The following is a 461,373-nucleotide window of genomic DNA, read 5'->3' on the forward strand; positions in this document are numbered from 1 at the left end:
AAATAAACTTGGTTTCAATCAACCAACTAATAATTCAATAGATACAGTATCAGATAGAGATTTTGTATTGGATTTCCTTTATTGCGTATCTGTTTGTTCGATGCATATTTCAAGAATTGCAGAAGAATTAATCATTTGGAACTCAGATGGTTTAAATTTAATTCACCTATCAGACAAAGTTGTAACTGGGTCTTCTATAATGCCACAAAAAAAGAACCCTGATCTGCTTGAATATTTAAGAGGTAAATCTGGAATTTCATTTGGAAATTTATTTTCGATGTTAACAATACTTAAGGGTTTGCCCTTATCTTACTTTAAGGATATGCAAGATGATAAGGAAATAGTTTTTAAATCGTACGATACATTAATCAATTGTTTAATGATATTTGATGAAATTTTAAAAAATATCACTCCCAATAAAAAGAAAATGCTAGAATTAGCTAATTCAGGTTTTATTACAGCCACTGATCTGGCTGATTATTTAGTAAAAAATCATACAATGTCTTTTAGAAAAGCATACCAAAAAACTGCAGAGATTGTGAATTATGCAGAAAAGAAGAAGAAAAAGTTAAATGATTTAAAAATTGAAGAATTAAAAAAAATTGAACCAAAATTAACAAGTGAAGTTTTAAAAGTTTTTGACTTAAGAAATTCAATAAATTCAAAAAAATCTTATGGAGGAACATCTTTTGAAAACATAAAAAGAATGATAATGAAATACAAAAAGGATAAATGATAAAAAAAATTTATATATTGCTGTTTATCTCTATTCTAATTTGCTCTTGTGGTAAAAAAGGAGACCCAGTTTACAAAGATGATAATCAAAATGTAGAGAAGAAAAGTATCCAAATAACTACATTTTCATGATTTATAAAAAAAATAAACTTACTATAGACCGTTTGGATATAGGCAATATTGCAAAAAAATTTAAAACACCTATTTATTGTTATTCTCTAAAAACAATTGAAGCTAATATTCAAAATATTAAATCACATTTCAAAAGTATAAACCCTCTAATATGTTATGCAGTAAAAGCTAATTCTAATTTAGGAATTTTAAGAGAAATAAAAAAAAATAACCTTGGTGCAGACGTTGTATCAGTTGGTGAGTTAATGAAAGCTCTTAAAGCAGGAATCAGCCCTAAAAAGATTGTATTTTCTGGAGTTGGAAAAACTTATGAAGAAATTGAATATGCAATAAATAGAAACATACTTTTGATAAATACAGAGTCTAAAAGTGAAATATTGCAAATAGAAAAAATTGCTAAAAAGAAAAAAAAAATTGTTAATATAGGGATCAGACTTAATCCAAATACAGATGCTAAAACTTTAAGCCAAATATCAACAGGTAAAAAAGAAAATAAGTTTGGTGTAGCTCAAAAAACATTTCTACAATTAGTCAATATGGCAAAGAAATCTAAAAGTCTTAATTTGAAGTGTTTAAGCGTACACATTGGTAGCCAGATTCTTAGTCATAAACCCTATCAAAAAATGCTTGGTGTAGTAAGCAAAGTAATAAAGCTGTCAAATTATAAGTTTGAATATGTTGATTTAGGAGGAGGAATGGGAATTGATTATAATCATGATCATTCTAAATTAGATTTAAAAAAATACTCCACAGAAATAAAAAAATTTTTAAAGACTAATAAATGTAAAATTATATTTGAACCTGGAAGATCTATAGTTGGAAATTCTAGTATTTTAATAACTAAGATTATTTATATCAAAGAGGGATTTAAAAAAGATTTTATAATTTTAGATGCTGCCATGAATGATTTGATGAGACCTGCTTTGTATGGTGCAAAACATAAAATTATTCCTCTAAACAAAATTAAAAAAATATCAAAAAAAAGTTATGAATTTGTTGGCCCTGTATGTGAAAGCACTGACACTTTTTCAACAATCAAAAGATATCAAAAATTGAACGAAAAAGATTATCTGGCCATTTGTGATGTTGGTGCTTATGGAATGTCTTTAGCTTCGAATTATAACCTTAGACCAAAACCATTGGAAATTTTAATCAAAAATTCAAAAGTTCAGATCTTAAATAAGAGACAAAAAATATCTGATTTAATATAATATTCAAAATAATGTTAAGAAATATTATATTTTCTATAATTTTTTTTTCAGGAATTATTTTTATATCAATTGTATTCCTACCAGCATTAATTTTACCTCAAAAAATAGTTTTAATTGGGGGTAAATTAATGGGTTATTGGACGGGTTTTTGTCTCAAAAATATTTTATCAGTGAAAATAAAAATCCTAGGCTCAGAAAATATTATTGAAAATGAAAAATTTTTTATTGCAGCTTCTCATCAATCAATGTTTGAAACATTTTACTTACAAACAATTTTTAATTCACCTGTATTTATTTTAAAAAGAGAGCTTATTTTAATCCCTATTTTTGGATGGTATCTAAAAAAGATAGGATCAATTTCTATAAAAAGAAATAAGGTTACAAAAGATAATTTAAGTTTTTTTGAAGATGTATCAAAAATAATAAATAAAAGTGAAAGACCTTTAATAATTTTTCCGCAAGGAACTAGGGTTAACCCAGAGGAAAGACCAGCTTTTAAAAAAGGTGTAGGCAGGATCTATGATGAGTTGAAAATTTCTTGTCAACCAGTAGCAATAAACTCTGGTTATGTTTGGCCCAAAAAAGGTCTAAAACAATCAAAAAAAGATATTACAATATCTATATTACCTAAAATAACACTAGGAATGGATAAAAATGAATTTACGAGAGAATTAGAAAAAAAAATTTACAATGAATTAGATAGGGTTAATTAACCCTTCATAGGCATAACAACATAAATACTATCAAAATCTGAAGGATCTTTAATTAAAGCTGGTGATCCAGTATCATTGAAATAAATCTCAATTTTTTCGCCATCTAATTGGGAGGCAACGTCAATTAGATATCGTGAATTAAAACTTATCTCTAAATCATGGTCAAATTTTACACTAAGTGTTTCATTACCATTCCCACTGTTAGTGTTATTTACTGAAAGATTTAATGCATCTTTTGTTAAGTTAAATTTAACACCATCTTTTTTATCTAAAGACACCGAAGCTACACGATCAACTGAACCTAAAAATGATTTTAAATCTATTTCAAGTTTTTTTTGATTATTCTTAGGAATTACTTGAATATAATTTGGAAATTTTCCATCAATTAATTTTGAAATCAAAATACTATTATCTAGCTCAAATTTAATTTTAGATTTTACATTAGATATTTTAACATCACCATCATAGTTATCTAAAAGAGAAACCAGCTGAAATATTGTTTTCTTTGGCAAAATAATTGGCTCAAAGTTAATTTTTTCATGGAGTCGTATCTTTGAAATAGACATTCTATGACTGTCTGTAGCAACTGATGTTAAGTAATTTTTATCTTCTACTTCAGTTTGATGAAAATATATCCCACTCAAATAATGTCTAGTTTCATCATTAGAAACTGAAAATTTACATTTATTAAGAAGTTTTAATAAACTTTTTGAATTAATTGAAAACTCATTTTCATTAAAATTTTCATCAGTAAGTGGAAATTCAGAGTGACTTATACAATTTAAATTAAAAATTGATTTTTCAGACTCTAATTGCAATTTACTTGTGTCTGACAATGATAAATTAATTTTTTTCCCCGAGGAAAATTTTCTCACAATATCATACATAATTGATGATGTAGTTGTTGTCTTACCTTCTTCAACTACTTCAATATTTTTAATTTGATGAATAAAAATTAAATCTAAGTCAGTTGCTGTAATAGTTAACTTCGAACTACTTGCATCAAGTAAAACATTTGAAAGAATTGGAAGAGTGCTTCTTTTTTCTATGACACCTTGGCAATAACTTAGTGCTTGTTGTAGATCTTGCTGGTTTACGTTAAATTTCATTATCTTTATTATTATATAATATCTGATTTTTTAACTTATTTATATTTTCTACCATCTCCGGATCTTTTTCTTTAAGCTTTTCTATCGTTTTAACAGAATGAATAATTGTTGTATGATCTCTGTTCGAAAACTCTCTTCCAATTTCAGGTAATGATTTCGAGGTTAAAATTTTAGTCAAATATATCGCTGTTTGTCTTGGTCTCACAAGATATCTTGATCTTCTAGAAGACAACATTTCATTTTTACTTATTTTGAAAAACCTGCATACAAGTGTTTGTATTAAATCAATCGTCACCTTGTTTTCAGATATATTTAAAAGGTCTTTTAGAACAACTTTTGTCTCAGCTAAATTTGGTGCTTTATTATAAATTCTAGAAAATGAAATTATTCTATTTATTGCTCCAACAAGCTCTCTAATACTGGTAGTGATTTCAGTGCTTATATATTCTTGAATTTCTTTTGAAATATTAATCTGATCTGAATATAATTTATTGAGTTCTTCTGTTTTTTGGATAACTATTTTTTTTCTTAATTCGTAATCTGGTTTTTGTATATCAACCACCAAACCTCCAGAGAATCTTGATTTTATTCTCTCTTGAATTCTAGATAATTTGTTAGGCGCCCTGTCTGCAGAAACAATTATCTGTGATCCTTTATCAAGCAAAGCGTTAAAGGTATGAAAGAATTCTTCCTGCATTGCTTCTTTGCCATTCATAAATTGAATATCATCAATCAACAAAATATCAGTATTTCTGAAGTATTCTTTAAATTTTACCATGTCATTTGTTTTTATAGATTTAACAAATTGATACATAAATCTTTCAGCAGAAATAAACATTACCTTGTTATTTTTTTTTAATTCTAAACCAATTGAATTCAACAAATGAGTTTTTCCCATTCCTACACCGCCGTAAATATATAACGGATTATAATGAGATATATTTTCAGAAACTTTTATAGAGGCCTCATATGCTAATTTGTTGCTTGAACCAGTAAGAAAATTGTCAAATCTTTTATTTGGATCTATTCTATTATATTGAAGATACGAGTCTTTGATAAAAGAAACATTTTTATCATTAATTGTGTCTTTGGTGATCTCCTCGCCAACATCTTTCTTGCTTGATTTTAATTCTGCAATTTTAAATTCTATTCTAATTATATCTTTTTTATGGGCTTTAATAATCTGTAATATTTGATCTAAATACCTTGATGTAATCCAATCTCTAATAAATCTTGTTGGAACTGTTAACAGAATGTAATTATTAAACTCTTCAACAAAATTAATTTTTTTAAGCCAACTTTCATAAATCTCAACACCAAGTTTATTTTTCATTTGAGACTGAATTAAACTCCAGTCCAAATTATTTTGATTTAATGTTTCTATATTTTTATTTGTAGTTGTGTTGTTCATTTCTTTTTTGGAAGAGGCTCCACTTAGACCTATCTAAAAATATTTTCAAGATATAAATTTTAAAATTAAAAAATAAATTAAATCTGAAAGTGTAGAGATTTTTGTCACATAAAAAAAAATTCTTTTGACAATAATATTTTTATTATTCTAGTGGAAATAAAACTTCAGGTTGGATTTAAACTATTAATTTATTTACCAAATCTAAATATTGATTAAATGCTTCCATTCAATCTACATTAAGCGTGTTGTTAAAGTTGAATCAACTTCAAGTTATAAACTTATAGCGAGGATATTTTTTTAGTAATTCTAGAAACGTTTCTAGAGGCGTTTTGTTTTTTTATAATCCCAGATTTTGCAATTTTCATAAGCTCAGAATTCAATTTAGGCAAGAATTTAAGAGCCTCATCTTTTTTCTTATCTACAATCAGAAGGTTCATTTTCTTTAGAGCATTTCTATATCTGCTTTTTCTAGCTTTATTAACTGCAGTTTGTTTGGAAATTCTTCTAATTCTTTTAATTGCTGATTTTGTGTTAGCCATATGCGCAGGGGTATAGCTTGAGAATTTATATCGGTCAATCAAATAATTATTTAAATTTGACAGTAATTACAAAAAAAAGTTGATCTGTTAGCGATTACTTTTTTTATTATTATTCCATCGCAATTAAATCTTTTACAACACTCTCCTTCTCTTTGATAAACTTTAAAACTATCTTGAAAACCTCCTTTACTACCATCTGTGTTTTTAAAATCTCTAATGCTAGAACCACCTTTATTAATTGCATTCAAAAGAACTTTTTTAGAGTTAGATATTATTTGACTACATTCTTTTTTGTTAAGAGATTTAATCTTTTTACTAGGGTTAACTCTACTTAAAAATAAAATCTCACTTGCATAAATATTACCAATTCCTGAAACAAATTTTTGATCAATTAATAAATCTTTAATGGTTTTTAATTTATTTTGAATAAATTTTTTAAAATATTTTAAATTAAATTTGTTATCAAATGGTTCTGGTCCTAGATGAATAAATCTTTTTTTTAAATCTCTATTGTTTTCAATTATTTGAAAAAAACCAAATCTTCTTGGATCATTATAAATAACTTTGAAATTATCAAAAATAATTTCTACATGATTATGTTTTTTTGGTAAAAATGGTGAATTGTAAAAACTTAAGTTAGTAACATCTTTTTTATCCTTAAAATCAATTAAATGAATTGTACCTGACATCCCAAGATGAACTACACAAAATTGATTATTTGAGAGATAAATAATTAAATATTTTGAAAACCTTGAAACTTTAACAATAGTTTTATTTTCCAAAAATTTCTCAAAACCTCTAGGGATTTTAAATCTTAAACTTCTATTTCTTATAATTACTTTTTTTACCTTTTTTTTTTGAATCTTTTTATCTAGAGATTGTCTTACTATTTCTACTTCTGGTAATTCTGGCATTTAATACTATATTGATTGTATAAAATATTTTATGCAACAATATCTCCAAAATAAAAAAGGGCTAGTCCAAAGTGTCTTTGACAAAGTGTATGATAAATATGATCTAATGAATGACTTTATGTCATTAGGCGTTCATAGAGTGTGGAAAAAGAATTTGATTAATATGATGAATCCTTCTTTTAATAGCACCTTGATTGATGTTGCTTGTGGTACTGGTGATATTGGAAAATTATTTCTAGATAATACTAAATCTGACAATTTAATTTACTGTGTAGATCCTAATAAAGGCATGATTGCTAAGGGAAAAGAAAAATTAAAGAGTTATAAAAACATTAAATGGGTAATTGCTCCAGCAGAAGATATACCTGCTCAAAAAAATTGTTTTGATTTTTATACTATTAGTTTTGGCTTAAGAAACACAAAAAATATTAACAAGGCCCTTGCAGAAGCTCATAGGGTTTTAAAACCTGGTGGTAGATTTTTATGTTTAGAATTTTCAAAGATATTAAACTCTAATTTAGATTTTTTTTACAAAAATTATTCAAAACTTATTCCATTAGTGGGTGGTCTAGTCGTTGGTGAAAAAGAACCTTATGAATATTTAGTAAAAAGTATTGAAAATTTTGTTAATCAAGAAGAATTAATTGCATTAATGGAACAAAATGATTTTAAAAAGTGCTCATACCGTAATTTATCTGGAGGGATTGTTTCAATTCATAGTGGCTGGAAATACTAATGATAAAAAAATTAATCATACTTTTCAAACTTGGAAGAAAAGTTGCTAAATCAGATATTCTTAAAATTACATCAAAATTTAAAGAACCTCCCTTAGCAGTAAAAGTTTTATTTAAAATTTTAGCATTTTCTTTTTCAGAAAAAAAACATTTAAATATAGACCAAGATGAGGGTCAAAGATTATCAAGCTCATTAGAATCAATGGGCACAACTTTTATTAAACTTGGGCAATTTTTAGCAACTAGACCTGATATAATTGGTGAAGAACTATCAAAAAAATTAGAAAATTTACAAGATAGACTTCCTCCATTTTCAATCTATCAAGCTAAAGAAATTATAAAAAAAGATCTTGGTGAAGAAACCTATAATTCTATAATTAATTTAAGTGAGCCTGTAGCAGCAGCATCTATTGCACAAGTACACAAAGCACAAATAGATGACAATGGAACTATTAAAGACGTTGCAATTAAAATCTTAAGACCGGATATTAAGAAAATCTTTAATGAAGAGATTGATGCAATGATGCTCTTTGCTTTTTTAATTGAATCTATTGTAAAAAAAACCCAAAGGTTAAAGTTAGTTGAAGTTGTTTTTTTATTAAAGGAAATCACTAATTTAGAAATGGATCTTAGATTTGAAGCCGCAGCTGCGAATGAATATGCAGAAAATACAAAAAATGATGCTGGTTTTAGAGTACCTCAAATCTATTGGAATTTCACAAGTGAAAATGTAATGACATTAGATTGGATTGATGGTGTTTCAATCAGAGAGACTGATGAACTTAAAAAACAAAATATCGATACAAATAAAATTGCTGAAGATATAATTCAACATTTTTTAAGACATGCCGTAAGAGATGGTTTTTTTCATGCAGATATGCATCAGGGAAATATATTTGTAGATACTAACGGTCAAATTGTGCCTATTGATTTTGGAATAATGGGTCGTTTGGATAAAATGAGTAAAAGATTTTTGGCTGAAATCTTATTTGGTTTTATTCAGAGAGATTATAAAAAAGTTGCTGAAGTTCATTTAATTGCAGGCTTGGTACCTAAAGAAGTACCAATAGATGATCTGGCTCAGGCTTTAAGATCAATTGGAGAGCCAATTTTTGGTCAGGCTGTTAAAGACATTTCAGGTGGTAAACTTCTTAAACAGTTGTTTGATGTTACTGAAAAATTTAATATGCAAACTCAACCGCAGTTATTAATGTTACAAAAGACAATGGTTGTAGTTGAGGGGGTTGCAAGGAAACTAAACCCGGAAACAAATATTTGGACAACCTCTAAACCAGTTTTAGAAAGCTGGTTAAGAGAAACAAAAGATCCTTTGAATACAATTAATGAAACTCTTCAAAATACCTCTGAAGTAATTAAAAGATTGCCAGACTTTCCAGAAATCATGGATAAGGCAAATCAAGCTCTAACGTATTTAGCAAGTGGACAAATACCTCAAAACTCAAATTCTTTTACGGCTTTAAATAATAAGAAGTCTGAAATGATTGCATTTAGAAATCAATCTATTATTGGAATTTTAGCAGTTGTAATTATTGGTTTATTAGTATTTTAATTCCTTCGATGAAAAATCTAAAAGATAAAAAAATATTATTAATCATTTGTGGTGGAATTTCAGCTTATAAAAGTCTTGAAACAATAAGAATTCTTAAAAGAAATGGTTGTGAAATTAAAACAATACTGACTAAAAGTGCTAAAGAATTTGTAACACCGTTATCAGTAGCCTCATTATCTCAGGGAAAAGTTTATGAAGATTTGTTTAATGTAGAAAATGAAGCAGAAATGGATCACATTGCATTATCTAGATGGGCTGATCTAATTCTAGTAGAGCCTGCTACAGCAAATACAATTTCGAAACTTGCAAAAGGTGCATCTGAAGACTTGGCATCAACAGTAATTTTAGCCTCAAATAAACCAATTTTTTTATGCCCAGCAATGAATGTGAGAATGTGGGAACATCCTTCATTAAAAGAAAACTTGGAAATTCTAAAGTCATATACCTACAAAATAATTGGGCCTCAGATTGGAGAAATGGCCTGTGGAGAATACGGTGAAGGCAAAATGACTGAGCCAATAGACATTGTTAATAAAATTAATGATTATTTGTATTTCATTAATAAGAATAAAAAACTTAAAGCATTAGTTACTGCAGGACCAACTCGTGAATATATAGATCCGGTAAGATTTATCACTAATAAATCAAGTGGCAAACAAGGTTATGAGTTAGCAAAATCATTATCTAGAAATGGATATCAAACAACTTTAATCTCAGGACCAACTAATCTTGAAATTGAGAGTGAAGTAAAAGTTATAAAAGTAGAGACTGCTGAAGAGATGTTTAAAGAAACTCAAAAAAACTTGCCAGTTGATGTAGCTATTTTTTCTGCTGCTGTAGCTGATTTTAAAGTCCATGAAAAAAGTAATTTGAAAATTAAAAAAAGTGATGAACTTACAATTAAATTAGAAAAAAATGTTGATATTTTGAATTATATTTCAAATCACAATTCAATGCGTCCTAAATTAGTGGTTGGCTTTGCTGCAGAAACTAACGATTTAGAAAAAAATGCAATACAAAAACTAAAAAATAAAAATTGTGATATTATTATTGGCAATGACGTTTCTAACAAGAAAATAGGTTTTGATTCTAATTTAAATGAAGTAACAATCTTTTACAAAAATAATAAACAGGAAAAATTATTTGCTAAAAGCAAAACCTTAATATCTGAAGAAATAGTTGAAAGAATTAATAATCAATTAAATTAATGGTAAAAGTTTTAATTAAAAAACTCTCATCAGATGTAGAGCTGCCTTCATATAAAACTTCTGGTGCATCAGGTATGGATTTGATGGCTCACATCAAATCACCTATAATTATTAAACCAAAAACATCGGAATTAATTCCAACTGGTTTATCAGTGGCGTTTTCTGAAGAATACGAAATACAAATAAGACCAAGATCCGGATTGGCGGCTAAAAACAATATAAGTGTGCTAAATACCCCCGGCACAATTGACAGCGATTATCGTGGAGAATTAAAGATTATTATTTACAATCATGGAAACGAAGATTTTACAGTTAACAACAGTGATCGTATTGCTCAAATGATTTTAACACCTGTAGTAAAAATGGAGCTTCAGGAAACAGATGAACTACCTGAGACTTTAAGAGGTGAGGGCGGTTTTGGCTCAACAGGAAAATGAAAAAATCACTTAACAAAAGTGAAATTGAGAGATTTTCAAGACAAATAATACTCAAAGATATTGGTTCAAAAGGCCAAGAAAAAATAAAAGAAGCAAAAGTTTTTATTGTTGGTGCTGGTGGCTTAGGTTGCCCAGTAGCTGAATTTCTTACTAGAGCTGGTGTAGGAAAAATTGGAATTATTGATGATGATGTTGTTGATATTTCTAACATCCATCGTCAAAGCCTTTATGACATTAAGGATCTTAAAAATTCGAAAGTTAAATCTATTAAGGAAAAATTAAAAAAAATTAATCCTAATACGATTGTTAAAACTTTTAATTCAAAACTTAATGAAAAAAATGCTTTAAAAATAGTCAAAGATTATGAATATGTTGTTGATGGAAGTGATAATTTTAAAACTAAATTTTTAGTTAATGATACTGCTTTAAAACTTAAAAAACACTTAGTAGTTGGCGCAATAAGTAAATTTGATGGGCATTTGTTTACTTATGATTTTAAAACTAAAAAAACACCGTGCTTAAGATGTTTCTTTCAAGAAGATAAAATTTCTGATGATATCTTAAACTGTGAATATGAAGGTGTGCTTGGAACTGTTGCTGGAATTTTGGGTACATTGCAAGCTAATGAAGTTTTAAAACAAATATTGAGTATTGGACAAAATCTTAATGGAAAAATACTAATATTAGACTTATTAAATCTTAGCTTCAGAAAAGCAAAAATTTTAAAACAAAAAAAATGTATATGTTAAAAAATAATTTCATTATTTTATTAATAACATTTATTTTTTTTCAAATTTCTAACTTAGCAAGTGAAGAAAAATTTTTATCTTTAAAAAAGAGCAAAGTTAATGTTAGATATGGACCTAGTTTTGAATCTCCCATAAAATTTATATATAAAAAAATTAATCTCCCCATCAAACAAATTGATGAAAAAGAAAATTTCAGAAGAATAATAGATTACAAAAAAAATAGTGGGTGGATACACGTATCTCAGTTAAAAAAAATCAATTCAGTAATTACAACTAATGACAAAATATTATTTAAAAAACCTACAATTTTTTCAGAACCTATTGCTAATATAAAACAAGGTAGATTATTAATTGTTCAAAAATGTAAGGATGAGTGGTGTAATGTAAAAACTGATGATTTTAAAGGATGGATTGATAAAAAAAATCTATGGGGCTCTACTAACTAAAGTCTGCAGATAAAGATTTTATTGTAACATCTGCTAATTTAGTTGTGTGTGAGTATTCGGCATGATCAATTCCCACTTCAATTTCTGAGCTGTTTTTAAATTTTACAATCTGCTCATCAGTAAATTTAAAATGAATAAACTGAACTGAAGAAGCTTTACCTTCAGCAGAAGTTCTATCAACATCTTCTTCTGGAACTGCTTTTATTTTTTCACCTTCCACTTTCATAAAAACTTTTTCTTCTATTCCACCAACTTTTCCAAGAAAAGCTGCCCTTGAAACTGGATTATCTATTTCAAACATTAAAGTTGCTGTTAGCTCTTTTCCATTTGGAACTAAAGGATTATATGCAGCAAGCTCATCTTTTAATTGCTCTTCACCACCTTTTTCTATGTAAAGCATTTCTTGAACTTGCGCTAACATTGTTTCATAACTTTCAAAATAAAATGTTGCATATGGTCCAAGTGCAACTCTTCTATCTTTTTTAAAATCAACAATATTTTTTCTTAGCTCTCTTCTGTTTTTTGTATAAACATCTAAGGGCATTATATCCTCTTTTGAAATTTCTCTTTTTTCTTTTGACATGATCATAATCTATAACTTTTTGCTACTAATTCGATAGGATGTAGTGCCTCATCATTTGCGATATTTGTATCAGCTTCAAGTTGTTTTAAATGTTTACCAGCCAACGGACAATCTGACGCCATATATTTATTATTTTTAGTTTTGATTTGTCTTGCAGTTGGTCTGCCTACTTTTCTGGCAAGATCATGTGTATCTTTCATAACTCCAAAAGTTCCTCCATGACCAGCACATCTTTCTACTACATCAATTTTAATGTTTGGTATTAATTTAAGCATGTCTCTAGCTTTAATACCCATATTCTGAGCTCTTGCATGGCATGCATGATGGACTGTTACGCCCCCATCAATTTCTTGAAGGCCATCAGCTAGACCCTCGTTATTTGCAATATCAACTACATATTCATCAATATCCATAACATTTTGAGATAATTTTTTAACCTTCTCATCATTTGGTAATAATAATGGCCATTCAAATTTTAACATCAAACCGCAACTGGCAGTTAAGGTTATCACCTTATACCCCTTATCAATCCAATGGATTAGATCATTAGAAACTTTTTTTGCTTGCTCAACAACTTTTGGTAAATCTGCTTGCTCTAAAAAAGGCATTCCACAGCAACCCGGGTAAGCTTCCTGAACCTCTACATCATTTTTTTTAAGTACTTTTAATGCTGCAACACCAGTATCTTTTTTATTAAAATTTACAAAACAAGTTGAATAAATAACAACTTTTCTATCTTTTGATGAAGTTTCATAAGTAATTTTATCTTTATTTTTTTTGAAAAAATTTGAAAACGTTTCTGAGTTATATTTTGGCAACTGAACTCTTTTATCTATTCCTGAAATTATTTCTAAAATTTTTCTAATAAATGTATTTTTAACATCAGATGCCCAGTTAATTATTTTTGAAAATAAAACCCCAAATTTAGCATTTCTATCTATTTTAGCTAACTGTGCAGGCACTGCTGGAAGCTTTCCAAGTTTTTTTTGTGCTGTTCTATATCTCAACATCAAATGTGGAAAATCTAAATCAAATTGATGTGGAGGCACGTATGGGCACTTTGTCATAAAACACATGTCACACAAAGTACATGCATCTACTACTGGAGCAAATTGATCACTAGATAGACTATCTACATCCTCATTTTCTGACTCATCAATCATGTCAAATAACTTTGGAAAAGAATCACATAAGTTGAAACATCTTCTGCATCCATGGCAAATGTCAAAAGCTCTTCTCATTTCAGCATCTAGTTTTTCTGGGTTTAGAAAATCTGGATGCTCAAAATCTATTGGATGCCTTATTGGTGCTTCTGTGCTTCCTTCTTTGCTCATATAATTAAATTACCTACTATTAATAATGATAAAGAAACAATTAATACTGGTTCGTTTAACCAATCTTTTAAAGTTTGTATAATTTGCTCTACCATTTTTATAAATTATTAAGAATTTTGAAAATTTATTTAGCGGGCAAGTAAATATGCCCGCTAAAAAGAATTAATTAGCTAATAGACTCTAAAGTTTTTTGGAATTTACCAGCATGAGATTTTTCAGCTTTTGCTAAAGTTTCAAACCAATCAGCAATTTCTTCAAAACCCTCTTCTCTAGCAGTTTTAGCCATACCTGGGTACATGTCAGTGTACTCATGAGTTTCACCAGCTACTGCAGATTCTAAGTTTGCTTTAGTTTCACCAATTGGTTTACCAGTTGCTGGGTCACCAACTTGCTCTAAATACTCAAGGTGTCCGTGTGCGTGACCAGTTTCACCTTCTGCAGTTGATCTAAATACTGAAGCAACATCATTGTATCCTTCGATGTCAGCTTTTTGTGCGAAATAAAGATATCTTCTGTTAGCTTGACTTTCACCAGCAAAAGCTTCTTTTAAGTTTTCTTCTGTTTTAGTTCCTTTTAATGACATTTTATTCTCCTTAATTTAATGTGTAGGACATATAGTTGTTAAAACCATAATGTCAACAGTTTAGAATAATTATAATGTAGATTTTAAGTAATTGATTTTATTGAATTATTTTTGATTTTGATAATCACTCGCAACTTTAACCAAAACTTCAACTGAGTTTATTTTTTTTCCCGTAATATTATTTTTAATATTTACAGAATCAATGTCATCTTCACCACAATCAATTAATTCATTTGTATCTTCATCAAAAAAATGATGGTGAACAGAAGTGTTTGTATCAAAATAACTCTTATCACTATTGATTGAAATTTCTTTTAAATAGCCCTTTTTCTTAAAAGCATGGACAGTGTTATAGACTGTAGCAAGAGAAATTTTCTCATTAAGCTTCTCTTCAATTGTTTTTGCAAGGTCATTAATTGTAAAATGAAAAGTTCCATTTCTTTCAAACAGCACTTTGCAAATTTTTATCCTTTGCTTAGTAGGTCTAAGGCCAGAAGATCTCAATTTATCAATAAAATTACTGTTATTTATCATTATTGTTTATAATAGTTCTAAACTATATCTATATTATATTGCTTAAAAATCAAGTATTAAGGGTGTTCAATTTTATGAAAAAAAACTCCTTTGACTACAAAGAGCTAATAAGTTGTGGAAATGGTGAACTTTTTGGGCCTGGAAATGCAAAATTACCACTTCCTCCTATGCTCATGTTTGATAGAATTACTGAAATTAATGACAATAATGGTGCCTTTAAAAAAGGCTCAATAAAAGCTGAATTAGATATCAAGAATGATCTGTGGTTTTTTGATTGTCATTTTAAAGGTGATCCGGTTATGCCAGGTTGTCTAGGTCTAGATGCAATGTGGCAGTTGGTTGGATTTTATCTTGGTTGGCTTGGAAACCCTGGAAAAGGTAGGGCCCTAGGAGTTGGGACAGTAAAATTTACAGGTGAAGTTTTACAGAATGTAAAATTAGTTAAATATGTTATCGATATGAAAAAAATTATGTCACCAGGAGGAACAACTGTTGGACTTGCAAATGGTGTAGTTTTAGCTGATGATAAGAAAATTTATTCTGCAGAAAGTTTAAAAGTGGGGTTATTTAAATAATGAAAAGAGTTGTAATAACAGGTCTTGGTGTTGTTTCATGTTTAGGAAATAACCAAGAAGAGGTTTATCAATCTTTACTAAATTCTAAATCAGGTATTTCTTTTGCTGAAGAGTATAAAGAGCATAATCTTAAAAGTAATATTCATGGCAAACCAAATATTAATTTGGCAGATCATGTGGATAGAAAAACAATCAGATTTATGGGATCTGGATCAGCCTATAATTATATAGCAATGAAAGAAGCTATCACAGACTCTGGTCTTGAGGATAAGGATATTAGTAATTTTAAGACTGGAATAGTTATGGGGTCTGGTGGACCATCAATTGAAAATGTTGTTTTATCAGTCGACAAAACAAGAGCAAAAACACCAAAGCTTATGGGTCCATTTGTAGTTCCTAGAACTATGGCAAGTACTGCTTCGGCAACTCTTGCTGTGCCTTTTAAAATAAAAGGAGTGAACTATACAATGAGTTCTGCATGTGCCACTAGTGGACACTGCATAGGCCATGCAAGTGAATTAATTCAAATGGGTAAACAAGACATTGTTTTTGCTGGTGGTAGTGAAGAATTACATTGGGCTATGACTGCAATGTTTGATGCAATGACCGCTCTATCTTCAAAATACAATGATACACCTGAAAAAGCATCTAGAGCATATGATAAAACTAGAGATGGTTTTGTGATCGCTGGAGGTGGAGGTGTTTTAGTTCTTGAGGAATATGAACACGCAAAAGCACGAGGTGCAAAAATTTATGCTGAATTAACTGGATATGGGGCTACTTCTGATGGATATGATATGGTTGCACCATCTGGTGAAGGTGCTGTTAGATGTATGAAAATGGCACTATCAACAACTAAAAATAAAATTGATTATATTAATACTCATGGAACTTCTACTCCTGTAGGAGATATTACTGAGCTTAATGCAATTAAAGAAACATTTGGATCAAATATTCCAAAAATTAGTTCAACAAAACCTTTGTCTGGTCATCCTTTGGGTGCAGCTTCTGTCCATGAAGCAATTTATTGTTTAATCATGATGAAGAATAATTTTATTACTGGTTCAGCAAACATTACTGATATGGATGAAGATGCAAAGAATTTTCCAATTGTTACTAAAAATGAAAATGGCGCAACGCTAAATACTGTTATGTCTAATAGCTTTGGTTTTGGTGGAACCAATGCTGCTTTAATTTTTGAAAAGGTTTAATTATGAATTTAATGAAAGGTAAAAAGGGATTAATCATGGGAGTTGCCAATGAAAGATCGATTGCCTGGGGAATTTCTCAAAAATTAGCTGAAGCAGGAGCTGAACTTGCTTTCACATATCTTGGTGATGCTTTAAAAAAAAGAGTTGTGCCTTTAGCAGAAAAATTGAATTCAAAAGTAACATTTAGTTGTGATGTTGAAAAAAAAGAAGATGTGGTAAAATTATTTGAAGACGTAAAATCTGAGTGGGGTGAAATTGATTTTATAGTTCATGCAATCGCATTTTCAGATAAGTCAGAATTATCAGGCGAATACCTAAATACAACAAGAGAAAATTTCCAAAGGAGTATGTTAATCTCATGTTTCTCATTTACAGAAGTTGCGAAAGAAGCTTCTAAAGTAATGAAAAATGGTGGAAGTTTAATAACTTTAAGTTACGAAGCTAACAAAGCAATTCCAAATTATAATGTAATGGGTGTATGTAAAGCTGCATTAGAAGCTAGTGTTAAATATCTTGCTAGAGATTTAGGTGCCAAAGGCATTCGAGTAAATGCAATAAGTGCAGGACCAATTAAAACATTGGCAGCTTCTGCAATAGGAGATGCAAAATTTTTATACAAGTGGAATGAAGATCACTCACTATTAAAGAGAAATGTAGATATTCATGATGTTGGAAATTCAGCACTGTATCTACTAAGTGACCTTGCAAACGGTGTTACTGGTGAAATTCACTATGTAGATGCTGGATATAACAAGGTTGGGATGCCAGATCCTAAGAATATTACTTAAATATAGTTAAATTTAGTTAAAAATATTAGGTGCGTTCTGCCAGGTGCCCCATGAAAAACCCCCAGAAATTTCATTCCAGAGGTTTAAAATTTTAATTTAAAATATTATTCAGCAGCTTGTTTCATAGAAAGTTTAACTTTACCTCTATCAAAACCAATCACTTTAACTTTTACTTCGTCACCTTCTTTGACAACGTCAGTTACTTTAGCAACTCTTTTGTCTGCAAGTTCTGAAATATGAACAAGTCCATCTTGCTTCCCAAGGAAATTTACAAACGCACCGAACTCCATAATTTTCATAACTTTACCTGAATAGATTTTATTCAATTCAGCTTTTGCAGTGATGTCTTTGATCATTTGAAGTGCAATGTTTCTAGACTCCTCATCTGGAGCAGCAACTGTAACGATACCTTCATCGTTTACATCAACTTTTGCTCCTGACTTCTCAACAATTTCTCTAATTGTTGCACCACCTTTTCCAATTACAGCAGCAATGTCTTTTTTATCTACATTTACTTGTTCCATTTTTGGAGTGTGTTTTCCAACATCAGATCTTGATGCTGATAAAGCTTTATTCATTTCACCTAAAATATGAATTCTTCCATCTTTTGCCTGACTTAAAGCTTGCTCCATAATTTCAAATGTAATACCTGTAATTTTGATATCCATTTGAAGTGAAGTAATTCCATCTTTGGTACCAGCAACTTTAAAGTCCATATCCCCTAAATGATCTTCATCACCTAAAATATCTGATAAGACACTAAAATCGTCACCCTCTTTAATAAGTCCCATAGCAATACCTGCAACTGGCTCTTTAATTGGAACCCCAGCATCCATTAGTGCTAATGATGATCCACAAACAGTAGCCATTGAAGAAGATCCGTTAGATTCTGTGATCTCTGATACTATTCTAAATGTATATGGAAATGCTTCTTTAGAAGGCAACGATGAGTTAATTGCTCTCCAAGCTAACTTACCGTGACCTATTTCACGTCTTCCAGTTCCAATTCTTCCAGTTTCACCGACTGAAAAAGGTGGAAAGTTGTAATGAAGCATAAATCGCTCTCTTTGAAGACCATCTAAACTTTCAATTCTTTGTTCATCATCAGAAGTACCTAAAGTAGTCACAACAATTGCTTGTGTTTCTCCTCTAGTAAACAAGGCTGATCCATGTGCTCTTGGCAATATTCCCACTTCACAAGAGATGGGTCTAACATCAGATAGTCCTCTACCATCAATTCTATTTTTGTTTTTAAGAATATCAGTTCTAACGATTTTCTTCTCTAGATTTTTAAGCTCTGAGTTAACATCAAGATCAGAATAATTCTCATTTTCTTCAAAAAGCTTTTTGGCTTTATCAGTAATTTCTGAAATTTGATTAGATCTGTCTTGTTTGTCTCTAGTTGCAAAAGCTTTTTTGAGGTCTTCAGTAAAAGTGTCCTCTAAAATTTTCTTTACTTCTGACAAATCTTTTTTCTCAACAATCCATTCAGGTTTTCTACATTCTTTTGCAAGTTCTTCGATCATTTCGATCACTGGAACAAAACCCTCATGACCAAATTTAACTGCATTAAGCATTTCTTCTTCGGTTAAACCATTTGCTTCAGACTCGACCATTAGTACAGCATCTTTTGTACCTGCAACAACAAGATCTAAACTTGATTTTTCAAGCTCTGTCTTAGAAGGGTTAAGAATATACTTTCCATCAATAAAACCTACTCTAGAAGCTCCTACAGGGCCCATAAAAGGCATTCCTGAGATAGCTAGTGCTGCTGAAGAAGCAGTAATTGCTAATATATCTGGTTGGTTTTCTTTGTCGTATGAAATTACAGTTGGTAATAATTGAACTTCATTTTTGAATGCATCTGGAAACAAAGGTCTGATTGGTCTATCAATTAATCTTGAAATTAATGTTTCGCTTTCAGTTGGTCTTGCCTCTCTTTTAAAATATCCGCCAGGTATTTTTCCACCTGCATAATATTTTTCTTGGTAATTTACAGATAGTGGAAAATAATCCATGTCTGGATTAACTTTTTTTGCTCCTACTACTGTTGCTAAAATAACTGTTTCACCGCATGAAGCGATGATTGCTCCGTCTGCTTGTCTTGCTACTTTACCTGTTTCTAAACTTATTTTCTTTCCTGCTACTTCTATTTCCTTCTTATATACTTTAAACATTTCATTTCCATTTCGTTTCGTTCGTTTCGTTCCATTCCGTTCTATCTATCTTGATCTTATTATTTTCTTAAATTCAATTTCGACAGTACATTTTTGTAAGAGTCCATTTTGTTTTTCTTTAGGTACTCTAACAATTTCTTTCTTCTATTTACCGCTCTCAACAATCCTACTGAAGAATGCTTATCTTTTTTAAATTGTTTTATGTGTTTTGAGAGAGTTTCTATCTTCTCAGTTAGCAATGCGATCTGGATCTCTGAAGATCCTGTATCTTTATCATGAATTGCTAATTCTTTTGCCTTACTGTTCATGCTTTCTTTTCCTTATTTGTTTGTTTGTTTTATTAAGTTTTCTATTTTTTCCGCATACTCAAAAGATTCGTCTTTTCTAAAGAGTAGTTTTGGTAAAAATTTCATAAATACTTTTTTAGACAATATTTTTCTGATTAAAAAAGAATATTCTTTAAGTAGTTTAACTACCTCGTCTGCATTTTTTCCACCTAATGGCATCACATATGCTTTTGCTATTTTTAAATCTTGGCTCATTTGAACTTCTGTAACTGTAATAGTGTTAGTTTCTAAATTTGGTACTTTCGCCTCATTTTTTATAAATATCATACTCAAAGATTGTTTTATCATCTCACCAACCCTCAATTGTCTTTGGGAAATTGGTTTTCCAATTCTATCAGCCATTATATTGTTCTCTCTGTTGAAGTAACATTAAATGCCTCTATTGTGTCTCCTTTTTGAAAATCCATATAATCTTTTATCGTAATTCCACACTCCTGGCCATTGCTTACCTGTTTCACTTGATTTTTTTCTCTAAATAAAGTGCCGACTTTTCCGGTATAAATAATAGCTCCATCTCTAATTAATCTCACATCTGATGTGCCTGTGATTTCACCTTCTGTAATTTTGCAACCAGCAACTTTACCAGCTCCTGAAACTTTGAAAATTTCTAAAATTTGCGCAGTACCGGCTACTGTCTCTTGAACGTCTGGTGTTAATAGACCTGACATTTTTTGTTTTATAAAATCTAAAACTTCATAAATAATATTATAAGAAGAAATTTTGATATTTTCATTTTCAGCTAATTTTTTTGCTTCCTTACTTGGTTTAACATTAAATGCTATTAGTACTGCGTTTGAAGCTTTAGCTAAAGTCACATCTGTTTCTGTAACCATACCAATATCAGATAAAATAATTTTTGGTTTTACTTCATCGTGTTTAATTTGACTGATTGCATTTTTAATAGCTTCTGAAGACCCATGAACATCTGACTTAATAATCAAATTTAATTCTTCTGCAGATTTATCTGAAAAAGCTGAGTCTTGAGTGGCAAATGATAATGGGTTTTTTCCATCTTTTGCTTCTTCTGCTCTATTTTCACTTAAAGTTTTTGCTTCTTTTTCATTATCCAGAACAATAAAATCATCACCTGCTTTTGCAGCACCATTTATACCTAAAATTTCTACTGGTGTTGATGGAGAAGCTTCATTTATATTTTTTCCTTTATCATTAATGATTGCTCTAACTTTTCCCCACTTCAATCCACTAACAAAAAAATCACCTTTTTTAAGCGTTCCTGTTGTAACAATTATTGTTGCAACAGGTCCTCTACCAACGTCAATTTTAGACTCTAAAACAACACCTGTTGCCTTTGACTCAAAGTCAGTTTTTAAATCTAAAATTTCAGCTTGTAATATTATTGCTTCAACTAATTTATCTAAATTCAATTTAGTTTTAGCAGAAATTTCAACCATTAATGTGTCACCCGATAAATCTTCTGCAATTAATTCATATTCTAATAATTGATTTTTGATTTTTTGAGGATCAGCTTCAGGGAGATCACATTTGTTTATTGCTACTACTATAGGAACATTTGCTGCTTTAGCATGTTTAATAGACTCAACAGTTTGAGGTTTTACACCATCATCTGCTGCAACTACTAATACTACAACATCAGTTAATTTAGATCCCCTAGCTCTCATCTCTGTGAAAGCAGCGTGACCAGGGGTATCAATAAAAGTTAATTTGTTAGACTGACTTTCTATTTGATAAGCTCCAATATGTTGAGTAATACCTCCAAATTCGCCTGAGACTACATTTGCGCTTCTAAGCACATCAAGCACAGAGGTTTTTCCGTGATCAACATGGCCCATTACAGTTACAATTGGTGGCCTATTTTTTAAATTTTCAACTCTGGTTGCTTTTATTTTTTGAATTATTTCTTCAGCTTTTTCTTCACGGATTGGGTTGTGCCCAAACTCTTTAACTAAAAACTCTGCTGTATCAGCAGCTAATGTTTGATTTATTGTAACTGTAACACCCATTCCAAAAAGATATTTAATTACATTGCTAGATTGCTCAGCCATTCTATTAGCGAGCTCCCTAACGGTTATAGCCTCTGGAATATTTACATCTCTTTTAATAGGTTTAGGATTTTCTTTGTTATCATCTTTGTTTAAATTTTTTTGCTCTTTTTCTCTGGCTCTTTTAACAGATGCCAAACTTCTCTCTCTTGCCTCAATCTCATCACTAAGTGCTCTTGAAACAGTAAGTTTAGTTTCTCTTTTTTTTGTACCTAGCTTGAGTTTTTTATTATCACTATCACCCTTTAATCTTTTTGTAGCTCTTTGTTCTGCAAGCTTTCTTCTTTCAAAATCATTTGTAATTGGTGGTGTTTTTAACCCTAAAGATGGCTTAAAGGGTGCTCCACGAGAAAAAGATGAAGCTGGTTTTGTACCAGTGCTAGAGCCTGCTGATCTAAATGAACTACCTCTTTTTACGAAACTATTTTTTGGTTTTTCGATTACAACTGAATTTTTTCCTTGAGTTTTAGCAACCTCAATATTTTTGATCGATTTTTTGGCTGTGCCTGAAATTGTTAATTTTGTTTTTTTGTTTTCCATAACTCATCACTCAATCTTTATAAACAATATTTCTTGCAGACATGATCAATTCATCTGCTTCTTCTTTTGATAGTGCAAAATCTTCTAAATAACCTTGAATTTTTACTCTCTCACCTTTTACTACATCATATCCACCTGTTAATTCGTCAGATGCAAGATCTGCAAAATCTTCTAGAGTTAAAATTTTTTGCTCACCCAACGTAACCAACATTCCAGGTGTCAAACCTTTCAAATTAATTAATGCTTCTTCAAGACCTAAATCTTTTATTCTTTGAGAAATATCTTCTTGATCTTTTTCATGAAACTCTTTGGCTCTTTCAATTAATGCTTTTGCTGTATCCTCTTCAATACCCTCTATCTTTATTAAATCTTCTGCACTGCTATCTTTAATATCGTCTATTGTTGAAAAACCCTCGGCAACTAATAATTGGCCTAATGTTTCATCTAATTCTAAGTTTTTAACAAAATTATCTGTCTTTTCTTTGAATTCAAGTTGTCTTCTTTCGGAGTCTTCAGCATCAGTCATTATGTTTATCTCATAATTTAATAACTTAGTTGCCAACCTAACATTTTGACCTCTTCTACCAATTGCTTTACTTAAATTTTCCTCAGTAAGTATTACGTCTAGTTTTTTTCTTTCTGCATCAACATTAACTCTCTGTACTTCAGCTGGTGATAATGCATTAGAAACTAATATTGCAGGGTCTTCAGACCAGTTAACAATGTCAATTTTTTCTCCTTGAAGTTCATTGACTACAGCTTGAACTCTTGATCCTCTCATACCTACACAAGCTCCGACTGGATCTAATGATGTGTCCACTGCTTTAACGCAAATTTTTGCTCTACTACCTGGATCTCTTGATGAAGATTTAATTTCAATTAAACCATCATAAATTTCTGGAACCTCCTGAACAAATAATTTTTCCATAAATTTAGGATGAGCTCTAGACAAAAAGATTTGTTGGCCTCTTGGTTCTCTTCTAACATCATAACAATATGCTTTAACTCTATCTCCTGCTTTGATGTTTTCTCTAGGTATCATTTCATTTTTTTGTATAATTGCTTCCGTTCTTCCAAGATCAACAATCACATTGCCAAATTCTAACCTCTTTACAATTCCACTCAAAATTGAGTCTTTTTTATCTATAAAATCATTAAATTGTCTTTCTCTCTCAGCCTCTCTCACATTTGTACTGATTACTTGTTTTGCAGTTTGTGCAGCTATTCTTCCAAAATCAAAAGATGGCAATGGTTGTAAAACCTCGTCTCCAACTTTTTTTTCCTTATTAATTTCATTCAAAGATATAGCATCCTCAAGTTTGATTTCTGTATTAGCGTTTTCAGGATTTTCTGAAATTATTAGTTTCCTAAAAAGTTCGATATCACCATTTTCTCTATTAATTAAAACTTTGATTTCATTGTCTTGACCAAATTTTGATTTTGCTGCTTTAGCAATTCCAGTTTCCATAGAACTAATTATCAACTCTTTATCAATTGATTTTTCTAATGCTACAGCTTCAGCAATTCTTAGTAATTCTAGTTTATCTGCTCTTTTATTTAACATTTTTTTGTTTGCTCCAAAAAAAAATGGGCTAAAGCCCATTTTGTAAATTCAATAATGTAAAGGCAATATATAAAAGTTTTTTTTTAATTCAATAAAAACTATTTTGAAAAAACGTTTATTTTATCGGTTTTTTCCCAAGAAAATGCACCATCATTTTCAGGGGATCTTCCAAAATGACCGTAAGCTGCTGTTTTTTCATAAATTGGTTTATTGAGATTTAGCATTTCTCTTATTCCTCTAGGACTCAAATCAAAATTTTCTTTAATTTTTTCTTCTACAAATTTGTTTTTTTCTAAATCACCATCAAACAAATCTACATAAATGGAAAGGGGTTTTGAAACACCAATTGCATAAGCTAGTTGTATCAAACATTTATCTGCAATTTTCGAGGCAACTACATTTTTAGCTATATATCTTGATGCATACGCAGCAGATCTATCAACTTTAGTTGGATCTTTTCCTGAAAATGCTCCACCACCATGTGGTGCTGCACCACCATAAGTATCAACAATAATTTTTCTTCCTGTTAAACCACAATCTCCATCTGGGCCACCTATAACAAAATTACCTGTTGGGTTTACATAAAACTCCTCTTCATTAAATCCTTCTAAAAAATTTTTAGGTATAGAATTTAGTAAATAAGGCCTTAATAACTCTCTTACTTTTGCTTGGTCAACATCAGCTGAATGTTGAGAAGATATAACGACTGATTTGACTTTAATTGGTTTTCCATTTTCATATTCAAATGTAACTTGGCTTTTAGAATCTGGTTCGATATTTTCTAATTTTCCAGATTTTCTATCAGCTGCCATTAATCTCAAAATTTTATGTGAATAATAAATTGGAGCAGGCATTAATTCGTCAGTCTCGTTGCAAGCATATCCAAACATAATTCCTTGATCACCTGCGCCCTCATCTTTATTACCTGATGAGTCTACACCCATTGCAATATCTGCTGATTGTGAGTGTAAGTGACTTTCTATTTTAGTTGCCTCTCTCCATGTAAAACCATCTTGATCATAACCAATATCTTTGATGCAATCTCTAACTTTTTGAATTAACTCATCTTTTTTAATTTCAGGACCTCTAACTTCACCTGCTAAAACTACCTTATTGGTAGTTGTTAAGGTTTCACAAGCAACTCTTGAAAAAGGATCATTTGATAAATAGCTATCAACAACCATATCTGAAATTCTATCTGAAACTTTATCGGGATGACCTTCAGAAACAGACTCACTTGTAAATAAATAGTTTTTTAAATTACTCATTAACGAATTCTATTAAATGAAAATATTAAAAAAATATATAACAAAATTATAATTAAAAACATTTTATTCCCATATTTTGAAAAAACTGTTTCTTTAAAGATTTTTTTATCTTTAAAATCTATGTATCCAATTTGATCAAATTCAATTTTTTTTTCAATTTTACCAACAGGATTTATTATTGCTGAAATTCCATTATTTGCTGATCTTAATAAGTATTTTCCACTTTCAATTGCCCTAAATATACTGTGTGCAAAATGTTGATAAGGCCCAATAGAGTTACCAAACCAACCATCCTCAGAAATATTTACAATATAATCAAAATCAGAATTTGTAAAAATATTACCTGAATAAATTATCTCATAACAAATCAATGGTAAAATTTTTAAATCAAAATTATTTTCATCGACTAATAGTATTTCTCTATGATCACCGCTACTAAAAGATTGGTAGTTGTTAGTTAAAGATTTAAGACCCAGTTTTTTTAAGATTTTTTCAAAAGGTAAAAACTCACCAAATGGAACTAATTTCACTTTTTTATAATCATTAACAAGGTTTAACTTATGATCATAAAAAGAAAGTGTATTATAATAATAATTCTTTGTGTCAGTTTGTTCATAACTATTAATTCCAATCGCCAATAGATGATTTTCATTGAATTTTTCACTAAATAAAAATTCAAATTCTTTTAATTGTTTTTGATTTACATTAGGTATAATCCCCTCAGGCCATAAAAAAACTGTCTTAGTATTTTTGTCAGGCTGGCTAATTTGAATCAACTCATTAATTACTTCTTCTGTGTCTGAGTTACCATAAAATCTATCAAGATTTATTTTTGTTCCAATTGTTCTAATCACATATTCGTTTTTAACACTTTTAGATAATTCAAAAGAACTAATGTTATTAGATCCAAGTTTAAAAAAGAAAATAGGTGATAATAAAAAAATTATACAAACTAAAATTTCTTTTTTATTTTGTCTTAAAATAAATATTGCAGGACTTGCAAAAAAAGAAATGCAAAGCATATTGAGACCATATGTTCCTATAAAAGATAATACTTGCAATATCTCTAGGTTTTCTGAAAAGCTAAATACAATTAAATTCCAAGGAAAACCTGTAAATATATTTCCCCTGATAAATTCAATTAAGCCAAACAAAAGTGAGAATAAAAATAAGCTACTTATTGAGTTTTTTAGATCTATTTTAAAAAAAATATAAGTTGCAAGGCCATAAAAGATTCCAAGAAATAATGGAATTAAAATCAAAGCAAAGGGAATTAAAAAACTAAAATTCTCATCAAAAGTTAATGATATTGAGATCCAATATAAATTTGTTAAAAAATAACCAAATCCAAAAAGCCATCCATACAAAAAAGTATGTTTTTTTACATTCAATTTTTTTTTTTGAAAGATGTAGATGAAAAATAAACTAATAGTTAAAAAGTTGATAAGTAAATAATTGTAGGGTGGTAAGCTTAGAGATGTGAATGCACCAAGTGCTATTAAAAGAATAAATTCTAAATATTTTTTATTTTCCAAATTAATTAATTTTTTTAATTACTGACTGATAAATATTTTGCTCTTCTTTAAGCATTTTTCTATAATCCTTAAGTTTAATGTGGTCAAAACCTAATAAATGTAAAAATCCATGAATAAATGTTTTGACAACTTTTTCTTTGAATAAACTTAAATTTTGACTTTTAGGTTTGTCCATAAAATCATAACTAATCACAATATCACCCAAATATAATTTTTTTATATTCTTTATTTTATTATCAAATGGAAAAGACAATATATCTGTTGGTTTATTTTTATTTCTAAATTTTCTATTTAAAATTTTTATATTTTTATTATTAGATAATAATAATGTTAAAGAAAATTTTTTATTTAAAAAGCGATATTTTTTTGGGAAAAATTTACAAATACTTTGAAAAAAAAAATCTATTTTCTTAATCTTTTTTGACCACTTTTTTTCTTCTGATACGACCTCAATCTTAATCATTATGATTGCTATAAGCCTTAACAATCTTTGAGACTAATGGATGCCTTACTACATCTGAATGATCAAAATCTATTACTGAAATCTCATTTAAATGAGCAAGTAGTTTTTTAGATCTATCAAGACCAGACATATTTTTATTTGGTAAATCTATTTGAGTAGGATCCCCATTTACAACTATCTTAGAATTTTCTCCAATTCTCGTTAAAAACATTTTTATTTGAGTGTCTGTTGCATTTTGAGCTTCATCTAAAATAGCAAATGAATTTTTTAAAGTTCTACCTCGCATAAATGCCAATGGTGCAATTTCAATGTCTCCAATTTCAATCATTCTCTGAATTTTTTCAAAATCAAATAAATCGTATAAAGAGTCGTATAAAGGTCTTAAGTAAGGGTCAACTTTCTCTTTCATATCACCAGGTAAAAAACCCAATCTCTCACCAGCTTCAACTGCAGGCCTTGATAAAATTATTCTTTCAATTTTTTTTTCAAGCAACATTGTTAAGCCTACCGCTACAGCAAGAAAAGTTTTTCCTGTTCCTGCTGGTCCAGCAGAAATTACTATATCACTCTGTCTTAATGCCCTAACATATCCTTTTTGTTTTTCTGATCTTGGTATTATTGATTTTTTTGGAGTTTTAATGATATCTGTAACATTTTGATTTTTAACTTTTTCATTAATCATAAATTTATCAATTGATGATAATATATCTTTATTTTCTATGCTTCCATTATTGATAAATTGATTTGCTAAAAATTGTATTGCATTTTTAACAATCTCATTTTTTTCAGAAGTTGATTTGATTAAAATAGAGTTTCCTCTTGAATATAAATTTGACTGAGTGATTTTTTCTAATTCTTTAAGGTTTTTATTAAATTCACCAACAACGCCCATCAACAGATCATTATCATGAAAAATAACACTTAGGGTATTGTTATCGGAATAAACAAACTTTAAATTTTTATCAAAATTTTTCTTTGTGGTGATATTCAAATTTTAGGCTACTTTCTGACTTGATTGATCAACTACTTCACCAAATAAAGTATTTTGATTGCTTTTTTTAATTTTAACTTTCACAGTTTTTCCAATTAAGTCATCACTACCACTAAATAGCACAGAAGTCATGTATTCAGATCTGGCAAAAAGTTTAGATTTGTCATCCGTTCTATTTTCAACAAGTACATTTATTTGTTTACCTTCTAATTTTTTATTCATATTTATTTGATTACTAAATAGTTTTTGCTGAACAATTTCCAATCGTTCCATAGATTTTTTTTTGTCTATTAAAGGTAGATCTGCAGCAACTGTCCCTGGTCTTGGACTAAAAATAAATGAAAAAGAATTAATAAATTTAATTTCATCAATAAGTTTGATGGTATCTTCAAAATCACTTTCTTCCTCACCTGGATAAGCAATTATAAAATCACTTGAAAATTCAATATTTGGTTTAATTTTTTTCAACTTATAAAAAATCTCTAAATAACTTTTTAATGTATGTTTTCTATTCATTAAACCTAAAATTTTATCTGAACCACTTTGAACTGGTAAATGAACCAGTGGCATCAATTTTTTTGAGTTTTTATAAGTATCAATTAAATCTGTTGTCATGTCTTTTGGATGAGAAGTTGTGTAACGAATACGCTCAATACCTGAAAGTTTTTCAAGTTCTAAAATTAAATTTGATAATCGATAATTTTCAAAATTATATGCATTAACATTCTGTCCCAATAATATAATTTCTTTTGAGCCATTATCGGCTAGTTGTTTAGCTTCATCCACAATCTGACTAAAAGGTCTCGAGTATTCAGGTCCTCTAGTATAAGGCACCACGCAGAAATGACAAAACTTATCACAGCCTTCTTGAATAGTTAAAAATGAAGAGATTTTTGATTCTTGATTTTTAATTTTACTCAAATACTCAAACTTTGTTATTGCATCAAATTCAGTTTCTTCATGCTTACTTTTTTTTGATTGGTGATTAAGAATTGTGTCGTTGATTTTATGATAAGCCTGAGGTCCAAGAACTAAATCAATATAAGGTTCTCTTTTTAACATTTCTTCATGTTCTGCTTGAGCAACACAACCCGCAACAATTACTAATGGCTTAGTTTTTGATCTAAATATTTTTTTAACCCTTCCAATTTCATGATACACTTTTTCTTTTGCTTTATCTCTTATGTGGCAAGTGTTTAGCAAATAGCAATCAGCTTCTTCATATTTTTCAGTTTTAACAAAATCAATTTTTTTTACAGTGTCATATATTCGATTAGAGTCATACTCATTCATCTGACAACCAAAAGTTTTTATAAAAATTTTCTGTGTCATTATTATTTCTTAGACTTTTTTTTCACTCCATATAATTCAAGCTTATGATCCACTAAAGTATATCCATATTTTTCTGCAACTTTTTTTTGAAGTTTTTCTATCTCTTCATCAACAAATTCAATTATCTCTCCTGATTTGACATCTATTAAATGATCGTGATGCCCCTCATTTAATTCTTCATATCTTGCTTTGCCACCTTTGAACTCATGTTTGGTTAGAATGCCAGACTCCTCAAATAATTTTACTGTTCTATAAACAGTTGCAATGCTTATCTTTGAATCAATTTTTGAAACACGGTTATAAAGCTCATCGACATCTGGATGGTCAGTTGACTCAGACATTACTTTTGCAATAATCCTTCTCTGATCTGTTAATTTTACTCCTTTAGATAAACATTTAGACTCTATGGTTTCAGACATATTTAATTTTAACTTATATAAATTGGATTAATCAAATTTTTTTTAACATTAAATTTTTCACACAAACTTGGCACATTTTCATATTTACAATCATTAAAATCACCAAAATCATTAAAACTAAAACAATAATAATCAATCTTTTTTGCAACAAATATAGCTTTAACTACAGATAGAGAGTTTCTTATACCTGCAAAACTTCCTGGTCCTCGGTTAACATATAATTTTAAAATTTCATCAATTTTTAAATCATGTTGATTAATAAATTCATTTATTAATATTGTTAATTTTTCATAATTAGTTTTACTATTTTCATAACTAATACTATAAATATTTTTATCCTTAATGAGTGATAAACATATTTTTTTATTTGCTGCATCAATTATTAAATTATTCATAATTCTATTTTTATTAATCACAAATTCTAAAGCAGAAGATAATAATATCAAACAATATTCAAATGATGAGGGTGTTTTATCAATTATGTATCATCGATTTGATGAAAATAAATATCCTTCAACAAATATTCAGATGGAAGTTTTTTTAAAACAAATTCAATTAATTAAAGATCTAAATTATAGTTTTATTCATCCTGAGGATTTTGAAAATAATTTTAATATACCAAAAAAACAAAAAAAAATTCTGATAACTGTTGATGATGCATTTCAATCTTTCTATGAAGTTGCATGGCCATTTTTAAAGGAAAATAAAATTCCTTTTATTTTATTTGTTTCAACAGAGCCTGTTGGAAATAGTGGATATATGACATGGGAACAAATTAGAGAAGTAGAAAAAGAAAAATTTGCTGTTATTGGGCATCACTCACACTCACACGAATATCTAATAGATAAAAGTAATAAAGCTTTTAAAGAAGATATTGAAACTGCAAATAAAATTTTCAATGAAAAAATTGGATATGTTCCAAGTTTGTTTTCTTATCCCTTCGGTGAATATTCAGAATTTATGAGAGATTATATTTCAAAAAAATTTGCATATGCTTTTGGTCAACACTCAGGGGTTATTGATGTTAATAAAGAAAAATTTCAACTACCAAGATTTCCAATTAATGAAAATTATGGAGAACTAAAAAGATTTAAATCAATTATAAAAACCTACCCACTAGAGTATAAAGAATTATTACCAGTAGAAAAAAAACTAAATAAATCGAATAATCCGCCATCATTTTCTGTTGAATTTTTTAAAGATCAAAAGAATGTTAAAAATATAAATTGTTATTCAAACGAAGGAGATCAGTGGGAAAAATCAAACATTAAATTTAATGACACTATTTTAAATATTAATTTTAGAGAGGCTTTTCTTCCAAGAAGAGGTCGAGTTAATTGCTCATTAAATGATGATGGCAAATGGAGATGGTTTGGAACTCAATTTATTGTTAAAGATGATTAAATTAAACTCTCTAATTCTAAGCTTGAAGGCAAAAGTTTTGCTTTATCAAAATCTTTAAGGTTATTTTGTTCAATAATCTTTCTTAAAATTCTAACATACTCTTTACCAGTTTCTGCATACTTGTCTAAATACTGAGATAGTATAATGCTATCTAACTCTTTACCCTCGTCCCTTAATTGAGCTCTAGCTAGCCTAAATTCTTTATATGTTTTATGGGTATTCAAATTTCTTTGATATGCTCTAACTGAAGCTTGTAAAATATTAAACTTCATTACTTTGTGACCCTCGCCTTCCTCGGCTTCTTTTGGCTTTAAACCTTCTCCAGACCATGTCCACTGACCAAAAAGAGCGTTACCTTCTTGGGCAAACCTTGAGGTCCCCCAACCAGTTTCTTTTGCCGCTTGTGCAAGAGCTAATGATACTGGAACTTCATCCATTCTTATTTTGAGAATTGAAAGATCTTTTGATGGAATGCCATATTGTTTGAATTTCTTATTAAGCCATTTTTTTTCAAGCTCTGTGTTATTACTTTTATTAATTATACTAAAAAGTCTTTTTCTATCTAATTTAATATTATTATTTTCCTGAAGAACTAAAGGTAAAACAATCTGTAAAAATAATTCTTTTCTTTTTTTTGTGTTTTCAATCATCTTAATTTCCTGAGGAAAAGAATCTAAAGCTACAGGTTTTACTAATTTGTTAACTCTAACATCGTCTAATTTATAACCCGTGTCTTCGAAAAGTTGTTTTATTGTTGAAGCATTTAATCTTACAGCATCAGTTTCCTTGTCATTTAAGTTATAGATATCTGCTAGAAGATCTCTTTCATCAAATGATTCATTTTCATCTTGTGTACCATTTATTTTTTTGTCAAGCGTATATACTAAAACTTGTTTGGAATTATTTCTAAACTCTTTAGTATTCAAAATATTGTCGTTAGCAAAATTGATCATTAATGGTAAAGAATAAAATATAAAAATAACTACCAAACTTCCCAATAGAGTTCTTGCTAAAGAACCTAAATTATTATTATCGATAGTTTCTAAAATTTTATTTTTTCTTTTTTTTTGGATTTTTTTCATTATTAAACAGCTACAACTTCTTTAACTTCTGGTAAATAATGACACAAAAGATTTTGAACTCCTTGTTTCAATGTCATTGTTGAACTAGGACACCCCGAACAACTACCTTGTAATTGAACTTTAACTATTCCATCCTTAAACTCTTTAAATCGTATATCTCCACCATCTTTAGCAACAGCGGGCCTTATCTTTTGATCTAAAATCTTAACAATTTTTTTTTCAATTTCCCCAAGATTTTCATCAATCTCAAAAGGACTTTTATCCACTACAAACTCTTTACCTGTTGAATAAAAATCATTTATTAAAGAAATTACTATATGTTTTATTTCATCCCATGAGGTTTCGTCATATTTATTGATTGAAATAAAATCTCTGCTTAAAAAAATTCCCTCAACGCCATTTACTGACATTAAATTTCGTATTAATTCATTTTTAACTTCATCCTTTTTTGTAATTTCAAAAGATCCACTATTTGAAACTGTTTTGCCTGGCAAAAACTTCAATGAATTAGGATTTGGTGTTGTTTCAGTTTGAACGAACATAGATCTTATATAGTCAATAATTCTGAAAATGGAACTTGTTTAAGAATTTTTACAAAAAACCTACAATTTCATGTATCTTTTTTAATTTATTTGATGCGTATTCATTGGCTTTTTTTTGACCATCAAATAAAATTTGATCTAAATACTCGCTATCATTGTTAAGTTTTTTGATTTCATTCGCTATAGGATTAATTTTTTCAACTAAAACTTGAGAAAGTTTTTCCTTAAATTCTGAGAAATTTTTTCCACTAAATTCATTAATTGTTTGATCCAATGTAATATTATTTAAACTAGAATATATTCCTAACAGATTTTTTGCTTCAGGCCTTGTCTCTAATTCTTTTAAATCCGATGGCAATGGTAATGGATCAGTTTTTGCCTTCTTTATTTTATTAACAATTAAATCTTCACTGTCTGTTAAATTTATTCTACTTAAATCAGACAATTCTGATTTACTCATTTTTTTTGTCCCATCCTTTAAACTCATTATTCTTGAAAATTCTTTTTGTATTAATGGATCTGGTACTTTCAAAAAATCTTCAACACCGTAATCATTGTTAAATTTTTGAGCAATATCTCTACAAAGCTCAAGATGTTGCTTTTGGTCTTCACCTACCGGTACATGAGTAGCATCATATAAAAGAATATCAGCTGCCATTAGTACTGGATAAGAATAAAGACCTATACTTGCTTTCTCTTTATCTTTACCTGCTTTTTCTTTGAACTGTGTCATTCTATTCAACCATCCCATTCGAGCAACACAACTTAATATCCAAGCTGCTTCAGAATGTGCTGGAACGGCTGATTGGTTAAAAATAATACTTTTTTCAGGGTTTATTCCGCATGCCACAAAAGTTGCTACTGTCTCTCTAATATTATCCCTAAGTTCTTTTGGGTCTTGCTTTACTGTAATCGCATGTAGATCCACCACACAAAATACACAGTTATTATTTTCATCCTTATTAAGTTCAACAAAGTTTTTAATTGCTCCTAAATAATTTCCTAAATGTAGGTTTCCTGTTGGTTGAACTCCTGAAAATATTTTTTTATTCATTATCAATACTTTAATTTAATATCTTCTAATTGGAAAGCTTTCATCAAGTAAGATACAAATATATAGAAACAAGTTGCTATCACTACTGATAAAATTAAATAAAAAGATTTAAAAGTTTGATCAAAAGCTAATTCATACTGAAACAGTATTAATAAATAATAAAATAAAGCACCCATAAATATTGAAGATAAAATAATTTTAAAAAAACGATTAATAAAAATACTATTAAAATTAAACAAACTTCTTTTTTTTAAAATTAAAAACAAAATAATTGTATTAAACCATGAGGAAATGCTTGTAGCTATTGGGATTATTATAAAACCAATTGATCTAAAAAAATAAACACTTATTAAAATATTTAATAAAACGGATGCTAATGAAATATAAAATGGTGTTTTAGTATCTTGGTTGGCAAAAAAGAAATTTGAAAAAACTTTTATAAATGCAAAAGCTGGTAGCCCTAAAGCAAAATAAAATAATGCATTGGCAGAATTTGAGACCGATGACTCATTAAACTGCCCATAACCAAATAATGCTGAAATAATATCATTAGAACCTACCAACAAGGCGATAGTTGCGGGCAGACTTAAAAACAAACTCAATTCCAATGCTTTGTTTTGAATTAAATCAATTTTTTTTTTATTTTTTTTAATAATATGTTTTGAAAGTTGAGGAAGTATTACAACTCCAATGGCAATTCCAGCTATTGCTAGATTAATTTGATATATCCTATCAGCATAATAAAGATATGAAACTGCACTAGCTTGAAACGAAGCAATTATTGTTCCAACCAAAATATTTATTTGGGTTACACCTGAAGAAAAAATACTTGGAACTAATTTTTTAAAAAAAATTTTTATATTTTTTGAAATTTTAAAACTTAAATTGAAAGTTAAACTAAAGAATTTTCGTACAAAAAAATATAAAAATACAAACTGCAACAAACCTGCGAAGGTTACAGCGTATGATAGATAATAAACTAAATCATCATTTAGTGATTTACTAAATGATAGGACTATTATTAAAGTAAGGTTTAATATTATTGGTGCCGCAGCTGCTTCAGCAAATCTATTATATGAATTTAATATTCCAGAAAAAAAAGATGCCAATGAAATTAACAATAAAAATGGAAAAGTTATCCTTGTAAGATTAATTGCTAATTGCATTTTTTCATTATCCTCTAAAAAACCTGGTGCAATTAAAGATACAAATGCTGGCATAAATATTTGAACCGATAAGACTAGAATTAATAAAATTAAAAAGAGTAAGTTAAATACTTCACTTGCAAATTTATTTGATTTAGCTTTTCCTTTTAGTATTTCTGAAGAATAGCTTGGAACAAATGCTGCATTGAAGGTTCCTTCTGCAAATAATCTTCTAAAAGTATTAGGTATTCTAAAGGCAACAAAAAAAGCATCAGCTAAGAAACTGGTTCCAAGAAAAATTGCTATTAAGATATCTCTTAAATAACCAAGTATTCTGCTAATTATTGTAAAAAAACTGAAGGCGCCAGTTGACTTAATTAAGTTCATAAATCATATTAGTCTTAATTTTACCCTATTTGTACATCTAATTACCAAAAATGAAAAAAACAAAAACTGATCATTATACTGAAAAAGAAGCATTAGATTTTCACTCCAATAAAAAACCTGGAAAGATAGAAATTGTGGCGTCAAAAAATATGACGACCAAAAGAGATCTCGCACTTGCTTATTCTCCAGGTGTTGCGGCTCCTGTAAAAGCAATCAGTGAAAATCCTGAGACTGCTTATGACTATACGGCAAAAGGAAATTTGGTTGCAGTAATTAGTAATGGTTCAGCAATTCTAGGAATGGGAAATTTAGGAGCCATTGCTTCTAAACCTGTTATGGAAGGAAAGGCAGTTTTGTTTAAAAGATTTGCTGATATCGACTCCATAGATCTTGAAATAGATTGTAGCGATGCAAATGAAATTATAAATTCAATTAAAAATTTTGCCCCTAGTTTTGGAGGAATAAATTTAGAAGATATTGCTGCTCCAGATTGTTTTGTCATCGAAGAAAAATTAAAGGAAATTTTAGACATACCAGTTTTCCATGATGATCAGCATGGTACTGCAATTATAACTACAGCAGCATTGATTAACGCATTACACATTAATGGTAAATCTATAAAGGATATAAAGGTTGTCGTTAATGGAGCAGGAGCTTCTGCAATTGCTTGTACTGAACTATTTAAAAATTCGGGTGTTCCAAATGAAAATGTAATCATGCTTGATCGAAAAGGTGTGATTTATAAAGGCAGAACTGAAGGGATGGATCAATGGAAATCGAGGCATGCAGTTGAAACAAAGTTACGAACCCTAGAAGATGCTATAGATGGTGCAGATGTATTTTTAGGTTTATCTGCAAAAGGGGCATTAAAAAAAGAGTTTGTAAAAAAAATGGCAAAAAATCCAATAATTTTTGCATGTGCAAACCCTGATCCAGAAATTCTACCTGAAGAAATTCAAGAAGTTAGAGATGATGCGATCATTGCAACTGGAAGATCTGATTATCCCAATCAGGTTAATAATCTCATAGGTTTTCCATACATATTTAGAGGTGCATTAGATGTTAGATCTAAGATAATTAACGAAGAAATGAAAGTTGCAGCTGCAAAAGCTATTGCAGAACTTGCAAGGGAGGATGTTCCTGATGAAGTGGTTGCAGCAATGGGAGGACAAAGACCAAAATATGGAAAAGAATATATTATTCCATCAACATTTGATCCAAGATTAATCAGTGTCATTCCTGCAGCAGTGGCAAAAGCTGCTATGGACAGTGGTGTTGCAAGAAAATCTATTGATGATTTTGAAATTTATAAAGATCAACTTAAACAAAGACTAGATCCAACGGTAACCATCATGCAAGGTATTAATAACCATATCAAAAAAAATCAAAAAAAGATTGTGTTTGCAGATGGAGAAGATGAAAACAATCTTAAAGCAGCAATTGCTTTTAAGAATTCAAAACTTGGAATTCCAATTCTAGTAGGGAAAGAAGACAAGATTAAAGAACAGGTAAAAAAAATTGGTTACAATGAAAATTTTGATATTGAAATTATAAACTCAAAAGATACTGAAAAAAGAGAGAGATATGTTCAACATCTTTTCAAAAAGCTTCAAAGAGAAAAAGGTTTGTTAGAATGGGATTGTGATAGATTGGTTAGAAATGATCGTGTAATTTGGGCTGCTTGCATGGTTGCATGTGGAGATGCTGATGGTGCGGTAACTGGGAACACTAGAAGATTTGGAGCATCTTTTGAAAAAATTACTCAAGTAGTTGGTGCTAGAAATAACGAAATAATGTTTGGATTAAATATGGTTGTCCACAAAGGTAAGACTATATTCGTTGCAGATACTAGTGTTCATGAATATCCAACATCAGAAGAGATGTCTGAAATAGCAATTTCAACTGCTAGGGTTGTTCGCTTGTTTGGTATTGATCCAAAAGTTGCATTTGTATCTCATTCAACATTTGGTCAACCTCTAACAAGTAGAACTAAACATATTAAAAAAGCTGTTGAAATTCTAAAAGAAAAAAACGTAGATTTTAAATTCGATGGAGACATGCAGCCTGATGTGGCTTTAAATGATCAGTATAAAAATTTATATCCTTTTTCTGATATAGTTGGTAATGCAAATATTCTAATTATGCCAGGGCAGCATAGTGCTGCTATTTCTTATAAAATGATGAAAACATTAAGTGATGCAAAAGTAATAGGACCCCTTTTGATTGGTCTTGGTCTTCCTATTGAAATTGCACCTCTTAGATCTTCAACATCAGAAATAATCAATCTTGCATCAATTGCGGCTTATTCAGCAGATAAAATTGATTACAAAAAGTAATTAATCTTTTTGAATTCTCAAATCATCAACGAGAATGATACTGGCTATAACATCTTCTACATCTAAAATTTCTTTAGCCTCTTTAATGACTAAATCTTTTTCCTCTGAAGTTAAAGCAATACCATAAACATAGATTTTTTTCTTATAGGTATCAATTTGATAATTTGTTGCTTTAATTTCTTTATTAAAGATCATTGCTGATCTTAATTGAGATGTAATTAAAATATCTTTAGCAGATTGTTGAAAATTGAATTCTTCTTTTATTTTAATATCATTCCTAACAGACCTAACACCATTAGTTTCCCAGGCCAACTTTGTAAGTTTGAGCTTCTCTTCAGGGCTATCTACTTTTCCTGTTAAAAATATTCTACCATCTAAGACCTTTGTTTTTACTGACAATATATGTTTTTTATCCATTAAAAGAATTCTACCTGCTAAATTCTTTTGCATGATAGAGTCATCAACTTGGGTTCCTACTGTTCTCGGGTCTAATGCCACGCTAACACCTGTACCAAAAATTCCTTTTGAAGCAACTCCAACACAACCTGAAAAAACTAAACTAATAAAAAGTAGTAATAAAATTTTATTTCTCATTTTTTAATTTAATACAATACTCATAAATTTCTTTTTTTGGCGCATTACTATAGTTAGCAATAATATTTGTAATTTCTTTTGTGCTTAATTTTTTAAGCATAATATTTATGCTATTCTTATCTGATTCACTGATCTTTTGTGAAGTATTTTTATTGATTTGTTTTTCTGAAATAATGATTGTTAATTCACCTTTAGGTTCATTTTCAAATAATTTTAAATTTGCAATATCTGATCTTAAATACTCTTCATAATATTTTGAAATTTCTCTACAAATTAATATTTTCCTGTTTTTAAAATAAGTTTTTAAATAAGGTATAATTTTATTAATTTTCTTAGGTGAAATAAAAAAAACCATACAAAAATTTAAATTTGAATAATTTTCTAGCTCTTCTACTATCAGTTTCTCCTTTTCGGGAAAAAAACCATAAAATAAATATTTCTCATTAAAACCGCTAGCTGAAACTGCGGTAGTTACTGCCGATGGACCTGGGAGGGGAATTACATTAATATTTTGTTTAACACATTCATTAATTAAAACTGCACCTGGATCTGAAATACCAGGAGTTCCAGCATCTGAAATTAAAGACACAAGTTTGCCATCTTTTAGAATATTTAAAACTTTTGTTAAATTTTTCGTTTCATTAAATTTATGGTTAGAAATTAAACTTGTCTTAATCTCAAATTTTTCTAATAATTTTTTTGATACCCTGGTGTCTTCACAAAGTATAAAGTCTGATTTTTTTAGTATTTCTATTGCTCTAATAGTAATATCACCTAAATTTCCTATAGGTGTAGGCACTATATAAAGGCCTTTTCTTAACTCATTTTTATGCAATATAGTACTTACCATAATTTAAACAGTATTAGATTAACAATAACATTAAATGAACAAAACTTTCATAATTCTTTTTTTATTTATCTATAATTTGTTTTTATTTATCAGCCCTGGCTTTTCAGAAGGTAATAAAATTAGGTTAGGGCTACTTGTGCCACTAACTGGTGAAAATGCTGAAATTGGAAAAGAGATTATTAAAGCAACACGATTAGCTCTAAATGATATTGGCTCCAATAAGATTGAAATCTTTCCAAAAGATACAAATTCAGATCCAAATAAAACTTTGAAATCTGCAATTGAACTAAGTCAAATGGATGTAAGTTTAATTATTGGACCTGTGTTTTATGAAAACTTAATTTATCTTGATGAAGTAAAAGACACTATATTTTTATCTTTTACAAATAAGACTTTAGATCTGCCAAAAAATGTAATTAGCACTGGGATAAACTCAATATCTCAACTTAATACCATTAATAAATTTCTTAACGAAAATGGAATAAATAAAACAATATTATTAATACCTAATTTAGATTACGACCAAGAAATTGAAAATGGAGTCAAAAAATCTAAAATTAAAAATCTTAAGCGATATTTTTATAATATTAAGCCAACAGAACTTACAAAGCAAATTGAAGAAATTACAAATTATGAAACTCGTAAACAAAATTTATTTGATGAAATTACTAGACTAGAAAATTCAGATGATCCAAATAAGGAAGATAAAATAAAAAATCTTGAAAAAAGATATACAATAGGAAATGTAAATTTTGATGCAGTCATAATTAGCGATTTTGATGAAAGTTTAAAAAGTGTAATAACGTCATTACTTTATACAGACGTATCTCCAAAAGAAAAATATTTCATAACTTTAAATCAATGGTTTGATAAAAGTTTGTTAACTGAAACAGCTTCTCAACCAATATACTATCCATCTATAAATAAAAAAAACATGGAACAGTTTGAAAAAAAATTTGCTGCTGAATTTAATGAAAATCCCAATCATATATCTTTACTAAGTTATGATTTAGTTGGTTTAATTTATTATCTTTCATTAAAAAATAATCTATCTGAAATAGATAAGGCTTTTAAGAAAAAAAATTCTTTTAAAGGAAAAATTGGAATTTTTGATATTGAGGATAACAAGATTAATCACAGATTAAATTTCTATAAAATTGAAGAAGGAATACTTAAAGAAATCTTTTGATTTTTTTAAAAGCGTTAAATCGATGATCCATTTTATATTTTATCTTTGAAGAAATTTCTCCAAAGGTAAATTTTTTTCCATTGGGAATAAAAATAGGATCATAACCAAAACCATTTTCACCTTTTGGCTCATGCGAAATAAATCCTTCCACTTTTCCTTTCACACAAGCTATTTTTTTTTCTAAAAAACAGATCGATAAACAACAAATGAACCGTGCCTTAATTTTTTTTCTTTTCCAATTTTTATCTTTTTTATTAAGCTCTCTATAAACCCTTTTAATTGCTTTTTTAAAATCTGAGTTTTTACCACCCCATCTTGCAGAATAAATACCTGGTGCTTTACCTAAAAAATCTATTTCTAAACCCGAGTCATCAGCAAGACATGGCAAATTTGTTTTTTTAGAAAAGTATTTTGATTTTATAAGTGAGTTATCTTCAAATGTTTTTCCATTTTCTATTGGACTTTTGATTTTGAAGTTTAGATTAGAGTAAACCTTTATACGCTTTGGTAATAATGCCTTAATTTCCTTAATTTTTCCTTTGTTATTAGTGCCTATGAACAGCTCAAAAATTTTTTTCATTAAAGTCTAGCAATTTTCAAATTTCTTACCATATATGCGCACATGGATAAAGAACAACAGCAAAAACCTTTAGATGAACAAACTGCAACTAGCAATGCAGAAGAAAAAAATAAAGTGGATACCCAAACTAATGACCAAGCTAAAGCTGAAGAAAGAAATAAAGAGAAAGAAATTTCCCCAGAAGAAAAAATTAGTGAATTAGAAGATAAGTTAGCAAGAACTTTTGCAGAAATGGAAAATCAAAGAAGAAGATTTGAAAAAGAAAAAGAAGATGCATTTGAATATGGAGGGTCATCATTTGCAAAAGAAGCTTTAAATTTAATTGATAACTTAGAAAGATCGAAACAAGTCTTAGAAAATGATGAAAAATTAAAAGACACTGATGCTTTAAAAAAAATATTAGAGCATCTGGAAATAATCAATAAAGATTTGTTATCAATTTTTACTAAAAATAACATTAAACCAATTGACTGTTTGAACAAAAAACTTGATCCAAATTTTCATCAAGCAATGATGGAAATCGAAGATGATCAAAAAGAACCTGGAACTATAGTTCAAGAAATTCAAAAAGGTTTTATGATTAAAGACAGATTATTAAGACCGTCTTTAGTTGGTGTTTCAAAAAAAACTGAGACTAAAAATGAAGATCCGTCTGAAAACAAGGAAAATAAAGAGGATAATTAGTGTTTAGATCAGCTTGTAGAAATAGATTTAACCCCTATATGAAGAAAGAGAGAAAATAATATTATGAGCAAAATAATTGGAATAGATCTTGGAACAACAAATTCGTGTGTTGCTATCATGGAAGGTAGCCAGCCAAAAGTTTTAGAAAATGCCGAAGGAGCAAGAACCACACCTTCAGTTGTTGCATTTACTGATGATAGTGAAAAGCTAATTGGTCAACCAGCTAAAAGACAAGCTGTAACAAATCCTGAAAATACAATCTTTGCAGTTAAAAGATTAATTGGAAGAAATTTTGACGATCCAACTGTGAAAAAAGATGTTGAAGCTGCTCCATTTAAAATTGTTAATTCTGAAAAAGGAGATGCCTGGATTGAAGCGAAAGGAGAAAAATATTCTCCATCACAAATCTCTGCTTTTATTCTTCAAAAAATGAAGGAAACTGCAGAAAAATATTTAGGTCAAACTGTTTCAAAAGCAGTAATAACTGTACCAGCATATTTTAATGATGCACAAAGACAAGCAACAAAAGATGCTGGTAAGATTGCTGGTTTAGAAGTTTTAAGAATAATAAACGAACCAACTGCAGCTTCTTTGGCATATGGTTTGGATAAAAAACAAAATAAAAAAATTGCAGTATATGACCTGGGTGGTGGTACGTTTGATGTATCAATACTAGAACTAGGTGACGGTGTATTTGAAGTTAAATCAACTAATGGGGATACTTTCCTAGGCGGTGAAGATTTTGATAATGCAATTGTTGAATATCTAATTTCAGAATTTAAAAAAGATAATGGAATAGATTTAAAATCAGATAAATTAGCTCTTCAGAGACTTAAGGAAGCTGCTGAGAAAGCTAAGATAGAACTATCATCAGCAGAACAAACTGATATAAATTTACCTTTCATCACAGCTGATAAAACTGGTCCAAAACATATCAACATAAAAATGACTAGAGCAAAACTTGAAGCTTTAGTGGAAGACCTAATAGCTAGAACTATGCCTCCATGCAAAACAGCCCTAAAAGATGCTGGCATTACTGCAAGTGAAATTGACGAAATAGTTATGGTTGGTGGTATGACGAGGATGCCAAAAGTAGTTGAGGAAGTTAAAAATTTCTTTGGAAAAGAACCTAACAAAAGTGTTAACCCTGATGAAGTTGTTGCAATGGGTGCTGCAATTCAAGCAGGTGTATTACAAGGAGATGTAAAAGATGTTCTTCTTCTGGATGTTACCCCTTTATCATTAGGTATTGAGACTCTTGGTGGAGTTTCTACAAAATTAATTGAAAAAAACACAACAATACCTACAAAGAAAAGTCAGGTTTTCTCTACAGCTGAAGACAATCAACCAGCCGTTTCAATAAGAGTTCTTCAGGGTGAAAGGGAGATGGCAGCTGACAATAAAATATTAGGTAATTTTGAATTAGTTGGAATAGCTCCAGCACCAAGAGGTGTACCACAAATTGAAGTAACTTTTGATATCGATGCTAATGGAATTGTTAACGTTTCAGCAAAAGACAAAGGTACTGGAAAAGAGCAAAAAATACAAATTCAAGCTTCAGGCGGCCTTAGTGATGAAGAGATTGAAAAAATGGTTAAAGATGCTGAAGCCAACAAGGAAGCTGACAAAAAGAAGAGAGAGTCTGTTGATGTAAGAAATCAAGCTGACACTTTAATACACTCTACAGAAAAAAATCTTAAAGAGCACGGTTCAAAAGTCTCGGATGCAGAGAAAAAAGCTATCGAAGATGCTTCAAGCTCTCTTAAAGAAAGCTTAAAAAGTGAAGACATTGAAGATATTAAAAAGAAGACAGAGGCATTAGTTCAAGCTTCAATGAAACTTGGTGAGGCAATTTACAAAGCCCAACAAAGTGCAAGTCCTGAAGCTGGAAAAGATACAGGTAAAGAAAATAAAGATAAAAAAGATGATAATGTTGTAGATGCTGATTTTGAGGAAGTAAAAGAAGAAAATAAAGAAGACAATCAAGAAAAAAGCGCTTAAATAACATCTAGTCGTCTGGATTAAACTAATGGCTAAACGAGATTACTATGATGTTCTTGGAATAAACAAAAGTGCTAGTCCTGAAGATATAAAATCAGCTTATAGAAAACTAGCTGTTAAATATCACCCCGATAAAAATCCTGGAGACAAGGCTGCTGAAGATAAGTTTAAAGAGGCAAGCGAAGCTTATGGTATTCTATCAGATAAAAGTAAAAAAGAGAATTATGACAATTTTGGTCATGCAGCATTTGAAAATGGTGGTGGTGGCCAAGGAGGTTTTGGTGGGTTTGGAGGATTTGGTGGATCTGATTTTTCAGATATATTTGAAGACTTTTTTGGAGACTTTGGTGGTGGAGGAAGAAGGAATAATAGACGTAGCTCAAATAACAGAGGTTCGGATCTAAGATATGATCTATCCATAACACTTGAAGAAGCTTACTCGGGTAAAAAACAAGACATACAATTTTCTTCATCTGATAAGTGTGTAACATGTAAAGGAAATGGTTCAAAACCTGGCTTTTCAGCTGATAGATGTACATATTGTGGCGGAAATGGAAAAGTAAGATCTAATCAAGGTTTTTTTACAGTTCAACAAACTTGCCCTCAATGCTCTGGTAGTGGTGAGGAAATTACAAATCCATGCTCTGATTGTGGTGGAAGTGGAAACAAACAAACCTCTAAAAAAATTAATGTAACAATACCAAAAGGTGTTGATGATGGAACTAGAATTAGATTGGCTGGCAAAGGTGAGGCTGGCTCTAGGGGTGGAGCTAATGGAGATTTGTATCTATTCATAAATGTTAAATCTCATGAATTATTTAAAAGATCAGATGAAAATTTATTTTTTGAATTTCCTATTTCAATTGCAGATGCTGCGCTTGGTACAACAATTGAAATTCCAACAATAGATGGTGGAAGAGCTAAAATAAAAATACCAGAAGGCACACAGTCAGGTAAACAATTTAGATTAAGGAATAAAGGAATGCCTTATATGAGAGGAAATGGTAATGGTGATTTATATGTTCAAATTAATACAGAAGTCCCAATATCACTAAATAGAGAGCAAAAAGAATTATTGGAAAAATTCAGAAATATTGAAAATGAAAAGTCTAATCCGAGCATAAAACAATTCTTTAAAAAAGCTAAAAGTTTTTGGAAGAATTAATTTACTTCTTGAAAAAATGACCACCTAGTTTAATTAGTAAACATGATAATTTGGATAGCCTCATACCCAAAAAGTGGAAATACCTGGGTAAGATCGTTCCTCACTGCTTATTATTTTTGTGAAGATGGGATTTTCGACATCAAAAAACTTAGTATTATTCAAGATTATCCAAATAAACAATTTTTTAATGATGAAGTGAAAGAGGGAGAAATTTACAAACATTGGGAAGAGTCACAAGAAAAGATACGTGATAATAAAAAAATTAAGTTTCTCAAAACTCACAACTCTTTAATTACAGCTTTTGGTAAAAATTTTACAAGTCCAAAATATTCTCTTGGAGTTATCTATATTGTGCGAGACCCACGAAATGTCATTACATCAATTAAAAATCATAACGATTTTAAAACATATGATGATGCACTGGAATTTATCCAAAATGATAATGCTATTTTAAATGATTATAAACATTTAAAAAACTTTGCAAAAACAAATATAATAAATTCTTGGAGAATAAATTATCAATCATGGCTTGGAAATAATTTTTTTAGAAGGCTAACATTAAGATACGAAGACATGCTTTCTGATCCAGAAAGAACTTTTAGAGATTTGGTAATATTCGTTAATACTATATGTAGGTTTAATGACAATTTTGACGAAAAAAAATTCAAAAATGCATTGAATTCAACGAAATTTAAAAATCTAAAAGATTTAGAAGAAAAAGGTCAATTTTCAGAAAATGTATATTCAGTTCATGATAAAAGAAAAATAAAATTTTTTTTTCAAGGGCCAGAAAATGATTGGAAAAAAAATTTAGACAGTGGTTTAATAAAAAAGATGAATGAATATTACAAAGAAGATTTAATCAAGTTTAAATATAAAATTTAAATTGAAAATATGAAAAAAATTAATTTAGCGATTTCTGGTTGTTTGGGTAGGATGGGCCAGCAATTAATTAAGTCCTCAAAAAAAAATAAAAATTTTAAACTAGTTACGCTTACTGAAAATAGATTAATAAATAAAAAGTTTAGTGGAATTAAACCTGAATTAAATTCAGATAAAGCCTTTAAAAAAACTGATGTAATTATTGATTTCACAGTACCAAATTGTACGCTTGAAATACTTAAAATAGCATCAAAACTTAAAAAAAAAGTAGTAATCGGTACTACAGGCTTTACCAGGAGCCAAGAAAATCAAATTAAAAAGTATGCAAATAAGATACCTATTTTAAAAGCTGGTAATATGAGCTTGGGTGTAAATTTATTAATGTATTTAACTGAAATAGCTTCAAAATCATTGAATGATGAATACTTAAGCAAAATTTTTGAAGTACATCACAAACATAAAAAAGACTATCCATCTGGTACTGCTTTAATGCTGGGTAAAGGAATTGCTGAAGGAAAAAATAAAAATTTATATAGTTTAATTGGTAAAAAATACTTAAATAGAAAATCTTTTCCTTATGGAAGAAAAATTAATTTTAATTCAATTAGAAAAGGTGAAATTATTGGTGAACACGAAGTAAAATTCTCGAGTGGAAAAGAGATAATTACATTAAACCATGAGGCTTTTGATAGAGCACTTTACTCAGATGGAGCTTTAACTGCTTCTAAATGGTTGATGAGAAAAAAGCCAGGTTTATATTCTATGAGAGATTTGCTTAACTTTTCGTAATGAATGAAAAAGAAAAAGCAAAGATTATTATTAAAACTCTAAATAAAATTTATCCAAAAGTGCCTGTTCCTCTAAAAAGTAAAAATATTTTTACGTTATTAATATCTGTTCTACTTTCAGCACAGTGTACTGATGTAAATGTAAACAATGTAACAAAAGATATATATCCAAAGTACTACAAACCAGAGCACTTCGTAAAATTAGGAAGAAAAAAAATTGAAAAATTAATAAAAAAAATTGGTATTTTTAGAGTTAAAGCTAAAAGTATTTATTTAATGTCGAAACAAGTTTTAGAAAAACACAATGGAAAAGTGCCTAAAACTTTTAATGAACTAGAAAAACTACCTGGTGTAGGCCATAAAACTGCAAGTGTAGTAATGTCTCAAGGTTTTGGATATCCTGCTTTCGCTGTTGATACTCATATTCATAGACTTGCCCAAAGATGGGGATTAACAAATGGAAAAAATGTAGTTCAAACTGAAAAAGATCTAAAACGAATATTTCCTAAAAAAACTTGGTCTAAACTTCATCTACAAATAATTTTTTATGGTAGAGAATATTGTAAAGCAAGAGATTGTTATGGTTTGGTATGCAAAATATGCACCTCTTGCTATCCAAACAGGAAAAAACCTGTTATTACCCGAAAAGCATAATATGAAAATTTTAGGTATAGGAAATGCAATAGTCGATGTCATTTGTAAAGTAGACGACAGCTTTATTGATGAGAATAATCTCACAAAAAGTACTATGAAATTATTTTTTGATAAAAATGAGTTTGAACAATTATTAATTGATCTTAAAATCGAAAAAACCGTCTCAGGAGGTTCTGTAGCAAATTCTATAGTAGGTTTGTCTCAACTAGGAGATAAGGTTGGATTTATTGGAAAAGTTTCTGACGATGACTTTGGCAAAAAATATGAACAAGGTCTAAAAAAAGAAAATGTTGAATATTTTTATTCAAAAAAGGAGGAGGAATTACCGACGGGTACTTGTTTGATCTTAGTTACTCCAGACTCTGAAAGAACAATGTGCACATTCTTAGGAACAGCAGGAAAAATTAATGAAAAAGATATTAGTTCTAATGCAATTAAAAATAGTGAGATAATATTTTTAGAGGGTTATTTATGGGATGAGGGGGAACCGAAGAAAGCATTCGATAAAGCCATAAATAATGCAAATAAAGTAGCAATGTCACTCTCTGATCAATTTTGCGTAAATAGGCATAAACTTCAGTTTTTAAACCTAGTAAAAAATAAATTAGATATAATTTTTGCCAACGAACAAGAAATAATATCATTAATTGAAGCAAAAAATTTTAATGAGGTTATAAATTTTTCAAAACAACTTAATAAATTAATGATTATCACTAGAGGAGAAAAAGGTGCGATTGCAGTTAAAAGTGATGAAATTTTTGAAAGTGGCATACAAAAAAATCTAAAAATTGTTGACCTTACTGGTGCAGGAGATCTTTTTGCTGCTGGTTTTTTACACGGGCATATTAATAAATTATCTATAAAAGAATGCCTTGAAAAAGGCACTGAAATGTCAGCTAAAGTAATACAGCAAATTGGTGCAAGGCTTTAAATTTACTTTTTGTTAATTAATTTGATAGCCATTTGTTTTGCTAATTATGAAATCGTTATCATTGAACATATTTAAAATTTTTTTTCTTAATCGATAAATATGCGTTTCAACAGTGTGAGTTTCTAAATCAGATTGATAACTCCAAACTTTTTTTTGTAATTCATCAATGCTAACTGAATTTTCTGATTTAAATAAATAAATAATCGTATTCATTTCTTTTTCGGTCAACTTAAGCTTTTTATTATTTTTTAATATCTCTCTAGAATTGAGATTAACAATATAATCACTTACTTTCACTTCAGATTGATAATTGAATTGTACTTTTAAAAATTCAATATTAATTTTTTCAATTAATCTAAAGATATTAATTGGTGTATTGCTTAGAATAAATTGATTATCAACGTCTAGGTATTTTCTATTTGATATAATTAAATAATTTTTAATTTTTTTTAATTTTTCATTTAATGTTTCTTGATTGTCAAAAAAAGTAATCTCATAATTAAAATTTAAATCAAGTTCTATTAAAATTTGATATAGTCTGTTAAATTTATATATTATTAAATTTTGAGTAATCATAAAAAAATAATATGACAATTTTTGTTAAAGATAAAGATACTCTTCAGATAGATGATTTTAAATTTAAATGCTGTATTGGTAAAAAAGGTTCAGCAAATAATAAAAATGAAGGAGACAAGAAAACACCAAAAGGATATTTTGGGATTGGAAACTTATATTACAGAAAAGACCGAATAAATAAACCTTCAACCTTATTGAAATGTATAGAAATAAAAAAGGGAATGGGCTGGTGTAATGATATTCGATTTCCTGAAAAATATAACAGACTTACTAAAATAAAAAAAGGCATTAACCATGAAAGATTAAAAAGGAAAGATAATAAATATGATTTACTGATTCCAATTAAATATAATTTTAAAAAAACTGTTACTGGAAAAGGGAGTTGTATTTTTATTCATCTAACAAAAGACTATAAACCCACAGCTGGCTGTGTTGCTCTAAAGAAAAAAGATTTTTTAATCTTACTTAAATTGATTAAAAAAAATTCAAAGATAAATATTGTTTAAGATCTTTTGCCAAAAATCTTAGAACCGACTCTAACGTATGTAGAAGAATATTTAACAGCTAAAAGAAAATCTGAGGACATTCCCATGCTTAATTCACTAAAACCTAAAAATCTATTTAGTTTTTTCATCTCTTCAAAATACTTTTCAGAGTCTGTATTTAAAGGAGGAATGCACATTAAACCAATTATATCTAAATTCATTTTTTTACAATAAGAAACCAGTTCTTCAATTGCATTCTTATTAATTCCAGATTTTTGATTTTCATCACCTATATTAATTTGTAAAAATATTTTTATTTTTTTCTTTATTCTATTTTGTTCATCTGCAATTTTTTTAGCAAGTTTTGTGCTATCAACTGAATGAATATAATCAAATAATTGTACTGCAAATTTCACCTTATTAGTTTGGAGCCTTCCGATCATGTGTAGCTTTATCTTTGAATTTTTTTTTTTTAATTCTGTCCATTTTTCCATTGCTTCCTGCACTTTGTTTTCACCATAATCAAAATGACCATGTTGTATAAGAGGCATAATTTCATCAATTTTAAAAGTCTTGGAAACTGCTACAATTTTAGGAATATTTTTAATATTTAATTTATTGAGATAAATTTTAATATCATTCTCAATATCTAATAAATTTTTTACAGTATAATGCATAAAAATAAGATGAATAAATATTACTTTATTAACAAATTTGATACAAATAATATCGATAAACAAGACAAGCAGACTGTAATTATTTATAGAAATTATTCAGAAAAAAAAATTGATGAAAAGCTAATTTTAAAAATTAAAAGATACTGTAAAAAAAAATCTATTAGATTTTATCTATCAAATAATTTTAAATTAGCAATTAAACTAAATTTAGATGGTGTTTATATTCCAGCTTTTAATAAGAGTTTTAAACATTTATCATACTCTTATAAAACAAACTTTAGTATTGTTGGTTCAGCCCATAATATAATAGAAATAAGGTTAAAAGAAATTCAAAAGGTTGAGAAAGTTTTTTTATCATCTTTATTTAAAAAGAATAAAAATTATTTAGGTATTAATAAATTTAGAATAGTTTCTAAACTTACTAAGAAAAAAATTGTGGCGTTAGGTGGAATTTCAAAGCTTAACAGAAAAAAAATGACTTTACTAAATCTAAGTAACTTTGCTGGAATATCTTATTTTGAATAAAAAAAAGGCCCCTTTAAAGGGGCCTTTTTATAAATTGTATCTAAGCTATATTAGAATGCAAAAGAAACATTAAGCAATGTTGCTTCTACATCTGAACCAGCTGTACCACCTGCACTATCAACTTGGTTGAATGCACCACCTATAGAGACTGAACCCATAGTGTATGACGCTTGAATACCAGTGTTGATTTCATCATCAACAGCGTTATCAATTTCAACAACTTGTCTACCAGCAGATACTGATAAATTTTCGTTTACAGCCAATGAGATACCGTAGTGTTGAGCATCTTGGTCAGCTGTAGTTGTTGCATCGTAGTTAACTTTAGTGATTTGGTAAGCAGCAGTTACGTTACCCATAGTGTATTTTAAACCATAAGTATCGTTTTCAGCCATATCACCGTCATCCATTCTACCTACTACAGCAGTTAATCCATCAACTGGTGTTGTATAAGTTATACCAATTGAAGTCTCTGAATCTGCGTGAGCAGTACTATTTTTTGGATTGTAGCCTAAAGAAACCGCTAAAGGACCTACTGAGTTAGCATAACCTAACATACCAGTTTGGTTTCTACCTGATGTAGTTGCTAAACCGTTATCTGTAGAATTAGTTTCTTCATACACCGGCGTATATGCAGCAGGAACGATATCTTTAACTGCATCAACACCACCAGCGTTCATTGAATCACCAGAGAACGTAAATGTTCCATTACTACCACCTAAATCTAGAGTTAGATTGTAATCATCCATGATGTCATCATCTAATTCGTAGTAGACAGCAACTGACATTCCATTGTCTAGATCTCCGCCACCGTTAAACTTAACGCTGTTACCCATTGAGAATGGATTAGCATCAGAAGCTGAGCTAATTCCACTGTAAGTTATACCAGCTGAACCGCTAACACTTAGCTCACCAGCATAAGCTGAAGATGCAACAAGTGTAGTAGCAAGAGCTGTTAAACCAACTTTTTTTAGTTTGTTCATAAATTACTCCTATTAGTTTTTATAATTAATTATAAACGAGAAATTTATAGTCTATAAAAACCAAGGAATGTTAAGCATTTGCATAAATTAATTGTTTTTATTGATTAATGTATCATTTTTGCAACACTATTATGCATTTTTTCATAAAAATTTTCTAATTTTTCGAAAATCTAGTATGCTTGTCCAATTCTATTTTAATTAAATATTTTTCTGCTAATTAAATAACATTATTACCTATTTTTTTATGAAATTTAAAACAATTTTAACTTTACTGATAGTTTTATTATTAATCTCAGGTTGTGGTGGAGATACTTTTAAGTTTCGTAAGGTAGATGCAAGAGAGTTTCCTCCCGATCCAAAAGAAAGAATTAAAAAAAATATGGAAGAAGGTAGGGGATTTAGGCTTTCAAATGTTGGGAAAGGAAATACTAACTATGATTTTGCCAATTCTAACCCATTATGGAGAGCAACTCTAGATACTTTAGATTTCATGCCCTTGGTCTCAGCAAACTATAGTGGTGGGGTTGTGATCACAGATTGGTATTCTGAAAACAATTCACCTGATGAGGCTATAAAAATTTCAGTTAGGTTTTTAACAAATGAGATTAGATCAGATGCATTAAATGTAAACATCTTTATAAAAGAGTGTGAAATCAATTCTTCAAATTGTAAAATTAACAAGAGTGAAAATGAATTATCATCAGAGCTAACTTTAAGTATTTTGAAAAAAGCTGCTTCATATGAAAAAGAGCGAATTGAAAAGTACAAAAAAGAAAACCCTTACACCATCTCAACACCCACCAAAGAAAAAGATAAAAAAAAATAAATTATAAATTTAGATAAATTTAAAAGTGGAAAGATATAATTTTAAATTAATCGAAAATAAATGGCAAAAATTTTGGCAAACTAATCAATCTTTTAAATCCTTAGTGGATCCAAAAAAAGAAAAATTTTATTGTTTAGAGATGTTTCCTTACCCTTCGGGAAAAATACATATGGGTCATGTGAGAAACTATACTATAGGAGATGTCCTTTCTAGATATAAATCCATATGTGGATACAATGTTTTGCATCCAATGGGTTGGGACTCATTTGGAATGCCAGCAGAAAATGCAGCTAAACAAAATAATCTTGATCCGAAAGAATGGACTGAAAATAATATAGATACAATGAAAGTTCAATTGAAACAACTTGGACTATCAATTGATTGGGATAGAGAGATTTCAACTTGTTCCCCAGATTATTACAAACATCAACAGGAGCTATTTTTAGATCTTTTAGATAAAGATTTAGTTTATAGAAAAGAAAGCTATGTAAATTGGGATCCTGTAGATAAAACTGTTTTGGCAAATGAACAGGTTATAGATGGCAAAGGTTGGAGATCTGGAGCATTAGTTGAGAGAAAAAAACTAAATCAATGGTTTTTTAAAATATCTGTATTTTCTGAAGAGCTTTTAAATGATTTAGAGCTGCTAGATGAATGGCCTGAAAAAGTCAAAACAATGCAAAAAAATTGGATAGGAAAATCATTCGGTTGCGAGGTAGATTTTAAAATAGAGGGAAGTAAAGAAATTGAAAAAATAAGATGTTACACAACTAGGCCTGATACTTTATTTGGATTGTCCTTTTTAGCTGTTTCAGTTGATCACCCAATTTCAAAATATTTTGAAAAAAGTGATGAATTTAAGATATTTAAAAACGAGTGTTCGAAAACTGGGACTACAGAAGAGTCTATAGCTCAAGCAACAAAAATTGGATTTAAAACGAACTTATTAGCAATAAACCCACTAGATAAAACTAAAAAAGTCCCAGTGTTTTTTGCTAATTTTGTTTTAATGGATTATGGTCTTGGAGCTGTCTTTGGTTGTCCTGCACATGATCAAAGAGATTTTGATTTTGCAAAAAAATACAATCTAGAAATTAAAACTGTTGTCAAACCTAATGATGCAAGTGATGAGTTTTTAGTAGAGAATGAGTCCTATTCGGGTTCAGGAACTTTAATAAATTCAAAATTTTTTAATGGTTTAAAAGTTCCCGATGAATCCGTTAATGAAGCTATAAAATTTTTAGAAAAAGAGAAACTAGGAAATAAAAAAATAAACTACCGATTAAAAGACTGGGGTATTTCAAGACAAAGATATTGGGGCTGTCCAATACCCATCGCTTATGATGAAAATAACAATATAAAAAAAATACCAAAATCTGATCTCCCAGTTAAACTTCCCGAAAATATTGACATAAATACAAACGGCAACCCTTTGGATAATCAAATAGAGTGGAAAAATGTTGTAATAGATGGACACAAATGTGTTAGAGAGACTGATACATTAGACACATTCGTGGACTCTTCTTGGTATTTTTTAAGATTTTGTTCTTCTAAAAATTTGGAGTCTCCTTTTGATAATTCTGAAATTAAATATTGGATGCCAGTTGATCAATATATAGGAGGTGTCGAACATGCAATCCTACACCTTCTCTATTCAAGATTTTTTATGAGAGCAATCAATTTAAATCAATCAGATATTAAAATTAAAGAACCTTTTAAAGGTCTCTTTACGCAAGGTATGGTTTGTCACGAAACCTATAAAGATGAAGAAGGTAAATGGCATAGTCCAGATGAAATCTTTTCTAATGATGGAAAAAACTATTTTTTAAAAGAGAATACCTCGAAAAAAATTACGATTGGGCCTTCAGAATCAATGTCAAAATCAAAAAAAAATACTATTGATCCTCAAAATATCATCAACAAATATGGAGCTGATGCCGTCAGATTTTTCATTTTAGCTGATAGTCCTCCAGAAAGAGATGTACAATGGTCTGAGGAGGGCATGCAATCATCTTACAAATTTATACAAAAATTTTGGGTTTTAAGTGAAGAAATTTTAAAAATTACAAATCAGAATTTAGATAAAGAAAATGATGATTTAAAAAAATTTACAAATGAAATAATAAATAAAATTAATATTGCTCTGGAGAAATTTAGATACAACGTCATAATTGCAAGTTTTCATGAAGCATATTCTTTTTATAAAAAAATAATCAGTGATAAAGTAAACTTTGCCAACCTAAAAAGTGATTTCCAAAAATTACTCATAATGATGCAGCCATTTATTCCTCACATAACAAATGAATGCTATGAAAAATTCAAATTTGAAGATCAATTAAAATGGCCACAAGTCAACAAAGATTATTTATCTGATGACAACTCAAAAATAATTATTCAAGTAAATGGTAAAAAAAGATCGCTGATTTCAACTAAAAAAGATTTAGAGGAAAATGAAATTATTAATGAAATTAATGAAAAAGGTTTAATAAAAAAATATTTAGATAATGGAAAACTTGTTAAAACAATTTATATTAAGAATAGAATTATCAATTTTATAATAAAATGATAAAAAAATATTTATATTTAGTTTTACTAATAATTTATGGATGTGGGTTTAATCCAATTTACATAAATCAGAATGAGAACAATTTTGAATTCAGTGAAATAATTTTAAAAGGTGATAATGCCTTAAATGATAGACTTATAAAATCTATTGATTTAAAAGAGGATAAACTAAATCCGATCCTAAATAAAATAATTATTGATTCAGTGTATTCAATAAGTCAAACTTCAAAAGACTCTACTGGGAAAGTAACATCTTATAGATCAAACTTAGAATTTAATATTGAAATTCAAAATAGTAATAACAAGATTAAGTCAAAGAAATTTATTAAAAATTTTTCATATAGAACAAAAGATAACCAATTTGAATTGGTTAAATATCAGGAACAAATAAAGAATAATTTGTTTGATGAAATTACTTCAGAAATAATTCTTTTTTTGAATATTGATGATAGTTAAACAATTTGACCTAAAAAATAAGGTCGATAATAAAATAAAATATTATCTTTTATACGGTGCAAATAGAGGCCTGATTGAAGAAACGGTCATTACTATTTTTCAAAAAAAATTTAGTGGGAATAGTGAAGTTTATGATGAAATAGAAATATTGAAAAATACTGAAAATTTTCAAGAAAACATTTTCAATAAATCTTTTTTTGATGATGGTAAAATCATTATTGTTAAAAGAGCAACTGATAAAATTTTTTTTCTTATTAAAGAAATTATAGAAAAGGATCCTGGCGACATTTACTTAATTATAAATTCTTCAATATTAGATAAAAAATCGAAATTAAGGAATTTTTTTGAAAAACAAAGCAATACAATTGCTTCAGCCTTTTATGAGGAAAATTATCAATCTCTTATAAATTTTTCTCAAAATTTTTTAAGAGATAAAAATATTAAGATCTCATTAGAAATTTTAAATTTAATTATAGAACGATCAAAAGGAGACAGAATAAATTTAAAAAATGAATTAGAAAAGATAACGTCTTTTTCAATTAACAATCGTACAATTAATGTTGATGAAATTAAAAAGCTCACAAATTTAGCTGAAAATTATGACCTTTCAGAACTGGTGGATAATTATCTTGCTAAAAATCAAAGAAAAACATTAAAAATATTAAATGAGAATAATCTCAACGATGAAGATATTATAAAAATCGTAAGATTACTTATTCAGAAACTCAAAAGATTAAAGAGTCTTAAAATGATATTAGAAAAAAATAATGACCTAGATCAAACATTGGCTTCTTTTAAACCACCAATTTTTTGGAAAGATAAAGAAATTATAAAACATCAGTTGAAAAATTTAACATTAGAAAATATCAAATTTTTAATAGTCAAAATTAATTCTTTGGAACTAAATTTAAAAAAAAACTCACCTGTGTCCCAAAAGTTATTGAATAATTTTATTTTAGAAAGGTTTAGATTGTCTAGTAATTTGATTTAATAATTTCTATAATCTTATTCAATTGATCTACTTCTTTATAAAAAAAAGTAATTGTACCCTTATTATTTTTGTTATTCTTAATAAATACTTTAACACCTATTTTTTCAGCTATAGAATTTTCTAAATCCTTAATATTAATATCCTTAACTGAGATTTTTTTAGTTTTCTTTTTAAAAATTTTAACAAAACTTTCGGCTTGTCTTACAGAAAGTTTTTTCTCTATAATTTTTTTAGCTACGAAACTTGCATTTTCTAAGCCAACTAAAATTTTAGCATGTCCTGACGTCAATTTTTGACTCTCTATCAATGAGATAACTTCTGAAGGCAAACTTAGTAGCCTTAAAGAATTACTTATGTAACTTCTACTTTTTCCAATAAATTTTGCCACCTTGTCTTGGTCATATTTAAATTCATCAATTAAACGTTTATAACCCTGAGCTTCCTCAAGAGGATTTAGATCATGTCTTTGTACATTTTCAACAATTGCAAACTCTAAGGATTTTAAGTCATCAGCTTCTGTGATTACGACAGGAACGTCATGAAGACCAGCTCTTTGTGCTGCAAGCCACCTTCTCTCTCCTGCTATAATTTCAAATTTTCCTTCATTATCATTAGACTTTCTAACTATGATTGGTTGTATCACTCCTCTTTCTTTAATAGAATTAGTTAGATCTTCTAGACTACTTTCATTAAAAACTTTTCTTGGTTGATATTTATTTGGAACAAGATCACTAATTTGTAATTGATTTTTTTTTTGCTCAATTTTAACTTCACCTATCAATGAGGATAGGCCTCTTCCTAAACCTTTTTTAATTTTTTCCATTATGCTGCGCTCCCTACTCTTGGTTCTTGATTTATAAATTCGTCAGTAAAGCTAAAATACGACTTACTGCCTGGGCATGATTTATCATACATTAAAACAGGCATACCGTGAGATGGCGCTTCTGATAATCTAACATTTCTTGGTATTACTGTTGTGTAAACTTTTTCACTAAAATAGTCTCTAGCTTCTTTCTCAACTTGTGAAGATAACTTATTTCTTTTGTCATACATCGTTAAAAGGATACCTCTAATTTTTAATTCTGGATTTAAACTCACTTTTATTCGTTCGATTGTCTTCATAAGTTGAGTCAAACCTTCGAGGGCAAAAAACTCTGTCTGCAAAGGGACTAGGAGCGATCCTGAACATACAAGGGCCATGACAGTCAACAAGCTAAGCGAAGGTGGGCAATCAACAAGTATATAATCATAGGACACTCTAGAATCATTTAAATAAGCGGCTAATTTGCGCTTCAGAATAAAAGCTCTATTTGTATCATCTGCTGTTTCAACCTCTAGGCCTGATAAGTCAACATTAGAAGTTATCAAATCCAAATTTTTAAATTGGGTTTTCTTGATTACCTGATAAATTTCTTTAGTTCCATTCAAGACTCCGTAAATTGTATCATCTGAGTTATTCATATTTGATAATCCAAGACCTGTAGTTGCATTCCCTTGTGGATCTAGATCAATAACTAAAATTTTTTTATTATGTTTTGATAATCCAGCTGCAAGATTTATTACAGTTGTAGTTTTTCCTACTCCACCCTTTTGATTGATTACAGAAATAATTTGCATTTAATTTTATTCCAAATTTTTTTAAATTTTTTTTTTTAATTTTTTTATATTTATTAAAAATGAGTCTTCATTAGTTAAACTTTTTTTTTCTATATACTCTAACTTCCATTTCTTTTTAGAATTTTCAAAAACTTTTTTTCCACTCTTCCCCATAAAGAAAATTAAATTTTTATATTTCGAAAAATTTTTATAAACTAAATCTAAAACAACAGGCATAGGTTTAAACGCTCTCGACATAATTGTTCCTGTCTCTAAATTTTTTATCTCAAAAATATTTTTTTGAAAAACTTTTGTATTTAAATTTAATTTTTCTGAAACTTCTTTTAAAAAATGGCTTTTATGGTAGCTTTTTTCATACAGATGCACATTCATTTTATTTTTCATGTTTTTTAGTATAATTGCCACTATAATGCCTGGAAAACCAGCTCCAGATCCTAAATCTGTAGTTGTATTGCAATTTAAATTAACAAAATCAATAATTTGTGCTGAATCTATAATATGACGCTCAATTATTGCGTTTTTTGATGCTGTATTTTGACTAATTATGTTAATTTTTTTATTTTTTTCTAGAATCAAAGATACATAGTTTTCAAAGTCTAAAAATGTTTCACGTGAAACATTTAAATCATTAAGTCTAGAGTAAGAATTTGAAATTTCTTGATCCATTAAGCTATATGCTTAATAGACCTTCTTTTAACATGTGACAACAAAATATATACTGCAGCTGGGGTTATTCCATCAATTCTAAGAGCTTGACCCATAGTTTTAGGCTTTATTTTCTTAAATTTAGCTTTAACCTCATTAGATAAACCTGAAAGCACATCATAATTAATTTTATCAGGAATAATTAAGTTCTCATCCCTCTTAAATGCTAAAATATCTGCTTTTTGCTTTTTTAAATACCCCCTGTAATGAGCATTAATTTCTACTTGTTCATCAATTTCTTTACTAAAATAGGGTATATCAGGCCATATTTCTCTAATTTTACTCATATTTACTTCTTTTTGAGTTAACACCTCATTTGAAGACCTTAATATTCCATCTTTCGCTATTTTAATTCCAAATTTTTCTGCTTTAGATGGTGAAATGCTGGATTTAATCATTTTTAAATTAATTTTTTCGATTTTGTCGAATTTGTCTAAATATAAATCTTTTCTTTCTGTTCCAATTAAACCAATTTCTATTCCCTTAGCTGTTAATCTTTGATCTGCATTATCCGCTCTCAAACTTAACCGATATTCTGCTCTTGATGTAAACATACGATATGGCTCCGCCACACCTTTAGTAACCAAATCATCAATCATCACTCCAATGTAAGCATCGGATCTATCAAGGATAAAAGGTTCAGAATTTTTAACAGATAAAGCTGCATTTATACCGGCTATAAGTCCTTGTGCAGCTGCTTCTTCATATCCCGTAGTTCCATTGATCTGTCCAGCAAGATAAAGGTTGCTTATCTTCTTAGTTTCAAGGGTCAAGAATAGTTCACGTGGATCTATATAGTCATATTCTATAGCGTATCCTGGTCTTATAATTTTAACATTTTCTAAACCATTGATATTATTACATATTTCTTCCTGAACTTCAGCTGGAAGCGATGTAGAGATGCCATTTGGATAAATTGTGTGGTCAGTAAGCCCTTCTGGCTCTAAAAAAACCTGATGACGAATTTTATCAGCGAATTTTACTATCTTATCTTCTATAGATGGACAATATCTTGGTCCTACTCCTTTTATGCTACCAGAGTACATTGCACTTTTAGATAAATTTTTTTCTATAATTTTATGAACCTTCTCATTTGTATAAGTCATTCGACATGACACTTGTTTGTTTAAATTTTTTTTAGTTAAGAAAGAAAAAAAATAAGGATCATCATCTGCAAATTGCTCTTCAAGACTTTCAAAATTTATCGTTCTAGCATCTAACCTTGGTGGTGTTCCAGTTTTTAATCTTCCAATTTTAAAATCATATTTTGCTAACTGTTCACTTAAACCTGTTGAAGGTTTTTCATCATACCTACCTGCTGGTGTTCTTTCATCACCTATATGTATCAAACCATTTAAAAAAGTTCCTGTTGTTAGTATTAACTTGTTGCATAATACCTTTTTGCCTTCTTTAGTTTCAAAACCACTTATAGTATTTTTATTAAAAATAAACTTAATTACGGGATCTGAAAAAATGCTTAAATTACAGTAGTTTAACAGTTTTTCTTGCATAAATTTACGGTAAAGCGCTCTATCTGATTGAGTTCTTGGTCCACGTACTGCTGGACCTCTACTTCTATTTAATAATCTAAATTGTATGCCTGATTTATCAGCAACATCTCCCATAACACCATCAAGAGCATCTATTTCTCGAACTAAATGACCTTTACCCAAACCACCAATTGCAGGATTACATGACATCTCGCCAATAGTTTCTATTTTATGGGTGAATAAGGCAGTGTTAACTCCTAGTCGAGCAGAAGCAGCAGCTGCCTCGCACCCTGCATGACCTCCACCAATAACAACTACATCAAATGACAAATCATTTTTCATGGGTTGAATTTATATCTGAATACATAATTTACAAGACAGGCTTAATTTTTTGTAAATAAGCGTTAATTATCAATAGTTTTGGATAAAAAATGTCCAAAAAATGAGGAAAATAGGGGATTATTTACCGATGCAAAAATCGTTGAAAATACTACCTAATATTTCCTCTACATCGACTTTTCCAACGATCATACCCAAATGTCTAGTAGCTAATCTTAAATCTTCTGCTGCTTTATCAAAATCTTCTATTTCTTTTTTTTGATTAAAATTGTTCAAATGGTCTAAACACTGTTTCAAATGTTGTCTATGTCTTTCTCTAGTAATTAAAATATCATCACTAGTTATAAATTTATTTTTTAAATTATTTTTTATTTTTGAAATTAGTTCATCAATATTTTTATTATCTTTGATTGAGATTAAAACATGATTTATATTTTTAATTTTTGAATCAATTTCTTTTTTTAATAGATCAGACTTATTTAAAACTAAAATTGCATTTTCATCTAATAAACCCTTCAAAACATCAGTAAAACCAGGGTTTTTTGCATCTACCACTACAATCTTCAAATCTGCTTCTTCGGCTCTGTTTAAAGATAATTTAATGCCTCTTTTTTCTATCTCATCTTTAGATTCTCTTATTCCTGCGGTATCAGATATTATTACAGGATAACCATCTATGCTAAGATGAGTTTCTATAACATCTCTTGTAGTACCAGCTATTTCAGATACAATTGCAACATCTCTATTTGATAAATGATTTATTAAACTAGATTTCCCTGCGTTAGTAGGTCCAATAATTGCAATCTTAAAACCTTCTCTAATTCTTTCTCCAACTTTTTGATCATTTAAAATCTTTTCAATTTTTTGAACAACATCATTTGAATCATTTTTGATTTGATCCAAAATATTGCTTGGCAAATCTTCATCTGGGAAATCAATTTTAGCTTCAACATGAGACAAAATTTTTAAAAGTTTTTCTCTTAAAAAATTGAATTGATCTGCAGATTTACCATTCATAATTTTAATTGCTTGTTGTCTTTGAATTTCTGTTTCAGATGAAATTAGATCAGCTATACTTTCTGCTTCTAATAAGTTTATTTTTCCATTTTGAAATGCAAGCCTAGTAAATTCACCCGGCTCTGCTAATCTACAATTTTCAATCAAAGCAATAGAAGAGTGGAGGGCTTCTACCACAGCTTTACTACCATGAACTTGTATCTCTGCCATATCCTCACCAGTGTAGCTCTCAGGCCCAGGAAACCACAATATTAAACCTTCATCAATTAACTCAGAAGTGTTGATTTTAAATATTTTTTTTAAAGTTGCTACTCTTGGGGGAGGCAAGTTTTTCTTGGTTAGTTTTATAATAACATTCGCTGTTTCTTTTCCAGAAATTCTAATTACAGCAATTCCTGATATGCCTGGACCTGTCGAAAGTGCAAAAATTGTCATTTTTTATTATAGTTTTTTTAAAATTTTAATGACATATTTTTTTTATGATTATTTGGTTGGCATCTTTTCCAAAAAGTGGAAATACTTGGTTAAGGTCAATAATTTCATCATTAGTGTACAGTCAAGATGGAATGTTTAATTTTAATCTAAATAAAAAAATTAAACAATTTCCATCTAAACAATATTTTAGTGAATTTACAAAAGATTTTCATAATATTCATGAAATAAAGAAATATTGGATACTAGCTCAAGATAAAATAAACTTGGACAATCAAATAAAGTTTTTTAAAACTCACCATATTAATTGTACAATTGATGGTCATTCATTTACTAATAAAGAAAATACGGCGGCTACAATCTATATTGTAAGAGATCCAAGAAATTTGGTTAATTCTATTTCTAATCATTTCTCAAAAACTATTCATGAAGCAAAAGAATTTTTATTCAGAACAAATATTTTGGGTGCAAATAAACAGAGTGCTCTTGATAGTGATTTTGCAACTTTAATAGGATCATGGAAAGAACACTACCAATATTGGACAAAAAAGAATGATGATCTGCTATTGTTAAAATATGAGGATATTTTATCTAATCCTGGAGAGGAATTAAAAAAAATTATAAAATTTTTAAATAAGTTTATAAAACTACAAACAAATAAAGATAAAGAGAAAAATATAATAAACACCACATCATTTCAATCTCTAAAAAAAATGGAAGAGGAAGGATATTTTACTGAAAATGTTTTTCATAAAATCTCAAATAAAAAAATAAAATTTTTTAATCAAGGACCAGATAACAACTGGCAAAATAATTTAAACTCAAAAATCAAAATAGAAATTGAAAAAAATCTTGAAACAGAAATGAGAGAACTTTTTTATATATAGATAAATTTAGATAATAAAAATAAAGACAATAAGTTGAAAATATGACGTCTATTCAAAATATTCTTGAAGATTTTAAAGCAAAAAATTTCAATCAAGCACTAATAGGTATTGACAAATTACTTGCTAAAAACCCGAACCATGAAAAAAACATAAATTTTAAAGGTATAATTTTAAACAACCTTAATCAAACAAATGAAGCAAGAAAATGTTGGCTAGAGGCTTTTCAGATTAATAATTTATATGTTGAGCCAGTTTATAATTTAGCCGAGTCTTTCCTCATTAAAAAAGATTATAATGAAGCTATAAAATATTTTAAAAAGTCACTAACTTTGAATAATAAATTTTCTGATACCTATTTTAATCTTGCTGTTGTTTATAATTTATTAAATAAAAAAGAAAAATCTATTTTATGCTTTCAATCAGTTATCAAACTTAATCCAAACGACGTTGAGGCTTACTATAATTTAGCCATCAGTTATAGAGAGACAGGTGATTTGCAGATGGCTGAAAAAGTCTTTGAAATAGCTCTAAAAATAAATCCAAATTATCCATATTTAAAAGGTCAATTAAGATTTACAAAAAATCATTTGTGCAATTGGGATAATTTTAGTGAAGATAAAGCTCAGATAGAAGACAATATAAAAGAAAACAAAAAGGTTATAAGGCCTTGGCAAAGCTTGACCATGCTTGATTCTGCTGAACTATTGTTAAAAAACTCTTTATTATTTAATAAAGAAAAAAACTTTCGCAGCAATTTTGCTTTACATGAAAATAAAAAAATTATTTTAGGTTATTTTTCCCCAGATTTTTGTGACCATGCTGTTTCTAATCAATTAAAAAAAAAATTAGAATTACACAATAGAAAAAAATTTGAAATAATTGGTTTCTATTTTAATACAAAAAAAGATAAACAGCACAATGAAATTAAAAATTATTTCGATAAATTTTTTTATGTAAATCAAGAAAGTAACGAAAACATTATTAGGCTAGCTAAAAATTTAAAAATAGATATAGCGATTGACTTGTGTGGATTTACTAATTTAAATAGGTATCAAATATTTAGCCAAAGATGTGCCCCTATTCAAGTTTCCTACTTAGGTTATGCGGGTTCTACAGGATTAAAAAATATTGATTATCTGATCGCAGACAAAACTGTTATACCGACTTCATCTCGTAAATTTTATTCTGAAAAAATTATATATATGCCAAAAACTTTTATGCCAGGAGATGACACTCAAAAATTTTTGAAAAATAATTACAAAAAAATAAATTTTGATATTACAAACGAAAATATTGTTTATTGTTGCTTTAACAGTAGCTACAAAATTTTACCAAACATTTTTGACTGTTGGGTAGAAATTTTAAAAAAAGTTAAAAACAGTATCCTTTGGTTAAATATTTCAAACAAAATTGCAAAAAAAAATATTATAAATTACGCAGAAAAGAATAATTTAGACTCTCAAAGAATTTTTTTCACTGATAAAACAAATAATTATCATGATTATTTATCAAAACAGAGTTTAGCAGATATTTTTTTGGATACCTGCCCTTACTCAGCGCATTCTACGGGTTATGCTTCATTAATATCGGGTGTTCCTATAGTAACCTGTAAATCTGAAACTTTTGCAAATAATGTCTGTTCTAGTTTACTTGTTGAGGCTGATTTAAGTGAATTAATAGCTTCAAACTTATCTGACTATAAAAAAATAGCAATTAATTTAGGCCAAGATAGGTCTAAGTTAAATGATATAAAAAAAAAATTAAAGAATAATATTGAAAAAAAAAAAATGTTTAATAATTCAGACTATATTGATGCTTTAGAGAATGCTTATCAAAAAATTTATGAATTAAAAAAAAATAACATCTTTAAAGACATTCTTTTAAATTAAATATATTTAAGCAGGTTTATTCATTGAATTAAAAAACTCTGCATTATTTTTTGTATCTTTTAATTTCGAGCTTATAAATTCAATAGCATCCATTGTGCCCATTGGGGCAATAATCCTTCTTAACACGTTCATTTTTTGTAAATCATTCTTATCAAATAACAGTTCTTCTCTTCTGGTCCCTGATTTAGTTATATCAATTGCAGGATAAATTCTTTTATCTGCAATCTTTCTATCTAATACCGTTTCACTGTTACCAGTACCTTTAAATTCCTCAAAAATAACTTCATCCATTCTGCTTCCCGTATCGATTAAAGCTGTAGATATAATTGTTAAAGATCCTCCTTCTTCAATATTTCTTGCTGCACCAAAAAATCTTTTTGGTCTTTGCAAAGCATTAGCATCTACACCACCAGTTAAGACTTTACCTGAGCTTGGTATAACGGCATTATAAGCTCTTCCAAGTCTAGTGATTGAGTCTAATAGTATAACAACATCTTTTTTATGTTCTGTTAATCTTTTTGCTTTCTCTATAACCATCTCTGCAACAGCAACGTGTCTTTGTGCTGGTTCATCAAATGTAGAGCTTATAACTTCTCCTTTTACGGTTCTTTGCATGTCTGTAACCTCTTCAGGTCTTTCGTCTATGAGTAAAACAATTAAGTAACATTCAGGATAATTTTTTGCTATTGAATTTGCGATACTTTGTAAAATCATGGTCTTACCAGCTTTTGGTGGTGAAATTATTATCGAACGCTGGCCTTTACCAATTGGACTTACCAAATCAATTAATCTTGGAGTTAAATCAGGTTTTTTATCTATTTTTGATGTTTCAATTTCCATAACCAATTGTTTGTCTGGATATAATGGAGTTAAATTATCAAATGCTATTTTGTGTCTAGATTTTTCCGGCTCTTCAAAATTAATTTTACTTACTTGTAATAATGCAAAATATCTTTCACCTTCTTTTGGTGCTCTTACAGGTCCCTCTACAGTATCTCCTGTTCTTAAACCAAACTTTCTAATTTGACTAGGGCTTACATAAATATCATCTGGTCCTGGTAAATAGTTTGACTCCATTGCTCTTAAAAAACCAAAACCATCTTGAAGTAATTGTAAAACTCCAGCTCCAGTTATTTCTTCTTTCTCAGCGACTTTTTTTAAAATTGCAAAAAGTATTTCCTGTTTCCTAAGGGTGCTAGCATTCTCAATTCCAAGCTCTTCAGCTTGTGAAATAAGTTGTTCAGAGGTTTTTAATTTTAGTTCTTGGATATTCATAAATTTAGGGGATTTAGAAAAAAATTAATTAGATGAAACTAATATAGTTTATTTTAATAAAATTTCAACTCTAGATAGGTTTAAAAATAACAATAAAGACAATAATAATTAATAATAATGTTGGAAATTCATTTAACCATCTAAAAAATTTTGAGGATTTTGTATTATTATTTTCATTAAAACTCTTCAAAAGTGATCCTAAATAAAAGTGATAAATCGACAATAAAATAACTAAAACTAATTTAATTTGTAACCATGTGGCGCTTAGTGTTTCAAATCCAATATATGATATTAAAATCAATCCAAACAACCAGCTTAACATCATGGCTGGCATCATAATATAGTTGTAGAGTTTTCTCTCCATTGTTTTAAAAACAGTACAGATTTCTTCCTTATTCATATTTTCAGAATGATAAACAAATATTCTAGGTAAGTACAAAAGTCCTGCCATCCAAGAGATAACAGCTATCAAATGTAAAGATTTAAAAAGAAAATAAAAATTCATTGATTAAATATTTTTTCTAATTAAAGAATTTATCATTAAAATATGATCATCGTTATCATTTAGACACGGAACCATGTCAAAATTTTCACCACCAGAATTAATAAAGCTTTCTTTGCCTTGAATTAATATCTCCTCAAGTGTTTCTACACAATCAGACGAAAATCCAGGGGATATTAAAAGTACATTTTTTTTTCCTTCTTTTGGTAAGCTTTCTAAAGTCTTATCAGTGTATGGCTTTAGCCATTCTTGAGGACCAAATCTTGATTGAAAAGTTGTCTTAATTTCAATTGATCTAAATTTCTCTGAGATTAACCTTGTAGTTTTATGACAGTAACAATGGTAGGGATCACCTTTATCAAAATATTTTTTTGGTATCCCATGATAAGATGCGATTATTAAGTCTGGTTTCCAATTTATTTCCTCTATTTTTTTATTTATAGAATTTACTAATGCATCTATATATAAAGGTTCAGACTCATAATGAGGAATAATTTTTAATGAGGGTTGCCATCTCATTTTCATTAAAGTTCTATAAACTTCGTCACAAACTGTTGCGGTAGTAGCAGCTGCATATTGAGGATATAAAGGTAAGATAACTAAATTTTCACAACCTTGCTGGTGTAAATTTAAAATTTTACTTTTAATACTTGGGTTTCCATACCGCATTGCAAAATCAATTATCAAATTTTCATTAGATAAAATTTTAGATACTTTTTTAGTTTGTTGTTGTGTGTAATAAAGTAGAGGAGATATATTTTGTTCTTTCAACCAAATCTCTTTATATGCTTTAGCTGTTTTTGAAGGTCTAAAAGTTAAAATGAATAAATTTAAAATAACTTGCCAAAGCAAAGGGTTAACTTCTATCACTCTCTTATCCGATAAAAATTCTTTTAAGTATTTTCTTATGTCTAGCCACTTAGTGGAATCGGGTGTTCCTAAGTTAACCAATAAAACACCTGTTTTTCCATAATTAACTTTTGGATGATTTAAATTCGATTTCATTTAAACTCTTTTACTGTATTAACTAAATATTCCATCATATTAGGATCAGTTTCTGGTAAGACCCCATGGCCTAAATTAAATATATAAGGATGATCTTTAAATATTTCTAAATATTTTGTTGCTTGTTTTTTTAAATTTTCTTTGTCGGTTAATAGTGTTTTAGGATCTAATCCACCTTGTACTGGTATATCAATTTCCTTAATAATTTTTTTTGGATCTATATCATAATCAATTCCAATTACGTCTGGTTTTACTATTTCACAATAATTTTTATAATTAGATATCCCTCGTGGAAAACATATCACTGGAATATTTAAAGATTTAACGAAATCAACTAAACTTAATGTTGGAATATAAACATAATTTGGTAAATCTTTTTCCTCTAATAAACCGGCCCAACTATCAAAAATTTGAATAATATTAGCACCGTTTTCAATTTGATTTTTAATGTGAATCTTTAAAAACTTATCTAGTAAATCTAGAATTCTATTTATTAAAAATTGGTCTTTAAAAAAATTATCTTTTATTTTTTTTTTAGGAGATTGTTTATTTAAAATATAAACCAATAAAGTCCAAGGAGCACCAATAAACCCAATTGTATTCTTTTCTTTCAATAAATCATTATTAGATACTTTTTTTATTGCCTTATAGACTGGAAATATCTTTCTAATAAAATCAATTTCATCGTATTTTGAAGCTGTAGAAATATCTAAATCTCCCAAAATCGGACCAAAGTTTTTTTTAAATTCTACTTTTTGATTAAGTGCATATGGTACCATTAAAATATCTGAAAAAATAATAGCTGCATCCAAACTAAATCTTTTTAATGGTTGTAAAGTTATTTCAGATGATAAATTTTCATCTAAACACAATTTGATAAAGTCCTTATTTTTTGATCTTATTTCCCTAAATTCAGGTAAATACCTACCTGCTTGCCTCATTATCCATATAGGATTAACATTAGTATTTTTATTAAGTATTATTTTGTTTATAGGAGTCATATAAATAATAATATATTAGATTGTATTAGTATTATATCCTGTGGATTACGATAATTAATTTTTACGCACTGTTTTTATACAGTTTATAAAATAACTATCTTTCAAAAATTGACAATTAATAAGGAAAATTTGAGAATTAATTAATTATTATTAACAATGTATAAGTTTATTCACATGTTTATAATTGTTAATAATTAATATTATTTACAAAAAATTTTTACATATTTTAAAATGATAAAAAACGAGAAAATTATACAAATTTATTAACGTTTTATACATGAGTAATACTTATCAAATATATTTAATTTCAGATTCAACTGGTGAAACTTTAGATAGAATTTTTTTAGCTTTAAAAGCACAATTTAATAACATTGAGTATAAAGTTCATTCATATTCATTTACACGAACCCAAAATCAAATTTCAAAAATTTTAGAAAGTGCAAAACAAAATACCAATTCAATAATTTTGTATACGATTGTAGATAACAACCTTGCTAAATTTTTAGCAAATCAAAGTGAAGATAAAGGTTTGCCCTGTTTTGGTGTTTTAGGAAATTTAATATTAAGTTTCTCTAAACTATTGAATCAAAAGGCATCACACGAACCAAGTGGTCAACATGTACTCAATGAAGAATATTATCAACGAATAGAAGCAATACAATTTACAATGAGTCATGACGATGGAAATTTAGTTAATGAAGTAGGAAAATCTGATATAATCTTATTAGGTGTTAGTAGAACAAGTAAAACACCCACATCAATTTATTTAGCCAATAAAGGATATAAAACTTCAAATATTCCATTAGTAAATGAAAATTCTATACCTAAGATTTTGAAAGATAATCCAAAACTTAGCTGTGTTATTGGTTTGAACACAGAAGCGGATAGACTTGTTGATATAAGAAAAAACAGAATGAATTCATTAAAAGAAACGGACAACAAAAAATATACAAATCTAGACAATATTCAAAAAGAAGTAGATGAAGCAAAAAAAACATTTAAAAAATATGGATGGCCAAGCATAGATGTAACAAGAAAATCTGTTGAAGAAACAGCTGCATCCATTATCAAGATCTACGAAATTTATAGCAAAAATAATGCCTAATATAATCTTAGCTTCTAAAAGCAAAGTTAGAAAAGATATTTTAAAAAATTATGGTATAGAATGTGATGTTTTCCCATCAAATGTAGATGAAGATATTGTTAAAATTTCATTAATAAAAGAGAAAGCGTCCCCAGAAATAATATCCAAAAATTTAGCTGAATTAAAAGCCAATAAAGTTAGCAATAAATTTCCTAACGAACTTGTTTTAGGAGCAGATAGTGTGATTGATTTAGACGGAAAAGTAATTTCTAAACCAGTGAATAGAAGTCAAGCTCTTGATATTCTGAAATCTTTAAATGGCAAAACACATAGTTTGATAAGTTCAGTCTGCATCTCAATGGGTGGAAGTATGATTTGGAATTTTACTGATAAAGCAGAACTTGTTATGAAAAAATTTAGCATAACTGAATTAGAAGAATATCTATCTAAAATTAGTGATGAGGCGCTATATGCTTATAATGTTTATCAAATTGAAGGTCTTGGAAAATCTTTGTTTTTGAAAATTAATGGAGACAGCGATACAATCATGGGTCTTCCAGTTAAAAAAATAAAAGAATATTTAAAAAATTTTGAATAATGAAAAAACATCTAATTATAGGAAATCCAATATCTCACTCTTTATCACCAAGAATTCATAATTATTGGTTTCAAAAAAATAATGTTGATGGTGAATATGATAAAGTCTTACTTAGGGAAGATGAAATTGAAGCAATAACCAAAAAAATAAAGACAAACGAAATTCACGGCATAAATGTAACCGTGCCATACAAGCAAACTGTAATATCTTGTATAGAAACCTTATCAGAGAATGCAAAAATAACTAATTCTGTTAATACAATTTTTAATAAAAGTGGCAAAATTCATGGTGATAATACTGATATTTATGGATTTGAAAAATCTCTACTAAAAAAAAAAATAGAATTAGAAAATAAAGAAGCATTCATTTTTGGTGCTGGTGGAGTCGTGCCATCAATTATTCTTGCCCTTTCTAAGTTAAAAGTTAAAAAAATTTATGTTTCAAATAGAACTTTAAAAAATGCAAATTTAATTAAAGAAAAATTTGATTTTATAGAAGTTGTTGAATGGGGAAAAATTATAGATTGCGATTTATTCATAAACTCAACCAGCGTTGGTTTGAAAGATGGTGAAAGTCTTGATCTAAATTTTGATAATTTGAAAGGAAAGAAATTTTTTTATGATGTTATTTACAACCCACCAAAAACAAATTTTTTACTTAACGCCGAAAAAAAAGGTCATGGAATAATTAATGGAAGAGATATGTTTTTATACCAGGCTCAAAAAGCCTTTAATTTATGGCACAATATAACGCCTAAGATCGATGAAAAATTAATTAGATATTTATACAATGATTAGAATAGCTATTGTTGGCGGTATAGGATCTGGAAAAACATATATTTCAAATTTATTTGGATACCCAGTTTTCAATGCTGATAAAATAGTAAACAGAATTTATTCCTCTAATGATAAAATTTTTTATAAACTTAAAAAAAAATTACCTAAATTCTTTTTAACCCCACCTATACAAAAAGAAGAACTTATAGGAGCTATTTTAAAAAATAAAAATAATATAAAGATTATCTCAAAAATTGTTCATCCAGAAGTTAGAAAAGAACTTAAAAAATTTCAAAAAAAACATAATAATAAAAAGGCAATAGTATTGGATATACCATTATTGTTAGAAAATAATTTAAATAAAAAAAAAGATGTAATTGTTTTCATTCATTCTTCTCAAAAAGAGAGGTTAAAAAGAATAAAACGTAGAAAAAATTTTAATAACTCCGTTTTTCAAAAATTAAAAAAAATTCAATTACCACTAGATTTTAAAAAAAACAGATCAGATTATGTTATTAAAAATAATTTTAAAAAAGACTCTGCTCGTAAAAATGTTAAACATATATTAACTAAAATTTTATAATGAAAGAAATTGTACTAGATACAGAAACAACCGGTATATCTGTTAAGGATGGTCATAGAATAGTTGAAATTGGCTGTATCGAACTAGATAACTTAATACCAACAAAAAATAAATTTCATTGTTATCTAAATCCTGAAAGAAAAGTTTCCGAAAAAGCTTTTGAAGTGCATGGGTATTCTGATGATTTCTTATCTAATCAAAAAAAATTCAATGAAGTTGTAGATGATTTTTTAAAATTTATTGATGGTAAAAAATTAATAATACATAATGCTGAGTTTGATATTGCGCATTTAAATCACGAACTTAAATTGTTAGGTAAAAATGAGATTAATAATGAAGTAGTTGATACTTTATCTTTAGCTAGAGATAAATTTCCAGGTTCTTCTATAAGTCTTGATGCTTTATGTAAGAGATATCGTATAGATAACTCTAAGAGAGTTCAGCACACAGCTTTAATTGACTGCGATTTACTTGCAAAAGTTTACATTAATCTTATTGATCAAAAAGAACCTACTTTAGACTTTCAACTTCAGGATAAAAACATTCATACATTGAATAAAGGTAACATTTTATATTTTAAAAAAGTTGTTAAACCAACACCTGAAGAACTGCAAAAGCATAAGGAGTTTTTAAAGAAAGATTTAAAGAAAAATTTTTTTAATTAAATCTTTCGTTATATAATTTATTAAAATCAATCTTTTTTTCTAATTTTATTGTTGGATGCCCAGAGTTATGAATTAGATTTAGGAATGCATTTTCTAGGTCAGGATAAATTTTTGTAGGCACATCACATAAAATTATTCTTTCCAAATCTTTCTTTTCCTTAACATCATCATCAACTTTTATTATAGATGCATAGACTATTTCAAAGTATGATTTCTTTTCATTAGCCTCTTTATCTTCAAACTTTAATGTTGTGTTAACTTCTATGAACTTATTTTTTAAGGCTTTAGATGTGATATCAATATTTAGCTGGTATTTTGAAATATTATCTTTGACAAATAAAAATGTTTCTATATCAGGCGTCTCACTTGATAAATCTTTGATATATTTTGCTAAGATTTTAAATTTTTCTGTCATTGTCGTCCTCTATATCTTCGTATTCACCGTCAATAAAATTATTTTTCGGCTCATTCTTTTTAAACTTATTAGAAATATTTCCAAAAATTAATTTTCTTGTTAATGGAAAGATTAATAAAAATCCTAAAAAATCAGTGGCAAATCCTGGAAGAATAAGAAGGATAGCAGCAAAAGCTATTGCAGCACCTGATATAATTTCATAAGCAGGTGTTTGATTTTTAACAATTTGTAAAAATCCAGACCTAATTGTGTTTAATCCCTCATACTTTGCGTAATAAATTCCAATGAATGCGGTAATGAATATTAATAAAATAGTATTAAAAGCGCCAATTTGAGACCCTATTTTAATAAATAAGTATATTTCTAAAATTGGAATTAAAATTATTGATAATAAAACTGGGTTCATTTGTCTTTAATGTAATTGTTAGTTGAAATTAATCAACTTAGTAATTACATTCTCTCCATGAATTATAGTTTTGAGTACATCGATATAATACTTCTTGCAATGATTGCTGGTTTTATCTTTTTAAGATTAAGAGGAATTTTAGGTAAAAGAACTGGATTTGAGGGAAAAGCACCATCTCAGTATGAAAAAGTATTAAATAATATTCAAACAGAAAAAAAAGCTACTATTAAAGATACCTTTGATGAAGAGTCTCAAAGAGAATTTTTAAAAGGTGCAAAAATTGCTTATGAAACAATTATAACTGATTTTAGTGATAATGATAATAAGCTTATTGCAAGTAAACCTTTGTTAAGTAAAAAAATTCACGACCAATTTGAAGAAGCTTTAAAAGAAAGAAGTAAAAGAGGTCATTTTGCTGAAATAACATTTATCGGTGTAAATTCAGCAAAAATTAAAGAACATAAAAAAATAGACAAAATTTTAAATGTAACAGTTGATTTTGTGAGCGAGGTAATAACTTGTATTAAAGATAAAAATAAAAAAGTTATTTCAGGAGATCCTGAAAAAATTAAAAAAATATATGATACATGGGTATTTTCAAGAGATACAACATCAAGAAATCCAAACTGGCAATTAGTTGATACATTAACTTAATTGAACAACAATATTTCAGATAAAGATAAGAAAGATTGGGAGGAGTTTTTATCTAGTGATGAAAAATTACCAAATAAAGATCTTAAATTTAGTAAGAAAAAAACATTAAAGACTAAACATATAGATCTTCATGGTTTTACTTTAGAACAAGCTAATATTACCATCACAAATTTTATTGAAAATTGTTATCAAAATAGTGTTTCAAAAATTATAGTCGTTACAGGAAAAGGACTTCATTCAAATGTCGAAAAAGATCCATATGTTTCTAAAGATCTTAGTATCTTAAAATATTCTGTTCCAGAATATATTGAAAATAATGAAGAATTAATGAAAAAAATTATTGAAATAAAGGATGCAAAGATTGAGGACGGTGGTGCAGGGGCTTTTTATATTCTTTTAAGAAAAAAATTATAAAATAAATTTCGAAAGATCTGTGTCTTTCACTAAGTTATCTAAATTTTTATTTATATATTCTTTATTGATAATAATTTTTTCTCCAGCTCTATCAGTTGCAGTAAAACTAATATCGTCTAATATTTTTTCAATGATGGTATGAAGTCTACGTGCTCCTATATTTTCAACTGTTGCATTGACCTCAGAAGCTATTTTCGCAATTGTATCTATTCCATCATCTGAAAATTCTAAATCGACATTTTCTGTTTTCAATAGTGCTACATATTGCTTGATCAAACTAAAGTCAGGCTCTTTTAAAATTCTTTTAAAATCTTCACTCGTTAAAGCTTCCAACTCTACTCTGATAGGTAGTCGTCCTTGAAGCTCCGGTAGTAAATCTGAGGGTTTTGCAAGCTGAAAGGCACCTGAAGCTATAAATAATATATGATCAGTTTTAATTGGACCATGTTTAGTATTTACAGTTGTCCCTTCAATTAAAGGCAATAAATCTCTTTGCACACCTTCCCTTGATACATCACCTCCAACCCTGTCTGTTCTTGCAGATATCTTGTCTATTTCATCAAGAAAAACAATTCCATTATTTTCTGTGGATAATTTTGCTGCTTTTACAATTTTGTCCTGCTCAATCAATTTGTCAGACTCATCATTGATTAAAATTTCATGAGACTCTTTTACAGTCATTTTCTTTTTCTTCTCTTTTGCACCCATAGATTTACCCATGATTTCACCAATGTTTATCATTCCAACATTTGCACCAGGCATTCCGGGAATTTCAAATGAAGTACCACCAGATCCAGTATCACTAACAGCAATTTCTATCTCGTTATCATCTAAATCACCATTTCTCAGTCTTGTTCTAAAACTCTCTCTAGTAGCTAAGCTTGCTTTTTTACCAACTAGGGCATCTAAAACTTTTTCCTCAGCCGCCTTTTGTGCTTGAGCAAAAACTTCTTTTCTTCTTTTAACTTTTTCCATTGAGATTGCTATCTCAATTAAATCTCTTACTATTTGCTCAACATCTCTTCCAACATAACCAACCTCAGTAAATCTTGTTGCCTCAACTTTAACAAATGGTGCTTCCGCAAGTTTAGATAGTCGTCTTGAAATCTCAGTTTTTCCAACTCCAGTTGGACCAATCATTAAAATATTTTTTGGTAAAACTTCATTTTTCATTTCACCTTCAAGAGCTTGTCTTCTCCATCTATTTCTTAAAGCAACAGAAACAGCTTTTTTTGCTTTATTTTGACCAACAACAAATCTATCTAACTCTGAAACAATTTCCCTAGGAGACAAAGAACTTACAAGTGAACTTTGTTCTTTTTTTTCTTTTGGAATTAAAGGGGTTACGTTTGATTTTTCCATTATATTTTTAAAACCTTAACATTATCATTGGTGAAAACACATATTTCAGAAGCAACTTTAATTGCTTTTTTTGCAATTTCTTCTGCACTCATGTCAGTTTCAAGTAAAACTTTTCCAGCCGCCAAAGCATAATTACCGCCAGAACCAATTCCAATAATATCTCCTTCAGGCTCCAAAACATCCCCTGTACCTGAAATAATATAACTATTTTCCTTATCGCCAATTGCCATTAAAGCTTCTAATCTTCTTAAATATTTATCTGTTCGCCAATCTTTTGCTAACTCAACAGCAGCTCTTGATAAATTCCCCGCATGCTTTTCTATTTTAGCTTCTAATCTTTCAAATAAAGTTAAAGCGTCAGCAGTTGAACCTGCAAACCCCGCAACCACATCTCTTTTTTCAATTTTTCTAACTTTTGAAGCTGTGCTTTTAACAACAGTATTACCCATACTTACTTGCCCGTCACCGGCAACTACTACTTCATTATTTTTTCTTACTAATACTATCGTAGTCATTAATGTTAGATGGTTACTAATTAATATTCTTCAAGTGTAGATACTAATATTGATATACTGAGATTATCTATGTATACCTTTAAAATATATGGCTAGAAAAGGAAAAGTATCCAGAAAAACTAAAGAAACCAGCATTAGTGTTGAAGTTAATATTGATGGAAAAGGTCAATATAAAATTGATACAGGCATTGGTTTTTTAGATCACATGCTTGAGCAATTATCAAAGCATTCATTAATTGATCTTAAAGTTAAAGCAAAAGGAGATACACATATCGATCTTCATCACACAACAGAAGATACAGGGATCGCAATTGGAGAGGCTCTTAAAAAAGCTGCTAAAAAATTTGTTGGGATAAAAAGGTATGCACATGCAATGATACCAATGGATGAAACCTTAACTCGTGTTGCAGTTGATGTATCAAACAGACCTTATTTAATTTGGAAAGTAAAAGTCAAAGTAGAAAAACTTGGCGAAATGGACACGGAACTGTTCAAAGAATGGTTTCAAGCTTTTTCTCAATCAGCTGGAATTACATTGCACGTAGAAAATATATATGGAGATAATAGTCATCATATCATTGAGTCCTGCTACAAAGGTTTAGCAAGATCTTTAAGGTCAGCTCTAGAGATGGATCCACGAAATAAAAAAAGTATTCCATCTACCAAAGGCTCATTATAAGTTTAATGAATGTCACAATTGTTGATTATAATTCAGGCAATATAAGCTCAGTAATCAATTCTTTTAAAGAAGTTGCTAAAGAAAAAATTCATATAGAAGTAACCCCAAGCCTTGATAAAATTAAATCTTCTGACAAAATAGTTCTACCAGGGCAGGGCTCTTTTAAAAGCTGTGTTGATGCACTTAATAATATTAATGGATTAGTTGATGCTTTGAATGAATTTACAACAATAACTAAAAAACCCTTGCTTGGAATTTGTGTTGGTCTTCAAATGTTTGCTGACGTTGGATATGAGGAAACAGAGACTAAAGGTTTAGGTTGGATTTCAGGAAAGGTATCAAAAATTGATAATCAAAATGGAAAATTTAAACTTCCTCATATTGGTTGGAATGAATTAAATATAGTCAAAGACAGTAGGATTTTTAAAGATATTAAAGATAAATCTCACATGTACTTTGTTCATAGTTATGAATTTATTCCTAAAGATAAGGATGTAATTTCATCAACAACTAACTATTCATCAAATATTGTTTGTTCTATTGAAAAGGAAAATATATTTGGAACACAGTTTCATCCAGAGAAGAGTGATAAACTAGGATTAAAAATAATTGAAAATTTTTTAAATTTATAAAATGAAAATATTTCCTGCGATAGATATTAAAGACAAAAAATGTGTAAGGCTAGTCAAAGGAGATTTTGATAATAAAACTGAATATAAAATGTCTCCAGTTGATCAAGCTGGCAAATATAAAGACCATGGTTTTAAAAATTTACACATAATTGATTTAGACGGAGCCCTAACAGGGGAAACAGTTAATTTAGATATCATTGAGAAAATTGTAAGTGAATTTAATATCAAAATTGAAATTGGTGGCGGGGTAAGAAGTTTTGAAAGTATTCAGAGATATGCAGATGTTGGTGTTGAAAAAGTTATTTTAGGCAGTGCTGCTATAAAAGATAGAAATTTTTTAAAAGAAGCTTGTGAAAAATTTCCTAGTAAAATTGCTTTAGGTTTAGATGCAAAAGATGGATATTTATCAGTGTCTGGATGGAAAGAAAATTCTAATAAATTAACTTTAGATTATTTAAGAGAAGTAAACGAATATGGCGCTAGCAGGCTGATTTATACTGATATTAACAGAGATGGAATGAAACAAAGCCCTAACTTTGAAGAGACTATAGAGGTTGCAAGTACATCTAATTGTCCTGTAATTATATCAGGTGGAGTTTCATCAATAGATGACATTAAGAAAGCCAAAGAATTGAATAATCAAAATATTGAGGGAATTATAGTTGGAAAAGCTATTTATGATGGCGACATTAAATTAGACGAATTAGCAAAAGAATTAGATGCTTAAAAATAGAATAATACCTTGTTTAGATGTTAAAAATGGTCGTGTTGTAAAAGGAATTAATTTTGTGGATTTGAAAGATGCAGGTGACCCTGTTGAACAAGCTAGAATTTATTCAGACGGTGGAGCTGATGAAATTTGTTTTTTAGACATCACAGCCTCAAATGAAAATAGAGATACTATTTTTGATGTTGTAGAAAGAACTTCAAAAAAATGTTTTGTACCTTTAACCGTCGGTGGTGGAGTTAGAAATGTTGAGGATATCAATAAGCTATTAAATTGTGGTGCTGACAAAGTTTCAATTAACACTGCTGCAGTGGAAAATCCAAAAGTAATCGAAGAAAGTTCTAAAAAATTTGGCTCACAATGTATTGTAGTTGCAATTGATGCAAAAAAGAAAAATGATAAATGGGAAATTTTTACCCATGGTGGAAGAAATTATACAGGAATTGATGCATTAGAATTTGCGAAAAAAATGGAAAATAGTGGAGCAGGAGAGCTTTTAGTAACTTCTATGGATAGAGATGGAACACAAGTTGGTTATGATAATGAATTAATGTCAAACATTACCTCACTAGTAAATATTCCTGTAATAGCCTCTGGAGGAGTAGGAAATTTAGATCATTTAGTTGATGGTATTAAATTAGGTAATGCAAGTGCAGTTTTAGCAGCATCTATATTTCACTATGGCAAACACTCAGTTAAAGAAGCCAAGCAATATTTGGATTCAAAAGGAATACCTGTTAGAATTTAAAATGCTTAACACTTTAGAAAATCTAATTAAACTTGCAAGAGATAGAAAATCATCTCCTGTTGAAGGCTCTTATACAAACAAACTACTTTCTGAGAAATCTCTAAGTAAAGCAAAAGTTTTGGAGGAAGTTAATGAGTTAATCGAAGCTGTTGAAGAGAATACAAATAAGATACATGAAGCAGCAGATGTTTTTTATCATTTGCTAATGTATTTAGAAGCTAATGATATAAAAATTGAAGATGTAATGTCAGAATTAGAAAAAAGAAAAAAATGAGTTACGACGATAATAATATTTTTGCTAAAATTTTACGTGAGGAAATACCTTGTAATAAGATTTACGAAGATAAATTTGTTTTGTCATTCCATGATATCAACCCTCAAAAAAAAATTCATGCGCTTGTAATACCGAAAGGTAAATATACTGATTTAGATGATTTTAGTTTAAACGCCTCCTCCGAGGAAATGGTTGGATTATTAAAAGGAATAAACATTGTTGCCAAAAAATTAGGCATTTCAAAAGAAGTTGGCAAGGGTTATAGAGCATTGGCGAATATAAGCGAGGATGGCGGTCAGGAAGTTCCTCATTTACATTTCCATTTATTTGGAGGTGAAAAAGTTGGAAAAATGGTTGAGTGACACAAATCGTTGAAAGAAATTTTTTAGAAATTAAATCGATTGAAGCGTTAATTGAGAGTAAAGTTCCTCAAATCAACCATTCTATTGAGTTGGTAGAACCCGTTGATTTCCAACTAAATAAATTTTTCTATAAGAATGTTGGAAACAAGCATAGATGGACAGACCGTCTTATTTGGTCAGAAAACGAATGGATTAGATATGTCTCAAGTGCAAATATTGAAACATACATTTTGAAAATTGAAAATGATCTTGCAGGATATTTTGAGTTAATAAACCACTTAAATCTTAAAGAAATCGAAATAGCTTATTTTGGTCTCCTTGAAGAATATCATAATAAAAAGCTAGGCGGATATCTTCTTTCTGAAGCGATAAAAAAGTCTTTCTTAAAAAAAAATATTGAGAGAGTTTGGGTTCACACATGCACTTTAGATCACAAAAATGCTTTGAAAAATTATATGGCTAGAGGAATGAAGATTTATAAAAAGGAAACTATTAAAGTTTAATTAGAATCTGGTAATTCAAAGATATTACTTTTTAATTGTTGATTAGTTTTAAGAGAAGAGATGTAAGTAATACTTAAGTTTTGATATATATCTAATGTTTGCCAACCTACAAGATTATAGTTGGTATTATTAAAAAAAATATTTATTTCGTTATCTTCTTTTAAAATTTTAAAATTTATAAATTCATTATCAATAATTCTTTCTTCAAGGTTTTGAATTTCATTAATTAAAAAATTTTTATCAAGAATGTAATTTAATGGTGTTTTTTTAAGAGAATATCTATAGTAGCTACCACTTTTAGTTTTAATCACAAGAGATCTACCATTTGAAACTAAAATCTTATTATTTGTATTATCATAGTTACAAAATATTTTTTTCGGATACTCAATTATACAATTTCCCTTTTCTATTTTGCCATTTATATTTTGTTCAAAGTTGAAACTTAAATTATCAATATTCTGTAAGTTATTTATTATATTTTCTTTTATTGATCCGAAACTAAGATTATTAAAATTTATAATAAAAAAAATTAACAAAATTTTTTTCATTAAAGAACGTCTCTTTTACCAACATGATTTGCTTTACTAACAATTCCATCTTCTTCCATCATGTCAATAATTCTAGCAGCTCTGTTGTATCCGATTTGAAGTTTTCTCTGCAAAAATGATGTTGAAGCTTTTCCCTCAGATTTAATAATTTCCAAAGCAGTTTGGTATAGTTCGTCTTTCTCACCACTACTTTTAGAGCCATCACCAATTTCTTTTTCATCAGCAAAGTTTAAGATTTCATCAACATAATCTGGCTCTGCTTGAGATCTTAAAAAATTGTTAATTTTCTCTATTTCATTGTCAGACACAAAAGGAGCGTGAATTCTAAGAATTCTATTGGCTGAGGACATATAAAGCATATCACCCTTACCAAGAAGTTGCTCAGCTCCTTGTTCTCCTAATATTGTTCTACTATCTATTTTTGAAGTTACTTGAAATGATATTCTTGTAGGAAAATTAGCTTTAATTGTACCAGTAATTACATCTACACTTGGTCTTTGTGTGGCCATAATAATATGAATTCCAGCTGCCCTTGCCATTTGTGATAATTTTTGAATGTAATTTTCTATTTCTTTACCCGCAACCAGCATTAAATCTGACATTTCATCTACCACAACTACAATATATGGCATTGGTAATTTATGTTTTGCATTATAGCCATCTATGTTTCTAACACCTTCTTTTGTCATTAATCGGTATCTGCTTTCCATTTCTTTAACAACCCAGCCAAGAACTGAAGCAGCTTTTTTGGCTTCAGTGATTACAGGGCACAACAAATGTGGAATTCCTTCATAAGTAGATAATTCTAACATTTTAGGATCTATTAAAATAAATTTACATTTTTCTGGGGTATGTCTGTAAAGAAGAGATAAAATTATAGTGTTGATACATACCGATTTTCCAGAACCAGTTGTTCCTGCTATAAGTAAGTGGGGCATTGAAGCCAGATCACCAACAATAGGTGTACCTGAAATATTTTTCCCGAGAGCTATTGGAAGCTTAATTTCTTTTTTTTTAAAATCAGATTTATCTAAAATTTCGCTTAAATAAACATTTTCTCTAGAAGAATTTGGAAGCTCGATACCAACAGTATTACTTCCAGGTATTGTAGCAATTCTTGCAGACTCTGAGCTTGTATTTCTTGCTATGTCATCAGATAAATTAATTATCTTCGATACTTTAACCCCTGCAGCTGGTTCAAATTCATTTAAAGTAACAACAGGTCCATGGCTTACTTTTTTAATGTTGCCATTCACACCAAAATCTAACAAAATTTTTTCAAGAAAAGCTGGATCACTGGCTTCTTCTTTATTTGAATTTTCTCTTTCTTGTTTAGTTGGTTTTTTTAATAAATCTAATACAGGCAATTTAAATTTAGTTTTTTCATTTTCTTTTATCTTTTCAGCTTTTATGAATGGAAGATCTTCTTGAATTAAATTTTTAATCTCTTCTTGAGGAATATATTCGCTAATAACTTCACTTCTATCAGTATAAGGTTTGCTTTCATCTTTTTTGATAAATTTGATAATCTTTTTTATAAAATTCCAAAATCCTCTTAGGCTAAAATTGATGCTTATTAAAAAAAAAGCCAAAATTAGAAGTAAAAGAATGAAATATGATAATGAAGTTTGGATATTTATAAGATTTAAAAGAAAGGTTTGACCTAAGTATTGACCTATAAATCCTCCGTTGCCATTAATATATAGTTCAAATGTATTTTGATAAAAAAAATTAAAAAATAAAGATCCAAAAACACAGTAAAAAATAGAAAAAAAAATATTTTCTATAATTAAAAACACATCTTTACTATTAAAAATATTTACTCCAGTTATCAGTAATGTAATCGAAATCAAATAAGATATTGCTCCAATTGACTGAAAAAATAAATCGGAAATGTAGCTTCCTTTAAAGCCTAAAATATTTTGAATTTCAGTGTTTTCTGGAAATATAAAATTAGGATCACTTGGAGAGTATGAAATTAGCGCTAAGAAAAGCAAAACTCCAATTAAAGAAATAGATATACCTACAATTTCAATTATTCTATTAATTATAAAACGAAGAGTGTCGTTAGCTATTTTTTTTATATTCATTTTGATGAATCAAATATAACGCTTTGTATCATCTAATTTTTATTGTTAAAATTAATTTGTTATGAAAGTTTGTGTAATAGGCAATGGTTTGGTCAGTTTAACTCTTGCAAATGTTTTAACTCAAAAAGACTTATTTGTAGATATTTACGCTATAAAAAAAAATGATTTAAAAGATCAATCTCGGACATTAGGGATATCCAAATCTAATGTAGATTATTTCAATAATGAAATTTTGGATATTAAAGAAATTTTGTGGGAAATTAAAAACATAAAAATTTATACTGAAAAAAATAGTAAAGAAGAACTGCTGAAATTTAATAATAAAGATAATCAAATTTTCTCAATAATTCGAAACAATGAACTACATAAATTATTATTTAATAAATTAAAAAAAAGTAAATTTGTAAGATTTAAAGAAAGTTATGATGTAGATAAAAGCAAATATAAATTAGTTTTTAATTCTGATCCAACTCATCCCATTATTAAGAAGTTTTTTTCATCTAAGATTGAAAAAAAATATAATAGCTGTGCTTATACAACTACAATAATTCATAAAAAAATTAAGAATAATACTGCCTATCAAAATTTTACAAAAATTGGCCCAATAGCTTTTCTTCCGATTTCAGATACAGAAACCTCAATTGTATATTCTTTAAAATCATTTAAAAAAAAAAGTGATTTAGAAATGAATGATTTAGTTAAAAAATATAATCCCATCTATTCTATTAAAAAAATTAATGTTTGGAAAAATTTTCAATTAAAGTCCTCAAGTTTAAGAAATTATTATAAAGGCAATGTTTTAGCTTTTGGGGATTTACTTCACAAAATACATCCACTAGCAGGACAGGGATTTAATATGTCTTTGCGTGATATTAAATTTCTATCTAGTTTAATTGATGAAAGGATTAATTTAGGATTGGATTTAGATGAATCTATTTGCCAGGAATTTCAAAAAAATTCGCAGAGCCAAAATTTTATTTTTTCATCAGGTATAGATTGGGTTTATGAATTATTTAATTTAGAAAGTAAGATTAATTCTGATTTATTAAAAAAGTCAATAAGTGCTATTGGAAGTAATAAAGTGGTAAATCAATTTCTTCAAAAATTTGCAGATAGCGGTATTCGTTATTAAGTATTATTGCAGAGTTGTATTATTATATTCATCAAAAGTGTAAGTTGACAATATTTCTGCAATTTTATTTTTTCTTAAATTTAAGTTAACTGCTTCTAATAAAACTTGTTTTTCTTCTAAACTAAATGGAGAAGCCATTGCTAATGCATTAATTGTTTCATCTAAACTTTGTTTTTCTAATGCTTTCCAATTAATTATAAAACCTCTTTTTTCAAATAATTGTTTTAAATCTTTAAAAATTAACTCCAAATCAGAAAATTTTAGATCTTCTTTTTTTTCACTAAGATCATTTAAATAATCATCAAAATTTACTTCACAATTTCTATAAGGTTTATTAGCTTGTATTTCTTTTAAAATTTTAAATCTGATTATTCCTTTTAGATCAATTAAATATCTACCATCATCTGTTTCTTTAAAACTTGTAATTTTACCCAAGCAGCCAATTTTATGTAGAGATGGGTTAATTGATTTCCCATCACTAGTAGATTTTGGCTGTATCATGCCAATAAATTTATTTGTCTTCATGCTATCGTTAATCATCTCAATATATCTTGGCTCGAAAATATTAAGAGGCACAGTAGTTTTTGGAAATATTATAAAATTGCTCAAAGGGAATACGGGAATTGTATTTGGTAATTCTTCTTTTTTCATTTTAATGTAATATCACATTTATTATTGCTTGAATTAAAAAAATTAGCTAACTATACTCCTTTTTAAATGCGGGCATAGCTCAGTGGTAGAGCGTCTCGTTGCCAACGAGAAGGTCGAGGGTTCGACCCCCTTTGTTTTATTCACTTTCTGATATTTATAAGTTGTTTTGACACACTGATGACACAGAAGGAGATAAACAATGGCTACATTAAGAAGAAGAAAGAATAATTGGCAAGCAATTATAAGACTAAAAAATTATCCAAATATATATAAAAGTTTCAAACATTTAAAGGATGCAAAACGATGGGCATCCGAAACTGAGATAAATATCCAGCGGGAAGATGCTGGTATTTTTTATCATCAATATCCCAGCTTTAAATTTATTTTGAATAAGTATTTGAATGAAGTTTCTGTAAAAAAAAAGACTTATAGAGATGAAAGATACACAATCATAAACTTATTAAAAGAACCTTGGATAAACTATTCAATTAATAGAATTAGTCCCAAGATAATAGCTGAGTATAGAGATTTTTCCCTTAGAAATGTTTCAGGAAATACAGTTAATAGAAGATTAGATGTTATATCTTCTATTTTTACTACTTGTAAAAAGGAGTGGGGTTATCCAGTTTTGAATCCATTAAGCTCTATAAAACGACCTAAACGTGGAGAACCAAGAAATCGAGTATTAAATAAGAATGAAATAGAAAAGATATTATCTGACAATACTCTGGATACAAATTTTAGAAATATCATTTTAATAGCCCTAGAGACAGGCATGAGAAAATCAGAAATACTATCAATTAAAGAAGAACATATGGATGGTGATTTATTAAAGATTCCAGTTGCCAAAGTCAGAGGCAGAATAATTCCACTAACAAAAAAAGCTAAGAGCGTATTACTAATGTCTGAACTTCCTTTTAAAATCAATAAATACACACTTGGTAATAAATGGAGGAAATTAATGAGAAAACATCAAATAAAAGGCGTATGTTTTCATGATTTAAGACACACAGCTCTTACTAATTTATTTTTGAACAAATCTTTGAGTGTGCCTGAGGTTATGCTTATCTCAGGTCATTCAGACCCTAGGATTTTATTAAGAACATACACTAATTTAAAAGCTCAAGATTTAGCAGATAAGATAGGATAGTTTTAATTACATAAAACTAAACATTAGGACACTTTAGATAAATAAGTGCCACTTTAGGGAAAGGTACCCATTTTATAAGAAAAAAAAAATTTATATTTATTCGTCTCATTATCTGTTTTTTTACTCTTGTTACTCGTTTCCGGTAATGGAGGAGAATTAAAAGAAAGAACTAGTGATATTTGCTCCAAGAGGACAAGTACTTCTCATGAATTGAATTACTTGTGTCAATTAGAAGTTCCCAAGTATCTTTACCAGCTATTATATTATGCTTTTTACTTTCACTTAAAACATCAATATTTTTATTAAAATGTTCAGGAAGTAGGGGGCCTGTAGCTTTTACATTAATATTTGCTTTTACAATCTTCTTAAATGAACTTTTCATTTGTGCTTTTAGACTTAGCTCATAACCATAGCGAACTATGAAGCTGTCATGAATAGGCAGTACAACAACACCTTCTCTTAATAAACTAAGCATAACATCTTCTGCTATAACAGAGTCTAAATACATAAGTTCTAAACCTATACCAGTTCCAAAATACTTTGATATTTTGCTGTGGGTTTTATTTACAGCCTCTGTAAGTTGTTGATGTGACATGTTTAAAACCTTTAAGTCATCTTTGGATAACCTGAACCTATTATTTTCATCATTAATAATAGCGTTGACATAGGTTTTAACTAAATCTCTTTGTTGTTTAGAATGCTGATGTCCTAAATTATAAAGGTCAACATCGTCATCAATAATTATATTTTCCTTAGCATACAACAACCTTAGAGACATTGTTGAATAATCACATTCAGAGGTTTTATAACCATCAATAGTTATGTGTGGTCTATACTTACCAGGTAAACTTTGCCACCATCCACCATAGAATCTTCCATGAAGTCTCAAGTTATTTTTAGAGAATATTCTTTTTAGAGTTACATGAGAAAAATTAAGAGAATGATGAACTTGTTCTTTCCAAAAATATTTAGATTTTTCTTTATAGTAACCCTTCTTTAATTCTTCCTCCAAAACTAATAAATCATTGTCTTTAATATCAATGCACACACAATGCTTAAGTAAGCTTTGATTAATCTTATTTAAATTGTCTTGATACTTTTTTACTAACGAATTGTTTGGTGTCTTAACTGTTATCTTTTTATATTTATTATTTATTTTAATTTTATCTCTTAAAATTATTCCATTCTGTTTATCATTTTCATACTTCCTCCACACTAAACCTATACTTTTAAATTTTATTATGAGTTTTTTAGAAGGAAAAATACGTGTTGATTTTCTTTTAATTTCAGTACCTAACTTGACTTTTATATAATCATTTAAATTTAAATAATCGAATATTCTCTTGAAAACTCTATAGCTACTCTTACCAGTGAATGATTTTGCTCTTAAAGAAAAATAAACCCATGATTTTGGTAAAGAATAATAACTTTGATAAAGTGAGTTTATAAGTTGTCCTAAAACCTTTTTTTCAGCTTTAATTGCTGATGGAGTTATTCCTTTTTTACTTTTTCTGTCACTATCAAAATTTTTATAAATTGAAAAAATAATTTCATCTAAAATATTATCTTTAGACTGAAGGAATAAACTTAGGTTTTTATCAAACATAGATTTAACAGAGTAATTTCTCCTCTGTTGTGACAGAGTTGTGACAAGCGAGGTTGTGTGAATGATTTCACAAAGTAAACCAAAGGGTTTCTGTAGGTTTAACACAGGCTCATAAGCCCGAGGTCAGTGGTTCGATTCCACTTCCCGCTACCAAAACCTTTGGTTCCTCAATAAAACAAACCTGTCAGTTCTGTCGGTTCGAACCTAAAGTAGAACATATCATTACTATCATCAATCTATTTGTGACCCTGGTGTGACACATATTTTCTATTTGAAGTGGTAAGGGGGAAATTATTTTGGGTGACTATATGATTGGCCTAAGAGATTTTTGTGTTAAGATGTTTTATGAAAAAAAATTTTTTTTTAATAATTACAATACTTTTAATAAATTTAGATTTTAGTTTTGCTAGCAATCATTATCCTATAACAACAGAGTCTAAAATGATGATTAAAAGAGGTAAAATTTTATATGAACAGAATTGTGCTTCATGTCATATGATTAACTTATCTGGAGCAAAGAATTGGAAAGGTGTAGATGAGGATGGTCACAGAAAAGCACCTCCTTTAAATGGAACTGGACACACATGGCATCATGATGACAAAACTCTACATGCTATTATAAAATATGGTCTTGCAAAATTAGTAAAAAATTATGAAGGAAAAATGATGGGCTTTGGTGACAAATTGTCTGATAAAGAAATTGATAGTGTTTTGGCTTATATCAAATCTTTTTGGTCAAAAGAGAACTATGAATACCAATTAAAACTGAATTAACATATTGAAGTTTTATATAAATTACCTATATCAAATACATGATTAAACACTTATTTATTACTACAATTTCTATAATTCTATCAATCTCAACTGCTTTTGCTGATAAGAGTATGATGATAGGTAAAAAAGGTAAACAAGAGGATGTTACAAGAGTTATCAAAGTATTGATGTATGATAATTACTTTGAACCAAGTTCTTTTCAAGTTCAATCAGGTGAAACTATAAAGTTCGAAGTAGAAAATGTTGGTGAACTAGTTCATGAATTTAACATTGCAAACCCAAAAATGCATATTCAACATCAATCTGAAATGCAAAAAATGGTTGAAATGGAAATTTTATTTGCTGATAGCATTGATAAAGATAAAATGAAAAAAATGTCAAAGATGGACAAATCAATGGCACATAGTCATGCCAATAGTGTTTTATTGGAACCTAAAGGTAGTAAAGATTTGATATGGAAATTTGAAAATGCTTCCAATGTAGAAATTGCCTGCAATGTACCGGGTCATTATGATGTCGGTATGATAGCTAAGGTAGCTATAAATTAAAATTTAAAGTTGGAAAAAACTATATCATTTAATTGGTCTTGTAATCACGCTTGGAAACGAAGCGCTAAGAACACCGCTTGGTGTTTGTTAGGTTGTGCAATTGGAGACTTTGGAACTATTTTATATTTTCAAATAACAGGTATTCCATGGCCAGTTTTAGCTATTATGACTTTAGCAATTATTAATGGTTTAATTACAAGTATTATTTTAGAAACTATAATTTTAATCAAACAAAATTTTAAATTTAAAGATGCTTTAAAAACTGCCTTAGGAATGAGTTTTATCTCAATGGTTAGTATGGAAGTTGCAATGAATTTGACAGATTATCTTTTAACAGGTGGCGCTATGTTAACTTGGTGGGTGGTACCAATAATGCTGACAGTGGGTTTTTTAACTCCATGGCCTTATAATTATTGGAGATTAAAAAAATTTGGAATTGCTTGTCATTAAATATAATAATGAAAAATACTTCAAAAGACAAAAAACCTGTAAGAAGAGATTTTCTATTCACTGCCTCTTACGCTGTTGGAGCAGTTGGAGTTGGAGCTGTAGTTTGGCCTTTAATTGACCAAATGAATCCAGACGCTTCAGTTAAAGCATTAGCGAGTACAGAAGTTGATGTAAGCGCTTTAAAACCTGGTAACACAATTACAGTTTTATGGAGAGGTAAACCAGTTTTTATCAGAAGAAGAACTAAAATAGATATTGAGAGCGCAAGAAAAGTAAATTTAAACGAGCTTAAACACCCAGAAAAAGATGAAGATAGAGTAAAAAAAGATGAATGGCTTGTAATGATTGGAATTTGCACTCACCTTGGTTGTGTTCCTTTAGGTGACAAAGGTGAATATGGAGGATGGTTTTGTCCATGCCATGGTTCACATTATGATACATCAGGAAGAATCAGAAAAGGGCCAGCTCCTACAAACTTAGAAATACCAAAATACGAATTTGTTGGAAATAATATAATTAAAATTGGATAGCGACATAATTAAAGTTTAAATATTAATAACTAAAAGGAAATAAGACCATGAGTGTAAAAAGAAATATTTTTATTATTTTATTCATTTTTTTAATCACAATTTCAGTAAAAGCAGAAAATCACATAAAAAAAATATTTGAAGGTTATGTTGATGCGCCAATTAAAATTTTAGCCTTTGAATCTTTAACCTGTCCAGCATGTGCAAACTTCCATAAAAATATATACCCTGAATTAAAAAAAGATTTTATTGATACAGGGCTAATTAAAATAGAATTTAGAAATTTTCCATTAGATATTATGGCTTTAAATGCTGCAAAAATTGTTCATTGTAAAAATGATGGTGACTCAAAAATAATACATTTTTTATATAAAAATCAAACTTTATGGGCCAAAGAAAATACTGTTGAAAAAGCAAATTCTAATTTAAAAAAACTTTTATCAAACAATGGTTATTCCTTAAATTTTGATGAGTGTATTAATAATAAAGAAATAGAAAACCATATATTAGAAGATCGTATAGAAGGTACCAAAAAATATAAAGTTAATGCAACACCAACTTTAATCATTAATGAGAAAAAATTTGACAAAAGCCTAAACTATAAAAATTTAAAAAAGATAATTGAAAAAAATCTATAAATTAATTTATTTAAATTACCTTAGAAAAATATGAAAATAGAAAAAACACACTATCGACTAAATTTTGGATGGAAGACGCGCCACATTATAGTGTTACTGATCGTCATTATAGGGACCTACGCATTTATAGAATCACGCTCCCAATGGTCTGAAATGCATCGCTGGAACAGAGCGGTGGGTGATATGAGTTTTGTATTAATTGCCTTATCCATGATGATTGGTCCACTGTCCCGTTTATCAAAAATAGCCCGGTCAGCTATTCCTTGGAGGAGAGAACTGGGTATTCACGGAGTGTTGCTTGCTGTCACTCATACTATCATTATTCTTGTTGGTTGGGTTGAGTGGGATTTGATCCGACTGTTCGGTTATGTAATGCACCCCCAAACTAAGCTTTATGTAATGTTGTTACATGGTTTCGGCCTATCTAACATAATTGGGATTATTGCTCTCGTTTATGGAATTGTCCTAGCGCTTTCATCAAGCGATTGGGTTCAGAAAGTATTAGGAGGCTCCGTCTGGAAGTTTTTGCAACAGAGTTCCTATGTTTTATGGATGTTGATTATTGTTCACACTGCATATTTTCTATATCTTCACTTTCAAGATTTCCACAAGCAAGTTCCTGATCCTAATTGGGCTCAGATTCCATTTGCAGCAACTATTGTAGTTGTTACCTTACTACAATTAGCGGCCTTTCTAAAAACATGGAAAATAAAAAAAAATACACAGTAATAATGTCAGTCTAAAATTAAGAACTAAAGTGTAGTATAGTAAATCTAATCTATGGATTTATTCAAAAGCTTGAGTAGTGTCTGGCTTCTCAACTATTCTCTTCTCATTTCGTTTTGTAATATTGGGATCTTTGATCCAAAATCTAGTCTTTGAGTCTGTGTGTGTTTTAACTAAATTAATTAAATATTCATCACATTCTCTAACACCGAAACGCTGATTGTATTGACCGATGCTGTGTTTATCTGCTTTCCCATTAAACCAATATTGAACATAGAAAACTTTCTTTGTCTCTTTTTCGCCAGGAGCTCCTTTGTAGATCCGTAATTTTAATCCTTTAAGATGACTATCTTTGGAGACCTCAAACGGAATATATAAGTTTGGTCGCTTGCCAAATACATAGTTTTCTTTTCTAACTTTATTGATTGCATTCTCTGTAAATCTGATCGGCTCAACCGATGATCTAGTTTGCTTTATCTCAACTTGTTCTAGTTTGGTATCTAGTTTCTCATCACTCATAATCCACCTCTACAATAGTTATTTCTTTCTAACTAATCTTTTAGGTTGGATCTAGTGTAAGGTAGTGCGAGCTAGTGTGAGCTAGTGTGTACTGCTAACTCCCCAAATAAAGTCCAGCTTCCTGAATAATTTTCCACAGTTTGCGAGAGTTTTCTGGGTTCATGTATTAATTTATAAAAATATAATATATTTTATATTTAGTTTTAAAAAATGTTTATTAATAATTTTGACCCAGTTGCTTTTCATATTTTTTCATTAGAAATTAGATGGTATTCGTTGGCTTATATTGTTGGAATTATATTGGGGTGGACATACTGTAAAAAAAAATTAATTAAAGACAAGCACATATTAGATCTATTTGACGACTTTATTACATATCTAATTATAGGTGTAATTTTAGGTGGAAGAATTGGTTATGCACTATTTTATAATTTAGAATATTACTTAGAAAACCCTTTTGAGATTCTAATGGTGTGGAATGGAGGAATGTCCTTTCATGGAGGCTTAATAGGGGTTATTGTTGCATCTCAACTATTTTCAAGCAAACATAAAGTTAATCAATTTATATTCTTAGATTTGGTAGCGCTATCAGCACCTATTGGAATTTTTTTTGGAAGAATTGCAAATTTTATAAATTCAGAACTTATTGGAAGAGCAACTGACTTACCTTGGTCTGTTCAATTTGTATTGATAGACAATATTAAAAGACACCCTTCACAGTTATATGAGGCTTTTTTTGAAGGGATTATTTTGTTTCTTGTGCTTGGTTATTTCTTCAAGAAAAATTATTTACAAAGTCCAGGAAAAATATCAGCTTTATTTTTAATTTTTTATTCTTTATTTAGATTTCTTATAGAATTTTTTAGATCTCCCGACCCTCAAATTGGTTATTTAATTTTAAACTTAACGCTAGGTCAGTTAATAAGTATCCTTTTTTTAGTAGCTGGCACATTCTTATTTTATTTAAAAAATAATGAAAAATAAAAACAGTGATTTATTTACCTTAGATAAATTTATAGAGGAATCTCTCTATAATAAAAAATATGGCTAAAAATTAAATTATAAGTTGGCTTAATATTAATGTGGCAACTTGTTATACTTAACAAAGTTGATTATTTTTTTTTACTAATTATGTGTATAATAATAATTTATTAACTCATATACGAAGAAAGTTAAATTAACCATGATAAAAAAAATAGCCACCCTAGTTACAACTTTGTTTTCAGTAATTTTTTTAAACACCGCTTCCCTTGCAGCCGATGCAACAGTAGAAATGTTAAATAAACAAGAAAAAGAAATCATGGTTTTTTCTCAAAAAATTGTAAAAATAAATGTTGGAGATAAAGTTTTTTGGAAAGCTACCAATAAAGGACATAATGTAGAGTTTATTAAAGGTGGCGTTCCTGAAGGTGTTGAAAAATTTAAATCTAAATATAGTCAAGATGTAGAATTTAAATTTGATACCCCGGGTATTTATGCTTATTGGTGTACTCCACATAAAAGCGTTGGAATGATTGGCTTTATAATTGTCGGTGACGATAAGTCTAATCTAGATGCTATTAAAGCAATTAGATATTCTGGTAAATCTAAAAAAATAGCGCCTGATCTAATTAATTCATTATAAGAAAAATGTTCTGTATGGTCACCCTATGAGATTTAGTATTTATTTATGCAAAAATATAACTTGAATTAATTATAAAGCTTCAACCAATTAATAAATTCCTTATCATTAAAATCGATAGGACCTATAATTCTTGCAAATTCTTTGCCTTCTTTATTAAATAAAATACTTGTTGGAATTCCTCTTAAAGAAAATTTTTTTGCCAATGTTATGGGTGCATCAAAGTAAATATCTAAATTTTTAATATTCAACTCCTTAAAAAAAGATTCTGCTTTTGGCAGACTTTCTTGACTTATATTTATTGGAAAGATTTTTAGGTTATTTAAACTAATGTTTGCTTGTAAATTATCCAATGATGGCATCTCTTCTTTACACGGAAGACACCAGGTAGCCCAAAAATTAAGTATTATTAATTTCCCTTTATAATTGGCTAAATCAATATTTTTTTGATTTTTGTCTTTAAAAATTACCTCTTCATAAGTTTTTAGATTTTTTGTTAATATTAAATTTTTGATATCTGGTTTTTCTATAGCGTAACCAACAGTGGTAGTTATTATGTAAATAAATATTATTATAAATTTCATTACCTTTAGCCTACTTCACAGTTAAAGTGTTCTCGAGTATCATCAATACTTTTCTTAATAACCTTTATTTTGCAACCTAGTAGTAACAAAATTTTTATTTGACTCTCTCGTAGGTGGAAGGTTTATATTAAAAATTAAAATGAACAGAATTAAAAAAATATTGTGAATTTAAAATCTAAATTTTCTATATCAGTTATATTAGTAGTTTTATTAATATCATCTGTTTATATTTTTAACTTTGTCACTAATAAACAAGATGCTTTTCCCGTTGCAAAAACTAGCAAATATACTGTCGAGGTTTTTAAAACTCCAACTTGTGGATGCTGTAATGGATACGTTTCATTTCTTGAAGGAGAACAGTTTAAGGTAAAAAAAACAAATATGACAAGTCTCGACTTGATTAAAAAAAAACATAATATTCCAGGAGAAATGCAATCTTGTCATACTAGTGTTGTGGGTAAATATTTTATAGAAGGTCATGTGCCTATTGAAGCGATAAATAAATTACTAAAAGATCAACCTGATATTGACGGCATAGCTTTGCCTGGAATGCCAATTGGGACACCTGGTATGCCAGGAAATAAAGAAGCACCTTATGTTATTTACCAGCTTATTGATGCGGAATATTCTGTATTCATGACCATATAAATTAATCTTCATGAATTAATAAAAGCTTTCAAACAATAATTACGCGTTCGTCTAAAACTATAATTTAATTTATTAATGTTAAATTATCTAAAATAGAGCAATTTGAATTTTTATCACCTTTGCATTGTTTGGATATTTTTTGTAAATTTTTCTTTAACATATTTAAGGATTTAATTTTGTTTTCAATATCGTTTATTTTTAGTACAGCAATTTCCTTAACATCCTTGCTATATCTACTTTTGTTTTCAAATAATTTTATTAACGTTGAACACTCTTTTATAGAAAAACCAAAAGATCTTGATTTTACTATTAATTGAAGTTTTATTAAGTCATTTTCTGTAAAATCCCTATAGCCATTATTAACTCTACTGGGTCTAATAAGTCCAATATCAGAGTAATATCTTATTTTTTTAATTGGAACTTTGATTCTATTTGCGGCTTCACTAATTTTCATTTGATTCTCTACTTTGTGTAAATTTTGTAATTCTTTTACTTTAAACTTTATTTTAAAGAATAAAAACTAATATTTCTAAACGATTATGCTAAGCAATATTATAAATTTAAACCCTTAATATTAACTTGACTCTCTTGTAGGTGGAGAGTTTATAAAATCTTTTTTTAACCATAAATTTTGTTTTAAAGAATAAAATTTATTAACAATTAAGGAGTAAGCAAAAATATATTATGAATTTAAAATCTATATTTTCTATATCAATTTTATTAGCAGCTTTATCAACATCATTGGCTCATGCAGCGGGAGAGCATTCTGGTGGTCACGCAGGAGAACCTGGAAAAGCTAGCGATGTTAGTAGAACCATTGAAGTGACAATGTTTGATAATTATTATGAACCTGAAAATTTTTCCATAATACCTGGTGAAACCGTTCGTTTTATTATTAAAAATAAAGGAGAATTAGTTCATGAATTTAATATTGGTACAGCTGAAATGCACATAAAACACCAAGAAGAAATGATAATGATGGTTGAGCATGGTGCTTTAGAAGCAGACCGTATTAATCAAGAAGCTATGAAAATGGATATGGGAGATGGCCCAATGACTCATGATGACCCTAACAGTATTTTATTAGAACCTAGTACGCAAGGTGAAATTATTTGGAAATTTAAAGATAAAGTAGCATTAGAAATTGCCTGTAATGTTCCCGGTCATTATGATGCTGGAATGGTTGCTATGGTTAAATTTAATTAATAAAATTTATGAAAATAATAGCATCATTTATATTTTTAATATTTTTTAGCCTATCTGCTATGGCTGAAACTTATAATCTTAGCGTTGATAAAGTTACATTAGATACGGGCAAGTTTAAACGCCAAGCTATTGGTTATAACGGAGCAACACCTGGGCCCACATTGCGTTTTAAAGAAGGGGAAGATGTTACTATTAATGTAACTAATAATTTAGATGTAACGACCTCTATTCATTGGCATGGATTAATTTTACCCTATACGCAAGATGGGGTACCAAATATTAGTTATGCAGGTATAAAGCCAGGTGAAACATTCACTTATAATTTTCCAATTGTTCAATCGGGAACTTATTGGTTTCACAGCCATAGTGGTTTTCAAGAACCAGATGGAGCTTATGGATCGATTGTTATTGAATCTAAGGGACGTGAACCTTTTAAGTATGACCGTGATTATGTTATTCAGTTAACGGATGCACATCCGCATTCTGGAGACAGAATTATGCGTAATCTTAAAATGATGCCAGATTATTATAATCGCCAGCAAGAAACATTAATAGATTTTTTCAAAGATTCTAAAAAAAATGGTTTATCTGAAACCATGGATGATCGTAAGGCTTGGGGTAGTATGAGAATGATGAAAACAGATATTGAAGATGTCCAAGGCTTCATTCCTTTAATAAATGGAAAAACAGCCAGTGATAATTGGACGGGCTTATTTAAAAAAGGTGAAAAAATTCGTTTAAGATTTATTAATTCATCGGCAATGACTTATTTTGATATTAAAATTCCTGGGCTTAAAATGACTGTAGTTGCAGCTGACGGTAACAATGTACAACCCGTTCGTGTTGATGAATTTAGAATTGCTGTTGCAGAAACTTATGATGTAATTGTAAAGCCAGAAGAAGATATCGCTTATAGTATTTTTGCAGCTTCTATGGCCAAATCAGCTTTTGGCAGAGCAACGCTTGCACCACGTGAAGGTATGCAAGCCAACATTCCTACTATGGGAGATAAACCATCCTTAACTATGGCTGATATGGGTATGGATCATGGAAACATGGATATGCCTATGAAAGGTATGGACCATAGTAAAATGAAAATGGTTGATGGTAAAATGGACCATAGTAAAATGAAAATGGTTGATGGTAAAATGGATCATAGTAAAATGAAAATGGGCAACTCAAAGGTTGATCCATTTTATGCTGTAGGGAGTGGTCTCACTCCTAAAGCCGATAATGAGGGTAAGTTTCTATCTTATTCAGATCTTAAAACACAAAAAATATTATACAAAGATAGGGATGCTACTCGTGAAATTGAAATTCGATTAACAGGAAATATGGATCGTTATATTTGGTCTATAAATGGAAAAAAATACGAAGATGCAGATCCTATTAAACTTCAATATGGTGAACGTGTTCGTTTTAAATTTGTTAATGAAACAATGATGTCACATCCTATGCATCTTCATGGAATGTGGAGTATATTGGATACAGGCGCTGGTAAATGGAACCCAATTAAGCACACTGTTAGCGTTGCACCCGGTACCACACTTTATACAGAAACAGAAGTTGATGTGATAGGGGAATGGGCTTTCCATTGTCATTTATCTTATCATGCGGATACTGGTATGTTTAGAAAAATAGTGGTTGAAGGTATTCCCAATCAACAAGCATCCTTGACGTCAAATGTTCAGTAACAGAAATAGCACTACATGAAAAATATTTCAAAAAATAAACACTTTTGTGTAACATTATTTATTGCTGCAATTATTTTTTCACTGCCATCTTATGCGAAGGAATCTAAAGTTTATTACGGTTCAAGTTTAGAACAATTTGAATATCGTTTTAGTGATAAAAGTGGAGAATCTTTTAACTGGGGTGGCAGTGCATTTATTGGTACCGACGAAATTAATTTGAACTGGTATGGAAGTGGTGAAATCAACACAAAATCAGGAGATAATGAGGAATTAGAAAATAGATTAATGCTTTCAAAGCCTCTATCAACTTTCTTTGATGTTAAAGCTGGTGTTAGACTTGATACACCAACTAAAGAGGAAGATCGTTTTTATGGTGTTATTGGTATAACTGGCCTTGCTCCACAATGGATAGAAGTAGATGCGGACATTTTTCTTAGCGAAAAAGGAAATACGTCTGCAAGACTTGATGCAGAATACGAACTTCTTATCACAAACTATTTAATTCTTCGGCCTTCTGTTGAAATGGATTTTGCTTTTTCCGATGATAAGGAAATAGGTGTTGGGTCTGGCCTTAATTCTATCGAAACAAGTTTACGCTTAAGTTATGATTTTTTTGACCGAACTCTCTCTCCTTACATTGGTATATCGCGAGGAAAAAAATTTGGTGAAACTGCTGACTTAGCTAGAGATGAAGGTGAAGACTTAAATAATTTAAGCTTTGTTATTGGTTCACGTTTTATGTTTTAAATTATTATTTCTATTTAATAAGCATGAATCGGTAATAAATACTTATTATACTTAAGGAATTAGAAAATATTGAAATAACTTGCTATGCTCCGGGTTATTACTTACGATGTAAACATGATTGTTGAAGTTTAGATCAACTAATAAATGATAGAAAAAAACATTACATCTGAAGATTTTAATTGGTCGTGTAAACACACGTGGAGAAAAAGTGCTAAAAATACTATGTGGTGTGTTATCGGGTGTGTAATTGGTGATTTTGGAACCATACTATATTTTCAACTAACTCAAACCCCATTTCCTGTTCTTGGTATAATGATCTTAGCAATCATTAATGGTATATTAACCAGCATTATGCTTGAAACCTTTATTTTAATGAGACAAGATTTTAAATTTGTTAAAGCATTAAAAACAGCTTGTGGGATGAGTTTCATTTCAATGGTGGCTATGGAAACCACGATGAATGCAACAGATTATTATTTAACAGGTGGAGCTCAACTTACGTGGTGGGTAGTACCGATTATGTTAATGGTGGGATTTTTAACACCATGGCCTTACAATTATTGGAGACTTAAAAAATTCAATCAAGCTTGTCATTAAATATAATAATGAAAAATACTTCAAAAGACAAAAAACCTGTAAGAAGAGATTTTCTATTCACTGCCTCTTACGCTGTTGGAGCAGTTGGAGTTGGAGCTGTAGTTTGGCCTTTAATTGACCAAATGAATCCAGACGCTTCAGTTAAAGCATTAGCGAGTACAGAAGTTGATGTAAGCGCTTTAAAACCTGGTAACACAATTACAGTTTTATGGAGAGGTAAACCAGTTTTTATCAGAAGAAGAACTAAAATAGATATTGAGAGCGCAAGAAAAGTAAATTTAAACGAGCTTAAACACCCAGAAAAAGATGAAGATAGAGTAAAAAAAGATGAATGGCTTGTAATGATTGGAATTTGCACTCACCTTGGTTGTGTTCCTTTAGGTGACAAAGGTGAATATGGAGGATGGTTTTGTCCATGCCATGGTTCACATTATGATACATCAGGAAGAATCAGAAAAGGGCCAGCTCCTACAAACTTAGAAATACCAAAATACGAATTTGTTGGAACTAATGTAATTAGAATTGGTTAAAAATAATTTAACACAAAAATCTCTCAAGGTAATTGTATAGTCATAATAAATATTTTCCCCCTAAGTCATATAATTAAAAATTTGAATGACACACTCTTGGCACAAGAAATAAATATTTTGATGGATTTTGTCTAAAAAGTATGGTTTTCTAATATTGTAAAAGTTAAATAACTTAATAATATCGAGTAAATTTAACAAGCGGGCATAGCTCAGTGGTAGAGCGTCTCGTTGCCAACGAGAAGGTCGAGGGTTCGACCCCCTTTGCCCGCTCCAAAACCATGACAGATCTTATTCATAAAAAATGTGTTCCATGTGAAGGAGGTGTAATACCTTTTGATATTTCTGAGATACACAAATATCAAAAGAAAGTTGATGGCTGGGATATTATAAAAAATAGTAAAGATATTTATTTTCTAGAAAAAAATTTTAAATTTGAAAACTTTAAAAAAAGTCAAAATTTTATTAATGAAGTTGGAAAAATCTCAGAAATAGAAGGACATCATCCAGACATTAATTTTGGATGGGGTTATGCAAAAATTAGTATAACAACTCACGCAATCGAGGGTTTATCTGAAAATGACTTCATTTTAGCTGCTAAAATTGACCAAATTATTAATGACGAAAATGTCTAGTCTTTGAAAAAATTAAAACAGTATTAGTTTCATTTGCGAATTTTATAATTTCTTTATCATTAATAGAGCCAGAAGGTTGGATGACAGCTTTTACCCCTGATTGAATTAATTTTTCAATACCATCAACAAATGGGAAAAAGGCATCTGAAGCTGCAACAATATCATTAGAAGGATTTGTAAATTTTTTCATTTTATCAATTGCAATTTGACAACTATCCAATCTACTTGGTTGACCTGAGCCAATTCCAATAGTTGTTTTATTTGATGATAAAACAATTGCATTAGATTTAACAAATCTACAAACATTGAGTGCAAATATTAGATCTTCAAATTGAGATTTTGTAGGTTTTTTCCTTGAAACTACAGTGAAATCTTTTTTTGAAAAAATTTTACTGTCTTCTGATTGTATTAATATATTTTGATTAGCAGATATAAATTTTAAAATTTCGCTAGGATGGAAATTAGAAGCATCAATTAATCGTAAATTTTTCTTTTTCTTCAAAATTCTTAAAGCTTCAGCATCAAAATTATCTCCAATTATCACTTCAAGAAATAATTTTTGAAGTTCAAGTGCTAACTTTTTATTAATTTTGAAATTACATGAAACAATACCACCAAAAGCACTTACAGGATCACAAGCTAGAGCTGATTTATAACATTCAACAGGATCTTTAAGAGCAGATACACCACAAGGATTAGCATGTTTAATTATAACTACCCCAGTATGTTTTGGTAAAGATTTTGAGATGGTTAACGCTGCAAAAATATCATTATAATTATTATAACTTAATTGTTTACCGTGTAATTGTGTAATGTCTAAAGATTTTGTTTTAGAATAAATAGCACTTTCTTGATGAGGATTTTCTCCATATCTTAGTTTCTCAACTAAATTACCAGAAATAATTTTTTTTTCTGGAAAGTGATTATTTGTAATTTTATTAAAGTAATTTGATATTAAAGCATCATAATAGGCTGTTTCTGTAAATGCTGTACGAGACATTTTTTGTCTAAATTCTAATGATGTTGAACCATTTAATCTTGTTAATTCATTAATCAGCTCCTCATATTGAGAATTTGAAGTAATAACCGTAACATCATTATAATTTTTTGCTGCAGCTCTAACCATAGTTGGTCCACCCACATCTATATTTTCAATAATTTTTTTATGATTTGATGTATTTTCTAAAGTCTGTTCAAAAGGATAAAAATTAACAATAACTAAATCTATATTATCGAAATTATTATCAATTAAATCTTGATGATGAGATTTATTATTTCTCTTATTCAATATACCAGCGTGAATTTTAGGATGTAATGTTTTTACTCTTCCACCCAAAATTTCAGGTGATCCAGTGTAATCTGAAACCTCCGTACATGCATATCTTAGTTTTTTAATTTCTTTATATGTTCCGCCGGAACTAATAATTTCAACTTTAAATTTTTTTAATACCCTTAATAAGGGTTTAAGATCTTTTTTGTCTGATACTGAAATTAAAGCTCTTTTAATTTTTTTCATTAAATTTTATTTAATTGCCAAACAATATTCTCACTATTGTTGTTTATTATGCCTGAAATAAAAATATTTTGATTTTGGCTGTATGAATTTTTATTACCAAAATATAAGCCATTATCAATGTCAATGTTGAAGTTATTACATGTAAACTTCCATCCTTCATCCTCAAGTTCTATAAAAACTGCATTTTTGTCTTGGGTTTTCATTAATTTAACATTTGGCTCTAAATGAAAACGTATATCAAATTTTAAATTCATATTAGTTTTTTTAATCGTAACTTTATCAGTGCCAATAAATTTAAATTGCTCTGGATAGTATTCAATATCTCTCTCATGAATTGCACTATATTTTTTGTTATATCCATCATGGGAAGCACTTATCTTCCAGTAATTTTTTTCAAAAACTATGTTTTTCTTTAATACTTTTAATCCATCCTTTAATAAGAAATTTTTGTTGGTTTTTTTAAACTTACAAGAAGAATTGTCATCAAGAATTAATGTATTATGTGTTGCTGTTGATTTAGACAATTCTTTAAGCTTTTCATTATCACCTGTATAATACCCACAATTACTTATTAGTTTTTTTCCATCTGAAATTATCTCAAAAGATAATGATCCTGATTGATATTCATTAGAAGAGTTTATTGATGGAGGCTCACCAACATCCATTACCAGAGCTATTTTTTTGTCATGTAAAATAGCATATCCACCAAACTCTTTATTTTCATTTTTAAATTTATAAGTAAATCTCTTTAAATAATGATCAAAATCTAAATTATTTGAGATATTGTTCCCATTCATTAGAATGTCAGATTTAATGTTTTGCCAAGTAAAAGCATAGCCTTGTCCTAAATAAAATATAGTTTCATTGATTAAATCTGGTACTTCAACCTGAGCTTCTTTAAACCATTCTCGAATTAAGATAAAATATTTAAGATAAAAAATTAACTGTTTAATACTTCTAGATTTTGTAAATCCATAATTATCAAATTCTGAATTACAGATTTTTTTTAGTAAACTAAGTCCATATGAAAGATATTTTTTTTCATCCTTATAACTTAGTCCAACCAAAATAATTGCAGCACATGCTATTATTTTATCATTTGTGTTTTTTGAATGGTTTATTTCACCAATTAAATGATTGGTTTGTTTTTGAATCATTCCGTTAAATATTTCTAGATAACTTTTGTCTGCCTGTTCAAGTGTCAAACTATGATTAGATAACCAAGCTATTATTCTTTTAGAAGTAAGATCAAATTCCCAACTTTTTGAATTATACTTATAATTTTTTTCTATCCAGTCAGATATAATTTTTTGTGTATTTTTTTTTGAAGATTTTAAATCAAGGGTAAAAAACCAGTAGAAATTGTTTAATCTTTTAAAATTATTATTATCAATTTTTTCATTATCCCATAAATTCTCTGTAGAAATATTATCTACATTTATCTTTGGTGTTTGATAATTTATTAGTGAAGATAGAAGATGTGGACTTGGCTTATAAACAAATTCTTCATTATAAATTTTAGAAATTTTTTTGTCATAAAAATTTGAATTTAAATAAATTTTTCGAAACTGTTGATCTAAATTTTCTAGAAATTGAATAATGAAATTTAAGAAGTTTCTTAAAATCATTTATTTATTTTGATTTTAATAAATCTATGTTCTTTTTAATGTCACCGTTATTACTTTTAAAAATAGTAGTTCCAGAAACTAAAATATTAGCGCCTGCCTCAATTGCTATCTTTGAGTTTTCAAAATTAATTCCACCATCTATTTCAATGTCAAAATCAGTATTTTTTTCCTTTTGAATATTTTTTAGCTCTTTAATTTTTTCTAAAACTTCTGGCATAAACTTTTGACCACCAAATCCTGGATTAACGCTCATTATCAATACTAAATCAATTTGATCTAAGTAATCCTTAATTACATTTACTTTTGTTTCAGGATTTAGAGACACTCCAACTTTTTTACTCAAATCTTTAATTTTCTTAATCGAAGCTGATAAATCATCCGTTGCTTCTGGATGGAATGTAATAATATCAGCACCTGCATCAGCATAGGCATCTATATATTTATGTACTGGTGAGATCATTAAATGTACATCAAATTTTATAGAACAATTCTTTTTTAAAGCTTTAATTACAGGAGGCCCAATTGTTAAATTTGGTACAAAGTGGCCATCCATCACATCAACATGGATTAAATCAGCACCTCCTTCTTCCAGCCTTTTAATCTCGTTACCTAATTGGCTAAAATCAGCTGATAATATTGAGGGTGAGATTTGTATTTTTTTCATTTGATACTAAATTAATTAGTATCAACTTTTAAAATTTTATTGAATTAAAAAATTGATAAATCTGTCTAGATATTTCGCTTTCAAGAGGAAATGATAGCATCCCCATAACTGAATAGCCTAATAGATATGGCATTAAGTAAAATCTAATCATAAAAAAGAACCAAGCCACATAAAGAGGCACAAGTGGTTGAATAATAAATTTAGGTGTAACAGGTTTAAATATTGTTAATAGTGGATTTGTAAACTTTACAAAGGCTTTCATGAAGAAGAATTGAGAGTCTTCTCTTTGAAATATATTCATTGCAACTCTTCCAACTAAGGTCCACATGATAATTCCAAGTATATAGTCAATTAAATAGACTAGAGGATGAAAGTTAGCAGACATTTAAGAAATTTATATTGGATAATGAAATGAAATAAAAGGGGCGAAATTAATCGCCCCTTTAATAAGATTATTTATTTTTGGCCGCCGATTACAGCGTTACCCGCAGGTACCCTTGACTCGTCAACCATTTTCTGAGTAGCAGCACTTGGCTCTGAAGTCATAAGACTTACAACAATCATTGCTACTAAACTAACAGTAGATCCGAAGATACCAAATGTTAACTGAGTAATTCCTAAGAATCCACTTCCACCATTACGTACCCAAATTAAATACGCAAATCCAGAAATTAATCCTAAAGCCATACCAGCTATAGCACCTTCTTTGTTAGCTCTCTTCCACCATACACCAAGTACAAGTGGCCAGAACAATCCAGACATCGCAAAGTCAAAAGCCCAGATGACTGAACCTAAGATCCCTTGGATCTCCATGGCTGCAATAGTTGCACCAGCGAAACCAATTACTACAAGTAATACCCTTGCAACAACTAGTCGTTTTGCAGTCTCTGCTTTCGGGTCTACCATTTTGTAGTAAACGTCGTGTGAGATTGCATTTGCAATCGCTAGAATTAAACCATCCGCAGTTGACATCGCAGCTGCTAATCCTCCAGCAGCAACTAGACCTGAGATTACATACGGTAATCCTGCTATTTCTGGTGTTGCTAATACAACGGCTTTACCACCCATGAAGAACTCGTTTAATTCAACAGTTCCATTTCCGTTAAAGTCGCTGACAAACATCAGATTTGCCTGGTTCCAGTTTTGATACCAATCGATCGCTTGAACTTCTGCAATTGATTTACCGATAATACCTGTTGGTAAGTTCGGGTCAATTAGAGCAAGTTTTGAAAGCGTCGCTAACATTGGCGCAGAAGAATATAGTAGGAAGATAAAGAATACTGACCAACCTACTGATTTTCTAGCTGCTTTTACGCTTGGAGTTGTAAAGAACCTCATCATTACGTGTGGTAATGAAGCTGTTCCCATCATCATCGCTAATGCTAATGAGATGAAAGCCCAAGGTGTTGCGTTAACTTCAGAGTGAGCCTTTGTAATACCAGCTAACCCTTTAGGTACTGTAGCTAAATCAGCAGCAGAATTTTTAACAAACCCAAACTGTTGTTCTAACTCACCAATTCTAGCAACTTCATCAGCTAACATAAAGTGAGGGAAGAAACCCGCACCGATGTTGTTACTGATCCAGAATACTGGAAGTAGGTAAGCTATAATTAGTACAATGTATTGTGCAACTTGTGTCCAAGTTACCCCTCTCATACCACCAAGCATTGAACATAATAAAATACTTACTAGTCCAACGTATACTGCGTATTGGAACGGGATATCTAGAGCAACAGCTGCAATAGTACCAGTAGCGTTAATTTGAGCAGTCACATAGGTAAATGAAGCAACCGTTAAAACGATTACCGCAAGTAGTCTAGCTGCATTACCACCGTATCTTGTACCTACGAAATCTGGAACTGTATAACAGCCAAATTTTCTTAGGTATGGTGCTAATAAAGTTGCAACCAAAACATAACCACCTGTCCAACCAACAAGCAATGCCATATATCCGTAACCTTTGAAGTAAATACCACCTGCCATCGCAACGAATGAAGCACCAGACATCCAGTCGGCTGCTGTTGCCATTCCGTTGAATACAGTTGGAACTTGTCTTCCAGCTACATAATAGTTACTCGCTTGAGCTGTTCTAGATAGCCAACCAATTGCTGCGTAGATGAAAATGGTAAAACCTACAAAGCAAATACCTATTGCTTTTGCAGACATACCCATCGACTCACCAATTGCCATCAGTAATATGAAAGCTATAAAACCACCTGTATAGATTCCATAAACCTTAGGCAAATTGTCTATAAAATTACCTTTTATCATTAGTCGTCTCCTTTTTCACTAAAGCCGAATTCTTCATCAATTTTTTCTTGTCTACCTGCAAACCAGAAAATCAGGATTACAAATATTGCAAGAGAACCTTGACAAGTGAACCAATAAGTTAACGGATATCCAAAAGGTCCCGTCATCTCATTTAATTCAGCTCCAAAAAGGAAGATACCCATTGAGAAAATAGCCCAGATTACTAATGTAACAATTAGCAAACCCTTGGTTTTTTCCCAGTGTTGTGCATTTTTTGCCATTTATACCTCTCTCTTTTAGTTATAACTGTGAAAACCATACCCATTATGAAACAGATTAAAAGTGCTAAAAATGCTCACATTAGGTTCATTTTTGGCTTAAATTCTAATTAAAATGGAAAAATATGAAAAATTTTAAACTTACCTGGAGAGATTTATCACTAAATGATTTTAAAGTTTATTTTTTTTCATTGTTCAAAGCTTTTATTCCTAAATCAAAAATTCAAAACTTAGATCAATTAGAGGAATTTATTCAAACAAAGTCAGCTTGGGTTTCTCAAGTTACACTTTACAGTTATCTTAAAACAAGAATGGGAACCAGATATGTTCTTCATTTTGATAATGATGAGTTCATGAAATCTGTAAATGAAGCAAAATGGAATATCTATGCTGTAGCTCTCCAAGATTTAACTTTTTTCACATTTTCTTATTTAAAAGTTAATTTTAACTTTCAAGACATAAGTAAATCAAAAGAGATTTTTTTAAAAATTTTAGATGATGAAACTACCAATAATATGCCGTTAGATATTATTGAAAAAACAAAAAAAAGTTTTGAAGAAAGGTTTCAAACAATTAATTGGGACAAGTATTATTCAAACCTTCCCTTTAATCCTAGTGCTTTATCGTTGTATGAATGGGCACCAATAGCTGAAGAATTAAAAACTCTTGATCGTAAGATTGTTCTAAATTCTGTTATTTTGAAATGGGATATTATAAAAAAAGAGTTTAAGGATAGAATTCAGTTTTAAATATTTTTTCTATTATCCACTAAACTTTGCACAACACTTGGATCTGCTAAAGTTGTGGTATCACCAAGTTGACCATGTTCATTAGCAGCAATTTTTCTTAAAATTCTTCTCATAATTTTTCCAGATCTTGTTTTTGGAAGTCCCGGGGTAAAGTGAATTAAATCAGGTGTAGCTAAAGGCCCAATCTGTTTTCTAACCCAAAGTTTTAAATCTCTTTCTAACTCTCCAGTTTCTTGTTCGCCAGCATTTAAAGTTACATAACAATACAAACCATTACCTTTAATATCATGCGGGTAACCAACTACAGCTGCTTCAGCAACTTTTGGATGCGCAACAAAAGCACTTTCTATTTCTGCGGTACCAAGATTGTGTCCCGAAACTATGATTACGTCATCAACTCTTCCTGTGATCCAATAATAACCATCCTCATCTCTTCTGCAGCCATCACCTGTGAAGTATTTTCCATCAAATTGAGAAAAATAAGTATCAATAAATCTTTGATGATCTCCATAAACGGTTCTCATTTGGCCTGGCCAAGATTGTGCAATACAAAGTCTTCCTTCACCAGCGCCTTTTATCTCTTTTCCGTCTTTATCAAGTAAAACAGGTTTAATTCCATAAAAAGGCTTAGTTGCAGAACCAGGTTTTAGAGGAATTGCACCTGTTTGAGGTGCTATCATTATTCCACCTGTTTCTGTTTGCCACCATGTATCGACTATTGGACACTTAGAGTTTCCAACAGTTTTATAGTACCACATCCAAGCCTCAGGATTTATTGGCTCTCCAACAGTTCCCAGAAGTTTTAAAGATTTTCTAGAGGTTTTATTTACTGGTCCATCACCTTCTCTCATTAGAGCTCGTATTGCAGTTGGTGCAGTATAAAAAGTATTAACCTTGTATTTATCAATTATTTGCCACCAACGAGAACTATCTGGATAATTCGGTATTCCTTCAAACATTATAGTTGTTGCTCCATTTGCGAGTGGACCATAAATAATATAGCTATGACCTGTTACCCAGCCAATGTCAGCAGTACACCAATAAATATCTTTTTGTTTATAGTTAAAAATATATTGATGTGTCATTGATGCATAAACCATGTAGCCACCGGTAGTATGAAGAACGCCTTTAGGTTTTCCAGTTGATCCTGATGTGTAAAGAATAAATAAAGGATCTTCTGCATTCATCTCTTCAGGCTCACAGTGAGATGAAACATCTTTTATTAAATCATGATACCAAACATCCCTATTATCATTCCAACCAATTTCATTTCCTGTTCTTTTTACAACAATACATTTTTTAACATTGGGACAACTTAATAATGCTTCGTCAGTTGTCGCTTTAAGAGGAATAGTTTTTCCACCTCTAACACCTTCGTCTGCAGTTATGATATATTCAGATTCACAATCATTAACACGACCAGAAATAGAGTCTGCAGAAAATCCTCCAAAAATAATAGAGTGAACAGCACCAATTCTTGCACAAGCCAACATTAAAATTGCAAGCTCAGGTATCATGGTTAAATATATTGTAACTCTATCCCCTTTTTGAATACCAAGTTTTTTTAAACCATTAGCGGCTTTAGAAACTTTTTGATGCAATTGTTTATAAGAAATTTTTTGACTATCTTTTGGATCATCACCAACCCAAATAATTGCAGTTTTATCTTTTTTATCTTTTAAATGTCTATCGATACAATTTGCTGAAGCATTTAAAGTTCCATCTTGATACCAATTAATCTTAACTTCTTTTGTGCTATATTTTACATCTTTAATTTTTTTATAAGGTTTAATCCAAGTTATTCTTTTTCCCTCTTTTTTCCAAAATTCATTATTATTTTTAATAGAGTCGCTATATTTTTTTTGGTATGTAGCCTTATTTGCTAAACTAGCTTTAATCCATTCAGGTCTAGTTTTAATTATTAATTCAGATTGCTCTTTTGATTTAATTTTTTTACTTTTTTTCTTTGAAACTTTTTTTACTTTCTTCTTAGTAACTTTTTTAGAAACTTTTTTCTTTTTTTTTGGCATGTTGAATTTTTTTTTTTTAAACTTTACTCATCTTATTTAAAATTTTCCAGCTTTTAGAATCTACAGGCATTACTGACAGTCTACTTTGTTTTATTAGAGATAAATGGCTCAATTCCTTAACTTTTTTGATATCTTCGAGTGTAACTGGTCTATCAAGTTTTTTCAGAAATTTAACCGTTACCGCAACAAATTTACCTGTTTTGTCAGTTTTATCTAAATAAGCCTCTTTAATAACCTCAACAATTCCAACAATTTCTTTTCCAATATTTGAATGATAAAAAAAACATTGGTCTCCTTTTTTCATAGATTTTAAATTTTTTGCTGCTTGATAATTCCTTACACCATCCCAGGGCGCACCTTTTAAACCAGCTTTTATTTGTTGATCAATAGACCAAACATCAGGCTCTGATTTCATTAACCAATATTGCATTATAGTTTTACTCCAGCACCTTTTAAAAAAGCTGCACTTTCATCTAGGGGCCATCTCGGTTTAGCAGGAAAATCTAAATCATTAAATTGTTTTAATTTAAATTTTTCTAAACCAACCATTGCTATCATTGCAGCATTATCCCCACATAAGTTTATTGGAGGAAATATACTCTTATAATTATTTTCTTCACAAAGATTAATTAGCATAGTTCTAATTTTTTTATTAGCTGCAACACCACCCGCAACAACAAACGTTTTGTTATTTAAATTATTTTTTTCATATTCAGTAAAAGCAATTTTTGTTTTTTTATACATGATTTCCAAAATTGTTTTTTGAAATGATGCAGCAATATCAAATTTATCTTGTTCACTTTTAATATTTTTACTTACTTTTAATATTGCAGTTTTTAAACCAGCAAAGGAAAGATTACAGCCACCTTTGTGGAATATAGGTTTTGGTAATTGATATTTATCTGGATCTCCTTTTTCAGCCAATATTTCAATTTGTGGTCCACCAGGAAATTCTATCCCAAGAAGTTTTGCCGTTTTATCAAAAGCTTCGCCAAGCGCATCATCAATTGTGGTGCCTAATCTTTTATAATTTCCAATTCCTTCAACTGATAAATATTGAGAATGACCTCCTGAAATTAACAATAATAAATATGGATAATTAAGTACTGAATTTAATTTAGGACTTAAAGCATGACCTTCCAAGTGATTAACAGAAATAAAAGGAATATTCATTGCCGAGGCAAATGATTTTCCAAAACTAAGACCAACAGACAAACAAACAATTAAACCCGGACCAGCAGTAGACGCTACAGCATCAATATTTTCTATTTTAATTTTACTTTCATCAATTGCTTTTTGAACAATCCAGTCAATTTTTTCTATATGAGCTCTAGCTGCAAGTTCTGGCACTACACCACCAAATTCTTTATGAACCTCAACTTGACTGGAAACAATATTTGATAAAATTATTGGTATTCCTTGCTCATTTTCAGTTATTACTGAGGCTGCTGTTTCATCACAGCTTGATTCAATCCCAAGAATTATTGGCTTTTTGCTCATTCAAATAGGTTCTATTAATAGTACAATCTCATTACAAGTATGAAAAAAGAAAAAATTATAATTGGTTCAAGAGGAAGTAAATTAGCGCTTATTTATGCTCAAAAAGTAAAAAATAAAATTTTAGAAAATTCCCAATTTCATGAAGATGAAATTGTAATAAAAGAAATAATCACAAAAGGTGATCAAGTTCAGGATAAAAGATTGTCAGAAGTAGGGGGCAAGGGATTATTTTCAAAAAATATTGAAAAAGAACTTTTAGAAGACAATATAGATATAGCTGTTCACGCACTTAAAGATATGCCAGCCATAGAGACAAAAGGTTTGTTATCAAATTTTTTTTTAAAACGAAATGATCCTAGGGAAATTTTAATTAGCAGAGATGGTGCTAAACTTGAAGAACTTGAAGATCAATCAATAATAGGCACTTCATCTTTTAGAAGAGAGTTTCAAATTAAAAGATTGAAAGAGAATGTTTCTTGTAAATTGATAAGGGGCAATGTTGATACAAGACTTAGAAAACTGCAAGAGGGTTTGTATGATGCAATAATTTTATCGTTAGCAGGCATCAAATCTTTAAAGTTAGAAACAGAAATAACCCAAATATTTTTAACTAATGAAATTATTCCAAGTGCAGGGCAAGGTATAATATGTGCTCAATGCAAGGAAAATAATTTTTCAATAATTGATTTATTAAACAAAATAAATGATCCAGATACTTACAAATGTGCAATAGCTGAAAGAGATATATTAAAAATTTTAGAAGGAGATTGTGAAACAGCAGTAGGAGCTCATGCTATTTTAAAAAATAACGAAATTACTCTTGAAGCAGAATTATTTTCTTTAGACGGCAAAAAAAGGTATTTTGAAAAAGAAAAAAGAAGCATTAATGAATTTGATAAAATAGGCTTAGAAATAGGCAAAATTCTAAAAGACAAGTCTAATGGAGACTATAAAAAATAAAATGCATATACTCTTAACAAGACAACTTGAAGATTGTTCAGATTTAATTTTACGATTTAAGCAACTTGGGCATATAGTTTCTCACTTACCTTTGTTGGTCATAGAAAAAGTTAACTATGATCAAAAAAAATTAAATGATTGTAAAAGTATTATTTTTACAAGTGCAAATGCGATTAAATTTTTAGAAACAAAAGATATTAATAAAAATATTAAATGTTTTTGTGTTGGATTAGCGACTGAAAAAAAAGCTAAAAGTGTCGGCTTTCAAAATATAATTGCTGCAGAGGGAAATGTAAGAAATCTTAAGGAATTAATATTGCAAAATTTTGATCCATCTGATGGTGAAATAATTTATGTAAGTGGTGAAATCATTTCATCAGATTTGGACCAACAACTAATCAAAGATGGGTACTCAGTCAAAAGACTAATTAATTATAAGACTAATCATAATAAGATTTACGATGATAATTTTGTTGAAAAATTAAAGGTTAATATTCCCAATATTGTTTATATATATTCATATAACAGCGCTTTAAGTTTTTTAAATTTTATTAAAAATGAAAATTTACAAAGCTTTTGGATGGATACAAACTTGATGTGCATGGGTGAAAAAACCTCATCAATATTGAATGAAATTAAATGGAAAAAAATTTTTCTTTTTAATCCTGGAGAAGAAGAGTTTTTGTTATATAAAATTTGATAATGGAATTATTAAATAATTTTTCTGAAATATTTTTGTCAGTTTGGGACAAAGGAATACTTGGGGTTGATATATTTCAGATTTTAATTGGTATAGGAATTTTTTTAGTTTTTTTAATTTTCAGAGGACTAATTAGTAAATTGATTATTAAAAAGCTAGAATTAATCTCTAAAAAAACCACAAATAAATTAGACGATACTTTTGTGAGCTCTCTAGTTGGTCCTGCAAGATTTTTCCCAATCGTAATTGGTTTTTTTATTGCTAGCTATTACATGTCATTTTCGTCAGAAGGCAGAGAAATAGTCGACACAATCAATAGAACTTTAATAACAATTTTAATCTTTTGGATTATTCATCAAATAATTGAACCTATCTCATATATTTTAAGTGGCTTAGATCAATTACTTACACGAGAGCTAATTGGTTGGATCATAAAATCATTAAAAATTTTAATCTTTATTCTGGGTCTTGCAGCTGTTCTCGAACTTTGGGGGATCAAAATAGGACCAATTATTGCAGGGCTTGGATTGTTTGGTGTTGCTGTTGCTTTAGGTGCTCAGGATTTATTTAAAAATTTAATTTCGGGAATTTTAGTTTTAGTTGAAAAAAGATTTAAGATTGGAGATTGGATATCTGTTGATGGTGTCATAGAGGGGATAGTTGAAAAAATTGGTTTTAGATCAACATCAATAAGAAAATTTGATAAATCCTTAGCAATTATTCCAAATTTTCAATTTGCAGAAAATGCTGTAACTAATGTTAGTGAAACTTCTAATTGGAGAATAAGATGGGCTATCACCCTTCAATACAATACTACGATAGATCAATTAAAAAAGATAAGAGATGAGATCGAGGCATATATTAATAAAAGTGAAGATTTTAATCAAAGCGCAGGAGTAGCTGTAAGAATTGAAAAATTTTCAGATAGCTCAATAGATCTATTGGTGAGATGTTTTACAAAATCAAATAGCTGGAACGATTGGTTGGAAGTAAAGGAAAGACTTGCAATAGAAATAAAGCAGATAGTTGAAAGTAACAAAGCATCATTTGCTTTTCCAAGTCAGTCAATTTATATCGAAAAAAAATGATTGCTATTTTTTATCTGATATTACAGATATTAAAACTTTATTCTTACGTTGTTATAGCCAATGTAATTATAAGTTGGTTAATTGCCTTTAACATTTTAAATACACATAATAGATTTGTGTATTCGATATTAGAACTAACCTATAAGCTTACAGAACCTTTTTTAAAAAGAATAAGAAGATTTTTACCTAATTTAGGATCTTTGGATATTTCACCAATTATTCTTCTTTTACTAATTTGGTTCATTGAAATCTGTATGAAACTCTATATTGCTCCTTTGATATTTTAAATATTATGATTTTAATTGATGGTAAAAAAGCTGCCGCAGAGCTAAGAGAAGATCTCAAAAAAGAAGTTACCTCTTTAAAAGAGAAACACAATAAAGTTCCAGGGTTAACAGTAATTTTAATAGGTGATTTAACACCAAGTCAAATTTATGTGAGAAATAAAGAAAAGTCTGCAAATGAAGTTGGTTTAAAATCTGAAGTAATTAAATATCCTGATACAGTTGAAGAAAAAGTTGTGTTAGAAAAAATCCAAGAACTAAACAAAGATAACTCAGTTTCTGGAATTTTAGTTCAGTTACCATTACCAAAACATATTGAGAAACAAAAAATTATTGAAACTATTGATCCATCAAAAGATGTAGATGGTTTTCATCCAATGAATGTTGGCAACTTGTCATCTGGTTATGAAAGTTCAATACCATGTACTCCACTTGGATGTTATTTGCTAATAAAAAAGATTGAACCCAATTTAAGTGGAAAAAAAGCAGTTGTTATTGGAAGATCCAATTTAAATGGTAAGCCAATGACACAATTACTATTAAAAGAAAATTGCACTGTAACTATTACCCATTCAAAAACAAAAGATTTGAAGGCAGAATGTTTAGAGGCTGACATTATTGTTGCAGCGGTTGGTATCCCAGAACTTGTTAAAGGAGATTGGGTTAAAGAGGGTACAATCGTAATTGATGTTGGAATAAATAAAACAGAAAAAGGGATTGTTGGAGATGTAAATTTTGATGAAGTGTCAAAAGTTGCAAAAGCTTTAACACCAGTTCCAGGTGGTGTAGGTCCAATGACGATTGCATGTTTGTTAAAAAATACAATTGATTGTTTCAAAAGATCACAAAACTAAAGACTTTTAATACAAGTTTTTTTGTCTCAAATTAAAATTAAAAAATTAATTTTACTTTATTTTTGATAGTCTCACTTTGTGAAGAGACCAAAATATCCTTATAGAATTGCAATTATTATGCTTCTTTTAACAGCTGTTCCAATTGGTGCTACTCAATTAGGATGGCACTTGTATGGAAAACAAGTTGGCTTTGATTATGGAATGATAGCGGGTACATTTGCTGTTATATTGGCAGGATATTTAATGTATGAAAAAGGATGGAGAAACGAAGACGAGGATGAAGATTAACTTATGGAAAAATTAATTTTTTTTATACTGGCTGTACCAATATTAATTTTTGTTTTTTACCTAGGTGGATCAGCAATTATGACAGGCTTTAAAGCAAAGGTAGATAATGCACCCAATAAAGAAAATGAAACAAATTCTGACAATAGTAATAATGATTTAGAAAATAATTCAAATTTAAGTGCTGAAATCACCAAGTTAAATGAGCTTTTAAAGTCAGGAGTTTTAACGCAAGAAGAATTTGATAAAGCAAAAAAGAAATTATTGGATAACTAAATTCATTGGATAAAAAACCATATCATCATCTGCCAGATGGAACGTTTAGAAATCCTGAGGGCTCTCCAGTTCATACAAGTAAAGTAAATTTTTCATATAGATTTTTTAAAAAAAAAACTAATGAAATAGATAGAAATGTTCCATCTGATTTTATTGTTGATAAGCAAACTGTTTTAGAAGATCTCAATAAACATAAATCTGAGGATTATATCGTTTGGATTGGCCATGCAACATATTTAATCAAATTAGGTAAGACAACTATTATTACAGATCCTGTATTCTCAAAAAATGCAGGACCTTTAATTTTTGGTCCTAAAAGGTTTACTAAGCCAGCATTGAACTTAGATGAACTACCAAAAATAGATTTATTTTTACTAACCCATAATCACTATGATCATCAAGATATGAAAACGATTAAAAAGTTTCCTTATAAAAATACCAAAGTTTTGGTTCCTCTAAATCTGGGAAAATATTTTACAAAAAATAATTATAACGATGTAAATGAATTAGATTGGTATGATTGTGTTGTTATAAATGAAAATTTAAAAGTTACTTTTTTACCAGCTGTTCATTGGTCTAAAAGAAGTTTAACAGACACTAATAAAACTTTGTGGGGTAATTTTTTGATAGAATATAAAAATAAAAAAATATTATTTGCTTGCGATACTGGATATGGAAATATCTATAAAGAACTTGGAGAAAAATTTGGTCCGATAGATCTAACTATGATTAATATAGGTGCGTATGATTTTAAACCAATGTTTGACAAAAGTATTTATCATACAACTCCTGAAGAGGCTCTTAATGTTGCAAAAGATTTAAAAAGTAAAAAAGTATTGGGCATGCATTGGGGAACTTTTGTGCTTTCATTTGAACCTATCATGGAGCCACCGAAAAGATTTAAGGAGAATGCGGAAAATTATGGTTTTAGAAAGAATGAGGTATTTACTTTTAAAATAGGTGAAGTTTCTTCGCTAAAAAAATTGTTATCGTATAGTTAATTAATTTTTTTCCATAAGCCACAAGCTATCACTTGCTAAAAAATAAATTTTTCCATTCGTAGGATGAATTTGAATATCTCTAATTCTTCCAATCTTATCTTTGAAAATTATTTCCTCTTTAACATTATTATGATCATTAAAATCCAAAGTTCTAAGAGACTGATCTTTTAAGGATGTAATAAGAGCTTTTCCATTCCATTCACTAAATTCTTTTCCATCATAGATAGTAATTGCGCTAGCAGCAATTGATGGTACCCAATATTGAATTGCTTTTGTGAAACCTGGTTTCCACTTTGGTCCAATCGGTATACCAGAGTAATTTTTTCCACCCCAACCTAATATTTTCCATCCATAGTTTTCACCTTTTTTTATTTCACCAAACCAATCACCACCTCTAGCTCCATGGTTGCTTGCATAAATTTTATCATCAAATTTAGAATAAGTTAGACCTTGAGGATTACGAACTCCTATTTGATATATTTCTGGAAGCCAATTGTCCTGACCTTGAAATTTAGGATTATCAATTGGAACTGATCCATCTAGATTTATTCTTATTATGCTGCCTGTATGATTAGTTGGATCTTGTGCTATCATTCCACCACCTCTCTCCCCAATAGATGCATAAATTTGTTTATCTTTAATGGCTAAACGTGAACCATAGTGATAGCCAGAATTAATATCAGGACTTGCCTGAAAAATATTTTTAAAATTAATATTTTTGTTATTAAATTCGCCTCTTGCTATAGAGGTATTTGATTTACCTGATCCTCTATCTTCAGAATATGAAACCCACACATATTGATCTTGATAAATTACATCCAATAAACCACCCTGACCATCAACAAGAAAATTTATATTGTGGTTAATTTCATTAACTTTACCAGTTTCAATATCAACTAATTTAATTTTTCCAATTTTTTCAGTAATAATTAACTCTTTGTTATTAACAAAAGTTGACCCCCAAGGGTCTTCAAGATTTGTAATTTTGCTTATCTGAATAGTGTTTGCAAAACAAATTTGATTAAAAAAATAAACTAGAAAAAAAAATATTACTTTTTTCACTTTATGATAATTTTGATCTCCCGCCATCAACTGCAATTATCTGTCCAGTAATCCAAGAGCTTTCCTCGCTAATTAAAAATTTTGCCATTGAGGCTGAGTCTTTTCCTTCTCCCAATCTTTTTAAAGGATGCGCTTTAGCTATTCCTTCAGCAAGGACTTTATTTTTAAGCATTGGCTCAGCTATTTTGGAATTTGTTAAGCTTGGAGCAATACAATTAACTCTAATATTTGGAGCAAATTCAGCAGCAAGTGAAACTGTCAAACCTTCAACTGCCGCTTTGGCTGAAGCTATAATTGCATGGTTAGTAAATCCTCTTTGAGCAGCAACTGTAGAAAAAAGAACTATAGAGCCTTTATTTTTTTTTAAACTTTCTTGATAGCCTTTAATTATTTCAACAGCTGAATATAAATTTAATTTCATGCATTTATTAAAATCTTCTTCCTTTACCATCCGTAATGGTTTTAAATCAATTGAACCAACACAATAAGCAATTCCTTTTACTTCAGATACATCTGCCTTTACTTTTTCAATGAAATTATCTTCTAAAACATCAGCCACAGTAAAAGAACAACCCAGCTTATTAGCTATTGTACTTACCATCTCTTCATTTCTTGCTACTAAATGGATATCATGACCCGAACTTTTTAATTGTTCAGCTAAATTAGATCCAATAGATCCTGTTGCACCAAAAATGAGATATTTTTCTGACATAAAAAATTTTATTAGTTATATTCAACTATGAAGTTATTTTTTATACTTGGCAATCAATTATTTCCAACAAAATACATCGACCGCTTCAAAAAAGACCACACCTTCTTTATGGCTGAAGATAAAGGTCTCTGTACATATGAGAAGCATCATAAGCAAAAAATTCTATTATTTTTATCTTCGATGAGGTCTTATGCAGATGAATTAAAGAAAAATAAATTTAAATTAGATTATCTTAAAATTGAAGATAAGGATTTTAGTGAAGATTATTTAAAAAAATTAAAAAAAGTAATTACAGAAAAAAAAATTAAACAAGTATCTAGTTTTGAAATAGAAGATAAATCTTTTGAAAACAAAATTTTTCTTTTTTTAAAAAAAGAAAAAATTGAATGGAATATTATTCAATCACCAATGTTTTTAAATTCTAGAGAAGAATTTAAAACTTATTTAGCAAAATCAAAAAAGCCTTTTATGGCAACTTTTTATAAAGAAGTTAGAAAAAAATCAGGAATTTTAATGGGCTCTGATGGAAATCCAATAGGTGGCAAGTGGAGTTTTGATGAGGAAAATAGAAATAAATTACCAAAGAACATATCTATACCTAAGTTTCCAAAAATTAATGAAACTAGCCATACAAAAAAATTAAAACCATTAATTGAGAAATTATTTAAAAATCACCCAGGAAAAACAGAAAATTTTTGGTTAGCAACTGAACATAATGATGTCGTTAAACTTCTAAATTTTTTTATTAAAGAAAAAGCAAATTTATTTGGTGACTATGAGGATGCAGTAGATCAAAAAGATAATATTCTTTTTCATAGTGCTTTAAGCCCTTACATAAATTTGGGATTGATAACTCCTGAATTTATAATTCAAAAAATTCTAGATTTTCACAAAAAAAATAAAATCAGAATGAATTCACTGGAAGGTTATATTCGTCAGGTGATTGGCTGGAGAGAATTTATGCGAGGCATATATCAGAGTTACTCTAAAGAAATGGAAACAAGAAACTTTTTTAAACAAAATAGAAAAATGAAAAACTCTTGGTATGAAGGCAATACAGGTTTGCCACCACTAGACCATGCAATTAAAAATGTTGTTAATTATGGATGGTCTCATCACATAGAGAGATTAATGATTTTATCAAATATTATGAACTTATGTGAGATCAAACCTACAATTGTTTATAAATGGTTTATGGAAATGTTTGTAGATTCATCGGATTGGGTAATGGTTCCGAATGTATATGGTATGGGATTATTTAGCGATGGAGGAATTTTTGCAACAAAACCTTATATCTGTGGCTCTGCATATTTTATGAAAATGATGGATTTCAAAAAAGGTGAATGGTGCAATGTAATGGATGGGCTTTATTGGAGATTTATAGATCGAAACAGAAAGTTTTTTTTAACCAATCCAAGATTATCAATGATGGTAAGAATTTTTGATAAAATGAAAAATGAGAGAAAAAAACTGATTCTCTCAGAGGCAGATAAGTTTATAAAAAAAAATACTATTTAAATGTTAAGAAGTTTATTCATAATATTTTTTTTTCAGCTTTTAGGTGAAGCAATTCAGAAATTTTTTGAAATTAATATCCCGGGACCAGTAATAGGTTTAGTGATACTCTTGTTAGTATTCATATTTTTTTTAAAATCTTCTTCCCAGTTTAAGAAAATAAAAAAAGATATTTCTCATACTAGTCATCAAATTATAAATTATTTATCACTATTATTTGTTCCAATTGGCGTTGGTGTAGTTATGCATATTAATTATCTTGGAGATAATTTATTTAAGATATTAGCAATTATTATAATAGGAACTTTAGCCACATTAGTTTTCACAGCATTTGTTATGGAAAAAATAATCAATTCAGAGAAAAAAAATGTCAAAAGAAGATAAGCTCTATAAAATTTGGGTCTATTTACAGGCAGAGCCTTTATTTTGGATTACACTTACACTTGGTGCTTTTTTAGTTGGGGATTACTTATATAAAAAATCGAAGCTTAATCCTTTAGTAAATCCAGTTGCAATAAGCATCTTAATTGTTTCAACTGTTTTACTTACTCTGGACGTGTCATATGACAGGTATTTCAACGGAGCAAAATTTATTCATTTCATGCTTGGACCTGCAACAGTTGCTTTAGCAATACCTATTTATGAAAAAAAAGATTTAATTTTTAAAGAAATAAAACCAATTATATTTTCTATTTTGTTTGCAATCCCTTTTGCAATTTTAATCACTTATTATTTAGCAAGTTTTTTTAATCTGGATGAAGAAATAATCTTAACAATGATACCAAGAAATGTAACCGCCCCAATTGCAATGGGTATTGCAGAATTAATAGGTGGAATACCATCACTTACGGCAATAATTACTATTATAACTGGCATAGTGGGAGCATCTCTTGGAACTTTTGCTTTAAATATTTTTAAGATAAGTGACATGAGCGCCAGAGGCTTCGGTTTTGGAGTAGCAAGTCACGGAATAGGAACAGCAAGAGCAATGAGTAAAAATAAAACAGCAGGCGTGTTTGCTGCACTTGCTATGGGTTTAAGTGGGATAGCCACATCTATTTTTGTAATAATAATTTTAAAAATAATAATTTAAAAATGTATATTTCGATTACAGGTATAAAATACAAAGGTTTTTATAAAACTTTAAGATTTTGGTATTATACTATTCCAAGTTTTGTTTCTGCTAGAAAAGCTAAAGGCAATATCTTTTGTGACCAAAAAAAAATAGGAGAATATCATCATACTTTAACTGCCTGGGAAAATAAGGAAATGATGATGAATTATATTAAAAGTAAATTTCACTTAAAGGCTATGAAAAATTTTCAATCAATTGGCACTGGCTCAACATTTGGATTTGAAGGAAATGAAATTCCAAATTGGAATGAGGCTTTAAAAATTTGGAAAGATAATTTTAAAGAAATTTAATTTGAAAAAACAATATTTACCCTCAAAAATTTGTCCAACTTGCAAACGACCTTTTGTATGGCGTAAAAAATGGAGATTAAACTGGGAAAAAGTAAAATACTGTTCCAAGAAATGTTCTGGTAAATGATTATATTATAATGACTTAATAGTCTTAATTTATAGATGAAATAATTTTCGGAATATAATTTTTAAAATTAAAAAACCCTTTATTACAATATTGCCACGCCAATTGATCTAACTTTCTATAAAAAAATGGAATTTTTAGATTGTTTAAATTTAGATAGTCTAAGTTTTCTCCAACATTAGGATATAATGCAAAGCAATTATTAATATTTTTGACTTCAGTTATATCGATAATTTCACAGTTAATTGATTTATCCTTTAATCTTCTTCTTTGATCTTCTATTAGGCCAGATTTAAACTTTAAGAGTTTATCACTTAATTTTATAGATCTACGTTCATTTTTGTTAAAGACTAAATAAATTTTTTCAATGTTATCTTTGTTAATGTCACTAATTTCATAAGATAAATTGTTCTCAAATATTAAAAGATTTTTTTCTTCAATATTTGTTGGATTATTAAATTCTTTTTTAATTAATGGATATAATTTTTCAGAAACTTTAGGTGGTGCATTTTCATTTAGTTTGATGTTTTCGAACCTATTATTTGTAAATTTTTTGATGTTCCATTCACTTGCAAGATAATGTTTACCTTGTGTTTGAATACCAGCTACCCACCTCCAGCCAAGAGTGTTTGATGCAGAGTCCCCATCATAAAGATGTTTCATAAAAAATTCTGCACCTAATTGCCAAGGTAAATCTAGCGTAAATATCCAAATACTTGCAAACCACATTCTAGTATGATTATGAAGGTAATTATTTTCTTTTAGTTCAATTACCCATTGGTCAAAGCAATCAATATTAGTTTTACCATCAATAGCATTTAAATAAGTTTTATTTTCCTTGTAATCATTTTTAATTTTTTTTACTTCTACCAAGTAATCTGTCCAAACATTCGGTCTTAGCTCTAGCCAACCTTTCCAATAAACTCGCCAAAGAACTTCTTGAATAAATTTTTCTATTTTAGAAAAAGGAAATTTTTTTAATGATTTTTCAATTACCTCTAATTCATTAATCACTCCATGAGTGATATAAGGAGATAAGCAAGAAATATTTGATCTGTTAGAAGGCCCAAAATCAAAATTTCTTAATTTTGAGTATTCAGCAAGATTATTTTCAATAAAATTATCAAGATGGTTAAGCGCTTCAACTCGAGAAGGATTAAAATTCATTAATGAATTATTTTAACTTTTTTTTATGAAAATTAATAAATTTTTCTACGTTTGCTTTATTGAAAGTTTTATTTTCTTCAAAAGAAACTTTTTTCATAGAATATGCATTGCTTTTTGTAATTCTTGAATGAATAATTATATTTCCTTTGTAAAGTTTTAATTTAACAGAGCCGTTGACCTTATTTCTTTTAAGATCTACTATTTTTTGCAACCTAAACCTTTCTTTGGAAAACCAATAACCATTGTAAATTAACTCCGCATATCTAGGCATAACACTATCTTTTTTATGCATTGTTTCTTTATCAAGCGTTACAGATTCTATTGCGCGGTGTGCATGAATTAAAAGGGTTCCTCCGGGTGTTTCATAAACTCCTCTAGATTTTATTCCAATAAATCTATTTTCAACCAGATCCACTCTGCCAATTCCATTTTTCCCGGCTAGTCCATTAAGTTTTTCTAAAAGTTTAGATGGAGTAATTTTTTTTCCATTTATTCCTACAGGTTCACCATTTTTAAAATTTATAGTTACAAAACTCGGTTTGTTTGGAGCTTTTTCAGGCGAGGTTGTTCTCTGAAAAATAAATTCTGGAGCTGAGTTTTTTGGGTTTTCTAAAACCTTCCCTTCTGTTGAGGTGTGAAACAAATTATCATCAACAGAAAAAGGTGGTGCTCCTTTTTTATCTTTAGGAATTTCTATCCCATGTTTTTTTGCATAATTTATCAAATCTGTTCTAGATTTTAATTTCCAAATTCGCCAAGGAGCAATGACTTTGATTTTTGGCCCAAAGTAATGGTATCCTAATTCAAATCTTACTTGATCATTTCCTTTACCAGTCGCCCCATGAGATACAGCAAATGCTTTAAATTTTTTTGCAACTCGAATTTGATCTTTTGCAATGAGTGGTCGAGCTATAGAAGTACCAAGTAAATATACGCCCTCATAAATTGCATGACCTCTAATCATTGGATAAACATAATTTTTAACAAACTCATCTTTTAAATCTTGAATGATAATATTTTTTACACCAAATTTTTTAGCGTTACGGAATATTTTTTTTCTATCAATTTCCTGACCAACGTCTGCAGTATAACAAATGACTTCAGCTTGGTAATTTTCTTGAAGCCATTTCAAAATAATAGATGTGTCTAAGCCACCCGAGTAAGCTAAAACAATTTTTTTTTTGGATTTCATTAATTAACTGCAGGCAGTTTTTGCAGCATTATAAGCTTTGGTAAAGCCAAGTAGAGAATAGTGATCAATAGTTTGGGATCCTTTTTGATTGTAACCTGTAATCATAATTCTAGATCCTTTTTTCATCACACTAACCATTTTTTTTTCAATTTTATTATCTGCAATCCAAGCAAAACCTTGTTGAACGATATCAAATTTAATTTTGTTTTTTCCTGAAGTTGCTGTTACTGAGTTATTTTGATTAAATTCATAACCTGGACTAGCACTTATTTCATCAGTAATTTTTTCACTCGGTCTAAAAGTTACAAATAGTCTCGCATCTCTTTTATTAGATTTTGGTGCTTGCAAAACGGGTGATGATTGAGCAAAACAAACGGTTCCAGTTGGCTCCACTAAAACCATAGTTTGCCAATCCTTGTATTTTCCTATTTCTTTTAATTCTTCAGCATTTACAGCCGTAAAGCTAAACAATAATAACAACGATATAGAAGTTAATATTTTTTTAATCATGGACATGGATTTGGATAAATTTTTTGAATTTCATTAATTTCATCAATGACTTCATCGGATAAATTAATATTTACACTTTCTATATTAGTTTTCAACTGCTCCATTGTTGTTGCTCCAATAATTACACTTGTCATGAATGGTTGAATTTCACAAAACTTCAATGACATTTGGGCAAAATCAAGATTATGTTTTTTTGATATTTCATAATATGCATCAACTGCCCTAGTCGTGTTGGGCTTATTATAACGAGTCCAAAAATCTTTATATATTTCAATTCTTGAATTTTTCGGAAGTTGATTATTTCGATATTTTCCAGTTAGATAACCACTTGCAAGTGGAGAATAAGCTAACAATCCAATTTCATCTCTTATTGAAATTTCTGCTAAACCCACTTCATAAGATCTGTTTAATAAGTTATATGGATTTTGAATAGACATCATTCTTGGAAGATCTTGCTCTTTCGCTAAATTTAGACATTTAGATACTCCCCAAGGGGTTTCGTTTGATAATCCAATATCTCTAATTTTACCCTCCTTAACAAATTTACCTAAATGATCCAAAACATCTTCAAATTTATTCCAATCTTCATTTTCATTGTGCGTGTAGCCTAATCTTCCGAACATGTTGGTACTTCTCTCTGGCCAGTGAAGCTGATATAAATCTATATAATCAGTTTTTAATCTTTTGAGACTATCATTTAAAGCTTCAGTCATTCTTTCAAGTGTATAATTATTTCCACCTCCACGAATATACTCTCTAGCTGGACCAGCAACCTTCGTTGCTAAAATTACTTTGTCTCTTTTTTTTGTTTTTTCAAACCAATTACCAATAATTATTTCTGTATGACCAAAAGTTTCTTGTTTTGGTGGAACAGCATACAACTCAGCTGTATCCCAAAAATTAACACCCTGATCTAACGCAAAATCCATCTGCTCAAATCCTTCTTCTTGAGTATTTTGCTCACCCCAAGTCATTGTGCCGAGACAAATAGTGCTAACTTTTAAGTCAGTATTGCCTAGTTTTTTGTAATTCATCAGAATTAACTCTTTTAAGGCATCTTGAATAATTAGTAAAAGACTATTATATCTAACTCATTATGGAATTTGACAAACAAGGTATCTTAAATAGAGAAAAAGCAGCCCAACAAACAGCAGCAGTAATGGATGAAGGCCTAAGAGCCTACATGCTTAAAGTTTATAACTATATGGCAACTGGTGTTCTATTAACTGGAATCATTGCATTATTATCATTTAAAATGTCTGTTGTAACAGATGCTAATGGAGCAATTGTATCTCTAACACAATTTGGAAGTGCGATTTACATGTCTGGCTTAAAATGGATTGTAATGTTAGCGCCATTAGGAATAGTTTTTTATATGAGTTTTGGAATTAATAAAATGAGTGCTTCAAAAGCTCAAACTACATTCTGGGTGTTTGCAGCTTTAATGGGTTTATCATTATCATCGATTTTATTGGTTTACACAGGTTTAAGTGTAACAAGAGTGTTCTTTATATCTTCAGCAACCTTTGGTGCGATGAGTATTTATGGCTACACTACTAAAAGAGATTTAACTAAGTTTGGTTCATTTTTAATGATGGGATTGATTGGAATAATCATCGCTTCATTAGTTAACATATTCTTAAAATCTTCAATGATGTATTTTGCAATATCAATAATTGGAGTGTTAATTTTCGTTGGTCTTACAGCATATGATACACAAAAAATTAAGAACATGTATGTTGCAAGCGACTCTGGTGAATTAGTTGGAAAAAAAGCGGTGATGGGCGCTCTAACTCTTTACCTAGACTTCATCAACTTGTTTATCATGTTGCTAAGATTATTTGGTCAAAGAAGATAAAATTCTAAAGTTTTTTCCAGTTAGTATTTTTAAGTAAACTCTTAAGTTCAAAAGAGTTCTTTAAAATCTTACCATTAGTATCAGTGATTAGATATTTTAAGTTTTTATTCTTAGGTTTAAAATTTTTGCATATTTTATAGAGAGCATTTTCTGCTGCATTTTTAAAAACGCTAAAGCTTACCTGTTTACTTGAAATACTAAGTCCATAATCTCTCCAAGAGCCTTCCGAGACCATTTTTGCGTATAAATCTAGAATTATTTGTAATTCATCTTTTTCAAAAAAGTGTTTCTCCTCAATTTTTTTGTGTGAGTTGTTTACTACGAGTCTTAAATTGTTATTCATTTATTTTATATTTATTAATTAAACCAATTTGAAATCCTGTAAAAATAACTGTTATTGGCAGCATACCCCAAACTTTAAAGTTAACCCAAAACTCTTCAGACTGTGTTCTCCAAATAAATTCATTTAATAGAGCAAGACCAAAGAAGAAATACATCCATCTTTTATTTAGAATTTCCCAACCAATATCACTTAAAGGTATAGATTTTCCCATTATCTTTTTTAAGATTGGTTCATTTGTAAAATATTTGCCAAAAAATAATGCTAAAGCAAACATAATATTAATTATAGTTGGCTTAACATAAATAAATATAGGGTCATTAAAATAAATAGTAAGTCCACCAAAAAAAGTAATTAAAATTCCACTGACCAAAGGCATTGGAGGAATTTTTTTTTCAAATACCCAGACTACAATTAGCGCGACTATTGTCGCAATAATTAATGGAGGAATTGCTACAGATAAATTTTTGTCATTACTGTAATAATAGAAAAAAAATATCGCTAAAGGCCCAAAATCTGTGAGAAATTTTAAAAAAGATTTGTTCACTGAAAAGATATTAACATAATTAGTTGTGTCATAAAAACTTTATCTTTTTTCTTATTGATTTTTTATTCTAAATCTCCATATTAAACTCAATGGCAATACAAAAAGCTAAGTTTTCAATCGGCGACATTGTAAAACATAAACACTTTGAATTTAGAGGTGTGATATATGATGTTGATTTTGAATTTAATAACTCTGAAGAATGGTATCAATCTATTCCAAAAAATGTGAGACCAAGAAAAGATCAACCTTTTTATCATTTACTTGCTGAAAATGATGAGATTACATATGAAGCTTATGTGTCAGAACAGAATCTTCTAATGGATGACTCTGACGAACCTATTAAACATCCATTAATTGAGGAAATTTTTTCTGGTAAAAAAGGGTCTAGTTATTTTAAGCCATCAAACTAAAAAATCACTATTTCAACACATTTGGTTCAAATCTTGGTCATAGAGATTAGTTAGAAATTCATTAATATCTGGTCAAGGGTGTGAATTTTACCCTTATCATTATCTCCCTCTACATTCTTGATCAGATATATCTTTCATACTAAAACCATCATAACTTAATTTATGTTTAAAATTTTTGAACCAAATAAAATATTTTTAATTACTTCAAAAGCGCCAAAATATGTAATGGCACTTTTTATAGCGGTAATTTCAATTGGTTTAATAGAAGCTCTAATTTTATCTCCAGAGGACTATAAGCAAAGTCATTCTGTGAGGATTATGTATGTGCATGTTCCTGCAGCCTGGATTTCACTAGGAATTTTTTCTTCTATTACATTATTATCTCTAAGTGGATATATTTTTAAAAATAAGAATTTCTTTTTAATTGCAAAAAGTTTAGCGCCTTCAGGTTTGGTTTTTAATATTATTGCATTGGTTACTGGTTCTATTTGGGGAAAACCTACGTGGGGCACATGGTGGGCATGGGATGCAAGAATTACATCAATGTTAATATTAGCTATTTTTTATTTATTATATTTAATTGCTTGGAGAATTTATGAGGACAAAGAAAAAGTTCTCAAAATAACAACTTTGATAACCATCTTTGGAATAATAAACATACCAATTATTAAATATTCTGTTGATTGGTGGAATACACTTCATCAGCCAGCCTCCATTAACATCATGTCTAAATCTGCCATTCACTCATCAATGCTTCTTCCGCTGATGATCATGACTGCGGCATTTGCCCTATTTTCTCTGCTAATTTTTTTAATGAAATATAATACAGAATTGATAAAGTTAAAAAATAAAGGATTAGATAGATTATGATTAATGAATTATTAAATATGAATGGGTACGGACTTTATGTTTGGTCTGCATTTTCATTTACACTTTTAAGTTTTGCAACTTTGTATTCAGTAACGAAGGTTCAATACATTAGAGAGAAAAATAAATTCATAGCTAAGTATGGTGAGCTTGATGCTCAAAAAGCTAAAATAGCAAGAACTCAAACTATCAACCAAGAAATTTTATCTGGCAGCCAAAGTATTTAACTTTTGAGCCATGTATGGTCGAAAAGTTAAACTAAGATTTTTTTTCATAATTTTAATTATATCAGTTTTAGTTTTATCAGTTTTTTTAGTACTTAAATCTTTAGAAGAGAACGTAGTTTATTTTAAATCTCCATCAGAGATTAAATCAGTTGGCGAACTTGATACTAAAAAAATTAGAATTGGAGGAATGGTAAAAAAAGGTTCAATAAATATGTCAACTGATGAAGTTAATTTTACAATAACAGATTTTAAAAATGAGATTAATGTTACATATTCAGGACTTGTTCCAAATTTATTTTCTGAAGGTAAAGGTGTTGTTGCAGAAGGATTCTTAAAAGATAGGAATTTTTTTGAAGCGTCAAAAATTCTTGCAAAGCATGATGAGAATTATATGCCTCCAGAAGTTAAGGCAGCCTTAGAAGAAAAATAATGATCTATAGTACAATTGGATATTACTCTTTAATTTTTGGTCTTGTTGTATCTTTACTTATATTTTTTTTTTCAATAAAAAATTTCAAAAATGAGGGTATCTTTGATAGTAAAATTATTGGTTTTTCATTTATCCAATTATTATTAGTTATAACTAGTTTTTTAGGTTTAATAATCTCTTTTATAATTTCTGACTTTAGCAATGAAACTGTTTATAATAATTCTCATACAACAAAACCTTTGTTTTATAAAATCTCTGGTACCTGGGGTAACCATGAAGGAAGTTTATTATTATGGCTTCTAGTTCTAACTCTTTTTATATTTATTTTTTTACTTAGATCTAAAAAATTATTAAAAAATTATAGAATTTTAACAGTTTTATTTCAGCAAATAATAATCATTGGGTTTTTTATTTTTCTAATCGATTCTTCAAATCCTTTTAATCATATTTTTCCAACTCCAACAGAAGGGTTGGGTCTTAATCCTATATTACAAGATCCTGCATTAGCAATTCATCCACCAATGCTTTATTTAGGCTATGTTGGATCTTCCATAATCTTTTCGAGTGTACTAGCTGCAACTAGTTTGAATTATATTTCAAAGTTATGGGCCACTCATATTAAACAGTGGGTATTAATATCTTGGTTATTCTTAACACTAGGAATCTTGCTAGGATCGATTTGGGCTTACTATGAATTGGGATGGGGAGGGTTTTGGTTTTGGGATCCAGTAGAAAATGTTTCACTAATGCCATGGTTAGCATTAACAACATTATTACATTGTGTTTTAGTTTTAGAGAAAAGATCTACTCTTAGATCATGGGTAATAATATTATCTATAACAACATTCACATTAAGTATGTGTGGAACTTTTTTGGTACGATCTGGAATTTTAAACTCTGTACACACATTTGCAAATGATCCAGAAAGAGGTCTATTTATTTTATCTTTTTTATTTGTACTTATTTTTGTTTCACTATTTGTTTTTTTTGTTTTTCATAAATCAGACAAAGAAGAGGTAATTTCATTTACATTATTTAGCAAAGAGACATCAATATTAATTAATAACTGGTTAATGATGTACTTTTTGTCAGTGGTTTTAATTGGAACAGTTTATCCAATTTTTTTAGATGTTATTTCATCTGAACAAATATCTGTTGGACCTCCTTTTTATCATAAATTAATAATTCCTTTTTTAATTCCTTTTTTGATATTCATGGCATTAGGTCCTCAGTTAAAATGGATTAAATCTTCTTCACTAGAAGGAAAAAAGTACTTAGCATTTCTTTTAATTATTTCTTTTGTGATATCTTTTGTGATTGTAAAAAACTTTGGAAATAATTTATTAATCAACACTATTTTAATTGGAAGCGCCCTTTATTTATTCTTTATTACAGTTAGAGATTTTTTCAGAGAAAAGACTCAAAATTTTTCTCAAAACTTAGCACATTTCGGTTTTAGTTTACTGATTTTAAGTATTTTATTTAACAATATTTTTTCAAGCGAAGTGATAACAAATTTAAAAGTTGGTGAAACTTTTAAAAATGAAAAATTTAAAATTGAATTTAATGATCTTAAAAAATTTGAAGAGAAAAATTTCTTATCATTTAAAGGTTATTTTTTAATAGAAGACAACAATTCTAAAGAAAAATTAGAGCCTGAATTGAGAGTTTATAACCAACCAAATATTATTACTAGTGAAGCTGATATTAAAATTACATTTTTATCGGATAAATTTATTACGATGAATACAGTTCAAAATGAAGAATATTTTAATATTCGATATCAGGTAAAACCATTTATGTTATGGATCTGGATATCAGTATTATTAATTTCTTTAGGTGGATCAATTAGTTTTTTTAAACGGAAAAGTTTATGAAAAGAAGAATAATTTCTTTTTTGATAATAATTTCTTTTATATTTGCATTTGTAATTTTTTATAAAGGTTTAAATAAATCAAGTTTTTATGAACCTAAGAGTGAAATAAAAGAAATTCCTAAATTTATATCAAAATCATTTTTTTCAAAAGAGGAAATAGAATCTCAAAAACTTTTTGATGAGAATAAATTTTATCTGTTTAACATATGGGCTTCTTGGTGTGTACCTTGTAGAGATGAACATCCAATTTTAGTTGCTTTAAGTAAAAATAAAAATTTAAACCTTATAGGTTTAAATTACAAAGATAAGATCTCAAACGCTGAGAAATTTTTAAATGAATTAGGTAATCCATACAAAGAAATTTTAATAGATCAGGACGGTACGAGAGCAATTGAGTGGGGGGCTTTTGGAGTGCCTGAGACTTTCATAATATATAATAATAAAATTGTTAAAAAATTTATCGGTCCACTTAATGAAAATTCGATTAAAGAAATTGAGCAAATAATTCAATGAAGATACACAAATTTATTTTTTTATTCTTAACTTTTTTTTCCTTTAATTTATTAAATGCTAGCGAGAATGAACTAAAAAAAGAGATAACTAAAAATTTGAGATGTTTAGTTTGTCAAGGACAATCAGTTTATGATTCTGACTCAGAATTTGCAGTGAGCCTAAAATTGGTAGTTGAGAATAAAATTCAACAAGGGTTAACAGAAGACCAAATCTATAAATTTTTAACTGATAAATATGGAGACTGGATTTTATATGATCCAAAATTTAATAAAAATACCTATTTATTATGGTTTTTACCTCTATTGATCTTATTTTTAGGTGGTGCGATAATAGCAAAAAAACTTATAAAATTTAAAAAATAATCTGCTAAATAAAGTCAATGATTTTAAAACGTTTAATTATTATTTTATTATTAATTTTTTCTTCATCTAGTTTTGCTTTTGGAGAAGAGGTTAACAATAATGAACATCAAATAAACTTCTTTACAGGTAACTTTGATTTTAGTGATGATAAGCAAAAAGCAATTCTAGTTGGTTTTCAACATCAAAATGAGAATTTAAATAGAGATACATTCCTAGGAAACGTATCTCCAATTACAGGTGGTTTTGTTACGGAAAATTCTGCTGCATATATTTATACCGGAATAGAATGGAACGTGGATATGGGAGGATTGACTTTTACACCTAGTTTTGCTCCAGGACTATATCATGAGGGAGATGGAAAAGATCTAGGTCATGTATTGGAATTCAAATCTGAAGTTCAATTATCTTATGCTGCATCGGATAAAACAAGTTTTGGTGTTTCATATAATCACGTATCAAATGCAAGTTTAGGAGATAAAAATCCTGGTGCAAATAGTTACATGTTTAATTTTATTCGAAATTTTTAATAAAAATTATGAATTTAAAAGATTGTCACAATTTTAGTGACTTTAGAAAACTTGCAAAAAAAAATCTTCCTTCACCTATATTCCATTACATTGATGGTGGTGCAGATGATGAAATAACTTTAAAACGAAATACGGATGCATTCAGCGATTGTGATTTAGTACCCAATGTTCTTGCAAGTGTAGGAAAGCCAGATTTGTCAACAACGGTGTTTGGCAAAAAAATAGACATGCCAATATTCTTAGCACCTACTGCTATGCAAAGACTCTATCATCATGAAGGAGATAAAGCTTCTGCAAGAGCAGCAGAGAAATTTGGAACTTTTTATAGCATGTCAACAATGGCAAACACTACTATTGAAGAAATATCAAATGTTTCAAGTGGTCCTAAATTGTTTCAACTCTATGTTCATAAAGATCAAGGTATTACCGATGATTTAATTGAAAGGTGTAAAAGAGCAAATTTTGATGGGATGTGTTTAACAGTTGATACATTGGTTGCTGGAAATAGAGAAAGAGATCACCGAACAGGATTTACAACACCACCAAAATTAACTCTTCAAAGTTTAATGAGTTTTGCAATGCATCCAAAATGGGTTTTTAATTATTTTACCCATGAAAAATTTCAATTGGCTAATGTTGCAACAAAAACTGATAAGGGAACTAACATTGCAAAATCTGTAATTGAGTACATTAATGAACAATACGATCCCGCAATGAATTGGAAAGATGCTGAATATTGTGTAAAAAAATGGGGAAAGCCTTTTGCTCTAAAAGGAGTGATGTCTGTTGAAGATGCAAAAAGAGCAATAGATATTGGTTGCACTGCAATAATGATTTCAAATCATGGAGGACGACAGTTGGATGGTTCTAGATCTCCATTTGATCAAGTAAAAGAAATATCTGATGCAGTTGGAGATAAATTAGAAATTATTTTAGATGGAGGAGTAAGAAGAGGAACCCATGTTTTAAAAGCTTTAGCAGCTGGAGCAAAAGCTTGTAGTTTTGGAAAAATGTTTTTATTTGCATTAGGTGCTGGAGGTCAACCAGGTGTTGAACGTCTATTGCAAAATATGCATGATGAAATTAACAGAAACATGGTACTAATGGGTTGTAAAAACATTAGTGAATTAAATAGAACTAAAATTATTTACAGAAAATAAAATGAAATTAGCAAAGAGTCTTGAAAGATTAGGCACTGAATCTGCATTTAGTGTTTTGGCTGAAGCAAAAAAATTAGAAGCTCAAGGCAAACCTATGATCCATTTAGGTTTAGGTCAGCCTGATTTTAAAACACCAAAACATATAGTTGATGCTGCAAAAAAAGCTTTAGATGATGGTCATCATGGATATGTATTAGCAAATGGTCTTTTAGAATGTAGGCAATCTGTATCAAGAAAAATTAAAAAACTTTATAATAAAGATGTAGATCCAGAGAGAATTTTAATTATGCCAGGCGGTAAGCCTACTATGTATTTTGCAATTCAATGTTTGGGTGAGCCTGGAACCGAAATCATTCACCCTACACCTGGTTTTCCAATTTATGAGTCGATGATTAATTATTCTGGTGCAAAAGCGGTTCCATACGACCTAACAGATGATAAAGACTTAAAATTTGATCCTGAGAAAATCTTATCTTTAATTACTGATAAAACTAGAATGTTAATTTTGATTAATCCAAATAATCCAACAGGCAGTTTTGTTGAAAAATCTACAGTCGATGTTTTGGCTGAAGGTTTAAAAAAACATCCGCATGTAACAATTTTAAGTGATGAAATTTATAGTAGACAAATTTTTGATGGTAAAGAAATGCCAACTTTTTTTAACTATCCTGACTTACAAGATCGATTAATTGTTTTGGATGGTTGGAGTAAAGCGTATGCCATGACAGGATGGAGAATGGGCTGGAGTGTTTGGCCCGAAGAGTTAATTCCACATGTTACAAAATTAATAATTAATAGTTTTTCATGTGTGAATGTACCATCGCAATTTGGAGGAATAGCTGCACTGGATGGTCCTGATGATCCAATACATGAAATGATGAAAAAATTTGATGAGAGAAGAAAGTTAATTCATGAAGGTTTAAATAATTTACCAGGTGTCGAATGTAGTATGCCAGGTGGAGCATTTTATGCCTTTCCAAATGTAAGCGGAACAGGAATGAATGGATCTGAGTTTTGCAAAAAAGCAATGCATGAAGCAGGTGTTGCAATTGTTCCTGGAACAGCATTTGGAAAAACCTCAATAGATTACGTAAGATTTAGTTACGCCGCATCAAAAGACAACATTTCTAACGCATTGGAAAACATCAAAAAAATGCTAGGTTAAAGCTATGACTGAATTGGCTTTACCAAAAATAGATAAATCAATAGTTTCAAGAAAAGATGAAATTGTAAAAAATCTTTTAAGATTAACAAATTCAGAAAATGTTCTAAGTCACGCAGATGAAATCAAGCCCTATGAAACAGATGCTTTAGCAGTTTATACTCAAACACCATTAGCTGTTGTATTACCTGAGAATACAAATGAGGTGAGTGAAATTTTAAAATATTGTTATCAGGAAAATATAAAAGTTATTCCAAGAGGTGCTGGAACAGGATTGTCAGGTGGTGCACTACCTTTACAAGATGCAATTGTTTTAGGTTTAGGAAAGTTTAATAAAATTTTAAAAATTGATTTTGAAAATAGATGTGTAGTTACTCAACCAGGTGTAACTAATTTAGGTATTACCCATGCAGTTCAGCACAAAGGGTTTTACTATGCTCCAGATCCATCAAGTCAATTAGCATGTTCAATTGGTGGAAATGTTGCAGAAAACTCAGGTGGTGTTCATTCTTTAAAATACGGAACAACCACGAATAATATCCTAGGTGTCGAAATGGTTATGATGGATGGAACTATAACTAGAATTGGTGGAAAATCATTTGACCAAGAGGGTTATGATTTGATGGGATTAATTTGTGGATCTGAAGGGTTGTTAGGAGTTGTAACAGAAGTAACAGTTAAAATTTTAAAAAAACCAGAGGTAGTTAAAGCAGCTTTGATAGGATTTCCTTCAATCCAAGAAGGAGGAGATGCAGCATCTGAAATTATATCAAGCGGGATAGTTCCAGCCGGTATGGAAATTATGGACAAAGCATTAATTGAAGCAACAGACAATTTTAGTAAAGCAGGATATCCAAGAGATGCAGAATTATTAGTAATTGTTGAACTTGATGGAACTGAGTCAGAGGTAAACGAATTACTAAAAAAAGTTAGTGAAATTGCAAAGAAGAATAATTGCTCAAGCTTAAAGTTAAGCAAAAATGAAAAAGAAAGATTATCGTTTTGGGCAGGACGTAAAGCTGCATTCCCAGCATGTGGGGCAATGGCACCAGACTACTATTGTATGGATGGTGTTATACCTAGAGGGAAACTTTCACAAACATTACTTGAAATACAAAAATTATCTAAGAAATATAATTTACCTGTTGCAAATTGTTTTCATGCAGGTGATGGAAATTTACATCCACTAATTATGTTCGATGGAAGTGATAAAGAACAATTACGTAAAACAGAGGAGTTTGGTGCTGAGATTTTAAAAACATGTGTCAGACTTGGAGGTGTAATATCTGGAGAGCACGGTATTGGAATTGAAAAAAGAGAATTAATGTGTGAAATGTTCAATGATCACGACATTCAACAGCAATTAGATATTAAAAAATCTTTAGATGAGAAAAACTTATTAAATCCAGGTAAAGTTTATCCAATTTTAAAGAAGTGTGTTGAGGAAGGAAGGGTACATGTCCACAAAACAGAAAACAAATTCCCAGATCTTCCAAGATTCTAACGATATTTTTTATCCTAAAGATGAACTTGAGGTTTCAGATTTAGTTAAGGATTTTTATAAAAAAAATTCATCTATAGAGTTAACAGGATCTAATTCTAAAAATTTTATTGGTAATAAAACTCAAGCTGCGAATAAAGTTTCATTATCAAAACTATCAGGAATTATAGAATATTATCCTGAGGAACTTTATATCAAAGTTAAAGCTTGTACACCTTTGCAAGAAATAGAGGATGCTTTAGAAAAAAATGATCAAGAGTTAGCATTTGAACCATTAGATTTTGGTTACATAAAAAATGGTAAAGCAAATAAGGGAACAATTGGTGGATATTTGTCTTGTAATTATGCGGGTTCAAGAAGATTTAAAGTCGGAAGTGTCAGAGACCATGTGCTAGGATTTAGAGGAGTAAATGGTAAAGGCGATATCATAAAATCTGGTGGTACTGTTGTTAAAAATGTAACTGGCTATGATCTTTCAAAACTCATATCTGGAGCTTTCGGAACACTAGTAGCTTTAACAGAAATAACTCTAAAGGTTTTACCTAAAAAACAATTAACAAATACTATTGTTATTAAGGTGGATGATAGGAAAAAAATTTATGATTTGTTTGATAAAATTGCTTCATCGAGCAGTGAAATAACTGGAGCAGTTTTTTTACCAGATGAACCAGACGACAGTATGTTTATTAGAAATAAAGAAACTATTTTTAAATTCAATGATTTAGATTTTACAGGACCTTACCTAGCTCTTAGACTTGAAGGTGATAAAGTTTCAATTAATGAAAAAACAAAAAAAATTACAAAAGAACTAGATTTAAAAAAATTCAAAATAGCTACACTCGATAATTATCAATCATCTCCTTTTTGGAAAAAAATAAATAATTTGGAATTGTTTCAAAATACGCAAAACAACTTACTTAGAATTGTAATTGAACCTGCAAATGGTTCTGAAATGATGAGCTATCTAGGAAATAAATTTAAATATTATATTGATTGGTGTGGGTCATTATTTTGGGTCGAAGTTCCTCCTAAAAAGAATAATAAAGTTGGTGAAATTAAAAAGAAATCTATTGAACTTGGTGGATACATGACAATTATTAAAACTTCTGAGGAGTATGATTATGAGGAAACAATATTTACAGTAGACCCTGTACGATTAATGATTTCAGAAAAAATTAAAAAAAGTTTTGACCCAAAAAGAATATTTAACCCTGGTAAAATGTATAGGGGAATTTAATGCAAACTCATTTTTCAGATAAACAATTAGAAAATAGTGATAACAAAGCGACTGAAAAAATTTTTAAAAAATGTGTTCACTGTGGAATGTGTAATGCCACATGCCCAACACACCAAATTCTAGGTGATGAACTTGATGGGCCAAGAGGTAGAATTTATTTGATTAAAGATATGTTGGAAAATAATAAAAAACCAACAGAAAAAGTAGTTAAACATATTGATCGATGCTTATCTTGTTACAGCTGTATGACCACATGCCCATCAGGTGTAAATTATATGCACATCATTGACCACGGAAAAAAATATATCGAAAAAAATTATGAGAGAGGTTTTTTTGATAAACTAATAAGATATTTTTTATCAATTACTCTTCCTAACCCAAAAGTTTTTAAATTTTCAAGTTGGCTTGTAAAATTAGCAAAACCAATAAAATTTTTAATGCCATCAAAAGTAAAAGATATGATGGACCTAATGCCGACTAGTTTTCCAAAAAAATCTTTACCCATTAAAGAGATATATAAAGTAACTGGTAAAAAGAAAATCGCACGAGTGGCACTGTTAACTGGGTGTGTGCAAAAAGAAATTTCACCTCAAATTAATGAAGCAACTATTCGATTGTTGAATAGACATGGTGTTGAAGTAGTTGTGCCAAAAAAAATTAGATGTTGTGGTTCTCTTAATCATCATCTTGGTAAAGAAGAGGATGCACATCAAGACTTTAAAAATAATATCAATGTTTGGTATGAAGAACATAAAAAAGGAAATTTAGATGCCATTTTATCTAACACATCTGGTTGTGGAACAACTATGAAAGATTATGGTTTTATATTTAGAGATGATAAGGAACTTAGCAAGAAAGCAAAAGTAATCTCTGAATTAACTAAGGATATTTCAGAATATATATTTGAAAGTTTAAAATTAAATATTAAATCTAAGAATAAAAAATATAAAGTTGCTTATCATTCAGCTTGTTCTATGCAGCATGGTCAAAAAGTTCACAACCAGCCTATCTCATTGCTTGAAAAAACAAAAAATGAAATTTTAGAAATACCAGAAGGCCATATATGCTGTGGCTCTGCTGGAACTTATAATATTCTTCAGTCTAAAATTGCAAAGCAACTTTTAACAAAAAAAGTAAATAATATTGAGAGTTTAGAACCAGATTTTATTTCAACAGGAAATATTGGTTGTATTACCCAAATTTCTCATGGTACTAAGGTGCCGATACTTCATACGATCGAAGTATTAGATTGGTATACAGGTGGACCTAAACCAACTGCGTTAACTTAAAAATTTATGAAAAAAATTTTAATTACTAGAAGATTATTAAAAGAGAGTGAAGACAAAGCCTCTAAAATGTTTGATGCTAATTTAAATTCAAATGATGAGTTGTATTCTCAATCAAAACTCATTGAATTAACGCAAGGATGTGATGCAGTATTAACTTCTCTTACTGATAAAATGGATGAGGAAACTATTAATAAATTACCCGACAGTATCAAAGTAATTTCAAATTTTGCAGTTGGGTTTGGTAATATTGATCTTGAGGCTGCAAAAAAAAGAGGAATAGCAGTCACAAATACTCCAGAAGTATTATCTGATGCAACAGCAGAGATTGGAATTTTATTAATATTAGGTGCTTGTAGAAGAGCTTCAGAAGGAATTGAAGCTGCAAGAGAAAGTAATTGGAAATGGTCTGCTGATTATTTAATTGGTAAACAATTAACAGGAACAAGACTTGGAATTTTAGGGATGGGTCGAATAGGTCAAAAAATTGCTAATATAGCAAGGTCACTTGGGATGATAATTCATTATCATAATCGATCAAAACTTTCTGAAGATAAAGAACAAGGTGCTATTTATCATTACAGTTTAAAAAGTCTTTTTTCAGTTTCAGATGTTTTATCCATTTGTTGTCCTGCAACAAAAGAAACTGAGAACATGATTAATAAAGAAACAGTTGAATATTTTCCAAAAGGAGCAGTAATTACAAATGTTGCAAGAGGAGATATTGTTGACGATGAAGCTTTAATTGATGCTTTAAATAGAAGAAAGATTTATGCAGCAGGATTAGATGTCTATAAAAATGAACCTAATTTAAATCCCGGATATTTAAAAAATAAATCGGTTTTTATTTTACCTCATCTTGGTAGTGCAACTAAGGATACCAGAATTGCTATGGCTAACTTAGCGATAGATAATATCAATGAGTTTTTTGAAACTGGTAACTGCAAAAATAAAGTAAATTAATTTTTACAAAAATCTTAATGAACAAACCCATTTTAGCACAATCAAAAGCTGTAAGTATTTTTCTTATTTTTGCTTTAGGTTATTTTATTTCAACATTATTAAGAGCTATTAACGCAACTATATCTCCAGAATTAGTTTCAGAATTTGATCTAAGTGCTGCAGAACTTGGTCTGCTGGGAGGAGGATATTTTTTAGGTTTTGCAACTGTTCAAATTCCCCTTGGATATTTGCTAGACTCTAAAGGACCAAGAAAAATAGTTTCATATTTTTTATCAATAACAATAGTTGGATTAATTTTATTTGCTTACGCACAAAATTTTATAATGCTTTTAGTTTCAAGAATATTAATTGGTATTGGAGTTGGTGCCTGTTTAATGGGTCCATTAACAGCTTATAGAGTCTGGTATCTAGATGAAACTCAACAAAGAGCAAATTCGTGGATGCTTATGGTTGGTGCAATAGGAATGCTGTCTTCTAGTTTACCAGTACAATATTTTATTCCCACTATTGGATGGAGAGGAGTTTTTATTTTTTTAACTGTACTTACATTGATTTGTATAATTTTAATTATTCTTTTTATTCCTAAATGGCAAACTGAAGAAAAATTAAATAAAATAGAATATGCTGAACTGAAAAATGTTTGGCAAAATTCATTTTTTAGAAGCCTAGTGCCTGTGGGCTTTTTTAATTATGGTGGCCTTTTTGCTATCCAAACACTTTGGGCAGGTCCATGGATGACTAGAGTGTCCGGTTATACTGCGGAAGAAAGTGCGAAAGGATTGTTTTTAATTTATTTTTGTTTGCTTTTTTCTTTTTTGTTATGGGGATATTTTGTTCCGAAATTTTCTAAAAATATTAAAGATGCAGTCAAACTATTAAGGTGGGGTGCTCCTTTAAATTTAATAGTGTTACTTTTAATTATTTATTTAGGCTCTAGCGCGGGCGCATCTTACTGGGCCTTATTTGCAGTAAGTTCAATTTATTTATCATTAACTCAGCCCGCTGTGGGAATGGCTTTCTCTACTTCAAATGCTGGTAAAGCACTAACATCTTTTAATTTATTATTATTTGTTGGTGCATTTTTTATCCAATGGATAATTGGTATAATTATTGATTTTGGAATTAATCTTGGAATGAATGAAATTAATTCATTTAGATTATCGATGTCTTTTGTATTTTTAACATCACTATTTTCTTATTTTTATTTTTTGAAAAAAAGTAATAGTTTTAATTATTAATGTGTTTGTAGATTGTTGTTCTGGATATTCCGAGTTTTCTAGCAGTTGCTGCGATATTTTTTGTTTTTAAAAAAGTCGCTCTAATTAAAGTACATCTCTGTTTTTTTATTTTAGTATCTTTGCAATTATTACATGCATAAGACTTATCTAAATTTAAAAAATCTTTATTTTGATTGAAATTTTTATTTTGAGTTAAGAAAACTGATGAACCCAAATAATCACTAATTTTAATTACCTTCCCATTAAGTAAATCTTGAACAATTAATGAAAATGAATTCGTAAATATGTTGTTAAAATTTTGATTTTTTAAATCTACTAAACCATGCAGCATAATTTTTGCATTAGAGTTAGAGCCCACAATATTTCCATCACCATTGATAGCTAACAAGCCTACACTTGTTGTCGATAAATATTCTTGTCTTGGATGAAAAGATAATATTAATTCATTCGAGAATTGATTAATAAATAGTTTAGTTTCTATACTTCTTGTAGCTAAATTTACTAAAGCAAGGGTGTGTTGTTCTCGAGATCTTGCATCTGTTGATGCATCTATTATTCCAACTGTATTTCCATCGTAATCAATAATTGGGCTTGCAAAACAAGATAATTTTTCATGATTTACAAAAAAATGTTCTTTGCCTGAAACAATAGTTGATTTCTTTAATTTCGTAGCTAACCCTAGACCATTAGTTCCACAAATCTTTTCAGACCAAATAGATCCGGGTATTACAGATTTACCAACATCTTCTTTTAAACAAGACTTATCAAAAATAGTATCCAGCACTAATCCTTCCTCATTAGAAAAAGCTACCATAAAATTAGTACCAGCAACCTGTGAATATAAAAGTTCAAGTTCAGGAATAATTATTCTTCTTAAAGCCTCTTTTTTCTGTCTTGCTTCTTTTAATTCTTGAGATGAGATGACAATTTTTTTTGGATTAGAAAAAGGATTAAGACCAGAGGAGACACATCTTGCCCAACTGTCAGAGACTTCATCACTCATTTTCTCTGATAGCATATCTCTTTTTTTGAGAATAAATTTAATCTCATTATTTAAGTTTAGAGGAGTGCTCATAAGAAATTATATTAATTATATAGATATGTGATGACAACCAACCTCAGGTTGAATATGTAAATAAACTGGACAGTTTTGATTTCAAAAGACTCCCAACAAAACTTAGTTTTTAATAAGCTAATTTAATAATTAATGGGAGAGAAATAAATGAAAGCACAAGTTTTACATAAATATGATCCTGAAATGAAAGAAAAAGTATGGGTCACAGGCGAAGAGATGCCAAATCCAAAATTAGAAAAATCATCAGATGTAATAGTTAAGATCGGAGCAGCGGGTGTTTGCAGAACTGACCTTCATATCATTGAAGGTGTTTGGAAACATATTCAAGATCCAGATGGAAAGTTATTACCATGTGTTATGGGACATGAAAATGCAGGATGGGTTGAGGAAGTTGGAAAAGATGTAACAACTTTTAAAAAAGGTGATCCTGTAATCTTACACCCTTTAATCTCAGGAACAGATGGAACATGTTTAGATTGTAGAAGGGGAAATGATATGCATGCTGAGGCAGGTGCTTTTCCAGGGCTAAGTATTAAAGAAGGTGGGTATGCAGAGTTATTAAAAACAAGTGTTAGAAATTTAATTAAATTACCAACGGTACTTACACCTAAAGATGTTGCACCGTTCTCAGACGCAGGACTTACAGCTTATAGAGTTGTAAAAAAAGCATCTAGGCATTTATTACCTGGACAAAATTGTGTGATAATTGGCGCTGGAGGTTTGGGTCATATTGCAATTCAATGTTTAAGAGCAATGTGTGCAGCAAATATTATTATTGTTGAAAAATCCAAAACAGCTTTAGATCATGCTATGCCACTTGGTGGTGATGAGGGTGTTCTGATTGATGGTAATGAAGTTGAAAGAGTACTGGAGCTAACAAAAGGTAAAGGTGCTGAGGCTGTAATAGATTTTGTTGGAGAAAAAGGATCAACATCAATGGGATTAAAAATGACTGGAGGCGGAGGAAGTTATTACATCGTCGGTTATGGTGAAGAAATAAAAAGCCTTGCAGTTGATTTAATCATTGCTGAAAAAAGTATAATTGGAAATTTAGTGGGAACGTGGTCTGAACTATATGAGTTAATGGAATTGGCTAACAAAGGTTTAGTCAAATTATCCATGCAAGAATATAAATTAGACGATGCTAATAAAGCACTCCATGATCTTAACGAGGGTAAAGTTAAGGGCCGGGCTGTTTTAGTTCCATAATTAAAAAGAGGAGAGGAAAAAATGCAAATAATAAAAACTTGCTTAACGGCCGTAATATCAAGCATGATGATATTTAGCCCGATGGCATATGCAGATAAGTGGAGTGATCAATTCCCGCATATCAAAGCAACAGGAGATATTCCAGGTGATTGTTCTTATGAAGAAATGTCTAAGAAAAATTATAAAGGAAAAACTCTAAAAATAAATACTCATGCAATTCCAGTAATGGGAGAGCCAACAGCTCTTCATGCTGAACAGTTTGAAAAATTAACTGGAGCTAAAGTTGAAGTAACACATACACCAGCAGGTGATTTGTATTCTAAAGCGATGGTTCCTTTCCAAGCTGGACAAGCACCTTACGATATTGTGTTTGGATTTTCTAACTTTATCAATGACTGGAAAAGATATTTAGCACCAGTTCCTAAGAAGTATATGAATTCAACAGAGATGAAAGACGTAACTAAATCTCATATGGGCGTATCTTCATGGGATGGAACTATGTACCAGTACCCAGTTGATGGTGATAGACATTATCTAAAATATAGAAAAGACGTCATTGATAATCCTGAAATGCAAAAAAAATATAAAGCAGAGACAGGAAAAGATCTAAAAGTTCCAACAACTTGGAAAGAGTATGCTGAAATGGCTAAATTCTTTAATGGTTGGGACTGGGATGGAGACGGTGAGTTAGAATATGGTTCAGCTGAAGTTATGAAAAAAGACGACCTAATGTTCGCAGCTTTTTTCAGCAGATCAGTTGCATATGCTAAAAATCCAAGAACTCCAGGTGGTTTCTTTTTTGATTTAGAAACTATGAAACCAAACATTAATAATCCAGGTTTCGTTGAAGCTTTAACTGATTGGGTTGAGGCTACTAAATATGTTCCTCCAGGAGGAATTAACTTTGGTCTAGGTGATGAAATTGGATCTTTTGGTGGTGGACAAACTTTATTTAGTTTTTCATGGGATGATGCATTTATTGCTGCGATGCAAGATGATAGTCCTATTAAAAACAAAGTAGGTACAGCTCCACTTCCAGGTGCTAATAGAGTTTGGAACAGAGTTACAAATAGCTGGGAAAACCAATACAACCAAGCTCCTTACATTGTTTGGGGTTGGGCAGTTGGTGTTGCTAAGAAAAGTAAAGTAAAAGATATGGCGTTTGATTATCTTTGCTTCTTCTCAAACGGAGCAAACCACCAAGCTGACTTAGCAATAGGTAGATTTGGTGTAAACCCATTCAAAAACTCTGACTTCGACCCTAATATTTATATTAATAGTATGGGTTGGGATCCAGAGATCGCTAACAGTTATACACAAACACTTTTAGATATGGAGAAAAGTCAAAACAGAGTTTTCCCACTAAGAGTTCCAGGTGTATTTGAGTTTACAAGTGCTGTCGCTACAGGAACTTCTAAAGCTTTAGCAGGACAATTATCTCCTCAGGAAGCACTAGATGAAGTTGCTAAAGAGTGGGAAGCAATTGTAAGCAGAGTAGGTAAAAAAGCAGTAAGAGATGCCTACGCTGTTGGTGTCAAAATGGAAGACAACCAACTATAATAATACTTAATTTATGTGGCCATTTATTAAAATGGCCACATATAAAAAAAATAATATAATCCAATTTATAAATGAACTTTAAGCATAAATATTTCTTTTTGTTTCCAGGTCTATTTGTGCTTATTGGAATTTTAATCTTTCCAATTATTTTTGTGGTAAGGTTAAGTTTATCTGGATGGAATAGTTATAATCCGGGCTTAGATTTTATAGGTATAGAAAACTATATACGTCTTTTTACTGATGACCCAAGATTTTGGGAATCTTTTTTTAGATTAAGTTTTTTGTCAGTTACAACAGTAATTCTACAGTATGTGATTGGATTTGCTCTCGCACACATGGTTTGGAAAGACATCAAATTTAAAAGATTTTTTAGAGTTTTGTTTTTAGTACCTATGATGACAACACCAGTTATCATGACGGTTATTTGGCGTACATTTTTTCATGAGTCTTTAGGACCTGTAAATGATATTTTATCTAATTTTGGTTTATCTCCCAAATGGTTAACCGACCCAGCTCTTGCAAAATTTACAGTTATTATAGTCGAGGTTTGGCAGTGGACACCTTTTATGTTTCTACTTTTATTAGCGGGATTATTATCATTACCTAAAGAACCATTTTTGGCAGCTGCAATTGATGGAGCTAGTCCTGTTAGAAAATTTATTTATGTAACTTTTCCACTTATGGCTCCCATATCAATTGGGGCAATAATTATAAGATTAATTGAGGCATCTAAAATTATGGATACGGTGTATGTTTTAACCTCAGGTGGTCCTGGAACTGCAACTGAAACATCAAGTTTTTATATTTTTATTAAAGGATTAAGAGAGTTTCAAATGGGATATGCGGCCTCGATGTCTTTTACTTACTTAATTATCATGATCATAAGTTTAACAATTATTGCAAAAGTTTTAACTAAATTACTTTTAAAAGAATAAATTATGAGCAAACTTTATACATTTTTAAAATATTTTTTTATTATTTTTTGGGCAGTATTTGTTGTTGCTCCTTTTCTTTGGGCTCTAACTACGTCATTTAAAGATTTTCAATCTGTAAATGGAGGGGTTACTTACCTACCATGGGTAGACTTTGAGCCTAATTTAGAAGGCTGGAAAGTTTTGATAAAATCTCCTGCTCAAGGTGGAGTTGATATTGTAGAACCTTATTTCAATAGTTTATTTGTTACGTGCACAGCGAGTTTAATCAGTATAATTCTTGGTACACTGTCAGCTTATGCGTTATCCAGATATACATTTAAAGCAGGTTTCGTAAAAAATAATGACATTACATTTTTCTTTATTTCTCAAAGAATTATGCCACCAATTGTTTTATCAATTCCGTTTTTCTTATTTTTAAGTTCAATTAATCTATTGGATAGTCTTTTAGGGTTAATTGTAGTTTATATTGTTTTACTGATGCCTATTGCCGTTTGGATTATGGTTGATTTCTTTAACAAAGTTCCAAGAGAAATTGATGAGACAGCCTTGATTGATGGATGTAATCCTTATCAAGCTTTCTTAAAAGTAGTGCTACCAAATTCTATACCAGGATTAATTGTTGCTGGTATGTTTTGTATTATTTTTGGATGGATAGATTTTTTCTTTGCGTTCATTTTAACTTTTACAGAAGTGCAGTTATTACCAGTTAAAATAGTTGCGCTGAATTCATCAGTTACTCCATGGTGGAGTTTGTCAGCGTCTGCATTAGTTTCAGTTGCACCTTTAATTATAGTAGCGTTCATAGTTGAGAGATATCTATCTAAAGGAAATCTGTCAGGAGCAATTAAATAATGAATTTAATTGCTAACAACTTAACTTTTAAGCCAAGTGAAGAGTATCACTTAAACGAAGTATCATTTAATTTTAAAGAGGGGAATTTGTATACGATCCTTGGACGAACTTTATCAGGCAAAACAACTTTATTAAAAACTATAGCTGGTCTTTTAACACCAGATAGTGGTGCTATTGAATTTGATGGTAAAGATTTTTTAAAAGTCCCAGTTTGGCAAAGAAATGTAGCTATGGTGTATCAACAATTTATTAATTATCCTCACTTAAATGTATTTGAAAATATTGCGTTTCCTTTGAGACAAAGGAAAATTGATAATGAGGAAATCAAAAATAAAGTATTGGATTCTTTAAAATCAGTTGGGTTAGTTGGTTATGAAAACAGAAAAATCCAAGAATTATCTGGTGGCCAACAACAACGTGTTTCTCTAGCAAGATCATTAGTAAAAAATGCTAAAATATTACTGTTAGATGAACCTTTAGTTAATTTAGATTACAAATTAAGAGAACAGCTTAGGGAGGAATTTAAGAGTTTATTTTCAAGGGGTTTGGCTGATGAAACTATTTTAATTTATTCTACTACAGATCCAAGAGAAACCATGGAATTAAATGGAGAAGTAATTGTGTTAGATGAAGGTAAAGTACTACAAGTAGGTCCAGCAAAAGAAATATTTGAGAATCCAAACTCTTTAAAAGTTGCTGAAATTTCTAATGATCCACCAATGAATATCATTGAAGCAGATGTATCTAATAATAAAATTAGATTTGAAGGTATTGAAATAAAAGCACCTAGCCATCTATTAAATCTAAAAGATAGTGGATTAAAGGTTGGTTTAAGATCATCAGATATTGAGCTTAATGAAAATGGCTATGAATTTGAAGTTGAGCTTGCTGAAATTAGTGGTTCTGAAACTTTACTCCATTTAAAAAGAGGAAGTATAAAAATTATTATTTCTATAGAAGAGGTTTTGAATTTTAAAATTCATGACAAGATTAAAATAGATTTTAAAATAGATAAAGCATATGCATTTGGTGCAGATGGCAAATTAGTATCCTCACCATTTGGAGGGAATAATGGCTAAAATTGATTTAAGCAACATCTCACATTCTTATAACCCTAATGATACAAATCCAGTTTATGCATTAAATCCATTTTCGATGACTTGGGAGAATGGAAATAGATATGCAATCTTAGGTCCCTCTGGATGTGGAAAAACGACAATGTTAAATATTGTATCTGGATTAGTAAGGCCATCAGCTGGAAAAATATTGTTTGATGACAAGGATGTTACAGACTTAAAAACAGAAGAAAGAAATATCGCTCAAGTTTTTCAATTTCCAGTAATTTATAACACCATGACAGTTTTTGAAAATCTTGCTTTTCCATTAAAGTGTAGAGATTTTTCAAACGCAAAAATTGATGAAAGAGTCAACTCTGTTGCAGAAACCTTAAATTTAAAGTCTTTTTTAAATTCTCCTGCAAGAAAATTAACAGCAGATCAAAAACAATTAATATCTTTAGGAAGAGGTTTAGTTAGAGAAGATGTTGCAGCAGTTTTAATGGATGAGCCATTGACAGTTATCGATCCTGATTTGAAATTTAGATTAAGAAGAAATCTGAAAGAAATTAATGAACAATATAAAACAACTTTGGTTTATGTAACGCATGATCAAAATGAAGCCATGACATTTGCAGATAATATAATTGTGATGAGTGAAGGGGAAGTTGTACAGACAGGTTCGCCCAAAGAATTATTTGAAAGACCAAATACGACGTTTGTTGGATATTTTATTGGTTCACCAGCTATGAATTTATTTGAAAGTGAAGTGACCTCTGAAAATAGTGTTAAGATAAATAACTTAACAATTAAGACGAATACAGATTTATCTAATTTAAAAAATAAGAATATTAAATTAGGCATTAGATCTGAATTTATTAAAATTGCAAATGACCAGAAAGAAAATCTTGTTGAAGTAAATGTTCAAAAAGTTGAGGATTTTGGTAATTATAAGTTGATTACTGCTAGTATGGATAATTTTGAAATTAAATCTAAAGTTAATAGAGAAATTGAAATTCCTGGTGAAAAAATCAAACTTCATATACCAGCTGAAAAATGCTGTATTTATGAAAATGACAAGTTGATTTAGTTTATAATTTTTTTTGTTTTTTATACTTATTAAAAAAATTAGATAATTCTTTCTATAAACCAATATAAACCAACACAAGCTATGACAAGTGAAATAGGTTTTGTTATTCTTGCATCATACCATTTTTGTTTACCAAAAGGCAATGCTAGCATTAGATAAGCAATTAGAATTACTCCAATTTGTCCAAGCTCTACACCAACATTAAATGAAACAAGACTTGTTATAAATAATTCATCCGGGATACCAATCTCGGTTAGAACCCCCGCAAAGCCTAATCCATGAAGAAGACCAAATATAAATATTACAAATGGCCTTGCTTTATTAAGCTTATTTGTGAATAAATTTTCAAAAGCCACATAAGCAATTGAAATAGCAATTATAGGTTCAACAATGTTTGGCGAAATATTTACAATATTTAATACACCTAGAAACAATGTAATTGAGTGAGCGATTGTAAAATAGGTAACCTGAAAGAATAATGGTTTAAATTTTATAGATAATAAAAACAAAGCTAATACAAAAAGTATATGGTCTAGACCTTTTGGTAAAATGTGCTCAAATCCAATAACAATATAGTCAGTTATCGTTTTGAATATATTTGATTGATCTTCATTAATATTAAAAGCTGTTGACAGACTTTCTTTTGTAATTATTTCAGTATGAAGTTCATTTTGATCATTTGAATTAACACGTAATATTACTGATCCAAAGTTTTCATCCCAATAAAATTGGTAAGTGTCCTCTTGTAAATTTTTAAAGCTTAATTCAATGGAACTATCTCGTATAACCTCTATATCTCCGATTTCAGGAATTGTAATTTGTTCTATAGTCCCGAAATATTTATTCGAAGAATTAGTTAGATAAATTTTGTCATCTAAACTATTAAATTTTTCATAAAACTTTTTCAATAACTTATCAGGGCTTAGTTTTCTATATTCATCATACAAATCAGACTGATCAGACTCTTTAGTATTTGAGTGATTAGGATCAATTCCTACAATGATTGCTTCTAGATTGATTTTTAAATCAAGTTTCGCATCAGTTGTTTTTTCATTTTTTGTTATATCTAAATTTGCTATGTTTGGTCTAAGTTCATGTGCAAAAATAAGACTTACAAAAGATAAATAAATGATGATTGCTTTAAAAAATATATTTTTGAAAAACCACATAGTATTTTTTTTCTTACTTTTTTTTTTAAATAAAGGTGTATTAGCACATGAATTGTGGCTCGAAAAGAATTCAAATGTAGAAGATAAAACATTGATAGACATTATGATAGGTCAAAACTTTAAGGGCACCCCCTTTGGCTTTTCCAATGATGAAAAAGAAAAATTATTTTTAGATAATAATAATATTACAAAAGATATTGAACAACGAGATGGAAATTTCCCAGCGATACAGATAAAACTTAATAATAACTACTTTAATGTAATTAATTATGAGTCAAAATATAGTTTCTTAGAATATGATGACATAAAAACATTTGAAGATTTTGTTAAAGAACAAAACTTTTTAGATATTTTATTAAGTTACAAACCAAACAAGTTACCAACTGAAAATTATAAAAGATTTTCAAAAATTTTAATTTCAAATTCTGATGATTTTTTTCAACAACAATCAAAATTAAATTTTGAGTTTATCGCTTTGAATTCACCCTTTGATAAAAGAAATGAGTTTTTTGAATTTAGATTGATGGATAAAGGAAAGCCACTTGGTAATTTTCAGGTGACAATTTTTAGTAAAACTGAAGAAAATTTTACTAAAGAAATTATTGAAACAAAGCCAAATGGAGAGGGAAAAATAAGGGTTTTTGATGATAGAGTTTATTTATTGAGTGCTGTTAAAATTTTTAAACCAAATTTTATCCAAAATTTAAAATCAAAATCTGATTGGATAAGTCATTGGGCTAGTATGACTTTTTAATTTTATTACAATTAATAGTTGTACGTTTATTCATAAAATTAAAGTATTTATGTGACTTTTTTCTTTCGTATTACTTTAGACTCTTAGGTCTGTTTATGATTATATGCCCGCTGGTTAATTAACTAAATATAAATAGGAGAAATAATGATTAAAGAAAAAAAATCATTGAAGAATACAACTTCTTCAAGACGTAAGTTCTTTAAGACTGCTGCTAAAGCTGGTGCTGTAGCTGCAGCTACAGTTGCAATGCCAAACATCGCAACTGCAGGTTCTCATGCTAAAGTATTAAAGATGCAAGCAGCTTGGCCAAGTGGAGCTAACATCTTTTTTGAAATGGCTGGGGACTACTGCAAAATGGTAGAGGAAATGTCTGGTGGTTCACTTAAGATTGACCTTCAACCAGTTGGTGCAGTTGTAAAAACTTCAGAAATCGGACAAGCGGTAAGTTCTGGTGTAGTAGATATGGGTCACTGGGTGACTGCATATTGGTATGGTAAAAACCCTGCTGCATCTTTATTTGGAACTGGTCCTTCATACGGTATGTCATCTCAAGAAGTTATGGGATGGATGGAATACGGCGGAGGTAGAGAACTATATGACGAAACTCTTGCAAAAGTTGGTTTTGATTACATTGGTTTCTTCCATATGCCTATGCCTGCACAGCCTTTTGGTTGGTTCAAAAAGAACGTAACTAAAGTATCTGATGTAAAAGGCATGAAGTACAGAACAGTTGGTCTTGCAACTAACGTTCTTACTGCAATGGGAATGGTCGTTAGACAATTACCGGGTGGTGAAATTCAACCAGCTATGAAAACTGGTTTGATTGAAGCTGCTGAGTTTAACAACCCAACTTCAGACTCTCAGTTTGGTATGCAAGATGTTTCTAAGCATTATCACTTAGGAAGTTTCCACCAATCTCAAGAGATGTTTGAGATTCCAGTTAACAAAAAAACATACAATAGCTTATCACCAGCGCATCAAGCAATTTTGAAAAATGCTGCTTATGCTGCAAACAGTGATAACTACTTTAAAGCTCTAGTAAGATACTCAAACGATCTTGCGAAGTTAATGAATGAGCATAAAGTAAATGTATACCAAACTTCAGACGCGATCCTAGCTGAGCAACTAAAAGGTTGGGATAAAGTGATCGGTGACTTCACTAAGAAAGATGCTTTCTTTAAGAAGATCGTAGACTCACAAAAAGCGTATGCTAAGAAAGTAATGAAGTACTTGCTGATGAATCAGCCGAATTACAAATTAGCTTATGAAAATGAGTTTGGACCTATTGGAAAAGTAAAAATCTAATAGATTTTAACGTTTTTTGAAAGGGGGCTTCGGCCCCCTTTTAGTTTGAATATTTTAAGCAATCCACTATTAATTAGAGCCTATGATGAGATCCTTTATTAAATTTGCTGATAATCTCAGTACGTCAATGGGAAAAGCCTTTTCATGGTGCATCGTAATTTTAATGGGTGGAACTTGTTATGAAGTTTTTATGGCTTACGCCCTAAATGCTCCAACACTATGGAATTTTGATTTTAGTTTGCAGATGTATGGAGCTATTTTTATGATGGCTGGTGCATACACTTTATCGACAGAAGCGCATGTTAGAGGAGATGTAATTTACAGATTGTTCAAACCAAGAACACAAGGTTGGATTGATTTAGTATTATATTTTATTTTCTTTTTCCCAGGTGTATTAGCTTTAGCATTTTATGGTTGGGATTATGCAGCTCTAGCGTGGAAGATTAAAGAGACTAGCTGGAACAGCCCAGCGCAAATTCAAATTTATATGGCAAAATCATTAATACCCTTGTCAGGTATTTTATTAACTATCCAGGGTATAAGCGAAGTATTTAGATCAATAATATGTATTCAAACTGGTCAATGGCCAGCGAGAATGGTTGTAGCAGAAGAAACTGAAAAAATTTTAATGAGAGCAGCAGAAGAGGGAGGAGAAACAAAAGATGTTATTTAGTTTAACTAATCCTGAAATAGCCATTTTGATGATGGGTTTATTTTTATTTGCTGTTCTTTTAGGTTTTCCGATTGCATTTACATTGATGGCAATGGGCTTAGGCTTTGGTTACTATGCTTATTTTGATCCAACAAAAATGGAACACCTATTTGATAATAGGATTTTCCAGCTTTTTGTTCAAAACACTTATACGGTAATGGATAATAACGTTCTTACCGCCGTCCCACTCTTTTTATTTATGGGTTATCTAGTTGAGAGAGCAGGAATAGTAGCTAAATTATTTTTTGCTATAAGATTAGCATCTCACAAATTACCAGCATCAATGGCAGTTGCTGCTTTAATTACATGCACATTATTTTCTACAGCAACAGGAATTATTGGTGCAGTTGTAACTCTAATGGGTCTTCTAGCTTGGCCAGCAATGGTTAAGGCTGGATACGACAAAAAGTTTGCATCTGGAATTATTTGTGCAGGTGGATGTTTAGGTATTTTAATTCCACCAAGTATTATGTTAATTGTATATTCGGTCATCGCACAACTTTCACCATTAAGGTTATTTGCAGCTGCAATATTTCCCGGATTAATGTTGGCTAGTTTATATATTGGATACGCAATTTTTAGAGCATGGTTAAATCCATCAATTGCTCCAAAACCAAGGGCAGAAGAAATTCCACCAACAGCTGTAATTATGAAAGAAGTGCTAATTTCGTTTTTACCATTGTTCTCACTTATAATACTTGTACTTGGAACAATTTTAGCTGGTATCGCAACTCCTGCGGAAGCTGCTGCAGTGGGTGCTTTTGGAGCACTGGTACTATCTTATTTTTATAAAACATTAAAATGGAAGAATTTTAAAGAATCTGTTTTCTTAACTGCAAAGACAACAGCGATGATAATGTGGTTATTCATCGGCTCATGGACATTTGCATCAGTATTCTCATATCTTGGAGGTCATGAAGTTTTTGAACATTTCTTTAAGTCACTAGATCTAGAGCCTTGGCAGTTTCTAATTATTACTCAAATAATTATATTTTTACTTGGATGGCCTTTAGAGTGGACGGAGATACTTATTATTTTTGTTCCTATATTTTTACCTTTAGTTGAATTTTTTGGAGTAAATCCATATTTCTTTGCAATGTTAATTGCATTAAATTTACAAACTTCTTTTTTAACTCCACCAATGGCAATGTCTGCCTATTATTTAAAAGGTGTTCAATCTAAAAATGTTGAACTAATGGAGATTTTTAAAGGAATTATGCCATTCTTAGGAATAGTCATATTAGCGATGGTATTAATGTATTTATTCCCTGGAATAGCTTTATGGTTACCAGAGACATTATTCGCAAATTAAATTTATTTATTAAATGAGTGATATCTTTTCTTTAAGTGTTGAGGAATTAGCCACAAAAATAAAAGATGCACAAATTACATCAGTTGAGGTTTGTGAACAGTACATAGATAGAATTAAAAAGTTTGATAAAGATATAAAAGCTTGGGCTCACTTTGATAAAAAACTTTTATTAGAAAAAGCAGTAGAGGCCGACAATCATAGAAGAGCTGGAAAATCTTTAGGACCGTTACATGGAATTCCGGTTGCTGTGAAAGATATCGTTGGAACAATAGATATGCCAACTGAATGTGGAACTACAATTAGAAAAGGTAAATCATACTCTCAAAATGCGGAGATTGTTGATTTATTACACTCAGCTGGTGCTATCGTGATGGGTAAAACCACTACTTCAGAACTTGCTTTTTTAGGTCCTTCAAAAACGACTAATCCACATGATAACTCTAGAACCCCTGGTGGATCTTCAAGTGGTTCAGCTGCGGCTGTTGCTTCTTTTATGGCTCCAGTTTCAATTGGATCTCAAACTGGAGGCTCAGTAATTAGACCAGCTTCTTATTGTGGGGTAGTTGGCTACAAACCTTCTTATGGATTAATTTCAAGAAATGGCGTTCTTAAAACTTCTTATCTTTTAGATCACATGGGCGTGTTTGGAAGAAAAGTAGAAGATGTTGCATTATTAGCAAAAGTTTTAATCAAAAAAGATCCTTACGATCCCGCGACCATATATTATTCTGCTGAAAACATCTTATCTGAAACAAAAAAAGGACCATTGTTTGAACCAAAGTTCATCTTTTATAAAACTGATCATTGGAAAATGATTGAAAAAAAATCAAGAGAGGCTTTTGAATATTTTATTAAATCTTTTAAAAATATTGAAACATTTGATACCCCATCTTATTTTAAGGATATTCATAAATACCATCAAATCATCCATGAGACAGACTTAGCAAATAATTTTTCTGTCTATTATAAAAAGTATAAAAAAAAATTATCGAGCTATATGCAAAAAGCCATTGCAAATGGAAATAAATATTCAGCAAAAGAATATGCAGAGGCAATAGATTTTATGAAAAGAAGCTATGAATCTTATCAAGAGGTATTTGAGGATTATCATGGTGTTTTATCTCCATCTAGTCCTGGTGTTGCTCCTAAAGGGCTGAAGAGCACGGGAACAGCAGAATTCAATAAAGTGTGGTCTTATCTTGGAACCCCTTGTATTTCTCTGCCTTTACTTGAAGGTGAAAATAAATTACCATTAGGGGTACAACTAATTGGAGATCGTTATGACGATCACAGATTTTTAGGTGTAGCAAGATGGCTAGAAAAGGAGTGTGAAGAATAGATGAATAAAATTACAACAATAATAGGTTTATCTTTTGCAATATTTTTTCTTGTTGGGTTAGCTACAACTTTAACAAAATCTATGATGATTGGATTTCTTGATGTATTACCTGTTTATTTATTAATGGGTATAGCAATCATCATGATGGTTTATGAAGCTTTTTTCGATAAAAGCTAAATCTTCTAAAATTGATCGATTATAAAAAAAACTCCTGGTCTTTTTTATTATTATTTATTCAGCCAATTTTTATGGCTAGCAATCTAGTTGTTGCAAGAGGTGGTGTAGAATTTGTTCCTCCGATATCTTTAGCATTCTGGAGATGGACAATTGTGTTTATTATTTTGCTTCCGTTTACATACTTTTCGTTAAAAAAAAATTTTAAAATTATTCAAAAAGAATATAAAAAATTATTTTTCTTAGGGGCAATGGGGTGTGGAGTTTGTGGAGCTTTCCCTTTTTTAGCTGGACAAACAACAACAGTTGCTAACATGGGTATAATTTATACTTCTTCGCCAATATTTATTATTTTAATTTCCGCTTTATTTTTTAGTGAAAAAATAACTCTAACTAAAGTAATTGGATTAATTGCTTGCTTGATAGGAGTTTTTGCAATTATTATTAAAGGAGATTTGGAACTGTTGATCAATCTGAGATTTACTATAGGTGATTTATGGATGCTTGCAGCTGCAATAGGGTGGGCTTTATATTCTATTTATTTATTTTATTGGAAAACAGAATTAGAAATATTCCAAAGATTTACTCTGATCGCTCTCTTTGGAGCGATAAGTTTATTGCCATTTTATATTGCTGAAGAATTATATTTTCAAAAAACAGTATTTAATAATGAGTTTCTCTTTTGGACAGTATTCGCTGCTATTTCACCAGGAATAATTGCATTTACTTTATATACATTAGCTCAAAAACAATTAGGTGCATCATTGACTGGATTTACACTTTATATTTTCACAGTTTATGCAGCAATTTATGGTTATATACTCTTTGATGAACAACTAGAGAGTTATCATTATCTGGGAACAGTACTTGTATTTTTTGGAGTGTATTTAGCCAAAAAAAAAGATGATAAAAAAACTTAAAAAAAATATCTTGCAGTTATTAATAGCAATAGCACTAGTTTATTTAGCAGTAGTAATTTCAATTTACTTTTATCAAAGAAAACTTTTGTATCATCCAAATGAAAATAATTATTTTGGAGATAAATTAACAGTTGATGTTGAAAATGTTAAAATACAAACCTTAGATGGTTTGAGTTTAAATGGATGGTTTCATGAAAAAGACTTACAAAATTTAAAAACTTTAGTTTTTTTTCATGGAAATGCAGGAACATTAGATAACAGAATATACAAGCTCAATCATTTCAAAGATATTGATATTAATTTTCTAATAATTGCTTGGCGAGGTTTCTCTGGAAATGAAGGTAAACCCACAGAAGAAGGCCTTTATATTGATGGTCGGAGTGTAGTTAACTGGATTATTAATAAAGGAGTAAAAGAAGAAAATATAATATTATATGGAGAGTCTTTGGGCACAGGTATTGCAACTGAAATTGCACAAAATAAAAAATATGGTGGATTAATTTTAGAAACACCGTTTACTTCAATGGTAGCTGCTGCAAAAAATTTTTATCCATACTTGCCGGTAAGTATTTTGTTAAAAGATAGATATGAAAATGATAAAAAAATAGAAAATATAAATATGCCAACAATGGTTTTGCATGGAAAAAAAGATACAATTGTTCCATTTGCAATGGGCCAAAAAATTTTTGAAATATCCAAAGAACCTAAATATTCCTATTTTACAGAATATGACAATCATATGATGGAATATGATGAACAGCTAATAACTGCTTTAAAAAGATTTTTTACAAGTTTAAATTAAGCCACAATCTAAACAAATATAATTCTAAATTTCATTTTATATTTTTAAAATGAAAAAATTTTTTATTTTAACCATTTTAATATTGAATTCTTTTAACGTTGTATTTGCGAAAGATTATGAATTTAAAGCTGAAGATTTATTTTATTTAGATCAAATGAATTCACACAATCAAGATTTTGCATTGTATTTTAAATCTAGAGAAAAATCAGTTTTAGCAAGAGGTGAAACTGCTAATTATATTAATGATTATCCTAAAGATCTTTATATTTATGATTATAAATCAAAAAAATCATCTCCTCTAATTTCCTATGAATGGTTTCCTGCTCAGGCAAGATATTATTTAGAAGAGTACGATTTTCCAGTTTTTCCAGATGATTTTGCTTATTATTTACTTAAAGATAATCAAACTCTAATAATGATAAGTGCTGTTAAAAGTTTAAAAGCAAATTTTAAATTTGATATAAATAAAAAAAAATTAGAGCTTTATCCATCTAATGGAAAATTTGACTTTATCATTTCTTCGTTTGCAAAAAATTGTGGTCACTCAAATTTAGAGGATAACTATAAGTGCAGTCTACACAAGCCACTAATTTCTAGTAATTTAATTAACTAGTTTGAATAAAAGTATTCGCAAATATTTCAGCATTAAATATTTGTAGGTCATCCTCTTTTTCACCTAAACCAAGGGCAACAATTGGAAGTTTATATTTTTTCGCAACAGCTAATAAAATTCCACCTTTTGCAGTGCCATCTAATTTGGTCATAACAATCCCAGTAATTGGAATAATTTTATTAAACTCTTCTACTTGATTGATTACATTTTGACCTGAAGTTGCATCTAAAACTAAAATAACATCATGAGGAGCCTCAGGATCAATTTTTTTTGTAACATTTGCGATTTTTTTATACTCTTCCATTAAATTTTTTTTGTTTTGTAATCTTCCAGCAGTATCAATTAAAACTTGGTCAAAATTATTTTTTAAAGCCTCATCAATTGCTTTGTAGGCAACAGAAGCTGGATCAGAACCTTGAGAAGATTTTGTAATATTAACATCAATTTTTTTTGCCCACATTTCTAATTGTTCAATTGCTGCTGCCCTAAATGTATCTGAGGCAGCAAGCATAATTTTGTTACCATTTGATTTTAAAATTTTACTTATTTTTCCAATAGTTGTTGTTTTGCCAACTCCATTAACACCAGAAACCAAAGTTGCATTCAATTTATCTTTTTTATTAAAAAAATTTTCATTTTCTAATGGTTTCATTAATGTCACAATATATTCTTTAAGTATTAAATTTATTTCATCTTTTAAATCTTTGCTGGGGTCAATTTTTTTTTCAGAAATTATAGATTTTATTTCTGCTGAAGCTGCAACACCTACATCTGACTGAATTAGAAAATCTTCAATATCATTTAGACTTTTGTCATCTAGTTCTTTTTTGACAATTATTTCTTTTAGACCACTTGTAAAAGCAGCTGCACTTTTTTGAAAACCAATTTTAAACTTATCAAATATTCCCATTACAATTTAATATCTATTTTTTTTATATCAGAGACAGGGCCTTTCATTTTAATAAAATTATTTTGATCTATTGAAATAGATAAATTTCCTGTTTTAAATTCTATATCAACTTGGTTAGATGAAAGGTTATGTATTAATCCTGCAAATGCAGTAGCACAAGCAGCTGTTCCACATGCCTTAGTTAATCCAGCGCCACGCTCCCATACTTTAACTTTTATTAATTTTTCATTTATTAACTGTGCAATAGTTACATTGCATCTTTCAGGAAATAATTCATGCTTTTCTATAATTGGTCCAATTTTTTCAATATTAAAATTTTCTAAATTATTTACAAAAAAAACTACATGCGGATTGCCAACACTGATTGCTGTTCCACCGATATGTGATTTGTTATCATTATCAAGAATTTCAATTTGTAAATTTCTTGTATCTACATTTTTTGAAAGTGGTATTTCATTCCAGTTAGTTTTTCCAAATCCAATACCAGTTTCAACTAGATTTTTCCCTAATATATCTGATTTAAGTTCTCCAGCAGATGTAACTAAAGAAATATTATTTTTACCATTTTCTTTTGATAAAAGATCAGCAACACATCTTGTGCCATTTCCACATGCACCAGATGCACTTCCATCTGAATTAAAAAAATTTATTTTTGCATCAGACTTGTCATCATTATTTATAATGATGAGCTGATCGCATCCTATGAATTTTCTGTCACAAATTTTTAAAATTTGCTCTTTGTTTAGATTAATTGGATTTGATCTATTATCTATGATTACAAAATCATTACCTAAACCATCCATTTTGTATGCACTAAATTCCATATTTAGTTATTTAACTTATTTATTGACTTTTTGTAGCTCTATTATAGTTTGCAGCAGTTTCCGCAAAAACATTAAATTTGCGGTGTCTTTGGAAACAAAGAGATCGACACTAGTCAGCGAGGGTTCGCCCACTAGTGCGATTACTGCTGTGTGTAATAAATATGTTTGAAAATTTAACAAATAAATTTGAAGAAATATTTTCTTCTTTAAAAAAGGCTCCATCTCTTGATGAAAAACAAGTTGATGAAGGTTTAAGAGGAATTAGACAAGCTTTATTAGAGGCAGATGTTTCTCTTGATGTAGCCAAAGCATTTATTGAGAAAGTAAAACCAAAAGCCTTAGGTCAAGAAATCATAAGATCTACTTCACCTGGTGATATGGTTGTTAAAATTGTTTATGATGAGCTTGTAAGCTTACTAGGCGATAGTAATGCAGATATAAATTTAAATGCAGTTCCGCCAGTTCCAATGATGCTTGTTGGACTTCAAGGATCTGGAAAAACCACAACTACAGCAAAATTAGCTAAATTTTTAGAGTCTAATAAAAAGAAAAAGGTGATGATGGTAAGTTTGGACATTTATAGACCAGCAGCACAAGAACAATTAAGATCTTTAGGTGAACAAAACAATATTTTAACACTACCCATCATAGAAGGCCAACAGCCTGCAGATATTTGTCAAAGAGCTATTAGTGCTGCAAGCCTTAATGGAGCAGATGTAATTCTATTTGATACTGCTGGAAGAACTCAAATTGACTTACAAATGATGAGTGAAATCAAACAAATTGAAAAAATAATTAATCCTGCTGAAACAATTTTAGTCGCTGACTCACTAACAGGTCAAGTCGCAGCCTCTGTTGCAAAAGAATTTAAAAATACAGTCAACCTATCAGGAATTATCCTAACTAGAGCAGACGGTGATGCAAGAGGTGGTGCTGCGGTTAGTATGAAATATATATCTGAAGTACCAATAAAGTTTTTAGGAATTGGTGAAAAAATCGATAATTTTGAAGTGTTTCATCCAGAGAGGATTGCTAACAGAATTCTTGGAATGGGAGATATAGTTTCTCTTGTAGAAAAAGCTGCTCAAGACTTAGGAGAAGAAAAAATTAAACAAGCAGAGGAAAACCTTAAAAAAGGTCAATTCTCTATGGAAGATTATTTAACTCAATTAAGACAGATGAAAAAAATGGGAGGCATTGAGGGAATAATGTCTTTTATGCCTGGTGTATCAAAAATAAAATCTCAAATGGATTCAGCTGGAATTGATGAAAGCATCATTACAAAAAATGAAGCTATAATTTTATCAATGACAAAAAAAGAAAGAGAGAACCCAAAGATAATTGATGGTTCGAGAAAAAAAAGAATTGCTAATGGCTCTGGTACAGATCCAGCCACTATCAATAAATTGTTAAAGCAATTTAAAATGATGTCTGAAATGATGAAAAAGATGTCTAAAGGAAATCTGAAAGGTATGTCTGACAAAGGAATACCACCAGAGCTATTTAATCAATTAAAATAAGGAGAGACAATGTTAAAACTAAGACTATCAAGAGGAGGAACTAAAAAAAGACCAGTCTATAAAGTAGTTGTTGCAGATAGTAGATTTGCAAGAGACGGAAGATTTATTGAAAAGGTTGGTTTTTTTAATCCTTTATTACCTAAAGAAAAAAAAGAAAGAGTTGGACTTGAGGCTGAAAGAATTAAGTATTGGTTAGGCCAAGGCGCACAACCTACAACAAGAGTTGCAAGAATTTTAGGTGAAAATGATTTAATCCCTATGCCTGCTAATGGAAATAATCCTAAAAAAGCTGTTCCAAAAAAAGATAGAAAAAAAGAAGGTGAAGAAGCAGCACCAGCAGCAGAGGCTCCTAAAGCAGAGGCAGCACCAGCAGCAGAAGCTCCTAAAGAGGAAGCTCCTAAAGCAGAGGCAGCACCAGCAGCAGAAGCTCCTAAAGAGGAAGCTCCTAAAGCAGAGGCAGCACCAGCAGCAGAAGCTCCTAAAGAAGAGGGAAAATAGTTTTATAATTTGTCATGTGGCAATCTCAAATTTTTACACTTTATCCTGAATTTTTTCCGGGCCCCTTAAACAAAGGTTTATATGGCAAGGCTCTAGAAAAAAAAATATGGAGTATAAAAGTTAATAACATTCGAGATGCTGCAAACGATAAACATAAAACTGTAGATGATACTCCATACGGAGGAGGTTCTGGTATGGTTTTAAAACCAGATGTTCTGGCAAATTCTTTAGATTTAAACAAAGTAGAAGGTGAAAGAGTTTTTTATTTGTCTCCAAGAGGAAGAAAATTTGATCAAGCTTTTGCACAAGAGTTATCTAAAGAAAAATCAATAGCATTAATTTGTGGTCATTTTGAAGGTGTAGATGAAAGAATTCTTTCTACTAGAAATATAGAAGAGATAAGCATCGGTGATTACGTATTATCTGGAGGAGAGACAGCTGCATTTGTTGTGTTGGATAGTATTCTAAGACTGTTGCCTGGAGTATTAGGGAATGAAAAATCTGTAGATGACGAAAGCTTTCAAAATGGATTATTGGAATATCCTCAGTACACAAAACCTCAAATTTGGGAGGAAAAATCAGTGCCAGACGTGCTTTTATCCGGTGATCACAACAAAATTAAAGACTGGCGTTTATCACAATCTGAGGCTATAACACGCGTCCGAAGACCAGATTTATGGCAAAAATATAAGAACAATTAATTGATAAATATTAAAATGAAAACGATTGAAGAGATAAATAAACATAACGTAACAAAGATTTTATCTGAAAAGAAAATCCCACAATTTTACCCAGGTGATGTTGTTAAGGTTGGAGTAAGAATTACAGAGGGAAAAAAAGAGAGAATTCAGTATTTCGAAGGAGTTTGTATTGCAAAAAAAAATAGAGATATAAATTCTTCTTTTACTGTAAGAAAAATTTCATTTGGTGAAGGTGTTGAGAGAACATTCCCTTTATATGGTCCAGTAATTGACTCAATTAAAGTTATAAGATCTGGAAAAGTAAGAAGAGCTAAACTTTACTACTTAAGAGACAGAACTGGTAAATCAGCAAGAATTGCAGAGAAAATTAGAAAAAAAATTGGAATTGATGTTGATGTGAAACCGGAAACAGTAACAGAGGAAAATGTTGCTCCAGCAACTGAGGCTCCAAAAGAAGAAGCTCCTAAAGCAGAGGCAGCATCAGCAGCTGAAGCTCCAAAAGAGGAAGCTGTTAAAACTGAGCAAACTAAAGAAAGTACTCCAGAAAAAAAATAATTTTTTTTTCAATGCCTACAACTCTTTACGATAAAATTTGGAACGATCATCTAGTTGATCAACAAGATGATGGCACTTCGTTATTATTTGTTGATAGGCATTTAGTTCATGAAGTAACTAGTCCCCAAGCATTTGAAGGTTTAAGAAATTCTAAAAGAAAAGTAAGACATCCAGAACTAACATTAGCTGTAGCAGATCATAATGTACCAACAACAGATCGTTCAAAAGGAATTGCAGATGAAGAATCAAAAATTCAAGTAGATACGTTAGAGGCGAATTGTAAGGAATTTGGAGTTCAACTATTTGGTATGGACGATAAAAGACAGGGTATTGTTCATATAATAGGTCCTGAGCAAGGTTTTACTCAACCTGGCACAGTAATAGTTTGTGGAGATAGTCATACGGCAACACACGGCGCTTTTGGCTCCCTTGCATTTGGAATTGGAACATCAGAAGTAGAGCACGTTCTCGCCACTCAAACACTAGTTCAAAAAAAAGCAAAAAATTTTAGAATTAATGTGAATGGAAAACTACCTATAGGAGTAACATCAAAAGATGTCATTTTACAAATAATCGGAAAAATAGGTACTGCTGGTGGAACTGGATGTGTTATCGAGTATGCTGGCGATCTAATAACATCTTTGAGTGTTGAACAAAGAATGACTATTTGCAATATGACTATTGAAGGCGGTGCTAGAGCGGGACTTATAGCACCAGATCAAAAAATTTTTGATTACTTAAAAGGAAAACCAATGTCACCTAAAGGTGATAAATGGGATAAAGCAGTAGAATATTGGAAAACATTAAAAACTGATGAAGGAGCAGTTTTTGATAAAGAAATTAATCTTGATGCAAGCGAAATATCTCCAATGATTACATGGGGAACATCACCACAAGATGTAATAACTATAGATGAAAAAGTTCCAAATCCAGATAATGAAAAGGATGAAGATAGAAAGAATTCGATTGAGAGATCATTAAATTATATGGGATTAAAGCCTAATATGTCTGCCAAGGATATTAAAATTGATAAAGTTTTTATAGGAAGTTGTACAAACGGAAGAATAGAGGATCTAAGAGAAGCTGCAAAGATTCTTAAAGATAAAAAAATATCATCAAATGTGCATGCAATGGTAGTACCTGGTTCAGGTCTTGTAAAAGAACAAGCAGAACAAGAAGGTTTAGATAAAATTTTTGTTGAGTCAGGCTTTGAATGGAGAGAGCCTGGTTGTTCAATGTGTCTTGCAATGAATGCAGATAAATTAAAGCCAGAAGAAAGATGCGCTTCGACTTCAAATAGAAATTTTGAAGGTAGACAAGGTAGAGGTGGCAGAACGCATTTAGTAAGTCCAGGAATGGCTGCAGCTGCAGCAATATCTGGAAGTTTAGATGATGTTAGAAAGTATCAAAATTAAATGCAAAAATTTACAACATTAAAAAGTATACCAGCATATCTTCCTATAGTTAATATAGACACTGATATGATCATCCCAAAACAGTTTCTGAAAACAATTAAAAGAACAGGTTTAGGAAAAAATTTATTTTTTGAAATGAGGTATGATGATCAAGGAAAAGTTATTGATAATTTTGTCTTAAATCAAGAACCTTTTAATCAATCTAAGATTTTAATTGCAGGAAAAAATTTTGGATGCGGATCTTCAAGAGAGCACGCTCCATGGGCATTACTAGATTTTGGTATTACCTGTGTGATTAGTTCAAGTTTTGCCGATATTTTTTATAGCAACTGTTTCAAAAATGGAATTTTACCAATCATTCTTCCTGAAGATAAAATTAAAGAAATCTCTGAGTATGCAAATAGAAAAGAAGAAATTTCTATAGATCTAAATGATGAAAAAATTATTTATGGAAATAATGAGGTTCAATTTAAAATAGATTCATTTAAAAAGAAATGTTTATTAGAGGGTTTAGATGACATCGCTTTATCATTAAAAAAATCTGATAAAATTGAAAGTTTTGAGAAAAACTTGAAAGAAAAAAAACCCTGGATTTTTAATGATTAAAGTTAGAAAAAGAAAAATCCTTTTACTACCAGGTGATGGTATTGGCCCAGAAGTAATTGGAGAAGTAAAAAAAATCATTAAATGGTTTAATGAAAAAAAATCTTTAGACTTTGAAATTGATGAAGATTTAGCAGGTGGATGCTCTTACGATAAGCATGGAACGCCAATTACTGATGAAGTTTTTTATAAAGCATTGGAAAGCGCGGTTGTTATGCTTGGTGCGGTTGGTGGTCCAAAATGGGATGATGTTGAATTCTCAAAAAAACCTGAAAGAGCTTTGTTAAAATTAAGAAAAGAGTTAAAGCTTTTCGCAAACTTAAGACCAGCAATTTGTTTTGAACAATTGGTTGATGCATCTACTCTTAAGCCAGAAGTAGTCTCTGGTCTTGATATTATGATCGTAAGAGAGCTTACAGGTGGAATTTATTTTGGAGAACCAAGAGGTATAAAACCAATTGAAAATGGTGAAAGAAAAGGAATTAATACACATACATACACAACAAGTGAAATCACAAGAGTTGCAAGAGTAGCTTTTGATCTTGCAAAAAAAAGATCAAACAAAGTTACTTCTTGTGAAAAATCTAATGTAATGGAAGCAGGACTATTGTGGAAAGAAGAAGTTCAGGCACTACATGATAGTGAATATAAAGATGTGGAGTTAAGCCATATGTTAGCTGACAATTGTGCAATGCAACTTTTAAGAAATCCAAAACAATTTGATGTAATAGTCACAGACAATTTGTTTGGTGACATGTTGTCAGACCAAGCTTCAATGTTAACTGGTTCTCTAGGTCTTTTGCCATCAGCATCTTTAGGTGCAAAAAATAAGGATGGTGAAATGAGAGCAATGTATGAACCAATTCATGGTTCAGCCCCAGATATAGCAGGCAAAGGTCTTGCTAATCCAATTGCAACTATTTTAAGTTTTGCAATGGCTCTTAGATACTCACTTGATTTAGATAAAGAAGCAGATTTATTAGAAAATGCAGTACAAAAAGTTCTTAATGATGGTCTTAGAACAAAAGATATTATGTCTGAGGGTAAAAAAGAAGTTTCAACTTCTCAAATGGGTGATGCAATTATTTCAAAATTGCAATAATTAACTAATTCAACTAAACTAATTTAATGCCGATCTACAATGCACCAGTAGAAGATATGATGTTTCTCTTTGAAAAATTAAGAGATAACAAAAATTATAATGAAATTGAGAGATATAAAGAAGTTACTCCCGATCTTGTAAAAGATATTTTAGAGGAAGCAGCTAAGATAAATCAAAACTTAATATTGCCTCTAGCAAAAGCAGGAGATGAAAATCCTGCAGTTTTAGAAAATGGAGTTGTAAGAACTCCCCCAGGATATAAAGATGCCTACAAAAAGTATATTGAAGACGGTTGGACATCTTTATCATGCGATCCAAAGTATGGGGGTCAGGGCATGCCTAAAACTGTAAGTGCTTTTTTTGATGAAATGTTATCGTCTGCAAGTTTATCTTTTAAGCTTTATAGCGAATTAAGTATTGGCGCATATAACTGTATTAATCATCATGCAACTGACGAAATAAAAGATAAGTATTTACCAAAAATAGTAGAAGGCAAATGGAGTGGCACAATGTGTTTAACAGAGCCTGTATGTGGTACAGATTTGGGTCTACTTAAAACAAAAGCAGTTTCTCAAGCAGATGGCACTTATAAAATAAGTGGTCAAAAAATCTTTATTACTTCAGGAGATCATGATCTGACTGAAAACATTATTCATTTAGTTTTAGCAAGAGCATCAGACTCACCAGCTGGCACTAAAGGAATAAGTTTATTTTTAGTTCCAAAATTTTTGGTTAAAGAAGATGGAGTAATTGGCCCAAGAAATGGAATTTCAACAGGATCAATAGAAAACAAGATGGGAATTAAAGGTTCTGCAACATGTGTTTTAAACTTTGATGAGGCTACTGGATATATGATTGGTCAAAAGGATAAAGGTCTTAATGCGATGTTTACCATGATGAATCTAGAGAGAATAGTTGTTGGAATTCAAGGATTAGGAATTTCTGAAATTGCTTATCAAAACTCTTTAGCTTATGCAAAGGAGCGAAAGCAGGGAAAAACTAACGACACTAAATCAACAAATGGTGCTGATTTCATTATAGAACATGCCGATATACGAAGATCTCTATTAAATATGAAATCTATTATTGAGGGAGAGAGAGCACTTTGTTTTTGGTTATCTCAACAAACAGAAGTAAGTCTTCATCATGCAGATGAAAAAATAAAGCAAGAAGCATCTGATTATGTTTCGTTAATGACACCAGTAGTAAAATCTCTTTTTACTGATTTGGCAGTTGAAATTACAAATGATGCTATGCAAATTCATGGCGGATATGGATATACAAAAGATCAGGGAATTGAACAGTTTTACAGAGATAATAGAATAACTCCTATTTATGAAGGAACAAATTCTGTCCAAGCTGCAGATTTAGTCTTTAGAAAACTATCTAATAGAAATGGCAATATCATCAACAGGTTTTTAGAGATGATTAAATTAGAGTGTCAGAGTGAAAATGAAAAAATTAAACCATTTACTAAAGAATTTAATTATTATCACGATCTCTTAAGCAAATTTAGTAACTGGATTGAAGATAAGAATAAAACAGAAAAAGATGATGTTAGTGCTGCTGCTAATGATTATTTAAGAACCCTAGGATATGTTTCAGTTGCATATGCTTGGATAAAAGTTTTAGAGGCTAGTTATAAAAATTTTGATGAAAATAAAGAATTTTATGAAGATAAAATAAGTACTGCTAAATTTTATTTTGAAAAAGTTTTACCAAGATCCGAACAACATTATAAAACAGCGATCTCCGGAAGTTCTAACATAATGAAATTTAAATTTAACTAATCATGAACAATTACGAAATAAATTTAGATAAAAATAAAGCTAATTATGTTCCTTTAACACCACTTACCTTTTTGCAAAGAGCTAAAGATATCTATCCAAATTATGAAGCAATTGTTTATGAGGATAGAAAATATACTTGGAGTGAAGTTTATAAAAGAGCCACAAAATTTGCTAGTGCATTAGAGAAATTAGGTGTTGGCAAGGGAGATACGGTTTCATTTTTAGCCTTTAATACGCCAGAAATTTTTGAGGCTCATTATTCTGTTCCTATGACAGGAGGTGTTCTGAACACAATAAATATTAGATTAGATGCAAATACAATAAGTTATATTTTAAACCACAGTGAAGCAAAAGTCTTGGTTGTTGATAGACAACTTCACCATGAGGTTAAAAAAGCATTAAGCAAAGTTGATAAAAAAATTACAATCATAGACATTCATGATAAATTTGCAGATCAGTCTAAGTTAGAAAAAATTGGAGAGTTAGAATATGAAAGTTTTTTGGCAACTGGAGACGACAATTATCAATTAAAAATGCCTGAAGATGAATGGCAATCTATTTCTTTAAGCTATACTTCTGGAACTACTGGAAACCCTAAAGGTGTTGTATATCATCATAGAGGGTCATATTTGATGGCTACTGGAAGTGCTGTAGCTTGGAACATGCCAAATAGACTTAATTTCTTAACGATTGTCCCAATGTTTCATTGTAATGGATGGTGTTATCCTTGGACAGTGCCAATGTTAAATGGCAGAACAATTTGTCTTAGAAATATAGATGTAAAAAAAATTTTTGAGTTAATTGATAAATATAAAGTTACTCATTTTGGAGGAGCTCCAATAGTTTTAAATATGATAACTGGAGCACCAGAAGCTGATAGAAAAAAACTTAATCACAAAGTTCATGTTTTAACTGCAGGTGCTCCGCCGCCTAGTATAATTTTTAAAAAAATGAAAGATTTAGGTTTTGAAGTAATGCATGTTTATGGATTAACAGAAACCTATGGACATGTAACTCAATGTGCATGGAATGATGAATGGAATGATTTTGATGAAGATAAGCAGAACGAAATTAAAGCAAGACAAGGCGTAAGATATCCAAATCTTGAAGGAGCAACTATTATGGATCCTGAAACCATGAAAGAAGTACCTAAAGATGGAAAAACTATTGGTGAAATTATGCTTAGAGGCAATGTGGTAATGAAAGGGTATTTTAAAGATAAAGAGGCAACAGAAAAAGCTATGGCAGGAGGGTGGTTTCACTCTGGAGATCTAGCAGTGATGCATCCCGATGGATATATTAAGATACAAGATAGATCAAAAGATATCATCATTTCAGGTGGAGAAAATATTTCCTCTATTGAAATTGAAAATACTTTGTCAAAACATCCTTCAGTTTCAATAGCAGCGGTTGTTGCAAAACCTGATGAAAAATGGGGTGAAGTACCTTGTGCATTTATTGAAATGGTTAAAGACAAACCTGTTACAGAAAAAGAATTGATAGATTTTTGTAGAGAAACTTTAGCAGGCTTTAAAGTTCCAAAAGAAGTGGTTTTTTGTGAATTACCTAAAACGTCTACTGGCAAAATTCAAAAATTTGAATTGAGAAAAAAATTTTAGGTGAAAATTGATAATCAAAATAGACAATAAAACAGTTTATGCGTCTGATGCTGGTCAGGGAGTTGATTTAAATAAAAAGACAATAGTTTTTTTACACGGGAGTGGGTTATCCCATATAGTTTGGTCTTTAGCAGAGCAATACTTCTCTAATAAAAATTTTAATGTACTTTCAATTGATTTGCCAGGACATGGAAACTCGGAAGGACCATGTCTTAAAAGTATTGAATTAATTGCTGATTGGTTAGAAAAAGTTTTTGATCAATTAAATTTAGGTAAAATAATACTAATTGGACACTCTCAAGGATGCTTAGAAGCACTAGAATACTCACACAAATATAAAAAAAGATTAGAAAAAATAATCTTTATTGGAGGCTCTTATAAAATGCCAGTCCACCAAGATTTAATTAGCTTAGCTGAAAGTGGAGATTCTGAAGCGGTAAAGTTAATGATGAAATGGGGTTATGAAGGTTCAAAAAAGTTTATAGGAGGAAATCCAATTGAAAGAATTATTCAATCTCCAAGAGATATAAAAGAAATTTTAGCAGTGGATTTAATTGCATGTAATAACTATCAAAATGGTAAAGTTGCAGCAGAAGATATTAGCTGTCCTAGTTTATTCATATTTGGTCAATTAGATAAAATGGTAAACATAGAAAAGGGAAAAAAATTTTCTCATATGGTAAAAAACTCAACACAACACATCATAAATTGTGGACATATGATTATGATTGAAAATGCTTTTGAAATGAGAGACAAGATTTCTGAATTTTTAAAATGACAAAAAATTATTCAATCGCAAAATCAAGACGTTTAAGAAGTACTCCATATACTTCAAGAATTGAAAAACAAGGTGTTACTGCCTACACAGTTTATAATCACATGTTGTTACCAGCTGCCTTTGGTTCTGTTGAAGATTCTTATCATCATCTAAAAAAGGATGTTCAAGTTTGGGATGTTGCAGCAGAAAGACAAGTTGAAATATCGGGAAAGGACTCTGCTAAACTTGTTCAATTAATGACCTGTAGAGATTTATCAAAATCTAAAGTTGGCAGGTGTTATTATTGCCCAATCATAGATGAGAATGGAAATTTAGTTAACGATCCAGTAATTTTGAAATTAAATGATGATCGTTGGTGGATATCTATTGCAGATTCTGATGTAATATTTTTTGCCAAAGGTTTGGCTGCAGGTAATAATTTTGATGTTAAAATTACTGAGCCTAATGTTGATATTATTGCAATCCAAGGTCCAAAGTCATTTAATTTGATGGAAAAAGTTTTTGGAAAAAAGATTTTAGATTTAAAATTTTTTGGTTTTGATTACTTTGATTTTAAAGGCATAAAACATCTTATTGCAAGATCTGGTTGGTCAAAACAAGGTGGATTCGAAGTTTATGTTGAAAATACTCAGTCTGGTTTAAATTTGTATGATCATCTATTTGAAGTTGGTGAAGAGTTTAATGTTAAACCAGGATGTCCGAATTTAATAGAAAGAATTGAAAGTGGGTTACTCTCATATGGGAATGACTTTGATAATAATGATAATCCATTTGAGTGTGGATTTGAAAAATATGTAAATTTAGAATCTGACATAACTTTTTTAGGTAAAGATAAATTAAAAATGTTAAAGTCTAATGGAATTTCAAAAAGATTAATGGGTGTGCAGATAGATAAAGAAAATATTAGCCTTTCTTCATCTGTTGAAATTATGAATGATAATAATGATATAATTGGGGATCTTAGATCTGCCTGTTATTCTCCGCACTTTAAAAAGGTTATAGGCATCGCAATGATTAAAGAACCAAATTGTAAGACTTCTACCAAAGGTACAATTAAAATTGATGATAAATCTTACAGTGTAAGCGTTTGCGAATTACCCTTCATTTAGTATAAGACTAGAATGAATATAGCTATAGTAGGTGCAACCGGTAATGTAGGAAGAAAAATTATAGAAGTTTTAGAGAAAAAAAATCTTTCTTTTGATAATTTATATCTAGTTGCATCATCCAAAAGTGCTGGAAGTAAAATTAAATTTAAAGATAAAGAATTAGAAGTTCATGATCTTGAGAAATTTGATTTCTCTAAAGCTAAAATAACTTTTTTTGCTGCAGGTGGAAAAATATCACAAAATTTTGCAATTAAAGCAGCTCAAAATTCAATTGTAATTGACAATTCAAGTTTTTACAGGATGGATCCTGATGTTCCATTGATTGTTCCTCAAGTTAATGCAGAAGATTTAAAGGATATAAAAAAAAATATAATTGCTAATCCAAATTGCTCAACAGCGCAATTGGTTATAGCATTAAAACCTTTGCACGATGCTTTTGTCATAAAAAGAGTAGTAACTTCAACTTATCAATCCGTTTCAGGAGGTGGAAAAGCACCAATGGACGAATTAATTGAACAAACAAAATTGTTTTTAAATAATCAAGAAATAAGATCTAAAAATTTTACAAAACAAATAGCATTTAATGCTATCCCACATATCGATGTATTTGCAGATGATGGTTACACAAAAGAAGAGCTTAAAATGACCAATGAAACAAAAAAAATTTTAGATAAGAATATTGAATTAACTGCAACTTGCGTTCGTCTTCCTGTTTTAGTTTCTCATTCAGAGTCGGTTAATATAGAATTTGAAAAGGCCTTTACAGTGGATAAGGTTAGACAGCTATTAGATAATGCAGATGGATGTAAAGTTATTGATGAGCGAAAAGATGGAGGTTATTCAACTCCAATAGAGGCTGCTGGCAAAGATGAAACTTTTGTTTCAAGAATTCGAGAGGACAAAACAGTTAATAATGGTCTAAATTTGTGGATTGTTTCAGATAATTTATTGAGAGGCGCGGCTTTGAATGCAGTAGAAATAGCTGAGACTTTGATTAAAAACAATTTCTATGGAAAATAATAATCCACTATCTCCTCATCTTCAGATCTATAGATGGCATATTTCATCATTAGTTTCTATTTCACATAGAATTACTGGAATAATAAATTTTGTAGCTTTTGTATTAATATGTTTGTGGGCATCTATGCTTTTATTGGGTGAGGCCAATTATGATTCAATAGAGTTTTTACTAAATTCAATAATTGGAAAATTTATTATTCTGGGATTAACTTGGTCTTTTAGTTTTCAAATTTTAAGTGAGATAAGACATTTGATTATGGATATGGGTTACGGATTTGAACTTAAAACCACAAGAATAACAGGACTGCTTGTTATTTTTGGTTCAATTTTTTTAACAATTATAATTTTTGTTTTAGGAAAAAATTTTATTTAATGAATACTTCTACAAAAAAATGGTTATTCATCAAAATTAGCTCTCTAATTTTAATTCCATTAATGATTTGGTTTATTTTAAATTTTGTATCAATTTACGATAAAAGTTTTAATGAAATCGTTGAATTTTTTTCGAATTCTACTTCAAAATTTTTATTTAGTTTATTTATAGTTTTTGGGTTCTTTTTTTCAGCTTTAACTATTAGTGAAGTTTTTGAAGATTATATTAGTCAAAAAAATCTCAAAAATGTCGCAAATAGACTGTTATATTTATCTGCTATAATAATTCCTTTAATAACAATAATATTATTATTTAACTTAAACTGATGAGTTCATACAAAATTATAGAACATGAATATGATGTAGTTGTGCTTGGCGCAGGTGGATCAGGACTTAGAGCGGCTGTTGGTTTGAGTGAAGCTGGTTTAAAAACAGCATGTATATCAAAAGTATTTCCAACAAGAAGTCACACATCAGCTGCACAAGGTGGAATTTCAGCTGCCCTTGGTAACATGGGAGAAGATGATTGGCGTTGGCATATGTATGACACTGTTAAAGGAGCTGATTGGCTTGGGGATCAGGACAGCATTGAATATTTGTGTAAAGAGGCACCAAAAGCTGTAATTGAATTAGAAAAGTATGGTGTACCATTTAGTAGAACTGATGATGGTAAAATATATCAAAGACCATTTGGCGGAATGACTAAAAATTATGGTAATGGAATTGTTCAAAGAACTTGTGCCGCTGCAGATAGAACAGGTCATGCAATTTTACATACGCTTTATGGTCAAGCGCTTAAACATAATACAGAATTTTTCATTGAGTATTTTGCTTTAGATTTATTAATGAAGAATGGAGAATGCAAAGGATTGATAGCGTGGAATTTAAATGATGGAACTATTCATAGATTTAGAGCCCATACAGTAATTATTGCTACTGGAGGATATGGAAAAGTTTATTATTCAGCAACATCTGCTCACACATGTACAGGAGATGGAAATGCGATGGTGCTCAGAGCCGGTCTACCATTACAAGATATGGAATTTGTTCAATTTCATCCAACAGGAATATACGGGCATGGCACATTAATTACAGAGGGTGCTAGAGGAGAAGGTGGTTATTTAACTAATTCTAAAGGCGAAAGATTTATGGAAAGATATGCTCCAAAAGCAAAAGATCTTGCCTCTAGAGATGTAGTAAGTAGATCAATGTCGATTGAAATCAATGAAGGTAGAGGTGTAGGTAAAGATGCAGATCATGTTCATTTAAATTTAAGTCATTTAGATAAAGATATTATAGAAAGTAGATTGCCAGGAATTACAGATGCAGCAAGATTATTTGCAGATGTGGATGTAACTAAAGAACCAATTCCAGTTGTACCTACAGTTCATTATAATATGGGAGGTATACCTACAAATTATAAAGCAGAAGTATTAACTGTTAATGGATCAGAAAAAACTGTGCCAGGTTTAATGGCAATTGGTGAAGCTGCATGTGTATCAGTACATGGAGCTAATAGATTAGGCTCTAATTCATTAATTGATTTAGTTGTTTTTGGAAGAGCGGCAGCAAAAAGAGCAAGTGAATTAGTCAAACCTGGAGCTCCTCATGAGGAAATTGGAGAGTCTGAAACTCAAAAATGTTTAGATAGATTTGATAAATTAAGAAATGCAAATGGAGAAAATAGTACTGCTGATTTAAGATTATCAATGCAAAAAACTATGCAATCAAAATGTGCAGTTTTTAGAACAGAAAAAACTTTAAAAGAAGGTGTTGAAGAAATTAAAAAAACCTATGATGGTATGGACTCTATTTCTGTTAAGGATAAATCTTTGATCTTCAATACTGATTTAGTAGAGACTTTAGAATTTGATAATTTGATTAGACAAGCTGTTGCAACAGTAGACTCTGCTTACAATAGAAAAGAGAGTAGAGGAGCTCATGCGAGAGAGGATTTTCCTAAAAGAGATGATGAGAAGTTTATGCAACATACACTTTCATGGTGTGATGGAAAAAATACTAAGATTACTTATAGACCAGTTCACAAATCTACTCTTACTAACGAAGTTCAGTATTTTCCACCTCAGGAAAGAGTTTACTAATGGTTCAATTAAATTTACCTGAAAATTCAAAAATAAAAAAAGGTAAATATTTCAAAGACAAGACTGGTTCAAAAAACATAAAAAAAGTAAATGTTTATAGATGGGACCCTTCAACTGGAGAAAATCCAAGAGTAGATACTTATGAGGTTGATATGGATAATTGCTCCTCAAAAGTTTTAGATGTTTTAAATAAGATTAAAAATGAAATAGATCCAACTTTAGCTTATAGACGATCATGTGCTCATGGTGTTTGTGGATCTTGTGCAATGAATATGGGTGGAAAAAATGGTTTAGCTTGTACTACACCTCATGCTGAAATAGATGGAGATCTCGATATTTATCCTCTGCCGCATTTAAAAGTTAAAAGAGATTTAATCGGTGATTTAGATGGGCTTTACAAACAATATAAGTCAATCGAGCCATGGCTAAAATCTAATTCAAAATCTGAAACAACAGAAATTTATCAATCTAAAGAAGATAGAGCTAAATTAGATGGTGCTTATGAATGTATAATGTGTGCATGCTGTTCAACATCATGCCCAAGTTATTGGTGGAATGGAGATAAATATTTAGGCCCTGCAGTTTTACTTCAAGCTTATAGATGGATAATGGATAGTAGAGATGAAGAAAAAAAAGCAAGATTAAAAAAAGTTGCTGATGAGTTAAAGTTATATAGATGTCATACAATATTAAATTGTACTAATGCTTGTCCAAAAGGTTTAAATCCTGCAAAAGCTATTGCTGAAATAAAAAAAATGTTAGCAACTGCTAATTTTTAACTAAAGCTTTTGTTAAATTTTTAGCCACGGAATTCATAATAGGATAAACTTTTTTTAAATCATCAATATTCTTTCTACTTTTAGCAGTATGAGTAGATAGACAAAAACAAAGCTCCCCTTTAGAATTTGTTATGGGCAAAGATATGCCTACCATACCATTAAACCACTCTTCATCATCAAAAGCATACCCTTGTTTTTTAATTTTTAATAACTCTTTTGTAAATTTTTTAATATCAGTAATTGTATTTTTGGCATTTTTTATTGGCTTGATGTTCTTAAAAATTTCTATTGCTTTATTTTTTTCTAAAAAAGATAAGTAAAGTTTTCCAGATGCAGATGCATGTAGAGGTAAATGATCACCAGCTTCAAAATTTAATTGCATTGGCCAATGAAATTCTATTCTATCAAAATATACTAACTTCGTACCTATTGGAACTGAAAGGCTGACTGTTTCTTTAATTTCGTTAGTTAGTTTCCTTAGATAAGACCTCCTGAGAGTAAAGTTGGGCTCATAAGGCAAACTATTAAGAATTATATCTCTGATTTTTGGTCCTGGAATATAATTTTTGTTATTTTTTGCAACTAAAAATCGTTCTTTACATAATGTTTCTAAATGTCTGTATACAGTTGGAAGTGGTATATCTAATTTGTGTGAAACTTTTTTAGCAGTAAAATTATCTGGATCTAAAATAACTTCCTCTAAAATATTTAATATTCTTTTAGGTGAAGTCCTAGTATTTATGTCTTTCATAAATATTTAACATTAGTTAAAACTTAAAATTTATTTAAGACAGAACAGGAATAGTAAACTCTGGACCACTATTATCTTCCGACCAAGTAACTGTTGCAGTTTTAAGTTTTGTGTAAAACCTCACACCTTCTGGACCATGAATAGAGTGATCTCCAAATAGAGATCGTTTCCATCCACCAAAGCTATGATAAGCAACTGGCACAGGGATAGGAACATTAACTCCAATCATCCCAATTTTAGCATTTTCGGTAAAATGTTTTGCAATCATTCCACTTTTTGTAAATACAGCTGCTCCATTGCCAAGCTCATGATCATTAACAAGCTTTAAAGCGTCTTCATATGTATCAGTGGTCATCATGCTGAGTACTGGACCAAAAATTTCTTCTTTGTAGATCTTCATATCTGGTTTTACATCTTCAAATATAGTTGGGCCTACAAAATATCCATTTTCATATCCTTGTAATTTCATATTTCTACCATCAGCAATAAGTTTAGCTCCTTCTTTTTCACCAATATCTATGTAACCCAGAACTTTTTCATAATGAGCTTTATTATTAAGAGGACCAAAGTCACTTTCTTTATCTGTGTATGGGCCAACTTTAAGTTTTGAAGTTTCTTCTAATAATTTTGTTTTTAAATTTTCGGCTGTTTTTTTTCCCACACATACTGCCACAGAGATAGCCATACATCTTTCACCAGCTGATCCAAATGCTGAACCGATTAATGCATCAGTTGTTTTATTAACATCAGCATCTGGCATGACTACCATATGATTTTTTGCTCCTCCAAGTGCCTGAACTCTTTTGTTATTTTTTGTACCAGTGTGATACACGTATTCTGCAATTGGAGTTGATCCAACAAAGCTAATTGCTTGAACATCTTTATTCTCCAATAAAGTATCAACAGCCTCTTTATCTCCATTAACAACATTTAATACACCTGCAGGTAATCCAGCTTCAATAGCTAACTCTGCAAGTCTAATAGGACAACTTGGATCTTTTTCAGATGGCTTAAGTACGAAAGTATTTCCACATGCAATTGCAACAGGATACATCCACATAGGCACCATTGCAGGAAAGTTGAAAGGTGTAATTCCTGCACAAACACCCAAAGGCTGTCTCATCGAATAAGAGTCAACATTAGTACCTACGCTTGAAGAATGATCTCCCTTTAATGAGTCTGTAATACCAGTTGCATATTCAACAACCTCTATTCCCCTTTGAACAGAACCTTTTGCATCAGGTATTGTTTTTCCATGCTCTTCGGAAACCATTGCAGCTAATTCTTCCATATTTTTCATTAATAGATCTTTGTATTTGGATAAGATCCTTGACCTATTAATAGGTGTCGTCTTAGACCATTTTATAAAAGCATTTTTTGAACTTTGTATTGCTAATTCAACTATAGATTTACTACCTAGCTCAACTTCACCAATTTTTTCTCCAATAGCTGGATTGAAAATTGGACCAGTTCTTGCTGTTTTGTCTGAATAAAGTTTTCCATCGATAAAGTGACTTATTTTTTTCATGTTTGATCTTTAATTAAAAAAATAAATTAATACTACAAGAAATTTACTTATGCAATTATTAAATAATTTAAATTATTGGTCAAAAAAACTATCTTCTTAAATGAGAAAAAAATTATCAATTTAACACTATATGGTTATTGACTCTTAATTACACTTAAGCTTAGATTGAGTTAAAATAATATTAAAAAGGATATTGTTTGAAAAAAAGAGAAAATGTTCGTGTTTGTGTGCCAAGATATTTGCAAATTGGCAGAGGTAGTTTAAGTGAACTACCAGAGATAATTAAAATCTTGGGATCTATTAAATCAGTATTAATAGTTACTGATAAACAGATGGTGTCATTTGGTTATGTAAAAAAACTTCAAGAAGTTTTGAATAAATCAGGTTTTGAATCAGATGTGTTTGATGAAACAGTGCCTGATCCAACAGATACAGTAGTTTTAAAAGGTATTAAGTTTTTAGAGAACTGCAAAAGTGATGCTGTAATAGGTTTTGGAGGAGGTAGTCCGATTGATACAGCTAAAGCCATTGCCGCTATGTCAATGCACAGTAAAAACATCCAGGATTACAAGCCACCTACAATGTTTGATAAAAAAGGTTTGCCTATCATTGCAATTCCAACAACAGCTGGAACAGGTTCTGAGGTAACTCATCATGCAGTAATTATTGATACAAATAATAATGAAAAGATTTCTTGTAGAGGTGAGGGTTTTGTACCTTCAGTTGCTATAGTGGACTATGATTTAACATTATCTAAACCAAGAAGACTAACAATTGACAGCGCTATAGATACATTAACCCATGGAATAGAAGCTTATGTAAGTAAAAAAGCTACACTTTTTTCTGATAGGATGGCACTTGATACAATAAGATTAGTAAGTGAAAATATTTACCAAGTAGATAAAAATCCTAAAGATCTTAAAGCAAGAGAAGGATTGATGTTGGCAGCAACATTAGGTGGGCTAGCTTTTTCTAATGCATCAATTTGTTTAGTTCATGGGATGAGCAGACCACTAGGAAGTAATTTTAAAGTTCCACATGGATTGAGTAATGCAATGTTGCTTCCGACCATCACAGAGTTTTCAATTAATGACGCAACATCAAGATATGCCGATTGTAGTCGAGCCGGTAATTTTGCACTTTCATCTGATAGCGATGAAGAGGCTTGCAAAAAATTAATCAAAGGTTTGTATAAAATTAATAAAGATTTTGAAGTACCATCAATATCAAGTTTTGGAATAGATAAAAAAATTTTTGAGGAAGAGTTGGAGAATATGGCTTCAGATGCAGAAAATTCAGGCGCTCCAAGCCTCAATCCAAAAGTGCCTTCTGTAAGCGAAATGATAGATCTTTACGGAAAAGCATGGAGTGCATTTTAATGAGCTGTAAAATGTACTTTTGTAATAGCATCAGCTTAAACTTAAATAAAAAAGAGAGGGTATAATGAAACAACTAATAAAAAAATCTATTAGTATTTTTGCTGTATTTTCATTGATGTTAACTTTCTCAGTACATCAAGTAAATGCTGCAGATAAAATTAGATGGAAAGTTCAATCTACTTTCAATACTGGATGGCCTGCGTTAGGAGATCCTGTTGCTAGATTGTCTGATACATTGAATAGGGCTACTGATGGAAGGATTCAACTTAAAGTTTATGAGCCTGGAAAGATACTTCCACCTTTAGAAATTTCACCATCAATTAGCAAAGGTGATTTACCTGCTGCCTATAATTATATGGCTTATGACCAAGGTAGAATTCCAGCAGCTGTATTGTTTGCTGCCGTACCATTTGGAATGGAGCCCTGGGAATATGCAGCTTGGTGGTTTGAAGGAGAAGGTTCAAAATTAGCTAACGAAATTTATAATAAACAAAATATTCAAGTTTTATTATGTAGCACAATTGGACCAGAAACTGCTGGTTGGTATAGAAACCCTATTACAAGCTTAGATGACCTTAAGGGTTTAAAAATACGTTTCTCAGGTTTGGGAGGCATGGTTTTAAATGAAATTGGTGCATCTGCTACGTTAATGGCTGGTGGAGAAATTTTTGCAGCTCTTGAGAAAGGTACTCTTGATGCAACAGAATATTCTATGCCTGCTATTGATGAAGTACTAGGATTTCATAAAATTACTAAATATAACTTGTTTCCTGGATGGCACCAAGTTTCAACATCAACTCATTTTATGATTAATTTAGATTTATGGAAAAAAATGGGAGCAGCTGATCAGGCTCTATTCGAAATGGCTTGTACAGCAGCAGCTATGAGAGCAATTACTACTGGTGAATATTTGCAAGGTAAACAAATTGAAAGTTTCCCTTCAAAAGGAGTAACAGCAGCAAGATTGCCTGATAGCGTGTTAAGAGAACTTCAAAAAGTTAGTGCGAGAGTTATGGACGAACAATCTGCAAAAGATGCTGACTTTAAAAAAGTATGGGAGTCTCAACAAGCTTTCATGAAAGAATATGATGTTTGGCAAAAATGGGGATATTTACCCAGAAACTTTTAGTATTTAATACTTAAAAAGTTGATTATAATAAAAGCGGTCGGTTATGCCGACTGCTTTTATTTTTTAAAAAATACTTATGTCCAAAAATTTTATTTCAGCTGAAAGCTCTTTAGATAAAAAGTTACAGCTTAGGCACACTCCAATTACAAAAAAAATTGACAATATAGTTTTACAGATAGGAGAAATCTTTAATTGGTTGTGGATTATATTAATTGCAGTCATTATTCTTAATGTAGTGTTAAGATATGTGTTTAAAAATGGCATGATTGAACTTGAAGAGCTTCAATGGCATCTTTATTGTATTGGATGGTTGGTCGGCTTGTCCTCAACATATATAGTAGACTCTCATGTAAGAGTTGATGTTTTAAGTGACAAATTAAATTATAGAAAAAAATTATGGTTTGAATTGTTTGGTATTTTGTTTTTATTTTTGCCTTTTGTAATACTTGTTCTTTATTATGCCGTTCCTTTTTTTGAATTATCATGGGTATCAAGTGAAAGATCAACATCTGCAAATGGTTTGCCCGCAAGATGGTTTGTAAAAGGCTTTTTGGTAATCAGTTTCTTCTTATTATTAATTTCTGGTTTTTCTAGAATTGTAAGAATAATAGAAACACTTAGGTTTGGATTAGGAGACAGAAGATGATTTCATTAGTTACAGAATACTTTTTAGCAATTGCCTTATTTTTTAGTTTTATAACGTTAATATTTTATGGATTTCCTGTTGCCTGGACTATGGGTGGATTGGGAGTTTTATTTATTTTTGTCTCAATGATTTCTGACAATCTTTTTGACACTTTTTATGGTGTCGATTTTGGATTTGCATCGATGGTTGTTTATAGACTTTACGGTGTTATGGCCAACTGGGTTTTGGTAGCCTTGCCAATGTTTATTTTTATGGGGATAATGATGGATAAGTCTGGCATAGCAGAAGACTTGATGACTGATCTTTCCAAGTTATTTGGTAAAACAAGAGGCGGACTTGCAATCTCAATTGTATTTATTGGAGTTTTGCTCGCTGCCTCTACAGGAATTATTGGTGCAGCTGTAGTATTATTAACAATTTTAGGTGTCCCTTTGATGTTAAAAAATAATTACAATCCAAATTTAGCATGCGGAGTAGTTTGTGCTACAGGAACCCTCGGGATTCTTATCCCTCCCAGCATTATGTTAGTGATTATGGGGGATCAAGTAAGAATATCAGTTGGTGATTTATTTATGGGGGCTGTATTTCCAGGATTGTTATTAGGATTATTATATACAATCTTTATTTTTGCTTATGCTTATGTAAATCCAAAAGCTGCTCCATTACCCAAAGATGCCGAACCAGTAGATTTAAAAATAGTTTTAAGAGTTTTAAAATCTATTATACCGCCAGCTTTATTAATTTTTGCTGTTCTAGGAAGTATATTTATGGGAATTGCTACACCAACAGAGGCTTCAGGCGTTGGAGCTTTGGGCGCATCCTTATTAGCAATAATTAGAGGTAGATTGTCATTTTCAGATTTAAAAATTGTAATTAGAAAAACAACCCATACAACCGCTTATATTTTTGCACTTTTTGTTGGAGCTACAATGTTTGCATTGATCTTAAGAGGCTTAGGTGGCGATGAGTTAATAGAGGGAGCTCTAAAAGCATTACCTTTTGGAACAAGTGGAGTAGTAATTGTAGTTTTGTTTGTTGCGTTTTTGCTAGGTTTCTTTTTAGATTGGATTGAGATTACATTAATAATCTTGCCATTTTTAGCACCTGTGATGGTGGATCTAGGAGTAGATATGGTTTGGTTTATTGTAATGTTTGCAGTGGTTTTGCAAACATCATTTATAACACCACCTGTAGGATTTGCATTGTTTTATATGAAAGGGGTTGCACCTCAAGGAATTACAATTTCAAATATTTATAAAGGAATAATTCCATTTGTTATTCTACAAGTGATAGCTGTTGCAATAGTATTTAATTTTCCAGAAATAGTTACTTGGTTACCAAAAGTAGCATATGGACCATAAAAGACATGAAGGCTTTTAATTATTTCTTATCAATACTCTTTACTTTCTTAGTAATAAATAATTTTGCATATGCAAAAAATGAAATTTCATTAAAAGAATTTTTAAATGAAAAAAATATTGAAAGTGAAAAAACACAAATTTACTTATTACAAAGATGCAGTTCTATATATGCTTTTGCGTCTGGCGTTTTAATGAAATCAGACTCATTACAATCTAAAAAATTAATTGAAATTTCAAACAACCTATTATTCAAATCTGTTGAACTAATGGTTATTGAGGAGCAAAAAAGTCTTGAAGTAAGTCAAAAACACTCAGAAGATATTAGAAAGAAACTGTTTAATAATTATATTGCTGATGGTAAGCAAAACTGGGAAAGAAATAAATCATATTTTAAAGGATCTTATATAGAAAATGATATGATTATATGCTCAAAGTTAATAGAAGATAAGTAAAGAAGTAACTTTTTTAATTGAATAATTTTAAAGTATCAATAAAAGATAACTTCATTCATGAAAAAAAAAATATCTTTAATAGGTGCTGGTCAAATAGGTGGAACTTTAGCGCATTTAATTGGGCTTAAAGAGCTAGCAGATGAAGTAGTATTATTTGATGTTGCAAGTGGAATAGCAAAAGGGAAAGCTCTTGATATAGCTCAATCTTCTCCTGTTGATGGCTTTCATGTGAGATTATCTGGTACTGATGATTATAAAGATATAAAAGATTCAGATGTTGTAATCATTACTGCAGGTGTTCCAAGAAAACCAGGAATGAGCAGAGATGATTTATTAGGAATAAATTTAAAAATTATTAAGCAAGTTGCTGAGGGAATAAAACAACATGCTCCAAATGCATTTGTAGTTTGTATCACAAATCCATTAGACGTGATGGTTATGGCTTTTCAAAAATATTCTGGTTTACCAGCAAATAAGGTTGTTGGTATGGCTGGTATATTAGATAGCTCAAGATTTAAATTATTTTTATCATTAGAATTTAATGTTCCGGTAAGAGATATTGAAGCTATGGTAATGGGTGGTCACGGTGATACTATGGTTCCACTTCCTGGTTTTACTAAAATTTCAGGTAAACCGTTATTAGATTTAGTAAAAGATGGAAAAATAACAGCAGAACGTGTTGAAGAAATCAACCAAAGAACCAGAGACGGTGGTGCTGAAATTGTAAAATATTTAGAAAAAGGTTCAGCTTTTTATGCACCAGCTGCAGCGGGTGTGGAAATGGCAGCAGCATACTTAAAAGATGAAAAGAAAATGGTTCCTTGTGCTGCTTACTTAAATGGAGAATATGGTATTAAGGATATTTATGCAGGTATTCCAATTATAATTGGAAAAGGTGGAGTAGAAAAAATTGAAGAAATTAATTTGAATGATAAAGAAAAATCTGAATTTTTAAAGTCAGTTGATGCAGTAAAAAAACTTTGGGAAGCAGCATCTAATATTGATCCTGATCTTGCTAAATAATGAATATCCATGAGCACCAGGCAAAAGGTATATTAAAACAATTTGGAGCTTTAGTTCCTCAAGGCGTTTACGCATTGACTGTTGAAGATTTGTTAGAAAAAGTCAAAACTTTAAATACAAGTAAGTATGTTTTAAAAGCACAAATTCATGCTGGTGGTAGAGGTAAGGCTGGTGGCGTAAAGATTTTAGACAACTTAGAAGATCTTGAAAAAGCAGCTAATGAATTGTTAGGAAAGACACTGGTTACACATCAAACTGGTCCTGAAGGAAGAGAAGTTAAGAGACTTTATGTTGAGGAGCCTTCAAATATAGATAAAGAGTTCTATCTTTCATGTTTAGTAGATCGAGCCAGTTCAAAAATAGCTTTTATATCGAGTGATCAAGGTGGAATGGATATCGAAGAGGTGGCTGCCAAAACTCCTGAAAAAATTATAACTACAAAAGTAGATCTAAAAGATGAAATTTCTAATGAAGACTGTGAAAGTATAATTAAGATCTTTAATCTAAACGATGACGCTCAAAAAGATGCAATTAGCTTAATAAAATCTATTTATAAGATGTTTATAAGTACTGACGCTAACATGGTTGAGGTAAACCCACTGATTTTAACTAAAGAAAATAAAATTATGTGTTTAGATGCTAAAGTTAATTTTGATGGCAATGCATTATTCAGACATCCAGAGATAACTGAGCTAAGAGATTTAAATGAAGAGGATCCATCAGAAATAGAGGCAAGTAAACATGATTTAGCATATATAAAATTAGATGGAAGTATTGGTTGCATGGTCAATGGTGCTGGTTTGGCGATGGCAACAATGGATATCATAAAATTATATGGTTCAGAACCTGCTAATTTTTTAGATGTTGGTGGTGGTGCATCAAAAGAAAAAGTTTCAGCAGCATTTAAAATTATTTTGTCAGATAAAAATGTTAAGGGAATTTTAATCAATATCTTTGGTGGCATAATGAGATGTGATGTCCTTGCACAAGGTGTAGTTGATGCAGCTAAAGAAATGAAAATTAGTGTACCTTTGGTTGTTAGACTTGCAGGAACTAACTTTAAAGAAGGAAAAGAAATTTTAGATAATTCAGGATTAAAATTGATATCAGCAGAAAATTTAGATGATGCAGCAAAAAAAATAGTTGAGGCAATTAAATAATGTCTGTTTTAGTGAATAAAAATACAAAAGTCATTTGCCAAGGGTTTACAGGAGCTCATGGAACTTTTCATTCCGAGCAAGCTATAAAATATGGAACTAATTTAGTTGGTGGTGTAACGCCAAAAAAAGGTGGTCAAGAACATTTAGGGAAGCCTGTTTTCAATACTGTAAAAGAAGCTAAAGATAAAGTTGGTGCAGACGCAACAATGATTTATGTTCCTGCTAAATTTGCAGCTGCTGCAATTATAGAAGCTATTGATGCTGATTTAGAATTAATCGTTTGTATTACTGAAGGAATACCAGTTCAAGATATGTTGAAGGTCAAACAAAAGTTACTTAAATCAAAAAGTAGATTGATTGGCCCTAACTGTCCTGGGATTATCACACCAGATGAATGTAAGATAGGCATCATGCCAGGCAGTATTCATAAAAAAGGTTCTGTGGGAATTGTTTCAAGATCAGGAACTTTGACTTATGAGGCTGTTGCTCAAACGACTGAAAATGGATTAGGACAATCTACCTGTATAGGAATAGGCGGTGATCCTATTAATGGTACAAATTTTATAGATTGTTTAGATCTTTTTTTAAATGATGAAGAAACTAAATCTATTTTAATGTTAGGTGAAATAGGAGGAACAGCAGAAGAAGAGGCTGCAGAATTTGTAAAAAATCATCAAATTAAAAAACCAATGGTTGGCTTCATTGCTGGTATTACGGCACCTCCAGGGAGAAGAATGGGTCATGCAGGTGCAATTATATCAGGTGGTAAAGGTGGAGCAGAAGATAAGATAAAAAAGATGGAAGACTGCGGTATAACAATGGCTAATTCACCATCTAAAATTGGTAAGACACTTTTTGATAAATTGTCTAATTGAAAATTAGCTTTTCAGTAATATACTGATTCAAATAAATGTCCCTGACAAAAAATCTTGATTTTGAAAAAACTTCTTTTTTAACAAAAACTAATAGTGCATTTCTTGAGCAGATGTACTTAAAGTATATCAATCAAGATCCAGATTTACCCTCCAGTTGGAAAATATATTTTGATGAGTTAGGCGATGAGCTAGATTTAGTTGCTAATGAAATCAAAGGGCCATCTTGGGCACCAATTAAAAAAAATATTAATATTATTGAAAAAAAACCAAAAAATGGTTCTTCATCAAATGTAGTTTTAAAAAAAACTAGTTCTAAAGATCAAATTCAGAACAATATAGATTCTATTAAAGCAGTAGAATTGATTAGAGCTTATAGACTTAGAGGACATTTGTTAGCTAAGTTAGATCCTTTAGGACTTAAAGAAACTGAGTATTTGGAAGAGCTACATCCTGAATTTTATGGTTTTAAAAAAAGCGATTATAAAAGAGAAATATTTTTAAATGGAGTTACAAATAAAAAATACTCTAATATATCTGAAATCTTAAACTTTTTAGATAAAACCTACTGTGGTTCAATTGGATATGAGTATATGCATATTTCAAATCATGAAGAGAGGGTTTGGCTTAGAAAAAGAATTGAAGGGAATGAAAATGAAATTCAATTTACAAAAAATGGAAAAGAAGCGATTTTAAATAAATTAATACAAGCCGAAGGATTTGAAAAATTTTTAGCTACAAAATACGTTGGAACCAAAAGATTTGGTTTAGATGGAGCCGAAAGTTTAATCCCAGCCTTAGAGCAAATCATTAAAATTGGTGGCCAATCTCAAATTAAAGAAGTTAAAATTGGTATGTCTCACAGAGGAAGATTGAATGTATTGGCTAATGTTCTTCAAAAATCTTATAAAAGAATCTTCAATGAATTTGCAGGTGAATTTCATTCAAGTTCTAATGAAGGAGCAGGTGATGTAAAATATCACCTAGGAGCCTCATCAAATAGAGAGTTTGATGGAAACCCTGTCCATGTTAGTTTGACTGACAATCCATCTCACTTGGAGGCAGTTAACCCAGTTGTTTTAGGTCAAACAAGAGCAAAACAGTTTTTCCATAAGGACATAGAGAGAAATAAAGTTATACCAATTTTAATTCATGGAGATGCAGCTTTTGCTGGCCAAGGAATTGTCGCAGAATGTTTTGCAATGTCAGGATTACCTGGACATAATACAGGTGGAACCATTCATATAATAGTGAATAATCAAATTGGTTTTACAACAAGCCCAAGATTTGCAAGATCTTCACCATATCCTTCTGATGTTGCCAAAATGGTAGAAGCACCAATATTACATGTAAATGGTGATGATCCAGAAGCAGTTGTGTATGCAACAAGGATTGCTACAGAATTTAGACTAAAATTTAATAGAGATGTTGTTGTAGATTTGATTTGTTACAGAAGATTTGGACATAATGAGGGAGATGAACCATCTTTTACTCAACCATTAATGTATAAAAAAATTAGATCCCATCCAACAACCGCAAAACTATATGGAGAAAAACTTACACAAGAACAGATATTTAGCGAAGAGACTTTAAAAGAAAAAATAAAATCTTTTAAAGATTTACTTGATGATCAATTCAAAAATGCAAAAGATTATAAACCTAAAATTGAATGGTTTGAAGGTACATGGTCAAGATATAAACCCGAGAAAGGTAAAGATAAAAGAGGTGTAACCGGTGTTGATAAAGATATGATCAAAAATATTTCAGATAAAATTAATGTAATACCATCTGAAATAAATCCTCATAAAACAATTTTAAAAGTTTTCGATCAAAGAAAAAAATCAATAGATACTGAGAAAAATATTGATTGGGCTACAGCAGAGTCTCTTGCTTTTGGTACGTTGTTGGAAGAAGGTTACCCAGTAAGATTGGTTGGACAAGATTCAGGAAGAGGTACATTTAGTCAAAGACATTCAGTAATAAGAAATCAATTAGATAACAGTAGATACATTCCATTAAATAATATTTCTGATAATCAAAAAAATTATGAAATTGTAGATAGTTTTTTATCTGAATTAGCAGTTCTTGGGTTTGAGTATGGCTACAGTTTAGTTGAACCTAATACCTTAACTTTATGGGAAGCACAGTTTGGAGATTTTGCTAATGGTGCTCAGGTAATTATTGATCAATTTATATCATCAGGTGAAAGAAAATGGTCTAGAGCATCAGGGATAGTTATGCTTTTACCTCATGGTTATGAAGGTCAAGGTCCTGAACATTCATCAGCAAGATTAGAGAGGTTTTTACAGCTATGCTCAAATGATAACATGCAAGTTATGAACTGCACTACACCTGCAAATTATTTTCATGCTCTAAGAAGACAGATGAAAAGAGATTTCAGAAAACCATTAATAATGATGACACCAAAATCATTATTAAGAAATAAATATTGTGTTTCTAATCTTGATGACTTTAGTAAAGATAATTCTTTTCATAGAGTGCTTTGGGATCATGCAATGGATCCTAAAGCTGATGGTTTTATCAAATTACAAAATAGTTCAAAAATAAGAAAAGTTATTTTATGCTCAGGTAAAGTTTATTTTGATTTATTAGAAGCTCGAGAAAAATTAAAAGTTGATGATGTAATTTTGTATAGAATTGAACAATTATATCCATTTCCTGCGAAAACATTAGTAAGTGAACTAAAGCCATACGCTCAATCAGCAACATTTCATTGGTGTCAAGAAGAACCAAAAAATATGGGTGCATGGTTCTCTGTTCGAGATTATATACAATGGACATTGGATAATATTAAGGCTAATAATAACCAAATTTCTTATATAGGAAGAAGTCCAGACGCATCACCAGCAACTGGTTATGCAAAGAGACATATTTCTCAACAACAAGAAATTATTAAAAAAGTATTTGAATGATAAATAATGAGTGAAAAAATTGTAGTTCCTGTCTTAGGTGAAAGTATTACAGAAGCAACAGTCTCGAAATGGTTAAAAAATGAAGGTGAAACAGTTGAAGCTGATGAACCAATTGTTGAATTAGAGACTGATAAGGTAAATTTAGAAGTTCCATCACCAATTAGTGGTGTCTTGTCAGAAATAAATTCTAAAGATGGGACAGTTGTTGAAGTTGGAGCATTGCTTGGATCTGTATCTGAAAATGGATCTGGAACAGTGAAAAAAGAAGTAATTAAAAAAATAGAACCAACAGCAACACCAGAAAATAATGTTGTGAATTTAGAAGTTCCAAAAAAAGAACCAAAGATTTTTGAGGAAAAAAAAGATCAAGAGAGTCCTGATGAAGCACCATTAATTTTAACAAAAGAAGTAAAAGAAAAAGAAGAAGTAAAACTTGAATCTGAGTCAGAAAATCAAACTTTATCTCCAGCAGTAAGAAAAATTGTTGCTGAAAAGAAAATCGACATTAATTCAGTTAAAGGCACTGGTAAAGATGGAAGAATATTAAAAGGCGATTTAATTAGTCTTATGGGAGCACAACCACAACCCTCTGAAAGAAAAGCTCAATACGGTCCTGAGGAAAAAATTAGGATGACTAGATTGAGACAAACAATTGCTAAAAGATTAAAACAAGCTCAAGAAAATGCAGCCTTGTTAACAACTTTTAATGAAGTTGACATGTCAAGCATTATGGAAATGAGAAAAGAAAACCAAGAGGATTTTCAAAGTAGATATGGAATAAAATTAGGCTTTATGTCTTTCTTTGTAAAAGCTTGCATAGTTGCACTAAAATCTTTTCCAGCTGTAAATGCGGAAATTGATGGAGAGGACATAATTTATAAAAATTACTATAATATTAGTTTTGCAGTCGGTACAGAAAAAGGTTTGGTTGTCCCAGTATTAAAAAATGCTGATGAACTATCATTTGCAGACATTGAAAAAAATATTAAAGAAATCTCAGAGAAAGCTAGAGATGGAAAATTAACAATCGAGGATCTTCAGGGCGGAACTTTTACAATCAGTAATGGTGGTGTTTATGGATCGATGTTATCGACACCAATTTTAAATCTTCCTCAATCTGGAGTTCTTGGGATGCATAATATTGTTGAAAGACCAGTGGTGGTTGATGGAGAAATTAAGATAAGACCAATTATGTATTTAGCTTTATCCTATGATCATAGAATTATAGATGGAAAAGAGTCTGTTTCATTTTTAAAAATGATTAAGGAAAATCTAGAAGACCCAAGAAGATTATTTTTAGATATTTAAATGTCAGAAAAATTTCAAGCAGTTGTAATTGGTGGTGGTCCGGGTGGCTACGTTTGTGCGATTAGATTGGCTCAATTAGGATTAAAAACTGCATGTATAGAGTCAAGAGGTTCATTAGGTGGTACTTGCCTGAATGTTGGATGTATACCCTCAAAGAGTTTATTAAACTTATCTGAAGAATTCCATAAAGTTAAAAATCTATCAAATAAAGGAATAGAAGTTGGTGAAGTAAAGCTAAATCTTAATAAAATGATGAAAAGTAAGGATAAAGCAGTAACTGTTTTGACAAAGGGAGTTGAGTTTTTATTAAAGAAAAACAAAGTTACATATTTCAAAGGTCATGGAAGCTTTAAATCAAAGAATGAAATCAATATAAAAGATGCAGATAACAAAGAGACAGTAATTGGTGCAGATAACATTATAATTGCTACAGGATCAGTACCTGTATCACTCCCAGGAATAGATTTTGACGAGAAAACAATTTTATCTTCTACCGGAGCTTTAAAAATAGAGCAGGTGCCAAAAAAAATGGTTGTAGTAGGCGGAGGATACATTGGATTAGAAATGGGATCAGTTTGGTCAAGATTAGGAGCTGAAGTTCATGTAGTAGAATTCTTAGAACACATCACGCCTGGCATGGATAGAGAGATTTCCCAAGAATTTATGAAAATTTTAAAAAAACAGGGAATAAAATTTCATATGCAGCATAAAGTTGAAGAGATTAAAAAAAATAGTGAGGGAGCAATTGTTTCAACTAGCGATAAAGATGGAAATAAAAAAGATTTTGATTGTGATGTAGTTTTAATTTCAGTTGGAAGAAAACCTAATACGGAAGGATTAAACATTGAAGCAGCTGGAGTTGAACTTGATGAAAAACATAGAGTTAAGACAGACAAAAATTTTAAGACTAATCAAAATAATATTTATGCTATTGGAGACGTAATCACTGGTCCTATGCTTGCACATAAAGCTGAGGATGAAGGAATAGCAGTTGCTGAAAATATTGCAGGTCAATCAGGCCATGTTAATTATGATACTATTCCTGGTGTTGTTTATACAACCCCAGAAGTTGCTTCAATTGGAAAAACAGAGGAACAGTTAAAAGAAAAAAATGTTGATTATAAAATTGGAAAATTTTCATTTATGGCAAACTCCAGAGCAAAAGCAATTGATGATGCAGAAGGATTTGTTAAAATTCTAGCTGATTCCAAAACAGATAAAGTTTTAGGTGCCCATTTAATTGGACCTCACGCAGGAGAATTAATAGCTGAAATTGGAGTAGCTATGGAATTTGGAGCAAGTTCTGAAGATATTGCAAGAACATGTCATGCACATCCTACATTTTCTGAAGCAGTTAAAGAAGCAGCTCTCTCAGTTGATAAAAGGGCAATACACTCTTAAAAAAATTTCATATTATCTAATATGAAATATCCGATTCTTTTACCTAATATATTTGATCATCCTTTTACTTATGAAAGTGATATTAAATTAAAGATAGGTGATTTTGTAATTGTACCGTTTGGAAAATCAAAAATTACTGGTGTGGTTTGGGATGAATTTGAAAAAAATGATAAAAAAACTTTTAAAATAAAAAAAGTTTTAAAAAAACTAGAAATATTAGCTTTAAAAAAAGATACAATTAATTTTTTAAATTGGTTTTCAAAATACAATCTAATTCCAAAAGGTATGGCGTTAAAGTTATCATTGTTAAGTAGTAACGCCGTAGAGAAACTATCTGATGAAAAATATAATGAATATTCTGCAAATATAAAAAATAATTCTTTTGAATTATCAAAAGATCAAAAAAGATCCTTAAAATTAATGACTAAATTTTCTGATAAATTTAGAGTTCATGTTTTGCAAGGCACAACAGGCTCAGGAAAAACTATTGTATATTTTGAAGCTTTAAAAGACTTTATAAATAGAGGTTTTCAAGGTTTAATTTTATTACCTGAAATTGGTTTAACTGGACAATTTGAACAAAAATTCTATGAATTTTTTGGGTTTAAACCTGCTGTATGGCATTCAGGAATTTCGAAGAAAAAAAAAGAAATCATATGGAGCGGTGTTAATGAGGGTAAGATCAATGTTATCATTGGAGCGAGATCATCGCTATTTTTACCTTTTAAGAAATTAGGCTTAATCATTGTTGATGAAGAACACGATCAATCTTACAAACAAGATGAAGGAGTTATTTACAATGCAAGAGACATGGCAATCGCTAGAGCATCATTTGAGAATATTCCTATAAATTTAATTACGGCTGTACCTTCAATTGAAACTTATGAAAATATTAAGAAAGGTAAATATTCAGTATCAAAACTTAATCAAAGGTATCAAGATGCTGCGTTACCTAATTATGAAATAATAAATTTGAATAACACCAAACTCGAAAAACAAACGTGGTTGTCAAAAGAAACTATAGAGAAAGCAAATGAACATTTAAAAAAAAATGATCAAGTTTTATTCTTTTTGAATAGGAGAGGTTTTTCACCACATGTGTTGTGTAAAAAATGTTTCAGTACTTACAACTGTCCAAATTGTTCAATTAATCTAGTTTACCATAAAAAAAAAGAAACTCTGCTTTGTCATTATTGTGGTTTTAAATCATCTTTGAATAGAGATTGCTCAAAAGAGGGAAAATGTGATTTTATTTTTAGTGGTCCAGGAGTTGAGAGAATATCAGAAGAAGTTAAAAAAAATTTTCCTAATAAGAAAGTAGAAATTTTTTCAAGTGACACAATGAATAAAAAAAACTCTTTTGATACATTAAATAAGATTATAAATAATGAGATTGAAATTCTGGTAGGAACACAACTCATATCCAAAGGTTTTCATTTTCCAAATTTAAACTGTATTATTGTAGTTGATATTGATTTAACAACACAAGGTCACGATTTAAGAGCAGCTGAAAAAAGTTTGCAACTATATCATCAGTTATCCGGTAGAGCCGGTAGGACTGGTAAACCAGCAACTGTATATTTTCAAACTTATAGTAAAAACACAAAAATGATCAGTGAAATTACTAATAGTAATCCAGATATATTTCTAGATAGAGAATTAGAAATTAGAAAAAAAAACAAATTACCTCCTTATGAAAGATTTATTTCGTTAATACTTACGGGAGAGAATGAGCAGAAATTAGAAAAGGATGCTTTTTATTTCAAAACTTTCTTGGAAGATAAAATTAATGCTAGAGTTCTCGGTCCTGTTAGTGCTCCAATTTTTAGACTTAAAAGGAAATTTAGGATCAGGCTGCTGATCCGAGGCTCTAAATCTTTGAAATTGCAAAGTTCTGTAAGTGAATTAATTGCAAAGTATAAATTTTCGAATGGAATAAAACTGACGGTTGATGTTGACCCTATAAACTTCAATTAAATAGCAAAAAAAAGCCTTTTTGCACCATTGTGTTACTTGAAGAGGTAAACTCTATGTGCTAATTAAAGCCAGTTTTTAAAGAACAATCAACACTAACTAAGAGATAAAATTGAGTAAAAACAAAGGATTTTCAAATACTTCTGCACAAAGATATTCTCTAGCTTTGTATGAGCTTTCTAATGAAGCTAACTCTATAGTTGATATTGAAAAACATTCTTTAGCAATTTTAAATTTAATTGAAAAAAATAAAGATTTTAATAACTTGATTAAAGATCCAACTGAAAATCAAGAAAATTTAATTTCTGTAATAAATAAAATTTCTGAAACCTTTAAAGTTAATGGTTTATTAAAAAATTTTATGACATTTTTAATAAAAAAAAGAAGATTTTTTTACTTAGAAAAAATTTTAAAAAGTTTTATTGAAATCTGCTCAGAAAAAAGAGGTGAGATTAAAGCTGAGATTCAATCCGCGAAAGAATTATCTAATGAAGAAATAAGTAAAATAACTGAAGAACTCTCGCAAAACTTCAGCTCTAAAATGAAATTAAACTACAAACATGACAAAAGTTTAATTGGAGGATTAATCGTCAAAATAGGTAGCACTATGGTTGATACTTCCATTAAAAATAAATTACAACAAATCGAAAATAGAATGATAGAGGCATAATATGGAAATAAATCCTTCAGAAGTAACAAAAATACTAAAAGAACAAATTAAAAATTTTGGAGATAAAGCAGAAATTTCTGAAGTTGGACAAGTATTATCAGTTGGAGATGGTATCGCTAGGATCTATGGATTAGATAATGTTCAAGCTGGAGAAATGGTTGAATTTGCTGATGGCTCTAAAGGTATGGCTTTAAACCTTGAAAGTGAAAATGTAGGTGTTGTAATTTTTGGTGACGATAGAAATGTTAAAGAAGGAGACGTAGTTAAAAGAACCGGAAATATTGTTGATACACCAGTTGGAAAAGAATTGCTTGGAAGAGTAGTTGATGGATTAGGTAACCCTATTGATGGAAAGGGTGCATTCGATAAAGGAATTAAAAAAAGTAGGGTAGAAGTAAAAGCTCCTGGAATAATTCCAAGACAATCAGTCAGTGAACCAATGCAGACAGGTTTAAAATCAATCGATAGTCTTGTACCAATTGGAAGAGGTCAAAGGGAATTGATTATTGGTGATAGACAAACAGGTAAAACTGCAGTTGCTATTGATGCAATAATTAACCAAAAAAAAATTAATGAGTCTGGTGATGAAAAACAAAAACTTTATTGTATTTATGTTGCCGTAGGTCAAAAAAGATCAACGGTAAGACAAATACAAAAAACTTTAGAAGAAGCTGGGGCTATGGAATATACAACTATAGTTGCTGCAACAGCATCTGACTCAGCTCCACTTCAATTTTTAGCTCCTTATACAGGATGTGCTATGGGAGAATTTTTCAGAGATAATGGCATGCATGCTTTAATAATTTATGATGATTTATCCAAGCAGGCTGTTGCATATAGACAGATGTCACTATTATTAAGAAGACCTCCAGGAAGGGAAGCATACCCAGGAGATGTATTTTATCTTCATAGTAGACTATTAGAAAGAGCAGCTAAATTGAGTGACGAACATGGTGGTGGTTCTCTTACTGCTTTACCTATCATTGAAACTCAAGGTGGAGACGTTTCTGCCTTCATACCCACAAACGTAATCTCTATTACGGATGGTCAAATTTTCTTAGAAACAGAGTTATTTAACCAAGGAATTAGACCGGCGATTAACGTGGGTTTATCGGTTTCAAGGGTTGGTTCAGCAGCACAAACAAAAGCTATGAAAAAGGTTTCTGGTTCAATGAAACTTGAATTAGCTCAATATAGAGAAATGGCAGCATTTGCTCAATTCGGATCAGATTTAGATGCTTCAACACAACAGCTTTTAAATCGAGGTTCAAAATTAACTGAACTTTTAAAACAAAAACAATATTCACCAATGACTGTTGCTGAGCAAGTAATTTCAGTTTTCTGTGGTGTAAAAGGATATCTTGATGATGTTGAATTAAAAGACATTGCAGATTTTGAGCACAAGATCATTGAGAAATGTAAATCTGATAAACCAGAGATTATTAATTCTATTTTAAGTTCAGGTAAACTTGAAGAGGATACTGAAAAAGAATTAGTAGAATTGATTAATCAATTAAAACAAAGCTTAAAATAAAAAAATAAATGGCAAGTTTAGACGATCTAAAAAAAAGAATAGCTAGTGTAAAATCTACACAGAAAATTACAAAAGCTATGAAAATGGTTGCTGCAGCAAAACTAAAGAGAGCTCAGGAAAGTGCAGAGAAAGGTCGTCCTTATTCTGAAAAAATGAATAATGTAATTTTAAATTTGTCAGGTGGTATTTCTGACAAAGAGAATGCTCCTAAGCTTTTATCTGGCACAGGAAATGACAAGGTTCATTTGTGTGTAGTTATGACATCAGATAGAGGATTGTGTGGAGGTTTTAATGCAAATATTATTAAAAAAGCTAAAGCTTATTTTTCAAAAATTTCTCAAGAAGGAAAAGAGTTAAAGATAATTACAGTTGGTTCTAAAGGAAACGATCAATTAAAAAGAGTGTATGGTGATAAAATAATTGAAAATATTTCATTTAAAACTTCAAAAAACACAAATTACTTTGATGCAGAAAAAGTTGGTAAATTAATCATTGAAAAATTTGAAAAAGAAGAATTTGATATTTGTACAATTTTTTACAATCAGTTTAAAAATGTAATAACCCAGATACCTCAAGCACAACAAATTATTCCTTTAAACACAGAAAATGATGAAAACAAAGACACAGAGGAAAGTTATGAATTTGAACCAGATGAAGATGAGATTTTAAATAATTTATTGCCAAAAAATATTTCAACACAAATATTTAAAGCAATGTTAGAAAATTCAGCTAGCGAACAAGGTGCAAGAATGAGTGCAATGGACAATGCTACCCGAAACGCAGGTGAAATGGTTGACAAGCTTACAATAGAGTATAATAGAAGCCGTCAAGCAGCAATTACTAAAGAACTAATAGAAATTATATCAGGAGCAGAGAGTTTATAATTATGAGCAAAGGAATAATCACACAAGTTATTGGAGCAGTAGTAGACGTTAAATTTGAGGGAGCTTTACCAGAAATTTTAACAGCTTTAGAATGTAAAAATGGAGATAACAGACTAGTTTTAGAGGTTGCCCAGCATTTAGGAGAATCTACCGTTAGAACCATTGCAATGGATGCTACTGAAGGATTGAAAAGAGGTGACGAGGTCACAAATACAAATGCTCCAATTCAAGTTCCAGTAGGTCCTGAAACACTAGGAAGAATTATAAATGTAATTGGTGAACCGATTGATGAAAGAGGTGATGTAAAAACAAAAGAAACTTGGCCAATTCACAGAGCTGCTCCAGAATTTAATGATCAATCTACTGAGACAGAAATTTTAGTTACTGGTATTAAAGTAATTGACCTATTAGCTCCATATGCAAAAGGTGGAAAAATTGGTCTGTTCGGTGGTGCAGGTGTAGGAAAAACCGTATTGATTATGGAATTAATTAACAACGTTGCAAAAGCACATGGTGGTTTTTCTGTTTTTGCTGGTGTTGGAGAGAGAACAAGAGAAGGAAATGATCTTTATCATGAAATGATAGACTCTGGGGTTATTAAAAAAGATGGCCCAGGTTCTAAAGCGGCCTTAGTTTATGGACAAATGAATGAACCTCCAGGAGCAAGGGCTAGAGTAGCACTTACTGGATTAACAGTTGCAGAATATTTTAGAGATCAAGAAGGTCAGGACGTACTATTCTTTGTGGATAATATCTTTAGATTTACACAAGCTGGTTCAGAGGTTTCTGCATTACTTGGAAGAATTCCATCAGCTGTTGGATATCAACCAACTCTAGCGACTGATATGGGTAATTTGCAAGAAAGAATTACTACAACGAATAAAGGATCAATTACATCAGTTCAGGCGATTTATGTTCCTGCCGATGACTTAACAGACCCTGCGCCTGCAACATCATTTGCACACCTTGATGCAACAACAGTTTTATCAAGACAAATTGCAGAAATTGGTATTTATCCAGCTGTAGACCCATTAGACTCTACTTCAAGAATTCTAGATCCTAGAATTGTTGGTGATGAGCACTACAGAGTAGCAAGAGAAGTACAAAAAGTGCTGCAAACTTATAAATCTTTACAAGATATTATTGCAATTCTTGGTATGGATGAATTATCAGAAGAAGATAAATTAGTTGTAGCAAGAGCAAGAAAAATCCAAAGATTTTTATCTCAACCATTCTTTGTAGCTGAGGTCTTTACAGGATCACCAGGTAAATTAGTTGATTTAGAATCAACAATTAAGGGGTTTGCTGCGATATGTGCAGGTGAATACGATCATTTACCTGAAGCAGCTTTTTATATGGTTGGTACTATTGAGGAAGCTGTAGAAAAAGCTGAAAAAATGGCTAAAGACGCTGCTGCTTAATGAGTGAAGAATTTAAAGTAGAAATAGTTAATCCAGAAAAATCTTTTTTTTCAAAAGAGGATGTAACAGAAGTTATTGTTCCAGCTTTTGAAGGTGAGATGGGAATTCTAAAAGACCATATTTCAATTATATCTTTTTTAAAACCTGGTATTATTACAATCTATTCAAAGTCTGGTGAAGAAAAATTCTTTGTTGAGGATGGGATAGTTGAATTTAAAAATAATAATCTATCAGTTTTAACTAGCTCTATTTTTAGTTTGAAAGATATTGATAAAAATAAAATTCAGGATTTAATAAAAGTTACTGAGCAAGAAGCTAATAAATCAGAGATAAGTGATCAAGCAAAATTCTTAGCAGACCAAAAAATTGATGTGCTAAGATCTATTAATTAATATTTTTTCAACTTTTTCTTGGACTTCTTTGTAGACATGAAGTTTAAAATCTACAACTAATTGAGTAATTTCTTTTAAATCGACCCATTTCCAATCCAAAAATTCAGGTTTTTTGGTTTGAATATTTATTTCACTGTCATTGCCGATATGTCTCATTAAAAACCATTTTTGAATTTGACCTTTATATTTTCCCTTCCAAATAATTCCCAATAAGCGGTCAGGAAGATTATAAGTTATAAAACCATCTAGTTCACTTATAAGCTCTACATTTTTTATACTAGTTTCTTCCTCTAATTCTCGATAAGCAGCAGTTAAATAATCCTCTCCATCATCAACGCCACCTTGAGGCATTTGCCAAAAATTTTTTGGATTATCAATTCTTTTTGCGACAAAAACTTTATCATCTTTATTAAGCACAACTATTCCAACACCACTTCTTAGTGGTAAATCTTTAAATTTTTCCTGCATTTTATCCTTTTAAAAGTTTAATAGCGTAGTTTAATTGATTGTCAGTTTCGGTTTTAATTCTAAATTCTTCACCTTCTTCATTAACTTCAATATCAGGACTTACACCCACTTCAGAAATAGATTTTCCAGATGGCAAATAATATTTGGCTACTGTTAGCCTAATAGCTCCTTTGTTTTTTAAAGGAATAATTGATTGAACAGAACCTTTTCCAAAACTGTTTTCACCTAAAATAATTGCTCTTTTGTGGTCCTTTAACGCTCCAGCAACTATCTCTGAAGCAGATGCTGAACCATAATTAATCAAAACTAATAATGTTTTTCCTTTTGTTAAATCACCTTTTTTTGCAAACCATTTTCTATTTTCAGAAGGTTGCCTACTTTTTGTTGATACAATTTCACCATTATCTAAAAAGAAATCCGAGATTTTAATTGCTTGAGATAATAATCCTCCAGGATTATTTCTTAAATCTAATATGTAAGCACTGATATCCTGATCTTTCTCTAATTCTTCAATTTTATCTTCTATTTGTTTACTACTATTTTCATTGAATGATGTAAGTCTAATGTAGCCAATATCTTTTTCAAGTAGATCAGTTTTTACAGATTGTATTTTTATAATTTCTCTAGTTATATTAAACGTTAAAGCCTTTTTTTCCCCTCTTCGTCTTACGGTTAATTCAATATTAGATCCAACAGGTCCTCGCATTAAATCTACAGCTTCACTTAGAGTTTTACCTTGTACTTGAGTGTCTTCAATTTTTACAATGTAATCTCCAGCTTTAATACCAGCTCTTGATGCAGGGGTGTCATCTATAGGAGAAATCACTTTTACAACACCAGCTTCCATACTTACTTCAATTCCAAGACCTCCAAATTCACCACTAGTCTCAGTTTGCATCTCATTAAATACTTCAGGAGGCATATAAGCCGAGTATGGGTCTAGTGACTGAAGCAAACCATTAATTGCAGAATCCATGCTGTCTGATTGATTTATTTCATCAACATATTCTTCATTAATTTTTTCAAGCACTTCACCAAATAAATCAATTTTTTTGTAAATATCATTTTCATTCGCAGAGGCGAAGTTTGGTAAAAAAAAACTATTTAAAAAAAAAATTGAAATTAGAAGATATTTCATATCATCACTTTTTCTTTTGGTATCAATTCTGACCAAATTTTTTCAAGTTCATAAAACTTTCTTTTTTCTGGGTGAAAAATATGGACTATTAGATCAATACCATCAACTAATTTCCATTCATTACTTTCTTTACCCTCAATTTTAGAATTTTTTAAACCATTATCTTTAAATTTTTCTAAAACTTGTTCTGATAAAGATTGAATATGTCTTGAAGAGGTTCCACTTGCAATAATCATATAATCAGCCATTGAACTTTTGTCTTTTAGGTCAATGCTTACAATGTCATGAGCTTTATTAATATCAAGGGTTTTAATAATAATATCTTTGAGATCTGAATTTTTATCCATTAATTAATTTGAGACTATCAAATTTTTCTTAATTGAGAAGATGAAATGTTGACTTTATCAAATTCAACAAATGTAACAGATTTATTAGATAAATTTTTATAAGTTTTAGAATTTAGAGAACTTTTTTTATAACCATGTCGATCAAAAACTATAAGTTTTGATTTTTTAAGAATATTTCTCCATTTGTGCCATTTATGAAAATTGATAAGATTATCAGCACCTATTAAAAAAAAAATTTCATATTTTCCAGTTTTATAAAAATAATCAATTAAGTCTGAAGTTTTATTTGATTTAATTATATCTTCAAAATATTTAATCTTTATAAACTTACTTTTACTAATTATTTTTTTACAAAAACTTATTCTTTTCTTAAGGTCATTTGAGGCTTTTTTCTTAAAAGGGTTTTGATTTGTTATTGCCCAAACGACAGACTTTAATTTAAATTTTTTTTTTGCCTCTTTTGAGATTGCTAAATGGCCTTTGTGTGCAGGATCAAATGAACCACCTAAAATTCCTATTTTGTTATTATTTATTTTCAATTTATTTTCTAATTCTTCCATTACTAGTGACTTGGTACTTGTAAGAGACTAACTGATCTAATCCTACTGGCCCCCTTGGTGGAAGTGTACTTGTGGATATTCCAACTTCACCACCAAACCCAAATTCTCCACCATCTGCAAATTGTGTAGATGTATTGTGCATCGATATAGAACTTTTTACCTGTTTTAAGAATTTTTTAGCTGATTTATTATTTTTTGTAACAATGGCATCGGTATGCATTGTGCCATATTTATTTATATGATTGATCGCTTCGTCAATATTTTTTACAGATTTTACAGATACAGTAGGTCCTAAGTATTCTGTTGACCAATCGCTTTCTTTAGCAATTTTAATTTTACCATTATAGAATTTATTAATATTTTTATCTCCAATTATTTTACAACCATTTTTTTCTAGATTAGATAAAATTGGATCACAAAATTTTTTGAGAATTTTTTGATGAATTAAGATTGTTTCTGTAGCACCACAGATAGCTGTATTTCTTAATTTTGCATTTAAAGTAATTTTTTTTGACATTGTTAAATCAGCTTGATCATCAATATATGTATGACATATGCCCTCTAAATGACCAATTACGGGTATCCTCGATAATTCTTGAACTTTTTTTACTAAACCTCTACCACCTCTTGGAATAACAACATCAATATAATTGATCATCTTAGTTAATAAAAAATCAACAGTTTTTCGATTTTTAGATTCTATGAACTGAACATAATTGCTATTAATTTTATTTTTTTGGAGTGCTTTTTTAAATAAATTGGTTAGTATTTTATTTGAGAAATATGCTTCAGATCCACCTTTTAAAATAACTGGATTACCTGATTTGAAACAGAGGGCAGCAACGTCAGAAGTTACATTAGGTCTACTTTCATAAATTACAGAAATTACCCCAATTGGAACGGTTTTTTTTTCAATTTTTAGGCCATTAGGTCTTTTCCATTTCTTTAAAGTTTGATCTACAGGGTCTTTAAAACTAATTATTGTTTTTATAGAATTTGTAATTTGTAAAAGTTTTTTATTGTCTAATAAAAGTCTTTTTACAAGATTATCCTTTAACTTGTTTTTATTAGCATTTTTTAAATCTTTTTTATTTTCTAAAATTATTTTTGAATGATTGTCTTTAATCAAAAAAATGTAATCTTTTAAAACTTGATTTTTTTTAAATGAGCTTACATTTTCAATTAAAGCTTTTTTTGCATTTTTTCCAAGACTAAATAAATAATTTCTCATTAAACTTCTACCATATCATCTTTATGAACTACTTCTGATTTTGTAATGTAACCTAAAATTTTTTCAATTTCTCTGGAATGGCATCCTAAAATTTTCTTTATTTCATCTGATGAAAAAGAACATAATCCTCTTGCACATTCTTTATTAGATTTATCTAGTATTCTTATATGATCTCCTTTTTTAAAATTTCCATTTACTTTTTTTATACCAGCAGCCAATAAACTCTTACTATCTTTTAAGGCTTTTTTTGCACCATCATCAATGATTAATTCACCTTTTGGAGATACAGAGCTAATAATCCATTTCTTCCTAGCATCTAATTTTGAAACTTTTGATTTAAATATTGTGTATTCATTTTTTTGTATAATTCTTTTTATTGGGTTTAAATATAAACCATTTGAAATGATCATATCACATCCAGATAGTTGACATATTTTAGCAGCTTCAATTTTTGTATTCATACCACCACTTCCAAACTCATTCATTCCTTTGAAATTTATGTCTTTTAAGTCTTTATTAAAGTTTTCAACTCTTTTAATTAATTTAGCGTCTTTAAATAGCTTTGGATTTTTTGAATACAAACCACTTACATCAGATAATAAAATTAATGTATCTGCATTGGTTATTTGAGCCACACGAGATGCAAGTCTATCATTATCTCCATACTTAATCTCAGAAGTTGCAATAGTATCGTTTTCATTAACTATTGGAATGAAATCTAAACCAAATAAGTTTTCAAAGGTTCTTTTAGCATTGAGAGACCTTCTTCTTTCCTCAGTATCTTCAAGTGTTAGCAAAATTTGGGAAATATTTAATTTATATTTTGAAAAAGTATCAGAGAATAAATTCATTAGCTCGATTTGACCAATAGAGGCTATAGCTTGACTTTTATCTAATTTTAAATTTTTCTTAATGAAGTTCATTTTAATGCAACCGAGAGCTATAGCGCCAGAACTTACGATGATAACTTTTTTATTTTTATCTCTTAAATCTTTTATATCTTTTGCAAAACTTGAAAGCCATTTTCTCTTAATCTTTTTATTTTCATCTACTAGTAGAGAAGAACCTATTTTTATTACAATAATTTTGGAATTTTTAAGAGACATACGAAATTAATTTTGCCTTGATCATAGAAACTGATTTTTTATCTAATGTAGAAAGTAATAAAATTTCACCATTAATTTTTTTTGAAAAATCAGCAACAATTTCTTTCACAAATTCCTCATCTACTAAATCAATTTTATTTAAAACAATTAGTTCTTTTTTCTTAATAAGCTCTGGACTGTATCTAGAGAGCTCATTTTTAACCTGCTTGTAGGCTTTTTCAATATCATCACCCGTAATATCGATTAAATGTAAAATTGTTTTACATCTTTCGATATGTTTTAAAAATTGAACACCTAATCCTACTCCTTGATGTGCTCCTTCTATTAAACCTGGGATATCTGCAATTGTAACTTCTTTATCATCATATGTTGCCACACCTAGATTTGGGTTCAAAGTTGTAAATTGATAATTCGCAATTTTTGGAGTTGCATTTGTAACTGCAGCTAACAAACTAGATTTCCCTGCATTTGGTAGTCCAATAATTCCTATATCTGCAATTGTTTTTAATTGAAGCCAAATTGTAAATTCTTCACCAACAGTTCCTTTGGTAAATTTTTTTGGTGCCCTATTTGTAGAACTTTTAAATCTTGTGTTGCCTAAACCGCCTTTACCACCAGCTGCAGCAACAAATTCTTCACCTGGTTTTGTAAAATCAAAAATTAAAGTTTTATTATCTTCTTCGAAAACTTGAGTGCCAAGAGGAACTTTTAAAATTAAATCTTCACCACTTTTTCCAGTTCGATTCTGGCCCATTCCATTTTCACCTCTTTCAGCTTTATGATGTTGCTGATACCTGTAATCAATTAGTGTGTTTAAATTTTGCTCAGATTTTAAAATTACAGAACCACCCTTACCACCATCTCCACCATCTGGTCCTCCATATTCTATAAATTTTTCTCTTCTAAAACTTGGTGATCCATCTCCACCATTGCCAGCTTTAACGTATATTTTTACTTGATCTAGGAATTTCATAATACAACATCAATTTTAGTTGTACTATTAATTGGGTTTTACTGAAACGAAAGTTCTATCTGCTTTAGATTTTTTGAAAACTACTTTCCCTTTAATAACTGAAAAAATTGAATGATCTTTACCCATTCCAACATTCTCGCCAGGGAAAATTTTTGTTCCTCTTTGTCGGACTATTATATTTCCAGGTATAACAGTTTCACCACCGTATTTTTTTACACCAAGTCTTCTACCGGCACTATCTCGTCCGTTTCTCGATGATCCACCTGCTTTTTTTGTTGCCATAATTTACCTAATTATTTTTTTTCTTCTTTAACAGCTGTTTCTGCTTTTTTTTCAGTTACAACTTTCTTTTCAGCTTCAGATAGTACTTTACCATCTTTTGAAAAAATTTTGTTTATTCTTATCATAGAATATTCTTGTCTATGACCATTTTTTCTTCTTGAGTTATGTCTTCTTCTTTTTTTAAAAATTAAAACTGTTCTATTTTTTCCATTTTTAACTAATTCAGCTTCAACTTTTGCTCCTGTAACCGTTGGTGCACCAACCTCAATCACTTTATCATCTCCGTAAGCGAGTATTTCTTTAAATTCGATTTTTGTTTCAGGTTTAGAATCTGGCAATTTTTCTATTTTTAGAATTTCTCCAGATTTGACTTTATACTGTTTACCACCTGTTTGTATAACTGCGTATGACATAGTATTTATTGTTAAATTTTGTTAGCGCAATATAGACCGAGCCTCTTATTAGTCAAGCTCAATAAGCTAAAAATTATCCTTTAAATCTCTTAGTTTTGAGAAACTTTTAACATCATTGGCTCTTAAAAATATATTACAATCAAGCTCATCTTTTATAGTGCTTGGCAAAGTTGGATTACCTTGGCTTAGGTTTTTTTTAATTTCTAAAATTTTATTTATTAACATTTTATTCTGAGGATCATATTGCAAACAAAACTTTGAGTTTTGAAGAGTATATTCATGACCACAATATATTTTGGTATCCAAAGGGAACTTCTTGAATAGACTAAGCGACTTAAACATCTGAGAGTATGTTCCTTCAAAAATTTTTCCACAACCTAGCGAAAATAAAGTGTCACCAGTAAATAATATTTTTTCATTAAAAAAGTGATAACAAATATGCCCCGTTGTATGACCGGGTATGTGAAAAATTTTTGTTTCAAAATTATCTTTTTTCCAAACTTCTTGATCTTTTAACAAAATGTCAATTTCAGGAATTCTATCTTTATCATTCTCAAAGCCTAAAATTTTTGAATTATAAAACTTTTTTATTTCTTTATTTCCACCAACATGATCATAATGGTGATGAGTATTTAAAATATATTTTATTTTAATTTTATTCTCTTCACAAAAATTAATTACAGGATCTGCCTCACTGGGATCAACTACACATGCTTCATTAGTTTTTTGATCAATAATTAAATAACTATAATTATCTTGTAGACATCTTACAATTTCAATCTTCATAGATTTATTTTTCTATCAAAAATATTCCTAACTCTGAAAATAGATTTTTAAAAAATAGATTAGATCTATCTATTTTTGTCATATTTCTATCATTTAAGGCAATTGATTTAAAAATTTTAAAATTCATTATATTTGAAAATCTTACAAAATCTTTAATAGTGCACATATGTAAATTAGGTGTGTTGTACCATTCATCTGGAAGTGCTTTTGTAACAGGCATAGTCCCTTTTAATAAAAGATGCAATCTCACTTTCCAAAATCCAAAATTAGGAATTGTGACTATTGCCCTTTTTCCAACTCTTAAAAGTTCATTTATTACTTTCTCAGGATTTACAAATGCTTGTAATGTTTGACTTAAAACAACATAATCGAAAGAGTTGTTAGGAAATTGTTTTAAATCTATTTCAGCATTTCCTTCGATTACTGTTAATCCTTTTGAAATACATATTTGAACTTTATCTTTTGAAATCTCTAACCCTCTAACATCAACATTTTTTTCTTTTTTTAAGTATTCAATTAAAACACCATCCCCACAACCAACATCAAGCACTCTTGTGTTATTTTCAATATTGTCAGCAATGATTTTAAATTCTTGTTTCATTCTATTTATAAGATTTATCTAAAAAGTTTTTAAGAGCACTTAAAAAATCAGGCACATCAAGCAAAAATGAGTCGTGTCCTTTATCAGAGTCTATCTCAACAAATCCAACATCAGCCCCTATAGCATTTAGCGCTATAACAATTTCTTTATTTTCTTGAGTTGGATAAAGCCAATCTGAAGTAAAAGAAATTATAAAAAATTTAGTCTTTGTGTTGGCAAAGGCTTCAGATAAATTTCCATTAAATTTTTTTGCTAGATCAAAATAATCCATTGCTCTAGTAATATAAAGATAACTATTAGCATCAAATCTATCTACAAAAACTGATCCTTGATATCTCAAATAACTCTCAATTTGGAAATCAGCATCAAAACCAAATTTTAAATCATCTCTTTCCTGAAGCTTTCTACCAAATTTTTCTTGCAATCCTTTTTTAGATAAATAAGTAATATGAGCTGCCATTCTAGCAACAGATAACCCTTTGCTAGGATTTATATTTTGATTTGAGTAATCACCATTTTTCCAATTCAAGTCTGCGGTGATTGCCTGTCTACCTAACTCGTTAAAAGCAATATTTTGAGCAGAGTGACTAGATGTACAAGCAATTGGTATTGCAGTTAATGCCTTTTCTGGAAAATTACTTACAAACTGCAAAACTTGCATTCCACCCATTGATCCACCAACAACAGAAAAAAGTTTCGTTATATTAAAATAATCAAGTAAATTTATTTGTGCGTTTACCATGTCATTAATTGTAATAACTGGAAAATCAGTACCTATAATCTTATTAGTTGAAGGATCTTTAAAACTGGGTCCGTAGGAACCCATACATCCACCAATAACATTTGCGCATATTACAAAAAACTTATTAGTGTCCAATGCTTTATTAGGTCCAACAGCATAAGACCACCAACCTTCTTTATTGGTTATAGGATTAATCCCAGTTACAAATTGATCACCTGTTAATGCGTGGAATACCAATATAGCATTATCTTTTTTTTCATTTAATTCACCGTAGGTTTCATATGCAATTGGAAAATTCTCAATAGTTCTACCGCAGTCTAATTTTAATGGTTCTTTTACTAATAATGTCTTTAAATTTTTCATAATTTTGTTACTGACGGGGTGAATTGTGAGAAAAAAACTTGTTTAGCGGTTTTTTTAAAGCGCTCGCAATTCAGTTAAATCAGCGCAAAAAATTTGTACTAGAAGAGACAGATATTGTCAATTTTATAAAAAAATAAACTAATTCAGTATAAATATTTAACTATTTTAATTATAAGGAATTAAATATTAGAAACATGACAATACCTGCTTTTAAAAAAATAGATATTCAGGCATATAAGCCAGGAAAGTCAAATGTCAGAAAATTAAAAAAAATCATAAAGCTTTCAGCAAATGAGTCTGCACTTGGTGTAAGTAGCAAAGTTAAAAAGGTTTTGTCTGATAAAAATTTAAACATTTTTAGATATCCTGACAGCAAATCCAATAATTTAAGACAAGAATTAGCGAGAAAATTTAATTGCAATATTGATAAAATAATTTGTGGCGCAGGCTCTGATGAGGTAATCCAAATGCTTTGTCAGCTATATCTAAGACCTAATGATGAAGTAGTTGTACCAAAGTATAGCTTTTTGATGTACAGGATTTATTCAAAAATTGTGGGTGCTAAAGTAAGGTTTGCAAAAGAAGATAATTTTAAAATTTCAACCAAAGAAATTTTAAAAAATATTACTAGTAAAACCAAAATTGTATTTCTGGCAAATCCAAATAATCCAACAGGTACATACTTAACTAAAAAAGAACTCTTAAATTTAAGAAAAAAATTAAATAAGAATATTTTACTAGTTGTTGATGATGCATATTGTGAATACATGGTTAATAAAGATTATTCTTCTGGATTAAAGCTTTTTAAAAATTTAGATAATGTCTTTATTTTAAGAACTTTCTCTAAAATATATGGTCTTTCAGCTTTAAGAATTGGTTGGGGATATGGAGCAAAAAAAATTGTTGATGAGCTTAATAAAATTAAGCCTCCGTTTAACGTTAACAAAATAGCTCAATTAGCTGCTGTAGAAGCTTTAAAAGATACAGGCTTTATTAAGAGATCAATTAAACACAATTTATTTTATGCGAAAAAGATAAAACTTTTTTTAGAAAAGTATAAAATATATTCTAACGCAGTGACTGCTAATTTTCTGTTTTTAGATTTTTCTAAGGCAAAAATAAAAGCTAAACAATTTTATAACAGGTTAAAAAATAAAGGTATTATTTTACGATCGACTGACGAAGGATATGATATTGAAAATAAATTACGTTTAACTATTGGATCGAAATTAGATAACTTAAAATTTATAAGTATTGCAAAAAGAATTTTAGACAAATGAAAAATATTCTATTAATTGGATGTGGTTTGCTCGGATCCTCTCTATTGAGAAAAATTAATCAAAAAAAAATTGCAAAAAAAGTTTTTATTTTTGAAAAATCTAAAAAACATGTATCTCAAATAAAAAAATTAAGTGTTGGTGGAACTATAATTTCAAACTTTGCAGAGGGGGTAAAAAAATCTGATTTGATAATTTTATGCACACCAATGAGTTCTTATAAAGATCTAATATTAAAAATGAATAAGCATTTGACATCCAAGCATATTATTACAGATGTGGGGTCTTCTAAAAAAGAGTCATTCAAAATTATAAATAAACATCTTAAAAAGAATATTTTCTGGACTTCAAGTCACCCCATAGCTGGGTCAGAAGTAAGCGGACCAAAACATGGTAAAGAAAATTTATTTGAAAATAAGTGGTGTGTACTAATAAAAGAAAAAGATACTAATCTTAAGCATCTTTCTGAGCTTAAAAAATTTTGGAAAAAAATTGGCTCTAAATTAGTTGAGATGAGTATTGATAAGCATGACAGAATTTTTTCTATCACGAGCCACTTACCGCATTTAATAGCATACAATCTGGTTAAATCTGCTCAAGATTTTGAAAAACAAGAAAAATACGATCTTATAAAATATAGTGCTGGAGGTTTAAGAGATTTTTCAAGAATTGCCGCTTCTAATGAAATTATGTGGCGAGATATTTTTTTTAATAATAAAAAAAATATCTCTAAAGCAATTGATCTTTTTATAAAAAATCTAAATTCTTTTAAAAAAGATATTAATACTAAAAATAATAGATCAATTCTCAACAAATTAATAAATACCAAAAAAGTAAGAACAAAAATTATAAAATTAAAACAGGATATTGATAAACCTGATTTTGGAAGAAATTAATAATTTTTAATATTACTTATTTTTTTAATTTTAAGATTTGCAGTTCTATGAATGAGGTTAATGGTTTCTTTGATACCCATAATTAATACTTTTTTTCTAGGTCCATATGCGTGAATAAATTTTGATTTATTTATACACAAGCCAACATGGCCTTTCCAAAAAATAATATCACCAGCTTGAAATTCTTTAATTGTTTTTTTCTTACAATATCTAATTTGATCTTTTGTATCTCGAGGAAAAAAAACTCCATTAAATTTAAAAAAAATTTGAATTAAAGCTGAACAGTCAATACCATTTACACTTTTTCCACCCCAAAGATATTTTGTATTTAAAAAAATTTTAAAAATTTTTTTATAATTCTTATCTGTATATTTGATTGATTTTAAATTTTTCCGATTGACCCATTTGTTATTCCCAAACCTAATATAATTTTTTTTATTTTCAAAATTAGTAATTGAACTAGAAAAATATAAATGATCGTTTGTTTTAATAAATTTATTATTAATTTTTTTGAACACAGGACTCTTTGAAGAAAAAACTTTAAAATCAGGATTATGTATTTTTATAAATTTACTTTTTTTTATAAAACCAATGTAATTATCAAAACTAGTTTTAATTTTTACCCAATTTTTATTTTTAGAAAGTATTTTAAATTTTTCTCCAAATAAAATCTGAGACGTAACTTCAGATTTTGTTGAAGTTTTAGAATAAATATTTCCAATTGATTTATTATAAAAATTATTCATCAACTATTTTTAACTTTTTCCTCATTGACCAAAGTATTAGTAGGGAAGGGATAACCATTAAAGCTGTTAAGATAAAAAATAAACCCCAGTTTCCATTTAACCAATCAACAAGTGCTCCAGAAGAAGAAGCTAATGTCGTTCTGCCAGCAGTACCAATAGAAGCAAGTAAAGCATATTGAGTAGCCGTATAAGCTCTATCAACCAATAAAGATATAAAAGCAACAAAAGCAACTGTTGCAAACGCAGCAGCTATATCGTCAAATATTACTGCTATTGCAAAAAGTAATTCAGACTTTTCACTCCATGCTAAAACGCTAAAAAGTATGTTGGTTGTAGCCATAATAATACCAGCTAAAAACATAGCTTTTAAAACTCCTGATCTAATAACAAAAAGTCCACCAAGCAAAGTAAACACTACTGTTGTAATCCAACCTAATGTTTTTGAGTAAATTGCAATATCTGATTTACTAAACCCAATTTCTTTATAAAAAATTATAGACATCCTACCAAGAAATGCCTCTCCAACTTTAAAGAGAAAAACAAAGCCAAGTATTCCTAAAGCAATTGAAAAACCATTTTTTTTGAAAAAACTTATTATTGGGCCACTAATAGTACCACTAATCCACACAGCAAATTTAGAAAAAAAATTATTATCACCCAGCTTATCTGAGATAAGTTTATCGTTTAAAGCTTGTCTTTTTATTCTCTCTTCTGAGTTTTTTTCAGTTACGAACATTAGTCCGATATTCATTAAGATAATTAATACTCCAAGTATTAAGAATGTAAGTTGCCAATAGTTTTCAATTCCTAAACTTTGAAGATAGTCTGCAGAAAATAAAGCAATTACTCCTCCAAGTTTATAACCACTCCACCAACCAACAACTGCCATTGCAGCTCCAGCAGCCATAGATTTTCCCTCATTTTCACCTATTTGTTCGATCCGTAAAGCGTCCACAGTTATATCTTGTGTCGCTGATGCTATTGCAATTAATAGACCAACACTTATCACTAGTGCTAAATTTTCAGTAGGGTCTATTAAACTCCATAAGGCAAGTGAGCTTAAAATAATCAATTGCATCAAAACAATCCATCCACGTCTATGACCAATTTTTTTTGTTAAATAAGGAATTTGAATTCGATCAACTAAAGGTGCCCATAAATAATTAAAAGCATAAACAGCAAAAATTAACCCAGCCCAACCCACTGTAGATCTACTTAAACCATCTTCTTTTAACCATAGGCTAAGGCTACTTCCTATAAGAACCCATGGAAAACCTGATATTGAGCCCAGTAAAAGAATTTTGAACATTCTCTGATCAAAATAAATTGAAAATGTTTCTGACAATGATTGTTTTTTAATCTCAATCATAATTAGTTACGCCAAAATGAAGGAAGAAATAATACCAATATTGCAAACAGCTCAAGTCTACCAAGTATCATCCCTAATGTTAAAATCCATTTAGAAATATCAGGTAGAGTTGAGAAGTCTCCATTTGGACCAATTATTGATCCAAGTCCTGGACCTACATTGGATATTGATGTTGCGGCTCCTGATATTGAGGTAATGAAATCTAATCCAGTTAAAGACAATAAAGCAGTTAAAATGAAAAAAATAACCAAGTACATATAAATAAAAGAGATAATTGATGATATGAACTTGTTATCAATAGGATTTTGATCATATTTTAGGACAAAAACACCTTTTGGATAAATTATTTTCTTAAGTTGATTTACAACAAATAGATATAGTATTTGAATTCTAAATATTTTAACACCACAAGTTGTTGATCCAGCACATCCACCAATAAACATTAAGCCTAAAAAAAGTATTAGCGTGAAGCTTCCCCATGTATCAAACTCAGCATTTACATAGCCTGTACCCGTTAGTATTGAAATTATATTAAAAAATATAGATCTAAGATTTAGATCTGCAGATCCAGTTATAAGAAGATATATTGATAGTATTATTATACTTACAATAATTATCTTAAAAAAAGTTTTAACTTGAACGTCATTAAATATTATTTTTCTATCTCCACTGATGAATTTAATATAAGCAATAAATGGTAAGCTACCTAAGATAATGAAAATCATTGCAGAAATTTCAATTGAAACACTATCAAAAAATCCAATAGATTCATTATAATTAGAGAAACCTCCAGTTGCTATTGTGGTCATTGAATGCGTTAAGCTGTCAAAAAAACTCATGCCAAAAATTTTATAAGTTAATCCACATAACAAAGTTAATAATGTGTAAATATAAATTAGTCTAAGAGCTATTTCTTTAGACTTTGGTAATATCTTTTCTGATGAGTCGTTATTAGAAATTTTAAAAAGTTGCATTCCACCAACATTCATTATTGGCATTAAAGTTATTGCCATAATAATTATTCCAATTCCACCTAACCATTGAAGAATTGCCCTCCATAATAATATACCTTTAGGCATTTCATCTAGATTTGAAATAATTGTAGATCCTGTTGTTGTAATTCCAGACATACTCTCAAAAAAAGCATTTACGAATGAAAAATTTAAATCAGAAAAGATAAATGGTAATGAACCAAATATTGCAATACTTAACCAAGAGAGAGCTGTAAGAAGAAAAGCTTGTTGTAGAGTTATTTTTTTATCATGGTCTAAATTTGACAAAAAAAATAATGTACCAAAAATTATTGTAACAAGAGAGGCTCCAAAAAAAGATGAGTCTATTTCAGAATAAATAAACTGAAAAATTATTGGAATAAACATGAATACACCTAAAATTATTTGTAAAATACCAAGTGTAAAAAAAACTGTTTTATAATTAGACATTTTGAGAGAACATTATTTTATGGTAAATAAATTTCAACACTATAAGAATTGGCAAATTCATTATAATAAAAAGTGTAATTCATGATAAAAAAAGAAAACCTAGATAAAACTAATGCTTGGCCATTCGTTGAAGCTAAAAAAATGCTTCGTGAAAGAAAATCATTAATTGAAAAAAAAGGTAAAATTACACTTCAAACAGGTTATGGCCCAAGTGGGTTACCACATATCGGAACGTTTGGAGAAGTTGCCAGAACTTCTATGATGGTTAATGCTTTAAAGCAATTAACTGACTTACCAACAGAAATTATAACTTTTTCTGATGATATGGATGGTCTTAGAAAGGTTCCAGACAATGTTCCAAATCAAAAACTATTAGAAGATAATTTGCACAAACCATTAACAGAAGTTCCAGATCCTTTTGAAAAGTTTAATAGTTTTGGTGAGCATAATAATGAAATGTTAAAAAAATTTTTGGATAGTTTTCAATTTCAATATAATTTTAAAAGCTCAACAAAATTATACAAATCAGGTTTTTTTAATTCAGCGCTACAGCTAATATTAGAAAATTATGATGGTATCATGAATATAATTTTGCCTACATTGGGAAAGGAAAGACAAAAAACTTACTGTCCATTTCTGCCTATTTGCCCAGATACTGGTCACGTTTTAGAGATACCCGTTTTAGAAATTGATAAGAATAATTCTAAAATCATTTTTGATAATGAAGGAAAAAAATTAGAAAAAAGTATTTTAGACGGCAATTGTAAGCTTCAATGGAAAGTAGATTGGGCAATGAGATGGTATGCGCTTGATGTTGATTTTGAGATGTATGGAAAAGATCTTATAGAAAGTGCGATTTTATCTACAAAAATTATTAAATTAATTGGAAAAAATAACCCTTCTGGATTTGCTTATGAATTATTTTTGGATGAGAAAGGAGAGAAAATTTCTAAATCAAAAGGTAACGGGATCACAATTGATCAATGGTTAGAATATGCATCACCAGAAAGTTTGTCTTTGTATATGTATCAAAATCCAAAAAGAGCAAAAAAACTTTACAAGGAAATCGTACCTAAAGCAGTAGACGAATATTTAGATTTTATTGAAAAAGCAAAAAATCAAGATGAACTTAAAATGCTCATGAACCCTGTTTGGCATGTTCATAATGGAAAAATCCCAAAAGAAAATTCAATTATGTCATTTTCGATGTTGTTAAATTTAGTTGAAACAAGTAATGCAGATTCAAAAGATCTTCTTTGGAAATTTGTTAAAAAATACAAACCAGATATAAATGAAGAGAACTTTCCAATTTTTGATAGCCTAGTAAGCTACGCGATAAAATATTTTAATGATGTAATTAAATCTCAAAAAAACTATAAAAAACCAAATCAAGAGGAGAAAATTGCTTTAGAAGCACTTGTTAAGAATCTTGAGAAATGTAATGACCAAATGTCTCCTGAGGACATTCAAACATTAATTTATTCTACCGGCAAAGAAAATGGATATGCTGAAAATCTGAGAGACTGGTTTAAGTTAATTTATCAAGTAGTGTTTGGCGATGAGAATGGACCACGTATGGGTTTTTTTATAAGTTTTTTTGGTGTTAATGAAACTAAAGAGCTTATAATGAGTAAAATTAAATAATGTTTTCAAATTTAAGATCATTAATATTTAAGTTAGATCCAGAAACAGCTCATAACCTAGCAATTAAATCTTTAAAACTAAATTTTGTACCAAACATTTTTGATAAAAATGATAATGAAGAATTATTCAAAACTAAAATCTTCAATAAATCAATTAGCAATCCTATTGGTATGGCCGCGGGTTTTGATAAAAATGCAGAAGTATATAACCAATTATTTAAGTTAGGTTTTGGGTTTGTTGAAGTTGGAACGGTTACCCCTTTAAGTCAATATGGAAACCCTAAACCACGAGTATTTAGATTAGTCGAAGATGAAGCTTTGATAAATAGATTAGGTTTTAATAATCGTGGAGCTCAAGATGTGGAATTAAGAATTAAAAAAAACCCTAAAATAGGACTACTTGGAATTAACATAGGACCGAATAAGGATACGAAAAATAGGCTAGAGGATTATTTGATTGGAATAAGAACATTTAACACGTTAGCAGACTATATAACTATTAATATTTCCTCACCTAATACTGAAAATTTAAGAAATCTTCATGATCAAACAAAATTAGATGAATTGATAACAGAAATTGAAAATGAAAAAAAAAATTTAAAGTCTGATATTCCTATAGTAGTAAAAATTGCACCGGATATTAAAGACAATGAAATAGAAAAAATCTCAGATGTTATATTGTCCAAAAATATTGAAGCTGTAATTATTTCAAATACCTCAAACGCTACTAGGGAAAAATTAAGGGATATTCAAAAACACCAAAAAGGAGGTCTATCGGGAAAACCTATAGAAGATAAATCTAATTTATTGATTAATAAATTTTATAAATACTTAAATGGGAAAATAAAAATTATTGGTGTTGGAGGTATAGATTCAGGTTTAAGTGCTTATAATAAATTTTTATCAGGTGCCAATTTAGTACAGCTATATACTGGTATGGTTTATAAAGGACCAAATATTGTAAACTTGATAAAAAATGATCTAGCTGAGCTGTTAGAAAAAGATGGAGTTAAAAATTTTAGTGAAATAATAGGAAATAGATAATAAAATTTAATTCTATTAACTTGACGCTAACCTCATCACCCCTTATATAGTCGGCTACAATGTCAAAAAAATGTGAATTAACCGGTAAAATTCCTATGAAGGGCCATAACGTTAGTCACGCTAACAATAAGACAAAAAGAAGATTTTTACCAAATTTAAAAAAAGTAAAATTTACAAGTGAACTTTTAAAAAGAAGTCTTAAACTAACTGTTAGTAATGCAGGAGTAAGATCAGTTGATAAAAAAGGTAGCTTTGATGAGTTTTTAAAAGTTGTTAAAAATAAAAATTTATCACCAAGACTTAAAAAATTAAAAAAAAGTATTTTAATTAAATCTCCATTTCAAAAAAAAACGGCAGCATCTAAGTCAGCTTAATGAATAAAACTTTTATATTCCTATCATTTGTGATGGGTGTGATTGTTTTATCTTCTAATTATCTTGTTCAGTTTCCAATTAATCATTATGGTTTAAGTGAAATTTTGACATATGGAGCGTTTACATATCCAATTGCATTTCTAATCACTGATTTAGCAAATAGATCTTTTGGAAAATTAATTGCGCAAAAAATTGTTTATGTAGGCTTTTTTATTGGTGTAAGTTCTACCGTTTTATTTTCTACAAATTTTCAAGATTTGATCTCAATTAGAATTGCTTTTGGTTCTGGAATAGCCTTTTTTGTAGCTCAATTGCTAGATGTTCAAATTTTTGATCGATTAAGAAAGAAAAAATGGTTTATAGCGCCATTAACCTCCTCTATCATTGGTTCAGTAGTTGATACTTTCTTATTTTTTTCAATTTCATTTTATGCAACAGGAGTACCATGGGTAACGTTATCTTTTGGAGATTTATCAGTTAAGTTAATTGTAGCTTTAGCTATGCTAATTCCTTTTAGAGTGCTTTTGAATACTTTTAAGCCAGTTTCTTAGATAAAAACTTATAGCTTAATATTTTATAAGCCAATTTTGCTACTAAAAAATTATAGGAATTAAAATTTTTAATAGGTGCAAGTTCATTAATATCTGCACCAATAATATTTGAATTTTTTGAGGCAATTCTAATAATTTTTAAAGTTTCATCCCAAAGCAAACCTCCTGGCTCAGGGGTACCAGTGGCTGGCATTATGCTCGAGTCTAGTCCATCTACATCAAAAGTTAGATAGACAGTTTTATTTTTTATCATTTTTTTGAATTTATTTAAATTCCACTTGGCTTTATCCTTTGCCCAAAAAATATTAATTCTAGATGAATTTTTTTTTAAAAAAGGAATTTCACTTTGTGAAATATTTCTTATTCCAAATGAAATAACAGATACATTTGGATAATCTAAGCATCTTCTAATTGCAGAAGCGTGTGAAAATTTTTCACCATCATAGCTATCTCTTAAATCAGCATGAGCATCAAAATGAAGAAGACAGATTTCTTTATTTTTTTTTACAAATGGTTTTAAACAACCAGGTGTTATTGAATGTTCACCTCCAAAAGTCATTGGAAAAAGCTTTTTATTTAATATTTTATCATTAATTGAAGCCATCTTATCTAGTGCCTTATTAATATTTTTATCAATTTTGAAAGGTTTTAGTGTTTTAATTCCAATTTCTTTATAAGGTTCACAATTAAGTTCTTCATCATATAGCTCAACTTGATGAGAAGCTTTAATTATTTCTTTTGGACCATTTTTGGTACCACCTCCATAACTAACTGTTTTTTCTAAACCAAATGGAACAATTACAACTTTTTCCCTAAAATTAAATTTATTATCTATTCCTAGAAATCCATTTTTATTAGAAAGGTAATTCAATTTTTATCCAAAAATCTTTGTAAAGTTTTTTCTATCTCTTTTTTTCCACTCACCTTTATGATAAGCATCACTTGCAATTAATGGTAAAACGCTAGTTGCTTCTGCAAAAACCATTTGTTCTTTAGTTATATCTACTTTCCCCCATGAGCTTGCTTCTTTTAAGGTTGAGCTACTACACGCACCATCTCTAGAGTCAGCCACAGTTATTTGAACAGCATATTTATGCATTTCAACTTCTTTACCTAATAGTTCAGCACAGATCACTGTATCTTGAATGAAGTTTTTAGGCACTCCACCTCCGATCATAAATAATCCTGATCCTTTAGATCTTATTTTGATTTCTGTTAGTTCTCTAAATTCCCTAATAGAGTCTATAGTCATATGTTTTTTTGGATTTCTTTCTTGATGCATTACAAGACCAAATCCAGCGCTTGAGTCAGTGAATGCAGGACAAAATATTGGAACATTGTTGTCATAAGCAGTTTCAATTAATGAATCTTTCTTTTTTGAATTTTTCTTAAGATATTTACCTATTTCATAGATAAATTCTCTCGAAGTGTAACTTCTAGGCTCTAAAGTATCTGCAATATCACCAATGATTTTATCACACATTTGCAATTCATCTTCATCAATGTAGGTGTCATAAATTCTATCTATATAGTTTTTTCTTAATTCAGTATCGTCTTGGAATTGTGAACCTTGATAGTGTTTGAAGCCAAGTGCTTCAAAAAAATCCATGTCAATTATAGATGCACCTGTCGCAACAATAGCATCAACCATATTATATTTAACTAAATCCTTATAGATACTCATACAACCAGCTGCTGAAGTAGAACCAGCCAAAGTTAAAAAAATTGTACATTCTTTATCTTTAATCATATCGTTAAATATATTTGCTGCATTGGCCGTTTCTCTTGAGACAAAAGACATTTTTTCCATTGAAGAGATAATTGGTCTTGAGTCAAAAGAAGTAATGTCGATGTGCTCTACAGGATTTTTAAGGAAATCTTTTTTACTGTTATGTTTAAGATTTTTATCTTTTGACATTAAGCAACTAGTGTAGCTTTACTAATGTCCTTATTATAAAGGCTCATAATTGGATCATCCTCAACTTCGTATATTTCATCAGAGTAAAATCCATTGAATTGAGTTCTAAAAGTTAGTCCATAAGCTCCAAGTTGGCCAAGCTCTATATAATCATTTTCTTTAATATTATTTGGGAGAACAAATGGACCTTTCATATAATCCATACTATCACATGTAGGACCATAGAAATTAAAAGCAGTCATTTTTTTTGAAATAATTTTACTTGAATTTTCTTTTATCATTTTTGAAGGGTAAACAATATTTGGTGTACCAGCATCGAACAGTGTCCCGTAAGTTCCATCATTAATATAAAGTTTTTGTTTTTTTCTTAAATTTACTCTAACAATTGTTGATCCACTTTCAGCAACTAAAGCTCTACCAGGTTCACAAATAATTTTTGGCATTTTTTCAAACTTTAGATTTTCTAAGCCTTTTTTAATTTCACTAAAATATTCCATTAAATTATGAGGGATTAAATCAGGATATATTGTAGGGAATCCACCTCCAACATTAATATAATCTGGCGTTATTTTAGTTTTTTTAATTATATTTCCAATTTCAGTAATTCCTTTGGCATATGAAATAGGGTGCATACATTGAGATCCAACGTGAAAACTTAATCCTACTTTTTCACCATATTGTTTCGCTAATCTAAGAAGCCCTAAAGCCTCAGAATTTAAAGCCCCAAATTTTTTGGATAGATCAATTTCCGCATGTTCATTTGAAACTGCAACTCTAACAAATAATTCTAAGTCTTTTGCATTATCAGTATTTTTTATAATCTTAATCAGTTCCTCTTTTGTATCTAAAGAAAAAGTTTTTACTCCAAATTTAAAATAAGCTTTCCTTATACTTTCAGGGCTTTTAATCGTATGCATATAAGAGCATTTAGCTGTACTTGAGTATTTTCTTACTTGTTCAATTTCCTCAACTGAAGCAACATCAAATTGTTTTATTCCACTTTCAAGCAAGGTTTTAATAACCAAAGGATGAGGGTTTGTTTTTACTGCATATAAAATATCACCAGGAAAGTTTTTTTGAAAAAAAGATGATGCTGAAAATACTGATTTTTTTCTGATACAGTAAACAGGTTTTTCAGGTTTCAGTTGATTTACTAAATCTTCAACTGATTTAAATTTTTGCATTTATTTGTCTCCAAAAAAAAATTTAATAAAAAAAAAGCTTATTAATTTCTTAAAAAACTTTTTATAAATCGTGCAATTAAGCCAATAATAAAGGCATGTAAAGCAAATAATTTTCTATTGCATTTCGTGAAATAATCTCCATATAAGCTTCATGAAAAACGAAGCCACTCTTCAAAACTTAAGTGATTTTGACAATAAATCCTTACTTATCGTAGATGATGATAACCCTTTCAGGGAGAGATTATCTAGAGCCATGGAAAAGAAAGGCTTTGAAGTTTTACAAGCTGAAAGTGTAAAAAAAGGAATCGATACAGTTAAAGTTAAAAAACCAGGATTCGCAGTTGTAGATTTAAGATTAGCAGATGGTAATGGTCTTGAAGTAGTGAAAGAAATTCAGACATCCAATTCATCAAGTAGAATTATAATGTTAACTGGTTACGGAAATATACCAACTGCTGTTGCAGCTATTAAAGAGGGCGCAATTGATTATTTGGCAAAGCCCGCAGATGCTGATGATGTAGAAAAAGCATTGTTAGCTGATCCCTCAAAAAAAGCAGCTCCACCTGAAAATCCAATGTCAGCTGATAGAGTTAAGTGGGAACATATTCATAGAGTATTTGAATTATGTAATAGAAATGTTTCAGAAACTGCAAGAAGACTTAAAATGCACAGAAGGACGTTACAGAGAATATTATCTAAAAGATCTCCTAGATAAAGTTTTTCAATTTAATTATTTTTTTAACTAATAAACTTAATAACAATACTTTAAAAGCTTCAGCTAACAAAAACGGAGCAACACCCAAATTAAAAATTGGTTTGTCCCAGCCTATTAAAGTACCAAGCCATATAACTCCAAATATATAAATAGTTGATACTGCCAAAGTAAGTTTAGAAAATATTATGAAAAAATTATCATTTAATTTTACAAAACTTGCAAGATAACAAGCTGATAAAAACCCGATCAAGTATCCCATTGTGGGGCCAGTAAAGTAAACTAATCCAATTCCTCTTTCTGGTGAATTTGAAAAAACAGGCAAACCAACTATACCTTCCAATAAATATAGACCTACAGCAGATAAACCAATTTTATAACCAAAATTTAAACCCAAAAACAATACCACAAAAGTTTGCATCGTCATTGGCACTGGGTAGAAAGGAATTTTTATTTTAGCAGAAATTGTTAAAACAATTGAACCTAGTACAACTGCTAATATTGATTTAATTAATTTTGTTTGAAAGTTTTGTTTTATAAGTTCCATAATTAATACTAACCTTTATTCATTTGATATTCTAGTGGTAAATTTTAGACAATTGAAAATGTTTTTTTGTATTAATAGATGATAATACGATTTATAAAATTTACATTTAATGAGCAAAATTCAAAAAACAGATCATTTTTATTTAATTGATGGATCAGGGTATATTTTTAGAGCTTATTATGCTTTACCTCCTTTAACTAGAAAAAGTGATGGACTGCCGACAGGTGCTGTAAGCGGGTTTTGCAGCATGTTGTTTAAGTTACTAGAAGATTCTAAATCAAACGAAAATCTTCAAAAACCAACACACTTTGCAGTAATTTTTGACTCTGCTCGAAAAACTTTTAGAAACGAAATTTACAGCGATTACAAAGCTAATAGATCAGAGGCACCAGATGATTTAGCTCCTCAATTTGAATATATAAGAAAGTCAGTATTAGCTTTTAATTTACCATCTGTGGACCTTTTAAATTATGAAGCAGATGATCTTATAGCAACATATGTTGATCAAATTTTAAAATCAGGAGCAAAAGTAACTATTGTTTCTTCAGATAAAGATTTGATGCAATTGTATAAAAAAGGTGTTCGTATTTTTGATCCTATGAAAAATAAATTTATTAATGAAGATGATGTATTTAAAAAGTTTGGTGTTGATGCCAGCAAGGTAATCGATGTTCAAGCTTTAGCTGGAGACAGTAGTGATAATGTTCCAGGTGTACCAGGTATAGGGGTTAAAACAGCTGCAGAGTTAATAAACAAATATGGAACTTTAGAGAAACTCTTAAAATGTACCCATGAGATTAAACAGAATAAAAGAAGAGAAACTTTAATTGAAAACCAAGATAAGGCATTAATTAGTAAGGAGCTTGTTACTTTAAAGCATGATGCACCTGTGGATAGAGAACTTACTGAATTTAAATTAAAAGAGATAGATAAAGATAAACTTTATGAATTTCTAAGAGAAATGGAATTTAATCGTTTATTGAGCTCAGTAATTTCTGCATATGGAGAACCAAATTTAATTTCTAAGAGTGAAAAAAAAGACACAACTGAATCTCCAAAACCACTCAATAATAAAAATTATTATTTAATAAATAAAATAGATGAAATTGATGAATGGATTAACGAGGCAGAAGAAATTGGAGAAGTAGCAGTAGATACTGAAACAGACTCTTTAGATCCAAATCAAGCAAATTTAGTTGGAATTTCTCTAAGTTCAAAAATTGGTAAAGCTTGTTATATACCTGTAGGACATAAATCTAAAAAAAGTTTAAATATCAAAGAGGTTTTAAAAAAAATAAAACCACTCTTAGAAGATCCAAGTATTAAAAAAATTGGTCAAAATATAAAATTTGATTTTATTGTTTTTTACAAAAATGGAATTACTCTTAATTCTATGGAAGATACTATGTTGATGTCCTATGTGTTGGATGCTGGGAAAAATAGACATAATATGGATACTCTTTCAGAAATTCATTTAAATCATACACCTATTAAATTTAAAGACCTTGTTGGAACAGGAAAAAAAGAAATTAATTTTAGTGAGGTAGAGGTAGATAAGGCAAAGGATTATGCAGCAGAAGATGCAGATGTTACTTACAGACTTTATAAAAAATTTTATAAAAGCCTTAAATCTGAAAAATTATTTAATATTTATGAAATTTTTGAGAAGCCTTTGATTAAAATTTTAGCTTTTATGGAAATCGAAGGTATTAAAATTGATAATAAATTTTTAAATTCATTGTCTTCAAAGTTTGAAAAAAAAATTGAAAAAATTCAAAAAGAAATTTTTAAAATTTCAAAGAAAGATTTTAATATTGCATCTCCTAAGCAGTTGGGTGAAGTTATCTATAATGATTTAAAGATAGCTGGATTGAAAAAAACGAAAAAAGGAAGTTTTGCAACTAGTGCTTCAGTATTAGAAGATTTAGCATTTAAAGGTCATCAATTTGCAAAATTAGTCTTAGATTGGAGACAATTATCAAAATTAAAGAATACTTATTCTGATTCTCTTCCTGAACATTTAAACCCTAATACAAAAAGAATTCACACTTCATTTCTCCTCGCCGCGACCACAACAGGAAGATTAGCATCAAGTGATCCAAATTTACAAAATATTCCAATTAAAACTGAAGATGGTAGAGATATTAGAAAAGCTTTCATTGCTGAAAAAGATAATGTTCTTATTTCTGCAGATTATAATCAAATAGAAATGCGAATATTAGCTGATTTGGCAGATGTTAAAGAATTAAAAAAAGCATTTAAAAATAATGAGGATATTCATTCATTAACTGCAAGCCAAATATTTAATGTTGATATTAAAAAAGTAGATAAGGACCAAAGAAGAAAAGCAAAAGCTATAAATTTTGGTATTATCTATGGAATTTCACAGTATGGGCTGGCAAAGCAAATTAATGTTTCAAATCATGAAGCAGAGGAGTTCTTAAATGCTTATTTTGCAAAATTTCCAGAAATTAAAATTTACATGGATAATACAGTTAAGTTTTGTAGAAAAAGTGGGTATGTAAACAATATTTTTGGAAGAAGATCTCATTTTAATTCCATAAATGATAAAAATTTTAATGTAAGAAATTTTCAGGAAAGAGCAGCTATTAATGCTCCAATTCAGGGATCAGCGTCTGAAATTATGCGTCTTGCAATGATTAGAATTGATAAAAAATTAAAAGATGAAAAATCAATTAAATCTAAAATGTTACTTCAAATTCATGATGAATTAATTTTTGAAGTAAAAAAAAGTGAGATTAAAAAGATGATGAAGATCATAAAAGATGAAATGGTAAGTGTTGCAGATAGTGATTATCATTCATTCTCAATCCCACTTACTGTTGATATTAATAGTGGTAATAATTGGGGCGAATTACATTAATTTAATTAATTGCCCAAATTAGAACAATTTAGTATTTTTAAATTAACTCATGCACAAACAAACTATAGCACTTGTTGATGATGATCGAAATATTTTAACAAGTTTAAGTATAGCTTTAGAAAAAGAAGGTTTTAAAGTTCAGACATATATTGATGGCGAAAGTGCTTTAATTGGATTAACGAGAACTCCACCAGATCTTGCAGTTGTAGATATTAAAATGCCTAAAATGGATGGTGAAGAATTATTAAAAAAATTAAGAAAAAAAACTTCACTGCCTGTGATTTTCTTAACGTCCAAAGATGATGAAGTAGATGAACTTTTAGGTCTTAAACTTGGTGCTGATGACTTTATAAAAAAGTCAGGTGGTTTTTCTATAAAAGTTTTGATTGAAAGAATAAGAGTTCAACTTAGAAAAAAAGATATTGATACTAACATTGAAGAAAATAAAAATATTATTGCTCATGGAAAATTAAAACTAGATCCATCTCAATTAGAGTGTGAATGGAATGGTCATCAATTACCTGATAAACTGACAACAACAGAATTTTTAATAGTTAAGGAATTAGCTAAAAGACCTGGAATTATAAAAGAAAGAGCACAACTGATGGATATAGCTTATAGAGAAGATACAGATATTGAGGATAGAACAATTGACAGTCATGTTAAGAGAATTAGAAAAAAATTCAAAAAAGTTGATCCTGATTTTTCAGCTATAGAAACTAGATATGGAAGTGGATATAGATGGAATGTTAGTTAATGTTTAATTATCTCCTAAAAAATCTATCAATTTTAAAAAAATTTTTATTTATAAATTTAATCTTTTTTTCAGTTTTAGGTCTATTCACATTTCTATATTTAAAAAATGTACAACCAAATTTGATCAAAAATAAATCATCTAATCATATTAAGATAATTAATAATACTATTGATAATTTAGAAAGGTTAGAAATTCAATTTAATGAAGAAGATATTAGAAAGTTTTTATTTTCAACAAGATTTATCTTTCAAAGTCTTGATCGTGTAATTTTTTTTGATAATCAATTAAATTTAGTTGGTGATACGGATACTCTTGATCTTGACCCAAGATCATTTTCTTCCAGATTAGATATAGTTGAATTAGAAGTTTTAAATGAGGAAAAAAGTAAAGAAATTACTGAAAAAAAAAATATAAATATTGGAAATGATAATCTTGTCTCTCTTCAAGATATTCTCTTTAATTATGCGGGATCAAAAAATTTTGGCATACCTTTTACATTCACCCAGGAAGAATTTAACAATTTTAAATTAACAACAATAAAAAATGTTTTTAGAAATGATGTTAATATTGGCTTTGTAGCAATTACTGAAAATGCCAATGATATAAGGGCTGCAATTGATGAAAGAAAAACTTTTGTTATCAGAACTGCATTTGCTGTTGGTATTGTAATTTTAATATTTTCATTTGTGCTTAATAGATATTTTTTAAAACCTATCCAAAATTTAGTCACCTACACAAATAAGATAAAAAATAAAGAGCACAAAAAAATTAACATTGATAATTTAAAAGTAAGAAATGATGAACTAGGTTTATTGTCAAAATCATTAGATGATATGACTTTAGAGCTTCAGAAAAGAATATCACATGCTGAAAATTTTTCTACAGATCTTGTTCATGAAATTAGAAATCCTTTGGCTTCTTTAAAAAGTGCTTCTGAAATTTTAAGCGAAACAAAAGAAACAGATGAAAGATTAAAACTAATTAATATTTTAAGTCATGACGTTCAAAGAATTGAGAGATTAATTACAGATTATTCACAAATATTAAAAGATGAGGTTGCTTTAAGTAAAGAGAAATTTAAAAAAATTGATTTGATACCAATTATTAAATCAGTAGTTGATGATTATAATAATATTTATCAAACCAAACGAGGTATTACCGTTTCATTTTCAAATGATGGAAATAAAAGTTATCAAATTAATGGAATAGAAAATAGAATAGAGCAAATTATTGCAAATCTTTTAGATAATGCGATTTCATTTAGTGAAGATAATAAGACTATTGATATAAAGATTTCACAAAATTCAAAAAAACAAATAATTATCAATATTTTTGATGAAGGTCCTGGATTCAAAGAGAAGGATACATCGAAAATATTTAAAAGATTCTACAGTAATAGACCTGATAAATTTGGCCAACATTCTGGTTTGGGTTTGAATATTGTAAAAAACTTAACTGATCTTCATAATGCCTCTATAAACGCTTTAAATAGAACAGATAAAAGAGGAGCTAATTTAGAAATAATTTTTTCTAGAGCATAAAGTTTAGTTGATAATCCAAAATAATATTGTTAGAAGCCACACTCATGGATGATTTTAAAGTAAAAGATATTTCTCAAGCAGAATTTGGAAGAAAAGAAATTTCAATAGCAGAAAGTGAAATGCCTGGATTGATGGCATTAAGAGAAGAATATGGCGATCAAAAACCATTAAAAGGTGCAAGAATTATTGGTTGTCTTCACATGACAATTCAAACTGCTGTATTGATTGAAACCTTAGTTTATCTTGGAGCTGATGTTAGATGGTCATCTTGTAATATTTTTTCAACTCAAGACCATGCTGCAGCTGCAATAGCTAAAGCAGGAATACCTGTTTATGCATGGAAAGGTGAAACGGAAGAAGAGTACATTTGGTGTATCAAACAAACAATTGAAGGAAAAAAAGATTGGAAACCAAATATGTTGCTAGATGATGGTGGTGATTTAACAGCCATGATGCACAATGATTACAAAGAATTACTTAAAGAAGTCAAAGGTGTTTCAGAGGAAACAACCACAGGAATTAAAGCTTTAAATAAAATGGAACAAAATAAAACTTTAATGGTTCCAGCTATTAATGTGAATGATTCAGTTACTAAATCAAAATTTGATAATTTATATGGTTGTAGAGAAAGTCTTGTAGATGGAATTAGAAGAGCAACTGATGTGATGATGTCAGGTAAAGTTGCAATAGTAGCTGGTTTTGGTGATGTTGGAAAAGGTAGTGCAGCATCTTTAAGACAGAGTGGTGCAAGAGTGCTAGTGACCGAAGCAGATCCAATATGTGCCTTACAAGCCTCTATGGAAGGCTATGAAGTCGTTTTGATGGATGAAGCGATCGATAAAGCAGATATCGTGGTTACTGCAACAGGTAATAAAGATATTGTTACAGCTGATCATATGAGAAATATGAAGGACAGAGCAATCTTATGTAATATTGGGCATTTTGATAATGAAATCCAGGTTGAAGCTTTAAGAAATTACAAATGGTCTGAAGTAAAACCACAAGTACATGAAATAGAATTACCAAGTGGAAAAAGAATAATTTTATTAGCAGAGGGAAGATTAGTAAATTTAGGATGTGCTACTGGGCATCCAAGTTTTGTTATGAGTGCTTCCTTTACCAATCAAGTTATCGCACAAATAGAACTTTGGAATAATCATCAAAAATATGAAAACAAAGTTTATGTGCTTCCTAAACATTTAGATGAAAAAGTAGCAATGCTTCACTTGAAAAAAGTTGGTGCAAAACTTACTAAGCTTTCTAAAGATCAAGCAGATTATATAAGTGTTGGGACTGAAGGTCCTTTTAAACCCGATGCATACCGCTACTAAAAGTAGTAACATAGATATTTCCACTGAAAAAAAATTAGAAGAGTTTGCAAAAGATCTTAATCAAAAAATTGAAAAAGGAACTGTATTTTTTTTATTTGGTGAAATGGGAGTTGGCAAAACAACTTTTGTAAAATACCTCATAAACAACTTACAGCTTAAATTTAATCAAGATATTACTGAAATAACAAGTCCCACATTTAATATCATGAATGAATATCTTATAGGGGATTTATTGGTCAAACATTATGATCTTTATAGGTTAAAATCGTCTGAGGAATTAAATGACCTTAATTTATTTGAAAATAATGAAAAAGAAATTGTATTAGTAGAATGGCCTCAAATTATAAAAGAAGTGCCTAAAAATGTAACTAAACTGTTTTTTGAGTATAAAAATGATTTTAAAGATAGGTGTATTAAAATTATTCGATAAATGAATTTTTCAAAAAAATTTAAAAGATTAAAAGGTGATGCTTCATCGAGGATTTTTTACAGAAAAAAATATAATAAAGTTTCTTCTATCATTGTTTACTCAAAAAAAGATAAGAAATCTAATTTGTTGGTTTATGATTCTATAAATAAAATCTTGATTAAAAATAAAATCACTGCACCCCAGTTGTTATCTCAAAATTATTCAAAAAATTTTATAGAAATTCAAGATTTTGGAAACGAAACTATATTTAATCTTTTTAAGAACAAAAGAATTAACAAAATTAATATTTACAAAAAGATAGTTAATTTACTTAATAGAATTCAATCAATTTCTCAAAAAAAAGTAATCAATTTTCAAAATCAAATATATAAAGTTCCAAAATATACTCATCAAATTTTAGAGCAAGAAGCTAAACTTTTCACAGAGTGGTATATTAAAAATAAAATAAAAAAATCTGAACAAAAAAAATTCAAAAATTCATTCAATAAAATTATAAAAATTTTGATAAAAAAAATTCATTTCAAAAATGATACATTTGTTCATAGAGACTTTCATATATCTAATTTAATGGTAGTTAAAAATGATATTGGTGTAATTGACAGTCAAGATGCCTTGATAGGAAATAAAACTTATGATTTAGCATCCCTGATTGATGATGTTCGATTTCAAACTTCAGTTGCTTTGAAAAATAAAATCTACAACTTTTATTTAAAAACACAAAAAAAATTAAATAAGAAATATTTTAAAAATGATTTTGAAATTATATCTGTTTTGAGGAACTTAAAAATTATTGGAATTTTTACAAGATTAGCAGTTAGAGATAATAAAAAAAAATATCTTCAATTAATTCCTTATACCTGGAAACTAATTAAACTCCGATCTCAAAATGATAATTTTAAAGACTTAAATAATTTACTCAAAGTTTTAGAGAAAAAAAAATGAGAATAAATACTGCTTTAATATTATGTGCGGGATTTGGTAAAAGGTTAAATCCAATTACTTTAAAGACACCAAAACCACTTTTAAAAATCAAAAATCTAACATTATTGGAACATTGTATAAATCTTATCAAGCAAGTCGGTATTAAAAAAATTTTTATCAATTCTTTTTATCTAAAAGAACAAATAAACAAATTTATTGAAGAAAATAATTTTGATATAGAAATCAAGGTGATTGAAGATGGTAATGCTATTTTGAATACAGGAGGAGGAATTCTTAACTTAATTAGTAAAATTAATGAAAATGATTTTTTAGTATTTAATCCTGATACAATTTGGAACAAAAATTATTCATCAGAAATTGAGACTATGATTGATTTATATTTTAAAAAAAGACTAAAAAATTTACTTTTATTAGTAGATAGAAAATTAAGTTTTGACAAAAATTTAAAAGGTGACTTTAATTTAAATAATAATTTAATCACCCAAGATCATAAAAGTTTTATATACACAGGTTGTCAAATTTTAAATAAATCAATTTTTAAAGATAGACAGATAAAAAATTTTTCAATCTCTGAAATTTGGTCAGATTTGATTAAGAATAATTTATTAAGCGGCTTCGAGAGCAAGCTGAAATTTTATCATGCAACTGATCTTGAAACATTTAATAAACTACTAGATCTTTAGCTCTTTCTTTATCCAAATATTCGCAACTTAAAATTTCTAAATTTTCATTAATATTTATTGCTAAAGGATTACCTGTAGGAATTTCTAATTTAGCTATTTGATTTTCATCAAGTTTAAATAAATATTTACATAAAGCTCTAATAGAATTTCCATGCGCAGAAATTAAAAAATTTTTATTTTTTATTCTATTTTCAATTTGTGATTTAAAATAGTTTGTAACTCTTTCATAAGTATCTTTTAAGGACTCTGTATCAGGAATATTTTCTACTGCTATATCTTTATAAACTTTAATATTTAATGGATGGTATGGACTTTTTTTATCTAGAGGATCAGGCCTTAGATCCCAAGATCTTCTAAATTGATAAACTTTTTCTTCACCAAGTTTTTGGCCCATCTCAATTTTATTAAGCCCAGTTAGTGCTCCATAATGTCTTTCATTAAGTTCCCAAGCTCTTACAAAGTCTCTTTCATCATTAAGTATTTTTTGAATAATCTTTAGTGTATTATTTGCTCTAAGTTGAAGAGATGAGAAATATTCATCAATTTTAATTTCTGAATTTTTGATTAACTCACCTGCTTTTTTTGCCTCTTCTTTACCATTTTCAGTTAAATCTACATCGACCCAACCAGTAAATCTTTTTTCAAGATTCCAAACACTTTGTCCATGCCGCACTAAAATTAAATAACTCATTTTTATTAAGCTTATTTTAATATAAAAAAAAAAGTGTTGTTTAAATGAAAAAAATATCTTTATTAACAAAAATTATATTTCATATTTCTAATATACTATTAATTATATTATATATCTATCCAGGCAGCATTATGGGTTGGCTAATTTATGGTAATGTTCAAAAACAACCCCAGATAACATCAGATTTTGTTTTTTTCTCCTCAAATCATGTTTATGCTTTTTTAATTTTATCAATATTGGGGTTTCTCTCTTATTACAAAAAAAATATTAAGATTTTATTTTCATATTTATTTTTTATCTCAATTTTTTTAGAACTTTTGCATTATTTGATACCACAAAGAAGTTTTGAATATAAAGATCTATTTGGTAACTTTTTTGGAGTCTTAATAGTTTTTTTACTTTTTAAAATTTATAAATCTTTTAGAAAAAAATTATGATGAAACTCATTCCAAAAAAGCTATTAATAATTTTTTTATTACTTTTGGTTTCTGGCTGTTCATCAATTCCTCAAAACACTTCAAATAGTTGTAAAATATTTGATGAAAGATACCTTTGGTATAAACATTCTAAAAAAGTTGAACAAAAATGGGGAACACCAATTCATATTCAATTAGCTATTATTAAGATGGAATCCGATTTTGATTGGCTTGCAAAACCTCCAAGACAGAAGTTATTTAAAGTAATTCCATTTAAAAGACCCTCAAGCTCTTTTGGTTATTCGCAAGCTGTAAAAGGGACTTGGGAGCAGTATAAGAATGAAACAGGAAATAAATTAGCAACAAGAGCAAGATTCAAGGATAGTGTAGATTTTATAGGTTGGTATACAAATAAAACAAAATCTATTTTAAAGATATCTTTGAACGATGCATTTAAACAATATGTTGCTTATCATGAAGGATGGGGAAATTATAAAAATTATAAGAAAAATAAAAAAGTTATTGGTTTAGCAAAGAAAGTCGAAAAACAATCTAAAATTTACAAAAATCAACTCTCTAAATGTCAAAATTCTTTAGATAAAAATAAATATATTATTTTTTAGATAATTGTTTATCTAGCTCAATATCAACAGCATCAATTCTTTTTGTATTTCTTGCTAAAGCTAAATACATCGAAGGAGTTACATAAAGTGTAAAAAATGTAGAAATTATCATGCCTCCAAAAATTGTAGCACCAACTGCAAGTCTCGATCCCTCACCAGCACCAGGTCCTATATTTCCTATGATTAGTGGAAACATTGCAATCATTGTACTAAGTGAAGTCATTATAATAGGTCTAAAACGAACACTACAAGCCTCTTTAACAGCTGCTTCTATATTTTTACCTGTAGTTCTAATTTGATTTGCAAAGTCAACAATCAAAATACTATTTTTAGTGGATATCCCTATTAGAATAATAAGAGCAATTTGTGAAAAAATATTTATCGAAGTGTTCAAAAATAAAATAAATACCAAACCACCAAAAATTGCTAAAGGCACTGTTAATACAATTATAAATGGGTGAATGAATGAGTTGAAGGTTGCAGCCATTACTAAGTACGCGGTTAATAAAGCAAGTCCAAAAATTATAAATAATTCATTACTTGTCTCTTTAATTTCCTCAGATTTACCTTTCCATGTAATTTGATTTTCAGGTGCAACTTCTGACATTACATTTTCAAGAAATTTAATCGCTTCTGTTAAAGTATATCCCTCAGATATATTGGCTGATATAGTAACAGCTCTTTGTCTATTATATCTTGCTAATTCTTTTGCTGATCCTTCCTCTTTAAATTCAACTAAATTAGCTAGTGAAATAAGTTTACCTGTCGTTTCAGATCTTACAAAAATTTTTGAAATCCCATCTTTATTTCGTCTATCTGATAAATATTGCTGTACAATTATTGGATATTCTTTTCCAAGACGATTAAAAGTTGTTATCCTCTTTCCCCCATATAAAGTTTCAAGCGTCCTACCAATTGATTGCGTTGATACACCTAGATCTTTAGCTTTATTCTTATTTATAACTAATTTTACCTCAGGTTTGTTTCGATTATAATCCGACTCTATTCTAGATAGATTTCTATTTGATCTAAGTTTTCTTATAACATTAGTCTGAATTTGCTCTAATTCTTCATAAGTGCTTCCATAAATTACCATCTGGACTGGTTTGTTGTAACTTGAAACTCTTATCGATTGAGGAGATATGGGAAATGCAACTGCTTGAGGTACTGTCACAATTTTTCCAATTGCTTCTCTCATTACAGTTTGAGAATCTTTACTTCTATTTTTCCAGTCATCTAAAAGTGCAATAATAATAAAACTATTAAATGAGTTAGCGTTACTTCCAAAACCAGGTACACGCATGATAAATCTTGAATAAGGACTGTCTTCTGCTTGAAGTAAAGGAATTAATCTTTTTTCAACATCTTGTGCTCTTTCTTGAGTATATTCAAAGGAACTACCTTCATCTGTAAAACCAATGACCAAATAAGCTCCTCTATCCTCCATTGGTAATAATTCTTTTTTTGTAAAGTTGAATAAGAGTACAGACACAATTACTATGAATATAATAAATGCTCCAGTAATTTTTGTTTTATTAATAACAAAATCTAAAGTCTCTTTATAGAAATTAGCAAAGCTTAAGAAAATTTTTTCAAATTTTTTAACAATCAAATTTTTTGTAGTTTTTTTAGATAAAAACCTACTTGCTAACATTGGAGATAAAGTTAGGGCTACAAAAGATGAAACTACAATTGAAAATGATAAAGCAATTGCTGTTTCTTTAAAAAGAGTGCCAGAAATACCTTCAATGAATATTAAAGGTAAAAATACTGCAACCAAAATTAAAGTAGTTGCAATAATTGCAAAAGAAATTTGTTTAGAACCTTTATAAGCAGCAACTAATGGTGTTTCTCCATTTTCTATTCTTCGATAAATGGAATCTGTCATTATCACTGAGTCATCAGTAATTATTCCAATTGCTAGTATAAAACTTAAAAGTACAAATATATTTATTGAAAGTCCAAAAATATAAAGTCCTAAAAAGGATGCTATTAAACTTACAGGTAATGCGATTGCAGGTACAATTACTGCTTTAAGATTTCCAAGAAATAGATAAATAATAACAACTACAAGAATGAATGCTGTGATAAGTGTTTTATAAACTTCCTCAATTGCAGCCTCAACATAATTTGCTCTATTAAAAGCAACTCTTAAATCTAATTCATCCGGCAAAGATTTTTTTACTTCTATTATCTTTCTTTTTATATCATCAGAAAGCTCTACAGTTGATGCCCCACTTCTTGCATAAATACCAATTCCAACTGTTTTTAGATTTAATTGATCTCTAGTTTGAGCTTTAAAGAGTGTTTTTTCTGATACAGGGCCAAACTCAATATTAGATACATCTGAAAGAGTGATAACTTTATTTGCTGATTTTTTGATAGGTAATTGCTTAATTGTTTCAATGTTATTGTAAGATTTATCAAGGTTTAAAGTTAAATCCACATTATCAGCCTCAAGAGTTCCAGCTGGCAACCTGATATTTTCATTTCTTAATGCAGACTCTACTTCTTGAATAGTCAAATCATTTGCTGCTAATTTAATGGGATCTACCCAAACTCTTATACTTAATTCCCTTAAACCTCCAACTCTTATTCTTCCAACATTTTTTACACTTGAAAATTGATCAACTAAAAATCTTTCAGCATAATCACCAAGCTCTAGGTCATTCCAAGTTTTTGATGACAGAGCTAACCACATTGTTGTGGTAAAACCTGCGGCTCTTTTTAAAATTTGTGGTGGGTCAGATTCGTCAGGTAAATTGTCAACTACTCTTGCAACTCTTTCTCTAATATCGTTTGCAGCATTATCTAAATCAATACTTGTATCAAATTCAATATTGATAGTACTTCTTCCATTTTCTGATTTAGAGTCTATATTTTTTATACCTTCAGCACCTCCAATCACATCTTCCATTACTTGAGTTACTTCTTGATCTACAATTGAGGCTGATGCTGATTTATAATCTACTTGAACTTGGACAACAGGAGGCTGAATGCCATCAGGCAATTCTCTAACTGGCAATTTCCAAAAAACAAAAAGACCAAATATAATTAGTATCAAAGACATTACCCACGAAACAGCTGGTCTCTTAATACTTAATTCAGTAATGAACATTTAATTTTTAATTGGTTTTATTTTTCCCCTAGGTCTAACTTTTTTTAAACCTTCAGCAACAATCTGATCACCTTCATTAATACCAGAAAGAATTTCAACTTTACTATCTCCTCTTAAGCCAATCTGAACCTCAGTTTTGTTGGCAATATTTTCATCTGAAACAGTGTATATGTAAGATTTTTCTCCTTCCATCATAATACTAGTATCTGGAACACTTAAAGAGTCTCTTAAATTAAACTTAACTGTAATTTCTAATAATGATCCTGACAATAATTCTAAGTTGTTATTATTAATTTTAATTCTAGCTAATAGACTTCTTGTATCAGCATTTATCCTACTTGATATAAAATCAATTTCCCCTAAAAAAATTTTATCTTTATAACTAGATACTCTTGCTTCAACAGGTAAACCTTTTTTAATGAAAGGTGCATAACTTTCAGGGACTTTTATATCTGAAAAAATTGTAGAGTTATCATCTAAAGTTATGATGAATATATTGTCTGAAATAAATATATCTTCTGTTAAACCAGTATAACCTAGTACACCATCAAAAGGTGCTACGACATTACCGCTCTTAAGATTTAAGATTAAATCTCCTTTTTTAACTTTATCTTTTAGGTTTAATTCACCCACAACATCATTTTTTCTTATTTTAAATGTTTCACTTTTACTTGAAATAGCTGTTCCAAAAGTTTCTAATTTTTCAGCAAATTCTTGTTTTACAACTTCAGTCACAATTATTCCTGGAGGAGGTCTTTTACTGAATTTTTTTTTAAAATGATTTCCTATCATCGTTCTTGCAGTAATAACGATTGCAATCACAAGGAAGAAAACAGTTATAATTGTTATTATTTTTGTTGATCGTTTCATTTATGTTTGCCCATACTCTGACCAAGAGCCATCGTATATAATTGGCAAATAATTATCATTAATTAAAGAATATGCTAGTGCTAAAACACAAGCAGTTACACCTGAACCACAAGAAAACACAACATTATTAGAAGATAAATCCTTTAAGTTTTTGTTAAAAATTTCTTTTATCTCCTTAATACTTTTAAAAGTTTTGTCAGAATTAATTAAATATGTGAAAGGGATACATGATGAGTTTTCAATGTTACCACTTCTTAGACCTGCTCTTGGCTCTTTTGCATTACCATTAAATCTTTCAATACTTCTTGCATCAATTAAATTAAATTCTTTTTTAATAATGTTTTCATCTATTTGACTTTTGTCTTTTACTAAATTTTTATACTCTTTAGATTTGTAATTGCTTCTTATAACTTTTGGTAGGGCATTACTTATTTGACGATCTTCATTAATCCATTTTTTTAATCCACCATTCAATACCTTAATTAGTTTTGGATTATGTCCGTAATAAATAAAATTATACCAGCATCTACATGAGCTAATTACATCAGAATTATCGTAAATAACTATTTCATCATCATTGTTTATTCCCATATTAGATACTATCTCTTCCCAATCATTTAAATCTACAAGCATATGAGGAAGAGCTGTCTCTTTTTTTGAATTTTCGTCTAAATCAAAAAAAATAGCATTTGGAATATGTTGATTTCTATATTCTTCAATTCCATTTCTATTTACTTGTGGCATATGCCAAGAACAGTCGATAATTTTTACTGTATCAAGAATTTTTTCAAGTTCTCTTGTCTCTATTAACGACATGTTAATTTTTTTCTAAATATTTTTGATGGTATTCTTCAGCTCTACAGTAATTATGAATTTTAGATAATTTAGTAACAACTTTACCTGAAAGTTTTTTATTTGTTAAATCCAAAACTTTTTCAGCTATCACTTTTTGATTTTCATTATCATAAAATATTTCACTTCTATATTGTGTTCCAAAGTCTGGACCTTGAGAATTAAGTGTTGTTGGGTCATGAATTGTAAAAAAAATATTTAAAATTTCCTCATAAGAAATCATTTTAGGATCGAATTCTAATTTAACAACCTCTGCATGATTGGTAGACCCTGAGCAAACCTCTTTGTAAGAAGTTATTGGATTATTTCCCCCACAATATCCAACCTCAGTTTTTTTAATGCCATTAATTTTTGAGAATTTTATTTCAGGTCCCCAAAAACATCCTAAAGCTAAAACTGCTATTTCCATTGATAATAGTTAAAATTAAACTACTAATTATTATCATGCTTAGCAAAAATCAATTAGGCTTTTTATACATGTTCTTATCCATATGTGCTTTCTCACTAATGGATATTATTGTAAAATGGTCTGTAAATTATCCAGTAGGACAAGTTTTGTTTTTTAGAGGTTTTTTTGGAATTATATTTTATCTTTTCATTATTCCAAAAGACAGGCTTCATAATTTTTATATAACTAAAAGGGCAGGACTTCACTTTTTAAGATGTATTTCAGGCTTGATTGCTTTAGTAGCAATATTTGTTGCACTTAGAAAATTACCTTTGGCGACTGTAGTGAGTATATCTTTTGCGGCACCTATTTTTACAACAATTTTATCAATATTTTTATTAAGTGAAAAAGTGGGGATTTATAGATGGCTTGCAGTTGTTGTTGGATTTATTGGAATTTTAGTTATCACTGAACCAGGTATTTCCTCAGTTAATATTTATTATATATTTCCAATTATCTTTTGTTTGGGATTGTCATACGTAGCTATAACTTTAAGACAACTCTCGAAAACTGAGCCAGTGTGGTTAATTTCTTTTTACTTTTCACTTTCTATAACAATTTTAAGTTTTTTTACGATCCCAAGTGGTTGGGTGATGCCAAGTATTTATGATTTTGTATTATTGTCTTTAGTTGGAATATTTGGTGGTGTAGCCAATTTATGGTTGAGCACTTCTTACAAATATTCTGAAGTATCATTAGTAACTCCATTAAAATATCTAAGTTTAGTTTTTGCTATTATTTTTGGATATTTAATATGGAATGAAATTCCAACTGTTAAAACATTAATTGGATCAGTATTAGTAATATCATCAACTATGATTATTTTTAGAAGAGAAATTTATAAAAAGAAAATTCTTTCTTCAAAAACTATGCATGACTAAGACACCTTTATATTGGAAAAAAGCAAAAAGATTTTTATCTGAAAAAGATAAAATAATGCAAAAACTCATAAAGAATTACTCTGTTCCAAGCGAAACTACTTTAACTACAAGAAGGGATGTTTTTTTTTCATTATGCAAAAGTATAATAGGTCAGCAAATTAGTGTCGCCGCTGCAAATGCAGTTTTTATGAGATTTAAAAAGAAATGTTCAAATAAAATAAATGTGAATAATGTTTTAAAATTAAGCACAGCTCAATTGAAATCCTGCGGATTAAGTAAACAGAAAGTTATTGGTATTAAAAGTTTAGCTAATCAAATTAAAAATAAAACATTTAAACCTAGTTTAATAGGTAAAATGTCAGATGAAGAAGCAATAATTTATCTTAGTCAATTAAGGCAAATAGGTAGGTGGTCTGCAGAAATGATTTTATTATTCACTTACAACAGATCAAATATTTGGCCCATCCAAGATATTGGATTATTAAGAGCAATATCTAAAAACTATAAAAAAGATTATTTGCCACCAATGAAATTTGTAAATCTTTTGCAAAAAAGATTTACACCTTATTGTTCAGTTGCAACCTGGTATTTATGGAGAAGTATAGACCCTGAACCTATTCAGTACTAAAACCTTCAACTATTTGCATATGCCTAGAGGTAGAATCTTTTGCTATTGCCCAACCTGCTTGATATTCTTTTGAGCTATGACACTGAATAGCTTTTTCATAGCTTGGAAATTTCCAAATTACAGTTCTACTAAATTCATCTCCATCAAAAACTTGGTATTTTCCACCCCTTACTAAAGGTTCTCCACCATAGCTTTTTATAATTGGTGTAACAGTTTCAGCGTATTTTTTTAATTTTTCTTGATTATCTATTTTTATATATAAACTTATCCAATAACCATTTTTCATTTAATCAATCCATTCACTATATTTTTGTAAATTTTTTTTAATATAATTTGGTAAACTTTCAATACTAACTTTTTCTAATCTATCACCATTGCCTATTTTTTGTTTTTTCTTATCAACATTTAAATTATAAATAGCTTTTTTTTTATTCATAATTTCTTTAATTTCTCTAAGTGATAAAGGATTAAGATCAAAATCTCGGTGATGCAGGTATGACTTCAGTTTATGCTCTAAAGCTTTTGGAGATTTGATGTTTGTAAAATGCCAACCACCATTTTCAACAATTTTCATGTTAATATATTTCTTTTTAGAAAAAAGTACATCAAGTCTTAAAAAGGAATACTTTTTATCTTTTATATTTCTTAACCACTGAGGACTTATTAAATCTTTCCTTTTGCATCCACGAGTACCAATCCATTTTAAGTTAGGTAATTTTAAATTGAATTTATAATAAAACATATCCTGCTTAAAAAAAATTATCTTTCTATTATTCTTTTTAAAGTCATAATTAGCTAAGCTTGGTATTTCGTCTACATCAGAAATCAAAATAAAATCATTACCATCAGCTTTTGATAATCCTTTTAATATAAAATTTCTTTGACTATTTTCTCTTTTTACAGCATTTAAAACATATTTTTTGTATTTTTCATCATCACTATCTTTATCATTTAAAATTTCTATTCCATTTGGTTCTTTGTCATAAATTAAATAAATAATTTTGTTTTCAAATTTTTTAAATTTTTTTATATTAAAATTTAAAGATCTTTTTTCTCCTTTATGATTGAAAGTACTTTCTACAATTACAAAATAGTCAACATATTCATTTAATAAATTTAAACGCAAATCTAAGATTATCTCTTCATCAAAATACATAAAACAATCAAAAATTTTCATATTATCTTTTTAATCTTTTTTTAATTTTTTTATATGATAAAAAATTTTATGGCCGATAAATTAGTAATAACTTTTAACGAATATAATAAGATAGTTGAAAAGTTAGCAATTCAAATTTTTGAAAATTATAAACCAACTGTTCTTGTGGGCATTATGAGAGGAGCTGCTCCAATTTTGGATATTTTATCCAGGATTTTAAAGCTGCCTATAGCTTATATTGTTATTCAAAGTTATTCAGGTGAAGGTATGGAAGATAAACAGGGTAAACTCATGTTTGCAAGAGAAATAAGTTCTTTAGCTAACGATAAGGACTTTAATAAAGTGTTATTAATTGATGATTTATCTGACACAGGTCTTACTTTAAATAAAAGTATTGAATGGCTTAAAAATTACGGACCAACTAAAAATTTCATTAATGAGGTCAAAACTGCTTGTTTATGGAAAAAAAAATCATCAACTTTTGAACCTGATTTTTGTCCAGTTAGATTAGACTCTGACCCTTGGATTGTTCAACCAACTGAACATTACGAAGAACTAAGTATTGATGAGATTATTAAAAGAAATAAATAGGGCCAGTAAAAACCAGCCCTATTAAGTATTTTTTAAGCAACCACAAAACTAATTACACTTAGAATTGCAATCACCCATATTGCTGGCGAAGTTGAAGAAAACTTACCAGTAAATATTTTTATCAATGCATACGAAACAAAAGCCAAAGCAATACCATTGCTGATACTATAAGTTAAAGGCATAGCTATCATTGCAAGAATTGCAGGAGCAGACTCTGATATATCATCCCATTCAATATCTGTAATATTTCTAATAAATAAAACTGAAACGAATAGCAAAGCACCACCATCAATTTGTTTTGGTAAACTAGTTGCTAACGGTGCAAAAAATATACAAGCTAAGAATAACAATCCAATTACAAGAGAAGTCATTCCTGTTTTACCACCAGCTTTGACACCAGCACCAGACTCAACATAACTTGTAACTGTAGTTGTTCCCATCATTGCACCAGCAACAGTTCCAACACTGTCTGATAACATTGCCTTATTGATATCTTGAACTTTTCCATTTTTATCAACTTTACCAGCAACATTGGCAACTGAAGTTAGAGTTCCCGCTGTATCAAAAAAGTCGATAAATAATAAAGTAAATATCACAGTGGACATTCCAGCTGTCATTGCAGCAGAAAGATCAAATTCAAATAAATAAGTCATAGGTGGAGGAGAACTTACGATACCATTGAATTTCGCAAGACCAGCAGCCCAAGCAATAATACTGAATACCAAAATACCAATAATGATATTTCCTTTTACATTCATTTTTTCTAATACAATTATTGAAATAAAAGTTGCACATCCTAAAAGAACCAAAGGATCTCCAAGATCACCTAATTGAACTAGTGTTACAGGATTATCCACAACAACTTCCATTATTTGAAGACCAATAATTGCTAAAAATAATCCTATTCCAGCACCAATCCCAAGTTTTAAACTTTTTGGAATTGAATTGATTAACCAAGCTCTAATTGGAGTAAGGGATATAATTAAGAATAGTACACCTGCAACAAGAACAGCACCCAGTGCCTCTTGTGGTGTGTAGCCCATTCCAGCACAAACACCAAAAGCTACAAAAGCATTAATACCCATGCCTGGTGCAAGCCCTATAGGCCATGTTTTTCCATAAAAAGCCATTATAAAACATGCTAAGGCAGTTGCTAGAATAGTTGCTGTATAAACGGCTCCAAAATCAAAAAAGCCTTTCTCTGGTCCAGCAAACTCACCAGATAAAATAAATGGATTCAAAAACATAATGTAAGCCATTGTCAAAAAGGTAGTTGCGCCAGCGATTACTTCTGTTTGAAAATTTGTTTTGTGTTTTTTATAATTAAAATAGTTATCGAGCATTATTCCTCCTAGTTGTCTGATAAATATTAGATTCTTACAAAAGACACCCTTTATAATTGAAGTTTATTCACATAATTCAACTTATAAGTTTATATTTATGCCATATTTTAATGCTTAATATGCAAAATGAAAAAAAATCTCTTAATAGGTATTTTAATTACATCATTTTTTTTAATCTCAGGTTGTCAGACAATTAAGAATAAAACTGATGCAATTGTTGAAAAAGAAAATGAAAAGTTAAGCAAATATATAGGTAAATCGTCAAATGAATTACGAATGGACCTAGGAAAACCTGATGAAGATTATAAAAATGAAAAAGGAAACTTAGAATTAGTTTACATAACTAAAAAATATGGAATTCCCTGCGAAAGAAGATTTGAACTTAATTCAAATCAAGTTGTAATTGGTTTTGTCTCTAATGGATGTTTTTAAGTCACTTGCGGAGAATTAATCTCCGCAAGTAAGGTTTTACACTTATCTAATTTCAATAAGTTTTTTCTTTTTATGCTCTGGAATAATTCTTTCACAAGAAATTGTTAAGAGACCATCTTTGAGCTTAGCTTCTCCCACTTTTACGTCATCAGCAATAGTGAATGATCTAGCAAATTGTCTTTGAGAAATTCCTTTATGAATTATTTCTCCATCAGAGTTTTTATCATCTGATTTATTAACTTGTTTTGTTCTTACAGTTAATAAATTATCTTCAAACTCAACTTCAACATCATCTTTTGAAAAACCAGCTAATGCTACTTCTATAGCATAGTTATCTTTACCAGTTTTTCTGATATTGTATGGTGGGTAGTTTGATTGCATTGTTAGATGCCCATTACCCAACATATTTTCAAATTGATCAAACATATCGTCAAAACCAATTGAAAAAGGTCTTAGTGAGTTAAATATAGATAGATCCTTACTTGTCATAATATCCTCCTTTGTTTAAGCAAGTTTATTTTTGTAAGCCCCATTAGGCGACTTACGATTTTTATTTAATAACAGGTTTTAAAATTTCAAGAGTTGAAAACTAAATTTTTTTTGAAATTTTTAATGCAAAAGCATAATCTAAAGCAATTTCTTCAATAGCTCCATCACGTCCTGATTTTCCACCATGACCTGCATTCATTTCAGTTTTTAATAAAAGTAAATTGTTATCTGTTTTATAGTCTCTTAATTTTGCTGTAAATTTTGCAGGCTCATCAAAAAGAACTCTATTATCACTTAAGCTTGTAGTAATCAAAATATTTGGATAATCCATTTTTTTTATGTTGTGATATGGGGCGTAAGAATAAATATAATCAAAGTGATCTTTGTTATCTTTAGCATTTCCAAATTCATCAAATTCACCTACAGTTAATGGCAAAGAATGATCAAGATTTGTTGTTAGCGAATCTACAAAAGGTACTGCCATTATGATTCCAAGAAAAAGCTCTGGCGCTTGATTAACGACTGCACCCATAAGCAAACCACCAGCAGATCCACCCATTCCAATAATTTTGCCTTTAGATGAATATTTGTTTTCAATTAAATACTTTGCAGCATGTATGTAGTCTTCAAAGGTATTTTTTTTATTAGTTAGCTTTCCTTCTTTCCACCATTTCATTCCCTTTTCCATACCACCTCTAATATGTGCTGTAGCCCAAATTATATCTCTGTCCACTAAACTCAATCTTGTCGATGAAAAACTAGGGCTCATTGAGTGTCCGTATGAGCCATAGCCATAAAGTAGTAAATTAGCTGAACCATTAATTTTTGTCTTTTTATGTCTAGTTATTGTAAGAGGCACCAATCTTCCATCGTGAGATTCATATTCAACTCTCTCAACTATGTAATCATCAGGATTATGCCCTGAAGGAATTTCTTGTTCTTTAATTAATTTTTTTGATTTGGATGCTAAATTAAATAGATAAACTCTAGAGGGAGTTTTTGGAGTAGAATAACCTAAATATATCTCATCAGTATTCCTGTCTTTTTGTTTTAAGGAAACATTTGGGACACAAACTTTTTCCTCAGAAATTACCAGCTCTTCTTCTGTTCCATCTTTTTTATTAATTACAAATAGTTTATCAAGCGCATCAGAGGTTTCTGATCTTATAATCCAATTGTTTAAAAAAGTTAGTCCACCAATCAATGTTTCTTTTTTAGCTGGTATAAAATCTTTCCAATCTTGATTTTCAAGGCTATCAGAAGTTTGAATTTTGAAATCTTCAGCATCTTTGTTAGTGTGATTATAAAATTTACCATCCCAAGAATTTACAGAATATAATATTCCTCTTTCTCTTTTTTGAATTAATTTTGGAATAGGTTTTTCTTCATTAACACTAAAATAATATTGCTCGGAGGTATTATGATCTGAAGTTGATATAAAGTAATATTTTTCATCTGAACTTATGCCAATACTTACCGTAAATGCCTCACTTTTTTCCTCAAAAATTAATTCATCTTTTTTATCAAAACTTCCAATTTCATGTCTAAATATTTTTCTTGCTCTATGATTTTCATCTAAGCTTGAATAGTAAATAAATTTATCATCTAAACTAAAAGTAATACTTCCAGATGTTTCTTTAATTTCTTTTGATATAATTTTTTGTGTTTTAATTTCTCTTATAAAAATTGTGTAATATTCAGACCCTTTAGTATCAAGTGAATATGCTAAATATTCATCATTATTGCTAACTTCTAAATCTCCAACTCCAAAATACTCTGTTTTTATTTTTTCTTTTTCTTTGTCACCATTCCAAATTTCTTCAACTTTATCTGTTCCAATTTTCTTTCTTAATTTTATTGAATAATTTCCTTTAGTAGTTGTTTTAGTCCAATATTCATATGAATGATCTTTATAAGGTAAAGATTCATCATCTAGTTTTATTCTACCTTTAATTTCATCAAAAAGTTTTTTTTGTATACCCTTTGTGTCTTTTAGTTGTTCTTCGGTGTAGCTATTCTCTTCTTCAAGATATTTTCTAACTTCTGGGTTTAATTTTTCTTTATCTTTTAAAACTTCTAAAATATCTTTTTGATGTATCCAGCTATAATTGTCCTCCCAGGCGACATCATGACAAGATTTAAGCTCAGGTTTTTTTGCTAATTGTGGTAATTTCATAAATGAAGGAATTATATGAATATAATTATTTATACATTAGTCATTTTAACTATCTTTTATTTATTAATTAAAAAATTCACCACTATTTCCTCAAAAAAAATCTCTAAAGGTGCAAGAATCCTTCTTATTATTGGACTATTTTTGCTTGCTATACTATTTGCGGTTGGAGGAAGATATTTACTGACACTTCCTCTTACATTAGCGAGCTTAGCATTGCTAAAGCTAAAAGGTTTATCAATTTTTCAATTAATTTCTTTATTTAGATTAATACAAACTTTGAGAAATTCAGGTCGATTTTCTTTCAATAATATGCAAACCAATAATAGAAGCAGTTTATCAATTGATGAAGCCTATAAAATTCTTAACTTAGATAGAACAAAAAAAATTTCTAAAGAAGAGGTTAAGAAAGCTCATACAAAAATTCAAAAAAAAATACATCCAGATATATCACCTGAAACTGCTAGACTTTCTACAATAGTCAATGAAGCTAAAGAACTTGTGTTAAGGGATATTACTTAGTTTAAAATTTCTATAAATTTTTCAAATATTTTATCAGGATTAATTCTATCTTTGCCCATTGTGTTATGAGTAACATTTATTTCACCATCTGGAATTATAGGATGCATTTTTGAACTATAAGATCCGTATATTAAAGGAGTGTCAGCCATAAGTGTAATCGTATTTACTCCCAGAGCTGCAGAAAGATGGCTAAAACTCGTATCGTTACATATTGCAACATTACAGTTTTGAATAACTGGTAATGTTTCTTTTATACTTAAATTATCTAATGAAATGCAAAATTTTCCAAATTCTGAGTTTATTATATCTTTTAAAATTTTTTGCTCTTCATCATTTTTTCCTGTAGCTAAAAAAAATTTACAATTTTTTTCTTTAATTATTTTTTCCATCAATTTTATAAATGTTTTTGATGGAATTCTTTTTGTTGGTCCAGATCCCCCAATACCCAAAAGAATATTCAAAGAATTTTTATCTATATTGAATTTTATTTTTGCATCTTCTGTATTTATTCTATTTATTTCAATTGTTGGGTTACCAAAATTTTCAATGTTAATTGAATTTTTCAAAAATAGTTGTGCCGTGTCTGTAATATGTTGTTTATTCTTATTAAAAAGTGGATATTGAAATATCTTTTTAATTCCCGCTAACCTTGCTATTAAACTAAATCTTAAAGAAGAGTTAAATATAAAAATCTTTTCAAAATTTTCATTTTTTAAATATTTGATTAAATTTAACGCACCTAAAAATCCATCATGTTTTCCATTTGCTAGATCGTTTCTATCTAAAATATGAATATTATTAATATATTTGGTATCAGTCAAAAATTGTTCTGCTTTAGAGTTTTCACGAACCAATATGTCTATTGGTGTAGAGTATTTTTCACTGATAGCTTTTATAAAAGGCAAAAAAATAACTGTATCTCCTATACCTTTTCTATTTTGGACAGCTAATATTTTCATAATTGTTTATAAACTTTACTAAATAATTTTTTTATATAAATTTCTATTTATGAGTAAAATCAATGGCATATATGCTGCATCAATGTCTATATTTAATGATGATTTGAGTTTAAATGTGGCGAAAACAATTAAACATAGTGAACAGCTAATTGACGAGGGCTGTCATGGTGTAGCTGTTTTTGGTAGTACAGGTCAGGCTCAATTAATTTCTATATCTGAGAAAATTGAATTATTGAACAAATTATCTTCAAGTAAATATAAAGAGAAATTTATAGTAGGGACTGGGCTCAATTCACTTACAGAAACGATTAATTTAATGAAAGTTTCAATCTCATTATCTTTTAAAAGATTTTTAATAATGCCACCAGCATATTACAAATATGGACATACAGATGTAATTAATTTCTATAGCAAAATTATTGAAGCAGTATCAGATTGTGAAATAGTTTTATATAATTTTGAAAAACTTTGTGGATATAAATTTGATATACCTACAATAAAGGAATTAGTTAAAAAATTTCCAAAACAGATTATTGGAATTAAAGACAGCACTTATAATATTTTTGAAGAACTAAAATTAGAAAATTTTTCTATTTTACCAGGTTCAGAAACTAAATTAATCAAAGGTTTAAAAGTTGGTTGTTCAGGAATTATAACTGCTACTTGCAATGTAACTGCTAGATTATCCAGAAAAGTTTATGATGATTTTATTAGAGATAAAAGTGAAACAGATAATAAAAAATTATGTGATGTTAGAGAAGCATTTGAAAACTATAATTTGATTTCGGGCATACATGCATATTACTCTACTAGAGATATGATTTATAAAAATGTTTTGCCTCCATTAAATTTACTTGGCAAAAACGATTATCAAGATTTAGAAAGGAATTTAATATCTTTAAATTTTAAAAATTAATTTTTTAATGATAGTTAAAAATGCAGTTAGCTAGATTTCTTAATAAGGTTTTTAAAAAAAGTGGTTTTATTTTAATAGATGCAAATAATAACAACTATATTATTGGTGAACCAAAAGATAATCCAATCAAAGTAAAAATATTAAATCCAAAACTTCATTATAAATTATTGTTTCATCCAGATTTATATTTTGGTGAAGCATATACAGATGGTGAAATCATATTAGAAAATGGAAGTTTAACAGAATTTTTAGATCTTGCACTTATGAATATAGGGAGACGAGAATTTAATTTTTTTAGCTATTTATTAAATAAAGCTAGAGGTTCATACAGATATTTAACAAATTTCAATTTTATAAAAAAATCAAAAATGAATGTTTCTCATCATTATGATATTTCAGATGATTTATATGACTTATTTTTAGACCCTAAAAGACAATATTCATGTGCATATTTTAAAAATGAAACTGATACACTTGAACAGGCTCAAAATAATAAAATTCAACATATTATAAAAAAATTAAATTTAAAACCTAATCAAAAAGTTCTAGACATTGGTTGTGGCTGGGGATCACTAGCAATTGATATTGCAAAAGCAGCTCAATGTGAAGTTACAGGAATAACTCTATCAGAAAATCAACATAAGTATGCAAATGAAAAAGTAAAAAAATTAAATTTAGAAAATCAGGTAAAATTTAAACTTATTGATTATAGAGAATTAAATGAAAAATTTGATAGAATTGTAAGTGTTGGAATGTTTGAACATGTTGGTAGAAAATTTTATAACAAATTTTTTAACCAGGTTGAAAACTTATTGGTAGATGACGGGGTTGCAATGATCCATACTATCGGATCAGTTGATCCACCAAGAGACCCACATCCATGGATTACTAAGTATATATTTCCTGGCGGTTACACTCCAAGTTTGAGTGAAGCGGTAATTTCGATTGAAAAAGCAGGATTAATTGTAACAGATATTGAAGTTTTAAAATTACATTATTCCCACACACTTAGACACTGGAAAGAGAATTGTCTGAGCAATAAAGAAAAAATTATCAAAATGTTTGATGAGAAATTTTTTAGAATGTGGGAATTTTATCTTGCTGGATGTGAAATGGCATTCAAATGGGGAGATCAAGTAGTATATCAATTCCAGCTTGCAAAAAATTATACATCAACTCCAGTTACAAGAGACTATATTTATCAATAAATAATTGATAAATATTTAATCTCATTCAAATGAAAAAAAGAAAAAAAAAATTATCAAAAAACAAATCTAAACAAAGAAAGGAAAGAAAAACAAATTTTCCCAAAAAGATTAAAAAATCAAATATCAAGGTTATTAAAACTAAAATTAAAAATAAATTTAAAAAAAAAATAAGTCCAAAAGCAAAAAAAATTAAAGTTTTAAAAAAAACAAAGAAAAGAAAAATATTAAAGGTTCAAAAAAGAACTAAAGAAGATTTAATTACTAAGATTATAAAATTTCAACTATCATTCAAGCCAAACTTCAAATTTAATCTAAATTTTAATTTAGAGAAATACGTTCAATCTTTTTTTGATAAAATTTCAGAAACAATTGAAAGATATAAAATTGTAAAACAAGATCAAAAAAGAAAATTAAAATTAGAACAAATTGAAAAAGAGCGTTTAGAAAAAATAAAATTACAAAAAGAAAAAGAAGAAGAAGAAAAATTAAAAATAAAGGTCAAGGAACAAGTTCTCAAAGATGAAATAAGATTAGAAAAACAAAGAAATAAAGATATTAAGCTTTTTTTAAGAAAAGAGCAGGCGTTAATAAGAATCGAACAAGCCGAGAAACAAAAACAGTTTTTACAACAATTAAAATTAGAAAAACAAATTGAAAAATTCAGAATTAGAGAAGTAAAAGAATTAGAAAAATTAGAAAAAATATCCCTAAAAGAAAAAAGAGAAGATTATGCTGGATTACAAGAAAGAATTGAAAAATTAAAAGAGAAATATCGAGTTATAAGAGATCAAAAAATTAGAGAGAGAGTAGAGGCGTTAGGTGTAAAGATCCAAGGAAATGAAGATAGAGAAACATTATTACAGAAAGAAAAAGAATATACTATTGCAAGACAAAAAATTGAATTTGCCCTTGAAAGTTTTTATAGAAGTGCAAGTAGTTTAGTATTTCAATTAAATAAAAGACATATCACTCGCCATATGTCCATTTTAAGATGTATTGATAGGAGATTTGAAACTGGTGAAATTTTTGTAAAATGGGACGAGGCAGTTGATGAAGAATGGTTATTACTAATTTACATAAAAAATAATTCTCCAGATGAAGGAATAGTTATTGAGGACAAAACAAATCCAGAAAAAAATATTTCACACGAGTTTAAAAATAACGAGATTTTTAAAGCTTCAGATACAATGGTTGATGCACTCACTCAATTAATTGCTAAAAAGAGAGAAAAAAATACTAACTAGTTTTTTAGATTAATTGTAAGATTAATCATGTTTTTTGGCACTATTTTTTTAATAATAATGTATTTAATTTTTAAATATGTCTTGGCATGGATATCCTATGTAAATAGTCTTGATGCTAGACTTGGAGATAGTACTTGGAGATGGACTTACGATTACCAAGTAGTTGGAGAAAGGGATTATTCCGATCTTGATGATAAAGATTTTGTAAGACTTAGAAGAAAAAAAAATAAATTAGTTACATTAATGTACTCAATTTTTTTGATTATGTTTGTATCTTTTATGTCTTGGTTTAGTAAATTTTTGATTTTAATTCTTTAGTTAGTTTTTATTTGTTTTTTGTTTTTCAGATACAAAAAAAAAGCAATTATTTCATATCCGATAGAAAAAATTTGAAAAATAATTGGCAGACTAAAAATTGAATATAAAAATTTATATTTTGGAATATTCTTCCAAACTAATAAAAATGCTTTTGCTCCACTAAAAATTTGACCATTTTTTTCAACATGCAATCTTCTTAGTAATTCTTTTGCATCTTTTTTTGTTTCAATCTTAGCTTGATCATTATTAGTGATATCAACCCAATTAATCTCATTAATCTTTTCTTTTTTATAAAGATCAATTTCTGCTTTACATATTTTACAAGAGTTATTGAAATAAACTTTCATAATCTGAGACAATATTAAATATAAATAGATATGTATATGAGTTAATAACTCTAGTTGAAATTCAGATTAAACTCATTATGTACATCTTGTGAGTAATTTCTTTGAAAAAACAGATTTAACAAGAAAAGATGCTGAAAATATAGTTTCAGATACTTTAAATAAATGTGATGATGGTGAGCTGTACTTTGAGGACTCTAAAGCAGAGAATATTATGTTGGATGATAATAAAATTAAAAGTTCCAACTATATTTCAGATTTAGGCTTTGGTTTCAGAGCAATTTCAGGAGAAATAGTTGCTTATTCTCATTCTAATGAAATTTCTAAAAATTCTCTAAATCAATCCTCCAAAAATTTAAAATCTACTCTGAAATCTTCTAACGGTACCTATAATCAAGAAATACCCAAAACTAACAAAAAATTTTATAATGATTTTAATCCAATTGAAGAAAAAAATTTAAAGTCAAAGCTAGAAGTTTTAAATAAAGTAAATGATTACTTAAGATCAAAAGATACAAATGTAAAACAAGTTACTACTAGTTTCTCAGGTGAGCAAAAATCAATTGAAATTATAAGATCAGGAGGTCAGTCAATCACAGATGTAAGACCACTTGTTAGATTCAATGTTTCAGTCATGCTTGAAAAAAATGGAAGAAAAGAAACAGGTGTATATGGAATTGGCGGAAGGCAGTCATATGACTCTTATTTAGATAATGAAAATTGGAAAAATGTTTGTGATGAAGCTTATAGAATTGCATCTGTTAATTTAGAAAGTAAGCCTGCTCCTGCTGGAGAAATGAAAGTTGTTTTAGGACCAGGTTGGCCTGCAATTTTAATTCATGAAGCAATTGGTCATGGTTTAGAAGGTGATTTTAACAGAAAAAAAACTTCAGCTTTTCACGATTTAATGGGGCAGAGGGTTGCAAGCGAAGGAGTTACAATTGTTGATGATGGTACTATTGATAAGAGAAGAGGGAGCTTAACAATTGATGATGAAGGAACACCAACTGAAAGAACTGTTTTAATTGAAAATGGTATATTAAAAAATTTTATGCAAGACAGACTCAATGCAAGATTGATGAAAACAAAATCAACAGGCAATGGAAGGCGTGAGAGTTATAAACATGTAGTGCTTCCAAGAATGAGAAATACGATGATGTTGAGTGGTAAAAATACTCAAGATGAAATGATTAGCTCAGTTGATAAAGGAATATTTGCAGTAAGCTTTGGGGGTGGACAAGTTGATATTACATCTGGAAAATTTGTTTTTAATTGTACTGAAGCATATGAAATTATTGATGGTAAAATTGGATCACCAATAAAAGGAGCAACTTTAATTGGAGATGGTCCATCAATACTAAAAGAAGTGTCAATGGTAGGAAACGATATGATGTTAGATCCAGGCATTGGAACATGTGGTAAAGCAGGACAAGGAGTGCCTGTTGGAGTAGCACAACCTTCAATATTAATTGACAAAATGACTGTGGGTGGCACTAAACTTTAAATGGTTAAGGATCAGGAATATTTAAGGAATAAAGCATCCTTTTGTTTAGACCTAGCAAAAAAAATAGGAGCAACATCTGCAAGTGTAAGTGTTGGTCATTCAATTTCAGAGTCTGTGAGTTTTAGAAATAAAGTTTTAGATGAGTCGAATAGATCAGATAATTTAGGGTTAAGTATTACAACTTATATTGATAAAAAAAAATCATCGATCTCTTCATCTAATTTATTGGATGAAAATATAAAAACTTTAATTGAAAAATGTGTTGAAACTACAAAAATAACACCAGAGGATGAATTCAATGGGCTGCCAGATAAAAACTTATTAGCAAAAAATGTAAAAGATTTAGATTTATATGATGATTCTCATATTGAGAATGATAAAAAAATTGAATACCTAAAAGAACTAGAGACAGTTACTTCAGAAAATAAAAACATAGTTAACACAGAGTCAGGCTTTACTGAAAATAAATCAAATTTCATCCTAGCAAGTTCTGATGGTTTTTGTGAGGGTTATAAAACCTCCTCATTTACAGCATCATGTGTTGCAGTTGCAAAAGATGATAAAAGTATGGAAAGAGATTATGATTATACTTCCAAATGTTTTTTATCAGATATTAAATCCTCAAGTCACTTAGCAAAAGAGACTAGGGAAAAAACAATAAAAAAACTTAGCCCTAAAAAAATTGGTAGTGAAAAAATTAATATTATTTTTGATAAAAGAATAGCAAGTAGTTTGTTAAGTGCATTTGCTGGTGCAATTAGTGGATCAGCAATCGCAAGAGGTACTTCATTTTTAAAAGATAAATTAGGTGAACAGGTCTTTTCACAAAATATAAATATTATAGATCAACCAGATATTCTAAAAGGTTTAGGATCAAGGCCTTTTGACTCTGAAGGAGTAGAAACAGAAACCCTAAAGCTCGTAGAGAATGGTAGCCTAAAATCTTATTTAATTGATACTTACAATGGAAAAAAACTTAACCTTAAATCAAATGGAAGATGTGGAGGAACTTCAAATCTTTTCTTTGAAAATGGAGAACTAAGTTTTAATGATCTTTTGAAATCTAATTCGAAAATGATTTATGTTACTGAAACAATTGGTCATGGAACAAATTTAGTTACAGGTGATTATTCAGTGGGAGCCACTGGTTTTTTGATTGAAGATGGTGAGTTTAAGTATCCAATTAATGAATTTACTATTGCTGGAAATTTTAAAGAAATGTTTCAAAATTTAACTTTAGCAAATGATTTAGAATTTGAATTCTCAACAAATTCACCTACTGCAATGATAGAAGGTATGGTTGTTGCAGGTAAATGAAAGATTTCTGTATAATTGGTTCAGGTATTTCAGGATCAACTATTGCAAATCTTTTAAACAAAAAATATTCAGTTGATGTATTTGATAAGGCAAGAGGTCCAGGTGGCCGCTCTTCATTTAAAAGATTAAAGGATAAAATAGGTTTTGACCATGGCACACAATATATTTCACCAAAAAGTATAAATTTTAAAAAATTTATTAATCAATTAATTAAACAGAGAGTTTTAAAAAAATGGGGTGGAAAACATTTATTTTTAAATACTAAAAAAAAAGAGGATAAAAAACATGTTAAAATTATTGGGGTAAAAGGTAATAATGATATTAGCAAGTATCTATTAAAAGATATTAAATGTCATTTTCATAAAGAATTAAAAAAAATAGAAAAAAAAAATAAAAAGTGGGTTTTATCTTTTTCTGATGGAGATAAAAAAAGATATTCAAATTTAATTTTAACATGTCCATTTCCACAATTAAAAAAACTTACTAAAAAAATAATTAAACATTCATTTCTTGATCAAAAAATAAAGATGGATGCAAATATAACTGTTATGATTTCTATTAATAAAAAAATTAGTACAGTGAGCAGTTATTTTTTCGATGATCCAATTTTAGGATGGGCTGCTAATGAAAATACAAAAAAAAGATTTAAAAGTAATAAGAATTTATGGACACTACAAAGCACTTATATGTGGGCCAACAAACACATTAATAATAATAGAATAAATAAGAATAAAAACTCTCAAATTTTGATCAAAAAATTTTTTGATCTATTGAAAATAAAAAGAATTAAACCTCAAGATATAATTAATCATGGATGGAAATATTCATCAAATTCTAAACCTCCAAAAATTAATAGCTATTGGAATTCATCACTAAAAATTGGAGCGTGTGGGGACTGGTTTGTAGGTCCAAGATTAGAGTCTGGCTGGATTAGTGCGATGGATTTATATAAAAAGATAAAATAATTTAATCGTAATTTTTTAATCTATATTCCCAATTCCCCATTCGATTATAAGAAACTCTAATAATTTTACCTGTTTTACTGTCATACCAGATATCGAAATCCAGTCTTTTATCTTTAGAAATATTCATATCTTTAGATCTTAATTTAAAGTGATCAGTGTTATAGATTTTTCCATACTGTTCTATTTTTTCTTTTTTTATGAATGTCACTACTTGCTCTTTAATGCTCCCAGATACAGGACTTATTTGACTAGTTGCTTGTAAAATTTTGTGGTTCCACCAACTTCCAATTACGTTATCTAAAGATCCTTTTCCAGTATATGATGAGCCTTCTATTTCAAATTCTTTATTTTCTTTATTGAATGATAAATTTACAAATTTTTCTTTATCATTTTGTTTCGTTTTAGAATTAAAAGATATTAATTGATCTTCTAAATATTTTTCTTCAGCATAGCCCTCAACTTTAAATATTGTAGCCCCTAGAAATTTTACTTTAAATTGTATTTGATTTGTAACAATTGTTTCTTTGCCATTTCTTTTAAAAAAATAAAAGTTATATCCAATAACTTCATTATTTCTTAAGACTTCCATCTCCAATTTATTAAAATTATTGTAATGACCTATATGACCAAAAGAATTGGTTGAAGTTAAAAATATTATAATAAAGATGAGAAAGATTTTTTTCATATAGTAATTTTAAATATAAAGCTTATTATTTTATATAGATAAAGTATTCAACAATATGTTCCTTAAAATTAAAAATGTTCCAAATGTTTGGTGGAGTTCAGACAAACCATTAAATTTTAAACCAAAAATCTCAACATTTTTTTATTTATGTTTTGGATTAACTTTATTTGGCTTAGGGGAGGGACTATTGATTGTTTCTTTTACTGGAGCGTCACCATGGAGTGTATTGGCTCAAGGAATTTCATTGAATGTAGATTTATCAATTGGCACAATCACTTTTCTCATTAGTGTTGGTGTTTTATTCCTTTGGATTTTTTTAGATCAAAAACCTGGGATTGGAACAGTTTTGAATGCTTTAATAATTTCTGTAATGATAGATCTTTGTATCAAGTTTGTTCCTACACCCTCAGATTTTATCTATCAATTAATCTTAGCAATTTGTTCGGTGCTATTAGTTGGTATTGGTGGAGGTATTTATTTAGTTGCAAACTTGGGGCCCGGACCAAGGGATGGATTGATGATTGGTCTTCAAAAAAAAACAAATTTACCTATCGCTCTTGTTAGGGCTTTATTAGAAATAACGGTTGTGACGATTGGTTGGTATTTGGGTGGTGTTGTTGGAATAGGAACTTTATTGTTCGCTTTTGGTATTGGGCCTTGCGTAGCTTTGGGTTTATATTTAGTGAATAAATTATTTAATTAAGCTGCAGCGCTTGATTTTTCACTTCTTTTTCTTTCATGAGGATCTAAGATTGCTTTTCTCAATCTACAAGAAGTTGGGGTAATTTCTAATGCTTCATCAGTATTTAACATGCTTAATTGTTCTGCAATTGACATTTTTCTTACAGGTGTAAGTACAACATTTTCGTCTGTTCCTTGAGTTCTCATGTTTGTTAACTTTTTACCCTTCATAACATTAATAATCATGTCACCTGGTTTAGGAGAAAGACCAACAATCATCCCTGCATAAACTGGATCATTATGTGTTACGAACATTTCACCTCTTGCCTGAAGGTTAAAAATTGCAAAAGCAACAGCTTTTCCTTGTTCCATCGCAATTAACGCACCATTTCTTCTACCTTCCATATCCCCTTCATAAGCACCATACCCATGGAAAATTCTATTTATTACTCCGTTACCTTTTGTAAGAGTTAAAAATCTACTTGTGTAACCCATCAATCCTCTTGTAGGCGCATGAAAAATAAGTCTCTTTTTATCTTTACCAGTATCTTTTAGATCAATTAGCTTACCTTTTCTTCTATTCATAGAATCTATTACTTTTGATGAATATTCATCATCAATGTCTACGGTGATTTCCTCAATTGGCTCTAATCTATTTCCAGCTTCATCTTTTTTGAACAACACTTTTGGAGGACTTACAGTCATTTCAAATCCTTCTCTTCTCATTTGAGTAAGTAAAATCTCCAACATCAATTCGCCTCTACCACTTACTACGAATGAGTCATTTCCATCATTTTCAGAAAAAGTGATACCAACATTATTCTGTGCTTCTTGAAGCAATCTATCTCTAATTTGTGTACTTGTTAGTTTTTTACCCTCAGTGCCCGCTAGTGGAGAAGTGTTTACAGTGATTGTAATAGACATTGTAGGTGGATCAATAGGTGTTGCTGGTATTGGATCATTAACTTCCAAATCACATATAGTATCTGCAACATTTGCTTTTTCTAATCCAGCAATAACGACAATGTCACCTGCTTCACCTACTTCTATAGGCACTTTTTTAGTTCCTTCATATCTAAATATTTTAGTTAATCTTCCTTCATCAACTTTATTACCTTCTAAGTCGATTGCTTTAATGGCCTGATTTGCTTTTGCAGTTCCTTGATTAATTCTTCCAACCAAACTTCTGCCTAAAAAACTATCTGAGTATAATAATGTTGATAGCATCGCAAATGGTTTAGATTTATCTAATTCTGCTGGTTTAACATGGTCTATAATTTGATCTAAAAGAGGGTTTAAATTTTCTCTTGGTCCATCAACTTCTTTATCTGCCCAACCTGATCTACCACTTGCATAAAGTACTGGAAAATCTAATTGTTCTTCATTTGCATCTAAGCTTACAAATAAATCAAAAGTTTCATCCAAAACTTCATTTGCTCTTTGATCAGCTTTATCTAATTTATTAATAACAACTATTGGCTTCAAGCCTTGTTTCAAAGCTTTAGCTAATACAAATTTAGTTTGAGGCATCACACCTTCTGCAGAGTCAATTAAAAGTAAAGCACCATCAGCCATACTTAAAACTCTCTCAACTTCTGCCGCAAAATCTCGGTGTCCAGGAGTATCAATAATATTTATTCTAGAATTTTTCCAATTGATTGATGCAGGTTTTGCAAGAATAGTAATTCCTCTTTCTTTCTCTAATTCACCAGAGTCCATTAATCTCTCATCTACCACTTCGTTCTCTCTAAAAGATCCACTTTGTTTCATTAGGTTGTCTATTAAAGTAGTCTTCCCATGATCAACGTGGGCAATAATCGTAATATTTCTTATTTCTTGGCTCATAAATTGACGCCGTTATATAGAAATAAAAAGCTTTGAAAACTTAAAAAAAACCACAATAACCTCACTTTTATTTGTTATTTTGTTTTTAATTTGATTTTTTTTGCTTTTCTTTTTTGATTCTTCTTTTTTCTTTTAAACTTAATTTTGGTTGTTTTTTTACACTAGAGTCTTTGAATGATTTTCCACTATATCTTTTAGACATAATTTTACTTTAATTAATTTCAAAAAAAAAACTATTATTAAAATGGTTTTTAATATTTTTTTGAAATTAGGAGTTTATATCTCTATTCTAACTATAATTTTGATTAGTTATTTTCTAATAGAATTGTGGACAAAAATTAAGTCGGAATGTAACCAATTTACAAGGTGATAACCATTCTTGATCATATGCTGGTAAATATCAGAGTTAATGATTTGATCTATATTTTGATTATGGAACTCCATATTGTCAATGATATCTCTTTCAAGAAACTCAATAACAATCATTTCTGGATAATATTTTTTTAAATCAATGCTTCTTAAAACTTCTATTTCATGACCTTCTACATCTATTGATAAAAGGTTAATTTTCTCGTCCTTAAATTTAGAATTCTCAATTATAGAATTCAAAGTTTTTGTTTTAATTCTTTTTATTTCTTTTGCTCCTTTTTTTCTTATCTCACTTAAGGAATTTATTGCTGAGCGATTATGAAAAAAATATAAATCTTTTTCAGCTTCCTTTTCTGAAATTGCTATATTTATATTTTCATCTCTTTTTCTAATAAAATTGAAAAAGTCTATAGTATGAAAATCTAAGTCAATATTTATTCCTGACCAACCTCGATCATAAAGTAATTTTGTATTATTACCTTTGTAAGGATGATAACAACCAACATCAATATAAACACCTTTTTGTTTATCTTTAAAAAAATAATTGATTATTAAATCTTGAGCACCACTAGAATATGATTTTTTGATATAATTATTACTTTTTAATTTTTGAATATAAAAGTATAAATTTTTGAATAAATTAAAACCAGCACTGTATAAATATTTCTCTTTAATTTTTTCCTCTAATTTCATAATTAAATCATTTTTTATTTTTTAAGTTTACTAAAAACAAAAAAGGAACTACCTTGAATATACATTGTTAGTACGTTGAATGTAAAAAAAAACGCCAGAGAGGTTGATTTCTCTGGCGTTTTTAAATTTTTTTGAGTGTCTGGACTTGTTACATTCTCATACTGGTTTCAAAAATAGTACTATTTACAGACTTATTGAAGATACATTCATCATCATTCATCACTTTTCAAACGCAACTCAAAAGGAATTCAAAAGATACATTCATCATTTAATTTTTATAATAATGCAATGAACCATACATTTCTAATGGACCTTCCCATTCATTCAAATAAAGTTCAAAACATAGATCTCTTAATTCTATAAGTTTTTGCAACCTTTGCTCAGTTGTTTTTCCTAAGTTTGATTGAAGTGTTAATTCAAGAGGTTTTTCAGAATTACACATTTGTTCATTTCTTGAGTGAAGTTCATACCAAAATTCTTTTTTGGGAAAATAAATATGCCATTTTCCTTTTGGTCCGTTACATTTTTGACATGCATTAACTAGATTTCCAATATTATTAAGATTGTAATTTAATTTATTCTTTTTATGTAAATAAAATTGTTTATTTAAATCTAGTGGAATAAAATGATCTACCTCTAAATCATTTAATGAACATGGTTTTCTACAGTAAAAACAAACATCACCCTGATAATTAGTTAATGTTGGTTTGGTAGATGTAAGATAAATTCTTTGATTTAAACGTTCTTCATAAAACATTTCATTATTTTCATCAAATGATATTATTGCGCTAGGATGCATCTTCTTTTCCCATACTCTTTGTTGAAGATCCCATCTCGAGTCGGTTCCTGCATCTAATAACTTAACTAGGTTTTTATCTTGTGCCAATTTTAAGAAACTGTCCTGAAGGATTATTCTTTTATTCAGTTTCATTTCATCAATATACAAATCGTCGGTGATTTTTTTGGAACCGATAATTGGTAATGCTCTAACAACGTCTTTAAATCCCTCTTTTTCTGTTATTAATAACAATTCCTCCATATTGATTTTTCCATCAATATGGTCTTTTACACTTTTAAGCATCTTTCCGTCTCTAACTTTAGTTTGACCTTGAAATGGACTTTTTCTTGTATGTTTTATTATTTTTTCAACAAAAGGTTTTGATAATTGTTCTTTTTTAATATGAGTTTTTCCCTGTTCTGCAAAAGTTAATATTGTTTGAAACCAAGGAAATTTATAACACGCTACGTTCTTACCTTTATGTATTATTGTTCTAATATCGTTATCTAAAGTTTTTTTAAAATCTGAAAATGTTTTTCTATACATTAATATTAATAGTCACCTTTACCAGGAATAACATTTCTTACTCCACCACGGGGGTTCTCAACATCATTTTTATATCTTGGTATAAGATGAATATGCATATGAAATACTGTTTGACCTGCATATTCCCCTGAATTTATTCCAACATTAAAACCATCAGGACTATATTTCTGTTTAAGATATTCTTTTGTTTGGAATAATAATTTATTTAATCCTATAATTTCTTCATCAGTTGATTCGAAGTAATCTGGATATTCTCTTTTAGGAATTATTAAACAATGACCTTTGCTTACAGCAAATTTGTCATAGATTACAAACCCAATTGAATTTTCAAATATTCTCTCTTTTACTTCAAGAAAAGGACTGCTCATGAAAAATTATAACATAAAAAAAACCCCCAGAAATTTCTTTCTGAGGGTTTCTAATTTGTTTAACTCTTGTACGAAGAGTGTTCTGGACTGGAATCGTATTACATTCATATTATAAAGTTCAATAATTACTGATTTACTTATCTTTTCTTAAAATTGTTCATCACTGTTCATCACAAATAGGGTCAAATTCAAAAGGAACTCAAAAGATGACTAAATGAGTTAAGGGATATAAGTTCATTCTAATGAGAGAGTTTAGTTGTCTTACTTGGAACACAGCAAAAAGAATTAAGTATTCAGAAGAACAAGTAAACTTCATTAATTCATTCAAACCTGATGTAGTTGCCTTACAAGAAGTATTAATCAATTCTGATAAAAAACTTAAAGAACTATTATCTACAAACTATAAAAATATCATATCAAGTTTTGATTTAGCACCGGATTTAAAGATATTAACTAAAAAGAGAATGTTTGGACAGATTATTGCTTCTAATTTTAAATTAGAATCCAATGACCCTAAAGACTTTAATGTGCCTTGGCAGGAAAGAGTTTTGTCAGTTAGGTTATTTATAGATAATTCAGAAATCTATTTTCACACCACTCATATTCCACCTGGTTCTGGTAATGGTTGGATTAAAATTGAAACTTTAGAAGGAATTTATGAAAGATTAAAAGAGAACAGAGATAATCTTAATATTTTATGTGGTGATTTTAATACCCCAAAAGAAGAAGATTTAAAAAATGGAATGGTCTCTTTTGCTCAAAGAATTAATGATAGGGGAGAGGCAAAAGTTAGAAACTCATTTAGAGGTGGTGAAGGTGTTAGATGGGATAAAGGTGAAAGAGGTATAATCGTGGGTTTAAAGGAATTTGGCATAGAAGATAGTTTTAGAAAATTATTTTCTTATGATGTGAAAGATTACAGTTGGAAATTTAATAGAAAAGATAATGTAATAAAGAGAAGATTTGATCACTTTTTTGCTAGTAAAAAATTTAAAGTGCTTGATGCTAAATATTTGCATAATGAAAAAAAATTTAGTGACCACTCTCCTTTGATGGTAAAATATGCAATATAACTAAATTAAAATGAGAAATATTTTTGATCAATATAACCAACCTGAAAATAAATTAACTCACTCATTAGCGTCAAGTCTTTATGAGGATAAAAAACTATTAGAAAGTTTTCTTAAAACATTTTGTAAAAATTTCTTCAAAAATACTAGTGATTTAAAAATAGAACAACAAACTGTACCCGGGCAAATTACTAGAGATGTAGATGAAAAACAAAGGAAGGGTTTACCGGATGCTATTATATATAATGAAGAAGAATGTTTGATTATTGAAAGCAAAGTATCTTCAACGCTTACTCAAGATCAATTAAATAGACATGAGAAAACTCTTAGAAGAAGAGGTTTTAACAAAATAAAAGGAATAGGCATTGTTGTTGATTTATTACCAAATGTTAAATTAGAAAATTGGAAACAATTAACTTGGAATTCGGTATATAGTTGGGCACATAAAGAAACTAAAAATTCAGAATGGGCAAAAAAATTGGTAGATTATTTTAATGTGTTAGAAAATAATATGGTAGAAGATGAATATTTAAGAGAAGGTTCAATTACTGAATTTACGGGCATACATTTTGATGATGATAACCCTTATTCTTATAGAGAAGGAAAAAGACAATTAAAACTTTTAGTAAATAAAATCAGAAAAAATAAAATTCTTAGTGATGAATTAAATATTGATCTTAAAGCAAAAGGAAGAAGTGGGATTAAAAAAGAGGGTAATCTTTGGGATTATCTGACTTTTAATACAAATATAAAACAAAAATCATTTACAGATGAACCTCATTTAACAATTGGAATGAGTGATAAATTTATTGAGGCAGATTTTACGATTCCTTACAGAATAAAAGGAAAAACAAAAAAAAACTTTTATAGTTTATCTTGGAAAAATTTTAGAAATATAGTTCATGAAATAGCACTTAATTACGATAAATCTTTTGGCATTAGCGAAGGTTTTAAACCTCAAATTGTTTTAGGACAGAGAAGGTATCCTAGTCAAAGTTCTCCTGCGATACATGATGCAAGACTTGAAATGGATATTAGAACTGCATTTAAAGATATTTCTTCAAAATTAAAACCTACTCAAAAACAGCAAGAGGAATGGTTAAAAGTAGTTTTTGAAATAAATAATAACAAAAAATCAAACTTGCAATTTCAAGTAGGAGGTAGATTTTATTTTAACAAGCATAGTCTTGTTGACAATAAAAATGCTGATCAGATTTTAATTAAATCTTTTTTAGCATGCAAACCTCTTGTAGTACATTTATTTAGATAAAATTATATATATAAAAAAAACCCCCAGAAATTTCTTTCTGAGGGTTTCTAATTCGTTTAACTTTTGTATTTAGAGTGTTCTCTAAATGGAAACGTATTACATTCCCATGCCACCCATACCGCCCATGCCGCCCATTCCACCAGGCATACCACCAGGCATTCCACCTGCAGCATCTTTTTCCTCTGGCTTGTCAGCGATCATAGCTTCTGTAGTTACTAATAATCCAGAAATAGAAGCAGCGTCTTGAAGAGCAGTTCTCACAACCTTAACTGGGTCGATAATACCTTTTGAAAACATATCACAATACTCTTCACTTTGAGCATCATAGCCATGTGTTTTTTTATTTTGCTCTAGCAATTTTCCAACTACAACTGAACCATCTACACCAGCATTTTTAGTAATTTGTCTGATAGGGGCCTCAAGTGCTTTTCTAACTAACTCAACACCAGCTTTTTGGTCGTCACCTTTAACTTTGACTTTACTTAGCTCTTGAGCAGCATATAACAATGCACATCCACCACCTGTTACAATACCTTCTTCAACAGCAGCTCTTGTTGCATTTAAAGCATCTTCAACTCTATCTTTTCTCTCTTTAACTTCAACTTCAGTTGCACCACCAACTTTGATAACTGCAACTCCACCTGCTAGTTTAGCAAGTCTCTCTTGAAGTTTTTCTTTATCGTAGTCAGATGTTGTTTCATCAATTTGTTGTTTGATTGAAGAGCATCTAGCTTCGATATCAGATTTTTTACCACTTCCGTTAACAATTGTGCTGTTATCTTTATCAACCTTAACTTTTTTACAAGAGCCAAGATCTTCAAGTTTAACATTTTCAAGTTTAATTCCTAAGTCTTCAGAAATTACCTGACCGCCTGTTAAGATAGCGATATCTTCAAGCATAGCCTTTCTTCTATCACCAAATCCAGGTGCTTTAACAGCCACAACTTTTAAACCACCTCTTAGCTTGTTTACTACAAGTGTCGCTAGTGCTTCACCTTCAACATCTTCAGAGATAATCATTAATGGTCTACCAGCTTGAACAACTGCCTCTAAAAGAGGAACCATTGGTTGCAAGTTAGTCAATTTTTTCTCATGTAAAAGAATAAAAGGATTTTCTAACTCAGTAGTCATCTTATCACTGTTAGTGATAAAGTATGGAGATAGATAACCTCTATCAAACTGCATACCTTCAACAACATCTAATTCAGTTTCAATACCTTTGTTTTCTTCAACAGTGATTACACCTTCATTTCCAACTTTTTGCATCGCTTTTGCAATCATGGTTCCAATTTCTTTGTCACCATTAGCAGAAATAGTTCCTACTTGCGCAATTTCATCACTATCTTTTACTTTTTTTGCAGAAGAAACAAGATTTTCTTTTACAACTTCAACTGCTGCATCAATCCCTCGTTTAACATCCATTGGATTCATACCAGCCGTAACATATTTTACACCTTCTTTAACTATAGCTTGTGCTAAAATTGTTGCAGTAGTTGTACCGTCACCAGCTTCATCATTTGTTTTGCTAGCAACTTCTTTAACCATTTGAGCACCCATGTTCTCAAATTTATCTTCTAAATCAATTTCTTTAGCTACTGAAACACCATCTTTAGTTATTCTTGGAGCACCATAAGATTTGTCCATTACAACATTTCTACCTTTTGGTCCCAATGTAACTTTTACTGTATCAGCCAAGATGTTAACACCTCTCATCATTGCTGCTCGTGCTTCAGCATCAAATTTAATTACTTTTGCCATTATATTTCTCCTTTAAATTAAATTATTTGCTTGAAATACCCATAATGTCTGACTCTTTCATTATGCTGTATTCCTTACCATCAATTTTGACTTCAGTTCCTGACCATTTGCCAAATAAAACTTTGTCACCAACTTTAACGTCCATTGGAATTATTTTTCCATCTTCAGTTTTTGCGCCACCACCAACTGCAACAACTTTACCTTCTTGAGGTTTTTCTTGCGCAGTATCAGGGATGATAATTCCACCAGCAGTTTTCTCACTGCTGTCTAATACTTCAATTAAAACTCTATCGTGTAACGGTTTAAATTTCATAAAATTCTCCTTTATAAATATGATCCTCATATAGATACTAGCCACTCCATTTCAAGGTTCTCATTAAAAATACTAATTAAAAAATATAGGAAATATAAGGTTATTTAGTTTATAGATGAGTTTAATGACTAAAAATTTAGACAAAGACGGCTTAAGCTCAATTGCTAAAAATTATGACCTTTTTTATATTGATTTGTGGGGTGTACTTCACAATGGAATTAGTCTCCACCAAGAAGCAGTTAGAGCACTCAATGAGCTAGAGCAAAAAGGCAAAGAATATGTCTTGTTAACAAATGCTCCAAGACCAAGTCAGGCTGTAAGAGTTTTTTTAAAGAATATGCAATTAGATGAAAATATTAGAAACCACGTATTCAGTTCAGGTGAAGCCTCTTTGAATTATTTAAAAAATAATTTTACAAATAAAAAATTTTATCACATAGGACCACCTAGAGATTTTGATTTGTTTAAAGAATTTGAAAAAGATAAATCACAGAGTTTAGAAAACTCTGAATATTTACTATGCACAGGATTGTTTGAAAAATATGATAAGGATTTAAATTACTACAAAGATTTATTTGAAAAAAATATCAATAAACAAATGATATGTACCAATCCAGATTTAATTGTGGACAAAGGAGATAAAAGAGAGCTGTGTGCTGGTTCAGTTGCAATGGTTTTTGAAAAAATGGGAGGCAAAGTAACTTATTTTGGAAAACCGTATCCTGAGGTTTACAATCAATCAATCGACAACAAAAACAAAAAAGTTCTTTGCATTGGAGATAACTTAAATACAGATATAAAAGGTGCTAATTTATTAAATTATGACTCATTGTTAATTAGCAATGGTGTTCATAAAAAAGAAATTGAAGAACATGGTTTAGAGAGAGTTTCAAAAAATTATGAAGCAATATGTAATTTTACTCAAAGTGAATTAAAGTGGTAAAATAATGAAAGTTTATAAAAACTTTAATTTAATTAAAAGTCATAAAAACTCTATAATTCTCATTGGTAATTTTGACGGTGTTCATTTGGGACACAGGAAATTATTTAATTTAGCTAAAAAATTTAGTACTAAATTTAAAATAAAGATTGGTGTTTTGACATTTGACCCAATGCCAAAAATTTTTTTTAATAAAGATATAAAAAATTTTAAAATTTCAAACTTTGAACAGAAAAAAAATTTATTAAAAGATCTTGGAGTTGAATTTATCATAAATAAAAAATTTGATTTAAATTTTTCAAAAACAAGGTCTGTAGATTTTATTGAAAAAATAATTTTTAAAAAATTAAATCCAAAATTTATATTTGTTAGTAATAATTTTAGATTTGGAAATAAAAGAGAGGGAAATGTTGCACAATTAATTAATTATGAAAAAAAATATGGATACAAAATAATAAAACCTGAACCATTAAAATATAATAGTAAAGTTGCGTCATCTACTTTGGTTAGAGGATATCTAGAAAAAGGTTATTTAGATAAAGCTAACAAATTATTAAAAAGAAATTGGACAATCGTAGGCAAAGTTGAAAAAGGCAGAAAGGTTGGAAAGAAAATTGGTTTTCCTACATGCAATATTGATATTAAGGATTATGTCTTGGCAAAACCAGGTGTTTACGCAGTTAGAGTTCATCAAAAACAACTTAAATTAAAACTAAAGGGAATTGCTAATCTTGGCTATAGGCCAACGTTTGAGCAAAAACAGTTGTTACTAGAGGTTCACTTATTTAATTATTCAGGAAATCTTTATAATAAGTATTTGTCAGTTGAGTTTTTAAAATTTATAAGAGCAGAAAAAAAATTTAAGAATGCAACACAATTACAAAGCCAAATTAAAAGTGATTTGTTAGTCGCTAAAAAAGTATAATGAGTAAATTTCAGATAAATTTGCCAAAAACAGCTTTCTCTATGAAGGCCAATCTTCCTATGCGAGAACCTGAAACTCTTAAATACTGGGAAGAAATTAATTTATATAAAGAACTTAGAAATTCTAGAAAAGGAAAAGAAAAATTTGTTCTGCATGATGGTCCTCCATATGCAAATGGGAATATTCACATGGGGACTGCACTTAATAAGATACTTAAAGATATTATTGTTAAATTTCATCAAATGGATGGAAAAGACTCTGTATATGTGCCTGGATGGGATTGTCATGGTTTGCCTATCGAATGGAAAATTGAAGAACAATATAAAAAGAATAAAAAAAATAAAAATGAGGTTCCAATAGTAGAATTCAGAAAAGAATGTAGGTCGTTTGCTGAAAAATGGATCGAAATTCATAAAACCCAATTTAAAAGATTAGGTGTAGTAGGAGATTGGGAAAATTATTATTCAACAATGAGCTTTGATGCAGAGGCTCAGATTGTAAGAGAACTTGGAAAATTTTTAAAAGAAGGCAGTTTATATAAAGGTTTTAAACCAGTTTTATGGTCAACTGTTGAAAAAACTGCACTTGCTGATGCTGAAGTAGAGTACCAAGATCACAAATCAGATACAATTTATGCAGCCTTTACTGTTAAATCATCAAATATAAAAGAATTAATTGATAATGAAATTGTTATTTGGACAACAACACCATGGACTATACCAGCTAATAAAGCCTTAGCTTACAATGAAGGTTTAGATTATTTGTTAATTCAGATTGAAGATGGTGTTTTTAAGGGTAAAAAAATAGTAGTTGCTGCAGCTTTATTAGAGAATGTTTTAAAAGATTGTAATATTTCAAATTTTAAAAAGATTAAGGAATTTAAAGGTAAAGAATTAAAGGATACCATCTGTAACCATCCGTTTTTAGATTTAGGTTATAAATTTGAAATTCCAATGCTTGAGGCAAGATTTGTTACAACAGAACAGGGAACAGGAATTGTTCATTGTGCGCCAAGTCATGGACCTGATGATTTTAATCTCTGCTTAAATAATGGAATTAAAGCTATTGAAACAGTTGATGGAGATGGAAGATATACAAAAAATGTTCCTCTATTTGAAGGCCTTCATATTTTCAAATCTAATTTAATTGTTATTGAGAAGCTAAAAGAGCAAAAAAAACTTTTGGCTAATGGTGAGTTAACCCATTCATATCCACATTCATGGAGATCAAAAGCTCCGTTAGTTCATAGAGCAACTCCACAGTGGTTTATATCTATGGATAGTCATAAGCTTAGAGAAAAAGCGCTTAATTCAATTGATGAAACAATATTTTATCCTAGTAAAGGTAAAGAAAGATTAAAATCGATGATTGAGACTAGACCTGATTGGTGTGTTTCAAGACAAAGAGTTTGGGGGGTTCCTCTTCCAATTTTTATTAATAAAAAAACAAAAGAGATTTTAATTGATGACAAAGTGAATGAGAACATTGCTAAAATTTATGAAAAAGAAGGATCAGACTGTTGGTTTTCTGATGATCCACAAAGATTTTTAGGTGATAAATATAAATCAGAAGATTACGAAAAAATGAGTGATATTGTAGAGGTATGGTTTGATAGTGGTTCCACTCATTCATTTGTTTTGGAGAAAAGAAAAGATTTAAAATGGCCAGCCTCAATGTATCTTGAAGGTTCAGATCAGCATAGAGGTTGGTTTCATTCTTCTTTGCTTGAGTCTTGTGGAACTAGAGGTAGAGCTCCATTTGAGTCAATTCTTTCACATGGTTTTGTTGTGGATGGTAAAGGGCTTAAAATGTCAAAATCTCTTGGAAATGTAATTGCTCCAGAGGACATCTTAAAGAAATATGGTGCTGATATTTTAAGGATTTGGGTTGCTTCTTCAAATTATGCTGAAGATTTAAGAATAGATTATGGAATTTTAGACCAGCATGCAGACTCTTATAGAAAAATTAGAAATACATTCAGATATTTACTGGGAAATTTAAGTGATGAATATGAAGAAGTTGATTTAGAAAAAATTAATATAACAGAGTTGCCAGAATTAGAGCAATATATACTTCATAAAATTTATTTAATTGATTCAAATTTCAAAAAAAATTTTAAAAATTATGACTTTCATAATTTATACAAAGAACTTTTAAATTTCTGTACAGTTGATCTATCAGCTTTTTATTTTGATATTAGAAAAGATACTTTATATTGTGACCCTAAAGATTCAATAAAGAGACAATCAGTAATTCTATTACTAAAAGTTATTTTGAATGCTTTGTTAAGATGGTTTGCTCCAATCTTATCTTTTACAACAGAGGAAATATTTAGATTAATTGAAAACAAAAAAAGTATTCATCTAGAAAATTTTGTTGTTTATCCATCTAATTTTAAAAATGACGAATTATTTAACAAATGGAAAGAATTAATTAAAGTTAGAGAAATCTGCAATATACAAATTGAAAAAAAAAGATCAGAGAAGGTAATAGGTTCAAGTTTAGAGGCGGATATAAAAATTAGATTAGACTCAAAAAGATTGGAAATATTTAAAGAAGTAGATTTTGCAGAGTTATGCATAACTTCTTCAGCAATACTTGAAGAAAGTAAGAATAATGAAATAGAGGCTGAAGCAAGTAAGGCGAAAGGAACTAAATGCCCTGTATGTTGGAAAATTAGCGTTGATAGTTGTCCAAGGCACAGTCTTTAATGAAATTTTTAAAAAGAAATATTTACAGTTTTTCTTTAATTTTTTTTTTATTTTTAGTTGATAGATTAAGCAAGTATGCAACGCTTAGGTTATTTGAAAATCTAGATGAAACTAATATTGCAATTACTTCGTTTTTAAAATTTAATTTGATTTGGAATGATGGAATTGCTTTTGGTCTCTTGTCATTTGACGAAGGTGCATTTTACAATCTTTTATCGCTTATAATAACACTAATTACATTAATATTAATTTACCTTATGATTAAAGCTAAAAATATTGAAAAATTTGGTTTCTGCCTCATTATCGGTGGTTCTTTTGGTAATATTTTTGACAGATTTTACTATTCGTCAGTTATAGATTTTATAGATTTTCACGTAGGAAATTTTCATTGGTTTATATTCAATGTAGCTGATATATTTATAACCATAGGTGTTTTAGTCTTAATAATGTTTGAATTTTTTAAAAAAAATGAAGAAAAAAATTAGTTTATTTTTAGTTTTTTTATTACTTACGTCTTGTGGCTCTGGTTTTACATTAAAGAAAAAAAACAGCACTGATGAATTTTTAGTTGAAAAAAAAAGCCCACTTGTTGTGCCACCTGATTATGGAAAATTACCTTTACCAGATGGCCAAGAGTCCTCTGAAGATCAAGAGGATGAAATGAGTTTTCAAGAATTTTTAACAAAAAAAGATACTAAAAAAATAGAAGAACAAAATCAAAGCAGTAAAAATTCTATAGAAAAATCTATTCTAAACAAAATCAAGTAATTTGATGTTGGTTGACAGTTTAAATTTAAAATTTTTTAACAAAAAAAAAATTAAAGTCTCAATAAAATATAAAATAAATCAATACCTTAAAAATTTATTACAGAACAAAAGTCAAGTCATTCACTCATTAAGCAAAGAATATCAAAACACATATACAAAAAAATTTGTTAAGAAATTAAAGACCTACAAAACTGTAAATTTAATTGGAATGGGAGGGTCAATTCTTGGTGCAAAAGCTATTTATAGTTTTGTAAGATCTAAAGTCAATTTTAGATTTATTGATGAATATCATCATAAGTTTTCAAAAAAGAATTTGAATAAAAATTTAAACTTAATTATCTCAAAATCTGGAAATACTTTAGAGACAATAACAAACACACAATCTTTAAGTAAGAATTCAAAAAATATTATAATTACAGAAAATAAAAAAAATTATCTTACTAAATTTGCTAGTAAACTAAAGGCAGATATTGTTTATCATAATGATTATATTGGAGGAAGGTATTCTGTTTTATCAGAGGTTGGAATGTTGCCTGCTGAATTAATGGGTCTAAATCCGAATAAATTTAAGAGACTTAATGATTTAGCCAAAAGTAAAAAATTCTTTAAATTGGTTGTAGATAATGTTTCCATGATGTTAGATCTTATTGAGAAAAAAAATATGAATTCAATTATTTTGAATTACGACCCAAATTCTCAAGATTTATTTATGTGGTATCAACAACTTGTTGCCGAGAGTTTGGGAAAAAAGGGAAAAGGTGTTTTACCTATTATTTCTTTAATGCCAAAAGATAACCATAGCGTGATGCAATATTATCTTGATGGACCCAAAAAATATTTTTTTACATTTTTCTTCAATGAAGAAAAAAAATCACAAAAGATTAATAATTCCAGGATACTAAAAACTCACAATTATATGAGGAATAAAAATCTAAATGATATTAGCCATTCTCAATTTATTTCTACCCAAAAAGTTTTTTCAAAAAAAAAAATTCCTTTTAGAAGTTTTTTTATTCAAGATAGAAATGAAAAAATTTTAGGTGAGCTTTTTACATTTTTTATATTGGAAACAATATTATTAGGCAAAATGATGAAAATTGATCCATTTAACCAACCTGCAGTTGAGCTTATAAAAAAAGAAACTAAAAAAACCTTAATTAATATTTAAACTTTTTAACAAAAAAAATTTTTGAAATTCCATATTTTCGATCCTCAATAACATGAAATTCATCTAAAATTTCTAATTTATCTTTTATATGTCGATGAATAATTATGATACCTTCATTCTTTAGTATTTTTTTTTTAGCTATCAAATTTAAAATCTCATTAATTACATTGTCTTTGAACGGTGGATCTAGAAATATTATATCAAAACTTTCTTCAATAAAATTTTTTGAACCAATAAATGTTAAACAATCTTTATTATATATTTTATAATTTAAGTCCTTACCTAAGATATTTAAATTTTTACTTAAAATTTTTACGGCTTTTAAATGTTTTTCAAAAAAGTAAACAATATCAGCATTTCTAGAAATGCATTCTAGTCCAAAAGAGCCTGATCCCGCATACAGATCTAATACTTTCGAGTTTTCTAACTGAACATTAATTTTTTTTGAATGTTGAATTATATTAAAGATGGATTCTTTTACTAAATCTTTAAGAGGTCTAGTTGTTTTGTCGAGGGGTTGAGATAACTTTTTCCCTTTGTATTTTCCCCCTATGATTCTCATTTATCAATTACTTTAAAACCAATATCTTTTCTAAAGAAACCATTTTCCCAGTTTAAATTATTTATGAGATTTATTGCATTTACTCTGCTTGATCTAAAATTATTTGATAAAGTAGTAAAGTTTAACACTCTTCCTCCATTTGAAATTATTTCTCCATCATGCAACTTTGTTCCTGCATGAAAAATAAATTCATTATTTTTTAAAGATAAATTATTCAAATTTTTTATTGGAATTAAGTTTTTATAATCCTCAGGATAACCTAATGAACAAAGGACAATACATAAACTTTTTTGATCTAACCATTCAATATTAATTTCTTCTAAATTTTGATTGATACAGGAGTAAATAATTTCAAAAAAATCTGTTTTCAGCCTTGGTAAAATTGTTTGACATTCTGGATCACCCATTCTTACATTATATTCAATTAAGTATGGTTCATTTTTCACAATCATTAAACCAGCGTATAAAAAACCCTTATATTCATTTTTTTTGTTTTTTAATGCTTGAAATGTTGGTTTGATAATTCGATCTAATATTTTTTTTTCTAGGATTTTATTTTCTAGTCTAGATGGTGAATATGAGCCCATCCCACCTGTGTTCTGTCCAACATCACCTTCACCAACTTTTTTATGATCTTGTGCAGTACCAAAAAACTTGAAAGTTTTCCCATCTGAAATTATAAAAAAACTCATCTCTTCACCATCTAAAAACTCCTCCACTAATATTTTATTTGCTTGACCAAATTTTCCTCCAAATATTTCATTAATTGCTTTATCAAAAGTATGTTTAGTATTACAGATGTAAACTCCTTTTCCTGCAGCAAGTCCATCTGCTTTTACAACAATAGGTAGTGAAAATTCATTATGTATATTTAATAAATCATTCTTATTTTTTATGATTTTATATTTAGCTGTTGGAATATTATATTCATCACATATTAATTTTGTAAAAGTCTTTGAACCCTCTAGTTTAGAGGAATATTTATTAGGTCCAAAAACTTTTATATTTTTTTGTTCTAAAAAATCTACGATACCTTCAACCAAAGGTTTTTCTGGACCAACAATTACTAGGTCGATTTTATTTTTTTTAATAAAATTTTCTAAATTTTCAAAATTTGACTGATCAATGTCTACATTAATGGATATTTTTGCTGTTCCAGCATTTCCTGGAGAACAATAAATTTTATTTAAATTTTTAGATTGATTTAAAGCCCAACATAAAGCATGCTCTCTCCCACCACTTCCAATAACTAAAACATTCATATATGAATATATAAACTAAAAATGTTAAAAAAATTAGCCAAATTAAAATATTTACCGAATAATTTTGAAATAATAGAGCATGGTGATCATGTAATATGTTCTATTTCGGGAAAAAAAATTCCATTAGAAAAACTTAACTATTGGAATGTAGAAAAACAAGAGCCTTATTATTCTTATGTTGAGGCTTCTAAGAAAAGAGAAATAGATACTTAAAATGAACTACTTCCATCTATCATGTGTCCAAATCCATTGCTCAGGATTTTTTTTAATCATATTTTCTAAAATTTGATTAAGACTAGTTGTAATTTTATTAATATCATCTGAATTTTGAAAAACTAACGGTTCATTTATTGTAATAATAAATTTATTTTCTTTTGTTCGTTCAATATAAATTGGAACAATCTTAGCTCCAAATTTTTTCACAAATTGAGCAGGAATGGTTGTGGTAAAAGCTTTCTTATTAAAAAATTCAGCACTTATACCTTCCGATACTCTCTGGTCTATCATTAAGGCAATTGAATTATTTTTTTTAAAAAATTTTAACAACGTTTTTGTACCTGAAATTCCTTTTTTAACCTGGTTTTTGCAAATAAATTTTGATCTTATTTTCACCATAAGAGGATTAAGAAATATATTATTAAGGGGCCTGTAAACAGCCGCAAGGTTAATGCCCTTTTTTTCAATATATTGGGCCATTAATTCAAAATTACTAAAGTGACCTGAAATAAATATCACTGGCTTATTTTCAATTTTTATCTTTTCTAAAATTTCATCATTAAGGACATTAATTTTTTGATTAAATTTTTCTGAATTTTTAAAATTTTTGATAAAAATATATTCTGAAAATATCTGTCCGTAATTAAACCACATGTCTTTTAAAATCTTATTTTTTTCTTTAAAATTTTTATAAGGAAAAGCAATATCAAGGTTTTTGAGAATAATTTTTTTTGATCTAAAAAATGGTCCTATTATCAAAAATATATAGCCTGATAACTTTCTTGAAAAATTGTAACCTAATATTTTAAAAATTGAAAAAAATAAAATTACAAAAATAAACTGAATGAAATGATTAAATTTTTTCATGTAAAAAATCTATAAGTTTTCCTTGTTCCTTAATAATTAAATCAATCTTAATACATTTAATAAATTTATGATATTTTTTTGGTATTTTCATATAATCTTTTTCAGTGGTTAGTATCTTAGTGTTAAGAGTTTTTGATTTCTTTATAATTTTTTTAATATCAGAATCTGAGTATTTAAAATGGTCTGCAAAACACATTTGATACTTAATAATAAACTTATTTTTTTTTAGTAAATCTAAAAAACTATTAGGATTTCCAATCCCAGAAAAGATTAAAAATTGATTTTTCAGATTAAATTCATTTAAATTTTTAATTACATAGACAGTATTAAAAATATTTATTTTTGGATTAATCTTTTTTATTTTTTTTATAATCTGATAATTTGGTCTAAAAATATTTTTTAAAAAGACTGCGTCAAATTTTTTTAAACTTATTAAATTTTCCCTTAATGGTCCTGCGGGAATTAAGTTACCATTTCCTACCCAACTTGATGAGTCAAAACATACAAACTTCAAATTATATGACAAGTTTCTATCTTGAAGTCCATCATCAAAAATTATGATTTTTTTTCGTTTATTAATTGCTTTTTGTAAGATTACTTCTCTTTTTTTTTCAACTAACAGAGGCACTTTTTTTTTTAATAATAAAATTTCATCTTTATGTTCACTGTAAAATTTTTTTCCAACAACAATATTTTTGTAGGTTTTACTTAGTATTTTATATATTTTAATAGTTAGAGGTGTTTTGCCGGTACCGCCAATGTATATATTTCCTAAACATATTGAATAAATTTTTTTATTTTTTTTTTTAGATGAAAAATTTAAAAAAAAATTATTTATTAATGTTAGAATTGTAAGCGGATATAATATTATTGATAAAAAAGATTGTTTTTTTTGATCCCAAAATAAGGGTTTCTTAAGGATCATTAAATTGTATTTATTTTGTTAAATGTTTCTTTTAAGATCATTGTTCCCAAACTATTAATTTTATTTTTAGTATCATTTGAATATTTTTTTAATGGTAGCAAATATTTTAGCTTCTTAAATAAGTCACGACTATTATTTACTTTGAGGGATATGTTCTTATTTTTCAAGAAATTATATATTTCTTGAAAATTAGATGTATTGGGCCCATGAAGAATATTACAATTATATCTGGCAGCCTCTAATGGATTTTGTCCGCCATGATTTATGAGCGACCCTCCTAGAAATACATTCTTGCAATTATTAAAAAATAATTTTGTTTTTCCATAGGCATTAACTAGATAAATATCAGTTCTAAAATCTAATTTTTTTTTTGATTCATGAAGATGGACTACTAAACCTAATTTTTCCAGATCTCTTTTAATTTTATCACATCTTTCTACATGTCTTGGTATCATTATTGTAAGTAGATTATTAATTTTTTTTTTAAGCATTATGTGAGCTTCGGCACATAATAATTCCTCATTATGATGTGTGCTAGATGCACACCATATGCTTTTATGATGAAAAAATTTTTTTAAAGTTTTTCTCAATTTAAATTTTTGCGTATCTGACTCACTAAATTTAAGATTCCCTATATATAAAACATTTTTTGCATTTAGTTTATGAAGATAATTTTTTGTTTCTTTATTAGATGAAAAACATAAATCAAAGCTAGAAAATAACTTTTTGGAGAAATCTTTAAATCTATACCATCTTTTAAAAGTTCTTTTAGTGATTCTCCCATTAAGTAAAATTAATGGTATATTTTTTTTCTTTATATTAATTAACATATTAGGCCAAATTTCAGAATCTATAAAAAAAATTTTTGAAGGAGACCAATAATTCAAAAATTTTTTTGTTATTAAGTTTGAGTCGATTGGAAAAAATTGATGAATTGTTTTTTTAAATTTTAGATCATTGAAAACTTTTAATGAACTAGCTGTATTAGAAGTTACTAAAATTTTTTTTATATTTTTTTGTTTTTCATATTTGTTTATCAGCGGGACTATACTTTTTATTTCGCCAACACTCGCACCATGAAACCATATCAATTTTCCAGTACCTCGCTTTTTTGATTTATATCCGAGTTTTTGACTTAGACTTTTAAAACTTTCTTTTTTTTTGAATAATCTTATGACAAATATAATTGGTAAAAATAAAAGAACTAAAGTGATAAAAGTTCTATAAATTATCAACATAGTTATTTTTGAATTTGTTTTTCATAAAAATTTTTATATTCAGGTGATGTTTCAAGCAATTCTTTATGTTTACCTTTTCCAATTACTTGACCTTTATTAATTACATATATTCTATCAGAATTTAAAATTGTTGAAAGACGATGAGCTATAACAATCGTTGTTCTTCCTTTTGTTAAAAAATTTATTGCGTCTTGTATCTTATTTTCAGTTTCTGAGTCTAAAGAAGAGGTTGCTTCATCTAATAAAATAATAGGACTTTTTTTTAAAATTGCTCTAGCTATTGATAATCTTTGTTTTTCTCCTCCTGAAAGTCTAATTCCATTTTCTCCTATAATTGTATCGTATCGATCAGGTAATTGTTGAATAAATTCGTCTGCAAAAGAATATTTAGCAGCTTTTTCTATCTCTTCTTGCGATGCATCTTGATTTGCATATTTAATGTTATTTTTTATTGTATCGTCAAAAAGGTTGATATCTTGACTTACAACTGAGATTCCTTTTCGTAACGAAAATATTGTACTCTTGTAAATAGATTGATCATCAATTTTTATATCTCCTTTATCTACATTGTAAAATCTTGGAATTAAATTAAGTATTGTTGATTTTCCAGATCCGCTATGACCAACTAATGCTGTCATTTTGCCCCCTGGGATTTCCAAGTTAATATCTTTTAGAACCTCGCCATCATTTTTGGAATAACTAAATGATACGTTTTCAAAATTTATTTTAGCTATATTAAAAATTAATTCTTTCGAGTCTTGTAAATCAGTTATTTCAGGTTTTTCATCTATAATTGGTAAAACTCGTTTTGCTCCTGATAAGCCTTGTTGAATAGCAAGATTTAGTGTTGCTAATGATCTAACTGGTTGATAAGCGAGCATCATTGCTGCCAAAAAAGAAAAAAAATTACTTACTTCTAATTCATTTTTAACTATCAACTTAGCAGATACAAAAATAAGAAAAGCAATCATTATTCCAGTTAAAAACTCCATTATTGGTGATGCCCTTACAAAAACTATAGATATTTTTCTAGCTGTCTCCTTAAAGGTTTGAATAAATTCATAAGCTCTTTTCTTTTCATATATTTCTTTTTGAAAAATTTTAACTAATTGATGGTTTTTAAAAATTTCAATTAAATATGAGTTTAGCATTGCCGCAACATTCATTTGCTTAGTTGTAACTTTTCCAATTCGCTTTCCTAAGCTTTTTGCAGCAAAACTTGCGAGAGGTATCATAATTATAGCAATTAATGATAATTTCCAATTTTGATAAAACATTACAGATAGCAAACCAATTAAAGTTAAGCTATCCTTGAATAAATTAAGTATAACTGTACTAACTAAATTTACTATTTGATTAACATCATTTGTTAAATTTGTGATAAATTTTCCAGAGTGTTTTCTATCGATTAATTTTGTGTCTGCATAAATTAAATTATTAAACATATCAATTTGGATATCTTTTCTTACATCTTCAGAGACACCAATCATAATAACCTTTGCCAGATACAAAGATAAACCTTTAAAAGCAAAAGCTAGAATAATTGCTCCTGGAATGATGTATAAATAAAATTGATCTTGTTTTATGAAAAGCTGTTTTATTGCAGGATCAAGAAGATAAGCAACAGCAGATGTACTCCCCGCTAGAATAACTGTGAAAAAGACTGACGTTAATATTTTTTTAACATATTTTTTTGTGTAATCATGATAAAGTCTTTTTAAAATTTGAAGATCTGACATCATGCTATTTTACCCAAAATTAACGCTATAAAAATTAAAAAACCAACAAAGTTATTTGATTGAAATTTTTTCAAGCAATTTAAGGGTTCTTTGTAATTTAACTTATATATCTGAAAATAAAACATTTGAGAGGCTACGATTATGATGACCAAATAATAGATAATATTTAGCTGTATAAGATATCCTATTCCTATTAAGTTCATTAGAAATATACCATAAGACAAACCTAGAAAGATTATTGGATTTTTTTTAAATTTTATTGAAGTTGATTTTAATCCAATAATTTCGTCATCTTTTATATCTTGAAAACCATAAATTGTATCATAAGCTAATGTCCAAAATATTGTTCCTAAGTAAAATATTAATGGGTAAAAACTTAAATTATTGCTAATTGAAGTCCATCCAAGAACTAATCCATAGTTAAATGTAAAACCTAAAAACAATTGTGGCCAATAGGTGAATCTTTTTAGCAGAGGATATGTAAATGCAAAAGGCATTGATAGCATCGCAAGCCAAATTGTTAAATTATTAAATTGAAGCAAAACTAAGAGTGCAATGAAACAAAGAATAATTGTGTATAACAGTCCTTGGAACTTAGAAATTTTTCCCGATGCAATTGGTCTATTTTTAGTTCTTTCAACTTTTTTATCAAACTTTTGATCAATTATATCATTTACTATGCATCCAGCAGACCTCATTAATATTGCGCCAGCTAAAAAAAAAAATAAATATTTAATGAAGGTTACCTTTTCTCCAGAAAAATCATAAGCAGCAGTCAAACCCCAAGCACAAGGCCAAAAAAGAAGCATGTAACCAATTGGCTTTTTCAATCTTGCTAGTTCAATAAAAAGTTTTAATTGGTTCATAAAATTCTGTTGTAAATAACAAACAGAAGATTGATAATCAAATTGATTCGCATGAATATAGATTACACCGTAACAGCGCTAATGTTTCCTGCAATACCATTATTAATGAGTGTTTATAGCAATCGATTTCATTCACTGAGTATATTGATTAGACAACTCCACGATGAACATGTTTATGAAAAACATATTCCACCAGAGTGGAAAAAACAGTTTATCAATTTAAGTGGACGTATAACACTTTTGAGGTGGACTATACTTTTCGCATCTTTTGGATTTCTTTTTAATATGCTTACAGTTTTTGCTCTTTACTTAGATGAACTTTTTATAGCAAGAATGATTTTTGGTTCATGTTGCTTATCTATGATTATCTCAATTTTATTTTTTATAAGAGAAATACATATATCTACCAACGCACTAAAACTTCATATGTCTGATATGGATGTTGATGTTTCTTAAGGAAGTATAACTGCCGGACCAGTTAATTTTCTACCCTCTAAATCTTCGTGAGCTTTTTGAGCTTCATCAAGAGAATATTTTTTTGAAATTTCAACTTTAAATTTATTACTTAAAATTGCTTCAAAAACTTTTTTTGCTGAGTCTTCCAATTCTTGTCTTTTTACAGTGTAATGAGCAATTGATGGTCTTGTAAAAAATAATCCTTTAGCGTTGATGTGTTTTTTAACATCAATAGTGTCTACATAACCAGATGCATTTCCAAAAGCGACCATCATTCCTCTGATTTTTAAAACTTCTATTGATCCTTCAAATGTTTTTAAACCAACACCATCGTAAACTACATCAATTCCATTTTTACCTACAATTTTTTCAACTTCTTCAACAAAGTTTTTGTCAGTATAATTTATTACATGATGACAACCATTTTTCTTTGCAATCTCTTCTTTCTCTTTAGAGCCAACGGTACCAATCACTTCTGCACCAAGAGCATTTGCCCACGGGCATAGAATTTGACCAAGTCCACCAGCAGCTGCATGGTATAAAACTTTATCACCTTTTTTCAAAGGGTATGCTCTATGCAGTAAATATTCCGCAGTTATTCCTTTTAATGTTATGCAAGAAGCTACTTCATTTGAAACTCCATCAGGAACACTTACTAATTTGTCTTCAGGCATAATTTGTTTTTCAGCGTAAGCACCAATTGGCATTGATGCGTGAGTTACACGATCACCCACTTTAAATAATTTTACTTCTGATCCTACTTCTTCAATTTCGCCACAAGCTTCCAAGCCAATTCCACTTGGTAGAGGAATAGGGTAGAGACCAGATCGGTGATAAGTATCAATAAAATTTAAACCAATAGATAAATTTTTAACTAAAACTTCTTTTGGACCTGGTTTACCAATTTCAATTTCCTGAATTTCTAGAACCTCTGGTCCACCAAACTTTTTAAATGTAACAGCTTTCATATTTATTTTACAAATGTACCATTATGATAATCTTGAACTGCTTGCAAGATTTCTGCTTTAGTATTCATGACAAAAGGACCACCTCTTGCAATCTCTTCATTAATTGGCTTACCTGAGATCACTAAAAACTTAGCATCTGTTGAAGCTTTGACATTTAAGTTTTCACCTTTAGTTAACAATATCAAGGTACTATCCTTAACTTTATCGTGGTCTTTTTCACCAATTCTAATTTCGCCACTTATTAAATAAATAAAAGTATTATGAGTGCTTGGTAAGTTATATTGAAATTCTTTATCTTTCTTTAACTCCACATCAAAATAAGTTGGTTCAACATTATGTTTTTTAACTGGACCTTCAGCTTTTTCAAACTTTCCAGCTATAACTTTTACTTGTTTTTCATCATCTTTGTGAACAGCCATCTTGTCAGCATCAATATAAATATACTCTGGTTTACTCATCTTTAATTTTGCAGGCATATTGATCCAAAGTTGAAACCCATGAAGTTTTCCCTCTTTCATGGCAGGCATTTCAGAGTGAATTATTCCACTTCCAGTTTTCATCCATTGCACATCTCCAGCCGTCATTCTACCCTCACCACCTGTGCTATCTTTATGTTCAAAGTCTCCTGCAAGCATATAAGTTACAGTTTCTATACCTCTATGTGGATGAGGTGGAAATCCTGCAATATAATCTTCACTGTTTTCAGATCCAAATTCATCTAGCATTAAAAAAGGATCAAAGTAATTTGGCTCAACACCAATGCTTCTTTTTAATTTAACCCCAGCCCCATCAGATGCTGGAATAGGATCTATAATTTTACTTACTTCAATATTAGTCATTTCTCTCCTTCATCTATTGTTTTGATTATTATTTATAACTCCACCAAATGACACACCAGATAGCTCGCTCATTTCCTTTTTCCACGTTGTTAAGTCATTTATAGAAAGTTTATTAAGATGATCATGTCCACACGCTCTTGCTAATATCTTCATTAGATCTACAGATGCATTAAAAAATCTAGTTAATCTTGCAGAAGATTCATCAATATTTAATTTTTTTCTGAGCTCTGGTTTTTGAGTGGCAATACCAGCGGGGCAATTATTTGTATTACACATTCTAGCACCAACACATCCTATTGCTTGCATAGCTGAGTTGGAGATTGCAATACCGTCTGCTCCAAGAGCAAGTGCTTTTACAAAATCTGCAGAAGTTCTTAATCCACCTGTTACAATTAATGATACATGGTCATAACCTTTTTTATCTAAATAATTTCTAGCTCTTGCTAAGGCTGGAATCGTAGGAACAGAAATATTATTTCTAAATATTAAAGGAGCAGCCCCAGTTCCACCACCACGCCCATCAAGAATAATATAATCAGCACTAGCACTTACTGCAAATTCAATGTCATCTTCTATATGCTGAGCAGATAATTTAAATCCTATTGGAATACCACCAGTTAACTCTCTAACTCTGTTTGAGAATTTTAAAAAATCATCAACAGTTGTTAGGTCTTTGAAAGTAGAAGGGGAGATAGCATCCTCACCTTCTGGAATTTGTCTTACCTCAGATATTTTTCCTTTAACTTTGTTCCCTGGTAAATGTCCGCCTGTTCCAGTTTTTGCAGCTTGACCACCTTTAAAATGAAATGCTTGAATATTTTTTAACTTATCTTCTGAATAACCAAATTTAGCTGAGGCAAGCTCATAAAAATACTTTGAATTATTATTTTGCTCTTCTAAAAGCATTCCACCTTCTCCCGAACAAATTCCTGTACCAGCTCCCTCTGCACCTTTTGCTAAAGCAATTTTGGCCTCTTCTGATAGTGCTCCAAAACTCATGTCAGATACAAAAATTGGAATATTTAACGTTAAAGGTTTTTTTGAGTTTTTGCCTATAATTATATCTGTTCCAACTTTATCGTTATCTAGTAGAGGTTTTTTTGCTAGTTGAGCAGTAAGTATTTGAATATCTCCCCACTTTGGTAAGTCTTTCGAGGGAACACCCATTGCTCCCATTTCTCCATGATGACCAAGTTTTGTTAAGCCATTTTTTGCAAGCTCATGGATGTATGTAAGATGTGGCTCTTCTTCTGTACTCTTTATTTCATTAGTACTTGAAATTTCTTCTGATTTATTAATTTGATCAGAGGTAAAATTTTTATGCGTACCGTCACAATAAGGTTTGGTGTTACTATGTTTACACATACAAAGATAAGCACCACCGGTTTCTTCAGCTTTAAAACTTATAGGTTCAAATGAGGTACCAGCATGAGACCAATCACAAAATGGTTGGTTTTTAGATTTTCCACAAGTACAAAACATGTATTCTTCATTTTGTACTAGCTCTACTTTTTTAGGTTTGTTATCTGCTATGGTTGGCTTGTCCATTAATACCCTTACTCTAATAAATTAAATCTTAAAATAATATGTATTTTTTAATAAGTGTCTTAATTTAAAATATCAAAACACTTATATATTTAGTTAATTAACGATTATTTAGTCTTTTATCTAGACTGAAATCTCTTGTTTCATTAACAACTAAGAATAAAAAACCCCCAGCAAGAGCAATATTTTTCATAAAAGATATAAACTGCATTTGATCAGAAAGATTATTATGAAAAATAACTGCTGTAGCAATGCAAAATATACTTAATAAAGCTGCTGAAACTTTTACTTTATATCCAATCATAATTAATATTGGTGCACCTATCTCAAGTATGATTGCTGGTATTAAAAAAATGCCAGGCACACCTAAAGATTCCATCCAACCAACTGTTCCTTCATAGTTTCCAATTTTGTTAATTCCACTTAACAAAAAAATTAGAGAGATAAGTATTCTACCAGTTAGATCTAAGATGTTATTCATATTTTTACTTGCTTTAATCATTACTTACTGTGTGAACCATCACAAAGTGGTTGGTTGTTAGTTTGTTTACAAGCACAAAAAAATACTTTTTTTGCTTCTTCAGCTTTGTATACAACTGGAGTAAATTCTGAACCTTGATGAGATCCATCACAAAATGGTTGCTTTGAACTCTTCCCACAACTACACCAGTAATAAGATTTATCTTTCTCAACTTCCACTGCGATTGGTCCATCTCCTGCTCTTTGTCCTTTAGTCATATTTACCCTTTCAATTAATTGACTTCTATTTAGTACTTTGTTAACTATTACACAAGAACGCAAAATAAACATACTAGTATATAAAAACATACCATGAAAAATTTAATAGAATGTCCAGCAGAAAGAGCAATTTATTTTTTAGGAGGTAAATGGAAAATTAGAATTTTATTTACTTTGCATAACAATAAGAAAGTTAGATTTAATATTCTTAAGAAAGGTTTAAAAACTATAACTCAACAAATGTTATCTAAACAACTTAAAGAGCTTGAAACTGATGGCATTGTGAACCGAAAAGTTCATCAAGTAGTACCTCCAAAAGTAGAGTATTCACTTACTGAATTTGGCTTATCAGTAATTCCTATTCTAAAATCTTTTTCTGACTGGAATAGAAAAAACACAAGAACTATTTCTTTAAAACTTAATAAAAACTTTGAAGAAAATAGAATTAGATAATATTAAGTAACTCTTTTAGATTTTTGATTTCATTATGAGGTTTGTAATCAAGATTATCAAAAATATTATTATTTCTATTTACCCAAATTGAATTAAAACCATAATTTCCACCACCTGATACATCCCAAGTGTTAGAACTTAAAAAAGCAACTTCGTTGTTTTGAATTTTATATTTTTTAATTGGTAAATCGTAAACTTTTGAATCTGGTTTATAAACCCCAACTTCTTCAATTGAAAAAATATCATCAAATAAATTTTCTAAATTATTACTTTTTACAAGTTCATTAAGTAGAGAAGGCGTTCCATTTGAAAGTATAGAAAGTTTTAAATCTTTTTCTTTTAGAGATTTTAAAACCTCTGTTACTTCCGTGTAAGGAGATAGAATTTTATAAAGATCTAATAATTCATTCCTCATTGAATTATCTATATTAAAAACTTTCATAGATTTATCCAAACTATCCTCAGTTACTTGCCAAAAATCTTTATGTCGTTTCATTAAACTTCTGAGCCATGTATATTCTAATTGAGTTGTTCTCCAATAATTTGCAAAACCTTCCCACTTATCACCAATTTTATCTTTGCATTTCTCAGCAGCTGAATTCACATCAAATAAAGTTCCATACGCATCAAAAATTATTGCTTTAATATTTTTCATAATTAAACTTTGTTATGTGAGTAATATTAGATTATTTTTTCCAGAAAGTTTAACAATTAATTTTGAAAGTAAATTAGATAAATCTCAATCACATTACCTTCTAAAAGTAATGAGAATTGAAAATGATAAACCATTTTCACTTTTTAATAGCAGTGGAGAGTGGGAAGCAGTAACAACTGCAGTTGTAAAAGGTATTGTAAATTTTAAAGTTACTAAACAACTTAGACAAAAAGAAAATAAAAAAGAAATTTGGTTAGCTTTTTCTCCAATTAAATCAAATTATCAAAATTTTATGATCCAAAAAGCAACAGAGCTTGGTGTAACAAAATTCGTACCAATCATTTTTGACAGATCTATAGTTAGAAAAATCAATCTAGAACGATCTAATAAGATAATAATCGAAGCCTGTGAACAGTCTAATAGAATTCATTTACCTGGTATCAGTAAACCTCAAACTTTAAATGAATTTTTAAATTCTAATGAAGTTAATTTAGTTTTTACTGATTTAAATTCAGAAAATAAAAAATTGGATAAAAGTAAGTTTGATGAAAACCCAATCTGTGTGTTAGTTGGTCCTGAGGGAGACTTTTCTGAAGAAGAAAGAGAAAAGATTCTTAAATATAAGAGAGTTTTATCAATTAAAATTAATGATAATATTCTTAGATCAGAAACGGCGGTAATTTCATCATTATCAATCATAAATTACGCAATATCTTGATAAATTGTCGCGAAATCTAAAGTGTAAATTTAAAAAAAGGGTATTATAAAACTTTCTAATGAAGAAAATTTTAATCACATTATTTGCAGTTTTAAGCTCAGTTGAGGCTCTAGCTAATCAACCAAAAAATTGGCAATTAGGTTTCCAAGAGAGCGCATCAGAAACTATGAGAGACATAGTTAGTTTTCACAATAATTTATTGTTGCCTATAATTGTTGCAATTAGTGTGTTCGTTTTATTTTTAATGGCATATGCTTGTTTTAGATTTAGAGCATCAAGAAATCCAAATCCATCAACCAGAACGCATAATGTTGCAATTGAAGTTTTATGGACTTTAATTCCATGTTTAATTTTGATTGTTATAGCCGTTCCTTCATTTAAAACTTTATATAGCCAAGATAGAATTCCAAAGGCAGATGTAACTATTAAAGCAGTTGGTTACCAGTGGTATTGGGGTTACGAGTATCCAGATGAAAATATAATTTTTGACTCTTATATGCTAGAGGATAAAGATCTTAAGGCAGATCAACCTAGATTGTTAGCAGTTGATAATGTGGTAGTTGTACCGGTTAACAAAGTTGTTAAAGTTTTAATTACAGCGAATGATGTGTTGCATGCATGGGCACTTCCATCTTTTGGAGTAAAAAGAGATGCTGTTCCTGGAAGAATTAATGAAACGTGGTTTAAAGCAGAAAGAGTTGGAACGTTTTATGGGCAGTGTTCAGAGCTTTGTGGAATTAAACATGCTTTTATGCCAATAGAAGTTAGAGTAGTATCAGAGGAAGATTATCAAGAATGGTTAACTGATGCTAAAGTAAAATTTGCAAAAGAAATAATTGAAGAAGATAAATATAAAAAACTAGCGAGTAAATAAATATGTACACACAAACTGCATCACACGATGATCATCACACTCCAACTGGTTGGAAGAGATGGGCTTATTCAACAAATCATAAAGACATAGGAACAATGTACTTAATCTTTGCAATCGTTGCAGGGGTTATTGGAACAGCCTTTTCAGTTTTAATGAGAATGGAATTGATGCATCCTGGTGATGGCATATTAGGTGGAAATTATCACTTATATAATGTGTTAGTTACTGGTCATGGTTTGATCATGATTTTTTTCATGGTTATGCCAGCAATGATTGGTGGATTTGGTAACTGGTTTGTACCAATTATGATTGGTGCACCAGACATGGCTTTTCCAAGAATGAACAATATTTCATTCTGGTTATTGCCTGCTTCTTTTATCTTATTACTATTATCAATTTTTGCTGACGGCCCTCCAGGTGCACAGGGCGTAGGTGGGGGATGGACTTTATATCCTCCTTTATCATCTAAAGCTGGACAACCAGGTCCCGCAATGGATCTTGCGATTTTAAGTTTACACTTAGCGGGCGCTTCATCAATTCTAGGTGCCGTGAACTTTATTACGACAATATTAAACATGAGAACACCAGGAATGACATTACATAAAATGCCATTATTTGCTTGGTCAGTTTTAGTTACAGCATTTTTGTTATTATTATCTTTACCAGTTTTAGCTGGTGCCATTACGATGTTGTTAACAGATAGAAATTTTGGAACAGCATTTTTTGAAGCACAGACAGGTGGGGATCCAGTATTATACCAACATTTATTTTGGTTTTTTGGTCACCCTGAAGTTTATATTTTAATCCTTCCAGGTTTTGGAATGATAAGTCATATAGTTTCAACATTCTCTAGAAAGCCAGTATTTGGATATCTTGGAATGGCTTATGCGATGGTTGCAATTGGAGTTGTAGGTTTCGTTGTATGGGCTCACCACATGTACACAGTTGGATTAAGTACGGATACGAAAGCATATTTCTTAGCTGCAACTATGATTATTGCTGTTCCAACAGGAATAAAAATATTCTCTTGGATTGCAACAATGTGGGGTGGATCAATATCATTTAAAACTCCAATGGTTTGGGCATTAGGGTTTATTTTTATGTTCACAGTTGGTGGTGTAACAGGAGTAGTCTTGGCAAATGCTGGAGTAGATACAGCTATGCATGACACATACTATGTTGTTGCACATTTTCATTATGTTTTATCTTTAGGTGCGGTATTTGCGATCTTTGCAGGTTTCTATTACTGGTTTGGTAAAATGTCTGGCTATGAATATTCCGAATGGTTAGGACAGTTGCATTTCTGGCTAACGTTTATTGGTGTTAATCTAATTTTCTTTCCACAACATTTCTTAGGTTTAGCTGGTATGCCTAGAAGATATGCAGATTATCCAGATGCATTTGCTGGCTGGAATTATGTATCTTCAATTGGATCATATATTGCAGTTATAGGTTTAGGGGTATTCTTTATTAATCTGATTTATTCATTTTATAAAAAGAAAGCTGCAGCTGCAAATCCATGGGGAAAAGGTGCTACGACTTTAGAGTGGACAGTACCATCTCCGCCAAACTTTCATACTTTTGAAGAGTTACCAAAGTTTGAGGATGATCAAGATACTCAAAAGTCTCACGGCTAAAAATTTGAAATTTAAAACAGATGAGTAGTAGTTCAAGGTTGAAGAAAAAATCTTTAAGCCAAGAAGATCTATTTAATCTTTCAGAATTATTTAAATTGATGAAGCCAAGAGTTATGTCCTTGGTAATATTTACTTGTGCTGTTGGACTATTAACCTCACCAGGAATTATCTCAACAAAGGATGCAATAATTGGTATTTTATTAGTTTCAATTGGAGCAGGAGCAGCTGGTGCGCTAAACATGTGGTACGAGTCTGACTTAGATGCGTTAATGACTAGAACATGTCTTAGACCAATCCCAACTGGTAAAGTGAATAAAAACCAAGCACTCATTTTTGGAGTAACTTTATCTATCATTTCTGTTGTTGCTCTTGATTATTTTGCAAACAGAACATCTGCAATTTTGCTACTTTCAACTATATTGTTTTATTTGTTTGTCTATACAATTTGGTTAAAAAGAAGAACTCCACAAAATATAGTTATTGGAGGAGCAGCGGGTGCTTTGCCACCAGTTATTGGGTGGACGATAGCAACAGGCTCGTTATCTATTGAACCGTTAACGTTTTTTCTGATAATATTTTTTTGGACACCATCACATTTTTGGGCATTAAGTTTATATAAATCTGATGATTATAAAAAAGCTAAAATTCCCATGTTGCCTTTAACAAATGGCATTGAAAGCACAAAACTAAATATATTTGTATATTCCTTGTTAATGTTGCCAGTAATAATTTTTCCTTATTGGATTAATTTTGTTGGAGAAGTTTTTTTAGTGCCAGCATTAATGCTTACTTTATACTACAACTACTTATGTTATGAGTTATATAATTTTACAAAAAATAAATTTAACTCTAAAAAAGCAAAATCAATTTTTGGATATTCTATATTATATTTATTTTTAATTTTTGTATTATTCTTACTGGATAAAATATTATGATGGTTCCGGACAAAAAAACTAAAAGAAAAAATTTATTAACTGCAATTGGGATAATTGCTTTTATGATTTTTTTATTTTTATTCACTCTTTATAATACGGGAGTATTTAACAGAGCAATATGATTCAAAAGAAAAATCTTACTCCAGTTTTATTGGCAGGTATTTTTGTTTTAATGCTTGGCTTATCATATGCTGCTGTGCCATTGTATGATTTATTTTGTAGGGTAACAGGATTTGGAGGAACAACCCAAGTTTCTAAAACAGCTCCAAATATAGTATTAGATAAAGTTGTTAGTGTAAGATTTGACACTAATGTAAATAATTTACCATGGAATTTTAAAGCCAAAAGTAATGTCATAGATGTAAAAGTTGGCCAAGTTAACAAGATAGAATTTGAGGTAGAAAATTATAGCAATGAAGATACTGCTGGTACTGCAAGTTTTAATGTTTCGCCTTCTAGTTTAGGAAAATATTATAGTAAATTAGGTTGTTTTTGCTTTGAAAAACAAGTTTTAAAAGCTGGTGAAAAAGCAACTTATGTGATGACTTTTTATTTAGATCCAGAAATGGTCAATGACCCAACAACTAAAGATCTACATGACGTTACTATGTCATATACTTTTTTCTCGACAGATTATTATAAACAATCATAAATACATACTATGTCAGCTGAAAAAAAACATGATTATCATCTAGTAGACCCAAGTCCTTGGCCAATCTATGTATCATTTTCATGTTTAGTTTTAGCAATTGGTTCAGTTTATTATCTTCATAGTGATGTTTCATGGGGTATGTATGTTGGGTTTGCACTATTAATTTATGGTGCTTACATGTGGTTTAGAGATGTTGTGATAGAGGCCGAACATCAAGGGCATCACACGCCTGTAGTTCAAATACATCATCGTTATGGAATGACATTGTTTATCGCTTCAGAAGTGATGTTTTTTGTAGCATGGTTTTGGGCATATTTTGATGTGAGTTTATTTCCAAATGAATTTGTTGGTAACGTTTGGCCACCAAAAGATATTGAAACTTTTGACCCTTGGGACATACCTTTAATAAACACTTTAATCTTATTACTTTCAGGAACTACAGTTACATGGTCTCACCATGCTCTGATTGAGGGTGATAGAAAAAGTTTTATTCAAGGATTATGGCTAACAGTAATTCTTGGTTTTTGTTTTACTCTTTTACAAATTTATGAATATCAACACGCAACATTTTCTTTTTCAGATCATATTTATGGCTCAGTATTTTATATGGCAACAGGTTTTCATGGTTTTCATGTCTTAGTTGGAACGATATTTTTAGCAGTATGTTTAGCAAGAGGAAAAAAGGGACATTTTACAAAAGACCATCATTTTGGTTTTGAAGCTGCAGCATGGTATTGGCATTTTGTTGATGTAGTTTGGTTATTCTTATTTGCAGCTATATATATCTGGGGAAGTTAATCATTAATCCTTGAGATATAAGTTTCTATTTTCTGTTTTTGTTTTCTTTTTTATTTTTGTTTTTATTTCTTTAGGAACATGGCAAATGATAAGATTAAACTGGAAGTTAAATCTTATCTCAGAAATTGAACTTTCACTTACTAAACCGCCTGTTGAGTTATCAAATAATGAAAAAAAAAATTTTTTAAGAATTAAAACTTCAGGTGCAGTTGATTATGATAAGCAAATATATTTATATAATTTGAATGAAGAGGGCAAACCTGGGTTTGAAGTGATCAACCCTATCACAATAAATACAAAAAATTATCTTCTTAATCGAGGATGGATAACATTTGATAAAAAAGATTCTTTAGAGATAAACAATTTAGATGAGCAAAATATAATTGGTGTTTTAAAGAAACAAAATAAAGCTAATATTTTCAAACCAAAAAATGATATTGAAAAAAATTATTGGTTCACACTAAACCGTGATGATGTATTTTCTTATACTGGAAAAAATTTTTCTGAATATGTCATTTATTTAGATGGAAATTACCAAATTCCTAAGCCAAAAAAAATTGATGCCAATATTTCAAATAATCACAAAAAATATGCGCTAACTTGGTTTTCGTTAGCGATTTCAATTCTTTTATTATATTTATATTTTAGAAAAAAAAATTATTAGATGAACTACGTCAGTACTAGAGATAAATCAAAAGTTTTTAAATTTAAGGATGTCTTTCTAAAAGGCCTTGCTGATGATGGTGGATTATTTGTTCCTGAAGTTGAATTTAAGTTTAATGATGAACAACTAAACTCTTTAAAAGGCTTAGATTACAATCAATTAGCTAAAGAGATGATATCACCATTTGTTGATGATTTTATTAAAGATGATGATTTATCTAAAATAATTGGAAAATCCTATTCTTCATTCAGAAAAAATAATGTGATTGATTTAATAAAAGTTGAAGACAGATTTATTCTTGAGCTTTTTCATGGACCAACATTAGCTTTTAAAGATGTTGCAATGCAATTATTGGGAAATTTTTATGAATACTATTTAGAAAAAAATAATGAAAAAATTAATATTGTGGTAGCAACTTCTGGAGATACTGGAGCAGCAGCAATTGAAGCAATAAAGGGTAAAAAAAATTTAAATATATTTGTTCTTCATCCCCACAATAGAATTTCATCAGTGCAAAGAAAAATAATGACTACAGTTAAAGATAACAATGTATTTAATATTGCTATTAATGGAAACTTTGATGACTGTCAAAATCTTGTAAAATCAATGTTTGAAGATAGGAATTTTTCTAAATCAATAAATATGTCGGGAGTTAATTCCATTAACTGGGCTCGAATTATTGCACAAAGTGTTTATTATTTTTACAGTTATTTTTTGATTGAGGATAAAACAAAGCCAATAAATTTTTCAGTCCCAACAGGCAATTTTGGGGATGTTTATGCTGGATACCTTGCAAAAAAAATGGGACTGCCAATTAATAAGTTGGTAGTTGCTACAAATCAAAATGATATTTTACACAGAGCAATCTCTGAAGGAAAATATGTATCAGAAAAAGTTTCTGAAACTTTATCTCCAAGTATGGATATTCAAATAGCAAGTAATTTTGAAAGATTAATTTATGATTTAAATAATAAAGATGACCAAATAACTGGTAATATAATGAAATCTATCAAAAAAGATGGATCATATATAATTGATAAATTTACCCTTAAAAAGATTAATTTAGATTTTCTGTCTGCTAGTTTAAATGAAAATGAAATACTGAAAACAATAAGTAATGTTTATAGTAAGAATAATTTAATTTTAGATCCCCATACAGCAATAGGTTTTGCTGCGTTTGAAAAAGTAAAATTAGATGGCAATAACATTGTTTTAGCAACGGCTCATCCTTCAAAATTTCCAGATGCAATTAACAAAGCAATTAAAAAGAATGCAGATTTACCAAAAGAACTTCAATATGTTTTGAGTGAAAAAGAAAATTATGATATTGTTGAAAATAATCTTGAAAGTATAAAAAAACACATAACAGAGAGAGTAAAATGAATTTAAAAGAAAATGATCAAATACCTAATTCTGAGATATTTATTTTTGAAAATAACGCACCAGTCAAAAAAAATTTACATGATTTACTAAAAGGAAAAAAGGTAGTGTTATTTGGTCTACCCGGAGCTTATACATCTGTATGCTCTGCAAAACATTTACCAGGTTATGTTAATAATTTTAATCAATATAAGGAAAAAGGTGTAGATCATATTATTTGTATTTCTGTTAACGATCCATTTGTAATGGATGCGTGGGGAAAAGAGCACAAAGTAGAAGATAAAATTATAATGATGGGGGATCCTTTTTTAAATTTTACCAAATCTATAGGAGCAGATGTAGATAAAAGTGAGCGAGGTCTTGGAATACGTTCAAATAGATACACAATGTTAATTGATGATCTAAAGGTTGTTAAATTACAAGAAGAGGAAGACACGGGTTCCTGTGAAATTTCAGCTGCTGAAAACTTTTTAAAACTAGTTTGATTTAGCCGCATCTTTTGCAAGAGCGTCAACTTCTTCATTTAAAGTATTGCCAGCATGGGCTTTTACCCAATGCCACTCAATATCTAGAGATTGCGTTAACTTATATAAATTTAACCAAAGATCTTTATTTTTTACATCTTCCTTCTTAGATGTCTGCCAATTATTTTTAATCCAATTATGTATCCAATTGGTAATACCCATTTTTACGTACTGAGAATCTGTAAAAATTTTAACTTTCTTTTTTTTGTTAATCTTTCCTAAAGCTTCGATAGGAGCCATTAATTCCATGCGATTATTTGTAGTATTCTTTTCAGACCCACTAATTTTTTCAATTTTTCCATCATCATTAATTATAGCTGCCCAACCACCATTTCCTGGGTTTTCTAAACAAGAACCATCAGTATAAATCTCAATCATTAGTTTAGATAATCTCTAAAAGCTTTTAGTTGAGTATGAGCTAAAAGTTTTTGGTAATATTCCCTTGGATCTTTAATTTTAATTAGTGCAGTTTTTGGTGTGTTTGAAAAATCATACAATCTAGTTAAAAGATATCTAAATGCAGAGCCCAAACATAATATATTCAAATATTTTTTCTCATTAGAAGTAAATTTTCTAACTTTTTCATATCCTTTAAGCAAAGAATTTACTTTATGTTTATTGATTTTGAATTGATTTTTTTTAACATCAAAACATAGTGCATTAATACATATTGCAACTTCGTACATGTAGAATTCATTTGAAGCAAAATAAAAATCTATTATCCCTGAAATTTTATTTTTTTTAAAAAAAATATTATCTATAAATAAATCTCCATGAATAATTCCTTTTGGCAAATTTTTTGGCCAGCTTTTTTTTATTTCAACAAATGTTTTTTTTAGATCTTTATTAATATTTTTGGCAAATTTTATTTTTTTAAAATTTATACTTTCGAGAAGCTTTGGCATATTTTTCATACCCATTGAATTTTCTCTTTTTATTTTAAATCTTTTTGTGATTTGATGCATTTTCGCAAGTATTGTGCCAACTTGATAACAATTTTTTGTAGTTAAAATTTTTTTGTCTTTTCCATCTAAAAAAGTGACAATACAGGCAAGTTTACCTTTAATCTTAAATAGATATTTATTTTCTAAATTTTTAATTGGTTTTGGACAATTTATTTTTGATGAATTTAATAAATCCATTAATTTCATAAAAAAAGGCACATCTTTATTAGCAACTCTTTTTTCAAATATTGTTAAAATGTACTTTGTTTTTTTTGTTTTTAATAAATAATTAGTGTTTTCTATTCCTTTTTTAATCCCAATGAAGCTAGTAATTTTCTCTAAAGGAAAAATTTTATTTATGTTTAAAATATCTGAATTATTTATTTTAGTATATACAGCCATCAATTTAATTTTTTTGGAACTTTGAATACAATATCTTCTTTGATAATTTCAACTTCTTTTATTTCTAGTTGATATTTTTGATTTAGTTTATCTAAAAAATCATTCACTAATACTTCAGGGGCTGATGCTCCAGAAGATACACCTATAGTTTCGCAATTATTGATTTTATCAAATGGAATAACACTTTCTGAGTGAATTAAGTAAGATTCTACACAACCAGATTTTTGAGCTACCTCAACTAGTCTAACTGAGTTAGAAGAGTTTCTGCTGCCAATGACAAAAAACATGTCACATTTTTGAGCAATATTCTTTACAGCTTTTTGTCTATTTGTCGTTGCATAACAAATATCTTCTTTGACTGGTTCTTTAATGTTTGGAAATCTTTTTTTTAAAACATTTATAATATTAATTGTATCATCTACAGACAAAGTGGTTTGTGTAACATATGCTATTTTATCTTTGATTTTTGGTGAATAATTTTCTGCCTCATTTTCATCTTGAATGAGATCAATAGAGCCTTTTGGTAATTGGCCCATAGTTCCAATCACTTCAGGATGATTTTTATGTCCAATTAATATTAAATGAAATCCCTGCTTGTTTAAATTTTCAGCTTCTCTATGAACTTTAGAAACTAGGGGGCATGTAGCATCAACGTATTCCATATTGTACTTCATTGCATCTATGGGCACATGCTTTGGAACTCCATGTGCTGAAAATATAACAGGTCTTGTTTTATCTGAAATTTCTTCTAGTTCCTCAACAAAAATTGCCCCTTTTGATTTTAAATCATCAACTACATATTTGTTATGGACAATTTCATGTCTCACATAAACAGGAGAGCCATATTTTTTTAATGATTTTTCTACAATCTCAATCGCTCTTTCAACACCAGCACAAAATCCTCTTGGAGCAGATAAAAGTATATTAAGTTTTTTGTTTTTCATTTTTTTCCAATAAATATTCCAGCAATATATGTGGAAAGGTCAAAGACGCCAAACCAATAAAGATAACTTTAATAATTGCATCATCTAATATGACTTTAAAATTGAGAAAATAAAGTGAGATCAATGCAATTATACCTGTAAGTATAGTTAAAGGAGCTGATTTAATAGTAAATAATTTTACTCCATTTAAAAAATTTTCTTTATCTAATTCAAAAATTAAATTCACCATGTGCCTAATAGAATGCAAGAAACAAAAATAAATTGTGAAAGCTATTAATGGAGAAAAATAAAAATTAACCAATAGAATTGAGACATAATCAATAAAAATTGTCATTTTCTTTATTTCATAGTTTTTTAAAAAAAGATAAATACTTGCTAAAGTGCTTAAGCAAATAGCTAATAAAAATATCTTAAGTTCTTCAAATTTACCTAATATAAAGTAAAAATTTTCATCATTAATTAATAATAATTTAAACAGCTCAATTGTTTCAGTTAAATGAAAAAATAAAGGTGCAAAAATAATCAATGAACCTTTTAGTGTGAAAAATAATTGATTTGAGTAATTATTTGAACTTATTAAAAATTGTGTATCCTCCTTACCAAAATGATAAGCGGCTACAATTAGAAATAAGACTAATAAGTATGTTGGAAAGCTGAGCCACAAAATTATAGTCAAACAAGCGACAAAGATATAAGCAATGTAAAAGTAAGAAGTATTCTTTATATTATAGTATTCTAATAATTTTTTTCCTTTTAAATGATCTAGAGATCCATGAGTAACACCTATTAATAATATTAAAATTAAGCATACAAGTGGAGAAATAGAAAAATTAAAAAATATTAGATTTAAAGAGATAAGCAAATTAACAAGTAAAAAAAATATAAATGAATGATTAAGATTTATTTTTTTTATCATTAAAAATTTAAAAAAGTTCTTTAACAAACATCCATTTAGGCATTTTAGAAATTATTTGGATGTCTTCTATTATATTACTTTTGTTGGATAAAAAATTAATTATAGAAGAGTTTCTTGCACTAAACATTCTATAGAATACTTCAGGCATTTTTTGTGGATTGTTACTTAAAACTTTTAAAAATATTTTATCTAAAAATTGATATTTTTTAGAAATAATATTTGCTTTTAATTTATTAATATTATTTAGATTTTTCCTAATAAATTTAGAATGTTCTTGAATGTTAAGAAAAGTGTAACCAGTGCTTAGTCTTGTCAAACCACCTGCTGTTCCAATATCAATTTGGTTTAATCTCTTAACATTATTTGCATGGAATAGGGGGATTGCACCTTCTTCTTTAAAAATAACTTTGTACCTTTTTATATTTAAACGATTTTCTATATAATCTTTTAATTGTGCTTTATAACTATCAACAGATCTATGGTTCAAATTTGATAACCATGTACTCTCAACAAGTGCATTTTTTTTTGAAAATGGAAGTGTATAAAAGAAATGAACACTATCATCTTGTTCACAATCAAAATCCATTAAATTAAATATTTCTTCATCAAAAAAATCTTTCTCAGTTTCGATTTCTACCCCGCTGAAGTGCTGCCATAATTTTTCTTTTGTATTTTCAAAATCTGGAACACTATTGAAAATTGTTGAATTTTTTGTCTCAATTTCATTAATATTATTAAAGAATTGAATATTCTTGTTTTTTTTTAAAGTTCCCAAAATTTTTTCATAAAACAAGCCACTATCAATAGTTTGATATGGAGCAAAAGTACAATCATGATATTTTGTTTTTTTTGGAAGATTTATTGAAAAATGATTCCAACTTTTTTTTACACAATCTTCAAAATTATGATCAAAAACTTTCCAAAAAGACCAAGTCTTATCTTTTTGGTATTTATCTCTAGGTTCTACAATAGCTAGAGTTTTGTCCTTAAGTTTACTAGTTATCTCTAATTCATATGCAAGAGATAGCCCAGAACATCCTCCTCCAATGATTGTGTAATCAAATTCTTTCATCAAAATTAACTAATTCATTTATATTTTTGTAATTTAAATTATTTTTCTCACTATTATTCTTAATTATAATTAATTTAATAAAATCATAAATTGAAAATATAGTTTCTAAAGTTTTTTCAAATTTATTTACATAAATTTTTCCAGATTTTTTATAAATTTCAAAGTTATCTATTTTTAAAATTTTACGACCTATTCTTCTATAAACTCTTCTTGCAACTAAAATTGCAAATCTTAAATTAATTGGAATGTCTTTTATTGAGTAGAATGAATTATTATAAAAAACTTCTGAATCCTTAATTGTAGCTTTAATATCTTCCATTGAGTGATTAATATAAAATCTATTATTAATGCTATCTTCAATTACATCTCTAGATATATTAGTTAGCTGCATAGCTATCCCTAAATTAACTGCCGCTTTAAGTGATAATGGAGATGTAACTCCCAAAATTTTGGCCATCATAAGACCAACAGTACCAGCCACTTGATAACAGTATAATAATAAATTTTTTTCTGAATTTAGTTCTACTTTTTCTTTAATATCAAATTCTATTCCATCAAATAAATCATTTATTATATTTCTAGAAATATCATATTTTTTTTCTAATACTTTCATGTCTTCAATTATGAAATTATTAGAAGTGTTAATTAAATATTGTTCCTTAAAATCCTTAAATTTTCTTTTTTTATTTTCTATTGTGTCTGTTTCATCCGCAATATTATCAAGAACTCTACAGAAGCTATAAAGTTTAGAACAGTTTTCATAAGTATTTTTTGGAAGAAAAAAACCAGCCCAATTGAAAGATTTAGCGTAAATCGATAAATAATTTTTCTTAGACATTATAGAATTTTGTCTAGGACTTTGGCAGAAGATAATACTCCTGGTACACCTGCACCCGGATGAGATCCTGCTCCAACAAAATATAAACCATTATAAACCTCAGATTTATTATGAAATCTAAAATAAGCAGACTGAGTAAATTTTGGCTGAATAGAAAAACCTGACCCATGTTTTGTATTGAGTTCATTCTCAAAATAATCTGGTGTTAAATAAAAATCTTCAACAATATTTTCTTTTAAATTTGGAAGAAGATGTTCCTGCATTTTTTCAATAACAAGATTTTTGAGTTTCTCACCTTCAATTTTCCAGTCTATTTTAGATTGATTATTAGGTACTGGAACAAGGACGTAAAAACAGTCATGATTTGGTGGCGCCATAGATTTATCTGTAGCAGTTGGTCTGTGTAAGTAATAACTTATGTCATTATTAAGTTTTTTATTATCAAATATATCATCTAAATGTTCCTTATATTTGTTTCCAAATTTTATAGTATGATGCTCTACTTCATTATAAATTTTTTTTGTTCCAAAATAATAAACAAATAATCCCATTGAATAATCCATTCTTCTTTTTTTCCATTTGAACAAAAAACTCTCGTTATTTTTATCAATCATTTTTTCATAAACAGAAGGGGGGTCCGCATTACATATAACATTATTAGCTTCAATAAATTTACCGTCACTTAGCTTTATGCCATTAACATTATTTTTATTTGTATTAATTTCAGACACCTCATGCCCTTTTATTATCTGAATTCCTTCTTCATTCATTAGTTTTTCTAATGCACTTATAATATTTCCAGTGCCTCCCAGAGAGTAATGAATTCCCCATTTTTTCTCTAAGTATAAAATCAATCCATAAATTGACGTTGTGGTGAATGGATTACCACCCACCAATAATGGATGCATACTTAACATCCTTCTTAATTTCTCATTTTTTATATATGAAGAAACAAGTGAATAGACAGACTTATAACTTTTTAGTGCTAAAAGAGATGGCAATTGTTTCATCATTGTAAAAGGTTTATCAAAAGGAACATCTGCTAATTCTAAATAACCTTTTTCAAATATTTTTTTAGTAAATTTTACTAATCTTGAATATCCATCAACATCTTTTTTTTCAATTTGTTCAATTTGTTTCTCCATTTCAATTTCATTTCCAGAATAATTAAATTTTGAGTTATCCTCAAAAATAAATTGGTACCAGGTTTTAAGGGGTATTAATTTAATGTAATCTTTTGAATCTTTATTGAATAAATTAAACAACTCATCAATTAAATAAGGGGCTGTAATAACTGTTGGTCCACCATCGAACGTAAATCCATTTTTTCTAAATACTCTAGCTCTACCACCTAGATCATTGTGTTTTTCAATTAATGTAACTTTATGATTTTTTGCTTTCAAACGAAGTGCAGCAGCAATTCCACCAAATCCAGAGCCGATTACAACTGATTTCATGAATACAATTTATAGTTTTTTAAAAAAATTGTAAGATTATTATGAGTTAATTTTTTTTAACTCTTGTTTTGTCTCATCAAGATTTTTTTGAAATAAATTATCCAGCTTTGATGAGTCTACTGATGTGGTTATTATCTTTTTTACAGAGTCCACAGCTATTTTAATTGATGCATCCTTGATTTCTTTGATAGCATTTTCTTTCATTTGATTAATCTTATTCTCAGCTAAATTTTTTTTCAAATCAGATGATTTATGAAATTTGTCATTTAACTCGATAATTAATCGATCACTGTCTTTTTTTGCTTGTTCAAGAATTTCATTTTTTACATCTTGTGCAGTATCTAGTTTGTTTTGTGCATTATCTAGCAAAGTTTTTGCTTCAGTTCTTAATTTTTCACTTTCATCTATTTCATTCTTAATATCTAGAATAAGTTTGTTGAGCACCTCGTTTATTTTGTTAGGTATTTTTAAATATATTAAGCCACCAAAAAAAATGACAAATGAAACCGCTACCCAAAATGTTGCATCAATTGCCATAATATTTATCTCCATTTCTTTTTGACAAATCGTCTACGATCGCTGAAATACTGCTATTATTCACCTCAGCACCAATTAGTTTTTGAGTTAGTTCGGAGGCAGTTTCAATTGCAATTTTGTTAATTTTTACTGGCGCACTTTTTCTTAATTGATCAATTTCATCCTCAGCTTTTTTAATTTCTTCATCGATTTGCTTGTCTAAAACTTCTCTTTTTGCATTAATATCTTTTAATGCTTTTTCTCTAGCTTCATTGAAAATATTTTTTGCCTCGTTTTTACTTTTTAAAACAATTTCTTCATATTCTTTTAACTTAGCTTCACTTTCTTCTCTTTGTTTGTCTGCAGCCTCAATATTATCTGAAATCTGTGATTTTCTAGATTCTAAGTTAGCACTTATCTTCGGCAATATTAGTTTTGATAAAACTACATACAAAAGACCAAATGTTAAAGTTAACCAGAATATCTGAGAAACCCAAAACTCAGGATTTAATTGAGGCATACCTCCACTTTCAGCAGCAAAAACTTTCTTCTCAACAAGAAAGCTAAAAATTACTAACTGAAAAATAATTTTTTTAATCATTCAAATCTAAAATGCAAAGAGAATAATTAAAGCTACTACTAATCCAAATAGACCAGTTGCTTCTGCAAGTGCAAATCCTAATAGCAAGTTTGGAAATTGTTTTTGAGCTGCAGATGGATTTCTCATCGCACCAGACAAATAATTTCCAAAAATTATTCCGATACCTACACCAGCACCCGCTAGAGCGATTGCTGCAAGTCCTGCACCGATCATTTTTGCTGCTTCTAATTCCATTATATCCTCCTATATTAATTAATGGTGTAAATTTAATGCATCATTTAAATAGATGCAGGTTAAGATTGCAAAAACGTATGCTTGAAGAAAAGCAACTAATATCTCCAAGCCTGTTAAAGCAACCGAAAAACTCAGTGGAAGCCATCCACCAACTATTCCAAGGCTAATTACAAAGCCTCCGAAAACTTTCATCATAGTGTGACCAGCCATCATATTTGCAAACAATCTGACTGATAAACTTATTGGTCTACTTAAGTAAGAAATTATTTCAATCACAACAATAAGCGGAAGTAGTACTGCTGGCACTCCACTTGGAACAAATAATTTTAAGTAACCAAACCCATGTTTAATAAATCCAATTATTGTCACACCGATAAATATGAATGCTGCTAACATGAAAGTCACAATAATGTGACTAGTAACAGTAAATGTATAAGGGATCATGCCAAACATGTTGCAGAATAAAACAAACATGAATAAAGAAAATATAAAAGCGAAGTACGGTCTTGCTTTTGATCCTGCTGTATCACCAATCATCTTCGAGACAAAGGTATAACTGAGTTCGGCGAGCAGCTGGAGTTTATTTGGCAAAAGAGAATTCCTCTTTGATCCTAAGTTAAAAATTATCAAAATTGCAACTGTGCTAACAACCATGAATAAGCTTGCATTTGTAAATGAAATATCAAATGCACCAATTTTAATTTCGGGACCAATTCGATAAACCTCGAATTGTGTCATCGGATTTCCTGCCATAAAAAATTCTACTTTTGCATATTTTTTGCGGATCTGATCACGTTAATTATACCTGCAACCACACCAACAAAAAAAAATATTATAATTAACCAGGGCTTAGTACCAAAGGTCTTATCTAAAATAAACCCAATAATTGTCCCAACAGCTACTGCAGAGACCAATTCTGTACTTAATTTAAAAGCTGCCCCAATAGACGAAGAATTTTGATTATTTTCATCTAAATTTTTCTTTAAAAGCTTATCTTTTGCAATCTGTAAGCGAGTTTTAAATTGATCTTTTGACATTCAAATTTAAGCAACCATGCTCTCTGCTTTTTGAAGGTCAACCGCTACTAGCTGGCTTATTCCTTTTTCTGGCATGGTCACACCATAAAGCCTATCCATTTTAGACATGGTCAAAGCATGGTGAGTTACTATTATAAATTTTGTACTCGTAATTTTTGTAAGCTCTTCAAGCAGACCACAAAATCTTGTTACATTAGCGTCATCGAGCGGCGCATCAACTTCATCCAAAACACAAATTGGAGATGGGTTGGTTAAGAATACAGCGAAAATTAATGATAGGGCAGTTAGTGCTTGTTCACCACCCGATAATAAAGTTATAGATTGTAATCTTTTTCCTGGAGGACTTACAAGCATTTCAAGACCTGCTTCAAGTGGATCATCAGAGTCTACTAATTCTAATTTTGCATTTCCACCATTAAACAACTTTGTATACACCTCATTAAATTTTCTATTAACTTTTTCAAATGCCTCTATTAGTCTTTCCCTACCTTTTTGATTTAATTCATTAATACTTTCTTTAAGTTTAATAATTGCAGTAACTAAATCTGCTCGATCTTGCTCCATTTTTTTAATTTCGACTTCATATTTGTTTGTTTCTTCATCAGCTTTCAAATTTACAGATCCAAGCTTTTCTCTTTCTTGTTTTTTTTTATCTAATAAATCTTCTTGATCAATATGATTTGGCAATTCTTCAACACCATTTAAATTAGAATTTTCTAATAAATTATCTTCATTTAGATTTAATTCTGAACTAATTCTATCTAATAAATCTGATTTTCTTTTTTTAAGACCTTCAATAGTAGCTCCTGAACTAGCTTTCCTTTCTCTAAATTGTATAGATTGCTCTTGTATTTTATTTAATTCATTTCTTAAATTTTCAATTTTTTCATCAGTTTCATTAATAATTATTTCATTATCACTTTTTTCTTTTTCTGAGATTCTTAAATTTTCAGATATCTGTCCTTTTCTTTCTGCTTGACTTCTTGGTTGATTTTCTAGTTGCTCTAATTGTTGGTTGAGCTTATTTTTTCTTTCAGTCAATTCATTAACCATTTTTTCAGAACTACTTAAAAGATTTTTCCAACTTTCTATTTCTGTTTCAATTGTTTTAATTCGCTCATTTCTTTTTATCGACTCTTTTTTGATAGATTGATTTTTACTAAAAGCATCTGCATATTTTTCTTGTAGTATCTTTATATTTTTTGATTTTTCATTTACACCTATCAGGTCATTTCTACTTTTATCATCTTTGATATCTTTTAAAAAATTATCAAGTTCAATGTTACATCTATCTAATAATGTAAGTGCCTGATTTATTTCATTACTCTCAATTAATTCTTTAGCTCTAGTGATGGTATTTTTTATATTTTTTATTGGGCCTAAACTAATATTAATAGTACTGTCAGCTATATTATTGACTACCGCATCAACTTCTTTTTGTTCTTGATCTAGTTTATTTTTAGCATTTTCAAGATCTTCATTAGATAATTTTTCAGTTTCAAAATATTTAGAGTCTATTTCTATTAATTCACTTTTTTCTTCCTTGAGACGTTTTTCATTAGAATTTGCATCAATAATTATGCCCCTTTCTCTTGAAATATCTTCCTCTAAAGTTTTTAAAGACTCTTTTATAGACTGTATTTCATCTTGAATTCTTGTATTTTCCTCATCTAAACTTTGTAATTCTAAATTTAATCTTTGAATTTTAGATAAATTTTCAATATTTTTTTCTCTTAGTGGATTTACTTTATCAGTTTCAGATTTAATTTGCTTTTCAAACTCTGTTATCTTTTCATTGAAACCCGAAACTTCGCCCTCAGCTTCATTATTTATTTCATTCTCTATAGTAATTTCCTTATCTATATCTATTAATTTTAAATAATAGAGACCAGCCTCTACTTTTTTTATTTCTTCAGAAATAAGCTTATATTTTGTTGCTTCTTCAGCTTGCTTTTGAAGATTAGCAAGTTGTCTTTCTTGTTGTCTTCTTAGTTCATCTGCTCTTTTTAAATTACTCTCAGCTGCATTTAATCTTAATTCTGCTTCGTGTCTTCTAACATGAAGACCAGATATACCAGCCGCTTCCTCCAAAATTGCTCTTCGATCAGTTGGTTTAGCTGTCACTAAAGCCCCAATACGTCCTTGACTTATCATTGAGGGCGAATGTGCACCAGTTGATAGATCGGCAAAAAACATTTGAGCATCTCGTGCTCTAACTTCCTTGTCGTTAATATAAAATTTTGAACCTTTATCTTTTTCTATTTTTCTTCTGACATGAACTTCATCTAATTCACGGTATTGTATTGGACCTTCATTGTTTGGATTGCTTACCGATATAGATACTTCTGCAATATTTTTTGAGGCTTTATTTGAAGTACCAGAAAATATTACATCTTCCATTCCTGAGCCCCTCATACTTTTAGCAGAGGTTTCTCCCATTACCCATCTCAACGACTCTACTATATTAGATTTACCACAACCATTGGGACCCACTATTCCAGTTAAACCTTTTTCGATTAAGAAATTAGTTTTATCGGCAAAAGATTTAAATCCATTTAGCTGGATTTTTTTAAACTCCATGCACTAACTTATATCAGTTTTTCTAGAGTTTTTTTTAAATTTTTATAATTTAGAGATTTTTCAAACTTTTTATCATTAATTATAATCGTAGGAGTAGCATTTACTTTGAATTTTTTAGCACCCTCGATTCGATCATTCAAAACAAAATCTTCAATATTTTTATCAGAGGTACATTTATTAAAATCAACTGTAATGCCTTCTGATGCTAAAAATTTTTTTAAGTTTTCATTAACCTCGTTAACAGTTTTGCCCTTGATCCACTTTGGCTGGTTAAGATACAAGGTATTTAAAATGTCTGAGTTACCATCATTTTTACATTGAGCAATTTTTGATGCATTAAATGCAGCTATATCTAATGGAAAATGTCTAAATTCAATCTTTGCAAGACCTTTATCGATGAAATCTTTTTTTAAATCCGGCAAAACATTAATGTGAAAATTTGCACAATGACTACAGGTTAGAGATTCATAAGCAATAATACTAATTTTGGCATCTTTATTGCCAATTATAATTCTATTTATATCTTTTGAGCTATCTGCACTAACAATTGAAGATTGGAATAAAATTAATAAGAAAACTGCAATAATTTTTTTCATTTTTGTTTAAATACTTTTGTAAGCTCAATTAATGATTTTTTAATCTTGTCATTTTTAATATCATTTATCTTAGTTTGATATTTCTTAATTGTCACATTTTTTTCAGTGTCATCATTTGAGGTAAAAATGTTCTGATCATCATCAAAACTAATAAATTTTAGTTTTTCAACAACAGAATATCCAAAAAAACTATTCATCTTATCCATGATATCTTTTTTTGAGTATTCCATATCAACTTCATGACCTCTTTTTACCATAACTAGCAAAGTGCTTACTCCAAATCGATTGGAATTTTTAAAAGATTTTGGATAACAAATTTTGAATAACTTTTCACCGACAATATATTTCCAGTTATTTAAAGTTTCAGAATAAATATGACCTTTTTTGTTAATAATTTTTTTAACATTTTTTGGCAAAGTATCTCTAAATGATCTTAAGCCTTGAATGACAGTGTTTCTCTGCTTAGTATTATTTTTAGATTGCATATGAAAGATCCAACAATAACAAATAAAATTCTTAAATGGTACGATTTAAATAAAAGATCTCTTCCATGGAGAAAAAAAGTTTCTCAAGAAAAAAAGGAATATTACACACTTATAAGCGAATTTATGCTGCAACAAACCCAAGTTGCTACTGTCATACCTTACTTTCAAAGATTTATAAAAAGTATCCCAAATATAGAAAAGTTATCTAAGTTTAATGATGAAAAATTAATTAAGCTATGGGAAGGTCTTGGATATTATTCAAGAGTAAGAAATTTAAAAAAGACAGCACAAATTGTTGTTAAAGATTTTGATAAAAGATTACCTCAAAGTTTTACAGATTTAAAATCTCTTCCTGGTATTGGAGACTATACAGCAAGTGCTATCTCTGCAATTGCATTCAATAAACCATTAATTCCTTTGGATGGAAATATTGAAAGAGTGTTGAAAAGACTTTTGTATTTAAAAAAACAAAATCAAATTAAAAAAGAAAATTTACAAAAGTATAAAAAAGTCTTTGGAATTTCAGTTAATAGATCTAGTGATTATGCCCAAGCTTTAATGGAATTAGGAGCCTTAATTTGCAAGCCCGTAAATCCATTATGTAAACAATGTCCAATATTAAAAAAATGTGAGTCATTTAGAAATCAAGATTTTGAATTAGTAAAAATAAAAAAAAAAGACAAACAAACTTTTTATAAATTAAATGTTTATAAAAAAAATGATCAATATCTATTAATTAAGAATGATAAATTCAAATTTTTGAAAAATTTTGATATCTTTCCAATGGATGAATTAATAAGCCCTAAAAATTTCAATAAAGATTTGAATTTTAAAATATCAAATATGAACATGAATATTAAGATTGAATACAAAAATAAATTTAATTTAGATGGTAAGGTTCATTGGATTGATCCTAAAAAACTTCAAAAGTATACACTTCCAACTTTTACAAAAAAAATAGTAAAATTTTTAGAAAATCAAAAATGAAAAAAATAGCAATAATTGGAGCTGGTATTTCAGGTTTATACCTAGCTAATTTGTTTAAAGGCAATAAAGATTATCAAATTACAATATATGAGAAAAAAAAATCAATAGATGCAGAGGAAGGTTATGGAATTCAGTTATCTGTGAATAGTATTAAGCTTTTGAATAAAATAGGCTTTAATTCATTTCCCAAAGAAGAAAAATTTAATCCAAAGAAAATTGACTTTTATGAAATAAAAAATTCAAAAAAAATATGTGATCTAGAAATTTCTAAATTTAATTCTGAAAATTCTAAATATACAACTTTAAAAAGATCAAAACTTCTTCAGTTTTTAAAAAACAATTTAGGGGATGACGTAATTAGATATAACCACAGTGTTGATCAAATTAAATATGATAAAGATTTAATAACTCTGACTTTTGATAATCATAAGATCAATTGTGATTATTTAATTGTTTCAGATGGAGTTTTTTCAAAAAGCAAATCCTTGATTTCAAATAACAAATTTAAACCCATTTATAATAATTGTGTTGCCATTAGAGCTAACATCTCAAAAAATAATCTTCACAACATTAATAATGAAAATATTTCTTTATTTTTAGGGTCAAATTTCCATTACGTAGTTTATCCATTAAATAGAGATCAAAACTTAAATTTTATTGGAATATTGAAACATAAATTAAATTCCAATGAACAAGCAAATCAAAAACTAAATGAAGAAAGTTATTTTATAGAAGCTATAAAAAGTAAATTAAATCAAAAAATTTCTGCCTCACTTTTCGAAAGTCTTCAAAATGTTAAACTATTTCCAGTTTTTGTAAGTAAAAATTTTTACAATGCTCCTCAAAATACATTTTTAGTTGGAGATGCTTTTTTTGCACTTTCTCCTTCTTTTGCTCAAGGTGCTTCGCAATCAATAGAAGGGAGTTATGAATTATATGAGAGTATATTAAATAATCTTGATTTTCATAACAAACGTATGCAAAGAATAAAAATGATTAATAATCGGTCAAATTTTAATCAATTCGCTTTTCATTTATCAAATCCAATAATGACTTTGTTTAGAAATATTTCTTTAAAACTTTTAACTAAGAATAAAAAATTTTTAGAAAGTTATTTAGGTAAAGTTTATAAAAATTAATTTTTTGAAATAAATTTTTGTCTTAAATAATCTATTGGATGTATTCTTCCATTGATATCACAATGCCAATAAGTCCATCCATTACAGCTTTCTGCGCCTAAAATTGTTGCTGCAACTTTGTGAATAGAGCCTTCTGCTTGATTATGTTTGATACTTCCATCAGCCATAATTCTTGCAGTTATCTTTTTTTTGTTATCAAATATATTCGTGCCAGGTTTAATAATTCCCAATTCAACTAATGATCCAAAAGGAATTCTTGGCTTTGATCGATTGTTTTTGAGTGTATCTAGTAAATTATCTTCAAAAGGCTTTGTATTTTTTAATCTTTGCTCTGCAGCTTTAAAATAATTTTTCTCTTTTTCTATACCAAAATAATTTCTTCCTAATTTCTTAGCAACTGTAGCTGTTGTTCCAGAACCTAAGAATGGATCTAAAATCATATCCCCTTTATTTGATGTTGCTAATAAAACCCTATGGAGTAACGACTCTGGCTTTTGGGTTGAGTGAATTTTTTTTCCATTTTTTTTTAATCTTTCAGTCCCATTACAAATTGGCAGATCCCAATTTGATCTCATTTGAAGATCATCGTTTAAGCACTTTAAAGATTGATAATTAAATGTGTATTTAGATTTTTCACTCTTTGAAGCCCAAATTAAAGTTTCATGCGCATTAGTAAATCGAGTTCCTCTAAAGTTTGGCATTGGATTATTTTTATTCCAGATGACATCATTTAATATCCAAAATCCTAAATTTTGAATTGCTGTACCAACTCTAAAAATATTATGATAACTACCAATAACCCAAATTGCTCCATCCTTTTTTAAAATTCTTTTACATTCGCTAAGCCACTCATATGTAAATTCATCATATTTTTTAAAACTCTCAAATTGATCCCACTTATCATTTACAGCATTTACTTTAGATCTATCTGGTCTAGTTAATTCAGTTTTGAGTTGTAAGTTGTATGGTGGATCTGCAAAAATTAAATCAAAAGTTTCACGTGGAATTTTTTTTAATTCCTCTAAGCTGTCTCCGTTAATAATTTTATTTTTTAACTCAGTTTTCATTTATAAAAATGAATTAGACTCCAAATGGATTCTACGGTCAACCTGAGATTGAAATATTTAGATTCGACTTGTGCTAATCTAATGGGTGATAACTAGATCTTGTGTATGGATATTTTCGAAACAGGTGCAAAAGTTTTTCTATGGTATTTTGTAATACCTAATTTCTTTAAAGCTTTTAAGTGTTGTTTTGTGCCATAACCAAAATTTTTATCCCAATAATAACCTTTATTTTTTTTTGACAAAGAAATTATAAAATTGTCTCTAGCTACTTTTGCAATAATTGAAGCTGCTGATATAGCTGGAATTTTCTTATCTCCTTTTATGATGGCCTTTATTTTATAATTATTCATTAATGGTACTTTGTTGCCATCAACTAATACTTGTGAGGGTTTTTTTTTAAGTTTTTTTATTGCTCTCTTCATAGCAAGTAAACTCGCCTGAAGAATATTAATTTTATCAATTTCATCTTTGGATGATTTTGCAATAGCCCAAATAGAATTTTTTTTAATATATTTCGATAATATTTCTCTTTTATCTTTTTTAATACTTTTAGAGTCTTTCAGTATTTTAAGATTAACATTTTTATTTAAAATAACTGCAGCTGCATAAACAGGACCAATTAGACTGCCTCTACCAACTTCATCAACACCAGCGATAATTTTCATTAAAATTTTATTTTTAATTCTAAAATTTTTTGTCTGATTTTTTTTAAGTCTTCCCATGAAAATTTTTTGTTTTCTGGAAATCGGATTAGATAAGAGGGACTGAATGTTATCATTAATGGATATGTTTTATTATTTAGTATAATTTCTTTCCACTTACCTCTTTCATTAGAAATTCTTTCATTGGATGAGATAACAGCCTCCATCGCAGTACTTCCAAAAAGAATGATAATTTGTGGATCAATTATAGAAATATGTTCTTTTAAAAAAACAGAGTATCTTTTAATTTCCTGCGATGTTGGTTTTCTATCCTCTGGTGGTCTAAAATTTATGGCATAAGTTGAGTAAATAGAATTTTTTTCTATATTAATCGCTTTAAGCATTTTCTCTAGCAAGGTCCCAGATTCACCTTGGAAAGTTTTTTCTGTTTTCTCTTCTTCAATACCAGGGGCTTCTCCCACAATCATTATAGGGCTATTGATGTTACCATCACCAAATATTAATTTTTTTGCATTATCTTTTAGATTACAATTTTGAATTGAATTAATATGTTTTTTGAGCTCCAAAATTTTTGTATTTTTATCTAGTTTATTTTGATTGTTTTCAGATTTTGGAATTTTAAATCTATTTAAGGGTTTATCGCTAAAAATAAAATTTGGCTCTATTGAATTTAACAATTCTTCCCTATAATACATATTTTGATCTAAAGATTTTTTGGTCATAATAGCTAATCTATATGTTTAAAAAAAAAATTATAATCATACTTATTTCGGTCTTACTGTATCAGAGCCCATTATTATCTAAAAGTACTAGTTTTGATGAATTTAGTTCAAGAAATTTATCAAAATATTTTTCTGGAATTGTAGCATTAGAAAATAAGAATAATTCTGAGGCACTAGATTTTTTTAATTCCTCTAAAATTCTTATAAATCAACATGAACCATACTTAGAAAGGTTAGTTACCACATTAGTTTTGGAGGACAAAGTTCCTCAGGCAATCAATTTTATAAGGATAAATAGTGAAAAAAGTAATTCACAATTTTTTGAAGCTTATATTTTATTAGCTTTAGATAATTTGAAAAAAAATAAAATTAATAAAGCAATTGAAGTTTTATCTAAAATTCCAGAGGATTTTAAAAGAGACAGATTTAACTTTATTATTACGAATTCATTAATTCAGTATGCAAATGTAATTAGAGATAAAAAAATTAAAGTAGAGAAAACAAATTTTGGTAATTTATCTCTGATTTCTGAAACTTTTCAAAGATGTTATTTAGATGACAAAAGTACAGATACTTTTTTTTCCAAATTGATTAACAATGTCCAAGCAGATTATTCAAGATATATCTTTTTTTATTTAACACATTTGATTGAAAAAAATAGAATAGAGGATGCCAAGGAAATAACTCAAGGATTAGACTATGTAAATACAACTTTGCTATTATCTCAAGGCAAAAGCTGGGTCGAAAGAGATCAAATTAAAGAATTTAGTAAAGTTTTCTCATGCACTAATCATAATGATATTATAGGAGAGTTTTTATTTTTAATTTCTAATTTATTTTCTTCTCAAAATGAATTTGAAAAATCAAATTTTTATTTAAGTTTATCGACTTATTTAAATCCTAAATTTGTATTTAATTTATCATTGGTTGCAGAAAATTTATATCTTAATCAAGATTATGAAAAATCTAAAAATATTTTAAAAAATTTTAATAAAAATCAAGATTTTTACTATTGGTATAGATCAAAGAAAGAAGCACAAATAATTACCAAGACCAGAGACAAAGACGAGGCATTAAATTATATCAGATCAAAATTTGATAAAATTGAAAATCCTAATGATAAATTTATTTTTGATATTGCAAATTTTTATAAAAATTCAAAAAAGTACGAAACTGCAATTGAGTATTATTCTTTAATTATTAATAAACTAGATGATGATAGCGAAGTTAAAGCAGATTTATTGTATAGAAGAGGGGGAAGTTACGAGAGATTAAAAGATTATGAAAGTGCAGATAAAGATTTATTAGCTTCTCTTAAAATAAAACCCAATGATGCTTACGTATTAAATTATTTAGCTTACTCTTGGCTTGAAAGAGATTTTCAAATTAATGAAGCTATTGAAATGCTTGAGAAAGCTTATGAAAAAGAAAATAATGATCCATATATAATAGACTCTATAGGTTGGGCTTACTATTTGGTGGATGATTTTATAAAAGCTGAGCAATTTTTAAAAAGAGCTGTTCAGCTAATGCCAGATGACCCTATAGTCAATGACCACTATGGCGATATTCTTTGGAAGTTAGATAGAAAAATACAAGCTCGTTATTTTTGGTCTATGGTACTTGAGATGGAAGATGCGGAAGAGGACTTGTTAGATCAAATTAAAGATAAATTGATTACAGGCCCTAAAAACTCATAATGAGTTATATAAAAATTAAATCTCATGCCAAAATTAACTTAGCTTTAAATATAGTTGGTAAAACAAAAACACTTCACAAAATAGAGAGTATAGTGAGTTTTTTAGATTTACATGATGAAATCAAAATAAAAAAAATTAATCAAAAAAATAATAAAATCAAATTTTTCGGAAAATTTTCGAAGGGGATAAAATCTAAAAATACTGTTTCTGAATTATTAAAGAATATTGAGAAAAAAAAATTATTTAAAGAAAAATTTCAAATTACTATAAAAAAAAATATTCCCTCTGAAGCTGGGTTAGGAGGAGGATCAATGAATGCAGCCAGCATTCTAAATTTTTTTATTAAAGAAAAATTATTAAAAAGAAAAAAAGAAATTTTAGAAATAGCAAATGCAATTGGTTCTGATGTTGTTTTAGGTCTGTATAAACAAAATTTAGTTTTAAAATCTAATAATGAAATTAAGGTCATACCGTCCAAGAAAAAATTTAATATTTTGCTTGTTAAACCAAGTTTTGGTTGCTCTACAAAAAGAATTTATTCAAAGGTAAAAAAATTTTATAAACCAGAATTTAATACCAAAATTAATAATTTGATGAGATCAGATTTTTTAAGAGAAAAAAAAAATGATTTAGAGCCTATTGCAATTGAGAGCTATCCAAAACTTAAAATCCTTAAGGATTTTTTAGACAAATTACCTAACACTGAATTTGTCAGAATGACAGGATCAGGATCTACGATTATTGCTTATTTTAACTCTTTAAAAAAATGCAAGGAAGCATCAAAAAAAGTAAGTAAACAATTTAGAAATTACTGGTGCAAAACTTCAAAAACTATATAAATTTATTTTTTTTGTGTTATACGAAAATATTATTGGGGCGTAGCCAAGCGGTAAGGCACGGGTTTTTGGTACCTGCATCCTAGGTTCGAATCCTAGCGCCCCAGCCAAATATGATTAACTTTTTAGATAAATTTTTTAAAAGAACTCAAAATCTAAATAGTCTTACGAAAAAGATTGTAGATATTTCTAAAAATACTCCAGTTAAAAAAATCTTTAACTCAATTAACAATTTTTCCTCTAACTCTGAAGTTAGATACGTAGGTGGTTGTATTAGAAAAATAATTAAAGGAGAATTGGTAGATGACATTGATTTGGCAACTAATTTAAATCCACAACAAGTTTGTGAAGCTTTAAAAAAAGATAATATCAATTTCTATGAAACTGGAATTGAACATGGAACAATAACAGCAGTAATAGATGACTATAACTTCGAGATAACAAGTTTAAGAGAAGATGTTGTAACTGATGGAAGACATGCGCAAGTTAAATTTTCAGATGATTGGAAAAAAGATGCATCAAGAAGAGATTTTACAATTAATGCAATTTATTCAGATTTTGAGGGAAATTTATTTGACCCCTATAATGGTAAAGAAGATCTAGAAAAAGGATTTATAAAATTTATTGGTGACCCGGAGCAAAGAATTAAAGAAGATTTTTTAAGAATACTTCGTTATTTAAGATTTTATCTAAGTTATTCAAATTGTGGACATGAGCCTGAAACGTCTAAAATCATAAAAAAAAATATAGTTGGAATTTCTCAATTATCTAAAGAACGATTATTAAATGAATTAAAAAAATTTTTTAAAGCAAATACTTTAACTAAGCTGTCGAAAGATCAATTTTCACTTGAATTATTTGATATCATATTTCCCCAACTTAAAAATTTTAAAGTATTTTCAAATCCAAATAATTTTGCAAAAGACAAAATTAAAGAGTCAGATTTTATATTTTTACTCTCAACTCTATTAATTGATGGAACCGACAACACTGACTATTTTGTTTACAAATTTAATCTTTCTAAAAAAGATCAAAAACGTCTTAAAATAATAGATAATTTTTATAAAGAAAAAGTTTCAGCAAAATCTTTTTCAGAAAAGAATTTAAATAGATTATTTTATTATAAGGGAAAACAGTCTTTAATTGATATTCTCAGTTTTAGAATTTTTACCTCAAAGAAAATTGATCAAAAAATTTTAAAATTGATCGAAAAATATCAATCTAAAAATCAACCTTTAATGCCTTTTGGTGCAAAATTCTTAATGGAAAAATATCAAATTCCTGAGGGAAAAAATTTAGGCACCAAACTTAAGAATATTGAAGAGGAGTGGGTAAATAATAATTTTAAATTGTCTGAAAAGCAGATTAATAAAATAGTAAGCCGCTAGACATATTTAACGTCAATAATTTCAAAATTTTTTGTCCCTGCTGGGGTATTAATTTCAACAAGATCTTTTTTATTTTTTCCAATTAATCCTTTTCCTATGGGAGATTGAAAATAAATAAGTTTTTGTTTTAAATCAGCTTCGTCTCTTCCGACAATTTTATAATTAATTTTTTCACCCGTATCTAGGTTCTCCAGAAAAACAGTGGAGCCAAAAATAACCTTACCATCATTATTTAATTTGGTTACATCAATTACATTTGCTCTTGCAATAATGTCATTTATTTCTGTTATTCTTCCTTCATTGTGAGATTGCTCTTCTTTCGCAGCATGATATTCAGCATTTTCTTTTAAATCTCCATGAGATCTAGCTTCCGCAATTGCAGCAACTATCTCAGGTCTTTTTTTTTCTTTTAAGTAAACTAATTCTTCTTTTAGTTTTTCTAATCCATTAAGTGTTATTGGCTCTTTATCCATTTTATTTCCATTTTGCTAGAGGGGGAAGGGACATCAGAATTCCTTCCACATTACCTCCGGTTTGTAATCCAAATTTTGTACCTCTGTCATATAATAAATTAAATTCAGCATATCTACCTCTTTTGATATATTGTAATTCTTTGTCTTTTAAAGTCCATTTTCTATTTAATTTTCTTCTTATAATTTTATTAAAAAGCATTTGAAAAGTAACACCAGTATCCCTTACAAATTTAAAATCTTTTTCAAAATTATCATTTTTATAATCAAAAAAAATTCCACCTATACCCCTTGGTTCTTTACGATGGGGTAAATAAAAATATTCATCACACCATTTTTTAAATTTTTTATAATAATTTTTGTTATGTCGATTACACATTGTTTTTAGATCATTGTGAAAATCTTTTTTTTCTGTTTCATCTTTTTTAGATGGAGTTACATCCATTCCGCCACCAAACCATTGTTGTGTTGTAGAAATAAATCTAGTGTTAAAATGCATTGCTGGTATTAAAGGATTTTTCATGTGCATCACTACTGATATACCAGAAGCCCAGAATCTTGGATCTTTACTTGCACCACGTATATTTTTTTGAAATTTTTTAGGAAATTTTCCGTAAACTTTTGAAAAATTTACCCCAACTTTGTCAAATATTTTTCCATTTCTTAATATTCTATACTCGCCTCCACCTTCGTCTTTATTTGGATTTCTCTTCCATGTGGTTGAAATGAATTTTGTTTTATTATTTTCTAATTTAGCGATATCATTACAGAAAGCATCTTGAAGCAGCTTAAACCAATTACTTGTTAGATCTTTTTTAATATCTAGGTCCATTTTGTTTGCTTTAAGCATTCTGCTAAAATAATTGCAACAGAAGATGCTAAGTTTAATGATCGTTTATTAATTTCCATTGGTATTTTTAACCTATGCTCTATAGTTTTGTGGACTTTCTCAGGCACTCCAGCACTCTCACGTCCAAATAGGATGGTGTCATTTTTTTTAAACTTAAACTTTGTATAAGATATAGAGGCCTTAGTGGTCATTAGTATAATTCTATCTTTTTGTTTCTCAGTAAAAAATTGATCTGCACTTTGATAAAAATTGATATCTTTTTCATCCATATAATCCATCACAACTCTTTTAAATCTCTTATCTGATAGTAGGAACCCACATGGTTCTATAATTTCTAGTTTGGCTCCAAGACATGCGCATGTTCTTATTATAGCAGCAGTATTTTGGGGTATATCAGGTTCAAATAATGCAATTTTTACCCCTTGATAACTTGAATTATGTGTCATTGTATCCATAGAAAAAATACTATTTTATTATAAATATTCATATATTAACTAACTCTAATTTAAATTCTAGATGTCTGAAAAAAAACCAGAGAGAAGAGATTTTTTATTTACTGCAACGTATGCCATTGGCGCTGTAGGTGCTGGTGCTGTTGCCTGGCCATTAATTGATCAAATGAATCCAGACGCTTCAGTTAAAGCGCTAGCAAGTACAGAGGTTGATGTAAGTAATGTGAAACCGGGTAAAACAATTACAGTTTTATGGAGAGGTAAACCAGTTTTTATTAGAAGAAGAACACAAGATGAAATTGCTGAAGCAAGAGCAGTTAAAATGGAAGATTTGATACATCCTGAAAAAGATGAAGATAGAGTTCAAAATCCAGAGTGGTTAGTGATGCTTGGTGTTTGTACTCATCTTGGTTGTGTGCCTTTAAATGATAAAGGTGATTATGATGGTTGGTTCTGTCCATGTCATGGTTCTCATTATGATACATCTGGACGAATTAGAAAAGGTCCAGCACCATGGAATATGGAAGTTCCAAAATATGAATTTGTAAATGCTAACACGATTAAAATTGGATAAAGACAAGTATGAGTGATCACGATTACACGCCAAATTCAAAAGTAGGTAAATGGTTTAATGATAGGTTACCATTACTTACTTTAGCAAATCATTTAACAGACTATCCAACTCCAAAAAATTTAAACTATTGGTGGACATTTGGTGGAATATTAACTTTTTGTTTAATTACTCAAATTGTTACAGGGTTAACCTTAGCAATGCATTACATTGCTCACGCTGATATGGCATTCGATAGTGTAGAGCATATCATGCGAGATGTTAATTATGGATGGTTAATTAGATATATACATGCAAATGGTGCTTCAATGTTTTTTCTAGCAGTTTATATTCATATTTTTAGATCACTTTTTTACGGCTCTTATAAAGCTCCAAGAGAAATTATTTGGATAATAGGTATTGTTATTTATTTGTTGATGATGGCAGCTGCTTTTATGGGCTATGTTTTACCATGGGGGCAAATGAGTTTTTGGGGAGCAACGGTAATCACGAATTTATTTAGTGCAATTCCTTTAGTTGGTGAGGGGATTGTTACTTGGTTATGGGGTGGCTATTCAGTAGACAATCCAACATTAACAAGATTTTTCACACTACACTATTTAATTCCGTTTTTAATTTTAGGTTTAGTTGTTTTACACATCTGGGCTTTGCATGTTCCTGGAAATAATAATCCAGTAGGAATTGATATAAAAAAACCATCAAAAGACACTGTACCTTTCCATCCATATATTGTCATAAAGGATGGATTTGCATTATTAATGTTTATGATTGTTTTTGCATTTTTTGTTTTTTATACTCCAAATATATTGGGACACGCAGATAATTACATTGAGGCAGATCCACTTGTGACGCCTGCGCACATAGTTCCAGAATGGTATTTGTTGCCGTTTTATGCAATTTTAAGGTCGGTACCTGATAAGCTTTTAGGAGTTGTTGCAATGTTGTCAGCAATTTTAATTTTAGCAGCACTGCCATGGCTTGATACTTCAAAGATTAGATCTGCCGTATTCAGACCTCTTTATAAACAGTTTTATTGGATATTAGTCGCAGATGTACTTATTCTAGGTTACATGGGAGCTATGCCAGCAGAGGGACTTTATTTATTGATTGCTAGAGTTGCAACAGCTTATTATTTTTTACATTTTTTAGTCATACTTCCAGTTCTTGGCTTAAAAGAAAAAACATTGCCAGTTCCATTAAGTATCACGGAGCCAGTTTTAGGTGGGTCGCCAAATATGGCTGCTGCAAGAAGTAAAGAAAGTTCAAATAATTAAAGTGAAAAATTTATTTAAAATTTTATTTATTTTTTTATTTACTTTTAATTTTACATCATTGAATTCTGCTGAAAAAGTTGAGTATTTAAAAACTGACTGGAGTTTTAAAGGATTATTTGGAAAATTTGATAGAGGAGCTCTGCAAAGAGGATATCAAGTTTATACTGAAGTATGTGCCTCATGTCATTCAATGAAATATTTAAGTTATAGAAACTTAGCAGAGAAGGGTGGACCAGAGTTTACTGAAGCTGAGGCAAAAGTGATTGCTGCATCTTTTGAGGTAACTGATGGACCTAATGCAGATGGTGAAATGTTTCAAAGACCAGGAAAATTATCAGACAAGTTTGTGATGCCTTATGAAAATGTTGAAGCCGCTAAAGCTGCGAATGGAGGTGCTTATCCACCAGATATGTCAGTACTAATCAAGGCAAGAGGTGGTGGGGCAGATTATATATATTCTTTGTTGCAAGGATATGAAGAACCACCATTAGGAACAACTTTAGACGATGGTGTTTACTATAATAAATATATGTATGGAAATATGATCAAAATGTCTGCACCTTTGTCAGATGGTGCCGTTGAATATTCAGATGGAACACAGGCATCAGTACAGCAGATGTCTAAGGATGTGACAACATTTTTAATGTGGGCTGCAGAACCACATTTGGAAGCACGTCATCAAATGGGTTTCAAAGCAATTGTATATTTAATTATTTTAACTGTATTAGTTTATTTCAGTATGAAAAAAATATGGTCACGTGTTGAATCTAAAGTTTAATACATCACCATCTTTCACTATATAGTCTTTACCCTCAAGCCTCATTTTGCCATTTGTTTTAGAATTAACCCATCCATCATTTGCAATAAAGTCTTCATAAGATACAGTTTCAGCTCTTATAAATCCTTTTTCAAAATCTGTATGAATTTCTCCTGCTGCTTTAGGAGCTGTACAGTTTTTTTCGATAGTCCATGCTCTTGTCTCTTCAGGACCAGAAGTAAAGTAAGTATCTAATTCTAAAATTTTGTAACCTTTTTGAATTAATAGATCTAAACCTGTTTGATCTAAACCAATCATATCCATATAATTTTTACGTTCATCTTTATCTAATTCGTTAATCTGATTTTCAATATCTGCAGATACAATTAGAGTATTTTCTTCTCCAAATTTATTTATAAAGTTTTTTGTATATTCGTTTCCATTTTGAACACTTTGCTCGTCAACATTACAAACGTAAATTTTAGGTTTTATTGATAACAAGCCACTTTGATTTAAAGTTTTTTTGTCAAATTGTTCTTTTAATACTGATAAATCTTTATCGTTATTGATACAATCTTGAGCAATTTCTAATATCTTCAACTGATCTTCATCAACATTTTTTTTGTTACTTTTTTCAAGTCTTTTTTGTACAGACTCTAAATCTGCTAACATCATTTCTGTTTCAATTATTTCTAAATCTCTGATGGGGTCTACAGTGGGGTTAACGTTTTGAATATCATCAGAGTCAAAACATCTGATCATATGTATTATCGCATCAACTTCTCTAATATGGGATAAAAATTTATTTCCCAGTCCTTCTCCTTTAGATGCTCCTTTTACTAGTCCAGCAATATCAACGAAAGAAATAGTTGTATTAATTATTTTTTTTGATTTAGACACCCTTGCAAGATTATCTAATCTTTTGTCTGGAACTGGAACTACCCCAACGTTAGGATCAATAGTACAAAATGGAAAATTTGCAGCCTGCGCTTTGCTAGAGTCTGTTAATGCATTAAAAAGTGTGGACTTACCAACATTAGGTAGACCTACTATACCACACTTAAAACTCATTTTTTATTATTTACTGTACTCGAAAATAGATCTAATTTTTTTTTAATTAGAACTCCAATAGAGTCAGTTATATTTTCAGAAATTTTATCAATACCTACGAGTTCCTCCTCATCAAAATTCTGAAGAACAAAGTCACCAATTTCAATAGGTGTTTTTGGTTTTCCAATTCCAATTCTCACTCTTGAATAATCTTTGCCTATGAACTTATCAATTGATGCAATACCATTATGACCTGCGCTAGACCCACCAAATTTTGCTTTAATTTTTCCAAATTCAACATCTAAATCATCATGAAAAACAATTACATCTTCAGCATCAAATTTGAAATACTCTAAGAGTTCTCTTATGCATATCCCAGAATTATTCATAAAGGTAAGAGGTTTTATTGCATAAATTTTTTTACCTTCAATCTCACCTGTAGTAAGTAGCCCTTTAAATTTTGGCTTTTGTTTAGATAAACTAAATTTTTTATTTATTGCATCAATAATTTTAAAACCAACATTATGTCTATTATTTTCGCTGTCTGGTGTTGGGTTACCAAGACCTACAAATAAAAGCATAATTTATTGGAATTTAAATCTTTGATTAATTAATTATTTTTTTTCTTCAGCAGGTTTTTTATCTTCACCTTCTTTTTTCTCACCTTCAGCCGCTGCTCCCTCAGCCGCTGCACCCTCAGCTGGTGTTTCACCTTCGGCAGCTTCTGCTTCAGCAGGTTTTTCTGGTTCCTTCATAACAGTTGGCGCTGCTAATGTAGCAATTACGAAATCTCTTCCTTGAATAGTTGGAACAACATCATTGTCTAAATTAACAGATGAAATTTTAAAACTTTCACCAATTTCAATTCCATCTAAATCAAGAGTTAATTTTTCTGGAATTTTTTCACTTGGACATTTTAATTCAACTTTTCTTCTAACAATATTTAATACCCCACCTTTTTTAAGACCTGGAGATTTTTCATGGTTTATAAATTCAACTGGAACTTCTATTCTGATTTTAACACCCGGTACAACTCTTAGAAAGTCTACGTGAATAGGTTCATCAGTAAGCACATCGTAAATTACTTCTCTGGGTAAAACATTTTGATTTTTACCATTGCATGAAAGAGTAATAATGCTTGATAGGAAATTTTCTTTTTCAATTGTTGATTTTAAAATTTTTTTAGAAATAGAAACTTTCTCATTTTCGTCTTTTCCACCGTAAATAATAGCCGGCACATTACCACTTGATCTAATGGCACTTAACTGACCTTTAGTCTTGTTATCTCTTACAGTAGCTTCTAGTGAAATCATAAAAACACAGGTTTTTAGCCCAAGTTAAAGAATAACTCAAGGTAATTATTTGAATAAATCAGATACAGAGGTTGAATTTGATATTCTTTTGATAGCCTCTCCCATCAATCCAGAAATTGACAAAACCTCAATATTTTTAGCGCTTTTAACTTTTTCCAAGTTATCGATTGTGTCAGTGATTACTAAATTTTTAATTACTGAATTTTTGATCTTTTTGACAGCTTCTCCACTAAGCACACCATGAGTTATATAAACATATACTTCTTTAGCACCTCTATCTTTAAGAGCTTTTGCAGCATTTACTATAGTGCCTCCGGAGTCGATTATATCATCAACAATAATACATGTTTTATCTTTTACATTTCCAATTACGTTCATCACTTGAGATTGCCCTGGCTTAGGTCTTCTCTTATCTACAATAGCTAAACCCACATTTAATAATTTTCCAAGCGCACGTGCTCTTTCTGTGCCACCTACATCTGGTGCAACACATAGTAAGTTTTTACTTTTAATTTTTTTCTTTACATGTCTTGCAAATATTGGAGTTGCAAATAAATTATCAACTGGAATATCAAAAAATCCTTGAATTTGGCCTGCATGCAAATCGACAGTTACTACTCTGTCTGCGCCAGCTTTAGTTATTAAATTAGAAACTAGTTTTGCGGAGATAGAAGTTCTTGGCACAACTTTTCTATCTTGTCTAGCATAACCAAAGTAGGGGATTACCGCTGTAATATTTTTTGCCGAAGATCTTTTTAAGGCATCAATACAAAGTAATAATTCCATTAAATTATCATTCGCTGGTGAGGATACTGATTGGATAATAAAAATACTGTTGCCTCTAATATTTTCATTAATTTCAATATAAATTTCTCCATCAGAAAATTTTCTAATGCTAGAGTTTACAAGTTTAGATTTTAAAAACTTGGCAATTTTTTTTGAAAGTGGTTTGTTGCTATTTCCGGATAATAATTTCATTAATAACTCAATTAATCATAATTACAGATATATTTCTACCATAATCATCATTTTTTAGTTTTAAAGATCTTCTAGCGCTAAAAAAATTATTTTTTTTCACATAAGTATCCTTATCAATCAGATCTATTTTATTAATCAAATTTAATTTAAGTTCACTTCTAACATAACTCTTTAAATCAAAATAAATCATTTCTTTTTTGGAGGAAAAAAATTTATTGTTATTTATATTCTTTATTAAAAATTTTTTTTTAAACTCCAACCCAACTTCATAGTTTTTCTGGGATATTGCGGGTCCAATAGCTGCTATCATGTTTTTAGTTTTACAGCCTTGTTTTGTCATAAAGTGAATAACTTTTTTTATAATATCTTTATAAGCTCCACGCCAACCAGCATGAATAGCAGCAATCATTTCTCTTTGATGATCGTAAACTAAGATTGGAACACAATCAGCAGTTAGAACTGCAATAGGGACTCCTTTTTTTTCACTTACAATAGCATCACCAGTTATAGTTCTTGTTTTGATTTTAGAATTTTTGTTTAAGTATATAAACTTATTACTGTGATATTGTTTAACTAGAAAGATTTCTTTGGTTTTAGATCCTAGCTTTTTTTTTATGATTTCAAGATTTTTTTTGACATTATTTTTTTTGTCTTTTGATCCAATACCACAATTTAAACTTTTATAAATTCCATCAGAAACACCTCCACTTCTATTAAAGAATCCATGTTTAATTTTTGAAAAAGGAGATAATTTTTTTGACTTTATCAATTTTCAAACCCTAACTGAGATTCTATATCAGAATTTTTTATTAACATTATCTTAAATAAATCTCCCATTTGGCTACTATCTGTAAGTCTTTTTACTCGATAAAATATTTCAGCTTTTTCTGAAAATTTTTTATTTTTACTTAAAATTTCTGCTCTTTGAAAAATTCCTAAATTAGTCAAAAATTTTTTTTGTGTAGTATAATTATAATTAAGATCTTTATAATTTTTTATAATCTTATCAAATAAATAGTAATTAATATTGTAGGTTATATCTGATTTACCAATATTTTCTAAAATATCTGAATGATTTTTATCGTATATTGCTTTTAATGTATTTTTAAATTTGCTTTTAAAATAACCATAATCAATAATTAACAGTCCGCCTTTACACCTTTTAATAATCTTTATTAATCCTTTTAAATACTTCATTCCCACAGGTGAGTATTCAATAAAATTTAATTTATTTGAAATTTTAAAATTAATTTTTTTTTCTAGAATACTAACGTTTTTCCTTTTTTTACTAAAACTAAGATCATTGTTTTTTGATATTTTTACATATCTTTCATACCAAAAATTTCTCTCTTTCAGATATTGTTTAATTGGTATTGCATCAAAAAACTCATTAGCCAAAAAAATACATGGTAATTTATTTAAATTCTTAAAATCTTTTACCCATTTAACATTTTTATGTTGAATTTTATTTTTTTGAACTTCAATTAATTTTGGGCTCTTTTCATGAATGATTATATTGCATCTATCTAAAAAAATTGGAAATCTTTTAAAACTTTCAATCATAATTTTCATCATTTCCCCATTACCTGCTCCAAGCTCAATTAAATTGAATTTCTTAGGACACCCCAAGTTTTCCCAAAAATTAATTGTCCAGATAGCAAGCATTTCAGAAAATAATCTTGAAATATTTGGAGCTGTAATAAAATCACCAGTTACTCCAAATGGATTTTTAGTCATATAATATCCATTTTTTTTGTCGTATAGACAATACTCAATGAATTTATCTAATGTTAAACTATGATTTTTTTTGAGCATTAATTTTTGAATAAAATAAAAGTATTCCAGCTAAAAGAAATAAAACACTTATCATTTGACCCATAGTTGCATTTAAAATTAAATAACCTAATTGCTCATCTGGGACTCTGAAGTATTCTATCGTAAATCTAAAAATTGAATAAAAAATTAAAAATAGAGAAGATAAAATTCCAGCATTTTTTAAGCCTTCTATCTTTCTGCAGAATAGAAGTATTAAAAATAAAACAAAACCTTCAAAAAAAGCTTCATACAATTGAGTTGGATGTCTGTATAAATCATCTACTTTTATAAATTTGACACCCCATGGCAGGTTTGTTTCATGGCCATATAGTTCAGAATTAATAAAATTTGCTAGTCTTCCAAAAAATATACCGATAGGGGACACAATTGCAATGACATCAAGGTATTCAAAAATATTATCTTTGTTTTTTTTAGCAAATAAAACAGTTGCAATAATTATTCCTATAACTCCACCGTGAAATGACATACCCCCTTGCCATAATTTGAAAATATCAAAGGGATTTTCAATATAAAAACTGAGGTTATAAAATAAAACATAGCCAAATCTACCACCTAAAATTATTCCTATGATTACAAACGTTATGTAATCATCAAATCTTGCATAAATATCTTTATCTTTTAAAAATCTTTTAGCTAAAAACCATCCTAGCAGAATACCTGCTATGTATGAAAGTGAATACCATCGTATTTCAATAGTAAAAAATTCAATTGCTACTGGGTCAAAATTATTGATGAACATAATTAATATTAAATATAAGATATAGTTATATTAACATAATAAATAAATATATGAAAAATTCTAAATTCGTATTTGATAAATTTGCAAAACTATTTGAGCAAGGTCTTGTTTCATCTAGGGATATAGCAAATGAACTAATGACAATTTTAAAATCCAAAAGAGATGAAATTGTTTTTAAAATGAAACTTACAAGCAAAGATGAATTTGAAGTGCTATCTAAAAGGGTAGAAAGTTTAGAGAAAAAAATAGAAAAATTTCAATCACCAAAGAAAAAAAAAACTAAACGGGTAAAAAAATCCTAACTTCAAGCCCATTTAATTTAGATTTTTCTAATTTAATGTTTCCTCCATGGGATCGAACAATATCTGAGGCAATTGAAAGTCCTAAACCAACACTAGATTTTGAATCGCCTCTTCCTTTATCTATTTTATAAAAAGGTTTGAATACATTGTCGTATTCTTTTTCAGGGATGCCAGGTCCATCATCTTCAATTTTGATAAAAATATTTGAATTTTTCTTGGAAAGTTCAATGTGAACATTTTCACCATATTTTAAAGCATTATCAATTAAGTTATTTATACATCTATTAATTAAATTTTTTCTCCCACTAAAATAAATTCTTTCAATAATATTTTTAGATATATTGTGATTATTGTATTTATTGATTATTTCTTGAAGTAATTCACTCAAATTAAATAATTCATCTTTTTCAAGATAAGTTGAACTTGTAAACTGAAGATATTCATTAAGCATTTTTTCCATTTCATTAATATCATCTACTAATTTGCTTGAGATATCTTGATCCTTGATGAAGGCCGTCTGCAATTTCATTCTTGTTAATGGAGTTCTGAGGTCGTGACTTATACCAGATAACATTTCTGATCTTTGATTGAGATGTCTTAATATTCTTTTTCTCATTCGATCAAATTCTAAACCAGCCTGCCTTATTTCAGATGCTCCTGAAGGTTTAAATTCCTCTATTTCTTCCCCTTTACCAAATTTTTCAGCTGCCTTAGCAAGTGCAGTTATAGGTCTTGTTTGATTTTTTAAAAATATGAGAGATATAATTACCATTATAAACGCTGGTACGGTTATCCATAAACCAAATATTCTTGCTGATGAACTAGTCAGTCTATCTTTTGGAACAAGAAATTTAAAATAGCCATCCTGATATTTTATTCTTAAATCAATTAATTCCTTATAATTTGTAGTACTGAACCAATACTGTCCAAGATTAAATTTTGATTTTAATTCTCTTCTTAATGTTCTGTCTATTGGACTAAACCATCTTTCATTATATTGATTTTCAAATTCATCTTCGTTTATAAATTCAATATTTAAATCCTGATATACTGAAAAAAGATTAGTGATCTCATCTTTGTCATAATCATCGTTACTATAAACTTCAATAAAAGTTTTAATTTCATTAACCAAAGCTCTTGTCATACCTTGGTTGGTTTTAATCCAAAGACTATCAAAGAAAACGATAGTGATTATTAATTGTATAACAATTACCGGTACAGCAACAATCAGCAATGCTCTGTAAAATAATCTTTTAGGCAATAAATCTTTTATAAATTTATTCAATCCATAAAACATAACCAGCACCCCTTATTGTTTGTAGAAATTTAGGATTTTTTGGATCTAATTCTATTTTTTTTCTTAAACGAGTAATGATGACATCAATTGATCTTTCTTTGTCTAAATCAATCAATTTACCAATTTCCAATCTTTCAAAAGTTTTACCAGGATTGTTTATCATCTTCTCTAGGATGATTTTCTCAGTATTGTTTATTTTATATTCTATATCATTTTTGAATATTAATTGTTTATTTAGGTCAATTTTAATATTTTCAAATTCAATTACTCTTTTTTGATCAATTTTTTTTGTTTTATTTAAAATATTTTTAATACGCAGAAGAAGTTCTTTTGGTTCAAAAGGTTTTGGTAAATAGTCATCTGCACCAACTTCTAGACCTTCAACTCTTTCGTCTGACTGTCCTTTTGCAGTTAATAAAATTATTGGTGTATCTAAATCTTTTTTATTTTCTTTTATAAAATCTAATCCACTTTTACCTGGCATCATAATATCTAGAATTATCAGATCGAATTTTATAATTTTAACCTTTTCAAAGGCATCTTCAGCACTGCTCGCTGTATTAACTAAATATTGATTTTCATTTAGATACTTCTTTACTAATGATCTTATTCCCTCATCATCATCAACAACAAGAATGTGAGCTAAATAATTATCCATTTAAGATTTTATGTAAAACGCTATCAAAGTTTAATACTTCTTCTGATTTTGAATTAAGTAGAGCATTATATATCCTTTTTTTTTGTGCCTGAAATATCTCTTCCGAGATAGTTTTGCCCTTATCATTTAAAAAAACATGTTTTACTCTTGTATCCTGATCATCTTTTTTAAAATCAACTATTTCTAATTTGATTAAATCTTTAAGCACTCTATTTAAACTTTGTTTAGTAACCTTAAGCCTTTTTAACAAGTCAGAAATAGAGATACCCTCATACATTGACAAGAGATGTATGACTTTATTGTGGGCTAGACCAATTGAATACTTATTTAGAACTTTTTTAGAGTCTAAAAAGATTTCTCTATAGCTAACAAATAACTTTTCAATCAGATCCTTTAGTTGATCATCTTTTAAATATAAAAGTTCTTTCATGATGGGTAAGTTATATTGACATATTACAGATACAAAGATAATTTTCAGTAATAATTTTTAATTCATAAATGATACCGTACGATAAAAGATCTGGAAAAATTTGGTATAATAGTGAGATTGTAGACTGGGCTGATGCTAAAATTCATGTTTTAAATCACGGCTTACATTATGCTAGTTGTGTATTTGAAGGTGAAAGAGTTTATGATGGATCTATATTTAAATTAGAAGAACACACCTCAAGACTTTTTTATTCAGCAAAGAGAATGGGGATGACTATCCCTTATTCAGAAACAGAAATTAATGATGCTTGTAATAAAATTATCGCAGTTCAAAAAGTAGAAAATGGATATGTAAGACCTACTATTTGGAGAGGAAGTGAAATGATGGCTATCTCAGCTCAACAAACAAAAATTCATGTTGCAATTGCTACATGGGAATGGGGGTCTTATTTTGATCCAAAGCTAAAAGTTGAAGGTATAAAATTAAACATTTCAAATTGGAGAAGACCTGCACCAAATACTATTCCCTGGGATACGAAAGCGTCAGGACTTTATATGATTTGCACTTTATCAAAACATGAAGCAGAGAAACAAGGTTACACAGACTCATTAATGTTAGATCATGAAGGAAATGTTGCTGAAGCTACAGGAGCGAATATTTTTTTTAAAGACAAGAATAATGAGATACATACTCCAATTCCAGACTCGTTTTTAGACGGAATTACAAGACGTACAGTTATTGATATTGCAAAATCAAAAAATATCAAAGTGCACGAAAGAAAAATTAATCCATCAGAACTTTCTAATTTTATTGGTTGTTTTTTAACTGGAACAGCAGCAGAAGTCACACCAGTCTCATGTATTGCAGACAATCAATTTAAAGTATGTGATCTGATTATAGATTTAAACGAAAGTTATCAAAATCTAGTTAGAAAGAAAAAAGCAGCTTAATCCTTATTATCTTCTGATATTGCGTGATCAATGCCCTTACGCATATATTCATAACCAGTAAATAAAGTCAGTGCAGCTGCTAGCCACAACAATATTATACCTATAGTTTGTGCATTATAATCTTGGAAATTCAAAATTCTATTTCCAGTATCTCCAGATAATAACAATGCGATAGAAACCATTTGTAAAACTGTTTTTAATTTTGCAAGATTTGAAACTGGTAATTTGATTTTACCTTTTGCAAGAAACTCCCTAAGACCTGAAATTAGTATTTCTCTTGTAAGTATTATAATTGCAGCAATGACTTCATAATTTTTTATAGTTCCATCCATTACTAAGAGTATAAGAGCAGCTGCAATAATAATTTTATCAGCGATTGGATCTAATAGCTCTCCAAGCTTAGATTCTTCGCCTAACATTCTTGCTAACATGCCATCTAAAAAATCAGTGAAAGATGCGATTATGAACAAAACTAGAGCTGTTAAATCTCCATAAAACCCAGGAAGATAAAAAGCTAAAACAAAAAATGGTACAATTATAATTCGCCCGATTGTAAGAATATTTGGAATTTTTTTTAACATAATTACTCGTGAAAAAAGTTATATATCTTTTTTGCCACTTTTTCTTCAACACCTTCTACTGATTTAATTTCATCCAAGCTTGCAGATTCAACCGATCTTGCTGATCCAAAGTGATTTAATAAGGCTCTTTTTCTAATAGCACCAATACCTTCAATCTGATCTAATAAGGATTTACTGATACCTTTCTTCCTTTTTGCTCTATGGGCACTGATTGCGAACCTATGCGACTCATCTCTTATTCTTTGAAGAAAAAATAAGGCTGGATCATTTTTAGAAAATTTAAATTCTTTTCCATTGTGGAAAAAAGTTTCATTTCCACTATTTCTAAATTTGCCTTTTGCAATTGCTATAATAGGAATATCGTGAAGACCTAATTCATTTAAACTTTCTCTAGCAACTGAATATTGACCTTTTCCACCATCTACCATGACTAAATCAGGAAAGGATAGGGAGTTATCTTTTTCTTGAACGGCTCTTTTAAACCTCCTGCTCAATACCTCTCTCATCATTCCATAATCATCTTGTTCATTTTCTTTATGTTTAATATTAAACTTTCTATATCTTTTTTTAATAAAGCCCTCATCACCATAAGCTATCATAGCTCCAACACTATTTGTTCCTTGAATGTGACTGTTATCGTAGACTTCTATTAGATTAATACTTGTCTCAAGATTGAATTTTTTTGTAATTTGATCAAAAAGTTCTTTGTTATTCTGACTTTCATAAAGTTTTCTATTTAAGCTATCTTTAGCGTTTTTAATTGCTTGATTAACAACTTTGAGTTTTGATCCTTTTTTAGCAACAGTAATGCTTATTTGTTTGCCTTCTTTTTCAGTTAGAGTTTTTTCAATTAAAATTTTTTCTTTTATTTCTTCCGATAAAATTATTGCTGAGGGTACACTTTTGTTTTCATAAAACTGAGAAATGAATGAATTCAAAATTTCACTTAAATTTTCATCTGGATCATGTTTTGGAAAAAAGGCTTGATTTCCCCAGTTTTGCTTTGATCTATAAAAAAAAACTTGAATACATGTTTTGCCTGACTCTTTATAACCAGCAATTACATCTGCCTCTACTAAATTTGCTTCATTAATTCTCTGAGAAGATTGAATAATATTTAGTGCTTTAATTCTATCTCTTAGAATTACAGCTTTTTCAAAGTCCAACTCTTCACTAGCTTTCTCCATTTGATTTGATAAATTTTTTTGTATCTTTCTTGATTTGCCAGACACAAATTCGATTGCATCGTCAACTGTCTGCTGGTACTCATTTTTTTCTACATAACCAACACATGGTCCCGAACATCTTTTGATTTGATAAAGAATACAGGGTCTTTCTCTATTTTTAAAAACAGTATCATCACAAACTCTGAGATGAAAAATTTTTTGTATCATTTTAATAGTCCAATTTGCAGATCCTGCAGATGCAAATGGACCAAAATAAAAACCTTCTTTTGATTTTTTTCCTCTATGTCTTTTTATTTGCGGCCATTTATCTTTGTTACCAATGAATATAAATGGGAAGGATTTATCATCTCTTAATAAAATATTAAATTTAGGTTTAAATTTTTTAATTAAGTTTGCCTCTAAAAGTAATGCTTCACTCTCATTTGAGGTAGTTGTAATTTCAAGTTTTCTCGTCTGAGAAAGCATTCTTTCGGTTCGAATAATATGATTTTTTTCTGCAACATAACTTTTAAGTCTATTGGGTAGATTTTTGGCTTTACCAACATATAAAATATCGTTTTTCTCATTTAGCATCCTATAAACACCTGGCAGTTTAGGAACTAAAGGGAGCTCTTTTTTAATTACTTCTTTTCCAATTTCAGAGCTTATCATGACTTCTTTTTTTGGTAATTTGGATACCAACAGACGAGCATTGTTTCAAAATTTCTAATTTTTCAATTTTCAACATTATTTTAGCAATTCTTTTGTCTTTAAATAATTCATCAAAAACTGCTTCAGCTAAAGTCTCAAGGAAGTTGTAGTGTTTTTTCTTAACAAGCTTTGTTATTAATTTTACAATTGTACCGTAATTTACAATTGATTTTATATCTTTATCATTTGATGGCTTCTTATCTTCATAATCAATTTCTAAGCTAAATTTTACTTTTTGGGTTTTATTTTTTTCAAAGTCGTAATAACCAAGTTTTAAATCTAACACCAATTCATTGATTAATATTTTTTTTTCGTAGTTGAATAAACTTTTATTCTTATCAATTTTTACAACGTTTAGATTATTTTTTTTCATTCTTTCGTCATTATATCAGGTGTTTTCCAATTAAGACTTTGCCCACTATCTACAGCTAAGACCTGACCGGTAATAGATATATTTTTTATAAAAAAGTCAACAGCATTACAAATTTGCTTTACATCAACTTGTCTTTTTAGAGGGGTTGCTAAATATTGTTTTTTAAAGTGTTTTTCAGATTGCCTTTGATTTTTAATAGTTGGCCCAGGCGCAATTCCGTTAACTCTAATTTTTGGAGCTAAGCTCATTGCACTTGTTTTGGTAAGTGTATAAAGTCCAGTTTTGCTTATAGTGTAAGAAAAAAAATAAGGTGTAAGCTTAAAAACTCTTTGGTCTATTATATTTATAATATTATTATTTAAACCCTTAGCATTTTTTGCAAAACTTTTAGACAATAAAGCTGGTGATCTTAAATTTATATTAATATGTTTATCCCAACTTTTTGAAGTAAAGTTTTCTAATTTATCATTTTCGAATAACGAAGCATTATTTATTAAACAGTCAAAATATTTAAGTTTTAATTTTGAAAATTTCATTATTTTATTAATGTCATTTTCTTTTTCCAAATCACCTTTAATCAAATAAATTTTAGTACCATTTTCTGACAATTCTTTTTTTAATTTTTCAGCTTTAGACCTAGATTTATTAAAATGAATAACAATCTCTTTATTGGGACCAGATAATTTCTTTGCAATTGCAGCACCAATTCTTGTTGCCCCACCTGTAATTATTATTTTCCGTGCTTCCATTTTTTGTCTCTTTTTTTAGTAACCTTAGTTCCTGGCATACCCATTGTTGATCTACCTTTTGGATATAATTTATTTTTTACATCATATTGTCTGATTTTTGGATTTAATGTGATTTCTAATTCGGTACTTTCTAATTTTCTAATTTCATCCCTAATTTTTGCCGCTTCTTCAAACTCTAAATTTGATGCAGCCTCTTTCATCTTTTTATCCAATGCCTTTAGGTGTTTTTTAAGATTTCCTCCTACATTTGATCCTTCACTTATTTTTACATAATCTTTTTCGTAGACACTTTCTAATATATCACTGATTTCTTTTTTGACTGTTTTTGCATCAATCTTGTGTTTCTTGTTATAAGCTAATTGTATGTTCCTTCTTCTGTCTGTCTCGGCAATTGCTTTTTTAATACTTTTTGTTTCCTTATCTGCGTAAAGAATTACTTTACCATCTACATTTCTTGCTGCTCTTCCAATTGTTTGTATTAATGAAGTTTCAGATCTTAGAAAGCCTTCTTTATCTGCATCTAAAATTCCAACAAGTGCACACTCTGGAATATCTAATCCTTCCCTTAAAAGATTGATACCAACGAGCACATCAAACACACCCATTCTTAGATCTCTCATTATTTCAATTCTCTCCAATGTGTCTATATCTGAATGAAGGTATCGAACTTTGATTCCATTTTCGTGAAGATACTCAGTTAAATCTTCAGCCATTTTTTTGGTAAGTGTTGTAACTAGAACTCTATGATTATTTTCAATAACATGTTTGCACTCATGCATTAAGTCATCTACTTGGTTTTTTGCAGGTCTAATTTCGACTACTGGATCAATTAATCCTGTTGGTCTAATGACTTGATCAATATATTTACCTTTTGTTTGTTCCAACTCCCATGGTCCAGGAGTAGCAGAGACAAAAACAGTTTGGGTCCTCATCATGTCCCATTCCTCAAATTTCAATGGTCTATTATCCATACATGATGGAAGTCGAAAACCATATTCGGCTAAAGTGCTCTTTCTTGATCTATCCCCTTTATACATTCCATTTAATTGAGGGACGGTCACGTGACATTCATCTACAAATATTAAAGTATTGTCTGGAAAATATTCAAAAAGTGTTGGTGGGGGCTCACCAGGTTTTCTTCCAGATAAAAATCTAGAGTAGTTTTCAATACCAGCACAAGAGCCTGTTGCTTCAATCATTTCAAGATCAAATTTAGTTCTTTCTTCTAATCTTTGGGCTTCTAACAATTTATTTTCAGCTCTATGCTTTTTTAAAGTTACTTCTAATTCTCTTTTAATATTAATAACTGCTTGTTCTATGGTTGGTTTAGGAGTTATGTAGTGACTATTTGCATAAACTTTTACTAAACTTAATTCTCTTACTCTATCTCCGGTTAAAGGATCGAATTCCTCTATTTGTTCTAGCTTATCTCCAAATAAAGAAAGTCTCCAAGCTCTATCTTCTAGATGAGAAGGAAAAATTTCTAGATATTCTCCTCTAGCTCTAAAAGTTCCTCTGTAAAAATTTTGGTCATTTCTTTTATACTGAAGAGCAACTAAAGATTTAATGATTTCCTCGCGGTTATAATCATAATTTTTTTGAAGCGTTAATGTCATTTTACTATAGGCTTCAACTGACCCTAATCCATAAATACAAGAAACACTTGCAACAATTAAAACATCATCTCTCTCTAAAAGTGATCTTGTAGCTGAATGTCTCATTCGATCAATTTGCTCATTAATTGAAGCTTCTTTTTCAATGTAAGTGTCTGATCTTGGAACATAGGCTTCTGGAGTGTAGTAATCATAATATGAAACAAAGTACTCAACAGCGTTATCTGGAAAAAAAGATTTCATTTCTCCATAAAGTTGTGCGGCAAGAGTTTTATTTGGTGCTAAAATTAGTGCTGGACGATTAGTTGCTTCAATGACTTTTGCCATTGTAAATGTTTTTCCCGAACCGGTAACGCCAAGTAGTACCTGGTTGAATTGATCTTTATTTGCACCATTAACAAGCTTTTTAATTGCTTCTGGTTGATCACCCGCAGGTTTAAAATCCGATTTAATTTTAAATTTTTTTCCACCCTCAAGTTTTCCACTGATTTTGGGATTTTTACTTTGAATATCAGTAATTAAATCTTGATAAGTATTTTCCATATATTAAACAGCGTATTAGAATTAAATTTTATTTCAATGAGCATAATATCAAACAGTTTAAAACGAATTAAACCATCTCCAACTATTGCTGTAACTCAAAAAGCAAGAGAGCTCAGAGCTGCTGGTAAAGATGTAATTGGATTAGGAGCTGGTGAACCAGATTTTGATACTCCTGATAATGTTAAAAGAGCTGCAATAAAAGCAATCAAAGATGGTGACACTAAGTATACGGCAGTTGATGGAACACCCTCATTGAAAAAAGCAATTGTAAACAAATTTAAAAGAGAAAATAATCTAAAATTTACTGCTGACCAAATAACAGTTGGTACTGGCGGAAAACAGGTTTTGTATAATGCTTTTATGGCCACTTTGAATAAAGGTGATGAAGTTATAATTCCAGCGCCTTATTGGGTTTCATATCCCGATATGGTTTTACTTGCAGGTGGAAAGCCAAAAATTGTTAAGTGTGGTGAAGCCGATGGCTTTAAATTAACTCCACAATTATTAAGAAAAGCAATTACAAAAAAAACAAAATGGCTAATTTTGAACTCGCCATCAAATCCAACAGGTGCTGGTTATTCTAAAAAAGAAATTAATGATCTAGCAAAAGTGCTAGCGAAACATAAAAACGTACATATTTTGAGCGACGATATCTATGAACATATAAGTTATGATAAATTTAAATTTTATACTATTGCTCAAGTTTCTAAATTAAAAGATAGAACTTTAACCATGAATGGTGTTAGTAAATCTTATGCAATGACTGGTTGGAGAATTGGATATGCAGCAGGACCAAAAGATATCATTAAAGCAATTGGAAAAATTCAATCACAATCAACTTCAAATCCATCATCAATAAGCCAAGCTGCTGCAGTAGAAGCTTTAAACGGAAATCAAAGTTTTATTAAAAAAAGATCTAAGGCATTTAAAGAAAGAAGAAATTTTGTTGTAAAAAGTTTAAATGCGATAGAAGGAGTAAGTTGTCTAACCCCTAATGGTGCATTTTATGTTTTCCCAAGTTGCAAAGGTCTTTTAAATAAAAAAACTGGACTAAAAACAGATACTGATTTTGTTCAAAAATTATTAGAAAAATCAAATGTTGCTGTTGTTCAAGGATCAGCCTTTGGTTTAGATGGATACTTTAGAATTTCTTATGCAACTTCTATGCAAAATTTAAAAAAGGCAATGGAAAGAATAAGATCTTTTTGTGAAAGTTTATAATTATTTATTTCAGTTTAGTGAATAAAAAATTAAAAATTTCAGTTGTTGGTACTGGCTTAATGGGTATTCAGCATCTTAAGGCAATCAAAAATTCCAAGAAAACAAGTCTTCATTCAGTTGTAGATATCAATTTAAATGCTCAAGAAATATCAAAAAAATATAAATCTAGATTATTCAGAAACATTAATGATTTATTAAAATTTAACAAACCTGATGGAGTTATCATTGCAACGCCAAATCAACTTCATGAAAAACATGCAAATATTTTTTTAAAAAATAAAATACCAGTTCTATTAGAAAAACCAATTTCTCATAATATTAATTCAGCAAAAAATATTATAAAATATTCCAAGCAATATAAGACACCTTTGCTAATTGGGTTTCATAGAAGACATAACTTGATTATATCAAAAGTTAAGAAAATTTTATCTTCAGATAAATTAGGTAAGTTAGTTTCTGCTAATGTAATGTGTTGGATTTACAAACATAAAGAATACTTCAAAACTAAATGGAGAACAAAAAAAGGTGGCGGACCTATTAATATTAATTTAGTCCATGATTTAGATATAATCTGCTACTTATTGGGTTCAGTTAGATATGTTCAAGCTTTTAAATCTAATAAAATAAGAAAATTTAGTGTTGAAGATACCGCTACAGTTAACCTTATATTTAGTTCTGGAGCATTATGCACTTTAAATATCTCTGATACTATTGTAAGCCCATGGAGTTATGAATTAACAGCTGGAGAAAATCCAGCTTATCCAATCACTAATCAGTCAGCATATTATATTGGTGGAACAAAAGGATCTATACAATTTCCAAATTTGAAATATTGGTGTTATAAAAAAGAAAAGAGTTGGTGGAATAATATTTCTGTAGAGGGTAAAAAAGAAAAAAAAGATACTAAAACATTAATAAATCAGATAAATCATTTTTCAGACGTAATACTCAAAAAAACAAAACCAAAAGTCACAGGTGATGATGGTTTAAATTTATTAAAAATTTTTGAGGCTATTAAAAAAAGTACAAAAACTGGGAAAAAAATAAGAATTTAATTTTTTATACCACGTTGCATTAAATAAATTTTGCAAATAATTTAATCACTATTTTAATAAAAAAAAGAGGGATAATTATGTTTAAAAATATAACTAAGAAATTTATTTTATCAGTTGCATCTTTAGTGATGTTAACTGTTTCAATGATTTCACCAAGTTATTCAGCAAAACTTAAGTTGACTATGGCAACTTCCGGCTCTGAAACTGATGCACGTTCAGTTGCAATAGCAAACGTGATGTTGCCAATGATTTCAGATTTTGCTGATGTTAAAGTTGGTTACAACTCAACAATGTTCGATCAAGGTACAGAGCTTGATGCTATCAGTAGAGGTAATTTAACAATGTCAATTACATCTGCTCAAGAATTAGCACAGTTTTTTCCTGAATTTTCAATTTTTGCTACTGGATACGTTCACCAAGATGCAGCACACCAAGTAAGAGTGTTTAATCATGAGTTAATGGATCCATTTAAGAAAAAAGTTGAGGATGAATTAGGTGTTAAACTTCTTTCTGTAATGTACTTAGGAAAAAGACATGTGAACCTAAGACAAAGTAAAGATGAGTTAACGGTTAAAACTCCAGCAGATTTAAAGGGCGTTAATTTAAGAATGCCTGGTACAGATGCATGGCAGTTCTTAGGTAAAACTTTAGGTGCATCGCCAACACCACTTGCATTTAATGAAGTTTATACAGCTTTACAAACAGGTGCTGTTGATGGTCAAGACAATCCTTTACCAACTGTAGTAGACAAAAAGTTTTATGAAGTTACCAAACAAATTGTACTAACTTCACATTTGGTTGATTTAAACTACATAGCTTTTTCTAAAAAAACTTGGGATAAACTTTCAGGTGATCAAAAACTTAGAGTTCAGCAAGCAGCTGATGCAGCTGCCTCTTGGGGTCGATTAAGACAGTTACAATTAGAGAATGGTTTAGCTGATTTTGTAAGATCACAAGGTTTGGATATCTACGAACCAGACTCTGCAGCATTTAGAAAACACGTTCAAGCCCAATATGTCGGAAGTGAATTTGCTAAAAGCTGGCCTAAGGGAGTTTTAGAGAAGATAAACTCTTTAGGTAACTAAAGTTATTTTTGATTAATTTAATTCAAAAATATTTTAATCAAACTTCAAAAATAATTGCCGCTACTTTGTTGGCGGCATTATTCTTAACATTTCTTTTACAAATATTTTCCAGATATGTCCTAAATTCTCCTTTTGGATGGACCTTAGAACTATGTCGTATCTTATGGGTTTGGATAGTTTTTTTTTGTTGTGCTTGTTTAGTACAAGAAAAAGATCATGTTAAATTTAATCTTATTTATTCAGCATCATCCAATAAAGCAAAATTTATAATGTCAATTATTTCATGCTTGGCAATTATAATAATTATGGGATGGGCACTATTACCAACTGTAGATTATATTGACTGGATGAAAATGAGAAAAACTTCAACTGTTAGATTTCCAATCACTGGTGAAAAAATTAAATTGAGTTATGTTTTTTCTATCTATGGAATTTTTATGATTTCCTTAATAGCAAATTATATTTGGAAGTTAAAAAAAATCATTCAAAAAGGGCCCGAAAATAGTGATCAAAATAAATTAAGATCTGTAGTCAGATATTAAGCCTTATGAGTTTTGAGATTATTATTTTCTTAATTACTTTATTTGGTTTAGCCGGAATAGGTACTCCAGTAGGTTATTCAATAATAGCTTCGTCTATTTTATATTTTGCTTTTGGAGATATGGATATTGCTCTTGCGGGAGAGAAAATTCTTCAAGGATTGTATAAATCTTTTATTTTATTGGCAGTCCCATTATTCATTACAGCAGCCAATATAATGAATGTGGGCACAATTACTGACCGACTGTTAAGCTTCTGTATTGCAGCAGTTGGAAGATTTAAGGGTGGATTAGGTCATGTAAATGTAGTTGCTTCATTAATATTTTCTGGAATGTCTGGTTCAGCTGTGGCGGATGCTGCAGGCATTGGAAAAATAATAATTGGTATGATGACAAAGAATGGTCGATATACCAGAGGATATGCAGCTGCAATAACTGCTGCATCAGCAACAATTGGTCCAATTATACCTCCTTCAATACCTATGGTTCTTTATTCTGTTATTTCAGACGCCTCAATTGGTTATTTATTTTTAGCTGGAATAGTCCCAGGTTTAATTATGGGTTTAGTATTAATGATTATGAATACGATAATTTCTCACAAAAGAAATTTTGTAACTGAGGAGGCTGTGCCTTTAAGTAAACTACCAAAAATCACCTCTCGTGCTTTTCCAGCACTATTAATGCCTGCTATATTGTTGTACGGTATTTATGGAGGAGTAACCACTCCAACAGAAGCTGCTGCAATTGCAGCATTGTATGCCTTGTTGTTAACTAGTGTATTTTATAGATCAATTTCCATAAAATCTTTATACCAAATTTTTGTTGATAGCGCCCGATCTTCTGCTGCAGTTGGGATTGTGATAGGTGGGGCATTTATTTTAAATTATATTGTAATTAGTGAAAATATTCCTGGAGCATTAACATTATTACTACAAGGGCTAGATGTGAGTCCTTTAATGTTTTTGATTTGCATAAATATTTTAGTTTTACTTTTAGGTTGTTTTTTAGATGCAACTACTATCATTTTAGTTATTGTTCCATTGTTTATTCCTGTTTGTAAAGCGCTAGGAATTGATTTAATTCATTTTGGTGTATTGGTTGTTGTTAATTCTATGATTGGATTAATTACCCCACCATATGGAATATTATTGTTTGTAATAAATGCTGTAACTGGAATTTCTCTTAAAGAAATTATATCTGAGATATGGATTTTCATTCTAGTGTTATTATTTGCTCTTGGAATAATGATTATTTTTCCAGAAATTATATTATGGTTACCTGAAATGTTTGGCTACAAAGGTTAAGTCAATTTGTTAAAATAAAACTCTCGAATTTTTTCAATATTTTTATATAAATTTTGTCTTAAATTTTCATGATCAGAAAATATTATAAAACCTTCCACACCTTGAAAAATAAACAAATCTATTCCACTAATTATTTTTAACCCAGCCTGTTTAGCTTGTTTAATTAATTCTGTCTCCGCTGGTATATAAACAGCGTCAAATATCCATTTTGTTTTTTTTAAATCCTTATTTCTAAGTATATTTCCTGGAGAATGCTCATGTCCAACTTCAGTGCAGTTTAATATTCCATCAAAAATTAGCTGTTTATCTAGTTGCTCTAATGAAATTGCAACAGCATCCACACCAATTTTTTTCAGTTCATCAATTAATTGAGTAGATTTTTTAATATCTTTTTCTAATAAAAATAATTTATTTAAACCAAATTTAGCTAATGCAAAACAAATTGATCTACCAATACCGCCGCCTCCCAAGACAAGAACATTCTCAAATTTTTCTTTAAAGTGATAATTTAATAGTTTTTCAAAACCAAGATAATCTGTATTTCTTGAAATTATTTTTTCATCTAATAATAAAAGATTTGAAGATTTGGTTATTTCAACTTCCTCTCCTTTTTTATGTGAAATTTTAGCAGCAATTTCTTTGAACGGAAAAGTAACATTTATTCCTTTTATTTTTTTTTCTTTTAATTCATTAATAAATAATTCAAAATTTACTTCTTCAATATTTTGTAAATCAAACAATTTATAGCTTATAGGAAAATTAAATTCTTTTGATAATCTAGTTAGTAAATTTGGAGCCTGTGATTTCTGTATATGTTTTCCAACTAAACCAAGATTTAACATTTAATGTTTTAAATTGATTTTATATTAATGAGATAGAAATTTTTCAGCTTCAAGAGCTGCCATACAGCCCATACCCGCAGCAGTTACAGCCTGTCTAAAGGTTTTATCTTTTACATCGCCTGCAGCATAGACACCTGGAATATTTGTCTCTGTTGAATCTGGTTTAGTGATTAAATAGCCTTCTTTATCCATTTCCAATTGTTCTTTGAAAAGTTGTGTTGCTGGATCATGACCAATTGCAATAAATAAACCATCAACTTTCATTTCAGTAACTTCATTAGTTTTTAAATTCTTAACTTTGATACCTTTTACATTTTTAGGTTCATTGTCTCCAATGACTTCATCAACTGCACTGTCCCAAATAATTTCAATTTTTTTATTCTCCATTAACTTATTTTGAAGCATCTTTTCAGCTCTTAATTTATCTCTTCTGTGAATTAGTTTAACTTTTGATGCAAATTTAGTTAGAAACATTGCTTCCTCTACAGCAGCATTACCACCGCCAACAACAGCAACCTCTTTATCTTTAAAGAAAAAACCATCACAAGTTGCGCAAGCAGAAACACCAAAACCTCTAAACTCTTGTTCAGATTTTAAATTTAACCATCTTGCTTGAGCGCCTGTTGAAATAATTATGCTATCCGCTGTGTATTTTTGTCCACTATCTCCTACAGCTTCAAATGGTTGAGATTTTAAATTCACTGATGAAATGTGATCTTCAATCATTTCAGTTCCAACAGCTTTAGCTTGATCTTTCATTTGGTCCATTAACCAAGGGCCTTGAATTACATCTGCAAAACCAGGAAAATTTTCAACATCTGTTGTTGTAGTCAATTGTCCACCTGGTTGTGCTCCATAAACTAAAATTGGGTTTAACATTGCTCTTGCAGCATAAACTGCAGCTGTGTATCCGGCTGGACCAGATCCAATAATTAATACTTTTGTGTGTTTAGTTGGATTTTGACTCATACGAGAGGTATATAGTCATTAATGTCTAAATTAAAAGCTATTTTATTAACTGAAGGAATGCATGGGATGATAAGCCAAGTAGAAGGTTTAGCTAAAGCTCTTGATTTAGATTTTACTCACCACAAAGTTGAACTTGATAATTTTTGGAAATTACTTCCTCCAAAATTAACTCCCATTTCTCAAAAAGTTTTTAAAAAAATTAATAATGATGATTTTGATGTAATCATATCCTGTGGAAGAAAAAGTGTAATTCCATCTATTTATTTAAAAAAAAATTCACCAAAGAAAGTTGTAAATATCCATATTCAAGACCCTAAAGTTTCTCTTAATAATTTTGATTATATTATCGCTCCACAACATGATGGTCTTATGGGCAATAATGTTTATCAAACTAATGGTGCTATACATTATTTAACACAAGATGAGATTGATAGTCATTCAGACTATTTAAAAAGTAGATTAGATTTAGATAAAGATTATTTTTTACTTGTATTAGGTGGACCAACAAAACATTATGATTACTCAGAAAAAAATATTTCAAATATTTTAAATATTTTTAATAACTTGGTAATTAAAAACAATCTCCAGGGGATAGTGATTCCTTCAATGAGGACACCAAAAAATATAATTGAATTATCTAAATTTAAACTTCAACAAAATAGCCTTGTGATAGATACCATTGATAAAAAAGCATATTTATCTGCTTTATCATTAGCAAAATATATTTGTGTTACATGTGACTCAACTTCAATGATATCAGAGGCAGCTTTAACTGGTAAACCAATCTATGTTGCTGATATTCCAACTAATAAAAATGATCAAAGAATTAGAAAGTTTAGAGAATTATTTAGCAAATTAAATATAATTAAGAAATTAGATAATAGTCTTGAAAGTTGGGACTATGAAAGACTTGATGAAACTAGTAGAGTCGCAAACGAAATTAAAAAACAATTATCATAATGTCATTTTTAAAAAGTATCACAGATTATTCAAAGAAACATAACTTTCCATTTGATCATTGGGAATATCAAGATGCATTAAATGATGGGGCAATTAACGAAATTGTAAATGCTGATATTCCAGACGTTAAACAATTTGATCTCAATTATGATGGCACAAGAGCAATTGACGGTGGTGCTGCAGAGTTTAGAGAAGGTAATCCATCTGGAGGCAAGGCAATAAAATTTAGATGTTTTGTTACAAAAGAAAATGCTTCTCAATTTCCACATTTAGTAAAATTTATAGAAGAACTTCAATCCAAAGAAGTTCATGAAAGAATTTCTAAAATGATTAATAAAGACCTATCAAATTCATTTGTGAGAGTAGAGGTAATCTGTGATAGGGAAGGTTTTTGGCTGAAACCTCATTGTGATATAAAAGAAAAACTAATGTCTGGTTTAATATTTGTGAATAATGCTAATGAGTCTGAGGATCTTGGAACTGATTTTTATAATGAAAAATTAGAGAAAGTTAAAACAGTCCCATACAAACATAACTATGGCTATATGTTTACTAGTGGACCTAACACTTGGCACGGAATGGAAAAGAAAAAGATAATTAAAGAAAGACGATGTATTCAAGTCAATTATGTGACTTTTGAAACTGATTGGAAAGTTGAATAAATTTAACTGTTAGAAAAGAATAAGCCACTTAGTATTGAAAGTAACGCTCCAACATGGACAACCATAATAGCCTTATCTTTCCAAAGATATCCCGTAACAAACCATAAAAAAATACCAACAATGAAAAAATAAATATTTAAAGGCGTTAATCCCATTCCAGTAAGACCATATCCAATTAATTGAATTATTGTTGCAATCCACTTAATGATATCTACTGTTTTCATTTAAATATCCTGAAGAGAATTGACTTCCAATTTCTTAGTCTTCAAGGATTTAATTCCTTCTAAGCAAGCAAGTGCCGTAGACATATTAGTGCAATAAGGTACTTTATTTTTAAGAGTTGCCCTTCTTAGTGCTATTGCATCGTTTAATCTATGCTCACTATTTCCTCCACCAGTATTAATAACTAAAGCAATCTTTTTAGAGTCTAAAACATCAACAATATGAGGAGAGCCGCTGCTTACTTTATTAATAATTTTACATTTCATTCCATGTTTTTGGATGTATTCAGCTGTTCCTTTGGTTGCGCAAAGTTTAAAGTTTAATTTTATTAATTGCTTTACAAGATCTATCCCTTCATCTTTATGAGCATTTTTTAAAGAGATAAAAGCAAGACCTTTTTTTGGTAATGAATTAGCAGCAGCTATCTGACTTTTAGCAAAAGCCATACCAAAATCTTTATCAAATCCCATTACTTCACCAGTTGATTTCATCTCAGGGCCTAAAAGTAAATCACTGTTGGGAAATTTATTAAATGGAAATACAGCCTCTTTAACTGCATACATGCCTTTAGATTTATCTTTTAAATTAAACTTAGATAGTTTTTCTCCTGCCATGATTCTAGATGCTATTTTTGCAAGCGGTAAACCTTTTGCTTTAGATACAAATGGAACAGTTCTACTTGCTCTAGGATTTACCTCAATTACATAAATTTCATCCTTTTTGATTGCAAACTGAATATTCATGAAACCTTTTACTTTTAAAGCAAGTGCTAATTTCTTGGTTTGGTTTTCTATTTCTTTAATGAGATATGGTTTAATGGATACAGGGGGCAAACTACAAGCAGAGTCACCTGAGTGAATTCCAGCTTCTTCGATATGCTGCATAATCCCTGCTACAAAAACATCTTTACCATCTGAGATGGCATCCACATCAACTTCCATTGCATGATCAATAAATTTATCAATTAGAATAGGATTTTCTTCAGCTGCTTTAAATGCTTCTTCAATAAAGTTTTTTAATTGATTTTTTTCATGAACGATTTCCATTGCTCTTCCACCTAAAACATACGAAGGTCTTACCATCAAAGGTAATCCAATTTTATCTGCAATTTGAATTGCTTGTTTATAATTCTTAGCAATTCCGCTTTCAGCTTGTTTTAAATGAAGTTTGTTTAAGAGATTTCTAAATCGATCTCTATCTTCAGCAAGATCAATTGATGTATATTGTGTTCCTAAAATAGGTAATTTATTTTTATGTAAAAATTCTGCTAGTTTAATTGGTGTTTGTCCTCCAAATTGAGCAATGACACCAAGTAGATTTCCCTTTTCTTGCTCTTTTTTGATAATGTTGAAAACATATTCCTCTTTTAAAGGTTCAAAATACAACCGATCACTTGTGTCATAATCAGTAGATACTGTTTCAGGGTTACAGTTTACCATTATAGTTTCAAAACCCACTTCCTTTAATGAAAAGCTTGCTTGGCAGCAGCAATAATCAAATTCAATTCCTTGACCAATTCTATTTGGTCCACCCCCTAAAATAATTATTTTCTTCTTCGAACTTGGATCCGCCTCACATTCTGAATTAATTGAAAAATTCCTTTGATAAGTTGAATACATGTAAGGAGTAAAGGATTTAAATTCTGCAGCACAAGTATCTACTTTTTTATAAACAGGTAATATTTTTAAAGCTGTTCGTTTTTGTCTTACAATTTGTTCAGAAGTATTAGTTAATTCAGCAAGTTTTGTATCTGAAAAACCAATAGATTTTATTCTATTAAATTCATTAAATTCTTTTGGTAATCCTTTATTTTTGATTTTATTTTCAGTATCAACGATTTCTTTAATTTGATTTAAAAACCAAGGATCAACTTTTGAAAGATTGAATATTCTCTTTAGATTTATTTTTTTTCTTATTGCTTCAGCAATATAAAGTAGCTTGTTTGGAATGTTTTCTTTAAGTTTTTTTTCAATTTGTTTTGTATTTAGATCTAAAATTCTATCTAATCCAGAAAATCCAGTTTCAAGAGAGACTAAAGCTTTTTGTAAAGATTCTTTGAAGTTTCTACCAATTGCCATTGCCTCACCAACTGACTTCATCGAAGTTCCTAATGATGCAGGGGAAGTTGAAAACTTTTCAAAAGTAAATCTTGGAATTTTTGTAACCACATAATCAATGCTTGGCTCAAAAGATGCTGGAGTTACTTTTGTAATTTCATTTTTCAGCTCATCCAGTGTGTAGCCAACAGCAAGTTTTGCAGCAACTTTAGCTATCGGAAATCCAGTTGCTTTAGATGCTAGAGCAGATGACCTAGAAACCCTTGGATTCATTTCAATCACTACCATTCTTCCATTTTTTGGATTAATTGCAAACTGAACATTAGATCCTCCTGTTTCAACTCCAATTTTTCTTAGACACGCAATGGACGCATTTCTCATCACTTGATATTCTTTATCTGTTAATGTTAGAGCTGGAGCGACTGTTACAGAGTCTCCAGTATGAATTCCCATAGGATCTACATTTTCAATGGAGCAAATAATAATACAGTTGTCTTTTTTATCCCTTACAACTTCCATTTCAAATTCTTTCCAACCCTCAAGACATTCTTCTACTAGAACTTGGCTCACAGGAGATTCGTGTAGTCCACTCTTAATTATTTTAAGATAATCTTTTTTATTTTTTGCAATTCCTCCACCTAATCCACCAAGGGTAAAAGCTGGTCTTATTATCGCAGGTAAACCAATTTGTTTTAAAACTTTTGAAGCTTGGTTGATATTGTTTACAATTTTAGATTTTGGTAAATCTAAACCAATATCAATCATATTTTTTCTAAATTTTTTTCGATCCTCAGCATTTGCAATTGCTTTTGAGTTTGCTCCAATTAACTCAATTTTATATTTTTTAAGAATTCCTTTTTTTTCAGCTTCCATTGCGAGATTTAAAGCTGTTTGACCACCCATAGTTGGAAGGATTGCATCAGGTTTTTCTTTCTGAATTATCTTTTCTAAAACTTCTAATGTAATTGGTTCAATATAAGTTTTATCTGCAACACCTGGATCAGTCATAATTGTTGCAGGATTTGAGTTAATTAATATAACTTTATAACCTTCATCTCTAAGAGCTTTGCAAGCTTGTGTTCCTGAGTAATCAAACTCACAAGCCTGGCCAATTATAATTGGGCCTGCTCCAACAACTAATATTTTTTTAAGATCTTTTCGTTTTGGCATTTTTTTTCATATTGTTAATAAATTCTCTAAATAAGTAGACACTATCTTGAGGGCCAGGATTAGACTCTGGATGATATTGAACTGAAAACACTGGTTTATTTTTAAGTCTTATTCCTTCAATACAATTATCAAATAATGACTTATGGGTAATTTGAATATTCTTTGGAAGACTTTCTTTTACTATTTCAAAACCATGGTTTTGACTGGTAATTTCCACATTATCATGAATTAAATTTTTAACAGGATGATTAGCTCCACGGTGGCCAAGTTTCATTTTTTTTGTTTTGGCACCAAGTGCTAATGCAAGGATTTGATGACCCAAACAAATTCCAAAAATAGGTAAGTTTTTTTTAATTAAATCTTTAATTATATCAATTGCATATTCACCAGTTGCAGCTGGGTCTCCAGGTCCATTTGATAAAAATATACCATTAGGTTTTAAAGATAAAATTTCTTTAGAACTAGTTTTGCAAGAAACGACAGTAACTTTACAGTTAAAATCTGAAAAATATCTTAAAATATTTTTTTTAATTCCATAATCAATAGCAACTACATGATATTGATTTTTATTATTTTCTATAAACCCACTTTCCTTTTTCCAGGTTTTAAAACCTTTCCAGATATAATTTTTTTTTGTACTTACATCTTTTGCAAGATCTAAATTTTTTAATCCTGACCATTTAAAAGTTGTATTGGTGAGCTTGCTTATATTGAACTTTGCATTTTTTGAATAAGAAATTGTGCCTTTTGGCGCTCCCTTATCTCTAATAAAATTAGTTAAACTTCTGGTATCTAGCCCTGTAATTCCAACAATTTTATTTTTTTTTAACCATGCGTCCAAGTGTTGAAATGATCTATAATTTGAAGGATCAGTAATTTCAGAATTAAATATTACTCCTTTAGTCCAAACATGATCACTTTCATAATCTTCTTTATTAGTTCCTACATTACCAATATGAGGAAAAGTAAAATTTATTATCTGTCCAGCATATGACGGATCAGATATAATTTCTTGATAACCAGTTAGCGAAGTATTGAAACAAACCTCACCAGTTGCAATTCCTTGGTATCCAATACCAATTCCCTTAAAAACCTTTTTGTTTTCAAGAACTAAAATACCTGTATGAATTTGTGAGTTTTTTGAGTTTATTTTTTTTGGTTTTTTCTTCAATTACAACTCATGAGTTAAAGGTTACTACAATAATTGGATTATTATCGCAACAGACATTTATTATAAAATTGTAAAAATACAATTTTTCTTTTGAACATTTTTATCTTTAAAGTAAGTTGTGAAAATTATGTCATTAAAAGATACAATCGAAACTGAATATAAAAACGCATTAAAATCTAAAGATAAAACAAAGATATCAACCTACAGGTTAATTTTATCTTCAATTAAAGATTTGGATATTTCAAATAGATCAGGACCAAATAAAAAAGATACCGATGATGATGATATTAAAAAACTCTTAAAGAAGATGGTTAAACAAAGAGCCGAATCGATAGAGATATATAAAAAGAATAATCGAAATGATCTTTTAGAAGTGGAGCAAAATGAATATGAAATCCTAACAAGTTTTTTGCCAAAGCAACTTAGTGAAGAAGATACCAAAAAAATATGTGAAGAAATAATTGCTAAATTGGGCGCAAATTCAATTAAAGATATGGGTAAGGTCATGGGTGCTTTAAAACAGCAATATTCTGATGATTTAAATTTTGCAAAAGCTGGAGCTTTATTAAAGCAACTATTGAATAAATAATGAAATATCCAAAAGAATATCTTGATGAAATCAAGACAAGGCTAAAAGTATCTTCTGTAGTCTCAAAAACAGTAAGTTTGAAAAAAAGAGGAAAAGAGTTTGTTGGATTGTCACCTTTTAAAAATGAAAAAACTCCATCCTTCACAGTAAATGATGAAAAAGAATTTTATCATTGTTTTGCAACAGCAGAACATGGAAATATTTTTGACTTTGTAATGAAAACACAAAATTTAAGATTTGGTGAGGCAGTAAAATATTTAGCAAATCTTGCGGGCATGCAACCTTACATGTTTTCTAAACAAGATGAAGAAAGAGAAAAGAAATGGAAAGAATATGCATCAATATTTAATAAGTATGTTGATTTTTATCATGAAGAACTATTAAAAAATGAAAACTTAAGTGCAGCAAGAGAATATTTAAAAGGAAGATCACTTAGTAAAGATCAGGTTAAAAAATTTAAGATAGGATATATTGAAAAAAATCCAAATTTTTTTGAGGAATTAAATAAAGAATTTAGCACCCAATCTTTATTGGACACGGGTCTGTTTTATTTAGATGAAAAGAAAAATACTTATTTAGAGAGATTTAGAGGAAGACTTATTTTTCCAATCAATAACATCGCAGGGCAACCAATTGCACTGGGTGGCAGAATTATAGAAAAAAGTGATTTCCTAGCAAAATATATAAATTCACCTGAAACAAATTTTTTTAAAAAAGGTTCTAACTTATATAATTTAGATCAAGCAAGAAAACTTTCCAACAAACTTGATAATATTTATTTAGTTGAGGGTTATATGGATGTTGTTGGGTTAAGTAAAAGTGGTATTGAAAATGCAGTAGCTAATCTTGGAACTTCATTAACAGACAAACAAATTTTAACTTTAAATCAATTCTTTGATGACATTATTATATGTTTTGATGGTGATGAAAGTGGTTACAAAGCAGCTTTAAGAGCAGCTGAAAATTCAATTAAAGAATTAAGACCTGAAAAACAAATATCTTTTTTATTTCTACCTGATGGAGAAGATCCTGATAGCTATGTAAATAAAAATAGTAAAAATTTCTTTTTAGATTTTACTAAGCAAAGTAAAATTTCGATTCATCAATTTATTTTCAGTCATTACAAAAAACAGACAGAAAATAATCCTTCTTCAATGGCAATTTTTGAAAAAAAATTAAGATCTATAGCTAATACAATTAAAGATGACTTTATTAAGAAATATGTCCTAGAATATTTTTTAGAAAAAATTGCAGAGTTAACTCCACACTCTAATCAAAATAAGAAGAATTATAATTATAAAAAAACAATAAAAACTCTAGATAGCACAAAAAAGATATTTAAAGATAGCCAATCTTTAACTGGAGTAGAGCTTAAGGAGTATTCATTATTATATTTAATGATTAATAACCTAAGTTTAGTTCAAGAAAATTTACATTTAGTAGAAAATATAAAAATCTTCACAGAGATGAATAAACAAATATTTGATCAGATAATTGAAAAATTAAAAACAGGAGAGAAATTAACAACCAATGAACTAAATATAGATTTTCAAATTTTAGAAAGAATTAATAAATTTGCTCCAATTAAGAATATTTTTAAAAACAAATCCAAAGATGAATATGAAGTAATTGAGTTGTTAGAGGATATAAGTAGAGATCTTATGAATTATGATTTAGAGCATCGGATTCAGGAGTTAGAATCTAAATTTTCCAAAGATTTAAGTGAAGCAACTTTTAACCAGTTAAAAGAGCTTAAAAAAAAGCAAAATATCAATTAATCGAATAAAATTAGTAATGGATTTTTACTAATTTGACATTATATAAGACTTCCAAACTTATATTGCTGTGGAACGAATTATTACTAAATCATTTGCTAGATTGATGGGTCGAGGAACCCACAGAGGATTTATTACTTATGAAGAGCTAAGTAAATCACTAGGTAAAAGAAATCTCTCAGATGAAAATTTATCACAAGCATTTATCCATATTTTAGATGAAGGCGTTGCTCTTGTAGAAAAAAAATCAGACTACAAAGTTTTAAGAAAAAAAGAAACTTCATCAAAAGAAGAGGGTAAAACAATTGAAAAAAGTGATGATCCTATCAGAATGTACCTTCGTGAAATGGGAGGAGTTGAGCTTCTTTCAAGAGAAGGTGAAATTGCAATTGCAAAAAGAATAGAGGCTGGAAAAGATGTAATGTTAATAGCATTGTCTCAAAGTCCACTTACTGCTCAACAATTTTTTGAATGGAATGATCAGTTGCAAAAAGATGAAATTTTAGTCAGAGAAATAATTGATATCGATACAAATTATATGGAAGATGAAAGCACTGGACCTAGTGCTAAACAAAAAAATGCAGGTGAAACAGATAAAGAAGACGGATCATCAGATGATGACGATTTCAACCCAACACTTGCCGCAATGGAAACTGAAATTAAACCTAAAGTCCTTAAAACAGTCCAAACACTTACAAAAGAGTATAATAAATTAATTAAATATCAAAAAGAAAAGCTCGAATGTGTTTTAAATTCACAAACTTTTTCTCCAGCAAAAGAAAAAGGTTATGAAAAAATAGTTAATGATATTTTAGAAAATATTAAATCATTACAACTATCTCCATCTGTTTTAGAAGAACTTGTTCAAAAACATTATACTGAAAATAAGAAAATCATTTCATTAGAAGGAAATCTTTTGAGACTTGCGATGGATCATAATATTTCAAGAAATGAATTTATTAAATTTTATATTGGTAATGAAATAAATCCTAATTTAAAAAAATTCTTAGATACAAATAGTATTTGGAAACAGTTTTTTGCAAAAAATAAAGATGAATTTAAAAATATTAGAGAAAGACTAATCGAAATTAGTCACAAACTTGGAATGTCTGTAACTGATTTTAAAAAATTGGTTAGCAGAGTACAAAAAGGTGAAAAAGAATCTAGAATTGCAAAAAAAGAAATGGTTGAGGCTAATTTAAGATTAGTTATTTCAATTGCAAAAAAATATACCAATAGAGGTTTACAGTTTTTAGATTTAATTCAAGAAGGAAATATTGGCTTAATGAAAGCTGTTGACAAGTTTGAGTATAGAAGAGGATATAAATTTTCAACTTATGCAACTTGGTGGATTAGACAAGCTATAACAAGATCAATTGCGGACCAAGCGAGAACTATTAGAATTCCAGTTCACATGATTGAGACAATAAATAAAATTGTAAGAACTCAAAGACTTATTTTAAGTGAATTTGGAAGAGAAGCTACTCCTGAAGAATTAGCTCAAAAATTAAGAATGCCTCTAGACAAGGTAAGAAAAGTTTTAAAAATTTCAAAAGAACCTGTCTCATTAGAAAAACCAGTAGGAGACGAGGAAGACAGTAGTTTAGGAGATTTTATAGAGGATACAAAAGCTCTTGCACCATTAGAACAAGCGATTAAATCAAATTTAGGTGAAGCAACTACTAAGATATTGTCAACACTAACACCAAGAGAAGAGAGGGTTTTAAGAATGAGATTTGGTGTTGGAATGAATACAGATCATACTTTGGAAGAAGTTGGATTGCAGTTTTCGGTAACTAGAGAAAGAATTAGACAAATTGAGGCAAAAGCACTTAGAAAATTAAAACACCCAAGCAGATCTAAACAATTAAAAAGTTTCTTAGAAAGCTAAAATCTCTAGGGCCGTTAGCTCAATAGTAGAGTACTGCATTGACATTGCAGGGGTAGTTGGAGCGTAACCAACACGGCCCACCATTAAAATATTTCTTTAATTGATAACCTTAAAAAAATGATATACTAAGCAATCTCTTTTGGGCCTGTAGCTCAGTTGGTTAGAGCAGTACACTCATAATGTATTGGTCCCAGGTTCGAGTCCTGGCGGGCCCACCAAATTAGGCGGTTACTTCCTCTTTTTTATTCCGGCCAGCCTTTGAAGTAGATTGATCTCTGTTTCAGATAATCCTTTGCTTCTTTTTTCATCTATTATTTCTTTTTTAATATTAATAGCTGAAATAAAGCAAAAAATCAGCGCAAGCAATGGCAGCGCTGAATAATAAAAAAACTTAGGTAGAAAAATTATTAATAACAAAATCACACCAACCCAAATTATCATTATGCCTGTGAGAATTAATTTTTGGCTTTTTAAGTCTTTTATTTTTACAAAGTAAAAAAACAAAAATGAGATAAAAATCATTACCCCACTAATTGTAAGCCATAGTGATATAGAAATACTTGAAGCATTTCCTCCTACAAAAGTGTCTTCCATTGCCTTTTCTACAAAAAAAAGAATGATACCTTTGTAAGCTGCATATAAAGAAAATAGCAAAGATATTATGGAAGATATTATAAAAGAAAACTTTGGTGAGATTTTGAGTTTAAAACTCATTAAACTTTACTTATTAGAAAAGTTTTTAAGATTATCAAAAAGTACGTTCACATCCCCATCAGCACTCTGAATTATGGAGCTAAATTCCTCCTTCTGAGTTCTGGCTAAGCTTAAACCTTCAATGATCAAATCCCTAATCAAAGGTTTATCAGGATTTTTTGTATAAATTCTCCATTCAATTTTTATTTCTGGTCTTTTATCTGTTGCAACTAGTGTGCTTGAAACAATTGTATAATTTTCATTTAGTTTTTCTTTTGAATTTACTTCAATAATTGGGTTAGAGTATTCAGCCAGTCTATCTGCAAAGCTTTTGAGGAAATAATTTTCAAAAACTTGATTATAAGTTTTTAGCTGTTCCTTGGTTAAACTTTTTCTAGTTGCTCCCAAGGAGTACATTCCGACTCCATATATATCAACCGTCTCCTTAGCTATTTTTTTTAGCTCTTCAACTCTTTGTTCTTTAGTAAGATTTCCTCCGAGAGTACTGGCAGCTCTATTAACAGTAGATTGAACAAAAACATCAGCTTCTATTGAATAAGATGTTGAATTAAATGTAGTTATAGAAATTAATATCCCAAATATAATTAAAAGTTTTTTAATCATGCAAATATGATTTAATTTTCTATTTCTTCCCAATCAGAGTCGTCCATTGACTCTATCACTTCATTTGAGTTAAGTATTTTTTGCTGTCTGTCCTGCAGATAAACACTTTTAACAGATGCATAAAAGTCTAAGGAATTTTTTTGTAGATTTTCAATAGAGTCGTAATTTTTTGCTCTAAAATCTACTCCAGCAGTCACTCTTGAAGCATAATAATCAAATTCACTTACATACTGAGTATCGTTAGCAACTGTAATGTTATACCAAGCATCACCACCCATGAAATTAAAAGTTGATGCTAAAGTATCTCTAGCAGTTTTGGGTCCTAAGACTGGGAGAACCAAGTAACACCCTGGTCCAACGCCATGTACAGCTAAAGTTTGACCATAATCCTCTTTTTCATATTCTTCAAAGCCAATTAAGGTTGCAACATCTACAAATCCTAAAATTCCAACAGTAGTATTAATTATAAATCTACCAGTATTAACACCTGCTTTTGAAAATTCACCTTGCAAAATATTATTTGGTATAGTGACTACATTTGACAAATTATCTAATGAATTACTCACGCCACTTTTAATTGGTATTGGTAATGTTCTATAAACGCTCGCAACAGGTTTGAATATAACTTTGTCCAACCCTTGGTTTAAAGCAAAAGAAGCTCTATTAAAACCTTCCCAGCATTCTTTAACTTCTGCAGGATCATTTTTTTTTAATAACAACTCCCCATCTGATGATGCATTTACATTTGCAATTAACGTAATAGTTGCAATTAAAATTAATGTAATCTTTTTGATCATTAGGTCATTTATATATAATAATTTATCAACATGTAAATTAAGATTTTAACAATAATATAGCTTAAATGAGGCTTAAAATATCAAATTTTTACTCTCCAAACTTTAGTTTACCGAAAAGGAAAAAAAAAATGATCAAATTTATTGTGATTCATTATACGGGAATGAGAAGTGAGAGCTCAGCAATTAAAAGATTATGTGATGAAAATAAAAATGTTAGTGCGCATTATTTTATAAAAAAAAATGGTCAAATAATAAATCTTGTTCCAGATCTATATATTGCATGGCATGCGGGAAAATCTAAATGGCTAAAATATAATTCGTTAAACAAAAATTCTATTGGTATAGAAATACAAAATCCTGGTCATGATAATAGATATGAGAACTTTACATCTAAACAATTAGGTTCATTAAAAATATTATTAAATATATTAATTAGAAAATATGAAATTAATTTAAAGAGCATCTTGGGACATTCTGATATTGCACCCGAAAGAAAAAAAGACCCTGGGGAAAAGTTTCCTTGGAAAAATCTTGCTAATCATAAACTAGCTATTTGGCACTCATTAAAAGATTCTAGTTTAAAAAAAATTAGAAAAAAAAGATTAAATAAAGATGAAGAAATAATATTTATAAAAAATTTAAATAAAATTGGTTATGGAATGATTAAAAGATTAAGTTTCAATTCAAATAAAATATTTATAACTAAGGCCTTTCAAAGACACTTTAGACAAAATTTGGTTAATGGAATTCCTGATCAAGAATGTTTTTTAATAAGTAAAAACCTTTTAAAATCATAATTAAAAACTGTTGTAAATTTTAAAACAAATTATAAATTCAATTTGCCAGATAAATGATTTATCGCTTTAAATTTATTTTAAAGAGGAAAGTCCGGGCTCCGCAAGGATACAGTGCCAGGTAATACCTGGCGGGGGAAACCCTAGGGATAGTGCCACAGAAAATATACCGCCATAACATGGCAAGGGTGAAAAGGTGTGGTAAGAGCACACCGGTTCTATTGGTAACAATGAACGCTGGAAAACCCCACTGGGAGCAAGACTAAGTAGAGGTGACATTGTGTAAAAACTAAAAGCCATCCTTGGCTCGTCATCAGGGTTAGTTGCTTGAGCTTAAGAGTGATCTTAAGCCTAGACAAATGATAGGTTTAAATGACAGAACCCGGCTTACAGTTTATCTGGCAAAACTTATCAACACTTATACATAATTTATAATTATTAAATGTTCTTGCTTTGATTCAAGTTTGAGTCAATTTTGTTCTTTGAATTCAACCCAACTAAGAGAAAAAGATATTAGTTTTAATTATAACAAATAACCAAATACTTATTTAGTAAATTTGAAACAATGGGCTTAAAAACGCCTAAAATTCAACAATTGACAGGTTAATTAATAACCCATATATTCCCATATATTCCCAAATATGGAATTTTTGAATTTTAAATATTATGTTTTTATCTACTTACGAGAACAAACTGGACAAAAAAGGGAGGGTTTCAGTGCCTGCTAGTTTTAGATCTCATTTATCTAACCTAGGTTATAATGGTGTTATTTGTTACCCTTCATTTAATAACACATCTATTGAAGCTTGTTCTCAGGATAGAATTGAAAAAATTTCATCTGCGATAGACTCTTTAAATCCTTTTGAAGAAAAAAGAGATTTTTTTGCAACATCAATTTTGGCAGATAGTACAAATCTACAGTTTGATAGCGAAGGTAGAATAACAATATCAGAAAAATTATTAAAACATGCAAAAATTAAAAATAGCATGTTGTTTGTTGGTCAAGGTCAAACCTTCCAAATTTGGGAACCAGCAATTTTTGAAAAATTTAAGATCTCAGCCAGAAAAAAAGCAAATATTAATAGAGCTAGTCTTAAATGGGAAAAACATTTTAATAACAATGAGGGGAAATAAAAGATGACAATTAACTTTAAAGCACCAGAGATCAAAGAACTGCAACCAAGACTATTAGTAGTTGGAGTTGGAGGAGCAGGCGGAAATGCAATTAATGAAATGATCGAAAATAATTTGCAAGGAGTTGAGTTTATAGCAGTTAATACTGATGCTCAGGATTTAAAATTAAGTAAAGCAAAAACTAGAATTCAATTAGGATTAAATTTAACTAAAGGATTAGGTGCTGGAGCTAAACATGATATCGGTCAAGCCGCAGCTGATGAATCTTTAAATGAAATTGTAAACACTCTACAAGGTGCTAACATGGTTTTTATTGCTGCTGGAATGGGTGGTGGGACAGGAACTGGTGCAGCACATGTCATAGCTAGAGCAGCTAAAGAGTTAAATATTTTAACAGTTGGTGTTGTAACACTACCGTTTTTATATGAAGGACCTTCAAGAATGAGAAGAGCACAACAAGGTCTTGAGGAATTAAGAAAACATGTAGATACAATTATTGTAATTCCTAACCAAAACTTATTTAAAATTGCTAACGAACAAACAACATTTGAAGAGTCGTTTAATCTTTCAAATAACGTTTTAATGCATGGTGTTCAAAGTATTACAGATTTAATGGTAAGACCTGGTTTAATTAATCTTGATTTTGCTGATGTCGAAACTGTTATGGCTTCAATGGGTAAAGCAATGATGGGTACAGGTGAGGCTGAAGGTGAAGGAAGAGCAATTAAAGCTGCAGAGATGGCAGTAAGCAATCCTTTGATTGATGATTATACATTAAAAGGTGCAAAGGGTTTACTAGTAAACATTACTGGCGGCAAAGATCTTAAACTTTTTGAAGTTGATGAAGCTGTAAATAAAGTGAGAGCTGAAGTTGATCCTGAAGCAGAACTAATAATAGGTGCAATAACCGACTCTGAGCTTGATGGTAAAATGAGGGTTTCAATTGTTGCGACATCATTAGATGGTCAACAACCTGAAACCAAATCAGTTATAAACATGGTTCACAGAATACAAAATAGAAACCCAGGTTATTCAGATTTTTCTAATGTTGGACCAACTGCATCATTTAATTTCACCACAAGTAGTTCAAGTCCAGTTTCTCATGGCGCAAACGCTTTAAAACTTGAAAATGAAGTAACCCCAGATACGGCTAACCAACAAGCTATTAAAGAAGAAGTTAATCAAGTCAATCATCAATACCATGAAGAACTTCTAAAAAATCAAGAAGTTGAAAATACTATTGAAGAGACTTCAAATGAGCAGGAAATTTCATTTACTGAAGAAGCTACAAGTGAAGAAAATTCTACAATTGAACAAGAAATTAAAAATGACTTAAGCGAGTTTGGAGTAGAGTCTGATGCTCCAGATTTATTCAACAATGATAGTGATACTTTAAATTCAAATGAATTGTTGTCTACAGAAAGCAATGATGAACAGGAAGATGATTTAGAGATACCAGCATTTTTAAGAAGACAAAAGAATTAATGGTCTTCAAAAAAATAAATGGAAGCCACCATAGTATCTGATGATGTAAAACATTATCCAGTACTGCTAAAAGAAATTATTAGCGTTATTACCCCTCAACATGGTGGCACATTTATTGATTGTACTTTTGGACAAGGCGGATACACAAAAGAAATTCTAAAACATAAAAACACAAAAGTACTTGCACTTGATAGAGATATCGAAAGCAAAAAAAAAGCTGATCAAATAGAAGAAAAATATCCAGATCGTTTTCATTTCAAAAACTTAAAATTCAGCAAGCTTAATAATTTAAAATTAAAGAATGAAAATATAAAAGGAATTATATTTGATTTAGGTTATTCTTTAACTCAAATAAAAGATCCAAAAAAACGGCTATCATTTAATTCATTAGGAGAACTCAATATGATGATGGGCCTTAATGAATTTTCTGCAAATGATGCAATCAATAAATTAAACAAAGAAGACATTGAAAAAATTTTAAAATTTTTTGGTGATGAAAAAGATGCAAAAATAATTTCTAAAAATATTATTAAATTTAGGGAAAATAAACACATTAACACTGAAGATTTTGTAAATATTATTGAAAGATCAAAACGAAAAAAAAATTTTAAAGTTCATAGCGCAACAAAATCTTTCCAAGCTTTAAGAATATTCGTAAATAAAGAGATTAGTGAACTAATATACGGTTTGATAAATTCTGTTAAGATTTTAAAAAAAGATGGTGTCTTGGCTGTAGTAACTTTTCATTCATTAGAGGATAAAATAGTTAAATATTTTTTTAAAAGTTTATCGGAGAACAAAAGTGTTTCAAGGTATGAGCCAAAGGTTGATCAAAAAGAGTTATTTTTTTTAATGCCTCACAAAAAACCAATTACTCCAACAGATCAAGAAATTAGTGAAAACCAATCCTCAAGATCAGCTAAATTGAGATATATCATTAAAAATAAGGAAACTTATGAAATACAAACAGACATATTAGATAAATTTTCCAACTTGATCGAAATTGAAAATCTAGGTTCGAGTTTATGATGAAGTTCTTAATTTTTGGGTTGATGCTTTCTTTAATTATTAGCACCTCATTAATAAAAAACTCAACAAGAGATTTAGATGAGCAAATTTATTCAATTCAGGAAAATTTATTATTTTTAGAAGAAAGATTCAAAGACTCTAAGTTAGAGTTTAATTATTTGAGTTCTTCTGAAAAATTACTTGAATACCAACGATTATATTTTGAAAATGCACTCATAAAAAAAACTCTTGCAGACCTTAAAATTTTAAAAGTTACTGATAATGGAATAATTACAGACGATCTTAAAATCTTAGGCAAAAAATGAATAATCAAAATAGATTTGTAATATATGAAAATGAAGATCAATTTGATTTTGATAAAAATGATAAAAAAATTAATATAAAATTTAATCGTATTGCTTTTATATTTTTTGTTTTTTTTGTTATCTCAATAATTTACTCTATTCACTTAATACATCTTGGATCAAGAGGATTTAATAGTGAAAATAGTAATAAAAATAAAATTTATAATAAGTTAAAAAGAGCAGATATTGTTGATAGAAACGGTAATTTTTTAGCAAAAACAGTAAGTTCTATTGATATTGGAATTAACCCAGTTGAAATAATTGATCAAAAGAAATTATTACTAAATTTAGGAATTATTTTTCCAAATAAAGATTATCAATTAATAAAATCAAAGTTCGACAAAAATAAGTTTTTTTGGTTTGAAAAAAAAATCTCTGATGTAAACTATGAAAAGTTAATGCTACTGGGAGATAAATCCATTAAACCAGAAGAAAAACTCACTAGAGTTTACCCACAAAAAAATTTGTTTAGCCATATTATTGGACAAATTGACAATGATAATAATGGAATTTCAGGACTTGAAAAATCTTTAGATAAAAAATTAAAAGAAAATAAAGATATTATACAGCTCACTTTAGATACAAACATTCAATTTCTAATTAGGGAAGAATTACTTAAATATAATCAAATTTTTAATACTAAAGGAAGTGCCGCAATTTTAATGGATGTGAATAATGGTGAAATTATATCCTTAGTATCTGTTCCAGATTTTGACCCAAATCTACGAGAAAATATCATAGATGTTAATTATATTAATAGAGCAACTAAAGGTGTTTATGAATTTGGATCAGTATTTAAAACTTTCACAATGGCAGCTGCATTTAATGAAAAAATTTTTGAACCAGAAAGTGAATTTATCAATTTACCAAATTCAATAACATGTGCTGGGTTTCCAATAAGTGAATATGATAAAGATATTCCTTCAAATTTAACTCTTGAACAAATTCTGGTGCGTTCTGGAAATATTGGCTCAGTTCGAATTGGCCAAGAGATAGGTGAAGAAAAATTTAGATCTTTTTTGGAAAAAATTGGAATAACTGGATCAATAGATTTTGATATAGAGGAAGTGGGTGTTCCAATAAAATTTAATTGGGGAAAATGTCCATTAGCTACAGCTTCTTTTGGACATGGAATTACAACCACATTATTGCAAGTTGTTAAGGCATATTCAATAATTTCAAATGGTGGTTATAATGTTAAACCAACTCTTATAAAAAACAATGAGGTTATTGAGAAAAAACAAATACTGGATGATAATGTTTCTAAAAAAATATTACCAATTTTAAGAAAAATAGTTTCTACTAAAGAAGGAACAGCAAAATTAGCCAATGTAGATGGCTATGAAATTGGCGGCAAAACAGGGACAGCTAATAAAATTATTGACGGAACGTATTCAAATAAAAAAGTAAATACATTTGTTTCAATATTTCCAACTTCTAAACCAAAATTTGTTTTAGCGGTAATGCTAGATGAGTCTCAAAACAATAAAAATTATGTATACGAGTATAGAGATGGTTCAAATTTTAAATTAAAAGGAAGTCCTAGAAATACAGCTGGCTGGACTACTGTTGAAGTTGCAGGTCATATAATTGATAAGATTGGGCCTATTTTAGCCACAAAATATAATGAAATTAACTAAAGATGTATCTTGGAGATTTCATAAAAAATATTGGAAAAAAATATTCCAAGCTTGAATTTTCTGGCATAGCTTTTGATAGTAGAAAGGTTAAAAAAAATTATATCTTTTTTGCAATTAATGGAAATAAATTAAATGGTTATGATTATATCACCGATGCTATTAATAACGGTGCAAAAATTATAATTTCTGAAAAAAATATATATTTAAAAGAAAAAAATATCACTTCTATTACAAGTAATAATCCAAGAAAACTACTTTCAGAATTAACATATAAGTTTTTAATAAAAAAACCAAAAAAATTAGTTGCTGTAACCGGTACGAACGGAAAATCATCTGTGTCAGATTTTTATTATCAAATATTAAATTTAAATAAAAAAAAATCTGCATCAATAGGAACTATTGGTGTTCAGTTTGAAAATAAAAAAAAAGAAATAAGCAATACAACTCTTGATCCTATTAAATTAAAAGAAATAATAAACTATCTATTAAAAAAAAAGATAAATAATATAATCCTAGAAGCTTCAAGTCATGGTTTAAAGCAAAATAGATTAGATGGTTTGAATTTTGATATTGGTGTTTTTACAAATTTATCTCACGATCACATGGATTATCATAGAAATATCCGTGATTATCAAAATTCAAAATTATATTTATTTAAACAATTAATAAAAAAAAATGGTGTTATTATTACTGATGATGCAATTCCACAACATAAATTATTAAAAAAAATAGCAAAAAAAAATAAAATAAAGTTACTAACAGTTTTTAATCACAATTCCAATTTAGAATTACTTTCCCATAGATTTAATAACGGACAACAAATTCTAAGTCTTAGAATTAAGAATAAAAAAAAGATTATAAAATTTAAAATAAATTTAATTGGAAAAATTCAAATTAAAAATATTTTAATGGCCATGTTAGCTGCTGAAAGAAGTGGCATAAATTTAGTCTCCATGGCAAAATTAATGCACAAACTTAAGCCTGCCGAAGGTAGATTTGAAAATATTGGAAAGTTAAAAGACAATAGTAAGGTTATTTTGGATTATGCTCATACCCCAGATGCACTTAAAACGGTTTTAACCAGCATCAAACAACAATTTCCATATTCAAAAATCAGATTGGTCTTTGGTTGTGGTGGTGACAGAGACAAAATCAAAAGAGCCAAAATGGGTCTAATCGCTTCAAAATTTGCAGACGTTATTTATTTAACTGACGATAATCCAAGAAGAGAAAATCCTAAGATAATTCGAAAACAAATAGTTAAGGGAATTAAACAAAAGAAAAAATTAATTGAGATTTCAAGTAGAAAAATAGCAATTGCAAGATGTATCAACGATCTTCAAAGTGGTGAAATTGCAATTATAGCAGGCAAGGGTCACGAAAAGACCCAAGAATATAAAGATAAGAAATTTTATTTTTCTGATCGAGAAGAAATTTTAAATTTCATAAACATTAAAAATAAAAAATTATTTAATGATCTTAGGTTAAATATTATTCAAGAAAAAACAAAATTATTACCCGAAAAGCTTAAGATTAAAAAAATATCAATTAATTCTAAAGATTTAAACAAAAATGATATTTTTTTTGCAATCAAAGGAAAAAAAATTGATGGAAGCAAGTTTATTAATGAAGCTTACGCAAAAAAATCATCTTTGATAATTACTCATAGATTGGTTAAAGCCATACCTTTATCTAAACAAGTACTAGTAAATGATACTCTTAATTTTTTAACAAAGTGTGCAACAGATTATAGAAAAAATATAAATTCAAATATAATTGGAATTACAGGTAGTTGTGGCAAAACCACTTTAAAAGAATTACTTGGTAAAAGTTTAGCCAAAATTACTAAAACATATTTTTCACCAAAATCATTCAATAATAAATTTGGTGTTCCTTTAAGTTTATTAAATTTAAAACAAAATATAAATTTTGGAGTATTTGAAATTGGAATGGATAGAAAAGGAGAGATAGACTATTTATCTAAAATTTTAAAACCCAATTTGGGAATTATTACAAATATCAGCTATGCTCATTCTAAGAATTTTAGAAATATTAGGGGTATTGCAAATGCAAAATCTGAATTAATTGATAATATAACTAATAACGGAAGTGTTATTCTAAATAAAGACGATCAATTCAATAATTTTTTAAAAAATAAATCTAAGAAAAAAAATTTAAAAATCTATGAATTTAGTCTTAATAGAAATAATAAATGTTATGCAACTTTTGATAAAATTTTGAAGATTAACAATGGATATCAAATTTTTTTTAAAATTGGATCATTAAAAAAATTTTTTTATTCAAACAACAATTCTAAAAATCATATTCAAAATTTATTAGCAACATTAACAGCAATTAGTCTGTTCTTTAATATAGAAAAAATTTCAAATAGAATTTTTTTAGATTATAAAGTGCCAGAGGGAAGAGGTGATTTATCTAAATTAGAATTAAACAAAAAGATTATTAATCTTATTGATGAAAGTTATAATTCTAATCCATTATCACTAAAAACATCATTGACTAATTTTGCGAATGTTCATTCAAAAAATAGTTTAAAACATGTATTACTTGGAGACATGTTGGAACTTGGACGAAACTCATCTAGTCACCACAAATCAATATCAAAGCTAATTAATAAATTGAATATTCACAAAGTTCATGTTTATGGAAAAGATATAAAAGATACCTACCAGGGTGTAGTGAAACATAAGAAAGGTTTAATATTAGAAAATCTTATCGATTTTGAAAATTTTATTAAAAAAACACTGAATTCAGAGGATTATTTAATGATTAAAGGATCTAATTCCACTGGCCTGTACAAAAAAACCCAATTATTAAAGCTAGATAATCGTTATGGTTTATAATTTTTTACTAGAAATTGTAGATATTTTTAGTTTTTTAAATGTTTTTAAATATATCACATTTAGAACTGGTTTAGCAGTTTTTACATCATTAATACTAGTTTTAATTATTGGTGGACCATTTATTAGAATGGTCTCAAAAAAAAAAATTGTTAACCCAATTAGAGAAGACGGTCCCGCAGATCATATCATAAAAAAGATAGGCACACCTACGATGGGTGGATTGGTTATATTAATAGGTATAATTGTTTCGGTACTTATGTGGTCAGATTTGACCAATATTTATATTTTATTTTTATTGTATATCTTAATTTCTCTTGGGTTGTTGGGTGCACTAGATGACTATAAAAAAATTACTAATCAAAATTCATCTGGTATCTCATTTAAATTTAAATTTTTTAGTCAAATTATTTTATCTGTGATTGGGATAAGTTTTTTGACATACTATTTAAACTATCAAGAGTTAACTAATCTATATTTTCCTTTTTTTAAAGATTTAGCAATTAATCTTGGATGGTTTTTTATTCCATTTTCAGTTTTTATAATAGTTGGGGCTTCTAATGCTGTAAATTTAACTGATGGGCTAGATGGACTTGCAACTGTTCCAGTTATCCTAGTTGCGGCTTGTTTTGCTTTTATAAGTTATGTAGCAGGTAATATAATTTTTTCTGAATATTTACAAATAACTTATATAGAGGGTACTGGTGAAATTTCTATTTTTTGTGGAGCAATAATTGGTTCGTGTTTAGGATTTTTATGGTTTAACGCACCACCAGCAAAAATTTTTATGGGTGATACAGGCTCATTATCTTTAGGTGGTTCATTGGGTGCAATAGGAATCATAACAAAACATGAAATAGTTTTAGCAATTACAGGTGGTCTTTTTGTTTTAGAAGCCGTATCAGTTATAGTCCAGGTTGTTTCTTTTAAATTAACAGGAAAAAGAGTTTTTAGGATGGCACCAATACATCATCATTATGAAAAAAAAGGATGGCCAGAGTCAACTGTTGTAATTAGATTTTGGATCATTTCAATAATATTAGCATTAATTGGATTGGCTACCCTTAAGTTGAGATAATGAGTAATAACTCGAATATCTTTAAAAATAAAAAAATTTTAGTATATGGTTTAGGTAAAAGTGGTATTTCAACTTTTAATTTTTTAAAGAAATATAATGAAGTTTTTTTATTTGATGATTATCAAAAAAAAAATTTACCAAGCAATGTAAAAAAAAATATTATTTCACAAAAAAAAATAGATAAGATTAAATTTGATTTAATTATATTAAGCCCAGGTATTGACATTAATAAATGTAATCTAAAAAAGTTTTTACATAAAAATTTAGGAATTATTTATACAGATTTTGATATTTTTTATTCATTTAATAAAAATACCTGTATCACTGTCACAGGCACAAATGGCAAATCCACCACTTGCAAATTACTTTTTGATTTACTTAAAAGTCAAAAATTTGATGTTAAACTTGTTGGTAATATAGGGTACCCAATTTTATCAGCCAAAAAGATAAAAAAAACATCAATTTTTGTAATTGAAGCATCTTCTTATCAATTAGAATATAGCAAGCTGTTTAGATCAAAATATTCAATAATAACAAATATTTCTCCTGATCATTTAGAGCGACATCGAAATTTAAAAAATTATATTTCGGCAAAATTTAAACTTTTTAAAAACCAAGATAAAAATTCTATAGGACTTGTCCCAAAACATAATCCTTTAATCCAATCTGTATTACAGAAAAAAAAATTTAATGGAAAAATTATAAAGGTTAATAATGATATAGATAAAAACTTACTCAATTTATTTGATAATCAATATTTTTTATCGAATTCAAATAAAGAAAATTTGAGCTTTGTTATTAAGTTAGCCAAAATTTTTAAAATTAAAAAGACAAATTTAATTAATACAGTAAATAAGTTTAAAGGTTTAGATTATCGTCAACAAATTATTTTTAATAAGAAAGATATTTTGGTTATAAATGATTCTAAATCTACCAGTTATTCTGCATCAATAGAAATGTTAAAAAGTAAAAAAAAAATTTATTGGCTTATTGGAGGAATTCCTAAAAAAGGTGATCAGTTTAAATTATCTAGAAAATTTTATCAAAATATCAAAGGATACATCTTTGGGATAAATTATAGTAAATTTGTAAATGATTTAAAAAATAAAATTAATTTAAAAAGATATATCAGTTTATCAAAAGCATTAGATACAGTGTTTCAAGATATGAAAAATGATGATAGTCCAAAAAAAGTAGTCTTATTTAGCCCTTCAGCAGCTTCGTTTGATAGTTTTAATAACTTTGAAGAACGAGGCAAATATTTCAATAAACTGATAAAAAAATATTTATGATCAGTAAATTTTTTAGTTTTTTTTACTTTTATCAGTGGTGGAAGAATTTAGATAAATTTATTCTATCAATTGTTATAACTCTTTTTATAACTGGATTGTTTTTTTCATTAGTATCCACTTCGTTAATTGCTTCAGATAAATTGAATACAAACAGTTATTTCTTTTTTTTTAAACATTTAATTTTTGTTATTTTAGGATTATTAATAATTTTTATATTTTCTTATTTAGATCAAGACAGTTTATTCAGAATTTCAATTTATATTTTCTTTTTTTCTCTTATGCTTTTAATACTTGTCCCATTAATTGGAGTTAATGTGAAGGGATCTAAAAGATGGTTAGATCTTTTTATTTTACCAAGAATACAACCTATTGAATTTGTTAAGCCATTTTTTATAATAATTATGGGATTAATTATTTCAAATAAACAAATTTCAAGCTTTACTCTTAAGTTTTTTGCTACTTTTTTGATTACTTCTTCAATTGCAATTTTATTAATTATACAGCCAGACTTAGGGCAAACATTGCTGATTGCAATTAGTTGGACATTGTTAATATTTATTTCTGGTATAAACCTTCTTACGTTAAGTTTGTTGTCAATAGTTGGTTTGTCATTATTGTTATATCTTGTTTTTTATGTGCCAAAATTTTTATATATAAAAAATAGAATACTTTCTTTTTTTGACAAAGAAACTGGCTCTTATAACTTTCAATCTGACAAAGCTATCGACTCAATAACAAGTGGTGGTTTTTTTGGGAAAGGTATTGGAGAGGGTACTCTTAAAAATCTAGTTCCAGAGGCTCATACCGACTATATAATTTCAGTAATTTCGGAGGAATTTGGTATAATAGCTATAATATTGATATTGATTTTATTTCTAACGTTCATTTTTTCAGTATTAAAAAAAGTAGAAAAAATAAATGATAATAAAGTTAAATTAATACTTGTTGGTTCTATTAGTTTAATACTATTTCAAGCAATGATACACATCGGTGTAAATATTCGATTATTTCCTACCACTGGTATGACATTGCCGTTTTTAAGTTATGGGGGATCATCAATTATTAGTGTTTCATTACTCTCAGGAATTATCTTAAATTTGACAAAAAGAAAAGTTGAAATCTAATAGTGAAGAAAATCCTTATAACAACTGGTGGCTCAGGGGGTCATGTTATTCCAGCTAAGATTATTTATGAGCATTTAAGTAATGATTTTGATATTTTTTTTTCAACTGATTTAAGAGGATTGAAATTTTTCTCATCTAAAAATTATATAATAGAAATTATTAATACACCAAAAATTAACTTTAATATTTTTTTTCCAATAAATTTGATAAAGCTAATTTATCTGGTTGCTAAATCAATTATTTTTTTAAAAAAAAAAAAAATAGATAAAATAATTTCTATAGGTGGATACATGTCTATACCTGTAATCATTAGCTCAAAGATTTTAGGATTAACAATTATTTTGATAGAACCAAATATGGTTTTAGGTAGAGGTAATAGATTTTTTTTAAATTTTGCTAAAAAAATATTATGCTATTCAGATAATATTTATAATTTTCCAAAAAAACATATTCATAAAATAGAATTAATTAAGCCTCTCGTTTCAAAAAATTTTTATGATTTAAGAATAGATAAAAACTCAAATGATAAATTTTGTTTTTTAATTGTAGGTGGTAGCCAAGGTGCAAAAATATTTGATGAATTAATAAAAGAGGTAATTTTTGATATTTCAAAAAAATTTTCCATAAAAATTATTCAGCAAACAAGTAGAGAAAATATTGGTAATTTAAAAAAATTTTATGATGATAGAAATATTGAAAATCAAATTTTTAATTTTGAGGAAAAATTCCATGAACTAATTAATTTTTCTGATATATGCATTACAAGAGCTGGAGCCTCATCGCTTGCAGAAATGTCTTTGTTAAATAAACCTTTTATAGCAATACCACTTCCTTCAGCAAAAGATGATCATCAACTAAAAAATGCTAATTATTATGAAGCCAAAGGATGTTGTTGGGTCTTAGATCAAAAAACACTTTCTCATAACAAATTATTAGAATTCCTTTTAAATTTACTGAAAAATAAATCAGAATTATTTGATAAAAAATCAAATTTAGAAAAATTAAATTACAATAATTCTTGGCTTGATATAAACCAGAAGTTAGTAAGAGTTATCAATGAAAATTAAAATCGCAAAAAAAGAAATTATACATTTTATTGGAATTGGTGGAATAGGAATGAGCGGACTATCTTTGATAATGAATAGCCAAGGCTTTAAAGTACAGGGAAGTGATATAAATATTAATAAAAATATAGAAAGACTAAAAAAAGAGAAAATTAAATTTTTTTTGGGTCAGTCAAAAAAAAATTTAAATAAAGCTACAATTGCAGTTGTTTCTTCAGCAATCAAAAAAGACAATCCTGAATTCATTGAAGCTAAAAGAAGAAATATACCAATTATTAAAAGAGGTGAAATGTTGGCCAATTTAGTTTCTCTCATGAAAAATATCGTAGTGGTGGGTTCTCATGGTAAGACAACAACAACATCACTCCTTGCGACTATATTTCAAGAAACAAAAATTGATCCCACAATAATTAATGGTGGAGTTATAAATGCCATAAAGAATACCGCAAAACTCGGGACAAGTGATTGGTCTATTTTGGAAGCTGATGAGTCTGATGGAAGTTTCATCCATATCTCGCCAACATATGCAATTATTACTAATATTGATCGTGAACATATGGATTTTTATAAATCTATGAATGAATTAAAAGATTATTTCTCAAGATTTGTAAATAAGGTCCCATCATTTGGTAAATCATTTATATGTAGTGATGATAAAATTAATAATGAGTTAATTAAATCTTTAAAAAATAAAAATTTTTATACATACGGTCAAAAAAATGGCTCTGATTTAAGAATTATAAACATAAAACAAAATAAATTTAATTCTCAATTTGATATTAATATTAATTTTTCAAATGAAAAAAGCCAGATCATTAAGAATATAAAGATACCCTTATTAGGAATTCATAATATTCGAAACGCTGTTGGAGCAATCGGAGTAGCATTGTCTCTTGGTATTCCTGTGAAAAATATTAAAAAAGGTCTAAAAAATTTTAAAGGTGTAGAGAGAAGGTTTAATAAAATTTTTACCTATAACAATATCGATATCTATGATGATTATGCACACCACCCAACAGAAATTAAAGTTGTTTTAGAAGGTATAAAAAAAGTTTTTAATACACATGAAAAAATATGTATTTTTCAACCACACAGAATATCAAGACTAAAAGATTTGAAAAAAGAATTTTCTTTAGCATTTAAAGATGCTGACACTGTCATTTTATGTCCAATCTATACTGCCGGTGAAAAAATCAAATTAGGTTTTAGTTATGATAGTTTTGCAAAATTATTAATCAAAAACTCTAAGGTTAAATTATTAATGATAGAAAATAAGTTTCAACTAGCAAAATATTTAAAAAATAACATGTATGGAAAAAAATTAATCGTAGGAATGGGTGCAGGATCTATTTCTTCCTGGATTAGAGATTTACCCAAATTAATTAAATGAAAACTAACGAATTAAAAAAGATACTTAAAGAGTTTGAAGAAAGCATTATATACAACGCAGATTTAAAAAAAAAAAATTGGTTTAACATTGGTGGTAAGACAAAAGTTTTTTTTAAAGCGAATGAACTTAAAGATCTTGTAAAATTTTTAAAAATTTTAAATAACAAAGAAAAAATTCATGTAATAGGCGCAGGATCAAATACTTTAATTACCGATGGAATTTTTGATGGAGTAGTGATTAAACTCGGTAAGAATTTTAATAGGTTGTCTATTTTAAATTCAGACGTGATTATTTCAGGAACAGCTGTGTATGATAAAAAATTATCTGAATTTGCTGCAGTTAATGGTCTTAGTGGATTTGAGTTCCTTTTTTGTATACCAGGCACAGTTGGTGGTGCAATCAAAATGAACGCAGGATGTTTTGGAGCAGAAATTAAAGATATATTAATTTCAGTACAAGCTTTAGATAAAAAAGGAAACATAATTACAATACCAGCAAAAGAGATTAAATTTGAATATAGACGTAACAATTTATCAGAGGATCTAATATTTTTAAGTGCGTCTTTTAAAGGTGCAAAAAAAGACTCAGAGCAAATAAAAGAAAATATGCTTAAATTGAAAAATAAAAAAGAGTTAAATCAACCAACTAAGATCAAAACTAGTGGAAGTACTTTTAAAAATCCAATTAATAAGACTAACAAAAAAGCTTGGGAGTTAATAAAAGAGTCAGTTTCGAATGATTTAAAATTTGGTGGCGCATGTATTTCAAAAAAACACTCAAATTTTTTTATTAATACAGGTAATGCCACATTTGAAGATATGAAAAATTTAATTAATTTTGTAGAAAAAAGTGTATTCAGTAAAACAGGAATTCAATTAGAAAAAGAAATAAAAATTTTAGAAAATTGAAAAAAAAAATATTAGTAATTTCTGGCGGATTTTCTAAGGAGCGTGAAATAAGTATTCAGACTGGAATACAAGTAGCCAGAGAATTAAAAAAAAATGGATATATAGTTAAAGTTTGTGAACCAAATAATGAGATATATAAAATAGTTGAAAAATTTAAACCTAATAAGATATTCAATGCTCTGCATGGACAGTTTGGAGAAGATGGATATTTTCAAACAATCTTAGAAAATATTGGAATTCCTTATACTCATTCTGGAGTTGAAGCATCAGCTAAAGCGATGGATAAAGAGGTGTCAAAAAAATTATTTATAAAAAATAAAATTTTAACTCCTAGATATATTAAATTTGATTTTGACAGACCCTACTCAAAATTACAAAACCAAATAGAGAGCAGTTTTGGATTTCCAGTAGTAATCAAACCTATTGCCGAAGGATCAAGTGTAGATGTTTTTATATGTAACAAATTAAATTTTAAGAAAAAAATTAAGTTACTTGAAAACTATAAGAAAATTTTAATCGAAGAATTTATACCCGGTAGAGAGATTCAAGCGGCTATTTTATGTAAAAAAAAACTAGGTGCGATTGAACTTAAACCAAAAAGAAAATTTTATGATTATCAAGCAAAGTATGACTCCAAAGCAAAAACTGAGCATATAATTCCAGTAAATATTAATGAAAAGGACTCAAACATACTAATGAATATTTCATTAAGAGCACATAATTTATTAGGTTGTAGAGGTGTAACTAGGTCTGACTTTAAATTTTTTAATAATAAATTTTATTTATTAGAAATTAATACACAGCCAGGAATGACCAAACTTTCTTTAGTGCCAGAAATATGTGCGCACAAAGGAATTAGTTTCATTAAACTAATTGAACTATTGTTGAATGATGCATCAACGAACAAATAGAAAAATAATTATTTATTTATTCTTATTTGCAATTTTGGCTTCTGTTAATAATTTTAAATATATAAACTTACAATTATTTAAAATTGATCTCATAAACGTTTCAGGTTTAGATTATTCAGAAAATACAAATTTATATGAAAAAATTAAAAAATATAAAAGGAAAAATATTTTTTTTATAGATAATTTAGAAATTTCAAAAAATATAAATTCAAATAATTTTGTTGAGAAGTTTTGGATATTTAAAAAATATCCATCTACTTTAAACATCAATCTTATTAAAACTAATTTTTTAGGAATTACTAAGGTTAATAATATTGATTATTTAATTGGATCTAATGGAAAATTAATTCAAAAAAGAAATGATCAATTAATTGATTTACCTTTTGTTTTTGGCAGTCCAGAAGCTAGTGTTTATTTGAATTTAATTGAAATTTTAGATCAATCTAATTTTAATGTAAGAAAAATAGAAAACTTTTATTACTTTAAATCAAATAGATGGGATATTAAAACTGAAAACGGTTTAATTATTCGTTTACCATCTGAATTAAATGTTAATTTATTAAATAAAGTGAAAAAAATTATCGAAAATAAAAATTTTAAAAATGTCAAAACATTAGATTTTCGACAAACAAATCAAATTATTACTTATGAGTAAAGATCTAGATAATAAATATTTTATTATCTTAAATAGTAATGAAATTATTTTCAGTTGTCTAAATAATGAAAATAAAATTTCTTTTACAAAAAAACATATTTTAAAAAATGGTCTAAATAATCAATTTATAGAATTAGAAAATTTTTTTATTGAAAATCTAATAGAGATTGAAAAAAGTTTAAAAGATTTCATAAAAAATATTTATTTAATTTTTGACACAGGTAATAGCTTAAGTGTTGATCTTTCTACTAAAAGTAATTTTGAGTCAAAGCCAATTAATAAAAAAAAAATAAATGATATATTGAATTCCCTTAAAAATGAGTTTTCTAAATATACTAATGAACAAAAAATAATTCACATGGCAATTAGCAAATCTTTAGTTGATGGAAAAGAAAAAGATTTATCACTTATTGATGATGATTTTAAAAATTTAATTTTAGAACTTAAATTTGAATGTTTGAAAAATCAGACTGTTCATATTGTAAAAAAAATATTTTCAAATTATCAAATTTTAGTCGAAAGAATCTTAATAGCTGATTATTTAAGACAAAATATTAATTATAAAAAAGATAAAGATGACATTGTTTACTTGGCAAATAAATTTCTAAGTAGTAGAAATAATGAAGAAATATTTTTTACTCAAAAAAGACTTGTAAAACAGGGTTTTTTTGAGAGATTCCTTAATTTTTTTTGTTAGCTTTGTATTTTCTCGTAATATTTGTTGTTTTTTCTATTAAATTGAAAAATATTATTAGTATTTTCAGATGACAATTCTAACTCAAAAGACAATTAAAGATTCAATTAAATTTCAGGGTATTGGCTTACATAGTGGTAAAATAGTAAATTTATGCCTTAGGGGTTCTGAGCCGAATACCGGAATAGTTTTTAAAAGAGTTGATTTAAAAAATAATAATTTGGTTTATCCAAATTTTAATAATGTTACTAATACGTCCTTAAATACTACAATATCTAATCAATTTGGAATTAAAGTTTCTACCATTGAACACTTGATGGGTGCATTATTTGGATTAGGTATCGATAATATATTAATTGAAATAGATAACGAAGAAGTTCCAATTTTGGATGGGTCTGCTTCAGAATTTATAAAAAAAATTTTATCAGCTGGTATAAAAAAGAGTGACCAACCAATTAAAATTATCAAGATAAATAAAAAAGTTGAATTTAAAGATGGAGAAAGATTTGCAAGTATATCGCCTTCAAAAATAAGTTTGGATATAGACTTTGAGTTAAAATATAAAAATAGTTTAATAGGTAATCAAAGAAATAAAGTAAATGTCTATGAAAATGATCTTTCAGAAATTTTAAATTCTAGAACATTCTGCTTATATGAGGACATTGAGGCAATTAAAAAAATTGGTTTAGCAAAAGGTGGATCATTAGATAACGCTATAGTAGTTAAAGATGATATAGTTTTAAATAAAGAGGGTCTGAGAAACCCGTTAGAATTTGTTAATCATAAGATTTTAGATTGTATTGGCGATTTATTTACAAGTGGATATAGAATTATAGGTAATATGAAATGTATTCAAGGAGGTCATTATTTGACAAATCAATTATTAAGAAAAGTTTTTCAAAATGTTGAAAATTTTTCAATAATTGAAATTCAAGAAAGAAACCTTCCACATACACTTATAAACAAAAGTTTGCTAAGATCTATAGCATAATATTATTTAATCCTTATAATTTAAATTTATTTTATTGTATGAATAAAATTTACATAATTTTAATTTACCTAATGATTTTAAGTGGGTGTTCAAAAGATGAGGTGAAAGTTGTCAAGATTAAAGAAACACAACAGGATCTAGAAATGATATCTGCTTATAAAGAAGCTTATTTAGCCCTAAATCAGGGTGATCCTTATTTTTCAGCTAAAAAATTTCTCGAAGCAGAGTTACTTTATCCTCAATCTGATTGGGCACCGAAAGCAGCTTTGTTAGCATCTTATTCATATTATTTACAAAATTATTATCCTGAAGCATTATTAAATCTAGAAAGATACTTAATAACATATCCTTCAGATATAAATCATTCTTATGCTCATTATTTAATAGCCATGTGTTACTTTGAAACTATTGAAGATGAAAAAAGAGACTCTGCACCATTAATAAAAGCGAGAGATAAATTTAAGTATGTTGTAGAAAATTTTCCAAACACTGACTTTGCGATGGATTCAAAATTTAAGATAGATCTAATACAAGATATTATTGCTGCAAAAGAAATGTATTTAGGTAGACACTATATTAAAAAACAAAAATGGATAGCAGCAATTAATAGATTTAAAATAGTTGTGGAAGATTATGATACGACAGTTTTTGTTGAAGAGGCATTGCATAGATTAGTAGAAATTAATTATAAATTGGGATTAAAGGAAGAGTCACAAAAATATGCTAATCTTCTTGGCTACAATTATCTTTCAAGTGATTGGTATAAAAAATCTTATAAAGTTTTTAATAAAAGTTATAAAATAAGTGAAAAAAAAATTAATAATAAAGATAAGAGAGGTATCATAGAAAAATTTAAAAAACTCTTTAACTAAAATGAGTGATTTAGAAATAAAAAAAAAATACCTTAAAAAAATTAAATTAATTAATCACTATAATAAAAAATATTTTAATGAAAGTATATCAGAAATTACTGATGCTCAATATGACATTTTAAAAAAAGAAATAATATCTCTTGAAAAAAAATATCATTTTTTAAGTCATAAAGACTCACCATCTAAAAAAATTGGTTATAAACCCTCAAAAAGTTTTAAAAAGGTTCTGCACAGAGTTCCTATGCTGTCCTTAGGCAATGCATTTAATGAAGAAGATTTGATTAACTTTGAAAAAAAAATCCATAATTATTTAAATGATGATCAAAATATTATTGAATATAGTGTTGAACCTAAAATAGACGGAATATCAGCCTCATTAGTTTACAAAAATGGATTATTTGTTAAAGGATTATCACGGGGTGATGGTAAAGAAGGTGAGGATATAACAGAAAATTTAAAAACAATTAAAGACATTCCAAAAAAAATTAGTCACAAAAATTTTCCATCAGAAATTGATATAAGAGGTGAAATATTTATACAAAATAGTGATTTTGTTTTATTAAGTGAAAAATTTGCAAATCCAAGAAATGCAGCCTCAGGTTCTCTAAGGCAAAAAAATCCTGAGCAAACAAAAAAGATACCATTGAAATTTATTGCATATACTTATGGTTTTGAAAAAGGATTAAATTTAGATAAACAAAGTGAATTTCTGAATAATTTATCACAATGGGGTTTTAGAACTAATCCATATAATAAAGTTTTAAAACAAACTAAAAATCTAATGAAAAATTATTATGATATTGAAAAGAAAAGAAGTGAAATTGACTTTGATATTGATGGAATAGTTTATAAAGTAAATGATTTTAATCTTCAAAGTAGATTAGGTTATGTTGCTAATGCACCAAGATGGGCAATTGCACATAAATTTTCTTCAAACAAAGGTATTTCAAAAATTTTAGATATTGAAATTCAAGTTGGAAGAACAGGTGCTCTTACACCTGTTGCCAAAATAAAACCAATAAACATTGGAGGAGTTTTGGTATCAAATGTAAGCCTACATAATGAAGATGAAATAGATAGAAAAGATATAAGGATAAATGATTATGTGGTTGTTGAAAGAGCTGGTGATGTAATTCCACATATAGTTTCGGTTGAAATTAATAAGAGAAGTAATGATACAAAAAAATTTCTATTTCCAAATATATGCCCTTCTTGTGGCTCAAGGACTATAAAGGAATACAACAATATTACTAAAAAAAAGGATGCGGTAAGGAGATGTTCGAGTGAGGGCTTTGAATGTGAAAAGGTTGCTATTGAAAAAATTAAACATTTTGTTTCTAAAGAAGCCTTCAATATAGATGGTTTTGGAAAAAAAATAGTTGAAAAATTCTGGGATTTAAAGCTTGTTCGTTATCCGCAAGATATTTTTAAACTAGATTATAGCAAAATAGAAAAGCTAGATGGGTGGGGAGATTTATCTGTCAATAATTTAAAATACTCTATAGATCAAAAGAAAAAAATTTCTTTAGATAGATTTATTTATGCGCTAGGCATTAGACATATTGGTATTGAAACTGCCAAACTTATTTCAAGACATGTCAAAACTTCAAAAAATTTTTTAAACCTTCAAAATGATAGTACTTTAACTGAAATTGAAAATATTGATGGAATTGGTGAGACACAAATTCAATCTATAAAAAGTTTTTTTTCACTAAAAATTAATAGACTTATCCTTAAAGAGTTAGATCAGGTACTTCAAATTGAATCCTTAAAAAAAATTACAAATGATGGATTATTAAAAGGTAAAACTTTTATGTTTACAGGTAAACTTTTGAACATAAGTAGATCTGAAGCTAAAAATCTAATTGAAAAGAATTCTGGATCCCTAGTAAGTAATGTATCAAAAAGATTAGATTTTTTAATAATTGGTGAAAAGCCCACAAAAAGAAAAGTTGAAAGTGCAAAAGAACTTAAAATAAAAATTATTACTCAATCTGAATGGATGAAAATGTTAAATTTGACTAGCTAACCATTTTTTTTCTTGTTTATTTAAGTAAGGTGAAATTTTTGAGTAAACTTCCATATGATATTTAAAAAGATAATTTTTTTCTTTTTGAGTAAGTTTACTAAAATTTATTAAATCTTTTTCAATAGGAGCAAGAGTCAAGTTTTCAAAATAAAAATTTCTATTAGTTTTTTTAGCATAAACTAGATTTTCTATTCTTATTCCAAATTTATTTTCCTCATAATATCCTGGTTCATTACTTATTATCATGCCTGGTTTTATTTTAATTGAATTATATTTAGAAATTCCTTGAGGGCCTTCGTGAACATTTAAAAAATAACCTACACCATGTCCGGTGCCATGACCGTAGTCTAAACCTTTATTTCTTAAGAATTTCCTGGCATTAATATCAATTTTTTTTCCAATATTAATTTTATTAAGGTTAGTAGTTGCAACAGCTATATGGCCTTTAAGCACATCAGTAAAAATATTTTTTACTTTTGAACTTTGTCTTGAAAAGCAAATGGTCCTTGTAACATCTGTTGTTCCGTAATTATATTGTCCTCCTGAGTCACATAAGAATATGTCTTTGGGCTTAATTACTCTGGTGTTATTTTTTTTAGCCCTATAATGAACGATTGCAGCGTTTGGTCCAGTGCCAGCTATTGTGTTAAAACTTGGAAATATATAATTTTTATTTTTTTTTCTAAATGTTTCTAATTTATTTTGTGCATCAACCTCTGTTATTTTTTTTTTATTTATATTTTTTATCCAAAACAAAAATTTTGTTAGCGCCACCCCATCTTGAATATGTGTTTTAATGGTGTTGTCGATTTCAACCTTATTTTTGATCGATTTTAGATAATAAATTGGATCATTTTTTTTAAAAACTTTAAATTTTTTTGAAAAAAGTTCTTCAAATTTTAATGAGCAAGACTTTATATCTAATAAGATTCTTGAACCTGATAATCTCTCATTAATCTTATAGAATTCTTTAGGTTCTAATATTTGATTGATGTTTATAATTTTTTTTTTTATTAAAATCTTTAATTTTTCTTTTGGAGCTATTAGAATTCTTTTTCTATTACGGCTTATTAGTAAATGTGAATTTGGAATAGGGCTTGTTGGACTATCTTTGCCTCTAATATTTAGTAGCCAGGCTACATTTTCAGGAGCTGAAACGAATATATGATCAAGTTTATTTTTTTTTAAAAATTCAATTATGATGTTAATTTTCTCTAAATGGCTTTGGCCAACTATTTGTTTATCAAGTGGGTAAAATTTATTAATTTTTGATTTTTTATATTTTATAATCTTATCTATAAGATTTTCTTTTATTACTTTAATATTTTTTCTTGGAAAAATTTTCTTAATTTGTTCACTAGTAAATAGAGCAGGGTCAAAACCGATTGTAAGATTTTTTATTTCCTTAAAATCAAATATTTTTTCATAATCACAAATTTCAAACACTTTTTTACTCTCAATTTTAGCTTGTATCGTGTATCTACTGTCTACAAATAAATAATTTTTATTTTTTAAAATTATCGCATATCCAGCTGAACCAGTAAAATTTGTAATTTTTTTCAGTCTATCTTTATTGGCATGTTCAGAAAAAAATTCATCATTTTTAGGAATGATATATCCGTCTATGCTATGTGTATTAAATAATACTCTAAGCTTTCTTATTAAATTTTTCATTTAATTCTTTTTTGATATCTTATCCAACCAGGACTTCTGACGCTATCTTGACTGTCAATTTCAAAATCTTGATTAAATTCAAAGTCTTCAATTTCATTTTTATCCTCTTCAAAAACAGAATTTTTTTCCAAATAATCACTTGGTAATTCATCAATAAATCTTGATGCCATGCTGTCGATCCAGTCCCCTTGATAAAACCTATTCATTGAGAACGATATTAATGCTTTTTTTTTAGCTCTAGTAACTCCAACGTAGGCAAGTCTTCTTTCCTCTTCTAGTCCATTTTGTCCTTTCTCCTCAATAGATTTTTGGTGCGGAAATAAACCCTCTTCCCATCCTGGAAGAAAAACAACATCAAATTCAAGTCCTTTTGCTGCGTGCATAGTCATCATGTTTACTTTTTGACCTTCCCAGTCCTGATCAATTGCAGTTGCAAGGGAAACATGTTCTAAAAAACTCTCAAGATTATCAAATTCCTTCATTGCACTTAGTAATTCTTTTATATTTTCAAGACGATTTTCATTTTCAACATCTTTTTTATTTTTTAACATTGCCGAATAACCAGACTCATCTAAAATTATTTGTAACAACTTTACATGGTTAATTTTTTTTATTTCCAAATCATTTCTCCATTTTGAAAGAGAATTTAAAAATATCGAAAGTCCCATCTTAGTTTTTGGTTTTATCAAGTTTAGCTCAATCATTTTTCTTGAGGCAAACTCAAGGTTGGTAGATTCTTTTTTAGCGAATTCATGTATTTGTTTAATTGTGTTGTCTCCAATAGATCTTTTTGGATTATTCACAATCCTTTCAAAAGCTAAATCATCTCTATGTTGGTGAATTATTCTTAGATAAGCGACACAATCTTTAATTTCTGCTCTTTCATAAAATTTTGTTCCTCCTAATATCCTGTACGGTAATCCGATTTTTAAAAATCTTTCTTCGAATTCTCTTGTTTGAAATATAGCTCTTACAAGGATAGCAATATTGTTTAATGAATATTTTTTTTTAATTTTTTCAATCTCATCTGAGACACCAATTGCTTCATCTTTTCCATTTTTATAACAATTTAAATTAATTAAATCACCCTCTTCCATTGTTGTTTTTAATGTTTTGCCAACCCGATTTTGATTATTGGATATTAAATGTGAGGCAACAGATAAGATATTTTGTGTAGATCTATAATTTTGTTCTAGTCTGATTACTTTTGTGTTTTCATAAATTTGATCAAATTCTAAAAAATTTTTAATTTCTGCTCCGCGCCAGCTATAAATTGATTGATCATCATCTCCAACACAACAAAGATTTTTGTTTTTCTCAGCTAATAAATTTAACCATCTACTTTGTATGTAATTAGTATCCTGATATTCATCTACTAAAATATATTTAAAATTTCTTGAATATATTTCTCTTATGTCTGCATTCTTTTCTAGAATTTTAACTACATGTAAAATTAGATCACCAAAATCACAGGCATTTAAGTCACTAAGCTTTTGTTGATAAATTTTGTAAACAGGTAATATAGTTTTTTCATAAATATCTTTATTATTAACAATTACCTCATTAGGATATTGTCCTTTGTTCTTCCATCTATCCATTATCGCAAGAATATATCTTGGAGCTAGTTGTTTGATGTCTATATTTTCGGCTTTACAGATATTTTTAACTAATCTTATTTGATCATCTGAATCTATAATAGTGAAATTTGAATTAAGATTTACTGCACTTGCGTGCTTTCTTAATAATTTAGCACATATTGAGTGAAAAGTACCCAACCAAGACAATCCAGTTGCACTTGCTCCAAGTATTGAGCTTACTCTTGTTTGCATTTCTTTAGCAGCTTTATTAGTAAAGGTGACAGCTAAAATTTGATTAGGGTATGCTTTTTTTTCTTTAATAATGTGGGCTATTCTGCTTGTTAAAACCTTGGTTTTACCTGATCCAGCACCAGCTACTATTAATAAGGGTCCGTTCAAATAAGTAACAGCATCTGTTTGAGCTTCATTCAGGTTTTTAAGATAATCTGCGTTTACCATTTTATTTATTTATTTATAAGAACTACCTAATGTTTAAAAAAAATATTTTTATCAAAAAAGTCTCCGAATTATTATTATCAATTAACAACAGAATAGAAAGTTTTTTTAACTTAATTAAAGACACAAAATTAAATAAAAAAAAATTTTTTAATTTTTGGAATAAATATTTTGATAAAAAATTATTTATACCGTCAATAATAATAGTTTTTGGAGTATTTATATATTTTTTAATACCAGCCTATTATGACAAAAATGAAATTAAAAATCAGATAAAAAATCAAATATTTGAAAAATACAATATTTCCATTAAATTTGATAAAGAGTTAGAATACGCTTTATTTCCAAAACCTCATTTTCTTATAGAAGAAGTCAAAATAGAATCTGGGTCTAAAATTATTTCAAATTCAAAAAAAGCCAGATTTTATATATCAAGTAAAAATAACTTAAAGTTTGATTTGATTAAAATAAATAAATTATTTTTTTTAGAAACTGATTTTAGAATAAATAGTTCAAATTTTAAATTTTTTATAGATTTATTAAGTAATAAAAATTTTAATCATGAATTAAAATTTATAAAGAACCAAATTTTTTATTTGGACCAAAATAATGAAGTAATTTTTTTTTCTAATTCAAAAACAATTGATTATTTTAATCAAGAAAGTTTATTAAATAAATTAAATGCAAAATTAGAAATTTTTAATTTACCTTTAAATTTAAAAATATCTCACGATATTCTTAATAGAAATTTTTTTAATGAAATCGAAATTGATAAATTAGGAATTAACATTGAAAATAATTTAAAATATAAAGATAAAGACATAGAAGGTTTAATTAATTTAAAGTTTATCAACAAAAATAATTTAATTAATTATAGTATAAAAAATGATAATTTTATTTTTAATTTTGAGGATCAACAAATTGAAGGTAAAGTAAATATTAAACCATTTTTTCTTTCATCAAGTTTAAAAGTTGAAAATATTAATTTAAAAGATTTATTTAATAAAAATTCAATTTTAGTAAATTTGTTAAAAACTGAAATTTTTAATAATAAAAATCTTAATGGTAAATTAGATATTCAAATTGAAGGTTTTAATGATCTTACACACATTGACTCAGTTAAATTTGATATCCTTTTGGAAGAGGGAGAAATATTAATTTCAAATTTAATTTTTATTTTTAAAGATAATGCAATTTTTAATTTTAAAAGTGTTAATGTTAGTATTGACGAAAATAAATTAAAATTTATTGGTGATCTTTCTATAGATTTTACTGATATTCAGAGTTTTTATAATCATTTTCAAATTGTGAGGAATTATAGAAAAAATATCAGTCAAATTAATTCAAATTTTATTTTTAATTTTGATGATGAGACATTTACGCTGAATGAATTAAAAATTGTTGGAATTGATAAAAAAATTTCTGATGAGTATTTGAGCCGATTTAATTCAGATAAACAAAATATTTTTAATAAAATAGTATTTAGAAATAAAGTTAGAGATTTTTTTGAAATACTTAGTTTGGACTAATCATTTTCTTCGGATCAACAATTTTTTTGTAATCCTTTTCATTTATTAACCCTGTATTTAGTGCCTCTTTTTTTAAAGTAGTGCCATTTTTTAGAGCTGTTTTTGCTATTTTAGCAGCGTTATCATATCCGATGTGAGGAGCTAAAGCCGTTACTAACATTAAAGAATTATCTAGATGGTTTTGAATTTTTTTTTTATCTGCTTTAATTCCTTTAACACAATATAAAGCAAAGTTTTTTGTACTATCAGCAATGAGATCAATTGACTGGAGTATATTATGTGCAATCATTGGTTTAAAAACATTCAGTTCAAAATGACCATGACTTCCAGCAATTGTTACACCGCTATGATTGCCAATTACTTGCGCACAAACCATTGTTACAGCTTCACATTGAGTAGGGTTAACCTTTCCTGGCATAATTGATGAACCTGGTTCATTTTCAGGTAAAATTAATTCTCCATATCCTGCTCTTGGTCCAGACCCTAAAAACCTAATATCATTTGAAATTTTCATTAAAGCAACTGCGCAAGTGTTTAAAGAACCTGAAAAGTTAACAATAGCATCATGTGCTGCAAGCTCTGAAAATTTATTTTCAGCAGGTTTAAATGGAATTTTAGTAAATTTTTTTATTTCACTTACTATTTTTTTGTCAAAATTTTTTCTTGAATTAATACCTGTGCCAACAGCAGTTCCACCTTGTGCTAAATAAAAAATTTCTTTTAAAGCAATTTCAATTCGATGAATAGATTTTTTCAATTGTGAATGATATCCAGAAAACTCTTGTCCTAAAGAAAGAGGAGTGGCATCTTGTAAATGAGTCCTTCCAATTTTGATTATATTTCTAAATTCAATTGATTTTTTTTTTAACTCTTTTTCTAAAATCTTTAAATTAGGCAACAGTTTTTTTAATGTTTCAGTAGCAACCGAAATGTGCATTGCTGTTGGAAATACATCATTAGTGGATTGTGATTTATTAACATGATCATTTGGATGCACAGGTTTTTTAGTCCCTTTTTTACCACCTAAAATTTCAATGGCTCTATTTGCAATTACTTCGTTGACATTCATATTAGTTTGAGTGCCCGAACCAGTTTGCCAAACTTTTAAGGGGAAATTATCATCAAGTTTTCCTTTTATAACTTCATCTGAAGCTTTAATAATAGCTTTTGTAATTTTATTATTTATTTGTCTATCTTTTGAATGAACTATAGCTGCTGATCTTTTGATTATTGCTATAGATTTAATTATTGAGATATTAACTAAAATTTTACCAATATTAAAAAATTTATTTGATCTTTGAGTTGAAGCTCCCCAGTATTTATCATTAGGTACATTAATTGACCCAATACTATCAAATTCTTTTCTTTGTTTCATTGATTAATTTCTAAATAATTAATAATTATTAATATACATTAAACTTCAAAAAACCAATAGGAGGAATATGTCAAATTTTGATAAAGTTGGTACTTTTATGAAAACATTTGGTCAAGAAGTTAAAACAAAACCTTCATTCAGTAGTGATAAAATAAACAAACTTAGAATAGATCTAATCAAAGAAGAGCTAGAAGAACTTACAGAGGCAATGCAAAATAAAGATTTGTTAGAAGTTGCAGATGCTTTGACAGACATACTTTACGTAACTTATGGAGCAGGTCATGCATTTGGAATTAATTTAGATGATTGTTTTAATGAAGTTCAAAACTCTAATATGAGTAAATTAGGTAAAGATGGAAAACCAATTTATAACGAGTCAGGAAAAGTTATGAAAGGGCCTAGTTATTTTAAACCAGATTTATCAAAGTTTGTCTCTTAAATTTCTAATTTAAAATCTATAGCTGGGGCACTATGAGTAATGCTACCAATAGAAATTCTGTTAACACCAGTTTTTGCTATTGATTTTACAGTTTTTAAATTAACGTTTCCTGAAGCCTCTATCTCGTAAGAACCCCTTATTATCTTAATTGCCTTTTTCAAACTATTTATGCTCATATTGTCTAATAAAACTCTATCAAATTTAAGACCCATTAAAGATTTTAACTGGTTTAAATTGTCTACTTCTACAGTAATTTTTTTTCCTTTTTTATTTTTAATAGCTTTTATAACTAGAGTTTTTAAATCTGATGATGCAATGTGATTATCTTTGATCAGATATTCATCACTTAAATTAAATCGATGATTAGTTCCACCCCCTAATTTAACTGCATATTTTTGTATTACTCTCAAATTTGGTATTGTTTTTCTAGTACAGCAGATATTTGTTTTTTTTCCCGCTAATTTTACAAATTTATTAGTAATTGTTGCTATTCCAGATATATGAGATAAAAAATTTAGCGCTACTCTTTCAGCTATCAAAATATTTTTTGCTTTTCCTTCAATTGTTGCAATCAAAGAACCTTTTTTTACATTAGAACCATCTCTTTTTTTTATCCTAAACTTTATTTTTTGATCAATTAAATAAAAAGCTTGTTTTGCAAATAATAATCCACCAACTATTGCACTTTGATTTGCAATAAGTTTAATTTTAATACTTTTGTCATTTTCAACCAAGCTGGATGTGATGTCCCCTGAGGGATAAAGATCCTCATTCAGTGCAAGCTTTACAGTATTAAGAATAAAAGTATTACTTAATTGAATTTTTGACACTTAATTTATCTGCCAATAGCTGCCATTTTTTCAACTGAAATTCTGGCTTTATCGATGGTTTCTTTGTCCATTATTATTTCACCAGTTTCGTTTTCTAAGCAATCTAATATCTTTGGGAGAGTAATTTTTTTCATGTGCGGGCACATGTTACATGGTTTTATAAATTCAACATTAGGATTTTCTACTTGTATATTATCACTCATTGAACATTCAGTAACCATCATTACTTTTTTAGGCTGATTGTCTTTAACATAATTAATCATACCAGACGTTGAGCCAGCAAAGTCACTTGCTTCTATTACATCTGGTGGACATTCAGGGTGAGCAATAATTTTTATACCTGGATTATTTAATCTTATGTCTTCAATTTCTTTTTTATTGAATTGGTCATGAACAACACAAATTCCTTTCCATGAAATAATCTCAACATCAGTTTGAGATGCAACATATTTAGCAAGATAATCATCTGGAAGAAATATTACTTTTTTTACACCAAGAGATTTCACAATTTTTACGGCATTAGCAGAAGTGCAACAAACATCTGTTTCAGCTTTTACTTCTGCTGAAGTATTCACATAAGAAACAACTGGCACCCCAGGATATTTTTCTTTCAATAATCTTACATCTTTACCTGTAATTGAAGATGACAATGAACAGCCCGCATTCATATCTGGTAGCAGAACTTTTTTACTTGGGCTCATTAATTTTGCTGTTTCAGCCATAAAATGAACTCCTGCCATTAATATTATATCTGCTGAGGTCTTTGATGCTTCAATAGCTAGAGCTAGAGAATCTGCAGAAAAATCAGCTACCCCATGATAAATTTCAGGTGTTTGATAATTATGAGCGAGTATTATTGCGTTTTTTTGCTTTTTAAGTTTATTAATTTTATCAATGTAAGGAGCATGCACTGACCATTCTATTTCAGGCATAACCTTTGAAATTTTTTGATAAATATGGTCAGTTGATAATTTTACGTCCTGTGTAAATTCCATATCATTATTTACCAATTTGAAAGATAGAAGTCATTCATTTATTATGAGACATATTGCGGTCGTGCTGAAATTGGTAGACAGGCACGGTTGAGGGCCGTGTGGACTTAGTCCATGAGAGTTCGAGTCTCTCCGACCGCACCAATTAATGATTATTTATCAATCCAATCAGGTTTCTTGATACTTATCGATGCTTCTTTTGTTGTGAATTTTAAACTCTGATCAAAATTTTTATCTAAATACTTTATAAGAGCAAAAGGATATTCGCTTTCAATTAAAACTTTTCCAATTTCATTTTCATTACTAAAAATACTTTCACCTTCATATAATTTTCCCTCAATTATATTAATTGGTAATAATCTTTTAGAAAGTTTATTTTTTAATTTAATTCTTGCTGTATTTTCTTGGCCAACATAACAACCTTTTTTAAAATCTATTCCATTTAATTCATCGTAGTTACACTCAATTCCAAAAAGTTTGTTTTGTAATTTATTTAAGTTCTTTGGAACTATTCCTAGTTTGTGACTGTGAGAATAATACTCTTCTATATTTGCATCTTTTAAATCTAGTTTTTTTAGAGATAGATATAGCTTTTCTAAGTTTATTATTAATCTTGCTCCTAAATTTTTATTTCTTGGATCTAATAAAATAGGATCCTCTCTATATTTCAAGGTGTAACCCTCAATATCTTGAGCTTTTTCTAAAGTTAAAAATTTTTGGTAAGATAATGCAGTTACAACAAATTCATTACTTAAATCTAAAATTTCAATTTTAGATCTCAGTTTATAAACATTTAATTGTTTAAATAGTTCTTTGCTTTGATCTTTTTCGCAATCAATAAAAAAACCTGATTTATGTTTTATGATTATGAAATCAAATAAAAACTTTCCCTGAGGAGATAATAATGATCCAAAACAACTATTAACATCGCTTACTTTTTTAATATCATTGGTTATTAAGTTTTGGAGAAAGTCTTTTACATCTTCGCCAGTTACATAAAGAACTGCTCTGTCTTTTAAAATATATACTTTATTAATATTCATAATTGATTGAATGCTTAATTTAATATAGTAACTTTTCTACTAAATGACAGATCTTATAATTAAAAATGGTAACTGTTTTATTGATAACAACCTTGTCAATACAGACATTGCTATTAAAGATAAAAAAATTTTAAAAATTGGTAAAAATCTTGGGGATGCAAAAGATATTATTGATGCTAGTGGTCTCACAGTTTTACCTGGATGTATAGATACACAAACTCATTTTAGAGAACCAGGTTCAACAGATACAGAAGATTTACATTCTGGAAGTAGAGCTGCAATCGCTGGTGGTATTACTTCAGTTTTTGAAATGCCAAATACTAATCCACCAACATCTAACATGAAAGAGTTTCAAAGAAAATTAGATTTAGCTAAAGATAGAATGTATTGTAATTACGCTTTCTATTTTGGTGCAACAGCAGATAATGCCAAAGATTTGGCAAGTTTAGTTGGTTTAGAAGGTTGTTGTGGCATCAAACTTTTTGCAGGCTCCTCAACAGGCAATTTATTAGTTGCTGAAGAAAATGACATAGAAAAGGTTTTTCAGAATGCCTCAAAAGTTGTTGCAGTCCATTCTGAGGATGAAGAAATTTTAAATAGAAATAAAAAACTTATTAAAGAAGGTGATGTTCATACCCATCCAGTTTGGAGAAGTGATGAATGTGCAATATCTTCAACAAGAAGAATTGTAAGAATTGCTGAAAAATATAAGAAAAAAGCACATATTTTGCATGTAACTACCAAGCAAGAAATAGATTTTCTATCTCAACACAAAGGCAATATTACTTTTGAAATTACACCTCAGCATCTAACAATTTATGCGCCAGATTGTTATGATAAGCTTGGAACGTATGCTCAAATGAATCCACCCTTAAGAGATAAATCTCATTATGATCGATTATGGTATGGAGTAAAAAATAATCTAAATGATACGATCGGCTCCGATCACGCGCCTCATTTAAAAGAAAATAAAGAAAAAACTTATCCCAACTCTCCTTCAGGAATGCCAGGTGTACAAACTTTAATGCCTGTTATGTTAAATCATGTAAATGATGGAAAGTTGACACTCTCACAGCTTGTAAAACTTGTTTGCGAAAATCCAGTAAAAATTTTTGGTATTCAAAATAAAGGTTTTATCAAAGAGCAATATGATGCTGATTTCACAATTATTGATATGAATAAAACTATAGAAATAAAAAATGAAATTATTGAGAGTAAATGTGGCTGGTCTCCATTTAATGGTTTTAAATTTAAAGGAACTCCAGTCTCAACAATAATTGGTGGAACAGTTAAAATGAAAAATGGTAAAATTTTAGGCGAACCAGAGGGAAAACCATTAAAGTTTAATTAATTTTTCCTGCAAAACTATTAACAAGTATAACTCCAACAACTATCAAAAACATCCCAACAATTGCCTGCCAGGCCAAAGTTTGTTTAAAAAATATATATCCTAAGATAGCAATTGTAAAAATTCCAAGTCCACTCCACGTAGCATAAACAATTGCAATTGGTAATTTATTAACAACAAAAGTTAAAAGATAAAAAGCAGTAAGGTAAAATATTGCTAAAAAAGTTGTTGGAATCAATTTAGTGAAATTTTGTGAAACAGGCAAAAGCATTGTTCCAGCTACCTCACAAAAAATAGCTCCTATCAAAAAAAGATAGGTCTTAAGCATTTTGTATAATATTATTTTCTTTTAAAGATACTTTTATTTCATCTAAGATTTTTGGATCATCAATCGTTGCTGGCATTTTGTATTCAACATTATCAGCAATTTTTCTTATTGTTCCTCTGAGAATTTTACCAGATCTTGTTTTTGGAAGTCTTTTCACGACTATTACAACTTTAAAAGCAGCAACAGGACCAATTTTATTCCTAACCATTTGAATACATTCTTTTGAGATTGTCTCATTATCTTTATCTACTCCTGCTTTTAAAACAATAAGCCCTATTGGTAGTTGTCCTTTTAATTTGTCAGCAATTCCAAGAACTGCGCATTCAGCAACTGATTGATGTTCTGATAACACTTCTTCAATTGCTCCAGTAGATAATCTATGTCCTGCAACATTTATAATGTCATCAGTTCTAGACATTATCCAAATATAACCATCCTCATCTATATGACCTGCATCATAGGTTTGATAATAACCCTCATAGTTACTCATATAATTTTCTTTATATCTATTATCAGCATTCCAAAGAGTAGGGAAAGTTCCTGGAGGCAAAGGAAGTTTAACAACAATATCTCCCATTTCATTTGGTTTTGCCAAAGATTGATCAGGTTTTATAATTTTTACATCATAACCAGGAACAGCTTTACAAGCTGATCCATATTTAGTTTTCATCATTTCTATTCCAATACAATTTGCACTTATTGCCCAACTTGTTTCAGTTTGCCACCAATGATCAATTACAGGTACTTTCAATAAATTTTCAGCCCACTTTATAGTATCTGGATCAGCTCTTTCCCCAGCTAAGAACAAAGTTTTGAATTTAGATAAATCATATTTTGAAAAAAATTTACCTTCAGGATCCTCTTTTTTGATTGCCCTAAAAGCAGTTGGAGCTGTGAACAGTGCTTTTACATTATGTTCAGAAATGATTTTCCAAAAAACTCCAGCATCAGGAGCTCCAACCGGTTTTCCTTCAAACAAAACAGTAGTACACCCCTTAAACAAAGGAGCGTAAACAATATAAGAGTGCCCGACAATCCAACCTATGTCACTTGCTGACCACCAAACATCATCTTCATCAATATTGTAGATATTTTTCATCGTCCATTTTAAAGCTACTATATGACCACCTATATCCCTTACTATCCCTTTAGGGGTGCCTGTTGTACCTGAGGTGTACAAAATATACGCCAATTCATTTGAGTTCATCTCAACACAGTCGACATCTTTAGCTTTAGAGACCACTTCTTGCCAATCAAGTTCATTTGATGAGCTAAGTTTGACCTCATGATCTTTTCTTTGAAATAAAATTAATTTTTCGATTTTATGTTTTGCTTTTTTTAAAGCTTCATCCACAAGCGGTTTATATTCAACAGTTCTTCCTGGTTCAAAACCACATGAAGCTGTTACTAAAATTTTTGCAGTACTATCATCAATTCTACTTGCTAGCTCATCAGAAGCAAAACCTCCAAACACCACTGAGTGAATAGCCCCAATCCTAGCACAAGCTAGCATTGCAATTACAGCCTCTGGTATCATTGGCATGTAAATAATTACTCTATCTCCTTTATTAACTCCTTGCTCTTTCAATCCACCAGCAAATTTTGAAACTTTTGATCTTAATTCCTCATAAGTAAATTTTAATTTCTGACCTGTGATCGGACTATCGTAGATTAAAGCGGTTTTTTGACCTTTTCCATTATCAATATGAACGTCTAAAGCATTGTAGCAAGTGTTAGTGACCCCATCACTGAACCATTTATAAAAAGGTGGGTTTGATTTATCTAAAATTTTTGTCGGTTTCTTAAACCAAAAGACATCATTAGATATGTCTTGCCAAAAATTTTCAGGATTATTGATAGATTGATTGTAAATATCTTTAAAATTATTCATAAAAATTATTTTGATTCGTAACGGCCTTATTTTTACTTTTTTAACTTATAGATTGTATTTAATTTTAAAAAGTCAGTAAAATCAATGTAAATTAAAGGTAATTTTGTCTTCAATTTTCTAACTTTATTTGCTATTTAACCCCAACTTTGGCTTAGGGTAACTTAAGTCTAGTTTATATAAACTAAATAAATAAAAACTAACGAAGAGGGAGTTTTTTATGAAAAAACTTAAATTGTTTGCTCTTACAGCTGTTGCTCTTATGGGTGTTACAGGTGTAGCAAACGCAGAAACTGCCATGTTAGCTCAAGATGATTTCGTAGGTATTTCATTTTGGTTAGTATCTATGGCTTGTTTAGCTGCTACTGTGTTCTTCTTTTTAGAGAGAAGTTCAGTTCCAGCTGGATGGAGAGTTTCAATGACAGTTGCTGGTCTAGTAACTGGTATTGCATTCGTACACTACATGTACATGAGAGATGTATGGATCGCTACTGGTGATTCACCAACTGTTTACAGATATATTGACTGGTTAATTACTGTACCGTTATTGATGTTAGAATTCTATTTTGTTCTATCAGCAGTAAACAAAGCAGACTCTGGAATTTTCTGGAGACTGATGATTGGTACATTAGTAATGCTAGTAGGTGGATACTTAGGAGAAGCAGGATACATCAACACTACACTTGGTTTCATTATCGGTATGGCTGGTTGGGTATACATTCTTTATGAAGTATTCTCTGGTGAAGCAGGTAAGAGAGCAGCGAAAAGTGGTAATAAAGCACTTGTAACTGCTTTTGGTGCAATGAGAATGATCGTTACTGTAGGTTGGGCTATTTACCCGTTAGGTTACATTTTTGGTTACATGACAGGTGGAGTAGACGCTAGCTCACTTAACGTGATTTACAACGCAGCTGACTTCTTGAACAAGATCGCTTTCGGTCTAATCATTTGGGCAGCAGCAATGCAACAACCTGGTAGAGCTAAGTAAGTTTTACTAAGTTAAGATTTAAAAGGGGCGAGTATGTACTTACATACTTGCCCTTTTTTTTTAACAGAATATATCTAAGACATGGCAAAAATTACTTACATAACCCACGATAATAAATCCCAAACTTTGGAAGTTCAAAATGGACTTTCTGTGATGGAAGGTGCAGTACAAAATGATGTACCGGGTATTGATGCAGATTGCGGAGGTGGGATGGCGTGTGCAACTTGTCATGTGTATGTAAATGAAGAATGGTTAGATAAACTACCAGCTAAAGAAGATGGTGAAGAGGACATGTTAGATATGGCATTTGAGCCAAAGCAAAATAGTAGGTTAAGTTGTCAGCTGATTGTTTCAGATGATCTTGATGGCTTAGTTGTAAATATCCCATCCAAACAAGGTTAAATGATTAAAACAGATGTATTGATAATTGGTGCTGGACCAACAGGTTTATTTTGCGCTCATCAATTAGGATTAATTGGTCTTAAGTGTGAGATAGTAGATAATTTAGATAAAGCAGGTGGACAGTGTATTGAACTTTATCCTGATAAACCAATCTATGATATTCCAGCGGTACCAGAATGTACTGGTGAAGAATTAACAAATAATCTTTTAAAACAGATTAAACCTTTTGATGTTAAGTTTCATTTGAATGAAAGAGTTGAAACAGTAAGAAAAGAAAATAATAATTGGTATGTAAAAACGAATAACAATAATGAATTTACCGTATCAAGCATCATTATTGCTGGAGGGGTTGGTTCATTTGAGCCAAGAAAATTCCCATTAAAAGATATTGAAAAATTTGAAAACAAATCATTATTTTATTCAGTAAAAGATAAAAGTATTTTTAAAGATAAAACCATTTCTATTTTTGGTGGTGGAGATAGCGCTTTAGATTGGGCAATAGAACTGTCACAAAGTTCTAAAATAAATTTAATACATAGAAGAGACGGTTTTAGTGGTGCTCAAGCAAGTGTTGATAAAGTTAAAGAATTAGAAAAATCAGGAAAATTAAACTTATTTACAAAATATCAGATCAATTCAATTCAGGGTGAAAATGATATTAATTCAGTCTCAATAAAACATGACGAAGGTGAAATTAAAGAACTTAAAACTGATTATGTATTGGGTTTTTTTGGTTTGATTATGCAGCTAGGTCCAATTTTGGATTGGGGATTAAATTTAAATAAAAAAACAATAGAGGTTGATACAGAAAAATTTGAAACTAATCAGCCAGGGATTTTTGCAATTGGTGACATATGTAATTATCCTGGCAAATTAAAATTGATATTATCAGGTTTTCATGAAGGAGCGTTAGCTGCAAGAGGATGTTTTAAGTATGCAAGACCTGATGAAAAACTAAGATTTGAATTCACAACAACATCTAAAGCAGCACAAGAGCGTTTAGGTGTTAAAAAATGATAGAACTTTTTTCTGAAAATACTCCAAATGGAAAAAAAATTAGTATCATGCTTGAGGAGATTGGTTATGACTATAAAGTAACTAAAATCGATATAAGCAATGATGAACAATTTAAACCAGAATTTAAAAAAATAAGTCCATTTAGTAAAATACCTGTAATTACCGATCACAAAAATAATAAAACTATTTTTGAGTCTGGTGCTATTTTAATTTATCTAGGTGAATTGAGTGGTAAATTTTATGATAAAGACAATCGAACTGATATCAATCAATGGTTAATGGCACAAATGGGTTATATTGGACCAATGCTAGGTCAGCATCATCAATTTCATCATTACAATCCTGGTAAAAGTGAATTTGGTGAAGAGCGTTACTTCAAAATTTCAAAAAGAATTTACAGTGAGGTAGATGAAGTTTTGTCTAAGACAAAGTTTTTAGCTGGTGAAGAATATACCATAGCAGACATTGCAACGTTCCCATGGTTTGCAAGACACGAATGGCATGACATTGGAATTCAAAATTTCAAAAATTTATCAAGATGGTATGAGGAAATTTCAAAGAGAGATGGGGTGAAAAAGGGATACGCTTTTATGAATAAAGATGAAGATGTTCCAAAAATAAACTATTAATCGTCTACGTGAACTTTTTCCTCTTTTTCATGTTTTTCTTGAGCAGCAATCGTATATTTTGCAACTGGCCTTGCCATTAATCTTTTAAGACCAATAGGCTCAGCAGTATCTAGACAATAACCATAAGTATCATCTTTAATTCTCATTAAAGCTTTATCAATTTCCGAGATTAATTTTATTTGTCTATTGATAGCTTTCATCTCTACATTTTTGTCAGTGTATGAACTCGCTTGGTCAACTATATCAGCAGAGATGCTATTATCATCCATACTGCCATAGTATAAAGCTTCATTGTTTGATTTGACTAATTCTTTTTTCCACTCTTGCAGTTTCATTCTGAAATATACCTTATGTTTTTCACACATATATTTTTCGGTATCTTTTGGAACATAGGTCTTAGAAATTTTAACTGGAGCTTTGCTAGTTTCTTTCGCTTTTGCAACAGGCTTAGTTGTTTTTTTTGGAGTTTTTTTTGTCTCTTTTGTTTTTACTTTAGTAATTTTTTTTTTAGTTTTAGTAACTTTAGGCATAGCTTTAAATTAGTAGGCGCGGAGTATATTCAGCAAAATTAGGGTGTCAAGCAGGGTTAATTAATGTAATTGTTCAATAATGGATGTTTTTAAAAGAAATATTAACAATATCTTTTTTATATTTTTATTGTCTCATTTAATTATTTGGACATTAGTTCCAACTCTTACAAATCAAAATTTGCCATTAGACACTATAGAAGCATTAGCCTGGGGAAGTAACCTAGAATGGGGTTTTAATAAACATCCTCCAGCAAGTGCTTTTTTTCCCGAATTATTTTACCAAATATTTGGAGCTCAAGACTGGGCTTATTATTTATTAAGTCAAATATTTGTATGTGTGGCTTTTATTTATGTTTTTAAATTGGCTAATGAGATTTTTAATAATTTATTGTTGAGCCTAATCTCAGTATTATTACTTGAGAGTATTTATTTTTATAATTTCACTACACCAGAATTTAATGTCAATGTTTGCCAACTACCTTTTTGGTCAATGGTTGTTTTTTATTCTTGGAGAATTCTTAAAAATAATGAAATTGATGTTAAAGATTGTATCTTAATAGGATTTTTTGGAGCAGTTGGTTTTTTATCTAAATACTTATTTGTTTATTTATTGTTATCGATTGTTTTACTTTTTTTATATTTCATCTTTTTTAAAAAATTAAAAAGATTTGATTTTAAATATTTTATAGCAATTGAAGTATTTATAATTTTGCTTGTTCCTCATTTAATTTGGTTAAATGAAAATAATTTTATAACTTTGACATATGGTTTAAAAAGAACAGGTTTAGAAACATCGAATTTTCTTGATCATTTAAAATTTCCAACAATTTTTATTTTAAAACAATTTGCAATTTTAGTACCTTTTTTTGGATTAATATATTTATTAGTTAATAAATTTAAATTTAAATTAAATCTTAAAGATAAAAAATTGTTATTTTTGGTTTTTATAAATCTTTTACCAATTTTATTGATGCTTCTTACTTCCATAATAACAGGCTCAAGAATAAGAACTATGTGGATGACACCATTTTATTTATTTTTTGGTGTTTTCGCAGTTTATCTTTTTAAAAATCAAATTAATTTAAAAAAACTTAATTCATTTTTATATGGATTTATCTTTTTAGTACTTTTGTCACCAATTTTGTATTCTTATATTTCAATTAAACAAACAAATAAACGTACAGATTATTTTGGAAAAGAAATAGCAGATCTTGTGGAGAGAAGATGGAATAAAAATTTTTCAAATGAAATTATGTATGTTGTAGGAGATGAGTGGTTTGCAGGAAATTTATCTTATCATTTGCCTTCTCGTCCTAAGTGGTTTTTGGAGCTTAAAGGAAAAGTTAATTCTTTAGACCCCAATGGTGGAATAATTTATGTAGGCAATCCAGAAATTTTAAAAAAGATATGTCCAGGAGATTTTGGCCAAATGGATAAACATGGTTATTGTATGATTGGTTCAAGATAATATGAAAATTAAAATTTTAATTCCTGTCTTTAATGATTGGCAATCATTGTCAAAACTTTTAAATAACATTGATAATGAAGTTCAAAATATTAATCATGAAATTTCAATTATCATAGTTGATGATGCATCCACCTTTGATCGACAATTAGAAACTGCCGATTTATCAAATATTAACTCAGTTAAAATTCTTGTCATGAAAGAAAATAGGGGTCATGCAAGATGCATAGCTGCTGGTCTAAAATATATTTTAGAAAAAGAAGAATTTGATTATGTGATACCCATGGATGGTGATGGAGAAGATAGACCAGAAGAAATAAAAGAATTCATTAAAACTATAGAAAATAATCCTGATAAAACAATTATTGGAGAAAGGGTTAAAAGATCAGAAGCTTTTATTTTTAAGCTGTGTTATTTTTTTCATAAACTTATAACATTAGTGTTCACGGGCCATTCGATTAAGTTTGGAAATTTTACCTGTCTATCTAAATCTACTGTTGAGAAACTTATTAATGAAAAAGCCACTTGGAATAGTTTTTCTGGCGCACTAACTAAAGTTGAGAAAAACAAGATATCAATTCCATCTATTAGAGGTGAGAGATATTTTGGTCCTTCTAAAATGAGTTTTTCAAATCTTTTAAAACACTCTTTATCTATTATTAGTGTCTTTAAAAATGCAGTTCTAATTCGATCAGCATTATTTATTATATTTTATGTTTATTTGATTAAATCTAATGCCACAATAATCATGTTAATTCCCTTTATTCTATTACTGATTATGATTTATTCGATCTCAAGTTTGTCTATGAGAGAAAACATGGATGAATTTAAAGATTGTTTAAAAAATATAGCCAGTATTGAAAATTTGAAATAAAGTTTAGTTTAAGCTCTAATTTTTGGCAGTGAATAAAAGTCAGCTGTATCTATCTTTGAAGAGTATTCTCTCTTCATATTCCATTTTTTTTGAACACCAGCACTTGCAACACTTAACGTAGCTCTTCCATATCGATGGTTGGTGTTATCTATTGATCGCATTAGATTTCCTATTTTTTCATCTCGTTCAGAAGAAAATAGATTTTTCCTGCCATCATCATTTTTTAGTCCTGTAAGCATGACACCTGCTTTTTGATATTGATAACCATTTTTAAAAATACTTTCCAATATTGAAACTGCTGCTTTGACTATTTCTATACTATTGTTGGTTGCTATTGGAAAATCTAATGTTTTTGAATTTGAGTAATAACCAAAATTTCTTTGAAAAGGACTAGTTCTGACAAACACTGTGATTGCTTTTGTAACTAAAGACTCTGACCTAATTTTTTCTGATGCATTTAAGCAATAACTTGCAACTGCTTCTTTTAATTCTTGAAATTTTTCTACTCTTTTGCCAAATGATCTTGATACAACACAACTTTTTCTTTTAGCTGTTGTTGTTTCTAAACTAATACATGGAATACCTTTCAATTCCATTGCTGTCCTTGAGCTTAGTACATTAGAGCTTTTTTTAATCCAGTTATTAGATTTATTCTTAAGTTGTTTAGCATTATAAATTCCATTCTTTTGATAAAATTTTGTAAGTTGTTTTCCAACACCCCAGACATCATTAATATCTATCTTTTCTAAAATTGGGTCAATATTTTCAATTCCAATTAAACTAGTCACACCTGATATCTTTTTCTTAGCTATATGATTTGCAACTTTGCTTAATGTTTTTGTTTTGGCTATCCCTATACTTGTTGGAATACCAGTCCACTTTAAAACTGTTTCTCTAATTTCCTTTCCAACTTTTTCTATATCTTGATCAGGAAAATTTGATAAATCTATGAAAGCCTCATCAATTGAATAAACTTCTATTTCTGTGTTAAATCTTTTTAATGTTCTCATTACTCTTCTAGATAAGTCACCATACAAAGAATAATTTGATGAAAAAACTTCAACTTTATTTTTAATGATAATATCTTTAGCTTTAAAATAAGGTTCTCCCATTTTAATTCCTAAAGCTTTTGCCTCATTAGATCTAGAGATGATACAACCATCATTATTTGATAAAACAACAACAGGTTTTTTTCTTATTCTTGGGTTAAACAATCTTTCACAAGAGACGTAAAAAGAATTACAGTCAACTAAAGCTAACTTTTTAGTATGTTGAATGGATGACATAAGTTACAACCCCCCAAATAAAAATATCTTCATCTTCATTAAGTAAAATTCGGTCATTAAAATTTTTAGACCCAGATGTTAAAAATTTTTTATCTCTTTCTTGGACTAAACTTTTAACGACTAGTTCATCATGAACATTTGCTATTACTGTTGAGAAATTTTTTGGTGTTAAGCTTTTATCAACGACCAATAAGTCTCCATCATTAATTCCAACATCAACCATTGATTTACCTTGAACTCGGATAATAAATGTAGCTGGAACATTTCTTATTAGATGAATATTTAAATCAATATCTTCTTCGATATAATCTGTTGCAGGAGAAGGAAATCCAGCGCCTGCTTTATGCAAGTAATAAGGGATAGTTAGTTTCATGTTCTTGTTTTGTTCTTATTTATAGACTAGTTATACAATGCACGCAATAGGTTGTATTTTGAGTCCGTAATTGAATCAAAAGTGAATCAAAACGTGAACATTCAAAACTACATCTTGTGGAGTTGTGGATAAGTTTTACAATAAATAGCTAAAACACCAGTACAATAAAAAACTAATGATTTGCATAAAAGCAGAGATTCCAGAAGAGTTAAACAAAATAGATGATGAATTAAAAGCAATTTATCATAGCAAAGAAACAGTTTGTTTTTATTTATTTAAAACAAGAGAAGTTAGAAACAAGTTTATTGAAGAAACTAAAGGTATGAATAAAGAGGATAGAGAAAAAATTTACGAATTGTATAAAAGATAATCAATCAAAAGGAAATAAAATGAAAAAATTAACATGTCATTGTGGATCAGTGGAAGCAGAAATAAATGTAAATGGAGATCTTGAGAAAATTGTTAAATGTAATTGCTCAATTTGTAAACGTAAGGGAGCGATTATGTCGATGGTTAAAAATGAAGATTTTAAAATTACTAAGGGAGAAGATAAATTAAAACTTTATCAATTTCACACTAAAGTCGCTAAACATTATTTTTGTTCTAATTGTGGAATTTATACTCATCACAATCCAAGAAGTAATCCTGCAATGACTGGATTTAATTTAGGATGTGTAGATGAGGTAGATACTTTTGATTTAAAAGATATAACAATTATTGATGGTAACAACCATCCACTTGATCAAAAAAAATAAACTCAATGCAATCTGTTGAAAGTTGTTTTAAGAAAGTTAAAAAAGATTGTTTTAAATTTATAAGATCTCAAGAAACTTCAAAAGAGAAATTCAAAGGAAAAGATAAAATGATTAAATCTTTTCTAATACCAATTTGTTTTTGGATTTCAAAAAAAGCTTCTGTTAAACAACCTTATTTTCTAGGATTAGCAGGTGGACAAGGAACAGGCAAGACAACAATCAGTACTTTAATCAAAGTAATTTTGACTAAATATTTTAGATTAAATGTTTTCAAGATTTCAATTGATGATTTTTATAAAACTCGAAAAGATAGATTAGCATTATCAAAAAAAATACATCCAATGTTGCTTACTAGAGGTGTTCCAGGAACTCACGATATAGATATGATGCTTAAGTTTTTTAATAATATAAAAAAAACTAAATTTAAAAAAATTAGTTTACCAAGTTTTAATAAAGCTGTGGATGATAGGTCTCCTCAAAAATCTTGGTATCAAATTAAAAAAAAACCTGATGTGATAATTTTTGAAGGCTGGTGTGTAGGTGCAAAGTCAGAGAAGAATAATACTCTAAAAAGATCAATCAACTCTCTTGAAAAAGCGAATGATCAAAAATTAAAATGGAGAAAATATGTTAATAGTCAATTAAATGGAAAATATAAAAAATTATATTCCCAATTAAACTGTTTAATTTATTTGAAAGCTAAAAATTTTAATTTGTTACAAAAGTGGAGATTAAAGCAAGAATATAAGCTTTGGTTGAAAACTAAAAATAAATCAAATCATAAAATAATGAGTAAAGGTGATGTGATTAATTTTATGCAGACTTATCAAAGAATTACAGAAAACATGTTTAAAAATATGCCAAAATACGCCTCAATTATACTTAATTTAAATGGTAACCATCAGATAAAATCTGCAGTATATAAAAGCAAATGAAAAAAATTTTAATAATATTATTTGGATCTTTTTTAATTATTTCAAATGTAAATGCTGAGAGTTTTTCATCTGCATTATCAAAAGCATTTAAAAATAATTCTGAATTAAATGCTGAAAGAGAAAATATTAATATTTCAGAACAAGAATTAAAAATTTCAAAAGGCAACTATTTGCCAACGGTTACTTTATCTGGATCCAAAAGTCAGGAAGATACAAACAAACTAACTAATCAATCAGGTGGAAATGCTTCTATTAATGATGTGGACCCATTAACAAAGTCTATTTCGATTTCACAAACTTTAATTGATTTTGGAAGAGGGGCAGAGTTATCAAAGAGTCAAATTGGATTAGAACTAGCAAAAGCTAAACTTTTAAAAAAAGAGCAAGATATATTATATAAAACAACTGAAGCTTACACAGGGCTTGTATTGGCAAATGAAAAACTTAATATTAATAGAGATAACGTTGAACTATTAAGTAGACAAGTTGAAACAGACCAAATTAGAGTTGAGAGAGGACAAATTACTTTATCTGATGCTTCACAATCTGAGTCATCATTAGCTGAAGCACAAGCAAAATTAATTCAAGCTGAAAATGAATTGTTAACTAGCAAATTGAATTATGAAAATATTATTGGTGCATTAAATGATCCTAAATCTTTAGATAAAAATTCAATCTTAGAATATCCTTTGCCTGAAAGCTTAAATTCAGCAATTGATCTGTCTAAGAAAACCAATCCTGATTTAATTATTGCTCAGTTAGAATATGAACAAGCTCAAAAAGATAAAGTTATCGCAAAATCAGATCTTGCACCTACAGTAAACTTGTCTCTAGAGAGATCGTATACTGATGATTTAAGTTCAACCTACGACGAAAGAGAAAAAGATACAATTAAAGCAACAGTATCTTGGCCTTTTTATTCTGGGGGTAAAAACAGAGCTTCATTAAATAAAAGTTCAAGCATAGAGACAAGATCTCGACTAATTTTAGATAGTGTTACAAAACAAAATCAAACAAATGTTGCAAGTGCTTGGTCAAATTATCAATCAAACAAAAGCTTATTAAATTCAGTTCAAGCACAAGTAAGAGCAGCAGAAATTGCTAATGAAGGAATTGCAGCTGAGTATAATAGTGGAGCAGGCAGAACAACTTTAGAAGTTATTCAATCTAACTCTTTATTATTAAACGCTCAAATTTCACTTGCTAATTCTGAGAGAAATTACATCCTTTCTCAATTCAACTTACTTAAATCAATAGGCTTGCTTCATAGCGAGTATCTAAAAATTAACTAAAAATATAAATTTTAAGTAGGTAATAATTAATTATTGCTAATGAGAACAAAATGTGTACATTTATTTCATGATTCGAGTGTTAAAAAAATTAATAAAAGAGGCAAAAAATGACGAAAAGTAACCTAAAAGTAGTTAAATCTACTAAAGATCAAGAAATGGATAACAAAGAAAAGAATAAAGCTTTAGATGCTGCGATAGCTCAAATTACGGACAATTTTGGAAAAGGCTCTGTAATGAAGCTTGGTGAAAAAAGAGCTATGGATATTGAATCTGTTTCTACAGGATCTTTAAGTTTAGATTTAGCTTTAGGAATTGGTGGATTGCCAAAAGGAAGAATTATTGAAGTTTATGGTCCAGAGTCATCTGGTAAAACAACTTTGGCATTACAAGTTGTAGCTGAAGCACAAAAAGCAGGTGGAATTTGTGCATTTGTGGATGCAGAGCACGCTTTAGATCCAGTTTATGCAAAAAAATTAGGAGTTAATACTGAGGAGTTATTAATCTCTCAACCAGATACAGGTGAGCAAGCATTAGAAATTGCTGATACATTAGTAAAATCAGGTTCTATTTCAGTAATTGTGGTTGATTCTGTTGCTGCTTTAACTCCAAAAGCAGAAATTGATGGTGAAATGGGAGATCATCACGTTGGTTTACAATCAAGACTTATGAGTCAGGCTTTAAGAAAGTTAACTGGTTCAATTTCAAATACAAATACAATGATGATTTTTATTAACCAAATAAGAATGAAAATTGGAGTTATGTTTGGAAGTCCTGAAACAACATCAGGTGGAAATGCTTTAAAATTCTATTCATCTGTAAGAATGGATATTAGAAGAATAGGAGCAATCAAAGATAAAGACGAAATTATTGGAAACTCTACAAGAGTTAAGGTTGTTAAAAACAAAGTAGCACCTCCATTTAAAGTAGTTGAATTTGATTTAATGTATGGAAAAGGAATTAGCAAAATGGGTGAACTAGTTGACCTTGGTGCTAAAGCAGACATTATTGAAAAATCAGGAGCATGGTATGCTTATAAAGGTGAGAAGATAGGTCAAGGTAGAGAAAATGCTAAAACTTATCTAGCTCAAAACCCAGCTGTTGCAGCTGAAGTTGAGCTTGCAATTAGAGAGAAAGCTGGGGTGATTACCAAAAAAATTGAAGGTAATCCATTAGACCCTGAAAAAATTGAAAAAGAAAAGAAAGTTGCTGAAAAAGAAGAAGTAAAGGCTGAAGCTACTCCTCCTTCTAAAAAGAATTAATTTTTAGGTCATCTTTAAATTATAAAGGCGCTTAGTATTTAAGCGCCTTTTTCCCTTTATTACAGTTATCTAGACATAAAATAAAAAAGCTGTATTTTAAAAATATGGCAGATAAATCTCTCAATGAAATTCGAAGTACATTTTTAAATTACTTTGAAAAAAAAGATCATAAGATTGTTGAGTCTAGCAATCTAGTACCCAACAATGATCCAACATTGATGTTTGCCAATTCTGGCATGGTTCAGTTTAAAAATGTTTTTACCGGTTTAGAGAAAAGAGATTATGTAAGAGCAACAACATCTCAAAAATGTGTAAGAGCTGGTGGAAAACATAATGATTTAGAAAATGTTGGCTACACTCCAAGACACCATACATTTTTTGAAATGTTAGGAAATTTTTCTTTTGGAGATTATTTTAAAGAACAGGCCATTGATTATGCTTGGAATTTGATAACAAAAGATTTTGGAATAGATAAAAACAGACTTTATGTAACAGTTTTTCATGAGGATGATGAAGCTTTCAATTTTTGGAAGAAAATTGCGGGTTTTAACGATGATAGAATAATAAGAATATCAACTTCAGATAATTTTTGGTCAATGGGTGAAACAGGTCCTTGCGGACCTTGCTCTGAAATTTTTTATGATCATGGTGATCATTTAAAAGGAGGATTGCCAGGAACACCTGAAGAGGATGGTGATCGATTTATTGAGATTTGGAATTTAGTCTTTATGCAATACGAACAAGTTTCAAAAGATGAAAGGATTAATTTACCAAAGCCGTCTGTAGATACAGGGATGGGGCTTGAAAGAATTGCTGCTTTATTACAAGATACACATGATAATTATGAGACAGATCATTTTAAAAAAATTATTCAATCAACTTCAGACATAGTTAAACAAAAACCAGATCAAAAAAATCTTTCAAGCTTTAGAGTTATTGCTGATCATTTAAGAGCAAGCTCATTTTTAATTGCTGAAGGAGTTTTACCATCAAATGAAGGAAGAGGTTATGTGCTTAGAAGAATTATGAGAAGAGGAATGAGACATTCTCATATGTTAGGATCTAAGAAACCAATTTTTGCAAACTTGTTTAATACTCTGTTAGAAGAAATGTCAGCAAGCTATCCTGAATTAACTAGAGCAGAATCTTTAATTAAAGAAACTTTAAAAATGGAGGAAGAAAAATTTTTAGTTTTACTTGATAGAGGAATTAAAATTTTAAATGAAGAGATTTCTAAAATAGATAAAGTTTTACCTGGTGATGTTGCTTTCAAATTATATGAGACTTATGGGTTTCCAATTGATTTGACTGAGGACATATTAAAATCAAAGTCTTTAAAATTTGATAAAGATAGATTTGGTGAGTTGATGAGAGAGAGTATTGAGCTTGCAAGAAAAAACTGGAAAGGCTCTGGAGATAGTGCTGTAGAAAAAATTTGGTTTGGAATTAAAGAAAAAATTGGACCAACAGAATTTCTTGGATATGAAAATGATCAAGCTCAAGGAATTATTAAATGCTTATTGAAAAATCATAAAGAAGTATCAGTGCTTAATAAAGATGATGAAGGTATGATAGTTTTAAACCAAACACCTTTTTATGCTGAGTCAGGGGGACAAGTAGGAGATAAAGGGGTTATTGTAAAAGATGATTTTAAATTTGAAGTCACCGATGTTCAAAAAAAATTAGGTGATTTATTTGTTCATTATGGAAAAGTTGTTAGTGGATCAATAAAACTTGATCAAGATGTAGAGTTGAAAATTGATGTAAATAGAAGAAATGATACTAGAGCTTATCATTCAGCAACTCATTTACTACATGAGTCTTTAAGAAGAGTATTGGGTGATCATGTTACACAAAAGGGATCTTTAGTTGAACCTGAACGACTACGTTTTGATTTTAGTCATATGAAACCTATTTCAAATGAAGAAGTCGGTAAAATTGAAAATTATGTAAACGAGATGGTGCAAAAAAAAACAGAAGTGAAAACAAGAATTATGACACCCAAAGAAGCTGTTGAAAATGGAGCGTTAGCTCTATTTGGAGAGAAATATGGAGATGAAGTAAGGGTGCTTTCTATGGGTGATGAAGGTGAGAAGTATTTCTCAACTGAGCTATGTGGTGGAACTCACGTAAAAAATACTGGTGATATTGGCAAATTTAAAATTGTTAGCCAATCTTCAATTGCGGCTGGGGTTAGAAGAATAGAGGCATTAAGAGATAAACAATTAGAGGAATATTTAAAAAATAAAGAGAAACAACTTAACCTATCTTCAGAAAAAAATAATGAAATTATTAAAGACCTTAGTGATCAAATAACAAACTTGGGAGGCAAACCCTCTTTAGATGAAGACGATCAAAAAGTTTTAATCAAAAATCTAACAAAGCAACTAGAGACTTTATCTGTTAACTCAATATTAAAAGATAAATCAAAAAATATTATTAATGATCAAACAGTGAATAATATAAATTTAAGATTTCAAAAAATTACAGATTTACCTCCAAAAGAACTTAGAAAGTTAGTTGATCAAGGTAAAAAAGATTTAGGTGAAGGAATTATTGTAGTTTTTGCAAGTAAAGATGAAAAAGTTGGTTTAGCTGTTGGAGTTACAGAAAAGTTAACTGAAAAATATGATGCAGTTAATTTTGTTAAAGTAGGCTCAGAAATTATTGGTGGCAAAGGTGGCGGTGGAAGAAAAGATTTTGCACAAGCAGGTGGTCAAGATAGTGCAAAAATTGATGACGCTTTTGAAAGTATTAAAAAACTAATTTAATTTCTTTTTAAGATTACCATCAATTTCATCTAAAAATTGATTAGTCGTTAAGTACTTACTTGACGGACCAATTAAGATTGCCAAATCTTTTGTCATTGCTCCATTTTCAACACACTCTATACAAACATCTTCTAGAGTATTTGCAAATTTTATTAATTCATCATTACCATCAAGTTTACCTCTATGGGCCAAACCTCTACTCCAAGCAAAAATTGATGCAATCGGATTAGTGGAAGTTTCTTTACCTTGCTGATGCATTCTGTAGTGTCTTGTTACTGTTCCATGTGCTGCTTCAGCTTCCATTGTTTTACCATCTGGAGTTAAAAGAGTACTCGTCATTAAACCTAACGATCCATAGCCTTGAGCCATTGTATCTGACTGGACATCTCCATCATAATTTTTACAAGCCCAAATATATTTTCCACTCCACTTCATTGCACATGCAACCATGTCATCAATTAATCTGTGTTCATAAGTTAGTTTATGTTTTTCAAATTCAGTTTTGTACTCATTGTCATAAATTTCTTGAAAAATATCTTTAAATCTTCCATCGTATTGTTTTAGAATTGTATTTTTTGTAGACATGTAAACAGGCCATTTCTTCATTAATCCATAACTAAAACATGATCTTGCAAAATCTTGAATTGATTTATCTAAATTATACATTGATAATGCAACACCTGGTCCTGTAAAATTAAACACTTCATATTTGATTTCATCTTTACCATCTTCAGAAGTCCATTTAACCTCCATCTTACCTTTACCAGGAACTTTAAAGTCAGTAGCTCTATATTGATCACCAAATGCATGTCTTCCAATAATTACAGGGTCTGTCCAAGAAGGAACTAATTTTGGAATATTTTTACAAATAATTGGTTCTCTAAATACAGTTCCTCCAATAATATTTCTAATTGTTCCATTTGGAGATCTCCACATTTTCTTTAACTTGAATTCTTCAACTCTAGCTTCATCAGGAGTAATTGTTGCGCATTTAATTCCAACACCAACTTTTTTAATTGCATTAGCAGAGTCTATAGTGATCTGATCATCAGTATCATCTCTGCTTTTCATCCCAAGATCGTAATACTCAATACCAAGATCAAGATAAGGTAGGATCAATTTGTTTTTGATGAACTCCCAGATTATTCTGGTCATTTCATCACCATCTAGTTCTACAACAGGATTTTTTACAGTGATTTTGCTCATTTATATGAAATATATCTTATTAATTGAATTTCGGTGTTTTATATACATATTAATCAAAAATTATCAAATAGAAGAATATGTTTAGTAAGATTTTTCCAAAATTACATTCTGAAGGATACAAGTTTATTGTTATTGCGGCCGTAATAACAATCATACTTTATAATTTTAGTAGCTTCTTAGGATTAATTGGTCTTGTGCTGACTATTTGGGTTTATTATTTTTTTAGAGATCCAGAAAGAGTAGTCATTGAAGATGATAATTACCTAGTAAGCCCAGCTGATGGTGAGGTAATTAAAGTTGAGGAAGTTGATGGTCCTAAAGAATTAGGTTTAGAAAATAAAAAGTTTAATAAGATAAGCATATTTATGAATGTCTTTGACTGTCATGTGAATAGAACTCCATGTAAAGGAAAGATTGAAGAAATTTTATATAAACCAGGCAAATTTTTAAATGCTTCATTAGATAAAGCAAGTGAAGACAATGAGAGAAACTATTACAAAATTAAAGACGTTCACGGCAATGATATTGTTGTAGTTCAAATAGCAGGCCTTATTGCAAGAAGAATTGTATGTGAGTCTAATAAAGATCAAAACCTATCCCAAGGTGAGAGAATAGGAATGATAAGATTTGGAAGTAGAGCTGACGTTTATTATGAAAATTATCAGCCATTAGTTAAAATAGGACAGCTAACTATTTCAGGAGAAACACTTTTAGCTAAAAAATAAAATGCAAGAACAAAAAAATAATTTCAAAATTATAGCTGATAGAAAAAATGCAAGAATGTTACTGCCTAACATGCTTACACTTTTTGGAGTTTGTATAGGCTTAACTTCAATCAGATTTGCCTTAGATGGCAAATTTGAATATGCGATAATTGCAATAATATTTGCAGCATTGATAGATGGCCTGGATGGAAGAATAGCAAGATTGATAAAAGGAACTTCTAAAGTTGGTAAAGAACTAGATTCATTAACAGATATGATTAGCTTTGGTGTTGCACCAGCATTTATCATGTACTTTTGGAAATTAAATGAGCTAGGAAAATTTGGTTGGCTGTTATCTTTGGTTTACGTGATTTGTGTTGCGTTAAGACTTGCTAGATTTAATATAAACTCAAATCAAGAACCATCTTGGAGAGATAATTTTTTTGAAGGGGTGCCTTCGCCAGCAGGAGGGATATTAGTTTTAACTCCTTTGATTTATAGTCTAAGTGGCTTAAGTTTTTTTCAAATTAATTATAACGTTATTGTTCCAATTTTTTTTATAACAACTTCTTTTTTATTGATCAGTAAATTTCCATCTTATTCTTTCAAGAAAATTGTAATTCAAAGAAAAGCCACTATTTTTCTATTATTTGGAATTGTTTTGTTTTTTGGTTTATTATTGATTTACACTTTTAATATCATCGCAATTAGTTCATTAATTTATTTAACTTTATTACCAATTAGTTTTTTCCATTATCAAAAACTAAAAAAACAAAATCAAAATGAAAAAATTCAAGATAGTGATGATGATCTTGAAGATGTTCTTTAATGAAAAAAAATGTAATTGTTTCATTAGCAGATGCTAATTATTATCCTTTATTAAACGAGCTTGTTGACTCAATTAAACAATTTAAAGAGAGTGAGAATGTAGCGATTTGTATCTTAGATGCTGGATTAGAAGACAAACAAAAAGAAGCTCTACTTGATAAAGTAGATGCAATTAAACCAGCTGAGTGGGATATTGAAGTCCCAGGTTATAAAGTAAAAGATAAAGAATGGTTAAAAAGTCAAGTGTCTAGAGCTTTTTTACCAAAGTATTTTCCTAACTATGAAAAATATCTATGGATTGATTGTGATGCTTGGGTGAATGATTGGCAATCAGTTGAGTTATATTTTAAAGCCTGTGAAAATGGTAAGCTAGGAATTACACAAACTATAGGACCAGGCTATAGAATTACATCTAAAGTTAATTGGTTATTTGGAAAACTAGCAATAATAAAATCTCAAAATTTTAAACATGCTGTTAAATCAAAAATTGGATACTCAAAAGCTCGTAAACTTGCTTTTGCTCCACATATTAATATAGGAGTTTTTTCACTTGAAGCTAACTCACCAGGTTGGTTATCTTGGCAAAAAAATTTATTTCAGACACTAAAGGCTGGAAATATTTTTGGTTCTGAAGGTCTTGCTATAAATATGTCAGTTTATATTGATGAACTAAAGACTGAATTTTTGCCACTTAACTGCAATTGGATAACAAGTAATTTACTTCCAAAATTTGATGAAGATAAAAATACTTTTGTAGAACCCTTTTTACCAAATTATAAGATAGGTATTATGCATCTTGCAGCAGGTATTTGGAAAGATGGCAAAGACATGAGAATAAACAAAGATATCAAAATTAAGATAGAAAATCTTGAGGGTGAACTTGTAGAAAAAAGTTTAAGATTTAGTAATTAATTGAAAAAAAATAAAATTTCAAAAAATTGGGTAAATAAACAGAGAAGAGATACTTATGTACGTCAATCTAAGGTTGATGGGTATAGAGCTAGATCTGCTTATAAATTAATTGAAATTGATGAAAAATTTAAAATTTTCAAAGGTGGATTAACAGTAATAGATATTGGCGCAGCACCAGGCAGCTGGACTCAGTACGCATCTAAAGTAGTTAGAAATGGTAAAATTATATCAATAGATCTTAAAGAAATGGAACCAATTGATAATACACTTCAAATAAAAGGTGATTTTACTGAAGAACAGACTCAACAAAAGATAAAAGAATTGTTAGCTGATAAATCAGACATAGTAATGTCTGATATGGCAGTAAATACAACTGGTATTAAAAATATAGACTCAATTCAAACAGGGGAATTATGCAAAGAGGCAATGATTTTTTCTCAAGATATCATTTCAAATAATGGCTTCTTTATCTCAAAAATATTCATGGGTGGCTCGTTTAATGAAATTGTTCAGCTAGGTAAAAAGATTTTCAAAGAAGTTAAAGTATTTAAACCAAAATCTAGCCGAAAAGATTCAAAAGAGAGCTTTATAATTTGTAAAAATCTTAGATAGGCTCTTTAAAAAATAAGGGAATCATATATAAATCGTTATGGATCCTATTAAAGAAGCACTTACCTTTGACGACGTTACATTAGCCCCAAAGTACTCTGAAATATTACCGTCTGAAGTTGATACCAGTATTAAATTAACTGAAAATCTTAAATTAAAAATTCCATTACTGTCATCTGCAATGGACACAGTTACTGAAAGCAAAATGGCAATTGCCATAGCTAAAGCTGGAGGCATTGGTGTTATTCATAGAAATCTAGATGTAAAAAAACAAATTACTGAAATTAAAAAAGTAAAACAAAAAAAATTACTAGTTGGTGCAGCAGTTGGTGCTGGCCCAAATGAAGTTAGTCGAGCTAAAGAAATTCTTAAAGAAGGAGTAGATTTAATAGTTGTAGATACTGCTCATGGACATACTAAAAAAGTTTCTGAAATTGTTAAATTGATTAAAAAAATTAAGACTAAAAAAACAGCATTATGTGCAGGAAACATTGCAACACCAGAGGCTGCAAAATACTTATTAAATTTAGGTGTAGATATAATTAAAGTAGGTATTGGCCCAGGATCAATTTGTACAACCAGATTAGTAGCGGGTATAGGTGTTCCACAATTAAGTGCAATTCTTTCTGTTAGGAATGGAATTAAAAATAAGAATGTTAAAATCATTGCTGATGGAGGAATTAAATATTCTGGTGATTTAGCTAAAGCTTTTGCTGCAGGTGCAGATGCAGTTATGATTGGGTCATTGTTTGCAGGCACAGATGAAGCTCCTGGAAAACTAATTAAAAGAAATGGTAAATATTTTAAAAGCTTTAGAGGCATGGGTTCTGTTGGAGCAATGAATAAAGGTTCTGCAGATAGATATTTTCAATCAAAACAAAAAGATATATCAAAATATGTGCCGGAAGGCGTTGAAGGATTTGCAAAATATAAAGGCGATGTTGGAAGTATTATTTTTAAATTAATTGGTGGTTTAAGATCTTCAATGGGTTATCTTGGATCTAAACAAATTAAATATTTAAGAAATAAACCTAAATTTGTAAAAATTACTAAAGCTGGTTTTTATGAAAGTATGGTTCATAATGTAGATATTATAAAAAGTGATACAAAATATTAATGTTTAAATTTTATAAAATATTTTTTTCTTTAATTGTTTTAATTAACTTAACAAATATTAGTTTAGCTAAAGAAGAATTTTTTAATGAAGGTGTAAAATTATTTAAAGCAAAAAAATTCGATGATGCAAAATTTCTATTTGAGAGAAGCATTGTGTTTGAACCTAAACATGCAGACTCTTATTTGTATCTTGCAAAGATATATAAAGAGCAGGAAGATTTAAAAAAAGAAGAAAAGAATTTAGAAACTACATTACTTATTGATCCTGCTAATGAAGAAGCAATATTATTGATGATGGAGATGGGAATTGAAAGAACTAATTATTCTAAAGTAAAAGAGTTATCTGAGAGATTTACAAAGGTTTGTAAAAATTTATGTGATAAAAATGAAAAAATTTTACAGGACTTGAAGAATTTAGAACCAAAAAATGAGTCTTGATTTAAATTTGAACAAAATCTTAATAATTGATTTTGGCTCACAATTTACACAACTAATAGTACGAAGAATAAGAGAACTTGGTGTATATTCAGAATTAGTTAGCCATCAAAAGATAAAAAGTTCTCAGATAAAATCAAACACTAAAGGGATTATTTTGTCTGGAGGACCTTTAAATGTCTATCAATTAAATGATAATTTATTTGATAAAAGAATATTAAAATTAGGAATTCCAATTCTTGGCATATGTTTTGGACATCAAATTTTATCAAAATTTAATGGTGGTAAGGTTAAGCAATCTAAACATCGAGAGTTTGGCTTAGCCAACATTTATAAAAAAAATAATAGTTTATTAATCAAAAATTTTTTTAATAAAAAATCAAAAAAAGTTTGGATGAGTCATGCAGATCAAGTTTATAGATTGCCAAAAACTTTTAGAGTTATCGCCTCAAGTGAAAATTCAAAGTATGCAATTGTAGAAAGTAAAGTAGAGCAGTTTTTTGGAGTTCAATTTCACCCAGAGGTAACTCACTCTGAAAATGGCAAAAAAATATTTAGTAATTTTATTTCTAAAATATGTAAAATTAAAAAAAATTGGTCTCCCAAAGATCAAAGGATCAAATTAATTAAGGAAGTTAGACAACAAGTTGGTCAAAATAAAGTGATCTGTGCTTTATCTGGTGGAGTAGATAGCAGCGTAGTTGCCCAACTTTTAAACAAAGCTATTGGCAAAAAATTATACTGCATATTTGTGAATACAGGTCTTTTGAGAAAAAATGAGGAAATTCAGGTTGTTCAAACATTTAAGAAAAGATTAAAGATTAATTTAATTTATGTAAACGCTGAAAAAGAATTTCTTAGAAAATTAAAAAATGTTTCTGACCCAGAAAAGAAAAGAAAAATTATTGGAAATTTATTTATTAAAATATTTGAAAGATATTCAAAAAAAATTAAGAATGTTAAGTACCTTGCACAAGGAACTCTTTATCCAGATTTAATCGAAAGCAAATCAGTAACAGGCAGTCAAACTTCAAAGATAAAATCTCATCATAATGTTGGTGGGTTGCCTAAAAAAATGAAGTTAGAATTAGTAGAACCTTTGAAGTTTCTTTTTAAAGATGAGGTGAGAAAATTAGGCTTAGAATTAAATTTAAATAAAGAAATTATATCTAGACATCCATTTCCTGGACCTGGATTAGCTATTCGTATGCCAGGTTTAATAACTCCTGAAAAAATAAAAATTCTTAAAGAAGCAGATCATTATTTTATAAGTGCTCTAAAAGAAAAAAATCTCTATGATAAAATTTGGCAAGCTTATGCAGCTTTACTCCCTGTAAAAACAGTTGGCGTTATGGGGGATAATAGAACTTATGAATATTTATGCCTGCTAAGAGCGATCACTTCTGAAGATGGTATGACAGCTGATTACTATGATTTTAAAAAATCATTTATGCAGTACGTATCAAACAAGATTGTGAATAGTATTAGAGGAATAAATAGAGTTGTGTATGATGTTACCTCAAAACCACCTAGCACTATTGAATTAGAATAGTTTTAATTATAAATTTATAAAATGAAATATCTTCATACTATGATTAGAATCAAAGACATAAATGAGTCTTTGAGATTTTTTTGTGATGGACTTGGTTTGAGAGAAAACAAAAGAATTGATAATGAAAAAGGAAGATTTACACTTATATTTTTATCAGCTCCAAATGACGATCAAGCTCAAATTGAATTGACTTATAATTGGGATGGTGATGATCTTGGTGACGGTTCAAGAAATTTTGGACATCTCGCTTATAGAGTAGACAATATTTATGAAACATGTCAGCGATTAATGGATATGGGTTATATTATTAATAGACCGCCTAGAGATGGGCACATGGCTTTTGTAAGATCACCTGATAAAATTTCTATTGAAATTCTCCAAGAAGGTAACTTAGAACCGCAAGAACCTTGGGCCTCTATGCAAAATACTGGTACTTGGTAATTGAGTAAGATAAATTAAAATGAACAAAATAAAAGAAATAAAAAATAAAAAAAATAAAACTAAGTTAATTTGTTTAACTGCTTATTCTAAAAACATTGCTTCAACATTAGATAAGTATTGTGACATCATTTTAGTTGGAGATTCTCTTGGATCAGTTCTTTATAATTTTGAGACCACAAAGAAGGTTTCTTTAGAGATGATGATTAATCACGCTAGGAGCGTGAAAGCAGGAGTAAAAAAATCTTTATTAGTTGTCGATATGCCTTTTAATACTTATCGTGATCCAAAAGATGCTTTGAAAAATGCTAGGCGAATAATAAAACAAACAAAGTGTGATGCTGTAAAACTTGAAGGTGGAAAAAAGATTATCCCTATTATCAAAATATTAATTAAGAACAAAATATCAGTAATGGGTCATTTAGGAATTTTACCTCAAACTGAAAAAAAATTTGTATTCAAAGGAAAAAAATTAAAAGAAAGAAATAAAATTTTAGAGGATGCTCAATTGTTAGAAAAAGCTGGTGTTTTTTCAATTGTATTGGAGTGTACTGAAAAGAAATTATCTAAAGATATAACAAATAACCTAAAAATACCTACAATTGGTATAGGGGCATCGATAAATTGTGACGGCCAAGTATTAGTGACTGATGATCTATTGGGATTAAGTGATGGTAAATTTAAATTTGTAAAAAAATTTGCAAATTTAACTAAGTTAATTGATCAAGCGGTTAGAAAATTTAAATTTGAAGTTCAAAATAAGCGATTTCCAAAAAATAAACACTCTTTTCAAAACTAATTAACTAGACAATTTAGTTAATAATATATTTAAATAATTATACTAATGAAACTATCTAAAATAAAACCTAAGTATCTATTAAATCCAAACCCAAGGATTGGTTTAATAACTCTTGCTAGTGATTTTAGGATCGAAAAAGATTTTAATAATGTGATTAATGGAAAAGATATAGATTTATATTGTAATCGAATTCATTGTTACAATCCTTTAACTAATGAAACTTTGAAAAAAATGGCAGACGATATTACCAATGTCACTAAAGATATATTACCAGATCAGAAACTAGATTGTGTTGCTTATGGTTGCACATCTGGAACTATTGCTGCAGGATATGATTCCATTTTTGAAAAAGTCAATGCCGCCAAACCCAATACTAAAGTAACAACACCAATTACAGCAGCCATCAAAGCTCTAAAAAAATTAAATATTAATAAAATTTCTATTTTCACACCATACACTAATGAAATTAACAATTCTGTTGTTGAGTATTTTAAAAATGAAAATTTTGAAATTAATGAATTATCTTATTTTGATATACCTTCTGATTTAGATATAGGAAAAGTCGATGATAAATATCTATTTGATGTTTTAAGTAAAATTAACTTAAATGATAGCGATGCGTTATTTGTTTCTTGTACAGCTCTACCTGTACTATCTTTAATAAACGACCTTGAAAAGAAACTTGGAAAATTTGTTGTGTCAAGTAATCAAGCTTTAATCTGGGATAGTCTAAATCAAATTAACTCTAATATTAATGTTGTAGGGTATGGAAAATTATTTAATAATTAATTTATGATTTTTTCAAAAAATGAATATCAAGATAGGCTAAAAAAAGTTCAAGCCTCAATGCAAAAAAAAGGAATTGAGTTATTAATTTCTCAAGATCCATCTAACATGAATTATTTAACAGGCTATGATGCTTGGTCTTTTTATTATGCTCAGTGTGTAATTGTACATGTAAATGCAGATGAGCCATTATGTTTTGTAAGAAATCAAGATGCAGGTGGTGCATATATTAAAACTTATTTAAAAGATGAAAATATTATTAAGTATGATGAAAAATATATTCATACTTGGCCATTACATCCATACGATGCATTAGTTGATTTAATTAAAGAGCGAAAGTGGGATAAACTTTCAATAGGTCTTGAAATGGATAGTCATTATTTTACTGCCTATTGTTATGAGAGAATAAAAACAGGATTGCCTAATGCAAAAATTTTAGATTGTGAACGATTAGTTAATTGGGTCAGAGTTGTTAAATCAGATGCTGAGATAGATTTGATGAAAGCTGCATCTAAGATAGTTCAAAATGGAATGAAAAAAGCATTTGAGGTTATTAGCCCAGGGGTCAGACAGTGTGATGCCGTTTCAGAAATTTATTCTTCATTAATTAAAGGTACCCCAGAATTTGGAGGAGATTATGCCTCGATAGTTCCAATGCTGCCAACAGGAAAAGGTACATCAGCATCTCATTTAACATGGACTGATGATAAATTTATTGAGGGAGAAGCTACTATTATTGAGATTTCAGGCTCACATAAAAAATATCATTGCCCTATGGCTCGAACAATTTTACTTGGAAAACCAGATCAATTGAAAATTGATACAATGAAAAAAACGAATGAGGCGCTTCAAGCAGGTATTGATGCGGTAAAAGCAGGTAATACTGCTGATGATGTTGCTCAAGCTTTTTGGAAAATATTAGATAAATTTGGAATTGAGAAAACCTCAAGAACTGGTTATTCAATTGGAATTGGTTACCCACCTGATTGGGGCGAACATACTTTAAATATATCTAAAGGAGATATGACAGAGCTAAAACCTAATGTAACTTTTCATATGATCGCTGTGATGCAGTTTGGTAACTGGGGCGTTGAGGCTTCAGAATCTATTAGAGTGACTGAAAATGGTGCAGAATTGTTCTGTAATCTTTCAAAAGATCTATTTATAAAATAATTCAATTTTACCTGTTGAATTCTTATCTCACAAATGTTTAACATGTACACTTTATGGCAAAAAATCCTGAATTCGTAAAATTTGACAAAGTCGATAAAAGTTATGACGGTAAAGTACTTGTCGTTAAAGATCTTCAGCTAGATATCGAAGAGGGTGAGTTTGTAACAATGTTAGGGCCATCTGGATCTGGTAAGACTACATGCTTGATGATGTTAGCAGGATTTGAAACTCCAACTCATGGTGAAATTTATTTAGATGGAAAAGCGATTTCAAGTATTCCACCACACAAAAGAGGAATTGGAATGGTATTTCAAAATTATGCTTTATTCCCTCATATGACTGTTTATGAAAATTTAGCATTTCCATTAAGAGTTAGAAAAATTCCAAAAGATGAAGCAGATAAAAAAATTGATAAAGCATTATCAATGGTATCACTTCAAGGATTTGCATCTAGAATGCCAGGTCAGTTATCAGGAGGTCAACAACAAAGAGTAGCCGTTGCAAGATCTTTAGTGTTTGATCCTCAGCTAGTTTTAATGGATGAGCCATTAGGTGCATTAGATAAAAATTTAAGAGAGAGCATGCAATATGAAATTAAACATATTCATGAAAGTATTGGTGTAACAGTTGTCTATGTTACTCATGATCAAAGTGAGGCTTTAACAATGTCAAATAGGATTGCAGTTTTCAATGATGGAAAAGTACAACAGCTTTCAAGTCCAGACGAATTATATGAAAAACCAGTTAACTCATTTGTGGCAGAATTTATTGGAGAGAATAATACTTTTGCTGGAGAGGTATCAGAAATTTCTGGAAAAAAATGTAAAGTTAAAGTTTCAAATACAGAAATTTTAGCTAATCCGATTTCAGTAAAATCAAAAGGTGAAAAAACAAGAATTTCTTTAAGACCAGAAAGAGCATTAATAAATCCAAGTAGTGATATGGATAATATTCACAGTGGTAAAATAGAAGAGGTTATTTACCATGGTGATCATACAAGAATAAGAATCAATTTACTTCAAAACAATCAATTTATTTTAAAAGTTCCAAATAGTTCATCCAACTTAGATATAAAACTTGGTAAAGAGATTAAAATTGGCTGGAATAGTGAAGACGCTAGAGCTTTAGATCCAAAATAATCTTATAAATATCCTTTATTACTGTGACCAAATTGGCCTGTTGACTTGAGTGCTGTAAATTGTTTTACTTAAATTTAAACGTTTAAACGGAGGAAAAATGAAAAAACTAAGTAAATTGTTACTAGCTATTTCTTTTGCTGTCTCTATGGCTACTTCGGCATTTGCAGTTACTGTAGTGTCTTGGGGTGGTGCTTACACTGAGTCTCAAAAGTTAGGTTATGGTGACCCAACTGCGAAAGCACTTGGAATTGATATCAACTGGGTAGACTACTCAGGTGGATTATCTGAAATTAAAGCACAAAAAGAAGCTGGCAAAATCACGTGGGATATCATCGACGTTTTTGCTATGGATACTATCAACGGATGTGATGAAGGTTTATTTGTTGAATTCGATTTTGACAAAGACTTCCCACCAGCTCCCGATGGAACTCCTGCAAGTGAAGATTTCTTTACTGCAATGCCAAGTAAATGTGCTGTGGGAAACATCCTATACTCTTGGAACTACGCTTATAACACTGAGAATGTTAAGGGCACTCCAAAGACTATCGGAGATTTCTTCAATACTAAAAAATTCCCTGGAAAAAGAGCTATCTACAAAAGCGCTCTAACAAATTTAGAGATCGCTTTAGCAGCAGATGGTGTAAAACCTGGAAAAGGTGGAGCTAACATTTACGAAATGTTAGAAACAGAAAAAGGTGTTGAAAGAGCAATGAACAAGATCAAAGAATTATGTACAGATCCAAAAGGTGGATGTGTATTTTGGTCAGCAGGTGCTCAACCACCAGAATTACTTGTTTCAGGTGAAGTTGTAATGGCAACTGGTTGGAATGGTAGATTCTTTAATGCAGAAGTAGGTGAAGGTGCTCCTATTAAACAAGTTTGGGATGCTCAAGGTCTTGACTATGAGTATTTCGTACAAGTAAAAGGTGGACCTAACGATGCAAATGGTAATGCTCTAAAAGCTTTAGCAATGATGACTAACACTGAAATGTTAGCTGGATCTGCTAAATACATTGCATATGCTCCTTGGAGAAAATCATCAATCGCGGTGATGGAAAAAGGAGAGCCTTGGTATAAAGATGGTAAGACTAACATGGTACCACAAATGCCAACAGCACCACAAAACACTAAGAACTACTTTTTAGTAGACCCTCTTTACTGGGCTGATAATGGAACAGAGCTTGGTGAAAAATGGGAAGCTATGAAAGCAGGACTATAATTTAAGTTTTGATTAACTTATTTTATATATTATAATTTAAGGGCGGTTGTATAACCGCCCTTTTTATTTATGAGCTCTGAAACACAACAAATTCTTACAACTGATGGAATACCTCTAGAGGTAAGCTTAAAAAAATCTGAGAGAAAAAATAAATTAAAAGCTTTTTTATTAGTTGCTCCACTACTTTTATTTCTAATAATTACTTACGTCTTCCCTATTGGAGATATGCTAGTCAGAAGTGTTGATGATAGACAAGTTACAAATATGCTTCCAAAAACATTTAAAGCTATGGAAACGTGGGATGGTCAAGACCTACCATCAGAAGAAGTTTTTGAGGCATTTTACCTTGATATGAAATTGTTAATTGAGGAAAAGCGAGAAGGTAAACTTTCAACACAAATGAATTACACAAAAAATGGCTTTAAAAGTATTATTAAAAAATTACGTCGGGCTATGCGAAAATTTGAAGAAGGGAATTATAAAGAGCAAATCATGTCAGTTCACAAAAGATGGGCTGATGTTGAATATTGGAGAGCAATTAAAGCAAGATCTAATGCTTATACTGGACAAAAGTATCTCAAAGGTATGGATATGTATACAAATGAGAATGGAGATATTGTTAGTGTCTCAGAGGACAGAAGGATACATAGAGTACTTTGGCTTAGAACTTTAGAGGTAGCTTTTTTTGTTACAATATTTTGTTTTTTAATGGCTTATCCAATCGCACATTTATTAGCAACATTACCAATGAAATATAGTAATTTGCTAATGATCTGTGTTTTACTTCCATTTTGGACATCCTTATTAGTGAGGACCGCTAGCTGGATGATATTACTTCAGCAACAAGGAGTAGTTAACGATTTCTTTGTATGGATTGGACTTGTAACTGACGATAATAGACCTGAGATGATGTACAATAAAATTGGAACTTATGTTGCAATGACACAAATTTTATTACCTTTCATGGTCCTTCCGCTTTACAGTGTGATGAAAACAATATCACCTTCATTAATGAGAGCTGGAAAATCATTGGGTGGAACACCTTTTGTTGCCTTCTGGAAAGTTTATTTTCCATTAACAATTCCAGGTATAGGTGCTGGAAGTTTATTAGTTTTTATTTTAGCAATTGGATATTACATTACCCCTGCCTTAGTAGGTGGAGCATCTGGAACATTGATTAGTAACCAAATCGCTTTTCATATGAAAAGTACACTTGATTGGAGTTTTGCATCTGCAATGGGATTAATGTTGCTTACGGGTGTATTAGCAATTTATTGGCTTTATAACAAATTGGTTGGAATAGATAATATTAAGTTAGGATAATTATGGCATTACCAAAATATACAGAACCTCATTATAGAGTTTGGCATTATGTATATTTGACAATTTGTGCATTAGTATTCTTCTTTTTAATTGCACCGTTATTTGTAATTTTTCCATTATCATTCAACGCAGAGGAATTTTTAAGTTTTTCCGATGGTATGAAAAGTTTAGACCCTGATGCTTTTTCACTTAGATGGTACAAAGACATGATCTATGGAACTAAAAATCCATGGGGTTTAGCCGCTAAAAATAGTTTTATAATCGCAATATTTGCAACTATTGGATCAGTAATACTTGGAACAGTTGCTGCTCTAGGTTTAAGCAGCAGGCATATGCCTTATAAGGGATTGATCATGGCAGTTTTAATTTCTCCAATGATTGTTCCATTAATTATTTCTGGAGTTGCAATATTTTTCTTTATGGCAAAAGCTGGTTTAGCCGCAACTCATACAGGAATTGTTCTAGCGCATATGATTTTAGGAACACCATTTGTAGTGATTACAGTTACAGCAACATTATCTGGGTTCGATCATAGTGTTACAAGGGCAGCTGCAAGTCTTGGAAGTAATCCTGTAAATACGTTTATGAAAATTACTTTACCATTAATTTTACCAGGTGTTATATCGGGAGGATTATTTGCATTCGTTACATCATTTGATGAAGTTGTAGTGGTCTTGTTTTTAGCTGGATTAGAAAATACAACGATACCAATTCAGATGTGGACAGGTTTAAGAGAGCAGTTAAGTCCAACAATTTTAGCTGTTGCTACCTGTTTGATTATTCTTTCAACATTAATTTTAGTTACAGCTGAGCTTTTAAGAAGACGATCTGAAAGACTTAGAGGAATTAATCGATAATAAATCTTTACATAAATGGATATCAAGAAGGTAGTTGTTATAGGATCAGGAACAATGGGAAGTGGAATTGCTGCACACTTATGTAACGCAAATATTCCAGTTACACTTTTAGATTTAACAACAGAAATTTCAACTAATGCAAGAGATAGAATTTTTAAATCAAGACCGCCATTACTTATAGATAAAACTAGAATTAATAATATCAAAGTAGGAAATATCTCAGATGATTTTGATGTTGTTAAACAAGCAGATTGGATTGTAGAAGCCGTTGTAGAAAGAATAGATATCAAACATCAAATTTATGAAAAAATTTTTAAAAGTAGAAAAGATGGAGCGATTGTTTCCTCAAATACATCTTCAATTCCAATTAAAGTATTATCAGAACACTTATCCGAGAATGAAAAAAAAGACTTTTGTATAACACATTTTTTTAATCCTGTTCGATACATGGGTTTGTTAGAAATTGTCAAAAACGAAAACAATGATCTAAATAAAATTAATGATCTTAAAAAATTTTGTGAAGTAGAACTTGGTAAAGGTGCAATTGTTTGCAATGATACACCTGGTTTTTTAGGCAATCGTGTAGGTGTTTATGCAATGCAAATTGCAATGACAGAAGCATTTAAAATGAAACTATCTGTTGAAGAAGCGGATGCTATTTTTGGAAGACCAATGGGTATACCAAAAACAGGTGTTTTTGGTCTTTATGACTTAATTGGAATAGATTTAATGGCTGATGTTTTAAAAAGTTTTATTAAAGAACTTCCTAAAGAGGATAAATTTCAAATAGTTGCCAAAGAAATTCCATTAGTAAAAAAATTAATTGATACTGGCTACACCGGTAGAAAAGGCAAGGGAGGATTTTATAGAATAAATAAATCTGAAGGTAGCAAAGTATTAGAAGCACTTAATCTTGAAACAGGTGAATATTCACCAAGTAAGAAAATAGACATTAAATCAGACAAAGTTGATCTTAAAAACTTAATTTCAAGAGATGATAAATACGGTGAATATGCTTGGTCAGTAATTTCAAAAATTATTAAATATGCATCTTCATTAGTTCCAGAAATTACAAAAGAATTTAATGATATTGATGAGGCAATGAGATTAGGCTTTAACTGGGCAAAAGGTCCATTTGAAATGTTAGAAGAAATAGGTGTTAAAAACTTTTTTGATAAAGCTGATGATTATCAAGGAAATCAATTTTTAGAAAATTTATCTAAAACAAAAAATGAAGATTTTTATGGTGAGCGTCAAAAGTATACTGAGATCGAAACTTTAGGAAAAGTAAAAAGAAAAGCAATTAGCCTTGACGGTAATAGTTCAGCACAGATTTATAGATTTAATGATTACAACATTGTTGAGTTCACCACCAAAGCAAATGCACTTGATTACGATTCAATGGATGCATTAAAGAAAGCAACCGATAAACCATTAATTATAATTAACGAAAGTATGCAATTTTCTGCTGGTGTTAATTTAACTTACACAATGGATTTTGCTGACAAAGGTGATTTTAAATCTATTGAAAAATTTATTAAATATTTTCAAGAAACCTGCAAAACGTTAAAGTATTCAAAATATCCAGTAGTATCTGCCCCATCAGGATTGACTTTAGGGGGAGGTTTTGAAGTTTTAGTTCAAAGTAATTTTGTAGCATCACATACAAACATTGTAATTGGATTAGTTGAAACAATTGTTGGTTTAATTCCTGCAGGTGGGGGATGTAAAGAAATGTTAGCTAGATGGATGAATACAGAGGATGCTCAAAAAAATCCAAATTTTGCTCCACTAAAAGTTTTTGATATCATTGGATATGGAAAAACTGCAACATCACCAGTTGAAGCTGTACCCATGAAATATTTGATGCCAGATGATAAACAAATAATGAATAGAAATAGTTTATTAGAAGTTTCAAAAGAAATTTTAAACAACAATAAAGACTTTAAAGCACCAAGTGAACTTGTTTTTAAACTTCCTGGAGAGAGTGTGAGGGGAGAAATGTATAAAATTTTAGATAAACTTTATAATGATAAAATTATTTTAGACCATGGAATGGAAGTTGCTAAAGAACTTGCGTTTGTATTAAGTGGAGGAGATACGACAATTGATAAGGAAATATCTGAAGATGCCTTTTTTAAATTAGAATTAGATGCTTTTATGAAATTAATTGAAACTAAAAAAACACAAGATAGAATTAAACATACTTTAGCTACTGGTAAACCTTTGGTTAATTAATTAGCATTCTAAAAGTATTGATAAAATCAGGCCTTAATACATAAACAGATTTATCTAAATATTTTATTTTTTTAAGTGCATCTAGTCCGTAAAGAACTTTGCCCAAAGGTGTATACTCCCCTTCATATAAAGGTTCATCATCTAGAATTATAAAAAATTGGCTATCTTCGGTATCAAATTTAGATGTCCTTGAAAATCCAACACTACCTTTTTTATAATCAAATGGATTATCTATTTCAGATTTTATAGTCCCTAGTCCTGATTTTCCTGCACCTATTTTTCCATAATCTAAATTATCTTTTTTACCAAACTCTAAATCTCCTGCTTGAACTAGTTTATCCTTGATCACTCTATGGAATGCAACATTGTCATATGCTTTTGTTCTTATTAGAGTTTTAAATCTTTCAACGGCAATTGGAGAAGTTTCAGGATAAAGTTCAATTATGACGTTACCACAATCAACATTTAAGATTGCAATATTTTGAGGATTTTCAAATTTTAGTTTACTTGGATCATGATTTTTAACAAATAGACATTTATCTTTAATCAAAAAAAAAGATGTAATTGAAAATAATGCTAACAATATAATAAATATAAAAATTACTTTTTCTGATCTTGAAGGTTTTATTTGTTCAATCATATTTTAAAATCTTGATCAATTAGTGCTAGTTTTTCTTTTATAAAATTAATTTTATTTGTAAGAATAGGATCAATTTTTTTTGGAATTATTTTACTTATAATATGCGAATAAACTTCAGCCATATCTTCTGATGCAGTAGATTGTGAATATTCCGAAATAAAACCATTTGTATTAGTATAGGTATCTAGGCCTAATTTATCTGTACAAGTTGAACATTCGGCATAGGAAAAATTTTTATCATTTAACGATGACCATTCATTTTCATTGAATATTTCTTTATAGCTATCATTAATTATGTGGAATACCTCATGATGAAGTACTCTTTTAAAATATTTATTATTAAATTTAATATCAACAATTAATGTTTTCATGACATTGTCAGGAATTCCTGCGGTATTTATTCCTGAGATAGACAAATCTTCACATAAAACTATATATTTTAGATTTATTTTTCTAAGAAATTTTTGATCATACTTATCAAGTTCATTTCTTATAACTTCATATTTTTTTTTTAAGTCTGTATTAGATGAATTGTAACAATTAATATTATTATCTAAGCCAATAGTGAAAGGTTGTTTTGCATATACATACCTTAATTTATTAGGTGTGTTTAAATCATAAATTTCCAAGTTAGGAATTTTTATTAATTCATAAAGTGTATTTGCTTTTACTGGAGAAATTAAAGTAATTAAGATTATAATATGAAACAATTTTTTCATTAATAAGATAATCCAAGATATTCTAATTAATAACAATGTGATACAATTACGTATGAAAAAAGAAAAAAATAAAAATCCAATCCAACCTGTAAGTGGAACAAAAGTCCCTAGATTTGCAGGTCCCTCTACATTTGCAAGACTTCCTGAATTAAGAGATGTTGAAAGCTGTGATGTAGCTATTGTTGGAATTCCTTTTGATGCAGGAACCAGTTATAGACCAGGTGCAAGATTTGGCCCTCAAAGTATTCGTCAAGCATCACGTCATTTAAGAACAAATTATCACCCAAGTTATGATGTTGAACCATTTAAAGTTCAACAAGTTGCAGATGCAGGTGATATTACCTGTAATCCTTTCAATATTGATGAAGCAATTAAACAAGTAGAAGAAGGCGCTTATGAATTATTACAAAAAGTTGGAGGAATTATAAGTTTAGGTGGTGATCATACAATTGCTTTTCCTTTATTAAAAGCAATCAATAGAATTAATAATGGACCTGTTGCATTAGTTCATTTTGATGCTCACCTAGATACTTGGGACACTTATTTTGGTGCCCCATATACTCACGGAACTCCATTTAGAAGAGCTAGAGAAGAAAATTTATTTTTAGATGATGCTTCAATGCATGTTGGAATAAGAGGACCACTATATAGTAGGAATGATATTAAGAATGATGAAAGTTTTGGATTTAAAATAATTCACTGTGATGAATTTCAAACTCAAGGAACAGATAAAATTGCACAAAGAATAAGAGATAGAGTTGGAGATAATCCTTTATATTTATCAATTGATATCGATGTATTAGATCCTGCTTTTGCACCTGGAACTGGTACTCCTGAGATTGCAGGAATGACAACTAGAGAAATGGTAAATGTTATAAGAGGACTATCCGGAATGAATTTGATTTCAGCAGATGTAGTTGAAGTGTCTCCTGTTTATGATCATGCGGAAGTTACATCTCTTGCAGCTGCAACTATTGTTTATGAATTAACAAATTTGTTTGCAAAAAAATAAGGAAGGGTTAGGAATTATTTATGATAGATAGAAAAAATTTTTATATTAATGGACAATGGGTAAATCCTAAGTCTAAAGAAGAAATTAAAGTTGTAAATCCTGCAACAGAACAAAATTGTGCAGTAATTGGACTTGCTAATAAAGATGATATTAATGATGCAGTTGTGGCTGCAAAAAATGCTTATGATACTTGGGCCTTCACTTCAAAAGAGGAAAGAATTCAATTATTAGAAAAACTTTATGACAGTTATAAAAAAAGATGGGCTGATATTGCTGAAGCAATTACTATGGAAATGGGGGCTCCTAAAGATTTTTCAACAAAATTACAGGCCGGTACTGGTGCTGCACACATTAAATCATTTATAAAATATTTAAAAAATTTTGAATTTGAAAAACCATTAGGTGAACATGCTCCTAATCAAAGACTGATTTATGAGCCAAAAGGTGTATGCGCTTTAATCACACCTTGGAATTGGCCAATGAACCAAGTTTGTTTAAAAGTAATGCCAGCACTTGCAGCTGGATGCACTATGGTTTTAAAACCATCAGAGCTTGCTCCGCTTTCTTCAATGATACTTGCAGAATTAATTGATGAAGTAAAATTCCCTGCTGGTGTATTTAATTTAGTAAATGGAGATGGAGCAACTACAGGTGATGCTCTGACTAGCCATCCCGACATTAATATGATTTCATTTACAGGTTCAACAAGAGCTGGTGCTTTAATCTCTCAAAATGCGGCAAAAGATTTTAAAAGAGTAAGTTTAGAACTTGGAGGAAAAGGGGCTAACATCATTTTTAAAGATGCAGACCCTGAGGCAATCGAAAGAGGTGCTTTGAGATGTTTTAGAAATTCAGGACAATCTTGTAATGCCCCAACAAGAATGCTTGTTGAAAAATCTATGTACAATGAAGCTGTTGAAAGATTAAAGAAATATGCTGAAGAATTTAAAGTAGATGATCCCACAAAAGAAGGAGAACATATTGGACCTGTAATTTCAGAAACTCAATATAATAAAATTCAAACTTTAATACAAAAAGGTATTGATGAAGGTGCAAAACTAGTTGCAGGTGGACCAGGAAAACCTGAAGGAATTAACCAAGGTTATTTTGTCAAACCAACAGTTTTTGCAGATGTTAATAATAATATGGAAATTGCAAGAACTGAAATTTTTGGTCCAGTGTTATCAGTCATACCATTTGAAAATGAAGAAGAAGCAATAAAAATTGCAAACGATACTCCATATGGTTTAACAAACTATATTCAAACTCAAGATCCAGAAAAAGTAAAAAGAGTTTCAAGAAGAGTAAGGTCTGGAATGGTAGATGTAAATGGAGCAGGTATAGCAGTTGATGCACCATTTGGTGGATTTAAACATTCAGGAATTGGCCGTGAAGCTGGCCAACATGGGTTGGAAGAGTTTTTAGAAGTTAAAGCTGTTGGTGGCTGGACAAATTAATTTAATAAAGATTTTTCTTTAACCCCATCTAAAAATTTTAGACATTTTTTAATTTCATTTAGCTCAATAAACTCATCTATTTTATGAGCTTGTTCAATTGAACCTGGGCCACAAACTACAGTGCTAATTCCTATTTCTTGAAATAAACCTGCTTCAGTTCCAAAAGAAACAACCTCTCTTGAATTATCGCCAGTAATACTTGTCACAAATTCACAAGCTTCAGACTCGTTTAATTTTTCAAATCCAATCACTTCACCAATAATTTCTTTTCTAATAAAAGAGTTCGGAAAAACTTTTTTCATATTTGGTAAAAGCTCTTCATTAACAAATTTATCCATTTCGCTTGTTACAAAATCGGCATCTGCTTTATTGACAGGTCTTGTTTCCCATTCAACTTTACATTTGTCAGCAATTACATTGTGAGCAATACCACCAGATATTCCACCTATAGAAAGTGTTGAATGCGGAGGATCAAAAATACAATCTTTAGGTGCTCTTTTGATTAACTCTTGTCTAATTTGTAAAAGTTTATTTATATATCGAGATGCATATTCAATTGCGTTAACTCCTTTATGAGGTTTGGAGCTATGACCCGCTAGTCCACCAAAGTGAATTGTATATTCATTCATTCCTTTATGGCCATCAATTATTTTCATATTAGTTGGTTCTCCAATAATACAAATTCCGTCTTTAATATTTCTTTTTTTTAATTCTTTAATTAATAAAGGAGCACCAATACATGCAGTCTCCTCATCAAACGTATAACAAAAATGAATGTCTCTATCTAAATTGCTCTGTTTGAAAATTTCAGCGTAAGCAAGTGTACAAGCTATAAAACCTTTCATGTCACAAGATCCTCTACCATATAATCTATTATCTTTAATTGTTGCAGTGAAAGGATCAGAACTCCAACCTTTGGAAACCGGAACAACATCAGTGTGACCAGATAATATTATTGGTTTTTTTCCATTAGTTTTTTTAGCTTTAAGAGTTCCAAATAAATTTACTCTTTTTTTGTCTTCATCAAAAACTTTAAAAGTTTCTATGTTCAAACTATTAAGAATTTTTTCACAATAATTGATAAGCTCACTATTATCTTGACCAGATATAGTTTGAAATCCAATTAGATCAGATAAAATCTTTATTGATTTTTCGTATAAATTACTTTCTATAGTCATTTTTAATCAACTATATATTATTTTTATGAAACCACAAATTACCTATGATGATTTTGATAAAGTAGACATTAGAGTTGGTACAGTTGTCTCTGTTAAAAAAAATGAAAAAGCAAGAAAACCTTCATTAGTTGTAGAAGTTGATTTTGGTGATGAAATAGGAATTAAACGATCATCAGCTCAAATAACGCATTACTACAATGAAGAAAATCTTAAAGGAAAACAAGTAATAGGTGTTTGTAATTTCCCAGAAAAAAATATTGCTGGTATTGTTTCACAAGTTTTAATTTTAGGATCAATTGATAAAGATGGAAAAGTAATTTTAGTTCATCCTTCTCAAAAATCTGAAAATGGGCTTCCAATAGCCTAAGGATGAGTTCTGATTTACTTCTGTTAATTGGTATCTCTTTTTCATTGGGATATACCCCGGGTCCTAATAATGCAGTAGCATCATATTCAGGCTTCAATTTTGGCTTTAAAAAAACAATTCCACTGATAATGGGTGTTGGATTTGGTTATACAGTATTAGTAATTTTAATTAATTTTGTTTTAATATCTTTGTTCAAAACCTATCCAATTATTCAGGAAATAATTAGAATTCTTGGAACAGTATTTTTGATTTATCTTGCTTATAAGATTGCAACTGCAACTGCATCTAATAGTGATATAAAAAAAAATCCTGTCACTTTTTTTGATACGTTTTTATTTCAATTTATAAATCCAAAAGGTGTCATGGTTGCAACTAGTCTGATTTCAAAATTTGTTGATCAAGATAATTATATTTCAACATCTTTAATGGTAATTATTGTTTGTTGTTTAACAGCCTTTTCATCAATAACTGCTTGGACTTTATTGGGTAAATTTTTAAGAAAATTTGCGACAAATAACAGTTTTATAAAACGATTTAATTATGTTATGTCGGGGCTAATTTTAGTCTGTATAATCGGATTTTATATTTAACATGAAACCAGGAACCAAGAACTCTTTTAACTCTAAAAGTAAAATTAGTATTAGCAACAAAGACTATACATATTATTCAATACCTGAAGCTGAAAAAAATGGCCTTGAAGGAGTGTCAAAACTTCCAAAATCATTAAAAGTTCTATTAGAAAATTTATTAAGATACGAAGACGATTTAACAGTTAATAAAACTCAAATTACAGCTATCAAAGATTGGCTAAAAACGAAAAAGTCAAATACAGAAATTGCCTATAGACCCGCAAGAGTTTTGCTTCAGGATTATACTGGAATTCCAGCTGTTGCAGACTTAGCTGCAATGAGAGAAGCTGTAAAAGAAAAATCAAAAGATCCAAATACTATCAATCCTTTGTCAGCAGTTGATTTAGTTATTGATCACTCAGTACAAGTAGATCAATCTGCTAAAGCAGATAGCTTTGATAAAAATGTTGAAATAGAATTCAAAAGAAATGGTGAAAGATATTCATTTCTAAAATGGGGTCAAAACGCATTTGATAATTTTAGAATTGTTCCACCTGGAACAGGTATTTGTCATCAGGTAAATTTAGAATATTTATCTAAAGTTGTTTGGTCAGAGAAAGTAAAAGATGAACAGTATATTTTTCCAGACACATTAGTTGGAACTGATAGTCATACCACAATGGTTAATGGGTTATCAGTGCTTGGATGGGGTGTTGGAGGTATCGAGGCTGAAGCAGGCATGCTGGGGCAACCTATATCAATGTTGATACCAGAAGTTATTGGTTTTGAGGTTAAAAATAAAATGCCTGAGGGTACAACTGCAACAGATCTTGTTTTAACAGTTGTTAAGATGTTAAGAGATAAAGGTGTGGTTGGTAAATTTGTAGAATTTTTTGGTGAAGGTTTAAAAAATCTTACTTTAGCAGATAGAGCAACAATTGCGAACATGGCGCCAGAGTATGGTGCAACTTGTGGCTTTTTCCCAATTGATGAAGAAACATTAAAGTATCTTAAATTTTCAGGAAGAGATGATGAAACAGTAAAAATTGTTGAAGAATATGCAAAAGCTCAAGGCCTATGGGCAAGTTCTGAAATTGAGTTTACTGATACTTTAACTTTGGATATGTCTACTATTGTTCCAACTATCTCAGGACCAAAAAGACCTCAAGATAAAGTTTTATTATCAGAGGCATCTCAAAGTTTTGATAAAAGTTTTAAAGAAGTTGCTGCAAGAGATGAATTCAAATCATCAAAAGTTTCTAATACAGATTATGAAATAAAAGATGGTAGTATTTTAATTGCTGCAATTACTTCATGTACAAATACTTCAAATCCAAATGTTTTAATTGGAGCTGGTTTATTGGCTAAAAAAGCAATCGAACTTGGTCTTGAAACAAAGCCATGGGTAAAAACATCATTAGCACCAGGCTCTCAAGTGGTAACAGATTATTTAGAAAAAGCAGGTTTAAACACTTATTTAGACAAATTAGGTTTTAACCTTGTTGGATATGGATGTACGACTTGCATAGGAAACTCAGGTCCTCTAGCAGATAATATAGTTGAAGCAATTCAGAAAGAGAATTTATATGGAGTATCTGTTTTATCAGGGAATAGAAATTTTGAGGGAAGAATATCTCCACATATTAAAGCTAATTATCTAGCTTCACCACCGTTGGTAGTTGCTTATTCATTAGCAGGACATATGTCTTTTGATTTATACAAAGATTCTTTTGGGAAAGATAAAAATGGGAACGACGTATATTTAAAAGATATTTGGCCATCAAATCAAGAAATTGAAGAAACATTAAAAACTTCATTAAATGCTGACATGTTTATAAAGAGATATTCCAATGTTTCACAAGGTCCTAAACAATGGCAAGAAATTAAAACAGAAAAAAGTAGTATTTATAATTGGGATGAAAATTCAACTTATGTAAAGAAACCTCCATTCTTTGAAAACTTGTCAGATCAACCAGAAGGATTCAAACCTATCAAAGAAGCAAGACCATTATTAATTTTAGGTGATATGGTTACAACTGATCATATTTCACCAGCTGGTAATATACAAAAAGAAAGTCCAACTGGAGAATATTTTATGAAACATCAGATCTTACCAAAAGATTATAATTCTTATGGTTCAAGGAGAGGGAACCATGAAGTTATGATGAGAGGAACTTTTGCAAATATTAGAATTAGAAATGAAATGGCACCTGGAACTGAAGGTGGTTTTACAAAATTGTATCCAGAGGAAAAAGTGATGCCAGTTTACGATGCAGTCGTTGAATATAAAAAAAGAGGAACCGATCTTGTTGTAATAGGTGGAAAAGAGTATGGAACTGGCTCATCACGAGACTGGGCAGCAAAAGGCACAAAATTATTAGGTGTTAAAGCTGTGATAGCAGAAAGCTTTGAGAGAATACATAGATCTAATTTAATTGGGATGGGAATATTGCCATTACAATTCAAAGATAATTTAAATAGATCTAATCTTGAACTAAAAGGTTCAGAATTGATCAGTGTTGTTGATATTGAAAAAGGTATTAATCCTTCAGATATTGTAAAACTGGAAATAAAATATATTTCAGGTGAAATAAAAATTATAGATACTCTTTGCAGAATAGATACCAAAAATGAACTTGAGTATTATAAAAATGGTGGAATTCTTCAGTATGTTCTTCGGAATATGATCTAATTATGGACGAAGAAACAGCAATTATCAACAGCAATACAAGAAATGAAAAAATTAGAAACTTTTTTGTTAACAATAAAAAGACACTTCTAACATTTATAGTAATTATTATAGCAATTTTATTCGGATATTTTGCTTTTGAAGAATATAAAGAAAATAAAAAATTAGAAATTTCTGATCAATATAATTCTGCTGTAACTAAGTTTTCAGAGGAGAATAAAGAAAGAACTGAAAATGTACTAGTTGATTTAGTTTATAAGAACGATCCTACTTACTCTCCATTGTCGCTTTACTTCATAATCGATAATAAACTAATAACTGACAAGTCAAAAATTAATGATTTATTTGACAATATAATTGATGAAGTTTCATTGGACAAAGAAATCAAAAATTTAATTATCTATAAAAAAGCACTTTATAATGCAGATTCTATTGAAGAAAATGAACTTTTAGACATATTAAAACCAATAACTAACTCTAACAGTATTTGGAAGGCTCAAGCATTGTATTTATTAGCAGAGTATTTTTATTCTAAAGAAGAAAAACAAAAATCAAAAGAATTCTTTAATCAATTAATTTTATTGGAAAACGCTAACCAAGATTTAAAAACTGAGGCACAAAAAAGATTAAATAGAGATTTAAGTGAATAAGATCTTAATTTTTTTAATATGTATTTTTTTTACTGCAAGTTGTTCATTTAATAAAAATTCAAAATTTTGGACAGCTTCTCAAAATATTCCAGAAGAAAATAATCCCAATTACCAAGAAATTTTTGTTGAAGAAGAGGCACTAAATAAAGAGCTTAATGCAAATGTTCCAATAAATTTAGGTAATTTTTTTAATAAAGATCCTAAGGTTAGAGATTATTTTAATAATGATGGAAGATTAAATTTTGATGGTGTGCTTAAAAAATCTTCAAGATATAAATTTTCAAAAATAAAAAATTTTTATCAATTTGAACCAAAGATATCATTTAATAATAAAGATTTGATTTTTTTTGATAACAAAGGTTCTATATTAAAATTTGACGATAAATCAAAATTAATTTGGAAAAAAAATTATTACTCAAAATCAGAAAAAAAATTAAAACCGATACTGCAATTTGCAAATGATGGCAAAACTTTAGTAGTTGCAGATAATATTGCTAAATACTTTGCATTAGATATTAATACAGGTGAACTGCTTTGGTCTAAAAATAATCTAGCACCATTTAATTCTCAAATTAAAATTTTCAAAGATAAATTTTTTATTATTGATTTTTCTAATACACTTAGATGTTTTTCTTTAAGAAATGGAGAAGAATTGTGGAATATCAGAACAGAAAATTCATTAATTCGATCACAAAAAAAACTCTCAATGGTTATTGTGAATGATTTAATATATTTTAAAAATTCTATTGGCGATATTAGTGCTGTAGATATTAATGAGGGTGAATTACTATGGCAATTGCCAACTCAAAGTAGTTTAATATACGAGGCTGCTTTTTCTTTGGAAACTTCTGATTTAATTACAGATGGAAATACATTGTTTTTTTCAAATAATAAAAATCAATTTTTTTCAATTGATCTTGGAACTGGAAGCTTTAATTGGGAAAATCAGGTTAATTCAAGTTTAAGACCTAGTTTAGTTGGAAACTATATTTTTACAGTTTCATTAGAGGGGTATTTAATTGTGATTGAAAAAAATAGTGGAAATATTATCAGAGTTACAGATGTTTTTAATAATTTCAAAAAAAAGAAAAGAGATAAAATTAAGCCAGTAGGATTTATAATTGGAACTAACAATATTTATTTATCGACAGATAATGGTAGGCTGATGGTAATTGATATTAAGTCAGGTAGAACAAAATCTATTTTAAAAATAGATAACGATAAAATATCAAGACCTCACGTAATAGATAAAGATTTATATGTTGTTAAAGAGAATGCTATTATTAGATTAAATTAATGTTTCTTAAATTGCTGGAAAAATTAGGTCGAAAAAAAATTGTTTTAGATCGAGGTCCTTCACATCCAAGATTTGATTTAGCTAAACCTTGGATGAACAGGTATTATCTAATTTTTAGGTATAGACCAAAGTGGTTTCCATTTAATATTTTAATTCATGAAATGCTAGCAGATGATCATGGAGAAGGAGTTCATAATCATTTATGTCCATATATCACTATAATATTAAGAGATGGTTATTGGGAAACCACTAAGAATGGAAAATTTTGGAGAAAACCTGGTTATATTGGCTTCAGATCTGCAAACGCTTATCACAGAGTAGATTTAAAAAAAGGCACAAAACCAATGACTATATTTATTTCGGGACCTTTTGGATTAAGAAAAGGACCTCGTTCTGAGTATGGAATTAACTTTATGGATAAATGAAATTAGAAAAAAAGTTTATTGAATTTTGTAGTAATAAAAAACTAGAAATTAACCCAAATCAAATAGAAATCATAAATACACTTGAAAAATTTCAGAATGGTAATTTCGATCGATCATTCTTAAATAGTTTTTTTAATAAAAAATCAAAATTAGGCTTTTACTTACATGGTGATGTTGGTGTTGGTAAAACAATGATCTTAGATTTTTTCTTTAAACAATTGGAAATAAAAAAAATTAAAGTTCATTTTAATGAATTCATGATTAGCTTTCATGATTTCATGTTTGATAATGATAAAAAAGATAAAGCCTTAGATATATTTGTAAAAAAATTAAGAAATAAGGCAAAACTACTTTTTTTTGATGAATTTCAGGTCACGAATATTGTAGATGCAATGATACTAGGAAGATTATTCGAAAAAATATTCGAAAAAAAAATATGTGTTTTATTTTCATCAAATATAAAGATTAATGATCTTTATAAAGATGGTTTACAAAGAGATCAATTTTTACCATTTCTTAAAATTTTAAAAGAAAATTCGATTGAAAAGGAATTATCAATTAATGAGGATTATAGAATTAATAAAAAAGATATCCTAAACAGATTTTTATCTCCAATAAATGAAACAACAAATTTTAAACTTAATAAATTTTTTAGGGAGTTAACTAAAAATAAAAAAAATAATCCTAAAAATTTAAATATAAAAGGCAGAGAATTATTAATTGAAAATTTTTATGAAGGTATTGCTAAATTTAGATTTAATGAATTATGTGATAGAAATTTAGGTGCAGAAGACTATCTTCAGATATCAAATTGTTGCAATTTTATTTTGATTGAAGGATTGCCAGATTTCAATGAAGATAACTCTAATCAACAGCAAAGATTTATTACATTAATCGATATAGTTTATGAAAAAAAAATTCCAATTTTGATCTCATCAGCAAATTCATTAAATGATTTAAATTCATCAGGGAGTCTTGCAAAAATATTTAAAAGAACTATCAGCAGGCTGCATGAACTTACATCAATAAAAATTCAGACTACATGAAACAAGAATTTTACAATCTAGAAATACAAACCAAAGGACAAAGACTTTATGAATTTACTAATAATACATTAAACTGGATTAAGAAAAACAACTTTCAAAATGGAATTATCAATCTAAGTATTCAGCATACCAGTGCTTCATTAATAATCCAGGAAAATGCTGACCCTGATGTTCAAAGAGATTTAATTTCACATTTTGATAAATTAGTACCGATGAATAACTCATTGTATAGCCATACAGCAGAGGGCAAAGATGATATGCCTGCTCATATAAAATCAGCTCTCACAAATAATCAAATTTCCTTAAGCATAAAAAATAAGGAATTATTGCTGGGCACTTGGCAGGGAATATTTTTATTTGAACACAGAATTGAACCTCATAAAAGAATAATAATTCATCATTTTATTGGCAGTTGATTTATTTATTTTTTAGGGATTGAAAAGCTTCCAATGCAGATGCTCTTGCCTTTTCATGAATTACAATTGGTTTTGGATAATTTTTACCAATTATAGTGTTTATAGCTTCTTGATATTTTATCTCCATCTCCCATGGTTTATGAATATATTTTGCTGGGACTTTATTAAGTTCTGGTATCCATTTTTTTACATAAATTCCTTCTTTATCAAATTTTTCACCCTGAAGGATAGGATTGAATATTCTAAAATAAGGTGCAGCATCAGCACCACAGCCTGCAACCCATTGCCATTGAGCTACATTATTTGCTTCATTAAAATCTAATAAACAATTTCTAAAATGTTTTTCACCTTCAACCCAATTTATTCTTAAATGTTTTACCAAAAAGGATCCAACAACCATTCTAATTCTATTGTGCATCCAACCAGTTTCATAGAGTTCACGCATACCAGCATCTACAATAGGATAACCTGTCATTCCATCTTTCCAGGCTTTTAAATGTTTTTCATTTTTAACCCATGGAAATTTATCAAATTCTTTTCTTAAATTACCTTTTAACATTTCAGGAAAATAATTGATTAAGCTGTGTGAAAACTCTCTCCAACCCAGTTCGTTAATATATTTTTGTATGTTGATATTTTTAGGTTTTACTAAAGAACAATCTTTATAAATTTTTTCAACATGGATTTGTCCATGTTTAATATATGGTGAAAGTTTTGATGTTCCTTCAATAGAAGGAATATCTCTATTCACTCCATATTTATTAATTTTGTTTTTGATTAAATCACTTAAAAGATTCTGTGCATTTTTTTCAGATACATTCCAATAATTTTCAAATTTTTTATACCATTTTTTTTTAGGTAAAATTTCTTCAGGCAATCTATTGTTTTTAAAGTATTCAAAACTTTTTTCTCTTTTTAAAACTTTTGACAATTTAGAAGGTATTGCGTTGATATAAATTTGCTCTGCGACTCTCCAAAAAGGAGTAAAAACTTTAAAAGGTGTTTCATCTTTTTTAGTTACATTTTGAAATTCATTTAATATATTTCCTTTAAAATATTTGAATTTTATATTTTTTTTTAAAAAAATATTATCTCTGATTTTTTTTCCTAAATTTATAACATCTGGCTCATAAACTTTATTCCAATAAATTGTTAGATTATCTTTTGAGTTAATTTTTGATAATATATCCATCTCCTCACCAATTTGAATTTCAAGGTTTATATTCAATTTTGATAATTCAACTTTAAAATTTTCCAAAGATTTTGATAGCCACCATTGTTGAGCTTCTCTTTTTTTTATAAATATTTTTGGATTAAATATGTATAAGGCTGAAACCAAATTATGCTGATGGCTTGCATAAGCTAAAGCAGGATTATTATTAATCCTAAAATCTTCTCTAATCCAAACAATGGCTTTATTGCTCATTTTTTATAATTTCTTGTCCTTCCTTTAAAAGTTTGTTGTACATTTTAAAGTCAGTCAGACCCTCACAACCTATTAGTAGAACATTTGATTGAGAATTAAGCTTAAGTTTTTCACAAATATTTTTGTCTTTAATCGCCGATATTAAGGAAATAACTCCAGGCACTCCACATTCACCAGCAATAATTTCATCATTTGAAAATTCTTTTTGTTTTAAAAGTGCAACAGTTGTTGCGACAGCTTCATCTGAAATTGATATTGAATAATTTGTTGAATGTTTAAGTATTTCCCAAGCTAAACTAGATACATCACCACATGACATTCCACCCATAATAGACTCTTTTTGTATATTTATTGAAGTGGGCTTTTTATTTTTAATACTTTGTAATACACATTCAGCATCTTTTGGCTCAACAGTAATAAAGCATGGCAAATTATTTGAATATTTTGCAAAACCTGCAATTGCTGCAGCAGCCATTCCACCTACACCAGCTTGTAAAAATACATGTGAAATTTTTTCATTTTTGATCTTATCAAAAATTTCTTTAATCATTATTGTATAACCAGCCATAATATATCTTGGTACAGTTTTGTATCCTTCCCAAGAAACATCCTGAACAATTTCCCATTGATTTTTTTTGGATTGATTTATGCACTCTTTCAAAGAAGCATCATAATTGCCTTTAACCCTAATTACATCAGCTCCCAAATTCCTCATTGCTTCTGCTCTGTCTTCACTTACAAACTCACTGATAAATATCTTGCATTTAATACCTAATCTTTGAGCACCCCACGCAACAGATCTTCCATGATTTCCAGCTGTAGCTGTAGATACAGTTTTTGCTTTTGTTTCTTTGACAATTTTGTTAACTGCAAATGCGCCACCTAAAGCTTTGAATGATTTTAAATCAAATCTAAATCCTTCATCTTTATAATAAATCTTATTTATATTTAAATATGAACTGAGTTTATCTAATTCAATTAAAGGTGTTGGTTTATATGTTTCCCAATTTTCAATTGTTGTGACTGCTTCAGTAATAAGCTTTTCATCTAAATTTTGAAAAATGTTGTCTATATCTAAAACATGTTTTTCATTGTAAACAAAGTTTGAAACTGAATAAATTTTATTTTCTAAAATCTTATGCATTAATTGAAAACTAACTATAATTTATATGGATTTATTTATACATTCTATAAACAAAAATGATACTTTTTACTTGTAAAATTAATCAGTATGCTAATATAAATTTAAACTCAACTATTAGTTTGTAATGATTGAAAAAGAAATAAAAAATAAAAAAACATTACTTCAGTTTTGGGAAGAGCAAATGAAACATTCTTCAACTTCAAGCAATTATTTTTTTAGAAAATCACCATCTCATTATCATATGATGTTAGTTGTTATGTCATCATATAAGTTGAATGAAAAATTATCAGTAGAAGGTTTAAAAACAAGATTATTTAAAACTTCTCGACCAAAATCTGCAATTATGATTAACGAAGCCTGTGAGAAAGGTTTTTTTAAACTGATAAAAAACTCACCAGATCAAAGAATTAAAAATATTGTGCCTTCAGAATCGTTTTTAAAAGAATTTGAGAATTATTTAGATACTCTTAAAAATATTGAATATTAAACAACGTATCTAGTTTTTATATATAATTAATATTAATATTAATAATAATATCTTTATGAAATTAGGTATTAATAATTACTTTTAAAATGTCTTTACCCAAAAAAGCAAAAGTTGTTATTATCGGTGGTGGTATTCACGGATTAAGTACTGCTTGGAAATTATCTGAAACTTATAAAAATGCTGGTGATGTAATTCTTCTAGAAAAAAAAGACACAGCTGCTGGCGCTAGTGGAATTGCTTGTGGTGTTGTCAGAAATAATTATTTCCAGCCAGCAATGAGAGAGCTAATGGCTCATTCAGTTGAAGTTTGGGAAAGTGATCCAAAATCTTTTAAATATAATGCTGTTGGGTACATGCAAATTTCATCTGAAATTATGCATGAAGATGTTGCCAGCATTTTTGAGCAGCAGAAATCTATTGGTTATGAGTCTGTTTTTATTGAAGGTGAAAAAGATTGCATGAAATATATGAAAAATATTTTCGATGATTGGCAAGCAAAAAGAATTACTTCAGTTCTTCATGAAAAAAAGGGTGGTTATGCTTTTAATAAAGATTCAATTAAGGCCTTAGAAAAAAAGGCAAGCGCTGGAGGAGTGACTATTCTTAAAGGAATTGCTGTAAATGGTTTTAATAAAGAAAATAACGGTACAGTTAGAAGTGTAATTACAAATGAGGGAACAATTGAATGTGAGCAAGTAGTAATTGGTGCAGGACCATGGGTTAGAGACTTTTGGAACATGTTAGAATTACCTAAAAAAATAGAAATTAAAGGTAAAGATGAAAAATTACATCAAACTGAAATGTGGAAATATTGGTTTTTACAAGAAGGAGTTTTGGGAGTTAAATCAGATTATTTAAGAACTAATGAAAATAAACAACCTCCTGTAATTCATGTCGATACAGATGCACCACTTTATTCAGACAAGAATAAAAAACTTTTGACTGATAAATTATGGGGCATTTATTATAAACCTGACATTGAAGGTTTAGGTGTTCAAGGTGGAACATCACCATATATAGTAGATAAACATTTTGATGAAGTTGACGTGGATCCATATGGTTTAGAGTCTGATGAATATCAAACAACAGATGCATTTTCAGATATGTGGACTTCAGCTTTATCACATTGCCAAAAAAGATTTGAAGGCAATTCCTCTTTATATAGAAAAGGTCCATCAGGAGGATTGGGATGTATGACGCCAGACAGCTTCCCTATTTTTGATAGATTTTTTGATAATGTATATTTAATTGCTGATGCAAATCATGGGTATAAGATGATTGGTGTGGGCCATCTAGTTGCAAATGAAATACTTGGCAAAGAAAGTAATTTATTAAAACCATTTAGATTTGATCGCTACAAAAAAGGAAATCTTCACCCAACATCAAATAGTCCATTTCCATGGAGTTAAATTTTATATATTTATAACTAAAAACCTTTTCTTAGATCGACCAAATTGAATGTTGATAAATTTGTTAAATTTATTTTCAATTTGTAAATATTTTAGTTAGAATTACTTGATGCCAAAACACAAGTTTATTATTTCAATTGATCAAGGCACTACATCCAGTAGAGCAATTCTTTTTGACCTTAAAGGTAGACCAAAATTTATATCTCAAATGGAGTTTAAACAATATTTTCCAAAAGATGGTTGGGTAGAGCATGATCCAGAGGAGATTTGGTCTTCAACTAAAAAAGTTCTTAAAGATGTTATTGCAAAAAGCAAAAAACTTAATGGAAAAGTTTTGACGATTGGAATTACCAATCAAAGAGAAACAACTATCCTTTGGGACAAACATACTGGCAAAGCAGTTTATAATGCTATTGTTTGGCAAGATAGAAGATCTTCAGAATACTGCAAAAAATTAATCAAACAAAAAAAAGAAACTATTATTTATAATAAAACTGGTTTGTTGATAGATGCTTATTTTTCAGCAACAAAAATAAAATGGATAATTGATAATGTGCCAAAAGCTAGAGATTTAATAAAAAAGAAAAGATTATTATTTGGAACGGTAGATAGTTTTCTTTTATGGAGATTAACTAACGGTGCAGATCATGCTACCGATGCCACAAATGCAAGTAGAACAATGTTATTCAATATTTCTACAAATGAGTGGGATGATCAAATATTGAAAATTTTAAAAATACCTAGAGAAATATTACCCGTAGTTAAAGATTGTTCAGCTGATTTTGGTCATACAGATCCCAGTCTTACTGGTGTATCTTATCCAATTACAGGAATAGTAGGGGATCAACAATCCGCAAGTATTGGGCAATGTTGTTTTGAAACTGGATCACTTAAGAGCACTTATGGAACTGGTGCTTTTGTTCTTTTAAATACGGGAAGAAAAAAAGTTTACTCTAAGAATAGATTGCTAACTACAATCGGTTATAGAATTAAAGGCCAGACTACATATGCATTAGAAGGATCTATTTTTATAGCTGGTGCAGGAGTGCAATGGTTAAGAGATAAAATAAAATTTATCAAAAAAGCATCAGATACAGAAAAAATTATTAAATCACTGAAATCAAATAATGGAATTTATTTAGTCCCAGCTTTCACAGGATTAGGAGCACCTTATTGGGCAGTAAATGCGCGAGGAATACTTTCTGGTCTAACAAGAAATACTGGGCCAAAGGAAATTGTAAGAGCTACTGTGGAGTCGGTTGCTTATCAAACACATGATTTATTTGAAGCTATGAAAAATGATGGATTAAAACCAAAGATAATAAAAGTAGATGGTGGGATGGTAAAAAATAATTGGTTTTCACAATTTTTATCTGATGTCGTTGATATTAAAGTATTGAGACCAAAAGTGGATGAAACTACTGCTTTAGGTGCGGCATTTATGGCAGGACTACAAATTGGAGTTTATAAATCTCTTGAAGATATATCTAATAATTGGAAGGTCGATAGAAGTTTTATTCCGAAAATGAAATCAAATGAAAGAAAAAAACTTATTAATGGTTGGGATAAAGCAATTAAAAAAACATTATCATAGATATTCAATTTTTAATTGAAATTAATAAGTGCGAATTTTTTTTTGACTTCCATACTTTGATTTAGTTTACTTTAATTATCTAAATAAAATAACATAACGGGAGAAATAATGATTAAGACATTAAAAACTGTTCTTGCTGTTGCTGTTACATTTTCAATCGTAACTATTTCTGGTGCATCTGCAAATGCAATCAAGAAATGGTCTGATGGTGAGTTTAGTCTTTCAGCTTTATCTGCTAAAGAAAGAGAGAAAGAGCTAAAGTGGTTTCAAGATGCTGCAAAGCCATTCAAAGGAATGACTTTAAAAGTAGTATCTGAGGGGATACCAACTCACGTGTATGAGTCTAAGACTCTTACAAAAGCGTTTGAAGAAATAACAGGCATCAAAGTACAACACCAAATCATCGGAGAAGGTGATGTAGTAATGGCCGTTCAAACACAAATGCAAACTAACGTAAGTATTTACGATGCATATGTTAATGACTCAGACTTAATTGGTACGCACGCTCGTATGCAACAAGCTGTAAATTTAACGGAGTGGATGAAAGGTGAAGGTAAAGCTGTTACTAATCCATATTTGGATTTAGATGACTTCATAGGACTTCAATTTACTACAGGTCCTGATGGAAACCTTTATCAACTACCAGACCAACAATTTGCTAACCTTTATTGGTTCAGAAAAGATTGGTTTGATAGACCTGAAATTAAAAAACAATTTAAAGCAAAATATGGTTATGAATTAGGTGTACCAGTAAACTGGTCTGCTTATGAAGACATCGCTAAGTTCTTTTCAGAAGATGTTAAGACGATAGATGGTGTTAATATTTATGGTCATATGGACTACGGTAAAAGAGCTCCTGACTTAGGTTGGAGAATGACTGATGCATGGTTATCAATGGCTGGTGCAGGAAGTAAAGGTCTACCTAATGGAGTGCCTGTAGATGAGTGGGGAATTAGAATGGAGCCAGGTTCTTGTAACCCAGTTGGTGCTAACGTATCAAGAGGTGGGGCTACTAATGGTCCTGCTGCAGTATATGCAATTAGAAAATGGGATGAATGGTTAAGAGCTTATGCGCCTCCAGGTGCAGCAGCTATGGACTTTTATCAGTCTTTACCATCTCTTTCTTCAGGAAATGTTGCTCAGCAAATTTTCTGGTACACAGCTTTCACAGCATCTTTAGTAGGAAAAGATCCTAACAATAAAGTAGTTGATGAAAACGGTATGCCTTTATGGAGAATGGGCCCATCACCTAAAGGACCTTATTGGGAAGAAGGTATGAAGCTTGGATATCAAGACGTTGGATCATGGACTTTATTTAAGTCTACTGATGTTGAGAGAAGAAAAGCTGCATGGTTATACGCTCAATTTGCAGTTTCAAAAACTGTATCTCTTAAAAAAGCTGATGTTGGTTTAACTTTCGTTAGAAAAAGTACTGTTAACCATGATCACTTCACTAAAAGAGCGCCTGAGCTAGGTGGACTTGTTGAGTTCTATAGATCAGACAACAGAAATGTGTGGTCTCCAACAGGTATCAATGTTCCAGACTATCCGAAGCTAGCACAATTATGGTGGCAGCACATTGGAGAAGTTAACTCTGGTACATTTACACCACAAGAAACTATGGATCGTCTTGCAGATGAGATGGACTTAGTTATGTCTCGTATGGAAGCTGCTGATAAAGCTAGTAACGCATACGGTGGATGTGGGCCAAGACTTAACAAACCAAGAGAAGCTTCTTATTGGTTAAATCAGCCTGGTTCGCCAAAAGCTAAAGTTAATGAGAAACCTCAAGGTAAAACCATAGCATATAAAGACGCTTGGAAATAATCTTGGGTTAATCTAAATTTAAAAAGGGGCATTTATTGCCCCTTTTTTTTAAAACAAATTACAAAAATATATGAGCCTAGAATTAAAGAATGTTGAAAAAAAAGTAGGAATAGAAACTCATATATATTCAACTAATTTAAAATTAGAAAAAAACACTATTAATGTTCTGTTGGGTTCTACACTGTCGGGCAAAACAACTCTTATGCAAATTATGGCTGGTCTTGACAAGCCTACATCAGGTGAAATTTGGTTTAATGATGAAAATGTTACTGGCAAAGAAGTTCAAAAAAGGAATTGCTCTATGGTTTACCAACAATTTATTAATTATCCTAATTTTACAGTTTTTGAAAATATCGCTTCTCCATTAAAAATTATTGGAGTGAAACCTGATGAAATTAAACAAAGAGTAGGGAAAGTTGCTGAACTTTTAAAATTATCAGCTATGCTAAATAAAAAACCTGATGAATTATCTGGAGGACAACAACAAAGGACCGCTTTAGCGAGAGCATTAGTAAAAGACTCAGATTTAATATTGCTAGATGAACCATTAGCTAATTTAGATTTTAAACTTCGTGAAGAATTAAGAGAGGAATTGCCTAAACTTTTTGAAGATCGAGATTGTGTTGTTGTATATGCAACAACAGAACCTTTAGATGCATTAATGATAGGCGGAAACACAGCAACTTTATTAGAAGGAAATGTTATTCAATATGGAAAAACTTTAGATGTTTACAAGAAACCTGAAAATTTAACTTCAGCTAAAGTATTTAGCGACCCCCCAATAAATGTTGCAGAAGTGAGCAAAAGTGGAGAAATTTTCAAGTTAAAAGACAATAACGTTCAATGGAAATCAAATATAAAGATCAAAGATGGGGATTATAAAATAGGTATCAGACCTCATAATATTACAACAAATAAAGAGGGAAATAATTCAGTTGAAATTGATGGAAAAGTTTTGATTTCAGAAATAAGTGGTTCTGAAAGTTTAATTCATTTCACCACCGGTAAACTTAATTGGGTTTCTTTATCAAACGGCATACAGCAAAAAAATATTGGTGAGAATACAAAGTTATTTATGAATGTGAATGAATTTTTATATTTTGACTCTAATAATAGATTGGTAACCAATGGCTAAAATTACTTTAAAAGATTTAAGTCATAGCTATTTAAAACAACCCAATGATGACTCAGACTGGGCATTAAAAGGGGTTAATATTGATTGGAAAGATGGTGGTGCTTATGCCTTATTAGGTCCCTCTGGTTGCGGAAAGACAACTTTATTAAATATTATTTCAGGTTTGTTAAAACCAACTAAAGGTGAAATTTTATTTGATAATAAAGATGTAACATCTTTAAACCCAGTTGAAAGGGATATTGCTCAAATTTTTCAGTTTCCAGTAATATACGATACAATGACTGTGTATGACAATTTAGCTTTTCCACTTAAAAATAGAGGTCTTTCTAAAACTGAAATTGATACAAAAGTAAAAGAAATTGCAGAGATGTTAGAGCTTACATCAACTCTGAACAATAAAGCTGCTGGATTAACTGCAGATGGAAAGCAAAAAATTTCTTTAGGAAGAGGATTAGTAAGATCAGACGTAAATGTAATTATGTTTGATGAGCCTTTAACTGTTATTGATCCTCATTTGAAATGGGTATTAAGATCAAAATTAAAAGAGTTACACCAAAAAATTAATCGGACTATGATCTACGTTACTCACGATCAAATTGAAGCATTAACTTTTGCAGATCAAGTTGTGGTAATGCATGAGGGGCAAATTGTTCAAACAGGCACCCCAGTGGAACTATTTGAAAAACCAAAACACACTTTTGTTGGACATTTTATCGGCTCACCTGGTATGAATATACTTCCTTGTGAAATTAAAAATGGTCAAATTAATTTTGAGGGCAAATTGTTACACAATAATATCAGCATTGAAAAAACAAATTTTAGTAAAACAGAAGTAGGTATAAGACCTGAATTTATAAAATTTTCTAATGAGGGCATAAAAGTAAAAATTAAAAGAGTTAGTGATACAGGCAGACATAAAGTAATTGATACTGAATGTGATAGTGGAAGTATTAAGATTTTAGCTAATGCTTCAGATGAAATACCAAGCGACAGCGCACATATAACATTTGATCAAAAATATACTTATGCATATGGAGATAATTGGATAATTGAATAATGAATAAAACATTTAATCAAAAAGCCTGGTTCTTTGTTATCCCTGTATTTGTACTTGTTGCATTTAATGCAGTCGTTCCTTTAATGACAGTTGTTAATTATTCTTTTCAAGAAACTTTTGGAAGCAATGTATTTGCATGGGAAGGAACAAGGTGGTTTAAACAAGTTTTAAATTCTGAAAGATTTCATGATTCACTAGGAAGACAATTTATATTTACTTTTATTATCCTTCTAATTCAGTTGCCTCTTGGTGTGGCAATTGCTTTGACTATGCCAAAAAAAGGCTGGGGGGTGCCTGTTTGTTTAATTTTAATGTCAATGCCGTTATTGATACCTTGGAACGTTGTAGGAGCTATGTGGAATATATTTGCTCTTCCAGATATAGGTTTTCTTGGAAATTCTTTAAATTCACTTGGTTTCGATTACAATTTTACTCAGCAGAGTGGGGATGCTTGGTTTACAACTATTCTTATGGATGTTTGGCATTGGACTTCCCTGGTTGTTCTTTTATCGTACGCAGGTTTAAACTCAATTCAGCCTGCCTATTATCAGGCAGCAGAGATAGACGGTGCTAGTAGATGGGATATTTTTAGATACATCGAACTACCTAAAATGAAAAAAGTATTAACCTTAGCGATACTTTTAAGATTTATGGATAGCTTTATGATCTATACCGAACCTTTTGTTTTAACAGGAGGAGGCCCAGGTAATGCTACGAATTTCTTGTCATTGGATTTAGTAAAAATGGCTTTGGGCCAATTTGATCTTGGACCTGCAGCTGCTATGTCATTAATCTATTTTTTAATTGTGCTTTTAATATGTTGGGTTTTTTATAGCATAATGATGAAAGATGAGGGCACGAGATGAAAAAAATTAAATGGGTAGTGCCCACATTTTATATAATTTTTTTGATGTTACCTATTTATTGGTTGTTGAATATGTCATTCAAATCAACGACTGAAATTATAAATGTTTATTCATTGTGGCCTCAAGATTTTACTTTAGAAAATTATAAAACAATATTTACAGATAGTACTTGGTATATGGGCTATGTTAATTCCATTATGTATACAGTGTTTAATACGTTAATCTCTGTATCTGCAGCACTCCCAGCAGCTTATGCTTTTTCAAGATATAAATTTTTAGGTGATAAACATTTATTTTTTTGGCTTTTGACAAATAGAATGGCTCCACCAGCTGTATTTGCTTTACCATTCTTTCAATTTTATTCATCGGTAAATTTATTTGATACTCATATAGCTATAGCGTTATCTCATTGTCTTTTTAATATTCCTCTTGCCGTTTGGATATTAGAAGGATTTATGTCTGCAGTTCCTAAAGAATTAGATGAAACTGCATATGTTGATGGTTATTCTTTTCCTAAATTTTTCTTTAAAATTTTTATACCTACAATAGCTGCCGGAATAGGTATTACGATGTTTTTTTGTTTTATGTTTTCTTGGGTTGAATTATTGTTAGCTAAAACTCTTACGGCCACAATGGCCAAACCTATTGCTGCTATAATGACCAGGACCTCAAGTACTTCAGGCTATGAACTTGGTTTACTTGCAGCAGCTGGAAGCTTAACTATAATTCCAGGCGCTGTAGTAATTTACTTTGTAAGAAATTATATTGCTAAAGGATTTGCAATGGGGAGAGTATGATTTTTACAAATCTATATGCATCTAGTTGGTCTACAGTCGGTCAACCTAAAGAAAAAGGCCTTTTTGATTTTGACTTTATAACTTGGATGGCCTGGACTTGGCCTACAGCTAGTTTTTTTATTTTTATAGCTTTATGTATTACGGCTATGTATTTTTGGGAAAAAAAAGATCCAGGTGGAAACCCTAGAAAAGGAATATTAACATTAAATACTACAAGAGGAGATAGATTATTTATTTCTCTTCTTAGTGCAGCATTTATTCATTTAGCTTGGTTAGGCCTTACTGATTTTAATCTATGGATTGCTACAGTTTTGTCATCAATGTTTGCAATTTTTGTGTTTAAGTATGTGTAGTTTATGAGCAAAATTGTAATAATTGGAGCTGGTGCTATGGGTTCTGCTTTTGCAGTGCCGTGTGCAGATAATTCAAACGAAGTTTATTTGGTTGGTTCATTTTTAGAAGATAAAGTAATTGAAGAAATTAATATAAAAAATAATTTTCATCCAATATTAAAATCTCAACTTCCATCATCTATTAAAGTAATAAAGTTTTCAGAGTTTAATGATGAATTAAAAAAAGATATTGATTTGCTAGTAGTTGGAGTAAGTTCCAAAGGTATAGAGTGGATAGGAGAGGAGTTATCAAAATTTTATAAAGAAACAACCAACATACTTTTATTAACCAAAGGATTAGCTGTAATAAATAATAATTTTGAAACTTTAGCAGAAAAGTTAAATAAAATCTTAAAGGAAAAAAATATAAAAAAAGCAAAAATTTCTGCAGTTGGAGGACCATGTTTAGCAAATGGTTTGGCAAATAGAATTAATAGTAGTGTGGTTTTAGCAAATGAAGATATAGAAATTGTTAAAAAAATAGGATCTATAATCTCAACAAAATACTATTCAACAGAATATTCAGATGATTTAATTGGAGTTGAAGTTTGTGCTGCAACAAAAAATATTTATTCAATGCTAATTGGTGCATCAGAAGGCTTGAGTAGCGAAGAGCAAAGTGACGATATTAAAAAAAAATATTATTTAAATACAGCAGCGTCCTTAGTCTACAAGGCAGTTTCTGAAATGAAAAATTTGACAAAAAAACTTAATGGTAAGCCAGAAACAGCTTATGGTTTAGCTGGATTGGGAGATCTTCATGTGAGTTCTGCTGGAGGTCGTAATAGTAAGATGGGTTTTTATTTAGGACAGGGTCACACATTTAGTGATGCTAAAGAGAATTATATGAAAGAAGTAACTGTTGAGGGAGCAGATTTAGCATTTGCTATTGGTCCTAAAATTATAAAAGAATTTGATAAAAAAGAATTTCCATTACTAATTGGCATGATTGAGTGTATTTGTGAAAATAAGAAATTAAAAATTGTTTGGTAGTGAAAAAAATTCTTGTTGTAGAGGGAAATACAAAAGAAAATAATTTAGAATTAATATCGAATAATATTGAAACTCATACACAAAGTATTCACAATTCTTTAAAAAAATTAAACTCAAATTTAGAATTAGATCAATTTGATCCATCTATAAAAGATAATTCAAATAAATTAGATTTAGATAAATATGATGGTTTAATTTGGAGTGGTGGTAATGGGCATATCTATGAAAATGACTATGAAACTAAATTACAAGTGGAATTTATGAAATCTTGTTTTAAAAAAGTAGATAAAATATTTGCAATTTGTTGGGGCATGCAAGTTGCTGTTAAAGCAGCAGAAGGAGATGTAAGAAAATCAATTAAAGGACCAAATATAGGAGTAAGCCTTCAAATTGAATTAACAGACGAAGGTAAAGTTCATCCTATGTATAAAGAAAAAAAGAATAATTTTAATTCTCCAGCTTTTAATTTTGATGAAGTTTCAAAGTTACCTCATAATACGAATTGCTTATCTTTTAACAATATAAACAAATTTCAATCCATAAGTTTCAAGTTTGATAAATCTGAAGTTTGGGCAGTTCAGTATCACCCAGAATTTGATTATGATAAGATGATCGATTTAGCTACTTTAAAAAAAAATGAACTGTTTGATAATGATTTAAAATTTAACAATCATGTTAAACTTCTAGAGGAAGAAAAAAAATCAAGTTCAGACAATGTTAGAATGAAAGAGTTACAAAATTGGATAAATTTTATTTAATAAATTTATTAAAATAAACCTTCAATATCACCTTTATCATTTAGTTTAATAGAGTCTGCGGCAGGTACCCTTGGTAAGCCTGGCATCGTCATTATTTCTCCACAAACTACAACGATAAATTCAGCCCCTGAAGATAATCTGACTTCTCTTACTGGTAATACGTGACCTGTGGGAGCACCTTTAAGATTTGGGTCAGTTGAAAAACTATATTGAGTTTTAGCAATGCAAACTGGAAGTTTACCGTAACCTTTTTCTTCAAAATCCTTTAGTTGCTGCCTTACTTTGGTGTCAGCAACAACTTCACTTGCATGGTAAATCTCTTGTGCAATTTTTTCTATTTTTTTAAATAATGATAAGCTCTCCTCATATAAATATTTAAATGTATTTTTTTTATCTTCACAAATTTCAGCAACGTTCTGTGCTAATTCTTTAGTTCCTTCACCACCATCAGACCAGTGAGTGCATTTAGATGCTTTAACTCCTTGAGTTTTACAGAAATCAAGCAATGTATTCATTTCTTCATCAGTATCTGTTATAAAGTGGTTAACTGCGATTGTTACCGGAAGACCAAATTTTCTAATATTATTTATGTGTCTTTCTAAATTCACTAACCCTCTTTTTAAAGCTTCAACATTTTCAATTTTTAAATCATCTTTATTTACACCACCATGCATTTTCAAAGCTCTAATAGTTGCTACAATCACTACACAATCAGGTTTAAGTCCTGATTTTCTACATTTTATATCTAAAAATTTTTCAGCTCCAAGGTCTGCACCAAAACCAGCTTCTGTAACCACGTAATCTGCAAGTTTTAAACTTGCTTTAGTTGCTATTACTGAATTACATCCATGAGCGATATTTGCAAAAGGTCCACCATGAATAATTGCAGGGTTATTCTCTAAAGTTTGTGTCACATTAGGTCTTATCGCATCTTTAAGTAACACAGTCATTGGTCCTTGAGCTTTTAAATCTTTTGCATAAATTGGTTTTTTATCTCTTGTGTATGCAATTGTAATATTCCCAATTCTATTTTCTAAATCTGTCAAATCAGTAGCTAAGCAAAAGATTGCCATAATTTCAGATGCTACAGTAATATCAAAGCCATCTTGTCTAGGATAACCGTTTGCTACACCTCCAAGATCAACGATGATTGATCTTAAAGATCTATCGTTCATATCCATGACTCTTTTCCAAACTACTCGTCTAACATCAATATTTAAATCATTTCCCCAGTAAATATGATTGTCAATTAAAGCTGACAATAAATTGTGTGCTGATGTGATTGCATGAAAGTCCCCTGTAAAATGCAAATTTATTTGTTCCATTGGAACAACTTGAGCATAACCACCTCCAGCAGCCCCACCTTTCATTCCAAAAGATGGACCAAGACTTGGCTCTCTAAGACAAACTATAGATTTTTTTCCAATTTTATTTAAACCATCATTTAAACCTACAGAGGTAGTTGTTTTTCCTTCACCTGCAGGTGTGGGAGTGATTGCAGTAACTAAAATTAATTTTCCATCTTGTTTATCTTTTAGAGTTTCTATGTACTCTAAATTAATCTTAGCAATATGACGACCCATTGGACTAAATGCAAAACTCTCATCAGGAACATTCACTTTTTCAAGAATTTCCTTAATAGGTTGCATTTTAGCTTCTCTAGCTATTTGAATATCTGATTTAACTTCGTTCATTTTAATTTCTTTATAAATTTACCAACACTTATCTCTTTTTTATAAAATGTAAAACTTATAAAAATTAGATATAAAATTGATAAAGACTATTTCATTTCCTTAAGATAATGTTTTGATGTGAATAAGTATTCAATTTTTAGTATTATCAAAAACGCATTTTCAGGTCACCAAAATTGGGATTTAGCATGGAAAGATCCATCTCCAAAAAAAGAATATGATGTAGTGATAATTGGTGGAGGTGGTCATGGTCTCGCCACAGCTTATTATTTAGCAAAAGAACATCAAATTACAAATGTTGCTATTATTGAAAAGGGTTGGATTGGAGGAGGAAATATTGGTCGAAACACTACAATTATAAGATCAAACTTTTTGTATGATGAAAATGCAAAGTTTAATGAATTTGGAATGAACTTATGGAGAAACATGTCTCAAGAACTAAATTTTAATGTAATGTTTTCTCCAAGGGGAATAGTTAATCTTGCACACTCAGACGCTCAAATGAATACTTATGCCCGTAGAGGAAATTCAATGAGATTAAATGGTATTGATGCAGTGTTGCTTAATCGAGATGAGATTAAAAAAATGATACCAATGGCAGATTTTTCAGAAGATGTAAGGTATCCAATTTTTGGTGGTTTAGCACAACCAAGTGCAGGCACAGCTAGACATGATGCTGTTGCTTGGGGTTACGCACGTCAAGCAGACTCAATGGGTGTTGATATTATTCAGAACTGTGAAGTAACAGGATTTGATGTTAGTGGTGGTAAAATTATAGGTTTAAGAACTTCAAGAGGAAATATCAAAACTAAAAAAATTGGTCTTTGTGTTGCAGGAAGTACAAACGTTCTTGCTGAGAAATTAAATATTACTTTACCAATTGAAACACATTTACTTCAAGCATGTGTTTCTGAACCTGTAAAACCGATATTAGATGGTGTTGTTACATTTGGTGCTGGTCATTTTTATATTAGTCAATCTGATAAAGGTGAAATGGTTATGGGTGGAGATTTAGATGGATATAATAGTTATGCCCAAAAAGGAAATCTCCCAACTATTCAACATGTATTAGCTAGTGGAGTAGCGTTATTTCCATTTTTAAGCAGACTAAAAATGTTAAGAACTTGGGGCGGCATCATGGACATGTCGATGGATGGTTCTCCAATTATAGATAAAACACATATTGAAGGTTTATATTTAAATTGTGGTTGGTGTTATGGTGGATTTAAATCAGTGCCTTCATCTGGGTGGACTTTTGCACATACAATTGCACAGGATAGAGTGCATGAACTTAATTCAGGATTTAGCCTTAGTAGATTTTCAACAGGATATTTATTAGATGAAAAAGGTCTTGGAACAAAAACTTGGATTTCATAAATGTTAAATATCAAATGTCCATATTGTGGTAATCGAGCTCAAAAAGAATTTGCTTATGGTGGAGATGGAACAGTTAAAAGACCAGAACTAAATAAATCAGTAACTGATCAAGAATGGAATGCATTTGTTTATGAAAGAAAAAGTCCAAGAGGAAAACACGTAGAATTATGGCATCATATTTCAGGATGCAGACAATGGTTTAGAGCACAAAGGGATACTGTTACCCATGAAATTTTTGAAACTGTAAAATTAGATGAAGAAATTTGATGTCTCAGCAATTTAGATTAGAGAGAGAAGGGTTAATTAATAGAGAAAAAAAGATTAGCTTCAATTTTAATGGAACGGAATTTTTTGGTTATGAAGGAGACACTTTAGCTTCAGCCCTACTTGCAAATGGCATTCATTTAGTCGGAAGAAGTTTTAAGTATCATAGACCAAGAGGTTTTTTTGGGGCAGGAGTAGATGAACCAAATGCCAAATTACAGGTCACTATTAATGGATATTCTGAGCCAAATGTAAACGCCACCGAAATCGAACTTGTGGAAGGTTTGTCCGCCACTAGCCAAAATTGTTGGCCTTCTGTTAAATTTGATATTGGAGCTATAAATAATTTCTTAAGTAAATTTTTTCCAGCTGGATTTTATTACAAAACTTTTATGTGGCCTAAAAGCTTTTGGTATAAGATTTATGAACCATTCATTAGAAAAGCAGCAGGCTTAGGGATTGCTTCTACATCAAAAGATAATGAAAGATATGATCATAAATATGAATATTGTGATTTATTAGTAGCCGGATCTGGCCCAGCAGGATTAGCAAGTGCGTATGCTGCTGCTAAGAATGGTGCAAAAGTTATATTGGCTGAAGACAAACCTAGATTTGGAGGATCTTTATTAATTGATGATGTAACAATAGATAATCTATCTGGAAAAGATTGGGCTGAAAAAATTATTTCTGAATTAAAAGAAATGCCAAATGTGATTGTAAAAAATAGATCACAAGTTTTTGGTTATTATGATCATAACATGACTGTAATGTCAGAAAAAGTTGGAGATCATTTAAAAAAAAAAGATAAATATACACCCCGCCAAAGACTTTGGTACATAAGAGCTAAACAAGTTTTTTTAGCAACAGGTTCAATAGAAAGACCAATTGTTTTTGGAAATAACGATACTCCGGGAGTTTTTTTATCAGCAGCAGCAAAAGAATATATTAAAGTTTATGGAGTATTAATTGGAAAAAAACCAATTATATTTACAAATAACGATAGTGCCTATGAAACAGCTTTAGAATTCAAAAAACAAGGTATCAATCCCATTGTTTTAGATACGAGAAAAGATCAAAATTCAGAGCTTATTGAAGAAGCAAAAAATCAAAATATAGAAATTAGATTTTCTCATGCCGTTATTGCAGCCCATGGTTATACAAAAGTAAAATCAGTAACTTTTGGTAGATTAAATAAAGATAAAACTAATTTTGAAAATATAGAAAAATTAACTTGTGACTGTATATGTGTCTCTGGATTTTGGACACCAACAGTTCATCTTGCTTCACAATCTGGTAATAAATTGAAGTTTGATGAAAAAGTAGATGCATTTATTCCTGACAAAGCTAAACAAAATGAAAAATCTCTAGGTGCATCAAATGGCATATTCAATCTAAAAGAAACTTTACAAAAAAGTTTTGAAATAGGATCAGAGATTTCAAAATTAATAACTAAAAATAATGAAAGTGTTCTAATTCCAAAAGTTAATGAAAAAAAACAAAGCACCCATGATAAATTTTGGTGCTCACCGTTACCAAAGAATAAAGATTACAAAAGATTTGTAGATTTTCAAAACGATGTAGCTGTATCAGATATAGAGCTTGCTTTAAGAGAGGGCTATAGATCAATTGAGCATGTAAAGAGATACACTACACTTGGGATGGCAACTGACCAAGGTAGAACAAGTAATTTAAATGGGCTTCAATTGGTTGCAAATATTGAAAAAAAAATTGTCCCACAAGTTGGACACACTACTTTTAGACCACCATTTACACCTATAACAATAGGAACAATTGTTGGAAGAGAAGTTGGAAAAGAGTATATGCCAACAAGAAAAACACCAATGCATGAGTGGCATGAAAAAAATAATGCAGTATTTGTAGATGCAGGTGCTTGGAAAAGACCAAGATATTACAAACAGGGAAATGAGAATTTATTTGAGGCATCAAGAAGAGAAGCAAAAAATGTCAGAGATAATGTTGGTTTATGTGATGTAACTACTTTGGGTAAAATTGACATCAAAGGACCAGACTCTGCTGAATTTCTAAATAGAGTTTACACTAATTCATGGCTCAAATTGCCAATAGGTAAATCCAGATATGGGATAATGTTAAGAGAAGACGGAATTATTATGGATGATGGAACAACTACCAGGATTGGAGATAACCATTATCATATGACTACTACTACTGCACAAGCGGCTAATGTGCTATCTCACTTAGAATATTATCTTCAAGTAGTTTGGCCAGAGTTGAATGTAAATGTTTTGTCGACTACTGAACAATGGGCTGGAGTATCTCTTGCAGGACCAAAATCTCGAGACGTGTTGTCAAAATTATTTCCAGATCTCGATGTTAGTAATAAAAATTTACCTTTCATGGGATATGCTGAAGATAATTTATTTGGGGTTCCTGCAAGAATATTTAGAATTTCGTTCTCAGGAGAGCTTGCTTATGAAATAAATGTTAATTCAGATAGTGGGCTATTTATGTGGGAGAAAATTTTAGAAGTTGGAGAAGAATTTAATATTCAACCATATGGAACAGAAGCACTTTCAACTTTAAGAATTGAAATGGGACATGTGGCGGGGCCAGAAATTGATGGTCGAACAATTCCTTATGACCTAGCATTGGAAGGATTGATATCTGAGAAAAAAGATTTTATTGGGAAAAGTTCTCTTCAAAAACAAGCATTTAATATTAACGATAGACAGACGATTGTTGGTTTAGTTCCAATGGATAAAAAAACATCTATTCCAGAGGGTTCTCATTTGGTTAAAGATAAAGATGCAAAATTACCAAATCCCAAGTTAGGACATGTGTCATCATCATGCTGGAGTGTTGAAAATAATAATCCATTTTCTTTAGCAATTATTAAAGATGGAAGAAAATTAATCGGACAACAACTTTATGCAATTTCACCATTAAATAAAACTGCAGTTCAAGTAGAAGTTATATCATCACATTATGTAGATAAAGGGGGCGTGAGAGTACGATCATGACACAATTATCAGCATTAAAATCAATTCATCAAAAAGGGAAATTTGGCAATTATGAAAATAAAAATGAAAATAATTTATTAAAAATTTCTGAAATAAATAATTTAATTATTTTTCAAATAGTTCAATTTAAACATTCAATAATTGACAGTAATAATTTGATTATAGATAATTTAAATTTACCTAAACCTCTAAAGGTAACATCAAATGATACAACAAGGATACTCTGGATGGGTCCTAATAATTGGTTAATAGTTTCAACAAAATTAGATTTTCTTGATAGTGAGAGTGTAAAAATTGATAAAATGAATTTTGCATTAACTAATCTTTCTAATTCAAAAGCAATTATTGAGATAGAGGGTGATTTAACTAATGAAGTATTAAAAAAAGGTTGTCCTTTAAATATAGATGCTATGAAAAAGGATGATTGCTTGAATTCAATTTTCAATTCAATTTCAGTTACATTAGATATTATTTCAGATAATCCAAAAAAAGCTAGATTAATATGCTCAAGAAGTTATGGAGAGTCATTTTATCATTCAATTACTGATGCTAGCCTTGAATATGGCTACATAGCTATCTAGATTTTATTTCTTGTAGCAATATAAACTCCGACTGATGCTACAATAAATCCAAATATATCTAATGTGTTTAATTTTTCATTTAAAAAGACCCACGCCATTAAAGCTGAAGTTGGTGGTATAAGAAAAAATATAGAAACTGTTTTACTTGCTGAATTTTTCTTAATTAAATACATCAAAATTGTAAAAGCTCCAAAAGATACTAAAAAAATTTGATGACTCATTGCAATAATGAAAGTTTTTGTAAAATTGATATATGGATCAATAAAAAAAATAATAACCAATAAATGAAAAGAAAGTCCCCCAACTGCTTGATAGAAATTACTTACAGACAAAGGTAAATTATTACTCAATTTTTTTTGCCAAATAGTTGAAGTTGTGATTGCAATTAGAGAGATAACAGTTGCAATAAAACCAGTTAAAGGAATTCCATCACCGACATCAATTCCTAAAACCATTGCAGCACCAACGAAACCAAGCATCACACCCAACCACTGATTAAAGGAAACTTTTTCATCTAAAATTGGTCCACTCAAAGCATTTGTAAGTATTGGCTGAAGTGTAACAATTAAAGCAGCTATTGCAGTGGGCATACCTTGAGAAACCGCAAAAAAAACTCCTCCCAAATAAAGCCCATGGAATAAAACACCACTAAAAAATGATTCAAAAAAAAACTTTTTTTTAATTAAAATTTTATTTTTTGAAATAATTGAAAAAATAAAAAAACCAACAGCAACTATTGAAAATCTGAATGCTAGTGCTGAAAATGGGTCACTGTTATCTATTAATGGTTTTGTAGTAATAAAAGCGGACGACCAAAGAATTATAAAAATGAAAGGAAAAACTTTGATCATTGTGACTTATTAGCTTGGTTTTACTATTTAATTAAGCCTATTTTGAACAAATTAACTATTGAGCAAGCTCTGATAATTGTTAATATTTTAAAATGTTTAGTAAGTTTTTTAAAATACTAGCATTTCTTACATTATTCATTTTTACCACAGGATTTATTCCAATATTGTCTTTAATAGGGCCTGGAATGACAATTTTATCCTCTGGCAACATCTACAAAGCCGGTGCTCAATACATGATAGATCAGACTATGAAAAAAAAAACAGGTAAAAGTACATTAGAATACTTTACTAATGATATTCAAAATAAGAATAATGAAATTGATATTAATGAGGAATTGAGAAAATTAGTTGAAAGAAGGATTTTAGAAACTAGAGCCAAGCTAGATTTAACTAAATTTAATCAATAATTTTTAGAGTTATCAAATTTTCTTGTTTAGTTTCTTTACACCACAACTCATAACTTTCACACATTCTCCATAAAAAATTATAAGCTTTTTTTGATAATTCAATAAGTTGATTATTTTTTGTATCATATAGTTTGGGAATTTTAATCAATTCTTTCATCATAGCATCTCTTTGAATTTCTAGTAATTTTAAAGTTTCATCTGGTATTTTTTGATTAGTTTCTGGATCAATGTTCTTATTATCTCTAATCAGGTTTAACCATTCGTTATGAAAATCACCTGTACACAGTTTTTCATAATGATCAGTTTTAATAAAAGATTCAATCGCTTTTTCATTATCTAATTGATTTTCATCTTTAATTTTACAAACATTAAAGTAAATTTTTTCAGCAGCTTTAAGAACGTATGGTTTATTGATTTGTACTGACATTTTTTGATTTGTATTTTTTCATTGATGAAACTGCTAATATTAAATTTGGATCTAAAAATACCTTTGAAGTTTTTACATTTTTAAACGATTTAAATGCAAAAATTGCTATAGGTAGCTCTGTGCAACCTAAAATTATTTTTTTACATTTTTGTTTTACAAGATAATTGATTGCAGGTCTTATGGCTTTTTCAGCTAATTTAACATTTCCCATTTTAACAAATTTGATAGCTTTATTTACACAATTTTTTTGCAAATTATCTGTTGGAAATTCTAAATTGTAGTCTTTATCAAAAATTTTGTTGTAGACACCTGTTTTTAAAGTTCCCTCAGTAGCAAGCAAACCAATCTTTGAATTTTTTTTGCAGGTTCTTTTTGTTATCTTAAAAACCTCTTGGGGCATATTGATAATAGGTATATTAATTTTTCTCTTTAAATCATCATACCAATAGTGAGCCGTATTACAGGGTATAACAATAAACTTGCACTTGTTCTTTTGAAGAAGTTTACAGCCTTTTAATAAACTATTTAAAACTGCTTGATATTTTTTTTTATTTTTTTTGATTGGTTTTGAGTTTGATATATTACCGGTTTGAACACCTATCGACTCTGGTCTACCAGGTATATTAGATTTATTATATAATAGGAACAAGGGATATTCTTGGTCGATCTTTCCTCTGTTTAAAATTGCAAGCTTATTGCAAAAGTCTAAACCAGCCTGGGTGCCCATTCCTCCTAAAATTCCGATCATAATGAATAATATTAAATTAGATTAGTTTATTTTTACCTCTCATAAAAACTAATAACTGACAACCTTTTTTTGTGAATGAAGAATGTTTGCTGCCAGGTTTAAATGAAACAAAATCACCCTTTTTAAAAATTTTGCCATCTGAGTCAGTCAATTGTCCTTTAATTACTAAAAATTCCTCAAAACCAGGATGAAGATGAGGTAAAGTCTTTGAGCCTGGCTCCATTTTTAGCACATAAGATCCAAAACCCCCGTTACTTCTATTATAAGTTATTTTATGCCAACTAAGGCCTTTGATTTTAACTTTATAATTGTTGAAAGGTTGAAATTTAATTTTATTAATTTTTGTAATTTTTCTTTTTTGCATTTAATAATTAATGTGTGTTAGAAAATATTTATACAGATATTGTAGGAGATGGCTATCCCTTAGTTTTAGTACATGGTTATTTTGGCTCATCTAATATGTGGTGCCATCAAAAAAAAATTTTTAGCAAAAAATTTAAAGTTATTGCTCCGTCTTTGCCAGGATATGGCGAAAGCTATAAATTAAAATCATTTGATAAGATTCAAGATATGGCAAACACCGTCATTCAAATTATCAAAAAGCAAAATATTGATAAATTTCATTTGATGGGACATTCTATGGGGGGCATGATTGTTCAAGAGATTGTAAAATTAGCTCCTGAAATTGTTAATAAATTAATATTATTTGGAACTGGTTCAATTGGAGATATCCCCGGAAGGTTTGAGCCTATTGATGTTTCAAGAGAAAGATTAAAAAAAGATGGAGTTAAGTCAACAGCAAATAGAATAGCCAAAACTTGGTTTGTTGATGGAGATAAAGCAAAAAATTTTTTTTTATGTGAAGAAGCCTATCAAAATACAAATCAAGAAACTGGTGATTGTGGATTAGTAGCAATGAAAAATTGGAGAGGGATAGATAATTTAAAAAATATTAATCAAGATACCCTCATTATTTGGGGCGATCTTGATAAAGCCTATAATTATGAACAGGTAAAAACTTTAAAAGAAAATATACCAAATAGTAAATTAGAAATAATTAAAGGCTGTTCACACAATGCTCATCTTGAAAAGATTGATGAGTTTAATAATTTAGTTTTAAATTTTTTAAAGTAATTTACTGGCTATAAGAAATATAAAATTATATTTTTATTAAATTAATTATAGCCAATAAATGATATAATGAAAATTATGCAGTTTTTAAGTTAACTGCTGAAGGACCTTTAGGACCATCTTCAACATCGAAAGTCAAAGCTTGACCCTCATCTAAACCGTTCATACCAGCATCTCTTACGGCTGAAACATGTACGAACACATCTTTTTCTTTATCTTCTCTTTCAATAAAACCAAAACCTTTGGTTGGATTGAACCATTTTACTTTTCCTTGTAGACTCATATTTTTCTTCTTACTTTTTGTTGTATTAATTTATTACTTATAATTAAGTAATATCCGCTTTGTTTAGAAAATAAGTAGTTTTGTCAACAAAATAGATTATCTATTCTTAATGAAATTTAGCTGTTATCTAGAAGTTTAGTTAAATAAAGTGAATTCACATCTTCTTTGTAATGAGCGAATGGTGGACAGGGTTTAAATCCAAAATTATCAAATAATTTTCTTGCTGGAGCAAAAAATTTACCTGCTCCAGTTTCTATACTTAATCTTTTAATTTTGAGTTTTTTTGCTTCATCAATAAGGTGTTTAATTACTTTCTCTCCATTACCTTTACCTCTAAATTTATCATGCACTCTAATTGATTTAAATTCACCATGATCTTTTTCTAAAAATTTTAAAGCCCCACATCCCATTAATTGATCTTCTTCCCATAAACTCCAAAATTTTATTGAAGGCACTTTTAGTCCAGGAATATCTAAAACATGGGCACTTCCCTCTGGTGATGCCCTCCGTAATTCAACAAAGTGGTTTTTTAAAAGTTGATTAACTTCAGGATGATCAAAATTACCCTCAATAGATTTAAGCATTTATTTTAAGGTTGTTAAATGTCCCATTTTTCTTTTCTCTTTAATATCTTTTTTTAGATAGTCAAAAAGAAATTGATTATCACTAATTTTTGGATTGTTTCGATATGGAACAATTTGATCTCCAATAAGGTTAATCATTTCTGCATTCGAAATTTTTTTTAATGGGACTTGTTCAAGTGAGCATACTGCTCTGACGTGATTTTCAAATTGACTGACATTAAAGGCATTAATTGTTAAGTGGCCAGAGTTATGAACTCTTGGAGCAATTTCATTAACATACAAATTATCATTTCGATCAATAAAAAATTCTACACAAAGTGTTCCTACATATTTTAGTTCTTCAGCAATAAGTATTGCCCATTCTTTGGATTGTTCAAAAATTTTTTCATTAATTTCAGCTGGAATTTTAGAACGTCTTAAAATTTGATCTTCATGAGTATTCTCGATGGGTTCATAAATTTCATATTTATTATTATTAAATCGAGTAATTATTACTGAAATTTCTTTTTTTAATTTTACTAATTTTTCTAAAATATATTCGTTATCAAAATTTATATTTAATGAGTCAATTTGATCTATATTTTTTATAGGATATTGACCTTTACCATCATAACCCATTGTTGTTGTCTTTAGTATTCCTGGCAAAAAATCATTTAGAGGCAAAAGATCTTCTTTACTTTCCACATGAACATATCTTGTTGTTCTTATATTCAATTTATTTACAAAATCTTTTTCAGCTAATCTATGTTGAATTAAACGATTAACAGATGGCTTAGGAGATACAGGTTTTAATTTGTTAAGTTCATTTAATGTTTCGTAGGGAATATTTTCAAATTCATAAGTAATTAAATCAACTTTTTTTGCAAACTCATAAATTTTCTCTTTATCGTTATATTTTGCACAAATAAACTCATCACTAAAATTTTGAGCTGGAGCCTCAGCATCATCAGAATAGATCACAGTTTTAATATCTAATTTTTTTGCTGCCTGACAAAGCATGCTGCCTAATTGCCCACCACCAATAATCCCAAGTTTAATATTAGACATTATTTAGGAATTTTTTTGACAGATTTTGTTTGAGATAATCTCCAGCTTTTAAGTTTATTTTTTATTTTAATATTACCGTTAGCTAAAATTGATGTAGCGAGTAAAGCAGCATTTATTGCACCATCTTCTCCAATTGCAAGAGTTCCAACAGGAATTCCTTTTGGCATTTGAGCAATTGAAAGCAAACTATCGAGGCCTTTTAATTTTTTGCTTTCAACAGGCACACCTAAAACTGGCAAAGATGTTAGAGCTGCAATCATTCCTGGTAAATGAGCTGAGCCTCCAGCGCCTGCTATAATAACACCTATGTTATTCTTCTCTGCATTTGATGCGTATTCATACATTCTCTTTGGCGTTCTATGAGCTGAAATAATTTTTGTTTCAAACAAAACACCTAAATTTTTAAGAGTTTTTTCACATAATTTCATGATTTTGTAATCAGATTGACTACCCATCACAATTGAGACTTTTAAATTTTTGTTTTTATTCATAAGTAAGAAAAAATCTTTATTTCAAAATATGTCTAAAATTTCAATAAAATTAATAGAAATTGAAAATACATATTGATAAGGTTTATTCACGTACTCATGAATTACAGAATAGATAATCTACAATATTGCAATTGGTCTCGAAAAATTTTTGAGATCAATAAAGAGGCTAAACTAGACGCTGTTCACGCAACAATAGTTTATCATGAAGATTTTGATGAATTACTAATTGAAATAAAAAAATGGGAAGAATTATTTAAACAAAATTCAGATTTAATTTTTTTAGGCAAGAGCTTTAAAGATATTGAAAAAGCACATGATGAAAATAAAACTGCAATTTTTTTTGGTTTTCAAAACTGTTCGCCAATAGAAGACGATATCAAACTAATAGAAAAAGTTCACGATCTTGGCTGTAGGTTTATGCAACTCACATATAATAACCAATCTTTGCTAGCAACAGGATGTTATGAAAAAATTGATAGTGGTGTTACCAATTTTGGAAGAGAGGCAATTAAAGAAATGAATAGAGTTGGAATTGTTGTGGATATGTCTCATTCAGCTGAGAAGAGCACCTTTGATGCAATCGAAATCAGTGAAAAGCCCATAGCAATTACCCATGCAAATCCAGCTTTTTGGCATCCAGCTAAAAGAAATAAATCAAGTGATCTGCTTAAGATTTTAGGAGATAGTGGGGGAATGTTAGGTCTTTCTTTGTATCCACATCATTTAAGAAATAATAGTAATTGTGAACTAGAAAGCTTTTGTGAAATGACCGCAAAAACTGCAGAAATAATGGGTGTAAAAAATATTGGAATAGGATCTGATCTTTGTTTAAATCAACCAGATAGTGTTGTTGAGTGGATGAGAAATGGAACTTGGTCTAAAAGTAAAAATTATGGTGAAGGATCAAAGAATAAACCTGGCTTCCCAAAACAACCAGATTGGTTTGAAGATGCAAGGGGCTTTGAAAATTTAGAAAGTGGATTAATGAAAGTTGGTTTTTCGCAGGATGAGACCGATGGTATACTTGGTAATAATTGGTTTAATTTTTATAAAAATATTTAAATGCAAGTTCAATTAAGAGATCCAAATGTAATAATGAAATTATCTAGACTAGGATCTTTTCATCAATCAAGATTATCTTTTTTAAGAAGTTTTTTAGATGAATTTAAAGATTGGGAATATAAAAATGATCTATTTGATTTAGATGAAGAAGGTTTTGGAACGGCTATTTATTCATTTAAAAAAAAACAGAGAGTTTATTCGTTAGTTTGTTTTGCTAATAAAATTAGTGATAACGAAAGATCTGATCGTGTAATTGCAACCAAATGGGATGCTGCTTTTACACTTCATGATGGAATACCATGCAAAGATGATATTGAAAGATTAAAAAACGAAGTTCCAAAACAAGAAGTTGGAAGACTGTCCTATAAAGAATTAACTTTATCGAGGGCCAATAAGTCAGTTCGAGTATTTAATCATGTTGTTGACAGTTTAAGTAAAGGTCAACAGCCCGACTTAGACCTACTAACTAAAGTTGGATATCTCTATAGGACAACTGCTGTTTACGGTTCTGGAAAATTTGGTCTTGCAGATAGAATTAGATTAAAAAATAGAGAAGAGATCAATGGTCCTTTTAGATTGGAGATGATGCTGGTCTACCTTGTAAGACAATTCACTTTTGATCAAGTAAATCACGTTGCAAAATTTAAAAATCCTAAAACAGCGGTGAAACTTGATAAAAACATTTGTAAAAATTTAGGAATTGGTAATTCCACAGGCCTTGGTATGGCACCATTTATAGTCAATCATCCAACACTTTTAAATAATTGGATTATGAGTAGGGAAATTGCTTTAAAGGAAATACGTGAAATTAAAGAAGCCAGCAATCAAGAAATTAGAATTTTCAAAGAAAGTTTAATTAACTCAATAAAAAATATTACAAGTTGGAATACAGATAGCGAATATCAACAAAAAAAGATTAACTCTCTTTTAAAAAATGTTCAAAAATTTTTAAACTTTATGGAAAAAGAATTTAGTTTTGAAATCGATTATCCTTTTAATGAGTTATATTTATGGTTAGAGCAAAATGCATGTGAAGAATGCATTGAGTATGTAGTTTCAATGATGCTTGAACCATTTGATAGAATTATAAAACCTTTAATTAGCAAAATGAGCTCTGATGAGGATCAGTATTTTACAATTCCTACTCATCGAACAGTAGAAGATTTAAGAAATATAATTGAAAATAGATATCCTGAAATTTTAAAAATAAATTTTGAAAAACAAGAAAATCAAAAAAATTTTTGGTTTATATCTAAAAATAAAGAGGAACCAAGATATGCTGATAGATTTGAGGAAAATGGGTCTGAATTAGAACAACCTCTTGCAATTGCAAGAGACATCAAAAAGCTTCATGAAGTATTACTTACTTCTAAAAACAGTTTAACAATTGATAAATTTTTAATTGAAAATTCTGATTTACGACATGTCGTTAGACGAGCGTTTATAATTGAAAAGTTTCCATATTCAGAAATACAAGACAATACCATTGGGGAAGAAGTAATACCAATTGACATGCTAAGATTGAAGCTTTCCTTTTTTGGTGCTCTTAAATTTGATCCACGATCTGACAAATGGTTAAGAATATGTATGTTTCAGGGTGCACCGCTCCCAATTGATCTTAAAAATTTTGATCAGCAATGGGTTTATAATTCTTAAGATTTTAATGAAATCACTAAGTGAAATTGATACTACTTCAAAACGTGCAAGTAGGGCAGCTGGATTCTCCTGGGGTGTTTCTGAGGAAATAGGAAAAAGTATTAGGCTTTTAGAATTATTTGGTCTTCAAGGTGTTAAGACCTTAAATCAATATTACCAAACAAAGCCAAATCAAAAATATGAAAATTTAAGTTTAATAAATGAAAAAAACATTTCTAAAAAAAACCTCTATTGTCCACTAATCCTTGGAATTAGCTTTCTTGATCAAATTAAAAGTAT

At 29.3% G+C, this 461,373-nt stretch carries 483 protein-coding genes, 6 tRNA genes and 1 other RNA gene (2 of these 490 running past the window's edge); 296 read left to right on the forward strand and 194 right to left on the reverse strand.

Features of this window, described 5'->3' with window-relative positions; genetic code table 11:
- The 4 genes in view from argH to ACTTAU_RS00860 are tightly spaced (at most 11 nt apart) and all read left to right on the forward strand, a layout consistent with a single transcriptional unit that may run on beyond the window.
- Positions 1 to 736, forward strand: partial view of an argininosuccinate lyase gene (argH, locus tag ACTTAU_RS00845; RefSeq protein ID WP_438304632.1) — the 3' portion only. 656 nt of this gene lie to the left of the window's left edge; 736 of the gene's 1,392 nt are visible here — the last part of the coding sequence; its start codon lies beyond the left edge, outside the window; it ends in the stop codon at positions 734 to 736.
- Entirely contained in the window at positions 733 to 867 is a 135-nt protein-coding gene (locus tag ACTTAU_RS00850; RefSeq protein ID WP_438304634.1) for a hypothetical protein, read from the forward strand. The genes argH and ACTTAU_RS00850 overlap by 4 nt, the downstream gene beginning before the upstream one ends.
- The gene (lysA, locus tag ACTTAU_RS00855) at positions 864 to 2,078 is read left to right on the forward strand and encodes a diaminopimelate decarboxylase (protein WP_438304637.1); all 1,215 of its coding nucleotides are present in this window, start codon (positions 864 to 866) and stop codon (positions 2,076 to 2,078) included. The genes ACTTAU_RS00850 and lysA overlap by 4 nt, the downstream gene beginning before the upstream one ends.
- Before the next feature lie 11 nt (positions 2,079 to 2,089).
- Positions 2,090 to 2,791, forward strand: coding sequence for a lysophospholipid acyltransferase family protein (locus tag ACTTAU_RS00860; RefSeq protein WP_438304639.1), 702 nt, complete (start codon positions 2,090 to 2,092; stop codon positions 2,789 to 2,791).
- On the opposite strand, the gene dnaN is transcribed toward ACTTAU_RS00860, so the two are convergent.
- The 4 genes from dnaN to mutM form a co-directional block, all read right to left on the reverse strand.
- On the reverse strand, positions 2,788 to 3,900 hold the full coding sequence (gene dnaN, locus ACTTAU_RS00865; protein WP_438304641.1) for a DNA polymerase III subunit beta: 1,113 nt from the start codon (positions 3,898 to 3,900) through the stop codon (positions 2,788 to 2,790). The two genes, ACTTAU_RS00860 and dnaN, sit on opposite strands and share 4 nt — an antisense overlap.
- The gene (gene dnaA, locus ACTTAU_RS00870) at positions 3,890 to 5,311 is read right to left on the reverse strand and encodes a chromosomal replication initiator protein DnaA (protein ID WP_438304642.1); all 1,422 of its coding nucleotides are present in this window, start codon (positions 5,309 to 5,311) and stop codon (positions 3,890 to 3,892) included. Before dnaA ends, dnaN begins: the two co-directional genes overlap by 11 nt.
- Before the next feature lie 278 nt (positions 5,312 to 5,589).
- Positions 5,590 to 5,850: a 30S ribosomal protein S20 gene (gene rpsT / locus ACTTAU_RS00875; RefSeq protein WP_085114861.1), complete on the reverse strand. Its 261-nt coding sequence runs from the start codon at positions 5,848 to 5,850 to the stop codon at positions 5,590 to 5,592.
- Positions 5,851 to 5,900: 50 nt separating this feature from the next.
- A complete protein-coding gene (mutM, locus tag ACTTAU_RS00880; protein ID WP_438304644.1) occupies positions 5,901 to 6,764 on the reverse strand; it encodes a bifunctional DNA-formamidopyrimidine glycosylase/DNA-(apurinic or apyrimidinic site) lyase in 864 nt (287 codons plus the stop codon).
- Between the two features lie 31 nt (positions 6,765 to 6,795).
- Here mutM and ACTTAU_RS00885 point away from each other — a divergent pair, with 31 nt between their 5' ends.
- The 6 genes from ACTTAU_RS00885 to ACTTAU_RS00910 are packed head-to-tail and all read left to right on the forward strand — an operon-like array spanning position 6,796 to position 11,908.
- Positions 6,796 to 7,500, forward strand: coding sequence for a class I SAM-dependent methyltransferase (locus ACTTAU_RS00885; protein WP_438304647.1), 705 nt, complete (start codon positions 6,796 to 6,798; stop codon positions 7,498 to 7,500).
- The gene (ubiB, locus tag ACTTAU_RS00890; protein ID WP_438304649.1) at positions 7,500 to 9,068 is read left to right on the forward strand and encodes a 2-polyprenylphenol 6-hydroxylase; all 1,569 of its coding nucleotides are present in this window, start codon (positions 7,500 to 7,502) and stop codon (positions 9,066 to 9,068) included. The genes ACTTAU_RS00885 and ubiB overlap by 1 nt, the downstream gene beginning before the upstream one ends.
- An 8-nt stretch (positions 9,069 to 9,076) precedes the next feature.
- The gene (coaBC, locus tag ACTTAU_RS00895; RefSeq protein WP_438304651.1) at positions 9,077 to 10,276 is read left to right on the forward strand and encodes a bifunctional phosphopantothenoylcysteine decarboxylase/phosphopantothenate--cysteine ligase CoaBC; all 1,200 of its coding nucleotides are present in this window, start codon (positions 9,077 to 9,079) and stop codon (positions 10,274 to 10,276) included.
- Positions 10,276 to 10,713, forward strand: a complete 438-nt coding sequence (gene dut, locus ACTTAU_RS00900) for a dUTP diphosphatase (RefSeq protein WP_438304653.1) — start codon at positions 10,276 to 10,278, stop codon at positions 10,711 to 10,713. Before coaBC ends, dut begins: the two co-directional genes overlap by 1 nt.
- Positions 10,710 to 11,462 (forward strand): HesA/MoeB/ThiF family protein, encoded by a 753-nt coding sequence (locus ACTTAU_RS00905; RefSeq protein WP_438304654.1) that lies wholly within the window; start codon positions 10,710 to 10,712, stop codon positions 11,460 to 11,462. Before dut ends, ACTTAU_RS00905 begins: the two co-directional genes overlap by 4 nt.
- Positions 11,456 to 11,908 carry an SH3 domain-containing protein gene (locus ACTTAU_RS00910; protein WP_440632900.1) on the forward strand — a complete coding sequence of 151 codons (453 nt, stop codon included), beginning with the start codon at positions 11,456 to 11,458 and terminating at the stop codon, positions 11,906 to 11,908. The genes ACTTAU_RS00905 and ACTTAU_RS00910 overlap by 7 nt, the downstream gene beginning before the upstream one ends.
- On the opposite strand, the gene ACTTAU_RS00915 is transcribed toward ACTTAU_RS00910, so the two are convergent.
- The 4 genes from ACTTAU_RS00915 to ACTTAU_RS00930 all read right to left on the reverse strand — a co-directional run bounded on the left by ACTTAU_RS00915 (position 11,901) and on the right by ACTTAU_RS00930 (position 14,942).
- Complete coding sequence (locus ACTTAU_RS00915) at positions 11,901 to 12,491, reverse strand: DUF3501 family protein (protein WP_438304657.1); 591 nt, start codon at positions 12,489 to 12,491, stop codon at positions 11,901 to 11,903. The two genes, ACTTAU_RS00910 and ACTTAU_RS00915, sit on opposite strands and share 8 nt — an antisense overlap.
- Positions 12,492 to 12,493: 2 nt before the next feature.
- Positions 12,494 to 13,825 (reverse strand): (Fe-S)-binding protein, encoded by a 1,332-nt coding sequence (locus tag ACTTAU_RS00920; RefSeq protein WP_438304658.1) that lies wholly within the window; start codon positions 13,823 to 13,825, stop codon positions 12,494 to 12,496.
- Between the two features lie 166 nt (positions 13,826 to 13,991).
- Positions 13,992 to 14,408: a rubrerythrin family protein gene (locus ACTTAU_RS00925; protein ID WP_085114870.1), complete on the reverse strand. Its 417-nt coding sequence runs from the start codon at positions 14,406 to 14,408 to the stop codon at positions 13,992 to 13,994.
- A gap of 105 nt (positions 14,409 to 14,513) precedes the next feature.
- Positions 14,514 to 14,942 (reverse strand): Fur family transcriptional regulator, encoded by a 429-nt coding sequence (locus ACTTAU_RS00930; RefSeq protein ID WP_438304659.1) that lies wholly within the window; start codon positions 14,940 to 14,942, stop codon positions 14,514 to 14,516.
- 74 nt (positions 14,943 to 15,016) lie between these two features.
- On the opposite strand from ACTTAU_RS00930, the gene fabA reads away from it, so the two are divergent.
- Genes fabA through ACTTAU_RS00945 form a run of 3 tightly spaced genes read left to right on the forward strand, consistent with a single transcriptional unit; the run spans position 15,017 to position 17,516 of the window.
- Positions 15,017 to 15,517: a bifunctional 3-hydroxydecanoyl-ACP dehydratase/trans-2-decenoyl-ACP isomerase gene (gene fabA / locus ACTTAU_RS00935; protein WP_438304661.1), complete on the forward strand. Its 501-nt coding sequence runs from the start codon at positions 15,017 to 15,019 to the stop codon at positions 15,515 to 15,517.
- Entirely contained in the window at positions 15,517 to 16,728 is a 1,212-nt protein-coding gene (fabB, locus tag ACTTAU_RS00940) for a beta-ketoacyl-ACP synthase I (RefSeq protein WP_438304662.1), read from the forward strand. Before fabA ends, fabB begins: the two co-directional genes overlap by 1 nt.
- A gap of 2 nt (positions 16,729 to 16,730) precedes the next feature.
- Positions 16,731 to 17,516 (forward strand): enoyl-ACP reductase FabI, encoded by a 786-nt coding sequence (locus tag ACTTAU_RS00945; RefSeq protein WP_438304664.1) that lies wholly within the window; start codon positions 16,731 to 16,733, stop codon positions 17,514 to 17,516.
- 104 nt (positions 17,517 to 17,620) lie between these two features.
- Here the strand turns inward: ACTTAU_RS00945 and pnp are convergent, their stop codons facing one another.
- The 12 genes from pnp to ACTTAU_RS01005 all read right to left on the reverse strand — a co-directional run bounded on the left by pnp (position 17,621) and on the right by ACTTAU_RS01005 (position 30,568).
- On the reverse strand, positions 17,621 to 19,693 hold the full coding sequence (gene pnp, locus ACTTAU_RS00950) for a polyribonucleotide nucleotidyltransferase (protein WP_438304666.1): 2,073 nt from the start codon (positions 19,691 to 19,693) through the stop codon (positions 17,621 to 17,623).
- Positions 19,694 to 19,752: 59 nt separating this feature from the next.
- Entirely contained in the window at positions 19,753 to 20,001 is a 249-nt protein-coding gene (rpsO, locus tag ACTTAU_RS00955; protein ID WP_438304668.1) for a 30S ribosomal protein S15, read from the reverse strand.
- Between the two features lie 12 nt (positions 20,002 to 20,013).
- Positions 20,014 to 20,382 (reverse strand): 30S ribosome-binding factor RbfA, encoded by a 369-nt coding sequence (gene rbfA / locus ACTTAU_RS00960; protein WP_438304670.1) that lies wholly within the window; start codon positions 20,380 to 20,382, stop codon positions 20,014 to 20,016.
- Positions 20,382 to 22,601 carry a translation initiation factor IF-2 gene (gene infB / locus ACTTAU_RS00965; protein ID WP_438304671.1) on the reverse strand — a complete coding sequence of 740 codons (2,220 nt, stop codon included), beginning with the start codon at positions 22,599 to 22,601 and terminating at the stop codon, positions 20,382 to 20,384. The genes rbfA and infB overlap by 1 nt, the downstream gene beginning before the upstream one ends.
- 10 nt (positions 22,602 to 22,611) lie before the next feature.
- Entirely contained in the window at positions 22,612 to 24,165 is a 1,554-nt protein-coding gene (gene nusA, locus ACTTAU_RS00970) for a transcription termination factor NusA (RefSeq protein ID WP_440632901.1), read from the reverse strand.
- Positions 24,166 to 24,263: 98 nt separating this feature from the next.
- Complete coding sequence (metK, locus tag ACTTAU_RS00975; protein ID WP_438304674.1) at positions 24,264 to 25,433, reverse strand: methionine adenosyltransferase; 1,170 nt, start codon at positions 25,431 to 25,433, stop codon at positions 24,264 to 24,266.
- Positions 25,433 to 26,968, reverse strand: coding sequence for an apolipoprotein N-acyltransferase (gene lnt, locus ACTTAU_RS00980; protein ID WP_438304675.1), 1,536 nt, complete (start codon positions 26,966 to 26,968; stop codon positions 25,433 to 25,435). The genes metK and lnt overlap by 1 nt, the downstream gene beginning before the upstream one ends.
- A 1-nt stretch (position 26,969) precedes the next feature.
- A complete protein-coding gene (ybeY, locus tag ACTTAU_RS00985; protein ID WP_085114883.1) occupies positions 26,970 to 27,431 on the reverse strand; it encodes an rRNA maturation RNase YbeY in 462 nt (153 codons plus the stop codon).
- The gene (locus ACTTAU_RS00990; RefSeq protein ID WP_438304677.1) at positions 27,424 to 28,422 is read right to left on the reverse strand and encodes a PhoH family protein; all 999 of its coding nucleotides are present in this window, start codon (positions 28,420 to 28,422) and stop codon (positions 27,424 to 27,426) included. Before ACTTAU_RS00990 ends, ybeY begins: the two co-directional genes overlap by 8 nt.
- 3 nt (positions 28,423 to 28,425) lie before the next feature.
- Positions 28,426 to 29,754 (reverse strand): tRNA (N6-isopentenyl adenosine(37)-C2)-methylthiotransferase MiaB, encoded by a 1,329-nt coding sequence (miaB, locus tag ACTTAU_RS00995; protein ID WP_438304680.1) that lies wholly within the window; start codon positions 29,752 to 29,754, stop codon positions 28,426 to 28,428.
- A gap of 2 nt (positions 29,755 to 29,756) precedes the next feature.
- Positions 29,757 to 30,173 (reverse strand): Fur family transcriptional regulator, encoded by a 417-nt coding sequence (locus ACTTAU_RS01000; RefSeq protein ID WP_085114886.1) that lies wholly within the window; start codon positions 30,171 to 30,173, stop codon positions 29,757 to 29,759.
- Positions 30,174 to 30,181: 8 nt separating this feature from the next.
- Positions 30,182 to 30,568, reverse strand: a complete 387-nt coding sequence (locus tag ACTTAU_RS01005) for a peptidase M22 (RefSeq protein WP_438304682.1) — start codon at positions 30,566 to 30,568, stop codon at positions 30,182 to 30,184.
- Between ACTTAU_RS01005 and ACTTAU_RS01010 the strand changes: the two genes are divergently transcribed.
- The gene (locus tag ACTTAU_RS01010) at positions 30,516 to 31,577 is read left to right on the forward strand and encodes a polysaccharide deacetylase family protein (protein WP_438304684.1); all 1,062 of its coding nucleotides are present in this window, start codon (positions 30,516 to 30,518) and stop codon (positions 31,575 to 31,577) included. The genes ACTTAU_RS01005 and ACTTAU_RS01010 overlap by 53 nt on opposite strands.
- Here the strand turns inward: ACTTAU_RS01010 and ACTTAU_RS01015 are convergent.
- The 4 genes from ACTTAU_RS01015 to murJ are packed head-to-tail and all read right to left on the reverse strand — an operon-like array spanning position 31,574 to position 35,787.
- Positions 31,574 to 32,659 carry a glucosaminidase domain-containing protein gene (locus ACTTAU_RS01015; protein WP_438304686.1) on the reverse strand — a complete coding sequence of 362 codons (1,086 nt, stop codon included), beginning with the start codon at positions 32,657 to 32,659 and terminating at the stop codon, positions 31,574 to 31,576. The genes ACTTAU_RS01010 and ACTTAU_RS01015 overlap by 4 nt on opposite strands.
- A 2-nt stretch (positions 32,660 to 32,661) precedes the next feature.
- Positions 32,662 to 33,201 carry a NifU family protein gene (locus tag ACTTAU_RS01020; RefSeq protein ID WP_085114889.1) on the reverse strand — a complete coding sequence of 180 codons (540 nt, stop codon included), beginning with the start codon at positions 33,199 to 33,201 and terminating at the stop codon, positions 32,662 to 32,664.
- A 49-nt stretch (positions 33,202 to 33,250) separates the two neighbouring features.
- Positions 33,251 to 34,255 carry a tryptophan--tRNA ligase gene (gene trpS / locus ACTTAU_RS01025; RefSeq protein ID WP_438304687.1) on the reverse strand — a complete coding sequence of 335 codons (1,005 nt, stop codon included), beginning with the start codon at positions 34,253 to 34,255 and terminating at the stop codon, positions 33,251 to 33,253.
- A 2-nt stretch (positions 34,256 to 34,257) separates the two neighbouring features.
- Complete coding sequence (gene murJ, locus ACTTAU_RS01030; protein ID WP_438304689.1) at positions 34,258 to 35,787, reverse strand: murein biosynthesis integral membrane protein MurJ; 1,530 nt, start codon at positions 35,785 to 35,787, stop codon at positions 34,258 to 34,260.
- A 50-nt stretch (positions 35,788 to 35,837) separates the two neighbouring features.
- Between murJ and ACTTAU_RS01035 the strand changes: the two genes are divergently transcribed.
- Entirely contained in the window at positions 35,838 to 38,123 is a 2,286-nt protein-coding gene (locus ACTTAU_RS01035) for an NADP-dependent malic enzyme (protein WP_438304690.1), read from the forward strand.
- Here the strand turns inward: ACTTAU_RS01035 and ACTTAU_RS01040 are convergent, their stop codons facing one another.
- Together ACTTAU_RS01040 and rsmI are read right to left on the reverse strand one after the other, a co-directional pair.
- Positions 38,124 to 38,717 carry a BON domain-containing protein gene (locus tag ACTTAU_RS01040; protein ID WP_438304691.1) on the reverse strand — a complete coding sequence of 198 codons (594 nt, stop codon included), beginning with the start codon at positions 38,715 to 38,717 and terminating at the stop codon, positions 38,124 to 38,126.
- Complete coding sequence (gene rsmI / locus ACTTAU_RS01045) at positions 38,707 to 39,567, reverse strand: 16S rRNA (cytidine(1402)-2'-O)-methyltransferase (protein ID WP_438304694.1); 861 nt, start codon at positions 39,565 to 39,567, stop codon at positions 38,707 to 38,709. Before rsmI ends, ACTTAU_RS01040 begins: the two co-directional genes overlap by 11 nt.
- Positions 39,568 to 39,601: 34 nt before the next feature.
- Here rsmI and ACTTAU_RS01050 point away from each other — a divergent pair, with 34 nt between their 5' ends.
- Entirely contained in the window at positions 39,602 to 40,756 is a 1,155-nt protein-coding gene (locus ACTTAU_RS01050; protein ID WP_438304695.1) for an ABC transporter substrate-binding protein, read from the forward strand.
- On the opposite strand, the gene rdgB is transcribed toward ACTTAU_RS01050, so the two are convergent.
- On the reverse strand, positions 40,740 to 41,336 hold the full coding sequence (rdgB, locus tag ACTTAU_RS01055) for an RdgB/HAM1 family non-canonical purine NTP pyrophosphatase (protein WP_438304697.1): 597 nt from the start codon (positions 41,334 to 41,336) through the stop codon (positions 40,740 to 40,742). The genes ACTTAU_RS01050 and rdgB overlap by 17 nt on opposite strands.
- A gap of 42 nt (positions 41,337 to 41,378) precedes the next feature.
- On the opposite strand from rdgB, the gene grpE reads away from it, so the two are divergent.
- The 7 genes from grpE to ACTTAU_RS01090 all read left to right on the forward strand — a co-directional run bounded on the left by grpE (position 41,379) and on the right by ACTTAU_RS01090 (position 48,441).
- Complete coding sequence (gene grpE, locus ACTTAU_RS01060; protein ID WP_438304698.1) at positions 41,379 to 42,020, forward strand: nucleotide exchange factor GrpE; 642 nt, start codon at positions 41,379 to 41,381, stop codon at positions 42,018 to 42,020.
- 63 nt (positions 42,021 to 42,083) lie between these two features.
- Positions 42,084 to 44,021, forward strand: coding sequence for a molecular chaperone DnaK (gene dnaK, locus ACTTAU_RS01065; RefSeq protein WP_438304699.1), 1,938 nt, complete (start codon positions 42,084 to 42,086; stop codon positions 44,019 to 44,021).
- Positions 44,022 to 44,049: 28 nt separating this feature from the next.
- A complete protein-coding gene (gene dnaJ / locus ACTTAU_RS01070; protein WP_438304701.1) occupies positions 44,050 to 45,186 on the forward strand; it encodes a molecular chaperone DnaJ in 1,137 nt (378 codons plus the stop codon).
- Between the two features lie 42 nt (positions 45,187 to 45,228).
- Positions 45,229 to 46,071: a sulfotransferase domain-containing protein gene (locus ACTTAU_RS01075; RefSeq protein WP_438304703.1), complete on the forward strand. Its 843-nt coding sequence runs from the start codon at positions 45,229 to 45,231 to the stop codon at positions 46,069 to 46,071.
- A 9-nt stretch (positions 46,072 to 46,080) separates the two neighbouring features.
- Positions 46,081 to 46,857 (forward strand): 4-hydroxy-tetrahydrodipicolinate reductase, encoded by a 777-nt coding sequence (gene dapB, locus ACTTAU_RS01080; RefSeq protein ID WP_438304704.1) that lies wholly within the window; start codon positions 46,081 to 46,083, stop codon positions 46,855 to 46,857.
- Positions 46,857 to 47,510, forward strand: coding sequence for an endonuclease III (gene nth, locus ACTTAU_RS01085; RefSeq protein ID WP_438304706.1), 654 nt, complete (start codon positions 46,857 to 46,859; stop codon positions 47,508 to 47,510). The genes dapB and nth overlap by 1 nt, the downstream gene beginning before the upstream one ends.
- A gap of 1 nt (position 47,511) precedes the next feature.
- Positions 47,512 to 48,441: an adenosine kinase gene (locus ACTTAU_RS01090; protein ID WP_438304708.1), complete on the forward strand. Its 930-nt coding sequence runs from the start codon at positions 47,512 to 47,514 to the stop codon at positions 48,439 to 48,441.
- A gap of 12 nt (positions 48,442 to 48,453) precedes the next feature.
- On the opposite strand, the gene ACTTAU_RS01095 is transcribed toward ACTTAU_RS01090, so the two are convergent.
- Complete coding sequence (locus tag ACTTAU_RS01095) at positions 48,454 to 49,017, reverse strand: winged helix-turn-helix domain-containing protein (protein ID WP_438304709.1); 564 nt, start codon at positions 49,015 to 49,017, stop codon at positions 48,454 to 48,456.
- An 11-nt stretch (positions 49,018 to 49,028) separates the two neighbouring features.
- Here ACTTAU_RS01095 and ACTTAU_RS01100 point away from each other — a divergent pair, with 11 nt between their 5' ends.
- The gene (locus ACTTAU_RS01100) at positions 49,029 to 49,523 is read left to right on the forward strand and encodes a L,D-transpeptidase family protein (protein WP_438304711.1); all 495 of its coding nucleotides are present in this window, start codon (positions 49,029 to 49,031) and stop codon (positions 49,521 to 49,523) included.
- Here ACTTAU_RS01100 and ACTTAU_RS01105 read toward each other — a convergent pair.
- A complete protein-coding gene (locus ACTTAU_RS01105; protein ID WP_438304712.1) occupies positions 49,520 to 50,179 on the reverse strand; it encodes a YggS family pyridoxal phosphate-dependent enzyme in 660 nt (219 codons plus the stop codon). The two genes, ACTTAU_RS01100 and ACTTAU_RS01105, sit on opposite strands and share 4 nt — an antisense overlap.
- 9 nt (positions 50,180 to 50,188) lie before the next feature.
- Between ACTTAU_RS01105 and ACTTAU_RS01110 the strand changes: the two genes are divergently transcribed.
- Positions 50,189 to 50,704, forward strand: coding sequence for a thiamine phosphate synthase (locus tag ACTTAU_RS01110; RefSeq protein ID WP_440632902.1), 516 nt, complete (start codon positions 50,189 to 50,191; stop codon positions 50,702 to 50,704).
- A gap of 50 nt (positions 50,705 to 50,754) precedes the next feature.
- Here the strand turns inward: ACTTAU_RS01110 and ACTTAU_RS01115 are convergent, their stop codons facing one another.
- Complete coding sequence (locus ACTTAU_RS01115) at positions 50,755 to 51,684, reverse strand: porin (RefSeq protein ID WP_438304714.1); 930 nt, start codon at positions 51,682 to 51,684, stop codon at positions 50,755 to 50,757.
- Positions 51,685 to 51,928: 244 nt separating this feature from the next.
- Here ACTTAU_RS01115 and ACTTAU_RS01120 point away from each other — a divergent pair, with 244 nt between their 5' ends.
- From ACTTAU_RS01120 to holA, 4 genes are read left to right on the forward strand one after another with little or no spacing between them, the layout of a single operon-like run.
- Positions 51,929 to 52,510, forward strand: coding sequence for a DUF3576 domain-containing protein (locus ACTTAU_RS01120; RefSeq protein ID WP_438304715.1), 582 nt, complete (start codon positions 51,929 to 51,931; stop codon positions 52,508 to 52,510).
- Positions 52,511 to 52,535: 25 nt separating this feature from the next.
- Positions 52,536 to 55,076 (forward strand): leucine--tRNA ligase, encoded by a 2,541-nt coding sequence (gene leuS / locus ACTTAU_RS01125; protein WP_438304717.1) that lies wholly within the window; start codon positions 52,536 to 52,538, stop codon positions 55,074 to 55,076.
- Positions 55,073 to 55,531, forward strand: a complete 459-nt coding sequence (locus ACTTAU_RS01130) for a hypothetical protein (RefSeq protein WP_438304719.1) — start codon at positions 55,073 to 55,075, stop codon at positions 55,529 to 55,531. The genes leuS and ACTTAU_RS01130 overlap by 4 nt, the downstream gene beginning before the upstream one ends.
- Positions 55,521 to 56,522: a DNA polymerase III subunit delta gene (holA, locus tag ACTTAU_RS01135; protein ID WP_438304721.1), complete on the forward strand. Its 1,002-nt coding sequence runs from the start codon at positions 55,521 to 55,523 to the stop codon at positions 56,520 to 56,522. The genes ACTTAU_RS01130 and holA overlap by 11 nt, the downstream gene beginning before the upstream one ends.
- On the opposite strand, the gene ACTTAU_RS01140 is transcribed toward holA, so the two are convergent.
- From ACTTAU_RS01140 to mnmE, 5 genes are all read right to left on the reverse strand, one after another.
- Positions 56,506 to 57,345: a ParB/RepB/Spo0J family partition protein gene (locus tag ACTTAU_RS01140; protein WP_438304723.1), complete on the reverse strand. Its 840-nt coding sequence runs from the start codon at positions 57,343 to 57,345 to the stop codon at positions 56,506 to 56,508. The genes holA and ACTTAU_RS01140 overlap by 17 nt on opposite strands.
- On the reverse strand, positions 57,345 to 58,139 hold the full coding sequence (locus ACTTAU_RS01145; protein ID WP_438304725.1) for a ParA family protein: 795 nt from the start codon (positions 58,137 to 58,139) through the stop codon (positions 57,345 to 57,347). Before ACTTAU_RS01145 ends, ACTTAU_RS01140 begins: the two co-directional genes overlap by 1 nt.
- 21 nt (positions 58,140 to 58,160) lie before the next feature.
- Positions 58,161 to 58,805 (reverse strand): 16S rRNA (guanine(527)-N(7))-methyltransferase RsmG, encoded by a 645-nt coding sequence (locus tag ACTTAU_RS01150; protein WP_438304727.1) that lies wholly within the window; start codon positions 58,803 to 58,805, stop codon positions 58,161 to 58,163.
- Complete coding sequence (gene mnmG / locus ACTTAU_RS01155) at positions 58,805 to 60,676, reverse strand: tRNA uridine-5-carboxymethylaminomethyl(34) synthesis enzyme MnmG (protein ID WP_438304730.1); 1,872 nt, start codon at positions 60,674 to 60,676, stop codon at positions 58,805 to 58,807. Before mnmG ends, ACTTAU_RS01150 begins: the two co-directional genes overlap by 1 nt.
- A gap of 117 nt (positions 60,677 to 60,793) precedes the next feature.
- Positions 60,794 to 62,125 carry a tRNA uridine-5-carboxymethylaminomethyl(34) synthesis GTPase MnmE gene (gene mnmE / locus ACTTAU_RS01160; protein WP_438304731.1) on the reverse strand — a complete coding sequence of 444 codons (1,332 nt, stop codon included), beginning with the start codon at positions 62,123 to 62,125 and terminating at the stop codon, positions 60,794 to 60,796.
- Between the two features lie 44 nt (positions 62,126 to 62,169).
- Between mnmE and ACTTAU_RS01165 the strand changes: the two genes are divergently transcribed.
- Complete coding sequence (locus ACTTAU_RS01165) at positions 62,170 to 63,009, forward strand: sulfotransferase domain-containing protein (RefSeq protein WP_438304733.1); 840 nt, start codon at positions 62,170 to 62,172, stop codon at positions 63,007 to 63,009.
- A 41-nt stretch (positions 63,010 to 63,050) separates the two neighbouring features.
- Positions 63,051 to 64,898, forward strand: coding sequence for an O-linked N-acetylglucosamine transferase, SPINDLY family protein (locus ACTTAU_RS01170; protein ID WP_440632904.1), 1,848 nt, complete (start codon positions 63,051 to 63,053; stop codon positions 64,896 to 64,898).
- 6 nt (positions 64,899 to 64,904) lie between these two features.
- Here the strand turns inward: ACTTAU_RS01170 and rho are convergent, their stop codons facing one another.
- The 4 genes from rho to hemE form a co-directional block, all read right to left on the reverse strand.
- Positions 64,905 to 66,173, reverse strand: coding sequence for a transcription termination factor Rho (gene rho, locus ACTTAU_RS01175; RefSeq protein WP_438304739.1), 1,269 nt, complete (start codon positions 66,171 to 66,173; stop codon positions 64,905 to 64,907).
- Between the two features lie 70 nt (positions 66,174 to 66,243).
- On the reverse strand, positions 66,244 to 66,678 hold the full coding sequence (gene hemJ / locus ACTTAU_RS01180) for a protoporphyrinogen oxidase HemJ (protein ID WP_438304741.1): 435 nt from the start codon (positions 66,676 to 66,678) through the stop codon (positions 66,244 to 66,246).
- A 3-nt stretch (positions 66,679 to 66,681) separates the two neighbouring features.
- On the reverse strand, positions 66,682 to 67,680 hold the full coding sequence (hemH, locus tag ACTTAU_RS01185) for a ferrochelatase (RefSeq protein WP_438304742.1): 999 nt from the start codon (positions 67,678 to 67,680) through the stop codon (positions 66,682 to 66,684).
- Entirely contained in the window at positions 67,677 to 68,681 is a 1,005-nt protein-coding gene (hemE, locus tag ACTTAU_RS01190) for a uroporphyrinogen decarboxylase (RefSeq protein WP_438304743.1), read from the reverse strand. Before hemE ends, hemH begins: the two co-directional genes overlap by 4 nt.
- Positions 68,682 to 68,958: 277 nt before the next feature.
- Between hemE and ACTTAU_RS01195 the strand changes: the two genes are divergently transcribed.
- From ACTTAU_RS01195 to dnaQ, 5 genes are read left to right on the forward strand one after another with little or no spacing between them, the layout of a single operon-like run.
- A complete protein-coding gene (locus tag ACTTAU_RS01195) occupies positions 68,959 to 69,786 on the forward strand; it encodes a pyruvate, water dikinase regulatory protein (RefSeq protein ID WP_438304744.1) in 828 nt (275 codons plus the stop codon).
- A complete protein-coding gene (locus ACTTAU_RS01200) occupies positions 69,776 to 70,363 on the forward strand; it encodes a Maf family protein (RefSeq protein ID WP_438306240.1) in 588 nt (195 codons plus the stop codon). The genes ACTTAU_RS01195 and ACTTAU_RS01200 overlap by 11 nt, the downstream gene beginning before the upstream one ends.
- Positions 70,360 to 71,160, forward strand: a complete 801-nt coding sequence (gene aroE, locus ACTTAU_RS01205; protein ID WP_438306241.1) for a shikimate dehydrogenase — start codon at positions 70,360 to 70,362, stop codon at positions 71,158 to 71,160. Before ACTTAU_RS01200 ends, aroE begins: the two co-directional genes overlap by 4 nt.
- Complete coding sequence (coaE, locus tag ACTTAU_RS01210; RefSeq protein ID WP_438304746.1) at positions 71,153 to 71,722, forward strand: dephospho-CoA kinase; 570 nt, start codon at positions 71,153 to 71,155, stop codon at positions 71,720 to 71,722. Before aroE ends, coaE begins: the two co-directional genes overlap by 8 nt.
- Positions 71,722 to 72,387 (forward strand): DNA polymerase III subunit epsilon, encoded by a 666-nt coding sequence (dnaQ, locus tag ACTTAU_RS01215; RefSeq protein ID WP_438304747.1) that lies wholly within the window; start codon positions 71,722 to 71,724, stop codon positions 72,385 to 72,387. Before coaE ends, dnaQ begins: the two co-directional genes overlap by 1 nt.
- On the opposite strand, the gene ACTTAU_RS01220 is transcribed toward dnaQ, so the two are convergent.
- Both ACTTAU_RS01220 and ACTTAU_RS01225 read right to left on the reverse strand, forming a co-directional pair.
- Entirely contained in the window at positions 72,380 to 72,802 is a 423-nt protein-coding gene (locus ACTTAU_RS01220; protein ID WP_438304748.1) for a protein-export chaperone SecB, read from the reverse strand. The genes dnaQ and ACTTAU_RS01220 overlap by 8 nt on opposite strands.
- Positions 72,786 to 73,208, reverse strand: a complete 423-nt coding sequence (locus tag ACTTAU_RS01225; RefSeq protein WP_438304751.1) for an FxsA family protein — start codon at positions 73,206 to 73,208, stop codon at positions 72,786 to 72,788. Before ACTTAU_RS01225 ends, ACTTAU_RS01220 begins: the two co-directional genes overlap by 17 nt.
- A gap of 57 nt (positions 73,209 to 73,265) precedes the next feature.
- On the opposite strand from ACTTAU_RS01225, the gene ACTTAU_RS01230 reads away from it, so the two are divergent.
- A complete protein-coding gene (locus ACTTAU_RS01230; protein WP_438304753.1) occupies positions 73,266 to 73,862 on the forward strand; it encodes a Tim44/TimA family putative adaptor protein in 597 nt (198 codons plus the stop codon).
- On the forward strand, positions 73,863 to 74,276 hold the full coding sequence (locus tag ACTTAU_RS01235) for a Smr/MutS family protein (RefSeq protein ID WP_438304754.1): 414 nt from the start codon (positions 73,863 to 73,865) through the stop codon (positions 74,274 to 74,276). It abuts the gene before it with no gap.
- Here ACTTAU_RS01235 and hslU read toward each other — a convergent pair.
- Both hslU and hslV read right to left on the reverse strand, forming a co-directional pair.
- Complete coding sequence (gene hslU / locus ACTTAU_RS01240) at positions 74,271 to 75,638, reverse strand: ATP-dependent protease ATPase subunit HslU (protein WP_438304755.1); 1,368 nt, start codon at positions 75,636 to 75,638, stop codon at positions 74,271 to 74,273. The genes ACTTAU_RS01235 and hslU overlap by 6 nt on opposite strands.
- Positions 75,638 to 76,153 carry an ATP-dependent protease subunit HslV gene (gene hslV / locus ACTTAU_RS01245; protein ID WP_438304756.1) on the reverse strand — a complete coding sequence of 172 codons (516 nt, stop codon included), beginning with the start codon at positions 76,151 to 76,153 and terminating at the stop codon, positions 75,638 to 75,640. The genes hslU and hslV overlap by 1 nt, the downstream gene beginning before the upstream one ends.
- Before the next feature lie 88 nt (positions 76,154 to 76,241).
- Between hslV and hisB the strand changes: the two genes are divergently transcribed.
- Genes hisB through ACTTAU_RS01280 form a run of 7 tightly spaced genes read left to right on the forward strand, consistent with a single transcriptional unit; the run spans position 76,242 to position 80,078 of the window.
- Positions 76,242 to 76,832, forward strand: a complete 591-nt coding sequence (gene hisB, locus ACTTAU_RS01250) for an imidazoleglycerol-phosphate dehydratase HisB (RefSeq protein ID WP_438304757.1) — start codon at positions 76,242 to 76,244, stop codon at positions 76,830 to 76,832.
- 5 nt (positions 76,833 to 76,837) lie between these two features.
- Complete coding sequence (gene hisH, locus ACTTAU_RS01255) at positions 76,838 to 77,464, forward strand: imidazole glycerol phosphate synthase subunit HisH (RefSeq protein ID WP_438304759.1); 627 nt, start codon at positions 76,838 to 76,840, stop codon at positions 77,462 to 77,464.
- 1 nt (position 77,465) lies between these two features.
- Positions 77,466 to 78,191 (forward strand): 1-(5-phosphoribosyl)-5-[(5-phosphoribosylamino)methylideneamino]imidazole-4-carboxamide isomerase, encoded by a 726-nt coding sequence (gene hisA / locus ACTTAU_RS01260; RefSeq protein WP_438304760.1) that lies wholly within the window; start codon positions 77,466 to 77,468, stop codon positions 78,189 to 78,191.
- The gene (gene hisF, locus ACTTAU_RS01265) at positions 78,184 to 78,939 is read left to right on the forward strand and encodes an imidazole glycerol phosphate synthase subunit HisF (protein WP_438304761.1); all 756 of its coding nucleotides are present in this window, start codon (positions 78,184 to 78,186) and stop codon (positions 78,937 to 78,939) included. The genes hisA and hisF overlap by 8 nt, the downstream gene beginning before the upstream one ends.
- A gap of 1 nt (position 78,940) precedes the next feature.
- Positions 78,941 to 79,213: a phosphoribosyl-ATP diphosphatase gene (gene hisE / locus ACTTAU_RS01270; RefSeq protein ID WP_438304762.1), complete on the forward strand. Its 273-nt coding sequence runs from the start codon at positions 78,941 to 78,943 to the stop codon at positions 79,211 to 79,213.
- Positions 79,210 to 79,575: an HIT domain-containing protein gene (locus ACTTAU_RS01275; RefSeq protein WP_438304764.1), complete on the forward strand. Its 366-nt coding sequence runs from the start codon at positions 79,210 to 79,212 to the stop codon at positions 79,573 to 79,575. The genes hisE and ACTTAU_RS01275 overlap by 4 nt, the downstream gene beginning before the upstream one ends.
- The gene (locus ACTTAU_RS01280; RefSeq protein ID WP_438304765.1) at positions 79,572 to 80,078 is read left to right on the forward strand and encodes a GNAT family N-acetyltransferase; all 507 of its coding nucleotides are present in this window, start codon (positions 79,572 to 79,574) and stop codon (positions 80,076 to 80,078) included. The genes ACTTAU_RS01275 and ACTTAU_RS01280 overlap by 4 nt, the downstream gene beginning before the upstream one ends.
- Here the strand turns inward: ACTTAU_RS01280 and ACTTAU_RS01285 are convergent.
- Together ACTTAU_RS01285 and ACTTAU_RS01290 are read right to left on the reverse strand one after the other, a co-directional pair.
- Complete coding sequence (locus tag ACTTAU_RS01285) at positions 80,075 to 80,626, reverse strand: LolA family protein (RefSeq protein ID WP_438304766.1); 552 nt, start codon at positions 80,624 to 80,626, stop codon at positions 80,075 to 80,077. The genes ACTTAU_RS01280 and ACTTAU_RS01285 overlap by 4 nt on opposite strands.
- The gene (locus tag ACTTAU_RS01290; RefSeq protein WP_438304767.1) at positions 80,626 to 82,716 is read right to left on the reverse strand and encodes a DNA translocase FtsK; all 2,091 of its coding nucleotides are present in this window, start codon (positions 82,714 to 82,716) and stop codon (positions 80,626 to 80,628) included. Before ACTTAU_RS01290 ends, ACTTAU_RS01285 begins: the two co-directional genes overlap by 1 nt.
- A gap of 61 nt (positions 82,717 to 82,777) precedes the next feature.
- Here ACTTAU_RS01290 and ACTTAU_RS01295 point away from each other — a divergent pair, with 61 nt between their 5' ends.
- On the forward strand, positions 82,778 to 83,848 hold the full coding sequence (locus tag ACTTAU_RS01295; protein ID WP_438304768.1) for an FAD-dependent monooxygenase: 1,071 nt from the start codon (positions 82,778 to 82,780) through the stop codon (positions 83,846 to 83,848).
- 3 nt (positions 83,849 to 83,851) lie between these two features.
- On the opposite strand, the gene ACTTAU_RS01300 is transcribed toward ACTTAU_RS01295, so the two are convergent.
- Positions 83,852 to 84,499: an LON peptidase substrate-binding domain-containing protein gene (locus tag ACTTAU_RS01300; RefSeq protein ID WP_438304770.1), complete on the reverse strand. Its 648-nt coding sequence runs from the start codon at positions 84,497 to 84,499 to the stop codon at positions 83,852 to 83,854.
- 70 nt (positions 84,500 to 84,569) lie between these two features.
- Here ACTTAU_RS01300 and ACTTAU_RS01305 point away from each other — a divergent pair.
- A tRNA-Gly gene (locus tag ACTTAU_RS01305) sits at positions 84,570 to 84,642 on the forward strand.
- 56 nt (positions 84,643 to 84,698) lie between these two features.
- On the forward strand, positions 84,699 to 85,649 hold the full coding sequence (locus ACTTAU_RS01310; RefSeq protein WP_438304772.1) for a tyrosine-type recombinase/integrase: 951 nt from the start codon (positions 84,699 to 84,701) through the stop codon (positions 85,647 to 85,649).
- Between the two features lie 169 nt (positions 85,650 to 85,818).
- Here ACTTAU_RS01310 and ACTTAU_RS01315 read toward each other — a convergent pair whose 3' ends face one another.
- On the reverse strand, positions 85,819 to 87,255 hold the full coding sequence (locus tag ACTTAU_RS01315) for a hypothetical protein (protein WP_438304774.1): 1,437 nt from the start codon (positions 87,253 to 87,255) through the stop codon (positions 85,819 to 85,821).
- A gap of 345 nt (positions 87,256 to 87,600) precedes the next feature.
- Between ACTTAU_RS01315 and ACTTAU_RS01320 the strand changes: the two genes are divergently transcribed.
- From ACTTAU_RS01320 to ACTTAU_RS01345, 6 genes are read left to right on the forward strand one after another with little or no spacing between them, the layout of a single operon-like run.
- Positions 87,601 to 88,029 carry a c-type cytochrome gene (locus ACTTAU_RS01320; RefSeq protein ID WP_438304776.1) on the forward strand — a complete coding sequence of 143 codons (429 nt, stop codon included), beginning with the start codon at positions 87,601 to 87,603 and terminating at the stop codon, positions 88,027 to 88,029.
- A 38-nt stretch (positions 88,030 to 88,067) separates the two neighbouring features.
- Entirely contained in the window at positions 88,068 to 88,577 is a 510-nt protein-coding gene (locus tag ACTTAU_RS01325; protein ID WP_438304777.1) for a cupredoxin domain-containing protein, read from the forward strand.
- Between the two features lie 21 nt (positions 88,578 to 88,598).
- Positions 88,599 to 89,027, forward strand: coding sequence for a DUF4396 domain-containing protein (locus ACTTAU_RS01330; protein ID WP_438306242.1), 429 nt, complete (start codon positions 88,599 to 88,601; stop codon positions 89,025 to 89,027).
- A gap of 8 nt (positions 89,028 to 89,035) precedes the next feature.
- Positions 89,036 to 89,557, forward strand: coding sequence for a ubiquinol-cytochrome c reductase iron-sulfur subunit (petA, locus tag ACTTAU_RS01335; RefSeq protein ID WP_440632905.1), 522 nt, complete (start codon positions 89,036 to 89,038; stop codon positions 89,555 to 89,557).
- Positions 89,558 to 89,604: 47 nt separating this feature from the next.
- Entirely contained in the window at positions 89,605 to 90,192 is a 588-nt protein-coding gene (locus ACTTAU_RS01340; RefSeq protein ID WP_438304779.1) for a thioredoxin domain-containing protein, read from the forward strand.
- A 30-nt stretch (positions 90,193 to 90,222) separates the two neighbouring features.
- Positions 90,223 to 90,921 carry a ferric reductase-like transmembrane domain-containing protein gene (locus ACTTAU_RS01345; protein ID WP_438304781.1) on the forward strand — a complete coding sequence of 233 codons (699 nt, stop codon included), beginning with the start codon at positions 90,223 to 90,225 and terminating at the stop codon, positions 90,919 to 90,921.
- A 57-nt stretch (positions 90,922 to 90,978) separates the two neighbouring features.
- Here the strand turns inward: ACTTAU_RS01345 and ACTTAU_RS01350 are convergent, their stop codons facing one another.
- Positions 90,979 to 91,437 carry a hypothetical protein gene (locus tag ACTTAU_RS01350; protein WP_440632906.1) on the reverse strand — a complete coding sequence of 153 codons (459 nt, stop codon included), beginning with the start codon at positions 91,435 to 91,437 and terminating at the stop codon, positions 90,979 to 90,981.
- 210 nt (positions 91,438 to 91,647) lie between these two features.
- Here ACTTAU_RS01350 and lgt (ACTTAU_RS01355) point away from each other — a divergent pair, with 210 nt between their 5' ends.
- Both lgt (ACTTAU_RS01355) and ACTTAU_RS01360 read left to right on the forward strand, forming a co-directional pair.
- Entirely contained in the window at positions 91,648 to 92,421 is a 774-nt protein-coding gene (lgt, locus tag ACTTAU_RS01355) for a prolipoprotein diacylglyceryl transferase (RefSeq protein ID WP_438303887.1), read from the forward strand.
- Positions 92,422 to 92,620: 199 nt separating this feature from the next.
- Positions 92,621 to 93,061 carry a pseudoazurin gene (locus tag ACTTAU_RS01360; RefSeq protein WP_428079947.1) on the forward strand — a complete coding sequence of 147 codons (441 nt, stop codon included), beginning with the start codon at positions 92,621 to 92,623 and terminating at the stop codon, positions 93,059 to 93,061.
- A 65-nt stretch (positions 93,062 to 93,126) separates the two neighbouring features.
- Here the strand turns inward: ACTTAU_RS01360 and ACTTAU_RS01365 are convergent, their stop codons facing one another.
- Complete coding sequence (locus ACTTAU_RS01365; protein ID WP_438303885.1) at positions 93,127 to 93,642, reverse strand: TlpA family protein disulfide reductase; 516 nt, start codon at positions 93,640 to 93,642, stop codon at positions 93,127 to 93,129.
- A gap of 162 nt (positions 93,643 to 93,804) precedes the next feature.
- Between ACTTAU_RS01365 and ACTTAU_RS01370 the strand changes: the two genes are divergently transcribed.
- Complete coding sequence (locus ACTTAU_RS01370) at positions 93,805 to 94,290, forward strand: DUF411 domain-containing protein (RefSeq protein WP_438303884.1); 486 nt, start codon at positions 93,805 to 93,807, stop codon at positions 94,288 to 94,290.
- Positions 94,291 to 94,354: 64 nt separating this feature from the next.
- Here the strand turns inward: ACTTAU_RS01370 and ACTTAU_RS01375 are convergent, their stop codons facing one another.
- Entirely contained in the window at positions 94,355 to 94,744 is a 390-nt protein-coding gene (locus tag ACTTAU_RS01375) for a MerR family transcriptional regulator (protein ID WP_438303882.1), read from the reverse strand.
- A gap of 230 nt (positions 94,745 to 94,974) precedes the next feature.
- Between ACTTAU_RS01375 and ACTTAU_RS01380 the strand changes: the two genes are divergently transcribed.
- From ACTTAU_RS01380 to ACTTAU_RS01410, 7 genes are all read left to right on the forward strand, one after another.
- On the forward strand, positions 94,975 to 95,496 hold the full coding sequence (locus ACTTAU_RS01380; protein WP_438303880.1) for a cupredoxin domain-containing protein: 522 nt from the start codon (positions 94,975 to 94,977) through the stop codon (positions 95,494 to 95,496).
- Between the two features lie 8 nt (positions 95,497 to 95,504).
- Positions 95,505 to 97,190 carry a copper resistance system multicopper oxidase gene (locus tag ACTTAU_RS01385; RefSeq protein WP_440632907.1) on the forward strand — a complete coding sequence of 562 codons (1,686 nt, stop codon included), beginning with the start codon at positions 95,505 to 95,507 and terminating at the stop codon, positions 97,188 to 97,190.
- 15 nt (positions 97,191 to 97,205) lie between these two features.
- The gene (locus ACTTAU_RS01390) at positions 97,206 to 97,937 is read left to right on the forward strand and encodes a copper resistance protein B (protein ID WP_438303877.1); all 732 of its coding nucleotides are present in this window, start codon (positions 97,206 to 97,208) and stop codon (positions 97,935 to 97,937) included.
- A 144-nt stretch (positions 97,938 to 98,081) separates the two neighbouring features.
- Complete coding sequence (locus ACTTAU_RS01395; RefSeq protein WP_438303876.1) at positions 98,082 to 98,534, forward strand: DUF4396 domain-containing protein; 453 nt, start codon at positions 98,082 to 98,084, stop codon at positions 98,532 to 98,534.
- A gap of 8 nt (positions 98,535 to 98,542) precedes the next feature.
- A complete protein-coding gene (petA, locus tag ACTTAU_RS01400; RefSeq protein WP_440632908.1) occupies positions 98,543 to 99,064 on the forward strand; it encodes a ubiquinol-cytochrome c reductase iron-sulfur subunit in 522 nt (173 codons plus the stop codon).
- 198 nt (positions 99,065 to 99,262) lie between these two features.
- A tRNA-Gly gene (locus ACTTAU_RS01405) sits at positions 99,263 to 99,337 on the forward strand.
- A 5-nt stretch (positions 99,338 to 99,342) separates the two neighbouring features.
- Positions 99,343 to 99,696: a 4a-hydroxytetrahydrobiopterin dehydratase gene (locus tag ACTTAU_RS01410; protein ID WP_438306220.1), complete on the forward strand. Its 354-nt coding sequence runs from the start codon at positions 99,343 to 99,345 to the stop codon at positions 99,694 to 99,696.
- Here the strand turns inward: ACTTAU_RS01410 and purH are convergent.
- The 6 genes from purH to ACTTAU_RS01440 form a co-directional block, all read right to left on the reverse strand.
- Positions 99,677 to 101,212 (reverse strand): bifunctional phosphoribosylaminoimidazolecarboxamide formyltransferase/IMP cyclohydrolase, encoded by a 1,536-nt coding sequence (gene purH / locus ACTTAU_RS01415; protein ID WP_438306219.1) that lies wholly within the window; start codon positions 101,210 to 101,212, stop codon positions 99,677 to 99,679. The two genes, ACTTAU_RS01410 and purH, sit on opposite strands and share 20 nt — an antisense overlap.
- Positions 101,212 to 102,840, reverse strand: a complete 1,629-nt coding sequence (locus ACTTAU_RS01420; protein WP_438306217.1) for a heparinase II/III domain-containing protein — start codon at positions 102,838 to 102,840, stop codon at positions 101,212 to 101,214. The genes purH and ACTTAU_RS01420 overlap by 1 nt, the downstream gene beginning before the upstream one ends.
- 4 nt (positions 102,841 to 102,844) lie before the next feature.
- On the reverse strand, positions 102,845 to 103,504 hold the full coding sequence (gene rpe, locus ACTTAU_RS01425; protein WP_438306215.1) for a ribulose-phosphate 3-epimerase: 660 nt from the start codon (positions 103,502 to 103,504) through the stop codon (positions 102,845 to 102,847).
- A gap of 28 nt (positions 103,505 to 103,532) precedes the next feature.
- On the reverse strand, positions 103,533 to 103,889 hold the full coding sequence (locus tag ACTTAU_RS01430; protein ID WP_438306213.1) for a hypothetical protein: 357 nt from the start codon (positions 103,887 to 103,889) through the stop codon (positions 103,533 to 103,535).
- A 71-nt stretch (positions 103,890 to 103,960) separates the two neighbouring features.
- Entirely contained in the window at positions 103,961 to 105,775 is a 1,815-nt protein-coding gene (locus ACTTAU_RS01435; RefSeq protein WP_438306212.1) for a sodium:solute symporter family protein, read from the reverse strand.
- Positions 105,775 to 106,035 carry a DUF4212 domain-containing protein gene (locus ACTTAU_RS01440; RefSeq protein WP_085114951.1) on the reverse strand — a complete coding sequence of 87 codons (261 nt, stop codon included), beginning with the start codon at positions 106,033 to 106,035 and terminating at the stop codon, positions 105,775 to 105,777. The genes ACTTAU_RS01435 and ACTTAU_RS01440 overlap by 1 nt, the downstream gene beginning before the upstream one ends.
- 122 nt (positions 106,036 to 106,157) lie before the next feature.
- Between ACTTAU_RS01440 and ACTTAU_RS01445 the strand changes: the two genes are divergently transcribed.
- Complete coding sequence (locus tag ACTTAU_RS01445; RefSeq protein ID WP_438306210.1) at positions 106,158 to 106,781, forward strand: esterase; 624 nt, start codon at positions 106,158 to 106,160, stop codon at positions 106,779 to 106,781.
- Here the strand turns inward: ACTTAU_RS01445 and acs are convergent.
- From acs to tsaD, 3 genes are read right to left on the reverse strand one after another with little or no spacing between them, the layout of a single operon-like run.
- Positions 106,778 to 108,811: an acetate--CoA ligase gene (gene acs / locus ACTTAU_RS01450; protein ID WP_438306208.1), complete on the reverse strand. Its 2,034-nt coding sequence runs from the start codon at positions 108,809 to 108,811 to the stop codon at positions 106,778 to 106,780. The genes ACTTAU_RS01445 and acs overlap by 4 nt on opposite strands.
- A gap of 16 nt (positions 108,812 to 108,827) precedes the next feature.
- The gene (locus ACTTAU_RS01455; protein ID WP_438306206.1) at positions 108,828 to 109,241 is read right to left on the reverse strand and encodes an EVE domain-containing protein; all 414 of its coding nucleotides are present in this window, start codon (positions 109,239 to 109,241) and stop codon (positions 108,828 to 108,830) included.
- Positions 109,241 to 110,311: a tRNA (adenosine(37)-N6)-threonylcarbamoyltransferase complex transferase subunit TsaD gene (gene tsaD / locus ACTTAU_RS01460; protein ID WP_438306204.1), complete on the reverse strand. Its 1,071-nt coding sequence runs from the start codon at positions 110,309 to 110,311 to the stop codon at positions 109,241 to 109,243. The genes ACTTAU_RS01455 and tsaD overlap by 1 nt, the downstream gene beginning before the upstream one ends.
- Positions 110,312 to 110,350: 39 nt before the next feature.
- On the opposite strand from tsaD, the gene hemC reads away from it, so the two are divergent.
- The 8 genes from hemC (at position 110,351) to ACTTAU_RS01500 (ending at position 115,759) form a co-directional block, all read left to right on the forward strand.
- Entirely contained in the window at positions 110,351 to 111,271 is a 921-nt protein-coding gene (gene hemC / locus ACTTAU_RS01465; RefSeq protein ID WP_438306202.1) for a hydroxymethylbilane synthase, read from the forward strand.
- 1 nt (position 111,272) lies between these two features.
- The gene (locus ACTTAU_RS01470) at positions 111,273 to 111,971 is read left to right on the forward strand and encodes a uroporphyrinogen-III synthase (RefSeq protein WP_438306200.1); all 699 of its coding nucleotides are present in this window, start codon (positions 111,273 to 111,275) and stop codon (positions 111,969 to 111,971) included.
- 2 nt (positions 111,972 to 111,973) lie between these two features.
- A complete protein-coding gene (locus ACTTAU_RS01475) occupies positions 111,974 to 113,059 on the forward strand; it encodes a mechanosensitive ion channel family protein (protein ID WP_438306198.1) in 1,086 nt (361 codons plus the stop codon).
- Complete coding sequence (locus ACTTAU_RS01480; RefSeq protein ID WP_438306197.1) at positions 113,056 to 113,346, forward strand: YggT family protein; 291 nt, start codon at positions 113,056 to 113,058, stop codon at positions 113,344 to 113,346. The genes ACTTAU_RS01475 and ACTTAU_RS01480 overlap by 4 nt, the downstream gene beginning before the upstream one ends.
- Before the next feature lie 5 nt (positions 113,347 to 113,351).
- Positions 113,352 to 114,197, forward strand: a complete 846-nt coding sequence (locus tag ACTTAU_RS01485) for a bifunctional 5,10-methylenetetrahydrofolate dehydrogenase/5,10-methenyltetrahydrofolate cyclohydrolase (protein ID WP_438306195.1) — start codon at positions 113,352 to 113,354, stop codon at positions 114,195 to 114,197.
- 117 nt (positions 114,198 to 114,314) lie between these two features.
- On the forward strand, positions 114,315 to 114,485 hold the full coding sequence (locus tag ACTTAU_RS01490) for a hypothetical protein (protein WP_440632909.1): 171 nt from the start codon (positions 114,315 to 114,317) through the stop codon (positions 114,483 to 114,485).
- A gap of 3 nt (positions 114,486 to 114,488) precedes the next feature.
- Positions 114,489 to 114,758 (forward strand): SHOCT domain-containing protein, encoded by a 270-nt coding sequence (locus ACTTAU_RS01495; protein ID WP_438306193.1) that lies wholly within the window; start codon positions 114,489 to 114,491, stop codon positions 114,756 to 114,758.
- 5 nt (positions 114,759 to 114,763) lie between these two features.
- Entirely contained in the window at positions 114,764 to 115,759 is a 996-nt protein-coding gene (locus ACTTAU_RS01500) for an MBL fold metallo-hydrolase (protein WP_440632910.1), read from the forward strand.
- On the opposite strand, the gene ACTTAU_RS01505 is transcribed toward ACTTAU_RS01500, so the two are convergent.
- Together ACTTAU_RS01505 and ACTTAU_RS01510 are read right to left on the reverse strand one after the other, a co-directional pair.
- Positions 115,760 to 116,848 (reverse strand): PQQ-dependent sugar dehydrogenase, encoded by a 1,089-nt coding sequence (locus ACTTAU_RS01505; RefSeq protein ID WP_438306189.1) that lies wholly within the window; start codon positions 116,846 to 116,848, stop codon positions 115,760 to 115,762. It abuts the gene before it with no gap.
- A complete protein-coding gene (locus tag ACTTAU_RS01510) occupies positions 116,823 to 117,533 on the reverse strand; it encodes an SDR family NAD(P)-dependent oxidoreductase (RefSeq protein WP_438306187.1) in 711 nt (236 codons plus the stop codon). The genes ACTTAU_RS01505 and ACTTAU_RS01510 overlap by 26 nt, the downstream gene beginning before the upstream one ends.
- Before the next feature lie 27 nt (positions 117,534 to 117,560).
- On the opposite strand from ACTTAU_RS01510, the gene ACTTAU_RS01515 reads away from it, so the two are divergent.
- Genes ACTTAU_RS01515 through ACTTAU_RS01535 form a run of 5 tightly spaced genes read left to right on the forward strand, consistent with a single transcriptional unit; the run spans position 117,561 to position 120,600 of the window.
- Positions 117,561 to 119,051 (forward strand): cryptochrome/photolyase family protein, encoded by a 1,491-nt coding sequence (locus ACTTAU_RS01515; RefSeq protein ID WP_438306185.1) that lies wholly within the window; start codon positions 117,561 to 117,563, stop codon positions 119,049 to 119,051.
- The gene (locus ACTTAU_RS01520; protein ID WP_438306183.1) at positions 119,052 to 119,432 is read left to right on the forward strand and encodes a CidA/LrgA family protein; all 381 of its coding nucleotides are present in this window, start codon (positions 119,052 to 119,054) and stop codon (positions 119,430 to 119,432) included.
- Positions 119,416 to 120,141: an LrgB family protein gene (locus ACTTAU_RS01525; protein WP_438306181.1), complete on the forward strand. Its 726-nt coding sequence runs from the start codon at positions 119,416 to 119,418 to the stop codon at positions 120,139 to 120,141. Before ACTTAU_RS01520 ends, ACTTAU_RS01525 begins: the two co-directional genes overlap by 17 nt.
- A 2-nt stretch (positions 120,142 to 120,143) precedes the next feature.
- The gene (locus ACTTAU_RS01530) at positions 120,144 to 120,473 is read left to right on the forward strand and encodes a hypothetical protein (RefSeq protein WP_438306179.1); all 330 of its coding nucleotides are present in this window, start codon (positions 120,144 to 120,146) and stop codon (positions 120,471 to 120,473) included.
- A 1-nt stretch (position 120,474) separates the two neighbouring features.
- A complete protein-coding gene (locus ACTTAU_RS01535; RefSeq protein ID WP_438306177.1) occupies positions 120,475 to 120,600 on the forward strand; it encodes a DUF2256 domain-containing protein in 126 nt (41 codons plus the stop codon).
- Positions 120,601 to 120,624: 24 nt separating this feature from the next.
- Here ACTTAU_RS01535 and ACTTAU_RS01540 read toward each other — a convergent pair whose 3' ends face one another.
- From ACTTAU_RS01540 to ACTTAU_RS01555, 4 genes are read right to left on the reverse strand one after another with little or no spacing between them, the layout of a single operon-like run.
- A complete protein-coding gene (locus ACTTAU_RS01540) occupies positions 120,625 to 121,764 on the reverse strand; it encodes an FAD-binding domain-containing protein (RefSeq protein ID WP_438306176.1) in 1,140 nt (379 codons plus the stop codon).
- Positions 121,765 to 121,771: 7 nt separating this feature from the next.
- Positions 121,772 to 122,956, reverse strand: a complete 1,185-nt coding sequence (locus tag ACTTAU_RS01545; protein WP_438306174.1) for an argininosuccinate synthase — start codon at positions 122,954 to 122,956, stop codon at positions 121,772 to 121,774.
- A 3-nt stretch (positions 122,957 to 122,959) separates the two neighbouring features.
- Entirely contained in the window at positions 122,960 to 123,466 is a 507-nt protein-coding gene (locus ACTTAU_RS01550; protein ID WP_438306172.1) for an invasion associated locus B family protein, read from the reverse strand.
- Positions 123,463 to 124,500, reverse strand: a complete 1,038-nt coding sequence (locus ACTTAU_RS01555; RefSeq protein WP_438306170.1) for an NADP(H)-dependent aldo-keto reductase — start codon at positions 124,498 to 124,500, stop codon at positions 123,463 to 123,465. Before ACTTAU_RS01555 ends, ACTTAU_RS01550 begins: the two co-directional genes overlap by 4 nt.
- Before the next feature lie 62 nt (positions 124,501 to 124,562).
- Here ACTTAU_RS01555 and ACTTAU_RS01560 point away from each other — a divergent pair, with 62 nt between their 5' ends.
- Positions 124,563 to 125,324, forward strand: a complete 762-nt coding sequence (locus ACTTAU_RS01560; protein WP_438306168.1) for a Bax inhibitor-1/YccA family protein — start codon at positions 124,563 to 124,565, stop codon at positions 125,322 to 125,324.
- Positions 125,325 to 125,328: 4 nt separating this feature from the next.
- On the opposite strand, the gene ACTTAU_RS01565 is transcribed toward ACTTAU_RS01560, so the two are convergent.
- Both ACTTAU_RS01565 and ACTTAU_RS01570 read right to left on the reverse strand, forming a co-directional pair.
- The gene (locus ACTTAU_RS01565) at positions 125,329 to 125,667 is read right to left on the reverse strand and encodes a DUF2794 domain-containing protein (RefSeq protein ID WP_085114973.1); all 339 of its coding nucleotides are present in this window, start codon (positions 125,665 to 125,667) and stop codon (positions 125,329 to 125,331) included.
- Positions 125,660 to 126,211: a septation protein A gene (locus ACTTAU_RS01570; protein WP_438306166.1), complete on the reverse strand. Its 552-nt coding sequence runs from the start codon at positions 126,209 to 126,211 to the stop codon at positions 125,660 to 125,662. Before ACTTAU_RS01570 ends, ACTTAU_RS01565 begins: the two co-directional genes overlap by 8 nt.
- Positions 126,212 to 126,300: 89 nt before the next feature.
- On the opposite strand from ACTTAU_RS01570, the gene hspQ reads away from it, so the two are divergent.
- From hspQ to ACTTAU_RS01645, 15 genes are all read left to right on the forward strand, one after another.
- Positions 126,301 to 126,621 (forward strand): heat shock protein HspQ, encoded by a 321-nt coding sequence (hspQ, locus tag ACTTAU_RS01575; protein ID WP_085114975.1) that lies wholly within the window; start codon positions 126,301 to 126,303, stop codon positions 126,619 to 126,621.
- Between the two features lie 162 nt (positions 126,622 to 126,783).
- Positions 126,784 to 127,491, forward strand: a complete 708-nt coding sequence (ccmC, locus tag ACTTAU_RS01580; protein WP_438306164.1) for a heme ABC transporter permease CcmC — start codon at positions 126,784 to 126,786, stop codon at positions 127,489 to 127,491.
- The gene (gene ccmD, locus ACTTAU_RS01585) at positions 127,488 to 127,715 is read left to right on the forward strand and encodes a heme exporter protein CcmD (RefSeq protein WP_438306162.1); all 228 of its coding nucleotides are present in this window, start codon (positions 127,488 to 127,490) and stop codon (positions 127,713 to 127,715) included. Before ccmC ends, ccmD begins: the two co-directional genes overlap by 4 nt.
- A 10-nt stretch (positions 127,716 to 127,725) precedes the next feature.
- Positions 127,726 to 128,145: a cytochrome c maturation protein CcmE gene (ccmE, locus tag ACTTAU_RS01590; RefSeq protein WP_438306160.1), complete on the forward strand. Its 420-nt coding sequence runs from the start codon at positions 127,726 to 127,728 to the stop codon at positions 128,143 to 128,145.
- Positions 128,145 to 130,022, forward strand: coding sequence for a heme lyase CcmF/NrfE family subunit (locus ACTTAU_RS01595; protein ID WP_438306158.1), 1,878 nt, complete (start codon positions 128,145 to 128,147; stop codon positions 130,020 to 130,022). Before ccmE ends, ACTTAU_RS01595 begins: the two co-directional genes overlap by 1 nt.
- Positions 130,019 to 130,534 (forward strand): DsbE family thiol:disulfide interchange protein, encoded by a 516-nt coding sequence (locus ACTTAU_RS01600; RefSeq protein ID WP_438306157.1) that lies wholly within the window; start codon positions 130,019 to 130,021, stop codon positions 130,532 to 130,534. The genes ACTTAU_RS01595 and ACTTAU_RS01600 overlap by 4 nt, the downstream gene beginning before the upstream one ends.
- Positions 130,531 to 130,896, forward strand: coding sequence for a cytochrome c-type biogenesis protein (locus ACTTAU_RS01605; protein ID WP_438306155.1), 366 nt, complete (start codon positions 130,531 to 130,533; stop codon positions 130,894 to 130,896). Before ACTTAU_RS01600 ends, ACTTAU_RS01605 begins: the two co-directional genes overlap by 4 nt.
- A gap of 17 nt (positions 130,897 to 130,913) precedes the next feature.
- Positions 130,914 to 131,423 carry an acyloxyacyl hydrolase gene (locus ACTTAU_RS01610; protein WP_438306153.1) on the forward strand — a complete coding sequence of 170 codons (510 nt, stop codon included), beginning with the start codon at positions 130,914 to 130,916 and terminating at the stop codon, positions 131,421 to 131,423.
- Positions 131,424 to 131,431: 8 nt separating this feature from the next.
- Positions 131,432 to 132,583 (forward strand): alpha-hydroxy acid oxidase, encoded by a 1,152-nt coding sequence (locus ACTTAU_RS01615; RefSeq protein ID WP_085114983.1) that lies wholly within the window; start codon positions 131,432 to 131,434, stop codon positions 132,581 to 132,583.
- 1 nt (position 132,584) lies between these two features.
- Positions 132,585 to 133,748 carry a pyridoxal phosphate-dependent aminotransferase gene (locus ACTTAU_RS01620; protein WP_438306151.1) on the forward strand — a complete coding sequence of 388 codons (1,164 nt, stop codon included), beginning with the start codon at positions 132,585 to 132,587 and terminating at the stop codon, positions 133,746 to 133,748.
- A 4-nt stretch (positions 133,749 to 133,752) separates the two neighbouring features.
- Complete coding sequence (locus ACTTAU_RS01625) at positions 133,753 to 135,249, forward strand: FAD-linked oxidase C-terminal domain-containing protein (protein ID WP_438306149.1); 1,497 nt, start codon at positions 133,753 to 133,755, stop codon at positions 135,247 to 135,249.
- Positions 135,203 to 136,483 (forward strand): FAD-binding protein, encoded by a 1,281-nt coding sequence (locus tag ACTTAU_RS01630; protein WP_438306148.1) that lies wholly within the window; start codon positions 135,203 to 135,205, stop codon positions 136,481 to 136,483. The genes ACTTAU_RS01625 and ACTTAU_RS01630 overlap by 47 nt, the downstream gene beginning before the upstream one ends.
- Positions 136,483 to 137,772, forward strand: coding sequence for a glycolate oxidase subunit GlcF (glcF, locus tag ACTTAU_RS01635; RefSeq protein ID WP_085114987.1), 1,290 nt, complete (start codon positions 136,483 to 136,485; stop codon positions 137,770 to 137,772). Before ACTTAU_RS01630 ends, glcF begins: the two co-directional genes overlap by 1 nt.
- Positions 137,773 to 137,778: 6 nt before the next feature.
- Positions 137,779 to 138,732, forward strand: coding sequence for a 2-hydroxyacid dehydrogenase (locus ACTTAU_RS01640; RefSeq protein ID WP_438306146.1), 954 nt, complete (start codon positions 137,779 to 137,781; stop codon positions 138,730 to 138,732).
- 17 nt (positions 138,733 to 138,749) lie between these two features.
- On the forward strand, positions 138,750 to 139,970 hold the full coding sequence (locus ACTTAU_RS01645; RefSeq protein ID WP_438306144.1) for an MFS transporter: 1,221 nt from the start codon (positions 138,750 to 138,752) through the stop codon (positions 139,968 to 139,970).
- Here ACTTAU_RS01645 and ACTTAU_RS01650 read toward each other — a convergent pair.
- A complete protein-coding gene (locus tag ACTTAU_RS01650; RefSeq protein ID WP_438306142.1) occupies positions 139,960 to 141,045 on the reverse strand; it encodes a GAF domain-containing protein in 1,086 nt (361 codons plus the stop codon). The genes ACTTAU_RS01645 and ACTTAU_RS01650 overlap by 11 nt on opposite strands.
- Before the next feature lie 147 nt (positions 141,046 to 141,192).
- On the opposite strand from ACTTAU_RS01650, the gene ACTTAU_RS01655 reads away from it, so the two are divergent.
- From ACTTAU_RS01655 to ACTTAU_RS01680, 6 genes are all read left to right on the forward strand, one after another.
- On the forward strand, positions 141,193 to 142,254 hold the full coding sequence (locus tag ACTTAU_RS01655) for an NAD(P)-dependent alcohol dehydrogenase (protein ID WP_085114991.1): 1,062 nt from the start codon (positions 141,193 to 141,195) through the stop codon (positions 142,252 to 142,254).
- 21 nt (positions 142,255 to 142,275) lie between these two features.
- Positions 142,276 to 143,814 carry an extracellular solute-binding protein gene (locus ACTTAU_RS01660; RefSeq protein WP_085114992.1) on the forward strand — a complete coding sequence of 513 codons (1,539 nt, stop codon included), beginning with the start codon at positions 142,276 to 142,278 and terminating at the stop codon, positions 143,812 to 143,814.
- Between the two features lie 71 nt (positions 143,815 to 143,885).
- Positions 143,886 to 144,749, forward strand: coding sequence for a carbohydrate ABC transporter permease (locus tag ACTTAU_RS01665; RefSeq protein WP_085114993.1), 864 nt, complete (start codon positions 143,886 to 143,888; stop codon positions 144,747 to 144,749).
- 3 nt (positions 144,750 to 144,752) lie between these two features.
- Positions 144,753 to 145,601: a carbohydrate ABC transporter permease gene (locus ACTTAU_RS01670; RefSeq protein ID WP_085114994.1), complete on the forward strand. Its 849-nt coding sequence runs from the start codon at positions 144,753 to 144,755 to the stop codon at positions 145,599 to 145,601.
- A complete protein-coding gene (locus tag ACTTAU_RS01675; RefSeq protein WP_438306138.1) occupies positions 145,601 to 146,680 on the forward strand; it encodes an ABC transporter ATP-binding protein in 1,080 nt (359 codons plus the stop codon). The genes ACTTAU_RS01670 and ACTTAU_RS01675 overlap by 1 nt, the downstream gene beginning before the upstream one ends.
- On the forward strand, positions 146,673 to 147,746 hold the full coding sequence (locus tag ACTTAU_RS01680; protein WP_438306136.1) for an ABC transporter ATP-binding protein: 1,074 nt from the start codon (positions 146,673 to 146,675) through the stop codon (positions 147,744 to 147,746). Before ACTTAU_RS01675 ends, ACTTAU_RS01680 begins: the two co-directional genes overlap by 8 nt.
- A 38-nt stretch (positions 147,747 to 147,784) precedes the next feature.
- Here the strand turns inward: ACTTAU_RS01680 and ACTTAU_RS01685 are convergent, their stop codons facing one another.
- The gene (locus tag ACTTAU_RS01685) at positions 147,785 to 149,017 is read right to left on the reverse strand and encodes a HupE/UreJ family protein (RefSeq protein ID WP_438306134.1); all 1,233 of its coding nucleotides are present in this window, start codon (positions 149,015 to 149,017) and stop codon (positions 147,785 to 147,787) included.
- On the opposite strand from ACTTAU_RS01685, the gene ACTTAU_RS01690 reads away from it, so the two are divergent.
- The 9 genes from ACTTAU_RS01690 to ACTTAU_RS01730 all read left to right on the forward strand — a co-directional run bounded on the left by ACTTAU_RS01690 (position 148,902) and on the right by ACTTAU_RS01730 (position 156,846).
- Positions 148,902 to 149,669 carry a DUF4198 domain-containing protein gene (locus ACTTAU_RS01690; protein WP_438306132.1) on the forward strand — a complete coding sequence of 256 codons (768 nt, stop codon included), beginning with the start codon at positions 148,902 to 148,904 and terminating at the stop codon, positions 149,667 to 149,669. The two genes, ACTTAU_RS01685 and ACTTAU_RS01690, sit on opposite strands and share 116 nt — an antisense overlap.
- Before the next feature lie 144 nt (positions 149,670 to 149,813).
- Positions 149,814 to 150,974 (forward strand): TRAP transporter substrate-binding protein, encoded by a 1,161-nt coding sequence (locus ACTTAU_RS01695; RefSeq protein WP_438306130.1) that lies wholly within the window; start codon positions 149,814 to 149,816, stop codon positions 150,972 to 150,974.
- Positions 150,975 to 151,059: 85 nt separating this feature from the next.
- Complete coding sequence (locus ACTTAU_RS01700) at positions 151,060 to 151,647, forward strand: TRAP transporter small permease subunit (protein ID WP_172819959.1); 588 nt, start codon at positions 151,060 to 151,062, stop codon at positions 151,645 to 151,647.
- Positions 151,637 to 152,998, forward strand: a complete 1,362-nt coding sequence (locus tag ACTTAU_RS01705) for a TRAP transporter large permease (protein WP_085115000.1) — start codon at positions 151,637 to 151,639, stop codon at positions 152,996 to 152,998. Before ACTTAU_RS01700 ends, ACTTAU_RS01705 begins: the two co-directional genes overlap by 11 nt.
- Positions 152,999 to 153,011: 13 nt before the next feature.
- Positions 153,012 to 154,337, forward strand: a complete 1,326-nt coding sequence (locus ACTTAU_RS01710; RefSeq protein WP_438306127.1) for an amidase — start codon at positions 153,012 to 153,014, stop codon at positions 154,335 to 154,337.
- Positions 154,338 to 154,514 (forward strand): hypothetical protein, encoded by a 177-nt coding sequence (locus ACTTAU_RS01715; protein ID WP_172819960.1) that lies wholly within the window; start codon positions 154,338 to 154,340, stop codon positions 154,512 to 154,514.
- Positions 154,515 to 154,528: 14 nt separating this feature from the next.
- Positions 154,529 to 155,431: a DMT family transporter gene (locus tag ACTTAU_RS01720; RefSeq protein WP_438306264.1), complete on the forward strand. Its 903-nt coding sequence runs from the start codon at positions 154,529 to 154,531 to the stop codon at positions 155,429 to 155,431.
- A complete protein-coding gene (locus tag ACTTAU_RS01725; protein WP_438306125.1) occupies positions 155,415 to 156,233 on the forward strand; it encodes an alpha/beta hydrolase in 819 nt (272 codons plus the stop codon). The genes ACTTAU_RS01720 and ACTTAU_RS01725 overlap by 17 nt, the downstream gene beginning before the upstream one ends.
- 49 nt (positions 156,234 to 156,282) lie before the next feature.
- Positions 156,283 to 156,846, forward strand: coding sequence for a hypothetical protein (locus ACTTAU_RS01730; RefSeq protein ID WP_438306123.1), 564 nt, complete (start codon positions 156,283 to 156,285; stop codon positions 156,844 to 156,846).
- On the opposite strand, the gene ftsY is transcribed toward ACTTAU_RS01730, so the two are convergent.
- Both ftsY and dapF read right to left on the reverse strand, forming a co-directional pair.
- A complete protein-coding gene (gene ftsY / locus ACTTAU_RS01735) occupies positions 156,839 to 157,756 on the reverse strand; it encodes a signal recognition particle-docking protein FtsY (RefSeq protein WP_438306121.1) in 918 nt (305 codons plus the stop codon). The two genes, ACTTAU_RS01730 and ftsY, sit on opposite strands and share 8 nt — an antisense overlap.
- Positions 157,756 to 158,580 carry a diaminopimelate epimerase gene (gene dapF / locus ACTTAU_RS01740; RefSeq protein ID WP_438306119.1) on the reverse strand — a complete coding sequence of 275 codons (825 nt, stop codon included), beginning with the start codon at positions 158,578 to 158,580 and terminating at the stop codon, positions 157,756 to 157,758. The genes ftsY and dapF overlap by 1 nt, the downstream gene beginning before the upstream one ends.
- 161 nt (positions 158,581 to 158,741) lie before the next feature.
- Between dapF and ffh the strand changes: the two genes are divergently transcribed.
- From ffh to ACTTAU_RS01820, 16 genes are read left to right on the forward strand one after another with little or no spacing between them, the layout of a single operon-like run.
- Complete coding sequence (ffh, locus tag ACTTAU_RS01745; RefSeq protein WP_438306117.1) at positions 158,742 to 160,100, forward strand: signal recognition particle protein; 1,359 nt, start codon at positions 158,742 to 158,744, stop codon at positions 160,098 to 160,100.
- A 9-nt stretch (positions 160,101 to 160,109) separates the two neighbouring features.
- Positions 160,110 to 160,598, forward strand: coding sequence for a 30S ribosomal protein S16 (gene rpsP / locus ACTTAU_RS01750; RefSeq protein WP_440632911.1), 489 nt, complete (start codon positions 160,110 to 160,112; stop codon positions 160,596 to 160,598).
- A gap of 14 nt (positions 160,599 to 160,612) precedes the next feature.
- A complete protein-coding gene (gene trmD / locus ACTTAU_RS01755) occupies positions 160,613 to 161,299 on the forward strand; it encodes a tRNA (guanosine(37)-N1)-methyltransferase TrmD (RefSeq protein ID WP_438306113.1) in 687 nt (228 codons plus the stop codon).
- A 15-nt stretch (positions 161,300 to 161,314) separates the two neighbouring features.
- On the forward strand, positions 161,315 to 161,854 hold the full coding sequence (rplS, locus tag ACTTAU_RS01760) for a 50S ribosomal protein L19 (RefSeq protein ID WP_438306111.1): 540 nt from the start codon (positions 161,315 to 161,317) through the stop codon (positions 161,852 to 161,854).
- Between the two features lie 11 nt (positions 161,855 to 161,865).
- Entirely contained in the window at positions 161,866 to 163,269 is a 1,404-nt protein-coding gene (gene leuC / locus ACTTAU_RS01765; RefSeq protein WP_438306109.1) for a 3-isopropylmalate dehydratase large subunit, read from the forward strand.
- Positions 163,270 to 163,875, forward strand: coding sequence for a 3-isopropylmalate dehydratase small subunit (gene leuD / locus ACTTAU_RS01770; RefSeq protein WP_438306107.1), 606 nt, complete (start codon positions 163,270 to 163,272; stop codon positions 163,873 to 163,875).
- Positions 163,868 to 164,974 (forward strand): 3-isopropylmalate dehydrogenase, encoded by a 1,107-nt coding sequence (leuB, locus tag ACTTAU_RS01775; RefSeq protein ID WP_085115012.1) that lies wholly within the window; start codon positions 163,868 to 163,870, stop codon positions 164,972 to 164,974. Before leuD ends, leuB begins: the two co-directional genes overlap by 8 nt.
- Before the next feature lie 26 nt (positions 164,975 to 165,000).
- On the forward strand, positions 165,001 to 166,764 hold the full coding sequence (locus ACTTAU_RS01780) for an acyl-CoA dehydrogenase (protein ID WP_438306105.1): 1,764 nt from the start codon (positions 165,001 to 165,003) through the stop codon (positions 166,762 to 166,764).
- 2 nt (positions 166,765 to 166,766) lie between these two features.
- Entirely contained in the window at positions 166,767 to 168,383 is a 1,617-nt protein-coding gene (locus ACTTAU_RS01785; RefSeq protein WP_438306103.1) for an acyl-CoA synthetase, read from the forward strand.
- A 7-nt stretch (positions 168,384 to 168,390) separates the two neighbouring features.
- Positions 168,391 to 169,161 carry an alpha/beta fold hydrolase gene (locus ACTTAU_RS01790; protein WP_438306101.1) on the forward strand — a complete coding sequence of 257 codons (771 nt, stop codon included), beginning with the start codon at positions 168,391 to 168,393 and terminating at the stop codon, positions 169,159 to 169,161.
- Positions 169,158 to 170,270, forward strand: coding sequence for a dimethylsulfoniopropionate demethylase (locus ACTTAU_RS01795; RefSeq protein ID WP_438306099.1), 1,113 nt, complete (start codon positions 169,158 to 169,160; stop codon positions 170,268 to 170,270). Before ACTTAU_RS01790 ends, ACTTAU_RS01795 begins: the two co-directional genes overlap by 4 nt.
- Positions 170,271 to 170,282: 12 nt before the next feature.
- Positions 170,283 to 171,290 carry an aspartate-semialdehyde dehydrogenase gene (locus ACTTAU_RS01800; protein WP_438306097.1) on the forward strand — a complete coding sequence of 336 codons (1,008 nt, stop codon included), beginning with the start codon at positions 170,283 to 170,285 and terminating at the stop codon, positions 171,288 to 171,290.
- A complete protein-coding gene (gene sdhC / locus ACTTAU_RS01805; protein ID WP_085115018.1) occupies positions 171,280 to 171,663 on the forward strand; it encodes a succinate dehydrogenase, cytochrome b556 subunit in 384 nt (127 codons plus the stop codon). The genes ACTTAU_RS01800 and sdhC overlap by 11 nt, the downstream gene beginning before the upstream one ends.
- The gene (gene sdhD, locus ACTTAU_RS01810) at positions 171,663 to 171,989 is read left to right on the forward strand and encodes a succinate dehydrogenase, hydrophobic membrane anchor protein (protein ID WP_085115019.1); all 327 of its coding nucleotides are present in this window, start codon (positions 171,663 to 171,665) and stop codon (positions 171,987 to 171,989) included. Before sdhC ends, sdhD begins: the two co-directional genes overlap by 1 nt.
- Positions 171,989 to 173,764, forward strand: a complete 1,776-nt coding sequence (gene sdhA, locus ACTTAU_RS01815) for a succinate dehydrogenase flavoprotein subunit (protein ID WP_085115020.1) — start codon at positions 171,989 to 171,991, stop codon at positions 173,762 to 173,764. The genes sdhD and sdhA overlap by 1 nt, the downstream gene beginning before the upstream one ends.
- On the forward strand, positions 173,764 to 174,543 hold the full coding sequence (locus ACTTAU_RS01820) for a succinate dehydrogenase iron-sulfur subunit (RefSeq protein WP_438306092.1): 780 nt from the start codon (positions 173,764 to 173,766) through the stop codon (positions 174,541 to 174,543). Before sdhA ends, ACTTAU_RS01820 begins: the two co-directional genes overlap by 1 nt.
- On the opposite strand, the gene ACTTAU_RS01825 is transcribed toward ACTTAU_RS01820, so the two are convergent.
- Positions 174,533 to 175,294 carry an IclR family transcriptional regulator gene (locus ACTTAU_RS01825; protein WP_438306090.1) on the reverse strand — a complete coding sequence of 254 codons (762 nt, stop codon included), beginning with the start codon at positions 175,292 to 175,294 and terminating at the stop codon, positions 174,533 to 174,535. The two genes, ACTTAU_RS01820 and ACTTAU_RS01825, sit on opposite strands and share 11 nt — an antisense overlap.
- A 34-nt stretch (positions 175,295 to 175,328) precedes the next feature.
- The gene (locus ACTTAU_RS01830) at positions 175,329 to 176,822 is read right to left on the reverse strand and encodes a CoA-acylating methylmalonate-semialdehyde dehydrogenase (RefSeq protein WP_438306088.1); all 1,494 of its coding nucleotides are present in this window, start codon (positions 176,820 to 176,822) and stop codon (positions 175,329 to 175,331) included.
- A 197-nt stretch (positions 176,823 to 177,019) separates the two neighbouring features.
- Between ACTTAU_RS01830 and ACTTAU_RS01835 the strand changes: the two genes are divergently transcribed.
- The 17 genes from ACTTAU_RS01835 (at position 177,020) to atpC (ending at position 197,361) form a co-directional block, all read left to right on the forward strand.
- Positions 177,020 to 178,201 (forward strand): iron-containing alcohol dehydrogenase, encoded by a 1,182-nt coding sequence (locus ACTTAU_RS01835; RefSeq protein WP_438306086.1) that lies wholly within the window; start codon positions 177,020 to 177,022, stop codon positions 178,199 to 178,201.
- Positions 178,202 to 178,265: 64 nt separating this feature from the next.
- Entirely contained in the window at positions 178,266 to 179,330 is a 1,065-nt protein-coding gene (locus ACTTAU_RS01840) for a TRAP transporter substrate-binding protein (RefSeq protein ID WP_085115024.1), read from the forward strand.
- A gap of 76 nt (positions 179,331 to 179,406) precedes the next feature.
- Positions 179,407 to 179,976, forward strand: coding sequence for a TRAP transporter small permease subunit (locus ACTTAU_RS01845; RefSeq protein WP_438306083.1), 570 nt, complete (start codon positions 179,407 to 179,409; stop codon positions 179,974 to 179,976).
- Positions 179,973 to 181,337 (forward strand): TRAP transporter large permease, encoded by a 1,365-nt coding sequence (locus tag ACTTAU_RS01850; protein ID WP_438306080.1) that lies wholly within the window; start codon positions 179,973 to 179,975, stop codon positions 181,335 to 181,337. Before ACTTAU_RS01845 ends, ACTTAU_RS01850 begins: the two co-directional genes overlap by 4 nt.
- Positions 181,338 to 181,342: 5 nt before the next feature.
- Positions 181,343 to 181,789: a hypothetical protein gene (locus tag ACTTAU_RS01855; protein WP_438306078.1), complete on the forward strand. Its 447-nt coding sequence runs from the start codon at positions 181,343 to 181,345 to the stop codon at positions 181,787 to 181,789.
- Between the two features lie 57 nt (positions 181,790 to 181,846).
- Positions 181,847 to 182,812, forward strand: a complete 966-nt coding sequence (gene mdh, locus ACTTAU_RS01860; protein WP_438306075.1) for a malate dehydrogenase — start codon at positions 181,847 to 181,849, stop codon at positions 182,810 to 182,812.
- The gene (gene sucC / locus ACTTAU_RS01865) at positions 182,812 to 183,972 is read left to right on the forward strand and encodes an ADP-forming succinate--CoA ligase subunit beta (protein WP_438306073.1); all 1,161 of its coding nucleotides are present in this window, start codon (positions 182,812 to 182,814) and stop codon (positions 183,970 to 183,972) included. Before mdh ends, sucC begins: the two co-directional genes overlap by 1 nt.
- Positions 183,972 to 184,847, forward strand: a complete 876-nt coding sequence (sucD, locus tag ACTTAU_RS01870; RefSeq protein ID WP_438306071.1) for a succinate--CoA ligase subunit alpha — start codon at positions 183,972 to 183,974, stop codon at positions 184,845 to 184,847. The genes sucC and sucD overlap by 1 nt, the downstream gene beginning before the upstream one ends.
- 35 nt (positions 184,848 to 184,882) lie before the next feature.
- Positions 184,883 to 187,777 (forward strand): 2-oxoglutarate dehydrogenase E1 component, encoded by a 2,895-nt coding sequence (locus tag ACTTAU_RS01875; RefSeq protein WP_438306069.1) that lies wholly within the window; start codon positions 184,883 to 184,885, stop codon positions 187,775 to 187,777.
- 6 nt (positions 187,778 to 187,783) lie between these two features.
- Positions 187,784 to 189,085 carry a 2-oxoglutarate dehydrogenase complex dihydrolipoyllysine-residue succinyltransferase gene (odhB, locus tag ACTTAU_RS01880; protein ID WP_438306066.1) on the forward strand — a complete coding sequence of 434 codons (1,302 nt, stop codon included), beginning with the start codon at positions 187,784 to 187,786 and terminating at the stop codon, positions 189,083 to 189,085.
- Positions 189,086 to 190,486 (forward strand): dihydrolipoyl dehydrogenase, encoded by a 1,401-nt coding sequence (gene lpdA, locus ACTTAU_RS01885; protein ID WP_438306063.1) that lies wholly within the window; start codon positions 189,086 to 189,088, stop codon positions 190,484 to 190,486.
- A 21-nt stretch (positions 190,487 to 190,507) separates the two neighbouring features.
- Positions 190,508 to 192,463 carry a replication restart helicase PriA gene (priA, locus tag ACTTAU_RS01890; RefSeq protein WP_438306060.1) on the forward strand — a complete coding sequence of 652 codons (1,956 nt, stop codon included), beginning with the start codon at positions 190,508 to 190,510 and terminating at the stop codon, positions 192,461 to 192,463.
- 109 nt (positions 192,464 to 192,572) lie between these two features.
- The gene (gene atpH, locus ACTTAU_RS01895) at positions 192,573 to 193,130 is read left to right on the forward strand and encodes an ATP synthase F1 subunit delta (RefSeq protein ID WP_438306057.1); all 558 of its coding nucleotides are present in this window, start codon (positions 192,573 to 192,575) and stop codon (positions 193,128 to 193,130) included.
- Position 193,131: 1 nt separating this feature from the next.
- Positions 193,132 to 194,664 (forward strand): F0F1 ATP synthase subunit alpha, encoded by a 1,533-nt coding sequence (gene atpA, locus ACTTAU_RS01900; protein WP_085115037.1) that lies wholly within the window; start codon positions 193,132 to 193,134, stop codon positions 194,662 to 194,664.
- Between the two features lie 8 nt (positions 194,665 to 194,672).
- Positions 194,673 to 195,548: a F0F1 ATP synthase subunit gamma gene (locus tag ACTTAU_RS01905; RefSeq protein WP_085115038.1), complete on the forward strand. Its 876-nt coding sequence runs from the start codon at positions 194,673 to 194,675 to the stop codon at positions 195,546 to 195,548.
- Between the two features lie 2 nt (positions 195,549 to 195,550).
- Positions 195,551 to 196,969 carry a F0F1 ATP synthase subunit beta gene (atpD, locus tag ACTTAU_RS01910; protein ID WP_085115039.1) on the forward strand — a complete coding sequence of 473 codons (1,419 nt, stop codon included), beginning with the start codon at positions 195,551 to 195,553 and terminating at the stop codon, positions 196,967 to 196,969.
- Positions 196,969 to 197,361 carry an ATP synthase F1 subunit epsilon gene (atpC, locus tag ACTTAU_RS01915; protein ID WP_085115040.1) on the forward strand — a complete coding sequence of 131 codons (393 nt, stop codon included), beginning with the start codon at positions 196,969 to 196,971 and terminating at the stop codon, positions 197,359 to 197,361. Before atpD ends, atpC begins: the two co-directional genes overlap by 1 nt.
- Here the strand turns inward: atpC and ACTTAU_RS01920 are convergent.
- The 12 genes from ACTTAU_RS01920 to metX all read right to left on the reverse strand — a co-directional run bounded on the left by ACTTAU_RS01920 (position 197,344) and on the right by metX (position 206,371).
- Entirely contained in the window at positions 197,344 to 197,829 is a 486-nt protein-coding gene (locus tag ACTTAU_RS01920; RefSeq protein ID WP_085115041.1) for an RNA pyrophosphohydrolase, read from the reverse strand. The two genes, atpC and ACTTAU_RS01920, sit on opposite strands and share 18 nt — an antisense overlap.
- A gap of 1 nt (position 197,830) precedes the next feature.
- Positions 197,831 to 198,967 (reverse strand): S41 family peptidase, encoded by a 1,137-nt coding sequence (locus tag ACTTAU_RS01925; protein WP_438306052.1) that lies wholly within the window; start codon positions 198,965 to 198,967, stop codon positions 197,831 to 197,833.
- Entirely contained in the window at positions 198,964 to 199,314 is a 351-nt protein-coding gene (rsfS, locus tag ACTTAU_RS01930) for a ribosome silencing factor (RefSeq protein WP_085115043.1), read from the reverse strand. The genes ACTTAU_RS01925 and rsfS overlap by 4 nt, the downstream gene beginning before the upstream one ends.
- Positions 199,315 to 199,331: 17 nt before the next feature.
- Complete coding sequence (nadD, locus tag ACTTAU_RS01935) at positions 199,332 to 199,874, reverse strand: nicotinate (nicotinamide) nucleotide adenylyltransferase (protein WP_438306050.1); 543 nt, start codon at positions 199,872 to 199,874, stop codon at positions 199,332 to 199,334.
- A complete protein-coding gene (locus ACTTAU_RS01940) occupies positions 199,855 to 201,105 on the reverse strand; it encodes a glutamate-5-semialdehyde dehydrogenase (protein ID WP_438306048.1) in 1,251 nt (416 codons plus the stop codon). The genes nadD and ACTTAU_RS01940 overlap by 20 nt, the downstream gene beginning before the upstream one ends.
- Entirely contained in the window at positions 201,105 to 202,211 is a 1,107-nt protein-coding gene (gene proB, locus ACTTAU_RS01945; protein WP_438306046.1) for a glutamate 5-kinase, read from the reverse strand. Before proB ends, ACTTAU_RS01940 begins: the two co-directional genes overlap by 1 nt.
- Entirely contained in the window at positions 202,201 to 203,184 is a 984-nt protein-coding gene (cgtA, locus tag ACTTAU_RS01950) for an Obg family GTPase CgtA (protein ID WP_438306045.1), read from the reverse strand. Before cgtA ends, proB begins: the two co-directional genes overlap by 11 nt.
- A gap of 27 nt (positions 203,185 to 203,211) precedes the next feature.
- Entirely contained in the window at positions 203,212 to 203,466 is a 255-nt protein-coding gene (rpmA, locus tag ACTTAU_RS01955) for a 50S ribosomal protein L27 (protein WP_085115048.1), read from the reverse strand.
- A gap of 11 nt (positions 203,467 to 203,477) precedes the next feature.
- The gene (rplU, locus tag ACTTAU_RS01960) at positions 203,478 to 203,879 is read right to left on the reverse strand and encodes a 50S ribosomal protein L21 (RefSeq protein WP_438306043.1); all 402 of its coding nucleotides are present in this window, start codon (positions 203,877 to 203,879) and stop codon (positions 203,478 to 203,480) included.
- A 66-nt stretch (positions 203,880 to 203,945) separates the two neighbouring features.
- A complete protein-coding gene (gene gloB, locus ACTTAU_RS01965) occupies positions 203,946 to 204,665 on the reverse strand; it encodes a hydroxyacylglutathione hydrolase (RefSeq protein ID WP_438306041.1) in 720 nt (239 codons plus the stop codon).
- A gap of 4 nt (positions 204,666 to 204,669) precedes the next feature.
- Positions 204,670 to 205,266 carry a methionine biosynthesis protein MetW gene (gene metW / locus ACTTAU_RS01970; RefSeq protein WP_438306039.1) on the reverse strand — a complete coding sequence of 199 codons (597 nt, stop codon included), beginning with the start codon at positions 205,264 to 205,266 and terminating at the stop codon, positions 204,670 to 204,672.
- Position 205,267: 1 nt separating this feature from the next.
- Positions 205,268 to 206,371 carry a homoserine O-acetyltransferase MetX gene (metX, locus tag ACTTAU_RS01975; RefSeq protein ID WP_438306037.1) on the reverse strand — a complete coding sequence of 368 codons (1,104 nt, stop codon included), beginning with the start codon at positions 206,369 to 206,371 and terminating at the stop codon, positions 205,268 to 205,270.
- Positions 206,372 to 206,565: 194 nt separating this feature from the next.
- Here metX and hisC point away from each other — a divergent pair, with 194 nt between their 5' ends.
- A complete protein-coding gene (gene hisC, locus ACTTAU_RS01980) occupies positions 206,566 to 207,651 on the forward strand; it encodes a histidinol-phosphate transaminase (protein ID WP_438306035.1) in 1,086 nt (361 codons plus the stop codon).
- Entirely contained in the window at positions 207,648 to 208,544 is an 897-nt protein-coding gene (locus tag ACTTAU_RS01985) for a prephenate dehydrogenase (protein WP_438306034.1), read from the forward strand. The genes hisC and ACTTAU_RS01985 overlap by 4 nt, the downstream gene beginning before the upstream one ends.
- Here the strand turns inward: ACTTAU_RS01985 and ACTTAU_RS01990 are convergent.
- The 3 genes from ACTTAU_RS01990 to ACTTAU_RS02000 are packed head-to-tail and all read right to left on the reverse strand — an operon-like array spanning position 208,541 to position 212,101.
- Positions 208,541 to 209,290 (reverse strand): NlpC/P60 family protein, encoded by a 750-nt coding sequence (locus tag ACTTAU_RS01990; protein ID WP_438306032.1) that lies wholly within the window; start codon positions 209,288 to 209,290, stop codon positions 208,541 to 208,543. The two genes, ACTTAU_RS01985 and ACTTAU_RS01990, sit on opposite strands and share 4 nt — an antisense overlap.
- The gene (locus ACTTAU_RS01995; RefSeq protein WP_438306030.1) at positions 209,283 to 210,659 is read right to left on the reverse strand and encodes an AmpG family muropeptide MFS transporter; all 1,377 of its coding nucleotides are present in this window, start codon (positions 210,657 to 210,659) and stop codon (positions 209,283 to 209,285) included. Before ACTTAU_RS01995 ends, ACTTAU_RS01990 begins: the two co-directional genes overlap by 8 nt.
- Positions 210,660 to 210,661: 2 nt before the next feature.
- Positions 210,662 to 212,101, reverse strand: a complete 1,440-nt coding sequence (locus tag ACTTAU_RS02000) for a TrkH family potassium uptake protein (protein WP_438306027.1) — start codon at positions 212,099 to 212,101, stop codon at positions 210,662 to 210,664.
- A gap of 81 nt (positions 212,102 to 212,182) precedes the next feature.
- On the opposite strand from ACTTAU_RS02000, the gene ACTTAU_RS02005 reads away from it, so the two are divergent.
- The 4 genes from ACTTAU_RS02005 to ACTTAU_RS02020 are packed head-to-tail and all read left to right on the forward strand — an operon-like array spanning position 212,183 to position 215,713.
- Positions 212,183 to 213,745, forward strand: a complete 1,563-nt coding sequence (locus ACTTAU_RS02005) for a lysine--tRNA ligase (RefSeq protein ID WP_438306025.1) — start codon at positions 212,183 to 212,185, stop codon at positions 213,743 to 213,745.
- Complete coding sequence (locus ACTTAU_RS02010; protein ID WP_438306024.1) at positions 213,745 to 214,788, forward strand: quinone-dependent dihydroorotate dehydrogenase; 1,044 nt, start codon at positions 213,745 to 213,747, stop codon at positions 214,786 to 214,788. Before ACTTAU_RS02005 ends, ACTTAU_RS02010 begins: the two co-directional genes overlap by 1 nt.
- Before the next feature lie 59 nt (positions 214,789 to 214,847).
- Positions 214,848 to 215,162: a 50S ribosomal protein L28 gene (rpmB, locus tag ACTTAU_RS02015; RefSeq protein ID WP_438306021.1), complete on the forward strand. Its 315-nt coding sequence runs from the start codon at positions 214,848 to 214,850 to the stop codon at positions 215,160 to 215,162.
- Positions 215,162 to 215,713, forward strand: a complete 552-nt coding sequence (locus tag ACTTAU_RS02020; protein WP_438306019.1) for a queuosine precursor transporter — start codon at positions 215,162 to 215,164, stop codon at positions 215,711 to 215,713. Before rpmB ends, ACTTAU_RS02020 begins: the two co-directional genes overlap by 1 nt.
- On the opposite strand, the gene speB (ACTTAU_RS02025) is transcribed toward ACTTAU_RS02020, so the two are convergent.
- Genes speB (ACTTAU_RS02025) through ACTTAU_RS02035 form a run of 3 tightly spaced genes read right to left on the reverse strand, consistent with a single transcriptional unit; the run spans position 215,697 to position 218,815 of the window.
- On the reverse strand, positions 215,697 to 216,584 hold the full coding sequence (gene speB / locus ACTTAU_RS02025) for an agmatinase (protein ID WP_438306018.1): 888 nt from the start codon (positions 216,582 to 216,584) through the stop codon (positions 215,697 to 215,699). The two genes, ACTTAU_RS02020 and speB (ACTTAU_RS02025), sit on opposite strands and share 17 nt — an antisense overlap.
- 3 nt (positions 216,585 to 216,587) lie before the next feature.
- Positions 216,588 to 217,631 carry a 1,9-bis(guanidino)-5-aza-nonane synthase gene (locus ACTTAU_RS02030; RefSeq protein WP_438306016.1) on the reverse strand — a complete coding sequence of 348 codons (1,044 nt, stop codon included), beginning with the start codon at positions 217,629 to 217,631 and terminating at the stop codon, positions 216,588 to 216,590.
- Entirely contained in the window at positions 217,631 to 218,815 is a 1,185-nt protein-coding gene (locus ACTTAU_RS02035; protein WP_438306014.1) for a type III PLP-dependent enzyme, read from the reverse strand. The genes ACTTAU_RS02030 and ACTTAU_RS02035 overlap by 1 nt, the downstream gene beginning before the upstream one ends.
- Before the next feature lie 151 nt (positions 218,816 to 218,966).
- Between ACTTAU_RS02035 and ACTTAU_RS02040 the strand changes: the two genes are divergently transcribed.
- Positions 218,967 to 219,530, forward strand: coding sequence for an ActR/PrrA/RegA family redox response regulator transcription factor (locus tag ACTTAU_RS02040; protein WP_085115065.1), 564 nt, complete (start codon positions 218,967 to 218,969; stop codon positions 219,528 to 219,530).
- Here ACTTAU_RS02040 and ACTTAU_RS02045 read toward each other — a convergent pair.
- The gene (locus ACTTAU_RS02045; protein WP_438306012.1) at positions 219,523 to 220,074 is read right to left on the reverse strand and encodes a biotin transporter BioY; all 552 of its coding nucleotides are present in this window, start codon (positions 220,072 to 220,074) and stop codon (positions 219,523 to 219,525) included. The two genes, ACTTAU_RS02040 and ACTTAU_RS02045, sit on opposite strands and share 8 nt — an antisense overlap.
- Positions 220,075 to 220,183: 109 nt before the next feature.
- Between ACTTAU_RS02045 and polA the strand changes: the two genes are divergently transcribed.
- Genes polA through ACTTAU_RS02080 form a run of 7 tightly spaced genes read left to right on the forward strand, consistent with a single transcriptional unit; the run spans position 220,184 to position 228,642 of the window.
- Entirely contained in the window at positions 220,184 to 222,958 is a 2,775-nt protein-coding gene (gene polA, locus ACTTAU_RS02050; RefSeq protein WP_438306011.1) for a DNA polymerase I, read from the forward strand.
- A 49-nt stretch (positions 222,959 to 223,007) separates the two neighbouring features.
- Positions 223,008 to 223,715, forward strand: coding sequence for a response regulator transcription factor (locus ACTTAU_RS02055; protein ID WP_085115068.1), 708 nt, complete (start codon positions 223,008 to 223,010; stop codon positions 223,713 to 223,715).
- Entirely contained in the window at positions 223,715 to 225,256 is a 1,542-nt protein-coding gene (locus ACTTAU_RS02060; protein WP_438306009.1) for a sensor histidine kinase, read from the forward strand. The genes ACTTAU_RS02055 and ACTTAU_RS02060 overlap by 1 nt, the downstream gene beginning before the upstream one ends.
- Positions 225,257 to 225,300: 44 nt before the next feature.
- Positions 225,301 to 226,587 carry an adenosylhomocysteinase gene (gene ahcY / locus ACTTAU_RS02065; RefSeq protein ID WP_085115070.1) on the forward strand — a complete coding sequence of 429 codons (1,287 nt, stop codon included), beginning with the start codon at positions 225,301 to 225,303 and terminating at the stop codon, positions 226,585 to 226,587.
- Positions 226,571 to 227,017: a tRNA (adenosine(37)-N6)-threonylcarbamoyltransferase complex ATPase subunit type 1 TsaE gene (tsaE, locus tag ACTTAU_RS02070; RefSeq protein WP_438306007.1), complete on the forward strand. Its 447-nt coding sequence runs from the start codon at positions 226,571 to 226,573 to the stop codon at positions 227,015 to 227,017. Before ahcY ends, tsaE begins: the two co-directional genes overlap by 17 nt.
- Positions 227,018 to 227,959 (forward strand): phosphotransferase, encoded by a 942-nt coding sequence (locus tag ACTTAU_RS02075; RefSeq protein WP_438306005.1) that lies wholly within the window; start codon positions 227,018 to 227,020, stop codon positions 227,957 to 227,959.
- Positions 227,956 to 228,642, forward strand: coding sequence for a sugar phosphate nucleotidyltransferase (locus ACTTAU_RS02080; RefSeq protein WP_438306004.1), 687 nt, complete (start codon positions 227,956 to 227,958; stop codon positions 228,640 to 228,642). The genes ACTTAU_RS02075 and ACTTAU_RS02080 overlap by 4 nt, the downstream gene beginning before the upstream one ends.
- On the opposite strand, the gene ACTTAU_RS02085 is transcribed toward ACTTAU_RS02080, so the two are convergent.
- Positions 228,620 to 229,333: a 2,3-bisphosphoglycerate-dependent phosphoglycerate mutase gene (locus ACTTAU_RS02085; RefSeq protein WP_438306002.1), complete on the reverse strand. Its 714-nt coding sequence runs from the start codon at positions 229,331 to 229,333 to the stop codon at positions 228,620 to 228,622. The genes ACTTAU_RS02080 and ACTTAU_RS02085 overlap by 23 nt on opposite strands.
- Positions 229,334 to 229,377: 44 nt before the next feature.
- On the opposite strand from ACTTAU_RS02085, the gene ACTTAU_RS02090 reads away from it, so the two are divergent.
- The gene (locus ACTTAU_RS02090) at positions 229,378 to 229,770 is read left to right on the forward strand and encodes a VanZ family protein (RefSeq protein ID WP_438306001.1); all 393 of its coding nucleotides are present in this window, start codon (positions 229,378 to 229,380) and stop codon (positions 229,768 to 229,770) included.
- Positions 229,770 to 230,372 (forward strand): transglycosylase SLT domain-containing protein, encoded by a 603-nt coding sequence (locus ACTTAU_RS02095; protein ID WP_438305999.1) that lies wholly within the window; start codon positions 229,770 to 229,772, stop codon positions 230,370 to 230,372. Before ACTTAU_RS02090 ends, ACTTAU_RS02095 begins: the two co-directional genes overlap by 1 nt.
- Here ACTTAU_RS02095 and ACTTAU_RS02100 read toward each other — a convergent pair.
- The 4 genes from ACTTAU_RS02100 to msrA are packed head-to-tail and all read right to left on the reverse strand — an operon-like array spanning position 230,362 to position 235,621.
- Positions 230,362 to 233,490 (reverse strand): efflux RND transporter permease subunit, encoded by a 3,129-nt coding sequence (locus ACTTAU_RS02100; protein ID WP_438305997.1) that lies wholly within the window; start codon positions 233,488 to 233,490, stop codon positions 230,362 to 230,364. The two genes, ACTTAU_RS02095 and ACTTAU_RS02100, sit on opposite strands and share 11 nt — an antisense overlap.
- Positions 233,491 to 234,360: an efflux RND transporter periplasmic adaptor subunit gene (locus tag ACTTAU_RS02105; RefSeq protein ID WP_438305995.1), complete on the reverse strand. Its 870-nt coding sequence runs from the start codon at positions 234,358 to 234,360 to the stop codon at positions 233,491 to 233,493.
- Positions 234,361 to 235,176 (reverse strand): sulfurtransferase, encoded by an 816-nt coding sequence (locus ACTTAU_RS02110; protein ID WP_440632912.1) that lies wholly within the window; start codon positions 235,174 to 235,176, stop codon positions 234,361 to 234,363.
- 1 nt (position 235,177) lies between these two features.
- Positions 235,178 to 235,621 (reverse strand): peptide-methionine (S)-S-oxide reductase MsrA, encoded by a 444-nt coding sequence (gene msrA / locus ACTTAU_RS02115; protein WP_438305992.1) that lies wholly within the window; start codon positions 235,619 to 235,621, stop codon positions 235,178 to 235,180.
- Positions 235,622 to 235,656: 35 nt separating this feature from the next.
- Here msrA and ACTTAU_RS02120 point away from each other — a divergent pair, with 35 nt between their 5' ends.
- Both ACTTAU_RS02120 and ACTTAU_RS02125 read left to right on the forward strand, forming a co-directional pair.
- The gene (locus tag ACTTAU_RS02120) at positions 235,657 to 236,541 is read left to right on the forward strand and encodes a DMT family transporter (RefSeq protein ID WP_438305990.1); all 885 of its coding nucleotides are present in this window, start codon (positions 235,657 to 235,659) and stop codon (positions 236,539 to 236,541) included.
- Positions 236,534 to 237,169 (forward strand): DNA-3-methyladenine glycosylase family protein, encoded by a 636-nt coding sequence (locus tag ACTTAU_RS02125; RefSeq protein ID WP_438305988.1) that lies wholly within the window; start codon positions 236,534 to 236,536, stop codon positions 237,167 to 237,169. Before ACTTAU_RS02120 ends, ACTTAU_RS02125 begins: the two co-directional genes overlap by 8 nt.
- Here ACTTAU_RS02125 and ACTTAU_RS02130 read toward each other — a convergent pair.
- Both ACTTAU_RS02130 and ACTTAU_RS02135 read right to left on the reverse strand, forming a co-directional pair.
- On the reverse strand, positions 237,156 to 237,455 hold the full coding sequence (locus tag ACTTAU_RS02130) for a DUF1330 domain-containing protein (RefSeq protein WP_438305986.1): 300 nt from the start codon (positions 237,453 to 237,455) through the stop codon (positions 237,156 to 237,158). The two genes, ACTTAU_RS02125 and ACTTAU_RS02130, sit on opposite strands and share 14 nt — an antisense overlap.
- The gene (locus ACTTAU_RS02135) at positions 237,456 to 238,346 is read right to left on the reverse strand and encodes a hypothetical protein (protein WP_438305985.1); all 891 of its coding nucleotides are present in this window, start codon (positions 238,344 to 238,346) and stop codon (positions 237,456 to 237,458) included.
- 33 nt (positions 238,347 to 238,379) lie between these two features.
- Between ACTTAU_RS02135 and ACTTAU_RS02140 the strand changes: the two genes are divergently transcribed.
- Positions 238,380 to 238,916 carry a phosphoribosyltransferase gene (locus tag ACTTAU_RS02140; protein WP_440632913.1) on the forward strand — a complete coding sequence of 179 codons (537 nt, stop codon included), beginning with the start codon at positions 238,380 to 238,382 and terminating at the stop codon, positions 238,914 to 238,916.
- Positions 238,917 to 238,948: 32 nt separating this feature from the next.
- Here the strand turns inward: ACTTAU_RS02140 and ACTTAU_RS02145 are convergent, their stop codons facing one another.
- Entirely contained in the window at positions 238,949 to 240,259 is a 1,311-nt protein-coding gene (locus tag ACTTAU_RS02145; RefSeq protein ID WP_438305981.1) for an NCS2 family permease, read from the reverse strand.
- Between the two features lie 126 nt (positions 240,260 to 240,385).
- On the opposite strand from ACTTAU_RS02145, the gene ACTTAU_RS02150 reads away from it, so the two are divergent.
- Positions 240,386 to 240,691 carry a hypothetical protein gene (locus tag ACTTAU_RS02150; protein ID WP_438305978.1) on the forward strand — a complete coding sequence of 102 codons (306 nt, stop codon included), beginning with the start codon at positions 240,386 to 240,388 and terminating at the stop codon, positions 240,689 to 240,691.
- A 42-nt stretch (positions 240,692 to 240,733) separates the two neighbouring features.
- Here the strand turns inward: ACTTAU_RS02150 and ACTTAU_RS02155 are convergent, their stop codons facing one another.
- Both ACTTAU_RS02155 and ACTTAU_RS02160 read right to left on the reverse strand, forming a co-directional pair.
- Positions 240,734 to 241,180, reverse strand: coding sequence for an Hsp20 family protein (locus ACTTAU_RS02155; protein ID WP_085115087.1), 447 nt, complete (start codon positions 241,178 to 241,180; stop codon positions 240,734 to 240,736).
- 100 nt (positions 241,181 to 241,280) lie between these two features.
- Positions 241,281 to 243,356: a S9 family peptidase gene (locus ACTTAU_RS02160; RefSeq protein WP_438305976.1), complete on the reverse strand. Its 2,076-nt coding sequence runs from the start codon at positions 243,354 to 243,356 to the stop codon at positions 241,281 to 241,283.
- A gap of 15 nt (positions 243,357 to 243,371) precedes the next feature.
- On the opposite strand from ACTTAU_RS02160, the gene ACTTAU_RS02165 reads away from it, so the two are divergent.
- Positions 243,372 to 243,875, forward strand: a complete 504-nt coding sequence (locus tag ACTTAU_RS02165) for a DnaJ domain-containing protein (RefSeq protein ID WP_438305974.1) — start codon at positions 243,372 to 243,374, stop codon at positions 243,873 to 243,875.
- On the opposite strand, the gene ACTTAU_RS02170 is transcribed toward ACTTAU_RS02165, so the two are convergent.
- Positions 243,872 to 244,834, reverse strand: a complete 963-nt coding sequence (locus ACTTAU_RS02170) for a glycosyltransferase family 9 protein (RefSeq protein ID WP_438305972.1) — start codon at positions 244,832 to 244,834, stop codon at positions 243,872 to 243,874. The two genes, ACTTAU_RS02165 and ACTTAU_RS02170, sit on opposite strands and share 4 nt — an antisense overlap.
- A gap of 49 nt (positions 244,835 to 244,883) precedes the next feature.
- Between ACTTAU_RS02170 and ACTTAU_RS02175 the strand changes: the two genes are divergently transcribed.
- Genes ACTTAU_RS02175 through ACTTAU_RS02190 form a run of 4 tightly spaced genes read left to right on the forward strand, consistent with a single transcriptional unit; the run spans position 244,884 to position 248,520 of the window.
- A complete protein-coding gene (locus tag ACTTAU_RS02175; protein ID WP_438305970.1) occupies positions 244,884 to 245,750 on the forward strand; it encodes a dihydrodipicolinate synthase family protein in 867 nt (288 codons plus the stop codon).
- Positions 245,751 to 245,770: 20 nt separating this feature from the next.
- Positions 245,771 to 246,958 (forward strand): class I SAM-dependent methyltransferase, encoded by a 1,188-nt coding sequence (locus tag ACTTAU_RS02180; RefSeq protein ID WP_438305969.1) that lies wholly within the window; start codon positions 245,771 to 245,773, stop codon positions 246,956 to 246,958.
- Between the two features lie 29 nt (positions 246,959 to 246,987).
- Positions 246,988 to 248,202, forward strand: a complete 1,215-nt coding sequence (locus ACTTAU_RS02185) for a hypothetical protein (RefSeq protein ID WP_438305968.1) — start codon at positions 246,988 to 246,990, stop codon at positions 248,200 to 248,202.
- A 57-nt stretch (positions 248,203 to 248,259) separates the two neighbouring features.
- A complete protein-coding gene (locus ACTTAU_RS02190; RefSeq protein ID WP_438305966.1) occupies positions 248,260 to 248,520 on the forward strand; it encodes a hypothetical protein in 261 nt (86 codons plus the stop codon).
- Here ACTTAU_RS02190 and ACTTAU_RS02195 read toward each other — a convergent pair.
- A complete protein-coding gene (locus ACTTAU_RS02195) occupies positions 248,517 to 248,867 on the reverse strand; it encodes a DCC1-like thiol-disulfide oxidoreductase family protein (RefSeq protein ID WP_438305964.1) in 351 nt (116 codons plus the stop codon). The two genes, ACTTAU_RS02190 and ACTTAU_RS02195, sit on opposite strands and share 4 nt — an antisense overlap.
- An 88-nt stretch (positions 248,868 to 248,955) precedes the next feature.
- On the opposite strand from ACTTAU_RS02195, the gene tldD reads away from it, so the two are divergent.
- From tldD to ACTTAU_RS02210, 3 genes are read left to right on the forward strand one after another with little or no spacing between them, the layout of a single operon-like run.
- On the forward strand, positions 248,956 to 250,368 hold the full coding sequence (gene tldD, locus ACTTAU_RS02200) for a metalloprotease TldD (RefSeq protein WP_438305963.1): 1,413 nt from the start codon (positions 248,956 to 248,958) through the stop codon (positions 250,366 to 250,368).
- A complete protein-coding gene (locus ACTTAU_RS02205) occupies positions 250,369 to 251,685 on the forward strand; it encodes a TldD/PmbA family protein (RefSeq protein ID WP_438305961.1) in 1,317 nt (438 codons plus the stop codon).
- Positions 251,682 to 252,650, forward strand: a complete 969-nt coding sequence (locus ACTTAU_RS02210; protein WP_438305960.1) for an NAD(P)-binding protein — start codon at positions 251,682 to 251,684, stop codon at positions 252,648 to 252,650. Before ACTTAU_RS02205 ends, ACTTAU_RS02210 begins: the two co-directional genes overlap by 4 nt.
- A 1-nt stretch (position 252,651) precedes the next feature.
- On the opposite strand, the gene ACTTAU_RS02215 is transcribed toward ACTTAU_RS02210, so the two are convergent.
- The gene (locus ACTTAU_RS02215) at positions 252,652 to 253,335 is read right to left on the reverse strand and encodes a DUF6134 family protein (protein ID WP_438305959.1); all 684 of its coding nucleotides are present in this window, start codon (positions 253,333 to 253,335) and stop codon (positions 252,652 to 252,654) included.
- 55 nt (positions 253,336 to 253,390) lie between these two features.
- On the opposite strand from ACTTAU_RS02215, the gene ACTTAU_RS02220 reads away from it, so the two are divergent.
- Positions 253,391 to 254,038, forward strand: a complete 648-nt coding sequence (locus ACTTAU_RS02220) for a membrane protein YczE (RefSeq protein ID WP_438305957.1) — start codon at positions 253,391 to 253,393, stop codon at positions 254,036 to 254,038.
- Here the strand turns inward: ACTTAU_RS02220 and typA are convergent.
- The 4 genes from typA to ACTTAU_RS02240 all read right to left on the reverse strand — a co-directional run bounded on the left by typA (position 254,035) and on the right by ACTTAU_RS02240 (position 258,615).
- Positions 254,035 to 255,861 carry a translational GTPase TypA gene (gene typA / locus ACTTAU_RS02225; protein WP_438305955.1) on the reverse strand — a complete coding sequence of 609 codons (1,827 nt, stop codon included), beginning with the start codon at positions 255,859 to 255,861 and terminating at the stop codon, positions 254,035 to 254,037. The genes ACTTAU_RS02220 and typA overlap by 4 nt on opposite strands.
- A 309-nt stretch (positions 255,862 to 256,170) precedes the next feature.
- Positions 256,171 to 256,923 carry an FkbM family methyltransferase gene (locus ACTTAU_RS02230; protein ID WP_438305953.1) on the reverse strand — a complete coding sequence of 251 codons (753 nt, stop codon included), beginning with the start codon at positions 256,921 to 256,923 and terminating at the stop codon, positions 256,171 to 256,173.
- A gap of 268 nt (positions 256,924 to 257,191) precedes the next feature.
- Positions 257,192 to 258,247, reverse strand: coding sequence for an HNH endonuclease signature motif containing protein (locus ACTTAU_RS02235; RefSeq protein ID WP_438305951.1), 1,056 nt, complete (start codon positions 258,245 to 258,247; stop codon positions 257,192 to 257,194).
- Between the two features lie 5 nt (positions 258,248 to 258,252).
- The gene (locus ACTTAU_RS02240) at positions 258,253 to 258,615 is read right to left on the reverse strand and encodes an HIT family protein (protein ID WP_438305950.1); all 363 of its coding nucleotides are present in this window, start codon (positions 258,613 to 258,615) and stop codon (positions 258,253 to 258,255) included.
- A 242-nt stretch (positions 258,616 to 258,857) separates the two neighbouring features.
- On the opposite strand from ACTTAU_RS02240, the gene ACTTAU_RS02245 reads away from it, so the two are divergent.
- Positions 258,858 to 259,688, forward strand: a complete 831-nt coding sequence (locus tag ACTTAU_RS02245; protein WP_438305949.1) for an endonuclease/exonuclease/phosphatase family protein — start codon at positions 258,858 to 258,860, stop codon at positions 259,686 to 259,688.
- Between the two features lie 10 nt (positions 259,689 to 259,698).
- Complete coding sequence (locus ACTTAU_RS02250; RefSeq protein ID WP_438305947.1) at positions 259,699 to 260,955, forward strand: PD-(D/E)XK nuclease family protein; 1,257 nt, start codon at positions 259,699 to 259,701, stop codon at positions 260,953 to 260,955.
- A gap of 96 nt (positions 260,956 to 261,051) precedes the next feature.
- On the opposite strand, the gene groL is transcribed toward ACTTAU_RS02250, so the two are convergent.
- Positions 261,052 to 262,713: a chaperonin GroEL gene (gene groL / locus ACTTAU_RS02255; protein ID WP_085113782.1), complete on the reverse strand. Its 1,662-nt coding sequence runs from the start codon at positions 262,711 to 262,713 to the stop codon at positions 261,052 to 261,054.
- A gap of 22 nt (positions 262,714 to 262,735) precedes the next feature.
- Positions 262,736 to 263,026 carry a co-chaperone GroES gene (groES, locus tag ACTTAU_RS02260; protein WP_085113783.1) on the reverse strand — a complete coding sequence of 97 codons (291 nt, stop codon included), beginning with the start codon at positions 263,024 to 263,026 and terminating at the stop codon, positions 262,736 to 262,738.
- Positions 263,027 to 263,150: 124 nt separating this feature from the next.
- Between groES and ACTTAU_RS02265 the strand changes: the two genes are divergently transcribed.
- The 6 genes from ACTTAU_RS02265 to ACTTAU_RS02290 are packed head-to-tail and all read left to right on the forward strand — an operon-like array spanning position 263,151 to position 269,538.
- The gene (locus ACTTAU_RS02265) at positions 263,151 to 263,969 is read left to right on the forward strand and encodes a TIGR01459 family HAD-type hydrolase (RefSeq protein WP_438305945.1); all 819 of its coding nucleotides are present in this window, start codon (positions 263,151 to 263,153) and stop codon (positions 263,967 to 263,969) included.
- Positions 263,970 to 263,973: 4 nt separating this feature from the next.
- A complete protein-coding gene (locus tag ACTTAU_RS02270; protein ID WP_438305943.1) occupies positions 263,974 to 264,891 on the forward strand; it encodes a bifunctional riboflavin kinase/FAD synthetase in 918 nt (305 codons plus the stop codon).
- Entirely contained in the window at positions 264,891 to 267,602 is a 2,712-nt protein-coding gene (gene ileS / locus ACTTAU_RS02275) for an isoleucine--tRNA ligase (protein WP_438305942.1), read from the forward strand. The genes ACTTAU_RS02270 and ileS overlap by 1 nt, the downstream gene beginning before the upstream one ends.
- Positions 267,602 to 268,087 carry a signal peptidase II gene (gene lspA / locus ACTTAU_RS02280; protein ID WP_438305940.1) on the forward strand — a complete coding sequence of 162 codons (486 nt, stop codon included), beginning with the start codon at positions 267,602 to 267,604 and terminating at the stop codon, positions 268,085 to 268,087. Before ileS ends, lspA begins: the two co-directional genes overlap by 1 nt.
- Entirely contained in the window at positions 268,071 to 268,370 is a 300-nt protein-coding gene (locus ACTTAU_RS02285) for a DUF3035 domain-containing protein (protein WP_438305938.1), read from the forward strand. The genes lspA and ACTTAU_RS02285 overlap by 17 nt, the downstream gene beginning before the upstream one ends.
- A gap of 4 nt (positions 268,371 to 268,374) precedes the next feature.
- On the forward strand, positions 268,375 to 269,538 hold the full coding sequence (locus ACTTAU_RS02290; protein ID WP_438305936.1) for a glucose-6-phosphate isomerase: 1,164 nt from the start codon (positions 268,375 to 268,377) through the stop codon (positions 269,536 to 269,538).
- On the opposite strand, the gene rsmD is transcribed toward ACTTAU_RS02290, so the two are convergent.
- Complete coding sequence (rsmD, locus tag ACTTAU_RS02295; RefSeq protein WP_438305934.1) at positions 269,528 to 270,100, reverse strand: 16S rRNA (guanine(966)-N(2))-methyltransferase RsmD; 573 nt, start codon at positions 270,098 to 270,100, stop codon at positions 269,528 to 269,530. The genes ACTTAU_RS02290 and rsmD overlap by 11 nt on opposite strands.
- On the reverse strand, positions 270,097 to 271,362 hold the full coding sequence (gene purD, locus ACTTAU_RS02300) for a phosphoribosylamine--glycine ligase (protein ID WP_438305932.1): 1,266 nt from the start codon (positions 271,360 to 271,362) through the stop codon (positions 270,097 to 270,099). The genes rsmD and purD overlap by 4 nt, the downstream gene beginning before the upstream one ends.
- Before the next feature lie 21 nt (positions 271,363 to 271,383).
- On the opposite strand from purD, the gene ACTTAU_RS02305 reads away from it, so the two are divergent.
- Entirely contained in the window at positions 271,384 to 271,575 is a 192-nt protein-coding gene (locus ACTTAU_RS02305) for a DUF2093 domain-containing protein (protein ID WP_438305930.1), read from the forward strand.
- Between the two features lie 6 nt (positions 271,576 to 271,581).
- Here ACTTAU_RS02305 and ACTTAU_RS02310 read toward each other — a convergent pair whose 3' ends face one another.
- From ACTTAU_RS02310 to ubiA, 5 genes are read right to left on the reverse strand one after another with little or no spacing between them, the layout of a single operon-like run.
- The gene (locus tag ACTTAU_RS02310; RefSeq protein ID WP_438305928.1) at positions 271,582 to 272,445 is read right to left on the reverse strand and encodes a lysophospholipid acyltransferase family protein; all 864 of its coding nucleotides are present in this window, start codon (positions 272,443 to 272,445) and stop codon (positions 271,582 to 271,584) included.
- Complete coding sequence (lpxK, locus tag ACTTAU_RS02315; protein ID WP_438305926.1) at positions 272,432 to 273,370, reverse strand: tetraacyldisaccharide 4'-kinase; 939 nt, start codon at positions 273,368 to 273,370, stop codon at positions 272,432 to 272,434. The genes ACTTAU_RS02310 and lpxK overlap by 14 nt, the downstream gene beginning before the upstream one ends.
- A complete protein-coding gene (locus ACTTAU_RS02320; protein WP_438305923.1) occupies positions 273,370 to 274,608 on the reverse strand; it encodes a 3-deoxy-D-manno-octulosonic acid transferase in 1,239 nt (412 codons plus the stop codon). Before ACTTAU_RS02320 ends, lpxK begins: the two co-directional genes overlap by 1 nt.
- 2 nt (positions 274,609 to 274,610) lie before the next feature.
- Complete coding sequence (locus tag ACTTAU_RS02325; RefSeq protein WP_438305921.1) at positions 274,611 to 276,347, reverse strand: ABC transporter ATP-binding protein; 1,737 nt, start codon at positions 276,345 to 276,347, stop codon at positions 274,611 to 274,613.
- Positions 276,347 to 277,213, reverse strand: coding sequence for a 4-hydroxybenzoate octaprenyltransferase (gene ubiA, locus ACTTAU_RS02330; RefSeq protein ID WP_438305918.1), 867 nt, complete (start codon positions 277,211 to 277,213; stop codon positions 276,347 to 276,349). The genes ACTTAU_RS02325 and ubiA overlap by 1 nt, the downstream gene beginning before the upstream one ends.
- 51 nt (positions 277,214 to 277,264) lie before the next feature.
- Here ubiA and ACTTAU_RS02335 point away from each other — a divergent pair, with 51 nt between their 5' ends.
- The gene (locus ACTTAU_RS02335) at positions 277,265 to 277,669 is read left to right on the forward strand and encodes a DUF2721 domain-containing protein (RefSeq protein ID WP_085113797.1); all 405 of its coding nucleotides are present in this window, start codon (positions 277,265 to 277,267) and stop codon (positions 277,667 to 277,669) included.
- Here the strand turns inward: ACTTAU_RS02335 and ACTTAU_RS02340 are convergent.
- The 5 genes from ACTTAU_RS02340 to ACTTAU_RS02360 form a co-directional block, all read right to left on the reverse strand.
- Complete coding sequence (locus ACTTAU_RS02340; protein ID WP_438305916.1) at positions 277,666 to 278,637, reverse strand: quinone oxidoreductase family protein; 972 nt, start codon at positions 278,635 to 278,637, stop codon at positions 277,666 to 277,668. The genes ACTTAU_RS02335 and ACTTAU_RS02340 overlap by 4 nt on opposite strands.
- 2 nt (positions 278,638 to 278,639) lie before the next feature.
- Positions 278,640 to 279,476: a pirin family protein gene (locus ACTTAU_RS02345; protein WP_438305914.1), complete on the reverse strand. Its 837-nt coding sequence runs from the start codon at positions 279,474 to 279,476 to the stop codon at positions 278,640 to 278,642.
- A 9-nt stretch (positions 279,477 to 279,485) separates the two neighbouring features.
- On the reverse strand, positions 279,486 to 281,024 hold the full coding sequence (locus ACTTAU_RS02350) for a glutamate synthase-related protein (protein WP_438305912.1): 1,539 nt from the start codon (positions 281,022 to 281,024) through the stop codon (positions 279,486 to 279,488).
- Between the two features lie 97 nt (positions 281,025 to 281,121).
- Positions 281,122 to 281,523 (reverse strand): DoxX family protein, encoded by a 402-nt coding sequence (locus ACTTAU_RS02355; RefSeq protein ID WP_438305910.1) that lies wholly within the window; start codon positions 281,521 to 281,523, stop codon positions 281,122 to 281,124.
- Complete coding sequence (locus ACTTAU_RS02360; RefSeq protein WP_438305908.1) at positions 281,523 to 281,759, reverse strand: CDGSH iron-sulfur domain-containing protein; 237 nt, start codon at positions 281,757 to 281,759, stop codon at positions 281,523 to 281,525. The genes ACTTAU_RS02355 and ACTTAU_RS02360 overlap by 1 nt, the downstream gene beginning before the upstream one ends.
- Positions 281,760 to 281,852: 93 nt before the next feature.
- On the opposite strand from ACTTAU_RS02360, the gene ACTTAU_RS02365 reads away from it, so the two are divergent.
- Positions 281,853 to 282,212, forward strand: coding sequence for a winged helix-turn-helix transcriptional regulator (locus tag ACTTAU_RS02365; protein ID WP_438305906.1), 360 nt, complete (start codon positions 281,853 to 281,855; stop codon positions 282,210 to 282,212).
- On the opposite strand, the gene ACTTAU_RS02370 is transcribed toward ACTTAU_RS02365, so the two are convergent.
- Positions 282,205 to 282,867, reverse strand: coding sequence for a haloacid dehalogenase type II (locus ACTTAU_RS02370; protein ID WP_438305904.1), 663 nt, complete (start codon positions 282,865 to 282,867; stop codon positions 282,205 to 282,207). The two genes, ACTTAU_RS02365 and ACTTAU_RS02370, sit on opposite strands and share 8 nt — an antisense overlap.
- Positions 282,868 to 282,883: 16 nt before the next feature.
- On the opposite strand from ACTTAU_RS02370, the gene ACTTAU_RS02375 reads away from it, so the two are divergent.
- From ACTTAU_RS02375 to ACTTAU_RS02415, 9 genes are all read left to right on the forward strand, one after another.
- Positions 282,884 to 283,585 carry an RsmE family RNA methyltransferase gene (locus ACTTAU_RS02375; protein WP_438305902.1) on the forward strand — a complete coding sequence of 234 codons (702 nt, stop codon included), beginning with the start codon at positions 282,884 to 282,886 and terminating at the stop codon, positions 283,583 to 283,585.
- Between the two features lie 58 nt (positions 283,586 to 283,643).
- Positions 283,644 to 284,459 (forward strand): cytochrome c oxidase subunit II, encoded by an 816-nt coding sequence (coxB, locus tag ACTTAU_RS02380; protein ID WP_438305900.1) that lies wholly within the window; start codon positions 283,644 to 283,646, stop codon positions 284,457 to 284,459.
- A 2-nt stretch (positions 284,460 to 284,461) separates the two neighbouring features.
- A complete protein-coding gene (gene ctaD / locus ACTTAU_RS02385) occupies positions 284,462 to 286,096 on the forward strand; it encodes a cytochrome c oxidase subunit I (protein ID WP_438305898.1) in 1,635 nt (544 codons plus the stop codon).
- A 20-nt stretch (positions 286,097 to 286,116) separates the two neighbouring features.
- Positions 286,117 to 287,031: a heme o synthase gene (locus tag ACTTAU_RS02390; RefSeq protein WP_438305895.1), complete on the forward strand. Its 915-nt coding sequence runs from the start codon at positions 286,117 to 286,119 to the stop codon at positions 287,029 to 287,031.
- Positions 287,032 to 287,149: 118 nt separating this feature from the next.
- Complete coding sequence (locus tag ACTTAU_RS02395) at positions 287,150 to 287,683, forward strand: cytochrome c oxidase assembly protein (protein ID WP_438305893.1); 534 nt, start codon at positions 287,150 to 287,152, stop codon at positions 287,681 to 287,683.
- A gap of 9 nt (positions 287,684 to 287,692) precedes the next feature.
- Positions 287,693 to 288,481 (forward strand): cytochrome c oxidase subunit 3, encoded by a 789-nt coding sequence (locus ACTTAU_RS02400; RefSeq protein ID WP_085113807.1) that lies wholly within the window; start codon positions 287,693 to 287,695, stop codon positions 288,479 to 288,481.
- A gap of 10 nt (positions 288,482 to 288,491) precedes the next feature.
- Positions 288,492 to 289,145, forward strand: a complete 654-nt coding sequence (locus ACTTAU_RS02405; RefSeq protein ID WP_438305891.1) for an SURF1 family protein — start codon at positions 288,492 to 288,494, stop codon at positions 289,143 to 289,145.
- Positions 289,146 to 290,528, forward strand: coding sequence for a threonine synthase (gene thrC, locus ACTTAU_RS02410; RefSeq protein ID WP_438305889.1), 1,383 nt, complete (start codon positions 289,146 to 289,148; stop codon positions 290,526 to 290,528). It begins immediately after the preceding gene.
- Positions 290,525 to 291,010 carry a peroxiredoxin gene (locus ACTTAU_RS02415; protein ID WP_438305887.1) on the forward strand — a complete coding sequence of 162 codons (486 nt, stop codon included), beginning with the start codon at positions 290,525 to 290,527 and terminating at the stop codon, positions 291,008 to 291,010. Before thrC ends, ACTTAU_RS02415 begins: the two co-directional genes overlap by 4 nt.
- Here the strand turns inward: ACTTAU_RS02415 and rnhA are convergent.
- Genes rnhA through ACTTAU_RS02490 form a run of 15 tightly spaced genes read right to left on the reverse strand, consistent with a single transcriptional unit; the run spans position 291,002 to position 303,671 of the window.
- The gene (gene rnhA, locus ACTTAU_RS02420; protein WP_085113811.1) at positions 291,002 to 291,427 is read right to left on the reverse strand and encodes a ribonuclease HI; all 426 of its coding nucleotides are present in this window, start codon (positions 291,425 to 291,427) and stop codon (positions 291,002 to 291,004) included. The genes ACTTAU_RS02415 and rnhA overlap by 9 nt on opposite strands.
- Positions 291,427 to 292,395, reverse strand: coding sequence for a homoserine kinase (locus tag ACTTAU_RS02425; RefSeq protein WP_438305886.1), 969 nt, complete (start codon positions 292,393 to 292,395; stop codon positions 291,427 to 291,429). The genes rnhA and ACTTAU_RS02425 overlap by 1 nt, the downstream gene beginning before the upstream one ends.
- On the reverse strand, positions 292,395 to 293,339 hold the full coding sequence (ispH, locus tag ACTTAU_RS02430; protein WP_438305883.1) for a 4-hydroxy-3-methylbut-2-enyl diphosphate reductase: 945 nt from the start codon (positions 293,337 to 293,339) through the stop codon (positions 292,395 to 292,397). The genes ACTTAU_RS02425 and ispH overlap by 1 nt, the downstream gene beginning before the upstream one ends.
- The gene (locus tag ACTTAU_RS02435; RefSeq protein WP_438305881.1) at positions 293,320 to 294,255 is read right to left on the reverse strand and encodes a Brp/Blh family beta-carotene 15,15'-dioxygenase; all 936 of its coding nucleotides are present in this window, start codon (positions 294,253 to 294,255) and stop codon (positions 293,320 to 293,322) included. Before ACTTAU_RS02435 ends, ispH begins: the two co-directional genes overlap by 20 nt.
- Positions 294,256 to 294,262: 7 nt before the next feature.
- Positions 294,263 to 295,327 (reverse strand): lycopene cyclase family protein, encoded by a 1,065-nt coding sequence (locus ACTTAU_RS02440; protein ID WP_438305879.1) that lies wholly within the window; start codon positions 295,325 to 295,327, stop codon positions 294,263 to 294,265.
- Entirely contained in the window at positions 295,314 to 296,165 is an 852-nt protein-coding gene (locus tag ACTTAU_RS02445) for a phytoene/squalene synthase family protein (protein ID WP_438305878.1), read from the reverse strand. The genes ACTTAU_RS02440 and ACTTAU_RS02445 overlap by 14 nt, the downstream gene beginning before the upstream one ends.
- Entirely contained in the window at positions 296,165 to 297,622 is a 1,458-nt protein-coding gene (gene crtI, locus ACTTAU_RS02450; protein WP_438305876.1) for a phytoene desaturase family protein, read from the reverse strand. The genes ACTTAU_RS02445 and crtI overlap by 1 nt, the downstream gene beginning before the upstream one ends.
- A 39-nt stretch (positions 297,623 to 297,661) precedes the next feature.
- A complete protein-coding gene (locus tag ACTTAU_RS02455) occupies positions 297,662 to 298,174 on the reverse strand; it encodes a F0F1 ATP synthase subunit B family protein (protein WP_438305874.1) in 513 nt (170 codons plus the stop codon).
- Entirely contained in the window at positions 298,149 to 298,739 is a 591-nt protein-coding gene (locus ACTTAU_RS02460; RefSeq protein WP_438305872.1) for a F0F1 ATP synthase subunit B family protein, read from the reverse strand. Before ACTTAU_RS02460 ends, ACTTAU_RS02455 begins: the two co-directional genes overlap by 26 nt.
- Positions 298,740 to 298,745: 6 nt before the next feature.
- The gene (locus tag ACTTAU_RS02465; protein ID WP_006997791.1) at positions 298,746 to 298,973 is read right to left on the reverse strand and encodes a F0F1 ATP synthase subunit C; all 228 of its coding nucleotides are present in this window, start codon (positions 298,971 to 298,973) and stop codon (positions 298,746 to 298,748) included.
- Positions 298,974 to 298,991: 18 nt separating this feature from the next.
- Positions 298,992 to 299,726, reverse strand: coding sequence for a F0F1 ATP synthase subunit A (locus ACTTAU_RS02470; protein ID WP_085113819.1), 735 nt, complete (start codon positions 299,724 to 299,726; stop codon positions 298,992 to 298,994).
- An 8-nt stretch (positions 299,727 to 299,734) separates the two neighbouring features.
- A complete protein-coding gene (locus ACTTAU_RS02475) occupies positions 299,735 to 300,010 on the reverse strand; it encodes an AtpZ/AtpI family protein (RefSeq protein ID WP_438305868.1) in 276 nt (91 codons plus the stop codon).
- Positions 300,011 to 300,016: 6 nt separating this feature from the next.
- Positions 300,017 to 302,590, reverse strand: coding sequence for a chromosome segregation SMC family protein (locus ACTTAU_RS02480; RefSeq protein WP_438305866.1), 2,574 nt, complete (start codon positions 302,588 to 302,590; stop codon positions 300,017 to 300,019).
- A gap of 8 nt (positions 302,591 to 302,598) precedes the next feature.
- On the reverse strand, positions 302,599 to 303,186 hold the full coding sequence (locus ACTTAU_RS02485) for a DsbA family protein (RefSeq protein ID WP_438305864.1): 588 nt from the start codon (positions 303,184 to 303,186) through the stop codon (positions 302,599 to 302,601).
- A complete protein-coding gene (locus tag ACTTAU_RS02490) occupies positions 303,183 to 303,671 on the reverse strand; it encodes a DUF721 domain-containing protein (protein ID WP_438305862.1) in 489 nt (162 codons plus the stop codon). The genes ACTTAU_RS02485 and ACTTAU_RS02490 overlap by 4 nt, the downstream gene beginning before the upstream one ends.
- Between ACTTAU_RS02490 and ACTTAU_RS02495 the strand changes: the two genes are divergently transcribed.
- Complete coding sequence (locus tag ACTTAU_RS02495; protein ID WP_438305860.1) at positions 303,672 to 304,658, forward strand: A/G-specific adenine glycosylase; 987 nt, start codon at positions 303,672 to 303,674, stop codon at positions 304,656 to 304,658.
- A complete protein-coding gene (locus tag ACTTAU_RS02500; protein ID WP_438305858.1) occupies positions 304,655 to 305,797 on the forward strand; it encodes an FAD-dependent monooxygenase in 1,143 nt (380 codons plus the stop codon). Before ACTTAU_RS02495 ends, ACTTAU_RS02500 begins: the two co-directional genes overlap by 4 nt.
- Here ACTTAU_RS02500 and ACTTAU_RS02505 read toward each other — a convergent pair.
- The 3 genes from ACTTAU_RS02505 to ACTTAU_RS02515 all read right to left on the reverse strand — a co-directional run bounded on the left by ACTTAU_RS02505 (position 305,794) and on the right by ACTTAU_RS02515 (position 308,248).
- On the reverse strand, positions 305,794 to 306,864 hold the full coding sequence (locus tag ACTTAU_RS02505) for a site-specific DNA-methyltransferase (protein ID WP_438305856.1): 1,071 nt from the start codon (positions 306,862 to 306,864) through the stop codon (positions 305,794 to 305,796). The two genes, ACTTAU_RS02500 and ACTTAU_RS02505, sit on opposite strands and share 4 nt — an antisense overlap.
- A 92-nt stretch (positions 306,865 to 306,956) precedes the next feature.
- Positions 306,957 to 307,529 carry a ribonuclease HII gene (locus ACTTAU_RS02510; RefSeq protein ID WP_085115096.1) on the reverse strand — a complete coding sequence of 191 codons (573 nt, stop codon included), beginning with the start codon at positions 307,527 to 307,529 and terminating at the stop codon, positions 306,957 to 306,959.
- Complete coding sequence (locus tag ACTTAU_RS02515) at positions 307,529 to 308,248, reverse strand: uracil-DNA glycosylase (RefSeq protein WP_438305854.1); 720 nt, start codon at positions 308,246 to 308,248, stop codon at positions 307,529 to 307,531. The genes ACTTAU_RS02510 and ACTTAU_RS02515 overlap by 1 nt, the downstream gene beginning before the upstream one ends.
- A 14-nt stretch (positions 308,249 to 308,262) precedes the next feature.
- Here ACTTAU_RS02515 and ACTTAU_RS02520 point away from each other — a divergent pair, with 14 nt between their 5' ends.
- From ACTTAU_RS02520 to ACTTAU_RS02535, 4 genes are all read left to right on the forward strand, one after another.
- On the forward strand, positions 308,263 to 309,948 hold the full coding sequence (locus ACTTAU_RS02520; protein WP_438305853.1) for a tetratricopeptide repeat protein: 1,686 nt from the start codon (positions 308,263 to 308,265) through the stop codon (positions 309,946 to 309,948).
- Positions 309,948 to 310,787, forward strand: coding sequence for a 4-(cytidine 5'-diphospho)-2-C-methyl-D-erythritol kinase (locus tag ACTTAU_RS02525; protein WP_438305851.1), 840 nt, complete (start codon positions 309,948 to 309,950; stop codon positions 310,785 to 310,787). Before ACTTAU_RS02520 ends, ACTTAU_RS02525 begins: the two co-directional genes overlap by 1 nt.
- Before the next feature lie 33 nt (positions 310,788 to 310,820).
- Positions 310,821 to 310,894, forward strand: a tRNA-Gln gene (locus ACTTAU_RS02530).
- Between the two features lie 3 nt (positions 310,895 to 310,897).
- Positions 310,898 to 312,172 (forward strand): CCA tRNA nucleotidyltransferase, encoded by a 1,275-nt coding sequence (locus ACTTAU_RS02535; RefSeq protein ID WP_438305849.1) that lies wholly within the window; start codon positions 310,898 to 310,900, stop codon positions 312,170 to 312,172.
- On the opposite strand, the gene greA is transcribed toward ACTTAU_RS02535, so the two are convergent.
- Genes greA through ACTTAU_RS02550 form a run of 3 tightly spaced genes read right to left on the reverse strand, consistent with a single transcriptional unit; the run spans position 312,169 to position 313,938 of the window.
- Positions 312,169 to 312,645, reverse strand: coding sequence for a transcription elongation factor GreA (greA, locus tag ACTTAU_RS02540; protein WP_085113831.1), 477 nt, complete (start codon positions 312,643 to 312,645; stop codon positions 312,169 to 312,171). The genes ACTTAU_RS02535 and greA overlap by 4 nt on opposite strands.
- 1 nt (position 312,646) lies before the next feature.
- Positions 312,647 to 313,474, reverse strand: coding sequence for an oxygen-dependent coproporphyrinogen oxidase (gene hemF / locus ACTTAU_RS02545; RefSeq protein WP_438306262.1), 828 nt, complete (start codon positions 313,472 to 313,474; stop codon positions 312,647 to 312,649).
- The gene (locus ACTTAU_RS02550; RefSeq protein WP_438305846.1) at positions 313,465 to 313,938 is read right to left on the reverse strand and encodes a tRNA (cytidine(34)-2'-O)-methyltransferase; all 474 of its coding nucleotides are present in this window, start codon (positions 313,936 to 313,938) and stop codon (positions 313,465 to 313,467) included. Before ACTTAU_RS02550 ends, hemF begins: the two co-directional genes overlap by 10 nt.
- Positions 313,939 to 314,008: 70 nt before the next feature.
- On the opposite strand from ACTTAU_RS02550, the gene petA (ACTTAU_RS02555) reads away from it, so the two are divergent.
- Genes petA (ACTTAU_RS02555) through ACTTAU_RS02565 form a run of 3 tightly spaced genes read left to right on the forward strand, consistent with a single transcriptional unit; the run spans position 314,009 to position 316,567 of the window.
- Positions 314,009 to 314,518, forward strand: coding sequence for a ubiquinol-cytochrome c reductase iron-sulfur subunit (gene petA / locus ACTTAU_RS02555; RefSeq protein WP_438305844.1), 510 nt, complete (start codon positions 314,009 to 314,011; stop codon positions 314,516 to 314,518).
- 8 nt (positions 314,519 to 314,526) lie between these two features.
- Positions 314,527 to 315,789 (forward strand): cytochrome b, encoded by a 1,263-nt coding sequence (locus ACTTAU_RS02560; protein ID WP_438305842.1) that lies wholly within the window; start codon positions 314,527 to 314,529, stop codon positions 315,787 to 315,789.
- 1 nt (position 315,790) lies between these two features.
- On the forward strand, positions 315,791 to 316,567 hold the full coding sequence (locus ACTTAU_RS02565; RefSeq protein WP_438305840.1) for a cytochrome c1: 777 nt from the start codon (positions 315,791 to 315,793) through the stop codon (positions 316,565 to 316,567).
- Here ACTTAU_RS02565 and ychF read toward each other — a convergent pair.
- The 7 genes from ychF to lgt (ACTTAU_RS02600) are packed head-to-tail and all read right to left on the reverse strand — an operon-like array spanning position 316,544 to position 322,462.
- A complete protein-coding gene (gene ychF, locus ACTTAU_RS02570) occupies positions 316,544 to 317,617 on the reverse strand; it encodes a redox-regulated ATPase YchF (RefSeq protein WP_438305838.1) in 1,074 nt (357 codons plus the stop codon). The two genes, ACTTAU_RS02565 and ychF, sit on opposite strands and share 24 nt — an antisense overlap.
- Positions 317,614 to 318,177 carry an aminoacyl-tRNA hydrolase gene (gene pth / locus ACTTAU_RS02575; protein ID WP_438305836.1) on the reverse strand — a complete coding sequence of 188 codons (564 nt, stop codon included), beginning with the start codon at positions 318,175 to 318,177 and terminating at the stop codon, positions 317,614 to 317,616. The genes ychF and pth overlap by 4 nt, the downstream gene beginning before the upstream one ends.
- Positions 318,178 to 318,210: 33 nt before the next feature.
- A complete protein-coding gene (locus tag ACTTAU_RS02580) occupies positions 318,211 to 318,909 on the reverse strand; it encodes a 50S ribosomal protein L25/general stress protein Ctc (RefSeq protein WP_438305834.1) in 699 nt (232 codons plus the stop codon).
- 45 nt (positions 318,910 to 318,954) lie between these two features.
- Positions 318,955 to 319,887 (reverse strand): ribose-phosphate pyrophosphokinase, encoded by a 933-nt coding sequence (locus tag ACTTAU_RS02585; RefSeq protein WP_438305832.1) that lies wholly within the window; start codon positions 319,885 to 319,887, stop codon positions 318,955 to 318,957.
- Between the two features lie 7 nt (positions 319,888 to 319,894).
- A complete protein-coding gene (gene pgeF / locus ACTTAU_RS02590) occupies positions 319,895 to 320,656 on the reverse strand; it encodes a peptidoglycan editing factor PgeF (protein WP_438305829.1) in 762 nt (253 codons plus the stop codon).
- A complete protein-coding gene (locus ACTTAU_RS02595) occupies positions 320,653 to 321,702 on the reverse strand; it encodes an SAM-dependent methyltransferase (RefSeq protein WP_438305826.1) in 1,050 nt (349 codons plus the stop codon). Before ACTTAU_RS02595 ends, pgeF begins: the two co-directional genes overlap by 4 nt.
- Positions 321,683 to 322,462, reverse strand: a complete 780-nt coding sequence (gene lgt, locus ACTTAU_RS02600; RefSeq protein WP_438305824.1) for a prolipoprotein diacylglyceryl transferase — start codon at positions 322,460 to 322,462, stop codon at positions 321,683 to 321,685. The genes ACTTAU_RS02595 and lgt (ACTTAU_RS02600) overlap by 20 nt, the downstream gene beginning before the upstream one ends.
- A gap of 50 nt (positions 322,463 to 322,512) precedes the next feature.
- Between lgt (ACTTAU_RS02600) and ACTTAU_RS02605 the strand changes: the two genes are divergently transcribed.
- Positions 322,513 to 322,764: a hypothetical protein gene (locus ACTTAU_RS02605; protein ID WP_085113841.1), complete on the forward strand. Its 252-nt coding sequence runs from the start codon at positions 322,513 to 322,515 to the stop codon at positions 322,762 to 322,764.
- Here the strand turns inward: ACTTAU_RS02605 and ACTTAU_RS02610 are convergent.
- The 3 genes from ACTTAU_RS02610 to ACTTAU_RS02620 are packed head-to-tail and all read right to left on the reverse strand — an operon-like array spanning position 322,742 to position 325,149.
- Positions 322,742 to 324,061: an ATP-binding protein gene (locus tag ACTTAU_RS02610; RefSeq protein ID WP_438305822.1), complete on the reverse strand. Its 1,320-nt coding sequence runs from the start codon at positions 324,059 to 324,061 to the stop codon at positions 322,742 to 322,744. The two genes, ACTTAU_RS02605 and ACTTAU_RS02610, sit on opposite strands and share 23 nt — an antisense overlap.
- A complete protein-coding gene (locus ACTTAU_RS02615; RefSeq protein WP_438305820.1) occupies positions 324,042 to 324,719 on the reverse strand; it encodes a response regulator transcription factor in 678 nt (225 codons plus the stop codon). Before ACTTAU_RS02615 ends, ACTTAU_RS02610 begins: the two co-directional genes overlap by 20 nt.
- The gene (locus tag ACTTAU_RS02620) at positions 324,712 to 325,149 is read right to left on the reverse strand and encodes a MarR family winged helix-turn-helix transcriptional regulator (RefSeq protein WP_438305818.1); all 438 of its coding nucleotides are present in this window, start codon (positions 325,147 to 325,149) and stop codon (positions 324,712 to 324,714) included. The genes ACTTAU_RS02615 and ACTTAU_RS02620 overlap by 8 nt, the downstream gene beginning before the upstream one ends.
- Positions 325,150 to 325,217: 68 nt before the next feature.
- On the opposite strand from ACTTAU_RS02620, the gene ACTTAU_RS02625 reads away from it, so the two are divergent.
- Entirely contained in the window at positions 325,218 to 326,099 is an 882-nt protein-coding gene (locus ACTTAU_RS02625) for a branched-chain amino acid aminotransferase (protein ID WP_438305816.1), read from the forward strand.
- Here ACTTAU_RS02625 and pgsA read toward each other — a convergent pair.
- The 5 genes from pgsA to uvrB are packed head-to-tail and all read right to left on the reverse strand — an operon-like array spanning position 326,096 to position 331,835.
- Positions 326,096 to 326,680 (reverse strand): CDP-diacylglycerol--glycerol-3-phosphate 3-phosphatidyltransferase, encoded by a 585-nt coding sequence (gene pgsA, locus ACTTAU_RS02630; protein WP_438305814.1) that lies wholly within the window; start codon positions 326,678 to 326,680, stop codon positions 326,096 to 326,098. The two genes, ACTTAU_RS02625 and pgsA, sit on opposite strands and share 4 nt — an antisense overlap.
- Before the next feature lie 2 nt (positions 326,681 to 326,682).
- On the reverse strand, positions 326,683 to 328,518 hold the full coding sequence (gene uvrC / locus ACTTAU_RS02635; protein ID WP_438305812.1) for an excinuclease ABC subunit UvrC: 1,836 nt from the start codon (positions 328,516 to 328,518) through the stop codon (positions 326,683 to 326,685).
- Positions 328,505 to 328,930, reverse strand: a complete 426-nt coding sequence (locus ACTTAU_RS02640) for a dihydroneopterin aldolase (protein WP_085113848.1) — start codon at positions 328,928 to 328,930, stop codon at positions 328,505 to 328,507. Before ACTTAU_RS02640 ends, uvrC begins: the two co-directional genes overlap by 14 nt.
- Complete coding sequence (locus ACTTAU_RS02645) at positions 328,927 to 329,679, reverse strand: SDR family oxidoreductase (RefSeq protein WP_438305809.1); 753 nt, start codon at positions 329,677 to 329,679, stop codon at positions 328,927 to 328,929. Before ACTTAU_RS02645 ends, ACTTAU_RS02640 begins: the two co-directional genes overlap by 4 nt.
- Positions 329,661 to 331,835 (reverse strand): excinuclease ABC subunit UvrB, encoded by a 2,175-nt coding sequence (uvrB, locus tag ACTTAU_RS02650; RefSeq protein ID WP_438305807.1) that lies wholly within the window; start codon positions 331,833 to 331,835, stop codon positions 329,661 to 329,663. The genes ACTTAU_RS02645 and uvrB overlap by 19 nt, the downstream gene beginning before the upstream one ends.
- Before the next feature lie 36 nt (positions 331,836 to 331,871).
- Between uvrB and ACTTAU_RS02655 the strand changes: the two genes are divergently transcribed.
- From ACTTAU_RS02655 to ACTTAU_RS02675, 5 genes are all read left to right on the forward strand, one after another.
- Positions 331,872 to 333,056, forward strand: coding sequence for a pyridoxal phosphate-dependent aminotransferase (locus tag ACTTAU_RS02655; RefSeq protein WP_438305805.1), 1,185 nt, complete (start codon positions 331,872 to 331,874; stop codon positions 333,054 to 333,056).
- A gap of 17 nt (positions 333,057 to 333,073) precedes the next feature.
- Positions 333,074 to 334,111 (forward strand): Gfo/Idh/MocA family protein, encoded by a 1,038-nt coding sequence (locus ACTTAU_RS02660; protein WP_438305802.1) that lies wholly within the window; start codon positions 333,074 to 333,076, stop codon positions 334,109 to 334,111.
- 128 nt (positions 334,112 to 334,239) lie between these two features.
- Complete coding sequence (gene dctP / locus ACTTAU_RS02665; RefSeq protein ID WP_440632923.1) at positions 334,240 to 335,196, forward strand: TRAP transporter substrate-binding protein DctP; 957 nt, start codon at positions 334,240 to 334,242, stop codon at positions 335,194 to 335,196.
- Positions 335,197 to 335,204: 8 nt separating this feature from the next.
- A complete protein-coding gene (locus ACTTAU_RS02670; RefSeq protein ID WP_438305801.1) occupies positions 335,205 to 335,738 on the forward strand; it encodes a TRAP transporter small permease in 534 nt (177 codons plus the stop codon).
- 5 nt (positions 335,739 to 335,743) lie between these two features.
- A complete protein-coding gene (locus tag ACTTAU_RS02675) occupies positions 335,744 to 337,039 on the forward strand; it encodes a TRAP transporter large permease (RefSeq protein WP_438305798.1) in 1,296 nt (431 codons plus the stop codon).
- Here ACTTAU_RS02675 and ACTTAU_RS02680 read toward each other — a convergent pair.
- Both ACTTAU_RS02680 and trxB read right to left on the reverse strand, forming a co-directional pair.
- Positions 337,036 to 337,881 carry a shikimate dehydrogenase family protein gene (locus ACTTAU_RS02680; protein ID WP_438305796.1) on the reverse strand — a complete coding sequence of 282 codons (846 nt, stop codon included), beginning with the start codon at positions 337,879 to 337,881 and terminating at the stop codon, positions 337,036 to 337,038. The genes ACTTAU_RS02675 and ACTTAU_RS02680 overlap by 4 nt on opposite strands.
- 24 nt (positions 337,882 to 337,905) lie before the next feature.
- On the reverse strand, positions 337,906 to 338,850 hold the full coding sequence (gene trxB / locus ACTTAU_RS02685) for a thioredoxin-disulfide reductase (protein WP_438305794.1): 945 nt from the start codon (positions 338,848 to 338,850) through the stop codon (positions 337,906 to 337,908).
- A 21-nt stretch (positions 338,851 to 338,871) separates the two neighbouring features.
- Between trxB and ACTTAU_RS02690 the strand changes: the two genes are divergently transcribed.
- Positions 338,872 to 339,810, forward strand: a complete 939-nt coding sequence (locus ACTTAU_RS02690) for a mitochondrial fission ELM1 family protein (protein WP_438305793.1) — start codon at positions 338,872 to 338,874, stop codon at positions 339,808 to 339,810.
- Positions 339,810 to 340,472 carry a hypothetical protein gene (locus tag ACTTAU_RS02695; protein ID WP_438305791.1) on the forward strand — a complete coding sequence of 221 codons (663 nt, stop codon included), beginning with the start codon at positions 339,810 to 339,812 and terminating at the stop codon, positions 340,470 to 340,472. The genes ACTTAU_RS02690 and ACTTAU_RS02695 overlap by 1 nt, the downstream gene beginning before the upstream one ends.
- 2 nt (positions 340,473 to 340,474) lie before the next feature.
- Here ACTTAU_RS02695 and ACTTAU_RS02700 read toward each other — a convergent pair whose 3' ends face one another.
- The 3 genes from ACTTAU_RS02700 to carA are packed head-to-tail and all read right to left on the reverse strand — an operon-like array spanning position 340,475 to position 345,092.
- Positions 340,475 to 340,696, reverse strand: coding sequence for a DUF6552 family protein (locus ACTTAU_RS02700; RefSeq protein ID WP_085113855.1), 222 nt, complete (start codon positions 340,694 to 340,696; stop codon positions 340,475 to 340,477).
- The gene (gene carB / locus ACTTAU_RS02705) at positions 340,697 to 343,921 is read right to left on the reverse strand and encodes a carbamoyl-phosphate synthase large subunit (protein WP_438305789.1); all 3,225 of its coding nucleotides are present in this window, start codon (positions 343,919 to 343,921) and stop codon (positions 340,697 to 340,699) included.
- Positions 343,899 to 345,092, reverse strand: a complete 1,194-nt coding sequence (gene carA, locus ACTTAU_RS02710; protein ID WP_438305786.1) for a glutamine-hydrolyzing carbamoyl-phosphate synthase small subunit — start codon at positions 345,090 to 345,092, stop codon at positions 343,899 to 343,901. The genes carB and carA overlap by 23 nt, the downstream gene beginning before the upstream one ends.
- Positions 345,093 to 345,219: 127 nt before the next feature.
- Between carA and ACTTAU_RS02715 the strand changes: the two genes are divergently transcribed.
- The 5 genes from ACTTAU_RS02715 to ACTTAU_RS02735 all read left to right on the forward strand — a co-directional run bounded on the left by ACTTAU_RS02715 (position 345,220) and on the right by ACTTAU_RS02735 (position 349,565).
- Entirely contained in the window at positions 345,220 to 345,681 is a 462-nt protein-coding gene (locus ACTTAU_RS02715; protein ID WP_438305784.1) for a GatB/YqeY domain-containing protein, read from the forward strand.
- Complete coding sequence (dnaG, locus tag ACTTAU_RS02720; protein ID WP_438305782.1) at positions 345,681 to 347,459, forward strand: DNA primase; 1,779 nt, start codon at positions 345,681 to 345,683, stop codon at positions 347,457 to 347,459. The genes ACTTAU_RS02715 and dnaG overlap by 1 nt, the downstream gene beginning before the upstream one ends.
- Positions 347,460 to 347,526: 67 nt before the next feature.
- Complete coding sequence (rpoD, locus tag ACTTAU_RS02725) at positions 347,527 to 349,347, forward strand: RNA polymerase sigma factor RpoD (RefSeq protein WP_438305780.1); 1,821 nt, start codon at positions 347,527 to 347,529, stop codon at positions 349,345 to 349,347.
- Positions 349,348 to 349,355: 8 nt separating this feature from the next.
- Positions 349,356 to 349,430 (forward strand) — tRNA-Val (locus ACTTAU_RS02730).
- 58 nt (positions 349,431 to 349,488) lie between these two features.
- Positions 349,489 to 349,565, forward strand: a tRNA-Ile gene (locus ACTTAU_RS02735).
- A 10-nt stretch (positions 349,566 to 349,575) separates the two neighbouring features.
- On the opposite strand, the gene ACTTAU_RS02740 is transcribed toward ACTTAU_RS02735, so the two are convergent.
- Genes ACTTAU_RS02740 through ACTTAU_RS02750 form a run of 3 tightly spaced genes read right to left on the reverse strand, consistent with a single transcriptional unit; the run spans position 349,576 to position 351,461 of the window.
- A complete protein-coding gene (locus tag ACTTAU_RS02740) occupies positions 349,576 to 350,061 on the reverse strand; it encodes a hypothetical protein (protein ID WP_438305778.1) in 486 nt (161 codons plus the stop codon).
- A 6-nt stretch (positions 350,062 to 350,067) separates the two neighbouring features.
- Entirely contained in the window at positions 350,068 to 350,664 is a 597-nt protein-coding gene (locus ACTTAU_RS02745) for an MlaC/ttg2D family ABC transporter substrate-binding protein (RefSeq protein ID WP_438305776.1), read from the reverse strand.
- Positions 350,665 to 350,675: 11 nt separating this feature from the next.
- Positions 350,676 to 351,461: an MlaA family lipoprotein gene (locus tag ACTTAU_RS02750; protein WP_438305774.1), complete on the reverse strand. Its 786-nt coding sequence runs from the start codon at positions 351,459 to 351,461 to the stop codon at positions 350,676 to 350,678.
- Positions 351,462 to 351,589: 128 nt separating this feature from the next.
- Between ACTTAU_RS02750 and ACTTAU_RS02755 the strand changes: the two genes are divergently transcribed.
- The 20 genes from ACTTAU_RS02755 (at position 351,590) to ligA (ending at position 373,756) form a co-directional block, all read left to right on the forward strand.
- Complete coding sequence (locus tag ACTTAU_RS02755; protein WP_438305772.1) at positions 351,590 to 352,258, forward strand: N-acetylmuramoyl-L-alanine amidase; 669 nt, start codon at positions 351,590 to 351,592, stop codon at positions 352,256 to 352,258.
- A gap of 45 nt (positions 352,259 to 352,303) precedes the next feature.
- Positions 352,304 to 352,661: RNase P RNA component class A (gene rnpB / locus ACTTAU_RS02760), an RNA gene on the forward strand.
- A gap of 260 nt (positions 352,662 to 352,921) precedes the next feature.
- Entirely contained in the window at positions 352,922 to 353,389 is a 468-nt protein-coding gene (mraZ, locus tag ACTTAU_RS02765) for a division/cell wall cluster transcriptional repressor MraZ (protein WP_438305770.1), read from the forward strand.
- A gap of 3 nt (positions 353,390 to 353,392) precedes the next feature.
- Positions 353,393 to 354,874: a cell division protein FtsZ gene (gene ftsZ, locus ACTTAU_RS02770; protein ID WP_438305768.1), complete on the forward strand. Its 1,482-nt coding sequence runs from the start codon at positions 353,393 to 353,395 to the stop codon at positions 354,872 to 354,874.
- Positions 354,875 to 354,892: 18 nt separating this feature from the next.
- Positions 354,893 to 355,903, forward strand: coding sequence for a 16S rRNA (cytosine(1402)-N(4))-methyltransferase RsmH (rsmH, locus tag ACTTAU_RS02775; protein ID WP_438305766.1), 1,011 nt, complete (start codon positions 354,893 to 354,895; stop codon positions 355,901 to 355,903).
- A gap of 23 nt (positions 355,904 to 355,926) precedes the next feature.
- Entirely contained in the window at positions 355,927 to 356,208 is a 282-nt protein-coding gene (locus ACTTAU_RS02780; RefSeq protein WP_438305764.1) for a cell division protein FtsL, read from the forward strand.
- Positions 356,205 to 357,887: a peptidoglycan D,D-transpeptidase FtsI family protein gene (locus tag ACTTAU_RS02785; RefSeq protein ID WP_438305762.1), complete on the forward strand. Its 1,683-nt coding sequence runs from the start codon at positions 356,205 to 356,207 to the stop codon at positions 357,885 to 357,887. Before ACTTAU_RS02780 ends, ACTTAU_RS02785 begins: the two co-directional genes overlap by 4 nt.
- A gap of 2 nt (positions 357,888 to 357,889) precedes the next feature.
- Positions 357,890 to 360,751, forward strand: a complete 2,862-nt coding sequence (locus tag ACTTAU_RS02790) for a UDP-N-acetylmuramoyl-L-alanyl-D-glutamate--2,6-diaminopimelate ligase (protein ID WP_438305760.1) — start codon at positions 357,890 to 357,892, stop codon at positions 360,749 to 360,751.
- The gene (gene mraY / locus ACTTAU_RS02795) at positions 360,741 to 361,826 is read left to right on the forward strand and encodes a phospho-N-acetylmuramoyl-pentapeptide-transferase (protein ID WP_438305758.1); all 1,086 of its coding nucleotides are present in this window, start codon (positions 360,741 to 360,743) and stop codon (positions 361,824 to 361,826) included. The genes ACTTAU_RS02790 and mraY overlap by 11 nt, the downstream gene beginning before the upstream one ends.
- Positions 361,826 to 363,118: a UDP-N-acetylmuramoyl-L-alanine--D-glutamate ligase gene (gene murD, locus ACTTAU_RS02800; RefSeq protein WP_438305757.1), complete on the forward strand. Its 1,293-nt coding sequence runs from the start codon at positions 361,826 to 361,828 to the stop codon at positions 363,116 to 363,118. The genes mraY and murD overlap by 1 nt, the downstream gene beginning before the upstream one ends.
- A complete protein-coding gene (locus ACTTAU_RS02805; protein WP_438305755.1) occupies positions 363,115 to 364,242 on the forward strand; it encodes an FtsW/RodA/SpoVE family cell cycle protein in 1,128 nt (375 codons plus the stop codon). The genes murD and ACTTAU_RS02805 overlap by 4 nt, the downstream gene beginning before the upstream one ends.
- 2 nt (positions 364,243 to 364,244) lie before the next feature.
- Positions 364,245 to 365,309, forward strand: coding sequence for a UDP-N-acetylglucosamine--N-acetylmuramyl-(pentapeptide) pyrophosphoryl-undecaprenol N-acetylglucosamine transferase (locus ACTTAU_RS02810; protein WP_438305753.1), 1,065 nt, complete (start codon positions 364,245 to 364,247; stop codon positions 365,307 to 365,309).
- On the forward strand, positions 365,299 to 366,696 hold the full coding sequence (gene murC / locus ACTTAU_RS02815; protein WP_438305751.1) for a UDP-N-acetylmuramate--L-alanine ligase: 1,398 nt from the start codon (positions 365,299 to 365,301) through the stop codon (positions 366,694 to 366,696). Before ACTTAU_RS02810 ends, murC begins: the two co-directional genes overlap by 11 nt.
- Positions 366,693 to 367,604: a UDP-N-acetylmuramate dehydrogenase gene (gene murB, locus ACTTAU_RS02820; protein ID WP_438305750.1), complete on the forward strand. Its 912-nt coding sequence runs from the start codon at positions 366,693 to 366,695 to the stop codon at positions 367,602 to 367,604. The genes murC and murB overlap by 4 nt, the downstream gene beginning before the upstream one ends.
- Positions 367,601 to 368,515: a D-alanine--D-alanine ligase gene (locus ACTTAU_RS02825; protein WP_438305747.1), complete on the forward strand. Its 915-nt coding sequence runs from the start codon at positions 367,601 to 367,603 to the stop codon at positions 368,513 to 368,515. Before murB ends, ACTTAU_RS02825 begins: the two co-directional genes overlap by 4 nt.
- Positions 368,496 to 369,170, forward strand: a complete 675-nt coding sequence (locus ACTTAU_RS02830; protein WP_440632914.1) for a cell division protein FtsQ/DivIB — start codon at positions 368,496 to 368,498, stop codon at positions 369,168 to 369,170. Before ACTTAU_RS02825 ends, ACTTAU_RS02830 begins: the two co-directional genes overlap by 20 nt.
- Entirely contained in the window at positions 369,163 to 369,867 is a 705-nt protein-coding gene (locus ACTTAU_RS02835; RefSeq protein ID WP_438305743.1) for a hypothetical protein, read from the forward strand. Before ACTTAU_RS02830 ends, ACTTAU_RS02835 begins: the two co-directional genes overlap by 8 nt.
- A 67-nt stretch (positions 369,868 to 369,934) precedes the next feature.
- Entirely contained in the window at positions 369,935 to 370,855 is a 921-nt protein-coding gene (gene lpxC, locus ACTTAU_RS02840) for a UDP-3-O-acyl-N-acetylglucosamine deacetylase (RefSeq protein WP_438305742.1), read from the forward strand.
- Positions 370,856 to 370,893: 38 nt separating this feature from the next.
- A complete protein-coding gene (locus ACTTAU_RS02845) occupies positions 370,894 to 371,727 on the forward strand; it encodes an outer membrane protein assembly factor BamD (RefSeq protein WP_438305739.1) in 834 nt (277 codons plus the stop codon).
- Between the two features lies 1 nt (position 371,728).
- Positions 371,729 to 373,756 carry an NAD-dependent DNA ligase LigA gene (gene ligA, locus ACTTAU_RS02850; protein WP_438305737.1) on the forward strand — a complete coding sequence of 676 codons (2,028 nt, stop codon included), beginning with the start codon at positions 371,729 to 371,731 and terminating at the stop codon, positions 373,754 to 373,756.
- Here ligA and ACTTAU_RS02855 read toward each other — a convergent pair.
- Both ACTTAU_RS02855 and ACTTAU_RS02860 read right to left on the reverse strand, forming a co-directional pair.
- Entirely contained in the window at positions 373,739 to 375,430 is a 1,692-nt protein-coding gene (locus tag ACTTAU_RS02855; RefSeq protein ID WP_438305734.1) for an aminopeptidase P family protein, read from the reverse strand. The genes ligA and ACTTAU_RS02855 overlap by 18 nt on opposite strands.
- Complete coding sequence (locus ACTTAU_RS02860; protein WP_438305732.1) at positions 375,427 to 377,466, reverse strand: ATP-dependent helicase; 2,040 nt, start codon at positions 377,464 to 377,466, stop codon at positions 375,427 to 375,429. Before ACTTAU_RS02860 ends, ACTTAU_RS02855 begins: the two co-directional genes overlap by 4 nt.
- A 29-nt stretch (positions 377,467 to 377,495) precedes the next feature.
- On the opposite strand from ACTTAU_RS02860, the gene ACTTAU_RS02865 reads away from it, so the two are divergent.
- Positions 377,496 to 378,992, forward strand: coding sequence for a hypothetical protein (locus ACTTAU_RS02865; protein ID WP_438305729.1), 1,497 nt, complete (start codon positions 377,496 to 377,498; stop codon positions 378,990 to 378,992).
- Here the strand turns inward: ACTTAU_RS02865 and fumC are convergent.
- The gene (fumC, locus tag ACTTAU_RS02870) at positions 378,979 to 380,367 is read right to left on the reverse strand and encodes a class II fumarate hydratase (protein WP_438305728.1); all 1,389 of its coding nucleotides are present in this window, start codon (positions 380,365 to 380,367) and stop codon (positions 378,979 to 378,981) included. The genes ACTTAU_RS02865 and fumC overlap by 14 nt on opposite strands.
- Positions 380,368 to 380,434: 67 nt before the next feature.
- Here fumC and ACTTAU_RS02875 point away from each other — a divergent pair, with 67 nt between their 5' ends.
- Positions 380,435 to 380,806: a phosphoribosyl-ATP diphosphatase gene (locus ACTTAU_RS02875; RefSeq protein ID WP_438305725.1), complete on the forward strand. Its 372-nt coding sequence runs from the start codon at positions 380,435 to 380,437 to the stop codon at positions 380,804 to 380,806.
- Here ACTTAU_RS02875 and nadC read toward each other — a convergent pair.
- Entirely contained in the window at positions 380,803 to 381,636 is an 834-nt protein-coding gene (gene nadC / locus ACTTAU_RS02880) for a carboxylating nicotinate-nucleotide diphosphorylase (RefSeq protein ID WP_438305724.1), read from the reverse strand. The two genes, ACTTAU_RS02875 and nadC, sit on opposite strands and share 4 nt — an antisense overlap.
- 5 nt (positions 381,637 to 381,641) lie before the next feature.
- A complete protein-coding gene (gene nadA / locus ACTTAU_RS02885; RefSeq protein WP_438305721.1) occupies positions 381,642 to 382,631 on the reverse strand; it encodes a quinolinate synthase NadA in 990 nt (329 codons plus the stop codon).
- A gap of 55 nt (positions 382,632 to 382,686) precedes the next feature.
- On the opposite strand from nadA, the gene ACTTAU_RS02890 reads away from it, so the two are divergent.
- Positions 382,687 to 382,772: transfer RNA gene (locus ACTTAU_RS02890), tRNA-Leu, on the forward strand.
- Between the two features lie 8 nt (positions 382,773 to 382,780).
- Here the strand turns inward: ACTTAU_RS02890 and ygfZ are convergent.
- Positions 382,781 to 383,671, reverse strand: coding sequence for a CAF17-like 4Fe-4S cluster assembly/insertion protein YgfZ (gene ygfZ / locus ACTTAU_RS02895; RefSeq protein WP_438305719.1), 891 nt, complete (start codon positions 383,669 to 383,671; stop codon positions 382,781 to 382,783).
- 43 nt (positions 383,672 to 383,714) lie between these two features.
- On the opposite strand from ygfZ, the gene ACTTAU_RS02900 reads away from it, so the two are divergent.
- Positions 383,715 to 385,022: a dihydroorotase gene (locus tag ACTTAU_RS02900; RefSeq protein WP_438305718.1), complete on the forward strand. Its 1,308-nt coding sequence runs from the start codon at positions 383,715 to 383,717 to the stop codon at positions 385,020 to 385,022.
- Here ACTTAU_RS02900 and ACTTAU_RS02905 read toward each other — a convergent pair.
- Complete coding sequence (locus ACTTAU_RS02905) at positions 385,015 to 385,347, reverse strand: DMT family transporter (protein WP_438305715.1); 333 nt, start codon at positions 385,345 to 385,347, stop codon at positions 385,015 to 385,017. The genes ACTTAU_RS02900 and ACTTAU_RS02905 overlap by 8 nt on opposite strands.
- Complete coding sequence (locus ACTTAU_RS02910; RefSeq protein ID WP_438305713.1) at positions 385,340 to 387,238, reverse strand: propionyl-CoA synthetase; 1,899 nt, start codon at positions 387,236 to 387,238, stop codon at positions 385,340 to 385,342. The genes ACTTAU_RS02905 and ACTTAU_RS02910 overlap by 8 nt, the downstream gene beginning before the upstream one ends.
- Before the next feature lie 217 nt (positions 387,239 to 387,455).
- Here ACTTAU_RS02910 and ACTTAU_RS02915 point away from each other — a divergent pair, with 217 nt between their 5' ends.
- From ACTTAU_RS02915 to ACTTAU_RS02930, 4 genes are all read left to right on the forward strand, one after another.
- Positions 387,456 to 388,223, forward strand: a complete 768-nt coding sequence (locus ACTTAU_RS02915) for a bacteriorhodopsin-like (RefSeq protein WP_085113892.1) — start codon at positions 387,456 to 387,458, stop codon at positions 388,221 to 388,223.
- Between the two features lie 81 nt (positions 388,224 to 388,304).
- The gene (locus ACTTAU_RS02920) at positions 388,305 to 388,625 is read left to right on the forward strand and encodes a 2Fe-2S iron-sulfur cluster-binding protein (protein ID WP_085113893.1); all 321 of its coding nucleotides are present in this window, start codon (positions 388,305 to 388,307) and stop codon (positions 388,623 to 388,625) included.
- A complete protein-coding gene (locus tag ACTTAU_RS02925) occupies positions 388,626 to 389,642 on the forward strand; it encodes an NAD(P)/FAD-dependent oxidoreductase (RefSeq protein WP_438305711.1) in 1,017 nt (338 codons plus the stop codon).
- Positions 389,639 to 390,271 carry a glutathione S-transferase family protein gene (locus ACTTAU_RS02930; protein ID WP_438305709.1) on the forward strand — a complete coding sequence of 211 codons (633 nt, stop codon included), beginning with the start codon at positions 389,639 to 389,641 and terminating at the stop codon, positions 390,269 to 390,271. The genes ACTTAU_RS02925 and ACTTAU_RS02930 overlap by 4 nt, the downstream gene beginning before the upstream one ends.
- Here ACTTAU_RS02930 and ACTTAU_RS02935 read toward each other — a convergent pair.
- Complete coding sequence (locus ACTTAU_RS02935; RefSeq protein ID WP_438305708.1) at positions 390,268 to 390,801, reverse strand: TraR/DksA family transcriptional regulator; 534 nt, start codon at positions 390,799 to 390,801, stop codon at positions 390,268 to 390,270. The two genes, ACTTAU_RS02930 and ACTTAU_RS02935, sit on opposite strands and share 4 nt — an antisense overlap.
- A 79-nt stretch (positions 390,802 to 390,880) precedes the next feature.
- On the opposite strand from ACTTAU_RS02935, the gene ACTTAU_RS02940 reads away from it, so the two are divergent.
- Together ACTTAU_RS02940 and ACTTAU_RS02945 are read left to right on the forward strand one after the other, a co-directional pair.
- The gene (locus tag ACTTAU_RS02940; RefSeq protein WP_438305706.1) at positions 390,881 to 392,269 is read left to right on the forward strand and encodes a glycosyltransferase family 39 protein; all 1,389 of its coding nucleotides are present in this window, start codon (positions 390,881 to 390,883) and stop codon (positions 392,267 to 392,269) included.
- Between the two features lies 1 nt (position 392,270).
- Positions 392,271 to 393,140, forward strand: a complete 870-nt coding sequence (locus ACTTAU_RS02945) for a glycosyltransferase family 2 protein (RefSeq protein WP_438305704.1) — start codon at positions 392,271 to 392,273, stop codon at positions 393,138 to 393,140.
- 8 nt (positions 393,141 to 393,148) lie between these two features.
- On the opposite strand, the gene ACTTAU_RS02950 is transcribed toward ACTTAU_RS02945, so the two are convergent.
- Both ACTTAU_RS02950 and ACTTAU_RS02955 read right to left on the reverse strand, forming a co-directional pair.
- Complete coding sequence (locus tag ACTTAU_RS02950) at positions 393,149 to 394,426, reverse strand: Y-family DNA polymerase (RefSeq protein ID WP_438305702.1); 1,278 nt, start codon at positions 394,424 to 394,426, stop codon at positions 393,149 to 393,151.
- Positions 394,404 to 394,799 carry a LexA family protein gene (locus ACTTAU_RS02955; RefSeq protein WP_085113900.1) on the reverse strand — a complete coding sequence of 132 codons (396 nt, stop codon included), beginning with the start codon at positions 394,797 to 394,799 and terminating at the stop codon, positions 394,404 to 394,406. Before ACTTAU_RS02955 ends, ACTTAU_RS02950 begins: the two co-directional genes overlap by 23 nt.
- Positions 394,800 to 394,974: 175 nt before the next feature.
- Between ACTTAU_RS02955 and ACTTAU_RS02960 the strand changes: the two genes are divergently transcribed.
- From ACTTAU_RS02960 to alaS, 6 genes are all read left to right on the forward strand, one after another.
- Complete coding sequence (locus ACTTAU_RS02960) at positions 394,975 to 395,169, forward strand: hypothetical protein (protein WP_438305700.1); 195 nt, start codon at positions 394,975 to 394,977, stop codon at positions 395,167 to 395,169.
- A 19-nt stretch (positions 395,170 to 395,188) separates the two neighbouring features.
- A complete protein-coding gene (locus tag ACTTAU_RS02965) occupies positions 395,189 to 395,554 on the forward strand; it encodes a GFA family protein (RefSeq protein ID WP_438305699.1) in 366 nt (121 codons plus the stop codon).
- Between the two features lie 5 nt (positions 395,555 to 395,559).
- A complete protein-coding gene (locus ACTTAU_RS02970) occupies positions 395,560 to 396,489 on the forward strand; it encodes a uridine kinase (protein ID WP_438305697.1) in 930 nt (309 codons plus the stop codon).
- Complete coding sequence (locus ACTTAU_RS02975; RefSeq protein ID WP_438305696.1) at positions 396,486 to 397,781, forward strand: TolC family outer membrane protein; 1,296 nt, start codon at positions 396,486 to 396,488, stop codon at positions 397,779 to 397,781. The genes ACTTAU_RS02970 and ACTTAU_RS02975 overlap by 4 nt, the downstream gene beginning before the upstream one ends.
- A 107-nt stretch (positions 397,782 to 397,888) precedes the next feature.
- A complete protein-coding gene (gene recA, locus ACTTAU_RS02980) occupies positions 397,889 to 399,040 on the forward strand; it encodes a recombinase RecA (RefSeq protein WP_438305694.1) in 1,152 nt (383 codons plus the stop codon).
- A 104-nt stretch (positions 399,041 to 399,144) separates the two neighbouring features.
- Positions 399,145 to 401,811: an alanine--tRNA ligase gene (gene alaS, locus ACTTAU_RS02985; RefSeq protein WP_438305692.1), complete on the forward strand. Its 2,667-nt coding sequence runs from the start codon at positions 399,145 to 399,147 to the stop codon at positions 401,809 to 401,811.
- Here alaS and ACTTAU_RS02990 read toward each other — a convergent pair.
- Positions 401,803 to 403,017 carry an NADP-dependent isocitrate dehydrogenase gene (locus tag ACTTAU_RS02990; RefSeq protein WP_438305691.1) on the reverse strand — a complete coding sequence of 405 codons (1,215 nt, stop codon included), beginning with the start codon at positions 403,015 to 403,017 and terminating at the stop codon, positions 401,803 to 401,805. The genes alaS and ACTTAU_RS02990 overlap by 9 nt on opposite strands.
- Positions 403,018 to 403,094: 77 nt before the next feature.
- Here ACTTAU_RS02990 and ACTTAU_RS02995 point away from each other — a divergent pair, with 77 nt between their 5' ends.
- The 16 genes from ACTTAU_RS02995 (at position 403,095) to ACTTAU_RS03070 (ending at position 419,145) form a co-directional block, all read left to right on the forward strand.
- Positions 403,095 to 403,742, forward strand: coding sequence for a phosphatidylserine decarboxylase (locus ACTTAU_RS02995; RefSeq protein ID WP_438305689.1), 648 nt, complete (start codon positions 403,095 to 403,097; stop codon positions 403,740 to 403,742).
- A 1-nt stretch (position 403,743) separates the two neighbouring features.
- On the forward strand, positions 403,744 to 404,550 hold the full coding sequence (pssA, locus tag ACTTAU_RS03000) for a CDP-diacylglycerol--serine O-phosphatidyltransferase (RefSeq protein ID WP_085113909.1): 807 nt from the start codon (positions 403,744 to 403,746) through the stop codon (positions 404,548 to 404,550).
- A complete protein-coding gene (locus tag ACTTAU_RS03005; protein ID WP_438305688.1) occupies positions 404,550 to 405,461 on the forward strand; it encodes a glycosyltransferase in 912 nt (303 codons plus the stop codon). The genes pssA and ACTTAU_RS03005 overlap by 1 nt, the downstream gene beginning before the upstream one ends.
- Positions 405,462 to 406,073 carry an RlmE family RNA methyltransferase gene (locus ACTTAU_RS03010; RefSeq protein ID WP_438305685.1) on the forward strand — a complete coding sequence of 204 codons (612 nt, stop codon included), beginning with the start codon at positions 405,462 to 405,464 and terminating at the stop codon, positions 406,071 to 406,073.
- A 37-nt stretch (positions 406,074 to 406,110) separates the two neighbouring features.
- On the forward strand, positions 406,111 to 407,187 hold the full coding sequence (guaB, locus tag ACTTAU_RS03015) for an IMP dehydrogenase (RefSeq protein WP_438305683.1): 1,077 nt from the start codon (positions 406,111 to 406,113) through the stop codon (positions 407,185 to 407,187).
- Complete coding sequence (locus ACTTAU_RS03020; protein WP_438305681.1) at positions 407,187 to 407,624, forward strand: hypothetical protein; 438 nt, start codon at positions 407,187 to 407,189, stop codon at positions 407,622 to 407,624. The genes guaB and ACTTAU_RS03020 overlap by 1 nt, the downstream gene beginning before the upstream one ends.
- The gene (guaA, locus tag ACTTAU_RS03025) at positions 407,614 to 409,173 is read left to right on the forward strand and encodes a glutamine-hydrolyzing GMP synthase (RefSeq protein WP_438305679.1); all 1,560 of its coding nucleotides are present in this window, start codon (positions 407,614 to 407,616) and stop codon (positions 409,171 to 409,173) included. Before ACTTAU_RS03020 ends, guaA begins: the two co-directional genes overlap by 11 nt.
- 21 nt (positions 409,174 to 409,194) lie before the next feature.
- Positions 409,195 to 409,614 (forward strand): VOC family protein, encoded by a 420-nt coding sequence (locus ACTTAU_RS03030; protein ID WP_438305677.1) that lies wholly within the window; start codon positions 409,195 to 409,197, stop codon positions 409,612 to 409,614.
- Between the two features lie 19 nt (positions 409,615 to 409,633).
- Positions 409,634 to 410,410: a 3-methyl-2-oxobutanoate hydroxymethyltransferase gene (gene panB, locus ACTTAU_RS03035; protein ID WP_438305675.1), complete on the forward strand. Its 777-nt coding sequence runs from the start codon at positions 409,634 to 409,636 to the stop codon at positions 410,408 to 410,410.
- A 45-nt stretch (positions 410,411 to 410,455) separates the two neighbouring features.
- Complete coding sequence (locus ACTTAU_RS03040) at positions 410,456 to 411,199, forward strand: maleate cis-trans isomerase family protein (protein WP_438305672.1); 744 nt, start codon at positions 410,456 to 410,458, stop codon at positions 411,197 to 411,199.
- A gap of 3 nt (positions 411,200 to 411,202) precedes the next feature.
- Positions 411,203 to 412,369, forward strand: a complete 1,167-nt coding sequence (locus tag ACTTAU_RS03045; protein WP_438305670.1) for a M24 family metallopeptidase — start codon at positions 411,203 to 411,205, stop codon at positions 412,367 to 412,369.
- 53 nt (positions 412,370 to 412,422) lie between these two features.
- A complete protein-coding gene (locus tag ACTTAU_RS03050; protein WP_438305668.1) occupies positions 412,423 to 413,508 on the forward strand; it encodes an ABC transporter ATP-binding protein in 1,086 nt (361 codons plus the stop codon).
- A 97-nt stretch (positions 413,509 to 413,605) separates the two neighbouring features.
- Entirely contained in the window at positions 413,606 to 414,727 is a 1,122-nt protein-coding gene (locus tag ACTTAU_RS03055; protein WP_438305666.1) for an extracellular solute-binding protein, read from the forward strand.
- 69 nt (positions 414,728 to 414,796) lie between these two features.
- Positions 414,797 to 416,050: an ABC transporter permease gene (locus ACTTAU_RS03060; RefSeq protein WP_438305663.1), complete on the forward strand. Its 1,254-nt coding sequence runs from the start codon at positions 414,797 to 414,799 to the stop codon at positions 416,048 to 416,050.
- A gap of 2 nt (positions 416,051 to 416,052) precedes the next feature.
- Positions 416,053 to 416,907 carry an ABC transporter permease gene (locus ACTTAU_RS03065; RefSeq protein ID WP_438305662.1) on the forward strand — a complete coding sequence of 285 codons (855 nt, stop codon included), beginning with the start codon at positions 416,053 to 416,055 and terminating at the stop codon, positions 416,905 to 416,907.
- 15 nt (positions 416,908 to 416,922) lie between these two features.
- On the forward strand, positions 416,923 to 419,145 hold the full coding sequence (locus ACTTAU_RS03070) for a 3-hydroxyacyl-CoA dehydrogenase NAD-binding domain-containing protein (RefSeq protein ID WP_438305660.1): 2,223 nt from the start codon (positions 416,923 to 416,925) through the stop codon (positions 419,143 to 419,145).
- Here ACTTAU_RS03070 and ACTTAU_RS03075 read toward each other — a convergent pair.
- Positions 419,138 to 419,785 (reverse strand): peptidylprolyl isomerase, encoded by a 648-nt coding sequence (locus ACTTAU_RS03075; protein WP_438305658.1) that lies wholly within the window; start codon positions 419,783 to 419,785, stop codon positions 419,138 to 419,140. The two genes, ACTTAU_RS03070 and ACTTAU_RS03075, sit on opposite strands and share 8 nt — an antisense overlap.
- Entirely contained in the window at positions 419,782 to 420,504 is a 723-nt protein-coding gene (locus tag ACTTAU_RS03080; RefSeq protein WP_438305656.1) for a putative zinc-binding metallopeptidase, read from the reverse strand. The genes ACTTAU_RS03075 and ACTTAU_RS03080 overlap by 4 nt, the downstream gene beginning before the upstream one ends.
- 52 nt (positions 420,505 to 420,556) lie before the next feature.
- Here ACTTAU_RS03080 and speB (ACTTAU_RS03085) point away from each other — a divergent pair, with 52 nt between their 5' ends.
- Both speB (ACTTAU_RS03085) and ACTTAU_RS03090 read left to right on the forward strand, forming a co-directional pair.
- Positions 420,557 to 421,516, forward strand: coding sequence for an agmatinase (gene speB / locus ACTTAU_RS03085; protein WP_438305654.1), 960 nt, complete (start codon positions 420,557 to 420,559; stop codon positions 421,514 to 421,516).
- 20 nt (positions 421,517 to 421,536) lie between these two features.
- Positions 421,537 to 422,973, forward strand: a complete 1,437-nt coding sequence (locus ACTTAU_RS03090; protein WP_438305652.1) for an aldehyde dehydrogenase family protein — start codon at positions 421,537 to 421,539, stop codon at positions 422,971 to 422,973.
- Here the strand turns inward: ACTTAU_RS03090 and argE are convergent.
- Complete coding sequence (argE, locus tag ACTTAU_RS03095) at positions 422,970 to 424,151, reverse strand: acetylornithine deacetylase (protein WP_438305651.1); 1,182 nt, start codon at positions 424,149 to 424,151, stop codon at positions 422,970 to 422,972. The two genes, ACTTAU_RS03090 and argE, sit on opposite strands and share 4 nt — an antisense overlap.
- A 25-nt stretch (positions 424,152 to 424,176) precedes the next feature.
- Between argE and ACTTAU_RS03100 the strand changes: the two genes are divergently transcribed.
- From ACTTAU_RS03100 to ACTTAU_RS03135, 8 genes are read left to right on the forward strand one after another with little or no spacing between them, the layout of a single operon-like run.
- Positions 424,177 to 424,518, forward strand: coding sequence for a tRNA-binding protein (locus ACTTAU_RS03100; RefSeq protein ID WP_438305649.1), 342 nt, complete (start codon positions 424,177 to 424,179; stop codon positions 424,516 to 424,518).
- A 2-nt stretch (positions 424,519 to 424,520) separates the two neighbouring features.
- The gene (locus tag ACTTAU_RS03105) at positions 424,521 to 425,108 is read left to right on the forward strand and encodes a LysE family translocator (protein WP_438305647.1); all 588 of its coding nucleotides are present in this window, start codon (positions 424,521 to 424,523) and stop codon (positions 425,106 to 425,108) included.
- Between the two features lies 1 nt (position 425,109).
- A complete protein-coding gene (gene acnA, locus ACTTAU_RS03110; RefSeq protein WP_438305644.1) occupies positions 425,110 to 427,779 on the forward strand; it encodes an aconitate hydratase AcnA in 2,670 nt (889 codons plus the stop codon).
- Positions 427,780 to 427,781: 2 nt separating this feature from the next.
- Positions 427,782 to 428,426, forward strand: coding sequence for a tetratricopeptide repeat protein (locus ACTTAU_RS03115; protein WP_438305642.1), 645 nt, complete (start codon positions 427,782 to 427,784; stop codon positions 428,424 to 428,426).
- Positions 428,419 to 429,723, forward strand: coding sequence for a PQQ-binding-like beta-propeller repeat protein (locus ACTTAU_RS03120; protein ID WP_438305640.1), 1,305 nt, complete (start codon positions 428,419 to 428,421; stop codon positions 429,721 to 429,723). The genes ACTTAU_RS03115 and ACTTAU_RS03120 overlap by 8 nt, the downstream gene beginning before the upstream one ends.
- Positions 429,723 to 430,148, forward strand: a complete 426-nt coding sequence (locus ACTTAU_RS03125) for a hypothetical protein (protein ID WP_438305639.1) — start codon at positions 429,723 to 429,725, stop codon at positions 430,146 to 430,148. Before ACTTAU_RS03120 ends, ACTTAU_RS03125 begins: the two co-directional genes overlap by 1 nt.
- Positions 430,145 to 431,194, forward strand: a complete 1,050-nt coding sequence (gene zapE / locus ACTTAU_RS03130) for a cell division protein ZapE (protein WP_438305637.1) — start codon at positions 430,145 to 430,147, stop codon at positions 431,192 to 431,194. Before ACTTAU_RS03125 ends, zapE begins: the two co-directional genes overlap by 4 nt.
- A complete protein-coding gene (locus ACTTAU_RS03135) occupies positions 431,191 to 431,610 on the forward strand; it encodes a secondary thiamine-phosphate synthase enzyme YjbQ (RefSeq protein WP_438305635.1) in 420 nt (139 codons plus the stop codon). The genes zapE and ACTTAU_RS03135 overlap by 4 nt, the downstream gene beginning before the upstream one ends.
- Before the next feature lies 1 nt (position 431,611).
- Here ACTTAU_RS03135 and ACTTAU_RS03140 read toward each other — a convergent pair whose 3' ends face one another.
- Together ACTTAU_RS03140 and ACTTAU_RS03145 are read right to left on the reverse strand one after the other, a co-directional pair.
- A complete protein-coding gene (locus ACTTAU_RS03140; protein WP_438305632.1) occupies positions 431,612 to 433,036 on the reverse strand; it encodes a cryptochrome/photolyase family protein in 1,425 nt (474 codons plus the stop codon).
- Positions 433,026 to 434,180, reverse strand: coding sequence for a diaminopropionate ammonia-lyase (locus ACTTAU_RS03145; RefSeq protein ID WP_438305629.1), 1,155 nt, complete (start codon positions 434,178 to 434,180; stop codon positions 433,026 to 433,028). The genes ACTTAU_RS03140 and ACTTAU_RS03145 overlap by 11 nt, the downstream gene beginning before the upstream one ends.
- A gap of 124 nt (positions 434,181 to 434,304) precedes the next feature.
- On the opposite strand from ACTTAU_RS03145, the gene ACTTAU_RS03150 reads away from it, so the two are divergent.
- From ACTTAU_RS03150 to ACTTAU_RS03200, 11 genes are all read left to right on the forward strand, one after another.
- Positions 434,305 to 434,667, forward strand: coding sequence for a hypothetical protein (locus ACTTAU_RS03150; protein WP_438305627.1), 363 nt, complete (start codon positions 434,305 to 434,307; stop codon positions 434,665 to 434,667).
- Between the two features lie 86 nt (positions 434,668 to 434,753).
- Positions 434,754 to 436,076 (forward strand): NAD(P)/FAD-dependent oxidoreductase, encoded by a 1,323-nt coding sequence (locus ACTTAU_RS03155; RefSeq protein ID WP_438305624.1) that lies wholly within the window; start codon positions 434,754 to 434,756, stop codon positions 436,074 to 436,076.
- 109 nt (positions 436,077 to 436,185) lie between these two features.
- Complete coding sequence (glpK, locus tag ACTTAU_RS03160; RefSeq protein WP_438305623.1) at positions 436,186 to 437,670, forward strand: glycerol kinase GlpK; 1,485 nt, start codon at positions 436,186 to 436,188, stop codon at positions 437,668 to 437,670.
- A 108-nt stretch (positions 437,671 to 437,778) separates the two neighbouring features.
- Positions 437,779 to 439,497 (forward strand): ABC transporter substrate-binding protein, encoded by a 1,719-nt coding sequence (locus ACTTAU_RS03165; protein ID WP_438305621.1) that lies wholly within the window; start codon positions 437,779 to 437,781, stop codon positions 439,495 to 439,497.
- A 70-nt stretch (positions 439,498 to 439,567) separates the two neighbouring features.
- Entirely contained in the window at positions 439,568 to 440,632 is a 1,065-nt protein-coding gene (locus tag ACTTAU_RS03170) for an ABC transporter ATP-binding protein (protein WP_438305618.1), read from the forward strand.
- Positions 440,625 to 441,689 (forward strand): ABC transporter ATP-binding protein, encoded by a 1,065-nt coding sequence (locus tag ACTTAU_RS03175; RefSeq protein ID WP_438305615.1) that lies wholly within the window; start codon positions 440,625 to 440,627, stop codon positions 441,687 to 441,689. The genes ACTTAU_RS03170 and ACTTAU_RS03175 overlap by 8 nt, the downstream gene beginning before the upstream one ends.
- Positions 441,689 to 442,555 carry a carbohydrate ABC transporter permease gene (locus ACTTAU_RS03180; RefSeq protein WP_438305613.1) on the forward strand — a complete coding sequence of 289 codons (867 nt, stop codon included), beginning with the start codon at positions 441,689 to 441,691 and terminating at the stop codon, positions 442,553 to 442,555. The genes ACTTAU_RS03175 and ACTTAU_RS03180 overlap by 1 nt, the downstream gene beginning before the upstream one ends.
- A complete protein-coding gene (locus tag ACTTAU_RS03185; RefSeq protein ID WP_085114599.1) occupies positions 442,552 to 443,352 on the forward strand; it encodes a carbohydrate ABC transporter permease in 801 nt (266 codons plus the stop codon). The genes ACTTAU_RS03180 and ACTTAU_RS03185 overlap by 4 nt, the downstream gene beginning before the upstream one ends.
- Positions 443,353 to 443,438: 86 nt before the next feature.
- Positions 443,439 to 443,705, forward strand: a complete 267-nt coding sequence (locus tag ACTTAU_RS03190; protein WP_438306258.1) for a DUF2160 domain-containing protein — start codon at positions 443,439 to 443,441, stop codon at positions 443,703 to 443,705.
- A 3-nt stretch (positions 443,706 to 443,708) separates the two neighbouring features.
- Complete coding sequence (locus ACTTAU_RS03195) at positions 443,709 to 444,737, forward strand: 2-dehydropantoate 2-reductase N-terminal domain-containing protein (protein ID WP_438305609.1); 1,029 nt, start codon at positions 443,709 to 443,711, stop codon at positions 444,735 to 444,737.
- Complete coding sequence (locus tag ACTTAU_RS03200) at positions 444,737 to 445,495, forward strand: glutamine amidotransferase-related protein (RefSeq protein ID WP_438305607.1); 759 nt, start codon at positions 444,737 to 444,739, stop codon at positions 445,493 to 445,495. The genes ACTTAU_RS03195 and ACTTAU_RS03200 overlap by 1 nt, the downstream gene beginning before the upstream one ends.
- Before the next feature lie 8 nt (positions 445,496 to 445,503).
- Here the strand turns inward: ACTTAU_RS03200 and ACTTAU_RS03205 are convergent, their stop codons facing one another.
- Positions 445,504 to 447,189, reverse strand: coding sequence for a formate--tetrahydrofolate ligase (locus tag ACTTAU_RS03205; RefSeq protein WP_438305604.1), 1,686 nt, complete (start codon positions 447,187 to 447,189; stop codon positions 445,504 to 445,506).
- A 117-nt stretch (positions 447,190 to 447,306) separates the two neighbouring features.
- Here ACTTAU_RS03205 and ACTTAU_RS03210 point away from each other — a divergent pair, with 117 nt between their 5' ends.
- Genes ACTTAU_RS03210 through ACTTAU_RS03225 form a run of 4 tightly spaced genes read left to right on the forward strand, consistent with a single transcriptional unit; the run spans position 447,307 to position 452,407 of the window.
- On the forward strand, positions 447,307 to 448,563 hold the full coding sequence (locus tag ACTTAU_RS03210) for a sarcosine oxidase subunit beta family protein (protein WP_438305601.1): 1,257 nt from the start codon (positions 447,307 to 447,309) through the stop codon (positions 448,561 to 448,563).
- Positions 448,564 to 448,830, forward strand: a complete 267-nt coding sequence (locus tag ACTTAU_RS03215) for a sarcosine oxidase subunit delta (RefSeq protein WP_438305598.1) — start codon at positions 448,564 to 448,566, stop codon at positions 448,828 to 448,830.
- The gene (locus ACTTAU_RS03220; protein ID WP_438305596.1) at positions 448,830 to 451,826 is read left to right on the forward strand and encodes a sarcosine oxidase subunit alpha family protein; all 2,997 of its coding nucleotides are present in this window, start codon (positions 448,830 to 448,832) and stop codon (positions 451,824 to 451,826) included. Before ACTTAU_RS03215 ends, ACTTAU_RS03220 begins: the two co-directional genes overlap by 1 nt.
- Entirely contained in the window at positions 451,823 to 452,407 is a 585-nt protein-coding gene (locus ACTTAU_RS03225; protein WP_438305594.1) for a sarcosine oxidase subunit gamma family protein, read from the forward strand. Before ACTTAU_RS03220 ends, ACTTAU_RS03225 begins: the two co-directional genes overlap by 4 nt.
- Here the strand turns inward: ACTTAU_RS03225 and ACTTAU_RS03230 are convergent.
- The gene (locus ACTTAU_RS03230) at positions 452,404 to 453,258 is read right to left on the reverse strand and encodes a DMT family transporter (RefSeq protein WP_438305593.1); all 855 of its coding nucleotides are present in this window, start codon (positions 453,256 to 453,258) and stop codon (positions 452,404 to 452,406) included. The two genes, ACTTAU_RS03225 and ACTTAU_RS03230, sit on opposite strands and share 4 nt — an antisense overlap.
- A 92-nt stretch (positions 453,259 to 453,350) precedes the next feature.
- Here ACTTAU_RS03230 and ACTTAU_RS03235 point away from each other — a divergent pair, with 92 nt between their 5' ends.
- Entirely contained in the window at positions 453,351 to 453,665 is a 315-nt protein-coding gene (locus ACTTAU_RS03235) for a hypothetical protein (protein ID WP_438305590.1), read from the forward strand.
- Here the strand turns inward: ACTTAU_RS03235 and ACTTAU_RS03240 are convergent.
- From ACTTAU_RS03240 to ACTTAU_RS03250, 3 genes are read right to left on the reverse strand one after another with little or no spacing between them, the layout of a single operon-like run.
- The gene (locus ACTTAU_RS03240; RefSeq protein WP_438305588.1) at positions 453,655 to 454,092 is read right to left on the reverse strand and encodes a hypothetical protein; all 438 of its coding nucleotides are present in this window, start codon (positions 454,090 to 454,092) and stop codon (positions 453,655 to 453,657) included. The two genes, ACTTAU_RS03235 and ACTTAU_RS03240, sit on opposite strands and share 11 nt — an antisense overlap.
- Positions 454,073 to 454,840 carry an aspartate/glutamate racemase family protein gene (locus tag ACTTAU_RS03245; RefSeq protein ID WP_438305586.1) on the reverse strand — a complete coding sequence of 256 codons (768 nt, stop codon included), beginning with the start codon at positions 454,838 to 454,840 and terminating at the stop codon, positions 454,073 to 454,075. The genes ACTTAU_RS03240 and ACTTAU_RS03245 overlap by 20 nt, the downstream gene beginning before the upstream one ends.
- Before the next feature lie 16 nt (positions 454,841 to 454,856).
- Positions 454,857 to 455,204: a cupin domain-containing protein gene (locus ACTTAU_RS03250; RefSeq protein ID WP_438305585.1), complete on the reverse strand. Its 348-nt coding sequence runs from the start codon at positions 455,202 to 455,204 to the stop codon at positions 454,857 to 454,859.
- A gap of 14 nt (positions 455,205 to 455,218) precedes the next feature.
- Here ACTTAU_RS03250 and ACTTAU_RS03255 point away from each other — a divergent pair, with 14 nt between their 5' ends.
- Positions 455,219 to 455,974, forward strand: a complete 756-nt coding sequence (locus ACTTAU_RS03255; RefSeq protein ID WP_438305583.1) for an alpha/beta fold hydrolase — start codon at positions 455,219 to 455,221, stop codon at positions 455,972 to 455,974.
- 73 nt (positions 455,975 to 456,047) lie between these two features.
- On the opposite strand, the gene ACTTAU_RS03260 is transcribed toward ACTTAU_RS03255, so the two are convergent.
- From ACTTAU_RS03260 to purE, 4 genes are all read right to left on the reverse strand, one after another.
- Positions 456,048 to 456,254, reverse strand: coding sequence for a cold-shock protein (locus tag ACTTAU_RS03260; protein ID WP_008545539.1), 207 nt, complete (start codon positions 456,252 to 456,254; stop codon positions 456,048 to 456,050).
- Positions 456,255 to 456,370: 116 nt separating this feature from the next.
- Entirely contained in the window at positions 456,371 to 456,838 is a 468-nt protein-coding gene (locus ACTTAU_RS03265) for a GNAT family N-acetyltransferase (RefSeq protein ID WP_438305581.1), read from the reverse strand.
- Positions 456,839 to 457,885, reverse strand: coding sequence for a 5-(carboxyamino)imidazole ribonucleotide synthase (locus ACTTAU_RS03270; RefSeq protein ID WP_438305579.1), 1,047 nt, complete (start codon positions 457,883 to 457,885; stop codon positions 456,839 to 456,841). It abuts the gene before it with no gap.
- Complete coding sequence (purE, locus tag ACTTAU_RS03275) at positions 457,885 to 458,376, reverse strand: 5-(carboxyamino)imidazole ribonucleotide mutase (protein ID WP_438305578.1); 492 nt, start codon at positions 458,374 to 458,376, stop codon at positions 457,885 to 457,887. Before purE ends, ACTTAU_RS03270 begins: the two co-directional genes overlap by 1 nt.
- A gap of 96 nt (positions 458,377 to 458,472) precedes the next feature.
- Here purE and ACTTAU_RS03280 point away from each other — a divergent pair, with 96 nt between their 5' ends.
- The 3 genes in view from ACTTAU_RS03280 to ACTTAU_RS03290 are tightly spaced (at most 7 nt apart) and all read left to right on the forward strand, a layout consistent with a single transcriptional unit that may run on beyond the window.
- Complete coding sequence (locus tag ACTTAU_RS03280) at positions 458,473 to 459,438, forward strand: membrane dipeptidase (protein WP_438305577.1); 966 nt, start codon at positions 458,473 to 458,475, stop codon at positions 459,436 to 459,438.
- Positions 459,439 to 461,094, forward strand: coding sequence for a hypothetical protein (locus ACTTAU_RS03285; protein WP_438305575.1), 1,656 nt, complete (start codon positions 459,439 to 459,441; stop codon positions 461,092 to 461,094).
- Between the two features lie 7 nt (positions 461,095 to 461,101).
- Positions 461,102 to 461,373: the start of a DUF3726 domain-containing protein gene (locus tag ACTTAU_RS03290; protein WP_438305574.1), read on the forward strand. It continues 340 nt past the right edge of the window; the window shows 272 of its 612 coding nt (coding positions 1–272); its start codon is at positions 461,102 to 461,104; its stop codon lies beyond the right edge, outside the window.

The sequence above is a fragment of the Candidatus Pelagibacter sp. HIMB1505 genome, from assembly GCF_052047915.1.
Taxonomy (GTDB): Bacteria; Pseudomonadota; Alphaproteobacteria; order Pelagibacterales; family Pelagibacteraceae; genus Pelagibacter; species Pelagibacter communis_A.

Coding starts and splice junctions, on each gene's coding strand:
- ACTTAU_RS00850 (WP_438304634.1), top strand. CDS start 733: ATGATAAAAAAAATTTATATATTGCTGTTTATCTCTATTCTAATTTGC.
- lysA (WP_438304637.1), top strand. CDS start 864: ATGATTTATAAAAAAAATAAACTTACTATAGACCGTTTGGATATAGGC.
- ACTTAU_RS00860 (WP_438304639.1), top strand. CDS start 2,090: ATGTTAAGAAATATTATATTTTCTATAATTTTTTTTTCAGGAATTATT.
- dnaN (WP_438304641.1), bottom strand. CDS start 3,900: ATGAAATTTAACGTAAACCAGCAAGATCTACAACAAGCACTAAGTTAT.
- dnaA (WP_438304642.1), bottom strand. CDS start 5,311: ATGAACAACACAACTACAAATAAAAATATAGAAACATTAAATCAAAAT.
- rpsT (WP_085114861.1), bottom strand. CDS start 5,850: ATGGCTAACACAAAATCAGCAATTAAAAGAATTAGAAGAATTTCCAAA.
- mutM (WP_438304644.1), bottom strand. CDS start 6,764: ATGCCAGAATTACCAGAAGTAGAAATAGTAAGACAATCTCTAGATAAA.
- ACTTAU_RS00885 (WP_438304647.1), top strand. CDS start 6,796: ATGCAACAATATCTCCAAAATAAAAAAGGGCTAGTCCAAAGTGTCTTT.
- ubiB (WP_438304649.1), top strand. CDS start 7,500: ATGATAAAAAAATTAATCATACTTTTCAAACTTGGAAGAAAAGTTGCT.
- coaBC (WP_438304651.1), top strand. CDS start 9,077: ATGAAAAATCTAAAAGATAAAAAAATATTATTAATCATTTGTGGTGGA.
- dut (WP_438304653.1), top strand. CDS start 10,276: ATGGTAAAAGTTTTAATTAAAAAACTCTCATCAGATGTAGAGCTGCCT.
- ACTTAU_RS00905 (WP_438304654.1), top strand. CDS start 10,710: ATGAAAAAATCACTTAACAAAAGTGAAATTGAGAGATTTTCAAGACAA.
- ACTTAU_RS00910 (WP_440632900.1), top strand. CDS start 11,456: ATGTTAAAAAATAATTTCATTATTTTATTAATAACATTTATTTTTTTT.
- ACTTAU_RS00915 (WP_438304657.1), bottom strand. CDS start 12,491: ATGTCAAAAGAAAAAAGAGAAATTTCAAAAGAGGATATAATGCCCTTA.
- ACTTAU_RS00920 (WP_438304658.1), bottom strand. CDS start 13,825: ATGAGCAAAGAAGGAAGCACAGAAGCACCAATAAGGCATCCAATAGAT.
- ACTTAU_RS00925 (WP_085114870.1), bottom strand. CDS start 14,408: ATGTCATTAAAAGGAACTAAAACAGAAGAAAACTTAAAAGAAGCTTTT.
- ACTTAU_RS00930 (WP_438304659.1), bottom strand. CDS start 14,942: ATGATAAATAACAGTAATTTTATTGATAAATTGAGATCTTCTGGCCTT.
- fabA (WP_438304661.1), top strand. CDS start 15,017: ATGAAAAAAAACTCCTTTGACTACAAAGAGCTAATAAGTTGTGGAAAT.
- fabB (WP_438304662.1), top strand. CDS start 15,517: ATGAAAAGAGTTGTAATAACAGGTCTTGGTGTTGTTTCATGTTTAGGA.
- ACTTAU_RS00945 (WP_438304664.1), top strand. CDS start 16,731: ATGAATTTAATGAAAGGTAAAAAGGGATTAATCATGGGAGTTGCCAAT.
- pnp (WP_438304666.1), bottom strand. CDS start 19,693: ATGTTTAAAGTATATAAGAAGGAAATAGAAGTAGCAGGAAAGAAAATA.
- rpsO (WP_438304668.1), bottom strand. CDS start 20,001: ATGAACAGTAAGGCAAAAGAATTAGCAATTCATGATAAAGATACAGGA.
- rbfA (WP_438304670.1), bottom strand. CDS start 20,382: ATGGCTGATAGAATTGGAAAACCAATTTCCCAAAGACAATTGAGGGTT.
- infB (WP_438304671.1), bottom strand. CDS start 22,601: ATGGAAAACAAAAAAACAAAATTAACAATTTCAGGCACAGCCAAAAAA.
- nusA (WP_440632901.1), bottom strand. CDS start 24,165: ATGTTAAATAAAAGAGCAGATAAACTAGAATTACTAAGAATTGCTGAA.
- metK (WP_438304674.1), bottom strand. CDS start 25,433: ATGAGTAATTTAAAAAACTATTTATTTACAAGTGAGTCTGTTTCTGAA.
- ybeY (WP_085114883.1), bottom strand. CDS start 27,431: ATGATTAAGATTGAGGTCGTATCAGAAGAAAAAAAGTGGTCAAAAAAG.
- miaB (WP_438304680.1), bottom strand. CDS start 29,754: ATGACACAGAAAATTTTTATAAAAACTTTTGGTTGTCAGATGAATGAG.
- ACTTAU_RS01000 (WP_085114886.1), bottom strand. CDS start 30,173: ATGTCTGAAACCATAGAGTCTAAATGTTTATCTAAAGGAGTAAAATTA.
- ACTTAU_RS01010 (WP_438304684.1), top strand. CDS start 30,516: ATGAGTGATAAACATATTTTTTTATTTGCTGCATCAATTATTAAATTA.
- ACTTAU_RS01005 (WP_438304682.1), bottom strand. CDS start 30,568: ATGAATAATTTAATAATTGATGCAGCAAATAAAAAAATATGTTTATCA.
- ACTTAU_RS01015 (WP_438304686.1), bottom strand. CDS start 32,659: ATGAAAAAAATCCAAAAAAAAAGAAAAAATAAAATTTTAGAAACTATC.
- ACTTAU_RS01020 (WP_085114889.1), bottom strand. CDS start 33,201: ATGTTCGTTCAAACTGAAACAACACCAAATCCTAATTCATTGAAGTTT.
- trpS (WP_438304687.1), bottom strand. CDS start 34,255: ATGAATAAAAAAATATTTTCAGGAGTTCAACCAACAGGAAACCTACAT.
- murJ (WP_438304689.1), bottom strand. CDS start 35,787: ATGAACTTAATTAAGTCAACTGGCGCCTTCAGTTTTTTTACAATAATT.
- ACTTAU_RS01035 (WP_438304690.1), top strand. CDS start 35,838: ATGAAAAAAACAAAAACTGATCATTATACTGAAAAAGAAGCATTAGAT.
- ACTTAU_RS01040 (WP_438304691.1), bottom strand. CDS start 38,717: ATGAGAAATAAAATTTTATTACTACTTTTTATTAGTTTAGTTTTTTCA.
- rsmI (WP_438304694.1), bottom strand. CDS start 39,567: ATGGTAAGTACTATATTGCATAAAAATGAGTTAAGAAAAGGCCTTTAT.
- ACTTAU_RS01050 (WP_438304695.1), top strand. CDS start 39,602: ATGAACAAAACTTTCATAATTCTTTTTTTATTTATCTATAATTTGTTT.
- rdgB (WP_438304697.1), bottom strand. CDS start 41,336: ATGAAAAAAATTTTTGAGCTGTTCATAGGCACTAATAACAAAGGAAAA.
- grpE (WP_438304698.1), top strand. CDS start 41,379: ATGGATAAAGAACAACAGCAAAAACCTTTAGATGAACAAACTGCAACT.
- dnaK (WP_438304699.1), top strand. CDS start 42,084: ATGAGCAAAATAATTGGAATAGATCTTGGAACAACAAATTCGTGTGTT.
- dnaJ (WP_438304701.1), top strand. CDS start 44,050: ATGGCTAAACGAGATTACTATGATGTTCTTGGAATAAACAAAAGTGCT.
- ACTTAU_RS01075 (WP_438304703.1), top strand. CDS start 45,229: ATGATAATTTGGATAGCCTCATACCCAAAAAGTGGAAATACCTGGGTA.
- dapB (WP_438304704.1), top strand. CDS start 46,081: ATGAAAAAAATTAATTTAGCGATTTCTGGTTGTTTGGGTAGGATGGGC.
- nth (WP_438304706.1), top strand. CDS start 46,857: ATGAATGAAAAAGAAAAAGCAAAGATTATTATTAAAACTCTAAATAAA.
- ACTTAU_RS01090 (WP_438304708.1), top strand. CDS start 47,512: ATGAAAATTTTAGGTATAGGAAATGCAATAGTCGATGTCATTTGTAAA.
- ACTTAU_RS01095 (WP_438304709.1), bottom strand. CDS start 49,017: ATGATTACTCAAAATTTAATAATATATAAATTTAACAGACTATATCAA.
- ACTTAU_RS01100 (WP_438304711.1), top strand. CDS start 49,029: ATGACAATTTTTGTTAAAGATAAAGATACTCTTCAGATAGATGATTTT.
- ACTTAU_RS01105 (WP_438304712.1), bottom strand. CDS start 50,179: ATGCATTATACTGTAAAAAATTTATTAGATATTGAGAATGATATTAAA.
- ACTTAU_RS01110 (WP_440632902.1), top strand. CDS start 50,189: ATGAATAAATATTACTTTATTAACAAATTTGATACAAATAATATCGAT.
- ACTTAU_RS01115 (WP_438304714.1), bottom strand. CDS start 51,684: ATGAACAAACTAAAAAAAGTTGGTTTAACAGCTCTTGCTACTACACTT.
- ACTTAU_RS01120 (WP_438304715.1), top strand. CDS start 51,929: ATGAAATTTAAAACAATTTTAACTTTACTGATAGTTTTATTATTAATC.
- ACTTAU_RS01130 (WP_438304719.1), top strand. CDS start 55,073: ATGATAAAAAAATATTTATATTTAGTTTTACTAATAATTTATGGATGT.
- holA (WP_438304721.1), top strand. CDS start 55,521: ATGATAGTTAAACAATTTGACCTAAAAAATAAGGTCGATAATAAAATA.
- ACTTAU_RS01140 (WP_438304723.1), bottom strand. CDS start 57,345: ATGGAAAAAATTAAAAAAGGTTTAGGAAGAGGCCTATCCTCATTGATA.
- ACTTAU_RS01145 (WP_438304725.1), bottom strand. CDS start 58,139: ATGCAAATTATTTCTGTAATCAATCAAAAGGGTGGAGTAGGAAAAACT.
- ACTTAU_RS01150 (WP_438304727.1), bottom strand. CDS start 58,805: ATGGATCAAGAAATTTCAAATTCTTACTCTAGACTTAATGATTTAAAT.
- mnmG (WP_438304730.1), bottom strand. CDS start 60,676: ATGAAAAATGATTTGTCATTTGATGTAGTTGTTATTGGTGGAGGTCAT.
- mnmE (WP_438304731.1), bottom strand. CDS start 62,125: ATGACAATTTTTGCACTTTCGACAGGTCCAGGCATATCAGGAATTGCT.
- ACTTAU_RS01165 (WP_438304733.1), top strand. CDS start 62,170: ATGATTATTTGGTTGGCATCTTTTCCAAAAAGTGGAAATACTTGGTTA.
- ACTTAU_RS01170 (WP_440632904.1), top strand. CDS start 63,051: ATGACGTCTATTCAAAATATTCTTGAAGATTTTAAAGCAAAAAATTTC.
- rho (WP_438304739.1), bottom strand. CDS start 66,173: ATGAATATCCAAGAACTAAAATTAAAAACCTCTGAACAACTTATTTCA.
- hemJ (WP_438304741.1), bottom strand. CDS start 66,678: ATGAATTTTTATTTTCTTTTTAAATCTTTACATTTGATAGCTGTTATC.
- hemH (WP_438304742.1), bottom strand. CDS start 67,680: ATGAAATCGAATTTAAATCATCCAAAAGTTAATTATGGAAAAACAGGT.
- hemE (WP_438304743.1), bottom strand. CDS start 68,681: ATGACTCCTATAAACAAAATAATACTTAATAAAAATACTAATGTTAAT.
- ACTTAU_RS01195 (WP_438304744.1), top strand. CDS start 68,959: ATGAGTAATACTTATCAAATATATTTAATTTCAGATTCAACTGGTGAA.
- coaE (WP_438304746.1), top strand. CDS start 71,153: ATGATTAGAATAGCTATTGTTGGCGGTATAGGATCTGGAAAAACATAT.
- dnaQ (WP_438304747.1), top strand. CDS start 71,722: ATGAAAGAAATTGTACTAGATACAGAAACAACCGGTATATCTGTTAAG.
- ACTTAU_RS01220 (WP_438304748.1), bottom strand. CDS start 72,802: ATGACAGAAAAATTTAAAATCTTAGCAAAATATATCAAAGATTTATCA.
- ACTTAU_RS01225 (WP_438304751.1), bottom strand. CDS start 73,208: ATGAACCCAGTTTTATTATCAATAATTTTAATTCCAATTTTAGAAATA.
- ACTTAU_RS01230 (WP_438304753.1), top strand. CDS start 73,266: ATGAATTATAGTTTTGAGTACATCGATATAATACTTCTTGCAATGATT.
- hslU (WP_438304755.1), bottom strand. CDS start 75,638: ATGGAAAAATCAAACGTAACCCCTTTAATTCCAAAAGAAAAAAAAGAA.
- hslV (WP_438304756.1), bottom strand. CDS start 76,153: ATGACTACGATAGTATTAGTAAGAAAAAATAATGAAGTAGTAGTTGCC.
- hisB (WP_438304757.1), top strand. CDS start 76,242: ATGGCTAGAAAAGGAAAAGTATCCAGAAAAACTAAAGAAACCAGCATT.
- hisH (WP_438304759.1), top strand. CDS start 76,838: ATGAATGTCACAATTGTTGATTATAATTCAGGCAATATAAGCTCAGTA.
- hisA (WP_438304760.1), top strand. CDS start 77,466: ATGAAAATATTTCCTGCGATAGATATTAAAGACAAAAAATGTGTAAGG.
- hisF (WP_438304761.1), top strand. CDS start 78,184: ATGCTTAAAAATAGAATAATACCTTGTTTAGATGTTAAAAATGGTCGT.
- hisE (WP_438304762.1), top strand. CDS start 78,941: ATGCTTAACACTTTAGAAAATCTAATTAAACTTGCAAGAGATAGAAAA.
- ACTTAU_RS01275 (WP_438304764.1), top strand. CDS start 79,210: ATGAGTTACGACGATAATAATATTTTTGCTAAAATTTTACGTGAGGAA.
- ACTTAU_RS01285 (WP_438304766.1), bottom strand. CDS start 80,626: ATGAAAAAAATTTTGTTAATTTTTTTTATTATAAATTTTAATAATCTT.
- ACTTAU_RS01290 (WP_438304767.1), bottom strand. CDS start 82,716: ATGAATATAAAAAAAATAGCTAACGACACTCTTCGTTTTATAATTAAT.
- ACTTAU_RS01295 (WP_438304768.1), top strand. CDS start 82,778: ATGAAAGTTTGTGTAATAGGCAATGGTTTGGTCAGTTTAACTCTTGCA.
- ACTTAU_RS01300 (WP_438304770.1), bottom strand. CDS start 84,499: ATGAAAAAAGAAGAATTACCAAATACAATTCCCGTATTCCCTTTGAGC.
- ACTTAU_RS01310 (WP_438304772.1), top strand. CDS start 84,699: ATGGCTACATTAAGAAGAAGAAAGAATAATTGGCAAGCAATTATAAGA.
- ACTTAU_RS01315 (WP_438304774.1), bottom strand. CDS start 87,255: ATGTTTGATAAAAACCTAAGTTTATTCCTTCAGTCTAAAGATAATATT.
- ACTTAU_RS01320 (WP_438304776.1), top strand. CDS start 87,601: ATGAAAAAAAATTTTTTTTTAATAATTACAATACTTTTAATAAATTTA.
- ACTTAU_RS01325 (WP_438304777.1), top strand. CDS start 88,068: ATGATTAAACACTTATTTATTACTACAATTTCTATAATTCTATCAATC.
- petA (WP_440632905.1), top strand. CDS start 89,036: ATGAAAAATACTTCAAAAGACAAAAAACCTGTAAGAAGAGATTTTCTA.
- ACTTAU_RS01340 (WP_438304779.1), top strand. CDS start 89,605: ATGAGTGTAAAAAGAAATATTTTTATTATTTTATTCATTTTTTTAATC.
- ACTTAU_RS01345 (WP_438304781.1), top strand. CDS start 90,223: ATGAAAATAGAAAAAACACACTATCGACTAAATTTTGGATGGAAGACG.
- ACTTAU_RS01350 (WP_440632906.1), bottom strand. CDS start 91,437: ATGAGTGATGAGAAACTAGATACCAAACTAGAACAAGTTGAGATAAAG.
- lgt (WP_438303887.1), top strand. CDS start 91,648: ATGTTTATTAATAATTTTGACCCAGTTGCTTTTCATATTTTTTCATTA.
- ACTTAU_RS01360 (WP_428079947.1), top strand. CDS start 92,621: ATGATAAAAAAAATAGCCACCCTAGTTACAACTTTGTTTTCAGTAATT.
- ACTTAU_RS01365 (WP_438303885.1), bottom strand. CDS start 93,642: ATGAAATTTATAATAATATTTATTTACATAATAACTACCACTGTTGGT.
- ACTTAU_RS01375 (WP_438303882.1), bottom strand. CDS start 94,744: ATGAAAATTAGTGAAGCCGCAAATAGAATCAAAGTTCCAATTAAAAAA.
- ACTTAU_RS01380 (WP_438303880.1), top strand. CDS start 94,975: ATGAATTTAAAATCTATATTTTCTATATCAATTTTATTAGCAGCTTTA.
- ACTTAU_RS01385 (WP_440632907.1), top strand. CDS start 95,505: ATGAAAATAATAGCATCATTTATATTTTTAATATTTTTTAGCCTATCT.
- ACTTAU_RS01390 (WP_438303877.1), top strand. CDS start 97,206: ATGAAAAATATTTCAAAAAATAAACACTTTTGTGTAACATTATTTATT.
- ACTTAU_RS01395 (WP_438303876.1), top strand. CDS start 98,082: ATGATAGAAAAAAACATTACATCTGAAGATTTTAATTGGTCGTGTAAA.
- petA (WP_440632908.1), top strand. CDS start 98,543: ATGAAAAATACTTCAAAAGACAAAAAACCTGTAAGAAGAGATTTTCTA.
- ACTTAU_RS01410 (WP_438306220.1), top strand. CDS start 99,343: ATGACAGATCTTATTCATAAAAAATGTGTTCCATGTGAAGGAGGTGTA.
- purH (WP_438306219.1), bottom strand. CDS start 101,212: ATGAAAAAAATTAAAAGAGCTTTAATTTCAGTATCAGACAAAAAAGAT.
- ACTTAU_RS01420 (WP_438306217.1), bottom strand. CDS start 102,840: ATGATTTTAAGAAACTTCTTAAATTTCATTATTCAATTTCTAGAAAAT.
- rpe (WP_438306215.1), bottom strand. CDS start 103,504: ATGAAAAAAATACAAATCTCACCCTCAATATTATCAGCTGATTTTAGC.
- ACTTAU_RS01430 (WP_438306213.1), bottom strand. CDS start 103,889: ATGTCTGCTAACTTTCATCCTCTAGTCTATTTAATTGACTATATACTT.
- ACTTAU_RS01435 (WP_438306212.1), bottom strand. CDS start 105,775: ATGATAAAAGGTAATTTTATAGACAATTTGCCTAAGGTTTATGGAATC.
- ACTTAU_RS01440 (WP_085114951.1), bottom strand. CDS start 106,035: ATGGCAAAAAATGCACAACACTGGGAAAAAACCAAGGGTTTGCTAATT.
- ACTTAU_RS01445 (WP_438306210.1), top strand. CDS start 106,158: ATGAAAAATTTTAAACTTACCTGGAGAGATTTATCACTAAATGATTTT.
- acs (WP_438306208.1), bottom strand. CDS start 108,811: ATGCCAAAAAAAAAGAAAAAAGTTTCTAAAAAAGTTACTAAGAAGAAA.
- ACTTAU_RS01455 (WP_438306206.1), bottom strand. CDS start 109,241: ATGCAATATTGGTTAATGAAATCAGAGCCTGATGTTTGGTCTATTGAT.
- tsaD (WP_438306204.1), bottom strand. CDS start 110,311: ATGAGCAAAAAGCCAATAATTCTTGGGATTGAATCAAGCTGTGATGAA.
- hemC (WP_438306202.1), top strand. CDS start 110,351: ATGAAAAAAGAAAAAATTATAATTGGTTCAAGAGGAAGTAAATTAGCG.
- ACTTAU_RS01470 (WP_438306200.1), top strand. CDS start 111,273: ATGCATATACTCTTAACAAGACAACTTGAAGATTGTTCAGATTTAATT.
- ACTTAU_RS01475 (WP_438306198.1), top strand. CDS start 111,974: ATGGAATTATTAAATAATTTTTCTGAAATATTTTTGTCAGTTTGGGAC.
- ACTTAU_RS01480 (WP_438306197.1), top strand. CDS start 113,056: ATGATTGCTATTTTTTATCTGATATTACAGATATTAAAACTTTATTCT.
- ACTTAU_RS01485 (WP_438306195.1), top strand. CDS start 113,352: ATGATTTTAATTGATGGTAAAAAAGCTGCCGCAGAGCTAAGAGAAGAT.
- ACTTAU_RS01490 (WP_440632909.1), top strand. CDS start 114,315: ATGCTTCTTTTAACAGCTGTTCCAATTGGTGCTACTCAATTAGGATGG.
- ACTTAU_RS01495 (WP_438306193.1), top strand. CDS start 114,489: ATGGAAAAATTAATTTTTTTTATACTGGCTGTACCAATATTAATTTTT.
- ACTTAU_RS01505 (WP_438306189.1), bottom strand. CDS start 116,848: ATGGCGGGAGATCAAAATTATCATAAAGTGAAAAAAGTAATATTTTTT.
- ACTTAU_RS01510 (WP_438306187.1), bottom strand. CDS start 117,533: ATGTCAGAAAAATATCTCATTTTTGGTGCAACAGGATCTATTGGATCT.
- ACTTAU_RS01515 (WP_438306185.1), top strand. CDS start 117,561: ATGAAGTTATTTTTTATACTTGGCAATCAATTATTTCCAACAAAATAC.
- ACTTAU_RS01520 (WP_438306183.1), top strand. CDS start 119,052: ATGTTAAGAAGTTTATTCATAATATTTTTTTTTCAGCTTTTAGGTGAA.
- ACTTAU_RS01525 (WP_438306181.1), top strand. CDS start 119,416: ATGTCAAAAGAAGATAAGCTCTATAAAATTTGGGTCTATTTACAGGCA.
- ACTTAU_RS01530 (WP_438306179.1), top strand. CDS start 120,144: ATGTATATTTCGATTACAGGTATAAAATACAAAGGTTTTTATAAAACT.
- ACTTAU_RS01540 (WP_438306176.1), bottom strand. CDS start 121,764: ATGAATTTTAATCCTTCTCGAGTTGAAGCGCTTAACCATCTTGATAAT.
- ACTTAU_RS01545 (WP_438306174.1), bottom strand. CDS start 122,956: ATGAAATCCAAAAAAAAAATTGTTTTAGCTTACTCGGGTGGCTTAGAC.
- ACTTAU_RS01550 (WP_438306172.1), bottom strand. CDS start 123,466: ATGATTAAAAAAATATTAACTTCTATATCGTTGTTATTATTGTTTAGC.
- ACTTAU_RS01555 (WP_438306170.1), bottom strand. CDS start 124,500: ATGAATTACAAAAAACTAGGCAATACTGACTTAAAAGTTAGCACTATT.
- ACTTAU_RS01560 (WP_438306168.1), top strand. CDS start 124,563: ATGGAATTTGACAAACAAGGTATCTTAAATAGAGAAAAAGCAGCCCAA.
- ACTTAU_RS01565 (WP_085114973.1), bottom strand. CDS start 125,667: ATGAATAACAATTTAAGACTCGTAGTAAACAACTCACACAAAAAAATT.
- hspQ (WP_085114975.1), top strand. CDS start 126,301: ATGGCAATACAAAAAGCTAAGTTTTCAATCGGCGACATTGTAAAACAT.
- ccmC (WP_438306164.1), top strand. CDS start 126,784: ATGTTTAAAATTTTTGAACCAAATAAAATATTTTTAATTACTTCAAAA.
- ccmD (WP_438306162.1), top strand. CDS start 127,488: ATGATTAATGAATTATTAAATATGAATGGGTACGGACTTTATGTTTGG.
- ccmE (WP_438306160.1), top strand. CDS start 127,726: ATGTATGGTCGAAAAGTTAAACTAAGATTTTTTTTCATAATTTTAATT.
- ACTTAU_RS01595 (WP_438306158.1), top strand. CDS start 128,145: ATGATCTATAGTACAATTGGATATTACTCTTTAATTTTTGGTCTTGTT.
- ACTTAU_RS01600 (WP_438306157.1), top strand. CDS start 130,019: ATGAAAAGAAGAATAATTTCTTTTTTGATAATAATTTCTTTTATATTT.
- ACTTAU_RS01605 (WP_438306155.1), top strand. CDS start 130,531: ATGAAGATACACAAATTTATTTTTTTATTCTTAACTTTTTTTTCCTTT.
- ACTTAU_RS01610 (WP_438306153.1), top strand. CDS start 130,914: ATGATTTTAAAACGTTTAATTATTATTTTATTATTAATTTTTTCTTCA.
- ACTTAU_RS01615 (WP_085114983.1), top strand. CDS start 131,432: ATGAATTTAAAAGATTGTCACAATTTTAGTGACTTTAGAAAACTTGCA.
- ACTTAU_RS01620 (WP_438306151.1), top strand. CDS start 132,585: ATGAAATTAGCAAAGAGTCTTGAAAGATTAGGCACTGAATCTGCATTT.
- ACTTAU_RS01625 (WP_438306149.1), top strand. CDS start 133,753: ATGACTGAATTGGCTTTACCAAAAATAGATAAATCAATAGTTTCAAGA.
- ACTTAU_RS01630 (WP_438306148.1), top strand. CDS start 135,203: ATGTCCACAAAACAGAAAACAAATTCCCAGATCTTCCAAGATTCTAAC.
- glcF (WP_085114987.1), top strand. CDS start 136,483: ATGCAAACTCATTTTTCAGATAAACAATTAGAAAATAGTGATAACAAA.
- ACTTAU_RS01640 (WP_438306146.1), top strand. CDS start 137,779: ATGAAAAAAATTTTAATTACTAGAAGATTATTAAAAGAGAGTGAAGAC.
- ACTTAU_RS01645 (WP_438306144.1), top strand. CDS start 138,750: ATGAACAAACCCATTTTAGCACAATCAAAAGCTGTAAGTATTTTTCTT.
- ACTTAU_RS01650 (WP_438306142.1), bottom strand. CDS start 141,045: ATGAGCACTCCTCTAAACTTAAATAATGAGATTAAATTTATTCTCAAA.
- ACTTAU_RS01655 (WP_085114991.1), top strand. CDS start 141,193: ATGAAAGCACAAGTTTTACATAAATATGATCCTGAAATGAAAGAAAAA.
- ACTTAU_RS01660 (WP_085114992.1), top strand. CDS start 142,276: ATGCAAATAATAAAAACTTGCTTAACGGCCGTAATATCAAGCATGATG.
- ACTTAU_RS01665 (WP_085114993.1), top strand. CDS start 143,886: ATGAACTTTAAGCATAAATATTTCTTTTTGTTTCCAGGTCTATTTGTG.
- ACTTAU_RS01670 (WP_085114994.1), top strand. CDS start 144,753: ATGAGCAAACTTTATACATTTTTAAAATATTTTTTTATTATTTTTTGG.
- ACTTAU_RS01675 (WP_438306138.1), top strand. CDS start 145,601: ATGAATTTAATTGCTAACAACTTAACTTTTAAGCCAAGTGAAGAGTAT.
- ACTTAU_RS01680 (WP_438306136.1), top strand. CDS start 146,673: ATGGCTAAAATTGATTTAAGCAACATCTCACATTCTTATAACCCTAAT.
- ACTTAU_RS01685 (WP_438306134.1), bottom strand. CDS start 149,017: ATGTCTATCAATGTTTTATCTTCTACATTTGAATTCTTTTCGAGCCAC.
- ACTTAU_RS01695 (WP_438306130.1), top strand. CDS start 149,814: ATGATTAAAGAAAAAAAATCATTGAAGAATACAACTTCTTCAAGACGT.
- ACTTAU_RS01700 (WP_172819959.1), top strand. CDS start 151,060: ATGAGATCCTTTATTAAATTTGCTGATAATCTCAGTACGTCAATGGGA.
- ACTTAU_RS01705 (WP_085115000.1), top strand. CDS start 151,637: ATGTTATTTAGTTTAACTAATCCTGAAATAGCCATTTTGATGATGGGT.
- ACTTAU_RS01710 (WP_438306127.1), top strand. CDS start 153,012: ATGAGTGATATCTTTTCTTTAAGTGTTGAGGAATTAGCCACAAAAATA.
- ACTTAU_RS01715 (WP_172819960.1), top strand. CDS start 154,338: ATGAATAAAATTACAACAATAATAGGTTTATCTTTTGCAATATTTTTT.
- ACTTAU_RS01725 (WP_438306125.1), top strand. CDS start 155,415: ATGATAAAAAAACTTAAAAAAAATATCTTGCAGTTATTAATAGCAATA.
- ACTTAU_RS01730 (WP_438306123.1), top strand. CDS start 156,283: ATGAAAAAATTTTTTATTTTAACCATTTTAATATTGAATTCTTTTAAC.
- ftsY (WP_438306121.1), bottom strand. CDS start 157,756: ATGGGAATATTTGATAAGTTTAAAATTGGTTTTCAAAAAAGTGCAGCT.
- dapF (WP_438306119.1), bottom strand. CDS start 158,580: ATGGAATTTAGTGCATACAAAATGGATGGTTTAGGTAATGATTTTGTA.
- ffh (WP_438306117.1), top strand. CDS start 158,742: ATGTTTGAAAATTTAACAAATAAATTTGAAGAAATATTTTCTTCTTTA.
- rpsP (WP_440632911.1), top strand. CDS start 160,110: ATGTTAAAACTAAGACTATCAAGAGGAGGAACTAAAAAAAGACCAGTC.
- trmD (WP_438306113.1), top strand. CDS start 160,613: ATGTGGCAATCTCAAATTTTTACACTTTATCCTGAATTTTTTCCGGGC.
- rplS (WP_438306111.1), top strand. CDS start 161,315: ATGAAAACGATTGAAGAGATAAATAAACATAACGTAACAAAGATTTTA.
- leuC (WP_438306109.1), top strand. CDS start 161,866: ATGCCTACAACTCTTTACGATAAAATTTGGAACGATCATCTAGTTGAT.
- leuD (WP_438306107.1), top strand. CDS start 163,270: ATGCAAAAATTTACAACATTAAAAAGTATACCAGCATATCTTCCTATA.
- leuB (WP_085115012.1), top strand. CDS start 163,868: ATGATTAAAGTTAGAAAAAGAAAAATCCTTTTACTACCAGGTGATGGT.
- ACTTAU_RS01780 (WP_438306105.1), top strand. CDS start 165,001: ATGCCGATCTACAATGCACCAGTAGAAGATATGATGTTTCTCTTTGAA.
- ACTTAU_RS01785 (WP_438306103.1), top strand. CDS start 166,767: ATGAACAATTACGAAATAAATTTAGATAAAAATAAAGCTAATTATGTT.
- ACTTAU_RS01795 (WP_438306099.1), top strand. CDS start 169,158: ATGACAAAAAATTATTCAATCGCAAAATCAAGACGTTTAAGAAGTACT.
- ACTTAU_RS01800 (WP_438306097.1), top strand. CDS start 170,283: ATGAATATAGCTATAGTAGGTGCAACCGGTAATGTAGGAAGAAAAATT.
- sdhC (WP_085115018.1), top strand. CDS start 171,280: ATGGAAAATAATAATCCACTATCTCCTCATCTTCAGATCTATAGATGG.
- sdhD (WP_085115019.1), top strand. CDS start 171,663: ATGAATACTTCTACAAAAAAATGGTTATTCATCAAAATTAGCTCTCTA.
- sdhA (WP_085115020.1), top strand. CDS start 171,989: ATGAGTTCATACAAAATTATAGAACATGAATATGATGTAGTTGTGCTT.
- ACTTAU_RS01820 (WP_438306092.1), top strand. CDS start 173,764: ATGGTTCAATTAAATTTACCTGAAAATTCAAAAATAAAAAAAGGTAAA.
- ACTTAU_RS01825 (WP_438306090.1), bottom strand. CDS start 175,294: ATGAAAGACATAAATACTAGGACTTCACCTAAAAGAATATTAAATATT.
- ACTTAU_RS01830 (WP_438306088.1), bottom strand. CDS start 176,822: ATGAAAAAAATAAGTCACTTTATCGATGGAAAACTTTATTCAGACAAA.
- ACTTAU_RS01840 (WP_085115024.1), top strand. CDS start 178,266: ATGAAACAACTAATAAAAAAATCTATTAGTATTTTTGCTGTATTTTCA.
- ACTTAU_RS01845 (WP_438306083.1), top strand. CDS start 179,407: ATGTCCAAAAATTTTATTTCAGCTGAAAGCTCTTTAGATAAAAAGTTA.
- ACTTAU_RS01850 (WP_438306080.1), top strand. CDS start 179,973: ATGATTTCATTAGTTACAGAATACTTTTTAGCAATTGCCTTATTTTTT.
- ACTTAU_RS01855 (WP_438306078.1), top strand. CDS start 181,343: ATGAAGGCTTTTAATTATTTCTTATCAATACTCTTTACTTTCTTAGTA.
- mdh (WP_438306075.1), top strand. CDS start 181,847: ATGAAAAAAAAAATATCTTTAATAGGTGCTGGTCAAATAGGTGGAACT.
- sucC (WP_438306073.1), top strand. CDS start 182,812: ATGAATATCCATGAGCACCAGGCAAAAGGTATATTAAAACAATTTGGA.
- sucD (WP_438306071.1), top strand. CDS start 183,972: ATGTCTGTTTTAGTGAATAAAAATACAAAAGTCATTTGCCAAGGGTTT.
- ACTTAU_RS01875 (WP_438306069.1), top strand. CDS start 184,883: ATGTCCCTGACAAAAAATCTTGATTTTGAAAAAACTTCTTTTTTAACA.
- odhB (WP_438306066.1), top strand. CDS start 187,784: ATGAGTGAAAAAATTGTAGTTCCTGTCTTAGGTGAAAGTATTACAGAA.
- lpdA (WP_438306063.1), top strand. CDS start 189,086: ATGTCAGAAAAATTTCAAGCAGTTGTAATTGGTGGTGGTCCGGGTGGC.
- priA (WP_438306060.1), top strand. CDS start 190,508: ATGAAATATCCGATTCTTTTACCTAATATATTTGATCATCCTTTTACT.
- atpA (WP_085115037.1), top strand. CDS start 193,132: ATGGAAATAAATCCTTCAGAAGTAACAAAAATACTAAAAGAACAAATT.
- ACTTAU_RS01905 (WP_085115038.1), top strand. CDS start 194,673: ATGGCAAGTTTAGACGATCTAAAAAAAAGAATAGCTAGTGTAAAATCT.
- atpD (WP_085115039.1), top strand. CDS start 195,551: ATGAGCAAAGGAATAATCACACAAGTTATTGGAGCAGTAGTAGACGTT.
- atpC (WP_085115040.1), top strand. CDS start 196,969: ATGAGTGAAGAATTTAAAGTAGAAATAGTTAATCCAGAAAAATCTTTT.
- ACTTAU_RS01920 (WP_085115041.1), bottom strand. CDS start 197,829: ATGCAGGAAAAATTTAAAGATTTACCACTAAGAAGTGGTGTTGGAATA.
- ACTTAU_RS01925 (WP_438306052.1), bottom strand. CDS start 198,967: ATGAAATATCTTCTAATTTCAATTTTTTTTTTAAATAGTTTTTTTTTA.
- rsfS (WP_085115043.1), bottom strand. CDS start 199,314: ATGGATAAAAATTCAGATCTCAAAGATATTATTATTAAAACCCTTGAT.
- nadD (WP_438306050.1), bottom strand. CDS start 199,874: ATGGAAGAATTAGAAAATAAATTGAAAATAAATAATAACAAAATAGGA.
- ACTTAU_RS01940 (WP_438306048.1), bottom strand. CDS start 201,105: ATGAGAAATTATTTATTTAGTCTTGGAAAAAATGCAAAAAAAGCTTTA.
- proB (WP_438306046.1), bottom strand. CDS start 202,211: ATGTCTCTTAAAAATTCCAAAATTATTGTAATAAAAATAGGTTCTTCT.
- cgtA (WP_438306045.1), bottom strand. CDS start 203,184: ATGAAATTCCTAGATCAAGTAAAAATATACGTTAAAGCTGGCAATGGT.
- rpmA (WP_085115048.1), bottom strand. CDS start 203,466: ATGGCAACAAAAAAAGCAGGTGGATCATCGAGAAACGGACGAGATAGT.
- rplU (WP_438306043.1), bottom strand. CDS start 203,879: ATGTCATACGCAGTTATACAAACAGGTGGTAAACAGTATAAAGTCAAA.
- gloB (WP_438306041.1), bottom strand. CDS start 204,665: ATGAAGATTGAAATTGTAAGATGTCTACAAGATAATTATAGTTATTTA.
- metW (WP_438306039.1), bottom strand. CDS start 205,266: ATGAAACAAGAATTTAAAATCATTGCTGACAATATTGAAAATAACACA.
- metX (WP_438306037.1), bottom strand. CDS start 206,371: ATGAAAAATTTAAAGACATTATTAGTAAAAGAACCATTAAAATTAGAC.
- hisC (WP_438306035.1), top strand. CDS start 206,566: ATGACAATACCTGCTTTTAAAAAAATAGATATTCAGGCATATAAGCCA.
- ACTTAU_RS01985 (WP_438306034.1), top strand. CDS start 207,648: ATGAAAAATATTCTATTAATTGGATGTGGTTTGCTCGGATCCTCTCTA.
- ACTTAU_RS01990 (WP_438306032.1), bottom strand. CDS start 209,290: ATGAATAATTTTTATAATAAATCAATTGGAAATATTTATTCTAAAACT.
- ACTTAU_RS01995 (WP_438306030.1), bottom strand. CDS start 210,659: ATGATTGAGATTAAAAAACAATCATTGTCAGAAACATTTTCAATTTAT.
- ACTTAU_RS02000 (WP_438306027.1), bottom strand. CDS start 212,101: ATGTCTAATTATAAAACAGTTTTTTTTACACTTGGTATTTTACAAATA.
- ACTTAU_RS02005 (WP_438306025.1), top strand. CDS start 212,183: ATGATAAAAAAAGAAAACCTAGATAAAACTAATGCTTGGCCATTCGTT.
- ACTTAU_RS02010 (WP_438306024.1), top strand. CDS start 213,745: ATGTTTTCAAATTTAAGATCATTAATATTTAAGTTAGATCCAGAAACA.
- rpmB (WP_438306021.1), top strand. CDS start 214,848: ATGTCAAAAAAATGTGAATTAACCGGTAAAATTCCTATGAAGGGCCAT.
- ACTTAU_RS02020 (WP_438306019.1), top strand. CDS start 215,162: ATGAATAAAACTTTTATATTCCTATCATTTGTGATGGGTGTGATTGTT.
- ACTTAU_RS02030 (WP_438306016.1), bottom strand. CDS start 217,631: ATGTCAAAAGATAAAAATCTTAAACATAACAGTAAAAAAGATTTCCTT.
- ACTTAU_RS02035 (WP_438306014.1), bottom strand. CDS start 218,815: ATGCAAAAATTTAAATCAGTTGAAGATTTAGTAAATCAACTGAAACCT.
- ACTTAU_RS02040 (WP_085115065.1), top strand. CDS start 218,967: ATGAAAAACGAAGCCACTCTTCAAAACTTAAGTGATTTTGACAATAAA.
- ACTTAU_RS02045 (WP_438306012.1), bottom strand. CDS start 220,074: ATGGAACTTATAAAACAAAACTTTCAAACAAAATTAATTAAATCAATA.
- polA (WP_438306011.1), top strand. CDS start 220,184: ATGAGCAAAATTCAAAAAACAGATCATTTTTATTTAATTGATGGATCA.
- ACTTAU_RS02055 (WP_085115068.1), top strand. CDS start 223,008: ATGCACAAACAAACTATAGCACTTGTTGATGATGATCGAAATATTTTA.
- ACTTAU_RS02060 (WP_438306009.1), top strand. CDS start 223,715: ATGTTTAATTATCTCCTAAAAAATCTATCAATTTTAAAAAAATTTTTA.
- ahcY (WP_085115070.1), top strand. CDS start 225,301: ATGGATGATTTTAAAGTAAAAGATATTTCTCAAGCAGAATTTGGAAGA.
- tsaE (WP_438306007.1), top strand. CDS start 226,571: ATGCATACCGCTACTAAAAGTAGTAACATAGATATTTCCACTGAAAAA.
- ACTTAU_RS02075 (WP_438306005.1), top strand. CDS start 227,018: ATGAATTTTTCAAAAAAATTTAAAAGATTAAAAGGTGATGCTTCATCG.
- ACTTAU_RS02080 (WP_438306004.1), top strand. CDS start 227,956: ATGAGAATAAATACTGCTTTAATATTATGTGCGGGATTTGGTAAAAGG.
- ACTTAU_RS02085 (WP_438306002.1), bottom strand. CDS start 229,333: ATGAGTTATTTAATTTTAGTGCGGCATGGACAAAGTGTTTGGAATCTT.
- ACTTAU_RS02090 (WP_438306001.1), top strand. CDS start 229,378: ATGAAAAAAATATCTTTATTAACAAAAATTATATTTCATATTTCTAAT.
- ACTTAU_RS02095 (WP_438305999.1), top strand. CDS start 229,770: ATGAAACTCATTCCAAAAAAGCTATTAATAATTTTTTTATTACTTTTG.
- ACTTAU_RS02100 (WP_438305997.1), bottom strand. CDS start 233,490: ATGTTCATTACTGAATTAAGTATTAAGAGACCAGCTGTTTCGTGGGTA.
- ACTTAU_RS02105 (WP_438305995.1), bottom strand. CDS start 234,360: ATGAAACGATCAACAAAAATAATAACAATTATAACTGTTTTCTTCCTT.
- ACTTAU_RS02110 (WP_440632912.1), bottom strand. CDS start 235,176: ATGTCGTTAATAGAGACAAGAGAACTTGAAAAAATTCTTGATACAGTA.
- msrA (WP_438305992.1), bottom strand. CDS start 235,621: ATGGAAATAGCAGTTTTAGCTTTAGGATGTTTTTGGGGACCTGAAATA.
- ACTTAU_RS02120 (WP_438305990.1), top strand. CDS start 235,657: ATGCTTAGCAAAAATCAATTAGGCTTTTTATACATGTTCTTATCCATA.
- ACTTAU_RS02125 (WP_438305988.1), top strand. CDS start 236,534: ATGACTAAGACACCTTTATATTGGAAAAAAGCAAAAAGATTTTTATCT.
- ACTTAU_RS02130 (WP_438305986.1), bottom strand. CDS start 237,455: ATGAAAAATGGTTATTGGATAAGTTTATATATAAAAATAGATAATCAA.
- ACTTAU_RS02135 (WP_438305985.1), bottom strand. CDS start 238,346: ATGAAAATTTTTGATTGTTTTATGTATTTTGATGAAGAGATAATCTTA.
- ACTTAU_RS02140 (WP_440632913.1), top strand. CDS start 238,380: ATGATAAAAAATTTTATGGCCGATAAATTAGTAATAACTTTTAACGAA.
- ACTTAU_RS02145 (WP_438305981.1), bottom strand. CDS start 240,259: ATGCTCGATAACTATTTTAATTATAAAAAACACAAAACAAATTTTCAA.
- ACTTAU_RS02150 (WP_438305978.1), top strand. CDS start 240,386: ATGAAAAAAAATCTCTTAATAGGTATTTTAATTACATCATTTTTTTTA.
- ACTTAU_RS02155 (WP_085115087.1), bottom strand. CDS start 241,180: ATGACAAGTAAGGATCTATCTATATTTAACTCACTAAGACCTTTTTCA.
- ACTTAU_RS02160 (WP_438305976.1), bottom strand. CDS start 243,356: ATGAAATTACCACAATTAGCAAAAAAACCTGAGCTTAAATCTTGTCAT.
- ACTTAU_RS02165 (WP_438305974.1), top strand. CDS start 243,372: ATGAATATAATTATTTATACATTAGTCATTTTAACTATCTTTTATTTA.
- ACTTAU_RS02170 (WP_438305972.1), bottom strand. CDS start 244,834: ATGAAAATATTAGCTGTCCAAAATAGAAAAGGTATAGGAGATACAGTT.
- ACTTAU_RS02175 (WP_438305970.1), top strand. CDS start 244,884: ATGAGTAAAATCAATGGCATATATGCTGCATCAATGTCTATATTTAAT.
- ACTTAU_RS02180 (WP_438305969.1), top strand. CDS start 245,771: ATGCAGTTAGCTAGATTTCTTAATAAGGTTTTTAAAAAAAGTGGTTTT.
- ACTTAU_RS02185 (WP_438305968.1), top strand. CDS start 246,988: ATGAAAAAAAGAAAAAAAAAATTATCAAAAAACAAATCTAAACAAAGA.
- ACTTAU_RS02190 (WP_438305966.1), top strand. CDS start 248,260: ATGTATTTAATTTTTAAATATGTCTTGGCATGGATATCCTATGTAAAT.
- ACTTAU_RS02195 (WP_438305964.1), bottom strand. CDS start 248,867: ATGAAAGTTTATTTCAATAACTCTTGTAAAATATGTAAAGCAGAAATT.
- ACTTAU_RS02205 (WP_438305961.1), top strand. CDS start 250,369: ATGGTTAAGGATCAGGAATATTTAAGGAATAAAGCATCCTTTTGTTTA.
- ACTTAU_RS02210 (WP_438305960.1), top strand. CDS start 251,682: ATGAAAGATTTCTGTATAATTGGTTCAGGTATTTCAGGATCAACTATT.
- ACTTAU_RS02215 (WP_438305959.1), bottom strand. CDS start 253,335: ATGAAAAAAATCTTTCTCATCTTTATTATAATATTTTTAACTTCAACC.
- ACTTAU_RS02220 (WP_438305957.1), top strand. CDS start 253,391: ATGTTCCTTAAAATTAAAAATGTTCCAAATGTTTGGTGGAGTTCAGAC.
- typA (WP_438305955.1), bottom strand. CDS start 255,861: ATGAGCCAAGAAATAAGAAATATTACGATTATTGCCCACGTTGATCAT.
- ACTTAU_RS02230 (WP_438305953.1), bottom strand. CDS start 256,923: ATGAAATTAGAGGAAAAAATTAAAGAGAAATATTTATACAGTGCTGGT.
- ACTTAU_RS02235 (WP_438305951.1), bottom strand. CDS start 258,247: ATGTATAGAAAAACATTTTCAGATTTTAAAAAAACTTTAGATAACGAT.
- ACTTAU_RS02240 (WP_438305950.1), bottom strand. CDS start 258,615: ATGAGCAGTCCTTTTCTTGAAGTAAAAGAGAGAATATTTGAAAATTCA.
- ACTTAU_RS02245 (WP_438305949.1), top strand. CDS start 258,858: ATGAGAGAGTTTAGTTGTCTTACTTGGAACACAGCAAAAAGAATTAAG.
- ACTTAU_RS02250 (WP_438305947.1), top strand. CDS start 259,699: ATGAGAAATATTTTTGATCAATATAACCAACCTGAAAATAAATTAACT.
- groL (WP_085113782.1), bottom strand. CDS start 262,713: ATGGCAAAAGTAATTAAATTTGATGCTGAAGCACGAGCAGCAATGATG.
- groES (WP_085113783.1), bottom strand. CDS start 263,026: ATGAAATTTAAACCGTTACACGATAGAGTTTTAATTGAAGTATTAGAC.
- ACTTAU_RS02265 (WP_438305945.1), top strand. CDS start 263,151: ATGACTAAAAATTTAGACAAAGACGGCTTAAGCTCAATTGCTAAAAAT.
- ACTTAU_RS02270 (WP_438305943.1), top strand. CDS start 263,974: ATGAAAGTTTATAAAAACTTTAATTTAATTAAAAGTCATAAAAACTCT.
- ileS (WP_438305942.1), top strand. CDS start 264,891: ATGAGTAAATTTCAGATAAATTTGCCAAAAACAGCTTTCTCTATGAAG.
- lspA (WP_438305940.1), top strand. CDS start 267,602: ATGAAATTTTTAAAAAGAAATATTTACAGTTTTTCTTTAATTTTTTTT.
- ACTTAU_RS02285 (WP_438305938.1), top strand. CDS start 268,071: ATGAAGAAAAAAATTAGTTTATTTTTAGTTTTTTTATTACTTACGTCT.
- ACTTAU_RS02290 (WP_438305936.1), top strand. CDS start 268,375: ATGTTGGTTGACAGTTTAAATTTAAAATTTTTTAACAAAAAAAAAATT.
- rsmD (WP_438305934.1), bottom strand. CDS start 270,100: ATGAGAATCATAGGGGGAAAATACAAAGGGAAAAAGTTATCTCAACCC.
- purD (WP_438305932.1), bottom strand. CDS start 271,362: ATGAATGTTTTAGTTATTGGAAGTGGTGGGAGAGAGCATGCTTTATGT.
- ACTTAU_RS02305 (WP_438305930.1), top strand. CDS start 271,384: ATGTTAAAAAAATTAGCCAAATTAAAATATTTACCGAATAATTTTGAA.
- ACTTAU_RS02310 (WP_438305928.1), bottom strand. CDS start 272,445: ATGAAAAAATTTAATCATTTCATTCAGTTTATTTTTGTAATTTTATTT.
- lpxK (WP_438305926.1), bottom strand. CDS start 273,370: ATGATCCTTAAGAAACCCTTATTTTGGGATCAAAAAAAACAATCTTTT.
- ACTTAU_RS02320 (WP_438305923.1), bottom strand. CDS start 274,608: ATGTTGATAATTTATAGAACTTTTATCACTTTAGTTCTTTTATTTTTA.
- ACTTAU_RS02325 (WP_438305921.1), bottom strand. CDS start 276,347: ATGTCAGATCTTCAAATTTTAAAAAGACTTTATCATGATTACACAAAA.
- ubiA (WP_438305918.1), bottom strand. CDS start 277,213: ATGAACCAATTAAAACTTTTTATTGAACTAGCAAGATTGAAAAAGCCA.
- ACTTAU_RS02335 (WP_085113797.1), top strand. CDS start 277,265: ATGAATATAGATTACACCGTAACAGCGCTAATGTTTCCTGCAATACCA.
- ACTTAU_RS02340 (WP_438305916.1), bottom strand. CDS start 278,637: ATGAAAGCTGTTACATTTAAAAAGTTTGGTGGACCAGAGGTTCTAGAA.
- ACTTAU_RS02345 (WP_438305914.1), bottom strand. CDS start 279,476: ATGACTAATATTGAAGTAAGTAAAATTATAGATCCTATTCCAGCATCT.
- ACTTAU_RS02350 (WP_438305912.1), bottom strand. CDS start 281,024: ATGGACAAGCCAACCATAGCAGATAACAAACCTAAAAAAGTAGAGCTA.
- ACTTAU_RS02355 (WP_438305910.1), bottom strand. CDS start 281,523: ATGATTAAAGCAAGTAAAAATATGAATAACATCTTAGATCTAACTGGT.
- ACTTAU_RS02360 (WP_438305908.1), bottom strand. CDS start 281,759: ATGACTAAAGGACAAAGAGCAGGAGATGGACCAATCGCAGTGGAAGTT.
- ACTTAU_RS02365 (WP_438305906.1), top strand. CDS start 281,853: ATGAAAAATTTAATAGAATGTCCAGCAGAAAGAGCAATTTATTTTTTA.
- ACTTAU_RS02370 (WP_438305904.1), bottom strand. CDS start 282,867: ATGAAAAATATTAAAGCAATAATTTTTGATGCGTATGGAACTTTATTT.
- coxB (WP_438305900.1), top strand. CDS start 283,644: ATGAAGAAAATTTTAATCACATTATTTGCAGTTTTAAGCTCAGTTGAG.
- ctaD (WP_438305898.1), top strand. CDS start 284,462: ATGTACACACAAACTGCATCACACGATGATCATCACACTCCAACTGGT.
- ACTTAU_RS02390 (WP_438305895.1), top strand. CDS start 286,117: ATGAGTAGTAGTTCAAGGTTGAAGAAAAAATCTTTAAGCCAAGAAGAT.
- ACTTAU_RS02395 (WP_438305893.1), top strand. CDS start 287,150: ATGATTCAAAAGAAAAATCTTACTCCAGTTTTATTGGCAGGTATTTTT.
- ACTTAU_RS02400 (WP_085113807.1), top strand. CDS start 287,693: ATGTCAGCTGAAAAAAAACATGATTATCATCTAGTAGACCCAAGTCCT.
- thrC (WP_438305889.1), top strand. CDS start 289,146: ATGAACTACGTCAGTACTAGAGATAAATCAAAAGTTTTTAAATTTAAG.
- ACTTAU_RS02415 (WP_438305887.1), top strand. CDS start 290,525: ATGAATTTAAAAGAAAATGATCAAATACCTAATTCTGAGATATTTATT.
- rnhA (WP_085113811.1), bottom strand. CDS start 291,427: ATGATTGAGATTTATACTGATGGTTCTTGTTTAGAAAACCCAGGAAAT.
- ACTTAU_RS02425 (WP_438305886.1), bottom strand. CDS start 292,395: ATGGCTGTATATACTAAAATAAATAATTCAGATATTTTAAACATAAAT.
- ispH (WP_438305883.1), bottom strand. CDS start 293,339: ATGAAAAACAAAAAACTTAATATACTTTTATCTGCTCCAAGAGGATTT.
- ACTTAU_RS02435 (WP_438305881.1), bottom strand. CDS start 294,255: ATGATAAAAAAAATAAATCTTAATCATTCATTTATATTTTTTTTACTT.
- ACTTAU_RS02440 (WP_438305879.1), bottom strand. CDS start 295,327: ATGAAAGAATTTGATTACACAATCATTGGAGGAGGATGTTCTGGGCTA.
- ACTTAU_RS02445 (WP_438305878.1), bottom strand. CDS start 296,165: ATGTCTAAGAAAAATTATTTATCGATTTACGCTAAATCTTTCAATTGG.
- crtI (WP_438305876.1), bottom strand. CDS start 297,622: ATGAAATCAGTTGTAATCGGCTCTGGATTTGGTGGAATTGCTGCTGCA.
- ACTTAU_RS02455 (WP_438305874.1), bottom strand. CDS start 298,174: ATGGAGATAAATATTATGGCAATTGATGCAACATTTTGGGTAGCGGTT.
- ACTTAU_RS02460 (WP_438305872.1), bottom strand. CDS start 298,739: ATGATTAAAAAAATTATTTTTCAGTTAGTAATTTTTAGCTTTCTTGTT.
- ACTTAU_RS02465 (WP_006997791.1), bottom strand. CDS start 298,973: ATGGAATTAGAAGCAGCAAAAATGATCGGTGCAGGACTTGCAGCAATC.
- ACTTAU_RS02470 (WP_085113819.1), bottom strand. CDS start 299,726: ATGGCAGGAAATCCGATGACACAATTCGAGGTTTATCGAATTGGTCCC.
- ACTTAU_RS02475 (WP_438305868.1), bottom strand. CDS start 300,010: ATGTCAAAAGATCAATTTAAAACTCGCTTACAGATTGCAAAAGATAAG.
- ACTTAU_RS02480 (WP_438305866.1), bottom strand. CDS start 302,590: ATGGAGTTTAAAAAAATCCAGCTAAATGGATTTAAATCTTTTGCCGAT.
- ACTTAU_RS02485 (WP_438305864.1), bottom strand. CDS start 303,186: ATGAAAAAAATTATTGCAGTTTTCTTATTAATTTTATTCCAATCTTCA.
- ACTTAU_RS02490 (WP_438305862.1), bottom strand. CDS start 303,671: ATGCAATCTAAAAATAATACTAAGCAGAGAAACACTGTCATTCAAGGC.
- ACTTAU_RS02495 (WP_438305860.1), top strand. CDS start 303,672: ATGAAAGATCCAACAATAACAAATAAAATTCTTAAATGGTACGATTTA.
- ACTTAU_RS02500 (WP_438305858.1), top strand. CDS start 304,655: ATGAAAAAAATAGCAATAATTGGAGCTGGTATTTCAGGTTTATACCTA.
- ACTTAU_RS02505 (WP_438305856.1), bottom strand. CDS start 306,864: ATGAAAACTGAGTTAAAAAATAAAATTATTAACGGAGACAGCTTAGAG.
- ACTTAU_RS02510 (WP_085115096.1), bottom strand. CDS start 307,529: ATGAAAATTATCGCTGGTGTTGATGAAGTTGGTAGAGGCAGTCTAATT.
- ACTTAU_RS02515 (WP_438305854.1), bottom strand. CDS start 308,248: ATGACCAAAAAATCTTTAGATCAAAATATGTATTATAGGGAAGAATTG.
- ACTTAU_RS02520 (WP_438305853.1), top strand. CDS start 308,263: ATGTTTAAAAAAAAAATTATAATCATACTTATTTCGGTCTTACTGTAT.
- ACTTAU_RS02525 (WP_438305851.1), top strand. CDS start 309,948: ATGAGTTATATAAAAATTAAATCTCATGCCAAAATTAACTTAGCTTTA.
- ACTTAU_RS02535 (WP_438305849.1), top strand. CDS start 310,898: ATGATTAACTTTTTAGATAAATTTTTTAAAAGAACTCAAAATCTAAAT.
- greA (WP_085113831.1), bottom strand. CDS start 312,645: ATGGATAAAGAGCCAATAACACTTAATGGATTAGAAAAACTAAAAGAA.
- hemF (WP_438306262.1), bottom strand. CDS start 313,474: ATGGACCTAGATATTAAAAAAGATCTAACAAGTAATTGGTTTAAGCTG.
- ACTTAU_RS02550 (WP_438305846.1), bottom strand. CDS start 313,938: ATGACACATAATTCAAGTTATCAAGGGGTAAAAATTGCATTATTTGAA.
- petA (WP_438305844.1), top strand. CDS start 314,009: ATGTCTGAAAAAAAACCAGAGAGAAGAGATTTTTTATTTACTGCAACG.
- ACTTAU_RS02560 (WP_438305842.1), top strand. CDS start 314,527: ATGAGTGATCACGATTACACGCCAAATTCAAAAGTAGGTAAATGGTTT.
- ychF (WP_438305838.1), bottom strand. CDS start 317,617: ATGAGTTTTAAGTGTGGTATAGTAGGTCTACCTAATGTTGGTAAGTCC.
- pth (WP_438305836.1), bottom strand. CDS start 318,177: ATGCTTTTATTTGTAGGTCTTGGTAACCCAACACCAGACAGCGAAAAT.
- ACTTAU_RS02580 (WP_438305834.1), bottom strand. CDS start 318,909: ATGATTTCACTAGAAGCTACTGTAAGAGATAACAAGACTAAAGGTCAG.
- ACTTAU_RS02585 (WP_438305832.1), bottom strand. CDS start 319,887: ATGAAATTATTATCCGGAAATAGCAACAAACCACTTTCAAAAAAAATT.
- ACTTAU_RS02595 (WP_438305826.1), bottom strand. CDS start 321,702: ATGCTCAAAAAAAATCATAGTTTAACATTAGATAAATTCATTGAGTAT.
- lgt (WP_438305824.1), bottom strand. CDS start 322,462: ATGTTCATCAATAATTTTGACCCAGTAGCAATTGAATTTTTTACTATT.
- ACTTAU_RS02605 (WP_085113841.1), top strand. CDS start 322,513: ATGAAAAATTCTAAATTCGTATTTGATAAATTTGCAAAACTATTTGAG.
- ACTTAU_RS02610 (WP_438305822.1), bottom strand. CDS start 324,061: ATGTTTTATGGATTGAATAAATTTATAAAAGATTTATTGCCTAAAAGA.
- ACTTAU_RS02615 (WP_438305820.1), bottom strand. CDS start 324,719: ATGGATAATTATTTAGCTCACATTCTTGTTGTTGATGATGATGAGGGA.
- ACTTAU_RS02620 (WP_438305818.1), bottom strand. CDS start 325,149: ATGAAAGAACTTTTATATTTAAAAGATGATCAACTAAAGGATCTGATT.
- ACTTAU_RS02625 (WP_438305816.1), top strand. CDS start 325,218: ATGATACCGTACGATAAAAGATCTGGAAAAATTTGGTATAATAGTGAG.
- pgsA (WP_438305814.1), bottom strand. CDS start 326,680: ATGTTAAAAAAAATTCCAAATATTCTTACAATCGGGCGAATTATAATT.
- uvrC (WP_438305812.1), bottom strand. CDS start 328,518: ATGATAAGCTCTGAAATTGGAAAAGAAGTAATTAAAAAAGAGCTCCCT.
- ACTTAU_RS02640 (WP_085113848.1), bottom strand. CDS start 328,930: ATGAAAAAAAATAATCTAAACGTTGTAAAAATTGATAAGAATAAAAGT.
- ACTTAU_RS02645 (WP_438305809.1), bottom strand. CDS start 329,679: ATGGAAGCACGGAAAATAATAATTACAGGTGGGGCAACAAGAATTGGT.
- uvrB (WP_438305807.1), bottom strand. CDS start 331,835: ATGGAAAATACTTATCAAGATTTAATTACTGATATTCAAAGTAAAAAT.
- ACTTAU_RS02655 (WP_438305805.1), top strand. CDS start 331,872: ATGAGCATAATATCAAACAGTTTAAAACGAATTAAACCATCTCCAACT.
- dctP (WP_440632923.1), top strand. CDS start 334,240: ATGTTAACTGTTTCAATGATTTCACCAAGTTATTCAGCAAAACTTAAG.
- ACTTAU_RS02675 (WP_438305798.1), top strand. CDS start 335,744: ATGAGTTTTGAGATTATTATTTTCTTAATTACTTTATTTGGTTTAGCC.
- ACTTAU_RS02680 (WP_438305796.1), bottom strand. CDS start 337,881: ATGTTAAATCTTGGTTTAGTTGGAAAACATATACAGAAATCACAGGCT.
- trxB (WP_438305794.1), bottom strand. CDS start 338,850: ATGAGTCAAAATCCAACTAAACACACAAAAGTATTAATTATTGGATCT.
- ACTTAU_RS02690 (WP_438305793.1), top strand. CDS start 338,872: ATGTCTAAATTAAAAGCTATTTTATTAACTGAAGGAATGCATGGGATG.
- ACTTAU_RS02695 (WP_438305791.1), top strand. CDS start 339,810: ATGTCATTTTTAAAAAGTATCACAGATTATTCAAAGAAACATAACTTT.
- ACTTAU_RS02700 (WP_085113855.1), bottom strand. CDS start 340,696: ATGAAAACAGTAGATATCATTAAGTGGATTGCAACAATAATTCAATTA.
- carB (WP_438305789.1), bottom strand. CDS start 343,921: ATGCCAAAACGAAAAGATCTTAAAAAAATATTAGTTGTTGGAGCAGGC.
- ACTTAU_RS02715 (WP_438305784.1), top strand. CDS start 345,220: ATGTCATTAAAAGATACAATCGAAACTGAATATAAAAACGCATTAAAA.
- dnaG (WP_438305782.1), top strand. CDS start 345,681: ATGAAATATCCAAAAGAATATCTTGATGAAATCAAGACAAGGCTAAAA.
- ACTTAU_RS02740 (WP_438305778.1), bottom strand. CDS start 350,061: ATGAGTTTTAAACTCAAAATCTCACCAAAGTTTTCTTTTATAATATCT.
- ACTTAU_RS02745 (WP_438305776.1), bottom strand. CDS start 350,664: ATGATTAAAAAACTTTTAATTATATTTGGGATATTAATTTCTATAACT.
- ACTTAU_RS02750 (WP_438305774.1), bottom strand. CDS start 351,461: ATGATCAAAAAGATTACATTAATTTTAATTGCAACTATTACGTTAATT.
- ACTTAU_RS02755 (WP_438305772.1), top strand. CDS start 351,590: ATGATCAAATTTATTGTGATTCATTATACGGGAATGAGAAGTGAGAGC.
- mraZ (WP_438305770.1), top strand. CDS start 352,922: ATGTTTTTATCTACTTACGAGAACAAACTGGACAAAAAAGGGAGGGTT.
- ftsZ (WP_438305768.1), top strand. CDS start 353,393: ATGACAATTAACTTTAAAGCACCAGAGATCAAAGAACTGCAACCAAGA.
- rsmH (WP_438305766.1), top strand. CDS start 354,893: ATGGAAGCCACCATAGTATCTGATGATGTAAAACATTATCCAGTACTG.
- ACTTAU_RS02780 (WP_438305764.1), top strand. CDS start 355,927: ATGCTTTCTTTAATTATTAGCACCTCATTAATAAAAAACTCAACAAGA.
- ACTTAU_RS02785 (WP_438305762.1), top strand. CDS start 356,205: ATGAATAATCAAAATAGATTTGTAATATATGAAAATGAAGATCAATTT.
- ACTTAU_RS02790 (WP_438305760.1), top strand. CDS start 357,890: ATGTATCTTGGAGATTTCATAAAAAATATTGGAAAAAAATATTCCAAG.
- mraY (WP_438305758.1), top strand. CDS start 360,741: ATGGTTTATAATTTTTTACTAGAAATTGTAGATATTTTTAGTTTTTTA.
- murD (WP_438305757.1), top strand. CDS start 361,826: ATGAGTAATAACTCGAATATCTTTAAAAATAAAAAAATTTTAGTATAT.
- ACTTAU_RS02805 (WP_438305755.1), top strand. CDS start 363,115: ATGATCAGTAAATTTTTTAGTTTTTTTTACTTTTATCAGTGGTGGAAG.
- murC (WP_438305751.1), top strand. CDS start 365,299: ATGAAAATTAAAATCGCAAAAAAAGAAATTATACATTTTATTGGAATT.
- murB (WP_438305750.1), top strand. CDS start 366,693: ATGAAAACTAACGAATTAAAAAAGATACTTAAAGAGTTTGAAGAAAGC.
- ACTTAU_RS02830 (WP_440632914.1), top strand. CDS start 368,496: ATGCATCAACGAACAAATAGAAAAATAATTATTTATTTATTCTTATTT.
- ACTTAU_RS02835 (WP_438305743.1), top strand. CDS start 369,163: ATGAGTAAAGATCTAGATAATAAATATTTTATTATCTTAAATAGTAAT.
- lpxC (WP_438305742.1), top strand. CDS start 369,935: ATGACAATTCTAACTCAAAAGACAATTAAAGATTCAATTAAATTTCAG.
- ACTTAU_RS02845 (WP_438305739.1), top strand. CDS start 370,894: ATGAATAAAATTTACATAATTTTAATTTACCTAATGATTTTAAGTGGG.
- ligA (WP_438305737.1), top strand. CDS start 371,729: ATGAGTGATTTAGAAATAAAAAAAAAATACCTTAAAAAAATTAAATTA.
- ACTTAU_RS02855 (WP_438305734.1), bottom strand. CDS start 375,430: ATGAAAAATTTAATAAGAAAGCTTAGAGTATTATTTAATACACATAGC.
- ACTTAU_RS02860 (WP_438305732.1), bottom strand. CDS start 377,466: ATGGTAAACGCAGATTATCTTAAAAACCTGAATGAAGCTCAAACAGAT.
- ACTTAU_RS02865 (WP_438305729.1), top strand. CDS start 377,496: ATGTTTAAAAAAAATATTTTTATCAAAAAAGTCTCCGAATTATTATTA.
- fumC (WP_438305728.1), bottom strand. CDS start 380,367: ATGAAACAAAGAAAAGAATTTGATAGTATTGGGTCAATTAATGTACCT.
- ACTTAU_RS02875 (WP_438305725.1), top strand. CDS start 380,435: ATGTCAAATTTTGATAAAGTTGGTACTTTTATGAAAACATTTGGTCAA.
- nadA (WP_438305721.1), bottom strand. CDS start 382,631: ATGGAATTTACACAGGACGTAAAATTATCAACTGACCATATTTATCAA.
- ygfZ (WP_438305719.1), bottom strand. CDS start 383,671: ATGAATATTAATAAAGTATATATTTTAAAAGACAGAGCAGTTCTTTAT.
- ACTTAU_RS02900 (WP_438305718.1), top strand. CDS start 383,715: ATGACAGATCTTATAATTAAAAATGGTAACTGTTTTATTGATAACAAC.
- ACTTAU_RS02905 (WP_438305715.1), bottom strand. CDS start 385,347: ATGCTTAAGACCTATCTTTTTTTGATAGGAGCTATTTTTTGTGAGGTA.
- ACTTAU_RS02910 (WP_438305713.1), bottom strand. CDS start 387,238: ATGAATAATTTTAAAGATATTTACAATCAATCTATCAATAATCCTGAA.
- ACTTAU_RS02915 (WP_085113892.1), top strand. CDS start 387,456: ATGAAAAAACTTAAATTGTTTGCTCTTACAGCTGTTGCTCTTATGGGT.
- ACTTAU_RS02920 (WP_085113893.1), top strand. CDS start 388,305: ATGGCAAAAATTACTTACATAACCCACGATAATAAATCCCAAACTTTG.
- ACTTAU_RS02925 (WP_438305711.1), top strand. CDS start 388,626: ATGATTAAAACAGATGTATTGATAATTGGTGCTGGACCAACAGGTTTA.
- ACTTAU_RS02930 (WP_438305709.1), top strand. CDS start 389,639: ATGATAGAACTTTTTTCTGAAAATACTCCAAATGGAAAAAAAATTAGT.
- ACTTAU_RS02935 (WP_438305708.1), bottom strand. CDS start 390,801: ATGCCTAAAGTTACTAAAACTAAAAAAAAAATTACTAAAGTAAAAACA.
- ACTTAU_RS02940 (WP_438305706.1), top strand. CDS start 390,881: ATGGATGTTTTTAAAAGAAATATTAACAATATCTTTTTTATATTTTTA.
- ACTTAU_RS02945 (WP_438305704.1), top strand. CDS start 392,271: ATGAAAATTAAAATTTTAATTCCTGTCTTTAATGATTGGCAATCATTG.
- ACTTAU_RS02950 (WP_438305702.1), bottom strand. CDS start 394,426: ATGTCATCCATTCAACATACTAAAAAGTTAGCTTTAGTTGACTGTAAT.
- ACTTAU_RS02955 (WP_085113900.1), bottom strand. CDS start 394,799: ATGAAACTAACTATCCCTTATTACTTGCATAAAGCAGGCGCTGGATTT.
- ACTTAU_RS02960 (WP_438305700.1), top strand. CDS start 394,975: ATGATTTGCATAAAAGCAGAGATTCCAGAAGAGTTAAACAAAATAGAT.
- ACTTAU_RS02965 (WP_438305699.1), top strand. CDS start 395,189: ATGAAAAAATTAACATGTCATTGTGGATCAGTGGAAGCAGAAATAAAT.
- ACTTAU_RS02970 (WP_438305697.1), top strand. CDS start 395,560: ATGCAATCTGTTGAAAGTTGTTTTAAGAAAGTTAAAAAAGATTGTTTT.
- ACTTAU_RS02975 (WP_438305696.1), top strand. CDS start 396,486: ATGAAAAAAATTTTAATAATATTATTTGGATCTTTTTTAATTATTTCA.
- recA (WP_438305694.1), top strand. CDS start 397,889: ATGACGAAAAGTAACCTAAAAGTAGTTAAATCTACTAAAGATCAAGAA.
- alaS (WP_438305692.1), top strand. CDS start 399,145: ATGGCAGATAAATCTCTCAATGAAATTCGAAGTACATTTTTAAATTAC.
- ACTTAU_RS02990 (WP_438305691.1), bottom strand. CDS start 403,017: ATGAGCAAAATCACTGTAAAAAATCCTGTTGTAGAACTAGATGGTGAT.
- ACTTAU_RS02995 (WP_438305689.1), top strand. CDS start 403,095: ATGTTTAGTAAGATTTTTCCAAAATTACATTCTGAAGGATACAAGTTT.
- pssA (WP_085113909.1), top strand. CDS start 403,744: ATGCAAGAACAAAAAAATAATTTCAAAATTATAGCTGATAGAAAAAAT.
- ACTTAU_RS03005 (WP_438305688.1), top strand. CDS start 404,550: ATGAAAAAAAATGTAATTGTTTCATTAGCAGATGCTAATTATTATCCT.
- guaB (WP_438305683.1), top strand. CDS start 406,111: ATGGATCCTATTAAAGAAGCACTTACCTTTGACGACGTTACATTAGCC.
- ACTTAU_RS03020 (WP_438305681.1), top strand. CDS start 407,187: ATGTTTAAATTTTATAAAATATTTTTTTCTTTAATTGTTTTAATTAAC.
- guaA (WP_438305679.1), top strand. CDS start 407,614: ATGAGTCTTGATTTAAATTTGAACAAAATCTTAATAATTGATTTTGGC.
- ACTTAU_RS03030 (WP_438305677.1), top strand. CDS start 409,195: ATGAAATATCTTCATACTATGATTAGAATCAAAGACATAAATGAGTCT.
- panB (WP_438305675.1), top strand. CDS start 409,634: ATGAACAAAATAAAAGAAATAAAAAATAAAAAAAATAAAACTAAGTTA.
- ACTTAU_RS03040 (WP_438305672.1), top strand. CDS start 410,456: ATGAAACTATCTAAAATAAAACCTAAGTATCTATTAAATCCAAACCCA.
- ACTTAU_RS03045 (WP_438305670.1), top strand. CDS start 411,203: ATGATTTTTTCAAAAAATGAATATCAAGATAGGCTAAAAAAAGTTCAA.
- ACTTAU_RS03050 (WP_438305668.1), top strand. CDS start 412,423: ATGGCAAAAAATCCTGAATTCGTAAAATTTGACAAAGTCGATAAAAGT.
- ACTTAU_RS03055 (WP_438305666.1), top strand. CDS start 413,606: ATGAAAAAACTAAGTAAATTGTTACTAGCTATTTCTTTTGCTGTCTCT.
- ACTTAU_RS03060 (WP_438305663.1), top strand. CDS start 414,797: ATGAGCTCTGAAACACAACAAATTCTTACAACTGATGGAATACCTCTA.
- ACTTAU_RS03065 (WP_438305662.1), top strand. CDS start 416,053: ATGGCATTACCAAAATATACAGAACCTCATTATAGAGTTTGGCATTAT.
- ACTTAU_RS03070 (WP_438305660.1), top strand. CDS start 416,923: ATGGATATCAAGAAGGTAGTTGTTATAGGATCAGGAACAATGGGAAGT.
- ACTTAU_RS03075 (WP_438305658.1), bottom strand. CDS start 419,785: ATGATTGAACAAATAAAACCTTCAAGATCAGAAAAAGTAATTTTTATA.
- ACTTAU_RS03080 (WP_438305656.1), bottom strand. CDS start 420,504: ATGAAAAAATTGTTTCATATTATAATCTTAATTACTTTAATTTCTCCA.
- speB (WP_438305654.1), top strand. CDS start 420,557: ATGAAAAAAGAAAAAAATAAAAATCCAATCCAACCTGTAAGTGGAACA.
- ACTTAU_RS03090 (WP_438305652.1), top strand. CDS start 421,537: ATGATAGATAGAAAAAATTTTTATATTAATGGACAATGGGTAAATCCT.
- argE (WP_438305651.1), bottom strand. CDS start 424,151: ATGACTATAGAAAGTAATTTATACGAAAAATCAATAAAGATTTTATCT.
- ACTTAU_RS03100 (WP_438305649.1), top strand. CDS start 424,177: ATGAAACCACAAATTACCTATGATGATTTTGATAAAGTAGACATTAGA.
- ACTTAU_RS03105 (WP_438305647.1), top strand. CDS start 424,521: ATGAGTTCTGATTTACTTCTGTTAATTGGTATCTCTTTTTCATTGGGA.
- acnA (WP_438305644.1), top strand. CDS start 425,110: ATGAAACCAGGAACCAAGAACTCTTTTAACTCTAAAAGTAAAATTAGT.
- ACTTAU_RS03115 (WP_438305642.1), top strand. CDS start 427,782: ATGGACGAAGAAACAGCAATTATCAACAGCAATACAAGAAATGAAAAA.
- ACTTAU_RS03125 (WP_438305639.1), top strand. CDS start 429,723: ATGTTTCTTAAATTGCTGGAAAAATTAGGTCGAAAAAAAATTGTTTTA.
- zapE (WP_438305637.1), top strand. CDS start 430,145: ATGAAATTAGAAAAAAAGTTTATTGAATTTTGTAGTAATAAAAAACTA.
- ACTTAU_RS03135 (WP_438305635.1), top strand. CDS start 431,191: ATGAAACAAGAATTTTACAATCTAGAAATACAAACCAAAGGACAAAGA.
- ACTTAU_RS03140 (WP_438305632.1), bottom strand. CDS start 433,036: ATGAGCAATAAAGCCATTGTTTGGATTAGAGAAGATTTTAGGATTAAT.
- ACTTAU_RS03145 (WP_438305629.1), bottom strand. CDS start 434,180: ATGCATAAGATTTTAGAAAATAAAATTTATTCAGTTTCAAACTTTGTT.
- ACTTAU_RS03150 (WP_438305627.1), top strand. CDS start 434,305: ATGATTGAAAAAGAAATAAAAAATAAAAAAACATTACTTCAGTTTTGG.
- ACTTAU_RS03155 (WP_438305624.1), top strand. CDS start 434,754: ATGTCTTTACCCAAAAAAGCAAAAGTTGTTATTATCGGTGGTGGTATT.
- glpK (WP_438305623.1), top strand. CDS start 436,186: ATGCCAAAACACAAGTTTATTATTTCAATTGATCAAGGCACTACATCC.
- ACTTAU_RS03165 (WP_438305621.1), top strand. CDS start 437,779: ATGATTAAGACATTAAAAACTGTTCTTGCTGTTGCTGTTACATTTTCA.
- ACTTAU_RS03170 (WP_438305618.1), top strand. CDS start 439,568: ATGAGCCTAGAATTAAAGAATGTTGAAAAAAAAGTAGGAATAGAAACT.
- ACTTAU_RS03175 (WP_438305615.1), top strand. CDS start 440,625: ATGGCTAAAATTACTTTAAAAGATTTAAGTCATAGCTATTTAAAACAA.
- ACTTAU_RS03180 (WP_438305613.1), top strand. CDS start 441,689: ATGAATAAAACATTTAATCAAAAAGCCTGGTTCTTTGTTATCCCTGTA.
- ACTTAU_RS03185 (WP_085114599.1), top strand. CDS start 442,552: ATGAAAAAAATTAAATGGGTAGTGCCCACATTTTATATAATTTTTTTG.
- ACTTAU_RS03190 (WP_438306258.1), top strand. CDS start 443,439: ATGGCCTGGACTTGGCCTACAGCTAGTTTTTTTATTTTTATAGCTTTA.
- ACTTAU_RS03195 (WP_438305609.1), top strand. CDS start 443,709: ATGAGCAAAATTGTAATAATTGGAGCTGGTGCTATGGGTTCTGCTTTT.
- ACTTAU_RS03205 (WP_438305604.1), bottom strand. CDS start 447,189: ATGAACGAAGTTAAATCAGATATTCAAATAGCTAGAGAAGCTAAAATG.
- ACTTAU_RS03215 (WP_438305598.1), top strand. CDS start 448,564: ATGTTAAATATCAAATGTCCATATTGTGGTAATCGAGCTCAAAAAGAA.
- ACTTAU_RS03220 (WP_438305596.1), top strand. CDS start 448,830: ATGTCTCAGCAATTTAGATTAGAGAGAGAAGGGTTAATTAATAGAGAA.
- ACTTAU_RS03225 (WP_438305594.1), top strand. CDS start 451,823: ATGACACAATTATCAGCATTAAAATCAATTCATCAAAAAGGGAAATTT.
- ACTTAU_RS03230 (WP_438305593.1), bottom strand. CDS start 453,258: ATGATCAAAGTTTTTCCTTTCATTTTTATAATTCTTTGGTCGTCCGCT.
- ACTTAU_RS03235 (WP_438305590.1), top strand. CDS start 453,351: ATGTTTAGTAAGTTTTTTAAAATACTAGCATTTCTTACATTATTCATT.
- ACTTAU_RS03240 (WP_438305588.1), bottom strand. CDS start 454,092: ATGTCAGTACAAATCAATAAACCATACGTTCTTAAAGCTGCTGAAAAA.
- ACTTAU_RS03245 (WP_438305586.1), bottom strand. CDS start 454,840: ATGATCGGAATTTTAGGAGGAATGGGCACCCAGGCTGGTTTAGACTTT.
- ACTTAU_RS03250 (WP_438305585.1), bottom strand. CDS start 455,204: ATGCAAAAAAGAAAAATTACAAAAATTAATAAAATTAAATTTCAACCT.
- ACTTAU_RS03260 (WP_008545539.1), bottom strand. CDS start 456,254: ATGAGTCTACAAGGAAAAGTAAAATGGTTCAATCCAACCAAAGGTTTT.
- ACTTAU_RS03265 (WP_438305581.1), bottom strand. CDS start 456,838: ATGCTTAAATCTATTGAGGGTAATTTTGATCATCCTGAAGTTAATCAA.
- ACTTAU_RS03270 (WP_438305579.1), bottom strand. CDS start 457,885: ATGTCTAATATTAAACTTGGGATTATTGGTGGTGGGCAATTAGGCAGC.
- purE (WP_438305578.1), bottom strand. CDS start 458,376: ATGAATAAAAACAAAAATTTAAAAGTCTCAATTGTGATGGGTAGTCAA.
- ACTTAU_RS03280 (WP_438305577.1), top strand. CDS start 458,473: ATGAATTACAGAATAGATAATCTACAATATTGCAATTGGTCTCGAAAA.
- ACTTAU_RS03285 (WP_438305575.1), top strand. CDS start 459,439: ATGCAAGTTCAATTAAGAGATCCAAATGTAATAATGAAATTATCTAGA.